This is a genomic window from Enterobacter cloacae subsp. cloacae ATCC 13047, assembly GCF_000025565.1.
Lineage (GTDB): Bacteria > Pseudomonadota > Gammaproteobacteria > Enterobacterales > Enterobacteriaceae > Enterobacter > Enterobacter cloacae.
Map to the genome: position 1 here is coordinate 1,658,963 of NC_014121.1, position 461,373 is coordinate 2,120,335.

Here is a 461,373-nt window from a genome sequence, read left to right on the forward strand (position 1 = left end):
TGCTGAATCAGTTTACCTCCTGTTTTATCGCATTATTTTCCTGTACATCTCGTGGTTAACTGCGGCTTGAACCCCATACTCTGTGTGGTGTATCGCTGATGACCAGACAAAATATGATACAATGAATCATTGGGAATATTACACATTGATTAGGGTTTGACGGCCAATGGCACAACTTTATTTCTACTATTCGGCAATGAATGCCGGAAAATCCACGGCGTTACTGCAATCCTCCTACAATTATCAGGAACGAGGGATGCGCACCGTTGTTTACACCGCTGAAATCGACGATCGCTTCGGTGCAGGTAAGGTGAGTTCAAGAATTGGTCTCTCGTCACCGGCCAGACTGTTTAACCCACAAACGGACCTGTTGCAGGATATCCGTGCCGAGCATACTTCCCAGCCCATTCATTGCGTTCTGGTCGATGAAAGCCAGTTCCTGACGCGTGAACAGGTGCATGCGCTTTCAGAGGTCGTAGATGAACTTGATATTCCCGTTCTCTGCTATGGTTTGCGCACGGACTTTCGCGGGGAGCTATTTGCCGGTAGCCAGTATTTGCTTGCCTGGTCCGATAAACTGGTCGAACTGAAAACCATCTGTTTTTGCGGCCGTAAAGCCAGTATGGTGCTTCGTCTTGATCAGTCTGGTAAACCCTATGCAGACGGTGAGCAGGTGGTGATAGGGGGCAATGAACGCTATGTGTCGGTCTGTCGTAAGCATTATAAAGAGGCGTTGTCTGTGGGCTCCCTGACGGCGATTCAGCACGATAACCGGAAGTAGTTTCAAAGAACTCAAAGCCTGATCTTCAGACAAAAAAAACCCGCCAGAGGCGGGTTTTTTAACAGCGGTCAATTAAGCGCTTTTCTTCGCTTTTTTGTCAGCTTTAATGACTGGTGCTTCTGTTTTCACAGCAGCAACGTCACCTTCTTTGAACTCACGTCCGTAGAATGTATCCAGCAGGATCTGTTTCAGCTCGGAGATCAGTGGGTAACGCGGGTTCGCACCTGTACACTGGTCATCGAATGCATCTTCAGACAGCTTATCAACGTGTGCCAGGAAGTCAGCTTCCTGAACACCCGCTTCGCGGATAGATTTAGGAATGCCCAGTTCAGCCTTCAGGCTTTCCAGCCATGCCAGCAGTTTCTCGATCTTCGCAGCAGTACGGTCGCCCGGTGCGCTCAGACCCAGGTGGTCTGCGATTTCAGCGTAACGACGACGTGCTTGCGGACGGTCGTACTGGCTGAAAGCAGTCTGCTTGGTTGGGTTGTCATTCGCGTTATAACGGATAACGTTGCTGATCAACAGGGCGTTCGCCAGACCGTGAGGGATGTGGAACTGAGAACCCAGTTTGTGAGCCATGGAGTGGCAAACCCCGAGGAAGGCGTTAGCAAACGCGATACCGGCGATGGTTGCTGCACTGTGGACACGCTCACGGGCAACCGGGTTTTTAGACCCTTCGTTGTAAGACGCTGGCAGGTTTTCTTTCAGTAGTTTCAGCGCCTGCAGAGCCTGACCATCAGAGAACTCAGAAGCCAGTACGGAAACATAGGCTTCCAGGGCGTGAGTCACAGCGTCCAGACCACCGAATGCACACAGTGATTTCGGCATATCCATCACCAGGTTGGCATCAACGATGGCCATATCTGGGGTCAGCGCGTAGTCAGCCAGTGGGTATTTCTGACCCGTTGCGTCATCAGTGACCACCGCGAACGGCGTAACTTCAGAACCTGTACCGGAAGTGGTGGTAACGGCGATCATCTTCGCTTTTACGCCCATTTTCGGGAACTTGTAGATACGTTTACGGATGTCCATAAAGCGCAGCGCCAGTTCTTCGAAATGGGTTTCTGGATGTTCGTACATTACCCACATGATTTTCGCGGCGTCCATTGGGGAACCACCACCCAGTGCGATAATCACATCTGGTTTGAAGGAGTTCGCCAGCTCCGCACCTTTACGCACAACGCTCAGGGTTGGGTCAGCTTCAACTTCAAAGAACACTTCAGTTTCTACGCCAGCGGCTTTCAGAACAGAGGTGATCTGGTCAGCGTAACCGTTGTTGAACAGGAAACGGTCAGTCACGATGAGCGCACGTTTGTGGCCATCAGTAATCACTTCATCCAGCGCGATTGGCAGAGAACCACGGCGGAAGTAGATAGATTTCGGAAGTTTGTGCCACAACATGTTTTCAGCTCGCTTAGCAACGGTTTTCTTGTTGATCAGGTGTTTTGGACCAACGTTTTCAGAGATGGAGTTACCACCCCAGGAACCACAACCCAGAGTCAGGGAAGGTGCGAGTTTGAAGTTGTACAGGTCGCCGATACCACCCTGAGAAGCCGGGGTGTTGATCAGGATACGTGCAGTTTTCATCATCTGACCAAAGTGAGCAACACGTTCTGGCTGGTTATCCTGGTCAGTGTACAGGCAAGAGGTGTGGCCGATACCACCCATCGCAACCAGTTTCTCTGCTTTCTCAACTGCGTCTTCGAAATCTTTGGCGCGGTACATCGCCAGAGTAGGGGACAGTTTTTCGTGAGCGAATGGTTCGCTTTCGTCGACAACTTTAACTTCACCAATCAGAATTTTGGTGGTTGCCGGAACAGTGAAGCCTGCCAGTTCAGCGATTTTATACGCTGGCTGACCCACGATAGCCGCGTTCAGCGCGCCATTTTTCAGAATGATATCCTGAACCGCTTTCAGCTCTTTGCCCTGCAGCAGGTAGCCGCCGTGGCTGGCGAAACGTTCGCGAACAGCATCATAAACGGAATCAACAACAACAACAGACTGCTCAGAAGCACAGATAACACCGTTGTCGAAGGTTTTGGACATCAGCACGGACGCAACAGCACGTTTGATATCGGCCGTTTCATCAATAACTACAGGGGTATTACCCGCGCCTACGCCGATAGCAGGTTTACCGGAACTGTATGCCGCTTTAACCATGCCAGGACCACCGGTCGCCAGGATCAGGTTAATGTCCGGGTGGTGCATCAGCGCGTTAGAAAGCTCAACGGACGGTTGGTCGATCCAGCCGATCAGATCTTTAGGTGCACCGGCAGCAATCGCAGCCTGCAGAACGATGTCAGCGGCTTTGTTGGTCGCATCTTTTGCACGTGGGTGCGGGGAGAAGATGATTGCGTTACGGGTCTTCAGGCTGATCAGAGATTTGAAGATAGCGGTAGACGTTGGGTTGGTGGTTGGAACGATACCGCAAATAATGCCGATAGGTTCTGCAATGGTGATAGTACCGAAAGTGTCGTCTTCAGACAGCACGCCACAGGTTTTCTCATCTTTATAGGCGTTGTAGATATACTCTGAAGCGAAGTGGTTTTTGATCACTTTATCTTCAACGATACCCATGCCGGATTCGGCAACGGCCATTTTAGCGAGAGGGATTCGAGCATCTGCAGCAGCCAGAGCGGCCGCGCGGAAGATTTTATCAACCTGTTCTTGGGTGAAATTGGCATATTCACGCTGGGCTTTTTTAACGCGCTCGACGAGGGCGTTCAGTTCAGCGATATTAGTAACAGCCATAATGCTCTCCTGATAATGTTTAAACTCTTTTAGTAAACCAGCGCTCGATACGTCAGACAGTATAGACAGAGCCAATACGACTTGCGTAACACACAGTAAAACAATGGGTTACTTCCTGCACCAGCACACTAATTTACTAAAAGAGCCTTACCTTAGCATCATCCTTTTTTGGCAGGTCATCTCCCTGGGGGCGTAATCAAGATTACTCACTTCTGAGTACGAAAATCATGATCTGCGTCAATTTTCCCCCAAGCTGATACCTTTCAGCAGGGTTATTTCTTTGAGATTATTCCAGTGTTAAATAATTAAGTAACTATTGGAAGTGGCGCTATCATTGCTTATACAAATATTTAACATCATGAATTGATAACGTTTTGGCACAGATTTCTGGTGAAGTATGCTGATAAAAAGCGTATCTTCAGCGCGATTTTCACTGACAGTTGTCAGCCCCGGGGCATACGCATAAGCGGAGCAAAATGTGATCTTATCGCTCTTTGATTTTCCTACATATTTTAAGTTTTTATTGGTTTGTTTGCATTGGTCAACCCGGTGGGGATCATTCCTGTCTTCATTAGTATGACCAGTTACCAGACGGCGGCGGCCAGAAACAAAACCAATCTTACCGCTAACCTGTCAGTGGCGATTATTCTCCTGACCTCCCTTTACCTTGGGGATGCCATTCTTCAGGTGTTCGGTATCTCGATTGATTCTTTCCGTATTGCGGGTGGGATCCTGGTGGTCACCATCGCTATGTCGATGATCAGCGGTAAGCTGGGGGAAGACAAACAGAACAAGCAGGAAAAATCAGAAACCGCCATTCGCGAGAGCATAGGCGTAGTGCCGCTGGCGTTACCGCTGATGGCCGGTCCCGGCGCTATTAGCTCGACGATTGTCTGGGGTACGCGCTACCACAACTGGGTGCATCTGATTGGCTTTTCTGTCGCCATTGCCATTTTTGCGCTTTGTTGTTGGGGCGTGTTCCGCATGGCACCCTGGCTGGTGCGTCTGCTTGGGCAGACAGGCATCAACGTCATTACCCGTATTATGGGGTTGCTATTGATGGCCCTGGGCATCGAATTCATTGTGACCGGCATCAAAAGCATTTTCCCCGGCTTATTGCACTGACATTTCGTACGAAAGAACGGAGCCAACGGCTCCGTTTTTTTTACGTGAATATCAGCAAATCATATAAATAAAGTTGAAATGCTTACCTGTCATAATAAATTCTACTAATAATGTTCAATTCTTATATTTCAACAAGTTATTAATCCTACCGTTTCCTGCCTGCACAGAAAACCTGCGATCATTCTGTTATTTTACTCACACGATACTCTGGGGCTTGCTGAGTGATAACCGAAATGATATTAGTAAATTCAACGTTCCCTTAGAGGAATGTGCTAAATAATAATCAGTTGTTAAGTTTTTGTACAAAATGACGTGATGGTAGCGCAGCGACGCGCGCAGAGAGACTGATTTTTTTATCTCTTTGAATGAAAAGATTTTTATTGTCCTTTCATGTCAGGCAGGGCTGCCCTCAACGATTTAGTACACTTCGTAAAAGAGAATTGCTTAACAAATTTGCAAAATGTATTGGCGTGCGTTTCCGCCTTTTGATACTTTCCGGCCTAATATTTTGCAGCATAAAACAAGAAGATGAGAATTATTTTCATATAGTCATCTTCGCGAATATCCAACACATGTCTCAGACAGGGGAGACATGGAAAGAATCGACGCAAGACGGCCATACGAGCGGTCAGTAATAAAGAAGTCGGTGATAGCAAGAAGTAAAAAAGAACCTGACAGCAGCAAAAAAAACTCCTGCGCTGTACAGGCCCCAACAGGGGATTACACAGCTGGCGAAGGCCAGTAATTATAATGAGTGGAGTACCAACACAATGTCCATCATCACAAAAAAAAATCTGATAGCGGCGGGGATTTTAACTGCGCTAATCGCGGGCAACGCTGCAATGGCTGCGGACGTGCCTGCAGGGGTACAGCTGGCTGAGAAGCAGACGCTGGTACGTAACAACGGGGCGGAAGTTCAGTCTCTTGATCCGCATAAAATTGAGGGCGTGCCAGAGTCAAACGTCAACCGCGACCTGTTTGAAGGGCTGCTGGTCACTGACGTAGAAGGCCACCCGGCGCCGGGTGTCGCCGAAAAGTGGGAAAACAAAGATTTTAAAGTCTGGACCTTCCATCTGCGCAAAGATGCTAAATGGTCCGACGGTACACCGGTTACCGCCGAAGATTTCGTTTACAGCTGGCAGCGCCTGGCGAATCCAAACACCGCCTCTCCGTATGCGAGCTATCTGCAATATGGCCATATCGCCAATATCGATGACATCATCGCCGGTAAAAAACCGGTCACCGATTTGGGTGTAAAAGCGATTGATGCCAACACGTTTGAAGTGACGTTGAGCGAACCTGTTCCGTACTTCTATAAGCTGCTGGTTCACCCGTCTGTCTCCCCGGTACCGAAATCCGCAGTGGAAAAATTCGGTGAAAAATGGACCCAGCCTGCCAATATTGTGACCAACGGTGCTTATAAACTGAAAGACTGGGTGGTCAACGAACGTATGGTTCTGGAGCGTAACCCGCAATACTGGGATAACGCCAAAACCGTGATTAACCAGGTGACCTACCTGCCAATCTCTTCTGAAGTGACTGACGTGAACCGCTACCGCAGCGGTGAAATCGACATGACCTATAACAACATGCCGATTGAACTGTTCCAGAAACTGAAGAAAGAGATCCCGAAAGAAGTTCATGTCGATCCATACCTGTGTACTTATTACTACGAAATTAATAACCAGAAAGCACCGTTCACCGACGTACGTGTCCGTACGGCGCTGAAGCTGGCACTGGATCGCGATATCATCGTGAACAAAGTGAAAAACCAGGGCGATCTGCCAGCCTACAGCTACACTCCACCGTACACCGATGGCATGAAACTGGTTGAGCCTGAGTGGTTCAAGTGGTCACAGGAAAAACGTAACGAAGAAGCGAAAAAACTGCTGGCCGAAGCGGGGTATACCGCAGATAAGCCGCTGACGTTTAATCTGTTGTACAACACGTCCGATCTGCATAAAAAACTGGCGATTGCCGTTGCCTCTATTTGGAAGAAAAACCTGGGCGCGAACGTTAAGCTGGAAAACCAGGAGTGGAAAACCTTCCTGGATACCCGTCATCAGGGCACCTTTGACGTGGCGCGTGCAGGCTGGTGTGCGGACTATAATGAACCGACATCTTTCCTGAATACCATGCTCAGCGACAGCTCGAACAACACGGCGCACTATAAGAGCCCGGCATTCGATAAGCTTATCGCTGAAACGCTGCAGGTTACTGACGATGCAAAACGCGCAGACCTGTACGCCAAAGCAGAACAACAACTCGATAAAGACTCGGCAATTGTACCGGTTTACTACTACGTGAACGCCCGCCTGGTGAAACCATGGGTTGGCGGCTATACCGGTAAAGACCCGTTGGATAATATTTCCGTTAAGAATCTTTATATTATCAAGCATTAATGGCAATACGTGGGGCGGGCCTGGCTTGCCCCACTGTGTCTACTTTGTAACATTCATCAGGCACACGCCAGAAGGTACGGGCAATGTTGAAATTTATCCTGCGTCGCTGTTTAGAAGCGATACCAACGTTATTTATTCTAATTACAATTTCCTTCTTTATGATGCGTCTCGCGCCGGGAAGTCCATTCACGGGTGAACGTACGCTGCCACCTGAAGTGATGGCGAACATCGAAGCGAAATATCATTTAAACGATCCTATCTCCACGCAATACTTCAACTATCTGAAGCAACTGGCGCATGGCGATTTCGGGCCGTCATTCAAATATAAAGACTATTCCGTTAACGACCTGGTGGCATCCAGCTTCCCGGTATCGGCAAAACTGGGTGCTGCGGCATTCTTGTTGGCCGTGGTTCTCGGGGTCACCGCAGGCGTTATCGCCGCGCTTAAACAAAATACCAAATGGGATTATACGGTAATGGGGGTCGCAATGACCGGGGTGGTTATCCCCAGCTTCGTTGTCGCGCCGTTACTGGTGATGATATTTGCCATCACGCTGAAATGGCTGCCCGGCGGCGGCTGGAACGGCGGGGCACTGAAATTCATGATTTTACCGATGGTGGCGCTTTCTCTGGCTTACATCGCCAGTATCGCGCGCATCACCCGTGGTTCGATGATTGAAGTGTTACATTCAAACTTCATCCGTACCGCGCGCGCGAAAGGGTTGCCGATGCGCCGGATTATCTTCCGCCATGCGCTCAAGCCGGCTCTTTTACCTGTGCTCTCGTACATGGGACCGGCGTTCGTCGGTATTATTACCGGTTCAATGGTTATTGAAACCATCTACGGTCTGCCGGGTATTGGCCAGCTGTTTGTTAACGGTGCCCTCAACCGCGACTATTCTCTGGTGCTGAGCCTGACGATCCTCGTGGGTGCGTTGACCATTCTCTTTAACGCTGTTGTCGATGTGCTGTATGCCGTTATCGACCCGAAAATCCGTTACTAACTGGAGCACGCCATGATGTTGAGTAAGAAAAACAGCGAGGCGCTGGAAAACTTCAGTGAAAAACTGGAAGTCGAAGGTCGTAGCCTCTGGCAGGACGCCCGCCGTCGCTTTATGCATAACCGCGCAGCGGTCGCCAGTCTGGTTGTTCTGGTGCTGATCGCGCTGTTTGTGACCCTGGCGCCGATGCTGTCGCAATTCACCTATTTCGATACGGACTGGGGCATGATGTCCAGCGCGCCGGATATGGAGTCCGGCCACTACTTTGGTACGGACTCGTCCGGCCGTGACCTGCTGGTCCGCGTTGCCATTGGTGGCCGTATTTCATTGATGGTGGGGATTGCAGCAGCGCTGGTGGCCGTGATCGTCGGCACGCTCTATGGCTCGCTCTCCGGCTATCTCGGCGGGAAAGTGGACTCGGTCATGATGCGTCTGCTGGAGATTTTAAACTCCTTCCCGTTCATGTTCTTCGTGATCCTGCTGGTGACCTTCTTCGGCCAGAACATCCTGTTGATCTTCGTGGCCATCGGCATGGTCTCCTGGCTGGATATGGCGCGTATCGTACGTGGCCAGACGCTGAGCCTTAAACGCAAAGAGTTTATCGAAGCGGCGCAGGTGGGGGGTGTATCGACAGGGAATATCGTTGTCCGCCACATTGTTCCTAACGTGCTGGGCGTGGTGGTGGTGTATGCCTCACTGCTGGTACCAAGCATGATCCTGTTTGAATCCTTCCTGAGCTTCCTGGGGCTGGGCACGCAAGAGCCGCTGAGCAGTTGGGGCGCGCTGTTGAGCGATGGCGCAAACTCAATGGAAGTTTCACCGTGGCTGCTGTTATACCCGGCGGGTTTCCTGGTCGTGACCCTGTTCTGTTTCAACTTTATCGGCGATGGCCTGCGTGATGCCCTCGACCCGAAAGACCGTTAAGGAGCGCCGTCATGACAATTATTGAAACGGCAACTGCGCCACAGGCGCAACAGCGGAGTGACCTTCTGCTGGATGTAAACGATCTCCGCGTCACCTTTAAGACGCCGGACGGGGATGTCACCGCCGTAAACGATCTCAACTTCAACCTGCGCGCGGGTGAAACGCTGGGTATCGTGGGCGAATCCGGCTCCGGGAAATCTCAGACGGCGTTCGCGCTGATGGGGCTGCTGGCCGCAAACGGTGTGATTGGCGGATCCGCCAAATTCAACGGACGCGAGATCCTCAACCTGCCTGAACACGAGCTGAACAAGCTGCGTGCTGAGCAGATTTCGATGATTTTCCAGGATCCGATGACCTCGTTGAACCCGTACATGCGCGTCGGTGAGCAACTGATGGAAGTCCTGATGCTGCACAAAGGGTTGAGCAAAGCTGAAGCCTTTGAAGAGTCCGTTAAAATGCTCGATGCGGTAAAAATGCCAGAGGCGCGTAAGCGCATGCGCATGTTCCCGCATGAGTTCTCTGGCGGTATGCGTCAGCGTGTGATGATTGCCATGGCGCTGCTGTGTCGTCCAAAACTGCTGATTGCCGATGAACCGACCACCGCGCTGGATGTGACCGTCCAGGCGCAAATCATGACCCTGCTGAACGAGCTTAAGCGTGAGTTCAACACGGCGATTATCATGATCACCCACGATTTGGGCGTGGTTGCCGGTATCTGTGACAAAGTGCTGGTAATGTATGCCGGCCGTACGATGGAATATGGCAAAGCGCGCGATGTTTTCTATCAGCCTGCGCACCCGTACTCGATCGGCCTGTTGAATGCGGTGCCACGTCTTGATGCGGAAGGGGAATCCCTGTTGACCATTCCGGGCAACCCGCCAAACCTGCTGCGCCTGCCGAAAGGCTGCCCGTTCCAGCCGCGCTGCCCGCACGCGATGGAGATTTGTAACAGCGCTCCGCCGCTGGAAGAGTTTGCACCAGGCCGTCTGCGCGCCTGCTTTAAGCCGCAGGAGGAGCTGGTATGAACGCATTAGATGAAAAAAGAAATGTGCTGCTCGAAATTGCCGATCTTAAAGTGCATTTCGACATCAAAGACGGTAAACAGTGGTTCTGGCAGCCGCCCAAGACCCTGAAAGCTGTGGATGGCGTAACGCTTCGTCTGTATGAAGGGGAAACGCTGGGCGTGGTGGGTGAGTCCGGATGCGGTAAATCGACCTTTGCGCGTGCCATTATCGGTCTGGTGAAAGCGACCGGCGGTAAAGTGGCGTGGCTGGGTAAAGATCTGCTGGGGATGAAGCCCGAAGAGTGGCGCGACGTACGCAGCGATATCCAGATGATATTCCAGGATCCGCTGGCGTCCTTAAACCCGCGTATGACCATCGGTGAAATCATTGCCGAGCCGCTGCGGACCTATCATCCGAAGATGCCACGTCAGGAAGTACGCGATCGTGTTAAGGCGATGATGATGAAAGTGGGGCTGCTGCCAAACCTCATCAACCGCTATCCGCACGAATTCTCCGGCGGCCAGTGTCAGCGTATCGGTATTGCCCGCGCGTTAATCCTTGAGCCGAAGCTGATCATCTGCGATGAGCCTGTCTCCGCGCTGGACGTGTCGATTCAGGCGCAGGTGGTTAACCTGCTACAGAAGCTGCAGCGTGAGATGGGGCTGTCGCTGATCTTCATTGCGCACGACCTGGCGGTGGTGAAGCACATTTCTGACCGCGTACTGGTCATGTACCTGGGCCATGCCGTGGAGCTGGGCACCTATGATGAGGTGTACCACAATCCACTGCACCCCTACACCAAAGCGCTGATGTCCGCGGTGCCAATTCCCGATCCCGATCTGGAAAAAAATAAAAGCATCCAGCTGCTGGAAGGCGAATTGCCGTCGCCGATTAACCCGCCATCAGGCTGCGTGTTCCGTACGCGTTGCCCACTGGCCGGGCCGGAGTGTGCGAAAACACGACCGGTTCTGGAAGGCAGTTTCCGACATGCGGTTTCCTGCCTGAAAGTAGACCCGTTATAATCGCAAGGGCTGACATGATGTCAGCCCTTATTTTTTGCGAGGTTACCGTGTCGAGTCTATTCACCTCTGCCCGTCGGCGGCTTTATCATTTTCTATTCGATCCTAAAACGATATCCGGACGCCGCTTCGAAGGGATCTGCGGGCTGTTTGCACTCATCAGCGTGGTGGTTATTTTCTTTGAATCGGGAGCCGGGACGCAGTATCACCTGACCTATGATGAATGGCATATATTTGTCTGGATCGAACTGATTATTACCCTGGTCTTTACTGCCGAATATCTGCTGCGGGTCGTCTGCTGGCCCAACCCGGCGAGATATGTTTTCAGCTTCTGGGGATTTATCGATTTAGCCACCGTCCTGCCGCTCTACGTCATGTGGTTGTGGCCGGAGATTAGCCTGAGCTATGTCTTTGCATGGCGGGCGATGCGCGTTATTCGTGTATTACGTATTCTGAAATTGCTGCGTTTTATGCCGTCTCTCCGGGTCTTCTGGAGCGCAATAGTCAGTGCCCGGCATCAGCTCATTCTGTTTTACTCGTTTATCGCGATCGTCATGATTGTTTTCGGTGCGTTGATGTATCTGATAGAAGGGCCAAAATATGGCTTCACAACGCTGAATGCCTCAGTGTATTGGGCCATTGTCACCGTCACGACCGTTGGCTACGGGGATATCACGCCGCATACGCCGCTTGGACGTATCGTCGCATCGGTGCTGATTCTGATTGGGTATTCGGTGATTGCCATTCCGACAGGTCTTATCACAACCCATATGAGCAGCGCATTTCAGAGCCGCAAACAGCAGCGAAAATGTCCGGGTTGTCACCAGGCTGAACATGAGCTTAACGCCCGCTTCTGTAACCGTTGCGGGAGTGCGCTACCGGATTAAACAAAAAAGGCTGCATCCGCAGCCTTTTACTATTCGCGCCAGATGATATGGCACAGCTTATGGTCTTTCTCGCGGCAGAGCAGCACGCGGGCGAAGATGTCATTAATTTCGCCACCATCTTCATCTGCCAGCCCAATCACCACTTCGGCAAAGAAGTCAGGATTGAGATCGTAATCCACGTGCTCAGCCCAGTCTTCTGCAGGGTCGAATAACTCCGCGCCGCCGCGCTCTTCGAACTGCAGATTAAAGAGGATCACATCTGCGGGATCGAGGTTATCAACCGCCAGTTCGAGAAAAATGTCATAGGCCTGCTCGAGCGTTTCGTCTTCGGTCAGGCGATTGTTCAGATCCATTTCCATGATGACTACCTGTTAAACATCGTTGGGCACGTTTTACAGCAACGGACTAAAGAAGTAAAACAGTCGTTCAGCAATTCTCTGCCACAGCGGACGTTTTACCCACAGCCGGGCATCCAGCAGGCGCGAACGGGAGATATAATCGTCCTGTACCGCCGCCAGGTCACCGCCGAATCCGGCATCATCAATGACCAGCGTGATTTCAAAGTTTAACCACAGGCTGCGCATATCCAGGTTTACCGTGCCCACCAGACTTAACTCACCGTCCACGAGGACGCTTTTGGTATGCAGGAGCCCGCCTTCAAACTGGTAGATTTTTACCCCGGCGGCAAGCAGTTCGCTAAAGAACGCGCGGCTGGCCCAGCCCACCAGAAGTGAGTCATTTTTGCGTGGCAGAATGATGCTGACATCGACACCGCGCTGTGCTGCGGTGCAGATTGCGTGCAGCAGGTCATCGCTCGGAACGAAGTAGGGCGTGGTCATGATCAAATATTCACGCGCCGCGTAAGTGGCGGTCAGTAGCGCCTGATGGATTAAATCCTCCGGGAAACCCGGCCCGGAGGCAATGGTATGGATGGTATGTCCGCTGGCCTCTTCAAAGGGCATGATATTGCCATCCGGTGGCGGCGGGAGAATACGTTTGCCGGTTTCTATCTCCCAGTCGCAGGAATAGACAATCCCCATGGAGGTGGCGATAGGCCCTTCCATCCTTGCCATCAGGTCAATCCACTGGCCGACCCCCGAGTCCTGCTTGAAGAAGCGGGGATCAACCATGTTCATGCTGCCGGTATAGGCAATATAGTTGTCGATCATGATCATCTTGCGGTGCTGGCGAAGATCCATCCGGCGCAGGAAAACGCGCAGTAAATTGACCTTTAACGCCTCGACCACTTCGATGCCGGCATTACGCATCATCCCTGCCCAGGGGCTACGGAAAAAGGCGACGCTGCCTGCGGAGTCGAGCATCAAACGGCAGTGAATGCCACGACGTGCGGCAGCCATCAGCGATTCCGCCACCTGGTCTGCCATCCCGCCGGGCTGCCAGATATAGAACACCATCTCGATATTGTGACGAGCCAGTTGAATATCGCGGATCAAGGCCTGCATGACGTCATCAGAAGAGGTCAGCAGCTGGAGCTGATTGCCTTTTACGCCTCCAATACCTTGTCTGAGTTCGCACAGTTTAAATAATGAGGAGGCAACGCTGCTGTTTTCTTCTGCGAAGATGTGTTTACAGGCTTTAAGATCGCTCAGCCATTTGGCGGTGGAAGGCCACATGGCCCGGGCACGCTCGGCACGACGCTTGCCCAGATGAAGTTCACCGAAAGAGAGATAGGCGATAATTCCTACCAGCGGCAGGATATAAATTATAAGAAGCCAGGCCATGGCAGAGGGTACGGCTCTGCGCTTCATCAGGATGCGCAATGTCACACCCGCGATTAACAGCCAGTATCCCAGAATGACCAGCCAACTCACCACGGTGTAGACGGTTGTCATAGGTAAAAAAATCCTTTTGAAAGCGTATTGTTATGAGTGTACGCATCAGGAATCATCTGGCAAATAAAAACGCCAGGTAAAAGCGCTGGTTTGCTGCAGGGTTGGGTTTATAATGGCCTCTCTTTTAAAGAAAGAGTTGTAGACATGAAGCGCAGTAGAACTGAAGTAGGGCGCTGGCGCATGTTGCGACAGGTGAACCGTCGTAAGGCTCGTTGGCTGGAAGCACAATCCCGCCGCAATATGCGTATACACGCCATCAGGAAATGTGGAATGACCCGGCACCGCAATGCGTTGCTGTTCGCAGTCCAGGATTTCTGAGAACCATCAGGGCACCGCAAGGTGCCCAATGATTTTATGGCGTATGGTTGTTGGGAATAGCGTCTTTGCAGCGCTATTCCTGTTGTGTTGAGCAAAAGGAGGGAGAAGTGTTTGCGGAGTTTGGCGTACTGAATTTCTGGACATACGTTGTCGGCGCATTTTTTATTGTGCTGGTGCCAGGGCCGAATACTTTATTTGTGCTGAAAACTGGGATTGGTCACGGCGTTAAAAAAGGGTATCTCGCCGCCACCGGCGTGTTTATCGGCGATGCCGTACTGATGTTCCTGGCCTGGGCGGGCGTTGCCGCGTTAATTCAGACCACACCGGTACTGTTTAATATCGTACGTTATTTAGGTGCTTTTTATCTGCTGTGGCTGGGCGGTAAAATGCTCTGGTCGGTTATTACCCGTCAGAATAATACACATGAAAGCGGTACCGAGCCTGCCAGCATGATCATGAAACGCTCGCTGGTATTGAGCCTGACGAACCCGAAAGCTATTCTGTTCTACGTCTCGTTCTTTGTTCAGTTTATCGATGTGAATGCGAAGAATACCGGTACCTCTTTCCTGATCCTCGCGACCACGCTTGAGCTAATAAGCTTTATGTATATGAGCTTCCTGATCTTCTCAGGCGCTTTTGTCACACGTTATCTGAAAACGAAAAAGAAACTGGCAAAGCTGGGGAACGGCCTGATAGGACTGTTGTTTGTCGGGTTTGCGGCGCGATTAGCATCGCTGCATTGATTGAAAGAAAGGCTCCTGAGGGAGCCTTTTTGGTATCAGAACACTTTCTTGTACGGTCGAACCGTCACTTTCGCATACACACCCGCAGCAACGTACGGATCGGCATCGGCCCAGGCCTGAGCGGCCTCCAGGGATTCAAACTCGGCAATCACCGTGGAGCCAGAAAAACCGGCAGCACCCGGATCGTTGCTGTCGACGGCCGGCATAGGGCCCGCAGTCAGTAAACGCCCTTCATCCTGCAGCAACTGTAAGCGTGCGAGGTGAGCAGGGCGTACAGACTGGCGTTTTTCCAGGGAATCAGCGACATCTTCAGAGTAAATCACGTAAAACACGGTGAAGCTCCTTAACCATTAAAAGTGTCAGTTACGTTATGTGAAAGGACAACTGACTGCAATGTAAAATAAAAACAATGTTAATACCCTGATCTGAATGCCTCTTTTTTGGCCTCTCCCGCGCCTAAATTGCGCCAGAACAAAGTGTCTTATTGAATATGATTGCTATTTGCATTTAAAATCAGGATTCGGTTTTTTAACGTTGATGATTATGACTTCGATGACCCTTGATTTACCTCGCCGCTTTCCCTGGCCGACGCTGCTTTCTGTCGTGATTCACGGTGCTGTCGTGGCGGGTTTGCTCTATACCTCGGTTCATCAGGTTATTGAAATGCCAGCGCCTTCGCAGCCCATTTCAGTGACGATGGTCTCGCCTGCGGATCTTGAGCCGCCGCAGGTTGCACCACCGCCGCAGCCGGTTGCTGAGCCGGAGCCAGAACCAGAACCTGAGCCGGTTCCCGAGCCACCAAAGGAAGCGCCGGTGGTGATCCATAAGCCAGAACCCAAACCGAAGCCTAAGCCGAAACCAAAACCGGTGAAAAAGGTGGAGGAGCGCCCTAAACGGGAAGAACGCCCGGTTGAACCACGCGCTACGCAGAGGGTCGAAAACACAGCGCCTTCGCGTCCGTTGATGAACAACACGCCCGCGACCGCAAAACCGACGCCAACCGCGCCCGCTGGCCCGCGCGCCGTGAGCCGCAACCAGCCGCAATATCCTCCTCGTGCTCAGGCGTTGCGCATTGAAGGTCGTGTGCGGGTCAAATTTGACGTTACCCCGGACGGGCGTGTCGATAACGTGGAAATCTTGTCTGCTCAGCCTTCAAATATGTTTGAGCGTGAAGTGAAATCGGCGATGCGCAGATGGCGTTATGAGCCAGGCAAACCAGGCAGTGGGTTGATCGTTAATATTGTTTTCCGCCTGAACGGCGGGGCGCAGATGGAATAAGAAAAGCCTCCGCAAGGAGGCTTTTTTATGCCTGACGATCAGGCCTGAGGCAGCTGGCGGGGTTTGCCCTCGCTATCGACTGCCACATAAATAAACAGCGCTTCTGTTGCTTTATAACGCTGTCCAATCGGTTCAGATGAGACCTTTTTCACCCAGACTTCAATGTTAATGGAAATGGAAGTATTACCGCGCTTGACGCAGCGTGCATAGCAGCAGACCACATCACCCACCGCGACCGGGCGCAGGAAGGTCATCCCATCCACCCGGACTGTCACAACGCGACCATGCGCGATCTCTTTTGCCAGAATTGCGCCGCCCATATCCATTTGCGACATCAGCCAGCCGCCAAAAATATCGCCATTGGCATTCGTGTCCGCAGGCATTGCCAGTGTGCGTAAAACCAGTTCGCCCTGAGGGGCGTCATTTGTTGTCATTGTTTTAAACTCGTAACTGAAGACTTCAGGCGGGATGCTACTATGATTTTTGGCAGGAGAGAATAGACCAGAACGCCTGTTGTGCACGTTCTGGTCGGGGATTCATCAGTGTTTATCATCCTGCGGCATGTGCCGGTAGATATAGACACCGCTTAACAGAGTGAAGATGAGCGTCAGCGCCGTCAGACCAAAGACCTTGAAGTTGACCCAGATATTCTGCGGCAGCCAGAAGGCGATGTAGATATTCGCCAGGCCGCAAAGAATAAAGAACAGCGCCCAGGCGATATTCAGACGGGACCATACTTCCTGTGGCAGCGTCAGCTCTTTACCCAGCATGCGCTGGATCAGTGGCTTTTTCATTACCCACTGGCTGATCAGCAATGCACCGGCAAACAGTGCGTAAATCACGGTGACTTTCCATTTAATGAATTCATCGTTGTGAAAGAACAGCGTCAGCCCACCGAACACGGCCACCAGTGCGAACGTAATCAGAGCCATTTTTTCGACTTTACGATAGCGAACCCAGCTGTAGATCAGCACTATAGCGGTAGCAACGATCAGCGCCATCGTGGCTGCATAAATGTCATACAGCTTATAAAACGCGAAAAACACGACCAGCGGTAAAAAATCAAGAAACTGCTTCATTCTGTGATTCCATCTTCTGTGTGGGGCCGGGTGCTGCGATGCACCCGGCCACAGGATTACTGACGAATTAACATATACAGGCGGAACAGATAAACCAGCAGTATCGCTGAAATCAGATTACTCAGCGTGTTGGCTACCACCGCACCGACGTTCGGCGTTAAGACTGCAAAGTTTGGGGCAAACAGCAGCAGGAGCGTTTTGGCCAGCAGCCAGCTAATTACGGCCGGTGCCACCAGGCGCATATTGGCCCATGCCAGTTTGATGCTGCTGCGCATGGCGGTAAAGATCCCCATTTTGTCCTGCACCACCATCACCGGAGCGAACGCGAGGACGATAGCCAGCAGCACGCCTGGAACCACAACGAGCATGATCCCCATCTGCACCAGCAGGGTGGTTAAAAAGATGAGGATAAACAGCTTAGGCAATACCGGCGCGCTGGCACCGATCGCCCGTAAGGCGCTGACGCGGTGGCCTGCAGAAACCAGCTGGATCATCAGCAGAACGCCGCCCGCGAGAATGGCATTGCCGATCAGTCCTGAGAAAGTCGATGCCGCAGAGGCCCGCAGCAGGATTTGCTGCTGCTCTGGCGTCATGTTTTGCACCAGTTCAAACAACCCCACGCTACCTGCAAGATGGTCGCCCTGGCTCAGGCTGGCAATCTGTTCGTCACTCGGAGAGAACGCGTGACCCAGCACCACCGTAATAAAGGCGCATAACAACGCGATCAGTAAAAAGGTTACGAACTGATTGCGGAAAAAGTTTCCCGTGTCACGGTAGACAGACTTCGCCGTGATAGACATGCACTCTCCTTGAGTATTGCAGGTGTTAATTAGCCGGCAATTGTACACCGGATAACGCGGTCGTGGCAGCATCAAGGCTTGTATGGAAAAGCATATCTTTGTAAAGCGGCGGTAATCCGAAGCGCGCGCGGGCGCGATTACAGGCTTCGTTGACCTGACCCTCTTCGCCAGACATCGTAAAGTCCCGACACGGGCTGGGGCGATCCTCATAGATGGAGCAGCGGGTCGACACGCCTGGCTCGCCTTGTAACGCCACACAGCGGGCCTGCTTTTGATTCGTACCGCTCATGCAGCGCAGAAAGGGGGATAACGGTTCAGTGAGATGAACCGGAACGGTACCGCCGCCATCGCTGGCTTCGGCCCAGTAGAAAGAGACTCGAAAATACGCACAACAGGCTCCGCACGTCATGCACGGGTTCATATCACTCATGGCACACCTGCAAAAAAGAACGCATCAAATCACATTGTGAGAGCGCTAAATTATCCAGCCGCCATTCGAAGAGCAAGAGGGGGGAAACAGAAAATTTTGTAACCGGGAAATGCCAAAAATTGACGTAAGAACAACTTTTGGCCTTACGGTGTGTCACCAAAAATTAACCCAGATCAATGAATGTTAAGTTACTGGTTTTAATGTGATCTGTGACAGATCACTTATTACTCATTTGTGAGTATATTCTCATCCGCAGCTAAAACCACAACGATGGAGCGGATATGAAAAAATTAGCGGTGGCAGCCCTTATCTTAAGCAGTCTCTCTGGCGGCGCGTATGCGCATGAAGCAGGTGAATTCTTTATTCGTGCCGGTTCGGCAACGGTACGTCCAACTGAAGGTTCTGATAACGTGCTGGGAATGGGCGGCTTTAACGTCAGCAACAACACCCAGTTAGGTTTAACATTCACGTATATGGCGACGGATAACATTGGCGTTGAGCTTCTGGCAGCAACGCCATTCCGTCATCGCGTTGGTTTAGGCCCAACCGGTGATATCGCCACGGTGCACCATCTGCCGCCAACGTTGATGGCGCAGTGGTACTTTGGTGACTCAAGCAGCAAACTGCGCCCCTATATCGGCGCGGGCGTGAACTACACCACCTTCTTCGATGAGAAATTCAACGATACCGGTAAAGAAGCCGGACTGACCGATCTCAGTCTGAAAGATTCATGGGGCGTGGCAGGACAGGTGGGGATGGACTATCTCATTAACCGCGACTGGTTAATTAACGCCTCGGTCTGGTATATGGATATCGATACCGATGTCCGCTTCAAGGCAGGCGGACAGCAACAAAGCATCAGTACCCGTCTGGATCCATGGGTATTTATGTTCTCTGCGGGTTATCGTTTCTGATTCTACTTTCCGGGACTGGCCAGAACATGGCCAGTCTTTCTACCGACTTACCTCTACGGTTGCCCCTCCATGTTCCAGCGGGCAGAACCCATATCCTGAAATACACGCTCGTCTGTGAAGTGCGGGAAGGTGGCCCGTGTTGCCGCGTCGGCTAAAGCCTGGCAATACGCTTTGTCTCCGCCTTTTATCTCCAGGTTCTGCAATAGCCCGTCGATGGTAAAGTCGAGATGCATGTTGCATCGCTTACCATTCCAGGCGTGTGGATCGGCCAGCGCCGAGTCCAGCGCTTTCTTTATCGCGGCAGCCTGTTGACCATAGATATCCTTATCGGAGACTTTACCGGACTGCTTATAGGAGCACGAGTCGAGAGCGGTTTTCTTCTGACAACCTTCAGGCGCGAGAGGGGCACAGCCCGTTATTGCTGTGGCAAGGCATACCAGCATCACTACTTTTTTCATTGTTAAGTCCGTTTATTGAAATAATTTTTTTGTAAAACGTTTTAAATAAGCCCCGGTATATCGGGGCTTAAGTTTCTCACCAGCCTCGCTAGCGTACAACCAGCACCGGGCATTTTGCATGGCGTACCACAACTGCCGCGTTTGAACCTAAAAGGTAGGTTGTGATATCCGGTCGATGCGACGCGATGATAATGAGGTCAGCGTTGATACTGTCAGCCAGCTTCAGGATCTGATCTTTAGGCGCACCTGAAATGGCGTGTGTCTCCACACGATCGGCAGGTAAATTGAACTGCTTAACCATCTCTTTGAGCTTCGTAAGGGCTTCCTCCTGAATCTCCGCAAGCTTTGGCATTTCAACCGAATACGCCAGCCCAAGCGATGAATAGTAAGGGAAAGAAGGCACTACCGTCAGAAAATGGATTTTACCGTTACCGATTGCTGCGTTTGCCTGAACATAGGGAATCACCTGTTCGGTCAGACGACTTTCAGAGATATCGACAGGGACTAAAATTGAATTAAACATACCTCACCTCCTGTTTGTTTTTTATCCACTTTAAGTGTAGTGCTACCATTTTCAGTGGCGCTGTATTCGCCATCAAAATGGGAGGTGAGGCAGCTTTTTTGACGGGGGGGACGCCCCCCGTCACCTGGCGGTTTACTTCTGGATAAGATAGCGAATGGTCGGGCCATCCTGCTGAATATCCAGTACGGTATAACCGTGGTTTTTGGCATCCAGAGGAATGTTGTTGATGGACTGCGGGCAGTCGCTCACCACTTCCAGAATTTCCCCTTTTTGAAGCTGCGGGAGCGCTTCAAGCGTAGCGACAGCCGGGTAAGGACACGGTTCACCGACCATATCAAGGCGGTAGTCAGGCACAATCTCTTTCATGCTGCATTCTCCTGGGGTTCAGGTTTAACCGTGGCACGGCGGAAGAAACGTTTCTCTTGCGCGACAACCAGTAAAAAAGCGACCAGTAGCAGGGCGTAGGTCACCAGCAGCCCGCCGAGCGGGCCAAACGTGCTGAGCAGATTCACCTTGTCCCAGTTCGTGGCCAGCACCGGAGACAAATCGTCCCAGTACCAGGCCAGCAGGGTGGAGCCGATGACGTTCCCCAGACCTACCCACCAGTAATGCACCTGACCTTCAACCGCGCGGTACATCCAGCCGGTTTCACACCCACCAGCCAGTACAATTCCGAAGCCAAACAGCAGGCCGCCAATCACCGCGTTCGGACCAGCCCACATGATTTTCGGCTCAACACCCAGCTGCACATAGCTGAAGATGCCAATGGCGCTTACCGCCATACCCGCAATAATCGCTTTGGCCATCATTGAACGGCCGGTGATCCACATATCGCGAAACGCCGAGGTGAAACAGATCTGCGCACGTTCTATCAGCAGGCCGAAACCGACACCGAACAACATGGCCAGACCCAGCTTAGGCTGGTTGAGCGCCGTACAGAGCGCCCAGGCGACCATGGCGAAAAAGACCAACATGCCGAGACGAAAACGACGACGCGCCTGAGAAGGCTTTTGCGTCAGCGGCGAGGCAGCGCTGACCTTCACCATTTTGACCGGAATGCGGAACAGCGGCAGGAGGGTAAACTTCGCGCCAAAGTAAGAGCCAATCGCCGTGGCGACAGCAAAAAACCAGGCGTGCAGCGAAAACTGTGGAATGCCGGTAAAGAAAGCGGCCAGGTTGCACCCCATCGCCAGACGGGCGCCGAACCCGGCAATCATGCCGCCGACAATCGCCTGCGTAACGCGTATCCGGCTTTTAGGCATTCGCAACTTAACGTTGTTAGCCCACAGCGCGGCGGCAAAACACCCCCCGAACATGCCGATAATCATCATACCGTCGATGCGGGTCAGCGGCGTGCCGTCCAGATGAATAAGCTTAAAGTAACCCCACTCCTCGGTATGTACGCCAGCGAGCTGCAGCAGTTGCCCACCCCAGCGGGTGAATTCGCCGGTCACGGCCCAGAAGGTGCCGGTAATGCCGAAATAGTAGGTGGAAAGGATCCCCGCCGCGATGACGGCCGGTACTGGTGACCAGAACTTAACCAGGTAAGTCTGTTTGAAGTATTGCCATGACATGAGTAAGCCTCTGAACTCAGAAGGTGTAGGTTGTTTTAACGGACTGGAATATATAACTTTTTTCCTTTCTCCAAAACCTCTCCAAAACTTTTCTCCAAAATACCTACCTTTTTTATGACCTCCATCAGTAATCAATCCTCTCCCCAGGAGCACCGCAGCGAAAAATTAAATTGCAAGTTTGGTCCATTCCTTCCCGCGATCATCGTTGTATCTGTCGGTGGTTGACTGCGTTTTATGCCCCAGCAAAATTTTCGTATCGATCCCCTGGGCGCGGTAAAGTCGTTCGGACAATGAGCGCTGTTCGTGAAACGTTGTTGGTGTTTTTCCTGCAGGCGGTACGATACCGGCTGCATCACGTGCCGCGGCAAACTCTTTAGAAACCAAAATCAGATTCACAGGTTTCGCCTTATTGTTCATTTTTCCGTGCAAGAGATAGGGACTGACAAACCTATCCCTACATTTCCGTATTACATCCTCCAGCGATAAGCCAATGGCTTCACAACGGAGGTTCAGCGGCAACGCAATACGGGCCCCCGTTTTGCTTTGCTCGATGTGCAGATAGCCGTCCTTAATGTCTGAAAATTTCATGTTCGCAATATCCTCCCGGCGCTGACCAGTGACTAAGGCAAGCAGCATCGCTTTATGCGAGTACCGATCCTCGGGTATTTGCGCCAGTATTTTTTTCCATTCGTCCAGAGAGAGGCGCGCACGTGTAACTTTCACCGAAGGTTTTTTTGTTGCTGCTGGTGGGTTCCATCCAGGAGGCACCTCTCCTGCATGTTGTGCTTCAGTGAAAATATCCACCCACACCACCCGATTACAGAGGGCGCTGCTGGCATGTCCTGCATCCAGATATTCATCCAATAACACGGCAAAATCCTTTACCTCCAAACTCTTCATTGGCCGGGAACCAAGCCGCCTGGAAAGCAACTCTGCCATGCGTTTTTTTTCTTTAAAGCGTTTCAGCGATAGCGACCCGGCATCCAGGCTTTGTTTCTGAATCTTCAGATATCGTTCAATCCATGCTTTGAGGCTGATCCCGCGCTGTGCTGTTGCTTTTGGACTATCATCAATTTGGCGCAAATAGTGCTCGGCTTCTGCTGCTGCAATTCTCTGATTTGCCGTTGTGGCTATTTTTTCCGCTTTCTCTCTATCTGTTCCCAGGCCATGGAACTTACCCGTTAAAGGGTTTTTATACTGGTAGTATGTTTTTGCTGTGCGACGATCAAACCGGGCATACAGCCCGGAAATTGATACATTATTTTTTCGTGGCCTTGGTGACATCGCTCAGGATCTCCCGCAAAATTTCGTCATCGTCAGTGTGAATTTCTGGTTCGACTCCCGTCGCGCCTGGTCCGATATAAATTGCCTGTTCGTCTATACACCAACGATTTCCAATTTTAATCGGCCTCGGTTGTATGTATCCCAGTTTCCCGTGTTTCACCAGGCATGTGATTGTTATGGGGAAGTGCAATCTGCGAGCTTTCCAGTCCCGCAGCGGTATCAGACTTTGTTCACTCATAGCTATCACTCTTGATAGCCAGCTGCGATCATACGTGCTGCAGCTAGCGGATATTGAATCTCACGAATCAGCCAACCCTGGCAGGCGGCGAAGATGACGGGCTCTGGTCATGGCCGTCGCCACATAACTACGGCTCCGGTTGACGACTTCGACTGTCACTTTCTGTTCGCCGACACGCACTGTGTAAATCGTCTGGGTATAGCGACGCCCATGTTCGCCATATTTTTCAAAATGGCATTTGAGCGCGGCGGCGCATGCTGGCCCGCCGATACTGTCTCCCTTGCTACGGTTAATCAGACGCACAGGAGCCTTCCTGATGGTTGATAACGCTGCGGGCAAGCCCGGCGGCCATAGCCGGAAATTCTTCATACTGATTGCAATAAGCTGGGTTGGAACATAGGCCCTGAAGCGCTGCAATGGTCAGCTGCTGCAGGTAGGTCACAGACGAAAGCGGCGCGTTTGTTTCAGGTGCTGGATCGGGGGTGGCAATCGGATTTGCAGTAACGGCCGGCGGATCGAGCACGACAGATTTTGGTGGTGCCGGGCGGCGGTATTCCACGATCGCATCAAGAGCGATTTTCTGACGAACGCTAACATCGTCGGACCAGCGATCCAGCATGGTGGTGGCCACGTCGTGGATCTCCTCGTCAGTGAAATCAGGAGACAGGCAAAATTCTGTGGCGGTGATATCTTCCATCAGTAACGGGACAACATCCGAAACGAGCTGGCCGGCACATGCCACTACGCCCTCTGCCTCTTCTTTCCCCATGATGTTAGTGCGTCCAGAAATAAGGTCATTCAGCGCATGCAGAATCGCAATTTCGCGGTCATTTGGCGCTGGTGGCACTTCCTGCTTTTCGACCTCATTTGAGGGGGAATTATTAATCAGTGCTTCAACAGAGAAGACTCCGCCGCCCAGGTTCTCCATCCGTGGCTGGTCAGTGGTCTGCTGTTCTGGCGCGGAGCTGTGAGCGAATGTCTCGTTGAGTTCTTTTTCGAGTTGCGCAGCTTTCCCTGGGCAAACTGCTGGTAGCTCAGTTTCGCCCGGTACAGTCGATTCGGTTTCATCATTTTCTTTTTTCTCAGAATTAGTACGAGGTTTAGGGCGGCAGGCGATCTCTACCGTTTTCTGGTCAGGGTTCGCATGGTCACATTCAACCAGCTCGCGATTGATATACTCACGTAATGCGACAGGATCGATCCAGAGGTCTTCCGGGGCGGATTTAATCAACGCGATTATGGCCGCGCGGGAATAGTCCAGAATGCCTGGGGTGCTACGCAGTTTTTTCCACCATGCTGTGAAGCGGGGATCCTGTTCTGCTTCGGCCATGGCTTTCGCTGGAATCATGTATTTATTCGGGATCCAGTAAATGTCGATCTCGTCGTACATGCTGAGAATGGCAACAGCCACTTCGATACGCAGCGTAGAGAGGTTATGAACCAGATCCGGGCTGCGGTCTGTCTTGTTGCCACCACCCAACGTGGAGCCGGTGTCTGTACGGTTTTCTTCTGTGGTGGTGACAGACTGAGGTCGCTTATCAACTGGGGTATCGATCCATTTAGCGATCTGCTTTTTGATATCCGGCCACTGCGCAGATTCTTTGGTGTTCTCACGTAACCAGGAGAGCAATTGCTCCTGGCGTTCCGGCGCCAGCTCAAGCGCGCGGCGCTCTTTTGCCAGTGCTTCTGCAAGCTCGCGAGCAAAGCTGGGTTCATCATCATTTTTCAGATCGACGATCTGGCCGTACTGCGCTGAAGTGATTCCAGGGACCGGGCCGAACAGTGCCAGACAAGCTGCGCGGGATGCCAGATCGAGCTGTGCAACGATTTTAATTTCTTCCTGAGTCTTATTGTCCTCCCATTCTTCCTTTGCTTCAGCTTCTGGCTGTGGTGCCGCAGCTGGTTCACCAGCATTCACATTCCATACTGCTACACTTTCGAAAAACTCAGATGAGAAAACGTCAAAATCAGGGCACGGAAGTTCTTCGCGGTGTTCCCAGATTTTCACCTTAAAATAATCATCAATATGTTCAGGGTGTTCTGCCGCCAGCTTGCCGAAAATAACGGCTTCGGCGATCGCTTTTGTGGCTGCATTAACTGCAGTTGCAAGCGGTTTTAAATCTGGGTGTTTTTTTAATGCTTTATCTTTTGGGAAGTAAGCACCACCAAATACTTTTAACTCAACAGACATAATAACCTCGTTTAATATTTGAAAGATGATGTTGAATGAAATGGCTTGCGGATGCCGCGTTTTACTTTTCTTAAAGCGTCACGTTTTTCTCTTTTTTCATTACATTGCTCACATAAATAAATCGTGCGCTTAAAAGGGTATATGTCTGTTTTCCTTTCGTGCATTTCCGATTTTTTATATTCGTGGCAGCAAACAGCGCAATGACAAATGATGTCATCCATATCAGTTAAGTTGTTGGCGTTTGTGATCGTAATAGGACATGCCACAGGAGTTCTGGGCTTCAGCGAAATTAACAGACAGCAAGCTAATGCTCTTAACAGCGCAAACCGGGCAATGAAATTCACCCAGCACGTATCCACCGTCAAGCACAACGGTTACAGGGCCAGATGATGGCAGATGAACCATGCCAGAAATGGCACCGTTAATATTAAAGGTTGCAAGGTCTTTATTTACGATAACCAGGTTCATTTCTACGGTTGTGATAGTTGCTTTCATTTTACAATCCTTAATTTAAGGTGTGAAAATCCCTGCCGTTTAAGGCATGATTTTTAATCGAATATAATTAAATTACAGTCAGGTCGTTGCGTTTATATCAACGCTATTAACCTTCAGAGTTCAGGGTTGCCTTTTTGAGCCAGAAAATAACAAAGTTGTCTAAGTTTTATTTCAAACCAGTTAAGGCGGACTGCCTGTTGCCGTGATGGTTGACGATTAAAGTCTGTCATAATGAATCCCCTATGAAGGTTATTAACAGCCATCTACAATTTTCGATTGCCCACAACTGGAAGCACACTCCGCCAGCTAACAAACCAATCCCCATTAGTGAAAGAGGGGAATGTGCTTCCATGTTTTGCGCCTGTCTTTTCACCACATCAGGCTCGGTGGATCCTGCTATTCCCCAACAACAAGGATTCGGGTAATCTGGATATCCCCAACGATAAAAAGGAATAAAAGTGAACAAAGAACTTTACCACGCTCGCTGGCGGCTACACCATGCGACTGCTGATCTAAACTATTCTCTGGAATGTTTTGGCGATCACCTGTCAGAGCAAGAAGGATATCCTTCTGAAGTTTATGGTTTTGACGCTGTCTACCTGTACTTGAGCCGTAAACATGGCTGGACAATTAAACAGTGTCGTGAGATGTCAATGGAGGAACTTCGCCTTGCTCTTTCAATAGAGATGAAAGGCTGGCTACTTCCAAAAGATGCCATTCAAGCGAGCAATCCCCGCGAGAAGCAAGATTGTTAATTTCTGCGAGGGTGGCATCGGCTTTTGCTTTAACCAGAAGCCAGAATTCCCTCGGGGTTAGCTTTTGTTTTTGCATGACTACTCCTGAAATTTTTTTGGGATATCCAGATTTTTAAAGAGCGAAGCGTCCTACGGGGCGCTTTTTTGTTACCTGCGAATCATCCGGTCATTCATACGCCATCGGCGGCTACTTCGTGGGCATCCTGCCTGTTCGCTTTGTTCACCCTTATCGCCGGGTAGGCGGAACGTTTACTGATTACTGCGTGTTTAGTTGGTCTAAGTTTATAAACAAATAAACCAATATGTAAAGTTAATAGTAAACAAAAAGGCGTGAAAAATTGGAAGTGGTTGTATTAGAAGTAAAAAAAGACCGCTACAGGCGGTCTTTGGGGGAGTTAGTCGATCTCTAGGTCTTTCAGCATCTGAAGGATTTCTTGTTTGGACTTACCTTTCAGCCTTGCCTTGAGCTCATTGTCTATAGAGTTTACTTGGGCCCTGAGGTTTACCATGTGCTGCTCTTTTTCCCATTCAGCAAGGCTGTCGAAAAGGTCAAGCAATTCTTCATGGCGCGCGTCAAACGGGCGAGGGGATTTAATCTCTTCACCCATGGGTTCTTCATCAAGATAACCAGGAGCCATGCCGTAATCACGTTCAATACGGCGCGCAGCTCTCTCGCCGAACGACGCTTTGCCGTTGATCAGCTGTGAAAGGTAGCTCTTCTCTTTCTCCGGCAAGGTTCTGCTGGAAAACCATGCCGCTAGGCGCTTGCGCCTGATTTCTTTTGTGTCCATGCAGTCATTTTGATTAGTAATTTCTAAACAAGCAAAAACTTGACATAAATGTTTAGTGGTTTATAAACTCATAACTCAACACACAGGAGCGATTATGCAACTCAATGACTTTTTAAAAGCTGGTGGGCCAAAGATCCGCAAGGAGCTGGAGCAACACCTCGGTATATCGAAATCTTACCTCTCCCAACTTGCAACGGGGCGGGCTGCTATTTCGCCAAGCCGCTGCATCGTTATCGAGGCTTTCACCAATGGAGAGGTTTCTCGTTCTGATTTGCGTCCAGGCGATTGGGCCGAAATTTGGCCTGACTACGAGCCAAAAAATAGCACGACAAAGCAGAAGGATACTGACTGATGGAAATCAAAAAACTGGCATGTGAGCTGGAGTCCTGGGCGCAGGAAAAGGGATGGAAGACGGTGACGCAGCTGATAACACCGCATCACTTTGGCGATCTGCTTCAGTCACTGGATGACGTTTCGGATCCGGACGAGTACGCGCGCCGGCTGCACAACAACAAGCAGATTATTCAGCGTGCGTTCCGCAACGATACACCTAACTACCTTAAACAGGCGGAAGCGCTGAGCTATGCCATTCGTACCGCTATTGATAACGAACTGGCGCAGAAGGACTGCATGCATTACCGGGCGGCCAGGGTCAACAAAGAGTGTATCGAAGCCACCAATGCGGTCTTCACCGGCAAACCGCAACCAGTAATTCGCCGCGAGACTCTGGAAGCAATCGATGCGCTGGCGCAGATGGCTGGCGTGAAAGTCCAAATTATGCACTGCCACCGTGCGGCGTAAGGGTCAGTAAAACCATGAATCCATCTGACATCATTCGCGGGTTCGGTCGTCCGGTTGCTTATTACCCGGCACTGGCCGAACACCTCGGCGGCGTTAGCGCCACAGTTCTTTTTTGCCAGATGACCTACTGGATGGACAAGCTCACCTCTGATCTGGGTGTGCATAAAACCTCAGAGGAAATTCAGGATGAAACCGGGCTGAGTTACGAAGAGCAGCTGACGGCCCGGAAAAAGCTTAAGCGTCTGGGGGTTTTGGTAGAGACACATAAGCGACTGGAGCACCGGATTTACTTCAAAGTTAACTTTGAACGAGTGGATCAAGTGCTAACGCAAGCCATTGATCAATCACCAAATGGGCAAAACCCATTTCGGGGAATGGGCAAAGCCCAGGTCGGTAACGAGGGAATCCCTTGTTCGGGAACTGGGGAAAGCCCAGCCCGCGGGGAAGGCAAAACCCATTTCGATCCTACAGAGATTACTACAGAGACTACTACAGAGAATAAAAACACTTCTTGTCCGGACGCTTCGCTGTCGGACGAACAACTGACCAAAGAGGCGTTTTTAAATCGTCATCCAGAAGCCGTGGTTGCACATGCAGGAAAACGGCAGTGGGGAAGCAAGGAAGATCTGACCTGCGCCCAGTGGATGTGGAACCGCATCGTCAAACTGTATGAAAAAGCCGCTGAGACAGACGGGGAACTGGTGCGCCCTAAAGAGCCTAACTGGACTGCATGGTCCAACGAAATCCGGCTGATGTGTGCCGTTGACGGCAGAACACATAAGCAAATTTGCGAAATGTTTTCGCGTGTACAGCGAGATCCGTTCTGGTGCCGGAACGTGATGTCACCGTCAAAACTGCGCGAAAAATGGGATGACTTAATTCTTCGACTGCCATCGACAGGGGTGGTTCAGAATCAGGCTGGTGGCCGGGATATCAATCGGATCTCCCGTCCTGACAGCTCCGTTCCGCCAGGATTCAGGGGGTAAGCATGCAAAACGCAGGTTCCATTCTCGATCGCCTTCGCCGCGTCATTCCGCCGGGCGTAGAACCCAAATTTAAGAGCGCCGCTGAGCTGATGGCCTGGCAGCGCGAGGAAGGTCTAAAACGTGCCGCTGAGGTGGACAAACTCAACCAGCAGGCACGTGCAGAGAAAATTTTCGGGCGATCCGGGATCCAGAACCTGCACCGCAGCTGCAGCTTCGCGAATTACACGGTGAACGGCGATGGCCAGCGCCACGCCCTGAGTATGGCAAAGAGCTATGCGCAAAATTTTGGAACCGGCTTTGCGAGTTTCGTTTTCACCGGAAAGCCGGGTACTGGCAAAAACCACCTCTCAGCAGCCATTGGAAATTATCTGCTGAAACAGGGGCGAACGGTGCTGATTGTCACTGTTCCGGATCTGACCCTGCGCGCCAGGGCCTGTTATGACGAAGGGCGTTCTGAAGCCGCGCTGCTGGATGACCTCTGCAAAGTTGATCTGCTGGTGCTCGATGAAGTCGGCATCCAGCGCGACAGCCGCGGCGAGAAAGTTTTGTTGAACCAGATTATCGATCGCCGCCTGGCAGCTATGCGCCCGGTTGGCGTGCTGACCAACCTGAATTACGACGAGCTGGTAGAGACCCTGGGCGAAAGGGTTGTTGATCGCCTGCGCATGGATAACGGCATTTGGGTGAACTTTGACTGGGAGAGCTATCGCGGAAACGTTAGCCACCTGAGACCTGTTAAGTAAATTTTGAGGAGAAAGTTATGGAATCTGTAGTCGACGCATTGAAAGCCATGGGTAAAGCAACCTATCACGAAGTGGCAGCACGCCTGGATATTGAACCCGTAGAGGCCCTGAAAATGCTGCGCGAGCACAAGGAAGAGGGGTTGTGCGATTTCTTGGATGGAGCCTGGTCGGTTGGTACCGCGAAAGAGCAGAAGCCGAAGCGTATCAGACCAAAGCAGCCATCGCAGCTGGTGGAGAGGGTATTGTCAGCAATGCAGGGGCAGGGGGCTATGAGTGCCAACCAGGTTGCAGAAAAACTTGGTAAAGGTTCGCGAGCTCTGAATGCCTCGCTGGGTGCGATGTGCAAGGACGGTCTGGTCCTGCGCCATGTGGACGGAAAAAATATCACCTGGAGCCTGGCGGGTGAACCGGAAGTTCATCCAGAACTGCAGGCGCCTCCAGTACCGGACGTCAAGTTATCATCAGCGCCAGACAGCACAACCCTGGAAGAAATTATTGGGGAAATCCCAACTTTCGCCAGCCGTCCGGATGATCTGATTATTCCGTCACCGCGTTATATCTCAACTGAAATCCGCCGCACGAAAGCGAAGCTGGCATGCCTGCAGCGTCTGCAGGGGGCCGTTCGCGAGCTGCGCCGCCACAAACATCTGCTGCAGGGGATGGGAAATGACTAATTTACCGAAATGCCCTAAATGCGGCATGGCCCCTTCACTGAGGGTTCGCAGCCGGGGGATGAACTGGGGGTCGGCAGAGGTCCGCTGTTCGAACGGTTGTCCTGGTGTCCGCGCGGGATTTTCGTTCCCACCTGATGGAGAGGTAGCGGCCCGGCGGTTGCTTCAAGAAAAATGGAAAGAGTTAGTGGAGGCGAAGTGAGCATGTCAGAGCAAACAATCCTCGATATGTGCTGTGGTTCTCGCATGTTCTGGTTCAACAAACGCGATACGCGTACGCTATTTACTGATATCCGTAGTGAAGAGCATGAGCTGTGTGATGGCCGACGTCTGGTCATTCGACCTGATCTGATTGCTGATTTCCGCGATCTGCCATTTGCTGATGCATCGTTCCCGGTAGTGGTGTTTGATCCGCCACATCTTGAACGTGTCGGTCAAACAGCTTGGATGGGTAAGAAATACGGACGATTGAACAAAAAAACGTGGCGTTCAGACCTACGCGCCGGTTTTAAAGAGGCGTTCCGTGTATTGCGTCCACACGGTGTGCTCATTTTCAAATGGAATGAAACGCAGATCCCGGTGAGCCAGATATTGGCGCTGACAGATCAGAAGCCTGCTATTGGCCAGCGTACCGGGAAGAACGACAAAACCCACTGGATCATCTTTGTGAAGGATTAACCCATGACCGCGATTACCAGAGAATTCACAAAAGAGCAGTTAATCGCAAAGGCGCAAGAGCAAATTGAATTCATTCGTCGCACACGTGTTACAGGCGCTGGGCGGGAACATGTTGATATGTGCGGGGAGCTATTCGAAATCGCGCTGGCAACCCTGGAGGCCGAGCAGGTGGCCTGGTTGTGGTCACATAGAAAACATCCGAGTGAAGTTACCCTTATTCGACCTGAAGATGATGAGCGAGCGGAAGGGGCTCGGTGGTCTGGCTGGCATTGCCAGCCGCTTACAGCACAAGTGATATCAGAGGATCTACATTCAATATCACTTCAGCAGGAGGTGAAGAAGTGTACCTGATGGAGCTGTTATCAGGGGGCCGTCTGGCTGGTGGTTTTTATCGTGCTGGTGGTGCTGACTGTGAGAAGAATTGATTACTGATTAAGCACTTACCCGCTTCGGCGGGTTTTTTGCGTCCAAATTCTTGACCCTCGTTTTTTTGGTGTTACTGTATAAATATACAGTTAATTGACAGGGGTGGTTATCATGGGTTTTCCATCACCAGCAGCCGACTACGCAGAACACACGCTCACTATTACCAGCCTTTTCGGTTATGACGATAACTGCCGAACCATAGAAACTTCATTCGGGCACGCGATCATAAACGTCGCCATGAAACCGAAAATGGGTGACACGGTCCTGATTTCTTTCTGCGGAAGTCTGGAGTACGCGAAACTCCATGGGAAAGCGCTGATTACGCGGGACGGCGAGGCTATTGAGGGCGATGCGTTGGATGATGTGACCGTAATGGGTGTGGTAACGCACCTCCTAAATCGTGTGAAAGATGCAGACGACAGGCCGGTGATATAGCAGAACGTGCATGATTCCTGTGTCTCAAATCCGATCGGTTAGCGGAACCTTTAATTAAATCAGTAGACAGGGAGATAAAGAACCGCCCCCGTCAGGGGAAACCATTTTTAGGGATGTGCCCATGAAATTAAACGAATTTGCCGCTGGTTTAACCAAAGATGGATTGCTAGTTTTAAATCTATCGGATGGTCAAATAACTGACTACCTCGTCACCAATAACGCCTTACGTACTCTGATACGCCGGGAAGGTAATCGAATTTCTGCGCGCATCCTTAGTGATGATGAGCGGGTTATAAACCTAAACTCCCTGCCAGAAACGCTTAAGGTTCTCAAGACGTAAGCGTTGATTTATAATAATCAAACGGGCTGAACACCCACTGATTACTGCGCCAACCTGAGGAATCAAAATGGCGCAGAGCATTACCATATATCACTCACACCGCCCCGTCGCGCGCGGTGTTTCTGCTTATGCTGGTGGTCCAGCATGAAGAAAGCAGATAGCCTCCATCTTTCGCGTGTGGCCGCACTGGGCTGCATCGTGTGCAGAAACCAGAACCTGGGCGAAACGCCTGCGGAAATCCACCATATCCGAACCGGTCAGGGCACCAGTCAACGTGCTGACCATCGGAAATCAATTCCCCTGTGCCATATGCACCATCGCAACGGCGGTTACGGTGTAGCGATTCATGCTGGCCGTAAGCAATGGGAGAAAAACTTCGGTACCGAGTTGCAGCTGCTGGAGCAGGTCCAGTTAGAGCTGGGGGTGTTCTATGCCTAAATTCATCATCACCCCAGTCGGAAAACCCCGCATGACTCGCCGCGATAAATGGAAACAGCGCCCGCCGGTGATGCGCTATCGCATGTTTTGCGATGAAGCGCGTCTTCATGGAATCCGGGTGCCCGAAAGCGGCGCCCATATCACCTTCGTTTTGCCGATGCCGCCGAGCTGGAGCAAGAAAAAGCGCGAAGCTATGGACGGCCAGCCCCATCAGCAAAAGCCCGATCTGGACAACTTAAAAAAATCTCTGCTGGACGCCTTGTTTGAGGATGATTCCCACATTTGGGACGCCCGGACATCAAAAATATGGGGCGAAACAGGAATGATAATTATCGAGGACATAAAATGACGCCACGCCAGAAACGCCAGTATTTTGAAGGGCTGGGAAAAACCGCAATGGCGCCACGCAAGAGCTGGCTCGGAAAAAGTATTCTCCTGACTGATGTCCAGTCCGGGTGGATTAAATCGCTTCTAACTGTATGGGGCGAATGTGTTCGCGGCGGTACCGCCCCGGCGAAACCGTGTGGGCATTCGTGCTGGCAAGTGATCAGGGGGAAGAACTGGTCAGATAAAGCGCTTGAACGTTTTACTGCTGCACTGAACCAGGCAAGGGAGGAGGGTTACCGCGGCGAACAAGCAATGCGGCGTGCACGCTCGATACTCTGGCCAGAACCACCGTCCAGCTTGATTGACGAGGCCATAAGTAGTGATGATGCGGAGTTCATGGAGGACGTGGTGCTGCAGGCGTTTGATTTGAAGGATCCGGTTTATATCGTCGGGCGCCAGTATTACACCACCCGAAAAAAAATATCGGACATCACCAGAGATCTGCAGAGTCTGGCGCCATGGCTTACGGATAACGAGGCCAGAAAGCGGGTGCGCTGGTGTCTGGAAATATTCAGGGCGAAGGTGTTCCTGTCAACAAAGAGGGCATTGGCGGATAATTGACATATAGGTGCTGCCGGGGCTCGTTACACAGTTACTACCTTAAGATGAGCCTCGGAACTGAATTGCCCTGCAAAAAATAAATGAGAGATTTTTTGAACACACGTCTACTATGGTTATGTCTCGATGTGGGTTTTTGTTGTGCCATGGCTCTTTTTAGCTTGCCTAACTTCGGTCCGGGCATCTATGGTATGAGGGAACCAAACGTTTGGCAGATGGTCTAAATCGTAAAGAATTCATGGGTTCCTTTAATCATAATATTGGTTGTGCTACAATTTCGCCCCCTTTACAGAGGGGAGTCCTCAAAAGGATATTTTGAGGTGGTCAAAAGGAGGTCTTTATGTCAGAACTGGTCATGAAGATGTTTGGTTTGAGCGGCTTTGTCAGAGGCGGCCAGGCCATGGCGGAACGCCTGAATAAATCAGGTGTAAAAAACATTAAAGTTGTAGGGCGTGGGGCGATTATCGTTGATACAGCGTCCGACCCCGAAAAGCTGCACCGCCTGAGAAAAGCTGCACGCAAGTACGTAGAGCAGGATGCCGAAGCCGTAGCGGCAGCTAAAATTAACTCTAAGGATAGTGACGATTAATCGATGTTTGCGCTGCTTATTATACCGTTGCTTGTCAGTGGTTCTTTACTTGTAACATCACCGCACAACATCAAGCTTTTCTACCGATTGCACCGATACGATGGCCAACTTCTTTACATGAAGGTGGCCACGTATGGTGTTTGGTCCTTTATCGGCGCCGTTGTCATTGCCTACTCCCTTAAATACTTCTTCCCCGGACTCACTGCCGCGACGTGGCTGTCACATTTAATCGATGGTAGCTCAGATCCGAAAGAGAACAGGATTACATCTTGGTTGATTCTCCTTTCGGTTACGACGTTCGCTGTTGCGCTGCTATGGCTGCAGTTTTGCAGGCTACGTATGTATGTCGCCGCATATTTTATCAGCGATAATCCAGGTGATAAGGATTCGATCAACTTCGCTAAACAAGTTCTCCGCCTGTATGAACTTGAGCAGCTGCTTTCCGATGGTTCGTTAGGCCAGCTTTTTTTCGATTCAGCAACAGAAGATAGGCCAGTTCTGGTTAGCCTTAAAAGCCGAAAACTCTATGTCGGAGTTGTAAATATGATTAGTGAGCCAAACGAGAAACAAGGCCCTAATCTTGAGATATCAATTAGTCCTATCATGTCTGGCTATCGGGATAAAGATACTCTGCGGGTGTTGTTCTCGAATGACTACAATGACTTGGATGATGTTGATACGAGTATAATTTTCCCGCTGAGTGAGGTTTCTCATGCGTCATGGTTCAATATAGATATCCATGAAAAAGTGGATAACAACCGTGAAGCCAAACCGATTAGCGGGCGAAAGGCCAAGAGAAGATATGGCAAGGGTGGGAAGTCGGCTCATAAGTAATAAAGTTGAACTCGCCATGTTTTAGCAAAAAGTGCTATTTATTCTGAATGATGTTGAAAACAGGCCAGAAAATCAGATAATCCATTCATGCTTGGCAGGGCTGCGCCACGATGGCAGCGATGTAAAGCGACAATTTGAAAAAACTCTAAACCCCGCCAGCCGGGGTTTTTTGTTATCCGGCGATACGACAGGGGTATTCGCGAAGGTGCATTGCATCAGTACCCCTGTCATATCGCCGCACTTCATTCAACTTTTAGTATTTTTAACGCCCCCGTGCAAAATGAAAAGCTACACTCACCTTTGATGAACGGAGGGGTTAGCATGAAAGAAGGTTATTATTGGATCCAGCATAACGGAAAAGTACAGGTAGCTTATTATTCTGATGGCGTGACCGAAGACCTGGAAACAGGTCAAACGATTAGCGGTGTATGGCATCTAACGATTGGTGATGACATTTGTCACGATGGGGAGGCCGAAGTTCTCGAAGGTCCGATTTCTCCACCTATTAGCTAATAACATTGATTGCACTGCATTAATTGCACTTCATCCTTTTCGAACTATTCTTTCAAATATCCGGTGGAATGGATATGGAAGTGCTTTGTACATAGTGCTTTTTACTGACAGCATTCATGCTGTTAGCGTCTGGTTGCCTGCTCGCTGAGTGGGCTTTTTTTTGTCCAGAAATTACGCATTGACTTTCTAAATGATTAGCGCGTAAATTATTTCTGTGGTGAATCCTTTCTCAGCGAAAGGGCGTTCCAGCCAACTGCTATCTGCAGGTATGCGCGCGACTTTGCTGGCTGGAGTAGAGTCACCGGGAGGCACCCGGCACCATGACAACAACAATACAGTTTCAAATTCCTTGAGAGCCTGCCGTAAAAAGCAGGCCTTTTTTTATGAATTTGCAAACTGCTGCTACGCTTGAAATGTGTGTTGAAGGTAACTGCCTGATGGTTCTCCTGAACCGTTGTGAATCAGCCCGATACTGTCTCACTCTGGTCAGTTAGCAAAACCCACGACTACCTACCTTACTTACAATAGTCACTCATTAGCCCGCCTTCAAAAGCGGGCTTTTTTTATCTCCCCTCAAATTTTCTGAGAGGATTCACAGCAATAAGAGGGGGCTAAATGTCCGATCCATTAACCGGCACCGGCGCTGTTCTCGGCGGCGGCCTGCTGGGTTCAGTCCTGTACGGTGTCTTTACTCATACAGATTTCGGCGTGGTGTTTGGAGCGTTTGGTGGTGCGGTGTTTTACGTCGCGACAGCTGCAAACCTTACGCGCGCTCGCCTGGCTGCATATTTCCTGACTTCATTCATTGTTGGAGTGCTTGGCGCCGGGTTTGTTGGCTCATGGCTAAATGCTGCATCGAGTTATGAAAAACCACTGGATGCACTCGGTGCAGTGATTCTGTCTGCGCTGTGTATAAAAATCCTAACTTTTCTTAATAACCAGGATTTGAACAGCCTGTTCGGCTTTTTCTCACGGTTACGCGGAGGAGGGGGAAATGGTAATTGACCCGTCAGCTGTCTTTAATGCGTTTATCTGCTCGGTGATCGTCGTCATTCTGATGTTCTACCAGCGCCATGGTGCCCGGCACCGTCCTTTCATCTCAATCCTGGCGTATATAACCATCCTGGTTTACGCAGTAATCCCGTGGCAATTCATCTTCGGCCTCTATCGTGACTCCAGTTGGCTGGTGGTGGTGGCAAACCTCCTGATATGCGCAGCTATTATGAAGGTCCGGGGAAATCTGGCACGTCTGGTTGATCTTCTGAGGCACTAATGAACCAATCACAATTTGAGAAGGCGGCTGGGCTAAGCGCCGAGTTAGCTGCGCGTTGGTTTCCGCATATCGACGCCGCTATGAAGGAATACGGCATCACCGCACCGCTTGATCAGGCCATGTTTATAGCGCAGATGGGCCATGAGTCCGGCGGTTTCACCCGGCTGGTGGAAAACCTGAACTATGCGGCAGAAAACCTGGTACCTACGTTTGGCAAGCATCGCATTACTGCACAGCAGGCCGCCGCACTCGGCAGAACGGCAAAGCAACCGGCAAATCAGAAAGCGATAGCTAATCTGGTTTACGGCGGTGAATGGGGTAAAAAGAACCTGGGCAACCAGGTTGCAGGTGATGGATGGAAATATCGCGGACGCGGCCTGAAGCAAATCACCGGGCTTAGCAATTACCGCAACTGTGGCCACGCACTGAAGCTGGACCTTGTAACCCAGCCTGAATTGCTGGAACAGGATGAATACGCTGCTCGCTCAGCTGCATGGTTCTATGTCTCTCACGGCTGTCTGCTTCATTCAGGAGACGTGGAGCGCGTCACGCTGCTTATTAATGGCGGCCGTAACGGGCTGGATAAACGCCGCGCGCTGTTTAACCTGGCGAAATCAGTGCTAGTCTGAGGTCACTATGGGATTTGAAACGGTAATTGGTATTGTTGCAGCAGTCATTGCTGCGATCGCCGGCGCTTTCGGCCTGGGCCATATTCGCGGCACCAGCAAGGCGGAAGCCAAAGCTGATAAGCAGCGCACCGAAGAGAACGCAGCGGCGAGCGTTGCGGCGGCAGAACGTAAAGCTGAAGTCACTAAAGAGGCCAGCAATGTACAGCAGACTGTCAATCACATGCCTGATGACGATGTTGATCGCGAGCTGCGTGACACGTGGAAGCGTCCCGGTGGTGGTTGATACCGCCTGTGACTGGGTAAAGCCAATCTACCTGACTGATCACGACATCGACGTTATGGACCGCCAGACGAAGAAAGACATCCTGGCGCATAACAAAGCGTGGCAGGCGAACTGCCACAATTAGAATAACAAATTATTGTTTGAGGAATATATTTTCAGCCTCTGCAAGATAAGATTCGTAGAATTCAATGCCTAATACAGCAATATCAATTGGGCTTTTAGTTTTTAAAGCTTTACCTAAATGTGAGTCTGGTGGATTGTATGTAACGCCTCTGTTTCGACATGGTATTGCTTCTACCGAACTAGGTATTACGTTAACTTTAATAGGCGACCCGGCTATAATATTAATATTACCGTTCTTATCAAAAGTTAACGACTTGATGTGAACGCTCCCACCTGGTGCAACAGGATTAATGCCGAATCCGCCAGTAACATATTTGGACGTATCTGCAATTCCATGATGGACTGAATTGCGCGCCTGTTTGAGATAGACAAGCAAACTATCTGTAGCCCGAAGGTGATTCGTTCTAGATGAGAACGATGGATACTTTTTATGAGTTTCAGCTGCAACCTTGATTCTGCTGAAAACATTTTCAATTCGACTTAGAAAATCGCTCCATGCCTCATCATATTCATCGTAGGATGTTGCCGATCTCATGCGTTCAATACAACGTTTAGCCCTGTTTAACTCTTTCCGGGATGGAACAAGATCCATTTCATTCACCATTCATCAAAGATAAGTGCATTGAACTTAGCGTTTCAATAAACATTATTCAATGGGGTTAATATGGAGGTCACGATTGATGGTGTCCCGTATGCACCCGCCTGCGTAATTTCAGCGCGGATTGGCATTGCGATTACAACCCACAACCGGGCGGACGTTTTAAAGCGTGCTATTGAGCAGCACCAGAAGCATCTGCCAGCTGGTGCGCTGGTGGTGGTGGTCGATGATGGTTCAAAACCTGTCGTAGTAGTACCTGACTGCATGCAGCTGCTTCGCCATGAAACATCACTCGGCATTGTTGCTTCGAAGAACGCCAGTTTAACCGCGCTGATGGACGCCGGGTGTGAGCATATCTTTTTATGGGATGATGATGCTTATCCGATCGCCGATAACTGGCACCTGCCATACATCGAATCACCCGAACCGCACCTTGCTTACCAGTTTCTCGATCTGGCAGGGACGAATAAGCTGAAGGATATGGCGGTCCTGTACCGGGATGATAAGCACATCGCTTACACCGGGCAGCGTGGCGTGATGCTGTATTACCACCGCAGCGCTATCGAGAAGTTTGGTGGTTTCGATCCGGTATACGGTCGCGGCATGTACGAACACAGTGACCTCGCGCTACGTATCCATAACGCTGGCCTGACGACGTGGGCTTACGGTGATGTGGTCGGTTCAGAAAAGCTAATCCATTCTCTCGATGAGCATGAAGCCGTAGAGCGTTCGGTACCGCGCCCCGACCGACAGGCGCTGGTGGAACGTAACGTGAAGATCCACAACGAACGGCGTGATTCCGGGTTTACTGGTTACGTTGAATACCGTCAGCAGCGCGATGTAGTTATCACAACGCTGCTTACCAGTCAGCCTGACCCGCAGCGCGGCACAAAAATGTCGGCCTCGCCTGACATGCTGAGCAAATGGGCAGCCTCGCTTCGCCAGTGTGGTCGTATAGCGCTGGTGGATGAATTACTGACGGCCCCGGCAGATGTTGAGCTGTATCTCGTACCTGACGTGAAGATGAATGTCTACTTCCGTCGCTGGCTGCACATCTGGCAGCACCTGCGAGAACACCCTGAATACCGGTTCGTCTGGTGTACAGATGGTACCGATGTCGAAATGCTTCGCGCGCCATGGGAAGAAATGCAGCCCGGCAAGGTTTATGTCGGTTCTGAACCGAAGACCTACGCCGATACTTGGGCGAAACAGAATCATCCTGAGCGTATCTATCAGGAATTCATTGAATCGCACCGCAGCGATGTGATGCTTAACGCTGGTCTGCTGGGTGGCACCCGCGCTGATGTCATGGCATTCGCTCACGGCATCATCCGTCTTTACTACAGGATAGAAAGTTATCGGTTCTGGAAGAAAGAACAGGCTGGCGCCGCGGTGGGTGACATGATGGCGTTCGGCATTGTTGCGCAGTCATTCGCTGACAGGTTGGTCACCGGCCCTCTGGTACATACCGTTTTCAAAACTGATGGCATCGGCAAAGAAAATGCCTGGTGGCGCCATAAATAACAGGAGTTCTTATGATTTCGTATGAGGTTGAGTTCCCGACTGAAAAATCGTTTAGCTTAAAAATTAATGGTTACTCTTCAGCAGAGGGACTGGACTGTAAAACGGTTGAGGCTATTGGCGGAGACGTCAAAGTACAAATCGATAAGAAAACAATGCTGACTGTACCTTATCGTGAAGACATTACGGCAGACTTTACTCTTGAAGGTTACAAGCAGCGCGCTGAAACTCACGCGAAAACTGTAATCGATCAGATTGTGAATGCGGCTCAGCACCGAGCCGCTGACGATTTAATTCAGGAAGTTACGAACGCGGTTGCTTCTTCTGAATTATTTTCTCAACTCTCTTAATCGCTTCGTGAGCATCTGGGGCAGATGAAATTTCAGGCGGTGTAACCTCCTTCAGTACTTCCATCAGAACGTCCCCAACATTCTGTTTTGGTGACAGCTTGTTAACAGCTTCAATAATCAAAGAAAAAACCAGTTTATTGGTGGCTTTTTCAATCTTTAATTCACGTTGTAAATCTGCAACTGCTTTTTCCAGTTCTGACATGGAACCCATGGGTATTTTCCTTTTCGGAGGTAATCAGCCATCCCCCCGCGACAGAGTGCGCCAGTGTCCAACCACTGACGGGCTGAATGTTTACCTTAACCAGGGCTAATACAAAGCAACACCCTGATATACAAACAGTAGCTATCTTGGGTGGTTTTATCGTCATAACCATGGGTAGGCTCATAGTAATGGCAATATCCCCTCCATGGGATAAAGCACTAAATATCCCTTCAAAGGGATAGGCATTCAAGCAGGCATTCACTGAGTGCCTGTGATAATGTCGAAACACATTAATCAGGTGCGCGAGATGTCGGAAAATACCGATCCGGACGAAGCGTGACGCTGCTATAAGCTGGAGGATGGTGCAGACGACCAATATCTTCTGGCTCAATGGTTCGAATCCATTCCTGATTGCCACACCCAAGCCACTGGCATCCGCTGGTGGCTTTTTTATGCGCATCGCAATATGGTCAGCGCTTACGAGAAGCAATAGACGTTTAGACGTCTAAAGAAATGCCTTCTCATAGGTGCAGGTGATAATCATTATCATTTGATGGGTCCTCCCGGTGGGGTGGCCTGCCACGGGGCGGCTGGCGCGCGGAAAACGGCTAGTTTTTGCGATCTAGGGTCATCATCATCATTTATGCAGGCCTTTGATTTGTTTAAAAGCCGTTTTCGCAAGATGTCGAATCGTTTAAAAAGTGTTCACCATCATGGACCAGGAAATCGCCGCATTAAAACTGAATATCAACCAGCTTGCCGGGATAACCGGCGTACACCGTCAGACGGTTGCCGCGAGGTTGAAAAATGTCGAACCTGCGCCAGGCAGCAACAGCAAATTAAAGCTCTATCTGGTTACAGACATTCTGACCGAACTGATGATCCCCACCGTATCGACGAATATCGACGATATGGATCCATCCGACAGGCTCGCTCACTGGAAAGCAGAGAACGAGAGGCTGAAGTTTGAACAAGATACGGGGCAGTTAATACCCGCTGATGAAGTGGCGCGTGAATTCTCATTGATGGCGAAAGCCGTCGTCATGGTACTTGAAACTCTCCCTGACATACTTGAACGCGACTGCGCATTAACGCCGACTGCGGTTTCCCGCGTACAAAACGTTATCGATGACCTGCGCGACCAGATGGCGGAGAGGGTGAAGGACGCTGAAACAGAGGAGGAAGAGCCAGAGGAGGACTGATGGCAAAGCGGGCATCCGCCAGGGGCATCCGCCGCGATGTTTCCGGTATTTTACGTGCCCCGCGTCGTATGCCGGTGGCCGATGCGGTCGGTACATATATGCGCGTGCCAATGGGGGCAGGAAACTCCGTTCCATGGGACCCGGATCTTGCACCTTATGTGATTGAGCCGATGAATTGCCTAGCCTCGCGTGAATACGATGCGGTTGTGTTTGTTGGCCCGGCGCGAACGGGTAAAACCATCGGGCTGATTGACGGCTGGATTGTCTATAACATCGTCTGCGATCCGGCAGATATGCTCGTCATTCAGGTATCAGAGGAAAAGGCGCGCGAGCATTCAAAAAAACGTCTGGACCGTACTTTTCGCTGCAGCCCTGAAGTTAAAAACCGGTTAAGTCCGAGGCGTAACGATAATAACGTCTACGATCGTACATTCCGCGCCGGTAACTATCTGAAGCTCGGCTGGCCATCCGTCAATATTATGTCGTCCTCTGACTATAAAAGTGTGGCGCTGACGGATTACGACCGCTTTCCTGAAGATATCGACGGGGAGGGCGACGCTTTTTCACTGGCGTCGAAACGTACCACGACATTTATGTCCTCCGGGATGACGCTGGTTGAGAGTTCACCCGGCAGGGATATCAGAGACACAAAATGGCGGCGAACCACGCCTCATGAAGCCCCTCCAACTACCGGAATTTTATCACTCTATAACCGTGGCGACCGCCGCCGCCTTTACTGGCCATGCCCGCATTGTGGGGAGTATTTCCAGCCGGAAATGGACAATATGACCGGGTACCGCGACAGCAGCGATCCCGTGCTGGCCAGTGAAGCCGCGTTTCTACAGTGCCCGGCCTGTAAAGGCAGGATCACACCGGACATGAAGCGTGCGCTGAACATGAAATGTGTCTGGCTGAGGGATGGGCAGAGTATCGACCGTAAAGGTCAGGTAAGTGGTGATGGCCGTCGTTCCCGTATCGCCTCCTTCTGGATGGAAGGTCCGGCAGCTGCATACCAGACCTGGGCGCAACTTATTTATAAGTACCTGACCGCCGAGCAGGAATACGAATCCACACGCAGCGAAGAAACCCTGAAAACGGTGATCAACACCGATTTCGGCAGACCCTATCTGCCGCGGGCAAGCCTCGAGCAGCGTAAAAGTGAATTGCTCGAGCAGCGTGCCGAGGATGTTCTAAAACGTTCGGTACCGGACGGCGTGCAGTTTCTCACCGCGACCGTGGACGTGCAGGCCGGGCGTGACCGGCGATTTGTAGTGCAGGTTACGGGTTACGGAAGTATGGGTGAGCGCTGGATAGTTGACCGTTACAACATACGGTATTCGCTGCGCTGTGACGGCAACGGGGAAAGTATTCAGGTTGATCCGGCAAGCTATCCGGAGGACTGGGATCTTTTGCTCACTGACGTCTTTGAGAAAACGTGGCCTCTGGCATCTGACCCGTCAAAGGGCATGCGGCTTATGTCGATGGCCGTGGACTCCGGGGGCGAGGACGGTGTGACGGATAATGCCTACAAGTTCTGGCGCAGATGCCGCCGGGAGGGGCTGGGTAAGCGTATCTATCTCTTCAAAGGTGACAGTGTTCGTCGCAGCAAACTTATCCAGCGAACGTTTCCCGACAACACCGGCAGATCAACACGCCGCGCACAGGCGACCGGGGATGTGCCTCTTTATCTTCTCCAGACCGATGCCCTTAAAGACCGGGTGAACAATGCGCTGTGGCGTGATTCACCCGGCCCTGGCTATGTGCATTTCCCCGCCTGGCTGGGCAGCTGGTTCTATGACGAACTGACATATGAGGAACGCTCGAATGAAGGGAAGTGGAGTAAGCCCGGCCGGGGCGCAAACGAAGCATTCGACCTGCTCGTTTATGCAGATGCGCTCGCCATCCTTAGTGGATACGAAAAAATTAAATGGCCGTCAGCTCCTGAGTGGGCACGGCGGGAAACGTGGATCGAGGACACGCAGACGGAAACTGGCGAAGTGCCATCCCCGTCGCCTGCGCCGAAATCTAAATCAAAACCAAAACGTGAGAAGCCCGTAACTGAACAGGCTAATCCGTGGTCTTCGTCAGGAGGTTGGGTGTGAGTCCAGCTGATATTCAAAACATGATCGACCGCTACGCTGCTGCAGAGCTGTCTGTTCTGGAAGGGAAATCAATCACTTTCAACGGGCAGCAGATGACGCTCGAAAACCTGTCGGAAATCAGAAAAGGCCGTCAGGAATGGGAGTGCCGACTGGCAACGCTCAATAACAAACGCCGCGGGCGACCCGGCTACAGGCTGGCGAGGTTTGGATGAGTCTTTTAGATGATGCGATTGGCCTGTTTTCTCCAGGCTGGAAAGCCTCACGCCTGCGTGCCCGTGCAGTCATTAAGGCGTATGAGGCGGTAAAGCAAACGCGTACCCACAAAGCCCAGAAGGAAAATCGCTCAGCCGATCAGCTTAGCCAGATGGGGGCGGTTTCACTGAGGCAGCAGGCGCGCTGGCTGGACAACAACCACGATCTGGTGATCGGCGTTTTCGACAAGCTGGAAGAAAGGGTGGTGGGTGCGAAGGGCATCATAGTTGAACCACATCCGATGCTGAGTAACGGGAAGATCGCCAAAAAGCTTGCCACTGATATCCGCAGAAAGTGGGGCGAATGGTCCGTAAGACCCGATGTCACAACCCAGTTTACCCGGCCCATGCTTGAGCGGTTGATGCTGCGAACGTGGCTCCGGGACGGCGAGGTTTTTGCTCAGCTGGTAAGCGGTACCGGAAATGGGCTTCAGCCGGTCGCTGGCGTGCCGTTCTGGCTGGAAGCGCTGGAGCCTGATTTCGTGCCGATGAACAGTGATGCAGCCACCCAGCTTAATCAGGGCGTTTTTGTCGATAACTGGGGACGGCCTAAAAAATATCAGGTCTATAAAAGTCTGCCGGTGTCCGGGCGACAGTTCGATACGAAAGAGATAGATGCTGAGAACATGCTCCATCTCAAATTCACCCGCCGCCTGCACCAGACCCGCGGAACGTCTCTTTTGTCTGGTGTCCTGATGCGCTTGAGCGCGCTGAAAGAATATGAGGACTCTGAGCTTACTGCAGCAAGAATTGCTGCGGCACTCGGCATGTACATCAAAAAAGGCGACGGACAGAGTTTCGATTCAGATACCAGCAGCGATGACCGCGAGCTGATGATTCAGCCCGGTATGCTCTATGACGAACTGCAGGCAGGGGAAGAAATCGGGATGATTAAATCCGATCGCCCGAACCCTAACCTCGAATCGTTTCGTAATGGACAACTGCGGGCGGTATCTGCGGGCAGTCGCCTCAGTTTTTCCAGTACATCCAGAAACTACAATGGCACATACAGTGCCCAGCGGCAGGAGCTTGTCGAGTCAACCGACGGATATCTGATTCTGCAGGACTGGTTCATCGGTTCAGTGACCCGGCCAATGTACCGGGCCTGGCTGAAGATGGCTATTGCTGCCGGAGAAATCAAGCTGCCGAGAGGCATCGATATGGACACGCTGTATAACGCGGTTTATTCGGGACCCGTTATGCCGTGGATTGATCCCGTTAAAGAAGCCAATGCCTGGAAAACGCAAATCCGCGGCGGTGCGGCCACCGAATCCGACTGGATCCGTGCCAGCGGTCGCAACCCGGATGATGTGAAGTCACGCCGTAAAGCGGAGGTTGATGAGAACCGAGAACAGGGCCTGGTGTTTGACACCGACCCCGCCAATGATAAAGGAGGCACCAGTGCCGAAGCCAAAGAACCGGGCGCGCCACCGTCCGAAAGCCAGCGCAAAAAGTAATTCGTGGTTCCGCATGCAGGCCAGCAATAACAGCGAGGCCGACATTTTTATTTATGACGAAATCGGGTACTGGGGCGTAACGGCGAAGCAGTTCGTCAATGATCTCCGGGCACTTGGTGACATCACCCACATCAACCTTCACATCAACTCACCCGGTGGTGATGTCTTCGACGGTATTGCTATCTATAACGCGCTGAAGCACCACGGTGCGGCGATTACCGTTCATATCGACGGCCTGGCGGCCTCCATGGCCTCGGTGATCGCGATGGTAGGCAATCCGGTCATCATGCCTGAAAACACGATGATGATGATCCATTATCCTTCACACTACCTCATGGGTACGCATGAAGAACCGGATTCATTCATTAACTCATTGTTAACTATGAAGAAGAAAGGAATGTTGTTTGCATTGCTTTTCTACTGTTTTTCGGCGTTGCAGCTAAGTGTGTATTGCAATGTGTATTGCAGAATGAGGTTTTATGGCTGGCGAGAACAAGTTAAGCGACAAGGCGCTAAAAGCCTTACATGGTAAACCGCAGAAGCGTCAAAAGATGGTTGCCGATGGTCGGGGGCTGTCTGTCAGGGTTAGCACGAGTGGCACAGTAAGCTTTGTTTTTTTCTTTAGGCATTCAGGCCGACAAAGTGCCCCCGTCTGGATGACGTTAGGCAAGTATCCAGATATGACCCTTAAACAGGCCAGGGAGAAAAGGGACGAGTGTCGGGGATGGCTGTCACAGGGACTTGATCCAAGGATAGAGAATAAACTCACCAAAGAGAGCCTCTTCACTCCAGTGACAGTTAAGAACGCTATCGATTACTGGTTTGATAACTATGCCAGAGAAAAACGCAAAGAGACTGTGCGTCTCTACCGCCGTTATGAGAAATACATTTTTCCTTACATCGGCGGGTTTCCTGTCGAGAAATGCGGTCTGTCAGATTGGATCAAGTGCTTCGACCGCATAAAGAAAATCGCGCCGGTTCAGTCTGCTGCAATGCTGATTGAGTTAAAGCAGATCTTCAAATACTGCCGGGTACGCCAGTATGTGCGGTGTAATGTGCTGGACGACTTAAGCCCTGGCGATATTGGTAAGTATCAGAACAAGAGAGAGCGGCTACTTGAGGAAAGCTACGTCGCCGATTTGTGGGGAGTGTACTTTCATGGTAAAGGCAAAACCCGTGTGATGAATTACAAAAAAAGGATGGCGATTTTATGCCTTGTGTTTGGTTGCAGGCTGAGTGAGGCCCGTTTATCAACATGGGATGAGTGGGACTTCGATAAATGGATTTGGACAGTACCTAAAGAGCACAGTAAAAACGGCGAAGAGATTATTCGCCCCGTTCCTCAAAAAATGCGCCAGTGGATCGTAAACCTGCATGAAGAGACTAAAAGGAGAGGCTACATAATTGGCGAACTTAAATCTGATTCAACCGTCAGCACGATGGGATGCACTAACTTTACCTCCCTGAAACATGAAAAACGCTGGTCATTACATGATTTGAGACGAACATTCTCGACAAGTCTTAACGATATGGGCGTTGATTTTATAGTCGTAGAGCAGCTGCTGGGGCATACCATAAAGGGCGTGGCCGGAATCTATAACCGCAGCAAGTATATCCCTCAAAAGCAAGAAGCACTGGACCGATGGGTTGACTACCTTGATGGGCTGGTGGGTGAAGAAAATACAGTAAAAGTAATTAAGAAAAGGAGTGCCTGATATGGCTATGTTATCCGTAGTGAAAAAAGAAGATCTCCAGTACATGCCTGACCTTGACAGAATGATTCGCGAACCTGAATGCCGGGCTATGACCACGCTGTCTAACTCAACGCGCTGGCGCATGGAACAGGAAGGAAAATTTCCTAAGCGAATCAAAATTGGGCCGTCAGCCGTTGCATATCGACTTTCTGAGGTACAAGCTTGGATTCGGGGGGAATGGCTCTGATTAAGAACGATTAATGCGGAATATAATCCGCATTAATCATCCTTTAGTTATCCAAAAAACTGAGATTATTCTGTTTTAAATATCATTGTTGTTGATTGAATTATATAGTCTCTCGGGACTAGTTCTTCGAAATGATCTTCTTTTTGGAAGACATGTATCATATTTGGAAATAATCTATAGTCAACGGGGTGAATAGCGTTTGGATTATGATACATATAGACGGCTGTACACCATGGTTCTTGGTAGTTAGGATCGCTTACATCTGCCGTAAAAGGGAAAGGATTAGCCTCTTGGTCTGTTTTAACACCATTAACGAGAATTTTAAATCCTTTTGCTTCTATACCTGCAAGGATTCCCATACGATTAAATTTTGGTATGGTAGCTTGAGTAGTTAGTAAAACTGCAGACACATAATTGTTTTGTTCAGATCCAAAAAAATTTGATTTTATAACTCTATTACCATCAATGTGTTTTTCAATCGATGTACCAGACTCTATATCAACACCATACAAATAACTATGTAGAGCCTCACTTGAAAACGCCATAGACATTCTTTTTGAATAATCTTGCATGGCTATAATAAATGGTTTATTTTTAGTATGGTCGAGTTCCCAATAATGAACTTTTTCTGGCTCAGGACGATGCCGGACCTTTTTTAACAAACTTCTTGCAAACTTGAAAGGCATCACCTTGAGTACATGCGTTCTTAACTCATCCATTTGTTCTTGGTTAACTTCTTTTCTTTCAAGAGGATCTTCCGTTTCAGCAATACTTACAGCCTCTACAGAGATAACTTCACCGAATTTCGAGAGTAAAAAATCAGGTTGGTTGTATTCTCTGTTCATCTCGAAGTCGAGTTCGTAAAATACGGCATTTAAATATAATTCAAATAATCTTGAGTTGAAGGAATCACTTTGGAAATCCCGAATAAATATTCCGTCTGGGTCTTTGAACCAATATGCCAACTCCTCAAGGACAATGTAGGCAGGGAAATGTAGTGGATCTTCGAGTAGCATTTTTATATAAATGTTTCTTTTTTCATCTGGCACTTTACTTAAAAACAAAGAAAAAGGTTTTGCTGATTCATCGCCTTGCATGAACGTGCCGTTGTGATGCTGAGAAAGCATTTTGGGAATGCTATCGTTCAGATTTTCAAGTAAAGTATCCATTGAATCATATGAAGCTAAAACATTTATAGCTCTGAATTTTTTATCTAAATCTCTTCCCAGAACTATTGCGTTATAATCATTGTCAATATTACAAACTATAATGGTACATAATAATGTTATGTCATTTTCTTCACATTTAAACCAGCGAATTTCTTGCGAGAATGTTTTCAGATAGGGGGAGCGACCGTAAAAATAAATGTCGAATTGTTCTTTACTAATTTCACTAAACTTTAACCCAGAGTTCATATCAATTCCTTTTTAATTTATAGTTAACCTTTAGGAGTGATTCCATTTTTTTTAAGTTCACTTCTAATCAATTCTTTGATCCAATTCCCTAGACTAACGCCTTCTTTTTCCGCAATCTCAGAAATTTGTTGCTTTAAATCAGGTGAAATTCGAATCTGAAATGCTGGGGCTTTGCCTCCCCCTTTCGGTTGTTTATCGCGTTTAATAGATGTTGACATGTGTGTACCTATTGCATAGTATCAAAAAATAGGTACACACCTTATCATGTGAATGGATTATAAGACAACGCCCTAGAGTGCTCGCAACACAGTAGGGCGTCTAACCATCAACCGTTAACTGGAGTAACGACTATGGCTGGAATACAGCATACCCAAACTCGCCCCAAATTTACATGGCTATTCCTTGGCACACCGCGAGGTCATTCTTGTCTCCCGATAGTTCTGCGCACCGTTGCAGATACTGAAGACACTGCCCGTGCAAAGTTCTGTGGCTGGGAGTTAACCTTTGCCGCCAAAATCCGGACCGAAAGCCCGCTCTCAGTATCGTTTATGGATCCTGAGAATCGCACCCTATGGAGCATCCTGGGTAGCGATCCTTACAGCAATGAAGCTGTGCCAATGGAGGTGCGCCATGGATAAGTCCGACTTACCCGCTGATTACGAGATACGCGTCCTGGTGACGGTTAAAAACGGTCAGGTTACAGAGCGCCGCCTTCGTTCGGATGAAATCGTGGCCACACCGGAAGGTTTTATCCAGGCAGTTCGTCAGGCTGCTGATGCATATGGTTTAACAGCTACCGACAAGGAATAACTTCATGATTAAAAAATTCAATCAGGTTCAGCCTGAGGGCGTTGCTCAACCAAAAATCGAGGCACACAGCCGCTGGAAAAATAACTACGGTGAAAAAATCACTGTTAAGTGCGTGGCGTTCGGTCGTGTGACATATATCCGCGACGGGTATGACAGCGAATGCATTTGCTCTGAATACCGGTTCACGGGTGAATTTAAGTACCTTCCGGAGGAAACGGAGAAAAGCCAGGCGGAAGCGAAAGAAAATGGGCGTAAAAAAATTGCTGAGCTGCGTTCAGCCCTGCCGCTGAGTGTTGGATCTGACGGATGGGATAAGGGGCTGAAATGAAAAATGCACCGAATCTGAAACTCCTGCCAAAAGAAAAATTCACGGAGGCAGTTATTTTTGCCGGGTCAGAAGCATACGCCCATGCGAAGGGTTGGGAAGAGGGGCTTGGTAAACAGATTGCCGAAGATACCACTCCTCCAGTTTACCTTGGGCCAAAACAACTGGCTGAGTTGGATAACCTGCGCATTGTGGATGATGGCCGTCATGCTGTGCGGATTTACTTGGCCGGGAATATAAAGCCTATCCAGATTAATCACATTGCTGAAAAGCTGGCGGTGGCTGGCGTGCAGGATGCCAAATTGTATAAAGGCATTCCCGACCATGAGCCAGAAGACTGGAGGGAATATCTTTCCCGTTTGCGCGAGCAGGTTGAAGTATCTATAGGGGAGGAGTCATTGCGGCACAGTCTTCCTTTAAGCGTGGGCTCTGATGGGTACGATCAGGAGCAGGATTACACGTTAAAGAGTTACCTTCCCGCTAACAGCCTGAGCAGTATCTACGGCCCGAGCGGTTCGTATAAAAGTTTTCTGGCGGTGTCCTGGGCTTGCCACGTTGCAGCCGGGATGAAGTGGGCTGGGAAGTCGGTATCAGCCGGAGCTGTGATGTACGTAGTGGGTGAAGGTGGCATTGGCGTCCCGCGGCGAATAAAGGCGTGGGAGAAAAGACACGGTGTGAAACTGAATAATCTGTATCTGGTAAACCGTCCGGTTTTCCCGGTTCGCCGTGAGGAAATGCAGGAGATGATCAAAGCTGCGCGTGATGTTAAGTCCAGAACGGGACAGCCGGTTCGCCTGATTGTCGTAGATACTTTAGCGCGGTGCTTCGGTGGTAACGATGAAAACGATGCTCGTGATATGGGGGCGTTTATCGAAGGCTGCGACGTCATCAAGCGTGAGACTGGCGCCACGTTGCTGGTGGTGCATCATTCAGGAAAAGACGATACCAAAGGTGCACGTGGTTCCAGTGCTTTCAGGGCTGCGCTCGATGCTGAGTTCAATGTCCGGCGCGAGGGTGATGGTGGGGCGATAATCCTGACCTGCACAAAGATGAAAGATGCGGAGGAGCCAAAACAGGCAGCATTCGATTTGCGCACGGTGGAACTGTTTACTGATCGCGATGGCGAACTGATTTCGTCGCTGGTGGTGCAGGACCTGCCACGAGAGGCGCGAGAACCTGATCCGGAACTGGCTGATATCAAGCACCTGACCGGGAACCACGCTGCACTATGGCAGTCAATCCGGAGCCGAAAAGCCAAAGGTGAACCGTGTAATGTCTCTGTTATACGTGATGATATTACCACTTTGTTTGGAGAGAACGGCCGCAAAGGCTTTAAACGCTGGCTGGATAAACTCGTTAGGGAAAATATTATCTTTATCGATGATTCAGGAGATATCACGATAATTTAACCCGAAAAGTGCGGCAAGAAATGCGCGCGATGCGCGAAATACTCATAAAACATACATTTGCCGCACTTTTCCCATGTATATACGAAGAAAGTGCGCGGATTGACATTAATCATCCGCAAACCCGCGCCATTACTGGTATTCATGGCTATACGGTGCATGTTGGATTGCGCACCTAGGTGCGCGGGGGGAAAAGTGCGGCAAGAAATGCGCGATGGTAGACATGCAATAAAGCTAATGCGAAACATCCCTTACCATACAATGCATACTTTGCGGTTTACCCTATCATTATGCATCATTGCTATTAACTTCAATTCACTTCACATCACTCCAACTCACAATGCTTTTCCAATCCTATCGATCTTTAAAGATCTTGCGTGTTGTGATCTTGCGAGGGAGGAGGGTTTGTGCCATTATGATCATATGACGAGCTACACTTGCATTAGGAGGTTAGAGTTATGGACTTGTCCAAGGCTAACTTTTACAACTTTATTGATCAGTATGTTGAGATTACTGGTGCTTCTCCAAATACCGCTGGCAACGTGCGTAGCGTTTGCTATCTGGTAAAGGATTACATCTCGGAGACCGCAACTGCGGATACGTGGGATACAAACAGCATCATTAACACCTACGTTATGGCGAATGGTATTGCTGAAGATACCCAGAAATCGTACATCAGCCGCTTTAACGGAGCTGTGACAAAATTTATTGCACATGAGAAAGGTGAAGATGTGACCGTGAAGCAGCGCAGATCGCCTGTTAAGTACGCTCCGTCTTTAGTGATCTCGAATAAATTCTTAGTAAAGACCTTTGATCTGCCGATCCCCCTTCGGGATGATCTCACCGTCATTGTCGGTAATTTGCCTCGCGATTTGACCAAAGATGAGGCGAAAAGGATTAGCACAATCATTGAGTCGTTTGCAGTCTCTCAGCCGGCAAATGACTAAACAAAAAAGCCCTGCTGTTATGCAGGGCTTTAGGGGGAAGAAAACGGAATTTCTTCCAGAGCACAGGTTAACTGTAACTCTTATGCGTCGAAACTTAAGAATAGCGGTTAACCGGGGCATACACAAGGCTGGATAGGATTACAGCTGTGTATACGAACAGGATAAACGTCATGGCAACTGGTTACTGTCCACGCTGTGGTAATTCTTGTGAAGTCATCTTTCGGGCTAACAAGAAAGACCCTTCCGGCAAAATCATTTACCCTAAACGTGGTAAAGTTTTTGTCATCCCTCTCTGCAGTATTTGCAGCTGAAAAGACCGCTAAGTAAACCCAGCCTCGGCTGGGTTTTTTACTCCCTAGAATCAATTTCGTACTGCCGGGAAAACCCGTTTTTTTTGCATTTAAAATCAATTAATCTATTTTTATGATAGATATTGTTTTACTTACCACTTTTAGTGATCAATCATTGAGTCCTGTTTACTTATACAGTAGAGGACACCATGAGTGACATTAACACTTTAAACCCTAGCGAGACCAAAGGCGGCTCTGTACATCTGGACGCGCAGACCGTTTTACGACTTAAGCAGTACCGCCTTGATCATTTGAAAGCTCACCCCGGGAAGCCATTACCCGGGGTTGCGCAGATTGTTCGGCACGCTGTTAATGCCTGGCTTGATGAAAGCGGCTTTTCAGTTACGGAAGGTGTCAAATGAAAGGCTGGTACACCATTAAAGCCGCCAGCAGCGGTAACAGTGCTGATATCAGCATTTACGAGGAGATCGGTGGGTGGGGTATCACTGCCCAGCAGTTTTCCGAGGATCTGAAAACTCTGGGCGATATCTCACATATTAACCTTCACATTCACTCCCCAGGTGGCGATGTCTTCGACGGCATCGCTATCTATAACCTCCTGAATAAACATCCGGCAAAAGTCACCGTGCAGATCGACGGTCTGGCCGCTTCTATGGCGTCAGTTATTGCAATGGCTGGCGACCGTATCGTTATGCCTGAAAACGCGCTCATGATGATTCACAAACCGTGGGGAATCTCTGGTGGGAACGCCAACGACATGCGCGACTATGCCGAACTTCTGGATAAAGTCGAAAGTGTCTTGATCCCGGCATATGCACGCAAAACGGGTAAATCAGCCGAATCACTGGCGGAAATGCTGGAGGATGAAACATGGATGGATGGCCGTGAATGTGTGGCGCAGGGTTTTGCTGACGAATTGTTACCCGCTGTCAGTGCAATGGCCTGTATTGAGTCAAAACGAATTGAGGATTTTGAGCATATGCCAAAAGATATTAAAGGGATGATCACCAGTCCCAAAGGCTCCACAAATAATGCGGTACCGGAACAAAATCGCATCAATGGAATTAAAGACCTGTTTGCTATGTTCGGCGGAAAACATGATGCCCTGAAAATGCAGTGTCTGGAGGATGTGGACTGCACACCGGAAAAAGCGAAAGACATGCTCCTGGCATCTTTGGGTAAGATTGCGACACCGTCGAACAAAACCACGGATGCTCACATATATGCAGGTAATGGCAACATTACCGGTGATGCTATCCGCCAGGGGCTTTTTGCCCGTCTGGGCCACGAACGCGCCGAACGGGGAAACCCTTATGCCATGATGAGCCTGTTTGAAATGGCGCAGGCATCGCTGGTGGATCGAGGTATCAGCGTCAGTGGTTTCGGTAACCGCTCGCAGATTGTGAATCTGGCCTTCACTCACAGCACCAGTGATTTCGCTCATATCCTTGCTGGTGGCGCTGAAAAGTCCGTGCTGACTGGCTGGCAGAGCAGCGGTGAAACTTTCCAGCAGTGGACGAAAACCGGTTCTCTATCCAACTTCCATGAAGCCAAGCGTGTGGGACTGAACGGCTTCTCTGAACTTGCTAAGGTTCCGGAAGGTGCGGAGTATAAATACGTCACAACCAGCGACAGTGGTGTGCCGATCGCCCTGGCTACCTATGGCAATATCTTCTCCATTACTCGTCAGGCAATCATCAACGATGATTTGAGCCAACTTTCAACTATCCCACAGGCGATGGGGCGTGCTGCCGCGCGTACGGTCGGCAATCTGGTCTATCTACAGCTGACTGCCAACAGTAAATTCACGGATGGCAAAGCACTGTTCCATGCAGATCATAAAAACCTCATCGCTAAAGGGATGGATACAGACGGACTCAATGAAGCCCGGAAGGCCATGCGCCTGCAGCAGGATGCGAACGGCGACCCTATCAACGTCATTCCTGCCTATATTCTCGTACCGGCGGCGTTGGAAGGGCTGGCAAATCGCGCCGTGCTGTCCTCCTCCTCACTGTTCCCTGTAGACCAGAGTGGCTCGATGAATCAAAACCCCGGCATTATTAACGTCGTGAAGGATATGGCGCAGGTAGTGGTTGAGCCGCGTCTGGACAAGGCCAATAACAAAGAGTGGTACGTCACTGCAGCGCAAGGAACCGACACCATCGAGGTGGCTTATCTGGATGGAATGGATGTGCCATATCTGGAGCAGCAGGAGGGCTTCACCGTGGACGGTATTGCATGGAAGGTGCGTATCGATGCTGGCGTGGCGGCGCTGGATTATCGGGGCATGGTGAAGTCGAGCGGGGCGGCATGACGACTGGAGGGCGGCAGATGCTGCCCTTTTTTAAAAGGTACTCCCGGCGGGGATGCCTGCCACGGGGCGGCGGCATCGCGGGAAACGGCTCGTTTTTGAATTCTATGGTCATCATCATCATGTGCTAACTGTTTGATTATAAATGCATGAAAATGACGGAAAACAGAAAAGATGATGGATTGTATTTTTTTTGTTCATCATCTTTGGGGGTAACGATGAGACAAATACAGTTAACGATTACCGAACTGGCTGGCGTGACGGGGATGCACCGTCAGACTGTATCAAAGCGCTTGCAAGATATTCAACCGGCACCAGGCAGCAGTTGTAAGAGAAAGCTATACGACTTGAAATCAGCCTTATCGGCAATCTATTCCACCGGGGGAAGCCAGAATGCAGAACACTGAAGTAATGACGACCATTAAGCTAAGCGGCGTTCTTGGTAAGCTGTTTGGCATGATCTTGACCCGCCATTTCCGGACAGCTTTTGTATCTTAAGTTAACGATGCCCGCTGCCGCCGGTATTCTCTCGGAGAGTGATATCCCAGCGCACTATGCGGGTGATTTTCATTGTAATGCGTGAACGCCGCTGCAAGGTTTCGCAGGGCTGTTCTCACATCCGGTTTCGGCATGAACGCGATATAGTCTTCCTTCATCGTCTTCACGAACCGTTCGGCCATGCCATTGCTCTGCGGGCTGCTCACCGCTGTTGTACATGGCTCCAGATTCAGCTCTTTGGCGAACCTCCGCGTTTCATGCGCGGTATATGCTGAACCGTTGTCCGTCAGCCACTGCACCGCTGTGTCGGGCAGCCTGTCGCCGAAGCGCTTTTCCACCGACCTCAGCATCACATCCTGCACGGTCGAACTGTCATAGCCTCCCGTGCTTGCTGCCCAGTCTATGGCCTCACGGTCGCAGCAGTCCAGCGCGAACGTTACCCGCAGTTTTTCGCCGTTGTCGCAGCCGAACTCGAAGCCATCTGAACACCAGCGCATATCGCTTTCTGCCACCGCTATCTTGCCCTTATGTTCACGCTTCGGTCGCTCTGGTTTGTGATGCAACAACAACAGGTTATGCTCGCTCATTATCCTGTAAAGCCGTTTGGCATTCACAGGTGGCTGTCCCTCTGTGCGACGTTGCTTGCGCAGGATGCCCCACACGCGTCGATAACCATAACTCGGCATATCGCTGATAATGTTGAGGATAGCCGACAGTATTTCTGCGTCTGCTTCTTCATTACGCCGGTTACAGCGCCTGTCCTGCCAGTCGGCAGAACGGTTAATCCGCAGTGACAGTTGCGCACGCGACACGCCCATGGTCCGGCTGACCATGGCTATTCCCCGTCCTTTGGCAACAAGGGCGCGTGCGCTATCCATTTTCGCGACTGACCGTACTCCACGGCTTCTTTCAGGATCTCAACTTCCATCGTCTTCTTGCCCAGAAGGCGCTGAAGCTCCCGGACCTGCTTCAGAGCAGCAGTAAGCTCAGAAGCAGGAACGACTTCCTCTCCAGCCGCAACGGCGGTGAGGCTGCCTTCCTGATATTGCTTCTTCCACTTAAACAGCAGGCTGGGCTGGATACCATGCAGGCGGGCGACATGGGAGACATTCATACCCGGCTCCATCGTCTGCTGGATAATGGCGATCTTCTCCTGAGGAGTTTTACGTTTACGGACTTCTTGCCCTAACAGGATCCCGGTCATCTCAAAATTGGTGTTAGTGTTAGACATATATTCAAGCCTATCTCTTATCTGGAGATACAGCTACTGTCTGGTGTTTCAGGGGGCTACATCAGTAAGCTGTTTGGCAAAATACATCAACGTGTTATCAGGGATACAAGAGAAGCTGTCAGGGCCTTGAATGCCACCATCCCTGGATTCGAAAAATATCTGAACAGTAGTAAATCCAGAGGGCTAACCTACGCGGTTTATGTCGGTGAGCGGAACATTGGCGAACAGGATCTCAATTTCCCTAATGTGGGCAGAGAAATTCGTATTGTGCCCGTAGTGATTGGGAGCAAGAAGGCGGGTTTAGTACAGACAATTCTGGGCGCGGTGCTGGTGATTGCATCTATCTGGATGCCAGGACTGAGCATAGCTGCCAGCAATATGATGTTTGCTGCTGGCGCATCAATGACTTTAGGGGGCGTCGTTCAAATGTTATCCCCGCAGGCAACTGGGTTGGCGAGTAAGCAGTCCTCAGATAACCAGGCAAGCTATGCTTTTGGTGGGGTAACAAATACGGCTGCACAAGGTTATCCAGTTCCACTACTTTACGGTAAGCGTAGAATTGGCGGTGCAATTATATCAGCTGGCATTTATGTTGAGGAACAGTTCTGATAATTCATATGCAACTCGCAATCCTAGAGTTGCATATAATCAATATTTAACTATTTGCTTCGTAAGGTTCTTGATATGATATCATCTATGTTTGGGCTGTAGAGTGAAATTGTATAGTATGTATCAATCCCAGCTAAATAATTTTCATAAATATCTTTTGCTATACGTTCAGAATCTGCGAAGTAGACGTGATTTTCGTTGAGTTCTGTATCAGAGTAACTGATGTCAGAATAATGATTAAGTTCAATATTTATTAGATTGATACCTTTATCATTAAGGTTTTTAATGATTTCCTTTTTTAAATTGCTGAATAATAGGATGTTGTTTTCACCTATACCCCCTGACATGCGATCTTTTCCTCCGGACTTTTTTGATTTCACAGAGAAATAATCAACATAGAATTTTTTTTCATATGATTTGTTATTGAGGGTATATTCTACATTCATGATTGAATGTAGTTTGTAGTTATAATTGTTTATGGAATAACCCTCGTTGAATATATCAAATTTTTCTGATTGTGTTGGTGTGTAATCCTTCCGGTAAAGTTGCTCAATGTTTAAAATGAAAACCGGTGAGTATTGAAGTTTTGATATTCTATTTTGCTCAAGGCTGAAGGTTACACTAAGAATAAAAGTTGCGAGCGCTAATATGAATTGTATTGTAGGCGCAATAAATGAAGGAATTTTAAATCTAGACTTTGTCATTTTTAAGTCCGCTGAGTTAATGAAAATGGGGGCTTGTGTATAGCAAGGTGTTTAGCAGTTCCCGTTTTAAGTGAGAATTGTAAACTAAAAGGTCATTAAGTTCAGAGAGTTATTTTCATAGCATTGCATAATGATCCATAAGCCATGGGGGTTTGCTGGTGGTGATGCGACCGATATGCGCGACTATGCGGATCTTCTCGACAAGGTTGAATCCGTTCTTATCCCGGCTTACGCGCAAAAAACCGGAAAATCCACCGAAGAAATTGCGGCAATGCTGGAAGACGAAACCTGGATGAGCGGCAGCGAGTGCCTTGAACTGGGTTTTGCCGACCAGGTGACTCCATCCCTGCAGGCTATGGCCTGTATCCATTCAAAACGTATTGAGGAATTTGAAAAAATGCCAAAAAGCATTCGCAACATGCTCACCCCGCCGCGCAATACTACCCAGCGTGACCCGGTTATTACCCAGCCTCAGGCACCGCAGGCAAAAACTGACCCGGCGCCGGATGAAAATGCGATCCGCGCGCAGGTGATGGCTGAGCAGAAAGCCCGTGTTAACGCCATCGGTGATCTCTTTGCCATGTTCGGTAATAAACACATGGAACTGCAAAATCAGTGCGTGGCCGACCCTGATTGTTCCGTTGATAAGGCGAAAGATTTGCTGCTGGCAGAGCTCGGTAAAACGGCCACGCCATCCAACAAAACCACACAACAGCATATTTATGCGGGCAACGGTAATTTCGTTGCGGATGGTATTCGCCAGGCGCTGATGGCGCGTGCCGGTTTTGAAGGCCAGGAGCGGGATAACGTTTATAACGGTATGACGCTGCGCGAGTATGCGCGCATGGCCCTGACAGAAAAAGGTATCGGTGTATCCAGCTACAATCCGATGCAAATGGTTGGCCTGGCGCTGACGCACAGCACCTCTGACTTTGGCAATATTCTGCTGGATGTGGCGAACAAAGCGCTGCTTCAGGGCTGGGAAGAATCCCAGGAAACCTTCGAACTGTGGACCAAAAAAGGCCAGCTGTCAGACTTCAAAACGGCGCATCGTGTCGGTATGGGTGGTTTCCCTTCTCTGAGACAGGTTCGCGAGGGGGCGGAGTACAAGTACGTCACTACCAGTGATAAAGGCGAAACCATCGCGCTTGCCACTTATGGTGAAATTTTCTCTGTTACCCGCCAGGCGATCATTAACGACGATCTGAACCAGCTCACCGACGTGCCGATGAAGATGGGGCGCGCGGCGAAAGCAACGATTGGCGATCTGGTTTATGCCATCCTGACCAAAAACCCGAAGCTCTCCGACGGCAAACCGCTGTTCCATGCCGATCACAAGAACCTGAGCGCGGGCGCAATTTCTGTGGCCAGCCTGGACGAAGCGCGCAAGCTGATGCGCCTGCAAAAGGAAGGTGAGCGTACCCTGAATATCCGCCCAGCCTACATGCTGGTGCCTGTAGCTCTGGAAACCCTGGCGAATCAGACTATCAAGTCGGCCAGTGTTAAAGGTGCTGATATTAATGCCGGCATCGTTAACCCGATCCAAAACTTTGCAGAGGTCATCGCTGAACCGCGTCTGGATGAAGCGGATGCGAAAGCCTGGTATCTGGCCGCCGCGAAGGGCACCGACACCATCGAGGTCGCTTATCTCAACGGTGTCGATACGCCTTACATCGATCAGCAGGAAGGCTTCACCACTGATGGTATCGCCACGAAAGTGCGTATTGATGCCGGTGTGGCGGCGCTGGACCATCGCGGCATGACCAAATCCACTGGTCAGTAAAAAACAGTCCTGACAAACAGATGCCCGTAAGGGCTTTTTTTATACCTGAAACCAGCCCCACATGGGGCTGAATGGAGAAGTTATGGCTAAGAACTATGCGCAGGACGGGAAAACGATCCCGCTGGTAAACAGTGGTGCAACCGATATTCAGAGCGGCGACCCGGTTGTTGTTGGAAAACTTATCGCGGTGGCAATTACCGATATCCCGGCTGGCGATACCGGGGACGGTTTTACTGAGGGTGTTTTCCTCTTGCCAAAAGTATCCGCAGATGCGGTTACTGCCGGGGCGCAGGTGTATCTGAAGGACGGCAAAATCCAGACCGATGAAACGGATGCCGTTGCCGCAGGCATCGCCTGGGAAGATGCACCGGCAAACACCACCGTTGTTGAAGTAAAGATTAATGTCTAATCCCTTTGATCGGATGGCGGCTCGCATGGACGCGGCCACCATAAAAAAGATGGGGAAAACGGCTCTGATTAACGGAATCACATACGACGTTATCTCTGCTGAGTTGCTTGAAGAGATGGGGCCGTTATCAGGGAATTTACGGTCTCTGGTGGTATTCAGTGGAGAATATACCCCGCGGCGAAACGATGAAGTGGTTTGGGAAGGCAAAAACTGGACCGTCACACGTCATGAACTGTTTAACGGGAAACCTCGTATCTTCATTGAGTAGGAGGGGCTATGTCGATCAAAGGCCTCGAGCAGGCTATCGCAAACCTCAACAGCATCAGCAAAACGGCCGTACCACGTGCCTCTGCCCAGTCGGTTAACCGTATTGCCGGGCAGGCCATCAACCGAAGCGTTTCTGTCGTTTCAAAATCGACGCGTGTACCTCGAAAACTGGTTAAGCAACGTGCCCGGTTACGGCGGGCTACCGTCAGTAAACCACGCGCACTTATTCGGGTGAACCGGGGAAATCTCCCCGCCATAAAACTCGGTCCCGCCAGTGTTCGTCTGTCCCGCAGAAAACGGGATAAGTCGGGTGCAAACAGTGTGCTCAGAATAGGCCCGTTTCGTTTTCCAGGCGCTTTTATCCAGCAACTGGCAAATGGTCGATGGCATGTGCTGCGACGCACCACCAAGAACCGCTACCCCATTGAAGTGGTCAGCATTCCACTGGCTGTTCCCCTTACAGAGGCCTTCCGTGCGGAGCTACCCCGGCTGATGGACGAAAACATGCCAGCAGTTATGCGCCAGAACCTGCAAAACCAACTGAGGTTGATACTCAAACGATGAAACACCCGCAGATACGGGCCGCCGTTCTGACGGCCCTGAAACGCAGTATTACAGAGCAAATAACCTGGTTCGACGGCCGTCCGGGATTTCTGGAAGAAGAAGATTTGCCTGCTGTAGCCGTCTATCTGACAGACGCGAGAGCTTCAGAAGATAGCGTGGATGAAGATATGTGGACTGCACTGCTGCATATCGAGGTCTTTTTGAAGGCAAAAGAGACCGATTCAGCTCTGGATGCCTGGATGGAAGAAAAAGTGTACCCCGCTCTGGCTGATATCCCAGAATTGCTGCCCCTAATCGAACTGATGAATGCAAATGGCTATGACTATCAGCGAGATGAGGAAGTGATGATGTGGGGGTCAGCCGATCTCAGTTATTCAATCAGCTATGTAATGTGAGGATCCTATGGCCACACCAAACCCGCTGGCGCCAACAAAAGGTGCCGGTACCACTCTCTGGGTTTACACCGGAACCGGTGACCCCTATGCCAATCCGCTTTCAGACGTTGACTGGTTGCGCCTCGCAAAGATTAAAGACCTGCAGCCCGGTGAACTGACGGCTGAATCTGAAGATGACACCTACATCGATGATGAGAATGCCGACTGGACATCAACGATGCAGGGGCAGAAATCAGCCGGTGAAACCAACCTGACACTCGCGTGGATGCCGGGAGACTCCGGGCAGCAGGACCTGGTGAACTGGTTCGATGAGGGCACCGTGAGGGGATATAAAATCAAATATCCGAATGGGGTTGTCGATGTGTTTAAGGGCTGGGTGAGCAGCCTCGGTAAAACCATTACGTCCAAAGAGGTCATGACCCGCACGGCCAAAATCACAAACAACGGCAAACCATCGCTGGCAGAGGACAGCGGTACCGCGCCGATTGCTGTCACGGGGATCAGTCTGGATAAATCCACTGCAGCTGTAGCGGTCGCAGCCACAACGCAACTGGTGGTTTCAGTCCTTCCGGCCAGTGCGTCAGATAAATCCTTCCGCGTAGCCAGCTCTGATCCTTCAAAAGCAACGGTCACCGTTAACGGCAATACCCTGACTGTCACCGGCGTGGCGGCGGGCACCGTAGAAATCATCGTTATGAGCAATGACGGTAACTTTGTGGCGATCTGCAAAGTCACTGTTTCCTGATAACCGGGGCGTGAGCCCCGTTCCGACCCGGAGTAAATATGTTTCTAAAGAGCGAACTGCTGGAAAGTAACGGCAGCAGCGTCACATTGTTCCAGCTTTCGGCGCTTCAGCGTATTGAATACCTCGAATACCTGAAGCAGCTGGAGGCAGTTGAAGCCGGCGATTTCCAGGCGGCCATCACCCTCACCGTAAAAAGTGGGGCGTTCCTCGTGGCGATGTCGCTCTGGCACGGCCACGAACTGAAAGGCTCCCAGGGAGAAAATGCGGCGGCGGAAGTGGCAAAGATTCAGGATGAGGTCATGCAGTCATGGCCGACCGAACTGGTTGCCGAAGCGGAATATAAGGTGAAGCTCCTGTCCGGGATGATTGCGCCGGTAACTGATGACCAGGCAGCGTCCGCCGAAGAAGGTTATAAACCCGCTGAACCCGTTACTGCGGAAAAGCCCTCGCCAGTGAGCTGAAATTTGCCATGAAACTGGCGCGTGAGTTCGGTCGCCCGAACTGGCGTGCCATGCTTGCTGGCATGTCCTCAACGGAGTACGGCGACTGGAAAATCTTCTATCAGGACAATTACTTTCATGATGCGCAGCTGGACGCACACTTCTCCGGCTTGCTCTACACCATCTCAACCCTGTTTTTTGCCGATCCGGAGTTAACCCCGGACAGTTTCAGCATTCTTAATACTGCACCGGAACCCATCGACATTGATGAACCGGATGACAATACGCTGATGGCGAAGGCTGCAGGTATTTCAGGAGGCGTGCGCTATGGCCCAGACGGCAGTAGGTGATCTGGTCGTTAACCTTGACGTTAACTCGTCGAAATTCAGCGAGCAGCTCAACTACGTCAAAAAAGAATTAAAACAGACCGGCAGTGCAGCAAACGACGAAGCGTTACGTATCCAGCAGTCCTTCAGCCGCCAGGAGAACGCCGCGCGCAAAGCGGGTATTTCTGTGGGTCAGTATAACGCCGCAATGCGTATGCTCCCGGCACAGTTTACCGATGTAGCCACGCAGCTGGCGGGTGGGCAGAACCCCTGGCTGATTCTGCTTCAGCAGGGCGGTCAGGTTAAGGACTCCTTTGGCGGGATCATTCCGACATTCCGGGCGTTGCTGGGGACGATTTCCCCGTTGATGGTCGGCATTGGTGCATTGTCCGTTGCAACGGGCGCGTTGTTCTATGCCTGGTACCAGGGCTCTTCCACCCTGTCTGATTTCAACAAAACGCTGGTACTGTCGGGGAACACAGCCGGACTGACCGCTGACCGCATGCTGGCACTGGCGCGTAACGGACAGGCAGCGGGGCTGACCTTCAACCAGACCAGTGAAGCGCTGACCGAGCTTATCAACGCGGGTGTGCGTGCTGGCTCGCGCTTTGATGACATGAGCCAGGCGGTGGCGCGGTTTACCGATGCCTCCGGCGTGCCGGTGGAAAAGGTCGCAGCAGCCTATGGCAAGCTCGCAACTGACCCGACATCGGGCCTGATCGCGATGGCCCAGCAGTTCCATAACGTTACTGCTGAACAGATTGCCCATGTGGCGCAGCTGCAGCGTGCCGGTGATGAGGCTGGCGCACTGCAGGCGGCTAACGAGGCTGCTACAGCCGGATTCAACGATCAGACCAAAGCCATCCGCGACAATATGGGGACGATTGAATCTTCAGCGGACTCCCTGAAGCGCGCCTTCAAGTCGATGTGGGATGCAGCCCTCGATATTGGCCGACCTGACACCGCGCAGGAGATGGTGGCAAAAGCCGAAGCCGCGTTCAAAAAAGCCGATGAAATCTGGAACCTGCGTAAAGGTGACCGATATGTCAATGATGAGGCCCGCGCCCGATTCTGGAATGATCGCGAAACGGCCAGGCTGGCGCTGGACATGGCTCAGCAGCAGGCGGGAATTGCCAGGGCGAATGAAGAGAATGCTTCGCGCGAAGCGGCTGCGGAATCGGATCGCCAGAAGTATGCTGCGCAGGCTCAGGCAAACTATGCCAAAACGCAGACGGCACTGGAGAAATACACGGCCAGGCAGAGCGAGCTCAACAAGGCGCTGAAAGAGGGGCGAATCCTCCAGGCTGACTACAACATCAACCTGGCTGCCGCGAAAAAAGAGTACGAAGACACCCTTAAAAAGCCGAAGAAGACCCCGGCAATCAGAACCCCCGCAGGTGCCCGTGCAACCGATACGGCCAGCGCCCAGACGCTGGAGCTGCAGGCACAGTTGCGCACCCTGCAGGAGCATAAGGGGATAAATGACACCATCAGTCAGCAGCGTCAGGAGCTGTGGCGTCAACAGTCCCGGTTTACAGTTCTGGAAGAGGCCGCGAAGACCCGGACGCTTTCTGCTGAGGAAAAATCCCTGCTGGCCAGTAAAAGCGAGGTGCTTTCCCGTGCAGAGCTGAACGCGAAGCTTGGCGATCAGATAGTGGCGCAGGAGCGGCTTAACCGCCTGCAGGATACGTCCCAAAAATACGTCACGCAGATCGGCGAGAAAACCAGGGCCCTAGCGGAAAGTGCTGGAATGAGCAGTCGTGCAGCACAACGCCGCAACGAGGAGGCCCAGCTTCTTCAGGGGTGGAAAAATGGTGGCGGTTCGGAGAACGACGCTGGTTATCAGAATGAGTTGCAGGCGCTGCAGGCGTATTACGCCGAGCAGGATAAGCTGCGGGACGACTGGCAATCCGGGGCCAAATCCGCATGGGCAGATTATGTTGATTCTGCTTCAGATGCTTATGGCCAGATGAAGTCGGCTGCTACCAGTACGTTTGATGGAATCGGGCAAAATATGGCTGACATGCTGACGCGCGGTAAGGCTGACTGGGCTGACTTCACCCGCTCCACGCTCTCCATGCTGACACAGATCCTGCTGAAACAGGCGATGGTAGGCTTAGTGGATTCAGCATCAACCGCGCTGGGATTTGCAGGTGGCGGTTATACCGGTTCAGGCGGGAAATATGAGCCAGCAGGTGTCGTTCACCGTGGTGAGTTTGTTTTCACCAAAGAGGCTACCAGCCGGATCGGCGTCGGCAATCTTTACCGGATGATGAAAGGCTATGCAACGGGAGGGTATGTCGGGGGTGGTGGTACAGGCCCGGCTGCAGCACCTTTCGGTGTCAGTGTATATGCCCCGGTGACGGTCGAGAATGCTTCCGGTAACGCACAGCAGCAAAACGACGGAGACAGGCTGGGTAAGGCGTATCAGCAGGTGATTAACAAATCTGTCAACGAGGGTATCGCCAGGGCAATCCAGCCCGGTGGGCTTATCTGGAATGCGACCAATCGCAGGTAACAGTTATGACGATAGAAACATTCCCCTGGGGCATTAAGGTTTCCAGCCAGCCCACCGAGGGAAGCAAAGACACAGTCAGGAAGGTCCAGTTCGGCGACGGGTACGCACAGGTGAGCGGCTCCGGCCTGAATGATGAGATTCGCACCTATGAATATTCTTTTTCAGGGGATCCAACTACAGCGAATGAAATTCACGCTTTCCTTCGGCGGCATAAAGTGAAGTCGTTTATTTTCACTCCGCCTTTCGGCGATTCCGCGCTGTGGCGTGTCGAGGCTGACACGCTCAAAAAGGTGGTTAAAAACGTAAAAGTGATAACCGTAACCGCAACGTTTGAACAGGCATTTGCACCATGAGTCTTAATGCTGATTATCAAAAACTCGAGCCGGGCAATGAAGTCCGGCTTTTTTCTGTCGATGGCACAGCGTTCGGTATGTCAGATGTACTCCGCTTCCACGCACACAATATCGCACACACCCCGGAAGAGATTGAGGCTGCAGGTGGGGATGAGAATAAACTTCCGGCGAAGTCCATCTGGTGGCAGGGGGAGGAGTATAAAGCCTGGCCGTGTCAGGTTGAGGGTATTGAAGCGACCACGGACGGTACCAGTCCACAGCCAAAACTGAGAGTGGCGAACCTGGACAGTTCGATCTCAGCGCTCTGTCTGGCGTATGACGATCTGCTGCAGGCGAAAGTGAGTATCCACGACACGCTGGCACAGTATCTGGACGCCAGAAATTTTCCGCAGGGCAATCCCACTGCAGACCCGTCACAGGAAAAGCTGAAGGTCTTTTATATCGATGCCAGAAGCACCGAGACGGATGAAGTTGTCGAATTTACGCTTTCCAGTCCGATGGATTTACAGGGCCAGATGATACCCACGCGGCAGTTGCATTCGTTATGCAGCTGGTGCATCCGGAACAAGTACCGGACCGGCGACGGCTGCGACTATGCCGGAACGCGCTATTTCGACAAAAACAATAATCCGGTTGACGATCCCTCGCTGGATGTCTGCAACGGCACGCTGACGGCCTGCAAGCTCCGGCACGGAGACAGCAACGAGCTGCCGTTCGGTGGTTTCCCCGGTACATCTCTTATCAGGAGTTGATATGCGCCAGAAAACCATTGATGCCATCATGGCACACGCTGCAGCGGAATATCCGCGCGAGTGCTGCGGCGTGGTGGCACAGAAAAGCCGGGTTGAGCGCTATTTTCCCTGTCGTAATCTCGCAGCAGAGCCGACTGAACATTTTCACCTGTCCCCCGAAGATTACGCAGCGGCAGAAGACTGGGGGACGGTGGTGGCCATTGTTCACAGCCATCCTGATGCGACGACGCAGGCCAGCGAGCTGGATAAGGCTCAGTGTGATGCAACGCTGCTGCCCTGGCATATTGTGAGCTGGCCAGAGGGGGATTTACGTACCATTCAGCCACGCGGGGAGCAGCCATTGCTGGAGCGTCCGTTCGTGCTTGGCCACTTCGATTGCTGGGGTCTGGTAATGAGCTATTTCCGGCAGACCCACGGTATCGAGCTCCACGATTACCGGGTGGATTATCCCTGGTGGGAAAACGACTACCCGGACAATTTCTATCAGGAGTGCTGGTACGAGTGCGGATTCAGGGAGTTTGATGGCCCGCCTCAGGAAGGGGACCTCGTCATCATGCAGGTGCAGGCCGATAAGTGGAATCATGCCGGGATTTTACTGGAGGGTAACATGCTGCTGCACCATCTTTACGGGCATCTGAGTCAGCGTGTTCCTTATGGCGGATACTGGCAGGAGCGCACGATGAAAATCGTTCGTTATAAAGATGTAATGGCAGGTGAAACATGCAGGAAGTAATGACCCGCATTGAGCTTGGCGGCGTGCTCGGGAAAACATTCGGTAAAATTCACCACCGCCTGATTTCCCGTGTAAGCGAGGCGGGAGTGGCGCTCGCAAAGACTATTCCGGGCTTTGAGCAGTTTATGATTTCCAGCCAGCGCCGTGGGCTCACATACTCCGTATTTAAGGGTAAAAAAAACATCGGTGTGGATGACCTCGGTTTCCCGGTTACCGGCGATGTTATCCGTATTGTCCCGGTAATCATCGGGAGTAAAAAAGCCGGTTTGATTCAAACTATCCTGGGCGCAGTATTAGTGATTGCATCGATCTGGATGCCAGGTCTGAGTATAGCTGCCAGCAATATGATGTTTGCTGCTGGTGCGTCCATAACGCTGGGGGGGGTAGTTCAGATGATATCCCCTCAGGCTACAGGGCTGGCCAGCAAACAGAGCTCAGATAACCGCGCCTCATACGCGTTCGGCGGAGTCACAAATACCGCCGCACAGGGTTACCCGGTTCCGCTCCTGTACGGCCGCCGGAGAATCGGCGGGGCAATTATTTCTGCCGGAATTTATGTCGAAGATCAGCAGTAGTTAACAAACCTTTTTACAAGCCACCTTCGGGTGGCTTTTTTTATGGGCGCGATATGGCTAAAACAATTACCGGACGAAAAGGCGGGAGCTCCAGTTCCCGAACTCCCACCGAACAGCCTGATGATCTGCAATCTGTAGCGAAGGCAAAGATCCTCGTTGCGCTTGGGGAAGGGGAGTTTGCTGGACAGCTCACCGGGAAGGATATCTACCTGGACGGAACGGCGCTGGAGAACGCCGACGGCTCCCAAAACTTCAGCGGCGTGGCGTGGGAATTCCGCCCGGGGACGCAGGCACAAAAATACATTCAGGGCATCCCCGGTACCGAAAACGAAATCAGCGTGGGCACCGCAGTTTCAAGCACCACCGCCTGGACACACACCTTTACCAACACGCAGCTGTCAGCCGTTCGCCTGCGCCTGAAATGGCCATCGCTTTTTAAACAGGAGAACGATGGCGATCTGGTTGGCTATTCAATTAACTACGCCATTGATCTGCAGACTGATGGTGGTACCTGGCAGACGGTACTTAATACCAGCGTAACCGGCAAGACAACTTCCGGCTACGAACGCAGCCATCGCCTCGACTTACCACAGGCAGGCAGCACATGGACGGTGCGCCTGCGTAAGCTCACGGCGGATGCCAACAGCGCGAAAATTGGCGACACAATGACGCTGCAGAGCTACACAGAGGTTATCGACGCCAAACTGCGTTATCCAAATACCGCGCTGCTCTACATCGAATTTGACTCAAGCCAGTTTAACGGCTCTATCCCGCAAATAGCCTGCGAACCGCGAGGCCGTGTAATCCGCGTTCCGGATACGTATGACCCGGAGACCCGCACCTATAGCGGCACATGGACGGGGGTGTTTAAGTGGGCGTGGACGGATAATCCGGCCTGGATTTTTTACGATCTGGTGGTGAGCGACCGCTTTGGGCTGGGCAATCGCCTGACGGCGGCCAATATTGATAAATGGACGCTTTACCAGGTCGCACAATATTGCGATCAGCCGGTTCCCGATGGTAAAGGCGGTAGCGGCACCGAGCCTCGTTATACCTGCAACGTGTACGTGCAGGAGAGGAATGACGCCTATACCGTGTTACGTGATTTTGCGGCGATATTCCGGGGCATGACGTACTGGGGTGGCGATCAAATCGTTGCGCTTGCGGATATGCCCCGCGATGTGGATTACAGCTACACGCGTGCAAACGTGGTTAATGGCCGCTTTACCTATTCGGGCAGCACCACCAAAACCCGATATACCACGGCACTGGTTTCCTGGTCCGATCCGGGTAATGCCTACGCGGATGCGATGGAGCCTGTATTTGAGCAGGATCTCGTTGCTCGCTTTGGCACAAATCAGCTCGAAATGACAGCCATTGGTTGTACCCGGCAGTCAGAGGCAAACCGCAAAGGGCGCTGGGGTATCCTGACCAATAACAAGGATCGCATCGTGTCGTTCGATGTTGGTCTTGACGGCAAGATCCCACAGCCTGGTTATATCATCGCGGTTGCCGATGAGCTGCTTTCCGGAAAAGTGATGGGAGGGCGCATCAGCGCGGTTAACGGTCGCGTTATCACGCTTGATCGTGATTCGGCAGCCGCTCCCGGAAGCCGTCTGATGGTTAACCTTCCGTCCGGCGCATCGCAGAGCAGGACGATACAGAGCGTAAACGGCCGGGCCGTCACCGTGACAACGGCATACAGCGAAACACCTGCAGTGGAATCGGTGTGGATTGTCGAGTCCGAAGAGCTTTACGCGCAGCAATATCGCGTTATCAGCGTTACGGATAATAATGACGGAACGTATTCGATTTCTGGCGCTTTGCACGATCCGGATAAATATGCGCGTATCGATACCGGTGCCATTATCGACCAGCGGCCAATAAGTGTTATTCCGCCTGGTAACCAGTCGCCGCCTGACAACATCGTGATCAGCTCGTTTTCCGTGGTGCAGCAAAATATCAGCGTCGAAACGATGCGCGTGAGCTGGGACCAGGCGCAGAACGCTATCGCCTATGAAGCGCAATGGCGCCGCAACGACGGGAACTGGGTTAACGTGCCGCGCAGCTCCACCACATCATTCGACGTCCCGGGGATTTATGCCGGGCGCTACCTGGTACGCGTGCGCGCAATCAATGCCGCAGAAATCTCGTCCGGATGGGGCTATTCAGAAGAGAAAGCGCTGACGGGTAAAGTAGGCAATCCACCGAAGCCGGTTGGCTTCATCGCTTCTGAAAATGTGGTTTTCGGCATCGAGCTGAACTGGGGATTCCCGGCGAATACCGACGACACGCTGAAGACGGAAATTCAGTATAGCCTGACCGGTACCGAGGACGATGCAATGCTGCTGGCCGATGTGCCTTACCCGCAGCGCAAATATCAGCAGATGGGCCTTAAGGCTGGGCAGATTTTCTGGTACCGCGCGCAGCTGGTGGACCGCAGCGGCAACGAATCAGGTTACACAGAATGGGTGCGAGGACAGGCCAGTATCGATGTTTCCGATATCACAGATGTGATCCTGGAGGAGATTAAAGATTCTGAGGTATTTAAGGATCTGATTGAGAGTGCCGTAGAAAGTAGCGAGAAACTGGCCGAACTTTCTGATGCGATTAAGGAGAACGCCGATGGTCTGGCTGCAGCAGTAGGTTCGAATAAGCAGACAGCAGAAGCAATCATTGGCAACGCCCTGGCTATTGCTGATGTTGTTGTGCGCCAGACTGCGCAGCAGGGGGCTAACTCTGCGAAATTCGAACAGCTCCGGGAGGTGATCGCTACTGAGACGGAAGCGCGCGTCACGGATGTTACTCGTCTAGAGGCGAAAACTGCCCAGAATGAAGCGGGTATTACTGATGTTCGCCAGGCGTTAGCAACGGAAACTGAAGCTCGCGCTTCTGCGGTAAGTCAATTGACGGCTGCCACTCAGGCCGCATCTGACAAAGCTGATTCAGCAGCTGCTGTAGGTGCTCAGAATACAGCATCAATCACTGACCTTAGCCAGGTTGTCACGGACCTCGATTCCTCAATGGCATCACGCCTGGAAGAGCTGGGTGCACAAACTGATAAGGCCAGCGGCGGTATTCAGAACAATGCTATCGCGCTAATAACGAGTACGCTCGCGCAGGTTAACCAGCGCAACCTCCTGAGCGTCCAGTATGGAGATAACAAAGCCAGTATCGATCGAGTAGACAATGTGATGGCCGACGCCAGTAAAGCTGTCGCTGAGTCATTGCGCGCTTTGGATTCCAGCACCGGTGGGAACACGGCGAATGTCACTGACTTGTCGAAGACACTTGCTGATTTTACCCAGGCGTCTGCTACGCAAATCAATTCGCTAAAGGTCACGGTTAACGGTCAGTCTGCAGCGATTGTCCAGAACAGCCAGGTATCAGCGGACATCAATAACAACCTGAATGCGATGTACAGCATCAAGGTCGCTGTTGATTCTAATGGTAATCAGTATGCAGCAGGGATGGGGATTGGTGTTCAGAATACGCCATCTGGAATGCAGACGCAGGTTCTCTTCATTGCTGACCGTTTCGCTGTGATGAGTCAGGCTGGCGGCGCAGTTACTCTGCCTTTTGTCATCCAGAATGGGCAGACATTCATCCGCGCCAGCTTCATTCAGGATGGCACCATTGAGAACACTAAGATAGGAAACTACATACAGTCTTCAACATGGGACGGCACCGGAAATGTTGGCTGGCACATCAACAAGTCTGGCTACGCGACGTTCAATAATGTGACCGTTCGTGGCTCGATTTACGCCACAAACGGTAATTTTTCTTTCAATGGCTCCGGCAACACAACGGTGATTAATGGTAATGGCGTAACCATTAATATTCCTGGTGGTGGCCGGATTGTACTGGGGACATGGACATAAGATGCCGACAGGATTATTGATAGAACTTAATGACGGCGGAAAGCGTATGGAGATAACGGCGGGCCTGAGATGCCCGTCTTTTGGTGGCAGCTTTGACACTGGCTACCAGAAAGCAAAGTATGTGGACATCGCTGGTTATGTTTCAGGTGCGCAGGTGCTGTTTATACCGTATGCGACTGCCTATGTTGATGCGGGGCTGTGGCATAAAATGAATTCCATAACCATCTCTGGTGGCAGGGTTACGCAGAATTCGAGAATGCAGGCTCTGGGCATTAGTGAAAGAGATAGCACCTATACGTTTCCCGGTAGTGTCTGGCAGATATTTCCGACAGGTCAGCGAAGCGGGGTGGGCCTGCTTATCAGCGACAGTACTGACTTCACCTCGATAACCAATGCCACGCAGTCAGGGCAGTGTATCTGGAAGGGGACCGTAAGTGTTCCGACCGGAGGATGGGCGGTTCCGACGATAGCAGGATACGACAAGTCGAAGTACGTCGTTTTCGGGCGCTGTAACAGTGGTAACACGATTGACTTCGACGGTAACACGGTCAGGTTCTTCAGCCCTCCGTCCACGAACGATGATGCTCCCGCAACCGGCACGATAGACATCGTTATTTTTGCCAGTGGCGTAGCGCCGCAGCCGGGTACCGGCCTCAATATTTTTAATGCTGCAGGGGCCTGCACCTTTTCAACCACAAAACGACCATTCGTATACCTCAACCAACTCTGGACCCCTTCGACAAGTGCCGTGAGCATCGGTAACGGATATGTTCCGCTGGGTAGGTTTGGGCTAATGGTGCATACGGTAAACGGCATGTATGTATATCGAATGTTCGGAATAAAAATACAGAACGGCAACGCTTCAGTTCAGGGCGGAAAATATCTTGGGCGCGAGCAATATGCCATTTTCGGTAATAACACGGTGACGTCGCTCAGCCTTCCGGTTCTGCCCGATATGTACGTCTGAATACACTGCCTAATTAAATCAACCTCGCTCCGGCGGGGTTTTTTATTACCTGGAGATAATATGATTTATACCACTGGCACTATTGCCATCAGCGGAAACACCCTTACAGGTACCGGCACAAACTTCACTGCAGCTGGCTCACTGATTCGTAACGGCTGTACCGTCATCGCGCTGACCAGCCCAGCGCAGGTTTTCCAGATCACCGCTATCGGCGGCGCAACCTCTCTCACCGTTACGCCAGCTGCTAACCCTGCTATCCCTGCGGGAACCAAATATGCCATTCTTCTGAGCGACAGCCTGAGCGTTGACGGTCTGGCGCAGGACATCGCTGAAACATTCACTATGTACCAGCGTTACATGAGCGGTTTCGCTGATGTGATGAACGGTACTACAGACGTCACTATCACGATTAACGGTGTTCCCGTCACCGTACCGGGGCAGAAATCGCTGGCGAAGAAAGGGGCTAACAGCGATATAACCAGCCTAAGCGGCCTGACTACCGCGCTCAGTATCAGCCAGGGCGGTACAGGTGCAAAGAATGCTGCTGACGCTCGCGCAAACCTCGGTTTGAGAAGTGCTGCTTTGGCCGATGTTTTAGGCACAGTTTCCCAGGCTGGCGGAGTGCCCACCGGAGCAGTGATAGAGAAGGGGGCAAATTCGAATGGTGAGTATGTTCGTTTTGCCGATGGTACTCAAATTTGCCGAATGGCGGTTGCGGCCGCAGATGCAGTAAATAAAAATGTGACAACAGCCGGCTCGCTGGGTGGGTATCGATCCTCACAAAATCCAGTACCATTCCCGGCTAATTTTGCAGCTCCAGCTTACTGTTCTGGTCACATTAACAATAATGGCCACAATGTAAGAATTGAGCTCGTCAGCGGCAACCAGGCATCATGCAATTTTGCTTTTCATGCTGTGAATAGCGGTACTTATTCCGGCGCCGACACCATTTACATTACAGCCATCGGCCGCTGGTTCTGAGGGAATTCTAATGAAAATTTTGCTTAGCCCACAACGTGCAGATGCCACAGTCACTTATTCAGCACAGGGCGATGTGCTTACAGTTACGGTGGACGAAAAAGTACATTCTTTCGATTTTTCCAATCTGCAGGACGAGGCTCTTACTGAGTTCTCGTCCTCGCTTCCCATTTGTCCTTTACTCTTTGCGAAGCGGACAGATGATGGCGTAATTGTTTCAGCTCTCCACTATTACGGACCAGAGGCCGATGAGAAAGAGAAAGTTTCTACTGAAATTATTCTTCAGTAGTAAGCTTTTTCGTTACCTCCGCTAATTTCTCCTTGAGCTCTAAAACAGCCAGTAAAAGGTCGGCGACAATCGCCCTGTCGTCGATTCCCCAAAAATCGTCCTCTGTTTCAGGCGGAAGCGCATAGGACTCATTCACAGCGTTGACCTGTTGCGCAATGAATCCGCGCCGCACCCTGGCCTTTGCCATCGGAGAAGCGCCGGAAATATCATTCCAATGGTATTCAACCACTTTCAGTGCAGACAGCCGTTCAAAATAACCATCAACCTGATTGCTGATCACCTCCTTCAGTCTTTCGTCGGAAGTAGCTAGCGCCAGGGTACCTGTTTGCTGTGGGAATGCTGTTCTGGTGCTGTCGGTCTGATCTCCACGCTCTTTACGACGCCACACATAAACCGTTCCGTCCTGCGTCTCGAGGCCAACCTCTTTCCCTACCGTTCCGGCGGCCATATTGCCTGCTCTCAATACGAGAGCTGGGTAGGCAGCCATGTCGATGTATGGGTAAGTAGAAAACGTTTGTGTGGCACTCCAGGTGTTTGCAGCATTTAAAAGCGGAACCACAGCACCTGATGTACCAATATCTTTCGTGGCACTACTTCCCAAACCGACGTTTTATAGATTGCTCTTGAGCGGCCTGGCCGATAACTTCACCTGATTTTTTTGCAGAAATAATTGGGTGAAAAATATGCAAATTGGCTATGTAAGGGTGTCAACAAATGACCAAAATACGGATCTTCAGCGGCAAGCGCTCGAACGCGCAGGATGTGAACAAATTTTCGAAGAAAAAATGAGCGGAACAGTGGCTAACCGGCCAGCGCTGAAAAAGCTTCTTAAGACGCTGAAAGAGGGAGATACGCTGGTAGTGTGGAAGCTCGATCGCCTTGGGCGAAGCATGCGGAACCTTGTACTGCTGGTCGATGAACTACGGCAGCGCGGGATCCACTTCAAAAGCCTTACGGATAGCATCGACACTTCCAGCCCAATGGGGCGTTTCATTTTCCACATCATGTCTGCCCTGGCCGAGATGGAGAGGGAGTTGATAGTGGAGCGCACTCGGGCTGGGTTGGCCGCAGCCCGTGAGAAAGGGCGAATCGGTGGGAGGCGGCCAAAATTGACACCTGAGCAATGGGCTCAGGCTGGCAGGTTGATCGCAAACGGAGTGGATCGGAAGCAGGTGGCGATCATTTACGATGTGGCCGTTTGTACTCTATATAAAAAAATTCCCAGTAAATAAAGACGTTACACGAACTTCAACACATTAAAATTCATCCGGGTTATTCGATGTGCTTATGCCAATTTTGATCAGGCTCAATACTATCAAGCCAAGAGCAACAACTACGGTACTTGCGATTATAAACATTGCCATGTTGAACCTTTTATATGAACTTTTCATTTAGACAATACGGAACTGCAAACGTTCAGAACAAAAAATTCTTAGTATGAGAGCAGGATGTTTGATGTTTCGGACAGCCATATGTAAAAATGAGCTACGGTTGCTGGGCACTGTTCGGTAATTCGAATATTGAATGTTACAACCATGAAGATTCTGTTTGTACATAAGCTTCATGTAACAAGAGGATCTACTGAAAGGAATGATGAGAGATGTGTGGGGGCTTACCGTAGTTGAATTTATTGCTATCAAGCGGAATCTTGAGAATATTTCTGATACATGGTCAGATCTCTGGGCAATGTTGTATCTGAGTCAGGCTAAGCCCGGACAGCTTCTTGGGGCAAAGTTTGATGATGTGAGCCATGATATTCTTGTTCTTTCAGCCACAAAAGGACTGAGGGAAAGATGCATTGCTCTTAAGCCAGGAGTTAAAAGAATTCTCCACTCCCGCAGGGAGAAGTATCCTGAAGATGTGTTTTTGTTTCAGAGCCATTCACATCGTACCAAGACAACTCCAAGACCGGTAACGTTAGTTGCATTTAATGCGGCACTGAAAAGGGCATCTATTGGAGTGACCGCAAAAACAGTGAGTAGTAAAAGTGCTTATTATTTAACGCCACTAAGATGAAGTGCCGTTCAATATCGGAAAAGTACGATGGGTAGTGGTGCATGTCTGCGTAGTTGAAGGTATGCACGAAGCGAACACGGGCTTTGCTAATCATTCACCAGCCACATATTTGCGTCTTCAAACATTTCCTCCAGCATGCGGTTCAGCTTTTCCCGATCGCTTTTGCTGGCATCGCTATTCAAGCCGTTCGCCTGCATCGGCTTCACCCTCACTTCAGCATCAGGGAAAATCTGGTGCACTCGTTTCGTCAACTCGGCCAGGATAATCTCCCTGGCTCCCTCCAAGCCTTCAACGTTTCGCTTATCGTAAACCAGTTCAACAAACATAATGCGCTCCATTATCTACTGTTTGGATATACAGTATTTTTGCTGTGGAGGATTTGTCTGTCAAGGCGTGAGCCCTTTGTTTTTAAATTTTGAGGGTATTTCTGCGTGAATAATTATTGTCGATGTGACCTGCAGAGCCGATGGTGTCTGAGGTTGGCTTAAAAAAGCTTTGGGGCATGGATGGGGCAAAAGTGCATGGTAAAGTGCGTTAAAGTTCGTTAATCATGTTTTGTCTCGATCTCGCTCATCCCTTGTTTTATGCGCTCCTGGACGATCTTTATCGATTTTAAAAATTATGAGTTCATATTATGTCAGCCCTGGCGGAAATGGAGAGGGAGTTGATTGTGGAGCGCACCCGGGCAGGTTTGGCTGCAGCTCGTGAGAAAGGTCGAATCGGCGGCAGGCGTCCAAAGCTTACCCAGGAACAATGGGACCAGGCGGGCCGACTGATTGCGAACGGCGTGGACAGAAAACAGGTGGCAATAATTTATGATGTGGCCGTGTGCACGCTTTATAAAAAATTTCCGGTGGGGATAAATCGGAGAAAAAGCAGCCCACCGTGTGAAATGGCGGGCTGATTTGTGATTTTTACGGTTGTATCCAGCGATCACGTGCTCGCCGTGCTATGGCGATCATTTTCTGTATCTCTCCGAGAGTGAATTTTTCCGCTTCATCGCAAGGCATTACCACATAGCCGGAACGGATCACATGTTCCAGGCATGAATCTGGGTTCATAACTACTTCAGTAGGCATAAGAGGGTGGCAGGCCACAGGCAGGCCGTTTTCGAAATAGGTGATTACTGCGTAATTCCCCGGAAAGGTGTGGCTGGAGGCCTGCTGTTTTAACTGTCTCTCGCATTCGATGAAGTAGCGGCGAATCTGTCTGCCTTTATCGTTTCGTTCAACCATAGCCAGTTCTTTGGCGGTGTCGAGTGTGAGATGGTAATCCTTCCGGTTGTGGCCACCTCGTCCAGAATTTTGCTTTCCAGTATTGGAAAGCAAAACGTAGTCTTGATTTTCAATGAAGCCGTAATCGGCAATGCGGTCTTTTATCCAGGCTGCAAAAATTTTCCCTACTGATAAGAACGCATGAAGATCACGCGCATCGCAGAGAAGGGTTGTTTCATTGCAAATCTTGCCGTTAAAGAGGGGTATAAGCTGAGTGGTCATAGTGACGTCCTCATGTTGGATGAGATTTATCACCACCAACGACGCCAATCATTGGGTGGTGAACTGTGCAGGGTTGGCGTAACCGGTCCAACGTCCGGCGCTTCCGAAGAAGCCCCCACACAGCCCACCATAGATGCAGATGCTGCTGTGCTTAGCGCATAAAAAAACCGCTAACGCGGTTGTGCGCTGTTGGAAAATCCGGGACGCCAATCCCGGCACCAGATTTTGCTGGTGCAAGGCGAGTATGTGAAAAAATCATTTTTATGTCAACGCCGGTCAAAAAATCCTTCTCCAAAACTCAGGCGTAAGTGCATGAAAATGCTTGCGTTCGCACAACGTAAAATGCATTAAAAAATGCGCTAAAATATGGGGTTATCTATTTGAATCAAAAGAGGAATCTGTGGTTTTCGTTTTTCTTTGAACTCAGAAGGTTTAAAGCCGAAAAGAGACCAAATCATACGCTTACGGCAAGGTTTGAAAAGCCATTCACGCCGAAAATATCGATGGGATCAATTTTGGCGTAACGCTTAAGTGATAGCGGGAATATAAGAGGAAGACCGTCTGGCTGAGTCGCCAGACGGTGGAAGGATCAGGCTTTACGCGTTGCGGCTTTCATCGCCGTAACAAATGCTTTGAGTTCAGCCAGCATATGCTCGGGTTTGTCCACGTTCTTCTCAATGATTTTGATGATAGCAGAGCCGGAGATCGCGCCTGCCGCTTTTGCGTCAATTGCCGCCGTAACCTGATCCGGGGATGAAATCCCGAATCCCTGCAGCGGAGGCGCTGCGTGGTATTCAGCCAGTTTTTCTACCAGATGATGCAGCGGCAGCGCGGCTTTGTTTTCAGCACCCGTCACGCCCGCGCGGGAGAGCAGGTAGGTGTAACCGCGGCCGTAAGAGGCAATCTGGCGCAGCAGTTCATCATCGGCGTTTGGCGGGCAGATGAAAATTGGCGCCACGTTATGACGCATAGCTGCCTGGCGGAACGGTGCAGATTCTTCAACCGGGACGTCGGCCACCAGCACGGAGTCAACGCCGACCCGCGCGCACTCGGCATAAAATTCGTCGATTCCGCGGTTAAAGACCAGGTTGGCATACATCAGCAGGCCAATCGGAATGGTCGGGTGCTTCTGACGGATCGCGGCCAGCATCTCAAAACACTGCGTTGGGGTTACGCCCGCGGCAAAGGCACGCAGAGTGGCGTTCTGAATGGTCGGGCCATCCGCCAGCGGGTCAGAGAACGGGATCCCCAGCTCCAGCGCATCGGCACCGGCTTCAATCAGGGCGTCGATAATTTTTAGCGACTGTTCCGGGCCCGGATCGCCCAGGGTTACGAAGGGAACGAACGCGCCTTCCTGGCGGGATTTCAGTTGTGCAAATGCGTTATCGTAGCGTTCCATCAGATTTCCCCTCGTGCTTTCAGAATATCGTGAACGGTGAAGATATCTTTATCACCGCGACCGGAAAGGTTAACGACCAGCAGTTGCTCTTTTTCCGGGTTTTCTTTCATCATTTTCAGCGCATGCGCCAGAGCATGCGAGGACTCCAGTGCCGGGATGATCCCTTCGCTGCGGCACAGCGTCTTAAACGCTTCCAGCGCTTCGTCATCGGTGATGGAGACGTAGTCAGCGCGTCCGGTGCTGTTCAGGAACGCATGCTGTGGCCCGACGGACGGGAAATCCAGACCGGCAGAGATGGAGTACGACTCTTCAATCTGACCTTCATCGGTCTGCATCATTGGCGCTTTCATGCCGAAGTAGATCCCCACGCGGCCATGTTTCAGCGGTGCGCCGTGCTCACCGGTTTCAATCCCGTGACCCGCTGGCTCCACCCCGATCAGGCCAACACGGGTTTCGTCGATAAAATCAGCGAACATCCCGATGGCGTTTGATCCCCCGCCCACGCAGGCAATCACCGCGTCCGGCAGACGGCCTTCTTTTTCAAGGATCTGCGCTTTGGTCTCTTCGCCAATCATGCGCTGGAATTCACGCACGATAGTCGGGAACGGGTGCGGGCCAGCGGCTGTGCCGAGCATGTAGTGCGCGGTTTCATAGCTACCAGACCAGTCGCGCAGCGCTTCGTTACAGGCATCTTTCAGCGTGGCTGAACCACTGTGAACCGGGATCACTTCTGCGCCCATCAGACGCATACGGAATACGTTCGGAGACTGACGCTCAACGTCTTTCGCCCCCATATAGATACGGCATTTCAGGCCAAGCAGGGCGCTTGCCAGTGCTGATGCCACGCCGTGCTGACCCGCGCCGGTTTCGGCGATGATCTCGGTTTTGCCCATCCGTTTTGCCAGCAGCGCCTGTCCTAACACCTGGTTGGTTTTATGCGCGCCGCCGTGCAGCAGGTCTTCACGCTTGAGGTACAGCGTGGTTTTGGTGCCGGCAGTCAGGTTACGGCATTTGGTCAGCGCTGTTGGACGGCCCGCGTAGTTTTTCAGCAGGTCGGTAAATTCAGCCTGAAACGCTGGATCTTTCTGTGCGCTCACAAACGCTTCTTCCAGCTGGCGCAGTGCGGGCATCAGGATCTGCGGAACGTACATCCCGCCGAACTCACCAAAATACGGGTTAAGTAATGTCGTCATTTTTTCTTCCTTAATATGCACGCAGAGTTTTAAATACCGAGGCCAGCTTACTGGCATCTTTGATGCCCGGTTGCGACTCTACGCCTGAATTGAAATCGAGGCCCGCGCAGCCGGTTTTGGCTGCTTCCACACAGTTGTCCGGGCTAAGTCCACCCGCCAGCAGGACATTGTCCAGCGCTTCGCCGTTCAGCAGTGACCAGTCAAAACGTTGGCCTGTACCGCCCTGGCCGTTATCGAGCACGTATTTATCAACATGATTCAGGTTACGTGCTGGCAGGGTGCTGCCCACGCTCTGCGCTTTCCAGATCTGAACCTGAGGAGCCAGCCCGGCACGCAGGGCATCGATGTATGCCTGATCTTCATCACCGTGCAGTTGTACTGCACTAAGGGATAACGCTTCGGCTTTTGCCGTAACGTCCGCAATATCAGCGTTACGGAAGACGCCCACATAACTGAGTGGGGCTGCCGCTATCACCTTGCGTGCCTGTTCATCGCTCACCGCACGCGGTGAGGCGTCCACAAAGATCAACCCGCCGTAAATAGCCCCCGCCTCATAGGCGGCCTGGGCATCCTGTTCGCGGGTTAAGCCGCACACTTTGTTTTCACCCAACAGCACCCGACGCACTGCGGCATTGAGATCGTCATGTGCCATCATCGCAGAGCCAATCAGGAAACCGTTGGCAAAGTGGCTCAGCTCACGCACCTGGGCGTAGCTGTTGATCCCGGATTCACTGATAACAGTCACGCCAGAGCCCAGACGCGGTGCCAGCTGACGCGTACGATTCAGGTCAATTGACAGATCGCGCAGATCGCGGTTGTTAATCCCGACCACTTTCGCCTGCAGTGCAATGGCTCGCTCCAGCTCTTCTTCGTTGCTCACCTCGGTCAGCACGCCCATGTTGAGGCTGTGCGCCACCGCAGCCAGCTGGCGATACTGCTCGTCGTCGAGCACCGAGAGCATCAGCAGGCAGGCGTCAGCCTGGTAAAAACGCGCCAGCCAGATCTGATACGGGTCGATAATAAAGTCTTTGCACAGAATCGGTTGCGGCGCGATGCTGCTGACAACAGGCAGAAAATCGAAGCTGCCCTGGAAATATTTCTCATCCGTCAGCACGGAGATCGCCGACGCATGATGCTTATAAATACCGGCAATACGCGCCGGATCGAAATCCTCACGGATAACGCCTTTCGACGGGGAGGCTTTTTTGCACTCAAGAATAAATGCGGTGCGCGCGCCCTGCAGGGCATCATAGAAACGACGGCTGCTTGGGACGACGTCGTTCTGAAAACTGGCAAGCGGCTGCTGCGCTTTGCGGGCTTCCACCCAGATGGCCTTATCGGCAACGATTTTCGCTAAAACGGTCTGCATTCTTTACCCTCTTGCCGCAAGTGCGGTAACGCGATCGTAAGCTGCACCAGAGCGCAGTACGTCCAGAACTTTTTGTGCGTTGGCTTTGAGATCCTCTTCGCCGTGCAATCGCATCAGCATGGCGACGTTGGCTGCCACGGCTGCCTCATGGGCGACCTCTCCCTTACCTTGTAATAAGCGCGTGAGAATGTCACGGTTTTCTTCCGGCGTGCCGCCTGCCAGCGCCTCCTGATGATACGGCGTTAAACCAAAGTCGGCGGCTTCCAGCTGATAGCTCAGGAGTTCGCCATTGCGCAGTTCCGCAACGAGAGTTGGCGCGTGAAGGGACACTTCATCCATTCCCCCGCTGTGAACTACTGCCGCGCGCTGATAACCGAGCACGCGCAGGGTTTCCGCAATTGGCAGAACCAGTTCCGGGCTGTAAACACCAATCAGCGCCAGCGGCGGGTGCGCCGGGTTGATCAGCGGCCCCAGTACGTTAAACAGCGTGCGTGTTTTAAGCTGCTGACGAACCGGCATCGCATGGCGGAAACCGGTGTGATACTTCGGCGCAAACAGGAAGCAGACGCCCAGATCGTCCAACGCTTCACGGGAGCGTTCGGCGTTCATATCCAGGTTAATGCCGAAGGCAGCCAGCAAATCGGACGAGCCCGAGCGGCTGGAGACGCTGCGGTTACCGTGTTTCGCCACTTTCAGGCCACACGCCGCGGCCACGAAGGCGCTGGCGGTGGAGATATTGATGCTATTGCTGCCATCACCCCCGGTGCCGACGATATCCGCAAACTGATAATCCGGGCGCGGGAAGGGGGCGGCATTTTCCAGCAGGGCCGTGGCGGCACCGGCGATTTCTTGCGGGCTTTCGCCGCGCACTTTCATGCTTACCAGTGCGGCCGCCAGCTGTTCAGGTTTCAGCTCACCGCGAACCACGGCAGAAAAGAGCTGGTGGCTCTCCTGCTGGCTCAGGGTCTGCGCCTGATACAGCTTTTCCAGAATCGGTTGCAGCGTGTTGGTCTGCTCCAGTTTCTGCAACGCCCAGTCCAGCGTCTGCTCCAGCAGTCGCGCGCCATGGGTCGTGAGAATCGACTCCGGATGGAACTGCATGCCGCAGACGCGATCCGCATCGTGACGCACGGCCATTACCATCCCTTCAAACGAGGCGTTAATGGTCAGCCCGGCCGGGATGTTGCTGCCTACCAGGGAGTGATAACGCGCAACCGGCAGCGGATTTGGCAGGCCGGCAAACATCGCCTGGCCGTCATGTTCAATGCTGGAGGCCTTGCCATGCAGGATCTCACCTGCCTGACCCACGTAGCCGCCATAGGCTTCCACAATCGCCTGGTGACCCAGACAGATACCGATAATCGGCAGTTTACCGCGCATACGGGTCAGCAGCTCCGGCATACAGCCCGCTTCACTGGGGGCACCTGGACCAGGAGAGAGCATCAGCACCGGGTTTTGCATGGTTGCCAGACGGTCTATCAGCGTCTGTGCCGGAACATGGTTACGATAGATAACGACGTTGTGACCATTCGCACGCAGCTGATCTGCCAGGTTATAGGTAAAAGAGTCGATGTTATCGAGCAGCAGAATGTCAGCCATCAGAAAATCTCCTGTGCGTGATGTGCGGTAGCAATGGCGCGCAATACCGCGCGGGCTTTACTGCGGGTTTCGTCAGCTTCAGACTGCGGAACAGAATCCAGAACAATCCCTGCGCCTGCCTGCACGGTAGCGATACCGTCCTCAACGTAGGCGGAGCGGATCACAATGCAGGTATCCAGATCGCCATGGGCGGTGAAGTAGCCCACTGCACCACCGTAACTGCCGCGACGGCGCCCTTCAGCCGCCGCGATCAGCTGCATGGCGCGAACTTTCGGCGCGCCGCTCAGCGTGCCCATGTTCATACAGGCGCGGTAGGCGTGAAGCACGTCGAGGTCGCTGCGCAGTTCGCCCACCACGCGGGATACCAGATGCATAACAAACGAGTAGCGGTCGACCTTGGTTAAGTCCGCCACGTAGCGGCTGCCAGGGGTACAAATGCGCGCCAGGTCATTACGGGCCAGATCAACCAGCATCAGATGCTCGGAGAGCTCTTTATGGTCGGTACGCATTTCCAGCTCAATGCGGCTGTCGAGATCGCGATCCAGCGAGCCATCGGCTCGACGGCCGCGTGGACGGGTTCCGGCAATTGGGTAGATCTCAATCTGGCGGCTGGTGGCGTCATATTTCAGTGAACTTTCAGGGGATGCGCCAAACAGGGTGAAATCATTGTCCTGCATAAAGAACATGTACGGGCTTGGGTTGCTCTTTTTCAGCACGTCATAGGCCGCGAGCGGCGACGGGCAGGGCAGAGAGAAACGACGGGAAGGAACAACCTGGAAAATTTCTCCGGCGCGAATCGCTTTTTGCATCTGGCGAACCACGGCACCGTACTGATCGTCGCTCTGATTAACCTCACAGGTCATTTTCTCGACACGATGTACAGGCAGCGCAGGCGGCGCTTCGGTCATTTGTTGCTGCAACTGCTCAATACGCTGCTCAAGGCGTTTTTTCTCTGTCGCGGATGGCGTGAAGAGGCTTGCCTGAATACGGGTGTTTTTTTCTGGTGGTCGATCACCAGTAAGGTTTCGGCCAGGTAGAAGCAGTAGTCGGGGCAGCGGTTACCCTGTTCAATGTCCGGTAAATCTTCGAACCCGGCCACCAGGTCGTAAGCAAACAGCCCGCCAAAGAACATTGCTTCGCGTTCATCTTCCGGCACGGTGACCAAATTTTGCAGCAGACGGAAGGCATCAAAAACGGAAAGAGAGCACAGGCGTGCGTCTTCGTCCAGCAGCTGGCTCACCGGCGGGAAGTGCAGAACGCGCATTTCAGGATGGTGTTCATTTTCGATACCAGCAGGCAGGCTCGCATCCAGTAACGGCAGCAGAGCCGCACCGTTATCCGATAACGCTTTGATAGTGACAGTGTCACCTAGCGCCGTAATGCGCAGCGCGCTGTCCACCAACAGCAGGCTCTTGAGATCGTCTTTGCTGTCAATATCGGCGGATTCCAGTAACAACGTGGCTGGACGCGCACCGCAGACCTGATGAAACAGCGCGGTTGGGTTGTGGCGATAGGCCGCCTCGCTGGTCAGCAATTCGAGGTGTGGTTTGGCTGTTTGCATTATGTTGTTCTCATTTATTCTGTTCAAAAAAAAGCCCGCTGATGAGCGGGCGGGTATCTGTTTGCTGTACGCAGACGTGTGACACTGCCCGGAAATCAGGAAGTGCGCCACCAACCGTGCAGAGTGAAATGTGCAGTCATTTTCAGATACCTTTCTCGTGTGAACTTGCGTACTAGTTAACTAGTTCGATGGCGTGTTGTCAACCCTTGATTTCAGAATTTCGTGGCAAGTCGGTATCATGGGCTTTTAAGATGTCTCTAACCTGTGACGGGAAGTGCTTTGAGCGATACCACCTACGCCGTAATTTATGATTTACACAGCCATACCCAGGCCTCCGATGGTCTGCTGACGCCCGAAGCGTTGGTGCATCGTGCCGTTGAAATGCGGGTTGGCACGCTGGCCATAACCGATCACGATACAACCGATGCCATTCCAGCCGCGCGCGCCGAGATTGCCCGCAGTGGTCTGGCACTCAAACTGGTTCCTGGCGTCGAGATATCGACCGTCTGGGAGAATCACGAAATCCATATTGTTGGCCTGAACATTGATATAGACCATCCGGTAATGTGTGCGTTTTTGCAAGAACAAAAAACGCGCCGCAACCAGCGCGCAGAAATGATCGCTGAACGTCTGGAAAAGGCGCATATTCCGGGCGCACTGGAGGGGGCACAAAGGCTGGCAAATGGGGGCGCGGTAACGCGCGGTCATTTTGCCCGTTTTCTGGTTGAGGCGGGCAAGGCCACAACGATAGCGGATGTCTTTAAACGCTATCTGGCTCGCGGGAAAACCGGATATGTTCCGCCACAGTGGTGTACAATAAAACAAGCTATTGATGTGATTCATCATTCTGGCGGTAAGGCCGTGCTGGCCCATCCGGGGCGGTATAATCTTTCTGCTAAATGGCTGAAAAGACTGCTGGCGCATTTTGCCGAATGCGGTGGCGAGGCGATGGAAGTCGCCCAGTGTCAGCAGGCGCCCAACGAGCGTTCGCAGCTTGCGACCTACGCCCGCCAGTTTGGTTTGCTGGCGTCACAAGGCTCAGATTTTCATCAGCCCTGTGCGTGGATAGAACTGGGACGCAAGCTTTGGTTACCCGCAGGCGTTGAGCCTGTCTGGCAGCTCTGGGAACAGCCACAGCAACTTGAAGAGAGGGAAGTATGAGTCAGTTTTTCTATATTCATCCGGATAATCCGCAGCCGCGCCTGATCAATCAGGCCGTGGAGATCGTGCGTAAAGGGGGCGTTATCGTCTACCCGACCGATTCGGGTTATGCGCTGGGCTGTAAGATTGAAGATAAAGCGGCGATGGAGCGTATTTGCCGTATTCGCCAGTTGCCGGACGGTCACAACTTTACCCTGATGTGCCGGGATCTCTCTGAGCTATCGACCTATGCTTATGTCGATAACGTGGCATTTCGTCTGATTAAAAATAACACGCCGGGCAACTACACCTTCATCCTGAAAGGGACGAAAGAGGTTCCGCGCCGTCTGTTACAGGAAAAGCGCAAAACCATCGGGATGCGTGTGCCGTCTAACCCGATTGCCCAGGCCTTGCTGGAAACGCTGGGTGAGCCGATGCTCTCAACCTCACTGATGCTGCCCGGCAGTGAATTCACCGAGTCCGATCCGGAAGAGATCAAAGACCGTCTGGAAAAGGTAGTTGAGTTGATTATTCATGGCGGTTACCTCGGTCAGCAGCCGACCACGGTTGTCGACTTAACGGAAGATGCACCGGAAGTGATTCGCGAAGGCGTGGGTGATGTTAAGCCTTTCTTGTAAAGGTGTAAGCAGCTATACTACGCGGCCATCAAATCAGGGCATAGCCCTGGTTTGACCTGATTCGACGCCTGTGAAGGCGACACCTGAGGAAGCTCAATGAGCGAGAAGTTACAGAAAGTGCTGGCGCGTGCCGGCCACGGCTCACGCCGTGAAATCGAAGCCATTATTGAAGCCGGACGCGTGAGTGTGGACGGTAAAATCGCCACGCTCGGTGACCGCGTAGAAATCGTGCCGGGGCTTAAAATCCGTATCGACGGTCATCTTATCTCGGTTAAAGAATCTGCTGAGCAGATCTGCCGCGTGCTGGCGTACTACAAGCCGGAAGGTGAACTGTGTACGCGCAACGACCCGGAAGGTCGCCCGACGGTATTTGACCGTCTGCCTAAACTGCGTGGCGCACGCTGGATTGCAGTGGGGCGTCTGGATGTGAACACCTGCGGTCTTCTGCTGTTCACAACGGATGGTGAACTGGCAAACCGTCTGATGCACCCAAGCCGTGAAGTGGAACGCGAATACGCCGTACGCGTGTTCGGCCAGGTTGATGAGAACAAACTGCGCGATCTGTCGCGTGGCGTTCAGCTGGAAGACGGTCCTGCAGCGTTCAAAACCATCAAATTTACCGGTGGTGAAGGGATCAACCAGTGGTACAACGTTACCCTGACCGAAGGCCGTAACCGTGAGGTTCGTCGTCTGTGGGAAGCGGTGGGCGTGCAGGTTAGCCGTCTGATCCGTGTCCGTTACGGCGATATTCTGCTGCCAAAAGGTCTGCCACGTGGTGGCTATACCGAACTGGACCTGACGCAGACCAACTACCTGCGTGAACTGGTGGGCCTGGCGCCAGAAACCACTTCCAAAGTGGCGGTGGAGAAAGATCGTCGTCGCATGAAGGCGAACCAGATCCGTCGTGCGGTGAAACGCCACAGCCAGGTGAACAATAATCGCCGCGCTGGCAGCCGTAATAACAACGGTTAAAAATAAAAGCCCGGTTAATTTCACCGGGCTTTTTTATCAATAATCAATGCCGATTTGCGCTTTGATACCGGCATCAAAAGCATGTTTAACCGGACGCAATTCGCTGACGGTATCCGCTAATTCCAGAATATCCCGATGACAGCCGCGGCCTGTGACGATCACCGTCTGATGCGCCGGGCGATTCCTGAGTGCCTCCAGTACGGCGTCCAGCGGCAGATAGTCGTAGGCGACCATATAGGTGATCTCATCCAGTAACACCATGTTCAGGGCCGGGTCTGCCAGCATTCGTTTTGCATGCTCCCAGACCGCGAGGCAGGCCGCGGTGTCGGTTTCCCGGTTTTGGGTATCCCACGTAAAGCCTGTCGCCATCACCTGGAACTCAACCCCGTGCGGCTCAAGTAAATTACGTTCACCGTTGGGCCATTCCCCTTTAATAAACTGAATGACACCCACTTTCTGCCCGTGACCAACGGCGCGCGTGGCGGTACCAAAGGCAGCGGTGGTTTTGCCTTTGCCGTTGCCGGTAAACACGATGATGATCCCGCGTTCATCCTGAGCAGCGGCGACACGGGCATCAACCTGTTCTTTCAGGCGCTGCTGACGTTGCTGGTGACGTTCTTCACTCATTGCGAAATCCCGGGTTTACGGCCTGGCTGGGCATCAAAGGTCATCCCTGTTTTACGGCGGCTATCATCGCCCATCAGCCAGAGATAGAGCGGCATAATATCTGCCGGGGTTTTAAGCTTCTGCGGATCTTCCGTCGGGAAGGCGCTGGCGCGCATTTTGGTACGCGTTCCGCCTGGGTTAATGCAGTTCACGCGCAGATGACGGCTCTGATACTCCTCCGCCAGCACCTGCATCATCCCTTCGGTCGCGAATTTTGAGACCGCATACGCCCCCCAGTTTGCGCGGCCTTCGCGCCCTACGCTGGAGGAGGTGAACACCAGCGAACCGGAATCAGATGTGAGTAATAAAGGAAGCAGTGCCTGGGTCAGGAAAAAGGTGCCGTTGATATTGACCTGCATGACCTGCTGCCAGATCTCAGGATCCTGTTCATCCATCGGGCGAACCTCCCCAAGCAAGCCGGCATTGTGCAGTACGCCATCCAGCCGTGGGTAGTGGGTGCTGATGCGGTGGGCAAGCTCCTGGCACGTTTCAGGGGTACAGGTGAGCAGATCCAGCGTGTACCAGCGGGCAGGAATGCCACCGGCGGCGTCAATCTCCTGAGCCACTCCTTTGAGTTTTTCTTCGTTACGGCCAATGAGAATTACGCTCGCGCCATAGTCAGCGTAGGTCAGTGCCGCTTCGCGGCCAATACCATCGCTGGCACCAGTGACCAGAATGATGCGGTTCTGCAGCAGATTTTTTTGCGGTTGATAATGCACGGTGACTCCTCGGCGCACAGTGATGCAAAGACGCCTTATTGTGTGACTTTTCGGCTTTATGCCCGAATTAGCATGAGAATTCAATCAGTCTACAGGACGCATCGCTGTAAAATTAACAATTTGCAAATATTTAAACCAGAATCGGGGGATTCCTGAAGACGGCTCGCAGAGGTAATGTCACGAGCGAGACGCATGGGCAGGGCTGTTGTACACTGCCGTGAAAGATTCGTGGTTAAATCAAGGTGGAACGCGTGGAATTACTTTCTCAATATGGGTTGTTTTTGGCAAAGATCGCGACGGTGGTGATTGCCATTGCGGTAGTGGCCGTTCTGATTGTTAACCTGACGCAGCGCAAACGTCAGCGTGGTGAGTTACGCATTACCCGCCTGAGCGAGCAGTATAAAGAGATGCAGGAAGAGATGTCGCTGGCCCTGCTTGACAGCCATCAACAGAAACTGTGGCACAAAGCGCAGAAGAAAAAGCATAAGCAGGACGCCAAAGCGGCAAAAGCCAAAGCGAAGCTTAACGCGCCGGAGGAAACCTCAATCCCGCGTGTCTATGTGCTCGATTTTAAAGGCAGCATGGATGCCCATGAGGTCTCTTCCCTGCGTGAAGAAGTCACCGCCGTGCTTGCCGTGGCTAAACCGCAGGATCAGGTGGTTGTCCGTCTTGAGAGTCCGGGTGGGGTCGTTCATGGTTATGGGCTGGCGGCTTCGCAGCTACAGCGTCTGCGTGAAAAACAGATCCCGCTGACGGTTGCGGTGGACAAAGTCGCGGCGAGCGGTGGCTATATGATGGCCTGCGTGGCGGATAAAATTGTTGCGGCGCCGTTTTCTATTATTGGCTCCATCGGGGTGGTTGCGCAAATCCCGAACTTTAACCGCTTCCTGAAAAGCAAAGAGATCGACATTGAATTGCATACGGCGGGTCAGTACAAACGTACCCTGACGCTGCTGGGGGAGAACACGGAAGAAGGACGGCAGAAATTCCGTGAAGATCTCAATGAAACCCATCACCTCTTTAAAGACTTTGTGCACCGTATGCGCCCGGCGCTTGATATTGATCAGGTGGCAACTGGGGAGCACTGGTACGGTACGCAGGCGCTAGAAAAAGGGCTGGTGGATGAAGTGGGCACCAGTGACGACCTGCTGTTGAATCTGATGGAAGGGCGCGAACTGGTTGGCGTGCGCTTTACCCAGCGTAAGCGATTGCTTGACCGCTTTACTAACAGCGCGGCCGAAAGCGCGGATCGCCTGCTGCTCCGCTGGTTGCAACGCGGACAAAAACCGCTGCTGTAAACAAAAACGCGAGGCCAGAGCCTCGCGTTTTGCGTTAATCGACCAGGTGATATTTCTCTGAAAGCGTGTGCGCCAGGTATTTAAACATATTGAATACGGCGGTGCTTTTCGGGGTGGGTAACCCTTGTTCGTCAAGGAAGTATTCGCCGCTGAATACCAGCACGCCGTTACGTTGTTCCACGCCGGTCGCTTCAATACCCGCCAGGGTGTCTTCATGGTCACGAATCAGCTTATTTGCTTCGATAAGCAGAGAGGCTCGATCAATGGGTTGGGTTGTATTCTGCATAATCCACTCCTTAAACAGTGACAATAGTCTACGCCGGGGGCGCTTTGGGGGCAAATTTTCCCTGTAATGTGAGGGGGTAAGGGGCCGTGACCTGGCTGGCAGGATTTGCTTTTGCATGCTAATAAAGTTGCGTAACGAATTTTATCAGGTAGAGTGTGCGCTTTCGTCATTCTGGCAACAGAATTGCTTGACATTCGACCGGGAATTCGTCACGAATTACATCCGATGTGAGAAAAATACCCGATAACTCAATCACCTGGGCGTTAACGCTTTGACGTTCAGTAAGACAAAGGGGTTGATATCCCCTGACGCAGTCGCAATATCAATGGCTCGTCGTCAGTGGAAGGGAAATCAACATGCGGCGTATTCCTGGAAGAATTAAATTAGGTAAAGGTGAATATGGGTAAAGCTCTCGTCATCGTTGAGTCCCCGGCAAAAGCCAAAACGATCAATAAGTATCTGGGTAATGACTACGTGGTTAAGTCCAGCGTCGGTCACATCCGCGATTTGCCGACCAGTGGCTCAGCCAGCAAAAAGAGCGCAGACTCTACCTCCACCAAAGGGGCTAAAAAGCCTAAAAAGGATGAACGTAGCGCGCTTGTCAACCGCATGGGTGTTAACCCATGGCATAACTGGGATGCACACTATGAAGTGCTGCCCGGCAAAGAAAAAGTCGTTAACGAGCTGAAGCAGCTTGCTGAAAAAGCAGACCACATTTATCTCGCAACCGACCTTGACCGCGAAGGGGAAGCCATTGCCTGGCACCTGCGGGAAGTGATCGGGGGTGACGACAAACGCTACAGCCGTGTAGTGTTTAACGAAATTACGAAGAATGCGATTCGCCAGGCGTTTGAGAAGCCGGGTGAACTGAACATCGACCGCGTAAACGCGCAGCAGGCACGCCGTTTTATGGACCGTGTCGTGGGTTACATGGTCTCTCCACTGCTGTGGAAAAAGATTGCCCGCGGTCTGTCCGCAGGGCGTGTGCAGTCCGTTGCTGTGCGTCTGGTTGTTGAACGCGAGCGTGAGATCAAAGCCTTCGTCCCGGAAGAGTTCTGGGAAGTGGATGCCAATGTCACCACGCCGGGTGGAGATGCGCTGCCGCTGCAGGTGAGTCATCAGAATGACAAACCGTTCCGTCCTGAAAACCGTGAGCAGACCATGGCTGCCGTGGCGCTGCTGGAAAAAGCGCGCTACCAGGTTCTGGAGCGTGAAGATAAACCGACCAGCAGCAAACCTGGCGCACCGTTTATTACGTCTACGCTGCAACAGGCTGCGAGCACGCGCCTGGGTTATGGCGTGAAGAAAACCATGATGATGGCCCAGCGTCTGTATGAGGCGGGTTATATCACCTATATGCGTACTGACTCGACAAACCTGAGCCAGGATGCCGTCAACATGGTGCGCGGCTACATCAGTGACAACTTCGGTAAGAAATACCTGCCAGCGAGTGAAAACCAGTACGCCAGCAAGGAGAACTCACAGGAAGCGCACGAAGCCATTCGTCCTTCTGACGTCTCCGTGTTAGCCGAATCGCTGAAAGATATGGAAGCCGATGCCCAGAAGCTGTATCAGCTTATCTGGCGTCAGTTCGTGGCGTGTCAGATGACACCAGCACAGTATGACTCCACCACGCTGACCGTTGGCGCGGGTGATTTCCGCCTGAAAGCGCGTGGCCGTATCCTGCGCTTCGATGGCTGGACTAAAGTGATGCCTGCGCTGCGTAAGGGTGATGAAGACAGAACCCTGCCTGCGGTAAACAAAGGGGATGAACTCTCTCTGGTTGATCTCGTGCCTGCCCAGCACTTCACCAAGCCGCCAGCGCGTTTCAGCGAAGCGTCTCTGGTTAAAGAGCTGGAAAAACGCGGTATTGGCCGTCCATCCACCTATGCGTCGATTATTTCGACCATTCAGGACCGCGGTTACGTGCGTGTTGAAAACCGTCGTTTCTATGCGGAAAAAATGGGTGAGATCGTCACTGACCGCCTGGAAGCCAACTTCCGCGAACTGATGAACTACGACTTCACCGCGCAAATGGAAGACAGCCTCGATCAGGTTGCCAGCCATCAGGCCGAGTGGAAAAAGGTTCTCGACAGCTTCTTCAGCGACTTTACCAACCAGCTTGAAAAAGCGGAAAAAGATCCTGAAGAGGGCGGCATGCTGCCGAATCAGATGGTCCTGACCAGCATCGACTGCCCAACCTGTGGTCGTAAAATGGGGATCCGTACTGCCACTACTGGCGTTTTCCTCGGCTGTTCTGGCTACGCGCTGCCGCCGAAAGAACGCTGCAAAACCACCATTAACCTGGTACCTGAGAACGAAGTGCTCAACGTGCTGGAAGGGGATGATGCGGAAACCAACGCCCTGCGTGCAAAACGTCGCTGCAAGAAATGCGGCACCGCGATGGACAGCTACCTCATCGATCCAAAACGTAAATTGCACGTCTGCGGTAATAACCCGACCTGCGATGGATATGAGATCGAAGAGGGTGAGTTCCGCATTAAAGGTTACGACGGTCCTATCGTTGAGTGTGAGAAGTGTGGTTCTGAGATGCACCTGAAAATGGGGCGCTTCGGCAAGTACATGGCGTGCACCAACGACGAGTGTAAGAACACGCGTAAAATCCTGCGTAACGGTGAAGTCGCGCCGCCGAAGGAAGATCCGGTTCCGCTGCCAGAGTTGCCGTGCGAGAAGTCCGACGCTTACTTCGTGCTGCGTGATGGTGCTGCCGGCGTGTTCCTTGCGGCAAACACCTTCCCTAAATCGCGCGAAACCCGCGCGCCACTGGTGGAAGAGTTGTACCGTTTCCGCGACCGCCTGCCTGAGAAACTGCGCTACCTGGCCGATGCGCCACAGCAGGATCCGGAAGGCAATAAAACCGTTGTGCGTTTTAGCCGTAAAACGAAGCAGCAGTATGTTGCGGCGGAGAAAGACGGCAAGGCAACCGGCTGGTCAGCATTCTTTGTGGATGACAAATGGGTTGAAGGCAAGAAATAATCTTTCCTTACCGTAACTTACCTGTGAAAGGGCCGGACTTCCGGCCCTTTTTTATTACCTTGTTATTATTTTTTGTTCCGTACTATACAGTCAGGCTATAAATGATATAGTGGTTATAGTTAACCCTTTTCTTATTATCAAATCGTCTTAAGCGATTGACCGCATGCGCTAAATCGGATGGTCTGGCATGAAATTACAGCAGCTTCGTTATATTGTTGAGGTGGTAAACCACAACCTTAACGTCTCTTCTACCGCTGAGGGGCTATATACCTCTCAGCCGGGTATCAGCAAGCAGGTCCGCATGCTGGAAGATGAGTTAGGTATTCAGATTTTTGCTCGTAGCGGTAAACACCTCACCCAAGTGACGCCAGCAGGGCAGGAGATTATCCGCATCGCGCGGGAGGTCCTCTCTAAAGTCGACGCCATTAAATCGGTGGCGGGTGAGCATACCTGGCCGGATAAAGGGTCGCTGTATATTGCTACCACCCATACCCAGGCACGCTATGCGCTGCCGGGCGTCATAAAGGGCTTTATTGAGCGCTATCCACGTGTTTCTCTCCATATGCATCAGGGCTCGCCGACGCAAATCGCTGAGGCGGTTTCGAAGGGTAATGCGGACTTTGCTATTGCAACCGAAGCGCTGCATCTGTATGACGATCTGGTTATGCTGCCGTGCTATCACTGGAACCGTTCTATTGTCGTCACGCCCGATCACCCGTTAGCCGGTAAAGGGTCGGTCACTATTGAAGAGCTGGCGCAATATCCCTTAGTGACGTATACCTTCGGCTTCACCGGGCGCTCCGAGCTTGATACTGCATTCAATCGTGCAGGATTAACGCCGCGTATCGTCTTCACCGCAACCGATGCTGACGTGATTAAGACCTACGTGCGGCTTGGACTGGGGGTGGGCGTAATTGCCAGCATGGCGGTTGATCCCGTATCTGACCCTGACCTCGTGCGTCTTGATGCGCATGATATTTTCAGCCATAGCACCACCAAGATTGGTTTCCGTCGCAGTACCTTCCTGCGTAGCTATATGTATGATTTTATTCAGCGCTTTGCCCCACATTTAACGCGCGACGTAGTCGATACGGCCGTAGCATTACGTTCAAATGAAGATATCGAAGAGATGTTTAAAGACATCAAACTTCCGGCAAAATAATCACTCCCGGTATCTTTCCGCCCAGGAAAGATACCGAAATAACCTCTCAAAGCTAAATTAGAATTATCATCATCTGCACTTAACTGCCGTATAATGTCATTAACCATTTATTCAGTGTGGTTATAATGTCGTGAATTGGCGACAAAAGTAGAACTAATTTTTGGCTTCGCAAATATTTCCTTTCAAATATTTATTTCTGGTCAAAAGAATGAATATTTCCCATCAATAGATACGTAAATTCACTGGCTTTTCGGCTAAAGTTTCTTTAGGATTTATCTCAACAGATGATTAATTGTACCAATTGTTTGGTCTCTAAATGATAAGCGATATCGATTGTATGAGGTTAGCAATGCCTTCAGGAAGTGAAGAACCGCAAAGGGATCCTGCGCTCAAGCGTAAAGCCTGGCTGGCGGTCTTTCTCGTCTCCGCCTTGTTTTGGGTGGTGGTTGCTTTCCTGGCCTGGAACTATTGGGGTTGAATATGGCAGTGACGGTACGTACAGAAACAGTTAAACAGATGTGTCAGCTTCGTGACAGGGGCCACAAAGTGCGCAAAGCACCTGCCACTGCCGTACCCGCGTCCTGGAAACTGACGCCGCAGCAGCAAGCGTTTATTGATGTGTTCGCAGAAGACGAACCCAAAAAACAATAATTTACTTAATTGCGTAATGATGCAAATAGTCTGAATAAAGGCTCAATGCATATGTACTCTTTAATAAATACACATCAGCAATATTGAACTGAGGGCAGACCTCGGAACCTTTAATAAATAATGCCTGGTGTCCCTATGATGAATAACATGATGTCTATGAAATACTGGTCATGGCTCGGCGTTTTTTCCGCGTCGATTCTGTTCTGGTCACAGCTTATCTGGCTGGCCCTCCACTAAATCGTAAAACCTCGCTACGGCGGGGTTTTTTGTTTTCTCCCCCGCACTGGAACATTCCTGGATTTATCATTTCGGGTTGTTATCAAAACGTTACGACATCTTTGTGTTATCTTTAATTACAGCCCTGATGATTGTCAGGACATCTCTGTAATTAAGGAGGAGCTTATGTCGGTAACCCTACGCGAAGCCAGTAAGGACACATTACAGGCAGAAAATAAAACCTGGCACTACTACAGCCTGCCGCTGGCAGCCAGGACGCTTGGGGACATTTCGCGTTTACCCAAGTCCTTAAAAGTTTTACTGGAAAACCTCTTACGCTGGCAGGATGGTGATTCCGTCACCCTTGAAGATATCCAGGCGCTGGCAGGGTGGCTTAAGCATGCCCATGCTGACAGAGAAATTGCCTATCGACCGGCAAGGGTTCTGATGCAGGACTTTACCGGGGTCCCTGCTGTGGTTGACCTTGCGGCAATGCGCGAAGCGGTGAAGCGCCTTGGCGGCGATACCGCTAAAGTAAATCCGCTCTCTCCCGTTGATCTCGTTATCGACCACTCTGTCACCGTGGATCACTTTGGTGACGACGATGCCTTTGGCGAAAACGTACGTCTGGAAATGGAGCGTAACCACGAACGTTACGTCTTTCTGAAGTGGGGGCAGCAGGCCTTTAGCCGCTTTAGCGTCGTTCCGCCCGGTACGGGTATCTGCCACCAGGTGAATCTTGAATACCTGGGCAAAGCGGTCTGGAGTGAATTGCAGGATAAAGAGTGGGTGGCCTATCCGGATACTCTGGTGGGCACAGATTCGCATACCACCATGATTAACGGCCTGGGCGTTCTGGGCTGGGGCGTTGGCGGAATTGAAGCCGAAGCGGCCATGCTTGGCCAGCCGGTATCGATGCTGATCCCTGATGTGGTGGGCTTTAAGCTTACCGGCAAACTGTCGGAAGGCATTACCGCCACCGACCTGGTACTTACCGTCACGCAGATGCTGCGTAAGCATGGTGTGGTGGGTAAATTTGTCGAATTCTACGGTGACGGGCTGGATTCATTGCCGCTTGCCGACCGTGCCACCATCGCCAACATGGCGCCGGAGTATGGCGCAACCTGCGGCTTTTTCCCCATCGATACTGTCACGCTGGAATATATGCGCCTGAGCGGCCGTAGCGAAGAGCAGGTGGCGCTGGTTGAAGCGTATACCAAAGCGCAGGGGATGTGGCGTAACCCGGGCGATGAACCGGTATTTACCAGCACACTTGAACTGGATATGGGGACCGTCGAGGCGAGCCTGGCGGGGCCAAAACGTCCACAGGATCGGGTGGCGTTGAGTGACGTACCGAAAGCCTTTGCCGCCAGTAATGAACTGGAAGTTAACACGGCGAAAAAAGACCACCGCCCAATCGACTATGTCCTGAACGGACATCAGTATCAGCTTCCGGATGGTGCGGTTGTCATTGCAGCCATAACCTCCTGTACAAACACGTCGAACCCCAGCGTGCTGATGGCCGCCGGTCTGCTGGCGAAGAAAGCGGTAGAGCTGGGGCTTAAGCCACAGCCGTGGGTAAAAGCCTCTCTGGCACCGGGCTCCAAAGTGGTTTCAGATTACCTTGCACAGGCCAGATTAACGCCGTATCTGGATGAGCTGGGCTTTAACCTAGTGGGGTACGGTTGCACCACCTGTATCGGGAACTCGGGTCCGTTACCTGAACCGATTGAGATGGCGATCAAGCAGGGCGATCTCACCGTCGGGGCCGTTCTCTCCGGTAACCGAAACTTTGAAGGCCGTATTCATCCGCTGGTCAAGACCAACTGGCTGGCGTCTCCACCGCTGGTTGTGGCATACGCTCTGGCCGGGAATATGAATATCAACCTGGTCACCGATCCGATTGGCCACGATCGCAAGAATGATCCGGTCTATCTGAAGGATATCTGGCCATCTGCCCGGGAAATTGCATTGGCCGTAGAGGAAGTTTCTACCGAAATGTTCCGCAAAGAGTATGCGGAGGTGTTTGAAGGTACGCCGGAATGGAAGGCCATCGACGTCGTGGGTTCAGATACCTATGACTGGCAGGATGATTCGACCTATATCCGCCTGTCGCCGTTCTTCGATGAGATGCTGGCTGAACCTGCACCGCTTCAGGATATCCACGGCGCGCGCATTCTGGCGATGCTGGGAGACTCCGTCACCACGGACCACATTTCGCCGGCGGGAAGCATCAAAGCCGACAGTCCAGCAGGCCGTTACTTGCAGAGTCGGGGTGTGGAGCGCCGGGATTTCAACTCCTACGGCTCGCGTCGTGGTAACCATGAAGTGATGATGCGCGGCACGTTTGCCAATATCCGTATCCGCAACGAAATGGTGCCGGGCGTGGAAGGGGGCATGACGCGACATTTGCCGGGGAGCGACGTGATCTCAATTTATGACGCCGCCGTCAAATACCAGCAGGAAGGCACGCCGCTGGCGGTTATCGCCGGGAAAGAGTACGGCTCTGGCTCCAGCCGTGACTGGGCGGCCAAAGGCCCGCGTCTGCTTGGGGTTCGGGTGGTGATTGCCGAATCGTTTGAACGTATCCACCGTTCAAACCTGATAGGGATGGGGATCCTGCCACTCGAATTCCCGCAGGGCGTCACCCGTAAAACGCTGGGACTCACCGGGGAAGAGCTGATTGACATCAGCGGCCTGCAAAATCTGCAGCCGGGTAAAACGGTGCCGGTGACATTAACGCGCGCAGACGGTAAAACAGAGGTGCTCGACTGCCGGTGTCGTATCGATACGGCAACAGAACTCACCTATTACCAGAACGACGGCATTCTACATTACGTGATTCGTAAGATGCTGGACTGATGGAGCCAGCCCGGCACGCGAGGGCGTTGCCGGGCACTTTGCGATCACTCGCTCAGCAGATGCCCCATTTTGGCGGCTTTGGTGTCGAGGTAGTGCGCGTTTTTTGGGTTACGTCCCACAATGAGCGGTACGCGCTCAACGATATTGATCCCCGCTTCGGTCAGAATTTCGACTTTTTTCGGGTTGTTAGTCAGCAGGCGTACTTCATCCACGCCCAGCAGCTTAAACATATCCGCACACAGCGTGAAATCGCGCTCATCGGCAGCGAAGCCGAGCTGGTGGTTTGCTTCTACCGTGTCGTACCCCTGGTCCTGCAGCGCGTAGGCGCGGATTTTATTCAGCAGGCCAATATTGCGCCCTTCCTGGCGGTGATAAAGCAGCACACCGCGACCCTCTTCGGCAATATGAGAGAGCGCTGCCTCCAGCTGGAAACCGCAATCACAGCGCAGGCTGAACAACGCATCGCCGGTCAGACACTCCGAATGAACGCGAGAAAGTACCGGGGTTTGTCCTGAAATGTCGCCGTACACCAGCGCGACGTGATCCTGTCCGGTCGCCAGTTCTTCAAATCCCACCATCAGGAAATCGCCCCATGGGGTTGGCAGTTTGGCTTCTGCCACACGTTTAAGCTGCATGTGATTCTCCAGAGTAGGCTGACACGTTTCGTGTCTTCCGCCTGTTTTTGCTTTCTGTATCCGTTCATTTTGCCACAAGCTCAGCAGGTTCGCCTAATGGCTGCCATGCTATACGAACGTTAAACGCACGATCCGACATATCCACCTGTCGGATGAATTTCAGTTATGATTGTGACGCTTAGCGAAAAAGGAGAAGACATGCTTTCAATCGCCAGACGAACGGCAGCAGGTGCAGCCATATTGTTGATTATGCCATTAGCCGTTTGGGTATCAGGCTGGATGTGGCAGCCCGGGCACAATACCCTGTGGCTGAAAACGTTATACTGGATAACAGAGACGGTCACCCAGCCATGGGGCATCATTACTCATGTAGTGCTTTGCGCCTGGTTTTTGTGGTGCCTGCGCTTTCGTCTCCGCGCAGCGCTGGTGCTCTTTGCTATCCTCGGTGGGGCGATTCTTGTTGGCCAGGGGGTAAAATCCTGGGTGAAAGGCCATGTGCAGGAGCCGCGGCCATTTGTGGTCTGGCTGGAAAAAACGCATCATGTTCCGGTGAATGAGTTCTACAATTTAAAACGTAAAGATCGCGGTGCGCTGGTAAAAGAACAGCTTGCGGAACAGCAGGATATCCCGACGTTTTTACGTAAACACTGGCAAAAAGAGACCGGCTTTGCGTTTCCATCCGGGCACACCATGTTTGCCGCCAGTTGGGCACTTCTTGCCGTCGGCCTTTTATGGCCGCGGCGTCGTACTGTCACTATCGCCATTTTACTGGTCTGGGCGACGGGGGTGATGGGGAGCCGTCTACTGCTGGGCATGCACTGGCCACGCGATTTAGTGGTGGCGACGCTCATTTCATGGCTGCTTGTTACCCTTGCCACCTGGCTGGCTGAACGGCTCTGCGGTCCGTTAACGCCGCCGCCGGAAGAGAAAGAAGAGATCGCCGAAAGGGAGCACAGTGGCGTCTGAAGGTTGATTTTGCGCATTCAGCCCATAAATCCATGACGGGCGCGTCACTTTTTCCGTTTCGCGCCCGTCGCTAAAATGGTAGTTTATAAGGCTGATTGCGGTAAGTTGAACACACTTTATTCGCTTGAACCACATAACGGGAAGTAATGTGAAATATTTACTCATTTTCTTACTGGTATTGGCGATTTTTGTCATTTCAGTCACATTGGGTGCACAAAACGATCAACAGGTGACGTTTAACTATCTGCTGGCGCAGGGCGAGTATCGGGTTTCGAGCCTGCTGGCGGTCTTGTTCGCAGCGGGTTTCGCCATCGGCTGGCTGGTTTGCGGTCTGTTCTGGTTAAAAGTACGTGTTTCGCTTGCGCGCGCTGAACGTAAAATTAAACGCCTCGAACATCAAATTGCGCCTGCGTCCGACATTCCGGAAAGCTCTGGTGTGCCGGTCGTCAAGGAATAATCGAATATGCTGGAGTTGTTGTTTCTGCTTTTGCCTGTAGCCGCTGCCTATGGCTGGTATATGGGCCGCAGAAGTGCGCAACAAACAAAACAGGATGAGGCGAACCGACTCTCCCGCGACTACGTTGCAGGGGTGAACTTCCTCCTGAGCAATCAACAGGATAAAGCGGTCGACCTGTTCCTCGACATGTTAAAAGAGGACACAGGGACCGTTGAAGCACACCTGACCCTGGGCAATCTGTTCCGCTCGCGCGGCGAGGTTGACCGTGCCATTCGTATTCACCAGACCCTCATGGAAAGCGCCTCGTTAACTTACGATCAGCGCCTGCTGGCAGTACAACAGCTGGGCCGCGACTACATGGCGGCAGGGTTGTATGACCGTGCGGAAGACATGTTCTCGCAACTGGTGGATGAAACAGATTTCCGCATAGGTGCGCTGCAGCAGCTGCTGCAGATTTACCAGGCCACCAGCGACTGGCAGAAAGCCATTGATACCGCTGAACGTCTGGTTAAGTTGGGTAAAGACAAACAGCGCGTCGAGATAGCCCATTTTTACTGCGAACTGGCCCTGCAGCAGATGGGGAACGACGACATGGACAAAGCCATGGCGTTGCTGAAAAAAGGGGCCGCCGCAGACCGCAATAGTGCGCGTATTTCCATCATGATGGGGCGCGTGTTTATGGCGAGTGGCGACTATGCCAAAGCCGTTGAAAGCCTGCTGCGCGTCATTGATCAGGACAAAGAGCTGGTCAGTGAAACCCTTGAAATGCTGCAGACCTGTTATCAACAGCTGGGTAAACAGGATGAGTGGGTAGCGTTCCTGCGCCGCTGCGTGGAAGAGAACACCGGAGCCACCGCGGAGCTGATGCTTTCCGACGTAGTGGAGCAGCATGAGGGCAGCGACACGGCGCAGGTTTATATTACGCGTCAGCTGCAGCGTCATCCTACCATGCGGGTTTTCCATAAGCTGATGGATTACCACCTGAACGACGCAGAAGAAGGGCGTGCTAAAGAGAGCCTGATGGTGCTGCGTGACATGGTGGGCGAACAGGTGCGTAGCAAGCCGCGCTACCGCTGTCAGAAGTGTGGTTTTACCGCGTATACGCTATACTGGCACTGTCCTTCGTGCCGGGCCTGGTCAACCATCAAGCCCATTCGCGGTCTCGATGGACAGTAATTTTTTTAAAAGACCTCACTTTAGTTACAACATACTTATCACTTTTATAATCCCGTTCAGCATCGTGCGGTTTGCCAGCCTGGCAGGGAATAAAACGATCCTGTCAATTTGTGGCGCTGGCAGGTAGAATGCACGCCGTTTATCTGTTCCGCGCCGCTGCGCGCCCATAGACGAAAAGGGCTGGTCATGACGTCTGTTACTTCCTCCACTTCCCGCGTAGTTACTGATTCTCCTGTTGTTGTTGCTCTTGATTACAATAAACGTGACGCTGCTCTGGCTTTTGTCGACGGTATTGACCCTCGCGACTGTCGCCTTAAAGTGGGCAAAGAGATGTTTACGTTATTTGGACCGCAAATCGTACGCGATCTGCAACAGCGCGGTTTTGACGTTTTCCTCGACCTCAAATTTCATGATATTCCAAACACCACGGCGCACGCCGTTGCCGCGGCTGCCGAGTTGGGTGTATGGATGGTTAACGTGCATGCATCGGGTGGGGCGAGAATGATGACAGCCGCGCGTGAAGCGCTTCTGCCGTTTGGCAGCGACGCCCCCTTGTTGATTGCGGTAACGGTGCTGACCAGCATGGACGAAAATGACCTGCGCGACCTCGGTGTGACGTTGTCACCGGCTGAACATGCAGAGCGTCTTGCGCGGCTGACGCAGAATTGCGGCCTGGACGGTGTTGTCTGTTCCGCGCAGGAAGCGGTGCGTTTCAAAACGGAGCTGGGCCAGAATTTCAAACTGGTCACGCCGGGTATCCGCCCAGCGGGCAGCGAGGCTGGCGATCAGCGCCGTATTATGACCCCTGAGCAGGCGCTGGCGGCAGGCGTGGATTACATGGTCATCGGCCGTCCGGTGACACAATCTGCCAATCCGGCAGAGACGCTTAAGGCTATCAACGCATCACTGAAAAAGGGGGCGTAATGACCGACTCAAACAGCCGTCTGGTCTATTCAACCGAAACCGGGCGCATTGATGAACCGAAAGCGAAAGCAGAGCGCCCAAAGGGCGACGGTATTGTCCGTATCCAGCGCCAGACCAGCGGGCGTAAAGGTAAGGGTGTTTGCCTTATCACGGGTATCGATCTGGATGATGCAGAACTGGCGAAACTGGCGGCTGAACTGAAAAAGAAATGTGGCTGCGGCGGTGCCGTCAAAGACGGGATAATCGAAATCCAGGGTGATAAACGCGACGTCATTAAATCGCATCTCGAAGCCAAAGGGATGAAAGTAAAACTGGCGGGCGGCTAAAATAAATGAGCCACGGTATTTACCGTGGCTCTTGTTTTATACGTGCGTAAGTCAGACCTGAAATTCGATAAATATCGCGATGCCCATCAGGGCGTATAATAATTATTTGCCGACCTGGTGACCGATAATACCACCAACAGCAGCACCACCTAATGTACCCAGCGTACTACCGTCTGTTAATACTGCACCACCCAGTGCACCAGCACCGGCACCAATGGCGGTGTTACGGTCACGTTTAGACCAGTTAGAGCATGCGCTCAGGGACATTGCTACAGTGATTGCCAGAACAGCGGCGGCTAATTTTTTGCTGGTTAAGGTCATAATACTTTCTCCTGAATTATCGATTCACGGAAAGATGCACGCTTTAAGTATAGACTAAACGAATACTTAAATTCTGTTCTCCGTGAAAGCTGGTCGCGCAGGTGTTACGTCATCACGCAGGTGATAGTCACTTCCTGTTATATCGCTAACATTAATTTTACGTCTTCAGGGTCAGTTAAACAGGTAAAAACTCTTAAAGGGGGGTTAGGATTCCTCTCAGAGAGAGGTTAAGAGGCGCCTGAAATTCAGGCGCTCGCGGACTCAGGCGGGTTTTTTAATAATGTCGACGATAAGTCCGTCTTCCTGGAGTTTATTCCGATGCGCTTCGCTCAGACGGTCATCAGTAATTACGCGGCTGAACCGGGATATTGGCCCCATCGTATAAGGATGGACCGCGCCAAATTTTGAACTGTCGGTCAGCACGATTGCGTCACACTCTTTTTCCAGTACCGCGTTCACAACGTCTGAACGCATCATATCCCGACCGGTAAAGCCGGTTTCGGGCTGCCAGCCGTCAATACCGATGAAGGCCTTGCTGAAATGCACCTGCTGCACGTACTGACGCGTCAGCGGGCCGACCATGCTCTCACTTTTTTTCTGATAGATACCGCCCAGCAGGATGACCTCGCAGCGTGTCTCCTTCAACAAGTGAGCGATATAGCTACTGACGGTAATGATGGTGATGTCTTTTTGCTCGGCCAGGGTGCGGGCCAGCAGGGCGTTGCTACTGCCGTTCTCAATAAAGACCGTTTCGCCATTGTTCACTAAGGACGCGGCAAACTCAGCCAGCTCACGTTTGAGGGCATAGTTATTCATCATGCGGGTTTCTACGTCCTCGCTGTCCAGCGGGACCGCATACCCATGCGCACGACGCAGGTAGCTCTGTTTTTCGAGTAGATTCAGATCCTGACGGATGGTGACTTCAGAAACGCCTGTCGTTTTAGCGAGATCGACGACGCTCACGCGCCCCTGATCGATGACCATCTGCAAAATGATTTGTTGTCGGGAATTCATAGCATCCATTTAATAAAGCGAAACGAGGGCGGATAGGGCGTGGTTAAACTTCCCACGGGGCTTTTGGCTGTCTGTTTTCTGACGCGGTTTCGGCGCCAGTCTGAGCCAGAAGTTCAGACTTCAGGATCTCAAGGTTACGGATCGCAGAGTGATAATCGCCCGCAACCAGTATATCCAGCACGGTATCAATTCGTTGGGCTACGGCCTGCGCATCAATGTTAGACATAATCTCATCCCGGGTACGAAAAGTTAATATTTTCAATGATGCAGAAAATGGATTCAAAAGAGAAGGGAAAAAATGCAATAACTAAATTACATAAATGAAAGTAATAAATTTATTCCCCCGCATGCAGCGTGATGAATGAGTGGATTAGTCTAAAACTGCGCGCAAGGCGCTTTTTTATATGAGGAATTAGACTATGACAGTTATCAATCAGGCTACCTGCACACTGTTTACCGATACTGAACGTTTCACTCAGTTGTCCGGGTATTATGAGGAGGAGCGCCGCACAGTCTGGATGATGTTACGGGCGCAGCCACGACCTTGCTTCAACCATGCGTTAATCGAAGAGATCATGAACCTCTCCTGGCTCGTTCGCCAGTCCGGGTTTGCGGTCGATTTTTGGGTTACCGGTTCGCTGGTGCCCGAGATGTACAATGCGGGAGGTGATTTACAGTTCTTTGTCGAATGTATCCAAAACGGACGCCGCGAAGCGTTAAGAGCCTATGCCCGTGCCTGCGTGGACTGCGTTCATGCGGCGTCACGGGGGTTTGATACGGGGGCTATTACCCTGGCGATGGTCGAAGGCAGTGCGTTAGGGGGCGGATTCGAAGCCGCGCTGGCGCACCACTTTGTGCTGTCCCAGCGCGATGCCCGCTTAGGCTTCCCTGAGATCGCCTTCAACCTTTTCCCCGGCATGGGGGGGTACTCGCTGGTTGCTCGCCGCTCAGGCATGAAGCTGGCGGAGGAGCTCATCTACAAAGGGGAGTCTCATACGGCAGAATGGTATGAACAGCATGGGTTAGTGGATGTCCTGTTCGAACCCGGGCAAAGTTACGTCTCCGTCAGAACGTTCATTGACACGCTGCGGCCGAAGATGAACGGCGTAAAGGCGATGTTACGCGCCCGTACCCGCGTGCTGCAGCTGCCTCGCAGCGAGCTGATGGATATCACGGAAGATTGGGTTGACGCTGCGTTCTGCCTTGAACCAAAAGATATCGCCTATATGGAGCGTCTGGTCATGCTGCAAAACCGCCACCAGGCGGCGGGTTTACGCAAAGCCAGTTAGTGCTGTTTACGCGCCTGATATCGCTTTAGCCATCGCTCGAATGCGGCAGCGGGCATGGGCTTAGCAAAGAGAAAACCCTGCCGTTCGTTGACGCCGTTCTTAGTCAGAAAGGCGTCTTCTTTTGCGTTCTCCACACCTTCGGCAATGACCTGCAAATTAAGCGCCTGTGCCACCGCGACGATGGCCCGCACCAGCGACTGGGAAATAGACTGTTTATGAATATCCCGGACAAATGACTGATCGAGTTTAATCGCATCGATGGGGAAGCGTGCCAGCTGCGACAAAGACGAGTAGCCGGTACCAAAATCGTCCAGATGGATTTGCGCACCAAGCTGGCTGAACTGCTGAATCACCGACAGCGCCAGCTCTTCGTTTTCAATGAGGCAGCTTTCCGTTAACTCAACGTCGATAGGGCAGTATTCAAAATCCAGATCCTTCAGGGCCTGTTTTAAGTCGCTGAAAATGGTTTGATCTGCCAGCTGACGGGCCGAGACGTTCACCGCCACGCGCAGGTTAATGCCTTTGTCGCGCCATTTCGCCACCTGGCGAACCACATCAAGCATGACCCAGCGGCCAAGCGGCACAATCAGCCCTGACTCCTCAGCATACGAGATAAACTCCAGCGGAGGAATCAACCCGCGTTCTGGTGATTGCCAGCGCACCAGCGCTTCAAGGCTTCTGACTTCACCACGCCAGGTGACTTTAGGCTGGTAGTGGATCAGCAACTGATCGTTATCCAGCGCTTTGCGCAGGTTGGTATCCAGCCAGAGATACTCAAACACGCGCTGGTTCATTTCCGGCGAGAAGACGCAGAACTTACCCCGGCCGTTTTCTTTCGCCGTGTACATGGCGGTATCGGCATTGCGGATGACGCTTTCCCGATCGTTACCGTGCTGCGGGGCGAGGGCGATACCTAACGAGCAACCGGTATAAATTTCAATCAAACCAATTCTGAACGGCTGGCGCAGACGGGTCAGAATGCGTGATGCCATCGCTTCCAGAGAACCCTGAGAGGTATTGGTGGCCATGACAATAAATTCATCGCCGCCGAGTCGCGCCAGCACCTGGCCTTCTTCCAGACAGCTCAGAATGGCCAGCGCGACCGCCTGTAATAACTGATCGCCAAACATGTGCCCGTAGGCGTCGTTCACCTTTTTGAAGTTATCGAGATCGAGATATACCACGCCAACCTGCGTCTCACCGCGGCTGTCGATGGCATCTGAAATCAGTTCGTGGATCGCGTTGCGGTTCGGCAACCCGGTGATGGTGTCGGTATTGGCCAGCACCCGCAGGCGCTCCTGGGCGCGGCGCTCCTCCGTAATATCGGTGCCGGAACAGATAAGAAAAATTTCATTTTTACCGCTACCGCTGTGGACAAATTTGTTTCTGAACAGAAACAACCGTTGTCCTTTTCGCGTTTTGATCCAGCGCTCGACTTCGTAAGAGCTGCCGTTGCGAAAGAAGCCGGTGATGTTGCGCTTAGAGGCTGCCGCTTCACTGCGGCTCATAAACAACTTAAACACGTTCTGGCCGATAACTTCTTGTTCTTTCAGGCCGGTGTACTCCTCGCTCAGGCGGTTAAACCGCTGAATATTGCCGTTCTGATCGAGGATTACGATAACGGAGTTGGCTTCCGAAACCACTTGTTCCGCAAAGGACAGCCCCTGAGCAAGGTCCCGGGCTACGGAAGGCGTATCGTTCCACGCAGAAGCTGTTCCGGCCCACTCATTACGGGTTATTTTGCGTCCGACAAGGTGAACAGGAACATCTTCGCCGTACAACGAGAGCGTCATAGAGATACTGGACGTAATAACGGTTAACTGGCGAATAAGTTCGGCCTGTTCATCATCCAGCGCCACCACCTGAGTGACATCGGCATTTTCGCTGGTAGAAAGGTGCAGAGCATTGCTGTCTGCTGTCAGTCGCCACCAGGGGCTGTGAGTTCCCATGTAACGAAACAGCAAATTCTGCTCCAGATCGTCCATCATGTTTTCTCCTGCAGCTACCTGTTAGCGCACAATTTATTCCGTTGCAATCGGCTTTTTCGAGGTGAGACCACGGCCAGACCGATGTGAACTTATTGTTTTTTCCCGGGTTTCTTATAATAAAACGAGTCAGGTAAAAAAGGATACTTAGCAAATAAAAATTCACGTAACCGAATATAACGGCACTCTTTTACTGTAGATAATTCTGGCGAATTTGGGCGGGGGAAGTCTGAAAATAGTAAGAAAAAATGAAGAGTTTGCAGCGTGGCGTAAAAGAAAAAATTGTCGGCCCGTCCGGCAAGGAAAGGGCCGACAATTGAACAGCTTATCAGGCGGCAGGGCGCGCGATGATGCTGCGGGTTTCCATGCGGACTTCGGCGATAGTTACGTCAATCACGTCGGTGACCTTGTAAACCGTTTCACCTTTGATTTGCACAGTCCCGTTTTCCTGGCTGCAGACAAGTTCATCGCGAACGGCATGCAGGAACGGCGCAGGGATAAAGGCCACCGCCCCGTTATCCACCAGACGTACGCGCATCCCCCCACGGCTGATATCAATGATTTCTGCAGCGAAGCGAGTGTCTGTGCCGGCTTTGTCCTGCAGGAAGCGGGCGTACAGCCAGTCACCTACGTCACGTTCCGCCATGCGGTTCAGGCGCCGACGATCTGCCATCTGCAAGGTCGTGTCATCCTGAGGACGCGCAATTGATTCGCCCTTAATGATCGCTTTCAGCAGGCGATGGTTAACCATATCGCCATACTTACGAATTGGAGATGTCCAGGTGGCGTAGGCTTCAAGACCGAGGCCGAAGTGTGGGCCAGGCTCAGTGCTGATCTCGGCAAAGGACTGGAAGCGACGAATACGGCTGTCGAGGAAACCAGAAGGCTGTGCGTCCAGCTCGCGGCGCAGCTTGCAGAAGCCCTGCAAGGTCAGCACTTCTTCCGGGTCAACATGCACATCATGGTTCTTCAGTAAGGCGGCCAGCGCTTCGGTGTTCGCCGGATCAAACCCGGTATGAACGTTATAAATGCCGAAGCCGAGCTTTTCGCGCAGCACGCGTGCGGCACAAATATTGGCGGAAATCATCGCTTCTTCGACGATGCGGTTCGCAATGCGTCGTGGTTCGGCCACGATATCCAGCACTTCACCTTTTTCGCCCAGAACGAAGCGATAGTCCGGACGATCCTTGAACACCAGCGCATGGGTTTGACGCCACTCGCTGCGGCTCAGACAGATGCGGTGCAGCAGACGAATCTGTGCGGCAATGGCTTCAGAGGCCGGTTCCCAGCTGCCCGTGTTCTCCAGCCAGTCAGAGACGTCGTCGTAAGCCAGCTTGGCTTTAGATTCAATGGTGGCGGCGAAGAATTCGATATCGTCTTCAATTGTGCCGTCCGCAGCAATGGTCATGCGGCAGGCGAGCACCGGACGCACTTCGTTCGGACGCAGCGAACAGAGATCGTCGGAGAGTTCACGAGGCAGCATCGGGATGTTAAAGCCCGGCAGATAGTTGGTGAACGCACGGATTTTCGCGATATCGTCCAGCTTGCTGCCTTCAGCAATCCAGGCGGTAGGATCGGCAATGGCAACGGTTAACAGCAGTTTGCCGTCAGCAAGTTCTTCAGCATACAAGGCGTCATCCATATCTTGCGTACTGGCGCTGTCGATAGTAACAAACTCCAGGGCAGTCAGATCGCGACGCTCAATACCTTCGTCCTGCATCTCGGTGGCGACGCCGTTCGGGGCTTCTTTCTCAAGGTTATGGCGCGCAAGCGTAACCCACCACGGTACAAAATGGTCATCACCGAACGTGATGAACTGGGTCAGTTCCGCATAGAAACCGCGATCGCCTTTCAGTGGATGACGGCGCATTTCCGCAACGGCCCAGTCACCTTCTTTAAAATCATGCTCAACGCCGCGAGCGGCACGGCAGGGGATGGCGTCTTTCAGCAGAGGATGATCCGGCACGATGGAGAGACGATCGTCTTTTCTCTGTACCTTGCCCACAAAACGGGTCAGGAACGGCTCGATCAGTTCTTCCGGCTCGGCAGATTCACGCTCTTTTTCGGTATGAATAACCGCCATGACGCGGTCGCCGTGCATCACTTTCTTCATCTGCGGTGGCGGAATGAAGTAGCTTTTCTGCGCGTCGACTTCAAGGAAACCAAAGCCTTTTTCCGTGGCTTTTACGACCCCTTCTGCACGCGGCGTCTGGGAATGCAGTTGCTGTTTAAGCTGCGCTAGCAGCGGGTTGTCCTGAAACATAATGTTCTATTTTCGTAGCCATTGAGCGGCTGACAGTTTTACGCGATTCTCACTGCCACAGCAAGCGCTCTTTGGGTAAATAGTATGGTTATTCCGCTTTGCCAAGCGCCACTTTCAGGCGCTCCAGCCAGCCGTCTAACGCGCTTCGCGTAAGCAGTGCAATCGCCCGGCCAGCGGGAAGTCCTTCTTCCGTGAGCGGGTTAAACTGTGCTGCACTGAAACGGCCCGGTGAACGTGTCAACAACTCCACGGCCGCTAAGAGCGCCGGCGACGCGGCCCGGTCTTCATTGCGGCAATAGTTCAGGATTTCTCCCGTCAGATCGAGCAACGTGGGTTCGTGGCAGAGCACAGGCGTCAGCGCCTGAAGGGCGGGCTCGGCTTGCCAGCGTGAAAGCGACTCAAGTTGATGCGCACTGGCATAGCGCAGTTCCACGACAGGCAGTAGAGCGATCCAGGCGCCGGGCCTGGCGGGCAGCGTGTGCGGTTGAATATGGTGTCCCGGCAACCAGCGTACGGGGTGGCCCAGCAGCGCCTGAAATACTGCTACCACGCGGGCCTGAAAACCGATGAAGCCAATAATCTGGCTGATGAGCACGATGTCATACGTTGTCAGACCCACCTCATCAAGCTGGTTCTGCGCTTTATCATCAATGACATCCGGTGAGCTGGCAAGCTGGCGGGCATACTGCGTGATCTGGGCCAGACGGCGGTTACTTTCGCGAGAGGAGTCCGGGCCGGGAAGGGGGGCGAGAAGGGCGGCGTAGTGGTTACAGAGCCTTTGAACCCCGCAGGCCTGCGCCACCGTCAGCGCGGTGCTTAGCCTGTCGTAGGCACTCAGCGTATGCAGACGGTTGACGGCGATATCGAGTGGAAACAGCCGGTGACATAACGCCCGGGCAGGAGTAAGCCAGCCAGCACAGGCAGTAACAATCTCATCCGGTAAGGCTAAATCGAGCAAAAAACGATCGTCGACGTTAGCGGCTTCGGGCACCAGAGGCAGGACATCCGTCTGCGCGTGGTTTGACTGGGTTTCGTGGTACCAGTGGCCTTTGCCGGAAAAACGGCGTTGTTCCATGGGCGTTCCTTGATCTCAAAATGGCGATCAATATCCTGGCGTAAGGCGGATGAGGGGAAAAATATTGTTAGGTGATAACAAATAGCAGAACGGAATAACGAGAGAGGGCGGGGCGGGAAAAACTCTCTTCCCGGGCGGGAAGAGAGTCACAAACTTATTTAATTTCCAGCTCGTTCATTGCAGCGATGTTGAAGCCGCCGTCAACGTGAACCACTTCGCCGGAGATACCCGCGGAAAGGTCAGAGCACAGGAATGCTGCAGAGTTACCCACATCTTCAATGGTAACGGTACGACGAATCGGGGTAACCGCTTCGCAGTGTGCCAGCATTTTACGGAAATCTTTGATACCGGAAGCCGCCAGGGTGCGGATTGGACCTGCAGAGATGGCGTTAACGCGCACGCCTTCAGGGCCCATTGCGTTCGCCATGTAGCGGACGTTTGCTTCCAGAGACGCTTTAGCCAGACCCATCACGTTGTAGTTAGGGATTGCGCGCTCTGCGCCCAGGTAGGACAGGGTCAGCAGGGCGGAGCCCGGGTTCAGCATGGCACGGCAAGATTTCGCCATCGCAACAAAGCTGTAAGAGCTGATGTCGTGAGCGATTTTAAAGCCATCGCGGGTTACCGCGTTCACGTAGTCACCGTCAAGCTGGTCGCCAGGTGCGAAGCCGATGGAGTGAACGAAACCGTCGAATTTGTCCCACGATTTTGCCAGTTCAGCAAACATGCCATCGATGCTTTCATCTTGTGCAACGTCACATTCCAGAACAATGCTGGAACCCAGCTGCGCGGCAAATTCTTCAACACGGCCTTTCAGCTTGTCGTTCTGGTAGGTGAACGCCAGCTCAGCGCCTTCGCGATGCATTGCCTGTGCGATGCCGTATGCGATGGACAGTTTGCTGGCAACGCCGGTTACCAGAATGCGCTTACCGGAAAGAAAACCCATAGCTTTAATCCTTATATTCATTGCTTATTTTGCCTTGTAATTCATAGCGTTACAGGCAGTATTTCAAAATTATTCGAAATCAGCTCGAAATTATAGCCCACTCACTGCCCCTTGTGTCACGCTATTTCTCGCGAATCTCCCGGGAATGAACGCGCGTAAGGGGCTGATATGGGAAACGCGGCTGTGAAAATTTCGGCATTCGTCCAGTATATCACCCGGCGTCAGGTTCACCTCATCCAACCAGCGTCGAAGTGTGATCCCGTAAAGCGTTTCACCTTTTTCTGGCGTGCTCGATGAAACGCGCGACGACAATAAAGAAAACCGGGACGAAGAAAATGGCGAGAAATGTACCGCTAATCATACCGCCGAAAACCCCGGTACCAATGGCATGCTGCGTGCTGTCACTTGCGCCACGGGCCAACATTAACGGGATAACCCCTAGCGTAAAGGCCAGTGAGGTCATCAGAACAGGTCGCAAGCGTTGCCGGGCAGCCTGTAGCGTTGCTGCCACGATTGTTTCCCCCTCCCGCTGCAGCTGCCTGGCAAACTCGACAATCAGAATGGCGTTTTTTGCAGACAGCCCGATCAGGGTGATCATCCCCACCTTGAAGAAAACATCATTTGTCATGCCGGCAATGTGCACGGCCACTACCGCGCCAATAAGACCCAATGGCACGACCAGCATGACCGCGAAGGGTATAGACCAGCTCTCATAGAGCGCCGCAAGAACCATAAACACAACGAGGATCGACAGCACAATAAGGCCGGGAAGCTGTGACTCAGACGCTTTCTCCTGCAATGAACTCCCGGCCCATTCCCCTGCGATACCCGCAGGCATCTCTCTTGCCAGCGCTTCCATGGTTTTCATTGCCGTACCGCTGGATTCACCCGAGGCGGCACTTCCCGTAATACGTATCGCAGGATAACCCTGATAGCGGTTCAACTGCTGGGGCGCAACGTTCCATGAAAGGGTGGCAAACGCAGAGACCGGCACCATCTGTCCCGTCCGATTTTTTACCGATAAGGCTAAAAATTGTTCGGGCTGCATGCGGTAGGGCGCATCGGCCTGAACAATCACCTGTTGAACGCGGCCGTTATTGGTATAGTCATTAACGTAACTGGAGCCCGTGGTCACAGACAAGGTTTGATTAATTTCGTCAAACGAGACGCCCATGGACTCGGCTTTTTCCCGGTCGATCTGAATCGCCAGGCTGGTGCCATCCGGCAGGCCATCTATGTAGACATCACTCAGTTCAGGCCGTTGATTTGCCTGCTGAACAAGGTCATCCGCAGCCTTTTTTAGAGCCTGATATCCCAGCCCTGCCCGGTCCTGCAGATAGTAAGTAAATCCGGATGAGGTCCCCATATCCGAAATCGCCGGAGGGAGCAGGCTCATCGTCACGGCATCAGAAACGCTCTCCATGCGCGACTGGATAGCGTTCGCTTCATCCTGGGCGGTGATCCCTTGTCGGTTTTTCCAGTCCTTAAGCGTGGTAAAGGCCATGGCCGAGTTGGGGCCAGAACCTGAAAAGCCAAAGCCCAGGATCATAATGTTGCTCTCAATCGCCGGTCGCGATGCAATTTCCTCTTCAAATTTTTCAACCACTTTAAGGGTACGCTGCATGGTCGCATCAGACGGCAGTTGCAGGGATGACATAAAGTAGCCCTGATCTTCATCCGGCAAAAACGAGGAGGGCAAAGACGACAGGCCAGCAAACAGGGCAGCGCAAAGGGCAACATACAGCAGCAGCATGCGGCCCGTTCGTTTTAATACGGCGCCCAGGCTGGAGGCATATACCGCCGTGAGGGCGTGAAAATGCGCGTTAAACCAGGTCGCAAATTTCCCGGCGCCTCTCTTGTTCGCCTCATGGGGCTTGAGTAACGTGGCACAAAGCGCGGGTGTCAGCGTCAGCGCCAGAAAGGCCGATAACAAAATGGAAATGGCCATTGAAATACAGAATTGTCGATAGATGATCCCCACCGATCCCTCAGCAAAGCCCATCGGGATAAACACCGCCGTGAGCACAAGCGTGATACCCGCGATGGCAGGGGTGATTTCCTGCATGGCCTGCCGCGTGGCTTCGCGCGGTGAAAGCGCTTTTTCTACCATCAGTCTTTCGACGTTTTCAACCACGACGATGGCATCATCAACGATAATACCGATTGCCAGCACCATGCCGAACATGGTCAGGATGTTGATGGAATAACCGCTGAGCAGCATGATCGTAAAGGTGCCCAGGAGCGCCACGGGGGCGACAATCGCCGGAATAAGCGTGCAGCGTATCTTGTGCAGAAAAAGCAGCATGACCAGAAACACCAGCACCATCGCTTCAACAAACGTCTGTACCACCTTCATAATTGAAAGCTTTACGAAGGGTGCCGTATCAAAAGGGACGGTGAAGGTCATTCCCTCCGGAAGCACGCGAGAGAGCTCATCAATGCGCGCCCGCACGCCTGAGGCGGTACTGATGGCATTCGCTCCCGGCGACAGCTGGATTGCGGCTGCCGTCGCCGGGACGCCGTTTTCGCGAATACCGTACGCATAGCTTTGCAGGCCGGATTCAATGCGGGCAACGTCCGACAACTGCAGGCGGGCCCCTGTGGTATCGGATTTAAGGGTAATATGGCGAAATGCCTCGACCGAAGAAAGTTGTCCTTTGACCGTAATCGGATAAGTCACTCCCTGGCCTTCTGTTGCCGGTTCATCGCCCGTTCTACCGGGGGAAACAATGGTATTCTGCTGGCTGACTGCCGTAAGCACATCGCTCACCGACAGCCCATAGCTGTGAAGCTTCATCGGATCGAGCCAGATACGTAGCGCTTTCTCACCACCAAAAAGCTGGACTTTGCCAACCCCCGGCACGCGGCGAAGCTCATCGCTAATATTTCTGGCAAAATAATCGCTCAAATCCGCTTCCTGAAATTTCCCGGAGGTGGATTTTAACCCCACCATCATCAGAAAACCGGCGTTCGCCGCCTCGACGTTAATGCCGTTTTGCCGGACCGACTGAGGCAGACGCGGCTCGACAATTTTTATCTGATTCTGGAGATCCATCTGCGCCAGTTTAATATCTGTGCCTGGCTTAAACGTCACCGTAATTGAGGCTGAACCGGTGGTGTCACTCGAGGATTCAAAATAGAGCAAATTATCCACGCCGGATATTTCACGTTCGATAAGAGAGACGACCGATGTATTCATTACATCAGGGCTGGCACCGGGATACGAGACAGTAATGATAATACCCGGCGGTGCAACGACCGGATATTGCGCAACCGGCAGCCGGGGGATAGACAACACGCCCGTTAAAACAATAAAAAGTGCGACGACCCAGGCGAAAACAGGACGATCAATAAAAAATTGCGGCATGAGGATTACTTCCAGTCAACTAACAGTGAAACGCATTACGGGTGCAGTGCCTCGTCATCGGTCGATACCCGTTTACCGATGTCTCTGAGCTGTGAAAATTTCTCAAGGAGTTGCGGGGCGTCATCCAGGCTTGTGGCAAACATCCACATATAGGTCATCACGGAGTAGATATGACCCGCCGTAATACCCGTCGAGTGGGTCATCAGGATAATGGTCAGCGTAAAAAGCAGGGCGATCAGCGAACCAATCAGTAAATATCCCCACGCTTCGCGGTCAGAGAGCGCAATACGCAAGTGTGCAAGCGTAGAATAATGACGTTTGAGGGTCGCAGAGCCCGCTTTATGTACATAATCCACCTCTTTCTCGAGGCGGTTATTGAGGCGTCTGAACAGCAATTCATTCTTATGGGTGAAACCGGAAACAAATCCCATCAGGATTAAGACGATGATGGCGCAGACGATACCAGCCCAGAATTCAATGGTCAGCAGCATAATGGCTGCACCAAAAAGCGAACTCATTGAGGTAATGAGCATGGGCAGATGCATTTCAAAGAAATCCACGAACTCACGCGATAAGGTAACTCTCGCCGCGATTGTCGAATGATTAAGCTGGTATTTTCGCTGAGCCAGCACCACAGAGACCGCAAGCCCGGCGTAAATCCGTGCGAAGGTGCGCGTGTCCACGCTGCGCCTGGCGGCACCAATGCACCAGATAAACAGGACCATTAGCCCATACAGTGCAGCGCTCACGGTATCCCCGGCGAGAATGGCATTTATCGCGATCCCCGCAAGTACGGGATAGAGTAAAAAGGTCACATTTTCGGCAATAACCAGAAAGAAGGTAATAAACAGCTTCTTGCGGTGCCGCACGGCAAGTGCCTTGAGCGAGCCAACAACCCCGGAAACGACCGGAGGACAATGAGTATTTTTAAGGATCATATTTTTCGAGTTATTAATGCCAGAGAGCAGGGGAATTCCGTCAGGAATTTATCCATTAACCGTTACTTTATACAGCGCATGTTTAGTACTGATGTGCGATTTGTGGAGGTTATATGGAGACAGTAAATTAAATCATCCTTAACATGAGATAAATGGGTGAGCCAACAAAAAATATAATGAGAAAACATTCGCAGTAAAACACCAGATCGGCAATATCAGGTGCGATGTTTAACAAAATACTGAAAATGATGATCAGGTAGATAAAAATCAATGCCAGGCACAGGGCCATGACAAGGAGTTCCGTCAATCCGCCTCCTTTATGTTGAATCGCAAGAAAAAACGATGTCGCTGCGATACAACCATAAATAACAGGTGAGGAGATAATGGTTGCCGCCACTTTTTCATCGACTTCATGTATCAGGATCATCCAAAGATGCAATAATCCCCACGATACAATAAGAAACAAACATGACGTGCCAATGTTAGCAGGTGAGACATATCTATTAATATTCATGGTGAGTGTCTTCGGGTATTAATGAAAGCAATTGATAGACCGGGGTGCGTGCGAGAAGTTCAACGGTTTATTCTCTTTGGTCGTTTTTTTCTGAATAAAAAAGATTACGTCTGTATATGGAGTATTTATTTCCGAAATGTGGAGGAAGTGTGGAGACAATAACCTAAGGGGGTTCGGTTGTGGCAGAAATGTTTATAAAAAGTCGTCGCGCAACGGCACTTTTTTGTCGTGCGTGGGTCTTAGACTTTTATAAAATGACGTATAGCGTATTTTCTCAACATAATAGAGACGCTTTCAGTTCCTGTGGAGATAAAATGTACAAAAATAATTTAATCCTAGTCGCCGAAGATGAAGATGAAATCGCCGATATACTGATGAGCTACCTGCAGCGGGCTGGGATGAAAACGTTAAGGGCAACTGACGGTGAGCAGGCGATAAATCTGACACGTCTGCATAAACCGGATCTCGTTTTGCTGGATATCCAGTTGCCGGTATTTGATGGCTGGAGCGTTCTTACCACGCTGCGCCGGGAGAGTACGGTGCCTGTTATTATGGTCACCGCCCTCGATCAGGATGTTGATAAGCTGATGGGATTGCGTCTGGGCGCAGACGACTACGTGATCAAGCCTTTCAATCCCTCTGAAGTTGTCGCGCGAGTCGAAGCCGTACTGCGCAGGACGAAGGCTCACGTTCAACAGGTGGCTGCAATGCCGCTCAGGACGCCCTTCATCACGGTCTACCCGGATGATTTCTATATAGAAGTTACGGTGGGGGAAGAGGTGGTTTGCCCGGTATTGACCACCACAGAATTTAAATTGCTGACTTACCTGGTCAGGAACCCAAGAAAGGTCTGCTCTCGTGAGGAATTACTTAACGCCTGCCTGCCGGAAGGCGATACCTTAGACAGAACGGTCGACAGCCACATGAGCAAACTGCGTAAAAAACTGGAGCTTGCAGGTCTTCATGGTGTGCCAGAAAGCATTAGAGGAATGGGCTACCGGCTGGGAGAAAAGAAATGAGCAGAGAATCTGTTCTGAGCCGCCAGATTCTGACCTACATGTTAACGCTGGCATTGATGATTATCGCCATCGCTATCCTGGGGTCCTGGCTGTTTTACAGCTTCGTACTCGATTACCTTCCGGGCGGCGTAGCGGCCGGTAACGATGAAAATATGACGATGTGGGACTGGGTGTGGATCGTGACGGTCTCTGCAATCAGTGTGATGATTTCCCTCTTTTTAACCGTAAAGCTGTCATCGCGCATCCTCACGCCATTAAACGCGGTTGCCACAAGCCTGAAACGCATCTCGCAGGGCGAGCTGGATGCCAGGGCCTGGTGCGCCAGTTCCCGGCTTGGCGAGATAAATCATCTCGTCAACGACTTCAACGAAATGGCTGAAAAATTACAGACGCTGGACAGTCAACGTAAATCCTGGAATGCGGCGATTGCTCATGAGTTGAGAACGCCCGTCACGATTTTACGCGGGCGGCTTCAGGGGCTCGTCGACGGTGTTTTTACGCCGGAACCCGTTCTGTTTAATAACCTGCTTAAACAAACCGAAGGGTTGGCGCGGCTGATAGAAGATCTCAGGGTTGTCAGTTCAGACGGCGGTGCCGGTTATACGTTATACAAGAGTGAGATCGATCTGAAGGAAACCCTCGAAACGGCGCTGGAAACCTTCAGACCCGAGTTTGAGCGTAAGCAATTTACTCTTCGTACCGAACTTAAAGCCCAGCGGTGTCTCTGCGATCCGCTACGTATTAATCAGTGCTTAACCGTGCTGTTCGACAATGCGCTGCATTATTCGACATCACGTAAACTCATCGTAAAAAATGGCGTGTTTGGCAGAGAAAATTACATTCTGATTCAGGACGAAGGGCCGGGCATTCCCCGCGAATTTCATGATTTTCTCTTCCAGCCCTTTCAGCGGGATAAAGGGGCCAGACAATTGAATCCTGAAGGGTGTGGTTTAGGGCTGTCGGTGGTCAAAGCCATCATGTCTGCGCACGGTGGCGATGTCACCTATGTATTGACGAAGCAAAACCACTCCCTCTTCAAATTAACCTGGCCGATCGCGTCGTAACTGCGTACAGGCTCAAATGAGCCTGTTTGCGACGGGCGTCATTTGCCACATTTCACCTAACCTGGCATCCCATTCCGGCGGCGTGATAGTCAGTTTGCCCCGTTTCGGACTTAACGTTATCTCACTGAAGTAGATCTCGTCCCGGGTGAGCATGAGATCGACACGGCAATAGTCAATCCCCAGGGCCAGTGCTTGTGCCGCCAGCAGCGCTTCCTGATAAGAGGCGGGCTTGGGTATGTCCTGCGGAGTGTTGGGATATTCCATCTGGAAAGGCTGCAACTGCCAGTGGCGATCGTAAACGTTGATAAAACCATTGCCGCTTTCATCGGTGAAATCAGCTTCCACAAACTGCGCAACACCGTGGAAACAATGAATCCTCAACATTTCGGGTGTTGTGTTTTTGTCCGCGTCATGGCTTTGTTGAATAAATCAGATTTCGGGTAAGTCTCCCCCGTAGCGGGTTGTGTTTTCAGGCAATACGCACGCTTTCAGGCATACCTGCTTTCGTCATTTTGTTCAGCGCTCGTACCAGGGCCATAGCCTCCGCAACCTGACCATCGTAGTCACGCAGCGTCAGTGAACCCCCGAACAGCTGTTTTACCCGGTACATCGCCGTTTCCGCTATCGAGCGACGGTTGTAATCTGTTGTCCATTTCCACCGCGCATTACTCCCGGTCATTCGCTGATTAGCCACTGCACGGTTACGGTCTGCATATTCACCGGGCCAGTAACCCGCACCTTTTCGGGGAGGGATAAGCGCGCTGATTTTCTTACGCCGCAGTTCATCGTGACAGAGCCGGGTGTCGTAAGCGCCGTCTGCCGATGCTGCCCTGATTTTTCTGTGAGTCTGCCGGATAAGACCCGGGAAGGCTTCTGAGTCCGTCACATTGTTCAGCGACAGGTCAGCGCAGATGATTTCATGTGTTTTACTGTCAACGGCGAGATGCAGCTTACGCCAGATACGGCGGCGTTCCTGGCCATGCTTTTTGACTTTCCACTCGCCTTCACCGAAGACCTTCAGCCCGGTGGAATCAATTACCAGGTGTGCGATTTCACCCCGGGTGGGCGTTTTGAAACTGACGTTAACCGACTTTGCCCGCCTGCTGACACAGCTGTAATCCGGGCAGCGTAGCGGAACGTTCATCAGAGAAAAAATGGAATCAATAAAGCCCTGCGCAGCGCGCAGGGTCAGCCTGAATACGCGTTTAATGACCAGCACAGTCGTGATGGCAAGGTCAGAATAGCGCTGAGGTCTGCCTCGTGAAGAAGGTGTTGCTGACTCATACCAGGCCTGAATAGCTTCATTATCCAGCCAGAAAGTTATGGAGCCACGGTTGATGAGGGCTTTATTGTAGGTGGGCCAGTTGGTGATTTTGAACTTTTGCTTTGCCACGGAACGGTCTGCGTTGTCGGGAAGATACGTGATCTGATCCTTCAACTCAGCAAAAGTTCGATTTATTCAACAAAGCCCCGCGTCATTAAAGAGATCGATATACTTCTCGCACAGAATAACAGGAGGGATGTTTTTATATTGCCATTCCCGTGTGGTGTAATATAGATTTCTCTTTAATGCCAGCCGAAGCTTGTTTTGCGATTTTTTAAGGTCAAATTCAGCTTTGTTTGTGCATATGATCGCGCTTCCACTGTCATGGTTGCACTTTAACACAAATTTATGCGGCAGTTTCGTCATGTCGATGTGCTCAACGCGACGGTATACGTCAATCAATGGAACGATTTTTAGACGTTGCGTTCTCGACAGGACATATTCCCGCACAGCGAGTTTATCCGCCAGCATCGTATAGTGTGCATTATGGTCATAGACCAGACGATGACAAATTTTTTCGTTCAGGGTGGCAGGTGATTTTATATCAAATGTGTCGCCGTGGGTTGCTTTGAGACGGGACAGATGAAAGTTAATGTCTGATATTAAATAAGACCGACACTTCCTGAGCAGATACTCAAGGTGTTTTAAATAATATGTGGTTTTGTTCATTCTTTCCTCCGGAATATCTGCATATTCTGAAGGAGAAGGATTGATTCTTATTGCCTGGAGTATGGAGGAAAAATGGAGAGCCGCTTATAAAGCGGATGGCGATGTGCAACGCAAAATAAAAGGATTAAACGTTCTGTTTAATCCTTTGAAGTTCTGAGTCGAAATATTCGCTGTCGCGGGAGACGCCTGACGGGCGGTTACCGATCCTTTCTCCATGCATCAGCAGTTAGCGCTTCACCAAAATGTCCGGCAATCAGGCGTTTTGTTAAATCGTGGAGTGGGGAGGCCAGCACATCCGCCGTGCTGCCGCGCTCGACAACTTCACCCTGATGCATGACCATCACCTGGTCGCTGATGTGTTTCATCATGCCAAGATGTTGGGTCACGTAGATATAAGAGATCCCCTGTTTTTCCTGCAATTCCAGCATCAGGTTAATTAACTGCGAACGCATCGACATATCCAGTGAGGCGAGGGCTTCGTCAGCAATAATCACCTTCGGGCGCAAAATCAGGGCGCGCGCCAGCCCAAGACGCTGCTTCTGTCCTGGAGCCAGCATATGCGGATAGTAACTTTCGTGATCGGGCAGCAGTCCGACCATACGCAGGGTTTCAAAGATACGTTTACGGCGAGCGTCAGGCTCCAGATCGGTATTCAGCCGCAGCGGGAAATCCAGGATCTGCGAAATACGCTGGCGCGGATTGAGCGAGGTGGAGGGATCCTGGAAGATCATACGGATGCGCTGGCTGCGGAAGGAGTAATCGCCAAATGCCAGCGGATGATCGTCAATCAGCACTTCACCGCCGCTTGGCTCAACCATGCCCGCCAGCATCTTAGCCAGCGTGGATTTGCCGGAACCATTCTCGCCAATAATCGCCAGCGTCTGCTTTTCGCGCAGCGTAAAGCTCAGCGGTTTCACCGCTTCCACGGTCTGGCGATGGAACAGCCCGGTGCGGTAGCGAAAGGTCTTACTCAGGTTGCGTACTTCCAGTAAGGTTTCGACCATTTCACTCTCTCTCCATGTTCAGCGGGAAATGACAGGCGTAAAGATGGTTTTTCGCCCCCGTCAGACGCGGCGTTTCAATACACTTACGCTGAGCATACGGGCAACGTGGCCCAAGACGACAGCCTATCGGCAATGATTCCAGAAGCGGGATCGCACCCGGCAGCGTGTTCAGACGGCTCTTGTGCGGCATGGCGCTGCCAAAATCCGGGATCGCACGAATCAGCGCCTGCGTATAGGGGTGGTGCGGCGTGGTGATCAGATCTTCACTGGGGGCGGTTTCCACCGTTTGCCCACAGTACATCACATCAATTTTATCCGCCCATTTGCTGAGCATTTGCAGGTCGTGACTGATCAGCAAAATGGTGGTGTTGTTATTCTGATTCAGCCGCGTCAGCAGACGAAATATCTGCGCCTGCGTGGTCGGCTCCATCGCGTTCGTTGGTTCATCCGCAATCAATAGGCGCGGCTGATTGGCCAGCGCGATGGCGATCATCACTTTCTGGCATTCACCGTCGGTGAGTTCGTAGGGGAAACTGCGCATTGCGTCTTTATGATCTTTGATCCCGACGCGGTGCAGCAACTCAATGGCGCGGCGTTTGCGCCAGCCGAAACGCTGCCACCAGCGGCCTTTATAGGTCCAGCCGGGGATATTCTGCATCAGCTGCTTACCTACGCGCTCGGACGGGTCAAGGCAGGATTGTGGCTCCTGGAAAATCATCGAGACGTTATGGCCCACCAGCTTGCGACGTTCGCGCGGGGAGAGGCGCAGCAGGTCGATATCATCAAACCGCATGCGGTCGGCGGTGACGCGCCAGTTGTCCTTCGCTACACCACAAATGGCTTTGGCGATGAGGCTTTTCCCGGAGCCGGATTCGCCCACCAGCCCGCGAATTTCACCTTCAGCAAGGGTAATGCTGATTCGATCGACAGCCTTAACCCAGCCCTCACCGGTTTTAAACTCGATGGTGAGGTTGCGGATATCAAGAAGCGGCATTATTGCACCCCCGCATTAATTGCGCGGCGAATACCGTCGCCCAGCAGGTTAATCAGCAACACGCTGACCATAATGGCCGCACCCGGTAACATAACTGTCCACGGGGCGACGTAGATAAGCTCCAGCGCATCGCCCAGCATCGCACCCCATTCCGGTGACGGCAGTTGGGCACCCAAATCGAGGAAACCCAGCGCAGCGATATCCAGTATCGCCATCGACAGGGCGCGGGTGATCTCGGTGACCAGCCCGGCTGCGATATTCGGCAGGACGGCAAACCAGAGAATATTCAGCGTGGTGGCACCGTCCAGACGGGCAGCAACAACATACTCTTTCTCCAGTTCGTCATGCACCATGCTGTACACAGAGCGAACGATACGGGGCAGGATAGCCAGCCACACGGCAAACATGGCATGCATCAGGTGCGGCCCGGCAAAGGCCACCACAATGATCGCCAGCAGCAGCGATGGGATAGAGAGCAGGGTGTCCAGAATGTGATTCAGCACCGCCGAGCGCAGACCGTGGGTGGAGCCAGCAAAAATGCCCAGCGCCAGACCGCAAACTGTGGCGGCAAGCGTCACCACAAACGCACCACCCACCGTTGGGGCGGCACCGCTCAGCAGGCGGCTCAGCACATCACGGCCCAGATCGTCGGTGCCCAGGAAGAAGGAAACTTCCCCATAGCGCGACCACGACGGGGGCAACAATTGATAGCCGAGGAACTGCTGGTCGATACCGTATGGCGCAAACCACGATCCAAATACGCACAGCAAGACCAGACCGGCACAGCCGTACAGGCCGATCATTGCCGTGGTGTCACCATAGAATTTACGCCACACGGTACGTAGCGCACCGGGCGTGCGCTTTTCACTGTATACGCTATCGTAAGGCATACCATTCCTTATGCTTCAACGGGTTGGCCATTGCACCCAAAATATCGGAAATCACGTTAACAATAATCACCAGCGAACCAATCACCATGACGCCTGCTGAAATGGCGGCGTAATCCTGCTGACGAATGGCGTTAATGAGCCACCGGCCCAGACCTGGCCAGCTAAAGACCATCTCGGTGATCATCGCCAGGGTTAGCATGGTCGAAAACTGCAGCCCAAGGCGCGGAATAACCGGCGGGAGCGCGTTATGCAGTACGTGACGACGCAAGATAGTCAGGCGTGAGAGACCGCGCGTGGCCGCAGCTTTAACGTAGTTCTGATCAAACACTTCCATGGTGCTCAAGCGCATCAGGCGGATCACTTCGGTTGTTGGCGCCACCGCAAGCGTTAGCACCGGCAACACCATATGACGCAGGGCGCTGACGATCATTTCGTGACGCCAGACGGAATCAGAGAGCCATGCATCAATAATGGCGAAACCGGTCACCGATTTAACCGTGTAGAGGAGGTCAAAGCGGCCTGAAACCGGCAGCCAGCCCATCGTCAGAGAGAAGAACAGCGTCAGCAACAGCGCCAGCCAGAAGACCGGGATAGAAAAGCCGAGCAGGGCGAGGGCGCTGATAAATTTATCCTGCCATTTATTGCGATAAATCCCCGCCAGCATGCCCACTGGAATGCCCACCATCAGGGCAAAGCCGAAGGCCAGAATACAGAGCTCCATCGTGGCCGGGAACACGTCTTTCAACTGCTCAGAGATAAGCTGTCCGTTGATACTGGAGACGCCAAAATCCCAGTGCAGCAGGCCGTTGAACCAGAACAGCCAGGCATCCCACAGCGACGATCCCTGAAGCGGGGCGTGCGGCGTAAAGTAGCTCAGGCTGAATCCCACGAAGGTCAGTAAAAAGAGCGTCACCAGCAGTAACAGGAGTCGACGCAAGGTAAAAATGATCATGGTTTTTTCACCTCTTGTTCTTTTTCACGGTCGACCCCGGCGAAGGAGGCGTTGCCAAACGGGCTCAATACCAGGCCTTTAATATCGTAACGATAGGCCTGCAGACGCAGGGAAGAGGCCAGCGGCAGCACGGGCAGTTCCTTAGCGAGGATCTTTTGCGCTTCATCATAGGCATCAATGCGTGACGAGAGCTGTTGTGACGCCAGCGCTTTTTGCAGAACGGCGTCAAACTCGCGGTTGCACCAGTGAGCGTAGTTGGTCTGTGAGTTTATTGCCGCGCAGCTCAGCAACGGACGGAAGAAACTGTCCGGGTCGTTACTGTCAGTCGCCCAGCCCGTCAGCGTGAGGTCATGGTTCATATCCATCAGGCGCGCTTCCTGAAAACGCCCTTCAACCGGAATGATGATCACTTTTACACCGACCTGCGCCATATCAGCCTGCAGCAGCTCGGCGGTTTTCAGTGGGCTAGGGTTCCATGCCTGAGAGCTGGTCGGTACCCAGAGTTGCAGCGTCAGGTTTTCAGCGCCCAACGCTTTAAGCTGTTCGCGTGCTTTTGCCGGATTGTATTCCGTGATTTTGGCTTCACCGTCATACGCCCACGAGGCGCGCGGTAAAATAGAGGCAGCGGTTTCCGCGGTGCCGTAATAAATGGACTGCATCAAACGCTGGTTGTTAATGGCCAGCGCCAGCGCATGACGAACTGCCGGGTTATTCAGCGGCGGCTTATCGGTGTTAAAAGCGAGATAGGCAATGTTCATACCCGGGCGCAGCGTCAGGCGCAGGCGCGGATCGTCGCGTAAAATAGTGAGCTGGCTGGCGGCAGGCCAGGCCAGCACGTCACATTCGCCGGTCAGCAGCTTTGAGAGCCGTCCTGTACCGCCGGACCCGAGGTCGACCACTACCTGCGGCATCAGCGGCGTGCCGCGCCAGAAGTGTTCGTGGCGCTGCAGGCGAATATATTGCCCGGCGCGGTATTCGGCCAGCTGGAACGGACCGGTACCGACCGGCTGGCGGTCAAGCAGCTCCTGACGATCCTGCTTGTTCAGCTTTGCCGCGTACTCAGCGGACATGACGGACGCATAGTGGGTCGCCAGATGCCAGAGGAAAGAGGCATCCGGGCGCGTCAGGGAAAATTCAACCGTCCGGTTATCCAGTTTGCGCACGCTTTTAACGGTGTCGGCAAACTGCAGGCTGTCGAAATAGGGGAAGTTCCCCCCGTTGACGTTATGCCAGGGGTGATGGCGGTTGAAGATACGCTGGAACGTAAAGACCACATCGTCTGCATTCAGCTTGCGCGTGGGGGTAAACCACGGCGTATGCTGAAACGCAACGTCATCACGCAGACGGAAACGGTAAGTTGCGCCGTTGTCCAGCACCTCCCAGCTTTCCGCCAGCTCCGGCACCAGACGGTAGGTGTACGGATCAACATCAAGCAGACGGTCGTAAAGCTGAGCGGCGAGAGTATCCACAATCAGGCCGCTGCCCGCTTTTTGTGGGTTGAAGGTATCAACCTGTCCGCTGACGCAGTAGACGAAGCCACTGTCACGAATATCAGGCTGCTCAGTTGGCTCGGGGGCAGCAAAGGCCTGGCTACTGAACAGACTGAGTGCAAAAAAGGACGATAAAACCAGACGCATAATTTTTAAGGTATGATATGTTAAGTGGCTATCTTACTAATATTAAACGAAATTATCCAGTGTCGTTTATCCCTGAGGGCATCCTGGGGGCAGTAGCGTTTGCAGTCGCTCATTCAGCATACCAACCTGATCGGCATTCATACCGACTCTCCACTTTGAATATACCTCATAAACCATCTTAGCATTTTCATGCCCTGTCTGACTCGCTATAAACGAAGGATTCGCCCCGACAGACCGTATGCGGTTAGCAACTGTGTGCGTGATTGGCTGATGGAACTCACGGCAGACATCTTCCCGTTACCTCGCGATGCGATATTGGGTGGGCAATAAATCCCCTATAATAAAGTGCGCGCTGTTTATCCTGTGCAAGCATGATGCGATGGCGTGAATTATTATTGAGTCGATGTATTACAATAAGAAATATTCACTAAACGTATACTTGCTTAATTAATGGTTGCGTTACGAGTAATGTTGATTTATATACTGACCCTCTGATCTTGCAATTTGGCAGGGCGAAAGAAAAAAGAATAAAATGAATCGTCATAACATCTAAGAAAATTACAGTTTTCTGTTGGGGCATACCGAACGGCACTGCGCCTGATTGTCTGCTTTTTTATATTTAATGTTAAATCTTTTTCATCATGGACGTCTCGCGTCTTTCTCATGGCATGAGAAGTGACCAAAACATCAGAGAGTTAGGGAATGATTGAACCTTTGGGGCTAATTAAGAATTTTGCACGCGTTCGCACGCGCATATTCGTGACGATTGCGTTTTTCTCATCGGTCATAAATATACTGATGCTGGCACCATCTATTTATATGTTGCAGGTTTACGATCGCGCGCTGTCATCCGGGAATACCACAACGCTTTTTATGTTGACGCTGCTGGTGTTATTTATGTTTGCCGTCATGGCACTCCTTGATTACGCGCGTGGCATCGTCATCATCCGATTGGGTAATCAATTTGATAATGCGCTTTCGCCTGCACTCTATACCGCTGCATGTGAAAGTAATCTCGTTAAGCACAGCCCGAATGCCGGGCAGGCTATCAGCGACCTCACCGTTATACGCCAGTTTGTTACCGGCCCGGCGTTATTTGCGGTTTTTGATTCCATTTGGTTTCCTGTTTACCTCGGCGTTATTTTTCTTTTTAACACCTGGCTCGGGGTGTTCTCGCTTTCAGGCGCATGTCTGCTGCTGGCCCTGGCGTTTATTAACGAAAAAACGACGCGTCAGCTTTTGAATGAAGCGGGGGGGTATGCCTTGATCTCAAATCACCAGGCTAACAGCTCCTTACAATCTGCTGAGACGCTGCATGCCCTGGGGATGACTGACAACGTGAAGGCGCGCTGGTGGCGCGGACATCAACAGTTCCTTTATTGCCAGAGTGCGGCCAGTGAACGCGCTGTATTGATGTCTGCCGTCACCAAAACCGTACGCATGGCGCTTCAGTCCCTGATGTTGGGGCTGGGCTGCTGGCTGGCGATTCTGGGAGACATCTCGCCGGGCATGATGATCGCGGGCTCAATTTTGCTCGGAAGAGCGCTGTCACCGGTGGAACAACTCATCAGCATGGCGAAAGGCTACCGGTCAGCTCGTCTGGCATGGGAACGCGTGGTTCGTCTGACGGGAGACTTTCCCCCGGCGCAGGAGAGCATTCGCCTGCCGGCTGCGCAGGGAGTGCTCACGGTGGAGAATGTCACCGTTTTCCCTCCGGGAAACCCCCGGCAGCCCATACTGCAAAACATCACTCTGCGGGTAAACCCGGGTGAGGTGCTGGGAATTGTGGGAGCCAGTGCATCGGGGAAATCCTGTCTCGCCAGAGTGTTGTGCGGTGTCTGGCCTGCCGGAGAGGGGGATGTCAGGCTGGATGGGGCAGATATTTACCAGTGGCAGAAGCAGAAGCCGGGTCCTGGAATCGGCTACTTGCCACAGGACGTTACGCTTTTCACGGGAACCCTCGCTGAGAATATTGCCCAGTTTGGGGAGATTGATTCAACGCAACTGATCGCCACGGCAAAGCAGGCCGGGATCCACGACATGATTTTGCGTATGCCTGACGGGTATAACACCCTGACCGGCGAGCAGGGTATGGCCCTGTCGGGTGGGCAAAAACAGCGCATTGGCCTGGCCCGGGCGCTGTACGGCAATCCGGCACTGGTGATCCTTGATGAGCCCAACGCTCACCTCGATGAATCGGGTGAGCAGGCTTTGCAGCAGGTTATCCGGCAGCTCCGGCAGCAGAAAAAAAGCGTTGTCATCATTTCTCATCGTCCGGGAATATTGCCGCTGACCAGCCATTTGCTCGTCCTGGAAGGCGGAAAAACCAAGCTTTATGGCCCAACGGCACAACTCTTACAGCAGTCAGCTCGCCCGGTAAATAAGACACACAGCGTCCCTGCTGAACAAGGAAAAGCCCATGCATAATAGCGATGCGCAGAAGACGCCCCTTGTTGACGTCGTTCCGTTTGTCCGCCTTGGCTGGGTAGTGTTGCTGGCAGGTCTGGGATCTTTCTTGCTCTGGGCGGCACTGGCGCCGCTGGATAAAGGTGTTGTTTCCACCGGAACCGTGGTGGTGGACGGCTACCGTAAGGCCGTTCAGGCACCCACAGGCGGTGTGGTGACAAGCATCGCCGTCAGAGAGGGGCAGACGGTACATAAAGGCGACCTGCTGGTGCTGCTCAGCCAGCAATCGACGCTCGCCCAACTCTCCGCTGCGCGCCAGCATTATCTGACGTCGCTCATTGCTGAAAGCCGCCTGCAGTCTGAGCTGGCGGGCATGCAAACGCTGACCTTACCCCCTGAGACAGAAGACGAAGCCCTGCGGGATGCGATCAAGCCCATAGTGGCTCAGCAACGCCAGCTTATGCATGCCCGGCAGGAGGCGCTGAAAAATGCTCAGGAAAACGACGCTCAGGCCATTGCAGGGCTGGCTCGCCAGCGCGATTCGCTTGCCAGAACCTGCGAGACGAAAGCGCAAGGGCTCGCACTGTTAAATCGTCAACTCAAAGACCTGAAACCACTAATGGAAGAGGGCTATTTCCCCCGTAACCGCTATCTCGATATCCAGGTGCAATCGGCGTCTCTGGCGGGCGAGGTGGGTGAAACCCGCAGCAAAATCGTAGAGTTAGGGAATCAGATCGCCCAGCTCAAACGCGGCATGCAGCAGCGGTTGATTGATAACCGGAAAGATATTGAAACGCAAATTGACCAGCTTCGCCTGCAGGTCAGCGAGAGCAAAAAACAGCTGACGCTCTCCGGTGTCGATCTCTCCCTGACCCGCGTTGTCGCACCGCAGGATGGTGTGGTAATGAACCTCGCGCTTGCCAGCGACAGCGCGGTGGTGAGCGCGGGCGAGCAGCTACTGGAAATTGTCCCGCAGGCCTCCCCCCTGATTATCGACTCACAAATTGACGTCGCCCTGATCGATAAAGTCCATAAGGGCATGCCCGTTACCCTGATGTTTACCGCCTTCAACCAGCAAAGCACGCCGAAAATCCCGGCCCGGGTATCGCTGGTGTCAGCGGATCGCCAGACCGATCCCACCACCCAGCAGCCGTACTACAAGATTCAGATCGCCGTTACGCCGGAGGGGATGAAAAAGCTGAAGAGCGAGGAGGTTAAACCGGGTATGCCAGTAGAGGTCTTTATTAAAGCCGGAGAGCGCTCGCTGTTGAGCTATCTGCTGAAACCCATTGTGGATCGTGCATCGCGGTCGTTCATCGAGGAGTAAAGATGCTTACCGCAAAGTTCATACCTGTTGTGTATCTGCTCGCGCTGATGACGTCCTTTTCAGCAGGTGCGCTGACACTGACTCAGGGCTGGTTCATGGCGCTGGACAACGATCCGCAATACCGCGCTGCCGTGAAGGATCAGCTTGCCGGAGAAGAGTACATCCCCATCGGTCGCGCCGGGTTACTGCCAAAAGTCAGCGTTAGCTATCAACGCGCACCGCGTAACTGGCAGCGGCAGCAGTACCAGCAGACAAATTTGTTGGAGGAGCGTTCTGAGGTGGTGCAGCATCAACAATATGACAGTTATTCGGGATCGGTTACCGTTGTTCAGCCGCTGTTTGATTACGATGCCTATGCGGGGTATCGCATCGGCATTATCAAAAAAATGCAGTCTGATGAACGCTACCGAAGCAGTCTGCTTGATCTGCAAAACCGCTTCATTACCGCCTGGCTGGATCTTACCGAGGCGCATCAACGGCTCCAGCTTGCGACTCTGCATCGTCAGGGGCTGGAAGAGCAGAAAAAGCAGGCTCAGCGACAGTTTGAGGCCGGTGAGGGCGCAGTAACGGATGTCACAGAGACCGCCTCTGCGCTCAGCCTGGCGATTGCGGATGAGGTGGAGGCGCGCGATACGCTGGATACGGCTAACGTTGCGTTATCAGCGATCGTGGGCGTGGATCTCTCGCAGACGGCAACGCTACCGATACTCGGTGAAAAGCCGCTTAAGCTGCCGCTGGCATCAGGAGACTATCGATACTGGGAACAAAAGGCGGCTGCGCATAATCCCGATATTCTTTCTGCCGGACATAACGTGGAAGAAAAACGCTATGAAATTGAACGCAGTCGCGCTGGCGCGCTTCCCCGGGTACAGCTTTACGCGATGCATTCGGAGAACGATTCAAGCAACGACAATACCATTCATCAGAAATATCGTACCGACAGCATAGGCCTGCGCGTAAGCATGGATCTCTTTTCCGGGGGCGGCGTTTCAGCGTCCCTGCGTCAGGCAGCGGCCCGCTATGAGCAGGCAAAATATCTTCATGATGCACAGCGGCTGGCGACCTACAGCGAAATTAAAAAATCCTTAAATAAATGCCTCCATGCGTCAGAGCGCCTTGCTGCCTATGCTTCCGCGGTGGACGCCGCCAGGCGTCAGATTGAAGCGACGAAAAAAAGCATTCAGGCTGGTCAGCGCATGAATATCGATTTATTAAATGCAGAACAATCTTTCTATAAAACCAAAGTTGAGCTTACTGCAGAAAAACATGCTGTCATTAAGGCATGGGTCAGTTTGCTCGCGCAGACGGGCGAAATAAACAATGATAACGTTATGTTACTTGATTCGTATTTTGCTCAATGATTGTTGATAATAAACAGAGGGACGACTATGCCTGTATTCGATTATCAGGGCGAGAAAAACACGCAGCTTATTAAGGATGCACTGACCATTGAAAGTATCAATTTTGGTGCAGCCACGTATGCTGATTATACCTATACAGAAGAAAATGGCTGGAAAGTATTAGACGGGACCACGCTTAACTACAGCGGCTGTACTAATCCCTATGGTGCTTTTTATGGCGAAAGTCTTCTTGAAACCAGCGCTGAATGCAACGTTATGGGAAAATATGACGCCAATGGCAAGCTGGTCAATATAGGCATTAGCTTCTGGGGGACGGGCACTTACGCCAGCGCGCCTTCACTTCAGCATACCATCAATACCGCGATGGATACCGTCAGCGACGTATTATCTGCACTGGTCGACGGCTATGCGGATAACTATGTTCTCAACGCGTATAAAAACCTCATGAGTTCGGTGGCCGCGTTTGCCACGGCAAATGGCCTGACCGGTAATGACATCATCATTACCGGACATAGTCTTGGCGGACTGGCTGTTAACAGCATGGCAACCCTGTCCGCACAGGGCCAGTGGGGTGGTTTCTTTGAGGACGCAAGCTACGTCGCATTCGCCTCTCCGACTCAAAACCTGGCCGATGACAAAGTGCTTAATATTGGTTATGAGAACGATCCGGTATTTCGTGTGTTAACGGGTCACAGCTTGACGCTGGACAGTTTATTTAACCACGACACGCCGCTTGAAACCTGCACCAACAACATCGTCTCCTTTAATGATTACTATGCCGGCCTGACCAACGATTGTAAGATCTTTTCGATCGCGAATATGGCGTCCTGGGCCGGGCACTCCGGTCAGGGCTATACGGACGGTGCATTACGAATTATGGATTCTGAAATCTATGATTTCACCCATCAAAATTACAATATCATTGTTTCTAATCTTTCTGAAGCATACCGTTCCACGACCTGGGTTTCGGATCTCAATAAATCCGTAACGCATGTGGGATCAACATTTATTATTGGTACCGAAACAAATGATTTATTACAAGGAGGGAAGGGTAACGATTATCTCTGCGGTGGTGGGGGAGATGACAGTTTTAAAGATCACAGCGGCTACAACGTTATTTATGGCGGCGCAGGGACTAACACCTACGTAACGGAATGTCATATTGCCGATTTTACGTTTAGCCACGATGCAGAAGGGACGCTGTACTTTAAATATTCCACCGGCGATATTACACGGGCGGAAGATATCCATTACGTTAACGCAGACCACACCTTGTTCAGCCTGTTTGGTATTAACATCAACCAGAACGCGACATGGCAGGTCACGGATTATGGCTTAGAAGGTGACAGTGGCTCAATCGCGTATGCGAAAAGCTATTATGCCGGTAAAGAGAACAGCTTCACTATCTCGACCGCCAGTAATGATAGCTGGTTCTATTCAGGAGCCAATGACAGTGAGATCAGCGTAAACGGGAACAATAACAATGTGGTTTCCGGGTATGCCGACGACGCCATCCACCTTAACGGCAGCGAAAACACGCTTCTCTTCTACGGTGATTTTGGTCATGACACGGTCTATAACCTCTCCGCCAGCGACAGCCTGATCTTTATGGCTAACCAGAACATTGCCGATAATGACAGCTATCTCAACCACCTGTCGTTTGAAGGTGATAATGCCTTACTCACCTACGGCGACAGCAGCGTCACGCTGGTCGGTGTGAATACCGATATGCTTTCGCAGATGCATATTGCGGTAGCATAACTCTTATCCCCGCGGGAACCTCGCGGGGATAAATCCCGTCAGAATGGTTCTGCCCGTCAGCGCATCTGGTGCTTTTTGAGCAATGCTCTTAACTGGTGGTAGGTCAGCCCCAACAGTTCAGCCGCCCCTTTCTGGTTATATTTCGCCATCCTCAGGCTCTGCTCCAGTAGCTGTTGTTCCTGCTTATGCTGAAACTGGCGCAGATCGAGCGGGAGTGAGGGCCCATCGTTCGAACTCGCCGGGGCGGTGACAGATGGCGCGTTACGCTGAAAAGGATCGAGAATAATGTTGTCCAGTTCCGTTTCGCTGCTGCCGTGACGGTAGACAGAGCGTTCGACGACGTTCTTCAGCTCGCGAATATTCCCCGGCCAGGGGTAGTTAAGCAGCGTCTCCCGGGCATTATCGCTAAAGCCCGAAAAGAGCGGCAGACCCAGCTCACGGCACATCTGAATGGCAAACTGTTCCGCCAGCAGCATAATATCGCTGCGCCGTTCACGCAGCGGTGGAAGCTGGACGACGTCAAAAGCGAGGCGGTCGAGCAGGTCGGCGCGAAATTTATCCTCAGCCACCATTTCCGGCAGGTTGGCATTTGTCGCACAGACCAGACGCACGTTAACCTGTAGCGGCTGGCTGCCGCCGACGCGTTCCAGCTCGCCATATTCAATGACGCGCAACAATTTTTCCTGTACCAGCATTGGCGCGGTGGCCAGCTCGTCAAGGAACAGGGTGCCGCCGTCGGCACGCTCGAAACGGCCAGGATGGCGCTTTTGCGCCCCGGTAAAGGCTCCCGCTTCATGGCCGAACAGCTCGGTATCCAACAGGTTTTCATTCAGCGCGGCACAGTTAAGCGAAATAAAAGGACCATCCCAGCGCCCGGACAGATAGTGGAGTCGGTTGGCGATCAGCTCCTTGCCCGTGCCGCGCTCACCGATTATCAGCACCGGTTTGTTGAGAGGGGCGAGGCGTGAAACCTGCTCCAGCACTTCGAGAAAGCTGTTAGCCTCACCGAGTAAATTGTCTTTATATTCAGCCATGATGAAATTAACCACTCCTTAGCGAGATTCACCAGGTGAGCTTAGTTCCACAGTGAGCGAAAATCAATCACATTCAGTGAAATCAATAAGATAAAAAGTTGGCACGGGAATTGTATTATCTGTACAGCAGGGCATAGCCCGATAACAGAAATGTGAGGATTGAATTATGGGTATTTTTTCTCGTTTTGCCGACATCGTGAACGCCAACATCAACTCGCTGCTTGAGAAAGCGGAAGATCCGCAAAAGCTGGTGCGTCTGATGATTCAGGAAATGGAAGATACACTGGTTGAAGTGCGTTCTACCTCCGCCCGTGCGCTGGCTGAGAAAAAGCAATTAACCCGCCGTATTGAGCAGGCTACCGCCCAGCTTAATGAATGGCAGGAAAAAGCCGAACTGGCGCTGCGTAAAGATAAAGAAGATCTGGCCCGTGCCGCATTGATTGAAAAACAGAAACTGGCGGATATGGTTACCGCGCTGGAACATGAAGTTACGCTGGTGGACGACACGCTCACCCGTATGAAGAAAGAGATTGGCGAGCTTGAGAACAAGCTGAGCGAAACCCGTGCGCGTCAGCAGGCACTTACGCTGCGTCACCAGGCGGCAAACTCTTCCCGCGATGTACGCCGTCAGCTGGACAGCGGTAAGCTTGATGAAGCAATGGCGCGTTTTGAGTCCTTCGAACGTCGTATCGATCAGATGGAAGCGGAAGCGGAAAGCCACAGCATCGGTAAGCAAAAATCGCTCGATCAGCAGTTCGCCGATCTGAAAGCCGACGATGAAATCAGCGAGCAGCTGGCGGCCCTGAAAGCCAAAATGAAGCAAGACAATCAATAATAATTCATGCGGCACCTGAGCGTGCCGCCACGCATCGTACGACAAGGAGTACACATGAGCGCGCTTTTTCTCGCTATTCCCTTGACCATTTTCGTGCTGTTTGTGCTGCCGATTTGGTTATGGCTGCACTACAGCAACCGTTCTTCACGGGACGCCCTTTCCCAGAGCGAGCAACAACGTCTGGTACAGCTGTCCGATCAGGCGAATAAGATGCGTGAACGTATTCAGGCGCTGGAAGCTATCCTGGATGCGGAACACCCGAACTGGAGGGAGCGTTAATGTCAGGACTGAATCTGAATAAAAAGCTGTGGCGGATCCCACAACAGGGCATGGTTCGCGGCGTCTGTGCGGGGCTTGCCCACTATCTGGATGTACCGGTTAAGCTGGTGCGCGTGGTAACGGTGTTATCGATTTTCTTCGGTCTGGCGTTTATCACTCTGGTGGCGTACATCGTATTGTCGTTTGTGCTCGACCCCATGCCGGAAGGTGAATTGGCTGCAGAAGGCGCACCGAGCAGTAGTGACATTCTGAACCAGGTGGATGCTGAACTGGCCGCAGGTGAAAAGCGGTTGCGCGAAATGGAACGTTACGTCACGTCTGATACCTTTACGCTGAGAAGTCGTTTTCGTCAGCTTTAAGAGAGAACATAGATGAACAAAAACTGGCAACAGGCCGGTCAGAAGGTAAAACCCGGCCTGAAAATCGCAGGTAAACTGGTCCTGCTGACGGCGTTACGTTATGGTCCGGCAGGCGTGGCTGGCTGGGCAATAAAATCTGTTGCCCGTAAGCCGGTAAGACTGTTGCTGGCCGTGGCGCTGGAGCCGCTGCTGCAAAAACTGGCCAAACGTTTTTCCCGTCGATACTTATCCTGATCCCCATGTATACCGCAGTCTTTCTCTTATGAGAGGAGGGCTGCTGGCATTTCTCTTCGTTTTCTCCCTTTTCTGTCTTTCTTTGCGGCAGCTCACATTACTGCGCTGAGTTGCCTTGAGAAGACGTTTTTACCCCCTCAGGTCCGTTGACAGATATTTTTCATGGGAGTAGATTGCGTTCCGTGGGACCGCTACCATGGAAAAATAAAGTGAACGATAAAATTAAAAATTTAATCAATCTTGTTTACGGCGAATCGTTTTCTGAGGCGCACCGTGAAACACTGTCAGGGAAAATCTCCAGAGCTGCTGCCGTTATTACCGAAAGGCGTAAACCCGGTTGGGATGAAAAAGATATCGTCCTGATAACCTATGCCGATCAGTTCTACAATAAAGGGGAGAAAGCGCTGCCTGTTTTTACCCGTTTTTATAACAGATGGCTTTCTCGTTCATTTTCTCATGTGCATCTTTTACCTTTTTACCCGTGGTCCTCTGATGATGGTTTTTCCGTTATCGATTACCATGACGTTGCGCCTGAAACGGGAACATGGCAAGACGTTGCTGAATTAAAGCAGTATGCCAGTTTAATGTTCGATTTTGTTTGCAACCATATGTCAGCGAAAAGCCAATGGTTCGCTCATTATCTTGCGCAAAAACCGGGCTATGAAGATTTCTTTATTTCCGTGGATCCGCAAACTGATTTATCTGCTGTGACACGGCCTCGCGCATTGCCTCTCCTGACACCTTTTACACTTGATGACGGAAGCGTTCGGCATCTGTGGACGACCTTCAGCGATGATCAGATTGACCTCAATTTCGCCTCTCCTGAGGTGTTGATTGCAATGGTGGATGTGCTTCTCCATTACCTGATGGAAGGGGCGCGCTATATCCGCCTTGATGCGGTCGGCTTTATGTGGAAGATCCCCGGAACAAGCTGCATCCATCTTGAACAAACGCACCGTTTGATTCAGCTCTTCCGCGCCATTACGGACGCTGTGGCACCGGGTACGGTGATCATCACTGAGACCAATGTCCCGCATAAAGACAACGTTTCTTACTTTGGTGACGGCAAGAATGAAGCCCAGATGGTGTATCAGTTCTCCTTGCCACCACTGGTTCTGCATGCCGTTCATCGTCAGGATGTACGGGCACTTTGTCAGTGGGCCTCATCGCTGGAACTGCCGTCAAAGCAAACCACCTGGTTTAACTTTTTGGCCTCGCATGACGGGATCGGACTTAATCCGTTACGCGGAATTTTACCGGAATCTGAAATTCTGTCGCTGGTGGAAACACTCCAGCAGGAAGGCGCGCTGGTTAACTGGAAAAATAACCCTGATGGTACGCGCAGCCCGTATGAAATCAATGTAACCTACCTGGATGCATTAAGTGCTAAGAAGGATGAAGATACTCTGCGCATCGCCCGTTTTATTCTGGCTCATGCCGTTCTGTTGAGTTTCCCGGGTGTGCCTGCAATCTATATTCAGAGTATTATTGGCTCCCGTAATGATTATGAGGGTGTGGAGCGGTTAGGGTATAATAGAGCAATAAACCGAAAGAAATATCAGGCCGGTGAAATTGATCATAAACTCGACGATATTAATAGCCTTCGTCATAAGGTTTATTCTGGATTGAGTGCGTTAATTTCGTTACGCCGTCAGGAAAAAGCGTTCCACCCGGACAGTCAGGCGCGCTTTGAAACATTCGGGGAGCATGTTTTGAAAATAGTTCGCATTGCCGATAACGGCGAGCGAATAACAGCGCTCTTTAATTTCAGTAATGATATTCAACACCTCCCTTCAAATAGTCAGACAGGAAAAGATTTAATAACCGGGATCAATATTAACGATACGACGTTGACCCTAAATCCATGGCAGGTTATGTGGATTAAAGAAAACTAAAAAAGGACCTTAACAATGAAAATGCCGAGAATTGTGCTGATTTCAGCACTGGTTTCGTGCGCCCTGTTATCAGGCTGCAAGGACGACACACAATCTTCTGTGACCATCGAGTTTATGCATTCGTCGGTGGAACAGGAGCGTCAGGCCGTCATCACGAAACTGATTGAGAAATTCGAGAAAGAGAATCCCTCCATTACGGTGAAACAGGTGCCGGTGGAAGAGGATGCATACAACACCAAGGTCATTACCCTCGCGCGGACCGGCGCACTGCCGGAGGTGATTGAGGTCAGCCATGACTATGCAAAAGTGATGGATAAAGAGCAGTTGCTGGACCGTGACGCAATTGGCGAAGCCATTAAAGCCGTCGGTGAAAAGACATTTTATGACGGCATTCTTCGTGTTGTTCGCACGGAAGACGGCACCGCGTGGACGGGGGTGCCAATTAGCGCCTGGCTGTCAGGCGTCTGGTACCACAAAGATGTTCTCGCCGCGGCGGGTATTAAAGAGCCGCATAACTGGCAACAGCTGCTGAAAGCCAGTCAGATGCTCAACGACCCGGCTAAGAAACACTACGGTATCGCGCTTCCTACCGCTGAAAGCGTCATGACCGAGCAGGCCTTCTCCCAGTTTGCCCTTTCAGGTGGGGCAAACGTCTTCGACGCGCAGGGCAACATCCAGATCGATACGCCTGAAATGTTAAACGCGCTGGCGTTTTATAAAGAACTGGCGAAGAACACGATGCCAGGCTCGAACGACGTCATGGAGATCAAAGACGCGTTCATGAACGGTTCCGCGCCAATGGCGGTTTACTCCACCTACATTCTGCCTGCCGTGTTTAAAGAAGGGGATCCTGCCAACCTGGGCTTCGTGGTTCCAACGGAAAAATCGTCTGCGGTTTACGGCATGGTGACGTCCCTGACGATCACGACCGGCCAGACTGAAGAAGAAACCAAAGCCGCTGAGAAATTTGTGACATGGATGGAGCAGGCTCAAAACGCGTCGGACTGGGTCATGATGTCTCCGGGGGCGGCGTTACCGGTGAACAAACTGGTGGTGGATACCGAGAGCTGGAAAAACAACGAGGTCATCAAAGCCTTTGGTCAACTGCCGTATGAGCTGATCGCACAGTTCCCGAATGTGCAGGTATTTGGGGCCGTGGGCGACAAAAACTTTACCCGCATGGGCGACGTAACAGGTTCCGGCATCATCAGTTCGATGGTGCATAACGTGACGGTAGGTCAGCAAGACCTCAACACCACGTTAAGCAACAGCCAGAAACGCCTGACTGACCTGGTTTCTCAACGATAGGAGCGCTTCTGCGGAAGGAAATTATGAAGACGTTGTTTTCTGGTCGTTCAGATATGCCTTTCGCCATGCTGCTGTTGGCCCCCAGCCTGATTTTGCTGGGGGGCCTTGTGGCCTGGCCAATGATTTCCAATATTGAAATCAGTTTCTTACGCTTGCCGCTCAACCCGCGCATTAGCGCGGTGTTTGTTGGGCTGGATAACTACATCCGTATTTTGAGTGATGCAGCGTTCTGGCACTCCCTGTGGATGACCTTCTGGTATACGGCCCTGGTGGTGATAGGTAGCACGGGGCTAGGGCTGGCTGTTGCCATCTTCTTTAACAGGGAATTTCGGCTGCGCAAAACGGCGCGTTCGCTGGTGATTTTATCTTACGTCACGCCGTCTATTTCACTGGTGTTTGCCTGGAAATACATGTTCAACAACGGCTACGGCATCGTGAACTATCTGGGGGTAGACCTGCTGCATCTGTATGACCAGGCACCGCTGTGGTTCGACAACCCCGGCAGCAGCTTTGTGCTGGTGGTGCTATTCGCCATCTGGCGCTACTTCCCGTATGCGTTTATCTCGTTTCTCGCGATCTTACAAACGATTGATAAATCGTTATACGAAGCCGCAGAAATGGATGGCGCGAATGGCTGGCAACGTTTTCGCATCGTCACGCTGCCCGCGATTATGCCGGTGCTGGCCACGGTCATCACGCTGCGAACCATCTGGATGTTTTACATGTTTGCGGACGTGTACCTGCTGACTACCAAAGTCGATATTTTGGGCGTCTATCTCTACAAAACGGCGTTTGCCTTTAACGATTTGGGTAAAGCTGCGGCTATCTCAGTGGTGCTGTTTGTGATCATTTTCGCCGTCATTCTGCTGACCAGAAAAAGGGTAAATCTCAATGGCAACAAATAAACGCGTACTGGGACGAATTGGTTTTTATCTGGGGCTCGCGGCGTTCCTGATCATCACGCTGTTCCCATTTTTCGTGATGCTGATGACCTCCTTTAAAAGCGCCAGAGAGGCGATATCGCTGCATCCGACTATTCTGCCGCAGGAGTGGACGTTACAGCATTACATCGACATCTTTAACCCGCTGATTTTCCCGTTTGTGGATTACTTCCGTAACAGCATGGTGGTGTCACTGACTTCGTCGATCGTTGCGGTGTTTCTCGGCACGCTGGGGGCTTACGCCTTATCCAAACTGCGTTTTAAAGGGCGCACGACGATCAACGCCAGCTTCTACACCGTCTACATGTTTTCAGGGATTCTGCTGGTGGTGCCGCTGTTCAAAATCATCACCGCGCTCGGCATCTATGACACCGAACTGGCGCTGATTATCACCATGGTGACTCAGACGTTACCCACGGCGGTATTTATGCTGCGCAGCTATTTCGACACCATCCCGGACGAAATAGAAGAAGCCGCGATGATGGATGGCCTTAACCGCCTGCAAATCATCTTTCGCATCACCGTTCCGTTGGCGATTTCGGGCCTGGTGTCGGTCTTTGTCTACTGCTTCATGGTGGCGTGGAACGACTATCTGTTTGCCTCCATTTTCCTGTCCAGCGCCAGCAACTTCACCTTGCCGGTAGGGCTGAACACCCTTTTCAGTACGCCAGATTACATCTGGGGCCGCATGATGGCGGCATCGCTGGTGACGGCACTGCCGGTGGTCATCATGTATGCGCTGTCTGAACGTTTTATTAAAAGTGGTTTGACCGCCGGTGGCGTTAAGGGCTGAGGCGGCCAATTTTAACAAGGAGTGAGTAATGAAGAAGTTAGTTGCGACAGCGCCGCGTGTGGCAGCGCTGGTCGAATATGAAGACCGTCCCGTTGCCGTTCATGAAGTGAAAATTCGCGCCCGCTTTGGCGCACCGAAACACGGCACCGAAGTGGTGGATTTCAGGGCGGCGAGTCCGTTTATCGACGAAGAGTTTAACCCTGACTGGCAACTGTTTACGCCGCGTGAAGAGGGGGCGGCTCGCGGGATCGAGTTTGGTAAATTCCAGCTCGGGAACATGATTGTCGGGGACATCATTGAGTGCGGCGCTGACGTAACGGAATACCGTGTCGGAGACCGCGTTTGCTGTTATGGACCGCTACAGGAAACGGTCATTGTGAATGCCGTCAACAACTACAAACTGCGCAAAATGCCTCAGGGCGCCTCCTGGAAAAATGCGGTCTGCTACGACCCGGCACAATTTGCAATGAGCGGCGTACGTGACGCCAATGTGCGGGTAGGGGATTTTGTCGTCGTCGTTGGGCTTGGCGCGATTGGTCAGATTGCCATCCAGCTGGCAAAGAAAGCCGGTGCGTCAATCGTGATCGGTGTCGACCCTATCGCGCACCGCTGCGACATTGCCCGTCGCCATGGGGCAGACCACTGTCTGGATCCGATTGGCACGGATGTTGGTCTGGAAATCAAAAAACTGACCGGCAAACAGGGCGCGGATGTGATTATCGAAACCAGCGGCTTTGCTGATGCGCTGCAGTCTGCGCTGCGCGGACTCGCTTACGGCGGCACCATCTCATACGTGGCCTTTGCGAAACCGTTCGCGGAAGGCTTTAACCTCGGCCGTGAAGCGCATTTCAATAATGCGAAAATTGTCTTCTCCCGCGCCTGCAGCGAGCCAAATCCTGATTACCCACGCTGGAACCGTAAGCGTATTGAAGAGACCTGCTGGGAATTGCTGATGAACGGCTATCTCAATTGCGAAGATTTAATCGACCCGGTCGTAACGTTTACCACCAGCGCTGAGAGCTACATGACCTATGTCGATCAGCATCCTGAACTGAGTATCAAAATGGGCGTCACGTTCTGAGCTATGGAGAGCATGAAAATGAAAATCGCAACGCAAAACCAGGCCTTTTTCCCGACAAATATCCTGGAAAAATTTCAATACATCAAAGCCATGGGCTTTGATGGGTATGAGATAGACGGCAAGCTGCTGGTGGAGAACCTTGAAGAGGTTAAAGCGGCCATTAAGGCTACAGGGCTGCCGGTTACCACGGCCTGCGGCGGGTACGATGGCTGGATTGGTGACTTCATCGAAGAGCGTCGCCTGAACGGATTAACGCAGATCGAACGCATCCTTGAAGCGTTAGCAGAGGTGGGCGGGAAGGGGATTGTTGTTCCTGCCGCCTGGGGGATGTTTACCTTCCGTCTGCCGCCAATGACGTCGCCGCGTAGCCTTGAAGGAGACCGCAAGGCGGTGAGCGCCTCGCTGCGCCAACTGGACGAGGTGGCGGCGCGCACCGGCACCACCGTTTACCTGGAGCCGCTGAACCGCTATCAGGATCACATGATCAACACCCTCGCGGATGCACGTCGCTACATCGAAGAGAATGGGCTGAAACATGTGCAGATTATCGGCGATTTCTATCATATGAATATTGAAGAAGACTCGCTGACGGAAGCGCTGCATCAGAACCGCGACCTGCTGGGCCATGTGCATATTGCCGATAACCATCGTTATCAGCCGGGAAGCGGCTCTCTTGATTTTGCCGCTCTGTTCAACCAGCTGCGTGCCGATTGTTATCAGGGTTACGTTGTTTACGAGTGCCGCGTTCGCGCTGACGATCCTGCGAAGGCCTATCAAGATTCTCTCACTTATCTGCGTGAATGCTAAGGATGACCACCGTGATGAGTGCTTTAACACCTTCGCCCCTGCGTGTCGCCATTATTGGTGCCGGGCAGGTCGCGGACAAAGTGCATGCCTCGTATTACTCCACGCGCAGTGATGTTCAGATGGTGGCTGTCATGGACAGCCATCCTGAACAGGCTCAGGCGTTTGCTGAACGCCATGCCATTCCGTCGGCATGGCAGGACGTGAATGAAATGCTGCAGGGGGTCAAACCGGACGTGGTGAGCGTCTGTTCGCCCAACCGTTTTCATTTTGAACATGCGATGGCAGCCCTGGAAGCCGGTTGCCATGTAATGTGCGAAAAACCCCCGGCCATGACGCCACACGAAGCCGACCGGATGCGTGTGGCGGCCCGAACGGCGGGAAAAGTGCTGGCCTATGATTTTCACCACCGCTTTGCACGTGATACGCAACTGCTGCGTGAGGCGGTAATGAACGGGACATTGGGTGAAATCTACTTCACCACGGCGCAGGCATTGCGCCGCTGCGGCGTTCCCGGCTGGGGCGTTTTCACCAATAAAGCACTGCAGGGGGGCGGGCCGCTGATTGATATTGGCATCCATATGCTCGACGCCGCGATGTATGTACTGGGTTTCCCGGCGGTAAAACGCGTGACGGCGCACAGCTTTCAAAAACTGGGAAACCGCAAAAACAGTGGCCAGTTTGGTGAATGGGATCCTGCACAGTTTACCGTTGAAGATGCCCTGTTCGGGACGATTGAATTTTGCAATGGCGGCATTCTGCGTCTGGATACCTCCTTTGCCCTCAATATCCGCGAGCAGTCCATCATGAATGTCGCCTTTTGCGGTGAAAAAGCGGGGGCAACGCTGTTCCCGGCCCACATTTACACCGATGAAGGCGGAGTTTTGCAGACCCTAACCCTGCGCGAAGAGGCAGACGATCAGCGGCATTTACGCAGCATGGATGCGTTTGTCCGTCACGTTATGGGAGAGCCGGTCATGATTGCCGATGCCGAACAAGGGCTGGTGATCCAGCAACTGGTCGCCGCACTGTACGAGGCGGCAGAAAAAGGGGAAAGCGTAACGTTATGCTGAACCTGTCTGTATTAAACGATCCGGGTTTTTGCCCTCACAGCCTCAATAAATACGCGTCAATCATGGCCTGCGGCAACGGCTATATGGGCATACGTGCGGCGCATGAGGAAAACTACACGCAGCAAAACCGGGGAATGTATCTTGCCGGGCTTTATCATCGTGCTGGTCGTAATGAGACCAACGAGCTGATCAACGTGCCTGACATCATCGGCATGGATATCGAACTGGACGGCATCAATTTCACCTTGCTGTCAGGGGAGATTATTGACTGGCAGCGGGAGCTGGATTTTGCCAATGGCGAACTGCGTCGTCGCGTAGTGTGGCGCTCGGCAGACGGAAAGCGCTACCGTGTGGAAAGCCGCCGTTTTGTCTCACTGGATCAACTGCCGTTGGTGGCAATGCAGCTCTCCGTCACTCCGCTGGATGCCTCATCAGACGTTATGCTGAGCACGGGGATTGATGCGACGCAAACCAACAGCGGCCGTCAGCATCTGGATGAAATCTCGGTCAGAGTCTTTGACCAGCACTACATGCAGGGCGTGTATGAAACGCAGGATCGCGCTGCGGATGTGGTGATATCGGCATGCTGCCGTCTCTCAACCACCAGCGACAGCTGCTTTACCGCTAAAAACCGGCGTATCACGGTTCATCACGCCGTAAAGGTCGCTCAGGGTGACACTGTCACGCTTGAGAAGCTGGTCTGGGTGACCCATCGCAGCGATAAAGCGCTTTCACAGGACACGTTTGCCCGCAATGCTCTGGCTGAGCTCAAAACCTGCGCGACAAGAGGGTATGCCGCGTTACTCGAAAGCGCGGCGTGCGCCTGGAAAAAGGTCTGGCATGACTGCCGGGTGGACGTCACGTCGACCGAACATCAGGATCAGCTGGCGCTGGATTACGCGGTCTGGCACCTCACGGCCATGACGCCTGCCCATGATGAACGGAGCAGTATTGCGGCCAAGGGCCTGACCGGGGAGGGCTATAAAGGCCACGTGTTCTGGGACACCGAAATTTTCCTGCTGCCTTTCCATCTCTTTACCCGACCAGAAGTTGCCCGTCGTCTGCTGCGCTACCGGTGGCTTAACCTGCCGGGGGCGCGGGAAAAAGCACGCCGGAAAGGCTGGCCTGGCGCCTTGTTCCCCTGGGAGAGTGCCGCGAGCGGTCAGGAAGAGACGCCGGAATTCGCAGCGATCAACATCCGCACGGGCGTACGTCAGAAAGTGGCCTCCGCGCTGGCTGAACATCATATCGTGGCGGATATCGCGTGGGCCGTTGTCGCCTACTGGCAGGCAACGCACGATGATGCCTTTATGTGCAATGAAGGCCTGACGCTGCTCATGGAAACCGCGTTGTTCTGGATGGGACGCGCGACGGAAGTTGGCGACCGTCTGGAGATCCATGATGTGATCGGGCCGGATGAATACACGGAGCACGTAAATAACAACGCCTACACCAACTATCTGGCGTGGCACAACGTCGCCAGTGCCTGCCGGTTTATGTCGATGTTTGAGCGTGAAGATGCGCGTTTTACGGAAAATGCGCAACGGTTCCTGGCGCGCTTATGGCTGCCCGAGGCTAACGCCGACGGGGTCATACCGCAGGATGACACCTTCATGTCCAAACCGGCGATCGATCTGAGCCGCTATAAAGCCAAAGCGGGCAAGCAGACCATTCTGCTGGATTACTCGCGCGCTGAAGTTAACGAGATGCAGATCCTCAAACAGGCCGATGTGGTAATGCTTAATTACCTGTTGCCGGAACGCTTTACGCCGCAGCAGTGCGCGGCCAACCTGGCATTCTATGAGCCGCGCACAATTCATGACTCGTCTCTGAGCAAAGCCATCCACGGCATTGTGAACGCGCGCTGTGGTGATACAGAAGGGGCTTACGCCTTCTGGCGTGATGGCATTGCCATCGATCTGGGCGACGATCCGCACAGCAGTGATGACGGTATTCATGCTGCCGCAACGGGTGCGATCTGGTCAGGTGTTATTCAGGGATTTGCCGGGCTGCAGATCGTGGACGGGGAGTTACATCTGGCACCCAGGATACCTGCGCACTGGCAAAGGCTGGCGTTTCCGCTGCGTTGGCAGAATGCGCAGCTGCACTTCATCGTGACGAAAGAGGCACTTACGGTGACCAGTTCTGCTCCCGTCACGCTAACGCTCTGGGGTAAAACCCTCCAGCTTTCGGGACGGCAGGTCTTGTCCTGCAAGGATTTTCTTACGTCTGTTACTGGGACCGCTACCACGGAGGGAAGAGATGAACCTTAATGCCGTTGTATTCGATCTGGATGGGGTGATCACCGACACCGCTCATCTGCACTTCCTGGCCTGGCGCGCTGTCGCGAAGGAGGTCGGGATCACCATTGATGAGGCCTTCAATGAAACGCTGAAAGGGATTAGTCGCATGGACTCCCTGCAGCGGATCCTGCGTCACGGTGGCAAAGAAGACGCGTTCGATGAACAGCAGCGCCTGGCGCTTGCGCGTAAAAAAAATGCGCACTATGTCCAGTCGCTGGCTTCGCTTACGCAAGCGTCACTGCTCCCGGGCATTCGTGAGGTGCTGGCCGACATACGCGCGGCAAACGTCAAAATTGGGCTGGCGTCTGTTTCACTCAACGCTCCCGGCATTTTGCAGGCGCTGGGGATCCACAGGGCGTTTGATTTCTGTGCCGATGCGTCCCGTATTGCCCGCTCCAAACCGGACCCGGAAATCTTCCTTGCCGCCTGCGCGGGTCTTAACGTCCTCCCGGAGGAGGCCATCGGGATTGAGGATGCCGCCTCCGGCGTTGAGGCGATCAACGCCGCAGGGATGTTGTCGGTGGGAATAGGGGCAGGCCTCAACCATGCGGGACTTCAACTTCATTCAACGCGGGAGCTGACCTGGAAATGCCTGACAGATTTCTGGGCTTCCCGGACGGTACTGATAAGGAATTAAGAATGGCGCAACTATCGCTAAAACATATCCAAAAAATCTATGACAACCAGGTCCATGTGGTCAAAGATTTCAACCTCGACATTGAGGATAAAGAATTTATCGTTTTCGTCGGGCCATCGGGCTGCGGTAAATCGACGACGCTGCGTATGATTGCCGGGCTGGAGGAGATCAGCGCCGGTGAGCTGGTGATTGACGGCGTGCGTATGAATGATGTCCCGGCCAAGTCCCGGGATATTGCGATGGTCTTTCAGAACTATGCGCTGTATCCCCATATGACGGTGTACGACAACATGGCGTTTGGGCTGAAGATGCAGAAGATCGCGCCTGCCGTCATTGAAGAGCGCGTTAACTGGGCCGCTCAGATTCTTGGGCTGCGCGAGTACCTCAAGCGTAAGCCCGGTGCGTTGTCGGGTGGCCAACGCCAGCGCGTGGCATTAGGCAGGGCGATTGTGCGTGAAGCGGGCGTCTTCCTGATGGATGAACCGCTCTCAAACCTTGACGCTAAACTGCGTGTTCAAATGCGTGCCGAAATCAGCAAGCTGCATCAAAAGCTGAATACCACCATGATTTATGTGACGCACGATCAGACCGAAGCCATGACGATGGCAACCCGCATTGTGATCCTGAAAGATGGATACATTCAGCAGGTGGGCGCGCCGAAGCAGGTCTATAACGAACCGGCAAATATGTTTGTGGCAGGTTTCATTGGTTCGCCAGCAATGAACTTTATTCGGGGGGCGATCAATGAACGCTTCTTCGTGACGGAAACGCTGCGCCTGGAGATCCCCGAAGATATGCTCTCGGTACTTAACGCTCAGGGGTATCAACGTAAAGCCGTGGTCTTTGGCATCAGACCGGAGGATATTTTCACCTCGCAAGCCAGCGGTGAGGTGATTGCCGCCAAAATCAGCGTTGCCGAACTGACCGGTGCTGAATTTATGCTGTATGCCACCGTCGGGGGCCACGAACTGGTCGTCCGGGCAGGGGCTACCACTGATTATGCTGCAGGGGATAATATCGGCATTCAGTTCGATATGAATAAGTGTCATTTTTTTGACGCGGAAACAGAAGCGGCAATCAGATAATAAAAATGTTCGCCGGAAATATTAATTTCCGGTTTTTTTGTTTGTCCATTATAAAGGAATATTTTAATGAGTACTCTACTAAGAAGTGCTGCGCTTATTCTATGCGCAGGGGTTAGCTACGCACACGCCTCAGAACCGGCACCACACTGGAATTTTAATATAGGTGCCATGTATGAAATTGAAAACGTCGAAGGTCAGGGGGATGATAAAGACGGATTATATGAACCCTCCGTGTGGTTTAACGCCACATGGGATGCGTGGGCGATTTCCCTTGCCATGTATCAGGAAGGCCCCGTTGATTATAGCAGTATGACCCGCGGGACCTATTTTGATCGTCCCGAATTCGAGCTGCGCTATCGTTTTATTGGAACCGATGATTTTACCCTCGGCCTGACCGGCGGCTTCCGTAATTACGGTTATCATTTCAAAGATGAACACGGCGCGAAAGACGGTAGCGCGAATATGCAGCGCTACAAAATACAACCAGACTGGGATATTAAGTTAAGCGATGACTGGCGTTTCGGCGGCTGGTTTGCCATGTATCAGTTTGCCAACGACCTGGAAAAAACGGGTTATGCCGACAGTCGCGTTGAAACAGAAACGGGCTTTACCTGGACCATTAATGAAACCTTCGCGGCAAAAGTGAATTACTATTTAGAGCGCGGTTTTAATATGGACAGTTCACGTAATAACGGTGAGTTTTCAACGCAGGAGATCCGCACCTATTTACCCATTTCATTAGGCAATACCACGCTGACGCCGTATACCCGCCTGGGGCTCGACCGCTGGTCAAACTGGGACTGGCAAGACGATCCTGAGCGTGAAGGGCATGATTTCAACCGTCTGGGCCTGCTTTATGCCTACGATTTCAATAACGGTCTTTCAATGACGCTGGAGTATGCCTATGAATGGGAAAACCACGATGAAGGCGAAAGCGATCGATTCCACTATGCGGGCGTGGGCGTGAATTACGCCTTCTGATCGGCTGTTCACCAGGGGCTATCAGCCCCTGGTTTTAGCGAAGAGAATCAGCGAACGAAAAGTGGGTTTCAATCAGCACCTTATGCGGGGCGGGTTTACCGGAGATACGCCTGAAAAGCAGGTCGCAGCTCTCTTCGCCCAGCTTGCGGGTGGGAATATCAAATCCAGCTGGCGCAGGCGTCAGAATCAGGGAGAGCATCGGGTCGCTGTAACCCGCCACGGCAACCTGCTCAGGTAGCATCAAATTTAACTCATCCGCAGCGCGATAAAGACTCAGCAATTTCATGCTGTCGGTGGCGAATACCGCATCCGGTGGGGTGGAAGAAGACAACAACGTAATGGCCGCTGAAAGTGCGCTCTCGTGGGTATAACCGCCATCAATGATCCAGTCCGGGTTAACAGCAATATTCGCCTTTTCCAGGCTGGCTTTATAACCCGCGAGACGATCAATAGACACGTGATAATCGAGTGGCGCATGCAGACAGGCAATTTTTTTCCGCCCGTTTTTAATAAACGTGTCGGTCAGCATCTCGCTGTCACGAAAATTGTCGGTATCGACGGAGTAAATATTCTGAAAGTCGCCTTCAACTTTACCGATTACGACTACCGGCACACCGTACATATCGAGCCGTGAGAAAAAGGATTCATTGGCAGGCGAACTCAGCATAATGACCCCTTTGATCATTTTCTGCTTTATTTTGCTTTCGCATTTTAGCAGGTCATCTTCACTGCTCTTTGACGTTTGCAAAATAACATCAAACCCTTCCTGTTCCGCCTTGGCGGTTATGGCGTGCAATACGTCGGAGAAAAAAGGATTACCGGCAGTGGTTTTTGTTGAGCGGGTGGAAATCACCATAATGGCGTCAAAGCCAGATGAGGTCAGAGCACGGGCAAGTTTATTTGGTTGATAATTTAGCTCTTCAATCGCCTTCAGCACTTTCTCCCGCGCTTCAGGAGAAATATTGGTTTGTTTATTCAACACTCTGGACACGGTTGATTTAGAAACACCAGCAACGCGCGCAATATCATAGATGGTGGGTGACATACACCTTACTCACTCCGGGACGGCAATGTCGTTCATCTTACTGGAGAAAAAACGGCAATAGCAATAATTATGAATTGATAATCAACGATCTGCCCCCATTTACTGTATTCTGAAGCAAGTCATTCCAGGCTTCCAGCGACGAAGGACGGCGATGAAGCGACTTAAAAACGAACTCAACTCTCTGGTGAACCGCGGCGTCGATCGCCATTTGCGTCTGGCGGTCACCGGGCTTAGCCGCAGTGGCAAAACGGCGTTTATCACGGCGATGGTTAACCAGCTGCTGAACCTGCACGCCGGGGCACGCCTGCCGCTGCTCAGTGCGGTGCGGGAAGAGCGTCTGCTGGGCGTTAAGCGCGTTCCCCAGCGCGATTTCGGTATCCCTCGCTTTACCTATGATGAAGGGCTGGCACAGCTTTACGGTGACCCACCCGCGTGGCCGACACCCACGAGAGGGGTGAGTGAAATCCGTCTCGCGCTGCGTTTTCGTTCCAATGAATCATTGATGCGCCACTTCAAGGATACCTCCACGCTCTATCTGGAGATTGTGGATTACCCGGGCGAATGGCTGCTCGATTTACCCATGCTGGCGCAGGATTATCTCAGCTGGTCGCGACAAATGACCGGTTTGTTACAGGGTCACCGCGCGGAGTGGTCGGCAAAATGGCGGCAGTTATGCGCAGGATTAGATCCGCTGGCACCCGCAGATGAGAACCGCCTGGCGGCGATTGCCGAAGCCTGGACGGATTATCTGCATCAGTGCAAACAGGAAGGGCTGCACTTCATCCAGCCAGGACGGTTTGTTTTGCCGGGCGACCTGGCGGGTGCGCCTGCGCTGCAGTTCTTCCCGTGGCCCGACGTGGATGGCGTGGGAGAGGCAAAGCTGGCGCAGGCAGACAAGCACACCAACGCCGGGATGCTGCGCGAGCGCTACAACTACTACTGTGAAAAAGTGGTGAAAGGTTTTTATAAAAACCACTTTTTACGTTTCGATCGTCAGATTGTACTGGTGGACTGCCTGCAACCGCTCAACAGCGGGCCGCAGGCTTTCAACGATATGCGCCTGGCGCTGACGCAACTGATGCAAAGTTTTCACTACGGACAGCGTACGCTGTTTCGCCGCCTCTTTTCCCCGGTGATCGACAAACTGCTGTTTGCGGCCACCAAAGCCGATCACGTAACGGTTGATCAGCATGCCAACATGGTGTCGCTGTTGCAGCAACTGGTGCAGGACGCCTGGCAAAATGCGGCGTTCGAAGGGATCAGCATGGATTGTCTTGGGCTGGCTTCCGTACAGGCGACGCAAAGTGGGCTGATTGATCTTAACGGCGAGAAAATCCCGGCCCTGCGCGGGAATCGCCTCAGCGACGGCGAACCGCTGACCGTGTATCCGGGCGAAGTGCCTGCACGCCTTCCGGGGCAGGCATTCTGGCAGAGTCAGGGCTTCCAGTTTGAAGCCTTCCGCCCACAGGTCATGACCGTCGATCAGCCATTACCGCACATTCGTCTGGATGCGGCGCTGGAGTTTTTGATTGGAGATAAATTGCGATGACGGAACCGTTAAAACCCCGCATTGATTTTACCGGGACGCTTGAGCAGGCGCAGCAGGAGGCCTTTAAAACGGCGCAGACGTTCAGCGGCGAGCAGGCAGAACATTTTGCGCCGGCCCTGACTGACGAGCCGTCCGTTGAGGAGGGCCAGGCGGAAGCGGTCGTTGAGGCTGCTTTACGTCCGAAACGTAGCCTGTGGCGTAAGATGGTCACGGCCGGGCTGGCGCTCTTCGGCGTAAGCGTGGTGGGACAAGGCGTGCAATGGGGTATCAACGCCTGGCAAACCCAGGACTGGGTGGCGCTGGGCGGTTGTGCTGCGGGGGCGTTGATCGTGGGGGCTGGCGTAGGGTCGGTTGTCACCGAGTGGCGTCGACTGTGGCGTCTGAGGCAGCGTGCGCATGAACGGGATGAGGCACGCGATCTGCTGCACAGCCACGGTACCGGAAAGGGCCGGGCATTCTGCGAAAAGCTGGCGGCGCAGGCGGGGATTGATCAGTCGCACCCGGCACTGCAGCGCTGGTATGCCGCCATTCACGAAACGCAAAATGACCGGGAGGTGGTGACGCTCTACTCGCATATGGTGCAGCCTGTGCTGGATGCTCAGGCGCGGCGCGAGATTAGCCGCTCTGCGGCGGAATCAACGCTGATGATCGCGGTCAGTCCGCTGGCGCTGGTGGATATGGCGTTCATCGCCTGGCGTAACCTGCGCCTGATAAACCGTATCGCCAGTCTTTACGGTATTGAGCTTGGCTACTACAGCCGGCTGCGGCTCTTTAAGCTGGTGTTGTTGAACATCGCCTTTGCCGGTGCCAGTGAGCTGGTGCGCGAAGTCGGCATGGACTGGATGTCGCAGGATCTGGCGGCCCGTCTCTCAGCGCGTGCCGCGCAGGGGATTGGGGCAGGGTTGTTAACCGCACGTCTGGGCATAAAAGCGATGGAAGTCTGCCGACCACTGCCATGGATCGACGGAGATAAGCCGCGCCTGGGCGATTTTCGTAGTGAATTGATTGGGCAGCTCAAAGAGACGCTCAATAAAAAACCGGTTCAGTAACCGGTTTGTTTACTTATCGTGCTGGCTGTCAATCTTTCTTGACAGCCATCTTCCGCATCACCGTGTTCTGACATATCATTTTAAGGTTATTGGCTTAAAACGGTGAATTTCCCATGCGTCTTGAAGTCTTCTGTGAAGACCGTCTCGGTCTGACCCGCGAGTTACTCGATCTCCTTGTTTTACGTAGCATTGATTTACGTGGCATTGAGATTGATCCTGTCGGGCGAATTTACCTCAATTTTGCCGAAATTGAATTTAATACTTTTAGCAGCCTGATGGCTGAAATCCGCCGTATCGCTGGCGTTACGGATGTACGCACCATTCCCTGGATGCCGTCTGAGCGTGAGCACCTCGCATTGAGCGCCTTGCTTGAAGCCATGCCAGAGCCTTTCCTGTCACTGGATTTGAAAAGCAAAGTTGAGCGGGTAAACCATGCGAGCTGCCAGCTGTTTGCCCAGAGCCAGGACAAGCTCACTCATCACCATGCCGCGCAGCTGATCCCGGGGTTTAATTTCCAGCGCTGGCTGGACAGCAACCCGCAAAATACGCATAGCGAGCATGTGGTGATCAACGGGCAGAATTTCCTGATGGAGATTACGCCGGTGTACCTGAAAGGAGAGAACGACACTCGCGTTCTGACCGGGGCCGTTATCATGCTGCGCTCTACCGTGCGGATGGGCCGTCAGCTGCAAAATCTCTCCAGCCAGGATGTGGGAGCGTTCAGCCAGATCATTGCCGTCAGCCCGAAAATGCGTCATGTGGTCGATCAGGCCCGTAAGCTCGCCAGCCTGACCGCGCCGCTGCTGATTACCGGTGATACCGGGACCGGGAAGGATCTGCTGGCCCACGCCGTGCATCTTGCCAGCCCACGCGCGGCAAAACCGTATCTGGCGCTGAACTGTGCCTCTATTCCTGAGGATGCGGTCGAAAGCGAGCTGTTTGGCCACGCCCCGGAAGGCAAAAAAGGCTTCTTCGAGCAGGCGAACGGCGGTTCCGTGCTGCTGGACGAAATTGGCGAAATGTCGCCGCGCATGCAGGCCAAACTGCTGCGCTTCCTGAACGATGGGACCTTCCGTCGCGTAGGGGAGGATCACGAAGTTCACGTGGATGTGCGCGTGATTTGTGCCACCCAGAAAAATCTCGTTGAGCTGGTACAGAAAGGGATGTTCCGGGAAGATCTCTACTATCGACTGAACGTGTTGACGCTAAACATTCCGCCGCTGCGCGATTGTCCGCAAGATATCATTCCGCTGACGGAGCTGTTTGTGGCACGCTTCGCCGACGAGCAGGGGGTACCGCGTCCGAAACTGTCAGCCGATCTGGGTACGGTGCTGACGCGCTACGGCTGGCCGGGAAATATTCGTCAGCTGAAAAATGCCGTCTATCGTGCGCTGACGCAGCTGGAAGGGTACGAGTTGCGTCCACAGGATATCCTGTTACCGGATTACGATGCCGGAACGGTATCGGTGGGCGAAGAGGCGATGGAAGGCTCGCTGGATGATATTACGAGCCGTTTCGAACGTTCCGTGCTGACACAGCTTTATCGCAGCTACCCAAGCACGCGTAAGCTGGCAAAACGCCTGGGGGTATCCCATACCGCGATTGCGAATAAGCTTCGTGAATATGGACTCAACCACAAGAAGGGTGACGAATAACGATAAAAGCCTCTGTAAAGAGGCTTTTTTTTGCACTTACTCTTTCGCCAGAGGCGTGGTAACTGCCTCGACTTTTGTCTCTCCCTGAATCCCCGCAATTTTCTGTTCAACCTCTTTCACCTGTTCCTTGCTGTGAAGCAGGGTATAGGTCAGGTCGAACTGCGTGCTGGCGCCAGGTTGTAGCTGCTTAACGCGTTTCTGCTCGCGTTCAATGGTAACGGGATAGGCGTAGCTGGTACCCGGCTCAATACCCGTGACATAGCCCTGTTTGAGCGTATCGGTATTTTTCCATAAGGTCAGGACAGGCAACTGCCGCGTGTCGAACTGAATTGACGCACCTTTGTCTCCCGCTTTATTGACCACTGCCGCCAGGGTTTCATGATTATTATCCGCGAGCGGTTTGATATTGAAGACCATTTCATCAAAGCCCTGAGTGGGGCCAGCGTAGGTTTGCCAGTTATCCAGACCCGCTTTGGCATAGTCATTGAAAGGACCAATGCTGGCGGCCGGCGCAAGGAAGCGGGCACCTTCTTCGAGGATTGGCGTACCAAAGTTGCTGTGATAGATAATCTGATAATCATGAGGATAATCAGCATGGTTGGTCAGAACATCATGCAGGCTGAACTGGTTGCTGCCCGGTACGTAACGCAGTTCGGTCATCGTCTGCAGATCTGCTTTTTTAAACGTGCTCTCTTTGATTAATCCGCGAATGCGAATTTCATGCGGTGCGGCATCAGCAACATCGACTTCCACCTGCGACGCAGGCGTATTTCCCGCCTTGCCGTGCAGGGTATAAATCTGCCCGTCAGCCGTGACCGGGTGGCCTGTCCATTCATAGCCGCAACGAACCATCATTTCGTTGAAACCTTCCAGCCAGCCAAGTCCGTTTCGACTTTCCAGATTGATATAGGCCGGATTCACCACCTCTTTGACAGGCGAATCCCACCCCATTCGGGTACCAAAGCCTTCGACATGCAGCAGATTCATCCCACGCGTCGGGCTGAGGGTAATTGTCAGACCATTTTTGCTGCTTATAACGATTACCTTGCTGCCTTCCTGCTTGCCACCATGCAGGATTTTTTGCTCGATGCTGAAAGGCTGTCCCTGAAACTTCAGCTCATCGCTGGAAATTTTCCAGTTTCCTTTCTCCACGCCGCTTTCAGCGCTTGTCAGCACCCAGGTTTTAGCGGCGGCATGTCCAGATATCAGTACCGCAAGGACCGTAAAAGCCAGTTTAATATTCATATTTAATCCCTTTTGCTGAAACGATTTTTTATCACGTAAGCAAATCTAATGTTTAGGCGAGAAGGGAAATGTGACGGGCTTCACTGGCGGAGAAATTGCGGTTTTTAAACCTTTATTATGTGTTAGCGATCTCATTATGGTGAGAATGGAACGTTTTTATTTCATGATATATGTGATTTTAGAACGTTTTTGCTTTAACGATTCAGCTATTGAGGCAATAAAAAACCCCGCATCGGCGAGGTTTGGAACGCAAGGTCTATTCTTAAATAAACCTTTTATTTCATTACATTGCTAAGCTTTATAAAATGCCTGTAAATAATCAGGCTTTCAGTGATTCCAGCGCAGCGGTGTAGTCAGGTTCGGTGGTGATTTCGTTGACCAGTTCGCTGAACACGACGTTATCGTTTTCATCGATTACCAGCACGGCACGCGCCGCCAGGCCTTTCAGTGGGCCTTCAGCAATGCCAACGCCGTATTTTTCCAGGAAATCCGGGCTGCGCAGAGTTGAAAGGGTGATGACGTTGCTCAGACCTTCAGCACCGCAAAAGCGGGACTGCGCGAATGGCAGGTCTGCTGAAACGCACAGCACCACGGTGTTGTCCATTTCAGTGGCCAGCTGGTTGAATTTGCGCACGGATGCGGCACAGACGCCGGTATCAATGCTTGGGAAAATGTTCAGTACTTTGCGTTTGCCAGCAAACTGGCTCAGTGTGACGTCAGACAGATCTTTAGCCACCAGAGTAAAAGCCTGCGCTTTGCTGCCAGCCTGAGGAATGGAACCTGCTACAGCAACCGGGTTGCCCTGGAAATGAACGAGTTGTGACATAGATATCTTCCTGTTTACATATAGTTAACGTCGAGGCTAGTGTATGCCATCAGCGGATAACACGGCAAACCAATTTTTTCGCCTTACCGGGCTGCAAGGAGTCAGTGATGAGAAGCGTTAAGGTCTATGAAGAAGCCTGGCCATTGCATACCCCGTTTGTGATCTCCCGTGGCAGCCGAAGTGAAGCCTGCGTGGTGGTGGTCGAAATAGAAGAAGAAGGGGTTAAAGGGGTTGGTGAATGCACGCCTTATCCTCGCTACGGAGAAAGCCTTGCCTCGGTGATGGCGCAAATTATGACCCTGGTACCTGACCTGCAAACCGGGTTGACGCGTGAGGCGTTACAGCAGCGTTTACCTGCCGGGGCGGCCCGTAATGCAATTGACTGTGCGCTGTGGAGTCTTGAGGCGGCGAAGCAGCAGATATCCTTACCGTCGCTGGTCGGCGTGACGCTTCCGGAGAAAGTGGTGACCGCGCAAACCGTGGTGATTGGCGAGCCGGAGCAGATGGCTGCCAGCGCAAACGCGCTCTTTGAGGCTGGCGCCACTCTGCTTAAGGTGAAACTCGACGATCGCTTGATCAGTGAACGCATGGTCGCCATTCGCGCGGCGGTGCCGGACGCCACGTTGATTGTCGACGCCAACGAATCATGGCACCCGGAAGGGCTGGCCGCGCGCTGCCAGCTGCTGGCCGATCTGGGGGTGGCTATGCTGGAGCAACCGCTTCCGGTACAGGATGATGCGGCATTGAAGAACTTTATCCACCCATTGCCGATCTGCGCCGATGAAAGCTGCCATACCCGTGACAGTCTCGACGGTTTAGCGGGCTGCTATGAGATGGTGAATATCAAACTCGATAAAACCGGTGGGCTGACCGAGGCGCTGGCGCTGGCGTCGCAGGCACAGGCGAAGGGGTTTACGTTGATGCTGGGATGCATGCTCTGTACTTCCCGGGCGATTAATGCGGCGCTACCGCTGGTGAATCAGGTCCGGTTTGCCGATCTCGATGGCCCGACCTGGCTGGCGGTTGACGTTTCGCCTGCGCTCACCTTCACCAGCGGAGTGCTTCATCTCTGAGGCTGCCAGCGCAGAAGATCTACCATCGCTTTCAGGTATTTTTCGCTGGCTTCGTCGGAAGAAATGGGGGGGAATTCAGCGGTGATGCAGTGCAAATCCAGATCGGCGCACCAGCTACCAAATGACCCCGGTGTTTCATAGCCGACGCTGCTGACCAGAGGCAGGGCAAAGGCATCGGCAAGCCACTGTCCCAGCGCGGAGTGACGGGGATCTTCAATACAGGCCAGCGGATCGTGAAATGAGACAACCCACGCGGGGTGGATCTTGTGGATTAACTGGCAGAGTGCCTGTGTTTCTGGCTCTGAGCCGGGTTTTTCTCCCGTCAGTAACACCACGTCACGCTCTTCAGCCGAGCTGTTCCAGCGGTATACCGTTTCACCGGCGCGCCAGTTGGCCGCCGGGAAGTTGCGGTTTAAGTCTATCCCTCTCGCATTCGCCCGCAGCCCAAGCTGACAGCCATCCGGGTTGACGGTCAGGATCACATGATGTCGGCGTAGTGTCGGTGCAAGGGTGCGTAACGCGCAGGAGAGGGTGACGATCGAGGAGTTCTCATCGCCGTGCGTTCCCGCAATAATCAGGCCGCTATGACGATCGGCATCCGGTGCGGGAAACCAGATCAGCGGTGCACCTAAGAAAGACTGGCCATAATGTTCGGTGCCTGGCGGGAAAGCGCCACGTTCCGTTCTTGGTCGGGTAACTGCCATAGGAAATCCTGATAAAGAAGTGCTTACTGGCAGTGTTGTGCAAAACCCACGTTTAATCAAATAGTTTCATCGAAGGATGAAGATTGCCAGATATCACCTTTCCGGCTTAAGGTATTTGCATTTCGCCGTTTCGAAACAAATAATTACGCATTCGCGTATTACCGATTTCTAAAGGGGATCTCATGAAGCATCCTGTTTCGCTGCTTTTTTCTGCACTGTGCCTTTGCGGGCTATCGTCATTTTCTTACGCTGCTGATGTGCCAAAGGGGACGGTGCTGGCGCAAAAACAGGAGCTGGTCAGACACATCAAAGACGAACCCGCGTCACTGGACCCGGCCAAGGCCGTGGGGCTACCCGAGATTCAGGTGATTCGCGATCTGTTTGAAGGCCTGGTTAATCAGAATGAGAAAGGGGAGTTGACGCCGGGCGTGGCGACGCGCTGGCAGAGTAACGATAACCGCATCTGGACATTTACCCTGCGTGATGATGCAAAATGGTCTGACGGCACGCCGGTCACGGCGCAGGATTTTGTTTACAGCTGGCAGCGTCTGGTTGACCCGAAAACCACCTCGCCGTTTGCCTGGTTTGCTGCTCTGGCAGGCATTAACAACGCTCAGGCGATTATTGATGGCAAAGCCGCGCCCGATACGCTGGGGGTAGCGGCGGTGGATGCCAGAACGTTACGCGTTCAGCTCGATAAACCGCTGCCGTGGTTCAGCAACCTGACGGCAAACTTCGCGTTCTATCCGGTTCAGAAAGCGAACGTCGAAAGCGGTAAAGAGTGGACGCGTCCGGGCTCCCTGGTGGGCAATGGTGCCTATGTGCTGAAAGATCGTGTGGTGAATGAGAAGCTGGTCGTTGTGCCGAATACCCACTACTGGGATAACGCGAAAACTGTTCTTCAAAAAGTGACGTTTATTCCGATCAACCAGGAGTCTTCCGCCACCAAACGCTACCTGGCAGGCGATATTGATATCACCGAGTCGTTCCCGAAAAACCTTTATCAGAAATTGCTCAAGGATATTCCTGGACAGGTATACACGCCACCGCAGCTGGGAACGTATTACTATGCATTTAACTCGCAAAAGGGCCCGACCGCCGATTCCCGCGTGCGTCTGGCGCTGAGTATGACCATCGATCGCCGGATTATGGCGGAGAAAGTGTTAGGTACGGGAGAAAAACCAGCCTGGCATTTCACGCCTGATGTGACGGCAGGTTTCACGCCAGAGACATCACCGTTTGAGCAGATGTCGCAGCAGGAGCTAAACGCGCAGGCCAAAACCTTGCTGCAGGCGGCGGGGTATGGCCCTCAGCGTCCACTGAAGCTGACCCTGCTGTATAACACTTCAGAGAATCATCAGAAAATCGCGATTGCGGTGGCTTCGATGTGGAAGAAGAACCTGGGAGTAGACGTCAAACTGCAAAACCAGGAGTGGAAAACCTATATCGATAGCCGAAACACAGGGAATTTTGATGTGATTCGCGCGTCCTGGGTCGGGGACTACAACGAGCCATCTACCTTCCTGTCGCTGCTGACATCAACCCACAGCGGCAATATTTCCCGCTTTAACGACCCGGCTTACGATAAGATCATCAATCAGGCGACGCTTGAAACCACCGCGGAAGCCCGTAATGCGGATTACAACCGGGCGGAGAAGATCCTCACGGAAAAAGCGCCAATTGCGCCGATCTACCAGTACACCAACGGACGTCTGATTAAACCCTGGGTGAAGGGATATCCGATCAATAATCCTGAAGACGTGGCGTACAGCCGTACGATGTATATTGTGAAGCACTGAAAAACGCGAGTCTGCTAATTTATTTCCCCTCCTGATACTGCGCTGGCCCGATATCACGTGCCAGCGCTTTTCTGTTCATTCTAGATCGTGAAGATGGCGCTGCATTGATACTGTGTTTTACAGCGCAGGGTATTGCTCTGTTTTTTTAAATTAAGCGAAATATTCATATTTTGAATATATTGCATCTCGTTAAAACAACTGTCCACTATTGGACTTTTTAATGGGTGTCGCGTCTTACGGATGCGTGTAAATATTGATGCGGGTCATACTATTAGGTAGCGCTGTAGATGTTTTCTCTCGTATTGATTTAAATCAATAATATTGCTTTGTTTGGATATGGAACTTCATTTTTTTCACAGAAATAGCCACTAATGCTGACTATTTTCGGAGTTGTGGTTGATATTTCTTTATGAAAAGGCACGCTGTAAACCATATTTTAATTATATAGAGTAAAATTCTTAAGGAATGTCTTAATTTGGACTTTGGTTCCAGGTGGTTGATCTATTGCAGCGTTTTGTTCTAATATCGATTTATTCAGAAACGTCGTTAACTTCAACAAACATTCCTTAAGGAAAGGGACTGCTATGGCTGATACGTTCCAGAACGAAGTGCCTAAGGCACGCATTAATTTAAAACTTGCATTGCATACCGGAGGGGCGCAGAAGAAAGTTGAGTTACCCCTTAAATTACTCACTGTCGGTGATTTCAGTAACGGCAAAGAGAGCCGGCCATTATCTGAAAGAAAGAAAATTAACGTCAACAAAAATAACCTCAATAGTGTACTTTCGGAATTTAACCCGGAGGTCAACATGACGGTTCCGAATACGCTGGCGGGTGAGCGTACGGAAGAGAATGTGACGCTGCGCTTTTCAGATATGAAAGATTTTGAACCCGAACAGGTGGCCCGACAAATTCCCCAACTTCGTGCCATGCTGGCGATGCGTAATTTATTACGTGACCTCAAGTCCAATCTGCTGGATAACGCCACTTTCAGAAAAGAGCTCGAGAAAATTCTTAAGGATCCGGCGCTGTCTCAGGAATTACGTAACGAAATGAGTGCCCTGGCCCCGAAATAAAAACGGGCGCGTCTTTTAATGGATTAAACGAGAGAATGCTGATGTCTGTTAATACTGAAAATGGCTCCGCGCAGGGGCAGACCACTGTGCTGGAAAAAGAGAGCGTCTACGCCTCCCTGTTCGACAAAATCAACCTGACCCCGGCCACAAGCCTGGGCGATATCAATGCGTTTCTGGACGATGCCGCACTGTCTGATGCTCCGGCAGGTGAGCGCCTGACAGCGGCAATGCAGGTATTTATGGACTGCATCCGCAAATCCGGCCAGCCAGTGGAAAAACTCGATAAAACCCTGATTGACCACCATATCGCGGAGCTGGATTTCCAAATCAGCCGCCAGCTGGATGCGGTGATGCATCATGCAGAATTCCAGAAAGTGGAATCCCTGTGGCGCGGCCTGAAGCAACTGGTGGACAACACCGACTACCGCCAGAATGTAAAAACGGAAATTCTGGATGTGTCCAAAGACGACCTGCGCCAGGACTTCGAAGATGCGCCGGAACTTATCCAGAGCGGCCTGTACTGGCACACCTATACCGCTGAATACGACACCCCGGGCGGCGAGCCGATTGGCTCGGTTATTTCAGCGTACGAATTTGACGCAAGTCCGCAGGACGTGGCGCTGTTGCGCAATATCTCGAAAGTCTCTGCCGCCGCGCATATGCCGTTTATTGGTGCCGTCGGGCCGAAATTCTTCCTCAAGGAATCGATGGAAGAGGTGGCCGCGATTAAGGACATCGGTAACTACTTCGACCGTGCCGAATACATCAAATGGAAATCCTTCCGCGACACCGACGATGCCCGTTATATCGGCCTGGTGATGCCGCGCGTGCTGGGGCGCCTGCCTTACGGCCCGGACACGGTGCCGGTGCGCAGTTTCAACTACGTTGAGCAGGTGAAAGGTCCGGACCACGAAAAATACCTGTGGACAAGCGCATCTTTCTCCTTCGCCTCCAACATGGTGAAGAGCTTCATCAACAACGGCTGGTGCGTGCAAATTCGTGGCCCGCAGGCAGGTGGGGCCGTGAAAGACCTGCCGATCCACCTGTACGATCTGGGTACCGGCAACCAGGTGAAGATCCCGTCAGAGGTGATGATCCCGGAAACCCGCGAGTTTGAATTCGCTAACCTGGGCTTTATACCGCTGTCGTACTACAAGAACCGTGATTACGCCTGCTTCTTCTCGGCGAACTCGGCGCAGAAACCGGCGCTGTACGACACCGCCGACGCCACTGCCAACAGCCGCATCAATGCCCGTCTGCCGTATATCTTCCTGCTGTCGCGCATTGCGCATTACCTGAAGCTGATTCAGCGCGAAAATATCGGTACGACGAAAGATCGCCGTCTGCTGGAGCTGGAACTCAATACATGGGTACGCAGTCTGGTGACCGAAATGACCGATCCGGGCGACGAACTGCAGGCCTCACACCCGCTGCGCGATGCGAAGGTGGTGGTGGAAGATATTGAGGACAACCCGGGCTTCTTCCGCGTGAAGCTGTTCGCGGTGCCGCACTTCCAGGTGGAAGGCATGGACGTGAACCTGTCGCTGGTGAGCCAGATGCCGAAAGCGAAAGCGAAAGCGTAAGTTAAGGCAGGAAGCCAATGAAAACGGAACAACCGTTATGGGGCAGGGGCCAGATGGTCTCTCCCCAGCACTTCCAGCAACAGGCCGCGTATGCGGCCTGGTCTGCGGAATGCATCGCCCGGTTAGGTCTCTCCCATCCCTGGGGAGTGATTGATGCCACTTTCGAACCGGATGCACTGAAACTGGGCCGCCTGCAGGCTCGTCGTCTGCACATTCGTTTCCCTGACGGGACGCTTATCGACACTGATAATGCTGACGATCTTCCACCGGTTCTGGCGCTTGAGAGTGGATCACAGGATGCGGTGGTGGTGCTGGCCCTCCCGCTGCTGCGGGCGAATGGCGGCAACTGTCTTACACCCGATGCGGTGGCCGAACGCCCTGTTCGCTATCGCCAGCGCTGGCGGGATATCCGCAACGCTTTTGGGGACGACACCCGCCAGATTGCGGTGATGAAACCTGAGCTGACGCTGCGGTTTGCCTGTCAGGACAACAGCGATTATCTGACCTGCCCGGTTGCCCGCCTGCAGCAGGATTCGCAGGGGGCATGGTTACTGGATGAGACGTTTCTTCCGCCACTGCTGGCTCTGCAGGGCAGTCGCTGGCTGATGATCCAGCTGGAACAGCTGATGAGCCAGCTACGTGTACGCCTGAGTCGGCTGATGGCCATGCGCCGGGAAAGTAATGAGCGGATGGCCGATTTTGCCGTGGCGGATGTGTCCCTGTTCTGGCTGCTCAATGCCCTTAACAGCGCAGAACCCGTGCTCGGACAGTTTCAGCGCCACCCGCAAAGCCCGCCGGAGCGTCTGTATCCGGAACTGGCACGCCTGGCGGGCAGTCTGCTGACTTTCTCGCTGGAGCATCAGGTGAGTGCGATCCCGGTCTGGCAGCACGAGCAACAGAATAACGTATTCCCGCCGCTGTTTGATTTACTGGGTGACCTGTTGGAAGCCAGCCTGCCGTCGCGGGTGGTAGCGATTGAGCTTGAGCATGATGCCAGGCTTCACTTCTGGCAGGCCCGTCTGCATGACCCACGTCTGCGTGAAGGGGCTGATTACTACCTCTCGGTGCGTTCAACGGTACCGGTGGCACAAATGCAGGAGCAGTTCCCGCGCCAGTGCAAGGTCGGCAGCCCCGATCATGTCAGAAGTATCGTCAATTCATCGCGGGTCGGCGTGCCTCTGACGCCGCTGCGCCATGTACCGGCAGCCATTCCGTTACGTCTGGAAAATCAGTATTTCAGTCTTGATGTCTCTCATCCTCAGGCCACTGAAATGCTTCAGGGTGGGACCTGCATGTTTTACGTTCCGGGCATGCTCGGCGAGCCTGAACTTGAACTCTTTGCGGTGCTGAGAACATGAGTGAGCGTAAACGCGGCACTGCCGCGGCCATTGATATTGATGCCCTGCTGCAGGACACCTGGCTTCAGGTGATCAGCCTGCGTCACGGTCCGACGTTTCAGGAGGGCGAAGGGCGCACGCTGTGGGAGCGCTGTATTGCTGATGTCGAACGTGTGCAGCGTGAGCTGAAAGCGAGCGAACTCGATGAAGCCAGCTGTCAGCATATTCTTACCGCACAGTGCGCCCTGCTCGATGAGGCGGTGAAAGGTCGTGGTGTGGAAGATGACGCCTGTGTGCAGTGGTATGACATTCCCCTGCAGGGGCACTTCCTCGGCACTATGGACGCCGGCGACACGCTGTGCGATCGGATGCGCGATGTGCTGCGTGAACCGGCGCCTGACCACGCTGTCGTGACCTGCTTCCAGCGGGTCATGATGCTGGGTTTTCTCGGCAGTTACCGATCATTGAATGACCCGGAGCGCCAGAAACTTGTCAACGCACTCAGTGAATATGTCACACCGTTCAGCTATCCACAGTCCTACCCCGTACTGGCGGAAAGTCATACCGGGCGGGGAATCATGGGCGGCTGGCTGGCGTCATGGCCCGTACGTATTGGTCTGAGCGTGATAGTGGTCGCTGCACTCTGGTGGGGACTGGATCGCTGGCTGGATCAGTTGCTGCTAACCCTGTTGCCGGGGGCCGTGAAATGAGTCCTGCACAACAGCGCGGGCTGGCGTTGTGGGCCGTCCTGCTAAGTGCCGTGGTCTGCCTGAGTTTTCTGCCGGTATCCAGGTGGGTTTCTGTGCTCATTCTGCTGGTGGTACTGGGGGGTATCCTGGCGTTCTGGACAGTCGCCAGTCGCCGTGAACAGCATGATGTCACCCTGCGCCTGGAGGATCTGCCTGACGCCACTTACCGTCAGCCCGTAGTGCTGGTTTGTGGCGATCTGCCTCTGGCCTGGCCGCATTCGTCACCGGTACTCACTGTCACGCAGGGATGCTGGATCCGCGTGGAGGATCATCATGATCTGGCGCAGGTCGCCCGTCAGATACTGTGGTTACGTCCTGACTGGGGACGTCAGCTGTCGGTGATGGTCAGCGTCTGCCCGCAGCAGCACCCTGACAGCGAAGCCCTGACCAGTCGACTGCTGACCCTGCGCTGGCACATCAGTCAGCTGCGTAAAGCAACCGGTCACTCTGTGCCGCTGGTGCTGAATGGTCAGGTCGGCAGCGCGATGACGAATGACATGTTCTGGCAGGCGGTTTTCCCGAGAGAAGGGGTGAGGGTCTGGCGTGAATCTTCAGCCCCGGGGTCTGTTGCTGAATGGGTTACCTCCGGCGGAACGCCTGCGGTGCAGCAACAGGTGCTGATGAATAGTCTGATGAACTGGTTCCGTCAGCATGTCCAGGCCGTCTTTATGGATGAGAACCCCGATGTGCCGGTCATTGCACCTGTTGCGGTGCTGTGGGGAATGGGGCCGATCCTGGCCGGAAGCTTGGCCACATCGGCCTGGACGACGTGGCTTTCCCGTCACACCGCGATGCAGCAGGTGTCTGGCTGGCAGCCGGTGGGAACGGACAGTACGGTCATCTCCCTGTTCCCGGATTTTATTCTGCCATTACTGCCGGAAGGGCGGGGCCTGATACCGCGTGAGCGAACCTGGCGTTGTGCGTTCGGGATTTTCACGCTGGCGGCCATTGCTGCACTGCTCAGCAGTGGCTGGAACAACCGCCAGCTGCTGCAACGCGTGAGCTTCGATATTGTGCGTTACAACAGCATCGCCATGGATGATTACGGTCCTAAAGCCAGTGCCGTACAGGTGCTGCGCGAGGATGCAGCGCTGCTGGATGAGCATGCACGGAATGGTGTACCGGCCCGGCTGGGCCTGGGGCTTTATCGGGGAGTACGTCTGCGAATACCGGTGCTGGAAGCGATCCGTTCGTATGTACCACCACCTCCTCCAACGAAGCCTGTAGAAAAGGTCGCGCCGAAAATCATCCGCCTCGACAGCATGTCGCTGTTCGACACCGGAAAATGGGCGCTGAAACCCGGCACCACGAAGCTGCTGGTGAATTCGCTGGTGGGAATTAAGGCGAAGCCCGGCTGGCTGATTGTGATAGCGGGTCATACCGACAGCACGGGCGATGACCAGTCCAACCAGGTGCTGTCGCTTAGGCGCTGGTGGACCGGCAGAGCCTGGTGCGCTGCGACGGTTTATGGCCGCTGCTGACGCTGGGGCTGAGCCAGCTTGAGCGTCTGCGACCGCTGCTGGATGCGCAGTCAGACGAGCGCGAAGAGGTACAGCAGGAAGAGGAGCTGACGCAGGGCTGCAGCGTGCCGCTGTCCGGCAGTGAGGTGAAAGAGGGCGAACTGAATCCGGCCCTGCAGAACGCGCTGGACAAGTTCACCCTTGATGTCACCGCTAACGCGCGTGAGGGCAAAATCGACCCGGTTTTCGGCCGTGATACGGAAATCCGCCAGATGGTGGATATTCTCTCGCGGCGTCGCAAGAACAACCCGATTCTGGTCGGCGAGCCGGGTGTGGGGAAAACCGCCCTGGTGGAAGGGCTGGCGCTGCGTATCGCCGAAGGGAATGTGCCGGAATCGCTGAAAACGGTGAGCCTGCGCACGCTGGACCTCGGTCTGTTACAGGCGGGGGCGGGCGTGAAGGGGGAGTTTGAACAGCGCCTGAAAAACGTCATTGATGCGGTGCAGCAGTCTCCGTCCCCGGTGCTGCTGTTTATCGACGAAGCGCACACCATTATTGGCGCAGGCAACCAGGCGGGCGGCGCGGATGCGGCCAACCTGCTGAAACCGGCGCTCGCCCGCGGCGAACTGCGGACCATCGCGGCCACCACCTGGAGTGAATACAAGCAGTATTTTGAGCGCGACGCGGCACTGGAGCGGCGCTTCCAGATGGTGAAAGTTGATGAGCCGGACGACGACACCGCCTGCCTGATGCTGCGGGGGCTGAAATCCCGCTACGCGCAGCACCACGGGGTGCACATTACCGATGAGGCGGTCAGGGCGGCGGTGACCCTTTCCCGTCGTTACCTGACCGGCCGTCAGCTACCGGACAAGGCGGTTGACCTGCTGGATACCGCCTCCGCCCGTATCCGCATGAGTCTCGATACCGTGCCGGAAGCGCTGACCCGCCTGAAGGCTCAACTCACGGCCCTGGCGATGGAAAAACAGGCGCTGCTGCAGGATATCGCGACAGGTAACACCGCCCACGGCGAACGTCTGGCGGCCATCGAACAGGACGAAGTCCGCATCATTCTGCAACTTGATGACCTGGAAGCGCAGTACGGCCAGGAGCTGAAACTGACGGAAGCCCTGCTGGCCTGCCGCAGTGATATCTCCCGCCAGGCGGAAATCGCTGACCTGCAGAGCCAGCTTGCCACCGTGCAGCAGGGGAACCCGCTGCTGGGGCTGGATGTGGACGCGCGTACCGTCGCCACGGTGATTGCCGACTGGACCGGTGTGCCGCTCTCCTCATTAATGAAGGACGAGCAGACGGAACTGTTACACCTCGAAGAGCACCTCGGTAAACGCGTGGTGGGCCAGGGCGCGGCGCTGAATGCCATCGCGCAGCGCCTGCGCGCGTCAAAAACTGGGCTTGCGCCGGAGAACGGCCCGCAGGGCGTGTTCCTGCTGACCGGACCGAGCGGCACCGGCAAGACCGAAACCGCGCTGGCGCTGGCGGACGTGCTGTACGGCGGTGAAAAATCCCTGATTACCATCAACCTCTCCGAATACCAGGAGCCGCACACCGTCTCCCAGCTTAAGGGTTCCCCGCCGGGCTACGTCGGTTACGGTCAGGGCGGTATTCTCACCGAGGCAGTGCGCAAGCGCCCGTACAGCGTGGTGCTGCTCGATGAAGTGGAGAAAGCGCACCGTGACGTGATGAACCTGTTCTACCAGGTCTTCGACCGCGGCTTTATGCGCGACGGCGAGGGGCGTGAAATCGACTTCCGTAACACGGTAATTCTGATGACCTCCAACCTCGGCAGCGACCACATCATGCAGCTGCTGGATGAACAGCCGGAGGCAACAGAAGGTGACCTGCATGAACTGCTGCGTCCGAGCCTGCGTGACCACTTCCAGCCTGCGCTGCTGGCGCGTTTCCAGACGGTGATTTATCGTCCTCTGGCGGAGGCCGCCATGCGCACCATTGTGGAAATGAAGCTCGCACAGGTGAGCAGGCGGCTGAGCCGACACTACGGTTTGACCACCAAAATTGATGAGAGCCTGTACGACGCGCTGACCGCGGCCTGCCTGTTGCCGGATACCGGTGCGCGTAACATCGACAGCCTGCTGAACCAGCAGATTTTACCGGTGCTGAGCCAGCAGTTGCTGACGCATAAGGCGGCGGGGCAAAAGCCACAGCACCTGTCCCTCAACTGGAGTGAGGAGGCGGGGATCGGACTGGAGTTTGACTGCACAGAAGGAGCGCACGCATGAGCAGTAATCCCCCGCTGAGATTCAGCCACAGCCATCATCTGCTTTCGGTGAAGGGCTGTGACGCAGGGCTTGATGTGCTGGCGTTTGAGGGCGATGAAGCCCTGAGTAAACCCTTCAGCTACCGTATTGAATTCACCAGCGCGGACCATGCCATCAGCAAAGAGATGATGCTGATGAAAGCGGCTTCCCTGACGCTGCAGGCTCCGGTTGACCAGGGTTATGGCATTAAGGTGCAGCAGCCGGTGCGGGTGATACAGGGGATGGTGAGCGGGCTTGAGCGTCTTGGCACCTCAAAAGATGAAACCCGCTACGCGGTAACGCTTGAGCCGCGTCTGGCACTGCTTGACCGCTCGCACCAGAACGCCATCTACCAGGACATGTCCGTCCCGCAGGTTGTGGAGAAAATCCTGCGCGAGCGCCACGGCATGCGCGGCCAGGATTTTCTGTTCTCGCTCACCAGAGAGTATCCACGCCGTGAGCAGGTGATGCAATACGGTGAGAACGACCTGCACTTTATCACCCGCCTGCTGGGTGAGGTCGGTATCTGGTTCCGCTTCACCACCGACACGCGGCTGAACATCGACGTGGTGGAGTTTTAAGACAGCCAGCAGGGATATGAGAAAGGCCTGACGTTGCCGTCGGTGCCGCCGTCCGGGCAGCATTCGCAGGGTGTGGACTCGGTGTGGGAAATGGAGAGCCACCATAACGTGGTCCAGAAGGCGGTCAGTACCCGCGACTACAACTACCGTCAGGCCACGGAAGACATGAATACCCTGGTGGACGCGACCGGCGGGGATGCCACCACGTACGGTGATGCCTATCACTGGGCCGATAACTACCTGACGGCGGGAACATCCCATGACCGCAATCCGGCGCCGGAGTCCGGGGCATTTTACGCCCGCATTCGTCACGAGCGTTACCTGAATGGTCAGACGAAGACCAGGGCCTTCACCAGCTGTCCGGTGCTCTCTCCGGGTCAGGTACTGAAAGTCACCGGTGGGTACGAAGTGGCAGACGTGTTTGCGCAGGGCGTGGTTGTCACGGCGATGCACAGCCATGCCCGGCGTGATGCGGACTTTGGCGTCCGGTTTGACGGTATCCCGGACAGCACCGATTTTTGTTTCCGCCCGGCGCCAGGCAGCCGCCCGGTGATGGCCGGCACCTTACCGGCCCGCGTCACCAGTACCACCGAAAATGACACCTACGGGCATATCGATAAGGACGGTCGTTACCGCGTCAATATGCTATTTGACCGCGACAACTGGGAGACCGGATTCGAGAGCCTGTGGGTACGCCAGTCCCGCCCGTATGCCGGCGACACGTACGGCCTGCACCTGCCGCTGCTGGCGGGTACCGAGGTGGCGATTGGTTTTGAAGACGGCAACCCGGACCGGCCGTACATCGCCGGTGTGCTGCACGACTCAGCGCACGGTGACCACGTCACCATCCGCAACTACAAACGTAACGTCCTGCGCACCCCGGCGAACAATAAAATCCGCCTCGACGATGAGCGCGGGAAAGAGCATATCAAGGTCAGCACGGAATACGGCGGCAAGAGCCAGCTGAATCTCGGCCACCTGGTCGACAGCGAAAAACAGCAGCGCGGCGAGGGTTTTGAGCTCAGGACGGACAGCTGGGGCGCCATCCGGGCGCAGAAAGGGATATTCATCTCGGCGGACGGGCAGGCGAAGGCGCGGGGCCAGGTGCTGGAGATGGAGCCGGCGGTCAGCAACCTCGGCGATGCCAGGGAGCAGATGACAGCCATCTCCGGTGATGCGCAGAAGGCGACCGCGAACCCGGCAGACCTTCAGGCGCAAATCACCCTGCTGGAACAGCAGCTGACGGACCTTAAAAAATCGGTGCTGTTGATGAGCGCACCGGACGGTATGGCGCTGACCAGCGGACAACACCTGCAGGTATCGGCCGGGCAGAACCTGATTACCACGGCCGGTAAAAATGCGGACATCAGCGTGGTGAAAAATCTGTTTATCGGGGTGGGCAATGCCCTGAGCGTGTTTGTGCGCAAACTGGGGATCAGGCTCATCGCCAACCAGGGGCCGGTGCAGGTACAGGCGCAGAACGATTTAATGGAATTGCTGGCACGAAAAGCAATCAGCATCGTCAGTACGGAAGATGAAATCCAGATCCTTGCGAAGAAGAAGATCACGCTGAACGGCGGGGGAAGTTATATCACGCTGGATGCGAATGCGATCGAGGCGGCGACGCTCGGGGATTACCGGACACGGGCAGGATTTTATGACCGGCAGCAGAAGGCATCAGCGAAACCTGCATTTTTAACGTTCCCTGTACTGGATGCGTCAGAGCCCGGCACAGATCCCGGCGAAACAGGTACAGACGAACAGGGAAGCGAAAAGGAAGACCCAGATAATAAACAACCGGTAACAGAACCCGGCAAGCAAAGTTTACGTTTTGCTTTTCCTGGTGCGGATACTGTCAGCCAAAGCATGGATTGGATGATAAATCAGCCATACAACATTACTGACAGTTATGGAAAAATTCTATCTACCGGAACGATAGATAGTTCAGGCCGTTTCCCGAAAATAGTACTTCCTGAAAGCGAAACATTGAATTTAATCATTGGACGAGAAAGTTGGGGCACAGAAGAACTTTCTCTTTCATCAACTAAAGATGACAGTATGGAGGATTTTGGGGATGAAGAACCAGATGACGATGTTTATTTAAGTGAAGTGGACTCTGCAGGAGATAGAACATCAGCATTGACTGAATCAATGATTGCAGAATTGTTAAATTTAACAAAGGTTAGTTGATAATGCTAAATCTTCTTATCAAACTTACGTTGAGTATAGCCATCTTATTTTATAACTTCAGTGTTAATGCTGCATGTCTGAAAGAGGGGGATAAGGTTGTACTCTCAGGAGTAATGAAAGAAGAGTTGTTTTACGGTCCCCCCAACTGGGGAGAGGATAGGCAACATGACGAAAAATTACTTTACTGGATCCTGCATTTAAACAGTCCGCTAAAATGTGTGATTGATGCTAATACTGAGCGAGATGGGTGGGACAGCAATGTACAACTCATTGTTAGCAGTAAAGATTATAAAAGTAAACGCAACTTACTTAATCACCATATCACTGTATATGGAAATGTGATGCTTGCTGACACAGGTTATCATATGACTTCAGTTTTACTAAAAGACATCAGTTTTAAACCAATGCGAAAAAATAAAAAAGGATGACGTATGAGATTTGTAAAAGCGACATACCATCTTAAAACCAAGACGGTTGAGTACGAAGCTGGTGATGGTACTCGTTTGCTAAAAACTGCTGGTACATTGAGTTGGCGATTTAACAATCCCGGGAATATTATCGCATTACCTGATGCAAATAAGCAAAAAGGGCGAATAGGCGCCGGGACTGTGTATAATCCGAAAAAAAATACATTCGTGATTTTTTCCAGCATTGAAGTTGGGGAGCGTGAAAAATGTGCATTATTGAAGCGAAAATATCGAGATTATACCATATCTGACATGATGTCGCAGTATGCACCTGAAACCGCAGGCAATGATCCCGTAGCTTATGCCAATTTTATAAGTTCAGAGAGTGGAGTTGCAAAAGATAAAAAAATTTCTGATCTGAATGATAATGAATTTGACAAGGTAGTGGATGCAATCAGTAAAAAGGAAGGTGGTCTGAAGCCCGGAACAGAAAAATGGGTGTATGTGACAAATGTGACTGTTTCTGATGGCTGCCGACCAGTTGCCGATGTGCCATTTAAGGTAATACTAGGAAGCACTACCTACGAGTGGAAAACAGATGCTTATGGTAAGCTCAAGACAATCATCCATACGAAACAAGGAATGGCTATTGTCCTCAAATATACTAATTCTGCAGGAAAAGAGGATGTAGTTTATTCAGCTGTTGCTGGGGATGAAACGAAAAATATACTGCTTACAAGAAACTTTTCACAATTTTCTGCAAAAACACTAGCCGAAACCCCAAAAGTCCCACGAGAGAAAAGTACTCAGAATCCGATAGAGTACATAGTTATGTCAGGAGACTCCCTCTCTAAAATTGCCGAACGTTATAAGACAAGTACTGATGAAATTGCCAAAAATAATAACATTAAAAATGTGAGTAAGATCTTTCCCGGTCAGCGCTTGACGATTTATGGTGTCAATACTAGTGGCCCTTCAGTATATATAGTTTCACCGGGTGATACACTGGCAAAAATCGCGGCGAAAAACGGTGTGAGTGTAGATGATATCGCACGACAGAATAATATATCAGACCCTAATAAAATATACCCGGGGCAATCCCTTTCTATTAGCACAAATGGCAGTAATGCTGCTGGTGAGACTGAGAAACCATCAGTCAGTTCTCCAGCATCAAAACCAGTGAATAAAAAACGACAAAATAGCGGTATAAATACCAATAAAAAAACGCTGGAATCGGTTGGGGGGAAGAATTCCGGAAATCCGATTGCGTTACTACCTCATGAACAGAGAGAGGCTCCATGGATGGCAGTTGCATTCGAGGAAGGAGAGACTAGATGGAAATGGGGGCGTGTAAAGGAAGGAGATGGTGGAATAAACTACCATAAGAAGACTGGCATTAATATGGCATCAATGGTTGGTAATTCTAATCCGTGGTGTGCTTCTTTTATAAATTATTGTCTCAAAGAGGCAGGATATTCAATGTCTGGTAGCGCCAGTTCTCAATCCTTCAAAAAAAACAAAAATTTCATAAAAATATCTGAGCCTATATATGGTGCAATAGTTGTTTTGCGGAAAAAAGGCTCCTGGACAGGGCATGTTGCTTTTATATACTGTCTTTTTGAAGATGGTGAAATAGGTGTGCTTGGCGGAAATCAAGGAAATAGTGTTACAATAAATCCATTATATCAAGTTTATATAAATGGACGTTTAAATTATGAACTGATAGGATTCTATATACCTAAGTCATATTACCCTTATGCACAAAAGATAATAAGTTCAGGTATGAGGGAAACTACGATGTCTAATATTGCAGAGTTGCGTGAAAGCCTTGGAGCCAATCTACCCTCGAATGAGGATGAAAGAACGAGGTAATAAATAAGGGGGGGTATATGAAGTGTTATTTTGTTTTAGCGGTGTTCCTTGCTTACAGTTCCTGCGTACTGGCAGAAGAGTGTATGGATAATGCAAATATAAATTCTTTAAGAGAGATATTTAAGGAAAACAATAAAAAGTTGCTGATTGAAATGTCTTTACAAGAAGTAAGGCATTATATTGAAAGTGATTTATTGATCAAAAATGAATACAGTACACTTGTTAATGTATCTGAGGTTTACTATGGCTGGGGTGTTGACAAAAAAACAAAGTATCCTGTTAACACCTCGGCAGTTTACCCAAAAGAAAAAGTGTGTGTATGGAATATATCTTTTGCGCTACCAGAGTACATGAGAAAAAAATGTGATGATGATGGTGCTTATGGATATTTTATTGAATTTAAGAAAGTTAATGGAAAAATAGTTCTGTATAATTACACCTCTTTATTTGATACTCTTCCTGACGGAACTTTAGCTTGCAAAGCTGCAAATAAATTCATGCTGGGAAAATAGCTTGTGAGTATTGAAGTAAACATCTCGTTATAAAGGGAGATGTATTGTTGATAAATCATTATTTGACACCTTTCCTGATTATTAGGATAAGTTGTATGTTACTTATTTATCCAATGAACTCTACTTTTGCTAAGGATCTTATTTACAATGCAAAGTGGAACGACAATTCTGGCGAACATTTTCTGGTGATAGAAAAGGAAATCAATAAAAATAACACGGGAGAGCATCTATCTGTAAAACAGGTGACGAAGAGAAAGGTTGATTGGGTACTAAATGATTATGTTAATGACTGTGATGTAGACATTAATCTGAATGTGATAAAAGAATAAATTGAAGTAAACAATAGTTTCACCGATGGTGAAGGGACAGTTTTATTTGCTTATAAAATTGGATGTATTGGTGGGATAGATCCAGTAACTGTAAAATACTTTGCGTATAAAAATGGAGTGAAGCATGCTTTAAGAGGGGAAGAGCACATCATTGTTGCAAACGAGGGTTATGGTGGTGAAAACCCTCCAATTCCAGATCATAATCTAAAAAACGATAAACCTCTGTTAAATTACATGTTGAAAAAATGGAAGGCCATTTCAACAACAAAAATAAATTAACGCAATTACTCTTTATTAAACGAGCGTTCATTTATTTAAATGTGGGTTTTAATGGGGTGGTAATGCAATGGGTCTAATCTTCGCCTCATTTTCATCTCAAGCCAGTTTAGCTATTCTGTAATATGAGAAAATGAATGTCATATACACTTAAATATTTGCCAGAACGCTACCCCAGACCTAAACCTCTGAGATTTTCTCGTTGGTTTGTTGCTCTGGTTGTTATGCTTTCTATCAGTGTTATCTTAATGCGTTTATTTGGGCGTTATGTCGGAAATCTGTACTTTTGGAAATTGGCTTTAGGTTTACCTATTTCTTTGTGGAGTATTCTGTTTGCTTGTTGTTTTCTTCTTTGGGCATTGCGGGATAGCAAAGCAAATGCTTTTGACAAACAGCGAGAACAGTGGATTCTTCTAGAAACCCGTAAGGCTCGACGTGCGCTGCAGGTGCTGAATGCAACATTTATTACCGGCCACTCATCTGTTGCACAGAAAGATATAGCTATTGCCATGCAAAAAAACGATAGCATTATTGTTTCACAGGTCGACCGGGATGGTAATGAAAGTACCAGAATGAGCCAAATTTCATCTAGCCCGCAGGACTCGTCAAAATTCGTGATAATTAATATTTTTTCGCGGTTGATTACTGACATTCCTTTTGCACAATTCCCTGACAAAGTCCCACTGATTGTTGTTTTTGATATAACAACATCTCTGCCCCTTGAGAATATACGCCATTACTGGGACGAGGTCTGGCAAAAGAATAATATTACCCATCCTGTTGAATATGGTGAAGGGAGTGGACTCAGCGTAATTGACCGCTGGCTGAATGTACGTATTAAAGATAAAGCGATGTTACTGATTGTGGGACTCCAGTTTCATCCCTCTGATTCTGATAACACGGCAGAAGCAGCCGTTGCGCTGCTTCTTGGCAACCGCCTGACACAGGAGGCACTCGAACCTCTCGCGTTGTTACACCGGCCAGATGCTTCCCCTCCTGGTGAACTGAGCGAGGGAATGAACATGGCCGCCTGGAACGTCCCGCTCAAAGAAAATATCGTTAAAAATTTATGGCTTGCCGGGATGACGGGTGAGCAACGCGCAGAAGTGATCGCGTGCCAGAATGCGCATCCTGCGCAGTCTGTAGCGGACGACTCCGTCATTTCACTCGACAGGTCTATGGGGCATGCCGGTGCCGCAGCCCCCTGGCTGGCCATCGCGGCCGCCACTGAAATCGCCCGACAGACACAGTCCCCACAGATGATTATCTGCGGTGATACGACACAGAATGTGCTGTGGAGCACGCTCATTACCCCGATTGCTTCCCGACAGGAGATGGATCCGTGAAGCTACCTTTTGCTTTTGCACCGAAGACTACGGAAGGCCGCTACCTTGCTGTCACATTGATTTTCTTTTTGTTGTTAGCCGCTATGACGTTCATGGTCTGGAAGCATCCGGATATTGCCGGGATTCAGTACGGTAGTCAGCAGCAAACTTACTGGCTTATCGCTGGCGGATGTATTTCAGGATGCACACTTATCATGCTGGTTGTGCACCTGTGGGCTGCTCTCAGTGCCGGTAAAAAGGAGTTTGATGCGCTTGTCGCCAATGTCAGTGGTGATGATGAGAAAAAGAAACGGGAAAATGATAACGACCCTGTTCACCCTGCGGTGGTCATGTGTGACAGGATTCGGGCGCATCTCCGCTCCCGTATTAGTCTTTACTGGCGCAGCAAAACCCGTCTGCTGTTAATCACTGGCGATGAGGCGGCCATCGAACAACTGGTACCCGGCCTGCAACAGCAGCAGTGGCTTGAAGGTAACCGCACCGTGCTGATTTACGGCGGCAGCCTGGCATCGGAGCCCGACCGCGAAAAATACATCGCGCTGCGCAAGCTGCGACGCGGACGCCCGCTGGACGGGATTATCCGTGTACTACCGCAGTCGCTTAAGCTGACCCCGCAAATCAGCGACAACGATTTACGCGGGCTGGAAAAAATCAGCGAACTGCTGCGCTATTCCGCCCCGGTCTGGCTGTGGCAGTTGTGTGGCAGCAACTGGTCGCAGGATACGCGTCCTGAGCAGGCGGTAGGCGCAAGCTTTCCTCTCCGCGCAAACGAAGGCGACGTGATCCGCCAACTCGAGCGGATGCTGCCGGCGCTGCGGACGCAGGGGATGAGTCAGGTCTCCGAAAACAACCGCCACGACTTCCTGTTGCGCCTGGGCCAGCATCTCCAGGACGGCGGTATCGTCCGCTGGACTGAGCAACTGGTGCCATGGTTGGCTGCCTCCCGGCAGCGCGTTCCCCTGCGGGGGCTGATGTTCAGCCTGCCGGAGAAGAAAACTGCCGGTACGTCAGCGAGCACAGCCGACGCTGAGCAATATATTCCGGGGTCACAGCGTCATGCACTGACCCTGCCGGCAATCTGGCAGGGTACCGTTGACGACTGCCCCCGCGTTCGTGGCCGCCGTGTCGGTATGGCGTGGGAGCAGACGCTTGCCTGGACGCTGATGGCCATTATCGGTGTCTGGGGGGCGGGAACGCTGCTGTCGTTCGCGGTTAACCGGTCACAGATAGTCTCTGTTGCGCAGCAGGCGCATGCACTGGTGGAGCACCCTTCCGTATCGGATTACCAGCTGACGGCCCTGCATACCCTGCGCAATGATGCCGGCCGCCTGCAGCACCGTATCCAGGACGGAGCGCCCTGGTATCAGCGCTTCGGCCTCGACCATAATCAGCAGCTGCTTGATGCGATGCTGCCCTGGTACGGCGTGGCAAACAACCGCCTGATACGCGACCCGGCAAATGAGGCGCTTAAGCAGAAGCTCAGCGCGCTGGCAAATTATGCCCCCAACAGTGACCAACGGGCACGACTGGCGAAACCGGGCTATGACCAGCTGAAAGCCTGGCTGATGATGGCTCGTCCGGATAAAGCCGACGGCGCATTCTACGCGCAGACCATGAAAACCGTGCAGCCGACGCGAATGGGTATCTCAGCAGGCCTGTGGCAAAGCCTGTCACCGGATTTGTGGGCTTTTTATATATCCGAACTGCCAGCGCAGCCACAGTGGAAAATCACGCCGGATGCGCAGTTGGTCAGCCAGGGCCGCCAGGTGCTGCTGCAGCAGATAGGACGGCGCAACGCGGAAAGCACGCTGTACGAGAACATGCTCAAATCCGTGCGCCGTAACTTTGCCGATGTGTCTCTGGAGGACATGACTGGCGGTACCGATGCCCGTCGCCTGTTTACCACCGATGAGGTGGTACCGGGAATGTTCACCCGTCAGGCCTGGGAGGGGGGGATTCAGCAGGCTATCGAAAAGGCCGCAAATTCCCGCCGCGATGAAATCGACTGGGTACTGAGCGACAGCCGAAAAGCCGTCTCCTCAGACCTGTCGCCGGAAGCACTGAAAGCGCGTCTGACACAACGCTACTTCACTGACTTTGCTGGCAGCTGGCTGAGCTTCCTCAACAGCCTGCAACTTAATCCGGCGAACAACATAGCGGATGTCACAGACCAACTGACGCTGATGAGCGATGTCCGCCAGTCACCGCTGATCGCCTTGATGAATACCCTCGCCTGGCAGGGACAGACCGGACAGCAGCGCGAAGCTCTTTCGGACTCCATCATCAAATCGGCTAAAGATCTCGTAGGTGGAAAAGATAAGCCTGCGATTGATCAGTCTGCGTCAGGACCGCAGGGGCCGCTGGATGACACCTTTGGACCGTTGCTTCAGCTTCTGGGTAAAAACAAGGGCAGCAACGTCATGTCGGCTGATAACTCCCTGAGCCTGCAGACGTACCTGACCCGTATCACCCGCGTGCGTCTACGCCTGCAACAGGTGGCTAGCGCCTCTGACCCGCAGGCGATGATGCAGACCCTGGCGCAGACCGTATTCCAGGGCAAAAGCGTGGACCTGACCGACACCCAGCAATACGGCAGTCTCATTTCTGCAAGTCTTGGCGAAGAGTGGAGTGGTTTTGGCAGCACGATGTTTGTGCAGCCTCTGACCCAGGCATGGGAAACCGTGCTTCAGCCGTCGGCAGCGAGCCTCAATGACAAGTGGAGCCGCTCTGTGGTGGCGAACTGGCACACCGCATTTGACGGTCGTTTCCCGTTTGCCGCGAGTAAAAGTGATGCCTCCCTGCCGATGCTGGCTGAATTTGTGCGTAAGGACAGCGGACGTATTGAACGCTTCCTGACGACAGAGCTCGGTGGTGTTCTGCACAAGGAGGGCAGCCAGTGGGTGCCGGATAAAGTCAACAGCCAGGGGCTGAGTTTTAACCCGTCCTTCCTGCGGGCGATTAATCAGTTGAGTCAGTTGTCGGACATTTTGTTTACCGACGGCAGCCAGGGTATCAGCTTCGAACTGCAGGCGCGTCCGGTACCGCAGGTGGTGGAGACGCAACTGACTGTTGATGGACAAAAGCTGCACTACTTTAACCAGATGGCTGACTGGCAGTCCTTCCGCTGGCCGGGAGACACGTACAAGCCGGGAACCATGCTGACCTGGACCACGGTCAACGCGGGTGCGCGTCTGTTCAGGGATTACAGCGGAACCTGGGGCTTTATTCGCTGGCTGGACCAGGGCAAGTGTGCGCAGCTTGATCGCAGTCAGTGGATGATGAGTTTCACCGCGCCGGATGGCCGTACCCTGCAGTGGGTGCTGCGTTCACAGCTGGGCAGCGGGCCGCTGGCGTTACTGGCACTGCGCGGCTTCACGCTGCCGGATCAGATATTCAGCGTCGACAGCGCGGCCACGGCGCAGGCGCTGATGGACAGTACGGAAAGCAGTGATATGGACGGAACGGAATAATGGATATTTTGCAGAATCTGGTGGCCGCCTGTCAGGCGGATGAAACCCTGTTGCGACAGCAGGCGCAGACTCGTACGGAACGCTGGCTGCGCTGGCTTGCTCCGGTCAGCGTGACCTGTCCGACGGGAGAAGACCCGGGATATGACGATGATTTCCAGCGCATTCGCGAGGAGGTCAATAAGCTTTCCGGCATCGATACCGGGCTGATTTGCACGCTTGCCGAAAAACTGATGACCACCACGGCAAAAGATATCCGGGTTGCGACTTATTACTGCTGGGCGCGCCTGCATCAGAATGGCGAAGCTGGCTTCGCCGAAGGGCTTGAACTGGTGGCAGGATTACTGCAGCGCTACGGCATGCAGCTTCACCCCCGGCGGGACCGCAGCCGCAAGGCCGCGCTGGAATGGCTCGGCGGTACCCGTGTACTGGACAGTTTGTCACTGTACCCGGAGGTCGTACGCGAGGATGCACAGCGTACCGCCGGGACGCTACTGCTCATTGCTGACAGCCTGGAGACAGAGCCTGAAGCGTTACGGGCGGAGCTGAATGCCCTGTACAGCGCTCTTGAGTCCCGTCTGATGAAAGGCGGGGGCGTGGATGCCGTGGTACCGCAGAACGCAAGCAATCAGACACGTAGTCAGCAGCCATCTCACACGACAGAACAGGACGCGCCAGTGCTGAGCCGCATCACCTCGGGTCAGGACTTACTGGCTCAGGCTCGCACCCTGACGGGGTACCTGCGTGAGCAACCCGGTGGCTGGCTTGCGGCGCACCGGCTGATGAAAAGCCTGCGTCATGACACGCTGAGCGCTATTCCGGCACCGGATGCTGAAGGGAAAACGCGCATCGAGCCGCCGCGAGCTGACCAGCGGGCGATGCTCAAGCGCCTCTATCTGCAACAGAGCTGGCTGGAAATACTGGAGCAGGCGGACAATACCTTCTCGCGCGGTGCCAATCACCTCTGGCTGGATTTGCAGTGGTATACCCATCAGGCCCTGATGAAGTCGGGGCAGGATGTGCTGGCCGACATCATCACTGCCGACCTGAAAGGGCTGCTGCGCCGTCTTACCGGGCTTGAAACCCTGGCCTTTAACGACGGGACACCGTTTGCCGATGAGGTCACGCTGAACTGGATAAACCAGAGCGTGCTGGACGATATGTCCGGCTGGCGGGATGAACCTGTCAGCGCTATCAGTACTGGTGATAACGATATTCTGGCGCTTGAACCTGAAGCACTGGAGAAAGCAGACAGCGAAGGACTGGATGCCACACTCCACTGGCTGCAGACGCGCCCGGGGACCGACACCAAAGACAGATGGTTGCTGCGTCTGCTGATGGCCCGTGTGGCAGAGCAGAAAGGTAAAAATGAACTGGCCCTGCATTTACTGGGTGAGCTCGACAATGCCGCACAGTCCATCACCCTCGCACAGTGGACGCCGGCGCTGTTGTTTGAAGTGAAATCACGCCGCTTCCGACTGCTGTGCATAAAAGCCACACGCAGTGAAGCCGATAAGTCACGGCTTCAGCCGGAGATGGACCAGCTTCTGACTGGTCTGATTGCGCTTGACCCGGCAGGCAGTGCGGTGCTTTGCGGGTAACCAGGACTGAATTCAGCAAATAAGGAAAAACATATGCCAGCAAAAGGTTTTTATCTGGTTCAGGGTGACAAAACGACCTGCGGTGGAAGAATTATCACGGGCGCAGAAGATCACACACTGTTTGGTAAACCTGTTGCCAGGGAGCAGGACGGCGTGACCTGTGGTAAGTTTGTAGGGCTTTACAAGGTCGCCGGGGCTTTGTTGAATAAATCGAACTTTTGCTGAGTTGAAGGATCAGATCACGTATCTTCCCGACAACGCAGACCGTTCCGTGGCAAAGCAAAAGTTCAAAATCACCAACTGGCCCACCTACAATAAAGCCCTCATCAACCGTGGCTCCATAACTTTCTGGCTGGATGATGAAGCTATTCAGGCCTGGTATGAGTCAGCAACACCTTCTTCACGAGGCAGACCTCAGCGCTATTCTGACCTTGCCATCACTACTGTGCTGGTCATTAAACGCGTATTCAGGCTGACCCTGCGGGCTGCGCAGGGCTTTATTGATTCCATTTTTTCTCTGATGAACGTTCCGCTACGCTGCCCGGATTACAGCTGTGTCAGCAGGCGGGCAAAGTCGGTTAATGTCAGTTTCAAAACGCCCACCCGGGGTGAAATCGCACACCTGGTAATTGATTCCACCGGGCTGAAGGTCTTCGGTGAAGGCGAGTGGAAAGTCAAAAAGCATGGCCAGGAACGCCGCCGTATCTGGCGTAAGCTGCATCTCGCCGTTGACAGTAAAACACATGAAATCATCTGCGCTGACCTGTCGCTGAACAACGTTACGGACTCAGAGGCCTTCCCCGGGTTAATCCGGCAAACCCACCGGAAAATCAGGTCAGCCGCCGCCGATGGCGCTTACGATACCCGGCTATGTCACGATGAACTGCGGCGTAAGAAAATCAGCGCGCTTATCCCTCCCCGAAAAGGTGCGGGTTACTGGCCCGGTGAATATGCAGACCGTAACCGTGCAGTGGCTAATCAGCGAATGACCGGGAGTAATGCGCGGTGGAAATGGACAACAGATTACAACCGTCGCTCGATAGCGGAAACGGCGATGTACCGGGTAAAACAGCTGTTCGGGGGTTCACTGACGCTGCGTGACTACGATGGTCAGGTTGCGGAGGCTATGGCCCTGGTACGAGCGCTGAACAAAATGACGAAAGCAGGTATACCTGAAAGCGTGCGTATTGCCTGAAAACACAACCCGCTACGGGGGAGACTTACCCGAAATCTGATTTATTCAACAAAGCCCCCCGACTGGCGTGAGATGAAAGAACCGATGCGTATTGACAAAGGCTTCGAAGTAAACTCGCGACCGATCGGTGAAAAAGGCACACGTTGTCGCTACACCACAACTCAAGAGATAACCCTACAGCCACTGGCACTGGAGCATGCCCGCCTGTCGACTGATCCGGACGGGCGTTCGGTCATCAGCCTGCGCTTCAGCTGCAGCCATCTGGCTGACTGGAGTTGTGTCGATCTCAGCCAGATCCCGTTCTATTTCAATGCTGACGCACCACTGGCCTGCGCCATGCATGAAGCCTTTACCATGAACACTGCGCGCCTCTGGCTGCGGATGCCGGGTGACACGGACAGAAGACCGCTGGACGGGTATTTCACCGCACTGGGGTTTGGTGAAGATGACAGACTGTGGCCGAAAGGGGACAGCAGTTTCAGCGGTTACCAGTTGCTGCTGGAGTATTTCACCTTTCGCGAGAAATTCATGTTTACGGGGCTGCGCGGACTGGAGAGCGTGGCCTTTCCGGCTGAACTCCCCTGGTTTGAAATCGATGTGGTGCTGGCAGAACGCTGGGAGCACGATTTCAGCTTTACCGAAAAGCATCTGCGCCTGAACTGCGTGCCGGTGATTAACCTGTTTCCGCTGGAATCTGACCCACTGACGCTTAACTCCTTACAAACCGAATACATGCTGCGCCCGATGCGTGTGCAGGATGGCCATACCGAGATATACACCGTGGATTCGGTGATGTCATCGAGCCAGCATACCTACGTGCCGTTTTCGAGCTTCCGTCACAAAGGCGGAATGATGCGTCATGAAGCACCGGAATATTACTACCACACCCGCGTGCGCCGGGGGCCATCCGGGTTGCATAACACCTGGCTCATCCTCGGCGGTGAAGCGTTTGATAACCATACGGTGCCGGAAGATGAGAGCCTGTCGCTGACGCTCACCGGTACCAACGGCCAGCTGCCACGGCGTGCGCTGCAGAGCACTGTACTTGATACGGTGATGAAAACGACTTCGGCTAATATTGCCGTGCGCAACCTGTGTGCGCCAACGCTGCCTTGTTATCCACCGGCGCAGGACCGTTTTCACTGGCGCGTACTGAGTCACCTTGGCAGCGGGTTCCTGTCGATGATGGATAACGCCGATGTGCTGCGCGGGACCCTGGCGCTGTATGAATGGACCGACAGCGAGATGAATCGCCGCCGCCTGGAAGCCATCCTCGACGTGAAACACAGTGAAACCGTGCGCTTTGAGCAGGGCTATCTGGTTCGTGGCGTGCAGATTGAAGTGACGCTGGACAGCCACGGCTTTGCCGGGCGCGGCGACATCTGCCTGTTTGGCGAGATGCTGAGCCGTTTCTTCGCGCTGTATACCGACATTTATCTGTTTAACCGCCTGATTATCATTCTGCAACCGACAGGAGAGCGCCTGGAATGGGAAGAGAAGCACAGTCGCCGCATTCCCGGCTGACCCCGCGGCTGGAAGCCGACCTGCACCGCATGAATTTTTATCGTTTCTGTCAGTTGCTGGAGAAACGTCATCCGGGCAGGCCACTGATGGGTTCAACCAGTCATCCCGCAGATGATCCGGTACGCTTTGCACCGCATCCGGGGATGGGTTTTCCAGCCGGTGAACTGAAGTGTGTCGAATATGACGAAGACGATGACAACACACCTCCGGTTATTCGAGCGACCTTCATGGGGATGTACGGTGTCGATTCCCCCTTGCCGACGGCGTATCTTGATGACATCACTCAGCGCCGTGAAGGACATGATGCGCTGCAGGGGTTTCTGGATATCTTTAGCCACCGCATCCTGACGCAGTTTTACCGCATCTGGCGTAAGTACTCTTACCCGGCCACCTTTGAGCCCGGCGGGACCGACAGCATTTCGCAGTCGCTGCTGGGCCTGGTGGGGCTGGGTATTCCCGGCACCGCGAACCACATTGCCACACCGGTATCCCGTTTTCTGGCTCTGCTGGGTGTACTTCAGCAACCGGGGAAAACCCAGGAGGGGATACAGGCCCTGGTGAGCCTGCTGGCACCGGATACCACTGTGACGGTCAGCCCGTACTGCCTGCGTCCGGTGGAGGTCAGTCAGCCACTGGGTTTTTACGGTGATGACGATTTTCTACTGGATGGCAACACGCCACTTGGAGATGAAGCGATGGATGCCAGCAGCCAGCTGCTGATCGCGCTGTCCACCGATAACGAACAGGAATCACAGGGATGGAAACCGGACGGTCTGCTGTATCAGGACTTCCTGGTGATGCTGCGTGTCTACCTTGGCTGGCGTTTTAAGGCAAAAATCACCCTGACAACCCTAACCCGCCTGCTGGCCGTGCCACCGCTCGGTGAAGGATCTTTCTGGCTCGGCATGAATGGCGTACTGGGGGCGGAGGAGGGAGCGTTTGCAGATGATATCCCGCAAACCTTTACGACGGAACTGGGCTATTACACTGGCCTGCAACCTGCAACACCACAACAAGGAAACCGACGTGTTACGTACAAGTTTGATTAAACCCGCGTGCTGGCTGCCTGCACTGCTGGCGTTCAGCCTCACGGGCTGTGGGATTACGCAGGGTATCACTGATGGCACTAAATCGGCATTTAACGCTGTGTTTTATAAAAAAATTAAGGTACTGCATCTGGATTTCACCGCCCGTGAAGCGTTGAACACCGATTCCCGCGAAAGTAACTCGCTGTCTGAGCCGGTGGTAGTCCGCGTATATCAACTGAAAGACCGCAAGATCTTCGACAAAACGGTCTATCAGCAGCTGCTGAAGGACGGGGAGACCATTCTTAAAGCGGACCTTCTGACCAGCCGTGACGTGGTGGTGAAGCCGGGCGGAGATGTGAGCCTTGATATGCCGATGGAAGAAGAAGCGCATTTTGTCGCGGTGGTCGGGCTGTTCCGCCATCCGGATATGGTTAACAACACCTGGAAACAGGTGCTCAGACGTGAAGATCTCGATCCGGATAAACCGCGCATTCTTGAAGCCGGGAATAACCATCTGACATTACAACCGCGAAAGGATGACTGATGCCACAGGGACATAACACGCCATCGCTGTATGAAATGCTGACTGGTAATTTTTCCGGTGGTCTGAGCCTGCACCAGGTCAGTGAGCAGAACCAGGTGATTTTATCCGTACTTGATAACATGCAGCGCGTGCTCAACTGCCGCGCCGGTACGCTGGCGCACCTGCCGGACTATGGTCTCCCGGATATGACCAAAATTCTGCAGGGGATGCCGGGTACGACCCATGAACTGATGGAGATCTTATCGTCTGTATTGCTTAAGTACGAGCCCCGGCTTAAGAGAATCGATGTGGTGTTGCTTGAACAGGCTATTCCCGGCGAACTGCGCTACGCCATCGACGCGGAGTTGAAGGGCATCGGTCTGGTCCGTTACGGTACGGAATTTATGCCGGAGGGCAGGGTGTTAATCCGCCACCTGAAACAGCAGCAGTACCTTGATACCCGCGCCGCACTCTGATTTTTATTCAGGCTGAAACCATCATGACGACACAATCCGAACGCCACCTCAAAACCGGCGGCGACCCGCGTACGCTTGCGGATTACGCCGCCCTGCGTGACGAAATGAACAAACTGACCCACCCGGCGCGACCGGACATCAACTGGCCGCAGGCGGAAAAGCTCTGTCTGTCGCTGTTTGAGCACAACGGGGTGGAACTGCAGACCGCGGCCTGGTATACGCTCGTCCGAACGCATCTGGCCGGTCTATACGGCATGAACGAAGGACTGGCAATAGTGGACGCACTCCTCTCCCGCCAGTGGGGCAATATCTGGCCGCAGCCTGTGCATACGCGTATGGAAATTCTCAGCGCGCTCAGCAGGCGGTTACAACAGACGATGCGCACCATGACGCTGACCTGTACCGACCTCAGCCAGTTGTACCAGACAGAAGAGCACCTGAACGCACTGGGCGACATATTGCAGCGTCTTGAACTGAGGCATGCCAGCCAGCTCGATGCCCTGCGTACCCAGGTCCATAACGCGGCGGTACGGCTGGAAAACAGCGAGGGCGGGCAGGAGGCGGGCGGTGCTGTTCTCCCGGCCAGCTTTACGACCCCGGCAGAACACGTCAGGTGGGTCTATGTCGCGCAGCCGGAGCCGCTGCCGGACAGGCAGGTGATGACCGCGCCGCCTCCGGTGAAGCCCTGGAAGCCATTTGCCGCCGGAATGGCGACCATGCTGGTGATTGCCAGCTCGGTGGCATGGGGATGGCAGACGATGCATACACCAGACCCGGCTCAAACACAGCTCGATGCCACTCTGGCGCCTTTACCTGACGAATTATCCAAAGCGCAGTTGCAGGCGCTGCGACAAGTGTCACTATCACCCGTGGCAGGGCTTAGCAAGACGCAAAATCGGCTCGCACAGCTTAGGGAACTGAAACCTGACTGGGCATGGCGCTACGGCGATAGCCTGGTGCAGCAGGCGCTGATCCTTTGGCCGCAAGAGGCGAAACCGCTGGCGCAACAGTGGCAGCAGCAGGTTAACGTTGCTGCACTTCCGCAGCCATATCTGACTGGCTGGCATCAGGGAATGACCCAATTGCAACAACTGGCGAACCGGCTTAACGCACTTGATGAACAGCGGGGTAAGTACATGACGGTCAGCGAGCTGAAATCAGCGGTATTTACCATGATGCAGGCATTTAACAGTGCCGTGCCTGCAGAGGAACAACTGCGACAGCTGGCAGATCTTCCTGAAAACCAGCCGTGGCCTGTCGCGCAGCAGAGCCAGACAGAACAGCATCTGCAGCAGTTGATTGCTCGTTATGCCCTGATGAAACAAAAAACGGCGGAATAGCTACAAAGGGTTCCCTCGTTTAAGAAGGCAAGGAAACATCCGGGAAGATAAAAATGGCCGGTCAGCGCAGGGGGCGCTGATCCTGGTTTAACCGTGTGAAGAGAACAGAGGCAACAACGTGTCAGCCAGAGAACGTTTCTTTAAAAAAGTGCAACAGAGTAGCAAGAACATAACGTCAGGTAACACCTCAGTTGAGGCTGAAATCGTTGAATTCTGCGAGCGGTTAGAGGGGCTGGCGCAGCAAATCATTGAGTGGTTTGCGGGCACCAGCATTGAAGTCACGTTATCACGTCAGTATCTTCACGATCTGAGCACATTAGGTTATAGCCTGAGCAGCGGAATTTGCCGCTATGAGATAGCGACTATCCTTCTGCAGAATGGCGAGCGTAGTGTCAGTATCGTGCCAGAACAGCTCTTCCGTGCAGGAGAAACGGGTTGTGTAAGAATGCGTGTTGAAGCTCCGGGCTTTCGTGAGGTGTTTTATCTGAGCATGGCGCCGGAAGCGGGCTGGTTTATCCGGCGCGAGTTTCAGAGCATTAAAGAACGCGCTCTTTTGACGGAAGAACGCTTTTTTGTTGCGGTCGATCGTCTGGCTTGAAGAGCGTATGTAAAGAGCAGGTTGCCTTGCAGGCCTATTCCAACAACTTCGCAAATTTCGCCAGCCACTGCGGATGCGCAGGCCAGGCCGGCGCGGTGACCAGGTTACCATCAACGTGAGCCTGATCGATACCGATATCGGCATACTCGCCGCCGCTGAGTCGCACTTCAGGCGCACAGGCCGGGTAGGCGCTACAGGTTCGTCCTTTTAAGATCCCGGCGGCGGCCAGCAACTGTGGGCCATGGCACACGGCCGCAATCGGTTTGTGCGCGTCATCAAATGCCTGCACCAGCTTCAGTACGTCATCATTTAACCGCAGGTATTCAGGCGCTCTGCCGCCAGGGATCAGCAGGGCGTCATAGTCCTGCTCGTTAACGGCGGAAAAATCGGCATTGAGGATAAAACGGTGACCCGGTTTTTCGCTATAGGTCTGAGCACCGTCGAAATCATGGATAGCGGTCATGACATAGTCACCCTTCGCTTTATCCGGGCAGACGGCGTCAACCTGATGGCCAATCATCTGTAAGGCCTGAAATGGGACCATGGTTTCGTAATCTTCGGCGTAATCGCCCACCAGCATCAGGATTTTCTTGCTCATCATTTTCTCACTTTTATGGATAACGACGTTTTAGATATAGCCTGGTGTAGCGCAAATGTCGGAAATAAAAAAGCCCGTCAGAGCACGGGCAAAATAAGCAAGTGATTTAGCAATTCGTTACCAACATAATGGAGGATAACGGCGCATATCTTACGCGCCTGTTGAGTTGGCCGATACCTGATAATTTCGGTAGGTGAAACAACGGATTAAACGTGCGTTACAGCGCGTCGAAAGTGGGGTAAATGCTGTTTTCAATATATTCCGCCACTAACCAGATCTCGCCGCTGAAGATAAACCAGAATCCGAAAATAATAAGCATTAAAATAATTATGGTGAGGATTATTTCTGTTCTTCCCATTGCAGACGATACCCACCCATAGTCTTTTTCATCAAGATGGGCATTGTAGCGGGGCTTTATCCGATACACCAGTTTCATGCCGCCAGGACTTTATTACGGCCATCATTCTTGGCGCGATAAAGCGCGTCATCTACCCGTTTAAAGAGATCGTCGATACTCTCATCCTGGTTGTGCCGCGCCACGCCAATGCTGACCGTAAATCGCGGCAGGCCGGGGATCGAGATGCGGGCAACCGCTGCCCGGATCGTTTCGGCGATTTGTAATGCAGTATCGAGAGAGGTGCGTGGCAGCAGAATGACAAACTCCTCGCCTCCCCAGCGGAACACGAAATCCTCTTTTCGGCTACAGGCCTCCAGGGTACGTGAAAGTGCGATGAGCACTTCATCCCCCTTCAGATGACCAAAAACGTCGTTGATATTCTTAAAGTGATCGGTATCCACCAGCAGTAAACTGAATTGCTGCTGTAGAGGCAGGTGCGTGAGATTCATTTGCTCAGCGATAATATAGAACTGTCGCCGGTTGAGCAGGCCCGTCATGGCATCCTGTAACGCGGCATGTTCCAGCTCAAGCTCCAGCCTTTTTTGCTCGGTGATGTCATGGATAATGCACAACATCAGTTTATCCCCGTAGATCTCAATTGGTCCGGCATAGGTCTGAACATGGCGGGTTGATCCATCGGCAAGGCGGTGCACAAAGTTGAGTGGCTTATGCCCACCCGGCAGAGCGGCGATTTCGCTCATCACTGGGATCACATCGCGCCCCAGAGTGTTGATCTCCCAGGTATGCTTGCTGCACATCTCCTCGTGCGAGTAGCCATAAAAGTTAAGCGCGGCGAGATTGGCATCAACAATTTGGCCGTCGCGAGCAGGGTCGATCAGCAACATCGGGGCGCTGTTTGTCAGAAAAAAGCGAGCATAGAATCCTTGCTTTTTTCGCTGGTAAGTAGCGGAGCGGCTCGCTTTAAGCCCGGTCGGTGCCGGATGTGAAATCCCTTCAAAAACGATAATGTCGCCGTACGGCGCATGGTGGGTCAGCGAAAGACGACAGCTCAACGCGGTTTCATGCCCGTCGCGCCAGACTGTCCAGATCTCGACAATCTCCTGGTCCGTTTTCAACTCAGGGATATACATCGACAGCACGTCTTGCGCATTGGCTGAGAAAGCGCCTTTTCGCAGATCATCCACCGTTTTATCCCCCATCACCTGAACCGCGGCCGTATTCGCAAAAATAATATGGCCAGAAACGGGGGAGATCAGCCACACGGGGGTTTTAATGACATTCAGCGCATCAAAATAATTTTGCGACATAAGGAATTCCTGTACATCGGCACAATATGCCTGACGATCACGACGGAATCGACTCGCGTGGACTCCTCTGAACCATACTCCAGTTAACCCTGTGTAGCATGATTTTTTTGTGAAACAAAAGCGGATTCCGAATGAATTTTACCAATTGGTATAATCTGTTTCTGTGAATTAATCTGCAGCAGTAGCCACGGGATCTGTTCGGCAGGCAAAGGTCTGGAGAACAGAAAACCCTGCAAATAATCACACCCGAGCTCTGTTAACACCGCTCGTTGCTCTTCTGTTTCGATCCCTTCGGCAACAACATACATCTCCATGGTCCGGGCAATATTAATAATGGTCTCCACCAGCTTGCGGCTTTTCTCATTTTCCAGCATTGACGTCACAAAGCTTTTGTCGATTTTGAGCTCTTTTGCCGGAAGCACGCTGAGCATAAGCAGATTAGAATAACCGGTGCCAAAATCATCAATAGAGACGGTGATCCCGGCCTGGTTGAATGCACTCAGTAATTCGATACTGCGGTCGAGATTTTTAAGGGCAGTGCTCTCCGTGACCTCAAGGATGAGCCGGGAAGGAGAAAGATTATATTTCTGCAACAGAGACGATACGGTCTGAAAGATATCCGGCTGTTCAAACTGAACAGGGGATAAGTTAAAAGACAACGTCCAGTGGGCAAAACCTTGTTCAGTCCAGAAATGCAGCTGACGGCATGCGGCCTCAATCGCCCAGTTACCTACAGGAATAATTAATCCCGTCTGTTCAAGCGAAGGTAAAAACAGATTCGGCAGTAGCACGCCTTGTTCGGGATGTCGCCAGCGAAGAAGCGCTTCAAAGCCGTGGATAGTTCTCTCTTCAGCGTGCCAGGTGGGTTGATACCACAGCTCAAACTGATCGCGCTCAAGCGCCTGCGTGAGTTCCTGCAAAAAACCGGGGTTAGCCGGGATCGCCGTCGACATCTCTGTCCGGTAGACCGCCCAGTCGTTTTGGCCTTGCTTTTTAACGTACTGCATTGCCGCATCTGCTTTTAGCTTTAACTCATGCAGCGTTTCGCCATCCTGCGGATAACGACTGACGCCTGCGCTGAGCGTTGTACTCAGCGTATGCCCGCATACGGAAAGCGGGCGGCGCACATCATCGAGTAGCGTTGAGAGGAGGGACTGGAGTTTGTCGTCATCACATTCTGGAACCAGCAGAATAAAAGCATCGCCCCCCAATCTTGCCAGGGTCATCTCACGGGTAAGCCTCGCCGTGATGCGCTGCGCAATGGTGATTAACAACTCATCCCCGACGTTATGTCCCCAGGTGTCATTAACCTGTTTAAAGTGATCAACGTCGAGGAAGATCACGGCAAATTGTTTATTGCTAAGCAACGCGCTGCGCAGGCAATCCTGCATGCGCAGGTCCATCTGGTGGCGATTAGCAAGGCCGGTAAGGGCATCAAACCGTGCCTGTAGTTCAAGCTGTCGATTGAGCGCCTGAAGGTTGTCCGTGAGCCGGTTGGTACGCCAGTGGGAATCAATGAGTGAGATAATCAACATCATGCCGAGCAGGCACAGCGTGGTGACCGACACCCCTATCGATAATCCCAGTTCGCTGATACCGCCGGGTAGGGTATGAGCCATATCACTGAACTGAGCGGCCCGCATGCCAGTGTAGTGCATGGCACAGATGGCAGCGCCCAGAACTAAAGCGGCGAGAATGCGATTGATAAAGATCCCTTTTCGCTGATGCCGCAGGTGAAAGGCCAACCAGAGCGCGGCACCGGAGGCCATTACGGCAATCAATACGGATAAACCGATGATGGGGTGATCCCAGATGATGGGGCTGTCCAGCATCAGTGCGGCCATACCGATATAGTGCATTGATACCACGCCTGCGCTCAGAATTAAGGTAGAGAGAAGCAGTCTGAAGGGCGAAAGGCGAGCGCCCGTCACGGCAATATTCATTGCCAGCATAGACGCCACCACCGCGACGCCCATTGAGGCGAGGGTTAACCAGAAGTTGTAGCTCATGATCATGGGAATTTTCATCGCTAACATACCAATGAAATGCATCGACCAGATCCCGACGCCCAGCGTAAGCCCTCCGGCAAAACGCCAGAACAGAGCGGCCTTCCCGCTGGAAAGCGGGATTTTCCCGGCATTCTCCAGGGCCACAAACGAGGCGATAAAGGCCACAAGATAAGAGATGGCTATTAACACTGGGTCCCACGATACATTGAGCATTATGCAATCCCACGCCAAAGGGGTTACTGATTTCGCCAACCGGGACAGATCTTTATCTGGCTGCGTGCAGGCGAGTTCAAACAATATTAGTTATAGGGTACGTAAAACGGCCCGCACTATTAAAACGCAAAACTGTAAGCAATATAAAATATATTCTCAGTTCTAACTTGTTAAGCACAGCTAAACAAGGGCAGTTAATTGCAACAAAGTCTCTAAAATAGGGTGGTGATTAACCCATTTAGCCGCAGGTGATGGTATCGCTTAAGTTCGTGTCAGACCAGTATCACAGTATCCATGGCACAATATTTCCCACAATACGCTTTTTTTATCTCACTTAAGTTAAATTGCAGGTTGCTAACTGCGAAACAACAAAGCACCGCTATTCGTGAGGACAAACGCCAGTACGGATGCTATAAACCTTAATGCCGACCAAAATATTAAGTTGTGGGAATAATCATGCTAAAAAATATTAGTGTCAGAACCTTCATTGTCTATTTCCTTTTGTCTCTTTTTTTGCTAAACGCAGCTGTCGTCTTTCTATTTACCGGCGCATCGTCGCTCTTAATAACGCTCAATGTAATAAATGTGATTGCTCTTTTTTTACTCTGGATTTACATGACCCAATATCTTGTGACACCGATCAATACTGTGAAAAAAAGTATTGAAGAAGTCACGGCAGGGAATCTTGGCGTGACAATCCCCGAGTTTGGCAACAACTGCGCAGGGCGTTTAATTCCCGGGATTAACAGCCTTTCGGGCAATATTGCAACGCTGGTCCGGGAAATCAGGGCGTCGTCACAAACCGCCATGACCTTATCGGATCAACTCTCCGCACGCAGCGCGCAGCTATCAGTGAAAACGGAGCAGCAATCGGCTTCGCTGGTGCAAACTGCAGCCAGCATGGAGCAGATGGCTGCGAGCACCAAAAACAATGCTGATAACACCCGACTCGCCAGTGAACAGGCCAATCAGGCAACGCTTCAGGCGCGTAAGGGGGGCGAGCTGATGGGGCAGGTTGCTCACAATATGCAATCGATCACCGAATGCGCACAGCAAATGACGGAAATCATTTCGATGATCGACGGCATTGCTTTCCAGACCAATATCCTTGCGCTTAACGCGGCCGTTGAGGCGGCAAGGGCGGGAGACCACGGAAAAGGCTTCTCTGTGGTCGCGGAGGAGGTGCGAAATCTGGCACACCGCAGCGCGGAAGCGGCGAAGAACATCAAAACGCTGATTGAAGTCACCAGCAATAACGTTACACAGGGCGTGACGGTAGTGTCAGAAGCGGAAAAAAACATGCGTGAGATTGTGGCTGGCTCCGGCAATGTCAGCCGTCTGATGGATGAAATTTCCAGTTCCACATCCGAGCAGGAGAAGGGAATTTCACAGATTACGCTGGCATTATCAGAGCTGGAAAGGGTCACGCAAAGCAATGTGGCGATGGCGGAGGAACTTAACGGATCCTCTGACGTGCTGCGCAATCAGGTTATCGAACTGCAGTCACGGACACGCAATTTCCGGCTTGACGGGGGATACGCGGCTGATAGTTCGTTAACTGCACCGGTTGTTCCGCTGGCGTTCCCGCAGCGACAAGGACATTCCGCCTGAAGGGACACCGCCGTTATCCGTACAATTCCCGAGCGATTTCAGCGCCATGCGGAACATAGTGGTTGCGTAACCTCTGCCGAAAGCTAGACTGACAACGAAAAGCTAAAAGCGGAGGCGTTGTGGAGAGCATAAAAGGGTCTGAACTGAACGTTCCTGACGCAGTGTTTGCGTGGGTGTTTGACGGTAAAGGCGGTGCCCGGCCGCTGGAAGACAACGACGTGATCGATCACGCGCATCCCTGCTGGTTACACCTGAACTATACCCATCCGGATAGCGCTGAATGGCTGGCATCCACCCCTTTACTGCCAAACAACGTGCGTGATGCGCTGGCAGGGGAAAGCCTGCGGCCACGCGTGAGCCGGATGGGGGACGGTACGTTGATCACGCTTCGCTGTATTAACGGCAGCACGGATGAACGTCCCGATCAGCTGGTGGCGATGCGCGTCTATATGGATGATGGGCTTATTGTTTCCACTCGCCAGCGTAAAGTGCTGGCGCTGGATGACGTGGTAAACGATCTGAAAGAGGGCACCGGGCCGACCGACTGCGGCAGCTGGCTGGTGGATGTCTGCGATGCGCTTACCGATCACGCGAGCGAGTTTATCGAAGAGTTGCACGATAAAATTATCGATCTGGAAGATAACCTGCTCGACCAGCAGATACCGCCGCGCGGTTTCCTGGCGTTACTGCGCAAGCAACTGATTGTGATGCGTCGCTACATGACGCCACAACGTGATGTATATGCCCGTCTGGCCAGCGAGCGTCTCAGCTGGATGAATGATGACCAGCGCCGCAGAATACAGGACATTGCTGACAGGCTGGGGCGCGGGCTGGATGAAATTGATTCCTGTATTGCCAGAACCGCAGTAATGGCCGATGAGATAGCACAGGTGATGCAGGAGTCGCTGGCCAGAAGAACCTACACGATGTCGCTGATGGCAATGGTCTTTTTACCCAGTACCTTTCTGACCGGTCTGTTTGGCGTAAACCTGGGCGGCATTCCCGGTGGTGCTTATCGCTACGGCTTTACCGCGTTTTGCGTCATGTTAGCTGCTTTGATTGGCGGTGTTGCATGGTGGTTGCATCGTAGTAAATGGTTGTAAATTTACGCTTTTTCCACCTTTTGCGCGGATCAAAACGCTCTTTTAATTGAGCAAAGTCAATAAACAGAAACCGTGTAAGGTGCATTATTACTCCCGCAGGTGAATGCAACGTCAAGCGATGGGCGTTGCGCTCCATATTGTCTTACTTCCTTTTTTGAATTACTGCATAGCACAATTGATTCGTACGACGCCGACTTTAATAGTCGGCTTTTTTTTGCCTCCCGTTTCTCAGGGTCTACCCTAAAAGGGTCAATCCATAAAACTGGAGGGAAAGATGAACCATCTACTCGCGCTGCAACGGCTGCATTCACGGCAGTCCGATCCGGTCCCGACCGACCCAACGCCCATGCCCGATCCCATTCCGCGTCCGCAGCCTATGCCCGACCCGCCGCCCGATGAAGAACCGATTAAATTGTCGCATCGAACCCCGAGATCTGCGAGGATACGCGCCATCTGACCGCAAAGATGACCACGAGAGACTATTGTGACCGCTTTTTCTACCCTGAATGTTCTGCCTGCCGCCCAACTCGATAACCTCAACGAGTTGGGATACCTCACGATGACGCCTGTTCAGGCGGCCGCATTACCCGCCATTCTTGAGGGGCGCGATGTTCGCGTACAGGCAAAAACCGGCAGTGGGAAAACGGCAGCGTTCGGTCTTGGACTGTTACAGCATATTGATGCCACTCTGCTCCAGACCCAGTCTCTGGTTCTGTGCCCGACTCGCGAACTGGCCGACCAGGTCGCGGGTGAGTTGCGTCGTCTGGCGCGTTTCCTGCCCAACACCAAGATCTTAACCCTCTGCGGCGGACAGCCGTTCGGGGCGCAGCGTGATTCTCTCCAGCATGCGCCTCATATTATTGTCGCGACACCTGGCCGTCTGCTGGATCATCTGCAAAAAAGCACCGTTTCACTGGATGCCCTGCAAACGCTGGTGATGGATGAAGCAGACCGTATGCTGGACATGGGCTTCAGCGACGCGATCGACGAGGTGATCCGCTTCGCGCCGGAAGATCGTCAGACATTGTTATTCTCTGCGACCTGGCCTGACGCCATCGCTGCAATCAGCGGTCGTGTACAAAAAAATCCGCTGACGATTGAAATCGACAGCGTGGATGCGCTGCCTGCCATCGAGCAGCAGTTCTTTGAAACCTCGCAGCAGGGCAAAATCCCGCTTCTGCAGAAATTGCTGAGCCAGCACCAGCCCGCCTCCTGCGTGGTGTTTTGTAATACCAAAAAAGATTGCCAGGCGGTGTGTGATGCCCTGAATGCCGCCGGGCAAAGCGCGCTGTCATTGCATGGCGATCTGGAACAGCGCGATCGTGACCAGACGCTGGTTCGCTTCGCGAACGGCAGCGCCCGTGTGCTGGTTGCAACCGATGTCGCCGCACGCGGGCTGGACATTAAATCGCTGGAGCTGGTTGTTAACTACGAGCTGGCCTGGGATCCAGAAGTACACGTTCACCGCATTGGGCGTACCGCACGTGCCGGAAACAGCGGGCTGGCCATTAGCTTCTGCGCGCCGGAAGAGGCGCAGCGTGCCAATATCTTGTCTGAAATGCTGCAGATAAAGCTTAACTGGGTGAACACTCCGGGGAACGTTCGCGTTGTGCCACTCGAAGCCGAAATGGCGACGCTGTGCATTGATGGCGGCAAAAAAGCCAAGATGCGTCCAGGCGACGTATTAGGCGCGCTGACAGGTGACATGGGACTGGATGGCGCCGATATCGGCAAGATTACCGTTCATCCGGCACACGTATATGTGGCAATCCGCCAGGCGGTTGCGCATAAGGCATGGAAGCAGCTGCAAAACGGGAAAATTAAAGGCAAAACCTGCCGGGTCAGATTGCTGAAATAAGCGGCAGAAAAAACGCGTCTCAGACGGACTCTAAGACGCGACAGGATTATTTCACTTCAAGTACGTTCAGGCGCAGCTCGTCAAACTGATTATCATCCTCTTCCGGCTGCCAGCCTGCAGGCTGCATGGGGATCTCTTCCCGATCAAACGCCAGATCGCCGCCATTCACCACTTCTGAATCATGGTTGATGCCTTTGAAGTCGAACAGCTCAACATCCGCAAGGTGAGAAGGCACCACGTTCTGCATTGCGCTGAACATGGTTTCGATGCGCCCTGGATAACGTTTATCCCAGTCACGCAGCATGTCACCAATGACCTGGCGCTGCAGGTTCGGCTGAGAGCCACACAGGTTGCATGGAATAATCGGGAAAGCTTTCGCCTGGGAGAAGCGTTCAATGTCCTTCTCGCGGCAATAGGCGAGAGGGCGGATGACAATGTGTTTGCCGTCATCGCTCATCAGCTTAGGCGGCATGCCTTTCATCTTCCCGCCGTAGAACATGTTCAGGAACAGCGTTTGCAGGATATCGTCGCGGTGATGACCCAGCGCAATTTTGGTTGCGCCCAGCTCCGTCGCGGTCCGGTACAGAATGCCACGACGCAGACGAGAGCAGAGAGAGCAGGTGGTTTTGCCCTCCGGGATCTTCTCTTTTACGATACCGTAGGTGTTTTCTTCGACGATTTTGTACTCAACACCCAGCTTATCGAGATATTCCGGCAGGATATGCTCAGGGAAACCCGGCTGTTTCTGGTCAAGGTTTACGGCCACCAGGGAGAATTTCACCGGCGCGCTCTGCTGAAGATTACGCAGGATCTCCAGCATGGTGTAGCTGTCTTTACCCCCTGACAGGCAAACCATGATGCGGTCGCCTTCTTCAATCATATTGAAGTCTGCAATGGCTTCGCCCACATTACGGCGCAGCCGCTTCTGCAGCTTGTTGAGGTTGTATTGTTCTTTCTTTGTATTTGATTGATTGTCTTGCATTTATTGCTACCTTCGGAGCCAGCAGGGGCAAAAGTTTTCAGCGTGCCGGCTAATCGTTAAGCATCAGCACCTGTTCGCCATTCATTTTCCACGCATTCTATGCCGCAACTGTCTGGCTATGAAAGATGGGTTAACGCCGGCAGTCAATGCCAGCGGGCAAAAGTATGTCGCGTATGGTACGGATTCCGGCGGCGAATACCAGCACGTTTTACAGCGATGAAGGATCTTGTGCCGACTTGCGGTAAAGCGTAATCGGCTTTCTGTTCGCCATCAGCGAGACGTGGTCGTCAAAACAGATAACATAAGGTGGGTAAGGGCAGGCAAGCTCCGCTCAGTTAAATGGCGGAGCCAGTAAAACGGAAGAACAGATCAGGCGGCTACTTCTCTACAATCTCTTTCACATCCGATTGATGAATCTGATGAATGCTGCCATCTGCATCTTTGTATGAAATTAAACCGGTGTCTTTATCTCGCTCTGGTTTTCCATGTGTGGTCATCATATGTCCATCTTTGGTCGATATAACATAATCACTTGAGCACCCTGTTATTGCTAACGCGACACCTAATGCCAAAAATGCAAAAATACCACCCTTCATATTAACCTCTAATTAACTTTATAGTTACAATCGTTTTAATACAGCATTATTTAACAACAGTGAATTGCAACGCTTCGTCAACGAAAGGGAATTTCCATTTTAAGCAAAAAAGAGCAATAAACGGCCACAGCGTACCCGTATATGTGGCGTTTAATCTTATGCTTCTATTTGAAACCCCTATTTTTTATAGATGTAATCCTTTATGACTATTTCCGTTGCTCTTCATTCGCATCACTATTGATTTAACTTGTATCGCTGCTTATTATCTTGCGTTTCAGCGTATGGGAATGTGAAGCTCGCATGCGACTTTACTGACGTGCTGGCGGCTCGGATTAGACAATCACTGGCGAACGATTCCCTTAAGATGATATCCCACTGGAAGGGGTGAAAGTGTTTAAGTTAAGTTCTTTTGGTTTTATGATTTTATTGTGCTCAGGGTGTAGTTCTGATGTGGTTATCACTCCTCCGGAAAAACCGGTTTATAAGCCAATGCCTGATATAACGCAATCTGTAACACCGTCTCAGCAACGGGCGATCATGGCTGGTGAACGTCCCGACTGGACAGACAGAGCACCGGTCACCACGACCAGGCGTTATTGATTTCTGCTTATCATCTTCAGGCTGCATAGCGCAGCGATTTCATAAGTAGTAGAGAACAACCCGGGACCTCACGATGGGGTCCTGCATGCTGATACGTAGCTTTAACGTGACCTGCACGAATAGCCACTTAAACTGCACTGTGTTGAGAGTCTATTCATCTTCAGGCTATTAAGCTGTTTTCCCCGTACAAAGCAGGAGGGAAACGGTGATGGCTGTTTTAAAAGTATGTCTTTTAGTTGGGTGCTTCCTGGCGGGTTGTGTCTTATATCTTCATCTTTTTACATCAATGAAGGAAGCATGCATAAAAGATACGGCAGGAGAAGTGTTTCACGTGCGTCAGGTTGAAAATGCTACTGATTGTCAGTCTTTTAACTGGAGCACGTATATACAGTGTGGCTACTTTTAGTCGTAACTATAACAAATGTTCAACATGCACAAAGCGAAAATTTATATGCGGTGAAAGAAGCTGCAATCAGTAAACATTAAGATTTATCTGCTTCTGTTTTATTCATTTCTTTGTGGGTTGGGATATGTTAACGGATGGTTGGATAACAGGGTGAAATAAAGTTAAAAATAAAATAAACATAATGAACAGAACAGGGCAAAAAAATATTTTTCGCGAGTGGTTAGATATTCGTTGAAGTAACACAACATACCCTTAATACCGTTGTGCAGTGGTTCCTTTAAAACTGTACGTTATGCTCAACGGCTCTCATTATTAAGGCTCCCGTATGCAAACTGACAAAGACCTTTCCACCTGGCTCACGTTTCGCCGTCTTTGGCCTATAATATCGCCTTTTAAGAAAGGACTATTGGTTGCGGCATTAGCATTAATGATAAATGCCGCCTGCGATCCTTTTATGCTGTCTTTGCTAAAGCCGTTAATGGATGATGGCGTGGGCAAAATGGACCGCTCTGTCATGTTATGGATGCCGGTTGTGGTTATCGGATTAATGACGCTACGCGGTATTACCAGTTTTATCTCCAGCTATTGTGTCTCCTGGGTCTCGGGCAAAGTGGTGATGGATGTGCGCCGGAAATTGTTCCGCCATTTGATGGGCATGCCTGTGTCGTTTTTTGACAAACAGTCAACCGGGACGTTGCTGTCGCATATTACCTATGATTCCGAACAGGTCGCATCTTCGTCATCAGGTACGCTGATAACGGTCATCCGTGAGGGCGCGTCAATCATCGGCTTGTTCGCCATGATGTTCTACTATAGCTGGCAGCTCTCAATCATCCTGATTGTACTGGCACCTGTTATATCCGTGACTATTCGTATGGTGTCCAAACGCTTTCGCACTATCAGTAAAAGCATGCAGAATACGATGGGGCAGGTCACGGCGAGTGCTGAACAGATGCTTAAAGGCCATAAAGAAGTATTGATTTTCGGCGGTCAGGACGTTGAAACAAAACGCTTTGATAAGGTCAGCAATAAGATGCGTTTGCAGGGAATGAAAATGATGTCCGCATCGTCAATCTCCGATCCTGTTATTCAGCTTATTGCTTCCCTGGCACTTGCGTTTGTTCTTTATGCTGCCAGCTTCCCGAGTGTTATGGCGACCCTGACGGCGGGAACGATTAGCGTCGTTTTCACATCGATGATTGCATTGATGCGGCCTCTTAAATCCCTGACCAATGTGAACGCACAGTTCCAGCGCGGGATGGCCGCTTGCCAGACGCTGTTCACTATTCTTGATTCCGAACAGGAAAAAGATGAAGGTCAGCGCGTACTTGAACGCGCAAAAGCGGACGTTGCATTTCGCAATGTGAAGTTTACCTATCCGGGACGTGAGGCCCCAGCGCTACGCAATATCAGCCTGAACATACCTGCCGGTAAGACCGTTGCCCTTGTCGGACGTTCCGGCTCGGGTAAATCAACCATCGCCAGCCTGATGACGCGATTTTATGATATTGATGAAGGTGAAATTCTGCTGGACGGCCACGACCTGCGAGAATATACCCTTCAGTCGCTTCGTAACCAGGTGGCGCTCGTGTCGCAAAATGTCCACCTGTTCAACGACACGGTTGCCAACAACATCGCCTACGGTCGTACGGAGCAGTACACCCGTGACCAGATCGAAAATGCCGCGCGTATGGCAAATGCGATGGACTTTATCAACAAGATGGATAACGGTCTTGATACCATCATCGGTGAAAACGGGGTACTGCTTTCTGGTGGGCAACGGCAACGTATCGCTATTGCACGCGCACTGTTGCGGGACAGTCCAATACTCATCCTTGATGAAGCAACGTCAGCCCTGGATACGGAATCGGAACGCGCTATACAGTCTGCGCTCGAGGAACTGCAAAAGAACCGTACATCACTGGTGATTGCGCATCGTCTGTCGACTATCGAAAAAGCTGACGAAATCATTGTTGTTGAAGATGGCGTTATCGTTGAACGCGGAAGCCATGCGGAATTGGTGACTCACAATGGGGTGTACGCACAGCTTCACAAAATGCAATTCGGTGCGTCAAACAGTTAAGTCACATTCACGCTTTTTACCCCGCTTGCAAAAGCGGGGTATCCCGTAATGTCACCCAAACCTGATTCATGCGCAAGATACCGTATAATGCCTTCTCTGAATACGCTTACATATCCTGTGAATGGACCTAACGCATTGAATAAATTTTGTTTTTTCCTGCTACTCTGTACTGCTATCGGCAGTTTCTTTTCCGCCTGGCCCGTAGCCATATGGTTCCTGCTCATCAACGCGCTGACAATGGTTATTTACGGCGCCGATAAAATGGCAGCACGAAAAGGAATGCGCAGGATACCGGAAGTAACCTTACTGGTCTTCGGCGTTGTGGGCGGGTGGCCCGGCGCTATTATGGGCCAACAGATCTTTCGCCATAAAACGCAAAAGCAGCCGTTCAAAACCTGGTTTTTGATGTCTGTGGTCGTGAGCATCTTAGCCACGGTGGCGCTGTATCATTTTGCTGTTCGCTATTGAGCATCATTACTGCCAATAGTAGTAGGCCAAATCCTGGTGGGTTGCTGTTTTTTGTCCGTTCTGAATAATACGTGCAACAACACGGACGACAGCATCTCATGAAAATAAAATGTATTATGCTGGCAGCGCTGATGTTTTATTCAGCGCCTGGCTGGTCGACGTTTCAGGAGCGGGAATATAATACCTGGTATATAAAAAATGCCGTTCTTTATGACATGACGCAGACGTCGGAAGGTTTTCCGGTAATGGTGAGTGTATCTCAGCCCGGGAAAAAATCCGCTAATCTGGTGGTTTCATACATCACCGAAGGGCAATGCGGAAAAAATACGCTGCCGCTTAATGTGAATGGTAAAGTACTGCCCGCCAGCTATTACTGTGTTCAGGTTGGGTCGAACAGAATTGAACATTTTTCAGTGGTCGATGCAAACAGCGTCAATGCCCTGGTGACGCATCTGAATTCAGATTTCACCCTTCTCCTGCAAAACGATATCAAGATTTGGGCCGCAAATATCAAATCGCCGAAATACGGTCTGACACCGCGTTTTTAAAATCCTGCTACGCTTGTTTGTGGTATCAGGAGCATGAACATGAAGAACAAAGATGAACAAACCGGGTTAGTTGGGCTGGCGATTGGTGCTGCCGTTATCGGGCTTGTTTCGGCACAGAAACCGATCGATCGTAACAGCATTGTTGATGAACTGCTAAGACTCGGCAGGCAAAAGGGTGACGGCGTAGAGGATGAGGTGTTCGTCAAGGCCGCTGAACTGGTAAGAAAAGGGGTGTAAACGATGGCAGAAATCCGTCATGCCCGATGCCACTGTGGTGCAGGGGCATTCACCGTTGCGTTAACCGATGGGTTAAATACCGCCCGTCGCTGTAGCTGTTCTTTTTGTCGGATGAGAGGGGCGGTTGTGGTCTCTGCACCGTTAACCGGTATAACCGTCACCAAAGGCGAGGATAAACTTACGGAGTACCGCTTTAATACCGGTACAGCCCGTCATTTCTTCTGCTCGGTCTGCGGGATTTATACCTTCCATCAGCGGCGTTCTAATCCCAATGAATACGGTGTAAATGTCGCCTGTTTTGAAAATGTCGCTCCGTTCGATTTCCCGGAAGTGACGGTGATGGATGGGGTTAACCATCCTGCGGATGGCGAAAGTGGGGTCTTTGGCTATCTCTCTTTTCGCAAACGCGCGCCAACACAAGCGTCCTAGCCGCCTGGCCACATTGTGCTAACGCTGACTATAGTGGGAAGTGGGTATCTTAAAGAGGAGACATTATGCTTAGTGTTGAAAAAGACGACCCACGTGAGGCGCCTGAATCAGGAGATAAAAAGCCTCAGCCCGTGAAAAAATAGCATTCACGAAGGGTATCACGGCCACCGGCACTGCTGGTGGCTTTTTGTTTTCAAAGGCTCACTGTTAATGCCTGTCGAGATGATTTAAGAGCGTGCCGAGGTGCCCAACAATATCGCGGAAATCGAAAATTAACGCCATCCACAAACACGCTAAAAGAGCCAGTAGGGCAAGGGATACACGACCAAACAACACAGTTATCCTTAATGATGAGGGGGATATCTGCGCAGTCTAACCCGCAGTCTTTCAACTTATCCTCAACAATCTCGCGATAGCGTGCTGTTGTGCGACTAACCTCAAAAAAGGTGAGCCCGCATGATGCTGCGGGCTCTGATCATCAGAACTGGTAAACCAGGCCTAATGCAACGACATCATCGGTACCGATACCGTTGTTTTTGTAGAAGCTGTCATCTTCATCCAGCAGATTGATTTTATAGTCCACATAGGTGGACATGTTTTTGTTGAAGTAATAGGTTGCGCCTACGTCGGCATATTTAACCAGGTCCTGATCGCCCTGACCGTTGCCCAGGTCTTTACCTTTCGACTGCAGGTAGGAAATTGCCGGACGCAGACCAAAATCGAACTGGTATTGTGCGGTTACTTCGAAGTTCTGGGTTTTATTCGCCACGGCGCTTTCGTTGTCGCCGTAAGGGGTCATATTGCGGGTTTCAGAATACATGGCCGCCAGATAGATATTGTTGGCGTCATATTTCAGACCCGCGGTCCAGGCATCCGCTTTATCCCCGCCCGCGGTGGTATTTCTCACCTGATCGTTGGTACGGTCAGAAGAGGTATAGGCCGCCCCCGCTGAAATTCCCATACCGAAATCATAGGTGGTAGAAATACCGAAGCCGTCACCGTTCTCATGACGCGTGTCGCGACCATTATTGGTCCCTTCCTGGTTATTGCTGGCATCTTCGTTATTACCCTGATACTGCAGAGCAAAGTTCAGACCCGGCACCAGGCCATAGAAATCGGTGTTGCGGTAGGTTGCTACGCCATTGGCACGACCGGTCATAAAGTTATCAGCATAGGTGTAAGAGTCGCCGCCGAACTCTGGCAGCATATCGGTCCAGCCTTCCACGTCGTACAGAACGCCATAGTTACGGCCGTAGTCAAAGGAACCGTAGTCACCCACTTTCACACCGGCGAAGGCCAGACGTGTCCAGGACTGGTTGTCAGACCCTTCGGTGTTATTTGCCTGAATGTTGTATTCCCACTGTGCGTAGCCGGTCATCATGTCGTTGATCTGGGTTTCGCCCTTGAAACCCAAACGCATATAGGTCTGATCGCCGTCTTTAGATGTGTCATCAGAGAAGTAGTGCAAACCATCTACTTTTCCGTACAGATCTAATTTATTGCCATCCTTATTATAAATCTCTGCTGCATGCGCAGCGCCAGCCATTAACAGAGCCGGAATCATCAGGGCCAGTACTTTTCTTTGCATTATGGTATTCCTTTGCGGTTGTTTTTATTTAATTACCTGTTGAACTTTCCTTTGCGGAGAGTTGTCACATGCTAAATCACTCCGCTGAAAGAGTAATAAATTATAATTGTTACGAAGTGAGTAAAATCTAAAGGGAATTGTTCTGCGGAAATGTTAATTTGTTTGATGAATGTTTTAGTGAAAAACATAATAAATTAAAATTATTAATCATGCGGTAAATCAGGTAATGTCTGCCCCGTTATATGCCTTTAAGATTATTATCCATAATTCCCATGAATATCATTTATTCATTTAACGTGATGCTCAGGGATTATTTGGTCTGGCCCGGTGTGAATACACCGGGCTTTTTTTATGGCATAAAAATGCCCGGACAAGCCGGGCATGGGATTATTCGCTGGTGGATTTTTCCGCTTTCCCGGCCATTTGCGCCAGGAAGTTGTACCGTTTTTGCAGATCGGCGGCGGCATCTTTCCACAACTGCTCAGCCACCTCTGGCTGTTGCGCATTGAGGCGACGGAAGCGTTGCTCCTGCAGCAGTGTCTCAGCCAGGGCATCTGACGGAGGACGTGAATCGAGCGCCAGCGGCAGCTTGCCTTCCTCTGCCCGGCGAGGATCAAAGCGGTACAGCGGCCAGAAGCCCGTGGCGGTCAGCTGACGCATCTGGTCGTGGCTGAGCGCCAGATCGTAACCATGCTCTTCGCAAGGGCTGTAGGCGATGATAAGCGATGGGCCCGGATACGCTTCCGCCTCCTGAATCGCTTTCACCGTCTGGTTAAGCTGCGCGCCGAGCGAGATTTGCGCAACGTACACGTGGCCATACATCATCATGCTGACGCCGAGATCTTTACGCGCCTTGCGTTTCCCGTGTTCGCCAAATTTTGTTACCGCTCCTAACGGCGTGGCTTTTGACGCCTGTCCGCCAGTATTGGAATAACACTGGGTATCCAGCACCAGGATGTTCACGTTCTCGGTCAGGCTCAACACATGATCCAGCCCGCCAAAGCCAATATCATATGCCCAGCCATCGCCGCCAATCAGCCAGATCGATTTTTCAACCAGGGCGTCAGCGTCGGTCACCAGTTGTTCTGCGCCGTCAACGCCCTGAAGGGCATTACGAAGCGCCGTAACCTGTTCGCGACGAACCTCAGGGGTGGCTTCAGCGTGCAGCGCAGCGTGCAGGTCGGCAGGGATGTTATCGGCAAACTGATCCAGCAGGCGCATCACGCGTGCGCGGTGCTGATCCACCGTTAAGCGGAAGCCAAGACCAAATTCGGCGTTATCCTCAAACAGCGAGTTCGCCCATGCCGGGCCGCGGCCGTTGGCGTCGGTGGTGTATGGGGTGGACGGCAGGTTACCGCCATAAATAGACGAACAGCCGGTCGCGTTGGCGATCAGCATCCGGTCACCGTAGAGTTGCGTCAGCAGTTTGATGTACGGTGTTTCCCCGCAGCCGGAGCAGGCACCAGAGTATTCAAACAGCGGCGTGATCAGCTGTGAGGTACGGATATCAATACGTTCCAGCTTGCTCCGATCGATTTCCGGCAGGTTCAGGAAGAAGTCATAATTCACTTTCTCTTCTTCCACGTGTTCCAGCCGCGACATCATATTGATGGCTTTGATATCCGGGTTCTGTCGGTCTTTGGCCGGGCAGACCTCGACGCAGAGGTTACAGCCGGTGCAATCTTCTGGTGCAACCTGCAGAACGTATTTCTGTCCGCGCATATCCCGGGATTTTACATCCAGCGAATGCAGGCTGGATGGGGCCGATTCCATCGCGTCCGGAGAAACGACTTTGGCCCGGATGGCAGAGTGCGGGCACGCTGCCACACAGTGATTGCACTGGGTACACAGCTCTTCCTTCCAGATTGGGATCTCTTCGGCGATGTTGCGTTTTTCCCAGCGGGTGGTGCCCATCGGCCAGGTGCCATCCGGCGGCAGGGCGGAGACGGGAAGGGCATCGCCCAGCCCCGCCAGCATGGCCGCCGTTACGGTTTTAACAAAATCTGGAGCCGCATCAGAAACCACCGGAGGACGGTTCGGGCTGCTGGCATTCACCGGCTGGAGCGGTACTCCAGACAGCGACTCGCGCGCCAGCGCCAGTGCCTGCCAGTTGCGTTCAACCAATTCCTGGCCTTTACTGCTGTAACTTTTGGCGATCGCGCCCTGCAGTTCCATTAAGGCGCTGTCACCCGGCAGAATGTTTGTCAGGTGGAAGAACGCCATCTGCATGACGGTGTTGATGCGCGCGGCAAGACCACATTCGCGGGCGATCTTCGCTGCGTTGATGACAAAAAGACGCGCTTTTTTCTGATTAAGCACCGCCTGCACTTCCTGCGGCAGACGCGCCCAGACCTCATCCGCACTGTACGGCGTGTTGAGCAGGAAAATACCGCCAGGTTTGAGACGTTCGGCCATCTGGTATTTATCGATAAACTGCAGCTGGTGACAGCCGACAAAATCAGCCTGCGAAATGAGATACGCCGAGCGGATAGGGTGTTCGCTGACGCGCAGATGGGACACGGTCAGCCCGCCGGCTTTCTTGGAGTCATAGACGAAATAACCCTGTGCATACCACGGTGTGGAATTACCGATGATCTTGATGTTATTCTTGGTTGCCGAAACGCTGCCGTCGCTGCCCAGACCGTAGAACAGCGCCTCAAGTTTCGCGCCGGAGGGCAGGGTGTTTTCCGGCAAGGCCAGTGAGAGATGAGTGACATCGTCATAAATACCGACCGTAAAGCGAGGCTTCGGCTTCGTTTCATTCAGCTCATTAAACACCGCCAGCACGCAATCCGGACCGAACTCTTTGGATGACAAACCATAACGTCCGCCAATGACACGCGGCAGCGTTTCGCGCTCGCCGTTACTGAAGGCTTCCGCCAGTGCGGTCATGACGTCCAGATACAGCGGTTCTGCGTGTGCGCCAGGCTCTTTGGTACGATCGAGCACGGCCACGCTTCGTGCGCTCTCCGGCAGCGCAGAGAGCAGATGTTTCGCTGAGAACGGGCGGAAGAGGCGAACTTTCAACACCCCAACTTTCTCGCCGCGCGTCAGCAGTTCATCCACGACTTCTTCACAGGTGCCAATGGCTGAACCCATCAGCACAATCACGCGTTCCGCCTGTGGATGGCCATAATATTCAAACGGTTTATATTCCCGTCCGGTGGCGGCAGCGAAATCGTTCATCGCCTGTTCCACATGGTTGTACACCGCGTTGTACCACGGGTTCGTCGCCTCGCGGGACTGGAAGTAAGTATCCGGGTTGGCCGATGTCCCGCGGATCACCGGATGTTCCGGGTTGAGTGCGCGGGCGCGATGGGCATCAATGTCCGCCTGCGGCAGAAGCGAGAGAAGGGTGGCATCTGCCAGCGGCACGATTTTGTTGATTTCGTGGGAGGTGCGGAAACCATCAAAGAAGTGAATAAACGGCACGCGGCTTTTCAGCGTCGCGATATGGGAAATTAACGCGAAATCCTGGGCCTCCTGGACGCTGCTGGCGCACAGCATGGCGCAGCCGGTCTGACGCACGGCCATCACGTCGGAGTGATCGCCAAAAATGGAGAGCGCGTGGGTAGCAACGGTTCGTGCCGCGACGTGCAGGACAAACGGGGTAAGTTGACCGGCCAGTTTGTACAGCGTCGGGATCATCAGCAGCAATCCCTGCGAGGAGGTGAACGATGTGGAGAGCGCCCCCGTCTGTAGCGCACCATGCACCGCGGCAATCGCACCCGCTTCGGACTGCATTTCGACGACTCTCGGGACATCGCCCCAGACATTTTTTAACCCGTTTCCTGCCCAGGCATCTGCCTGTTCGGCCATTGTAGAGCTTGGCGTAATCGGGTAGATGGCGATAACTTCGCTGGTGCGAAACGCGACTGACGCGACTGCACCATTACCGTCAATAGTTTGCATAGGACGACACCCTTACATTGCGCAAAAAAAGAGGGGTCCGTAAATCTGGTCAGACCCTGAATATTATTCCCTTATTTTAGCAAAGGCCGGATTTTGCGATTTTCGCATTTGTGTCCTCGGTATTCTCACCATCAATGAGTAGATCAAACTTTTGGCGAAAAACCCTTCTAAATCTTAAATAATTCAGTTCCAGTATTCATAAGTCGCTGTCATGGCTGCTTTATGTTTGTACTCAAAAGCCTTGCCTTTGTCGTTATCTGGTGAGGAGATAGTGATGTCGATATCCGCCTGGATACATTCCCCGTTAGTGTCCCATTCCTTACAGGTATTCACCGTTTTTTCGATAGTGTAATAGGTCTCGGTGTTCGTCCAGGTCAGCTGGCGACCTGCATCATCGTAAACATACTCATCCACGACGTTAGGTGTGTACCTTTTTGTCAGGCGATGATGCGTGTCGTACTCGTACTCCGTGCGGTAATTCTCAATCGCCAGGTTACTTTTGTTTTCTGAACGGGTAAGAGCCCCTGTTGTATTGAGGGTATACAGAATGGTGCCCATGCTGGTTCGATCTTTCTCCCCCGGCGTTGTGGCAGTAATGATGCCGCGGTTAACTGCTTTACTGATAATCCCTTTTTTGTTTAGCAAATACATACCTTCAACATTATGACGGAATAACAGTGTCGATTTTTGGTTGCGCTTGTCCGTTCCGATGCCTTTGCCATCGACAAGGATGCGCCAGCCGTAGTCCGCTTTACTGAGTTTTATCGCACTGGTAATCACAAGAACAGATTGAGGATAGGTTGCTGTTTTTACCTCCAGCATACTGCCGCCAAGAAGTTCGCCACAGCGGTTATAACTCGCATTTATTGTTGTACGGATGTAACCGTCCGGACTCTCAATCCTGGTCTCAATCGTTTTAGGTATTGCTCCATTAATTTGCTGTTGCAGTAGAATGAAATTATTGGTTTTATTTTTGTTTACGCTTTCGGGTGAGCACTGCTCAGCCCGGGCATGAAAAGAACACAGCGCGAGTACGGCTATGCAAAACGACTTATTGTAAATTGGCATTGATTATTATCCTTATGAACCAGCCTGTTAACGCAATCCCAAAGAGCAAAGCAGTAATATACTGCCAACAGCTTCAGGTTCAACAATATCCAAAAAAATTGCGAGAAATTGTTTCAGCAGCGCATAAATACGCACTTCTGCTCTCGACGGCACGGGATGTGATGCCTATTATGCATAGGTTTCGCATTATTCATGGGGGAGAGAGAGCATGCGTTCAGCGTTTTGGGTAGGGTGTGCCGCGTTATTGCTGTCGGCCTGTAGTAACGAACCTGTTCAGCAGGCCACGGCGGCACACGTAACGCCGGGAATGAAAGCCGCGATGTCCAGTTCTGGACAAGCCAACTGCGCGATGATTGGTGGCTCACTGTCGGTTGCCCGCCAGCTCGATGGCTCTGCGATCGGGATGTGCGCCTTGCCAAACGGCAAACGCTGCAGTGAACAGTCGCTTGCCGTTGGATCCTGCGGTAGCTACTGATTATTCAGCGCGTTTAAACATCAGCGTTTTGTCGGCTGTCGCCAGCGTTAACTGGTCTTCAGTCAGGTCGACCTGCGCTCCTTTGCGCAGCATGTCGCCGATGGCCTGATCCAGCTCGTTCAATTGTGGTTCGGTACAGAGTTTGCGCGTCATCGCCAGCCCTTTAACCTTAAGTTCCCCTTCGGACAATTTTCCCTGTCCGTTGAAGCGGTTACACATCACGCCGGAAATGCTGATGTTATTAACCAGGCTGATATCGGGCAACGCGCTAAAACTGATCTCAGGTTGCGTTGTCGTGGCCTTCACGGCTTTCCCGTCCACATTTTCCAGCACAAAGCGGTGGTTCTTAAGCTGCTCCGGCTGAACAGACGCTTTACCCGGATTAACGCAGCCGGAGAGGACAAGACTGATAACACTTAACGCAATGAGTTTTTTCATTTTTCTTCTCGAACTATAAATACTGTGAATCATTTACCAGTGTAACGATACGCTGGCGTGCGTTAATGGGGTTTATCTGAAAGTGCGGGAAGAAGACCGGGCAACGCAGCGGTTGCCCGGGACAAGATCAGTGAGATTTAAACCCGGCGGCCGTCATCAGCATGCGGAAGAACATACTGACAGCTGCCAGCGCCAGTACGCTGCCGCCCCAGATAATGGCCAGCCACAGCAATCGTTTCCAGACAGGCTGTTGCATCAGTGATAACCCTCCCCATGATGTACTTTTCCGCGAAATACGTAATAACTCCAGAAGGTGTAGACCAGAATCACGGGAATGATCAATAACGCACCTACCAGCATAAAGCCCTGACTTTGTGTCGGCGCGGCCGCCTGCCAGAGGGTGATCGACGGTGGAATAATATGCGGCCAGATGCTGATCCCAAGCCCGCTAAAGCCGAGAAAAATAAGCCCCAGCGTCAGGATAAATGGCCGGTTATGGCTTTGCCGATTATTCAGGCAGCGCCACAGATACAGACTCAGCAGGACGACCAGAGCCGGAACCGGCAACAGGTAAAACAGGTTCGGCAGCGTAAACCAGCGCGCGGCGATGGCCGGGTGCGCCAGCGGGGTCCAGAGACTGATCGCCGCGATAACGGCCAGCAGCACAATTAAGAGCGTTTTAGAAACTTCGCGCATCCGCTGTTGCAGGGCATTTTCACTTTTCATCACCAGCCAGGTGGCGCCCAGCAGCGCATAGGCCACCACCAGACCCGCGCCACAGAACAGGTTAAACGCGGTAAACCAGTCAAAGGGACCGCCGGTATAGGCACGCCCGGTGACGGCAAACCCGTTTATGACGGCACCCACCGTGATGCCCTGGGTAAACGTCGCCAGAAGTGAACCGCCAATAAAGGCTTTATCCCAGAACGGACGGTGCGCTGGCGTTGCTTTAAAACGAAACTCAAACGCCACGCCACGAAAAATAAGACCGATCAGCATTAATGTCAGCGGAATGGTAAGGGCATCGATAATCACCGCGTAGGCCAGCGGAAAGGCACCGAAGAGGGCAGCGCCACCCAGCACCAGCCAGGTTTCATTCCCGTCCCAGACCGGGGCGACGCTGTTGACCATCACATCGCGATCGTCCGGGTTTTGCGTCATCGGGAACAGAATGCCGATCCCCAGATCAAAACCGTCCATCACGATATACATCAGCGTCGCGAAGACGATGATGACAAACCAGATAATGGAAAGATCGATACCCATTATGGCTGCTCCTTATTGCCAGTGGTAACTGCGGAAAGCGGGCGTGCCGGACGTCCATCGGCCTCGGTGGCGAACGATTCGTGAGGCTGCGGCCCTTTTTTAATCAGGCGCACCATATAGCTGTAACCGACGCCGAAGACCGAGGTGTAAACGACGAAGAAAGCCAGCAAACTGACGCTCATATGCAGATCGCCATGAGCGGATACCGCATCCCGGGTACGTTGAAGCCCATAGACGATCCACGGCTGGCGTCCTACTTCGGTGGTCACCCATCCGGCCAGTATGGCGATCAACCCTGAAGGCCCCATCAGCAGGGCAAACCACAGGAAGGGGCGCGAGGTGTAAACGCGCTTTTTATAACGCAACCAGAGCGCCACCACGCCGAGCAGCAGCATCAGCATGCCTAAGCCCGCCATAATGCGGAAAGACCAGAAGACAATGGTGGAATTTGGACGATCTTCCTTCGGGAACTCCTTGAGCGCCGGAACCTGTTTATCCAGACTGTGCGTCAGGATAAGGCTGCCAAGAGCGGGGATCTTAAGGCCAAAGCGGGTGCGCTCCAGTTCCATATCTGGCCAGCCAAACAGCAGTAGCGGGGTAGGTTCCCCCGGTGGGTTTTCCCAGTGCCCCTCAATGGCGGCGATTTTGGCAGGCTGATGCTTTAAGGTATTCAGCCCATGCATATCACCGACCATTGCCTGGATGGGGGCCACAATCAGGGTCATCCACAGCGCCATAGAAAACATAGCGCGGATGGCAGGCGTATTGTTTCCGCGCAGCAGATGCCATGCCGCCGATGCGCCAACAAACAGGGCGCTACTGAGGAAGGCGGCTATCGACATATGCAGCAGACGATAAGGGAAGGAGGGGTTAAAGACCACGGCAAACCAGTCTACCGGGACGACCTGCCCGTTGACGATCTCATAGCCCTGTGGGGTCTGCATCCAGCTATTGGAGGAGAGGATCCAGAAGGTGGAGATAATTGTCCCCAGCGCCACCATACAGGTGGCGAAGAAGTGCAGCCCAGGCCCGACTTTATTCCAGCCGAACAGCATCACGCCGAGGAATCCGGCCTCAAGGAAAAAGGCGGTTAGCACTTCATAGGTCAGAAGTGGGCCGGTAATGCTGCCCGCAAACTGCGAAAATCCACTCCAGTTAGTGCCAAACTGATACGCCATCACCAGCCCGGAGACCACGCCCATGCCAAAGTTAACGGCAAAAATCCTGGACCAGAAGTGGTACAGCGATCGCCAGACCGGATTTTTTGTTTTCAGCCACAGCCCTTCAAGCACAGCAAGATAGCTTGCCAGGCCGATAGTGATTGCCGGGAAAATAATGTGGAAGGATACGGTAAAGGCAAACTGTATCCGTGCAAGGTGAAAAGCATCTAAACCAAACATGCACAGCCTCAATGTCAAACGGTGTGCTGTTATGGTACAGAGGCGCAGATCGGACTATCAGACGCAGAAACGCGAAATTTAACCATAACAGTTGGCAAAAAGCTCCCGCTTTTGCCATCTGATATACTTACTTATAGGGCATAAAAATATTTTTTTAATGAATTTTATGCATTAAACCGCTTGCTTTGTCGTCGGCACCGTGCGTTAATGGTCTTCTGGTTTTGAGTCCAAATAAATATCTGACGTAGTTTTATAAAGCAGTTCTCATCACGTTGTGCCTCTCCGCAGCCTCTCTTGGGTCTTTATCTACATTCCGATTAGTTTTGTTTCAAACCATTATCGCCTGATCGGCTCATGAGTAATTTACGTTTTTACGTTTACAGGAGAATCCTATGACTTCTTATATCCATTTTCGCTGCCCATGCTGTCATGGCTCGCAGTACCGTACTTCAGCCTTTGATGTGTCTGAGAAAAATCCCTTCGGCGCAAAATGCATCTTTTGCAAATCGCCAATGATTACGCTCGACCATCTGGCCGCGGAGCTTCTCGCACACAATCATGTGACCGAGTACCGTAAGTAATTCATTTCATAAACCATAACAGTTAGCAAAATCTTCTCTTTTTCTCCTGCTGATATACACTGTCCGCAATAAGGAGAATCTGATGAAAAAATACCAGCGTCTGGCGCAACAAATTATCTCGCAGATTGAGCTTGGCGTATGGTTGCCGGGCGATAAGCTGCCTTCTCTGCGAGAGCAGGTGGCGAGCAGCGGCATGAGTTTTATGACCGTGGGCCACGCGTATCAGATGCTGGAAAGTCAGGGGCGCATTGTCGCCAGACCGCAGTCGGGCTATTACGTTGCCTCGCGCCCGACCACACAACAGCCAGCGCCACCTGCACAGGTCATGCGCGACGAAGCGGTGGACATCAACACCTATATCTTCGACGTTCTGCAGGCCAGCCGCGACCCGTCGGTTGTTCCTTTCGCTTCCGCCTTTCCCGACCCGCGTCTTTTCCCGCTTCAGCAACTCAACCGCTCGCTGGCGAACGTCAGCAAAACCGCGACGGCGATGAGCGTGATTGAAAACCTGCCGCCGGGTAATGTCGATTTGCGCCACGCCATTGCCCGCCGCTATGCACAGCAGGGGATGAACATCTCACCGGAGGAGATCGTGATCACCGCAGGCGCGCTCGAAGCGCTGAACTTGAGTCTCCAGGCGGTGACCGAGCCGGGGGACTGGGTGATTGTCGAAAACCCCTGTTTCTACGGCGCGCTGCAGGCGCTGGAACGTCTGAAGTTGAAGGCCCTGTCGATTGCGACGGACGTGCGCGAGGGAATCGATCTCAATGCGCTTGAACAGGCGCTGAATGACTACCCGGTCAAGGCCTGCTGGATAATGACCAACAGTCAAAATCCGCTTGGCTTTACGCTCAGCCCGGAGAAAAAAGCGCAGCTTGTGGCGCTGCTGACGAGGCACAACGTCACGCTGATTGAAGATGATGTCTACAGCGAACTCTATTTTGGCCGTGAAAAGCCGCTCCCGGCGAAAGCATGGGATCGTCAGGACATGACGCTGCACTGCTCCTCGTTTTCGAAATGTCTGGTGGCCGGTTTTCGCATCGGCTGGGTAGCGGCGGGTAAACATGCGCGGCGCATTCAGCAGCTTCAGCTGATGAGCACGCTCTCTACCAGCTCCCCGATGCAGCTGGCGCTGGTGGATTACCTGGCGACCAAACGCTACGACGCCCATCTTCGCCGTCTGCGACGTACGCTGGCCGAGCGTAAACAGCAGGCGTGGCAGTCACTTTTGCGCCATATGCCGCCGGGCGTCAAAATCCATCATAACGATAGCGGCTACTTTTTGTGGCTGGAGCTTCCGGCACAGCTGGATGCAGGGCTGTTAAGCGAACAGGCTTTACGCCATCACATCAGTATTGCCCCAGGCAAGATGTTTTCTACCTCAGATGTCTGGACACCTTTTTTCCGTTTTAATACCTCCTGGGAATGGGGAGAGCGGGAAGAGCAAGCCGTTATTCAGTTAGGGAAATTAATCAGCAGCATGTTGAAATAACGATTCCGGTCTCTCGCTAAATAATCATTGCTTATCTTTTTGCCGCCGCGGCGACCATTTTGCCGCGTCGCATCATACGAAATCTGCATACCACCTCTCACGCCTAACCCCTTGTCTATAATCCAGTTAACGGGGAATGCGCCCTCGGTCACACCTTGATGAAATTTCCTTAAGCCGCACGGTGCGGGGCATTTGCGCGGTCTACGTTTAATGAGGGAGATATTTTTACGGCACGGCTGCCGCTAAATTTTCATTGCGACTGGAGTAATGTTTATGAGCAAAAAATTTGCCCGCAGCAGCCTGTGTGCGCTTGGTATGGCCATAATGACCGCGCAAGCCGCCGAGCCACCGAAAGCGATTAGCGACGGAGAGGGTCGGCTGGATATTATTGCCTGGCCGGGTTACATCGAGCGGGGACAAACGGATAAAAACTATGACTGGGTAACCCAGTTTGAAAAAGAGACCGGCTGTGCGGTAAACGTCAAAACCGCCGCCACGTCGGACGAGATGGTGAGCCTGATGGCGAAAGGCGGGTATGACCTGGTCACCGCGTCCGGAGATGCGTCGCTCCGTCTGATTATGGGCAAACGCGTTCAGCCGATTAACCCGGAACTCATCCCCAACTGGAAAACCCTCGACCCGCGCCTCGTTAAAGGTGAATGGTTTAACGTGGGCGGCAGCGTCTACGGCACGCCGTATCAGTGGGGGCCAAACCTGCTGATGTACAACACCAAAACCTTCCCGACACCGCCGGACAGCTGGAGCGTAGTGTTTGTAAAACAGGACTTACCGGACGGTAAAACCAACCAGGGACGCGTGCAGGCCTATGATGGTCCGATTTACATTGCCGATGCGGCGCTGTTTGTGAAGGCCACTCAACCCCAGTTGGGTATTAACGACCCCTACCAGCTGACGGAAGAACAGTACGCTGCGGTTCTGAAAGTGCTACGCGATCAGCACGCCCTGATCCACCGCTACTGGCATGACACCACCGTACAGATGAGTGACTTTAAGAATGAAGGCGTGGTGGCGTCCAGCGCCTGGCCATACCAGGCGAATGCCCTGAAAGCCGAAAACCAGCCGATCGCGACCGTCTTCCCGAAAGAGGGCGTCACGGGCTGGGCAGACACCACTATGCTTCACGCGCAGGCAAAACACCCGATGTGTGCTTACAAATGGATGAACTGGTCGCTGACGCCAAAAGTGCAGGGCGATCTGGCGGCGTGGTTTGGCTCTCTGCCGGTGGTGGCGCAAGGGTGTAAGGCCAGTACGCTGCTGGGTGAGAAAGGCTGTGAAACCAACGGTTACGACGCCTTTGACAAAATCAAGTTCTGGAAAACCCCGATCGCCGAAGGCGGCAAATATGTGCCTTACAGCCGCTGGACGCAGGATTACATCGCCATCATGGGTGGCCGTTAATCATCCGGGAGCAGAACATGACGTACGCGGTAGAGTTTAATGACGTTTCCCGTCTGTACGGCGACGTACGGGCGGTGGATGGGGTGAGCATTGCCATTCGTGACGGGGAGTTTTTCTCCATGCTGGGGCCGTCGGGCTCCGGCAAAACCACCTGCCTGCGGCTGATCGCCGGTTTTGAACAACTCTCCGGCGGGACAATCACAATCTTCGGTAAAGAAGCGAGTGAGCTTCCTCCGTGGGAGCGAGACGTCAATACGGTGTTCCAGGACTACGCGCTGTTTCCGCATATGTCGATTCTCGATAACGTCGCTTACGGGCTGATGGTCAAAGGCATCGACAAGAAAAACGCCATGCACTGGCGCAGGAGGCGCTGGAAAAGGTCGGGCTGAGCTTTGCCATTGCACGCAAGCCGTCGCAGCTTTCTGGCGGCCAGCGTCAGCGCGTTGCCATTGCGCGTGCGCTGGTCAATGAACCCCGCGTGCTGTTGCTGGATGAACCGCTGGGCGCGCTCGATCTGAAACTGCGTGAACAGATGCAGGTCGAGCTGAAAAAACTTCAACAGGCACTCGGGATCACCTTTATTTTTGTGACCCACGATCAGGGGGAAGCCCTGTCAATGTCCGACCGGGTCGCCGTTTTCAACAACGGACGCATTGAGCAGGTGGATACCCCGCGTGAGCTATACATGCGGCCACGTACGCCGTTCGTGGCCAGCTTTGTCGGCACCTCGAACGTTTTCGATGCGGCACTGGCGCAGAAAGTGTGCGGCATGCAGGGCGCTTATTCGCTTCGACCGGAACATATCCGACTCAATGAGAGCGGTGAGGTACAGGTTGAAGGCGTGGTGCAGGCTGTCCAGTATCAGGGTGCGGCAACGCGCCTGGAGCTGAAACTTGCCGGGGGGGCAAAACTGCTGGTGAGCCAGGCCAATCTCAGCGCGGACACACTGCACACCGGCGTTGAGCCGGGGCAGGCGGTGCTGGCGTCATGGTCGCGCGACGCCATGATCCGCCTGCATGAGGAAGGGTGAAATGGCGATGAGCGTCTTACATCCTCCCGCACCGCGCGGTACCCTAAGCCGCATGACCGCGCACTTCTGGCGCAAACCGTCGCTGGGGATATTCCTGCTTCTGCTGGCACCGCTAATGTGGTTTGGCATCGTCTATCTGGGATCGCTCCTTACGCTGCTGTGGCAGGGCTTTTATACCTTTGATGACTTCACCATGTCGGTTACGCCGGACCTGACGCTGGCGAACATTCAGGCACTTTTTAACCCGGCAAACTACGACATTATTATCCGTACGCTGGTGATGGCGATTGCGGTCACCCTCGCCAGCGCCATTCTGGCCTTCCCGATGGCCTGGTACATGGCGCGTTACACCAGCGGCAAATGGAAAGCGTTCTTCTATATTGCCGTTATGCTACCGATGTGGGCGAGCTATATCGTCAAAGCGTACGCGTGGACGCTACTGCTGGCGAAAGATGGCGTGGCGCAGTGGTTTCTCAGCCATCTGGGGCTGGAGCCGATTCTGGTCTCTGTTCTGACGCTCCCGGCGATTGGCGGGAACACGTTATCGACCTCCGGGCTGGGGCGGTTTCTGGTCTTTGTCTACATCTGGCTGCCGTTTATGATCCTGCCCGTGCAGGCGGCGCTGGAACGGCTGCCTGCCTCGTTGTTGCAGGCCTCTGCCGATCTCGGCGCGCGTCCGCGTCAGACCTTTCGTTATGTTGTTCTGCCGCTGGCGATCCCGGGTATCGCGGCGGGCTCGATATTTACCTTCTCTCTGACGCTCGGTGATTTTATCGTGCCACAACTGGTAGGGCCGCCGGGCTATTTCATTGGCAATATGGTCTATGCCCAGCAGGGGGCCATCGGCAATATGCCCATGGCTGCCGCCTTCACCCTGGTGCCGATTGTGCTTATCTCGCTTTATCTGGCGTTCGTGAAACGTCTGGGGGCATTCGATGCACTCTGAACGCGCACCGTTGTTCCTGAAAGTGGCCGCCTGGGGCGGGGTGATCTTCCTCCATTTCCCCCTGCTGATTATTGCCATCTACGCTTTTAATACTGAGGACGCGGCCTTCAGCTTCCCGCCGCAGGGGCTGACGTTGAAGTGGTTTAGTGTGGCGGCGGGGCGTGGCGACATCATCGATTCCGTGACGTTGTCACTTAAAATTGCGACGTTATCGACGGCTATTGCCCTGGTACTTGGCACGCTTGCTGCAGCGGCGCTGTGGCGTAGCGCGTTTTTTGGCAAAAACGCCATTTCGCTGTTGCTGCTGTTACCGATAGCGCTGCCGGGCATCATCACCGGTCTGGCGCTGCTGACCGCTTTCAAAACCATCAATCTGGAGCCTGGTTTTTTTACCATCGTTGTCGGGCACGCCACGTTCTGCGTGGTGGTGGTGTTTAACAATGTGATTGCCCGGTTCCGACGCACCTCCTGGAGCCTGGTTGAAGCGTCGATGGATTTAGGGGCCGATGGCTGGCAAACCTTCCGTTACGTGGTCCTGCCCAATCTTGGGTCGGCGCTGCTGGCCGGGGGCATGCTGGCGTTTGCTCTGTCGTTTGACGAAATTATCGTTACAACCTTTACCGCGGGACACGAGCGCACGTTACCGCTGTGGTTGCTTAACCAGCTCGGACGTCCGCGTGACGTGCCGGTCACCAACGTGGTCGCACTGCTGGCGATGCTGGTGACAACCTTCCCCATTCTGGGAGCCTGGTGGCTAACCCGCGACGGCGAGAACAGCGCCGGGAGCGGGAAATAACATTGATTTCAACGGGACAATGCTATGCAAAAACGACTGCTGATTAATGGTGAACTGGTGAGCGGCGAGGGGGAAAAACAGCCGGTCTATAACCCTGCCACCGGAGAGGTTCTGCTGGAGATTGCTGAAGCGTCAGCCGCGCAGGTCGACGCGGCCGTGCAGGCAGCCGATCGGGCGTTCGCACAGTGGGGGCAAACCACGCCCAAAACGCGTGCCGAATGCCTGCTGAAACTGGCTGACGTTATTGAAGCGCATGCCGACGAGTTTGCCAGACTCGAATCCCTGAACTGCGGTAAGCCGCTGCACTGCGCGCTGGGCGATGAGATCCCCGCGGTGGTCGATGTGTTTCGGTTCTTTGCTGGCGCGGCCCGCTGCCTGAACGGACTGGCGGCGGGTGAGTATCTGGACGGGCATACTTCGATGATCCGCCGCGATCCGGTCGGGGTTGTCGCCTCCATCGCCCCCTGGAACTACCCGCTGATGATGGCGGCGTGGAAGCTGGCACCGGCACTGGCCGCCGGGAACTGCGTGGTCATCAAGCCTTCTGAGATTACGCCGCTGACCGCCTTAAAACTGGCCGAACTGGCGAAGGATATTTTCCCGGCTGGCGTGCTGAACGTGCTGTTCGGGCGCGGAAAAACGGTAGGCGATCCGCTGACCGGGCATGAGAAAGTGCGCATGGTGTCACTCACCGGCTCAATTGCTACCGGGGAGCACATCATTGGCCATACCGCCTCATCCATAAAACGTACCCACATGGAGCTGGGCGGCAAGGCGCCGGTTATCGTCTTTGATGACGCCGATCTGGATGCGGTCGTCGAGGGCGTGCGGACGTTTGGTTTCTACAATGCCGGGCAGGACTGCACTGCGGCCTGCCGGATTTATGCCCAGAAGGGCATTTATGCTGCGCTGGTGGAAAAACTGGGCGCAGCGGTGGCCAGCCTGAAGATGGGGGCGCCGGAAGAGGCCTCTACCGAACTGGGGCCACTGAGCTCGCAAGCGCATCTGTCGCGCGTCTGTCAGGCTGTGGACGAGGCCAAAGCGCTCAGCCATATCCGCGTGGTGACGGGCGGCAGTAAAAAAGAGGGGGCGGGTTACTACTTCCAGCCAACCCTGCTGGCCGGGGCAAAACAGGAAGATGCCATTGTGCAACGTGAAGTCTTTGGCCCGGTGGTGAGCGTCACTGAATTTGACGACGAAGACCAGGTGCTGGCCTGGGCTAACGATTCACAATATGGCCTGGCCTCGTCCGTCTGGACCCGGGATGTGGGGCGAGCTCACCGGCTGAGTGCGCGTCTGCAATACGGCTGCACCTGGGTGAATACCCATTTTATGCTGGTAAGCGAAATGCCACACGGCGGCATGAAGTTATCCGGTTATGGGAGAGATATGTCGGTATATGGGCTTGAGGATTATACCGTTGTCCGGCATGTGATGATAAAACACTAATATGCAGTTAAGCGGCTGTAATATATTGAAAATATATTGCAGTTGCTTACTTTTTGGCCATTGGGGTTAAAATTAGTGCTCAGCAGAGCTGCCTGGTTGATGATTATGCCATCCTGACTGGAATTGGATAAATATGTGTAATAATGGCCCCAAACGGCAACTGGAATGACAGGTAATGGGATTTCAATATTGGTTCACGGTATGTGCAATTTTTCTGACCTGCCCCTTTATGCTTGTTCAGTCGATTATCTTTTTGCGACGAGGTGTCTACACTAAAACCTTCAAGGGAACGATGCGAAAGGAATATATCCACAAAGACACTAAACCTATTGAATACTGGTTTAACGTTATTGCTCAAATGATGATGAGTGCTGCAGTACTTGGTTTAGGCTTCTGGTTATTAGATGACCTACCTGCCTTTCATAATTGGCACACTGAAATCCGCGCAATGCTTCCTTTTTAATTCACCATTGAAAAGATGCCAAACCTCGCTCAAGCGGGGTTTTTTGTTACCTGAAGATAACCACGGGCATCGAAGCCAGAGCGATTAAAGAGTCAACTGCAATCTTGATCTTGTCATGCATGGTTTTCGAAGACGGATCCTTGTCAGGGCATAGTTGTAACGCAATATACTCATTTGTTATTAGCCTTAATATTTAAGTGGTTATTGTGTAACGAAAAAACTTGATCTGTATCAACATATGACGCATATTGCGTGCGGTTATTTTTTCGGCTCTGGAATACAGAATGACGTTGTATCAAAAGATGTTGGTTTTTTACGCAATCATGGCTTCTATCTGCGCATTAATCACCTGGTTCCTGTCTAAAGATCGTAAACGCATCCGCCTGCTCAGCGCGTTTCTGGTAGGGTCGACCTGGCCGATGAGCTTCCCCGTTGCGCTGCTGGTCTCGCTTTTCTGAAGCACGCTTCCATTTTTAAACGATGAACATGGCATTCCCGTCACGATAACTGTATAAATAAACAGTGTATCGTAAAAAGAGTGCTTATGAACAGTTTTTACTCGCAACATGCGGGTTGCACCGTGCGCTGGCATGATTTGCCCGGCACCGGCGATCCCGTCGTATTCATCCACGGATTGGGCTGCGCCTCGTCCTATGAATATCCCCGCGTCGTTCGTGACCCTCAGTTTGGCGGGGGCAGAACGATTCTCATCGATTTACCCGGCAGCGGTTACAGCGATAAGCCTGAGCACTACAGCTACAAAACTACCGATCAGGCCCGCGTTGTGGCTGAACTGATGGATCATCTCAAGCTCGATGCCTTCTGGCTGTACGGTCACAGCATGGGCGGCAGCATCGCCATTGAAGCGGCGGGGCTGCTGGCATCGCGTGTTAAAGGGCTGATGGTGTCGGAACCCAATTTTCATGCCGGGGGTGGGATGTTCAGCCGCTCGATTGCCGCACAAACGGAACAGCAGTTTCTGGAACAGGGATATCAGGCCATGCTCTGTGCAGAAAAAACGGCGTGGGCCGGGTGCCTCCAAAGTAATGCACCTTATGCTGTCTGGCGCGGCGCATCGAGCCTGGTGGCGGGCGTTGAGCCAGACTGGCAAACGCAATTTCTGTCGCTGCCTTGCCCGGTGACGTTGATTTTCGGCGAGCTCTCTTTGCCGGATGACGATGTGGAGCGCCTGAATCAGAAGGGCGTTGAGGTCAAAATCATCCCTGCTGCGGGGCACTCCATGTCGTGGGAAAACCCGTCGGCACTGGCGCAGACGTTAGCGGAGTGTATGTCGGCGTGATTATCGTTGCGGAATGTTGGCCGGGTAAGCGCAGCGCCACCCGGCAACAAAGGCTGCTACATGATTAAAGCCCGAAGTGCCCGACGTGCGTCAGGCTGAACATCATGAGGGTGCTGATAATCAATGTTCTCTATTGCCCGGCTATAGAGGGCAACCAGCCAGTCGTAAACGTATGCGGTGGCCGCATGGACAGGCTGTTCCCCCAGGCGCGTCAGGCGCGGCGCGGCGCTGCTAACCACGGGCGTAACAAAGATTGCCTGCCCCTTACGGATGCGGCTTGCCGGACGTTCAGCAACAGGCGTCTGGTCGTAACCCAGCCAGCCAACGAAATTACCTATCACCGCATGCAGCTGTGCGGCGCTGCTCTTGTCGGTTTCGACAATACGCTGAAGCTGCTGAGGCAGGTTAAGACGGTAGCTGGCGACCACCAGAACCTCGGCAATTTGCTGTAACACCGCAGGCTCAAGACCCAGGCGTGTGGCCGCTGCGTCATTACGACTCCACTGACGCAAATGGTTCATCCACACTTTATGCGCCAGGCGCGCTTTATCTTTTGTCTGGAACGTGCTGGCACTTTCCTGCGCATTATCGGCAAACAGATCGATGGTATCCGTAAACAGACCGTTGACCTGCTCCTCGCGCGGTTGCTGGACGGCCAGAAGCGTTTCGAAGGCTTTAAGCGGAGGCAGAAGCCCTTCGAGCAATTCGCCGTGGCGGGCAGCGCTGCTTTGCAGGGTACGAACCATGTTCTCGGCCTGAGTTCGTCTTGCTGCAGGCTCCTCAACCAGTGGTGTCAGATAGCTGTGCATTAAAGCTGACAGCTCCTGGCGCAGCGCCGTTTTCAGCGTGTTGAGACGTTTCTGTCGCTGGGCAGGTAACGTGGCCTGTGACAGCCACTCGATGACGCGCTGCATGCTGTGGCTGTCCAGCGCCTGCAGCGTGCCCCAGCGCAGGCCCGGTTTACCCAGCAGATGCTGGACTGCTTCATCGAGATTCTGCCGGGTGGTAAAACGCGCGTCGTGAGGCGTAATCGCCCACACCAGACCCGGCAGGGCTGATTCCTCCGCAGGCTGCGTCTCTTTGACCCAGTTCATCAGTACCTTTGCTTTTTTTGCCGTCTGGTCGTGCTGCGCGGTCGCATTGCAGATAACCAGCACATCTGGCTGCAACTGCTGGCGATAGTGTTCCAGCAGCCACTGACATTTGGCCTGGCTTAGCGGATCGGCGCTGTTGTCTGCAAAGACCGGGATATCAATAATATCGACGTTATCCAGCGCGCTGCTCTCGACAGGCAGTACCAGTTCACGCGTCAGGAATGCCAGTACATCGACGGGGAGGCTAATAGCATTAAGCATCTCGCCGTTGTTCAGGGGATGCAGCAGCGTCTCCTGAGCGTCCGGAAGGGTAAAGGTGCCATGGGTCAGGAAGCCTTCGCCCGGCAGACCAAAGTTATCCACCAGCAGGCTGAGCGGGGCGGCAAGTTCGCTGGCGTGGCTGGTCTGGTGCAGAACATGGGCGAGCTTTAACCACTGCTGGGTCAGTTCCTGTTGCTCACCCCACAAGAGCGACCAGACGCTGGCCCGGGTGGTGAGATCAAGCGATGGCACCAGTTGCGCAAACTGATGCCACAGCACATCATCAATTTGCTGTCTGGCGGCAGGTACCGTGCTCTGCCAGAAGCGGGCAATCGCGCCCACTTCCTGCGCCGTTATGCCCGGTACACCCTGCGGCTGACGCAGGCCGCGCCACTTCTCAAGGCGCGTCTCGATAACGGCCTTATCCACGGCGCGGATCTGCGGGTGTAAGGTGGTGCGGGCAATAAACAGCTGCACCAGCTCGGCCTCGGTGACCAGGCTCAGACGTAGCGGGAAAGCCTCATCGTCCACTGCCGCGCTTTCAGTGGTGAAACGCAGTGCCATGTTGGTCAGGGCATGTCCCGGGTTGATATGTGAGAAGTAGTCGAACGTGCGTTGCCCGGGGGTGACGTTCAGCCGCCCGTTACCGTTGCCGCACAGGGACAGCAACAGATGCGCTTTGGCGCTTTGGGAGTGGCCATACAGACCAATGCTGCTCCGCCGGGTCAGGGCCTGTTCAATGGCCTGCTCCCGCGCCTGCGCCGCATTGATACGGGCCAGCAGGGCGTCGGCATCGTTATCCAGCACCGGGGCGTGCAGGCGCGTCTCGTTAATCCACCCGATTAAGGCCTGCGTGGTGGTCATCGTTGCACTCATTTCAGGTATACACTCCCGCTGTCGATCCAGTAGTGGCTACCGCTATGACGGCGATCGGCCAGGGTATTCAGTTTGAAGGTTAAGGCGTCTGGTGGGACAGGGGTTCCATCCTGCAGCCAGGCGTCGCTTAGCTCGAAAGATTCCGGGCCTTCGTGCTTGCTGCCTCCGCAGAGCTTAAGCCGCACGTTCAGCACGCCGTCGCCAGCAATCGCTTTGGCCAGTTCCGCCGAGTTGATACTCAGGGTGTACAGCGGCGTCGCCGGCCAGCGTGCGTTCGCCAGCTGGCGGAAGCCAAGCGTGACGTTCCCACGCAGCGGGAAATGCAAGCGGGCGTCGAGTTTTGCGCCAGGTTTATCCAGGTCGATATCCTGATACCAGACGTTCTCCTCACGCAGCGTGTTAACGGTGTTATCCAGCACGCCCAGATAGCGCACGGTGGAGTAGGCGCCAATATCGGCCGCCTTAAAGTTAAAGCGCGGCAGACGCAAATCGAGCGCCAGGCTGCAGAGCATGGCCCCCACGGCGGCGGTCGATTTCGGGTTGCCGATGCGACCCTGCTGGCTGAACGGATACCACTCATGAACCTGGTATTTATCCAGCCATACGATGCGATTGACCGGCACGGGCTGGAGATGGCGGATCAGCGCCTGCACGCCCGGCAGGCACCCCGGACGACCAGTGATCAGCAAAATATCACAGCTGTAATGAGAGATCGCTTCGCACACCGCATGGAGCGGAGAGGCCAGCGTGAATTGACCTGCCAGCATCGCATCCTGCATTTCGCGGAAATTCACATGCAGCGGCACGGCAAACAGGTCGAAGGCTTCAGAGCCAGCAGGCAGGGCATGGTCGACAGCCTGCTGCAGGTAGTTCATCACGTTGCGGGTCGGCTTCTGCGGCAGCAGATCGCCAAAGGTGGCATGCAAACCGGCCAGCGGATCGTCAATGTCGCTGGATTCCCACGCGGCAAGGATCGCATGGCCGATCGGCATAAAGAGCTGAAGTGCGGTCTGCTGGCGCAATACCGCCTGGGTATCAATACGCCCGGAGTCACCGAACAACGACGCCATCAGCAGAGACGCGTCCGCAATGCCGGACTTCTGCAACTGCGTTTGCAGGGCTGGCAACACATAGCGCTGGATAACGTCCAGCAGCGTGTCGTCGCCAGCCACTTTAAACCCTTCGCGGAAGAGAAGTTGTGGCGTGATTTTTATGTTATTCCCGGAGCCGTCATCCAGCTGATAGTGGGTGATCGCCATATCTGTGGTGCCGCCGCCAATGTCGATAGAGGCGACGCGCAGCGCGCGACCCGGCTGGACACCAGGCTCGGGTTCACGATCCGGGCGGGCGAGGGAGGCGAAGAAGGCTTCCGTCTGACCACCAAAACGGGAGATCGCTTCGTTGTAAAGCCAGACCAGTTGCCCGCAGCTCGCTTCATCCCACTCCATCTGGATCTCAGGCACCGGCACCACGCTTTTATCCTGCTGCTTGCGGGTGGCAAAGTCTTCATCCTGCGGATGCCATCCCATCGCTTTCCAGACGATGGCAATCGCTTCAAACATGCGGCGACGGAAGATCTCGCGCTCCTGCTTCGGCATCGCCGAGGGCAGCGTGAGGATCAGCGTGCGCAGCTGGCGCGGAGACGCCGGGAAGCCCAGACGCAAGCGCGTGGCGACGCTGTTGATCTGGCCCAGCGCCTGTGCCAGCAGCTCGCAAAGCATATGGGTCATCAGGGTGCTGCGGCTGTACTGCGGGGAGAAAACCGGCAGACGCTCGTCCTGGGGCAGCGTAAACAGCGGTTCGCCGTCATCATTCATCAGGTTCATCAGCGGGAACGCGGTTGCCAGCGGCTCGCGTTGGGTTTTGCTGTTCATCTGGCTGAAACGCCAGTCCTGCACCACCGGCGTCTCATCCCACAGGTAGCGACGCGGGCTGGAGATACCGCTGTTACCTTCAGTCCCCAGACGCTGCATGGCCAGCTTACGCGCCTCATCGCCAACCCGGACAATAGAAGGCCAGACGAAGGCATCCTCGCGACCGCTTTCAACCGAGAAGTGCTGTTTGCCAAAGCGTGCTTCCGAGAACTCCAGGCGGCTGGTAAACAGGGGCTCATTGAGGAACTGCGGCTCGCTTAAAGAGCGCACCTGCAACTCGGCCGTCTGGCGCAGACCGTCGTTGGCGTCGCCGTGATCTTCAATAATCACGCCGCAGGTATGGGTGTTGCCCACGTCGAGGATCAAATCGACCGGAATGGCAGGCGTGCTGAGCGTATGGGTGACAAATTTGACTTCCGGCACAGTGAGCTGTTCACCAAGCATGGTCAGCACATTCAGCCAGTGTGCCTGATACTCAAAGCTGCGCATGGCCTGCTGCAGATCGCGTTCTGAACGGTGTTCAACGTCCGAGGCGTACTGCGTGAACGCTTCGCGCAGCCAGCCATCTATCCACGTCTGGTCGAGGAAATTTTCTACTTCGGCATCGCGCCAGGCCAGCGCGAAGCGGGTCCCGTTAAGAATATCGTTTTCCACCGGCGACAGCGCGGAGGTGGCATGCTCCGCAATCTGGCTGTCGAGGGCGAGGGTGACGCGATGGGTGTTGCCTGCGGTGTCCGGCGTCTCCAGCTTGCGGACCTGAACGCGCGCCCAGTTGTCCGGGCCGTCAACAAAAGTACGCGGGGGATTGAAACGCAGGAACGGAACGGGGAGCCAGACGCCATCCAGCACGGCCAGGGACTGATGCAGCGCGATGGTTGTCTCAGGCTTGACCACCTCAGGCTGGCCGCCGTCCGTGCCGGGCAGGGTATAACGCCCGTTAACCAGGTCGAAATCAAGGCGCAAAAGCGGGCCGTTCGCGGTTTTACGCACGAAACGCCCGTTGCTGGCGGTGTCCTGCGGGGTCAGGCCGAAATCGAGGAACTGCACACCGCTGTTGGCAATAAGCGTGACGCTCTGTTTATAGTCGCAAAGATTTACAAGCATAGGATCAGGCACCTGCTTTCTTAAACGTCAGTGGAACGACGGTTTTTGCATCATAACGGGCATTGCATTCGGCGACATCGCTGGTGCCTGCTTTACAGGAGACTTCCGGCATCGGGTAGCGGGAACCGTCTGTGCAGCGTGCATTGCCGCGACTCTTAATCATCAGCTCGCCATTGCTGTGCAGGCCGGAGAAAACCTCTACGCGGCACACAACGTTATCGCCATGCACAACACGGGCGAAGCCTTTGTTGTTCTGGATCTGATAGCGCAGTGACGGCGGTTTGCCGGTCACCGGATCTTTTACGTCAAGAATGGCGCGCCAGGTGCCGTTCAGGAAACGCGTCGAGCCCGCTTTGACCTGACCGGCCTCCATGACCATGGCATCTTTCGGGATCGCGGCAATCACCACCGGGGCAGACACCGGAGCGGGATCGGGTTCCTTCGCTTTACTCTCTACCACCTCAGCCTGATGCAGCGGCAGGTTCATCGCCAGTGGTTCAACCGCTTTAATCGGTTTTGGGGCAATCGCCACGGGTTGCGGTGCCGGGGCGGCTGCTGGCGCGGGCTCTGCCGAAGGGGCGAGTTTTGGCCACAGCAGCGGGGCGGCAATGGCGGCAACGATCACAGCGGCAACCGGCAGCGACCATAAGGGCACGCGACGCTTTTTCACGACGGGCGCAGGAGCAGGCTCTTCAACAGGCGGCGCAACGGCGGGTGCGGGCTCAGGCTCATACAGCGCTTCAGGCGTAATGCGCACAACCGTGGCCGGGGCGATCAAAGGTTCGTCAGCGTGTTCAAAGGTGACGGCCGGGGTCGGTTCTGGTTCCGGTTCAGGATCTTCAATCACCACCGGCGCGGGCTCAGGGATCAGCGATTCGCGCAGGCAGTCGAGTACGTCATCGCGTGCATTTTCGTTCAGGTTTACAAATCCCCAGAACGCAATGACCGGTTTACCGTCGACCAGATAAAGGAAATTTTCGCTCGGGAACTGGAAGGCTTTCGACAGCAAGGAACCAAAAAGCTGTTGTGCGGTTTTAGGCGACTGGAGGCATTTCTTACTCAGCGATTCAACGCTGGCAAGGGTATTTTCCAGATAGCGTAGGGCGCGAAAACGGTCATCTTCATTGGCCGTTTTCCAGCTGGTGACGCTACCTTCCACCGGGGAGTACCAGTCCACGCGGTCACCGCCGTCGTTGACCTGCGGAATGGCCAGACAGTCGACAATGGCCTGCTGTTTGCGCAACCGGAGTGCTTCACGTATTTGCAACGCTGATTCAAAAACGGCTTGTCCGCCGCCGCCAACGGCCTGAAAATCATCCAGATTACCGCTGCGTAAAAGAGTTTTTGCCACGATTTGATCCCATATACTTCTTCACACCGTTACTTTAACGAAACCGGAAAGCAAACAAACGGAGGAAGAGACGCTAAAAGCGCCGATTTCTTGCGGCATAGATCGTGACGGTTGTGCTTGACGGATAATGGAACTTAAGACAAATCACCTTTTTCGGCACTGGCTGTAAAACCAGCGAAAAACGCGGCTTTAGAATAACCTGATAGTGTTTCGTTATTTGCCAGCTTATAGCGGCTGTGCTGTTATTACTGTCCTATATAATAAAACTGTCAGGGTTATAACCATGTCTACAGGGAAAACACTACTCGCCCTTGCGCTGAGCGCTATTTTACCAGCCGGTGCCGCATGGGCGGCAAACAACGACACCCTTATTTACTGTTCTGAAGCGTCCCCCGAGTCGTTCAACCCGCAAATTGCCAGCTCAGGCCCGTCATTCGTCGCCAGCTCTCAGGTACTCTATAACCGCCTGATGAATTTCGACCCGGTGAAAAACACCCCGGTTCCGTCTCTGGCGGAATCCTGGACGATTTGACCCGACGGAAAGACCTATACCTTTACGCTGCGTAAAGGGGGGAAGTTCAACAGCAACAAATACTTCAAACCGACGCGTGACTTTAATGCCGATGACGTTATTTTCTCGGTCATGCGTCAGAAAGACCCTAAACATCCGTATCACAATGTGTCGCAGGGCAATTACGAATACTTTAACGACGTCGGCCTCGATAAGCTGATTCAGGACGTTAAAAAGGTCGATGATTATCATGTTCAGTTCACCCTCAGTGAACCGAACGCCGCTTTCCTGGCCGACTGGGGCATGGATTTTGCCTCCATTTTGTCTGCCGAATATGCGGATGCGATGCTGAAAAAAGGCACGCCTGAGAACGTCGATACCTGGCCAATCGGAACCGGCCCCTATGTACTCCAGCAGTACAAGGTGGACTCTCTGATCCGCTATGTGGCTAACCCGAACTACTGGGAAGGCCCGGTCCCGACCAAACACCTGATCTTCTCCATCACGCCAAACGTGGAGACTCGTCTGGCGAAACTGCAAACCAATGAGTGCCAGATCATTCCTGCGCCATCTCCGGTGCAGTTTGACGTCATTAAGAACAACAAAGACCTGACGCTGCACTCCGTCGATGCGCTGAACGTGGGGTATCTGGCGTTCAATACCGAGAAAAAACCGTTTGATAACGTGCTGGTGCGCCAGGCGCTGAACTACGCCACCGACAAAAAGGCCATCGTTAACGCCGTCTTTATGGGCTCCGGTACGGTCGCGAAATCTCCAATTCCGCCAAATATGATGGGCTTTAATAAAGATCTGAAGGATTACAGCTACGACCCGGAAAAAGCGAAAGCCCTGCTGAAGCAGGCCGGACTGGAGAAGGGCGTGGAGGTCACGCTGTGGTCAATGCCGGTACAGCGTCCGTACAACCCGAACTCCCGCCGTATTGCCGAGATGATCCAGAGCGACTGGGCGAAAGTGGGCGTGAAGGCCAAAATCGTCTCTTACGAGTGGGGAGAGTATCTTTCCGGAATGCGTAAAGGCGAGCATGACTCCGCGCTGTTCGGCTGGATGTCGGACAACGGCGATCCGGATAACTTTGCCGATGTGCTGCTGGGCTGCAATAGCATCAAAACCGGCTCCAACGCTGCGCGCTGGTGTAATAAGGATTATGATGCCCTGGTGCAGAAAGCCAAACTGACCAGCAACCCGGACGATCGTGCGAAGCTGTATAGCCAGGCGCAGGAGATTTTCTATCAGCAGGCGCCGTGGATTGCGCTGGCAAACGGCAAAACGTTCTATGCTACCCGCAGCAACGTCACGGGTTACAGCGTGAGCCTGATGGGCAGTGATTTCTCAAAAGCGAAGCTGAACTAAGCATTTTATCGCCGGGTGGCGGCTACGCCTTACCCGGCCTACTCATGCCTCGTAGACCCGGTAAGCGCAGCGCCACCGGGCAAATGCAAAGGAGTGACAATGTCACATTTAAACGAAGTTATCGCCCGTGTGGATGCCGCGATTGACGAAAGCGTCATTGCGCATATGAACGAACTGCTGATTGAACTGAGCGATGATGCTGAGCTGAGCCGCGAAGAACGCTATACCCAGCAGCAGCGCCTGCGTACCGCGATTTCGCACCACGGTAAGCAGCATAAAGAAGAGATGGAGGCGCGCCAGGAGCAGCTCACTAAAGGCGGCGTTATTCTGTAATGTTCAAAACTGGCGTCGGGCCACCAGCCACGCGCCCACCACCAGCATTATTGCACCGCACACCGGGCCGATCAGCGCCCGCAGCGGGATGCCATGACTTTTTAGCACGTCCATTATCAGCCCGCCGATGAGCTGGCTTGCCACCAGCACGGCGATGGTTGTCGCCGCGCCAACATTCTGGTAACCGCTGATGCTGGCAAAAACAAAAAATGAACCCAGCAACCCGGGGATCAACGTCCACCAGCGTACCGTGGATGCCAGCTCGCTAAACCCCGCGACCCCTTGTTTAAACAGCAGAATGCTGACAAACAACACAATGCCGACCAGCGAGTTCAGCAGCATCGCAATGAGTATGGTGGAGGAGGACTGGGTGATGCGCACCATCAGGGTATTTTGCACCACCAGGCCAATGCCCGCCGCCACCAGAAAAGCCAGCGTCAGTGATTGGTTCATTTAATCGCATCCGGATCGCTGCGCTCATCAAGCTGCAGTTGCATAAAGGTTAAGTCCAGCCAGCGGCCAAATTTGGTGCCCACCTGCGGCATCTGACCCGTTGTAACAAAGCCAAGCGTCTGATGAAGATGGATAGAGGCGTGGTTCTGCGCTTCAATCCCCGCCACCATCACATGCTTGCCGATGTCACGGGCTTCAATAATCAACGCCTTCATCAGCATACGGCCAATGCCTTTGCCCTGGTGATCCGGGTGGACGTAAACCGAGTGCTCTACCGTATGACGAAAACCGTCAAAGGCGCGCCAGTCACCGAAGGAGGCGTAGCCGGTGATGATGCCATTCTCTTCGCTTACCAGCACCGGATAACCTGCGAGGGTGCGGGCCTCAAACCATGCGATACGGTTATCAGTATCGACCGTGGTATCGTTCCAGATCGCGGCGGTGTGCAGCACCGCGTGGTTGTAAATTTCACCAATAGCGGCGCAGTCTTCTTTGCAGGCATGACGAACGATCATGATGGAACCCCTGAATGTGTTGTTTACTATGTTATTACGTTATTGCTACGATATTACACAACAACCCGGACAGATGGCTACGGTATAAGCCCGATTTTTTTGTTATTAAAACCTCATTGAAATACCGTTCATACACTATAGTATGACGTCATGAACACCATAACAGACACGATGAATCAACGGATTAGCGCAAGAATTCGCCTTGAACGCGAATCACGCGGATGGTCGCTGAGCGAACTCGCCGATCGGGCAGGCGTCTCGCGCGCCATGATCCACAAAATTGAGCGCGGCGACAGCAGCCCGACGGCAACACTGCTTGCGCGCTTATCCGGCGCGTTCGGTATCAGCATGTCAACGCTGATAGCAAGAGCGGAGATGCAGGAGGGTAAACTGCTGCGCCTTGCTAACCAGCCCGTCTGGCGCGATCCGCAAACCCATTACCTGCGCCGCCACGTTTCACCGCGTACCGATTTGCCCATCGATCTTGTCCAGGTTGAACTGCCCGCCGGAAGCGATGTGCCGATGCCCGCATCGTCCTATGCGCTGGCCCGCCAGCTGATCTGGCTGCAGTCCGGGGAGCTGGTCTTTCAGGAAGGCGACACCCGCCACGAAATGCAGGCCGGGGATTGTCTGGAGCTCGGGCCGCCCAATGACTGTCGGTTCATTAACGAAACCAATGAACCCTGCGTCTATCTGGTGGTTCGTCTTAACCAGTCTGGCTCGTAATGTTAAGGCGCTCAGGCGGATCATGAGCCAGGATCAATGGACATCTGTACCATAAGGAGTCTCTGATGAATCAATCTGTTTCGCAAAATCGTCGCTGGGTACTGGCTTCGCGTCCACACGGCGCGCCGGTCGCGGATAACTTTCGTCTCGAAGAGCAGCCGGTTCCGGTACCGGCGGCAGGAGAAGTTCTGCTGCGTACGATCTGGCTTTCGCTTGACCCGTACATGCGCGGCCGCATGAGCGATGCGCCATCCTATTCACCGCCGGTTGAAATTGGTGCGGTGATGGTCGGCGGAACGGTCAGTCGCGTTGAGCAGTCCAGTCATCCGGATTTTAAAGCAGGGGAATGGGTGCTGGGATACAGCGGCTGGCAGGAGTACGACCTCTCTGACGGCAGTGGTCTGGTCAAACTGGGCGAAAATCCCTCCCATCCTTCCTGGGCGCTGGGCGTTATGGGAATGCCGGGCTTTACTGCCTACATGGGGCTGCTGGATATCGGGCAACCCAAAGCGGGTGAGACCCTGGTGGTTGCCGCGGCAACGGGGCCCGTAGGTGCGACGGTTGGGCAAATTGGTAAAATCAAAGGCTGCCGGGTCATCGGTGTGGCCGGAGGCGCAGAGAAATGCCGCCATGCCGTTGAGGTGCTGGGCTTTGACCAGTGTCTGGATCATCATGCCGATGATTTTGCCACGCAGCTTCAGAACGCCTGCCCGAACGGTATTGATATCTATTATGAAAACGTTGGCGGTAAGGTCTTTGACGCCGTGCTCCCGCTGCTCAATACCTCCGCGCGGGTGCCGGTATGTGGTCTGGTGAGCGGCTACAATGCCACCGGTCTGCCTGAGGGGCCGGATCGTTTGCCGCTGTTAATGGGCACCATCCTGAAAAAACGCATTCGTATGCAGGGCTTTATCATCGGCCAGGATTACGGACACCGCATTAAAGAGTTCCAGGAAGAGATGGGGCGCTGGGTGCAGGAGGGTAAAATCCACTATCGTGAACAGGTGACCGACGGGCTGGAAAACGCACCGGATGCGCTGATTGGCCTTCTGGAAGGCAAAAACTTTGGCAAAGTCGTGATTCGCGTCGCGGCAGACAATAAATAAACAAGATTATGGCGGGGTAACCCGCCATATTTATTTGTGAAGATACGATATATTGTCTTTAATTAAACCTACACAGCTTTCGTGCCTTCCTTGCGGATGAGCCAAAGAGCGATAAAAAACCGTGTTTGTACTTTTTGATGTTTATACGCATTTCCCACCACCAGGCATGACGATACAGGATATATCGGACCAACGTCGTTTATTTAAACTGACGTTAATAAATAGCATTAAGTTTTAGCTACAGGAATTGAACATGCTTGATTTGGATCATTTAGAGAAAGCGCAAAGAATCAGTCTTACCATGCAAGTTGAAATCAGTTTGAAAGGGGCATTAATTACAGGCTCGTTGAAACCTGGCGCTCGACTGATTACCAAAGAGATTGCCGATAAATTAGGAACCAGTATCACACCGGTTCGTGAGGCACTTTTGCGACTGGTCTCCTCAGGGGCGCTGCAGGCCACACCGGCGCAGGCGTTTCTGGTGCCGGAGGTCACGCTGGAACGCTATAACGAGATCACCGCTATCAGGAAACAACTGGAACCAATGGCGGTAGCGGCCGCCTGTCAGCATATGACGCCAGCTAAGCTTGAGACGTTGCGCAAAATGTCGGATGCCTTTCATGAGGCGATGCGCAACGGCAATGTTCAGCAGGCGCTGCACGCGAATCGCGTGTTTCGCTTCACCCTTTATCAGTATGCGGAGATGCCAACGCTCAGCGCATTAATTGAGCAGCTATGGATACGCATCGGGCCCTGTATTAACTATCTGCATCAGGAGCTCAACGACATCAAAGCGTCGGCGTATCACAACGAGGAGTTACTTGCGGCACTGGAAAGAGGGGATGTTGAAGCCAGCCAGAAAGCGGTGGATAAACTGATTGATGAAGCTAATTCACTTTTACAGCGTCAATATTTTAGCTGAGGAATTATTTAGTAGCCAATCTATATTTCCGTCGTAAAACATTCGCTCCATGAATAAGTCCTGATGGCTCTACGCCATCAGGAACGATATTTAAGATTACGAAAGAGAAAAACAGGCAATAAAATGCCTGTTTTAGTCCTACTCGAAACGATAAGCAACCGACAGGCCAACGCCGTAGTTACGACCCGGAGCAGGTTCGTAATAACGTCCGTTGGATTCGTTGACAATCACCGAGCCGGCATACGTTTTGTCGAACAGGTTATCAACGCGACCAAAGAGATCCAGGCCCCAGTTGCCATAGTTGAACTTATACCCGGTATTCAGACCGACCACCGTGTAAGACGGAGCCTTTGCCGTGTTTTCGTCGTCGGCCATGATATCGCTCATGTAACGCACGTCGGTACCCGCGTACCAGCCTTCTTCAGGCTGCCAGCCAAACGAGGCAAAGCCCATATTGCGGGCAATACCCGGCATCCGGTTGCCGTTACAGTTGTCATCACCGCAGACGTTGGTGCGGTAGGTGGCGTCCAGATATGTCCATGCCATTTTCAGCTTCCAGTTTTCAGCAAACTGCTGATCGAGGGAAACTTCCACCCCCTGACGACGGGTTTTACCGGCGTTTTTGTAGCTGGTACGTCCGCCAGAGCTGGCATCCACCACAATTTCATCGTCGGTGTCGGTGCGGAACAGGGCCGCGGTCAGCAGGCCATTGCCGATGCGGGTTTTGCTACCCACTTCATAAGTATTGTTGGTGGACGGTTTCAGGCCAATGTTCAGCCCACCCTGGTTATCCGCGCGGTAGGAGAGTTCATTGATGGTGGGGGTTTCAAATCCACGACCTGCCGCAGCGTAAAGGTTCCACGCGTCGGTCACGGCATACTTCACCGCCCCGGCCGGGAGCCACTTGTGATAGCTCGCGTCGCCGCTGTCGTCACCGTTGCCTGGCGTAACGTAATGATCGTTGGAATCAAACCAGACGGAGCTGTAACGCACCCCGGCATCCATAGAGAGTTTCTGGGTTAACTGCCAGCGGGTTTGCAGGTAAGGATCGACGTTCCACATCAGGTTACGTTCGTTGCGGCGCTTGTCGCCTTTTACGCCGTACTCCGGTACGCCGTTGTTCATCAAGAAGTTCTCATACCCGCGACGATCTTCGCTCATGTTTTCGTAGTTCAGGCCGGTGGTAAAGGTCACCGGCACCAGCAGTTCGCCGCGGTGCGTCCAGCGTGTATCGATGCCCTGATAGTGACGCTGCATATCAATCACGCCGCCAGAGTGGGAGGGGCGCAGCTGTGGCTGATAAGGGATCGACTGGTACTGGGTCATTTCGCGCTCGCCAGCGTACATCATGACGCTGAGATCGTCCTGCGCGCTGAGCTGGCGGTCATAGCGCAGCCCGGCCTGGGTCTGCTTGATGGTTTTGCGCGTGTTGTACTGATCGCCACGCGGAGACTGGCGCGGGTTATCCTGCCACTCCTGGTAATTCAGTCCACCCGGATCGTTGGCTTTCATGTCCACGCTGTTAAAGATCAGCGTCAACTTGCTGGCATCGTCAATCCGCACGCCCAGTTTGGCATTGGCGAGATTCTTCCGCGCACCGCTGTGATCGCGGTAGCCTTTGGTGGTAAAGCGGGTGGTGGATACGGTGTAATCCACATCGCCCGCGTGTGTGCCGTCGCCCATCGCGCCGGTGGCTTTCATCCCGTAGCGCCAGGTACCGTAACTGCCGTAATAGCTGCTGGCCTCAATGGTCGGCGGCTGTTGACCGGTCTGGGTGTTGATGTTGATCACGCCGCCGGAGGCGTTGCCATACAGGGCAGAGAAGGGGCCGCGCAGCACTTCCACGCTCTCAACGCTGGAGAGATCGATGTTAGAGGTCTGGCCCTGGCCGTCTGGCATGGTCGCCGGGATCCCATCCACGTACATTCGAATACCGCGCACCCCGAAGGTGGAGCGGGCACCAAAGCCACGCATCGACAGCTGCAGATCCTGGGCGTAGTTCTGGCGGTTCTGAATTTGCAGGCCCGGGACGCTACCAAGCGATTCCGAGAGGTTAATGCGTGGCGCGGCGTGACGCATATCATCGCCGTTCACGACGCTGACCGCCGCCGGGGTATCAAGCTCCGATACCGTTTGTGGGGTGGCGCTGACGATCAGGGTCTGTTCATCCGCGCCCATTGCGGTGAGGGGCGAAAAGATAACAGGAGCCAGCAGCAGTGGAAGCGTAGCCCTATGGGCAGAAATGATTTTCATGAAATAAACCGGTTAAGGATAAGAAACGTACCAAATGGAACATGTGCATATATGTTAAAACTTTTGTAAATGCTTTGAAAACTATAACCGCACATTGCGTTAAGGAAAGGCGAAACGGAAAAGAAAAACTCCACATTTTGCTGATTAATGATTACTATTCTCATTAACAAAACGGCAATGCCATGACGTTGCCGACCGGAAGTGATGTCAGCAGTACACCCCCTCTAGTGAAAAAGGAATTGTTATGTCTTTACGTCATCTGTGCTCGCCGCGTCTGCGTCGTTCTCTGTTGTGTAGCGCTTTACTGCTTGCCGGTACCTTCCAGGTGCATGCTGGCGAAGAGATGTTGCGCAAAGCGGTAGGCAAAGGCGCGTATGAAATGGCCGTGAGCCAGCAGGAGAATGCGCTGTGGGTTGCGACATCACAAAGCCGTAAAATGGATAAAGGCGGAATTGTGTATCGCCTCGATCCGGTCACACTGGACGTGACGCAAGTTATTCATAACGATCTTAAACCGTTTGGCGCCACCCTGGATTCGGCTTCCCAGACGCTGTGGTTGGGCAACACCATCAACGGTGCCGTGACCGCCATTGATGCCAAAACGGGCGAGGTGAAAGGGCGCCTGGTTCTGGACGACCGCAAACGCAGTGACACGGTCAAACCGCTGCAGCCACGCCAGCTGGTGGCGGATGATGCCACCCACACCGTGTACATCACCGGGGTCGGTAAAGAGAGCGTGATCTGGGTGGTGGATGGCACAACGCTGAAGCTGAAGGATACCATCGCCAATACCGGTACTTACGGCACCGGCCTGGCGCTGGATGCGCAGGCGAAACGCCTCTATACCACCAACGCCGACGGCGAACTGGTGACAATTGATACCGCCAGCAACAAAATCATCAGCCGCAAAAAGGTGCAGGATGATGGTAAAGAGCACTTCTATCTGAACCTGAGTCTGGATACGGCCGGGCAGCGTGCCTTCCTGACCGATTCAAAACAGCCGGAAGTGCTGGTGGTGAGCCTGAAAGATGGCAGCGTGATTGAGAAGATCGCGACGCCAGAGTCGCTGGCGGTGCTCTTTAACCCGACGCGCAACGAAGTGTACGTGACGCATCGTGAAGCCGGAAAGGTGAGCGTGATTGACACCAAAACCTACAAAGTGACGAAAACCTTCGACACGCCGGTCTATCCAAACAGCCTGGCGCTCTCTGCCGATGGCAAAACGCTGTACGTGACGGTGAAACAGAAATCCACCCGTCAGCAGGAAGCGACCCAGCCTGACGATGTGGTACGTATCGCGCTCTAATGTGGGCATTGCCCGGAGGCGCTGCGCTTACCGGGCCTACAAAACCCTGAAATGTAGGCCGGGTAAGGCGAAGCCGCCACCCGGCTTTTTTTATTAACGCGAGGTCTCTTCCACCAGCGGGCCGTCGTGTTTTTCATCGTCATGATGAACCGGCGCGGTGCTGTGGATTTCATGCACGCGCTTACGCACGCCAAACCAGCCGGCAATCAGCAGAACGGCCAGCAGCGGAATGGTGGCGATGGTATAGGTGCCGTTCGGGTAGTCGAACGCCATCAGTACCAGCACGCTGAACAGGAACAGCAGGGTGAGCCATGAGGTCACCGGAGCACCTGGCATCTTGAAGCTTACGTCAGCCGCTTTGCCCTCTTTAATGGCTTTGCGCAGACGCATCTGGCAGACCACGATAAAGGCCCAGGAGGCGATAATCCCAAGCGCGGCCACGTTCAGCACGATTTCGAACACGCGGGACGGCACCAGGTAGTTCAGGAACACGCCAAACACGTAGACCACCAGCGTCGCCAGGATACCGGCATATGGCACCTGCTGCTTGCTCATCTTCGACATAAACTTCGGCGCAGAGCCGCCCATCGACATGGAGCGCAGAATACGGCCGGTAGAATAGAGGCCAGAGTTCAGGCTGGAGAGCGCCGCGGTCAGCACCACGATGTTCATGATACTGCCCACGTATGGCACGCCGAGTTTAGAGAAGAAGGTCACAAACGGGCTCTGACCCGCCTGGTAGGCGTTCCATGGCAGCAGCAGAACCAGCAGCACCACAGAACCCACATAGAACAGACCGATACGCCAGATCACGCTGTTAATGGCTTTTGGCACCATGGTCTGCGGGTCTTTACATTCGCCTGCCGCCGTACCCACCAGCTCGATAGAGGCAAAGGCGAACACCACGCCCTGCACCAGAACCAGCGCCGGCAGCAGACCGTGCGGGAAGAAGCCGCCGTTATCGGTTATCAGATGGAAGCCGGTTGCATTGCCGTCCAGCGGCTTACCGCTGCCAAGGAAGACGGTACCGACGACCAGGAAAATCACAATCGCCAGCACTTTTACCAGTGCAAACCAGAACTCCATCTCGGCGAACCACTTCACGCCGATCATGTTCATGGTGCCGACAATCGCCAGGGCGCCAAGCGCAAAGACCCACTGCGGGATATCGCCAAACGCGCCCCAGTAGTGCATATACAGCGCAACGGCAGTGATATCGACGATACCGGTCATCGCCCAGTTAACGAAGTACATCCAGCCAGCGACATAGGCGGCTTTTTCACCGAGAAATTCGCGGGCGTAAGAGACAAAGCTGCCGCTGGAAGGGCGATGCAGTACCAGTTCGCCCAGCGCGCGAAGAATGAAGAAGGAGAAGATCCCGCACACCAGATAGACGAGGGCGAGAGCCGGGCCAGCCATCTGCAGACGTGCACCAGCACCTAAAAACAGACCTGTACCGATAGCGCCGCCGATGGCGATCATTTGAACCTGACGGTTGCCCATCGCTTTGTGGTAGCCCTCTTCATGGGAGTTTAACCAGCGACGTTTAGCAGCATGATGATCGGCTGCGCTTTTATTGCTTGTTTTCATTGAGTTACCTGTTTGCCTGTCTGAACCATTATCGTGATAGTCCTGCCTGGCAGAGAGCATACAAACGATTGCTTCTGCGCAAACACATGTCGCCTTCCCAGTCATTCTGCGTATGGATAAGGCGAAACATGGCGAGGCATCCTACCTGCAATTGATAAGCGACGCAAAATATAACCGTGCCGAGAGTGATGCACGTCGAAGGAAATCGTGTGGTCAGAGCAGACGGGGATCACAACGCGCTGAATCGTGGTGAGTTTTTAGACAAAAGATTCGCGGATTGATGATTTAAACATCAGTGGTGCTTATCAGTTGCTCAGTGGAACTAGCGGAAGGTAAACGCTATGATCGGTTTGGTTTTTATTCTGCCAGAACGAGGCTAACGGTGAAAATTAATGTAATCGGCACCAGCGGAAGTGGAAAAACCACGCTGGCAAGACGGATCGCTGATGAGCTGGCTATTCCTTATATTGAGATGGACAGGCTTTACTGGCGCCCGAACTGGCAGGGCACAGCAGATGATGCGTTTCTGGAAAAACTGGAGCATGCATTAAGCGCTTCTCAAAACTGGGTGCTCGATGGCAACTATAACCGCACGCGCCCTGTTAAATGGCGCAATGTGGATCTGGTCGTCTGGGTGGACTATGGATTTGTCCGTACGCTGTATCAGGCCGTTATCCGGGCGATCAAGCGGGCCTGGCATCAACACGAACTCTGGCCGGGAACGGGCAATAAAGAGAGTTTCCGGCGCGCCTTCTTCAGCAGAGAGTCCATTATCATCTGGACGATTAAAACCTGGCGCAACAACCGCAGGCGTTATCAGGTCGATATGCAAAACCCGGACTACGCACACATACGCTTTATCCGTATTACCCGCCGCGCTCAGGCGGAAATGCTGATTTCCTCCCTAAAGTCTTATTCTTAACAGGGTTTTATATATCTGATTTCCGGCAAACCAAATGTAAATTAATTGTTTCTCAGCGGTGAAATACGCCTTTATTAATAACGACATGTTAAGTCAAACGAGAACGCAACATGTCCTGGCGAATCAGCATTCTGGATAAAAGCCCCATCGCTGAAAATGAAACAGCCGCCGATGCGCTGGCGCGAACCCTGGCGCTGGCGCAACAGGCGGAAACTCTCGGTTATCACCGTTTCTGGATTGCCGAACACCACAACACCCCACAGTTGGCCAGCCCCTCGCCGGAGTTATTGATTGCCTGGATCCTCGGGCAGACAACGCGTATCCGCGTGGGATCGGGCGGCGTCATGCTGCAACACTACAGCCCGTATAAAGTTGCAGAAAACTTCAATCTCCTGGCTGCCCTGGCTCCCGGACGCGTGGATCTGGGCGTTGGAAAAGCGCCTGGCGGTCTGCCGCTCTCCACCCGCGCGTTGCAACGCGGTCTGAATCAGCAGGAAAAGGGCAGCTTTGCCGAACAGCTGGCGCAGCTCGATAGCTGGATCCGTCCTGAAAATCAGTCCGCGGAGGAGGCGGTGCGCGCCACGCCGTTGCCGCCGGTTCCGGCGCAAGGATTTCTGCTGGGGGCGAGTGTCGAAAGTGCTCTGCTGGCCGCAAAGCTCAACTGGCATTTTGTCTTTGCTGCTCACCTGAATGGCGATCCCGACCTGCTGCGCGAGGTCATCACCACCTGGCGTGAACACAGCGCCCGGGAGGTGATTGTGGCGGTGCAGGTCATTGTGGCGGACTCTCAGGCCCAGGCGCACTCGCTGGCACAAAAGGTTGAAGTCTGGGGCGTGGAGCTGGCAAACGGCCAGCGCGTTACGGTGGCCAGCGAAGAGCAAGCCTATGCGTTTGCGCGTCAGGCAGGCAGCGAGCCGCTGCGTATAGCGCGTCGCGCGCAGTCGCTGGTGGCCGGGACCGCTGAGTCGGTACTGGCACAACTGGACGCTCTGCATCACCAGTGGGGGATTGACGAATTCATTATCGACACACCGGTTGCGGACGGCGCCGCGCGCGTGCAGTCCCTGCGTCTGCTGGCGCAGGCGCGACTTAACAGGGAGGTTAACGTATGCGTTTTGGCGAACAACTGATTGCCTGGCGTCGTGAGCTGCACCAGCACCCGGAGCTGTCGGGCCATGAGGTGGAAACAACCGCCCGTTTGCACCAGTGGCTGACCCATGCCGGTATTACACCGCTACCTTATGACTTGCCTACCGGGCTGGTGGCGGAGATCGGCACCGGCAACAAACTGATTGCCCTGCGGGCGGACATTGATGCCTTACCGATCGAAGAGCGCAGCGGGGTGGCGTTTAGCTCGCAGCGTGCGGGAGTCATGCACACCTGCGGTCATGACATCCACACCAGCGTGATCCTCGGGGCGGCATTAAAACTAAAAGAACGTGAAGCGTTGCTCAACGGCCGCGTGCGGATCCTGTTCCAGCCTGCCGAAGAGAACTTTGGCGGTGCGAAGAGCATGGTGCGGGCCGGGGCGTTACGTGACGTCAGCGCCATCTTCGGGATGCACAACGAGCCGGGGTTGCCGGTGGGTGAATTTGCCACCCGCGGCGGGCCGTTCTATGCCAACGTCGATCGGTTTGTGATCCGCATTACCGGCAAAGGTGCTCATGCCGCACGGCCTCATGAAGGCAACGACGCGATTGTGCTGGCAAGCCAGCTTGTTACCGCGTTGCAGAGCGTCGCCAGTCGCAACGTGAATACGCTGGATTCCGTTGTGCTGAGCGTAACGCGCATTGCGGGCGGCAATACCTGGAACGTCCTGCCGGAAAGCGTTGAGCTGGAAGGGACGCTGCGCACGCATCGCACGGAAGTTCAGCAGAACGTCAAAGCGCGCGTCGGTGAAATCGCTGCCGGATTCGCCAGCGCCTTCAGTGCCCGGATTGATATCACCTGGTATGCCGGGCCGACTGCGCTGGTCAATGACGAGCATTGGGCGGCGTTTGCCACCTCGGTTGCCCGGGAAGCGGGGTATGAAACGCAGCATGCCGAGTTGCATATGGGCGGAGAGGATTTTGCAGTCTATCTGCAGCAGATCCCCGGCGCGTTTGTCAGCATTGGCAGCAATAGCCCGTATGGTTTACATCACCCGGCCTTTAATCCGGACGAAGCATTAATTGAGCCGGCTGCCCGTTATTTTGCACAGCTTGCGGAAAAAGCCCTGCAACACGTTTAATTCAGAAGAGGTGAATATGTCTGCAATCCGACAATTGCGGCTGGGGACCATTTTGCACGGTGCTTCCGGGAATATGTCCGCCTGGCGCCATCCTGCGGCGGTCGCCGATGCCAGTATTAATTTTGATTTCGTCAAAGCGACGGCGTTAAAAGCAGAGGAGGGCAAGCTCGACTTTTTATTCGTAGCCGATGGCCTCTACATAAATGAGAAATCGATCCCGCATTTTTTAAATCGCTTTGAGCCGTTAACGGTGCTCTCCGCGCTGGCGAGCATTACCTCGCGTCTGGGGCTGGTGGGCACGTTATCCACCTCCTACAGCGAACCTTTTACCGTGGCGCGCCAGTTTGCCAGCCTGGATCATCTCAGCAACGGCCGTGCGGGCTGGAACGTCGTGACCTCGCCGCTGGAAGGGTCGGCCAGGAACTTCTCGCGTGAAAAACACCCCGAGCACGCGCTGCGCTACCGCATTGCGGATGAGTATCTCGATGTGGTGAAAGGGCTGTGGGACTCGTGGGAAGGCGATGCCTTTGTGCGCAACAAAGAGAGTGGTCAGTTTTTTGACCCCGCCAAACTGCATACCCTGGATCACCGGGGTGATTTCTTCCAGGTCGCCGGGCCGCTCAATATTGGTCGCACGCCGCAGGGACGTCCGATTGTGTTCCAGGCGGGCGCATCGGACGACGGTAAAAAGCTGGCTGCGAAGCATGCCGATGCGATCTTCACCCACCATGAAACTCTCGAAGAAGCACAAGCGTTCTACCGCGATGTGAAGCAGCAGCTGGAAAACAACGGTCGTCGTGCCTCTGATTTGCACATCTTCCAGGGCGTGAGCGTCATTGTCGGAAAAGATGCCGAAGATGTGGAAAACCAGTACCAGACCACCGCGGCGCTGGTGTCGGTTAAGGATGCGCTCAATTATCTCGGACGCTATTTCGAACATCACGATTTCAGCCAGTATCCGCTCGACGAGCCGTTCCCGGACCTCGGCTATCTGGGAAAAAACAGCTTCCGCAGTACCACGGATGAGATAAAGCGCAATGCCCGCGAACGTCAGCTGACGCTGCGTCAGGTCGCGCTGGAAGCGGCCTCACCACGCCCCCGTTTTTCCGGTACGCCGGAGCAGGTGGCGGACGGCCTGCAGGCGTGGTTCGACGGCTATGCAGCCGACGGCTTCATCATCCAGGGCGGGACGCCAGATACCTTCCCGCGCTTTGTTGACCAGGTGGTGCCGGTGCTACAGGCCCGCGGCCTGTTTCGCACTGACTACCCCGGGACCACGCTGCGCGACAGCCTGGGCCTGGACGAACCCAAAAATCAGTTCACACAACAATAAAAGAGAACCCGCTATGCAGAAACCATCGCTTATTCTGGCGCTCGCGCTGGCCTTTACCCCTGCCGTCTGGGCAGAGAATGTGAACATTAACGGCACCGGCGTGAGTATTGAGGCCAACAAAACGCCGATCAATACCGCCAAAAACGGCGATGCCATCGCGCAGTTGCCGAAAGATTATCGCTTTGCCGTGCCGGGGAAATTCACCGTCGCGGTGGCGGGCCTCAATCAACCGCCGCTGACGGTTTTCTCGGATGACAACAAAACGCTTCTGGGAAGCGAAGTTGACGTGGCCCGTCTGGTGGCGGACAGCCTCGGGCTGGAGCTGAACGTGGTGCCAACCTCCTGGGAGGACTGGCCGCTGGGGGTGGCCTCCGGGAAATACGATGCGGCGATCAGCAACATCACCGTGACTAAAGCGCGTAAGGAGAAGTTTGATTTCGCCACCTACCGTAAGGATTCGCTCGGTTTTTATGTGAAATCAACCAGTTCAATCACATCCCTGCAGAAGGCGGAGGACATTGCCGGGCTGCGGATTATTGTGGGCTCAGGCACTAACCAGGAGGCCATCCTGCTGGCATGGAACGCCGAAAACCTTAAGAAGGGACTGAAACCGTTTACCCCGGTCTACACCAAAGATGATGCGGCACAAACGCTGGCGCTCCAGTCCGGGCGTGCGGATGCGTATTTTGGCCCAAACGTGATTGGCGCGTGGAAAGCGGCGCTGACCGGTAAAACCAAACTGGTGGGAAGCGTTGACGGCGGCTGGCCGAAGGCGGCGCATATCGCGGTGACGCTGAAAAAAGGCAGCGGCCTGGTGGAACCGGTGCAGACCGCGCTTAATGGCGTGATCAAAAACGGCGATTACGACAAAGTGCTGAACCGCTGGGGAGAAGGGGTGGAACGCATCCCGCAGTCGGAAGTCAACCCGGCCGGTCTGGGTGATTAAGGAGGCGTTATGAGCGAACAATTTCGTGACGTTTCGCCGGAAGATGCCGATCTTCAGCCCATCATCAATGGGCTGTTCGGTGAATACGCTGCCCGCTACGGTGACTATTTTTCGAAAGATGCTGAGGTCGAGCTCACCGAGTGGTATCTGGCGCCGCAGGGGCTGTTTATCGTCCTGGAGCGTGACGGGAAGATTATTGCCACCGGGGCGTACAAACCCTTCGACGAACGCACCGCAGAAATCAAACGCATCTGGACGGACAAAAGCCTGCGTCAGCAGGGGCTTGCGGGGCGCGTGGTGCAGGAGCTGGAGCGCCGGGCGGTGCTGGCAGGCTACAGCCAGATCTACCTGACCACCGGTTTTCGCCAGCCGGAAGCGGTACGGCTCTATCTTAGCCAGGGTTACCAGCCGCAGTTCGATCTCAACCGCGATCCGGAAGAGTACAGCCAGCCCCCGTTTGATGGTCGGTTGCGTTTCACCAAAACGCTGGTTCGTGAAGCGTTAAGTAAAACCGCATGAGGTACGATGATGAGCAACGTTGAAACCATAAAAGTGGTCCCGGCGCGTTATCCGCTACGGGCCGTCGGTGCCGTGGTGGCGCTGTTTGTCCTGGCGGTCGTTGTCCAGTCCGTCGCCTTTAACCCGCGCTGGGAGTGGTCTGTGTTTGCCCGCTGGTTCTTCGACCCGGTGATCCTTGAAGGCGTCGGCCAGACATTACTGCTGACGCTGATCGGCACCGCGCTGAGCGTGATTTTGGGCGGTATGCTGGCGCTGGCGAGACTCTCGTCATCCTGGCTGCTGAGCAGCCTGGCCTGGGGCTATATCTGGCTGTTTCGCTCGCTGCCCCTGATTGTAGTGCTGATCATCCTTTATAACTTTTCCTATCTCTACGACACGCTCTCGCTCGGGGTGCCGTTCACCGGCATGACCTGGGGCAGCTTTGAAACCATCAATGTGCTGGGGCAATTCTCTACCGCCGTTGTCGGGCTAACGCTGGTGCAGAGCGCCTATACCGCGGAGATCATTCGCGGGGGCTTCCTCGGCGTGGATCATGGTCAGTATGAAGCGGCCGCTGCGCTGGGGCTACCGGCCTGGCGTCGTACGGTGCGGATCATTCTGCCTCAGGCGCTGCGCACCATACTGCCGTCCGGGTTTAACGAAATCATCAGTCTCGCGAAGGGGACGGCGATGGTTTACGTGCTGGCCATGCCGGAGCTGTTCTACACCATCCAGATGATTTACAACCGCACGCAGGAGGTGATCCCGCTGCTGATGGTAGGTGCCGCCTGGTACCTGGTGATTACCACCGTGTTGTCCGCTATCCAGTATGGTGTTGAGCGGGGACTGGCCCGCAGCGAACGTCGCTCGGCGGTGAATCAGAACCGTACCCTCAGCCGTACCCGTACCCGTTCCCGTTCCGTCACCACCACGCCCGCACAGGAGCCCGTCCATGCAAGCCTCTCATGAAGGACATATTTCCATTACCGGCGTCAGTAAATTCTTTGGTCGCCATAAAGCGCTCGATAACGTGTCGCTTGAGATCCCACCGGGATCCGTCACGGTGATCCTCGGACCGTCCGGCTCCGGTAAATCGACCCTGCTGCGCACCATCAACCACCTTGAGCGCGTCGACGAAGGGTTTATTCAGATTGACGGGGATTACATCGGCTATCGCCGTCGGGGTGACAAACTCTACGAGTTAAAAGAGAAAGAGATCCTCAAACAGCGCGTCAATGTGGGTTATGTGTTCCAGAACTTTAATCTCTTCCCGCATCTCACGGTGCTGGAAAACCTGATTGAAGCGCCTGTCGCCCATAAAAAACTGAGCAAAAAAGAGGCCGTTGAGCAGGCGTATAGCCTGCTGGATGTGGTGGGGCTGCGTGATAAAGCGGATGCCTGGTCGCGCCATCTCTCTGGCGGGCAGCAGCAGCGCATCGCCATTGCCCGCGCGCTGGCGCTGCGTCCGCGAGTCATGCTGTTTGATGAACCCACCTCGGCGCTAGACCCGGAGCTGGTTGGCGAAGTGCTGGATGTCATCAAGAAACTCGCCCGTTCCGGCACCACGCTGGTGGTGGTCACCCATGAGATCGGTTTCGCCAGAGAAGTAGCGGATCAGGTGGTGTTTATGGTCGACGGTAAAATTGTGGAGCAGGGCAGCAGCGACGAGGTGCTGAACCGGCCATCGCACGCGCGAACGCGCCAGTTCCTTGCACGAGTCCTGTAAGGAGTACCCATGAAATATGGACTTCTGGCAGGGCTGGCCTTTACCGCCGCCAGCCATGCCAGTATTAATTTAAAAGCCAACGAGCTGCCGCTGCCGGTGACGGTGGATCAGCAGGCGGTGGCGAAGATCCCCGCTCATTACAAATTTGTCGAGCCGGGAACCCTCACGGTGGCCATTTCTGCGCTTAACTCACCGCCGCTGGCCCTGCTTGCCAGCGACAACCGTACGCGAATCGGCAGCGATCCGGATATCGCACGGCTGCTGGCAGGCAGCCTGGGGCTAAAACTGAAGCTCGTTCCCACCGCCTGGGAAGACTGGCCGCTGGGGATCACTTCCGGGCGCTATGACGTGGCGCTGGTGAACATTGCGGTGACCGAACAGCGCAAAGAGAAGTTTGATTTTGCAACCTATCGCGTCGATTCGCTGGCGTTTACGGTGAAATCCACCAGTCCGGTGCAGGCGATTAACGGTCCTGAAGATCTTGCGGGTAAAAAGGTTATTGTCGGATCCGGCACCAATCAGGAGCGCATCCTGTTAGGCTGGAACGAGGAGAATAAAAAGGCCGGGCGTGAGCCCGCGCTGCCGGTGTACCTGACGGATGATGCCTCGGGCAATCTTTATATTCAGTCCGGGCGGGCGGATGTGTTCTTTGGACCACAGTCGGTCGCGGCATATAAAGCCGCGCTGACCGGTAAAACGCGCGTTGTCGGGCTGGGCCCGAAAAAAGCGTATGTCGCCACGACCACCAAAAAAGGCAATCAACTGGTCTACGCCCTGCAGGCCGCGCTGGACGGCGCGATCACGCGCGGGGAGTATCAGAAGGTGCTGGCGCGCTGGGGAGAGCAGGGCGAAGCGGTGACACACTCGGAGGTTAACCCGCCTGGGATCACGTATTAATTGTGCTCTACACTTAGGATTTTCACTCCTGAGAGGGCAACATGATCAAACTTTATGGTGCACCCGGCTGGGGCTCGGCAATCAGCGAAGTGATGCTGACTCTGGCAGACATCCCTTACGAGTTTATTAATGTGGACGGGTTTGATGCGCCCGGTCCGCAGCGCGAATTGCTGCAAAGACTCAATCCATTGTGCCAGGTGCCGACGCTGGCGCTGGAAAATGGCGCAATCATGACCGAAACAGCCGCCATCGCCCTGATGGTGCTCGACAGGTGTCCCGATCTGGCGCCGCCCGTCGGACAGGCAGAACGTCAGCAATTTCAGCGCTTGCTTATCTGGTTTGTCGCGAACGTCTATCCGACCTTTACCTATGCCGATTATCCCGAACGCTGGGTGCCTGACGCACCGGAACAACTGAAGAAAAATTGTATCGAATACCGCAAATCCCTCTATTTGTGGTTCGATAGCCAGCTCAAAGCGGCCCCGTTTGCGCTGGGTGAACAGCTTACGCTACTCGACGTCTATATTGCGGTCGCACGTACCTGGGGGCCACGGCATGCGTGGTTTGCCGAGAATACGCCAAAGATAACGGCCATTGCAGACGCCGTGTGTCAGCTTCCTGAACTGCACAAGGTGTTAAAGGCAAATGGCATTATCTGATAACGTGTAAACCTGATTCATAACAGGAAGCCTGCACATGCCACATGTAGATATCAAATGTTTTCCCCGGGATTTAAACGACGAACAAAAAAACGCGCTGGCGGCTGATATTGCCGAGGTGATAATTCGTCATTTCAACAGTAAAGACAGTTCAGTGTCGGTGGCGTTAAACCAGGTTAATCCTGAAGACTGGAAAGCGCAGGTCTGGGACAGCGAAATTGGCCCGAAGCTGGATTCGTTGATTAAAAAGCCCGGCTATTCGATGTAATTTTATTTGCCGGGCAGCGGCCTCGTTGACCCGGCATTTAAGTTTCTCCCGACATTTCGCAAAAATCGATAATACGATCCTGTGACGTTTCCGTTACACTTTCCCTCTCTAAAACTTTCACGAAATCATCTGGTAAGCACAGCAGTTGCGTTAAATTCAGTACAGGATAATTTTCTCATGACAAAATTACCTCAGTTCTCACTCGCCTTTTTTCATCCTCGTTACTGGCTCAGCTGGACAGGCATTGCAGCGCTCTGGTGCATTGTGCAGCTCCCGTATCCCCTTTTATTAAGAATCGGACACGGGCTTGGTCGTCTGGCCATGCGTTTGCTTCCCCGTCGTGTGGACATCGCTCGCCGCAACCTTGAGCTCTGTTTTCCCGACATGAAAAAGGATGAGCGCGAAAAGCTACTGCAGCGTAATTTTGAATCGGTTGGCATGGGCGTCATCGAAACCGGGATCGCCTGGTTCTGGCCTGACTGGCGTGTGCGTAAATGTTTCAGCGTCAGCGGATATGAATATATGGAAGAGGCCCGGGCGCGCGGAAATGGCGTGGTGCTCATCGGTATGCATTTTCTCACGCTTGAACTGGGGGCGAGGATCTTTGGCATGCTCAACCCGGGTGTCGGTGTTTATCGCCCTAACAATAATGCGCTGCTGGACTGGCTGCAGACGCGCGGCCGTCTGCGCTCAAATAAAACCATGCTGGATCGCTACGACCTGAAGGGCATGATCCGCGCCCTGAAGCAGAATGACATTCTCTGGTACGCCCCGGATCACGACTACGGCAAAACCAACAGCGTGTTTGTACCGTTCTTTGCGGTTCCTGATGCCGCGACAACCGCCGGAAGTTATATGCTGGTGAAGAGTGCCAGACCGGCGGTGATCCCGTTCGTTCCACGCAGAAAGGCAGACGGCAGCGGTTACGAACTGATTATTCTTGAAGATATCGGCGAAACGCTGCATGGCGGTGATAAAGCGTCGGTAGCCACGCAAATGAACAGGGCGATTGAGCGCGCGGTGCTGATGGCGCCGGAGCAATATATGTGGTTGCACCGACGCTTCAAAACCCGTCCTGAAGGCCAGCCGGACAGATATGCGCGCAAAAAAAGCGTGGTCACTTCCAACAGTACTGTATCTACAGGCGACATGCCTGAACAGTCAGGCATTCAGCACTAAAGTATGCCCTCACCGTAACGTGAGGGCAGGCTGACGGCTACAGCGCAGCCCTGCGGTACGGCGCATAATCTGCTTGCCACCAGGTCTCTTCAATCCGCGCCAGCAATATCTCATCCTCCATGGCTGGCGCAACACCTTGCTCAATGGCCGCTCTGGCGACGGCAAACGCGATATGGCGTGACACCGTTTCTATATGATCCACCGGCGGCAATAATCCACCTTTTTCGGTTGTCACCAGCGGCGACTGCGCGGCCAGGCTGCGGCTTGCCGCCATCAGCATCTCCTCGGTGACCCGGCGTGCATGGCAGGCCAGAATACCCAGCCCCAGCCCGGGGAATACATAGGCGTTATTACACTGGGCAATATCGTACTGCTCGCCCTGCCAGAACACCGGCGCAAACGGGCTGCCGGTGGCGACGAGCGCGGCGCCCTGTGTCCAGGCAATGAGATCCTGCGGTTGCGCCTCCGCGCGGGATGTGGGGTTAGAAAGCGGCATAATCACCGGACGCGGGCAGTGGCGATGCATCTCTTTCACAATCTCTTCGCTGAAGAGGCCCGGCTGGCCTGAGACCCCAATCATTACCGTCGGATGCGCGTTTTTAACCACGTCCAGCAGCGAAATATTGTTCGACTCAACCTGCCAGTCGCGGATCGCCTCGCGCGCCGTGAGCAGGTTTTTCTGGAAGTCGAGGAGGTTGGTCATATCGTCAGTCAGCAGGCCAAAGCGATCGACCATAAAGACCCGACTGCGGGCTTCGGCTTCGGTTAGCCCGTCATCCATCATCAGCGCCACGATTTTTTCGGCAATGCCGCAACCGGCGGATCCGCTCCCCAGGAAGACCACGCGCTGATCGCGAACACGGGTCCCGGCAGCATGGGCGGCAGCAATCAGCGTGCCCGCGGTCACGGCGGCGGTACCCTGGATATCGTCGTTGAAACAGCACAGCTGGTCGCGGTAGCGCTGCAGCAGTCTGGTGGCGTTTTTCTGCGCGAAATCCTCAAACTGCAGCAATACATTGGGCCAGCGCTGCTTCACGGTACTGATAAACATGTCCATAAACTCGGCGTACTGATCGTCGCTGATGCGTGGGTGACGCCAGCCCATATACATGGGATCGTCCAGATGCTGCTGATTATTGGTACCGACATCGAGCATAATCGGCAGGGTAGACGCCGGGTGGATCCCACCACAGGCGGTATATAACGAGAGTTTTCCAATGGGTATTCCCATCCCACCAATTCCCTGATCGCCCAGCCCCAGAATACGCTCTCCGTCGGTCACGACGATGACGCGAATATCATTGCGTGAGAAGCTTTGCAGCATTTCATCAATACGGTGACGATTGGGCCAGGAAATAAACAGCCCACGCGCGCGGCGATAAATAGTTGAGAAGTGTTCGCACGCTTCTCCTACCGTGGGGGTATAGATAATGGGTAACGTCTCTTTCAGGTGCGAACGCAGCAGGTTGTAAAACAGCGTCTCATTAGTATCCTGGATATTACGCAGATAAACGTGGCGGGAAATATCGCTTTTAAAATGACAGAATTGTACCCAGGCGCGTTCGGTTTGTTCCTCGATGGTTTCAACGTTGTGTGGCAACAAACCGTGCAGATTAAAGTTATCACGTTCTTCTTTAATAAATGCGAGCCCTTTATTTAATAACGGATTTTCCAGTAATACGGCGCCGCTATAAGGGGTATACAGTACTTCTTTGCGAGACATGAATGACTCCTGAATTTCAATAATCGGATAAGGTTCAGTTGCAGGCGCAGGTTTATTTATGTCTTTGGTTTCGCGCTAATCTAGCGGTTAAGGATCAGAGGCGTAGTGATAACGGTCACAGTCTTTCTGGTTTAATTAATTTCAAAACACCGATGCGGCGATTAAAAACTTTAGTTACGAAAAGATGAATTAAGTTATTTAAAAACAAATTCTCGTGCTGTTCACATTTCCGGCGAAATCGCCATGCTAATTTCTCGGTGAACCATTTTTATAAATGGCAATTTGAATACGATTAAATATTAAAGCTTTATTAAATACAGGCTAATTACGATTTATTCCTGTTTATTGATATCCGAACCTACTAATCCGGTGATTATATGAAAGATAATTCTGTAACCACGTCTCCAGTCGCTTCACGTTTTGCTTTTGGGTTGAGCAATGCTGAAGTTGGCGCGGTCCCGTTGATGCTGTTTGTCGGTATCGCGGCCATTGTGGCCACCTCCGCGTGGGCGGGGCTGCTGCCGAAAAACATGATCGGTGGACTCGCGGTGATCATGACGCTCGGTTTCGCCTTTGCCAAAATTGGCCGACAAATCCCGCTGCTGAAAGATATTGGTGGCCCGGCAATATTGTGCCTGATGCTGCCCTCGGTGCTGGTCTATTTTGGCGTATTCGAGAAACACACCCTGGATACGGTTCACCTGTTGATGAAAGAGGCCAATTTGCTCTATTTCGTCATCGCCTGTCTGGTGGTGGGGAGCATTTTGGGGATGAACCGCGTGCTGTTGATCCAGGGGATGATCCGCATGTTCGTTCCACTGGTGGTGGGTACCCTGATGGCCGTGCTGACCGGCTTACTCGTTGGTTCGCTGTTTGGCTATACGCCGTATCACACCTTCTTCTTCATCATCGTACCGATTATCGGCGGAGGGATTGGTGAGGGGATTTTACCGTTGTCGCTGGCCTATTCGGCGATACTGGGTCAGGCACCTGACGTCTACGTGGCGCAACTGGCACCCGCCGCCGTAGTGGGGAATATCTTTGCCATTATTTGTGCGGGTACGCTGGCGCGCCTCGGGGCAAAACGTCCCTCGCTTTCAGGCAATGGCATGTTAACCCGCAGCAAAGATGACACAAGCCTGTTTGCCAGCGCGCAGAGCGTACAGCAGACGGATTTCCATCTGATGGGGGGCGGGTTGCTGATGGTGTGTGCGTTTTTTATCGTTGGCGGACTGTTTGAGAAGCTGATGCATATTCCCGGCCCGGTATTGATGATCCTCATCGCCGTGCTGTGCAAATACTTCAAGGTGATCCCGGCCTCCATGGAGCAGGGCGCGCACAGCTGCTATAAATTCGTCTCCGCTGCGCTGGTCTGGCCGTTGATGATTGGTCTTGGCATGCTGTACGTGCCGCTCGAGAGCGTGGTGTCGGTCTTTTCGGTGGGATACGTGGTGGTGTGCGGTTCGATCGTCATCGCAATGGCGCTGAGCGGCTATTTTATTGCGTCGCGCCTGAATATGTACCCGGTGGAAGCGGCGATTGTCACCTGCTGTCATAGCGGGCTGGGCGGGACAGGGGATGTGGCAATTCTTTCCGCGTCTAACCGCATGTCGCTGATGCCGTTTGCCCAGATTGCGACCCGCATTGGCGGTGCATCGACGGTGATTTTCGCCACGCTTTTGATGGGCTGGTTAATGGCGCACTGATCCCGGATGTCAGAAGACTGAATCGCAACGACATTTTCAGCACGCCGTTGCGGTTCAGTTCTTTATAAATATCACTGCGCTGGATAGAATTACCGCATTCACAGCGACGGGAAACCGCACGATGACCGGAAGAGTTGATTACCAGATTGAAAAATTTCTCTTTACCGAAGCCGCCGAACCGGAACGTCTGACGCGCCAGTGGGCGGAGGTACTGGAAGAGTGTCGGGAGCAACAGGCCGGTGCAGAAGAACGTCTTCGTCTGGCGCTGCTGAATGTGGATTACGTCACCAGCTTTGAGCTTCCTTTCCGGTTACTCCTCACCCGCGCCCCGCAGTTAATTGACGGCCTCAGAAAAGAGCTTCAACTCAGCCAAAAAAATGTGCTTTTTAACGGCAAGCGCTTCGGCTGTGTTTATAGCCTGAAAATGAATCTGGACGGGATCCCCGATGAATTTAACTACCACCTGAAAACGCGTATCCAGCGCAGTGATAGCGAAGGGGGGAGCGAAGTGCCGTACCGGCAAATCGCCCAGCAGGTGAAAGCGCCCCGTGAGCGATTAAAGTTAGCGCTGGAAAACGGGCTCGCGGTAACCGCACTCGACGGGCTTTTCTGGTTCGGCATTCAGCGCATCGCGGCCGATGTGCAACGGTTGCGCAAAACGGGGATGAGAATAACCACCTCCGGGACCGAGGTCTTTGATACGCTGACCAGGACCCGACGGCAGATCCCGGTCTATCGTCAGGAGAAAGCGTAGCGTTGCCACGGATATCAACGTAACCGCAGCGCTACTCAGCCCGCAGCAATATCGCCATCAGCCCAGGAAAACGGGCATCCAGATCGTCTCTTCGCAGTGAAATCATATTCTCTCGCCCCTGCGGGCGCTGCCAGATAACGCCGCTGTCGCGTAGCACGCGCCAGTGGTGGGTCATGGTGGATTTCACCACATCGTCCGGGCGCAGCGCGTTGCAGCTCAGTTCACTGCCATCGGCCAGCCTGCGGATAATCGATAGCCGGAGCGGGTTGCCGAGAGCAAATAGCACATTTTCCAGCAGTATTTGTTCAGGTTCGGGGTGGTTTGGGATCATCGTTTTCCTGCGTCAACGTTCAGATTGAGCTATATCAACAATAGGTCAACCGTGAAAAAATAGTTCGATAATACTCGTACAATAGGACTATTATAGCAAACGAACACACAGGCGACCATCCCGGTCGTCACAACTCAGTCTTACAGACTTAAGGAAATATTATGCCCCGACCCATCCCTCTCGAACGTTATCGCAATATCGGTATTTCCGCGCATATCGATGCCGGTAAAACGACAACCACCGAACGCATCCTGTTTTACACCGGGATGAGCCACAAGCTGGGTGAAGTACACGATGGCGCGGCAACAACCGACTGGATGGCGCAGGAGCAAGAGCGCGGGATCACCATTACCTCCGCGGCCGTCAGCTGCTTCTGGCCGGGTATGGACAGAGGGTTTGAACCGCACCGGATCAATATCATCGACACCCCGGGGCACGTGGATTTCACCATTGAGGTGGAACGTTCCATGCGCGTGCTGGACGGTGCCGTCATGGTGTACGACTCTGTGGGTGGCGTGCAGCCGCAGTCAGAGACCGTCTGGCGTCAGGCGAATAAATATCATGTGCCGCGCCTGGCGTTCGTCAACAAAATGGACCGTCCGGGTGCCGATTTCTTCCGCGTCGTACGGATGATGCAGGAACGCCTGAAGGCGAATCCGGTGCCTATTGTGATCCCTGTGGGCGCGGAAGAGCATTTCACCGGCGTGGTGGATCTCATCAAGAAGCGTACCATTGTGTGGGATGATGCCACACAAGGCATGGTGTTTAACTATGCGCCGGTACCGGACGAATTGCTGAGCACCGCGCAGGAGTGGCGGGAAAAAATGGTCTCTGCGGCAGCAGAAGCCAGCGACGCGCTGATGGATAAATACCTGGAGACGGGCGACCTTGATGAGGCTGAGATCATCAAAGGGCTGCGTATTCGGACCATCTCCGGTGAAATCCAGCCGATGCTGTGCGGCAGCGCCTTTAAAAACAAAGGGGTACAGCGCATGCTCGATGCGGTGATTGAGTTGATGCCATCCCCGCTGGATGTACCGGCCATCGACGGTGTGGACGAAAAAGGGCAGCATGCGGAGCGTCATCCAAGTGATGAAGAGCCGTTTTCTGCGCTGGCGTTCAAACTGATGAGCGATCCGTACGTCGGGCAGTTGACCTTTATTCGCGTTTACTCTGGCGTGTTGAGAAAAGGCGACGCGGTGTATAACCCGGTGAAGGGCAAGAAAGAGCGTATCGGACGCATCGTGCTGATGCATGCCAACGATCGTCACGAGGTGGACGAGCTGCGCGCCGTTGATATTGCGGCCTGTGTGGGTCTGAAGGATGTGACCACCGGGGACACGCTCACCGATCCGAATGCGATCATCACGCTTGAGCGAATGGAGTTCCCGGACCCGGTGATCTCCCTTGCCATCGAGCCAAAAACCAAGGGCGATCAGGAGAAAATGGGCATTGCCCTGCAACGCCTGGCGGCGGAAGATCCGTCTTTCCGTCTGCATACCGATGAAGAGTCCGGCCAGACGATTATCTCCGGTATGGGTGAGCTACATCTTGAGATTATCGTCGATCGCATGAAGCGTGAGTTTGGCGTCGAGGCGAACATCGGCCGTCCGCAGGTGACCTACCGCGAGACGCTGCGCAAAGCGGTGAAAGATATCGAAGGCAAATTTGTCCGGCAGTCCGGCGGTAAAGGGCAGTACGGGCATGTGGTCCTGAGCCTTGAGCCGTTAGAGCCTGGTAGTGGCTTCAAGTTTGAAGATGCCACGAAGGGTGGCGTGGTGCCGCGTGAGTATATTCCCTCTGTGGAAAAAGGGCTGCGCGAAGCCATGAACAGCGGCGTGCTGGCGGGGTATCCGGTTGTCGATGTAAAAGCGACCCTGACCTTTGGGTCGTATCACGACGTCGACTCCTCGGAAATGGCGTTCCGCATGGCGGCGATCCTCGGGTTTAAAGAGGGCGCTCGCAGAGCGGATCCGGTGATCCTTGAGCCGGTGATGCATGTCGAGGTGGAAACGCCGGAAGAGTACGCCGGTAATATTATGGGCGATCTCTCATCCCGTCGTGGCATGGTGCAGGGCATGGAAGAGCAGTACGGCAGCCAGATTATCCGCGCTGACGTGCCGCTGGCAGAGATGTTTGGATACGCCACCACGCTGCGCTCGATGTCGCAAGGGCGCGCGACCTACACGATGGAGTTCCACCATTTTGCGGAAGCACCGCGCAATGTGGCGGATGAGATTATTGCCCGGCGTGCGAAGTAATACGTTCACCCTCTCCCCGATGGGGGGAGGGTATATCAATCCAGCGCCTTCACCATTTTCCCACTCGCCACAAACGTCCCGGCTCCCAGATGGTGCAGGGTATTCAGCTTATCCCCGTCAAACTGCCAGCGTCCGGCGACAAACGCGCGTTCATCGGCGGCGGCTGAAACCACTTCCCCGAATAGCGTATCGTACTTTTCTGCAGCGGATGTAACGGGTAATAACCGGCACTCCATCCACGCCAGACATTTCTCTTCAATGACGGGCAGGCCGAGTGCCGGACCGTTCACCACCGGGATGCCGTAGCAGTTGAATTTGTCTTCGTCGCGCCCGCTAACGCTACCCACCGCGTAGGTCCAGTTGGCGGCGGACACGCCGGGAATGACGATGCCAAATTGCCCGCTGCGTTCAATTAGTTCACGCGACCAGGTGCTTTTATCCACCACAATGGCGATACGCGGTGGTTCAAACTCAACCGGCATCGACCACGCGGCAGCCATAACGTTACGCCTGTCCAGGGTTTCATCCCGACTGGTGATAAGCACGGTGGGACCATGGTTTAAAAGACGGCTGGCATGACGTAATTCAACAGGACGAAAGTGGTTCATAGGGTCTCCTCATTAATAACGATGAGTATGGCGAAAAAGCACGGAAATCAAAGTGGACACGTAAAATTAGTTTATAAACAGAACATCACTGTTAAAGGAAACTGATGCATGTCCCCATTTCTGACTGCCTATTTCGCCCGCATCGGCTGGAAACAACCGGCTACTGTTGATATCGACACCTTGCGCGCGCTGCATTTACATCACAACTGTGCGATCCCGTTTGAGAATATCGATGTCGTTCTGCCGCGCGAAATACAGCTCGACGATCAAAGCCTTGTCGACAAACTTGTTAAGGCGCGTCGCGGGGGGTATTGCTTTGAACAAAATGGCTTGTTTGAGCGCGTGTTGCGCGAAGTTGGGTTTACGGTGCGCAGCGTGCTGGGACGTGTGGTATTAGCGAATCCACCACAAATGCCGCCGCGCACGCATCGCCTGTTGCTCGTCGAACTTAACGGCGAGCGCTGGATTGCCGACGTTGGGTTTGGCGGCCAGACGCTGACGGCACCGATTCGTCTGCTTGCCAACCAAGAGCAGGAGACGCCGCACGGGCTGTATCGTCTGCTGAGCGAGGGGAACGACTGGGTACTACAATTCCGTCACCATGAGCACTGGCAGTCGATGTACCACTTTGACCTGACGACACAATATTTCAGTGATTACGTCATGGGGAATTTCTGGTCGGCGCACTGGCCGCAGTCCCATTTCCGCCATCATCTGCTGATGTGCCGCCATCTGCCTGACGGCGGCAAACTGACGCTGACCAACTTCAACTTTACTCACTGGCAAAAGGGCCATGTAGAGGAGCAGATCCATCTTCCTGATGCTGCGGCGCTGTATCAGTTGATGCAGGAACGCTTCGGGCTGGGTGTTGACGATCCGAAGCACGGTTTTTCCCTGGCAGAGTTGACGGCGGTGATGGCAGGGTTTGAAACTCACGGAAAATAGCCTTCTCGCTATCGGCCACGAAACTCGCGCCGATAGCGAGAAGGCGAGGTGTTATTAAGCCTCCGTGTGCCAGCCAGTATAGAGACCTGGCTGGCGACGGGGATCAAGTCCGGTCTTATTCTGTGACTGGCAGCGCCATAACGTCTTTGGTCGTCATAATCTCGGCAAACACATCGGCAACACCGGCTAATGCCGCACGTTGCAGCGCTTTGTGGTCCACCACGCCACCCTGACCATCATCCAGATCGCGTGTTGCTGTCGCATCTTCAGGGATAATCACGTTATAGCCCAGCGGAACAGCGTCACGTGCGGTAGAGGAAATGCACATGTGCGTCATCAGGCCAATGACTATCACCTTTTTGATCCCTTTTTTCTTTAATTGCGCATCCAGATCGGTGCCAACAAAAGAGCTCGGGGTCGCTTTGGTGATAATGGCTTCGCGTGCAGAAGGCTGTAGGTCTTGATGGAACTTGGCATAAACAGACCCTTCGGCAAACAGCGGGCTATCCTTTGGCGCTATATGGCGCACGAAGTACACCTGCATCCCCTTTTGATGGGCATAGCTAACCAGCTTTTGACTGTTCTTCAGTACCTTATCGCCATCAGGGATCACCATCTGACCACGAAAATTTTTACCTGCGTAATATTCGTTTTGGATATCCACCACGATTAACGCAGTTTGTGAGGCGGATAAAGACGAAGTCGCCGTTGCGCCTGTCATTGCACGAATGGTTTTGCTATTCGTGCCGGTCGTTTCCTGCGCGCTAGCATAAGTGGAAAAAGTGCTCATCATGCCGATCAGCAATGCTGTACGAAAAAATGGTTTCATCACGCGAACTCCTTCTGTGTTGTGTTCGGGAGCCATTATTCCGCACAGTTGCTCACAGTATGAGTCACCTGGAGAACCAATAACGATACTTTTGGGCCATTATGAGACGACATTTCGTGGTGGAATTTTCTTCTGCAAAGCGGCATGCTTCAGCCTTCATCGCCCGGTGGCGGCTACGCCTTACCGGGCCTACAGCCCACGCGGCGGCATCATTCGAAGGCATGTTGATATGGAAATCGTTTTGCGAAATAAATTCAGTTCATTGGGTATGTTGCTGGGAGGAATTGCACTCATTCTCTCAATGCCGGAATTATTCTCGCTGTTATGGCTCTGGGGCTTTCGTTCATCGGAGGGATGTGCAAGGAGAGCCGTTGGGGGATCTCCGGGGCACTTCTTTTCTCCGGGCTAACGCTAACGTTCCATGCTGTGCTACTTGCATTCGGATTGATCGTCGCGGTGCTGTTGCTGTTATTTATTCTCTCTCTGGTAACCGGAGGGGCAGTAAGTTGACATTAAAGCCCGGTGGCGGCTACGCCTTACCGGGCCGACAGGTGCTCGAACGTAGGTCGGGTAAGGCGAAGCCGCCACCCGACAAAATCAACGGCGCGATCTCACCACCTGATACCGACGGGTAAAATACTCAAACGGTGCGCTCCACACGTGCACCAAGCGGGTGAACGGGAAGATAAGGAAAATAGTCATCCCCAGCACCAGATGAACGCGGAAGATGGGGGCAACGCCACTCAACATTTCCGATGAGCCGCCCTTAAACGTCACAATTCCCTGCGCCCAGCCGACCAGCTTCATCATCTCACTTCCGTCAGGATACTGGGCGGAGAAGGGGATGGTGGTCAGCCCCAGAATGCACTGTATCAGCAAGATACTCATGATGATGATATCCGGCGTGGTGGAAGTGGCGCGCACCCGCTGGTTGAACAGGCGGCGAATCAGCAGCATGGACCCGCCAATCAGCGTCAGCACGCCGCAAATCCCCCCTGCAATCATGGCTAACTGCTGCTTAACCGCGACGGGTAAAAACCAGGCATACATCCAGTGCGGGGTTAGCATGCCGAACAGGTGGCCGAAGAAAATCCCCAGGATCCCAATATGAAACAGGTTAGAGGCCCAGTTCATACCGCGTTTGCTGAGCATCTGGCTCGATGAGGCGCGCCAGGTGTATTGCCCGTAGTCGTAGCGCAACCAGCTGCCGAGGAAAAACACGGTGGCGCAGATGTAGGGGTAAATGTCATAGAAAAAGACGTTCAGGTAATGTGTCATTTTGGGCCTCCGGCGCTGACGTCTACGTACTGCGGCGCGACGTCCTGGCTAAAGCGTCGTTGATAGTGCTGCATCGGCGAGCTGTCGCACGATGTGGCGTTGTCTTCGATAAACTTGACCTGTTCCTCTTCCCATACGGCGTCCAGCGCCTGGCGGGTATCATCGCGTTTCTCCGTGGCCACCTGTTTCGCCACGCTGTCGCTGGAAAGCCGCGTTCCGGCCAACACCAGCAGGGCATCAAACAGCTGATAATGCGCCACGCCGCGCTGCTTCAGACGCCCGCCAATCAGCGCCAGGATAGGCGCGACGTTCTGCAATCCTTCGCGCGCCTCGTCGTCCGTAACGATACTGAGGTACTCCAGATAGAGCGGCAGATAGTCCGGCAGTTCGCGGCAGTCGAGCTGTAGCCCGGCTTTCTCATACTGGCCCATCAGGTCGACCATTGCCTGACCGCGATCGCGGGATTCAGCGTGAACATGCTCGAACAGCAGCAGCGAGGTCGCGCGGCCACGCTCAAATACCTCGCACCACTCGGCCTGTTTATCCAGCAGCGGGGCGCTCAGGTGCTGACGGGCAAATGACAGCAGCATGGGTGCGTCCTGCTCAATGAGCGAAAGCGCTTCCTCGCGATTTTCCCACAGGGTCTCATCGGGATACTCAATCAGCAGCGCGATGATTTTGAGGATCTGCATTACTCTCCCTCCCCATGTTCGCGCACCTCGGTGATGTTGATGGCATCAATCCGGCTGCTGTTGAAGAGGTTAAATTTGGTGTCAGAGCCGTGGCAGCCGTCGCCAAAGGTGAAGCCGCAGCCGTTACGTTCCGGGAAGGCATCGCGCGCCATTTCACGGTGGCTGGTGGGGATCACGAAACGATCCTCATAGTTGGCGATGGCCAGATAGCGGTACATCTCTTCAACCTGTTCCACGGTAAGGCCTACCTCCTCAATCGCACGGGTGTCCGTGACGCCTTCTACCGTCTGGGAGCGCTTGTAGTGTCGCATCGCCATCATGCGTTTAAGGGCGCGCAGCACCGGGCCGGTATCTCCCGCGCTGAGCATGTTCGCCAGATACTGCACGGGAATGCGCAGGCTCTCTACGGCAGGCAGGACGCTGTCGCTCTGCGGCAGACCGCCTGCGTCAGCGTAGGACTGGATCGGTGACAGCGGCGGCACATACCAGACCATCGGCAGGGTGCGGTATTCCGGGTGCAGCGGCAGGGCCAGCTTCCAGTCCATCGCCATTTTGTAGACCGGGGAGCGCTGGGCCGCATCAATCACGTTCTGCGGAATGCCCTGTTTCAGCGCTTCTTCAATCACCGCCGGGTCGTTCGGGTTGAGGAACACGTCGCACTGGCGCTCGTAGAGATCGGTTTCATGCTCGGTACTGGCGGCCTCCTCAATACGGTCCGCGTCATACAGCAGCACGCCGAGATAGCGGATGCGCCCGACGCAGGTTTCCGAGCAGACGGTCGGCTGGCCGGATTCAATGCGCGGGTAGCAGAAGATGCATTTTTCTGACTTGCCGCTCTTCCAGTTGAAGTAGATCTTTTTGTACGGACAACCGCTGATGCACAGACGCCAGCCGCGGCATTTGTCCTGATCAATCAGCACAATGCCGTCCTCTTCGCGCTTGTAAATGGCGCCGCTCGGGCAGGTGGCGACGCAGCTTGGGTTCAGGCAGTGCTCGCACAGGCGCGGCAGGTACATCATGAAGGTGTTTTCAAACTGGCCGTACATCTCTTTCTGGATCTTCTGGAAGTTACGGTCGCGGGCGCGTTTTTCGAATTCGCCGCCCAGCAGCTCCTCCCAGTTGGGTCCCCAGACGATTTTATCCATCCGCTTGCCGTCAATCAGCGAGCGCGGGCGAGCGGTAGGGAGGTGATCCCCCTCCGGCGCGCGGTGCAGATCCTGATAGTCAAAGGTAAAGGGCTCATAGTAATCGTCAATCTGCGGCATGACGGGGTTAGAAAATATTTTCGACAGCACCCCCATTTTGCCGCCGAGACGCGGCGTCAGCTTACCGTGAATACCGCGGATCCAGCCGCCTTGCCACTCCTCCTGGTCTTCCCAGTTTTTCGGGTAGCCGATCCCCGGTTTGGTCTCGACGTTGTTAAACCACGCATACTCCATCCCTTCACGCCCGGTCCAGACGTTCTTACAGGTGACCGAGCAGGTGTGGCAGCCAATGCATTTATCGAGATTCAGTACCATGCCAACCTGTGAACGTATTTTCATTTTTTCGTCTCCTGTACCTGATCCCTACCTTCGCCATCCAGCCAGTTAATGTTTTTCATTTTGCGGATCATGATGAACTCGTCGCGGTTGGAGCCAACGGTGCCGTAATAGTTGAAGCCGTAAGCCAGCTGCGCGTAACCGCCTATCATGTGCGTCGGTTTCGGGCAGACGCGGGTCACCGAGTTATGAATTCCGCCGCGCCGTCCGGTCACCTCTGAACCCGGAATGTTAAGAATGCGCTCCTGGGCGTGGTACATCATGGTCATACCCGGCGGCACGCGCTGGCTCACCACCGCGCGGGCGGTGAGGGCGCCGTTGGCGTTGAAGGCTTCAATCCAGTCGTTGTCCTCAATGCCCAGTTCACGCGCGTCGGTTTCACTGATCCAGACAATCGGCCCGCCGCGCGACAGGGTCTGCATCAGCAGGTTTTCACTGTAGGTAGAGTGGATGCCCCATTTCTGGTGCGGCGTCAGGAAGTTGAGCGCTTTTTCCGGGAAGCCGTTCGGCGGGATCTCGCGCATATGGCTGACGCTGCGGGTATCAATCGGCGGACGGTAAGCCACCAGACTTTCGCCGAAGGCGCGCATCCACGGGTGATCCTGATACAGCTGCTGACGGCCGGAGAGGGTGCGCCATGGGATCAGCTCGTGAACGTTGGTATAACCCGCGTTGTAGGAGACATGCTCGCTTTCCAGACCGGACCAGGTCGGGCTGGAGATGATTTTACGCGGCTGCGCCTGAATATCGCGGAAGCGGATTTTTTCATCTTCTTTATTCAGCGCCAGGTGGGTGTGGTCGCGTCCGGTCAGTTCGCCCAGCGCTTCCCATGCCTTCACCGCCACCTGACCGTTGGTTTCCGGTGCCAGCGCGAGGATCACTTCGGCGGCATCAATGGCCGTCTCGATACGCGGACGGCCTTTCGCCGGACCGTCGAGCTTGACGTAGTTCAGCTTGCCGAGGAACTCGACCTCGTTTTGCGTGTTCCACGAGATCCCTTTCCCGCCGTTGCCGAGCTTGTCCAGCAAGGGGCCGAGGGAGGTAAAGCGCTCCCAGGTTTCCGGGTAGTTACGCTCGACGACCGCAATGTTCGGCGCGGTTTTGCCGGGGATCAAATCGCATTCGCCTTTGCGCCAGTCCTGAATATCAAACGGCTGGGACAGTTCCGCCGGGGAATCGTGCTGCAGAGGCTGCAACACGACGTCCGTTTCCGTACCAAGATGGCCGACGCACACGTCAGAGAAAACTTTGGCGATGCCTTTGTAAATCTCCCAGTCGCTGCGCGATTCCCACGCCGGGTCGACGGCGGCAGACAGCGGATGAATAAACGGATGCATGTCGGAGGTGTTCATGTCGTCCTTTTCATACCAGGTGGCGGTGGGCAGGACGATGTCAGAGAACAGGCAGGTGCTGGACATACGGAAGTCAAGCGTTACCAGCAGGTCGAGTTTGCCCTCAATGGCGTTAGCCTGCCAGTCGACCTCTTCAGGCTTCACGTCATCGGTCGAGCCTAAATCTTCTCCCTGGATCCCGCTTTCGGTGCCGAGCAAATACTTGAGCATGTACTCGTGGCCTTTGCCGGAGGAGCCAAGCAGGTTCGAGCGCCAGACAAACAGATTGCGAGGGTGGTTTTTACCGCTGTCGGGCTGCTCGCAGGCGAAGCGGATATCGCCCGATTTCAACGCCTGAACGGTGTACTCCTGCGGAGAAAGGCCTGCTGCCTCCGCGCGGGCTTTGATGTGCAGCGGGTTGAGGTTGAGCTGCGGCGCCGACGGCAGCCAGCCCATACGCTCGGCGCGGACGTTGAAGTCGATCAGATGACCGGTGAATCGGGATGCATCCGCCAGCGGAGAAAGCAGCTCCTGCGCTGTCAGCTTCTCATAGCGCCACTGGCTGGCGTGGTTGTAAAAGAACGAGGTGCTGTTCATCTGGCGCGGCGGGCGGTTCCAGTCCAGCGCGAAGGCCAGCGGCAGCCAGCCGGTTTGCGGACGCAGCTTCTCCTGGCCCACGTAGTGCGACCAGCCACCGCCGCTTTGGCCCACGCAGCCGCAGAAGACCAGCATGTTGATCATGCCCCGGTAGTTCATGTCCATGTGGTACCAGTGGTTTACCCCGGCACCGAGAATGATCATCGAGCGTCCATGCGTTTTGTGCGCCGTGTCGGCAAACTCACGGGCAATTTTTTCAATCAGATACGCGGGGACGCCGGTGATCTGTTCGCCCCAGGCCGGTGTATACGCTTTGATCTCACCATAATTTTCAGCCGCGTTACTGTCTTCCAGACCACGATCGAGACCGTAGTTGGCGAGCACCAGATCGTACACGCTGACCACATGTTTCTGGCTGCCGTCGGCAAGCGTCAGGGTTTTACTCGGCACGCGGCGGGTCAGCACTGGTTCCTGTTTCACGCTGCGAAAATGCGGGTTCTCATTACCGCCAAAGTAGGGGAAGGCGACATCCGCCACGCTGTCGTGGGTGATCAGCAGGGAAAGGGTCAACTCCGTTTCCTGACCCGCAGCCAGCGATTCCAGGTTCCATTTGCCTTTTTCGCCCCAGCGGAAGCCAATGGAACCGTTAGGAACCACCAGATTACCGGCAATATCAAAGGCGACGGTTTTCCACTCCGGGTTGTTGGCTTCGCCCAGCCCGTCCACAAGGTCGGACGCCCGCAGCATGCGTCCCGGCACCAGACGACCATCGGCCTGCTCATCCAGCAGAACCAGCATCGGCATGTCAGTGTAGCGGCGGCAGTAGTTGAGGAAGTAGTCGCTTGGGTTATCGAGGTGGAACTCTTTGAGGATCACATGTCCCATGGCCATCGCCAGCGCGCTGTCGGTCCCCTGTTTGGGGGCGAGCCACTGGTCGCTCAGTTTGGCAACTTCTGAGAAGTCCGGCGTGATGGCAACGGTTTTGGTCCCTTTATAACGAACCTCGGTAAAGAAATGGGCGTCGGGGGTGCGCGTCTGGGGAACGTTAGAGCCCCAGGCGATGATATAGCTGGAGTTGTACCAGTCGGCGGACTCCGGCACGTCGGTCTGCTCGCCCCAGGTCATGGGCGAGGCGGGAGGCAGGTCGCAATACCAGTCATAGAAACTCAGGCAGGTACCGCCGAGCAGAGAGAGATAGCGGGTACCGGCAGCGTAAGAGACCATCGACATCGCCGGAATAGGCGAGAAACCGGCCACGCGGTCCGGGCCATAATTTTTGATGGTCCAGACGTTGGCGGCGGCAATCAGCTGGTTCAGCTCTTTCCAGTTCGAGCGGATAAACCCGCCTTTACCGCGTGCCTGTCGGTAGCTCTGCGCTTTTTGCGGATCGTTTTGAATGGCATCCCAGGCGAGTACCGGGTCGCTGTGCTGCGCCAGCGCCTCGCGCCAGAGTTCAATCAGCCTGCGGCGCACCAGCGGATATTTGAGGCGGTTGGCGCTGTAGAGGTACCAGGAGTAGCTTGCGCCGCGTGGGCAACCGCGTGGCTCATGGTTAGGCAGGTCCGGGCGAGTGCGGGGGTAATCGGTCTGCTGGGTTTCCCAGGTCACCAGTCCGTTTTTGACATAAATCTTCCAGCTGCAGGAGCCGGTACAGTTCACGCCGTGGGTAGAGCGCACAATCTTGTCGAACTGCCAGCGCTGGCGGTAGCTGTCTTCCCAGTCCCGGTTGGTGTGATACACCTGCCCGTGCCCATCGGCGAAACTGTCGCCTTTTGTTTTGAAGTAACGAAAGCGGTCCAGCAGTTTGCTCATGACATTTCTCCTGCTTCGATAGCATGGCCGGAGGGTGCTGCATCACGCTCCGGCGAAGATGTAGTTATTATTTTTGTGAGGATTTACGGCCGTACACCAGCCAGGTGACGAGCACGCAGACGATGTAAAACACGAGGAAGACTTTCATGGCGCCGACCGGCGATCCGGTCATTGCCAGCGAGGTGCCGAAGGCTTTAGGGATAAAAAATCCGCCTACTGCGCCAATGGCGGAAATAAAGCCCAGCGCGGCAGCGGTGTCTGTCACGGCTTCATGCTGCGCCTGTTCATCGGTGCCACCTTGCTTTCTCACCCGGTCAATGGTGATTTGGCGAAAGATAATCGCAATCATCTGGAAGGTTGAGCCGCTGCCCAGCCCGGCGGTGAGGAACAGCCCCATAAAGACCAGATAAAACGCGACAAAGCTGCCGGAGCCCGAGCCGGGCAGGGTCAGGAAGATCAGGGCGCTAAAGATGGCCATAAAGACAAAGTTGATGAGTGTGACGCGCACGCCGCCCAGCCTGTCGGAGATCATCCCGCCCGCTGAACGCGCCAGCGCACCAATCAGGGGGCCAAAGAAGGCAAGGTGAAGAATGTTAACGTCCGGAAACTGGGTTTTCGACAGCATGGCAAAGCCTGCCGAGAAACCGATAAACGAGCCGAAGGTCGCCAGATAGAGCAGGCTCAGCAGCCAGAGATGAAACCGCTTAAGCACAGGAAGCTGGCTGGCGATAGAGGCTTTTGAGCTGGCGATATCGTTCATGCCAATAAACGCCGCAATGGTGGCCAGCAGCAGAAGCGGGGCCCAGATCCAGGCGGCATTCGCCAGCCACATGGTGGACCCGTCCTCCAGAGGCACACCGTTTACCCCCAGAAAGGTGAAGATCGGCAGAAAAATGACCAGTGGCGCGATCAACTGCATTACGCTGACGCCCAGGTTTCCCAGCCCGCCGTTGATTCCCAGTGCGCTACCCTGTCTGGATTTCGGGAAGAAAAAGCTGATATTCCCCATGCTGGAGGCAAAGTTAGCGCCCGCAAATCCGCAGAGCAGGGCAATGACGATAAAGACCCAATAAGGCGTCGCGGTGTTCTGAATGGCAATCCCCAGCCAGACGCAGGGGATAATCAGGATCACGGTGCTCAATACTGTCCAGTTACGTCCGCCAAATATCGGCACCATAAAAGAGTAGGGGACACGCAATATTGCGCCGGAGAGAGAAGGTAATGCCGTTAGCATAAAAAGCTGATCGGTAGTGAAATTAAATCCGACTTTATTGAGGTTAACCGCAATGGCACTAAATAACATCCAGACGCAAAAGGCCAATAGCAGGCAAGCCACAGAAATCCATAGGTTTCTTCGCGCGATATGTTTGCCTTTATTCTCCCAGAATTGCGGATTTTCCGGTTTCCAGTTAGTTAAAAGATGGTGATGACTTTTCTCACTTTGTTGTGACATATCGCCCTCTTGCTTACCCAAATGAAGATAAAAAATAAGTAAAAACAGCTAGATATGTGAAGGTCTGGTATTGTGGTTATTGGAAGTATTGAGATACATCTGAAAGGATAGATAAAAAAGCGAACCCCAGAGTTTGGAAATCAAATAGGGGATCGCCTAATGTGTTACCAATTGTAACGGTGGGATTTAATTACTCAGAAGGGAGTATTAAAACAACTCCAGAGAAATTAATTTATCAAGATGATTATTAAACGCAGCGTCATCCATTTCAGGCATGTTTAATAGATATATGCCGTCAAGGCCACACACCAGGCCAATTAAACGCCAGGCAATACTTGCTGCCGGGTCACCGGAACGGAATACGCCTGCATTCCTGCCAGCTTCAATAAGGGCAACCGTTTCCTGATGCCACATCTCCATTGTCAGCACATACGCGCCCTTGATCTCTGCGTCGCGGGTTGCGAGGATTTGCGCTTCTCGCCAGAGGCGAATGTAGGGTTCAAACCTGCCGTCATCGCTGCCGAGCATGGCATGTAAACGTGCCCGCCAGCTGGCGTGTTCCCCGACCACATCCGCATCCAGCAGTTCGCGGATCAGTCGGATAAAGGCCAGCGATTTTAACTCACCGCCGGAGGTGAAATGGTGATGCACTTGCCCGGTTGCGACACCGGCTTCGGAGGCGATGCGGCGCACCGTCATGGCGGAAAATCCCTCGGCCAGCGCCACGCGCATGGCGGCCTGTAAGATCTCTTCCCGTCTTTCATCCCTGGTCAGATAACCCATTTTCTCTCACTCTTAAATAGCAATGAAACGAGTGTAACAAAGAGCTGGACAAGTGTTCAACATTCCGTAGGATCGCATCCTGGACATGTGTCCATTTTTATATAAAAAGGAAATTTATGTTTCGTCAGTGGTTAGCGTTAGTGATTATCGTGCTGGTGTATATCCCGGTGGCGATTGACGCGACGGTGCTGCACGTGGCGGCGCCGACATTGAGCATGACGCTGGGCGCCAGCGGTAATGAATTATTGTGGATCATCGATATCTACTCGCTGGTGATGGCGGGTATGGTGCTGCCAATGGGCGCGCTCGGCGACCGCATCGGTTTTAAACGGCTGCTGATGCTTGGCAGCACGCTGTTTGGCCTGTCATCGCTGGCGGCGGCCTTTGCCCCCTCTGCGGGCTGGCTGATTGCCGCGCGCGCCTCGCTGGCAATTGGCGCGGCAATGATCATACCGGCAACCCTTGCGGGTATACGCACCTTGTTTATTAACGCGCGAGATCGCAACATCGCGCTTGGCGTCTGGGCCGCGGTCGGGTCCGGCGGGGCGGCGTTTGGTCCGCTGATTGGCGGTATGCTGCTGGAGCATTTTTACTGGGGATCGGTCTTTTTGATCAACGTGCCGATTGTGCTGGTGGTGGTGTCGCTGGCCGCGGTCTATGTTCCGCGTCAGCAAGGGCGCCCAGAGCAGCCGCTGAATATTAGCCATGCCGTCATGCTGATTGCGGCAATTTTGCTGCTGGTCTATAGCGCCAAAACCGCGCTGAAAGGCGGGCTTTCTCCATGGCTGGTGGCCTGTACACTGCTCACCGGCGCGGTATTGCTGTTTATCTTCGTGCGTATTCAGCTTCGCGCCCGCGTGCTGATGATCGACATGCGCCTGTTTTGCCATCGCATCATTTTAAGCGGGGTGGTGATGGCGATGACCGCCATGATCGCCCTGGTGGGGTATGAATTGCTGATGGCCCAGGAGCTGCAGTTTGTGCATGGCTTTACCCCGTTTGAAGCGGGCATGTTCATGCTGCCGCTCATGGTCGCCAGCGGGTTCAGCGGCCCGATTGCCGGGATACTGGTTGGTCGTCTGGGGCTGCGCATGGTAGCGGCAGGCGGAATGGGGCTGAGCGCCGTCAGCTTTATTGGCCTGTCGATGCTCGACTTCAGCACGCAGCAGTGGCAGACGTGGTGCCTGATGGTGCTGCTTGGCTTCAGTGCAGCGAGTGCGCTGCTGGCCTCCACCTCGGCAATCATGGCGGCGGCACCGAAAGAGAAAGCCGCCGCTGCCGGGGCGATTGAAACCATGTCCTACGAACTGGGCGCAGGGCTGGGGATCGCGATATTTGGTCTGTTGCTGACCCGCAGCTTCTCGGCGTCGATTGAACTACCGCAGGGCTTACCTTCAACGCTGGCTGATAAAGCCTCGTCATCCATTGGCGAAGCGATGAAGGTCGCGCAGGATCTCAGTCCGGCGCTCGGTGAAACCGTCATTGAGGCGGCAAAAACGGCGTTTATCACGTCGCACAGCGTGGCGTTAGGCAGCGCCGGTGGGATGTTATTGCTGCTGGCGATTGGGATTTGGTTTAGCCTGGCGAACGCGCCGCAACAGTAAATGCAAGCCCGAAGGCGCTGCACCTTCGGGCTTTTCACTTCTTCTTCAGCGGCGCGGTGTCGTTATCGCGTCAGCCGATAGTGCGATTGCACCAGACCTGACGGGAAGCTACGGGTGGATAAAAGCATTAAATCGATATCCCGGGGCAGCGAGCCGAACAGCGGCTTGCCTGAGCCGATAAGGACAGGAACGGTGGTGATAACCATATCGGCCACCAGTCCTTCGCGCAGAAACGACTGGATCACCTGTCCGCCATCAATATAGACGCGGTGTGCGTTCTGCGCTGCCAGCTCAGCAAGCGCTTCCTTTGGGGTACAGCGGGAGAACTGCACTTTACCTTTCAGAGGCTCGGGCACCTCGGTGTCAGCCAGCTGACTGGAGAGCACCAACACGGGTCGGTTATAGGGCCATTGGTCAAAGGTCAGCACTTTCTCATAGCTTCCCCGGCCCATCACAATCCAGTCTTTGTCGGCAATGAACGCATCATAACCATGATCTTCCGTTGGATCATCGCGCTGGAGTAGCCAGCCGATATCGCCATCCTGGCGGGCAATGTAGCCATCAAGACTGACGGCGATAAAAACGTGGGTGGTAATCATCGAGGGCTCCCTGTTCAGGCTGTGACGTTAGGACAGTGACGACAGAGCAGTATACCGGAACCGGGGGATGACGATCAGGGGAGCGGGCAGAGGGGCAAAAAAAAGCCAGCCGCAGGGGCTGGCTTTCGGGTGTGACAAATCTTAGAACTGGTAGGTCAGACCTACAGCAACGATATTGTCGGTAGCGATTTTAGCGTCTTTGGTGAACGCATTGTCGTCCAGCAGGTTGATTTTGTAATCAACATAGGTGGACATGTTTTTGTTGAAGTAGTAGCTCGCGCCAACGTCAACGTATTCCACCAGATCCTGGTCGCCGTAAGAACCGATGTCTTTACCTTTGGATTTCAGGTAAGCGATGGACGGACGCAGACCGAAGTCGAACTGGTACTGAGCCACAACTTCGAAGTTCTGTGCTTTGTTTGCAACGTGACCGTCACCGAAAGCTGTCATGTTACGGGTTTCAGAGTAGGTGGTTGCCAGGTAGATGTTGTTCGCATCGTACTTCAGACCGGCTGCCCATACTTCTGCGTTCTCGCCACCTGCGTTCAGGTCGCTTGCTGCACGAACCTGACGGTCAGTACGGTCAGATTTCGCGTAGGTTGCACCCGCTGCGAAGCCGTCGAATTCATAGGTAGAAGAGAGACCCCAGCCGTCACCGTTAGATTCGGTGATGTCGTTACGGTCGTTTTTACCCTGGTACTGAGCGGCAACGTTCAGGCCGTCAACCAGACCGAAGAAGTCGGTGTTACGGTAAGTCGCGACGCCAGTTGTACGGCCAGTCATAAAGCCATCAGTCTGGGTCCAGGTATCGCCACCGAATTCTGGCAGAACGTCAGTCCATGCGCCGATGTCGTACGCCACGCCGTAGTTACGGCCGTAGTCGAAGGAACCGAATTCGTTGAATTTCAGACCTGCGAACGCCAGACGCGTTTTGTTACCGTCAGCACCCTGGGATTCAGAGCGGTTGCCCTTGAACTCATATTCCCACTGGCCATAACCGGTCATCTGGTCATTGATCTGAGTTTCGCCTTTGAAGCCCAGACGAACGTAGGTTTTGTCGCCGTCGTTGTCAGTATCATCAGAAAAATAGTGCAGACCTGTGACTTTACCGTACAGATCCAGCTTGTTACCGTCTTTGTTAAAAACTTCAGCCGCGTTTACAACGCCTGCTGCCAACATGGAAGTGACCGCCACTGCAACTAATTTAAGTTTCATCTTAAATATTCCTTATAATTTTCTTGGGTATTTCCTGAACCACTTCGAACGATTTCCAAACGAGGCTGTTCGTCAATGGCAAGCTATTTTTAAAAATCTTGTAGCCTGCTTTCAATAATAAGTTTCAAAATATTAAAGATAATTTCAATTAGTGTGATCGTGATCGGGTAAATTTTAGCTTTAATGAATAAATTGCCTGAAAATTATGCGATTTGTGCGCGTTTTACCGCCATTTTCGTTGCGGGAAATATAATTATTACCATTTTTATTTCATGGCGGTAATTATCGTTTTTTCCGTGTTTTTACAGTGGCTGTTGAAATCTATGTGTATTAAAATCAGTATGTTATAAGATTAAACGCACGCCGATTCCGATGTGTGAAGTGAATGTTTTGCAGTGAATTATATTATTTCATGCTTTTTCTGACGTGACTGTTTGCTATGCAGTTATTACGTTCCGGTGTCAGTTTATGTCAATTTGCGCGCCATATCTTTACGAACGAGAGTTAATATAAACAGAAACTAAACCGCTTTCTATTATTTTGCTAAAGAGTGAATGGGCGATCACATTTTAAATTTATGTTAATTATGTGGCCGGGTTGTAATTAACCCGGCATCAGGAAAAGATTATTTTCGTGTGGCGTACCAGCACAGCAAAGAACCCACACAGACCATGATGGCGCCTTGCCAGAAGGAGAAGGAAAGTGGGGCGCTCAACAACAGCGCCGCCAGCGCAGCGGATAAGACCGGGGTAAAATAGGACACGGCTGCCAGCACCGTGACGTTACCGTGAAGGATCCCAATATTCCACGACGCATAGCCCAGCCCCAGTGCGACGCCGCACATGAGTAATTTCACCACCACCGGAACGCTGAAAACCATTTCCGGTTGATCGCTTAGGGCATATTTCACCCACAAACTCAGCGCGGTAAGCAACACAAAGAGCGTGATCCCGTTTTGTCCTTTGGCATATTTACTGGTTACCGTGCAGTACGCCGCCCAGATAAACGCGCCGGCAAATGCAAGGGCATAGCTGAGGGGGCTGGAGACAACATTGCGGATAATCTCATTCACCTGCAACCCCTGTTCGCCGCCCAATACCCAGCACACACCGAGTAAAGAGAGGGCTAATCCGGGGATCACCCACAGGGACGATTTCTGCCCGTTAAACAAAATGGCAAACACAATGGTCAGACTTGGCCAGAGATAATTCACCATGCCGACTTCAATCGCCTGTGAACGCGTAGCCGCATACCCTAACGACAGCGCCAGACAAATTTCGTAGCTCACAAACAGGAGGCTGCCGGCAATAAGATAGCCGGGAGTGAAGCGCCGGATTTGAGGAAATCCTACCGTCACCAGACAGAGAAAGCCGCTGACGGTATAGATCATGGCGGCACCCCCCACAGGCCCAAGCCCTTCACTCACGCTGCGAATGAGCCCCACCATGGTGCTCCATAACAAGATTGCTGCCAGCCCAGTCAGCGTTGCTCTTTTTCTGTCCATATCCTTGCCGCTACTCTCAAAACTAAAGGCAAAACTTATAGCACCGATCGCGCCCCGGTCGCGAATTATTCTCTTAAGCCGTTAATCAAAAAGAGGTATTTAAATGCGAGATGGCTGACTATTAAGGGGGCGAACACCGGCGACCTTGATTTGACGCAAAAAAAACAGGGGCTTTGCTGTTAGTTTGCGGCGCGAAGTCTTATCCGTAAATGAGGACAACAATGGACGTCAGCCGCAGACAATTTTTTAAAATCTGCGCGGGCGGTATGGCCGGAACAACAGCCGCGATGCTGGGATTCGCTCCCAAAATGGCGCTGGCTCAGGCGCGCAACTATAAACTGCTGCGTGCCAAAGAGATCCGTAACACCTGCACATACTGCTCCGTGGGTTGTGGGCTTTTAATGTATAGCCTGGGCGATGGCGCGAAGAACGCCAGAGAGGCCATTTATCATATTGAAGGGGATCCAGACCATCCGGTGAGCCGTGGGGCACTCTGCCCGAAAGGGGCGGGACTGCTGGACTACGTTCACAGCGATAACCGTCTGCGCTATCCGGAATACCGCGCGCCGGGTTCCGACAAATGGCAGCGTATTTCCTGGGATGAAGCCTTCTCCCGGATTGCCAGACTGATGAAAGCCGACCGCGACGCCAACTTCATTGAGAAGAACGCGCAGGGCGTGACGGTGAACCGTTGGCTCTCTACCGGCATGCTGTGCGCCTCGGCGGCCAGCAATGAAACCGGCATGCTAACGCAAAAATTTGTTCGCTCCCTCGGGATGCTGGCGGTTGATAACCAGGCGCGCGTCTGACACGGACCAACGGTAGCAAGTCTTGCTCCAACATTTGGTCGCGGTGCGATGACCAACCACTGGGTTGATATCAAAAACGCCAACGTCGTGATGGTGATGGGTGGCAACGCCGCTGAGGCCCATCCGGTGGGGTTCCGCTGGGCGATGGAAGCGAAAAACAATAACGATGCGACGCTTATCGTCGTCGATCCGCGCTTTACGCGTACGGCATCGGTGGCCGATATTTATGCACCGATCCGCTCCGGTACGGACATTACGTTCCTCTCGGGCGTGCTGCTCTATCTGATTGAAAACAATAAAATCAACGCGGAGTACGTAAAACACTACACCAACGCCAGCCTGCTGGTGCGGGATGATTTTGCCTTCGATGAGGGGCTGTTCAGCGGCTATGACGCGGACAAACGTCAGTATGATAAATCGTCCTGGAACTACCAGTTCGATGAAAACGGCTATGCCAGACGCGATGAAACCCTGAGTCATCCACGCTGCGTGTGGAACTTGCTAAAACAGCACGTTTCCCGCTATACGCCGGACGTAGTAGAAAACATCTGCGGTACGCCAAAAGCCGACTTCCTGAAAGTGTGTGAGGTGCTGGCCTCTACCAGTGCCGCCGACAGAACCACCACGTTCCTGTACGCGCTGGGCTGGACGCAGCACACCGTTGGTGCGCAGAACATCCGTACCATGGCGATGATTCAGCTGCTGCTCGGCAATATGGGCATGGCGGGAGGCGGGGTAAATGCCTTGCGCGGTCACTCCAACATCCAGGGCTTAACCGATCTGGGTTTACTCTCGACCAGCCTGCCGGGTTACCTGACGCTGCCGTCGGAAAAACAGGCCGATCTGCAAACCTATCTCACGGCCAATACGCCAAAAGCGACGCGTGCGGAGCAGGTGAACTACTGGAGCAACTATCCGAAGTTCTACGTCAGCCTGATGAAATCGTTTTATGGCGATGCGGCGCAGAAAGAGAACGACTGGGGCTTTGAGTGGCTGCCGAAATGGGACCAGGCCTACGACGTCATCAAGTATTTCAACATGATGGATAAGGGCAACGTCACGGGCTATATCTGCCAGGGCTTTAACCCGGTAGCGTCCTTCCCGGACAAAAACAAAGTGGTTCGCAGCCTGAGCAAGCTGAAGTACATGGTCGTTATCGATCCGCTGGTGACGGAAACGTCTAACTTCTGGCAGAACCACGACGAGATGAATGATGTGGATCCCGCATCAATTCAGACCGAGGTCTTCCGCTTGCCGTCTACCTGTTTTGCCGAGGAAGACGGGTCGATCGCCAACTCCGGTCGCTGGTTACAGTGGCACTGGAAGGGGCAGGATGCGCCGGGTGAAGCGCGTAATGACGGTGAAATTCTGGCCGGGATTTACCATCGCCTGCGTGAGATGTACCGCACCGAAGGTGGCAAAGGCGCTGAACCGTTGCTGAAGATGAGCTGGAACTATAAGCAACCGGATCATCCTGAATCCGAAGAGGTGGCCAAAGAAAACAACGGCGTGGCGCTGGCCGATCTCTATGACGCCAACGGCAAACTGGTGGCGAAGAAAGGCCAGCTGCTGAACAGCTTTGCGCTCCTGCGCGATGATGGTTCCACCGCGTCGTCCTGCTGGATCTACACCGGCAGCTGGACCGAGCAGGGCAACCAGATGGCCAATCGCGATAACGCAGACCCGTCCGGGTTGGGTAATACGCTTGGCTGGGCCTGGGCATGGCCGCTAAACCGTCGGGTGCTGTACAACCGTGCGTCGGCGGATGTCAACGGTAAACCGTGGGATCCGAAACGGATGCTGATCGCGTGGAACGGCGTGAAATGGGCGGGGAATGATATTCCTGACTTCAACACCGCGCCACCGGGCAGTGAGACCGGGCCGTTTATTATGCAGCCGGAGGGGCTGGGACGCCTGTTTGCCCTCGACAAGCTGGCAGAGGGGCCATTCCCGGAACACTACGAGCCGATGGAAACGCCGCTCGGCACGAATCCGCTACACCCAAATGTTATCTCCAGTCCGGTCGTGCGTATCTACGCTGACGACGTGTTGCGTTTAGGCAAAAAGGACAAATTCCCATATGTGGGAACCACCTATCGCCTGACGGAGCATTTCCACACCTGGACCAAGCACGCGCGGCTTAACGCCATCGCTCAGCCGGAACAGTTTGTGGAGATAAGCGAAACGCTGGCGAAAGCGAAAGGGATTGCCAATGGCGATCGCGTGACGGTGAGCAGCAAACGTGGCTTTATCCGTGCGGTTGCGGTGGTCACTCGTCGTCTGCAGACGTTAAACGTGAATGGTCAGCAGGTGGAAACCGTGGGTATCCCGCTGCACTGGGGCTTTGAAGGTGTGGCGCAGAAAGGCTATCTCGCCAATACCCTGACGCCAAACGTTGGCGATTCCAACTCGCAAACGCCGGAGTACAAGGCGTTTCTGGTCAACATCGAGAAAGCGTAAGGAGCGAGTAAATGGCGATGGAAACACAAGACATTATCAAACGCTCCGCGACCAACCCGATAACGCCCGCGCCGCGCGCGCGGGATTATAAGGCCGAAGTCGCCAAGCTTATCGATGTCTCTTCCTGCGTGGGCTGCAAAGCCTGCCAGGTGGCTTGTTCAGAGTGGAATGATATCCGCGATGAGGTAGGGCACTGCGTTGGCGTTTACGACAACCCGGCCGATCTGAGCGCCAAATCCTGGACGGTGATGCGTTTTAGCGAAACTGACCAGAACGGCAAGCTGGAGTGGCTGATTCGAAAAGACGGCTGTATGCACTGTGAAGATCCGGGCTGCCTCAAGGCCTGCCCGTCTGCAGGCGCCATCATCCAGTATGCGAACGGAATCGTCGACTTTCAGCAGGATAACTGTATCGGCTGCGGGTACTGCATTGCGGGTTGTCCGTTTAACATCCCGCGCCTCAATAAAGAGGATAACCGGGTATATAAATGCACCCTGTGCGTAGACCGCGTCAGCGTCGGGCAGGAGCCTGCCTGCGTCAAGACCTGTCCAACCGGGGCCATTCACTTCGGCACCAAGAAAGAGATGCTGGAGGTGGCGCAGCAGCGCGTGGACAAACTGAAAGCGCGCGGCTACGACAAGGCGGGCATTTACAACCCGCAGGGGGTGGGCGGTACGCACGTGATGTACGTTCTGCATCACAATGACCAGCCGGAGCTGTACCACAATCTGCCGAAAGATCCGGCGATCGATACCTCCATCAACCTGTGGAAAGGGGCGCTAAAACCACTCTCGGCGGCGGGCTTTATCGCCACCTTTGCCGGGCTGATTTATCACTACATCGGTATCGGGCCGAATAAAGAGGTGGATGACGAGGAGGAGGAGCATCATGAGTAAGTCGAAAATGATAGTGCGCACAAAGTTTGTCGATCGCGCCTGTCACTGGACGGTGGTGATCTGCTTCTTCCTGGTGGCCGTATCCGGAATTTCGTTCTTCTTCCCGACGCTGCAATGGCTGACGGAAACGTTCGGCACGCCGCAGATGGGGCGTATTCTGCACCCGTTTTTTGGCGTACTGATTTTTGTGGTGCTGATGTTTATGTTTGTGCGTTTCGTCCACCACAATATCCCGGACAAGCAGGATATTCCCTGGCTGAAGGGCATTATTGAGGTCCTGAAGGGGAACGAACATAAAGTCGCGAAGGTCGGTAAATACAATGCCGGACAGAAGATGATGTTCTGGAGCATCATGAGCATGATTTTCGTCCTGCTGGTGACTGGTGTGATCATCTGGCGTCCTTATTTTGCGCAGTACTTCCCGATGCAGGTCATCCGCTACGCGCTGCTGATCCACGCAACCTCAGCCATCATTCTGATCCATGCCATTTTGATCCATATGTATATGGCGTTCTGGGTTAAAGGGTCGATTAAAGGCATGATTGAAGGGAAGGTGAGCCGCCGCTGGGCGCAGAAACACCACCCACGCTGGTACCGGGAAGTGGAGCGACAGGAAGCGAAACAGGAGAGTACGGAAGGGATGAAGTAAAACGTCCTGCGCCGTCGGCTTTGCCCGGCGGCGCTTCGCTTGCGCGGGCCTACGTTATGTGTTCGTCACTAACGCATCTATCGCCGCAATGACGGTTCTTCTTGCGCTGCGAAGATTACATACAATATTTTTATTATTTAATTTCTTTTTCTCCACGTGTGTTATGCCAGCGGTGTTGAGAAAATATCTCTCAAATTCAATATTCACTAACGGTCCGGAGGGTTGTAATACCTGTGTAAGTTATTATGTTTCGATAAACATCGAACTGAAAGCACATTAAAGCCCTCCAAAATAAGGGTCATCTGATAATAATCCCGCTTTAGCAGTAAATTCATTCATTGCTTTTATGAACTCCTGATCCTGATGGTGCTGGCGTTTACGTTCCTCTGGAGTCAAGGCCTGACGGGGTATTCTCTCTATCCGGGGTAGTCTGCCACTGCAGTTTTTTGTTCGGTTTGGTTTCATTTTTTAGCCTCCTTTGTTGGTGCGGTCATTATCAACCGCAGCCAACAAAAAACAATACCGTTTCCCCTGGTAATCTTCATTATTCGAGCCGTATTCCAGCTTATCAGAATTTCTCCGCAATATATCGGAAAGGATATTTTGTCGGTTTGACTTTGCCAATTTTGCGCTTCGGCAAATCCACTTTTTCAACGTGAAGTTCTTTATACGGGATCTGCGAAAGCAGATGGGAGATAATATTCAACCGCACGCGTTTTTTATCTTCCGAGCGCGCCACAAACCACGGTGCCCAGGCAGTGTCCGTGGAGGCAAACATGGCATCCCGCGCTACGGTGTATTCATCCCATAAATTGAACGATTTAATATCCATAGGCGATAATTTCCAGATCTTGCGGCCATCGTTAATGCGATCGCGTAGCCTGCGTTCCTGCTCTTTCGGCGTCACTTCAAGCCAGTATTTCAGCAAAATGATCCCGGCATCGACCATCGCTTTTTCCATCACCGGTGCGCCATCAAGAAACTTTTCAACCTGTTCCGGCGTGCAGAACCCCATCACCCGTTCAACGCCTGCGCGGTTGTACCAGCTGCGGTCAAAAATAACGATTTCACCGGCAGCGGGCAGGTGCGGAACATAACGCTGGAAATAGAGCTGCGTTTTCTCTTTTTCTGTAGGCGCAGGCAGCGCGACAACCCGGAATACGCGCGGGCTGACGCGTTCGGTTATCGCTTTTATGGTGCCGCCTTTACCGGCCCCGTCTCGTCCCTCAAACACGATGCAGACTTTTAATCCTTTGGCGACAACCCATTGCTGGAGTTTGACCAGTTCAACGTGAAGGCGACGAAGCTCTTTTTCATACTCTTTTGTTTTCAGAGGGGCATTTTTAACGACATCAACAGCGACGCTGGTTTTCTTATTACTTGCCATGATTGTCATCCTCAGGTTGTCCGGTCGCGGGGAAGAAGCGAGGCCGCATTAAGAAGTGTAATTCACCTGAATTAATGGATTAACGTGTCAGTCTGCTGATTTGAACTGGCTCACCATACAAGATTATTCAATAATGCCCGCTGCGAATTTTCACTCGTGGTTGTGGTATGAAAAAGACAATTTTCTCGTTAGCCCTTAGCACGTTTGGCCTGGGCATGGCTGAATTTGGTATTATGGGTGTCCTGACGGAACTGGCGCATGATACCGGTATTTCCATTCCCTCCGCCGGAAATATGATTTCGTTTTACGCCTTTGGCGTGGTGATTGGCGCGCCGATTGTGGCGCTGTTTTCCAGTAAGTTCTCGTTAAAAACCACGCTGCTGTTTCTGGTTGCCCTATGTGCGGTGGGTAACGCGATGTTTACCTTTTCCACATCCTATTTTTGGCTGGCGGCAGGGCGCTTAATCTCGGGGTTCCCGCACGGCGCAATTTTCGGCGTGGGGGCGATTATCCTCTCGAAAATAGCGCCACCGGGTAAGGTGACGGTGGCCGTGGCGGGGATGATCGCCGGGATGACCGTGGCGAATCTGGTGGGGGTTCCGTTTGGAACCTGGCTGGGGCATACATTCAACTGGCGTTATACCTTTTTCCTGATAGCCCTGTTTGACGCGCTGGTGATCCTCTCGGTGCTGGTGTGGGTACCAAACCTTCATGACGCATCAGAAATAAAACTCACCGAGCAGTTTCACTTCCTGAAAAAACCGGAACCGTGGCTGATTTTCGCTGCCACCATGTTTGGCAACGCTGGCGTTTTTGCGTGGTTCAGTTTTGTGAAGCCGTTTATGGTCAATGTCTCTGGCTTCTCCGAGGGGTTGATGACGATCATCATGATGTTGATGGGCTTCGGCATGGTGCTGGGTAACCTGCTGAGCGGGAAACTATCGGGTCGTTTCAGCCCGCTGCGTATTGCTGCCACCACCGATATGGTGATTGTCGCCTCACTGTTATTGCTTTTCGCCTTTGGTGAACAGAAAACCGCGTCGCTGGTGATGGGGTTCATCTGCTGTGCCGGGCTGTTCGCACTCTCTGCACCACTGCAAATTCTGCTGCTGCAAAATGCGAAAGGAGGGGAAATGCTTGGTGCCGCAGGCGGGCAGATGGCCTTTAACCTGGGCAGTGCGATTGGTGCTTATTTTGGCGGAATGATGATTACGCTCGGTTTTAGCTGGAGCTATGTCACGCTACCGGCGGCGATATTATCCTTCCTGGCGATGAGCGCGCTGCTGGTGTATGGCTATCTGCGCGCCCGGCGGGCTCAGTCTGATGCTCGTGCGCTGGCCTGAGTGCCGGAATGTGGTCATAAAAAACCGCCCCATAAACGGAGCGGTTAGCGGGAACGGACCGTTACGAGCGTAAATCAATCACCATACGGCCGCGGATCTGGCCCTGTTCCATCTCTTTGAAGATGGCATTGATATCTTCCAGCGGGCGCATTGTCACTTTTGGCACCACTTTGCCTTCGGCAGCGAACTGGAATGCTTCCTGCAGATCCTGACGGGTACCAACCAGCGAGCCGACCACCTGGATACCGTCCAGCACCAGACGGGGGATATCAAGGCTCATGGCTTCCGGCGGCAGGCCAACGGCCACCACGCGACCACCGGCACGCACCGCGTCCACCGCCGAGTTAAACGCTGCTTTCGCGACCGCGGTTACCACAGCCGCATGCGCGCCGCCGGTTTTTTCCTGCACGATTTTAGCGGCATCTTCGCTGCGGGAGTTGATGGTTAAATCCGCCCCCATGCTTGCAGCCAGCTTCAGCTGTTCGTCGTTAACGTCAAGGGCGATGACTTTGGCGTTGAAGACGTTTTTCGCATACTGCAGCGCGAGGTTACCCAGTCCGCCCAGGCCGTAGATCGCAATCCACTGGCCCGGCTTGATATGGGAGACTTTTACCGCTTTGTAAGTGGTGACGCCGGCACAGGTTATGCTGCTGGCCGCAGCGGAATCCAGCCCGTCAGGCACTTTTACCGCGTAATCCGCGGTGACAATGCACTCTTCAGCCATGCCGCCATCAACGGAATAACCGGCGTTTTTCACATCGCGGCACAGGGTTTCGTTGCCGGTATTACAGTATTCACAGTGGCCGCAGCCCTCAAAGAACCACGCGACGCTTGCACGGTCGCCGACTTTCAGTGACGTCACGCCAGGCCCAACTTCTTTCACGATCCCAATCCCTTCGTGGCCCAGGATCACACCGGTTTTATCACCGAAATCGCCATTTTTGACATGGAGGTCAGTATGGCAAACGCCACAGCACTCCATTTTGAGCAGGGCTTCGCCGTGCTTCAGTGGGCGTAAGGTTTTTTCGGTAACATTGACCTGATGATCCTGTGTAACAACAGCAGCCTTCATAGGTTTCTCCTTGTTTTTGATGGGTATGTGTATCACAGGGGAATACTACTTAAGGATTAATAGTTTAGAAGCGTTATGCAAGGCGGCGGCAACATAATGTCACCAATTGATGCGATTTCAGATTAAGAATACAGCGATCCTCTAATAATTAGGGGGGAATTCACTGGCCCGGCGAGAAGCTCGCCGGGCACAGATCTACAGTTTTGCTTCTATCACCTCAATCTCTTTGCGCCATTGCACCTGCAGATGTGGTTTCTGATGCTTAGGCTTACGCGCCAGGTCTTCTGCCAGTAGCGTTTCCAGTGCGATCAGCCTTTCAAGCAGATCGTCCGAGGCTTGCGCTTTAACATCCGCGACTGCGGGTGACGCCGACGACGCCATCAGGCTTGTGCGTTCACGCAGCCGTTCGAACACCGCTTCGGCGTCATGCCATTCGCTAAGCAAACCGTCCTCAATCAGCCAGAAGCGATTGCAGCTTTGGGCGATCAGCTGCCGGTCATGGCTGACCAGCAGCACTCCGCCGTCAAACTGTTGCAGGGTAGTGGCCAGCGCCTCTTTGCCTTCCATGTCCAGGTGGTTGGTAGGCTCATCCAGCATCAGCAGGCTATAACGGGCAAGCGTCAGGCCGACAAACAGCAGGCGCGAACGCTCCCCGCCGCTGAGGGTGCTGACCTTTTGCCCGTGACGCGCCCACGGGAACCCGGCGCTGATAAGCGCCATCTTGCGATCCTGTGGCGCTGGCGCAAAAGGCTCCAGCGCGTCGAAGATCGTTGCCTCATCCGGAAGCTGATTCAGCGTCTGGTCGTAATAGCCTGGCGACACGCGAGGATGGAGTTTTAGCCCAGCCTCTGACGGTTCACCTGAGAAATGCCGCCAGATGAGCTTCATCAGCGATGATTTGCCGCAGCCGTTACGCCCGACGATAGCCACGCGATCGCCACTTTTAAGCCGCGCAATGTCGACGTGAAATAGATCGGGCAACCCAGGTGCAGGCGGTACGCCGAGGTTTTCCATCTCCAGCAGTCGGTCCGCCCGCAGGGCATCACCACGCAGGGTTAACGTCCACGGACTGCCTGCCGTGAGCTCTGTCTGGTTCTCCTTTAGCCGCTCGACCTGTTTTTCCATCTGTTTGGCTTTGCGGGCCAGATCTTCGTTATCGTAGACCTTGCCCCAGGTGGCCAGCCGTCTGGCACTGGCGGTTACGCGGTCGATCTCCTTTTGCTCCGCCTTATGCCGCAGCGCATCGCTTTCGTCTTTCGCCACCAGCGCCTGGCGCGCGGTGGTGCAGGGAAGGGCGAAGTAGTGCAACATCTTATCGCGCAGGATCCAGCTGCCGTTGGTGACGGCATCCAGCAACTGCCTGTCGTGCGAGACCAGTACAAAGCTGCCGGACCAGTTCTGTAAAAACTGCTCCAGCCAGAGCATGGTAGGCAAATCGAGGTGGTTGCTCGGCTCGTCCAGCAGTAACAGGTCCGGCTCGCCGATCAACGCCCGCGCGAGCAGGAGACGCGTGTGTTGCCCGCCGCTCAGCGTCGCCGACGTTAAGGCCATGTCCTGCGGCGTAAAGCCCATACCCGCCAGCAGCGTTTCAGCTTTCCAGCGCAGGCTCTCGCGCTCAGTCGTGGGCAGTTGCGCCAGCACGGCATCCAGCATGGTCAGGGGATAAATGGCTTCTGGCAGATGTTGCTCAACGCGCGCCATCAGACAGTGTCCTGCCAGCGCGACGCTTCCGGCAGCGGGAGAGTCTGTGCCGTCCAGCACCTTCAGCAGCGTACTTTTGCCGCAGCCGTTGTCGCCCAGCAGGCCAATGCGGTCGCCTTTTTTCAGCGTAAAGGAGAGGGAGTCGAAGAGCGTGCCAAACGCCGTATCAACACGTAAAGATTGTGCAGTGAGTAAAGTGCTCATTGTTGCTTACCCAAGAGTTACAGGCATGTTTATGCCTCGTCAAACATCGCTGACGATAACTCAGTAAGCCCGAGAGAAGGGATTTCAGGGGTTGGTGTCTTCGCTCAAGCAGAAGTTATCGCAGCACGATACCGATAACGCTTGAGCTGGTGCGATCACCAAATGCATGTGAAACATTGAAAATTTCACAGTACAGCATAATTGGCCTCCTTATATATTCAGTGGGTTAATGGATGAAAGGAGTGTAGCGGGGGAAAGGCGGTTTGGCTAGGGGGGCGAATGTAATTCCCTCTCCCACAGGGAGAGGGAACGGTCGGAACACAGTGTTAGATCGAAGTACGACGGTAGCTGCGGTATTCCGGCATCCAGAAGTTGTCGTCGATGGCCTGCTGCAGCGCGTCAGCAGAGGTTTTCACTGCCACACCCTGCTGCTGGGCCATTTTCCCGACCGCGAACGCAATTGCACGCGACACCTTGTGAATGTCTTTCAACTCTGGCAGCACCAGTCCTTCGCCATCGTTCACCAGCGGCGAGTGGCCCGCCAGGGTTTCGCTTGCCGACATCAGCATCTCATCGGTAATGCGCGACGCGCCGGAGGCGATCACACCCAGACCAATGCCCGGGAAAATATAGGAGTTGTTGCACTGGGCAATAGGATAGGTTTTGTCCTTCCACACCACCGGATCGAACGGGCTGCCGGTTGCGACCAGCGCGTTCCCTTCGGTCCAGGCAATGATGTCCTGCGGCGTTGCTTCCACGCGCGAGGTCGGGTTGGAGAGCGGCATCACGATAGGGCGTTCGCAGTGCTTGTGCATCTCACGAATGATCTCTTCGGTAAACAGCCCCGTCTGACCGGAGACGCCAATCAGGATATCCGGCTTCACGTTGCGCACTACGTCCAGCAGAGAGAGCACTTCGTTGTCGGTGTCCCAGTTCTTCAGATTCTCACGTTTCTGCACCAGCTTGGTCTGGAACGGCAGCAGGTTTGGCATGCCGTCGGTCAGCAGGCCGAAACGGTCGACCATGAACACGCGGGAGCGCGCCAGCTCTTCGCTTAGCCCTTCACGCTGCGTCTGGGCGATAATCTGCTCGGCGATACCACAACCCGCAGAGCCTGCGCCCAGGAAGACAATTTTCTGATAGCTCAGTTGGCTGCCTGCCGCGCGACTGGCGGCAATCAGCGTGCCGACGGTGACCGCGGCGGTGCCCTGAATGTCGTCGTTAAAAGAGCAGATCTCATCGCGATATCGGTTCAGCAACGGCATCGCGTTTTTCTGCGCGAAGTCTTCAAACTGCAGCAGCACGTCCGGCCAGCGATGCTTGACCGCCTGGATGAAATCATCAACAAACTGATAATACTCGTCGTCGGTAATACGCGGATGACGCCAGCCCATATACAGCGGGTCGTTAAGCAACTGCTGGTTGTTGGTGCCCACATCCAGCACCACCGGCAGGGTATACGCCGGGCTGATGCCGCCGCAGGCGGTATACAGAGAGAGCTTACCGATTGGGATCCCCATGCCGCCAATACCCTGGTCTCCGAGACCCAGAATACGTTCGCCATCGGTCACCACGATCACTTTGATATTGTGGTTCGGCACGTTCTGCAGAATATCGTCCATGTTGTGGCGGTTCTGATAAGAGATAAAGACGCCACGGGAGCGACGGTAGATCTCTGAGAAGCGTTCACAGGCGGCACCCACCGTTGGGGTGTAGATCACCGGCATCATCTCTTCGAGATGATTTTGTACCAGACGATAGAAGAGGGTTTCGTTGGTATCCTGAATGTTGCGCAGGTAAATATGTTTGTCGATTTCGGTTTTGAAACCCTGATACTGGATCCACGCGCGCTCTGCCTGTTCTTCAATGGTTTCCACCACTTCTGGCAGCAAACCGAGCAGGTTGAAGCTGCTGCGCTCTTCCATGCTGAAGGCGCTACCTTTGTTGAGCAGGGGGAATTCGAGTAATACCGGGCCGGCATAAGGGATATATAGGGAACGATGTTTTTTCAGTTTGTTGTCCATGTCACTCACTCTTTTTTTGAAGATCCGTCCCTGACACTGCTGTTTGTCATCTTTCTGGCCTGTGCGATGGGGTGCGGTCAGGCGGTATTATAAAGGAGCTAAATATTAATTACCGCAACACATAAACAAAAACACCATCGGTTTTGCCGATGGTGTTGAGGATCTCTCTCCTGGGAACTTACTTGCCCGCGTGGCGTTTTCTGCCGGTGGCGTGAGTGACCTGTGTTTCACTGTCGCCTTCAATCACCACTTTACGTTGGTTAGAAAGCTTGTAGTTCAGTCCCAGTATATGGCGTGCCTGACGGTTCGATTTCATGTTAACTCCTCAATCCTGTTGATAGTTTTAAGGACCAGTTCGCTTACGCAAACGAAATGTAACCCCTTAGGTTGCAGATCCAGCATAGCAGGTTTTTACAAAGGTGCGTTTTGCCCGCTGACGACGTAGTTAATGGTCTGCTGGTAGATGTCACTGAGGATGTCATTGTCTGTGGATTCCACCCACTTGGTCAGTTCCATCAAAATGTCATCTTCAGTCACAGCACCATGCTCGGCGTGAAGACCTTGTGCAATCGCGTTAACGAGTTCAGGTTGTGCTGCTGCAGTATTGGCCGGGTAATAAGTAAACATGCTGCCTCCGTGTCGTTGTCTGTTTAATGGTACGGCTCGCAAAAAATTTAATTCACAAACAGAATGGCAAATATTTTGGCCGCTGTGTCTAAGATTCATCTTAGAAATAAAAATGACATAAGTGCATGCTTTTATGCGCTTTTAGAATGGGAGGATATATTGAGGGTTTGTCGCGAGGATATTTTGCAGGTGCTCCTGCTATCACTGAAATATAGCAGGAGCAGATTTTACATTACCACTTCATTTCGCCAGTATTCACTTTGGCGCTTAATTCCAGCGAGCTCTCTTCAGCCAGACCCGGATACTGTTTTTTCATGGCGCTGATCACGCCTGTCGATGTTTTATGTTCTGACAACGCCTGTTCGAAGCGCTGGAGATAATCACGGGTAAAGTCGAGAGCACCGCTGCCTGCCGGTGGTGTTCCCAGATAGTGACCCGGGATCACGCGTTCAGGCTTATGTGCCGCCATGCTTTCCAGCGTCTGTTGCCACTGCTTGCGGCTGGCTGGCGTCTGGGTGTCTGCCGTCCAGACGTGGATACCCCAGGCGACACCGGTACCACCGAGGATAGTTTTAGCCGAAGGGATCCAGACATAGGCGGCGTAGCTTTCTGGCTGCTCGATATCAATCTTCTCGCCGTCCACCATGAAGGTAGTGGATGCCAGCACCTGCGGAACGATAAGTTCGGTTGGTGCACCGTCTTTCATCTGCGGTCCCCAGAAGGCAAGCTTGGCGTCTTTGGTGGCCTTGATATGGTCAACCACCTGCTGTGTGGCCACCACTTTGGCATTCGGGAAGGCTTTCACCAGCGGTTGCAGACCAAAATAGAAATCCGGATCGCCAGAGGTAATGACGATTTTGTTCAGGGTTTTCCCGCTTTTGCGAATTTTGTCGACCAGCGCTTCGCCATCTTTGACGCTGAACTGGGCGTCAAACAGCACGGCCTCTTTTGGACCAGAGACCAGCGTGGAGGAGACCGCAAACATCCCTTTGTCCTGCGGGTTATAGGTATCAATGGTTAATGGCGCAGCAAACACCGCGGGCGTGATAAGTGTGGAGAGCAGTGCAAGGTGAGTGAATTTCATTCTGATGTCTCTGTTGTTCAGGAAAGTCTTTATTGTACGGATATTCGTATTTGCCAGAATTCCTGAAACAAGACATGCTTTGTTTCATAAATCGAGCAAATGGGGTGTGATATGGATCGCGTTATTGCCGCTCAGGTCTATAACCGGATATGCGAGCTGGGAAGCCTGAGTGCAGCGGCCCGGGCGTTGGGGATCTCCCGTCCTATGGTGAGCCGCTATCTTGAGCAAATGGAGAAGTGGGCCGGTACGCGGCTGGTAAACCGCTCGACGCGCAAGCTGACGCTGACGGCGGCCGGAGAGAAGGTGCTGCTAAAAACGCGAACGCTGTCCCAGCTGTCGCAGGAAATTGAAGGCCAGTCGGAGAAAGATCTCCCTTCAGGCACGCTACGGGTGGCCTGCGCCCATTTTACCGCCATGCATCTGATTGCCCCGGTGCTGCCCGGCTTGCTTTCGCGCTACCCGCAGCTGCGCATTGAGCTGGATGTGAACAACCACCCGGTGAGTCTGGTAGGGGAACGCATTGATGTGGCGATCCGCATTACGGATAACCCAGAGCCCGGGATGATCGCCCGCAGGCTTGGGGAGTGCCGTTCCGTGCTGTGCGCGTCGCCGCAGTATCTTGCAACCCACGGCACGCCAGAGCAGGTGGAGGAGTTAGCGCAGCACAACTGTCTGCACTACAGCTTTTTCGCCGGTCAGGCGTGGCACTTCCTGACGCCGGAAGGGGAAAACGTCAGCGTCGCCGTGAGCGGCAACCTCAGCGCCAGCATCTCGTCATTGTTGATGGAGGCGGCGGTGAAGCATTGCGGCATTGCCATGTTGCCGGAGCAGGAAGCACATGCCGCGATTGAACAGGGCACGCTGGTCCCGGTGCTGAGCAGCCTGACGCCCAAAGCGTTAGCCATTCACGGTATTTATCAGTCCCGGGAGTATCAGCCCGCGGCGTTGCGCGTGTTTCTTGATGAGATAGCGCACCATCTGTCAGGCGACGCGCAGCGGGAATAGGTTACAGAATTGTCTGTGTTCCTGGGTGTGCCGGAACCATCGTCTATACTTACCCCTTTGTAAGCCAAAAGGAGAGCAAGAATGACGATTCATAAGCACGGTTCGGCACACTGGTCTGGTGATATCAAAAATGGCAAAGGGACGGTCTCAACGGAAAGTGGCGTCCTGAATCAACAACCTTACGGCTTTAACACCCGCTTCGAAAGCGCTAAAGGCACTAACCCGGAAGAGTTGATTGGCGCAGCTCACGCCGCCTGTTTTTCAATGGCGCTGTCGCTGATGATTGGTGAAGCGGGCTATACCGCCGATTCCATCGATACCACGGCGGATGTCTCGCTGGATAAAACCGATGGCGGCTTCGCAATCAGCAAAATTGCGCTAAACAGCAAGGTCACCGTACCGGGTATCGACCCGCAGAAATTCGACGGCATCATCCAGAAAGCGAAAGCAGGATGCCCGGTGTCGCAGGTACTGAAAGCGGAAATCACGCTGGACTATAAACTTAACTAAGTCTGAGCCGGGCGAAGGCCCGGCTATCCCTTCAGCGCAGCAGGAAAAACCGCTGCCAGCCATGCAATAAACGCCTTAAGGCGATGCGTCAGATGCCGGTTTTGCGGGTAAACCACGTGAAACGGATACGCCGCCGGGTGCCAGTCGCTTAAAATTTCTTGTAACGTACCCGCCTGAAGATATGTCTTTGCTGAATACGTAAACGTCTGAATGATGCCCAATCCTGCCACCGCCGCTGCCAGGTGCGCATTGCTTTCATTAACGCCGAGATAGTGCGAAATGCCGATCTCCTGCACCTCGCCGCCTTTCCTGAAGCGAAACGGAAAGGGCCGCCCGGTGACCGGGGAGAGATAGCTTATAAGTTTATGTCCGTTACGCAACTCTTGGGGATAAGCCGGAACGCCGTGCTTTTTCAGATAGCCCGGCGTTGCGCAGGTCACCATGTCGGCGTCGCCCAGATGACGGGCGATAAGGGTGGAATCGTTCAGCGGACCGCCTCTGATCACACAATCCACGTTGCCGCTGATCAAATCAACAGGACGATCCGCCACGCCAAGATCGATGCGAATATCCGGGTAGCGCTGCATGAAATCCGGGAGCAGGGGGATGAGCACGTCGCGGGCAGTCGAACCGCCAATATCCACCCGCAGATGTCCTTTCGGTGTGGCGTGAGAGACGCGAAACGAGGTATCGATATCTTCGATATCAATGAGCACCCTGACCGCTTTTTCATAATACTCCGCGCCTTCCGGCGTCGTGACCACCCGGCGGGTGGTACGGTGCAGCAGCCGTATTTCAAGATGCGCCTCAAGCGCTTTCACAAGCTTGCTCAGTGTGGCAATGGGCATGTTTAGCGAATCAGCCGCTCGGGTAAAGCTCCCGGTTTCCACAACCCGCGTGAAGGCGCGCATCGCCATGAGCTGGTCCATCTTTTTCTCTCGATTATTTCTGTCTGTGAATAGTCATTTTCAGTTTTGCTGGTTTTTCACTAATCCGGCAAGGGCTAATGTGTCTCCAGCGCAAGCAAAAACGCGCACCGCAAACCCAACAAAAGGTAAATGACATGAACACAACGCTCTTCGAAAAAATCGCACTGGTCACTGGCGGCAGCACCGGTATTGGTCTTGCCACGGCGCAGGAGCTGGCGGCTCAAGGCGCCAAAGTTTATATCACCGGTCGTCGACAGGCCGAGCTGGATGCCGCCGTCGCACAAATTGATTCCCGTGCGGTGGGTATTCGTGCTGACGTCTCACAACTCGCCGATCTGGATCGAGTCTATGCGCAGATAGCAAAAGAAGAAGGGCGTCTCGATATTTTGTTCGCCAATGCGGGTGGCGGAGATATGCTGCCGCTGGGAGCAATCACCGAGGAGCAGTTTGACCGTATTTTCGGCACAAACGTGCGCGGAGTGCTGTTTACAGTACAAAAAGCGCTGCCGCTGTTATCTGCCGGGTCGTCCATTATTCTGACCGGTTCAACGGTGTCGATAAAGGGAACGGCAAACTTTAGCGTCTACAGCGCCAGCAAAGCCGCCGTGCGCAACTTTGCCCGCTCCTGGGCGCTGGATCTGCAGGGCCGTGGGATCCGTATCAACGTGGTCAGTCCTGGCCCCGTCAAAACCCCGGGACTCGGCGAACTGGTGCCAGAAGAACATCGTCAGGGGCTGTACGATGCGCTGGCTGCACAGGTTCCGTTAGGACGTTTAGGTGCGCCGGGCGAGGTGGGGAAAGTGGTGGCGTTTCTGGCCTCTGACGCGGCCAGCTTTATTAACGCCACCGAGCTGTTTGTTGATGGTGGGATGGCGCAAATTTAATCCACATTACGCCAGCAGCGCACGCTACGGCCCTCGTGTGAAGGCTGTAGCGGCTGCGGGCGTTCACACCCCTGCGTGGCCTGCGGACAACGGTCGCGGAAATAGCACCCCTCGGGCAGATGGCGGTTCCCCGGGAGATCCGTTTTACGCAGCGCCAGGTTTTCATCCAGCGGCTCACCGGTTCTGGGAACGGAATCGAGCAGCAGCCGGGTGTAGGGATGACGCGGCGTAACCAGCACCTGTGCCGCCGTGCCCAGTTCGACAATCTGCCCCAGATACATCACCGCCACGCGATCGCTCATGTGCCTGACAACCGAGATGTTATGGGATATCAGCACATAGGTCAGGTTGCGTTCCTGCTGCAGCTTCACCAGTAAATTGAGGATCTGCGCCTGTACGGAAATATCCAGCGCGCTGGTGGGCTCATCCAGCACGATGATGTCCGGGTCAGAGGAAAGAGCGCGGGCGATAGCAATACGCTGGCGCTGCCCGCCGGAAAAGGCGTGCGGCAGGCGGTCGAGGTATTCCGGGCGGATACCGACCTGCTGCGCCAGGTTTTCAGCAAGCTGACGTCGTTCCCGTTCGCTGCTGCGTTTTTGCACCCACACCGGCTCGGTGATAATGCGCCAGACCGGCAGACGCGGGTCAAGCGACGAGAGCGGATCCTGGAACACCATCTGCATACCGCCCGCGTGGTTTGTCCGTGCACACAGGCCGGCACTGGGTTTGAGCATCCCCATTAAAAGCTGCGCCAGTGTGCTTTTACCACAGCCGGATTCGCCAACAATCCCCAGCGTTTCGCCGCGATGGATCTGAAGATCCAGCCCGTTAAGAGCATGCACCTGTTCCGTGACCCGCCCCAGCCAGTTTTTGCGTGCGGGAAAGTTAACGTGCACGCGATCCAGTTCCAGCAGTACGTCAGACATGGGTTTTCTCCTGTTGCGGATACCAGCAGGCCGCCCGCTGGCCTTCGGCCCCCTGAGGCAGTAAGCGCGGCGTTTCAGTGCATTTTACGCCCGCAGCAAAACAGCGCTCCCGAAAAGCACACCCGCGCGGAAGCTGGCTAAGATTGGGCACTGTACCGGGGATGGCAGGCAGCATCTCGCGCGGCTCGCCGTTTTCAGGCGCACACTGCAACAGGCCGATGGAATAGGGATGAACGGGATGGTGGATCAGCGTTTGCGTGGTGCCGCTTTCAATCACGCTCCCGGCGTACATGACATACATCCGATCGCAGAGCTGTGAAACCACCGCCATATCGTGGCTGATGAACAGTACCGAGGTTCCGCTGGCCCGCGCTTTATGCTTCAGCAATCGCAGTACCTGTAGCTGGACGGTGACGTCCAGTGCGGTGGTCGGCTCATCGGCAATAATCAGTTCAGGCTCGCAGGAGAAGGCCAGCGCAATCATCACCCGCTGGCGCATGCCACCGGACAGCTCGAACGGATAACGTTCCATGACCTCCGCCGCATCCGGGATCTGCATCTCTTCCAGCAGGGTGATCGCTTTTTTCCCGGCATCACGCCGTGAAAGGGGCTGATGCTGGCGGATCACCTCCACCATCTGTTTGCCAATTCGTCGCGTTGGGTTCAGCGCTGTCATCGGCTCCTGAAAAATCATCGCCACTTTGGCACCGCGCCACTGGCGGAGCTGTTTTTCCGAAGCATTCAGGACATCTTCACCCAACAGTTTTACCTGCCCGCGATGGACCCGGTAACTGCCCTCCGGCAGCAGACGCATGGTCAGCATCGCCGTTACCGATTTTCCGGAGCCGGATTCGCCCACTACGCCAACAATCTCGCCGCGTTTGATCTCCAGCGATACGTGGTTCAGGGCGTGAACTTCACCGCGAAATATCGGGAAGCTCAGGTGTAAATCTTCAATGGTTAATACTGCTTCGCTCATGCCTGTTTTCCTCCCGATTTCGGATCCAGCAGGTCGCGAATGCCGTCACCAAACAGATTAAACCCGACGGCAGTGACCAGAATTGCCGCACCAGGAAAGGCGCAGTACCACCACTGGTCGAGCACATAGTTGCGGCCCACGGCCACCATTGCTCCCCATTCGGCGGTGGGCTGCTGTGCCCCAAGGCCGATAAAGCCCAGCGTGGCGGCCATCAGAATGGCGCTGCCAATATCCAGCGAGGCCTGCACGATCAGCGGTGGCAGGGCGTTACGCAGAATGTGCCAGCTGATCAAATGCCAGCGCGATGCGCCAAAAGTGCGCGCGGCCTGCACATAGGTAAACTGGCGCACCACCAGGGTTTGCCCGCGTGCCAGGCGAACGTAAAACGGGATACGCACAATCGCAATCGCCAGCATGGCGTTAAACAGACTCGGCCCAAGCGCCGCCGCCAGCGCCATGGTCAGTACCAGGGAGGGAATGGAGAGCATAATGTCCATCACCCGCATAATGATGGCATCGCCGCGCCCGCCCAGCACGCCGGACAAACAGCCCAGCAGCGAGCCGATACTCCCGGCAATCACCACCACCGCCAGCCCGGCGGTAATGGATTGCTGGCTACCGACCAGCACGCGGCTGAACAGATCGCGTCCGACTTCATCGGTACCAAACCAGTGTTGCGCAGACGGGGCCTGCAACCGGGCAGTGAGATCCAGCGCGTTCGGATCATGGGGGACGATCCACGGTGAAGTTACCATCAGCAACAGCATCACCAGCATAATCACCCCGCCGATCAGCGTGAGCGGGCTTTGACGCAGCATCCAGAACAGCCTTGCCCAGTCGATGCCCGGTTTCGTTGTGTTTACGGGGACGGGCGTTTCCTCAGTCAACATCATTCGGCACCTCCGCGCCCGATACGAGGGTCAATCCACAGATAGAGCAGATCAACCACCAGATTGACGACCACATAGGCCAGTGAAACCACCACGGCGAAGCCCATGACGGCAGGGAAATCCAGCGCCTGAATGGAGGTCACCACCCAGGCGCCCATGCCTGGCCAGGCAAAGACGGTTTCGGTCAGTACCGCACCATAAAGCAGATCGCCCAGCGCCAGCCCGAGTACGGTAATGGACGGGATCATCGCATTCGGCAGGGCATACCGCAGGACGATATACCAGCCCGGCAAGCCGCTGGCGCGGGCGGTGCGAATATAATCTTCGCTGAGCTGCTCCAGCATGGCGGAACGTACCTGACGCGCCACGATGCCAAGATGAACAAACGCCAGCGTCAGTGACGGTAAAATCAGGTGTTGCAGGGCGTTGAAAAAGACCTCGCCGTTACCCTCCAGCAGGGCATCCAGCAGATAAAAGCCCGTCACGTGGGCAGGCGGGTCGAGCCAGTCGTCCAGCCTGCCGCCGCCGGGCAGAAGCTGCAGATGGCCGTAGAACAAGACGATGACGCCCAGACCCAGCCAGAAGGCAGGTGTGGAGATCCCTGTCATCGCCATCAGCCGTACCAGATGATCCAGCCAGCGGTTACGGTAGACCGCCGATAAAATCCCCAGCGGAACGCCGATCACCAGCGCCAGCAGCAGGGAACAGAACGCCAGCTCCAGCGTGGCAGGGAAGAAGGCTTTTAAATCTTCCGCCACCGGCCGCCCGGTACGGATAGAGGTCCCTAAATCGCCGTGCGCCAGGGCGTCTACATAGCGGCCAAACTGGATATAGAGCGGCTGATCCAGTCCCAGTTGCTGGCGAATGTTTTGCACAATCTCGTCGCTGGCACGGTCACCGGCGAGCAGGCGGGCCGGATCGCCGGGGATCAGGTGTGAAATGATAAAGGTGATGATACAGACACCGGCTACTACCAGGATTAACCCCCAGCAGCGCTGGCGCACAATGCTCCAGAACGTCATACACTTTCCCCCGGCGAAACCGTTACTTGCTCATGGTGGCGATGTTGAACACCTGCTCGAGCATTGGATTAAAGGTGAAGCCTTTGACCTCTTTGTTCATTGCCAGCTGGTAGTTCTTCTGGAACAGATAAACGTAGGCCGCTTCGTCAATCACAATCTTCTGCGCCTGCTGGTAATCGCGGGTGCGCTCCGCCTGGTCCGTGGTTTTCAGCGCCGCCTGCAGCAGGGAATCGACCTCTTTGTTCTCATAGAACGAGCGGTTGCCCGGCAGACCTTTTTTGTCCGACTCAAACCAGTAGTTCATGAACATGTACGGGTCGGCAAAGTCCGGGCTCCAGTTGCCAATGGCAATGTCATAATCGCCTTTACCCACGCGGTCGCGCATGGTGGCGTTAGCCAGTTTTTCCAGCTTGACGTTGATACCGAGCTTGCCCAGGCTGGCCTGAGTGGAGAGGGCGATAGGCTCCCAGTTCGGGTCGTTGTCCGAGTAGAGGAACGTCAGGCTGGCCGGTTTATCTTTGACTTTCTCCAGCGCCGCTTTCGCTTTGGCCTCGTCAAAGCTGTACTGCATGGCGGTGGCGTCAAAGCCCCACATGCCATCCGGGATCGGGCCGCGCATCTGCTTGCCGTTACCGCTGAGAATGCCTTTCACCATCCCCTGATAATCGGTTGCCCAGGAGACGGCGCGGCGCAAATCCACCTGATTCAGCGGCGCTTTGCTGTTGTTGAGATAGAGATAGGTCACGCGCAGGGACGGATACTCCGCCACGGCGACTTTGCCCTCCTGCTTGAGCGCCGAAAGCTGATCGACAGGCAGGGAGTCGGCAATATCCAGATCGCCACGGGAAAGCTGCAGGCGACGCGACGCGCTTTCACCGATAATTTTCACCGAGACGCGCTTAAAGTGGGGCTTATCTCCCGCCCAGTGCGGGTTAGGCACCAGCACCAGCTGCTGACCTTTTTGCCAGCTCTTCAGCATAAATGGCCCGGAACCGGCGGTGTTCTGCGCCAGATAAGCCCGCGCATCATCGGCGGCATTGGCCTTCAGTACGGCCGGGTTAATAATCGATGCACCGTCATTCGCCAGGGTATAGAGGAAGGGAGCAAACGGCTGGCTGAGGGTGAATTTCACCGTGTGGTCATCAACGGCGTCAATTTTGAGATCTTTCGGGAACGCTTCAGACGGCCCCTGGCTGAGCTTCAACAGGCGCTCAAACGACAGTTTTACCGCTTCAGCGGTGACCGGCGCGCCGTCAGAGAATTTCGCGTTGTCCGTCAGGGTGAAGGTCCACTCTTTCTGATCCTCAGATGCCTTCCAGCCCGTGGACAGATCGCCTTCGACCTCCGTGGTGCCAGGTTTGTACTTCACCAGACGCTGATAGGACGGATAGGTGACGGTCCAGTCGTTGTTATCGATGGTGATTGCCGGATCGAGGGTTTGCGGGTCGGCGGCTTTACCTATCACCAGCATGTCTTTCGGAACGGCGGCCTGCGCAGCAGGCATGCTCAGGGCCAGCGTGGCGGCGATAAGGGTCGTGAGAAGCGTTGTTTTCATGGCAGTGCTCCAGGTTTAAAGAGGGGTGTGCGTCAACGGAAAACAGGCGAAACGATCGTCAAGAAGGGGATAACTGGCGGCGTTTGGCAACTCGAAGTGCCACCATTCGCTGCCGATCCCCACAAAGCCGCCGCCAAACATGATGGCGTTAAGCAGCAGGCGGTTGCGCTGGGCGTGCGGCGGCACGGAGGGGTGATACGGATGAGAACGGTCATCCATCTCATCAAACCCGGCCCCCATATCCAGCACGTTGTTATGTTCATCCATCAGGGTGACGTCGATGGCCGTGCCGCGGCTGTGATTGGAGCCAATGGCCACATCCACCACATATTCCGGGTTCGGGCACGCATCCCACAGCTGCGCCTGGGCCTGCTGAGGGCGATAGGCGTCGTAGACCACCAGTTTCAGTCCGGCGAGCGTGGCGATGCCAATCGATTTCGCCAGCGCGGTGGCGGCATCGGTATGCAGCAAACACAGCGCCTCCTGATAAATGGGACGGCCAGTCAGGTTGTCGGCGGTGGCGTATTTCAGATCGATATGCAACTCAGGAAACATTCTGGCGACATCGATCAGTTCACTCTCTTCGGGCATAGCTCCGCTCCTTTAGCGTTCGAATTGTCCAAACTCTTGTTGTAATTCACGGTTTATCGTCAGACGGTCTGCAAGCGCATCACCCAGCGCCTGGACCACGCCTGACAGCAGCAGGTTGAAAAGACAGCTAACAGGGGCCAGCGAATCCCAGAAGTGGCCGGTATCGGTTTTAACCTGCAATAAATCAATAGGGTAATCCCGCGCCCACGGACACCAGATATCGGTGATCAGGGCCATTGGAATACTTTTCTCACTTGCGACACGACAGTACTGCCGGGCAATGGCGGAATAGGCGCGGGTATCGGTCAGCACCACATAAGGGTGGTCAAAACCGGAGTTGAGCGATTCAACCCAACTGCCGGATAACCCCTCGGAGTAGCTCACGCGCGGGCGCAGGTATTCCAGGTGGCTGAAGAAGGCGTTGGCAATCCCGCGCGTTGACTGAATACCCAGCACAAACACCGCCTCAGCATGGGTGAGCTGATGGACGATTTGCTTAAAGACATCGGTTTGTGCCAGCTGATAAACATGGGTGATTGCGTCCACCTCCAGCGAAAGGGAGTGCTGGAGGCGATCCGAGAGCGGGCGCTGCTGTTGCCAGGAGTCCAGGCGTTCGTTCATTCCCCAGGGCTGATAAGGATCGCGCAGGCTTTTTTTCGCATCGTCCAGGTTGCGATACCCCAGCTTGCGCAGGAAGCGCCCGACGGTGATCCCGCTGGTGCCGGTAGTCAGCGCCACGCTCTCTGCCGTCTCAAACGGTATCAGCGCGGCGTGCGCCAGCATCCAGCTTGCCACACGCTTTTCGCTGGGCGTCAGCTGGCTGAAGGTGGCTTCGATACGGTTCAGCATTTCAGGTTTGGTGGTCATTACCGCCTCGCTGTTAACCGGCTGTCAATGGCCGGAATTCTGTTACCTGGTTAACAATGCATGACGCGTGCCATGTTCACATGACGGCGAAAAGCCGCTGTGCTGTAAATTTCATGCAATATTTGATTAACCAATGATCAACATTTGTGCAGCGTAGTTCACTTTTGGTGCATTGTCGGATTCGACAGAGATGAATTTGGTGAATACGTCAGCCCCTTCACATTTTTGATAAGATACAAACACAGTGACTAAGAGAAGGAACCCGGCATGGCGAATCTGCCCTGGCGTGTCAGCGTGCGCCTGATGGCTCTCGCAAAGAAAGTGGCGATGGTCATAGGGATTATCGTGGTTGTGCTGCTGGCAGTGCGGGTATATCTCTCGCAGCAGGGGCCGGCGTTACATCTCTGGCATACCTGGCGTGCGGATGAAATGAGCGTAAGCGAGCTGGATAAGGCGAACTTTGCTGACTATCTCGACCGGGAAAAGGCCATCTTCACCGACCTGGATAACGCGGTCACGGCAAAAACGAAGGGGGAGGAGCGTACCGCCTTAAACCGCTACTACCGTCAGAGCCTGGTGTGGCCCGGAAAATTTACTCCGGATGCAAATCGCTCGTTTGTGCTGATGCCTGCCGGTAAACCGCGTGGTGCGGTGGTTTTACTGCACGGACTCACCGATTCGCCCTATAGCGTTAAGCACCTTGCCGTTGATTATCAGCAGCGCGGATTTGTGGCCGTGGTGCCGCGTCTGCCCGGACACGGGACGGCACCAGGGGCGCTGACAAATGTTGACTGGGAGATGTGGCTGGCGGCGACGCGTCTTGCCGTGCGCGAAGCCTCCCGTCTGGCGGGGGATAACGTTCCTTTGCATCTGGTGGGCTATTCCAACGGCGGGGCGCTGGCGATGAAATACACCCTGGACGCGCTGGAGTCGCCTTCGCTGCGAAAACCTCAGCAACTGGTGTTGTTGTCACCGATGATCGGCGTCACGGCGTTTGCCCGCTTTGCCGGATTCGCAGGCTTACCGGCACTGTTACCGGCGTTTGCGAAAGCGGCGTGGCTGAATATCGCGCCGGAGTATAACCCTTACAAATACAATTCTTTCCCGGTAAACGCGGCGCGTCAGTCGTGGCTGTTGACGAAGGCGCTGCAGGAGCAGATTGGCCGCGATGCACAAAACCACACGCTGGATCGGTTGCCGCCGGTACTGGCCTTTCAGTCGGTGATGGATTCCACCGTCAGTACCCGTGCGGTTGTCACGGGGTTATTCGACCAGCTTCCGGCCAACGGCAGTGAACTGGTGGTGTTTGATATCAACCAGGCGGCGAGTTTCCGCCCGTTATTCCGGCCGTCGTCGTGGACGGCCCTCTCTGAGCTGTTGCCGTCTGCGCAAAGACGTTACAGTGTCACAATTATTACCAACGCCAGTGCGGAGCGTTTCGCCACGGTCGCGAAGCACATCCCCGCAGACAGCACAGAAGAGACCGTGGAGCCGCTGGCGCAGCAGTATCCGCCGGAGGTCTATTCGCTTTCGCATGTCGCCGTACCTTTCCCGCCTGATGACGATCTGTATGGCCGGCATCCTGCCGTGAAAAACCGCTATGGCATCAGCCTGGGCACCATTGCGTTGTGGGGAGAGACCTCCGTACTGAGCGTGGGTAAAGATGCCCTGATGCGGGTGACCTCAAATCCGTTTTACGACTACATGAAGATGCGGATCGACAACCGCATCGGGACGGAGGAAAAAGGGTGATCCCTTAAGCCGTTAATTTATTAGGTAGCGCTGGTGAAGTATGTTAAACAGTAACTTCCCCGGCGCCTCCCTTATTCTGGAACCCATTCCTGTGCTCACCACGCTGATTTATCGAAGCCAGTTACATTTATCCTGCCGGTCCGCAGAATTAAGCGCGCTGGTAGAACGAGCACGAAGCCGCAATGCCAAACTGAACATCACGGGTGTCCTGCTCTCGAACGGCTGTGACGTCATGCAAATTCTTGAGGGCGCGGAAGAGAGCGTCGTGAAGTTGTTCCACAAAATTCGCGATGATGAGCGCCACAGTGGCGTCGTCGAACTGATGCGGGATTACGGCCCCCGCAGACGGTTTGACAATGTCGGCATGCTGCTGTTTGACCTGCAGGTCCAGTCCCCAAAAGAGGTGCTTGAGTCGGTTTTGCATTACAGCCAGCTGGAAAGCTATCTCATATCCGATGATCGGGTGTTCAAATTCATTCAGACCTTTATCACCGGGAAACATACCGGCCAGACGAGGAACCCGGTGGATGCGGGAAAATGGACGCTCGCATGTGAAAAAGCGCCCTTCGGTGAGGCCATGGGGTTTATAGCCGGTCAAATCTGTCAGTTTGCGCTGCAGCCGATAGTCGAGCCCTCGGAAGGGAAAATCAGTTCACTTGAAGCGCTTATTCGTGGCAACGATGGCGGGAGCCCGGAACATTTCTTCAAAACGCTCGATCAGGACAAGCTCTACGAAGTGGATCTGCAAACCAAAGCGTATGCCTTTGCGCTTGCGGAGAAACTGGGTATCGGCAGCCATAAAATTGCGGTGAATTTACTCCCCATGTCGCTGGTCAAGGTGCCCGGAGCGGTCGAGTTTCTGGTGGAGCAAATCAGACAACACGGGCTTCAGCCGGAGCAGGTGGTCATAGAAGTAACTGAAAACGAGATGATTTCCGGCTTTAACAAGTTCAACAGCGCGATCAAACAGCTTCGGGGTGAAGGTATTGGCCTGGCGATCGATGTTTCGGCTCCGGGTATGCGGGGCTTTCGCTGCTTACCCGCTTCCAGCCGGATAAAATCAAGATCGATCGGGAAATTGTCAGCAATATTCATCTCAGCGGCCCAAAACAGGCGATTGTCCGATCGATAGTGAGCTGCTGCACCGACCTTGAGATCACGCTGGTGGCGGAAGGCATTGAGAAGCTGGAGGAGTGGTGCTGGCTGGAATCCGCCGGTATTCGCCGTTTTCAGGGGTTTCTGTTTGCCCGGCCGCAGCTTAACGGGGTGGGCGATATTCACTGGCCACACCTGGTACGATAACGCTTTTTCCTTCCTGATTATTTCCCCTTTGGTCAGCCTGTGTTTAAATAGCTAAAACGGTTTAACATAGTTTAGCTGAGAGGATGACATGGATAAAATCTGGGTACTCGGTGATGCAGTGGTGGATTTACTGCCAGAGGGGGACGGCAAATTGCTGCAATGTCCCGGCGGCGCACCGGCAAATGTGGCGGTCGGCATCGCCCGACTGGGCGGAAAAAGTGCCTTTATTGGCAGGGTTGGCGACGATCCGTTTGGCCGCTTTATGCAGAAAACGCTGGCGGATGAGCAGGTTGATGTGCAGTGGATGCGCCTCGATCCGGCTCACCGCACCTCAACGGTGGTGGTTGATCTGGACGAACAGGGCGAACGCTCGTTTACGTTTATGGTTCGGCCGAGCGCCGATCTGTTTCTCGATTCCACCGATCTGCCGCCTTTCAGGGCCAAAGAGTGGCTGCACGTCTGCTCCATTGCGCTCAGCGCGGAGCCGAGTCGCTCTGCCACTTTTCAGGCGATGGATGCAATTAAAAAAGCCGGTGGTTTTGTCAGCTTCGATCCCAACATTCGCCCCGACCTCTGGCAGGATGAGGGCGAGCTCCGCCGTTGCCTCGAACTGGCGCTACAGCGCGCGGACGTGGTGAAGCTTTCCATTGAAGAGCTGACGTTTTTGACCGGCGAATCCCATATCGAAACCGGTCTGGCGGCGCTGATGCACCATTGTCCGGCCCGCCTGGTGCTGGTGACGCTGGGTAAAGAGGGGGTAATGGCCTGGCATGAGGGCATCACGACACACTATCCGGCCACACCGGTAGCGTGTGTTGACACCACCGGCGCAGGCGATGCGTTCGTCGCAGGGTTGCTGTTCGGCCTGGCCTCGTCAGGCCAGGATCTGGCAACAACCCTTGCACTGGCCCAGCGCTGTGGTGCACTGGCCACGACGGCCAAAGGGGCAATGACCGCGCTGCCGTACCGTCACAACCTGTAATTCCTTCCTGGCCGCCGACCGGCGGCCTGAATTGTCGCCTCGATCACACTTACTAAAACGGTTTAGCAAAAAGTATTGCCGATCCAAAATTCACGGGTTTAGTATCAGCAGCCTAAACCGGTTTAGCAATTTAGCATTATCAAAACACTTTTTTTAGGGATGCGACAAAATGTATAAAAAACGCAGACTTGCCGTGATGATTGGCATGCTGGCCGGTAGTACCTCTGTTTTTGCCCAGACCGATATGACAAGCATTGAATCGCGCCTGGCGGCGCTGGAACAGCGTCTTCAGGATGCGGAAATGCGCGCCCAGAATGCGGAGAAACGCGCGACGGCAGCAGAACAAAAAACGCAGCAGCTGGTTGCCGCCCAGCAGCAAACGCAGACCACCACCCAGGAGGTGGCCCAGCGTACCACGGTGCTGGAAAAGAAAGCCGATCAGAGCAGTGGCTTTGAATTTCACGGTTATGCTCGCTCAGGCCTGCTGATGAATGATGCGGCGTCCAGCAGCAAAAGCGGTCCGTATCTGACACCTGCCGGGGAAACCGGGGGCGCGGTCGGTCGTCTGGGTAACGAAGCGGATACCTACGTTGAGCTAAATGTGGAACACAAACAGACGCTGGAGAGTGGGGCGACCACGCGCTTTAAGGCCATGTTAGCCGACGGGCAGAAGACCTATAACGACTGGTCAGCCGATACCAGCGATCTTAACATTCGTCAGGCCTTTGCCGAGCTGGGCAATCTGCCTGATTTCACTGGCGCGCTGAAAGGGAGTACCTTCTGGGCCGGTAAACGCTTTGACCGCGATAACTTTGATATTCACTGGCTGGATTCTGATGTCGTGTTCCTCGCCGGTACCGGCGGCGGTGTCTATGACGTGAAGTGGAATGATACGCTGCGCAGCAACTTCTCGATTTACGGGCGCAACTTCGGCAGCGAAGAGCAGATCGACAACAACGTTCAGAACTATATCCTCAGCATGAATCACTTTGCCGGGCCATTCCAGCTGATGGTGAGCGGCCTGCGGGCGAAGGATAACGACGAACGCAAGGACAGCAATGGCGATCTGATTAAAACCGATGCGGCGAACACCGGCGTGCATGCCCTGGTGGGTCTGCACAATGACAGCTTCTACGGCCTGCGAGAAGGCTCAGCGAAAACGGCGCTGCTGTATGGTCACGGCCTGGGGGCAGAAGTTAAAAGCATCGGCTCTGATGGCGCGCTGCTGTCAGAAGCCGATACCTGGCGCTTCGCAAGTTACGGTGTCACGCCACTCGGCGGTGGCTGGCATATCGCGCCTGCGGTACTGGCCCAGAGCAGTAAAGACCGCTACGTCAAAGGCGACAGCTACGAGTGGGTTACGCTCAATACCCGCCTTATCAAAGAGGTTACGCAGAATTTCGCCCTGGCGTTTGAGGGCAGCTATCAGTACATGGATTTGAACCCGGAAGGCTACAAAGATCGCAACGCCGTTAACGGCAGCTTCTACAAGCTGACCTTCGCACCGACCTTAAAGGCGGGCAAAATTGGCGATTTCTTCAGCCGTCCTGAACTGCGCCTGTTTGCCACCTGGATGGACTGGAGCAGCAAACTGGATAACTACGCCAGCGATGACGCCTTTGGCAGCAGCGGCTTTAACGCTGGCGGGGAATGGAACTTTGGGGTCCAGATGGAAACCTGGTTTTAACCCTTCACGCTCCCGCCAGGCGGGAGCGTATCAAACATCATAAAAATGAAGTCAGGCAGAGGTAACTATGGATTTTGATAATATTTCCCGTGCGCTCATTCCGCTGCTCGGTGGCAAAGAGAACATCGCCAGTGCCGCGCACTGCGCAACGCGCCTTCGTCTGGTGCTGGTCGACGATGCGCTTGCTGACCAGCAGGCCATCGGCAAGGTCGAGGGGGTGAAAGGCTGTTTTCGTAACGCGGGCCAGATGCAGGTGATTTTTGGCACCGGCGTAGTGAATAAGGTTTACGCGGCTTTTATTCAGGCGGCAGGGATTAGTGAATCCAGCAAGTCAGAAGCGGCAGATCTCGCGGCGCGTAAGCTCAACCCGTTCCAGCGCATTGCCCGCCTGCTTTCCAATATTTTCGTACCGATCATTCCCGCCATTGTTGCGTCCGGTTTGCTGATGGGCCTGCTCGGAATGGTGAAAACCTACGGCTGGGTGAATGCCGATAACGCCATCTACATCATGCTGGATATGTGCAGCTCGGCGGCGTTTATTATTTTACCGATCCTGATTGGTTTTACCGCCGCGCGTGAGTTTGGCGGTAATCCCTATTTAGGCGCCACGCTAGGTGGCATTCTGACCCACCCGGCGCTGACCAACGCCTGGGGCGTGGCGTCCGGCTTCCACACCATGAACTTTTTCGGCCTTGAGATTGCCATGATTGGCTATCAGGGAACGGTGTTCCCGGTGCTGCTGGCCGTCTGGTTTATGAGCATTGTGGAGAAAAACCTGCGCAAGGTCATCCCGGATGCGTTAGACCTGATCCTGACGCCGTTCCTGACCGTCATTCTCTCCGGTTTTATCGCGCTGCTGATTATCGGCCCGGCGGGACGCGCGTTAGGCGATGGCATCTCCTTTATTCTGAGCACGCTGATTACCCACGCGGGCTGGCTGGCCGGTTTGCTGTTCGGCGGGCTCTATTCGGTGATTGTTATTACCGGCATTCACCACAGCTTCCACGCGATTGAAGCCGGGCTGTTGGGGAATCCGTCGATTGGCGTTAATTTCCTGCTGCCCATCTGGGCCATGGCGAACGTGGCGCAGGGTGGTGCGTGCCTGGCGGTGTGGTTTAAAACCAAAGACGCAAAAATCAAAGCCATTACCTTACCGTCGGCGTTCTCGGCCATGCTCGGCATTACCGAAGCCGCTATCTTTGGTATCAACCTGCGTTTCGTGAAACCGTTTGTGGCCGCGCTGATTGGCGGTGCGGTGGGTGGCGCATGGGTGGTGTCGGTGCATGTCTACATGACGGCGGTAGGACTGACGGCGCTGCCGGGGATGGCAATCGTGCAGGCCAGTTCGCTGCTCAACTATATTATCGGCATGGTGATTGCCTTTGGCGTAGCGTTTACCGTCTCGCTGCTGCTGAAATATAAAACGGACTCTGAATAATGACATTACCTTCCCGCTGGCCTGCCGTGCTGCAGGCCGTGATGAAAGGCCAACCGCGCGCGCGTGCCGACCGCCACTACCCGCAGTGGCACCCGGCACCGGTGACGGGGCTGATGAACGATCCGAACGGTTTTATCTGGTTCGCCGGGCGCTACCATCTGTTTTATCAGTGGAACCCGCTGGACTGCGATCACCGCTATAAATGCTGGGGGCACTGGAGTTCGCACGATCTGCTGCACTGGCAGCACGAGCCGATGGCGCTGATGCCAGATGAAGAGTACGACCGCAACGGTTGCTATTCCGGCAGCGCCGTGGACAACAACGGGATGCTGACGCTGTGCTATACCGGCAACGTTAAATTCGATGACGGCAGCCGCACCGCCTGGCAGTGCCTGGCGGTGGAACAACCGGACGGGACCTTTAAAAAACTGGGGCCGGTGCTGGCGCTGCCGGATGGCTACACCGGCCACGTGCGCGACCCGAAAGTGTGGAAGCACGACGGGCAGTGGTACATGGTGCTGGGCGCGCAGGATGTGCAAAAGCGGGGTAAGGTGCTGCTGTTCAGGTCTGCCGATTTGCACACGTGGGAATCGTGCGGAGAAATCGCCGGTCACGGCGTCAACGGACTCACGGATGCGGGATACATGTGGGAGTGCCCGGACCTATTTGCCCTCGACGGGACGCACGTTCTGATCTGCTGCCCGCAGGGGCTTGCCCGTGAGCCGCATCGTTATCTCAACACCTATCCGGCGGCCTGGATGAGCGGGGCGTTTGACTATCAGCGCGGCGCATTTGAGCACGGTGAGTTACACGAACTGGATGCCGGTTTTGAATTCTACGCCCCGCAAACGACGCTGGCGGAAGATGGCCGGCGGATCCTGATTGGCTGGATGGGCGTGCCTGACGGGGAAGAGATGCTGCAGCCCACCCGGGCACAGGGCTGGATCCATCAGATGACCTGTCCGCGAGAGCTGCGCTACCGCGACGGCAAGCTCTGGCAGACTCCGGTGCGTGAGCTGGAAATGCTGCGTGAAGAGGAACTGCACTGGCAGGGCAACGCCTGCGATGCGCCGGAGCTTGATGCCTCGCGCCTTGAGTTCGAGCTGAGCGCTGCCTGCGCGAAACTGGATTTTGCCGGTGCGCTGCACCTCACGGTCGATGGCAATGGCCTGCGTCTGGAACGTGCCAGCCTGCAAACGGGTGAGACGTTAACCCGCTACTGGCTGGGTGAGGTTCACCATCTGCGCGTGCTGTGCGACCGCTCCAGCGTCGAAATTTTCATCAACCACGGCGAAGGGGTGATGAGCAGTCGCTATTTTCCTGACCAACCGGCCCGTGTGCGATTCGAAGGTGCGTCCGACATCACATTACGCTACTGGTCGCTGCGCGGCTGCATGGTAGAATAGCGGTTTTGGCAGCCGGATCTAAGTCGTTGTGAGAAAAACAAAACGCGTCACCATTAAAGACATCGCGGAGCTGGCGGGAGTGTCAAAAGCCACCGCCAGCCTGGTACTGAACGGACGCAGCAAAGAGCTGCGCGTGGCGGAAGAGACCCGTGAGCGCGTGCTGGCCATTGCGAAAGAGCATCACTACCAGCCCAGCATTCACGCCCGCTCGCTGCGCGATAACCGCAGCCACACCATTGGTCTGGTGGTCCCGGAGATCACCAACTACGGGTTTGCCGTGTTTTCTCACGAACTGGAGACGTTGTGCCGCGAGGCGGGCGTTCAGCTGCTCATCTCCTGTAGCGATGAAAATCCGGGGCAGGAGACCGTGGTGGTCAACAACATGGTGGCGCGTCAGGTCGACGGGCTGATTGTTGCCTCCAGCATGCTCAACGATGCGGATTACCAGAAACTGAGTGAACAGCTGCCTGTGGTGCTCTTTGACCGCCACATGAATGACAGCTCGCTGCCGTTGGTGATCACCGATTCCATTACCCCGACAGCCAAACTGGTGGCCGACATTGCCCGCCAGCACCCCGATGAGTTTTACTTCCTCGGTGGGCAGCCACGGCTTTCCCCCACGCGCGACCGCCTTGAAGGGTTTAAACAGGGTCTGCGCGACGCGAACGTTACGCTGCGCCCGGAGTGGATCATTCACGGAAATTATCACCCGAGTTCCGGTTACGAGATGTTCGCCGAACTCTGTGCTCGCCTGGGGCGTCCGCCAAAAGCCCTGTTCACCGCCGCCTGCGGCCTGCAGGAAGGGGTGCTGCGCTACATGGGGCAGCACAATCTGTTGCAAAGTGACATCAGGTTAGCGAGCTTTGACGATCACTATCTTTACGACTCGCTCACGATCCCGGTGGATACCGTGCGCCAGGATAACCGTCAGCTTGCATGGCACTGCTTTGATCTGATTGGGAAATTGATTGACGGTGAAACGCCGGAGCCCGTGCAGCGGAAACTGGATGCCACCCTGCAGCGGCGCTATAAAGCGGCAGAATAGCCCTGCCGGACGACGGGATACATCAATAACTTTAATTAATTTAAGTTTTGGTTTAGCCGATAACCATAAGGAATAATTTTCTTTGAGGTATCGGTTCATGTCGTTAAAAAAATCATCCCTGATTGTCTTTTTCTCGCTGCTTTTCTTCTTTATCGCCAGCACCCTCACCAGCGTTGGCCTCATCATCAAAAGTAATAACTCCCTGGATAACGTGAACAAAGAGATCCAGGTGGTGCTGTCAATTATTGATCCCATCAACCATAGCCGCACGTTGCGCGTCCGGGTGATGGAGTATGTGAAGATGGTAGAGGCGGGCGCATCAGCGGATGAATCTGCGAAGCTCGCCGCAGTTAAAGAGGCACTGACCAAAGCCGATCGCGCCTTTGCTGCCTTTATGGCGTCTCCCCGTCTGACGGATGAAGCGCCGCTGGTAAGCGCTTATCAGGATGCCTGGCAGAATTACCGTAACCAGGGGCTGGCACCGCTCATTGATGCTGCCGCCGCGCACGATATTGCCAAATTCAACGCCCTGATACCGGAAGTCTCGCGCCTCGATCGTCAGTATGAGATTGTCCTCGACCAGGTTCTGGCCGTACACCAGGCCTATGCCAAAAGCCTGAACGAAGATGCGAGCAGCAACTTTGTTTCTGGCCTGGCGATTATCGCCGCTATCGCACTGCTGTTTATGCTGGTGATCGCCGCCGTCAGCCTGCTGATGAAACGCCTTGTTCTGGCACCGGTTAATCTGGCACGTGAACATTGCAGCCAGATTGCCGCAGGCAAACTCGATATTCCGGTGCCGGTGAAGGGGAATTCCGGCAATGAAATTGATCACCTGATGGGCTCTATGGAGCAGATGCGCCAGGCGCTGCTGGCAACCATCGCCCAGGTGCGTGACGCGAGTCATACCGTGACCCATGCCGCACAGGAGATTGCCTCCGGGAATATCGACCTGGCTTCGCGCACCGAACAGCAGGCTTCTGCGCTAACCCAGACGGCGGCCAGCATGGAAGAACTGACCGCGACCGTCGCCAATAACACCGATAACGTCTATCAGGCCGGAAAACTGGTGCAGGACGCGGTGAAAAATGCCCACACCGGGGAGGCCGTCACGCGTGAAGTGATTGAAACGATGAATACCATCGCCGCAAACTCGAAGCGCATCGAGGACATCACCAGCGTGATCAACAGCATCGCTTTCCAGACCAACATTCTGGCGCTCAACGCGGCGGTAGAAGCGGCGCGCGCCGGTACCCAGGGGCGTGGTTTTGCCGTGGTAGCCAGCGAAGTTCGCACGCTGGCGCAGAAAAGCGCGGTGGCGGCCAAGGACATCGAAAGCCTGATTGCCCAGTCGGTTTCCAGCGTCAAAAACGGTGCCGAACTGGTGGGGCGCTCAGGGGAGGTGATTGACTCGATTATCAGTTCCGTCAATAAAGTGAACACGTTGATGGAGCAGATCTCTGTGGCCTCTGAAGAGCAAAGCCGCGGGATTAGTCAGGTCGGGCAGGCAGTGACGGAAATGGACGGCGTGACCCAACAGAACGCCGCGCTGGTGCAACAGTCCGCCGCGGCGGCCGCGTCGCTGGAAGAGCAGGCCCAGCAGCTCACGCGGAGTATTTCGAGTTTTAGTTTGCCAGTGCAGGCTTGATATTATTGTGGATTGTAAGCCGGGTAAGCGTAGCGCCACCCGGCAATAAACGCGGCTAAGTTGTTGGTTTCAGCTTAATTTTGCTAAGTGTTTTGATTCAACAACCGGTGTGACGGGCATTATCTTTGGCGATGTTTCGCTGATAGCCGATGTAGCCGAAGGCATACCAGTAGCGCCGGGAATAAAAAGAAAATTAATCCTGTCAGGAATGCGTCATCCCCATGAAAATGCAGTATGGCATTAAAAAATACGCCAGCAGCCACGCCGACCACTAATAAAAATATAAACACCCAGACAGTGTGGTACCAGAGGATATAATTCGTCAGTCTGCCTATCATTACCGGATTGCTCCTTTTTAATGTGTCTGTTTCTATTTCCTGCTGCAGGGCATGACGCTATGAATAATAGACAGAGATGTAATGATTACAAACCTTTAACTAAAAATAGTTAATTAAGCCTCGCTTTAGATTATTGTTAAATGGAAGTTTTTTTGGATGATTATAGGAATAATCTCAATAACTGGAATGGGGCATTTAAAAAGCATCAATATCAAACCTGCTGAATAAATAACCTGGTTTAAAAGCGCGAACAGATCGGCATTATTACGGGTTCTAATTTTTATGCTGTTTCCATTCGTCAGTCGCTAAAAGCGTAAACCACATTGACTACGATGTTTTGAAAAATTTTTAGCAATATTCTTGTTCCTCATCCGTCTACCTCATCACAAGCCATAATCAGTTACTGTAAACGAGGTCAACACCATGAGAGAGTTTGATATGCACGGCAGAGGTCACGGGCGCGGATTCGGTCGCCACCGTATGGGCAAGGGCTTAGTCATCGGCGCGGTCATTTTTATCGTGCTCGGCCTGCTGGTGATGTCCCTGTGGAACGCCTTACTCCCGGCGATCCTCGGCGTGAAAGCCATTGGCTTCTGGCAGGCGCTGGGCATTTTGATATTGAGCCGGATCCTGTTTGGTGGTCTGGGGTTCCGTCCGGGTATGTTTGGTGCGCACCGCCGGATGCACGAACGCTGGATGAACATGACGCCCGAACAGCGTGAAGCGTTCATGCAGCAGCGCCGGGAAGGATTTGGTCGCCATGGTCGCGGGCACTGTGGCTGGCACGGCCACCGTGATGACAAGCGTGAAGACAACGCGCCAAAAGCGCCGGACGCAGAGTGAGCGAGATGAAAACCGGGGAGGCGGGCGGATCCTTGCTGATGTCGGCGGTTAATGCCTGCCGCGCCCGGCTGAGAGCCTTTATTCGCGGAAGAACGCCGGTACGTGACGACGCCGACGATATTTTGCAGGAGATCACGTATCAGCTGATGAAGGTGGAACAGCCGGTCGAAAACGTTGCCGCGTGGCTGTTTCGCGCGGCGCGAAATGAGATGACCGACCGGGCGCGGAAAAAGCGTGAAGTATCGCTCTCCGGTTATTTCAGTTTCACAGGCGAGGAGGATGACGATTTTCCGGAAGATGAGATCGCTGAAACCCTGTTCGGCGATCCGCATACCCCGGAAGAGGAGTACCTCAAAACGCTGCTGTGGGAAGAGCTGGGGCAGGCGCTGGCTGAACTGCCCGCAGCGCAGCGCGAGGTCTTTGAGAAGACGGAGCTACAGGGCTACAGCATCAAATTGCTGGCCGGGGAAACCGGGGTTAGCGAGCAGGCATTATTATCGCGTAAGCATAAGGCCGTGTTGTTCCTGCGCACGCGATTGCGGGATGTGTATGACGCGCTGACAGGGGGATAATGTTCCCGGCAGACAAAACCTTACACTGTCGGGACTTGTAGATTCATCACTATCGTTTATGATCGGGGCGTCTTGTTATTTTGGAACGTTATGCGCAACCGTCAGCTTCTCGGTAAATGGCTTCTGATAATCACGTGTCTGGCAATGGCAATTTGCCTGGTTCAGCGTGCGGTTTATCTCAACCATTTTTTACAGGGGCTGGATCCTCAGGTGCAAACGCTCATGATGGCTGACGCCCCGGGTCAGGAGGCTGAACAGCCCGGCCCGTCGCCGTGTCAACTTGGCGCACAGTCTTTGCTTTGCGCCCAGCCGCTGTTTTTTGACGGTGCGCTACCGGCGATTATTATCTTCTTCGCTCTGCTGCAGTTGTTTACCCAACGGCGCACATTTCTCTCCAGGGAGCAGCCTGTCCAGGCACCGCCTCCCCGAATACACCTCAAAAACTGCGTTTTCCGTGAATGAAAAGCATCGTCACCACACGATAATTTTCACTATTCACGGAGTAAAACATGGTTAACCTTTTCAGGGGACTCGTCCTCCTGTGGCTGTCCTGCATGGGTATTGCTCATGCGGCAGATACGGGCTGGCTGGTGTCACCGCAAAACGATCACGCCCGCATCCGCTTTCAGGCTGAGCGGGATCACGACCGCATCATCGGCCTGCTCAGCGTGGAGCTGCAGCCCGGCTGGAAAACCTACTGGCGTTCGCCGGGCGAGGGCGGCGTGGCCCCGAAAATCAGCTGGCCACAGGGTGTTAAGGATACCTGGTACTGGCCGGTTCCTTCCCGCTTTGATATCTCGGGCCTGACGACCCAGGGCTACCACGATAGCGTCACTATCCCTATTACGATCGCCGGGACGGACGCGGATGTGCTCGACGCCACGCTTACGCTCTCAACCTGCAGCAACGTCTGTCTGTTGACGGACTACAAGCTGCATCTGGATTTCCGCACGCCAGCGGATGCGGGCTTTCGTACGGCATTTGAAGACGCGATGCGTTCAGTACCCGGTTCGTCAGGCGTGTCGTCAGACTTCAGCGCCTGGTTATCAGACGGCAAGCTGATGATTACGGCCACGACGGAAGGCGAATGGGTCAATCCTGGGATCTATTTTGACCCGCTGGAGGGTGACATTCTGCCCGGCGAACCGGTGATTAAGCACACCGGAAACCGGCTTCAGGTCGCGGTTCCGGTCACCGATGAGTGGGGCGATAAACCCGCGACGCTTGCGGGGAAAACGCTGTCATTTGTCGTCACCAACGGCGATAAAGCCCAGCAAACGCAACTGACCGTAGGCGCAGCCCCCGCAGACGCGGTGCAGAGTGCGCCAGCGGGAACAGTCAAAATGTTGGCCTTTGCACTGCTGGGCGGTCTGATCCTGAACCTGATGCCCTGCGTATTGCCGGTAATGGGCATGAAGCTCAGCAGCGTCCTGCAGGCGGGTACGGACACGCGGAAAATCCGGCTGCGTTTTCTGGCGACCAGTGCGGGTATTCTGACCTCCTTTATGCTGCTGGCCACGATGGTAACCGTTCTGAAACTCACCGGTGCGTCGCTGGGCTGGGGCATCCAGTTCCAGAACCCGTGGTTTATTGGGCTGATGGTTGCCGTGACCTTTATCTTCGCACTGAACCTGTTTGGTGCGTTTGAGTTGTTTCTGCCTTCCGCCGCCACCGGACGGCTCGCCACAACGGGCGGAACCGGACTGACGGGCAGCTTCTGCGAAGGCGTGTTTGCCACGCTGCTTGCCACGCCGTGTTCCGCGCCGTTCCTCGGTACGGCCGTGGCCTTTGCGCTGGGCGCACCGCTGCATTCTCTGTGGCTTATCTTCCTGATGCTCGGGGTGGGCATGAGCTTGCCGTGGCTGTTCGTGGCGCTGATCCCCACAACCGCCTTGTTGCTGCCAAAACCTGGCCGCTGGATGAATACCCTGAAGGTGATTCTGGGGGGGATGATGCTGGCCTCCAGCCTGTGGCTGGTGACGTTGCTGAGTCTGCATCTGGGCGAGATGTTCAGCCACATCCTCATGCTGCTTCTGATTGTGGTCGCCATTGTGGTCTATGCCCTTCGCGGTCAGACATCATCGCCGCTGTTCTGGGTGGTGGTGATTGCGCTGGCCGTATTCGGGGGCTATCAGCTGCGCGGGATAGTGAACGCAACGCCGGTAACCACGGCTGAGAATAGCGAACAGACGATCCCGTGGCAGCCGCTCAGTGAAGAGGCAATCAGCGATGCGCTTGCGCAAGGGAAACGTGTGTTTGTGGATATCTCGGCGGACTGGTGTGTCACCTGCAAGGTGAATGAGCACCGGGTGCTGAATCAGCCGGAGGTTATCGCCGCGCTGCGCCAGCCGGATGTGGTTGCGCTACGCGGAGACTGGAGCCAGCCATCAGAGACGATTGCGGCGTTTCTGAAATCACGCAATCGCTACGCCATCCCGTTTAACCAGGTGTATGGCCCTGGAACGCCGGAGGGCGACATCCTCTCGCCATTGCTGGACAAATGCACCCTGATGACCACCCTGAACAAAGCAAAAGGCTAACGCAGTTATGAAAAAAATCCTTATTACGTTTCTGCTGTTTTTCGCGTCAGCCCAGGTGATGGCGGCGGACCCGATCACCCCGGATCAGGAGCAACGCGCTCAGAAGCTGATCTACGATTTTCTGTTTAACGACCCGGATTCGCCGCGTATCGGTGCCAAAAATCCAACGCTGACGCTGGTGGTGTTTACGGACTACAACTGTCCATACTGCAAAAAATTCGATCCGTATCTGGAGAAGATCGTTGAGAAACATCCGCAGGTGGCCGTGGTGTTTAAGTTTTTGCCGTTCCGTTCGGAAAGCTCGCTAACCGCCGCGCGCGACGCGTTAACCGTCTGGCGTTCACACCCTGAGCAGTTTATGAAGTTCAACGAAACCCTGATGGCGAAAAAAGGGTATCACGATGACGCCAGCATTCAGGAGGCGCAAAAGCGCGCGGGCGTGAATGTTTCAACGCCGGATGATACGAGCCTGGTCACGGTAAAACGCAGCCTGATCATCGCCGAAAAACTGGGCATTCAGGGAACACCGGCCACGCTGATTGGCGAAGGGCTGTTACCCGGCTGGGTACCTTTCGAACAGTTTGATGAAATGGTCACCGATGCACTGAAAAACCGCTAACCTGAAGGGGGGCCTCAGGCCCCCGAACAAACCGGAGAGGGACATGAAAAAATTACTGTTACTTTCGCTGCTGACCGCGTCAGGGCTGGCGCAGGCTGCGGATGCTATACCTGATGTCTTGAAGACCTTTAGCGAGCAGCAGGAGATTACGATCCTCAAGAAGATCGACGTGCCCGGTGGCGCACCCGCCTGGCTGGGACAATATCAGGACATGGGGGTGACGCTCTTTCTCACGCCTGACGGAAAGCACGTTATTTCGGGTTATCTCTATGATGAGAAGGGTAAAAACCTCAGCGAGGGTATTTTCCAGAAAGAGATCTACGCCCCGATGGGACGCGAAATGTGGAAACAGCTTAACGCTGCGCATCCCCTGAAAGAGGGGGCGGATAACGCGCCACGCAAAGTCTTTGTCTTCGCTGACCCGTTCTGCCCGTACTGCAAGGCATTCTGGTCAGAAGCACAGCCGTGGGTGACGGCGGGTAAGGTGCAGCTCAATACGCTGCTGGTGGCGTTCCTCAACCCAAACAGCGGCCGTAACGCATCTGCGATCCTGAATGCAAAAGATCCGGTTACGGCGTGGAAGGAGTATGAACTGTCCGGCGGGAAAAAACTGCCTAAACCGGAAGGCACCGCCTCGCGTGAAACCGTGGCGATACTGCAAAAACACCAGGCGTTAATGGACAGTCTGGGGGCGAATGCCACACCGGCCATTTATTATCTCAATGACCAGAATGAGCTCCAGCAGGTTGTCGGTATGCCGGACGCGAAGCAGCTTGAGGCGATGTTCGGGCCGAAGCCGTAAAAAAACAGGCAGAAACAGGGCGTTTCTGCCTGACTGTACTTAGCTTCCCCAGCGTCCTTTCAGGTAGTTTACCGCCTGCTGCGTCTGCGGCTGGTTGAGGTAATCTTCGCGGAACAGGATGGTGCCATTCACGTTCGGCAGGGAGTCGTTGAGATCGAGCTGTTTTTTCAGCTCCGGCACGCCGCCCTGAATCGTCCAGTCCGGCTCATTTCTCGACGGCTCGCCCACTTTATAGAACGCAATGCCGATGTACAGACGGGTATGGGTCGGTTTCACTACGTCGGCCCACCATTTGGTCAGCACGTCATAGCGTGCCGCATCGCGGGAGAAAGGCCAGTAGATTTGCGGGGCAATGTAGTCCAGCAGCCCCTGTTGCACCCACTGACGGGTGTCCGCGTAGGATTCATCATACGCCGCCGCGCCACGGGTGTCGGATCCTGCCGGGTCAAAGGAGCGGTTACGCCAGACACCCGCCGGGCTGACACCAAATTCAACCTGCGGTTTTGTCTGTTTGATCGCCCGAGAGACCTGCACAATCAGCTGCTGCGTATTGTGGCGACGCCAGTCGGCTTTGGAGCTAAACCCCTGGCCGTATTGTCTGTAGGTCTGCGCATCATTCAGCGTTGAGCGAGGCGATTCGGCATAAAAGTAGTCATCAAACTGCACGCCGTCTATCGGGTAGTTCGCCACCACCTCGGTCACCACCCGGGTTATCCAGTCACGCACCTCCGGGATGCCCGGGTCGAGCACAAACCGATCGCCTGCGATGCGAACCCACTCAGGGTGCTGCACATAGACGCTGGACGGTTGTTGGTATGAGGTGCGGTTCAGCGCGGCGATGGTTGACGGTTTGGTATTGGTTGAAACGCGATAGGGGTTGAACCAGGCATGAACTTTCATCCCACGCTTGTGGGCTTCATCGAGCATAAACTGCAGCGGATCGTAGCCCGGATACTCGCCAATATTGCCGGTAAGAATATCTGACCACGGCAGGATTTTGGACGACCAGAGCGCCGTGCTGTCCGGTTTTACCTGGAAAAACACCGTGTTAATTCCCAGGCGTTTCAGATTGTCGAGTTTGTCGATCAGCGCCTGTTTTTGCATCGCAATACGCTGGTCAGCACTGCGGCCATTCACCGACGCGACCGGCGGCCAGTCGAGACGGGAGACAGTTGCCAGCCAGATCCCACGCATCGGCTCGTTTGCCTGCTGCGTCGGTTTGCCTGGGGTCGGGAGCGGTGTGACCAGCGACTTTGGGGGTTTTGAGGAGCAACTAACAAGTAAAAGCGCGCAGCCAAGCAGCGCACCAGTCCGTTTTACATGTCGCATCATTTGCGTATTAGCTCTTGGTTATCCGACTATTGGCCCAGGGGTTAAAGGCGGGCGCCTCGCGTTCAGCGGTCCCGTTATCATTGAGGGAATCAAGATACAGGGCCTCGACCTCCGCGCGTGCCCAGGGGGTACGGCGCAGGAATTTCAGGCTCGACTTCACGCTTGGGTCATTTCTGAAACAGTTAATTTTGATTCGATCGCCCAACTCGCGCCAGCCATATCGCGCCACCAGGGCGTTGACCATCATCTCCAGCGTAACGCCATGCAAAGGATCTTTGGAGGAAATATGTGCAGTCATAGGCGTCCGGTGTCTCGATTTACAGGGGATTGGGGTAAACGCTGAAAGGGTACAAGAAAGCAGGGGAAGCGGCAATTTAAGCTTGCGTTTCTTCACCCGGTGGGGCGAAGAAACGGCGACGACGGTCTATTTTTTATCGCTGAACAGCTCCGGCGCCCACGGTGTGGGGTCAACCTCCATGAACGGCGCCCGTTCAAACCGCGCCTTCAGCGCCCACGGCACCGTGCAGTCGAAGATAGTCTTGCAGGAAATGCCGTTTCCACGGATCGAGGTGCTGTAGTCCGGTGACTGCGACGGATCCAGCTGGTGGCCGCGGATCCCCGGAAGCGTGGTGATGCTCACATCGCCCTGCATGCGGGTGGTCATTGCCCACAGGATATCGTCGCTGTCGAAGATATCCACGTCTTCATCCACGAGGATAATGTTTTTCAGCTCGGAATAGGTGGCCAGGGCGATAAGTGCCGCCTGGCCCTGACGTCCTTCGTCTGACGGCTGGCGTTTTTTCACCTGTAAAATGCCGAGGAATTTACCGCCTCCGGCGGTGTGGGCGTAAACGTTTTGCAGAAAGCCGGGAATGGCCTCTTCGACCGCGTTGCGAATGCTGGCCTCGGTCGGCAAACCGGCAAGCGTGGTGTGCTCTTCGCCCGGGCCCACCAGCGTCTGCAGGATCGCGTGGTTTCGCATCGTCACGGCTTTCACTTTGATCACCGGCAGAGACGGATTCGCCTCGCCGCAGTAGCCCGGGAACTCCGGCATGGCGTGGCCGGTGTTGGTGTGCTGATCTTCTCTTACGCGCACGCCGGGAAGCAGTTCGCCCTCGATGATGATTTCCGCCCGCGCGATCGCTTTCTCTTTTACCGCCACGCCCTGTACCAGCTCCACCGGTTGCTGGCGTAATGCCCCGGCAACGCCAAGCTCGTTGTAACCGAATGGCGTGGTTGGCGCTTCGAAACAGGCCCCAATGTAGATAGCCGGGTCAAGTCCCATATTGATGGTTACCGGCAGCGGTTTGCCCGCCGCTTCGGCCTTCTTGCGAAAGACTTCGATATGGCGGCCGGCGGCAAGGAACATAGAGAGTTCATCTCGCTCCTGCACACAGAGACGGTGAATGGTCACATCGGTCAGCGAGGTATCTTCCGGATCGCTTGCCAGTACCAGCCCCAGACAGAAGAACGGGCCTGCATCAATCGGCGTGTTGGTCGGGGCCGGAAGCAGCTTACGCAGGTCAAAGTCCGGATCGTCGGCGTAAAAGACCTGCTCCTGGCACGGTGCCTGCGAGGCCGGAACCACCACCGGTGCAACCGGGTTTTTCACCGCCTGACCAACGTGCTGTGCCAGCTTCGAGGGTACACAGCCCAGCAGAAGCGCCGCTCTTTCCCGGCTGGCGTGCATACCTACCAGGATGCGGGAGCCAGGGTAGCCCTTCACGCTATTGAACATCATGGCCGGGCCCGTGCGGGTGGGGCGTTTTACGGTACCGCCCGCGCCGATATGGCGGTAGACGCCCGCCAGTTCAGCATTGGGATCTACCGGGTGATCGGTTTCGATATAGTGACCTGGATGGCGTTGCAGCAACGCGATGGCGCTTCTGAGATCGTTGATGGGGTTTTGCATGTTTTTCTCCCTTAATGGCTGACCTCCATTGTTGGGCGAACGACAGATAGCATCAATTGCATCATTGATGCTATTTTGATAAGAATTTTATTATCAAAATTCGCGGGACTTCGTCATGCAATTTCGTCTGATGCGTAATTTTCTGGTGGTAGCCGAAGAGCTCCATATGCACCGCGCCGCGGAGCGTCTGAACATGGCGCAACCTGCGCTGAGCCAGCAGATTAAAGCGCTGGAGGCGCGTCTGGGCGTCACACTGTTTAGCCGGGCACATCGTCGCTTAACCCTGACGCCTGCCGGTGACGCGTTTCTGGTCAAAGCCCGGCTGGCAATTGCGATGACCGAGCAGGCCGTGCTGGACGCCAGACAAACCGCTCGTGGCGAACAGGGGGTGTTGAATCTGGGATGTGTATCGAGTGCGATGTTCGACGGTAAGCTGCCTGCTACGCTGCGCCAGCTGCACGAGAACTGGCCCGCGATTGCCATTTCGCTGATGACCGGGAACGTGCAGACGCTTTACGAAGCCGTGCAGACCAACCAGCTGGACGTGGCGATTATCCGGGCTCCGCTGCCTGCGTTACCTGACGATCTGCAATCTCGCCCCTTTACCTCAGAGAAAACGGTGCTGGCACTGCCTCGCCAACACCCCCTGGCCACGTCATCCGCGCTGACGCTTTCCTCCGTGAAGGACGAAAAGTGGATCTCGCTGCGCGATCCGCAAGGCATGGGGCTGGAACAATATTTCTATGACGCCTGTAACGGTGCGGGTTTCCAGCCGGAGGTGGTGCAGAATGCCACCGACGTGCCCACCGTCATCAGCCTTGTCGCGGCGGGATTTGGCATTGCGCTCTTGCCCGCCTCAGCAAGGGCGGTGAGCGTCGGGAATGTGGTTTACGTCGACATTATTGATCGGCTCAGGGAGAGCGAACTGACGCTGGTTTGTCACCGAATCATTCGTTCTGAAGTCTTAAAAAAATTCCTCACCACCGTTGCTCAGGGTTGACGCCCGGCGGCCAGCAGCAGTTGTTCGCGCAGCCAGGCGTTCGCCGTGTCCTGACTGTTTTTAGGATGCCAGAACATGCTGATGGCGATCGGCTGGAGTGGCAGCGGGGGCGGGAAAATATCGAGCGTGGTGGCGAACTGCTGCAACATGCGTCCCGGTAAGGTGCAAATCAGGTCAGTCCCCGCCACCAGAGGTGGTGCCATGGCATAGCTTTGCGTGGACATCACCACGTTGCGCTGATATCCCAGCCCGGCCAGCGTCTGGTCGACAAAGCCGGTAAATGGATCGCCCTGGGAGGAGACCACCAGATGAGAGAGGGCGCAATACTGCGCCAGATCCAGCGGCCCCGTACCGCGAGGATGCCCTTTGCGCTGGGCGGTGGCAAACGCGTCTTCAAACAGTTTGCGTCTGACCCAGCCGTCATGCGCGCCCGCACTCACGCCAATGTAAATATCAACGTCGCCGCTTTCCAGCTGCTGGGGCAGGTTCACCCACTCCGGCAGGGCGAAACGCAGGCGGATCCCCGGCGCTTCACGTCTGATGTGATTCAGCAGTTCAGCCCCAAGCATCAGGGCCGGGTTTTCATGCAGGGCAATGACGAACGTGCGATTGCTCTCGCGGGGGTTAAACCCGGTGGGGGCAAGCATCGCGCTGATGCCACGCAGAACGGCCGCGACCTGAGGCCTCAGCGCCTCGGCTCGGGGTGTGGGCAACACCCCACGTCCATGTGGGGAAGGGATAAACAACGGCTCGCCAAAAATGGCACGCAGGCGCGAAAGACGGGCTGACAGCGCGGGCTGGCTGACCCCCAGACGTGCGGCGGCGTGCGTGATGTTCCGGTCGGTGAGCAGTGCATCCAACGTCAATATCAGGTCAATATCCAGGTCTGAAAATGGCGTCATGTTGTTTTCCGTTGTTTATTTAGCTGTGCTGGCGTCCCGGTTGGTATAGGTAACCGGAACCCAGGCATAGCCCGCGCGTTCGCCTTTGGTGACATAACCGATACCGGGGAACGGCAGGTGTGGTGCGGCAACCAGATCTCTGTTTTTGACAAAGTCGTCAAAGGCCTGCTTGCGCACACGGGCTGCTCCGTCCTGATCTTCATCGTAGGCGATGGTCACATCAGGCTGCGGGAACTGTACCGCAGCGACGTGGATAATGTCGCCCACGAAGGTAATTTTCTCGCCTTTACTTTCCAGCGTATAGAAGGCCGAGCCCGGCGTATGACCGGGGTGAACCGTTCCGGTAATACCCGGCAGCAGCGCTGATGTACCGGTAAACGGCACCACTTTGCCGGCATCAAGATACGGTTTTAAGGTCTTCTGTGCCACGTCAAAGTAGTTCTGATCGTAACCGGTTTTTTTCTGATTCTCTTCATTGAAGAAAAAGTCGATATCCGGTTTCCCCACGAACACGCGGGCGTTGGTAAATACCGCCTTACCGTCCTTTATCAGGCCACCGGAATGATCGGAATGCGCGTGCGTCAGTAAGATTTCCGTGATGTCCTGCGGTTTGATCCCCTGCGTTGCCAGGCTCTCGATTAAACGCCCGCCGTTGCCCGGACCAAAAAGCTGGCCTGAACCGGTATCGACCAGAATTTTGTGTCCCGGCAGCGCAATCAGAAAGGCGTTAATGGAGACCTCAACCGGGTTCGCCTGGAAATTTTTCGCCAGTAACGCATCGGTTTTCTGCGCTGTGGTCCGGCGCAATAGCGTGTGCAGATCCTGCGCGACGCTGCCGTCCGTAAACGACGTAACCAGCACGTCGCCCACCTGAACGCTGTAACCGCCCGCCGGTTGTTTCACCACGTGCTGAGGCGTCTCTGCCAGGGAGTGCAGCGCAGGGTAGAAGAGCAGTGAACTGGTGATGAGCGTAGAGAGGGCAAGTTTCTTGACAGTAAGCATGATGATCTCCTTTAGAAAGTCCTCATCTTACTTATGCATCAAAATTTAAGAACCCGCTTAAAAGTGATAGGACCTATAAATGGGATGGATAGCTCAGTGGGTTGGCCGGGCAACGGCAATGCCATGCCCGGCGGGCAGATTGTTACGGCTTCCAGCTGTCCGGCGTGGCTTTAGACCATGAGCCATAAGCGGCATTAGGCAGCACAATCCAGTCATTGCCAAAATGCTCTGCGCTTGCCTCAACCAGCTCGCGCTGCTGCTCACTCGGTTTTTTGTTTTTAAACTGCACAGCGAAATCCGGCAGGCTGTCGCCAAACAGCATAATGATCTGTTGCTTTTTAAGGATGCTCTGGCGGCGCTCTTCTTTACTCACCGTATCCAGAAGCACGCTGTCGTCCGAGACCTGCGGCAGGCCAAGGGATTTTAACGTTTTAATGGTATCTGCTTTATTTTCCTGCATGCGGTCTGAGACATAGTAGATACGCACCTTGCTTTGATTCACATGCTCAAGAAACGCCTTCGCGCCGGGGATCAGGCCGGGTTTTCCCTGTTTTTCCCAGTCGCTCCAGGTATCCCATTGGGTGTAGTCATGGCACTGTTCCATGTCGCGCACCAGCAGCGGGGTGTTGTCGAGCACGGTTTCATCCAGATCCATGACCACCGCGTAATTTTCTGGCGTTTTCAGATCTTTCACTTTCTCGTCAAAACGGCCGGTGGCAAAACGGTACGTCTGCAGCTGAAGCGCCATGATTTCAGCTGACTTCTGCTGGTAGCGCAGCGCCATTTCGTAGGCTTTTGGTTCACACAGTTCATTATTTGCCGCGGTAGCGGTTGCGCTCAACATCGATACTGCCACCAGTAATGCCTTAGCTATTGAATTCATTATTGTTTCCTTAACACCCTTGTCAAAATGACGAAAGCGTAATGAATTTAAGTGACAGAAAAATGACGGTTGCACGTTGGGGCTCTGTTGAAACGTGCTTTCGATCCTGAACTAAGCTTGTACTTCATTCCGCGTAAAATGTGGGTCATTCGAGGACAATGAATGGAATTCAGGACATTTCAAAAGCAGTGGGGTGCTGAGTTTATTTCCGGTGACGTTGTACGTTTTCGCGTCTGGGCTGAGGGACAACAACAACTTACGCTACGTCTGGCAGAACGCGATCTGCCCATGACGGCGGTCGGTAACGGCTGGTTCCAGATTGACGTACCTGGCGTGACGCATGGCACCGAGTATCAGTTCGTTTTACAGGACGGCATGGCGGTACCTGACCCCGCATCGCGGGCGCAGAAAGGGGACGTTAATGGCCCCTCCGTGGTGATTGACCCCGGCCGCTATCAGCCCATCAACCCAGACTGGGCAGGGCGACCGTGGGAAGAGACGGTGATCTACGAACTGCATATTGGCACCTTTACACCGCAGGGCACCTTCCGGGCGGCTATCGACAAGCTGCCGTATCTGGCTGAACTCGGCATCACCCAGCTTGAAGTCATGCCGGTTTCACAGTTCGGCGGCAGCCGCGGCTGGGGCTATGACGGCGTATTGCTATATGCTCCGCACTCCGCCTATGGCACGCCGGAGGATTTTCACGCGTTCATCGATGCGGCGCACGGCCTGGGCCTTTCTGTCGTGCTGGATATCGTACTCAACCATTTCGGCCCGGAAGGAAACTACTTACCCTTGCTGTCACCCGCGTTTTTTGATGCGCAGAGAATGACACCGTGGGGTAACGGTATCGCCTATGAACGGGAGCCGGTCAGACACTACATTCTTGACGCGCCCCTGTTCTGGCTGACTGAATACCGTCTGGATGGCTTACGGTTTGATGCCATCGACCAGATTAAAGATACGGCGTCGAAACATATTCTTCAGCAGATCGCGGAAACGATCCGCGAAGCGCTCCCGGATCGTCATATCCATCTCACCACCGAGGACAGCCGTAACGTGATTTTCCTGCATCCTCGGGATGAGAAGGGAGCCACGCCGCTGTTTACCGCCGAGTGGAATGATGATTTCCACAACGCCGCCCACGTCTTTGCCACCGGCGAAACGCATGCCTACTATCAGGATTTTGCCTTCGAACCGGAAAAAAAATTCGCCAGAGCGCTCGCAGAAGGATTTGTCTATCAGGGTGAGGTCTCTTTGCAGACCGGACACTCACGCGGGGTGGAATGCCACACCCAGCCGCCGACCTTCTTTGTCGATTTTATTCAAAACCACGATCAAACCGGTAACCGCGCCCAGGGCGAACGGCTTATTACCCTGGCGGGCGCGGATAAAACCCGCGTTCTGCTCGCCGCGCTGCTGCTGTCACCCCATATCCCGCTGCTGTTTATGGGCGAAGAGTATGGCGAAACCAACCCGTTCCTGTTCTTTACGGATTTTCATGGCGATCTGGCGAAAGCCGTGCGGGAAGGGCGGGCAAAAGAGTTTACCGGCCACAGCGGACACGATGGCGATGTACCGGATCCGAATGACGAGCAGACTTTTGCCCGCTCAAAACTGGACTGGCACAACGTGACGACTGCGCAGGGTAAATCCTGGCTGCGCTTCACGCGAAGCCTGCTGGTCCTGCGGCATCGCTATCTTGTGCCGTTACTTCGCCCTGGCGGCACCGTTGAGGGCAAAATCGTTAAGACTGCTCCCGGTATGGTGGCGGTGAGCTGGTCTTTCCCGACGGGGACATTGTCGCTGGCGCTGAATATCGGTAATAAGCCCGTTGACGTTCCTGCGCTGGCAGGCGAAACGCTCTTTAGCTGGCCGGAGGCCGCTGAGGTGTTAGCGCCGAACAGCATTGTCGTTCGTTTTGCAGATGGAGACGCATCATGATCCCTTGTGCCACATACCGAATACAGTTCCGCAATGGCATGACCTTTGACCGCGTGGTGGAGCTGGTGCCATACCTTAAAGACCTCGGGATCAGCCATCTCTATGCCTCACCGATATTTACCGCCACCACCGGTTCAACCCACGGTTATGACGTTACCGATCCTAACGAAATCGATCCTGCCATTGGCGGGCGCGCCGGTTTCGACCGCATGACGGCGGCACTCAGGCAGGCGGGAATGGGGCTCATTCTGGACATCGTCCCTAACCATATGTCGACCTCGCTGGAAAACCGCTGGTGGCGGGACGTTATCGCGTTTGGTCAGCAAAGCCGTTACGCGCACTATTTTGATATTGACTGGTCGCGCCCGCTGACGCTGCCGTTCCTTGGCGACACCTTTGAGGCCGAGCTGGAGAAGGGGGCAATTACTCTGAAACGTGACAGTGTCACCGGTGAGGCCGGGCTGGTCTACTATGACACAGCCTATCCGCTTAACCCCGGAACATGGGCTGCGGAGAAAAGCATCGAGGCGATCCACGAGGCGCAGAGCTGGCGGCTGATGTCCTGGCGGGAAGCGCCGAAACAGCTCTCATGGCGGCGCTTTTTTGAAATTACCGGCCTGGTGGGCGTCAGAGTGGAAGACGAGGGGGTGTTTCAGGATACGCATCGCCTGATCCTCGAGCTCGTGCATACCGGCATTGTCGACGGGTTGCGCATTGACCATATCGACGGGCTGGCCGACCCGCTGGGTTACCTGCAGCGGTTACGACAGGCAACCGGTCCCGACTGTTATATCACGGTGGAAAAAATTCTCGCCAAAGGGGAACAACTGCCTGTGGAATGGCCGGTATCCGGCACCACCGGATATGAGTTTATCGCCTCGCTGGCCGAAGTGCTGGTCGACGATAATAACCTCGGGCGGCTGGAAAAAATCCACGACGAGACGCTGGGCGTAACGGTCGATCGCCATGCGGAACTTCGCAACGCTAAAGGGCTGATGACCGATCGCAATTTTGAGGGTGAATTCACAACGCTGCTTAACATTGCCACCGACCTTGCCCGATGCAACGACATTGACGTGCCGCAGGACGACATACGCTACACGCTGCGCGAACTGCTGATTGCGTTTCCGGTCTACCGCACCTACGGCACCGCCGACGGGTTAACCGCCCCGGATGTCGCGCTGTTGAACCGCGTTGTCGCCAGCGTCGACGCACCGGAACCGGCGTTAAGCCTGTTGGTGAGGATCCTCACCGGCGACCTGGACGCCAGCAGCCGCGATGCGGCCTCGCTGTTCAGAACCCGCTTCCAGCAGCTTACCGGGCCGCTGATGGCGAAATCGGTGGAAGATACGCTCTTTTTCCGCCATAACCTCGAGCTCGCCCTGAACGAAGTGGGGGCCGATCCCACCCCGCGCGCATTCTCGTTATCCCGCTTTCACCAGGAGATGCGCATCCGTCTGGCCCGTCAGCCCGATGCGCTGCTGGGGACCTCCACGCACGACACCAAGCGCGGGGAAGACGCGCGGGCGCGCCTCTACACCCTGACGGAAGCCCCGGAACAGTGGGGTGAAAATCTGGCGCGCTGGCGACAGATGAACCAGACCCAGGTGCGTTTTCTCAATGACGGTACCGCGCCAAACGCGGCCGATACCTGGATGATCTACCAGGCGCTGGCGGGCGTCTGGCCTGCAACGTTGTCGCCTGACGATAGTGAAGGGCTGAAGTCTCTCGAAGCGCGTTTCCTCGGGTTTATTGAGAAAGCGCTGCGCGAGGCCAAACAGCGTACCGACTGGATCGACAGCAATGAGGGCTATGAGAGCGTGGTGCTGAATTACGTCCGGCACTTGCTGTCCCCTGAGAACACGCTGTTCCTGCATGATTTCTCGTCCTCCCTGCAACCCTTTATCCGCGCCGGGCTGATGAACAGCCTGAGCCAGACGGTGATCAAACTGACGGCGCCGGGTGTACCAGACATCTATCAGGGAAGCGAGGCGCTTAATTTTAGCCTGGTCGACCCGGATAACCGGCTGGAGCCGGATTTCGCCACGCTGAGGCAAAACCTGAGCAGCGCCGACGCAAAGCTCTTTGCCGACGAACAGCAGTGGCGAAACGGCAGGGTGAAGCAGTATGTCACCGCCACGCTGTTACGCGTCCGGCAGCACTATTTATCGCTCTTCCAGTACGGCGACTGGCTGCCGCTGAAGGTCAGCGGCGAGCGCGAGGACAACCTGATTGTCTACGCGCGCGTGAAGGACGGGGAGGCGCTGATTGTTGCCGTACCGCGTCTGGTTTTTGCTACCCCCACAAACGAAACGCTGTGGGCCAACACTTCGGTCGTCATCCCCGAAGAGCTTTCCGGGAAACGCTACCGGGATCAGTTTACTGGTGAACGTCGGGCGCTGCGGGAGACGCTGGATTTAACGTCTGAAACAGGAAGTTTGTTAGTTCTGCTTACCTGCGAATAATCGTGGAGAACGAAAATGGCAAAGGAAAATACGTTTGACATACGGGCCGGTCATGGCCAGCAGCTGGGCGCAAATTATGACGGGAAAGGGGTTAACTTCGCGCTTTTTTCTGCTCACGCCGAGCGGGTGGAGCTCTGTCTGTTTGACCCCTCCGGTAAAACGGAAATCGCCCGTCTGGAGCTGCCGGAATATACCCACGAGATCTGGCATGGCTATGTGCCCGACCTCCAGCCCGGCGCGCTGTATGGCTATCGCGTCTACGGGCCTTATGATCCGGAAAACGGGCATCGCTTTAACCCGCATAAGCTGCTCATCGATCCCTATGCCCGTGAACTGGTGGGCGATATCGACTGGAATGATGCCCATTTTGGCTACGAACTGGGTCATGATGCGCTGGATCTGAGCTTTGATACGCGGGACAGCGCGCCGTTCACCCCAAAATGCAGGGTTATCGATCCGAATGCGTTTGACTGGCAGGACCATCAGCGGCCAGCGATCCCCTGGCCGCATACCGTGGTCTATGAGAGCCATGTGAAAGGTTTTACCCAGCTCAACCCGGCGATACCGCCCGAGCTGCGCGGCACCTTTGAAGGCATGGGGCATAAAGCCTCGGTCGATTACATCAAAAGTCTGGGTATCACCGCCGTCGAGCTGCTGCCGGTTCACTGGTTCCCGGACGATCAGCACCTGCTGGACCGCGGCCTGAAGAATTTCTGGGGCTATAACACGCTGGGCTTTTTTGCGCCCGCGTCACGCTATTACGGCCCGGCGGGGATCCAGGGTTTTCGCGATATGGTCCGCGCCTACCATGACGCGGGTATCGAGGTGATTCTGGATGTGGTCTATAACCACACGGCAGAGGGCAATGAGCTTGGCCCGACGCTCTCGTTCAAGGGTATCGATAACTACAGCTATTACCGCACCTTGCCGGATCAGCATCGCTATTACATCAATGACACCGGCACGGGGAATACGGTGAACACCTCACACCCGCGTGTGCTGCAGATGATCATGGATTCGCTGCGCTACTGGGCGGAATCGATGCATATCGACGGTTTTCGCTTCGATCTGGGTACGATACTGGGGCGCGAGCCAGAAGGGTTCGATCCGCGCGGCGGCTTCTTTGATGCCATGACCCAGGATCCGGTTTTATCAAAACTCAAGCTCATTGGTGAGCCCTGGGATATTGGCCCCGGCGGCTATCAGGTGGGCGGCTTCCCGCCCGGTTGGGGCGAGTGGAACGACAAATATCGCGATACCGTTCGCGAATACTGGCGGGGCGATAACGTTCCCACTGATTTTGCCGCCCGCCTGCTGGGCTCGGGCGATCTCTATGATTTACGCGGACGTCGCCCGTGGGCCAGCGTCAACTTTATTACCGCGCATGACGGCTTCACGCTGAACGATCTGGTGTCGTACAACGAGAAACACAACGCCGATAATGGTGAAGATAATAACGACGGGCATAACGATAACCGCGCGTATAACTATGGCGAGGAAGGCCCGACCGAGAACCCGGACATTATTGCCACCCGTGAACGGCAGAAACGGAACTTCCTCACCACGCTGTTGTTCACCCACGGTACACCGATGCTGCTGGCCGGGGATGAGTTTGGCCGGACGCAAAAAGGGAACAACAACTGTTATTGTCAGGACAGCGAGATCTCCTGGATCAACTGGAAAGGGTTGTCAGAAAACGACGTCGCGCTGCGCGAGTTTACCCGGCACCTGATTGCGCTTCGCGCAAAGCAGCCGCTACTGCGCCGGGAGAGCTGGCGAGACGGCCTTGAGATCCGCTGGTTTAACGCCGGAGGAGGACCGCAGCAGTCTGAGCAATGGGAGGAAGGCTCGACAATCGGCGTCTCCATCAGCCGGCCCGATCTTATCCAGGAGGAGGGGATCTGGCACGACGTGCTGATGCTGTTCAACCCGTTCGAAGGCGCCGTGTCGTTCCAGATCCCGCAGTTTGGTGAAGGAGGCTGGGTGCTGGAGCTCTCCACGGCGGGGGGGGTTGCCACGGGCGAGGTCATCACCCGGACCGTGGATTACGAACTGGCGGGACGCAGTATTACTCTCTTCAGACGCCCGTGATGTCAAAGTGATGCCGCCGCCCGTGCGGCGGTGTCATACAGGGATGAAATGGTGCGCAGCAGCTGGGCGGTGTCACCGATAGCGGCACCCGAAATCCCGCTTTCGGCATGAATGTTGATAAGACATGCTTCGCGCACATCCCGGTATTTCATGCACAGTGCTTTTCCCGCCTCGGTGGTGGAGAAGAAAAGCTCTTTTCCTGCCTTTTCACTGGTGACGTAGCCCGCCTTGACCAGCTTTTTCAACGCGTAAGTCACCACGTGGGTATCTTCCACGTTGAGCACAAAACAGATATCGGCCAGCTTCTTCTTGCGATTGCGGTGATTCACATGATGCAAAAGCGAGACGTCAAAGGCCCCCATATCCGGCTCACCGGCCGCGGTCATGCAGCGCACCATCCATTTATTGAACGCGTTACTGGTCATGATCAGCGCGTACTCCAGCTCCGATAGCTCCGCGCAGCGCTCGGAAACCAGATGGCGGGAGGAGACGATCCGGCCGTCGTTAATGTCGTCGTGATTCATTGATGCAGCACTTTTCTTCAGGGTCATAACGTTCCTTACGGGAGTGTGGCTGTTGCCCGGAAATGTAAACTCATCGATAAAATAAGAACATTTTATTGATAAATTGTTTACATGTTTTTGCGGTTCAGATATAGCTTTTTAACGCAGGTTTTCGAAGCCTGACGGAAAACACAACATCGCTCGCCGCAAATTAAAAAAATAGCCGTCGGCGCGCAACGCTCACTTTGGATAGGGTAACGTTTATGGACGGTTCTACACTGTTGCCGCTTATCGGGATCCCGGTGGTGGTTATTGGTTTTGCCCTGCGCTTCAACCCGCTACTGGTGGTCGTGGTAGCGGGGCTGACGACGGGTCTGCTGGTTGGGATGGATTTCGGCATGCTGCTGGAAACCTTCGGCGAGAAGTTCGTCAACAGCCGCTCTCTGGCTACATTCATTCTGATCCTGCCGGTTATTGGTCTGCTGGAATATTACGGTCTAAAAGAGCGCGCACAGGCGTGGGTGGCGAAGATCGCCAGCGCCACTTCGGCGCGTATTCTGATGATCTATTTTGTCGCCCGCGAGGGGACGGCCGCGCTGGGGCTGATGTCGCTGGGCGGTCATGCCCAGACGGTGCGTCCGCTGCTGGCGCCGATGGCCGAAGGGGCGGCGCTGAACGAGTACGGCGAACTGCCCCAGCATATTCGCGACAAAATCAAAGCCCATGCCGCCGCGTGCGACAATATCGCGGTGTTCTTTGGCGAGGATATCTTTATCGCCTTCGGGGCGGTGCTGCTGATCGACGCTTTCCTGAAGGAGAACGGTATTCAGGGGATTGAACCGCTGCATATCGGCCTTTGGGCGATCCCGACGGCGATTGCGGCATTGATTATTCATATGACGCGTCTGCTGAGGCTGGATGCCAGCATCCGTCGTGACGTGATGGCGTGGAAAGCCGGGCAGGGAACGCAGGAGATCGCGCCATGATGACACTGCTCACCATTAATCGCGTGTACTACCTGATCGGCTTCGTCGTGATGTTGCTGGTGGTCATGACCCTGCGCGATCGCGCCAACCCCAAACGTTTTACCACGGCACTGTTCTGGTTTCTGTTCGGTGGGATCTTCCTGTTCGGTGACCTGATGGTGCAGGAGCTGGGCCGCTCGCTGGCGTACCGGATCATTGGCGGCGCCGTGATTGTAATTGCCCTGCTGGCAGGCTTTGGGCTGGTCGGTAAAGGGCAGTACAAAATGGCCAGTGAGCCCGAGCGTATTGCCTCATCAAACCGGCTGAAAAACTGGCTGTTTTTACCGGCCCTGATGATCCCGGTAGTGACGGTTATCGGCACGCTGTTCCTGAAAGGGGTGTCGATTGGCGGAGTTTACCTGCTCGATCAAAAACAGCTCACGCTGGCGGCGCTGTGCGTGGCCTGTGTGGCGGCAATTCTTACCGGCTGGTGGCTGACAAAAGGAACGCCGCTGCATGCCGTCCGTCAGTCTCGCCGCCTGGTGGATACCATTGGCTGGGCGGTGATCCTGCCGCAGATGCTGGCCATGCTGGGCGGGGTTTTTGTGGTGGCCAATACCGGCAACTCCGTGCAGAAGGTGGTCAGCCTGTTTGTGAATCCGGACAGCCGCTTTATGCTGGTGGTGATTTACTGCGTCGGCATGGCGCTGTTCACCATGATCATGGGTAATGCCTTTGCGGCCTTCCCGGTGCTCAGCGCCGGTATCGCCTTACCGTTTCTGATCCACGTGCATCACGGTAATCCGGCACCGCTGCTGGCGATTGGTATGTACGCTGGCTATTGCGGCACGCTGATGACGCCGATGGCGGCGAACTTCAACATCGTTCCCGCCGCGTTACTGGAGCTGAAAGACAAATATCAGGTCATTAAGATCCAGATCCCGACCGCGTTAACCCTGCTGGTGGTCAACGTGTTCTTAATGTATTTCCTCGTGTTTCGCTAAGCGTGGCAACCTAAGGAGCTGTGATGGAATTAACGCAACACCAGGCTGATGCTTTTGCCAGAATGCCTTTGACCTATCTGCGCCAGGAATACCCGAACCACATTATGCATCTGCTCAATGATGACGGGGACGTCCTGCCGCCGCGCGAACTGCATCCCATTTTTTATGGCTGTTTTGACTGGCACTCGGCGGTACACGGCTACTGGCTGCTGCTGCGCTGCTTGCGCCTCTACCCGGAACTGTCGTGCCGGGATGACATTATCACGCTGTTTGCCGACCATCTCACGCCAGAAAAGGTGGCACAGGAGCTGGCCTATTTCAACGCGCCGTTCCGCGCCTCGTTCGAGCGTCCGTATGGCTATGGCTGGCTGCTGGCACTGGCCCAGGAGCTGAAACAGTCATCGCTGCCGCAGGCGGCAGGCTGGTATCAGACGCTTGCGCCGTTAACGCAGGACATTCGCAACCGTCTGGTGGATTACCTCAGTAAGCTGACGTACCCGATCCGGGTTGGCACGCATTACAACACCGCGTTTGCCCTCGCGCTGGGGATCGATTACGCCCGGGCGGTGGAAGATAACGCGCTGGAGAGTGCCATTCTGGAGGCGGCGACGCGGTTTTATCTCGCGGATACCCAGTATCCGGCTCACTATGAACCGGGTGGTGATGAGTATGTGTCCGGCGCGCTGACAGAGGCTCTGCTGATGAGCAAGGTCGCGGAGAATTTCCCGGCCTGGTTCGACGCGTTTCTGCCGAACATCGGGGCTGTTTCAGCGCTGATGAACCCGGCAGAAGTGAGCGACCGTACCGACCCCAAAATTGCGCATCTGGACGGATTAAACCTCAGCCGCGCCTGGTGCATGAAGCATATTGCCAGTGCGCTGCCGGAGGATCATCCGGCGCAGCAGGCGCTGCGTGATGCGGTGGCGAAACACCTGAAGGCGAGCGTCGGGCATGTTGTCGGCAGCCACTACAGCGGTGGGCACTGGCTGGCGAGTTTTGCGCTGCTGGCGCTGGAGTAAATATGGGGGCAGCGTCGCAGGACGCTGCCCTGGCAATTATGCCGTAGCCTGTCGCGCGCGACGCAGTCGGCTAACGCTAAATAATACTGACGCAGTTGACGCGATCACCGCGATCCACAGCGCAATATGAACGGCACCGTCATCCAGCATTTGATGATCTGACCCTGCGGTCGCAGCCAGCAAAACTCCCACCACGGCGGCACCGAGACACTGGCCGAACGTTCTGACGATGGACAACACCCCGGATGCATAGCTGGCGTACTCCCGGGCAACGTTAGAGAGCATTTCACGGTTATTGGGACTCTGGAAACAGCCAAAGCCGATACCGCACACCAGGCTCCTGAGACAGATATCCCAGGCAGAAGGGCCGGCAGGCAGCGTCGCCAGCAAAATCAACCCAACGACAAAAATCATCAGTCCAAGTGTGGAGATCAACGGGGCGGAGATCGTGTCTGCCCAACGGCCCGCGTGCGGCGCAATGAGTACGATACCTATCGGCCAGGGGGTGAACAATAAAGCCGAGATCGCCGGGCTATAGCCGTACACGCTCTGAAACAGAAACGGCAGCGCGATAAAGGTAATGCCCTGACTCACAAACGAGGCCAGCGAGGTTAGCGCGGCGAGGGTAAACCGTCCGTTGCTGAATATCACCGGCGGCAGGATGGGGTTCCGGGCGCGGCGGATATGCCAGACAAAAGCGATAAGACTGACTGTGGCGACAAGTGCCCAGCAAACCGTGCTGATGGCGTGCGCTCTATTCTCTACGCTGTTTGCCGCCATGATCATCGACCCCAGCAGGATCACGGACAGCAGGGCACCGGGCACGTCGAACGGGGACGTATCAGAGGCCGTCGCCCGCGGAAGCGCTTTCCAGGCCAGCAGCAGGGCAACGGTACCGGGAATAATGTTGATCGCGAACAGCCATTGCCAGCTCAGTACGTCGAGTATTGTTCCGCCCAGCACCGGTGCAATAGCGGTGCTGGCGGCGATAAGCAGGGCGTGCAGCCCCAGAATGCGGCCAAGCAGCCGTCCCGGGAATACCGAGCGCAGGATCGCCGGGGCAATACTCAGCGTGGCCGCGCCGCCGATACCCTGCAAAATACGCATCCCGATCAGCATTTCCGGCGTTGTTGCCAGCGCGCAGCCGAGCGAGGTCAGGGTAAACGTAGCCAGTCCTGCCAGAAACACCGGGCGATAACCGACGCGCGCGGCGAGGGCGGCGAAGATGGCTAACGTCATTGCCGCAGACAGCAGGTAACCGTTGGCGAACCAGACTGCGACATTCGCGGGCACCTGCATCGCGTTGGCCATTGATGGCAGGGCAATGTTGATCATGGTGCCATCGAAGACGCCCATCAACGTGGTGGTCATCACCGCAGCCATCACCCGGGCGCGTTCATGTCCCGGTAACCCTTCGTCGCCGGGTTGGTTTGAAAAGAGCGTCATCGTGTTATCTCCAGGCAAGAATGTTGATGACGACACTATAGTAATGGGTTATACAGGGCGGAAGACGCAGCATTTGCACTTATACGTTGCATCAAACGCCCTGTATGAGGAGGTTTTGTGACCGATCCTGATTTCAACTTGCTTGTCGCACTCGACATCCTGCTGGCTGAAGCCAGCGTGGCGGGGGCGGCGCGGCGTCTTAACCTGAGCACCTCAGCCATGAGCCGCACGCTGAGCAGGCTTCGTGAGGTCACCGGCGATCCGATTCTGGTGCGGGCCGGGCGTCAGATGGTGCTGACTCCGTGGGCCGAAGCCACCCGGGATCGCGCCAGAAATGCGCTGCATGAGGCAAGGGCGGTGCTGCAGCCTTCAACGGACACCTTCCGGGCAGAAAATCTTGAACGGGTGTTTACCGTCAGAGCCAATGATGGCTTTGTGGTGGCGTTTGGCCCGTTGCTGATTGCGGCCGTTGCGGAAGCGGCGCCGGATGTCTGCATCCGCTTTGCTCCGAAACCGGAGAAAACGTCGCGTTATCTGCGGGAGGGGCTGGTTGACCTGGAAATTGGTGTGCAGAGCAACATGGGGCCCGAAATTCGTCTGCAGCGGCTCTTTGAGGACCGCTTTGTAGGCGCGGTGCGCAAAGGGCATCCACTGGCGGCGCTGCCAGCAGTCAGCCTTGAGGATTATGTCGCCTGGGGTCATGTGGTGACCGCGCCAAATGGCTCATCACACGGTTTTGTTGATGATGCCCTGGCCGCGCGGGGGATGAAACGCAAAATCGCCAGCGTGGTGCCCGGTTTTCCGACTGCGTTATCCGTGGCGCTGGCGTCCGATCTGATTGCGATGGTCCCGGCATTGTATCTGCTCAATCAACCGATGAGCGAGAACGTGCACATCTTTGAACTGCCGTTCAACACCCGGACCATTACCGTATTGCAGATGTGGCACCCGCGGATGGAACAGGATCCGGGCCACCGGTGGCTCAGAGAGAAGGTGCTAGCGGTGTGCCATCAGTCGCGGCACCGATAATATAAAACGGGTCGACACAGCATCGGATTCCACACGCACGTTGCCGTGATGCGCGGTGATGATGGATTTCACAATCGCCAGGCCGATCCCGCTGCCTTCGCCTTTTCGCTGTCTGGACGGATCCACCCGGTAAAAGCGGTCGAACAGCCGGGGCAAATGCGCCTCAGGGATCGGCTTGCCGGGGTTGGCAACGATCAGCTCGCACGCGTTTTCCTTTTCGCTTACCGACACGGTCACCGTTTCTCCGTCCGGCGTATAGCGCAGGGCATTGGAGAGCAGGTTATTGATGGCTCTCCGGAACATCTGCGGATCGCCGTCTATCAGGCAGGGCGTGCCGTTAAAACGCAGCGTGATATGGCGTTCTTCCGCCCAGGCCTCGAAGAAATCAAAGACTTTTATCACCTCTGCGCTCAAATCAAAGGTTACCCTGTCAGGGATCAGCTGATTATTATCCGCCTGGGCCAGGAACAGCATATCGCTGACCATGCGGGTCATCCGGTTGTACTCTTCAAGGCTGGAGTACAGCACATCCTCCAGCTCTTTCGGCGAGCGGTTCTGGCTTAACGCAATTTCCGTTTGCGTTACCAGATTGGTGATCGGGGTTCTGATCTCATGGGCGATATCGGCAGAGAAATTTGCCTGACGGGTAAAGACATCCTCAATTTTTTCAATCATGTGGTTAAACGAGATCACCAGCTGCTCCAGCTCAACCGGCACCCGCGACGGCTCAATCCTCGCATCCAGATTCTCTGAGGTGATATTTTTTATCGCATTGCTGACGTTACGCAGGGGCAGGTGTCCCTGACGTACCGCGATGCGAATGAGCAGAATAATCAGCAGGCTGATCGCCACCGCGATGGCAATCAGGTTCTTTTTCAGCGCCTCAAGGTAGTGAAGATGAAAATTAATGGAGAGGCCGATCAGCATGACATAGTGTTGTTCTTTTCCCTGCAATGTCGCCGTGCCGGACGAGGCGATAATCCGGTATGTTTCCATCTTCATGTCGGACCCGGCGTGCATCGCCTTGCCAGCATCCTCCACTGACCAAAGAAACACATCCTGCGCGCGGCGATGGGCGCTGAAATCCGCGGTATTCACCGCTGGCCGGATGGCCTCACCCTGTGAGCTGAAGAGCACATTGCCACGGGGATCGAGCAGCAGGACGGCAACGTTGCGATAGCTGGCCAGCGACTCTTTTATTTTGCTGATTTTCTTTTCATCCGGATCCGCGGGCGACTGCAGTATGCGGTGCATGGCGCGGCTGATTTGTTGCAGATCGCTGATATCCTGCTCGGCAAAGTGCTTTTCAACGGAGTGGAGCATAAACCAGGTAAACGCGAAAAAAGCCAGAATGGTGGAGAGGCTGATAAAGAACGTCAGGCGCAGAGCCAGGGAGAAGGGGCGTCTGGCGGGCTTACTCTGCATCCGGAACCTCCAGCATATAGCCCACGCCGCGTACCGTCTGGATCAGCTTCGGTTCATAATCGTTGTCGATTTTGGCGCGTAACCGCTTCACCGCGACGTCAATCGCGTTGGTGTCGCTGTCAAAACTCATATCCCAGACCTGCGCGGCAATCAGCGAGCGGGGCAGCACTTCACCCTGATGGCGAACAAAAAACTCCAGCAGGCTGAACTCCTTGCTGGTGAGCAGAATGCGGTTTCCGGCGCGGTTTACCTTCCTTGATACGAGGTCGATGCTCAGATCTGCCACCGTAAACTGGCTCTCGGCGATCACCGTATTGCCGCGTCGTAACAGCGTTCTGACCCGGGCGAGCAATTCAGCAAAGGCAAAGGGCTTAACCAGGTAATCATCCGCCCCCAGTTCCAGGCCTTTCACCCGGTGTTCAATGGTGCCAAGAGCCGACAGCAACAGGACCGGCATTCCCTTTCCGGCAGAGCGGAGCATGCGGATGATATCCCAGCCGTTCACATCAGGAAGCATGATATCCAGAATGAGCAGGTCATAATCGGCGGTCATGGCGAGATGGTAGCCGGTCAGGCCGTTGTCAGCGCGATCCACCACAAAGCCCGCTTCCGTAAGCCCTTTGCTGAGGTACTCACCGGTTTTAATTTCGTCTTCAACAATCAATATTTTCATCACGCTTCCCCGACTGGCTGCTCAGCACATTCTATTGCACCCGTGACCGTTAACAATGACTTACGCCATAAATGACAACATTGTCATTATCCTGTCACCCGTCAAACAGGACGCGTTCAGTAGAGTAGCCCTAAAAATACTCTGGAATTCATCTGAACCGCTATGTTCCTGCTAAAACGACTAAGCATCACTACGGTATTTATCCTGACAGGATGCGTCTCGCTGGCCCCTGAATACCAGCGCCCGACGTCACCGGTACCCCAGCAGTTTTCGCTGTCGCGTAACAGCCTGACGCCCGTGGAGGGCATGTATCAGGACACCGGCTGGCGCAACTTCTTCGTCGATCCGCAAATCGCGGGATTGATTACAGAGGCCCTGAAGAACAACCGCGATATAAAAATGGCCGCGCTGAAGGTTGAAGAGGCCCGGGCGCAGTTCAACGTGACGGATGCGGATCGTTATCCTCAGCTGAACGCCTCCTCGGGCGTCACTTACAGCGGGGGGCTAAAGAGTGACAAACCCACCTCACAGCAGTACGACGCGGGACTTGCGCTTAGCTACGAACTCGACTTTTTTGGCAAGCTAAAGAACATGAGCGATGCCGACCGACAAAACTTTTTCGCCAGCGAAGAAGCCCGTCGTGCCGTGCATATTTTGCTTGTCGCTAATGTGTCCCAGAGCTATTTCAACCAGCAGCTGGCCTACAAACAGCTGCGTATCGCGCGGGATACGCTGTCAAATTATCAGCAGTCTTACGCCTTCGTTGAGCAACAGCTGGTGACGGGCAGTACGAACGTGCTGGCGCTGGAACAGGCCCGGGGGCAGATCGAAAGTACCCGGGCAGAAATTGCTAAAAGAGAGGGGGAGCTGGCACAGGCTAATAATGCCCTGCAGCTGGTCCTCGGAACGTATCGCGCGCTACCGGGCGACGACGGAATGAACGCCAGCGATATTGCGCCGTTAACACTGCCGCCCCATCTTTCATCGGCAATATTGCTGCAGCGCCCGGATATTATGGAGGCGGAGTATCAGCTTAAAGCGGCCGATGCGAATATTGGCGCGGCGCGCGCTGCCTTTTTCCCGTCCATCTCCCTGACCAGCGGGCTTTCAACGGGCAGCACGGAATTATCTGGCCTCTTCACGTCCGGCAGCGGCATGTGGAATTTTATTCCCAAAATAGACATTCCCATTTTTAATGCGGGCAGGAATAAAGCCAACCTGAAGCTGGCCGAAATTCGCCAGCAGCAGTCGGTTGTGAATTACGAACAAAAAATTCAGTCCGCCTTTAAACAGGTCGCCGACGCGCTCGCGCTGCGGGACAGCCTCAGCCAGCAGCTTGCTGCGCAACAGCGGTATCTTGATTCGCTAAACATCACCCTGCAGCGTGCCAGAGGGTTATATACCCGCGGTGCGGTCAGTTATATCGAAGTATTAGACGCGGAACGCGCGCTGTTTTCCACGCAGCAAAACATTCTCGACCTTATTTATGCCCGACAGGTTAATGAAATTAATCTCTTCACCGCGCTGGGCGGCGGTTGGGTCGAATAACCTTAATTAACTCAACAGGAAAATAATATGCGTAATTCAATGAAGGCCGTTGTATTCGGTGCGATCTCCATGATGTTTTCTGCCGGCCTGCAGGCCGAGGTTCATCAGCATGCAGAGATGAGTGCTGCCAGCGAAGGGGCCACAGAGCAGATTGTCTCCGGGACTGGCATCGTGAAGGACATTGATCTCACAAACAAAAAGGTAACGATCGCTCATGAAGCCATCCCGGAAATTGGCTGGCCCGCCATGACCATGCGTTTCACCTTTACTGACGCAGACGAAAGTATTAAGGCCGTAAAAGTCGGCAACCGCGTTAATTTTTCTTTTGTGCAGCAGGGCAATATCTCTTTACTCAAGAGCATTAAATAGCGAGACACGGCATGGCATCGTTAAAGGTTAAATATGCTGCAATGATAATCGGCAGCCTTCTTGCGGGAGGGCTGATTGCAGTGACGGCGTGGCAGTATATTTATGCTGCAGAAAAAACAGAAAATACCCCGCCGGAACGAAAGGTGCTTTTCTGGTATGACCCGATGAAGCCCGACGTTAAATTCGATAAGCCCGGTAAATCGCCATTTATGGATATGGATCTGGTCCCTAAATACGCGGATGAGAATGACGATAAAAGCGGTGCCGGTATCCGTATTGATCCGACGCAGGTTCAGAACCTGGGATTAAAAACGCAAAAAGTGACCCGCGGCACGCTGAATTATGCCCAGACCATCCCGGCCAACGTCAGCTATAACGAATATCAGTTTGTGATTGTGCAGGCACGATCCGAAGGCTTTGTGGAGAAAGTGTATCCCCTGACGACAGGCGATCGTGTGAAGAAAGGCACGCCGCTCATCGATATCACCATTCCGGAGTGGGTGGAAGCGCAGAGTGAGTTCCTTCTGTTGTCCGGCACCGGTGGCACGCCCACGCAGCTGAAAGGGGTGCTTGAACGGCTTCGTCTGGCAGGCATGCCGGAAGCGGATATTCAAAGGTTACGATCGACCCGCACGGTCCAGACCCGGTTTACCATCAAAGCCCCCATTGACGGGGTGATCACCGGCTTTGACCTGCGTACCGGGATGAATATTTCGAAAGATAAGGTTGTGGCACAGATTCAGGGGATGGATCCGGTGTGGATCAGCGCGGCCATACCTGAATCCATCGCGTATCTGCTGAAAGACTCCTCGCAGTTTGACATTTCGGTCCCGGCGTACCCGGATACATCGTTTCACGTTGAAAAATGGAACATTTTGCCAAGCGTCGATCCTGCCACCCGTACGCTGCAGGTTCGGTTGCAGGTTTCCAACAAAGACGAACGGCTCAAGCCGGGCATGAATGCATATCTGAAGCTGAACACCCAAAGCCAGGAGATGCTGTTGATCCCCTCCCAGGCCGTTATCGATACGGGTAAAGAACAGCGGGTCATCACCGTTGACGCGGAAGGGCGATTTGTGCCGAAGCAGATCCACGTTCTGCACGAATCCCAGCAGCAGTCCGCCGTAGGATCCGGCCTGAACGAAGGGGAGTCGGTGGTGGTTAGCGGTCTGTTCATGATTGATTCCGAAGCCAATATTACCGGTGCGCTGGAGCGTATGCGTCAGCCTGAAAAGAGTCATTCAGGCCATTGAGGAGACGACGATGATTGCATGGATTATCCGACGCGCTGTCGCCAACCGTTTTCTGGTGATGATGGGGGCGCTGTTTCTTAGCGTCTGGGGAACATGGACCATCATCAATACGCCGGTGGATGCCTTACCCGATCTGTCTGATGTTCAGGTGATTATTAAAACGAGCTACCCCGGCCAGGCACCGCAAATTGTCGAAAACCAGGTGACGTATCCGCTCACCACGACCATGCTGTCGGTGCCGGGTGCGAAGACCGTGCGTGGGTTTTCACAGTTTGGTGATTCCTATGTGTACGTCATTTTTGAAGACGGGACCGATCTCTACTGGGCCCGCTCGCGCGTTCTGGAATATCTCAATCAGGTTCAGGGGAAGCTGCCTGCTGGTGTCAGTTCGGAAATTGGGCCAGACGCTACGGGCGTGGGCTGGATCTTTGAATATGCGCTGGTGGATCGCAGCGGAAAACACGACCTGTCCGAACTGCGTTCCTTGCAGGACTGGTTCCTGAAATTTGAGCTGAAAACCATCCCGAACGTGGCGGAGGTGGCCTCGGTCGGCGGGGTGGTAAAGCAGTATCAGATCCAGGTCAATCCGCTGAAACTGGCGCAATACGGCATCAGTCTGGCTGACGTGAAGCAGGCCCTGGGATCCTCTAATCAGGAAGCAGGGGGCTCATCGGTCGAAATGGCGGAAGCAAAGTATATGGTCCGGGCCAGCGGTTATCTTCAGACCATTGATGATTTCAATAACATCGTCCTGAAAACCAGCGAGAACGGAGTACCGGTTTATCTGCGTGATGTAGCCCGCGTACAAACCGGGCCTGAAATGCGGCGCGGGATCGCCGAGCTTAACGGCCAGGGAGAGGTCGCGGGCGGCGTGGTGATCCTGCGTTCGGGTAAAAACGCACGTGAAGTGATTACCGCGGTAAAAGATAAACTGGAGACGCTGAAGGCCAGCCTGCCGGAAGGTGTTGAGATTGTTACCACGTACGATCGCAGCCAGCTGATTGACCGGGCCATTGATAACCTGAGTTATAAACTGCTGGAAGAGTTTATTGTGGTGGCCATCGTCTGCGCGCTGTTTCTCTGGCATGTGCGGTCTGCGCTGGTGGCGATTATCTCTCTGCCGCTAGGCCTGTGTATTGCCTTTATCGTCATGCATTTCCAGGGGCTGAACGCCAATATTATGTCCCTGGGCGGGATCGCTATTGCCGTGGGGGCGATGGTGGATGCCGCCATCGTGATGATTGAAAACGCGCATAAACGGCTTGAGGAGTGGGATCATCAGCACCCTAGCGAGCAGATTGATAACGCGACCCGCTGGAAGGTGATCACCAACGCCTCCGTTGAAGTAGGCCCCGCGCTGTTTATTAGCCTGCTGATCATCACCTTATCGTTCATCCCTATTTTTACCCTCGAAGGTCAGGAAGGGCGACTGTTTGGTCCGCTGGCCTTTACCAAAACGTACGCCATGGCAGGCGCAGCCGCGCTGGCCATTATCGTCATTCCCATTCTGATGGGCTTCTGGATCCGGGGGAAAATTCCTGCCGAGAGCAGTAACCCGCTGAACCGGCTGCTGATTAAAGCCTATCATCCGCTGCTGCTGCGGGTGCTTCACTGGCCAAAAACAACCCTGCTGGTGGCGGCCTTGTCGATCTTCACGGTTATCTGGCCGCTGAGTCAGATGGGCGGCGAGTTTCTGCCGAAGATCAACGAAGGCGATCTGCTGTATATGCCATCAACACTGCCGGGCGTTTCTCCGGCTGAAGCGGCTGCGCTGTTGCAGACCACGGACAAGCTCATCAAAACCGTTCCTGAAGTGGCGTCTGTGTTTGGCAAGACCGGTAAGGCAGAGACTGCAACGGACCCCGCACCGCTTGAAATGGTGGAAACCACCATTCAGCTGAAACCCGAGGATCAGTGGCGACCCGGGATGACGATTGACAAGATTATTGAAGAACTCGATAAAACCGTCCGTCTGCCCGGTCTGGCTAACCTCTGGGTGCCGCCGATCCGTAACCGCATCGACATGCTTTCTACCGGGATTAAAAGCCCAATCGGTATCAAGGTGTCAGGCACCGTTCTGTCGGATATCGACGCCACGGCGCAGAGCATTGAAGCGGTCGCCAAAACCGTACCCGGCGTGGTGTCTGCTCTTGCAGAGCGGCTGGAAGGGGGGCGTTACATTGATGTGGATATTAATCGTGAAAAAGCATCCCGCTACGGTATGACGGTGGGGGATGTGCAGCTGTTTGTCTCCTCCGCCATTGGTGGCGAGACGGTAGGGGAAACGGTCGAGGGCGTGGCCCGGTACCCGATTAATATCCGTTATCCTCAGGACTACCGGAACAGCCCGCAGGCACTGAAAGAGATGCCGATCCTGACCCCGATGAAGCAGCAAATCACGCTGGGGGATGTGGCGGATATACGTGTCGTTTCCGGCCCGACGATGCTGAAAACGGAAAATGCCCGACCAACCAGCTGGATCTATATTGATGCCCGCGGCAGGGATATGGTGTCGGTGGTCAATGACCTTAAGTCGGCCATCAGCCAGAACGTGAAGCTGAGACCGGGAACCAGCGTTTTGATGAGTTTGCCGTTCGCCCTGATCGGGGGGATCTGGTTCCTGTACTGGCAGGGCTTCCATATGTCTGTCGCCACCGGCACCGGGTTTATTGCCCTGGCCGGGGTGGCCGCCGAGTTTGGCGTGGTGATGCTGATGTATCTGCGCCATGCCATCGAAGCGAACCCGGCCTTATCCCGACGGGAGACATTCACCGCACAAGCGTTGGATGAAGCCCTGTACCATGGCGCGGTTCTGCGTGTCCGACCCAAGGCGATGACGGTGGCGGTTATTATTGCGGGTTTGCTGCCCATACTCTGGGGAACCGGCACGGGGTCAGAAGTTATGAGTCAGATCGCCGCGCCGATGATTGGCGGGATGATCACCGCGCCGCTGCTGTCGCTGTTTATCATTCCGGCGGCGTATAAGCTTATCTGGTTGCGCAGGTATAAAAAGCAATAAACAGACCCCGCCAGAGATGGCGGGGTTTTACGTTTTACGAGTCTGGTGCAAAAGTTTACGCCAGGCACGATTGTGCAGGGTAAAGAGCAGCATCTTATAGAAAGAAATAGAGTGGATGCAGTAACCGCTGAGCAGCAGCATAAAGATGCTTATCAACGCCGCGATGAGACTGACGCCCTGAACACTCGCACCGCTTAGCGCAGTCAGCAGATAGACTGTCGTTAACACAAGGCTCATAACCGCCAGCGTAAGATGCACCTGCACGGCACGCATGAGGCCTTTGCCAATCAGAAACATCGTCATGCCATTGATGCCTGAGAACAGCAGGGCGATCAAAACCACCCATATAAATACGTTTTCTTCAGGTTGCCCGAGGGCGGCGCTGACTTTGTAACCTAACCACAGCTGCGGTATCCCAAAACTGACGATCACCCCAAGGGTACTGAGAACAGCTGGAATGCCCATGGTATAGCATCCCGTGGGTGTCCCGATCAGTTCGGCCAGTTCCGCTTTTAACTGTTGCAGTTGTGCAGTATTGGCCTTGCTGATTCTTACCGCCAGGTCGTTACAGTGGTTTAGTCGACGATATAGTGCTTTAATCATTTGAATATAATGACATAAACGTCATCAGCCCGTCATGCGAAAGAGGTTCAGCCATATGAGCTGCGAGCACTGCCGTGAACTCTGTGTTAAGTACGTTATCCGGACGCCCGATCAGTTACGAAAAGCAATTCGTATTGCCAGAAATGCAATCAACGAAGGGATGTTGTCAGAAGTTCTGACAAAGGACGACTGGAATCAGTACAGCTTCAGTGAGTGCGCTGAAAAGATGATATGGGGCGACATCGTCGATTACCACTTTGCATGCAACTTTTGCGGTACCCAGTTCGTCCTGGGGGCAGAAACGTACCATGGAAGTGGAGGTTACTGGTCGCCAGAGTTTGAAAAGCCTTCCGACATCATTGACTGATTATGATGTGAGAGCAGAGGCTGAGGCACAGGACATGATTTAAGGATTTATGTAATTTAACATAATATACATTATGCGCACTGAGGTTGAATCAGGACGAATCCAGCTTTTCATGGCCGTCATTCCCTTAGTTGTTGATAGCCGTGAAAACACATTAATAGAAACCGATATCGTCACGCGGACCTCTGTCTTTAGGATCTCACAACTCATCTTCGACTCATCGCCAACTTTGCAGCAAAAAGCAGAAACAAGCATCCAGTGGAACGGTCCATCCACTTCACTACTGCAGGCTTTTTCAAAACCGCTGCGGCATAACGTGTCGCAATAATGAGTGTCAGTGACCACAGCGTACCAATTACTACGTGGATCGCGACCAGAAGAAATGTCCAGACAACTGGCGAATGTCCACCTGGAATGAATTGCGGTAAGAATGAAACATAAAAGATGCCCATTTTTGGATTAAGCACATTCCCCAACATTCCTCGCAGGAACCAGTTGTTCGTAGGCTTAGCACCTTCCGGATGCATACTGAATTGCTGTCTTGGGCGCATTAACAGTTGAATGCCTAACCAACAAAGATACGCCGCTCCACACCATTTCAGCAATGTATAAGCAAACTCAGCCACCGCCAACAACGCACCTAACCCAAAGGCGACCAATGCCCCCCAGATAAAACATCCCATATCGATACCTAACGCTGCGTGGAAAGCTTTGCGACCACCTTCAACGGTTGCGGTACGTAGGATTAGCGCGGTATCAAGACCCGGCGTTAAGGTCAGAAGAGTTGCAGCGAGGATATAAGCAAGAAGTGAATCAGTGACGGGCATTTCCTGTCTCCGGAAGCGATAAACCTACAGAAAAATTCACATCTTTGCAACATACATCGAATTTGCTGATTCAGCCATCATCACTCATCTTTCATAAATATGGCATATGCTTAGCGGATCCTTCTCTTAGCAGAATTCAAAACAGGTTCAGATACTCATGAACAGCAATCTGCCTCCGGTCGACGACGAACCGGGCGTTCCACCTCCGCATGTCAGTTTCCGTGAGGCCTTTTTATTCTGGCTGAAGCTGGGATTCATCAGCTTTGGCGGGCCGGCCGGGCAGATTTCGATAATGCATCAGGAGCTGGTTGAAAACCGACGCTGGATATCCGAACAGCGCTTTTTGCATGCACTGAATTACTGCATGGTGCTTCCGGGCCCGGAGGCGCAACAACTGGCGACCTATATTGGCTGGCTGATGCACCGCACCTGGGGCGGCGTGGTTGCCGGGACACTGTTTGTGCTCCCTTCCCTTTTTATCCTTATTGTCCTGTCGTGGATTTACGTGGCGTATGGCCATTTGTCTGTCGTTGCCGGTCTCTTTTACGGCATAAAACCGGCAATTACGGCGATTGTTGTGCAGGCTGCGCACCGTATCGGTTCGCGGGCGCTGCGTAACCGCACGCAGTGGGCAATCGCTGCCGCCGCGTTTGTCTCCATTTTCGCCCTCAATGTCCCTTTTCCCGTTATTGTCCTGTCAGCCGCAATGATAGGTTATGTGGGTGGGCGCCTTTTCCCCGACCATTTTGGTCAGGGTAACGCCCATGACGCCAGCCGAAAATCCTACGGTGCTGCCATTATTGATGACCATACGCCAGCGGCTCCGCATACGGTTTTCAAATGGTCACGCTTGACCCTGATTATCATTGCCGGTGTTTTTTTATGGGCAACGCCAATGGCGATGCTCTATCTGAGCCTTGGCTGGATGCACCCGTTTACCCAGATGGGCTGGTTCTTTACCAAGGCGGCGCTGCTGACCTTTGGGGGTGCTTATGCGGTACTGCCTTATATCTACCAGGGCGCGGTTGGCCATTATCAGTGGCTCACGCCAACGCAGATGATTGATGGTCTGGCTCTGGGCGAAACCACGCCGGGGCCGCTTATCATGGTTGTGGCATTTGTGGGATTTGTCGGGGGCTATGTGAATATGGCATATAGCCCGGATCAGCTTTTCCTGGCAGGCGCTGTTGCGGCCGTGCTGGCGACCTGGTTTACGTTTCTGCCATCGTTTCTGTTTATCCTCGCCGGTGGGCCTTTTGTTGAAACGACGCACAACAATATTAATTTCACCGCGCCACTCACGGCAATTACCGCAGCGGTGGTTGGCGTGATCCTGAATCTGGCACTCTTCTTTGGCTACCACGTGCTCTGGCCACAGGGATTTGACGGCAAAATGGACTGGATAGCAGCGGTCATTGCTTTTGCTGCCGCCATCGCACTATTCCGGTTCAAATATAGAGTCACACACGTAATTGCCGCATGTGCGGTAATCGGGTTGATTTTACATCTTTTCCTCAGAACATAGAGCAAGGCCCCGAATAACCGGGGCCTGACAGCCATTCTAACCTTCACGTTTAAAGAAAGTTGAAGCACGTCTGATATACTTCAGTTTTTTTAAAAGCCGTACTAAGTAAATGGAAATTGAACTGGATAAAAGTTTTAAAGAACGCGTTTTGCATGCTGTTCTTTTCGAAGTGACGGCCAATGTCATCATTGCGCTGTCACTTGCGTGGCTGATGAACGTGTCGGTGCTTCAGTCGGGTTCGTTGTCCGTGATATCTGCACTTGCCGCCACGGCATGGAATTTTGTGTTTAATAAATTCTTTGACGCCTTGCAGAAAAAATATGCGTTTCAACGAACATTTCTCGTGCGTGCAATCCATGCTGTCTGCTTTGAAACAGGACTTATCATTACATTAATTCCTGTCGCGATGGTAATGCTGAATTTAACAGTCACTGAGGCATTTTTTGTCGAGATCGGTCTGGTACTGTTTTTTCTGCCATACACGATGCTCTTTAACTGGCTTTATGACTACCTGCGTTGGACATTTGTTGGGCGGAAACGGTCCGCCATCTAGATCTATACTCTTTATTTCTGCATCTTATTGAGGAAAGAAGATGTTCGATCATGTGAAATTCGGCGTCAGTGATTACGAAAGAAGCAAAACCTTTTTCATCAAGGCGCTTCAGCCGCTTGGTATTAAGATCGTCGATGAAGGTACACCCGAATATGGGGTTGAAATGAGTTCCGGCAATGTTTCACTTTGCCTGTTCCAGACGCGCGACAAACCGGCCCCTCTGCACCTGGCGTTTGTGGCAGAAACACGCCAGCAGGTAGATGATTTTTACCAGGCTGCCTTGCAAGCGGGCGCCCGTGATAACGGTGCCCCAGGCTTGCGGCCATACAGCAAAAACTACTATGCCGCCTTTGTCATTGCACCTGACGGCCATAATATCGAGGCGGTCTGTCATGCACCGGACTGATTCATGATGGCTTTTGTGCGGGTTTCTCTGCCGGTGCTGCGAACCAGTTTTCTTCCGCGACGACGACCGCACCTTCCGGCTGCATCACGAAGTTTGGCGACATGATCTGCACGTTGAACTCGTTGAAAACGTCCTGAATGTTACTGTGGAGCTCATTGCGGGCTTCGGCAAGTGACTGTCCGGGCTGCAATTTTACCTGCAGCTCATAGGCAATGTACCAGTCCATCAGCCCCAGCTGACGCACCAGGGGCTGCTGCGAAGGGTCAACACATTTCGACCGTCTCGCCGCCATCTCCAGCATGGCATGAACCTGTCGCCACGGCGTGTCATAGCCAATCGTCACGCCAATCGTCAGGTTCACGCCACCGTCAGGATTCTGTACGCTCAGATTGGTGATTTTTCCGCTCACCACCACCGCATTGGGTACGGTCACAACATAGTTCTCGCGGGTGATGATCTTGGTCGCCAGCATGCCTATCTCCGTGACCAGCCCTTCGTTATCCGCCACCCGTATAACGTCTCCTTTCCTCAACGCTCGTGAGTAGATCAGTACCAGTCCGCTCATCGCATGGTTCATCACACCTGCCGAACCCAGGGTAAGCATCAGGCCAAAGAAGACGCTAATGCCTTTAAACGCCAGCGAATTCGCTCCCGGTAAAAACGGATAGGCCGCAGAGAGGGCAAATAACCACACCACGACAGAAATCAGTTTACGCGTAGCTCCCACGGTTTCAGGGTGAATGCCCGGCAGCTGCAGGCGCCCTGCTTCCACCTGATTTAACAACACCTTCAGGAGCTTCAGAATAAAGGCGGTAATCACAAAGATGATCAGGACTATCATAATTCCCGGCATGGCCGAGACAATCGACAGCGCAATATCCCGCAGCACGCGCATGGTCCAGTCGCCTAACGATGCACCCCAGACGCGTGTCCAGGGGAACAAGCTGAACGTCCAACTCAGCCAGAGATACAATCCGAGAATGCCCAGTAAAATCATCAGCAAAGCATACAAACGAGCCTCAATTGCGCCGACAAACTTACGCCAGCTCTGCGGGATAACGCTGCGGTTTTCAAGAATGCGGCGACGGCAGACATTGCGAACCCAGCGCCACGACCGCCACGCCCCGTACCAGAAAAGAGACAGAACCAGCAGCCCGACGACCGTTTTCCCGGCGGAGAGCGCCAGCCAGCCGGTGTCATATTGATCGCGAAGCGCCGTACGTTGCGCCTCCATCCGCGCGAGCACGCGCTGAGCGGCCTGGTCGAGAGTCAAATCGTCCCCCTCATCCAGGTCCGCCTGCTTAAGCAATAATACAGGCTTATTGTTCATGACAATAAGTCTTCCCTGCTGGTTGTAACGGGTGACGGGAACAACTTTCAGCGGCTCACGTACGTCCTGCTGCGTGAAATTGCGCAAGGTATGGCGAATACGTAACACGCGTTCTTCAGGCGTCGTGAGACCAAATTTGGCCTGCAACATCACAATCGGTTGATGAAAAATATAAACGGTTCGGGCCCGCTCCTGCTCAGTAGGCTCCTGGCGTGGCTCGGCGGCGACGCCAGTAAATGAGATGACCGAGAGCACGCAGGATAATAATGCGAGCAGGACCTTATTCATTTCCACCCCCCTGAAACGCAACTTATTGTTATTTTTCAATTGCCCCAGAGAATGGCGAGTCTCTGCATGTTGAGCATAGACCAGCGTCGCGCTTATGCAACATCACCATTATGCATGATACTGCTTGTATTTGCACGATAATGCCTATTAAGATACGTTTCAGAGCTGAAAACCGATACTTCAAATAATAACGTGCAAATTCATGCACCATCACGCAACGAGGTATGTATGACACAACAGTTGATTTTAATAGCGGGCCCCTGGCGCAGCGGGACTGATGGCGACCAGGCCAAAATGGATGAAAACCTTGCCCGTCTGGAAAACGCAGCATTAGCCGTATACCAGCGTGGCCACGTTCCGGTGATTGGTGAATGGCTTGCGCTACCGCTGGCAAAGGCCGCTGGTTCAACGTCCATTGGGGATGAAATCAGTGAAGCGATGCTCTATCCCGTTGCACACCGGCTCATTGGGAAATGCGACGCGATTTATCGTATTGCCGGTGCGTCTAAGGGAGCTGATATGGATATCGAGGTTGCCCGTAAGCTCGGGCTGAACGTTTACACCTCGTTAGAAAGCATCCCTCAGGCCTGAGGACGCGCCTGAACCTGCCTGCTCATCACAGGTAGGTTCAAGGGTTATTCTGGATCTGATGTCGTCACCACGGAGACGCCCTTCTCCCTTACCGCGCTAATCCAGGCGCGATCGGTATCATCTTCCACGACAATCGTATGGGCCAGCGATAGCTCGCCAATCACAAACGATGACGCGGTGTTAATTTTTTCTGGCGATGCCAGGACCACTGTCTCAGCGGCCCTGCCGGAAAATGCACGTTTGATGCACGCCTCTTCGAAATCGCCGGTGGTAAGCCCCGCTTCAGGATGGATGCCGGTAACCCCCATGAAGAACAGATCCGCATGGATATTGTCGATGCCTTCAATGGCCGCTGCGCCTACCGTCACGATGGAGTGTTTGTACAGACGTCCTCCGATCAGGATCACTTCAATCGAAGGATGCTCGACGAGCCCAAGGGCAATGCTCGGGCTGTGTGTGACCACGGTAATGCGTAAATCCGCCGGTAAATACGCGATCAGTTCCGATGTGGTGGTGCCGCCGTCGACAATCACCACCTGCCCAGGGGAAATGAGCTTTGCGCCTTTACGGGCCACATTTTTTTTCGCGTCCATCTTCACCGTTTTACGCTCGGCAAACGGCACAGTGGCCGACGAGGCCGGCAGCGCACCGCCATGGACACGCTGCAAACGCCCTTCCGCCGCCAGTTCGCGGAGATCACGACGAATGGTGTCTTCTGACACCGCGAAATGTGCGCTGAGCGCTTTAGACTGGACCTGGCCTTCAGCGGCAAGCTTCTCGAGGATTAATTGTTTTCGCTGACTGGTGAGCATTGTGGATTCCTGATATTGCACGTTTTATCTTGAATGTGCATGATAATGCTGTTTATGACGATCACTCTACGTAAGGAGCAGCAAACGTGCAATCGAAACGTGCAGATGTGCGCATCATTGAAAATGAAACACTGTCGGATAACTGGTACATCCTGAAAAAGTACACCTTTGAGCTGCAGCGACGCGACGGTGAATGGCAGCGACAAAGCCGCGAAGTGTATGACCGGGGAAACGGGGCCACGATACTGCTCTATAACCGTGATAAAAGAACGGTGATCCTGACGCGCCAGTTCCGCTTTCCGGTCTTTATCAATGGCCATGAGGACGACCTTATCGAGGCCGCTGCCGGGCTGCTGGATAACATGGATCCCGAAAGCCGCATCAAGGCGGAAGCGGAAGAAGAGACCGGATATCGTGTCTCCCGTGTTGAGAAAGTCTTTGAAGCCTACATGAGCCCAGGCTCCGTCACGGAAAAACTCTATTTTTATATCGCAGAGTATCACCCGCAGGATCGGGCCAGCGCGGGCGGCGGCATCAAGTCAGAGGGAGAAGATATCGACGTGCTGGAAATGCCGCTGGATGAGGCCTTGCGAGGAATTGATACCGGCAGGATTGTCGACGGCAAAACGATTATGATGCTTTACCATATCGCGCTGAAAGGCGTTCTGTAGTCACTGCGTCGGTCGAGACCTGCCCCAGTGCGGGTCTCTGCCTGTGCTATTCTTGCTGATGAATTCAACACGGAGAGGCAAAAATGGCCGACTGGAACCCTTCGCTTTATCTGCAATACGGTGCCGAACGCACGCGCCCTGCTGCTGAACTGCTCGCCAGAATTCCACTGGATGAGGTGTCCACCATCGTTGATTTAGGCTGCGGACCGGGAAACAGCACCGCGCTGTTGAAGCATCGATGGCCTTCCGCCCACATCACCGGTGTCGATAACTCACCGGCGATGCTCGAAGAGGCGCGCCAGGCGTTGCCCGATTGCCACTTTGTTGAGGCCGATATTCGCCAGTACAAGCCAGGCCAGCCGCTGGGCCTGATTTATGCGAATGCCTCGCTACAGTGGATCCCTGACCATTACGATCTCCTGCCGCATCTGGTTTCGCTGCTGAAGCTAAACGGCGTGCTGGCGATCCAGATGCCTGATAACTGGCTTGAACCGACACACGTCTCGATGCGCGAAGTGGCTGTTGAACAAGGTTATCCGAATCGAGGCCGTGAACCTCTGCCCGGTGTCCATGCGTATTACGATATTCTGACGGAGGCAGGCTGCGACGTGGATATCTGGCGCACGACCTACTTCCATAAAATGGGATCGCATCAGGCGATTATTGACTGGGTCAGCGCCACGGGGCTGCGTCCGTGGTTACAGGAGTTGAATGAAAGCGAGCGGAAGCAGTTCCTGCAACGCTACCATGAACTGCTGGAAGAGCAGTATCCACTTCAGGAAAACGGGCAGATACTGCTGGCATTTCCACGCTTGTTTATCGTTGCTCAACGTCAGCCATAAGTCGGCTCAGGAGCGGGCCTCTTTCAGCAACTGCTGAATGACTTTTTCCTGCTGGTCATAGTTTCCTTCGCCAAAGGAGGTGTAGCGCAGTTGCCCTTTGGCATCGAAATAGTAGTGCGCGGGCCAGTACTGATTCCCGAAGGTGTTCCAGATCTTATAGTTATTATCCGTGACCACCCGATACGGGAGCTGCCATTTCGTCACCGCTTTTTGTACCGAGGCGAGCGGTTTTTCCCACGGGTATTCCGGCGTATGCACACCTATTACCACCAGACCCTGCGCCTGGTACTTTTTGGCCCAGTCGCGAACGTGCGGGAGCGTATGCTGACAGTTGATGCAGTCCCACGTCCAGAAATCAATCAATACTACCTTCCCCCGCAGAGAGTCAGACGTGACAGGGTCACCATTAACCCATCCTGTTCCGCCGCTTAAGGAGGGTAACTGGCTGCTGGGCTCGGTCATCACCACCGGCTGAAGCTTCACCGGTGCCGTTTCGGGTTTCGCCAGCGTCAGGAGCGAATTTTCCAGACGGTCTGCGACCCCGTTGGCGCCTTTCAGAACGGACGTCATCCCGGTGGCGTTAAACGCAACGGTCGCTAACATCACCACGCCCGCCCCCTTGCGTAACCTTTCCATCAATGCCGATCTGGCACGCAGGGGTGCCATCAGCGCGCGACCACCGATAACCAGCAGCCCCAGCATCAGCGCGCATCCGCTGCCGTAAGCGGCCAGCAGTGCCCCCGTGGCAATGGCGGAGTGACCGGCAATATTCAGGCTGAAGATGGCACCCAGAATCGGCCCGGCACACGGCGACCAGAGCAACCCGACGGCCAGCCCTGCCAGAAATGCGGAGAGAGTACCGCGCGTCTGTCCGCTGCGTGTGTTGAGAAGATTACCTGCGCTGACGGCCGGTCCGGCAATACGCTGGGCGAATGTCGGGAAAATAAGAGCCAGTGCGGCTATTGCCAGTACAACCAGTGCGACCCAGCGCCCTGCTATCGTCGCCTGGGCGATCCAGTTGCTGGCGGCGGTAGCCACCAGTGCCACGAGGGTGAACATTACAATCATCCCCGCGAGCAACGCCAGAATATGCCGTCGTTGCCCCTGGAACCCGGCAAACAGCAGTGGAATAACGGGGAGAGTACATGGGCTGAGCAGGCTTATCATCCCGCCCAGAAAAGCGATTATCAGAAACATAGTGACCTCACATTACAGATGCCCTGCGAAGCTGCAGTGAGGTTATTTCACCGTGTTGATATGTTCAGGATGTGTGCAAATCAGCGCGAATTGTCTGTGCGCGTATCATGAAGGCTGTTCGATACAAAACCGTACAATTACCCGCGCGGCAGCGTAATCGAAACGTCCAGCCCACCCTCGGCGTGGTTCGCCAGATGCAATTTCCCGCCTAACTGCGCAGTCAACTGGGCGGCGATTGCTAGCCCTAATCCGGTGCCCCCGGTGTCGCGGTTTCGTGAGGTTTCCACCCGATAAAACGGCTGCAATACCGCCTCCAGTTCGGCGTCCGGTATCCCCGGCCCCCCATCGCGAATAGCGATCGTAACATGATGGGCATCTGAATGAATCGTAATGACGGCGTAGTCGCCAAATTTCAGCGCATTATCCAGCAGATTGGTCATCACCCGGCGTAGCGCCTGCGGACGCGTGACCACGGGCAGACGGGCATCGGTTGCCTGAAGCTGCACGTTTTTCCCGATGTCCTGGTAATCGCTGGCGATGCTGTTTATCCAGGCATTCAACTCCAGCTTGAGCGAGGTCTCTTCCAGAGATTCTGATGACCGGGCATACGCTATTCCTTCCCGCACCAGGCGCGTCATATTGTCCAGGTCGTTGAGCAACTTGTCCCGCAGTTCCGGCTGGTCCGCCATTTCGACGCGTAACTTCATGCGCGTTATCGGGGTCTGAAGGTCGTGCGATACGGAGGCCAGGATCTGCGCACGCTCGCGCAGGTAAGACTGGATACGCGCCTGCATGGCATTAAAGGCGTGCGCGGCCCGTTGCACCTCGACTGGCCCTGCCTCGGTCATTGGCGAGCTTGCTGCCGGGTCGAGGGAATCCACCGCCCGGGTAAACTGAGAAAAGGGTCGAATAACCTGACGCACGGCAATCCATGAGCAGAACGCCAGAAGCAGTAGCTGCAACACAAGCACTACAGGCAGCCAGCTGGCGACCGGAGGCATTCGGGGGATAAGGTCAATGGTCAGCGGCGAACCATCGCTCAGCGTAAGGTGGGCCTGAATATGGGAAACCGGCCCCGGCACGGCAGTAAACGTCAGTGGCCAGGTTGCCGACAGCGCCTCTGTCAGGGTGCGGATGGCATCCTGCGAGCGTTTGTCATGCGGTGCAGGCCCCGGTTCGCCGGTGCCCAGAATGTAGCGATAGTTCCCCCGCGCCAGTCGTTCCAGCCAGGCTGGACGCTCCTTTGCGGGAAGCCGGTCGAGGATGGCCACACTGGTGGAAACGTCATATTCCAGGTTGCCGAGCATCACCGTGCGGGCGCTGCGCATTCGCTCAAGCATGACCAGCGTGAGGCTGAGCGCGTTGGCCAGCAGGAGCCCCAGCATCACGATGATCAGCAGTCGCGTCAGTAACGAGCGTGGCCAGATCCTCATTCATTGGCCTCTTTGATGATCACCGGCATGGTAAAAACGTACCCTTCGCTGCGAACGGTCTTGATGTAGGCCGGCGTGCGGGCATCTTCATTCAGCCGCTGACGAACCCGGCTGACCAGAAGGTCAATCGAGCGCTCAAAGAGTTCAGCATCTCGCCCCTGGGTCAGGTTAAGCAACTGATCGCGGCTCAGCACACGCTGAGGATGGTCAAGGAACACGCGCAGAAGTCGGTATTCCGCCCCGCTGAGTGCCACAATCATCCCCTCGCTGTCGATCAGGTGACGAGCAACGGTGTCCAGTTGCCAGTCGCCGAACATCACCAGGCGCCCGGCCTCGGTCACCTGCAGATTGGGTGGCATGGTACGAAAACGGCGCAAAATGGCTTTGATACGCGCCAGCAGTTCGCGCGCAACAAAGGGCTTCACGACATAGTCATCGGCCCCCATTTCCAGCCCCAGGATCCGGTCTGTCTCTTCGTTGCGCGCGGTCAGCATCAGGATCGGCAGATCTTTATGTTTACCGCTGCGCAGTCCCCGGCAGAGCGTTAATCCGTCATCGCCTGGCATCATCACGTCCAGCACCACCAGATCGACATGCTGTTTATCTAGCACGGCCCGCATCTCTTTGCCGTTTGCCGCGTCAGACGCGCGATAGCCCGACTTGACGAGATAGTCGACAATCAATTCACGAATATCCCTGTCGTCATCGACGACAAGGATATGATCAATATGCTCCACCGGGATCTCCTGACTGAGGGGTAACGTATTGAAAATAGCACATATCACAGCTTATCCGCGTCGATAACCGCCTTGACGAAATCCTGCGGATCTTCCTGCGGCGGGTTGTGCCCCACGGTGGCCCCAAAGGTGCGGTGTTCATATTTACCGGTGAATTTACCGGCATAGGCTTGCGGCGCAGGATGTGGCGCCCCGTTGTTGCCGCCTTCGATGGTGATTGTCGGAACGGTGATATTTGGCAATGTCGCCAGCTTCTGCTCATAGCTGTCGTATTTACGCTCGCCTTTTTCAAGCCCTAAACGCCAGCGATAGTTGCTGAGCGTAACCGCGACGTGATCGGGGTTATCCAGGGATTTTGCGCTGGCGTTAAAGGTTGCATCGGAAAACTTCCAGTCTGGTGAGGCCTGAGACCAGATCAGACGGGCGAAGTCATGGGTATTCTTGGCATAGCCTTCGGCACCGCGTTCTGTTGCGAAATAGAACTGATACCACCACTGCTGCTCTGCTTTTGGCGGCAGCGGCTGTTTACCAATCTGCTGGCTGCTGATGAGATAGCCACTTACCGAAACAAGGGATTTGACGCGTTCAGGCCACAGCGCCGCGACAATGTCCGCCGTACGGGCGCCCCAGTCATATCCCGCAAAAACAGCCTGCTTAATGTTGAGGGCATCCATCAGGTTAACGATATCTTTCGCCATGGCCGAAGGCTGGCCGTTACGCGGCGTGCTTGCTGACAGGAAGCGCGTGGTGCCGTAGCCGCGCAGCGAAGGCACAATGACCCGGTAGCCTTTTGCCGCCAGCGCGGGTGCGACTTCGGCATAGCTGTGAATATCGTAGGGCCAGCCATGTAACAGAATCACCGGCTGTCCCTCTTTTGGTCCGATATCGACATAGCCGATATTCAGATCGCCAGCGTTAATTTGCTGAGGGTGATCGAAGGCTGCGGCAACATCTTTGCCGGTGACTTCGGCCTGACAGGACATGACGGTGCCAAGAGAAACGGTTAACGCCAGGGTTGAATACGCGAGTTTGCTGAACATGTTGGTATCTCCGGTTAAGAACAGTTGACGGGGATATAACAACACGCGTTTGTATAGCGGATATGTGCGAAAGGGGGTTTATTGCAATCCTGTGTATGTATCCGGTACGCAGATACAGTGTGATACAAACACAGGTGATTCAGGCTTACAGCGAGAGGCGGTAGCGTACGTAATCGTCTGCTTCACCGTATTTGTCATAGAGTTTACGCGCCGGGTTTTTCTCCCGGGTGACCCAATACAGTTTCGACCACCCTTCGCGCTTGCCTTCGGCTATCAGGGCATCAATGAGCGCCTTCCCGGCCCCCGCACCACGCTCGGTGGCATCGACAAACAGATCTTCCAGGTAGCAAACCGGGGCCGTTGACCAGGTGCCTTCGTGGAGAATGCACATCGCGAAACCGATAACCTTTTCATCTTTCTCTACCACGCGGCAGAACATCGGTGAATGCGCTGAGAGCGCCCTTTCCCATGTCGATGCGGTAACCGATTCATCAAGAAAGCAGTCATAAAAATGGGTATACCCGTCCCATAGCGGTCGCCACTGGGCGTAATCGTCTGCGCTTAAAGGTCTTACCGTGACAGCCATGCGTTCCTCACATTACAAGTTGATCGCCATTTCAAAACAGCGTAAATCAGCGCCCGCCATGCGCGAGTGATGATACTTTTCGCTCAGCGTGACAAACCCCAGCTTCTGGTAAAACGACCGGGCGTTAGGCGTTGCATCGAGCGTCAGGCGGGTTAACCCCCGGCTATGTGCCTCCTGTTTGAGCGCCTCGATAATCCGGGTCGCCATGCCTTTTCCGGATGCCGCCGGCAAGGTGAATATCGCCTCCAGACAGTGGGTATCCAGATCAAGATAGCCAGTTGCCGCAATGTCGCCCTTTTCATCTTCCACCACGTAAAAAGGGTATTCAATGACCATTTGCCGGTAATGCTCCGGCATGTCGTCGGGCGTCCAGCGCGCAATGACGTCCGCGTCGTAACTGGTTTTACAGCCGTGACGAATCGCCTGCTTGCGAATATTCCAGAGTATTTCAGCTTCCTGCGGATGTGCTTTTCGTAACGTCATATCACCTCTTTAATGGCTTTTTAACCGGATTTCATGTGCAACTCTGGCAAGACGCTGAGTGCGACAATAGAGGGTAAACAGCACAAAGCCGCTGCTATTCATTACCATCCGACAAAGTATCAGCGCGAAGGATGCGGTGACCAGTGGCCAAAGGTTTCCGCTATGAGAAAACAGAAGATGCAGAACCTGAACGAGAGTTATGACCAGCAGAATGATGAACACTGCCATAAACCCCAACAATCCTGACGTTACCCCTCGGGCCAGAAGCACGCTGATAACAATGAGCGCGCCTGTCATTATTAATGATGGTGCGAAAAAGCTCAGTGCATGGTGTAAAGGTGACAAACCCTGCAACGCGCTGAGAAAAGGCAGAAGGTTTAACGCAAACGCCACTAAAAAAAGAGGTAACAGCGCCGCTACCGGGTAAGGATTTTGACGCGGAAGCTCGCTGAGGGGGCGAGAAAAATACCCTTCCAGCTCGGGGGTGGAATGATTCAAAACACGGGTATCACGACGAGCAATGGCCTCCTCTATCTCTTTGCCATGCTGCAGGAGATCCTGGAAAACACGTCCGGTTAAAAGAGACCACAAGCGCATTAAAATTTCGCCATTGAAGAAATGATGCCTATTTTTGGTAGGGTATAAACTCAGCACGCCTCAACTGAATGTGATAGAGATGAAAATACCAGAACGCAAACAAAATCATAACGCTTAAATATGGAGATCTGCGGATGACGATACCGACGCTCACGACAGAACGCTTGCTGCTAAAACCGCTGGTTGCCGAAGATGCCGTTCAGATACAAAAGCGCTATCCGCGCTGGGAGATCGTCCGCTATCTGGTCTCTTCCGTGCCCTGGCCCTACCCGGATAACGGCGCGGAAAACTATGTCAACAACGTGGCGCTGCCGGATATGGCGAAAGGGATTGCCTGGTTCTGGAGCATCCGCCGTCGTGAAGCGCCGGACGAACTGATGGGGGTTATCTGCCTGTACGATGTGGAAGATAACAACCGCGGGTTTTGGCTGGCGCCGGAGTTTCAGGGAAAGGGATATATGCGCGAAGCCAGCATTGCGGCAACGGATTACTGGTTTAACACGCTGAACAAACCCGTATTGCGCGCGCCGAAGGCGGCCGCCAATAGCCGCTCCCGTCGTATTTCAGACAGTAGCGGCATGCGGCTTATCAGAACGGAAAAGAAAGCGTACGTCAGCGGTATGCTCGATTCTGAGCTGTGGGAAATCACCCGGGACGAGTGGAACGCCCGTCAGGTCAGCTGATAATACTTATCCGGCATCAGCCTTTCCGGAATGTTCTCTTCATCGTTCATCTGCAGCAGATCGCGTTCCATCATGTTGCAGATGGCGTCCAGCGGCAGGTCGTTGTCTTCGGTACCAAACGGATCTTCCAGCTCTTCTGCCAGCGTATCCAGCGAAATAAAGGTATACGAAATCAGCGCAGAGACAAACGGCGTCATGTAGTGCAGGTCAACAACCAGCGCGAACGGCAGCATGATGCAGAACAGATAGACCGTACGGTGCAGGATAAGCGTATAAGCAAATGGCACGGGCGTGGTGGCGATGCGCTCGCAGCCTGACAGGACAATCGACATATCGTTGAGACGGTTGTTCAGGCTGTGGAACAGAATATCGGAGAGGTCTCCATTACGGCGTCTGACGGCCAGCCATTCACCCATGATCAGCAGAATACGGTTCGCCGGGGAATTGGCGGCCATGACGTTGCGTAAATCCTCCGCAGCCAGATAGCGCGCCAGTTGCCCTTCCCCCTTTTCACGACGCAGGGTCATGCGCAGACAATGGGCAAAGGCGATCTGCAGGCGGACGAACTGACCCAGATGTTTATCATCCGGCAAGGTGTTTTTAACCTCGCGAAATAACGAGCGTGCCGCTATCATCAGTTGCCCCCACAGCTGGCGAGCCTCAACGTAGCGTGAATAGCAGGCGTTGTTTCTGAACCCCAGAAAGATAGCGATGGCCACACCCAGGATGCTGAACGGCGCAACGGTAAATTTGATGCCCAGCGAGGTATACCACGGCAGCATCAGAATAACGGCGATGGATAGCAGGAAGTTAAGTAACAACCGGGTATAGATTTTAGGAAGTACCGAACCGTGCCAGACGAAAATCAGTTGTAGCCAGTGCTGTTTGGGACGAACAATCATAGTCAGCTTCAGGAAAGGAAAGAGCCGCGTTATTAAACGTGATCCCTGTCACGGTTGCAAGCTTGTTAATAACAGATTGCATTTTATCACCTGATAAGCAATAAACCGCACGGTGCTACAGCCTGTTTTACATAAACGAGTCCATAGTATGTTGTAACTAATGAGATATAAAATACCCGGACGAAGCCGGGCATGGGTTAACAAAGCGGTTTTACTGCGGCCCGCATCCCCTGTTGCAGAATCGCGTCGAGATCGCGCGAAACCTGACCGACAAGACCCTCTACCTGAGTTAAATCCTGCTCCCAGTGCTCAGTAACGCTTAAAACGGAGGCGACCAACTCGCGGGTGGTGATCTGTTTATCGTGATGCTGCGCCCACAGCTGTTGGTAACGAGCAAGCCAGTGCACGTCATCCTGCACCGGATAGTTCTCCCCGTTACGCTCTGCACGGTAGAACGCGATCAGTGCGGCCAGCGCGAACGTCAGGCGAGCGGGCAACGTGCCAGATGCCCTCACCCCCGCCAACAGCTGCGGCAGAATGCGCGTGCGATACTTGGTCATGCCGTTAAGGGCAATCGACAGCAGCTGATGCTTGATATACGGATTGCGGAAACGACCCGTAACGGCGCTGGCGAAAGACGCCAGTTCATCACGCGGCAAATCCAGGACCGGAATAATTTCCTCATAGATCGCTTTTTCGATGAACGCGCATATGTCGGCATCATTCATCGCCTCGCCCACCGTATCCAGCCCCGCCTGGAACGCCACCGGCACCAGCGCTGTGTGCGCGCCGTTGAGAATCGCCACTTTGCGCTCCTTGTACGGCTTAATGTCATCCACAATCCGCACGTTTAGCGGGAATTTGTCCAGACGCAGTTCGCTGGCCAGGGATTCAGGCCCCTGAATAACAAACAGGTAGAAATGTTCAGCGGTATCCAGGAACGCATCGTGATAGCCAAGCCCGGCTTCCAGCGTCGCCGCTTCGTCGCGCGGATACCCCGTTACAATGCGGTCAACTAACGTGGAGCAGAAGCTGTTATGCGCATTCAGCCACTGAATAAATTCCGCTGGCAGTGCCCATGCCTGTGCATAGCGCAGCACCAGTTCGCGCAGCGCTTCGCCGTTATAGTCTATTAGCTCGCACGGAATGATGATCCAGCCTTTGTCCGCTGCGCCGTTAAAATGGCTGAAGCGCTCAAACAGCAGCCGCGTAAGCTTCGCTGGATAGCTCACCGCTGGCGCATCTTCGAAACGATCGCCCGCGTGCCAGCTAATCCCCGCCTCGGTGGTGTTGGAGAAGACAAAACGCATCTCCGGATTGTGCGCCAGTTTCAGAAATTCATCGTACTGGCTGTAGACGCTGATCTCCCGATTCACCGAGCGGATAAGACGCGCTTCGCTGACCGCCTCGCCCTGCTCATTCAGACCACGAATGATCGTGGTATACAGGCCATCCTGAGTGCTTAATGACGGCGGGAAGTCGCTTTGAATTGGGCGTACGACCACGACGCCGGCATTGAGATCGGTATGTTCGTTTAACAGGTCGATTTGCCAGTCGACAAACGCACGCAGGAAATTGCCCTCGCCAAACTGAATGATTCGTTCGGGGTAGAGAGCACCGGGGAAATCACGACGGTTAAGTGTGTTCACAATGGGGTCCTTTTATGATTAGTCGTACAACCTTATTAAATTGGTATGATAACTTACCAAAGGTTTTCGACCAGAACCCCGCTTTTGATCAATTCATCACGTCATTGAGGGAAATAATCACAAGAACTTATAGAAGACCGATGTGGCGGTCATCGCGCCATCCGGCATTAGCGCATAACGCGGGATCTCCCCCACTTTTTGCCAGCCAGCGCGCTGGTAGAAGGTCTCCGCTCCGCTGCCGGTTGAGGTATCCAGCACCAGCACCGAGATGTCTCTTGCTCTGGCCTGCACTTCCAGCTCCTCCATTAGCGCCATCGCGGCACCTTTACGACGCGCTTTTTCATGCACCAGCAGCTTTGCCACATCGGCACGATGCGGCTGGTTTTCCGGCTGATCGGTAATGAGCTGCACGGTGCCAATCACGCCATCCTGAGAATCGATGCAGGCCAGCACAACGCGTTCGTTACGCTCTACGCTCCCGGCAATATCCTGCCAGAAAGCACGAGCTTTATCGGTACTGAATGGCAACATAAAACTGACGGAAGCGCCGCCCCTGACACAGTTTTCAAGGATATCGGCCAACGCATCGAGGTGGGTGAGAATATCGTCCCGGGTGAGGGTTTTGATCTGCAGTGAGGTATTCATGGGTTTTCCTTACGTTGAATACGCTCACTGTGCATTTAACATTTACGTAACGCAATCACATCAGACATAGGCTTTTGTTATGTCATGTTGCGCGCTTGCGCTGCTGCTTCATGGCATACATTTTTTCATCCGCGTCTTTCATCCACTGCTGCAGATCGTTGCCGTTATGATCGAACTCGCTCAGCCCCCAGGAAAAATGGAGTGACCAGGGATGCAGCCTGCGCGCATTGTACTGTTCAACCTGCTCGGCCAGATACTGCATGGCAATCCAGGCCCCCTGCTCGTCGGTATCGGCAAACAGCACGGCAAACTCATCGCCGCCAAAGCGAACCAGCAAATCCGCTTCACGGAAAGAGGTGCGCATCAGTTCCGCCATCACTTTCAGCGCGTTGTCGCCCTCTTCATGTCCGTAGCGATCGTTAATCTCTTTGAAGCGATCCAGATCCAGCCAGCCCAGAGTTAACGGCTCCGCCCGACGTCTGGCTACGGAGAGCGTGAACCGGAGCAGCTGGTTAAAGCCCCGACGGTTAAACAGACCGGTTAATTCATCGGTTGTCGCCGCGCTGACGGCAGCAAACTCGTCTTCCGCCAGCGCGCTCAGGTCGCCCAGCACGGCAAGATCGGCTGCGGAAAATTCACGAGGAGAATAATCAATCAGGCACAGCGATCCCACGCTCGCCCCGTCACGTAAACGCAGTGGAAAACCGGCATAGAACCTTACGCCAGGCTCACCGGCCACCAGCGGGTTATCGGCAAATCGATCGTCCTGACGCATATCGGCAACCACCAGCGGCGCTTCGCTGAGGATCGTATGGCCGCAAAACGAGATATTACGCGGAACGGTGTCAGGCGCCTGACCATCGGCCGACTTCACAATCAGCGAGTGTTCATCAATAAGATTGACCATCGCCAGGGGGACCTGGAAGAAGCGTTTTGCCAGACGTGTCAGTCGGTCAAACGCCGGGGAACTGTCGATCTCAAGCAGGCCTGACTCGCGCAGCGAGTTCAGACGTTCCATTTCATTTGCTGGGGTTGCAGGTGTTTTCATAACGTCTCCTGACGCAAAGCGTTACTCAAAGCGTAGCCTAAACAGAGACATTGTCAGTGCGCGAATATTCTGTTCTTACCGTCCCGCTTGGCGCGGTACAGGGCGTTGTCCGCGGCCTGTAGCCAGTCGGTTACGCTTATCATTTCTCGCGTGGCACAGGCGATACCGATGCTGAGCGTGCAATGCACCGTCTCCTGAGCCACCTCCTTTTTCATTGCAGCCGCATCCATAATGCGTCTGGCGACAACTTGCGCCTCTTCAAGGGTGGTATCCGGCAGCAACACCACAAATTCATCACCGCCAAGGCGTGCGGGGGTATCGTTCGGGCGTGTCGACAAATGCAGTATTTGCGAGACGGCCGCCAGCAATGCATCCCCAACCTTATGACCAAAACGATCGTTAACGTCTTTAAAATTGTCGATATCGATGAACATCAGGGCCGATTCCCGGCACGTCTGGCGCAGTTTATTCAGTTCGTGGTCAATGCGCTTTTCGAGCAGACGTCGGTTCGCGATATCCAGTAGCGGATCCATCATCGCGATCCGCTCAAGCTCCCGGCTCTTGATCCGCAGGCGCAGCGCAATGCTGTCCGTTAATATGCTCAGCGCCAGCAGATAAATTGCAATCAGCGGCAGCGTGGCAAACATGGTGCGCTGCGAAACGTACATATCCACCGCCATTCCCTGCGTCAGCCAGGTCACCAGAAAAACGCCCACCATGGTGATGGCCGCCTTTCTCATCAGCGTAACGCCCCCTGCCGAGAGCCGGTCGGTCAGCATGATGGTGGCAATGACCACCGACGGCAGCGGATTAACCGCCATCATGGCGATCCAGAATCCCCCCGCCCCGGCGTCCAGCACCAGATTCTGATGCTCAGTCACCAGCGGCATGGCCGAATTTCGCGCCCGATACCAGGCAAGCGTAGGCCAGATAAATGCGTTCAACGCCAGCAAACACATCAGCCAGATTGAACGATTCTGTTCAATCAGCACGGAGAGGATGGGAATAAAACAGAGAAACGTGCCGAGAATACGCATCAGATACATACGTTTGACAAACCGGCTTCCTGGTACACGAGGGGGTCTACTGAGTTTGTCAGCTGCATTCATTCTGCGAATTTTCCGATAGCTTTCTTGCGGTATCTTATTGGCGTTAAAAATACCTAGCAAGCAATTTATCTGCTATTCGTTATGATTCGTCCCCGGCAGAATGCAGGCTGCGCTCAGGTTTCACTCTCCGGGGCCGGGGTAATGGGATCGTCTGACACACGCGCACTGGTGCGATTTCTCCCCGCTTTTTTGGAACGATAGAGATGATCGTCTGCTTCGGCCATCAGCCTGTTGAATACCTCGGTCAACTGCCACGACGCCGCCTTCCCGCTCCCGAGACCAATACTCACCGTCAGATAGAGCGTTTGCTGGCGCCAGGTAAACGGATGAGCGGCAATGGTGAGTCTGATACGTTCCGCCAGCGCAAAGCCGTGCTGCGCGTCACCGGTGTTCACCACAACCGCGAACTCTTCTCCGCCCATACGCGCCACCATACCATCGTCTCCGACAACCTGCTGGACCTCGCGGGCAAACCCGGCCAGCACGCGGTCGCCACACTCATGCCCATAGTTATCATTGATGCTTTTGAAGTAATCGATATCCAGCAGCATCACGGTCAGAAAACGTGTCTGCCGCTGCGCCTCTTCCCGCTTTAACGCCTCATAGAGCCCGGAGCGTGAATAAACGTGGGTCAGAAAATCATAATCCGCGCGCAACGACACCTGACGGATGAGCGAATTAATGGCCGCCATACTGACGGAGACCATAACCGGACAGATCGCCATGGTGGCAATCCCCAGCCGGGCGGAGAACATCATCGGGGTAGAGAGCGGCGTGCCCACGGCGATATTGATAATGGAGTTAGCGACCAGAACAATCTCCAGACCGCCGGTCAGAAACGTCAGCAGACAGGTCGCGGGCAAGGAGTAGCGGACCGCACACCAGATCAGCGCCGGCAGCGGAAAGGCAAGGCTTCCCGCCCCGCCAATCACCACCGATGCCATCACCGAAACAATCAGCGCAATGACCGGTAAAAGTTGCTCCAGACGCAGCTTGAATGCCCGCGTCGGCATACTAACCGTGAGCATGCAGGGTAAAATGAGCACGCCGGTTGAGAACTGCTCGCTGAACCAGTCGGCAAACAGCGGCCAGAAGGTATGGCTGTCGATCCCCACCGACCCGGTCGCGCCGAGCAGCGCACATAATAAGGCGGCGAACAGACAATAATTGAACAGCCGCAGCGCATTAATGGGATCGGGGGTTTTCTTCATCAACCGCTTATCACGCACCACCAGCAATGCGACAACGACGATAAAGACCATATTCGACAGGTTGATGACCACCGAGGCCATTCCCCAGTTGGTGGTGACCGCGTCGTACATCAGCATGGCGACATACGACACCGCGTAGTTATGCAGGCGATTGAGATAGGTATAACGGGCAAAGACGCCCGCCATCACGCCATTCAGCGGCCAGAACAGCGACAAGGCTTCGACCAGACGTAATTCCGCACCGATAAAGTAGAACAAGGTGGTGAGAATAAAGATACCCGCCGCATTACGCAGCGGCGATTCAAGGCGAAAAAGCGTGAAGGCAGCGGGGTCTGAACGCATTAAATATCATTCCATATAATAACTTATGGCAACTAACTGACCCGTCACCACGCGGGGGATCTCATAGCGTGCATCTATAACACAATTACAACAGGATCAGCACCCATCAACATCAGGCGTTCATCTGCAACACCAGCCAGTGGTGGATCACGCCGACGATATAGTGCTGTTGCTGCGCGGTGAGCTGAACACCTTGCGGAATGTTGTGCCATTTCGCCAGACAGCCGCGACAGCAGGTGGCGGTCGCGTGCTGGGCAATAAACACCGGATGGCCGCGCATGGGGGTCTGTTTACCGTCGTTGACGGGGTGCGCGGGGGCAAGACGCTTCGCAATAAAGTCGGCAGCATGCTGGTCAATGGTATCGGCACCTTTGTCCCAGCAGTACTGTCGTTCTTTTGTGCCTAAGCGAAAGCGCGACCGAAAGGTCGATCGCGCCAGACGAGAAAAAAGAGGATCCAGGTCAGACATCAGTAAACGGAACGTCCCAGGCGTTGGGTCAGTTTCTCCAGAACCGCCACACCGGCCAGTGAATTACCCGTCTCATCCAGCTCCGGGCTCCAGACAGCAATAGCCATCTCATGCGGTACAATGGCAACCACCCCACCCCCGACGCCCGACTTGGCCGGAAGACCGACGCGCCAGGCAAATTCGCCCGCGTTCTGATACATCCCGCTTGTCGCCATCAGGGCATTGACCTGACGCGCCTGCATAGGTGAAACCACCTCCTGATCGAGATGCGGTGCGTGCCCCTGGTGAGCAAGGAACAGGAAGGTCTGCGCCAGCTCCACGCAGCTCATTTTCAGCGCGCAGTAGTGGAAATAGTTTTGCAGTACGGTCGCCACATCATTATGGAAATTGCCGAACGATTTCATCAACCAGGCAATGGCGGCGTTACGCGCAGAGTGCTCGAACTCCGAACGGGCGACCACTGAATCATAAGCAATATCGTCAACGCCTGAGAGCTGGCGAACAATTTCAAGCATGCGCTGGCGTGGCGCGCTAAGACGGCTTTGCAGCATATCGCAGACCACCAGCGCCCCGGCGTTGATAAAGGGGTTACGCGGTTTACCCTGTTCAATCTCAAGCTGTAGCAGAGAGTTAAACGGCTGCCCGGAGGGATCTTTACCCACCCGTTGCCAGATCTCCTCTTCCTCGTACTGTCGCATGGCCGCAACCAGACTTAGCACTTTCGAAATAGACTGGATGGAAAAACGTTCCGTGGCGTCACCGGCCTGGTAACGCTGACCGTCTATCGTACAAATTGCAATTCCCAGCTTATTCCCGCTGACCGAGGCAAGGGCCGGAATATAGTCGGCAACCTTTCCTTTTCCAAGTAACGGACGAACCTGCGCCAGAATCTCGTCCAGCATCTCATTATGGATGACCGCAGCCACTCTCTTTGCTCCTTGCCCTCAGGCTAAAACGGGCTGCGAGTATAACAGACGCTTATGTGTTGCGTCAGGCACTGAGACGAAAACGCGAAACCGCCTGCAATAAAAGATCCGACTGTTTGTGCAGGCGCTCAGAGGCATCGGACGCGTCAGAGACAAGGCTGTCGGTCTGCCGCGACACCTGATTCAGCGCCTGAAGCTGGCGCGTCATCTGATGAATACTCTCCCCCTGACTCAGCGTGGCCGCGGAGATCTCATTCAGCAAACTGCTTAATGTTCCCACCAGCCCCGTCACCTGCTGCAGGTTATCTTCCAGACGGTTAACGGCCCGTGACCCGTCTTCGATCCCCTGAAGGGAACGGTTGATAAGCTCCTGGATGGTCTGCGTCGAATGGCTGCTCTTCCTCGCCAGCAGCCCCACTTCACGAGCGACAACGGCGAACCCGCGCCCCTGGTTTCCCGCGTGAGCCGCTTCAATTGCTGCATTCAGCGCCAGAATGTTGGTCTGAAACGCGACGCTGTCGATCATCGCCACGATCCCCCGCATCTCTGAGGATCGGTCGACGATCGCCTGCATCGACGCATTGACGGTCGACATCATCTGATCCCCTCCCGCCGCGGCCTGGCGCGCCTCATCCGCCCGCGAGCTGGCAAGCTTCGCATAGCCCGTGTTGCCTTCTACGTGAGTTTCCAGGGTCGCGATATGCGCCGTCACGTCTTCCAGCTCTTTGGCCTGACGTGCCGACTGGTGATACAGCTTTTGATTGCCCTGCGCCAGTGCGCCAATATTTTCCACCATGGCGGTGGTCGCATCGCTGACCTGGGTCACCAGCTGCTGTAGCCCGTTCTGCATGGTGGCAATACTGTCGCTGAGCTGTGCAATTTCACGGTTAAAACGCGTCACGCCAGGAGAGGTACCGGAGAGATCGCCCGCGGCCAGCCGGTTGATATGCGCAATCAAGCGCCGCAACGGGGTAATTACCCATCGGGACATCCCGAACCAGACGGCAACCGCAATAGCGAGCAACAGAACAGGCGCAAGCAGGAACAGCGTTTGCAGACCGGAGAGCTGCGCAATCAACGACTGACGCCCTTTGAGCGCCTGCTTCTCGCTTGCTTGCTGATAGCGGGCATAGTTGTCATTAAAGTCGGTCTGAAACGCCTGCGCCGGCACGGCAAAAAACGCATCGATGGTGTTGGTTTTCACCAGCCCTTCCGCCTGCTCTTTTATCGCGCCGTAAAAAAGCTGATAGCTGTTAACCAGGGCGTCATCTTTTGGCGGATTAAGCGCCAGCCAGGCATTCCACGCCTGCTGCGAAACAGCCAGCGCCTTTTGCGCGTCGTCCATCAGGCTGTGCCAGCTGCCCTCGGAGCCGGTCTCTTTATCCTGCATAAACCAGACGCCGGAGCGGTTAAGCAGATCGCTTGCGGCCAGCAGGGAAACGCGAGCCAGATCCAGCTTGCTCTGCTGCTGATACGCCAGCAGGTTTTGCTGCTCGTTGCGTTGCGCTTCCTTAAGGGAGGCATTGAGCAGGAACGACGAGGAGAGTTGCAGGGCGGAAAAGAGGCCGATAATACAAAAGATACCGGTCAGCAGGCCAAACTGGCGGGGGATAATGCGCTGCGCAATACGACGATAAATTTGCGTTAGGTTCATAATTTTCTTCAGTAACAAGACGTTAGACGCGTGCGAGTCTACGAAACGAAAATGACAGAACCATTGCAGAGAAATGACAGAGGCCCTCGTCGTCAGGTCCTCTGTAAAGATGGCGGTTACACTCTGTTCTTCCACACCGTCTGCACGTTACAAAACTCGTGCAAACCAAAGTGGGAAAGCTCACGGCCAAAACCACTTTTCTTCACGCCGCCAAAGGCCACGCGCGCGTCACTGGCGCTAAAGCCATTGATAAACACCCCGCCGCACTCCAGCTCGCGGGCGAATTTTCCGGCCAGCGCTTCGTTGGCGGTAAACACCGTGGCAGAGAGACCAAAGTCGCTGTCGTTGGCAAGCTGCAGGGCATGTTCCGCATCCTTCGCCACCGTAATCGCCGCAACCGGACCAAACAGCTCCTGACGGAAGGCGGTCATTGTCGGGGTGACATGGCTTAGCACGGTTGGCGCGTAATAGTTGCCCTCCCCGCTGATTTTCTCGCCGCCCAGCAGCAGCGTGGCCCCTTCCGCGAGCGTGGCCTGCACCTGCTGATGCAGTTCGTCACGCAGATCGAAACGCGCCATCGGGCCAATATCATTCTCTTCCCGATCCGGTGCTCCCATCTTCAGCGCCGTAACCGCCGCAACAAAACGCCGGGTAAAGTCATCGGCAATACCCTCTTCGATAATAAAGCGCTTTGCCGCCGCGCAAACCTGCCCGGTGTTCTGATAACGTCCCGTGACGGCCGCGCGAACGGCCAGATCCAGATCGGCATCATTCAGCACGATAAACGGATCGGAGCCGCCCAGCTCCAGAACGCATTTTTTCAGCGCCGCTCCCGCCTGCGCCCCTATTGCCGCACCTGCACGCACGCTACCGGTGACGGTTACCGCTGCAATACGACGATCGTTGATCGTCTGGCTCACGCCATCATTGGTGGCATTCACCCAGCCAAAGACGCCTTGCGCAATACCGGCATCAGCAAAGATTTGCCCAATCAGCGCAGCAGAACCCAGGACGTTCGGTGCGTGTTTGAGCAGATAGCTGTTACCTGCCAGCAGGATCGGCGCCGCACCGCGCAGTACCTGCCAGAGCGGGAAGTTCCACGGCATCACCGCAAGAATCGGCCCCAGCGGACGGTATTCAATGACCGCGTTTTGGTTTTCCACCAGCGTGGGCTCCGCACGCAGCATCGCCGGGCCATGTTCCGCATACCAGTCGCACAGACCCGCAGATTTGGCCACTTCCGCCCGCGCCTGCACAATCGGCTTGCCCATTTCCCGGGAGATCATTTGCGCCATCTCTTCCCCACGCTGGCGCAGTGCTGCCCCCAGGTCGCGCAGCTTTTGTGCCCGGTGAGAGACGCTCTCTCCTCGCCACTGGCGAAAACCGGCATCAGCCAGGGTGATTGCCTGTTCGACCTCTTCGGATGTGGCCCAGGGATATGTGGCCAGCGTCTCGCCTGTCGCCGGGTTAACAGAGAGGGCATGCGTAGCAGATGAATAAGTCATGATGTTCTCCACGTAATATCGGTTGATTGATTGTGGCCCACTCTGCTATTTCTTAAAAATGAATAATACTAACCACCTTATTCACGAATCGAGAATGCTATGGATTTAACTCAGCTTGAAATGTTTAACGCCGTTGCCCTGACCGGCAGCATTACCCAGGCGGCGCAGAAAGTGCATCGCGTTCCGTCTAACCTCACCACCCGCATCCGCCAGCTTGAGGCCGATCTCGGCGTTGAGTTGTTTATCCGGGAGAGCCAGCGTTTGCGCTTATCTCCCGCCGGGCACAACTTTCTGCGCTACAGCAAGCAGATCCTGGCGCTGGTTGACGAGGCGCGCATGGTCGTCGCCGGTGATGAGCCGCAGGGGTTATTTGCCCTTGGCGCCCTGGAGAGCACCGCCGCCGTGCGGATCCCGGAAAGTCTGGCGGCGTTTAACCAGCGCTATCCGCGCATTCAGTTCGCGCTCTCTACCGGCCCGTCCGGAACGATGATTGACGGCGTTCTGGAAGGCACCTTAAGCGCGGCGTTTGTCGACGGGCCACTTTCACACCCGGAGCTGGAAGGCATGCCGGTTTACCGGGAAGAGATGATGCTGGTCACCCCCGCCGGACATGCGGAGGTGACGCGCGCCGCGCAGGTAAGCGGCAGCGACGTCTACGCGTTTCGCGCAAACTGTTCGTATCGACGTCATCTGGAAAGCTGGTTTCACGCAGACCGCGCCACGCCCGGGCGGATCCATGAGATGGAGTCGTATCACGGTATGCTCGCCTGCGTGATTGCAGGGGCGGGTATTGCGCTAATGCCCCGCTCCATGCTGGAGAGCATGCCGGGGCATCATCAGGTAGAGGCGTGGCCGCTGGCGGAGAACTGGCGCTGGCTGACCACCTGGCTGGTGTGGCGTCGTGGGGCGATGACCCGCCAGCTCGAAGCGTTTATAGCGCTGCTAAACGAACGTCGACAACCAGAGCCTTCTCCATAAACAGGCTCAGCGGATCGTCGACATACGGCGCAAACGCCGGACGGCGTTCATATCCGCACTGTTCATACAGGCGAATGGCGGCGTGCTGCTTGATCCCTGTCTCCAGGCGCACGGTGTGGCAGTGACGACTCAGGGCTTCATCCTCAAGGGCAGCAAGCAGCTTCTCGCCCAGATGTTGCCCGCGATGGGTCGGATCGATATAGACCCGTTTCATCTCCCCGGTACCGTCGCCATTAAGCACCACGGCGCCACATCCAACGGCCTGCAGCTGCGGGTCGCGAATGATCATCAGGATAAGCGAGGCTTCAGGCAGCGCAGCCAGATCGAGCAGATGATTGCTTTCAGCGGGATAGAGTTCGCTCTGATAACGGTCAAGCGCCGCGATCAGCTTGAGGATGTCCGGATGACGGGCAGATTCAGAGGTAATGGAATACATGGCAGGCTCCTTGCTTTTTTTGTGAGGCCAGGCTTCAACATAGCGTCTGCCATCTGTTCGGACTTCATAGTTTTAACTTATGTCATGACGCCAGCGTCAGGCGGGTCTCAAGCTGTTCCAGCTGGTTCCGGGCCGCTTCATCCAGCCTGCTGTCGGTGACGATATCCGTCAGGGTGTTCAGGTGCACCACATTAAACAGCGACCAGGCACCGTACTTAGAGCTGTCTGCCAGCAGCACCCGGCGTTTTGCATTGGCTATTAAATCCCGCTTCAGCGCGGCCTTCTCTTCCGTAGGCGACGTGATACCGCGGGTAATATCCCAGCCATTACAGCTGACAAAAGCCACATCAGGCCAGACATTCTGCAACAGCCGACGCCCGTGCTCACCAATACAGGACTGGCTCGAATCATCGATACGGCCGCCAATAATCGTCACTTCAATCTGTTTAAACTCAGAGAGAAACAGCGCAATGTGCAGATCGCTGGTGATGACGCGAAGCGGCAGATGCGTGAGCTGACGCGCGAGTTCAATCATTGTGGTACCGGCGTCCAGCACAATGGCATCCCCCGCTTTCACAAAGCTCGCGGCCGCGCTGGCGATGGCATGTTTTTCTGCCAGACTGCGCTGCATTTTTTCGGACGTGGTCGGCTGGGAAGGAATAAACCGGTTAAGAGTCACGCCGCCGTGGGTTCGGCTGATGACGCCCTCCTGGTCAAGCTTAATCAGGTCGCGGCGGATCGTCGCCGGTGAGGCATCGGTGATCGCCACCAGCTGATCCACCGTGACCAGGTTGTGCCCTTTGAGGTAATCCATTATCTGCTCTAACCGGTTATATCCCTTCATATTATTCCCGTGTAATTTGCATAGCCAACTGAATAGACACCGTCATGCTCTCCGACCTGGCTTTACCGGTCCATGCAATATCGAACGCGGTTCCGTGGTCTGCAGAGGTGCGGATAAACGGCAATCCGGCGGTGATATTCACCCCGTCGTAAAAGCCGAGCAATTTTAGCGGAATATGCCCCTGATCGTGATACATCGCAACGACCATGTCATACATTCCTTCGTGGCATTGCATAAATACCGTATCCGGCGGGCACGGTCCGGTGACGTTGACCCCCTGCGCCTTCATCGCCGCAACGGCCGGGCCAACGATCATGATCTCTTCATCGCCAAACAGGCCATTTTCTCCAGCATGCGGGTTCACGCCCGCGACCGCAATACGAGGTGTGCTAAAGCCCACCCGCTTCAGGAAGGTATCCGCAATGCCGATGACGGTTTTTACCCGATCCTGATTGAGCGTATCAAGGAATTTACGCAGCGCAATATGGGTCGTGATATGAATGACCTTCAGCCGATCGGTGTACAGCACCATAGCGTAGTCTTTGCTGTGCGTCAGATGGGCCAGCAGCTCGGTATGCCCGGGGTAGTGATGTCCGGCCAGATGCAGCGCTTCTTTATTCAGTGGCGCCGTGGCAACCGCTTTTACGTCCCCCGCCATCGCCAGTTCCGTCGCGCGCTTCACGCAGCGATAGGCTAAATCCCCCGCCTGAGCCTGGACTACGCCGGGCTTCAGGGCATCAGGGTCGGCCAGCGGTTCGTCCAGCACGTTAATCATGTTGGGTGCGAAACGGGCCTCGCTGACCTGCCTGATGATATGGATGTCAGCCTGCCCCACGATCCCATCATCCAGCACCCGCCTGAGCGTGCGGGCACAGCCCACCACGACAACCGGGGATCCCGTTAATTCGCTCCCGGTGAGGGATTTGATAATGATCTCCGGGCCAATGCCCGCCGGGTCACCCATGGTTACAGCAATAATGTTAGTCACTCAGTCTCTCCTCGATAAAATGCAACACCTCAAGCAGCGTCTCTTCTTTTCCGAAGCCCCCTGCTTTGGTCATTACCGGCTGGTGCCAGGCACAACCCAGAAATTTGCCGTAAGGGACGCATCCTGCGACGCGCCCTGTAATTTCAAATCCTTGCGCATCAAGCGCGCTGGCGACGGCCATTGCCACATCGCCGCCTGAGACATACAACGCATCCGGCGGACATGCCGTCAGTGCCTCTCGGGTAATCTCTCCCAGGAAGGCGCAGATCGTTTCACCCAGTTCGGTCCGGGTCATTTGATACTGCGCGCAAAGCCGTTCAACCTGATGTCGCGCCTCATGGTCCGGGCAGGTATGAACGATGCAGTGACGGCCCGCCTTCAGGGCCTGCGTGATGCGCATGAGCGCGCTCGCCGTCTCCCCGTTCAGCACATCATTAATATCAATAAACACCGACGAAACCGCAGGCTCTACAGCGGCCAGCGCAATCTGACGCTGAGCGATCTCACTCATTGATCCCACCAACGCCAGCAGTTGCTGACGGTTCACGGGGGCGAGATGGCGTGCCAGCGCATCACATAACCCGGCCGACCCGACCAGCAGCGGTGTCTGCGGGCAGGTCAGCGCGGCGGCAATAATGGCGTCCAGATCCTCGTCACACTGGGCATCGACAATGAGCCACTCCGTTCCCTGCGCCAGTTCGGCTGCCAGCGTGTTTACCGTCACGGATTGACAACTCACGTCGGTAAACAGGTCAGCAATCGTGGCAGACGGGACGGGCGTTTTCGGATCGCTGGCGAATTCGGTTTCATCCACCGGAATGCCGTTCACCAGACACCTGCCGTGACGTGTGATCCGCCCTGCCGCGGGATACGCTGGCGCCACAATCACCTGCCGTTTGCCGCTTACTGCCTTAAGGACGCCTGTTTCTGCCCCTACATTGCCGCGCAGTGTGGAATCAATCTTTTTGATGAGCCAGTGCGCATCCGCAAGATCCGCCCCTAGTACGGCCACTTTTTCGGCCGCCTCTGCTGCCCGCAGCGCACGGGAATCGGTATTAATAACCAGTGCATCCACCGGCTGGGTAAAGGGGGTGTGGAATGCCACGCTGACCTTCTTACCTCTCAGCGCCAGGCTGACACCCGCATCGTTTGCACCGGTAAAGTCATCTGCAACGACAACGACGTCTTTGAACAGGTTGTTCTCTTTCATTCCCACTCCGGGCTCGTTTTTCCTGCTAATGATTATATTCAATCACGATTGATTATATGTGAGCAAGATCAAGTTAATCAGTTTGCGAATAAATTATAAATTTAGCCACACGATGACCATGAAGCGTCTTAATTGAGCGAATTTAATCATGGACACAAAGACAGGAGAAAAGCGTGGTTACCCTCAACAGCACCATTATTAGCGGCGCAAATGCGCTCGCCGCCATCAGGCCATTACTCACCGAAAACGCGCAGCTCTTGCTGGTTACGGACGGCAACATTGCGCGTCTGGAGGCGGCAACACAGATCCGTTCAATTCTTGAAGAGGGCAACCGCCGCGTCACGGTGATTGACACGGTGCCGCCTGAACCCTCCCACCACGATGTCAGCCAGTTGCTCGCGGGATTAAACAGCGGATCGTTTGATGTCGTGGTTGGGATCGGCGGCGGCAGCGTACTGGATGTGGCGAAACTGCTCTCCGTGCTTTGTCACCCGCTGTCACCGGGGCTGGACAGCCTGCTGGCAGGGGTAAAACCGGTGGCACGCATCTCCTCACTTCTGATCCCCGCCACCGCCGGAACCGGGTCAGAAGCCACGCCGAACGCTATTCTGGCGATACCGGAGCAAAACACGAAGGTCGGTATTATCTCTCCGGTCCTGCTGCCCGATTACGTCGCCCTGCTGCCGGAATTGACCACCAGCATGCCCGCGCATATTGCCTCCTCCACCGGCATCGATGCCCTGTGCCATCTGATTGAGTGCTTCACCGCCACGGTCGCCAACCCGGTCAGCGATAACGCGGCGTTGACCGGGCTCGCTAAGCTGCTGAAGAACATCGAAACGGCCTGCGCTGAGCCGGGCAACCTGCTGGCAAAGCTGGAAATGCTGTGGGCCTCTTATTACGGCGGGGTCGCGATTGCGCATGCCGGCACACACCTGGTTCACGCCCTGTCTTATCCGCTTGGCGGGAAATATCACCTGCCGCACGGCGTGGCCAACGCCATTCTTCTGGCGCCCTGCATGAGGGTGGTTCGTCCCCACTGCGTGACAAAATTTGCGCAGGTCTGGGATCTCGTGCCAGGCGCGGACGGCAGCCTGTCCGATGACGAAAAATCTCACGCGCTGGTGGAGTACTTTGCCGCGCTGGTTCGTCGGCTCAACCTGCCGGACAACCTTGAGTCCCTGGGCGTGCCGCGCGAAGACATCGCTTCCCTGAGCGATGCCGCCCTGAACGTTAAACGGTTAATGAACAATGCCCCCTGTCAGGTGAATCACGACGAGGTGCAGGCGATTTATCGGACACTGTTTCCTGAACATGCATAGTCAAGGAGTAAGAAATGCGTAACAACATCAAGGGCGTGCTGACGGCTATCGTCACCCCCTTTGACGCGGAAGGCGAACTCAACCTTCCCGGCTTAACGCGGCAGATCGCCCGGCAGCTGGACGCCGGAAACGGCATTTTTTGCGGCGGAACCAACGGCGAGTTCTTTGTCCTGAACGAAGCGGAAAAAATCGCGGTCACCCGGACCTGTGTGGAAACCGTCGCCGGACGCGCGCCCGTCGTGGCGCATATTGGCGAAATCTCCACCCGCGACACCATCCGGCTGGGAAAACAGATCGCCGCGCTGGGTGTGGATGCGGTTTCCGTCATCACCCCTTACTTCGTGCCGCTGAAACAGTCTGAACTCATCGCACACTACACCGCCGTCGCTGACGCGCTAACCGTACCGGTCTTTCTGTACAACATTCCGGCGCGGACCGGCAACACCCTTGAGCCCGCCACGGTACGGGCGCTGGCCGAACACCCCAACATTTCAGGTATTAAAGACAGTGCCGGGAGCTATGAAAGCCTGCGCGGTTTTCTCAACGCGGTAAGCGACATTGACGGGTTCGACGTGCTGAACGGACCAGATTCACTGATCCATCAGGGCTTCGTCGAGGGATGTTCAGCCTGTATTTCCGGGCTGGCAAACGTGGCGCCAGCGGCGATCAACGCCATCTGGTCACGCTTTAACGCGGGTGATGTTGAAGGTTCCCGGCAGGCGCAGGAGCGCGTCACCCGACTGCGTACCGAGCTGTACAGCGTGGCGTTTTCCCCTGCCGCCGTTAAAAAGGCTCTGCAAATCATGGGCGAGGATGTCGGAGAGAGTCGCTACGCCGTGGCGTTTAGCGAGCAGCAGTGCCAACAGATTCGCCAGATAGTGACAACGTCACTTAGCTAAACGGCGTTGGTTTCGTCAATAAGAATACCGGGTACCTGAGGTGCCCAGGATTCACTCGCCCTGAAGAGAGGCAAAGATGAATAATTTTACCGCTGAAGATACCCTGATCATTGTGGGCATAGTCATTGCCTACATCCTGTTCACCACCTGGCTGACCTTCCGGATCCGCAGTAAAAACTCCGGGGACTTTATGGAAGGCTCCCGCGCGATGCCGGCGTTTATTGTCGGGATCCTGCTGATGTCTGAGTATATCGGCGCTAAATCCACCATCGGCACCGCGCAGGCGGCGTTTGAGGACGGGTTTGCTGCGTCATGGTCCGTCATCGGTGCCGCGATTGGCTTTCCGCTTTTTGGTCTGTTACTGGTAAAACGCATATACAACACCGGGAAAATCACCATCTCGGGTGCGATTGCTGAAAAGTACGGTAACAGCACCAAAAACATTATCTCCCTCATCATGATCTACGCTCTGCTGCTGGTGAACGTGGGGAATTACGTCAGTGGCGCAGCAGCCATTTCTACCGTACTGAAAGTCAATCTGCCCGTTGCCGCTTTCATTACGGCTATCGTCAGTACCTTCTATTTCGCCTTCGGCGGCATGAAAGGCGTGGCGTGGGTAACTGTGCTGCACAGTGCGCTGAAATACTTCGGCATTCTGGCCATTATGGGTTTTGCGTTATCCAAAACCGGCGGTTTCACGCCGATGATCGAAAACATGCCGGACTTCTACTGGACCTGGGATGGCAACATCGGCGCGTCGACCATTTTCGCGTGGCTTATCGGCACCATTGGCTCCATCTTCTGCACCCAGTTTGTGATCCAGGCCATCTCCTCCACTAAAGATGTTAAATCGGCCAAACGCTCCACCTGGGTCGCGTTCTTCTTCTGCCTGCCGATCGCGCTGGCCATTGCGGTGATTGGCGTGGCGGCAAAATACCTGCATCCGGAGATCGACAGCCTGTATGCGATGCCGATTTTCCTGCAGGATATGAACCCGTGGCTGGCCGGTCTGGTCACCACCTCTCTGGTGGCGTCCATCTTCGTCAGCGTCAGTACCGTGGCGCTCGCCATTGCCTCCCTGGTGGTCAAAGATTTCTACGTGCCGATGCGCAACCCGACCCCCGAGCAGGAGTTTAAAGCTACCCGCTGGATCTCCCTGCTGATTGGTTTCCTGCCGCTGATTTTTGTTCTGCTGGTGCCTGAAGTGCTAAAGCTGTCGTTCTTTACCCGCGCCATTCGTCTGTCGATTTCCGTCGTGGCGGTCATCGCGTTCTACGCCCCGTTCTTCCGCAGTACTCGCGGAGCCAATGCTGGGCTGATCGGCGCCTGCGTCGTGACCTCTGTCTGGTATCTGCTGGGCGATCCGTTTGGCATTAACAATATGTACATCGCCCTGCTGACCCCTGCGGTCATCATGGTCATCGACCGTCTCATTCCGGGAAAGGCACAGGGTAAAGCGCCAACCCCCGTTGAAAACAATGGAGTCTGATATGTCTGTAACCGTAACCCGCGACGGGATTATTCGCCCACAACAGGATACGCGCGTGGAGGCGGCCATGCTGCCTTCCGCCTGCCCACAAAACCACGCGGCAAATCTGCTGCCGCTGCCGGATGGTTCGCTGATGTGCGTCTGGTTTGGCGGTACCCAGGAGGGTATTGCGGATATCTCTGTGTGGGGTTCGCGCCTGTCACCGGGAAGCCAGCAGTGGAGTGAGGCAGAAAAACTGTCGGATGATGCCACGCGCTCTGAACAGAACCCGGTTCTGTTCCTGGCACCCGATAACGTGCTGTGGCTGCTGTGGACCGCGCAAATTTCCGGCAACCAGGACACCGCTATTGTGCGCTATCGCCAGTCCCGGGATCTGGGTAAAACCTGGGGGGACATCGCGACCCTGCTCGATAAACCCGGCACCTTTATTCGTCAGCCGATTGTCGTGCTGGAGAACGGGAACTGGCTGCTGCCGGTGTTTTACTGCCGCACCCGGCCGGGTGAGAAATGGGTCGGTAACGATGACATCAGCGCGGTGAAAATCTCCGAAGACGGGGGCAAAACCTGGCGTGATGTCGAGGTGCCGGACAGCCTGGGCTGCGTCCATATGAATATCACCCCGCTGCGCAATGGCACCCTGGTTGCCCTGTTCCGCAGCCGCTGGGCGGATAACATTTATTACAGCCAGTCAACGGACAACGGCGAAAGCTGGTCCGTGCCGGAACCCACGGTATTACCTAACAACAACTCCTCTATCCAGGTGACAACGCTTGCCAGTGGCGAGCTGGCGCTGGTGTTTAACCTCATGAGCGCCGCCGGGGCGCAGGAGCGTCGCACCTCGCTGTACGATGAAATTGACGATGGCGATGGCCGTAAAGAGCCGGTTGTAACCCACGGTCGGGCCGCCTTCTGGGGTGCCCCGCGTGCGCCGATGACCGTCGCCATTTCGCCGGACGGAGGCAAAAGCTGGCCGTGGCAACGGCATCTGGACGAGGGAGATGGCTACTGCATGACTAACAACTCTCTGGAGAAACTGAACCGTGAGTTTTCCTATCCGAGCATTAAGCAGAGCCCGGATGGCAGCCTGCATATCGCCTACACCTACTTTCGTCAGGCCATAAAATACGTGCGGGTGACGCCCGAGTGGGTCAAGGAGTCAGCATGATTATTGGACATCTCGACGCCCTGCCGCTGGCAGGGTTACCGCCGGTGTTGTATGCCCTGCTGTCCCGCCCGGACTGCACGCTGCAGGCGCTTAGCGAACGCGATGACGGCCGCTGGCAGCCGGACAATGCCCCCTGGTTTTGCCAGATTGGTCCGGCGCAGACGCAGCCGCGCGCGGAGCGGCATACGGAGTACCATCACCAGTGGGCGGATATTCAGGTTGTGCTGGCGGGAGAAGAACTCATCTATGCCGGCGCGCGCCCTGTTGGCAAGCCGGATGACGAAGAGCGTAAAGCGGACCTGTTCATTGCCAGCTCATCGGCACACAGCGTCGGGATCCGCCTTGGCGCGGGTGACTTTGCGGTCTTTTCTCCCGGAGAACCACACCAGGCGCTGTGCGCCAGCGGCGCGCCGATGACCGTGCGCAAAGCGGTGTTTAAAGTCCTCGTTCAATGCTGGAGGTCTGATATGCGTCACGCCGTCGTGACCGGAGCCAGCTCCGGAATTGGTGAGGCCATCGTTAAGCGTTTACTGGCGGAAGGCTGGCAGGTCACCGGACTCAGCCGCCGCACCGTGATGCCGGATACCCCTGGCTTTACGGGGTTACGCGTGGATATCACCGACCCTGATGCGTTGAACAGCGCCCTGCACGCCATCGCGACACCGCAGGCGGTGATCCACGCCGCCGGAATGATAGCCGCCGCCCCACTGGGGCAACTGGAAAGCAGGGTTGGCGCGTCACTGTGGCAACTGCACGTCCAGGCCTGCGAAGCCCTGTTTAACCATTTCGCGCCCGCTATGGCCGCCGGTGGACGATTTGTGGCGATTGGCAGCAGAACCTCCCGCGGGGCGGCAGGTCGCTCGCAGTATGTTGCCACCAAGGCGGCGATGACAGGGATGGTCAGAAGCTGGGCGGCGGAACTGGCCCCGCGTGGGATCACCGCAAACGTGGTCGCGCCGGGCGCCACCCAAACGCCGATGCTCAACGCACCGGGGCGAGAAAGCTCACCGCCTACCTGTCCGCCCATCGGCCGTCTTATCACGCCAGAAGAGGTCGCGGGACTGGTGAATTTCTTGCTCAGCGATGAAGCCGCCGCCATCACGGGCCAGGAGATGGTGATATGCGGCGGCGCCTCGCTCAGCTAGCGCAGGAAGATACGCCCTTTCAGATAGAGCGTCGCCTGGCCGCCAATCAGCACACGGTCGCCCTTCAGTTCGCAGCGCAGATCCCCGCCACGGTATGAAACCTGGCGGGCGTTCATCGACGTTTTGCCCAGCTTCTCGCTCCAGTACGGTATCAGCATGCTGTGCGTCGATCCGGTGACCGGATCTTCCGGTACCCCTTCGCCCGGGCAGAAGAAGCGGCTGACGAAGTCATACTCCTCTCCCGGTGCCGTCACGCAGACCATTTTCCCGAGCGGCGCCATCGCTGCAATATCCGGGGTTAAGGCCTCTACCTGTTGCTGGCTCTCCAGTACCACCATGTAATCCCGTCCGACGCGGACCTCTTTAGCCTGGGCTATCCCCAGCGCGCTGAACAGGCCCGGCGGGGGATTGTCAACCACCTCGGTCGACCACGCAGGGAAATTGAGCGTCAGCCAGTCGCCGTTGCGTTTCACCGTCAACTCACCCACGAAGCGCGTGGTGAAGGTGATTTCGGTATGCGGATAATCGAGGTATTCGAAAATCACGTGGGACGCTGCCAGCGTCGCGTGGCCGCAGAGGTTGATTTCATGCAGCGTGGTAAACCAGCGCAGCTCGAACCCGGTGTCGGTGCGTACGAAAAACGCCGTCTCAGACTGGTTATGCTGTTGCGCCATTTTGAGCAGCGTCTCATCCGAAAGCCACTCCTCCAGCGGGCATACCGCCGCTGCATTGCCGCCAAACGCCCTGTCGCTGAAGGCATCCACCAGATAAAAATCAATTTCCTGCATTGTCTTTTCCTCTGTTGTTATAGGTATCTAGCGCAGAAAAACTGTGCCTTTCAAATAGCATGACGCCTGTCCGCTCATCAGCACGCGCGAGCCTTTTAGCTCGCACCGCACGTCGCCGCCCCGCGCGGAAACCTGACGGGCAAACATCGTCGTTTTACCCAATTTTTCGCTCCAGTAAGGAATGAGCATGGTATGCGCAGAGCCGGTCACCGGATCTTCCCAGACGGCAACGCCGGGGGAGAAAAAGCGGCTGACGAAATCGTAATCCCCGTCGCCCTGCGCCGTAACGGCAACCTTATGTTCGCCAGGCGTCATGGCTGAAATTGTCGGTGCGAGTGCTTCAACCTGCTGGCGATCTTCCAGCACCACCACCCATGCGCGGCCTTTGCGGGCTTCAACGTAGCGGCGGATACCGAGCGCCGCGAGCATCTCCGGCGGGGGCGTCTCTTCATGCGTTGGACATGCCGGGAAATCCAGCGTCAGCCACTCCCCCTCCCGGCTCACCGTCAGGCGGCCAGAGGCCGTTTCGAAGTGGATCCGCGAGTCAGGATAGTCCAGCTCATTGAACAGAACGTACGCCGCAGCAAGCGTGGCGTGACCGCAAAGATTAACTTCGGTCAGCGTGGTAAACCAGCGTAGCTCAATGCCCCCTTTCGTACAGACGAAAAATGCGGTTTCCGACTGATTATGCTGTTGCGCCATTTTCAGTAACGTTTCGTCCGGCAGCCACGCCTTGAGCGGGCAAACGGCAGCCGGATTTCCGCCAAATGACACATTGCTAAACGCATCGACCAGATAAAAATCAATCTCCTGCACTGTCTTACCGCCTGTTTTTGTTAGAGTGTTCTTTTATATTCAATGAAAACCCTGCCTCCGGCTACCGCTTTCATAAGGTAAATATTGAGATCTGCATCACATAATGGTTGAGTTTTCGCCGTGCAAGGCTTTAAGATCGTCTCCTCTTCTTTTGCAACGAATCTCCGACATCCCTATGACAACGAACACAGTTTCCCGCAGGGTTGCGTGGCTACGCGTGGTCACGCTGGCTATTGCCGCGTTTATTTTCAACACCACAGAATTTGTTCCGGTTGGGCTGTTGTCTGACATCGCAGCGAGTTTCCAGATGGAAACTGCGCAGGTGGGCATTATGTTGACCATTTACGCCTGGGTGGTGGCGTTGATGTCGCTGCCGTTTATGCTGCTTACCAGCCAGATGGAGCGGCGTAAGCTACTGATCGGGCTGTTTGCGTTGTTTATCGCCAGCCACGTGCTGTCGTTCCTGGCGTGGAATTTTACGGTGCTGGTGTTAAGCCGCGTCGGGATCGCCTTTGCGCATGCCGTTTTCTGGTCGATTACCGCGTCGCTGGCTATCCGGCTGGCACCAGCGGGGAAACGCGCCCAGGCGCTGAGCCTGATTGCCACCGGGACCGCGCTGGCGATGGTGCTGGGCCTGCCGATTGGCCGTATCGTGGGCCAATACTTCGGCTGGCGTACCACGTTCTTCGCCATTGGCATGGGAGCGCTGGTTACCCTGGTATGTCTGGTAAAACTGCTGCCGAAGCTGCCAAGCGAACATTCCGGCTCGCTGAAAAGCCTGCCGCTGTTGATGCGTCGCCCGGCGCTGCTGAGCATTTATCTGCTTACCGTTATTGTGGTCACCGCCCACTATACGGCTTACAGCTATATCGAGCCGTTCGTTCAGGTGGTGGCCGGCTTTAGCGGCAATTTTGCCACCCTTCTCCTGCTGCTCCTGGGTGGGGCGGGCATTATTGGCAGTATTCTTTTCGGCAAGCTTGGCAATCAGCACGCTTCAGCGCTGGTGAGCAGCGCCATCGGTTTGCTGCTGGCGTGTCTGCTTCTGCTGATGCCCGCCGCGGGCAGTGAAAGCCAGCTGGCGATCCTCAGCCTGTTCTGGGGTGTGGCGATCATGATTATCGGTCTCGGGATGCAGGTGAAAGTGCTGGCCCTCGCGCCGGATGCCACAGACGTGGCGATGTCGCTGTTCTCGGGCATTTTTAACCTGGGCATTGGCGCGGGTGCGCTGGTGGGCAATCAGGTGATTCTGCACGTATCCATGTCGGCGATTGGCTATCTGGGGGCCATTCCGGCACTGGTGGCGCTTATCTGGTCGGTGTTGATCTTCCGTAAATGGCCGGTGGCGCTGGAGGAACAGGGGCAGCACGGGTGACGTCTGTTTGTGCCGGGTGGCGCTACGCTTACCCGGCCTACAAACCCGTAATAACGTCAGCCCCGCCACCCGGCAATGACCTCAGTGGTAAGTCTTAATAATCTCCAGCACGCCGTTAATAATAAACTGCACGCCCATACATACCAGCAAGAACCCCATCAGACGGGAAATCGCCTCGATACCGCCTTTGCCGACCCAGCGCATAATTGCCCCGGAGCTGCGCAACGATGCCCACACAATAATGCCGATCAGTGCAAATATCAGCGGTGGCGCTACGGTCACGACCCAGTCCGGAAACGTAGTGCCGTCACGTACCGTTGAGGCAGAACTGATGATCATCGCAATGGTCCCTGGCCCTGCCGTGCTCGGCATGGCTAGCGGTACAAAGGCGATATTCGCACTCGGTTCGGTCTCCAGCTCTTCGGATTTGCTCTTCGCTTCAGGCGATTCATGCGCTTTTTGCGCCGGAAACAGCATGCGGAAACCGATAAAGGCCACAATCAGCCCCCCGGCGATACGCAGGCCCGGGATGGAGATCCCGAAGGTATTCATCACCAGCTGACCGGCGTAGTAAGCCACCATCATGATGGCGAACACATACACTGAGGCCATCATCGACTGATGATTTCGCTCTGCGCTGTTCATATTCCCTGCCAGCCCGAGGAAAAGCGCTACCGTCGTTAACGGGTTGGCCAACGGCAGCAATACCACCAGCCCAAGACCAATTGCTTTTATCAAATCCAACATAGTGCGTCGTTGTCCTTATCCATGTTTATCACCGCAATTATAGGGTGAAAGTGTGACATTGAGCCATTCACGCAACGTAACGATTATTTTCATAAAGGAACGATAACCCTGCGTTATCTGTATGATTTGAAAGACCTCAACAAAAGTTCATGAAACGTTTTAGCAATTCGTGGCATCCGCAGATCCATTCAGTTGACTTATACTTGCCTGAGCAATAATATCTGCCGTGATTAAACTACTTGCCAGGGCAACCATTGTGAAAAGCACCAGTGATATCTTCAACGACGTTGTTCCGCTGGGTCGTCTTATTCATCTGGTTAATCAGAAAAAAGACCGCCTGCTGAATGACTATCTGTCGCCGCTGGATATCACCGCAACGCAGTTTAAAGTGCTGTGCTCCATTCGCTGCCAGGTGTGTATCACCCCGGTTGAGTTAAAAAAGGTGCTCTCTGTCGATCTGGGCGCGCTGACCCGCATGCTGGATCGTCTCGTCTGTAAAGGATGGATAGAACGAAGCCCTAACCCGAATGACAAGCGCGGCGTCCTGGTGACACTCACCAGCGACGGTGCGGATATGTGTGAACAATGTCATCAATTAGTAGGACAAACACTGCATCAGGAACTAACAAAAAACTTAACGGCAGAGGAAGTGGCAACGCTTGAGCTTTTGCTTAAGAAAATACTGCCGTAAACAGAAAAAGAGGTATGACGATGTCCAGACGCAATACTGACGCTATCACTATTCATAGCATTTTGGACTGGATCGAAGATAACCTGGAATCGCCGCTCTCCCTTGAAAAAGTGTCTGAGCGTTCAGGTTACTCCAAATGGCACCTGCAACGGATGTTTAAAAAAGAGACCGGTCATTCATTAGGTCAATATATTCGCAGCCGCAAGCTGACGGAAATTGCCCAAAAACTGAAAGAAAGCAATGAACCGATCCTTTATCTGGCGGAGCGATACGGGTTTGAATCGCAACAGACCCTGACGCGTACGTTTAAGAACTACTTCGACGTGCCGCCTCATAAGTATCGTATCACCAGCGTGCCGGGTGAATCCCGATACCTTTATCCGCTAAAACATTGTAGTTAATCATCGCCTGTAAAGACGTAACCGAGGAAATCATGAACGTTACCGCCTCCGCCGCCCTCGCCTTGCTGGTGCTCTTTTCCAGCCAGACCTTCGCGGAGCAACCCCCTCGTGCAACGCAGCAAAATAATCATGACACGATGATTTTGCCGTCAGCACATAGCCAGTCCCCTTATGATTTCAACCACATGGGGTCTGGTAGCGACAAATCCGACGAATTAGGCGTGCCTTATTATAATCAGCACGGCTTCTGATTCGTTTTGCCCCGCCGATGCGGGGCTTTTTCTGCCCTAATTTCGCACTCGCGCCGCCCGACGCACGCGTAAGCCAAACACGTTGATATACAGCCCGGCCATGATCAGCACCGCGCCGAGCAGCTGTAATGCACTCAGCTTTTCGTCCAGCAAAATCGCAGCGCTCGCCAGCCCGACAACCGGCACCAGCAGCGATAACGGCGCCACGCGCCAGGTTTCGTACCGCCCCAGCAGAGAACCCCAGATCCCGTACCCGATAATGGTGGCGACAAACGCCAGGTAGACCAGTGACAGTATGGTGGTGAGATCGATTTCAACCAGACTCGTCAGCATCACCGCCGGGCCATCAAAAATCAGCGAGGCCACCATAAACGGCACAATCGGGATCAGCGCGCTCCAGACCACCAGCGACATGACCTGCGGGCGTGTTTCATGCTGCATGATCAGCTTGTTGAAAATATTGCCGCAGGCCCAGCTCAGCCCCGCCGCCAGCGTCAGCATAAAGCCCAGTAACGCCACGTGCTGGCCGTTCAGGCTGGCCTCAATCAGCACCAGCACGCCAAACACGGCCAGAGTGATCCCCGCCAGCTGTTTGCCCTGTAAACGCTCGCCAAAAACAAACGCACCAAGAATGATGGTGAAGAACGCCTGCGCCTGCAGCACCAGCGAGGCAAGACCGGCAGGCATACCGAACTTAATGGCGCAGAACAGAAATGCAAACTGGCCAAAGCTGATGGTCAGGCCATAACCCAGCAGCAGCGTTAGCGGGATTTTCGGGCGGGCAACAAAAAACAGTGCCGGGAAGGCGACCAGCATAAAGCGCAAACCGGCCAACATCAGCGGGGGCATGTTATGCAACCCCACTTTGATGACCACAAAATTAAGTCCCCATACGATGACCACCAGCAGTGCCAGCAATCCGTCTTTACGCGTCATACCCTGCCCCTGATTTATTAATAATTTGTTAACACTTCAAGGTAACAGAAAAAAGTGCGTCGCGAGAAGATCATTAATTCTGGCAGGCAGTTGAAGCACTTACGGATAAATTGGGCGCTATACAAGCCTCTTATGTCGTGATACTCCTTTTAGGACACACTATAAAAAAGCATAAGCATTTGTCGGGCAGGAATATGAAACCATCTCTCAGGCGCTCAACCGCAGCGCTGCTGGCATCGTCATTGTTATTAACCATCGGTCGTGGCGCTACGCTGCCGTTTATGACTATTTATCTCACGCGCGTGTTTAACATGAGCGTCGAGAATATTGGTTATGCCCTGACCATTGCCTTGACCATCGGCGTGGTATTCAGCCTGGGATTTGGCATTCTGGCCGATAAGTTCGATAAAAAGCGCTACATGCTGATCGCGATTGTGGCGTTTATCGCCGGTTTTGTGGCGATCCCGCTGGTCAATAACGTCACCCTGGTGGTGCTGTTCTTTTCGTTAATCAACTGTGCCTATTCTGTGTTCTCGACGGTGCTGAAAGCCTGGTTCTCCGACGTGCTGACCTCCAGTGAAAAAGCCCGCGTTTTTTCGCTGAACTACAGTTTTTTGAACATCGGCTGGACGATCGGGCCGCCTCTTGGCACGTTTCTGGTGATGTACAGCCTGCAGCTGCCGTTCTGGCTGGCCGCGTTCTGTGCCGCTCTGCCGCTGGGGTTTATCCACTTCTTTGTGCAAAAAAGCATTGCGTTAGATGCCGCGGAGCAGAAGACAACGTGGCAGCCGTCTGTTTTGCTGAAAGACCGCGCGCTGTTCTGGTATACGCTCTCTGGCCTGCTCGCGTCATACGTCGGCGGGTCGTTCGCGAGCTGTATTTCGCAGTATGTTCTGGCTGCACATGCAGACAGTGATTTCGCCGAAAAGGTGGTCGCCGTGGTTCTGCCCGTCAATGCCGCAGTGGTGGTGACGCTGCAGTACGCACTCGGACGCAAAATCTCTGCCAGTAATATTCGCCCGTTGATGACAGCCGCCACCCTGTTTTTTATCGTGGGGTTGGGTGGCTTTATGATCTCCGGAGAAAACCTGATTTACTGGGGCATCGCCGCCGCCATCTTTACGCTGGGTGAGATTATTTATGCACCGGGTGAATATATGCTGATCGACAACATCGCCCTGCCGGGTATGAAAGCAAGCTACTTCTCCGCTCAGGCGCTGGGCTGGCTCGGCGCGGCGGCCAACCCGATGATCACCGGCATCATCCTGACCCATTTGCCGCACTGGTCGCTGTTTATGATTATGATGGCGGCTATCGTCATTGCCTGGCTGATGATCCTGCGCGGAATGAGCGTGAAGCGTGAAGATTGCGTGTCGGGTAGCGCTGCGCTTACCCGACCTACAAAACCCTGATCGCAGGCCGGGTAAGGCGTAGCCGCCACCCGGCAACAGCAACAGCCTAGTGGTGCAGCATCTCCTCCACCACCTGCTCTTTGTACATCTCGTTTGGATAATAGGTCGGCCAGTTATCCATCTCTTTCAGCAGTGCCTCGTGGGAGGTATTGCCCATAAAGATGTGGAAGTGGGATGAGGCTTTTGGCGCAATGGTGTGGTCGCTGAACTGAACAAACTTCGGTGCCTTGCTGCCCGCGTCCTTACACTCAAACAGATAGCGAACGCCTTTTTTGCCTGACGCGTAGGTCAGAATTTTGTAGCCGCTATAATCATACTGACAGCGGCTGACCTCTTTACCTTTATGAAATTCCATGACGTTATTTTCGATGCCGATAGCTTCCACATCGGTGGCGTACCCCGTGCGGTAATAGGCTTTAATCTCGTCGAACGTTTTATTGTCCTTCTGCGCCTTCTTTCTGAAGACCGGATCCAGCGAGCCATCCAGCAGGAAGGGATAAACGGACTGCCAGGTGCCGTCCCAGTCGGACAGTTTCCGGTCCTTAACGTCTTTGTCCGCAAACACGCCGTTTGCCGCCTTTTGCTCCGCTTCGGTCATCTGGTGACCGTGTGAGTGGGCAAACAGCTGGCCGCTGACCAGCAGCGCCCCCAGAGTCATCGCAAATTTTCCAATATGTGCAGCCACAACAGTATCCTCACTCCGTTTTTATAAGAATGAGGATGTTATATTATAACATTTCAGATCGCAACCTGTCCGCGAACGCCCTCCTGCTCCATGTTTTCTCCCCGTCCTCGCTGGATAATGGTGCCGCGAGACATGAGCAGATAGCTATCTGCCAGCGCTGCCGCAAAGTCATAAAACTGCTCCACAAGCAGGATCGCCATGTCCCCCCGGTCTGCAAGCTGGCGGATCACGTGGCCAATCTCTTTGATTACCGAGGGCTGAATGCCTTCGGTAGGTTCATCGAGGATCAGCAGCCGCGGACGGCTCGCCAGGGCGCGACCTATCGCCAGCTGCTGCTGTTGTCCGCCAGAGAGATCGCCTCCGCGTCGATGCTTCATCTCTTTTAATACCGGGAAAAGCTGCCAGATTTCCTCCGGGACATGTTTTGCTTCGCGGGCTGAGAAGCGCGAGAGCCCCATGAGCAGATTCTCTTCTACGGTTAAGCGCGGGAAAATCTCACGTCCCTGCGGCACATACGCCACGCCAGACTGCACCCGCTGGTGCGGCTTGTTGTGGGTGATCTTTTTCCCCTGCCAGATAACCTCACCCGTTTTCGCAGGGATCAGCCCCATCAGACACTTCAGCAGCGTGGTTTTACCCACGCCATTGCGCCCCAGCAGGCAGGTCACTTCGCCGGTGATGGCCTCAAAGCTCACGCCGCGCAGTATATGACTTCCACCGTAGTATTGATTCAGTTCGTTAACCTGTAACATCAAGGCTCCTTAGCGTCCCAGATAGACTTCAATTACCTGCTCGTTGGCCTGTACCTCGCGCAGCGAGCCTTCTGCCAGCACCTGTCCCTGATGCAGTACGGTCACGCGATCGGCAATGGTTTCAACAAACCCCATGTCATGTTCAACCACCATCAACGAGTGCTTGCCTGCCAGGGTCCGGAAAAGCTCGGCGGTGTACTCGGTCTCCGCGTCCGTCATCCCGGCGGCGGGTTCGTCCAGCAACAGCAGATGCGGATCCTGGACCAGCAGCATTCCGATCTCGAGGAACTGTTTTTGTCCGTGCGAAAGCAGTCCGGCTCGGCGGTCGCGTTCACCGGCGAGCCGCAGCAGGACCAGCATCTCATCAATACGATCGCGCTGTTCGCCGTTGAGTTTGGCCCGCAGGCTTGCCCAGACGGACTTGTCGGTTTTCATGGCGATCTCAAGGTTTTCCCATACCGTCAAAGCCTCAAATACCGTCGGTTTCTGAAACTTGCGGCCAATCCCCTGGCGCGCAATGGCGGCTGGCTCAAGCTGGGTCAGATCTACCGACTGGTCATAAACGGCTTTACCGCTTTTCGGCCGCGTTTTGCCGGTGATAACGTCCATCAGCGTGGTTTTTCCCGCGCCGTTTGGCCCAATCACGCAGCGCAACTCCCCCACGCCGATATTCAGCGTGAGATCCGTCAGCGCCTGAAACCCATCGAAGTTGACGTTGATCTTATCCAGCTGCAGCACCGGGTCCGTCTGCTCGCGATAGCGATCCCCGGGCAGCTGGCGAGTGAATAATCCTTCTGCTGGCTGCATTATTTCTCTCCCTTACGAAACAGGCCGTAGACGCCGCGCGGTAAAAACAGCGTAACCGCAATAAAAATCAGCCCGAGAAACAGCTGCCAGTATACCGGCATTGCGACGGTGAAGAAACTCTTCGCGCCGTTCACCAGCGCCGCACCAATGACCGGGCCAACCAGCGTGCCGCGGCCGCCCAGCGCCACCCAGATGGCGGCCTCAATGGAGTTGGTCGGCGACATTTCACCGGGGTTAATAATCCCGACCTGCGGCACATAGAGCGCTCCCGCCAGGCCACACAGCATGGCGGAAAGCGTCCATACCAGCAGCTTAAATCCCTTCGGATCGTAGCCGCAAAACGTCAGGCGGTTTTCAGCGTCGCGCACGGCGGTGAGAATACGGCCAAACTTGCTTCTGGCGAGGGCAATGCCGATGCCAAGCGTGAGGAGCAGCAACATGACGGTCGCCAGAAACAGCGCGATACGTGTCGTGGTCGCGGTGATGGAGAACCCCAGCAACGTGGTAAAACCGGTAAAACCGTTATTGCCACCAAACCCGGTTTCGTTGCGAAAGAACAGCAACATTCCCGCGTACGTCAGGGCCTGCGTCATGATCGAGAAATAAACCCCTTTGATTTTTGAGCGAAAGGCAAACCAGCCAAACACCAGCGCCAGCAGCCCCGGCACCATCACAATCAGTACCAGCGTCCAGGCAAAGTGCTGGGTTCCCCACCAGAACCACGGCAGTTCACTCCAGGAGAGAAACGACATAAATGCGGGCAGCCCATCGCCCGCGGCCTCGCGCATCAGGTACATCCCCATGGCGTATCCGCCCAGGGCGAAGAAGATCCCGTGGCCCAGCGAGAGCATACCGGCATATCCCCATACCAGATCGAGCGCCACCGCAACGATGGCGTAGCACAGGATTTTGCCGAGCAGCGTCAGCATCCAGGTCGACAGCGCCAGCGGATGGGTAGCGGGCAACATCGCAAAGAACGGCAATATCAGCAAACACGCCACCAGCAGGCTGCCTGCAATCTGCGTTGTGCGTGGCGCTTTTCGCGCCAGTTTTAAGGTAAGTGGCTGGCTCATCAGTCAGTGACCCTCCCTTTCAGCGCAAACAATCCCTGCGGACGTTTCTGAATAAACAGAATGATGGCCACCAGAATGACGATTTTGCCCAGCACGGCCCCCATCTGCGGCTCAAGAATTTTGTTGAAGATCCCAAGGCCAAACGCTGCCGCCACGCTCCCTGCCAATTGTCCAACGCCGCCAAGAACCACCACCAGGAAGGAGTCGATAATGTAACCCTGGCCCAGTTCCGGCCCGACGTTGCCCAGCTGGGAGAGCGCCACGCCGCCTAAACCGGCAATGCCGGAGCCCAGACCAAACGCCAGCATATCGACACGTCCGGTCGGCACCCCGCAACAGGCAGCCATGCTGCGGTTTTGCGTTACCGCACGCACGTTCAGGCCGAGACGGGTTTTATTCAGGACCAGCCAGGTGAAGAACAGCACCATCAGCACAAAGCCCAATACCACAATGCGGTTCCACGGTAGCGTCAGGTTAGCAAACACCTGCACCCCGCCTGACAGCCAGGCCGGGTTTGCCACCTCCAGGTTTTGTGCGCCAAACGTCATGCGTACCAGCTGAATCAGCATCAGGCTGATACCCCAGGTGGCGAGTAATGTCTCCAGCGGACGACCGTAGAGATGGCGGATCACCGTGCGTTCAAGGATCATCCCGATGCCTGCGGTCAGGCAGAAGGCGACAGGCAGCGCGACGACCGGATACAGCGCCAGCCACTGAGGCGTGACGCTGGCCATGATCTGCTGAACCATCCACGTGGCGTACGCCCCAAGCATCAGCATCTCGCCGTGCGCCATGTTGATGACACCCAGCAGCCCATAGGTGATCGCCAGCCCCAGCGCCGCCAGCAGCAGGACCGAGCCCAGCGACAGCCCCATAAACGCCTGCCCGAGGAGATCGCCCCACATCAGACGGTGCTGAATTTGGCTCAGGCTCTCCCCGGCGGCGGCACGTACGCGGGCATCCGGTTCGGTTTGCGTCTGGGTATATGGCATGAGTCGGGATGGCACGTCCGGGTCGTCAGATTGCCCGAGCCGTTCAATAGCCTGAAGACGCACGTCAGCCTGTGGGCTGGCGAGCTGGAGATTAGCCAGCGCCAGCAGCAGCGACTGGCGCGCCACATCGTCCGTTTCACTGCTTACCCGCGTTTGCAGGAGGCCGATCATTTCCGGCTGCGCATCCCGCTGTAACTGGCGCGCGGCGGCACGCCGCTGCGTGACGTTGTCACTGATAAGCTGATGCGTAGCGTTGGCCGTGGCGGCCAGCACCCGCAGACGGTTGGTCAGGCGTACGGCTTTGGTTTGCCCTTCTGCAGCAGGGGAATCTCCCAGCGCCACCATCTCGCCATTGCGTCGCGCAAAGGCATGTTTCTGGCTGTCGGCAAACAGATTTTCGTTTTGCAGCGCCTGCAGTAACGGCAGTCTTGCGGCATCCGGCGCGAGAGCCCAGCGGGTCAGCATATCCGCCTGCTGGCTGCGGCTGGCGGCAACAAATTGATCGGCATCCGATGCCTGCGCCATCCCTGGCAGCAGCCCGGTAAGCCATACAATAGCGATCATCATGCGCATGGCGTTCATGACTTTTCTCCCTGCAGTAATGGCTTAGTTGCTGGCGGTCTTCATCGGCTGATCGGGCTTTTTATCGTTCCCGGCGATGAACGGGCTCCACGGCTGGGCGCGTACCGGCTCTTCCGTCTGCCAGACCACGTTAAACTGGCCGTTACCTTCGATTTCACCGATCATGACCGGCTTATGCAGGTGATGGTTGGTGGCATCCATGGTGAGCGTAAAGCCGGAGGGTGCCTTAAAGGACTGTCCGGCCATGGCCGCGCGCACTTTATCCACGTCGGTGGTGCCTGCTTTCTCTACCGCCTGTGCCCACATGTGGATCCCAACATAGGTGGCTTCCATCGGGTCGTTGGTGACTACGGTATCGGCGTTAGGCAGCTTATGGGCTTTGGCATAGGCTTTATAGTCCGCCACGAAGGCCTGGTTGGTCGGGTTATCAACGGACTCGAAGTAGTTCCACGCGGCCAGGTTGCCGACCAGCGGTTTGGTGTCAATCCCGCGCAGCTCCTCTTCGCCAACGGAAAACGCCACTACCGGGACATCGGTTGCTTTCAGCCCCTGGTTAGCCAGTTCTTTGTAGAACGGGACGTTAGAATCGCCGTTGATGGTGGAGACCACCGCGGTTTTACCGCCTGCGGAGAATTTCTTGATGTTGGCAACGATGGTCTGGTAGTCACTGTGTCCGAACGGGGTGTAGACCTCTTCGATATCTTTGTCTTCCACGCCTTTGGAGTGCAGGAAGGCGCGCAGGATCTTGTTGGTGGTTCGCGGGTAGACATAATCCGTGCCCAACAGGAAGAAGCGTTTAGCGCTACCGCCGTCTTCGCTCATCAGGTACTCCACCGCCGGAATGGCCTGCTGGTTTGGCGCCGCACCGGTATAGAAGACGTTCGGCGACATCTCTTCGCCTTCGTATTGCACCGGATAGAACAGCAGACCGTTCAGCTCCTCAAATACCGGCAGTACGGATTTACGAGACACCGAGGTCCAGCAGCCAAACACCACGGCCACTTTATCCTGGCTCAGCAGCTGACGCGCTTTTTCGGCAAACAGCGGCCAGTTAGAGGCCGGGTCAACCACCACTGGCTCCAGTTTTTTACCCAGCACCCCGCCTTTGGCGTTGATCTCGTCAATCGTCATCAGGGCGACATCTTTCAGCGGCGTTTCTGAGATCGCCATCGTGCCGGAGAGCGAATGCATAATCCCCACTTTGATGGTATCGGCCGCCTGTGCGCCAAAACTCATCCCCATAGCAACGACTGACGCAGACAACGCGAAGGCTTTTAATAATGTACGACGGTGCATATTTTCACTCCTGAAAAAGAACGCTGTGCGAAGACGTCCGTTACGGCATGGACGCGGAAAAATGTCTCAGCGAAACAGGAGCAAAAAGGATGCCAGGATGAATAACGTGCTATTGCAGGATGTGTAACGCGGGATGTAAAGAGAACGACTCAGAATGGTACAGCGCTGCACTTTTATAATGCAGCGCTGTGACGACGGGATTACCAGACTTCGCTGGCGATCTGTGTGACCAGACGCACTTTGTCCCACTGCTGGGCTTCACTCAGGGTGTTGCCCTCTTCGGTGGAGGCAAAACCGCACTGCGGGCTGAGGCAGATCTGCTCTTTTGCCACGTATCTGGCCGCCTCCTCCAGGCGCGCCTTCACCCCTTCAGGGTTTTCCAGCTCGCCATTTTTGGTGGTGATCAGCCCAAGTACCACCTGCTGCTTGCCCGGGCGGACAAAGCGCAGCGGTGCGAAATCACCGCTACGGTCATTGTCGTACTCCAGGAAGAAGGCATCGACGTTCACCGTGCCGAACAGCACCTGGGCCACCGGCTCATAGCCGCCTTCGGAAATCCAGGTGGAGCGGAAGTTACCGCGACAGACATGCAGACCGATGGTCAAATCGTCTGGTTTTCCTTCCAGCGCCTTGTTCAGCACGCGGGCATAGGTACGCGCCAGCTCATCGGCATCTTCCCCGCGCTCGCGGATCTGACGACGCTGGTCATCCGAACAGAGGTAGGCCCAGACGGTATCATCCAGTTGCAGATAGCGACAGCCTGCATCATAAAATGCCCGGATGGCGTCGCGCCAGGTGGTGGCCAGATCGTCAAAATAGTCATTCAGATCAGGATAGACCGTCGCATCGATGTCTTTGCGACCGCCACGGAAGTGCAGCACGCTCGGGCTGGGAATGGTCATTTTTGGCTGCGCGTTGCCGCTGATGCTTTTCAGATAGCGGAAGTCTTCCAGCATCGGATGATCGCCAAAACCCAGCTTGCCGGTGACGCGCACGCCGTGCGCTTTGGTCTGCACGCCGTTGAACTGAATGCCCTGCTGTGAATCGTAACGCTCAACCCCCTGCAGACCATCGAAGAAATCGAAGTGCCACCAGGCGCGACGGAACTCACCGTCGGTGACCACGTGCAGGCCGCAGGCGCACTGCTGTTCGACCACCTGGCGGATCGCGTCATCTTCCACCGCGCGAAGCTGCCCGGCATCAATCTCACCGCGGGCAAACTGCTGGCGAGCCTGTTTGATGGCATCCGGGCGTAAAAAACTGCCGACTACATCGGCGCGGTATGGGGCGTGCTGTCGCTGCATGGAAATCTCCTCTGTCTGCCGGCGATAATTGCCAGCAGTGATAATTCATCTCTTGAAGCTTTAGACTTCTGGATGTCTAAATGTCCAAAAAAGATGACATACCTGCTGTATCCCGGCAAACGAGAAAATTTCACGACAGTTGAAATTTATTCATGTTCACAACGCGGCAGCGGTTTCGCTACTGGCAAACGCGTACTGTTCGTCCTCCCAGCCGGTGATGCCGCCAATCATGATTTTCACCGGCAGTCCGAGACGCGCCAGCTTCAGTGCGGCTCTGTCCGCGCCGTTACAGTGCGGCCCGGCGCAGTACACCACAAACAGCGTATCGGCCGGCCACTGCGCCATGCGCGCCTCAGTGATCTGGCTCCAGGGCATATGTATCGCGCCGGGCACATGACGACGGGCAAACTGCTCAGGTTTCCCGACAACATGCAGCAACACAAAGTCCTGCTCGTTATTCGTCAGCGCATGGTGCACATCGGCACAGTCTGTTTCGACGCTCAGGCGACGCAGAAAATGGGTAACGGCTTCCTGCGGCTCGGCAGCCGGAAATTCAGTAACATAACTCATGATCCTTCCTCATCTTTGGCGTTTGTGTTAACACTACTCTATCCAGAAATTGATCACGTGAATGCGTCTGCTTATGCCAGAAAACAGCAAAAAGATGACAAACTTAAGACAGGTTTCCCGCCCGCTGGTGGTGGTACTGGCCTATGACGGTTTGTGTACCTTTGAATTTGGCGTGGCGGTGGAAATCTTCGGTTTGCCACGTCCCGAGCTGGGCGACGAATGGTATCGTTTTGCGGTGGCGGGCATTGATGACGGTGAGCTTCGGGCAACCGGTGGGATCCGCATCCTGACCGACGGGGGGCTTGATCTGCTGGAATCGGCAGACCTGATCGTTGTGCCGGGCTGGCGAGGGATGGATGCGCCTGTTCCCGCGGCGCTCTCCGAGGCCTTACGCCGGGCCAATGCGCGCGGTTGCCAGCTGCTTTCTATCTGTTCCGGGGTGTTTGTTCTGGCCGCGTCGGGTCTGCTGAACGGGCGTAAAGCCACCACCCACTGGCGCTATATTGAGGCGCTGAAAGCCCGTTATCCGGCGATCGGCGTGGTCGAGGATGTGTTGTATCAGGATGAAGGCGATATTCTGACCTCTGCGGGAAGCGCGGCAGGCATCGATCTCTGTTTGCACGTGGTGCGGCGGGATTACGGTATGGAAACCGCCAACAGCGTCGCGCGCCGTCTGGTGATCCCTCCCCACCGGGATGGCTCCCAGCCGCAGCAGTTGAGTCGCCCGGTGGCACAGCTGCGGGAGAGCCAGCGTCTGGGGCAGTTGTTCGAATTCCTGCACAATCACCTGAGCGTTTCTCACAGCGTGGATTCGCTGGCGCGTCGCGTCGGCATGAGCCAGCGCACCTTTCTGCGCCGCTTTCAGGCTGCCACAGGCACCACGCCTGCGCGCTGGCTGCTTAATGAACGACTGTTACGGGCGAAAGATTATCTTGAGAGCAGCCGTCTCAGCATCGACAGCATTGCTGAACAAACCGGATTTGGTCAGGCAGCGACCCTGCGTCACCATTTCCGCCAGCAGTTCGCGCTTTCCCCTGCCCAGTACCGTAAACAGTTTGCCCGCCCGCCACGCTGATGGCCGGTTCGCAGGCAAAAAAAACCGCCATAATCTGGCGGTAAATGCTTGCATGGATAGATTTGTATTTTCATGTCTACGTCCCGACACTCCATGCCGGGCAGCGGATCAATAACAACCTAACATGCCTGAACTCAACAAAAGCTAAACAGAGCCATTAACCCGCTTTGGTATTAATTTGCAGGTAGCGCATCAGGCCCTGTTCCGCGCTCTGTTTTGCATCCTCGTTAATCGCTTCCAGATAGAATGGACGCGAGACCCCATACGGTGCTTTATCTGCTGAGAAAACAGCAAACTGAAATGTTTTACTTTTCGACGGATTGGTACACCCTAATTCCCAACGCTCGTCATCAATTTGCTTGCTATTACACGCCACGCGTCCGTAGTCGCTGGTTAAATAAGAACCGACCCGAGCTTCCGCTGACTGAATATAATCCGGTTCGCCACTCCAGTTAACGTTCATACCTACAACAGCCCCAACGGCAACCACCAGAAGCGCTATTGACATGACTTTTTTCATTGAATCAGATCCATTCCTTTGTCAGAGAAATCTTATTATATAAGATTAATCCTTAAACCTCTGCCATATTTTGATACCAAATTTTAGGGTATGACAAAGATAATTCTTTTTTAGGAAAAATCTCACTACGCGCAAAATATATCCTGTTCGCGCAACATGACATATTCTTTGCGCTAATTTGAAAATGCCAATAATAACCCTACGAAACTACGTTCATGCTAGCGTGGCATTTTTATTGAAGGGGAAGTCCATGTTCAAAAAGGGGTTAACGCTTATGATGCTGGTCTGCGCCCTGTTTTCCGGCCAGCTGATGGCGGGACACAAAGGCCATGAATATTTGTGGGTTAAGAATGTTGATCATCAACTCCGGCACGAGGCAGACAGTGATGAATTACGCAGCGCAGCGGAGGAATCAGCAGAGGGTTTGCGCGAACATCACCTGTGGCAAAAATCGCGCAAACCGGGTACTCACTTTCGTTAATTAATTACCCTTACGTTTCGGCAGGGTTTTCATCAGTTCGTCGGGGCTCACGGAGGCAACAATACTGCCCGGTGGCGGCATTTTGAAAATATGGTTTTTCATTTTGCCAATAACGTGCATTTCACACGGACGACAATCAAATTTGAGGGTCAGCACCTCGTCGCCATTCACCAGCTGCATTGGCGTAGCTTTCCAGCTCTTAATATTGCCTTTCGCCTGTTTCGGGCAAAGATTAAAGGCAAAACGCAGACAATGTTTGGTGATCATCACCGGCACATCACCCTTCTCTTCGTGCGCCTCATAGGCAGCATCAATTAACTGCACGCCGTGCCGATGATAAAACTCGCGCGCTTTATGGTTATACACGTTCGCCAGGAACGATAAATGCGACTCGGGGTAAACGGGCGCTGGCACGGTTTCCGCCTTACGGCTGCCGCGGGGATAATTCGCCAGTCGCGCGTCATCCAGCATCTCTGCCGTTTCCCGGCGGAACTGGTTCAGCAGACTATTTGGCACGAACAGCGCATCCGGCAGATTTACCGCAATGTTGCGCGCATAGTAAATGGTCTGTCCCAGCTTCGCCACGCCATCCTTCAGGCTGTTGAGGGCTTTTTCTGCATTGTTCGCCACCTCAAACAGACCGTCGAGAGTATGCGTGACGCTGATGCCGTCTTCACAGGTCATGGTCAGGATCAGCTGCTCTTCCCAGCCACCTAACTCGATATCCACCGCAATGCGACGCTCGCTGGAGGTTTTCAGCAGCGCCTGCTGCCAGTTGTGGTCAAGGTTACGGTTCAGCGCAGCGTTAGGACGTGCTTTATAGAGATCGGCAGGCATCTCGTTTGGCCAGACGCGATAGCGGTTTTCACCGGTTTTTTCCACCGTATTAGCACGGAAGCCCACGACTTCACGTTTGATCATCACGTTCAGACCATCCCCGTTCGCCAGCGGTTCGGTCACCGACACGTCGAGATAATCTTTGGCGACCTTCAGCACCTCACCCACCGGTAAACCGATAAACTTCGGTGAATCAAACGCGCCAATATCGCCTTTACGGGCATTGACGAAGTAGTCCGTGCTGCCGCGGTGGAAGGTTTTATCCGTCGACGGAATAAAGAAATGCTCGGTGCGACCGGCAGACGCGCGCGCCAGGTCACCGCGAGCTTCAATAATGGCGTCCAGCATCTGACGATAATGGGCGGTAATGTTCTTCACGTAGCTCATGTCTTTGTAGCGCCCTTCAATCTTGAAGGAACGCACACCGGCATCAATCAGCGCGCCCAGGTTGGCGGTTTGATCGTTGTCCTTCATGGACAGCAGGTGTTTTTCGAACGCGACCACGCGGCCCTGATCGTCTTTCAGGGTATACGGCAGACGGCAGGCCTGAGAGCAGTCACCGCGGTTGGCGCTGCGGCCAGTCTGCGCGTGGGAGATATTGCACTGCCCGGAATACGCCACGCACAGCGCACCGTGGATAAAGAACTCAATGGTGGCATCCGTCGCCTGGTGAATATCGCGGATTTGATTCAGGTTCAGTTCGCGCGCCAGCACGATCTGGGAAAAGCCCGCATCGGAGAGAAACTTCGCCTTCTCCACGGTGCGAATATCGCACTGGGTACTGGCGTGCAGTTCAATTGGCGGAATATCCAGCTCCAGCACGCCCATGTCCTGAACAATCAGGGCATCCACGCCGGTCTGGTAGAGATCGGTGATCAGACGTTGCGCAGGCTCCAGTTCATCATCATGCAGTATGGTGTTCAGGGTCACGAACACTTTCGCCCCAAAACGGTGGGCGAACGGCACCAGCTCGGCAATATCGCTCAGGCTGTTGCTGGCGTTATGGCGGGCACCGAAGCCAGGACCGCCAATGTAGACGGCATCAGCCCCATGAAGGATCGCTTCACGGGCGATGGCGGCATCGCGGGCCGGGCTTAAAAGTTCAAGATGATGGGATTGCAGGCGCATACTTCGTCGTTATCCGTTATGGTCAAAATGGCGGCTATTGTAGTCAGAAGTATGCATCAGCGAAACAGTTTTGCGAGCCTTTAGCGGGGATAATGAATCAGGGAGTGAAAATGCACCGGTCGGCTGCTGCTGTTGCGGTAGGCATGCGGTTTATCCCCGGCAAAACGCACGCCCTGATCGGGGTAAAGGGTTCGCCATTCGCCGTCAATTTTCATCTCCAGTTCACCGCTTATCACCACCACGTGTTCAATCACCCCCGCCTCGTGCGGCGTGGATTCACTCAGGGCGCCGGGCGCCAGGATGATGGAGAAATGATCGAACTTCAGCGTCTCATCCCACGGGAACAGCGGTTTCACCACCATCGCCTGCTGCTGCGGGTCGAACACCGCCTGCCGGTCTGCCTCCGGCGTGATAAACGCCGAGAACGGGACGTTTAGCCCCGTGGCAATTTTCCACAGCGTCGACACCGTTGGGCTGGATTCATTACGCTCGATCTGTCCCAGCATGGCTTTTGACACCCCCGTCTCTTCTGCCAGCTTTGACAGGCTCCAGCCGCGCGCCTGGCGCTGCGTCTTGAGTGTTGTAGCAAGATGTTGTGTGATTTCCATGTTTCCTCCCGAGGGGGTAAGCATACCACTTGTACGCTATAACGCACAGTGCTACCTTATTGCGGACGTTATAACGCACAACGGAGATATTATGCGCCAGTCAGCCCCTCTTTTTCCCGCCATTCTTGCCGGATTTGTTGCCGTCCTGGTCGGTTATGCCAGCTCGGCCGCCATCATCTGGCAGGCTGCTGCCGCGGCAGGTGCCAGCGCACAGCAGATCGCCGGCTGGATGACCGCACTGGGGTTCGGCATGGGGATCAGTACGCTCGCCCTGTCATGGTGGTATAAAGCCCCGGTACTCACCGCCTGGTCAACCCCCGGCGCGGCGCTACTGGCTACCAGTCTGCACGGGATAACGCTTGCAGAAACCATCGGCATTTTCATTTTCGCCAATGGGCTGATCTTACTGTGCGGCCTGACCGGACTCTTCGCCCGCCTGATGAAACTCATTCCCCATTCGCTTGCCGCCGCGATGCTGGCAGGCGTATTGCTGCGCTTTGGCCTGCAGACGTTCAGTCACCTTGACGGCCATTTTCTGCTGTGCGGCAGCATGATTGCGGCATGGCTGGTCGCCAAAGCGCTGGCGCCACGCTACGCCATTGTGGCGACTCTGATAACAGGGAGCGTGGTGGCCTGGGCGGGCGGTGACGTTGTCACAAATCGACTCACCCTTTCCCTCGTCATGCCACAGTTTATTGCACCGGCGTTTAGCCTCACCAGTCTGGTCAGTATCGGCTTGCCCTTTTTCCTCGTGACCATGGCGTCGCAAAATGCGCCCGGTGTCGCCACGATGAAAGCGTCGGGCTATCCGCTGGCGGTATCTCCGCTGATGATCGCGACCGGCGGGCTGGCGCTGCTGCTTTCGCCTTTCGGCGTCTACTCCATCTGCATTGCAGCCATTACCGCAGCCATTTGCCAGAGCCCGGATGCGCATCCGGATGCCAGTAAACGCTGGCTGGCAGCGATGGCGGCAGGCGGTTTTTACCTGCTGGCGGGCGTATTCGGGGGATCCCTTACCGGGCTGATGGCGGCTCTGCCGCCGAGCTGGATCCAGACGCTGGCAGGCCTGGCGCTGCTGGGCACCATCAGCGGGAGTTTGTATCAGGCATTGCATAACGAAACGGAGCGTGACGCGGCGATTGTCACGTTTCTGATGACCGCCAGCGGCGTGACGCTGCTCGGGATTGGCTCTGCATTCTGGGGGCTGGTGCTGGGAGGCGTGTGCTTCGCCGTTTTATCACGCCTTCGCCGCGCGTAGCTGTGAAGGCGTCATCCCCATCACGCTGCGAAAGCGGTTGCTGAAGTGGCTGGCGGAGTTAAATCCACAGGCGAGTGCAATATCCGTCAGCGGCGTCGCCGTATGCTGCACCAGCGTTTTGGCTTTCTCCATGCGGCGCTGCATCACGTACTGGTGCGGTGCCAGCCCCGTCGACTGACGGAACATGCGGGCAAAATGGTACTCACTGAGCGCGGCCTGCGCCGCCAGTTCAGCCAGCGTGAGCGGCTGAGCAAGGTTCTCTTCGATAAAGGCCAGCACGTTGCGCAGCACAAACGGCGATAGCCCGCCGGTGACCACCGGCAGTTTCCACTGCACATTCGAATAGTTCTGCAGCAGATGGGTCAGCAGCAGCGTCGAGGCCGTGCTGAGTGTCAGCTGGTTGGCTTTTTGCTGCCAGTCACAGCCGAGCAAAAACTGACGATAGAGCGCAGTGATTTTTGCATCGCTGCCAAAGATTTTTTCATCCAGCGTCAACGACAGCGGGCGTTTGTCCCAGATTTTTTCACCCACATCGCGCAGATGGTCATCGGTGCAGTAGAGGTGGACAAACGACAGGTCATCGCGAATATCCCACGTCGATTCACTCTCTTTCGGCATCAGACAAAAACGATCCGGCCCGCCGCCGTTTTTCCAGCCGCCCGGCGTTTTTTGATAGCTCTCATAACCGTCCGCCACGTACAGGCTCAGGGTGTGATGATTGCTTTTTACGGTGATCGTGTCGCGCTTGTTGTACCACGCCGCCAGCTGGATACCGGAATTGAGCGCAACGGTTTCCCGCAGCACGGCGTTCTGTTGGCGGAGCGTTTCAAAGGTATCGTAAGCGTGTGACATAACCGTTAGCGCGTCTGTGAATCAGAATGTCAGTCTAAGAATTGTTGCTTCACGTTGCCAGACCCCGGAACAGAAAAAAGCGCAAGATTTTGCAAGTCCGCCGCAGGACGGTGAAAGCCTGTCAACGCCCTCGTCGCCATACTGTGGGTTTCCGTGGTTTGAGAAGAGAGACAACATGAACGCATTGTTATACGGACTGGTGGTGGTTATCTGGGGAACCACCTGGATTGCAATTTTCCTGCAGCAGGGTCCTGTGGCGGCCCCGGTGTCCATTTTCTGGCGTTTTGCGCTGGCCAGCGCCACGATGATGGTGGTGCTCCTGGCGCTTGGCCGCCTGTGTAAACTGGCGCTGCGGGATCACTTGTTCTGCGTGCTGCAAGGATGCTGCGTTTTTTGCTTCAACTTCTGGTGCTTTTACACGGCAGCGGCGCATATTAACACTGGCCTGGAGTCGGTGATATTTTCCATGGCGGTGCTCTATAACGCCATTAACAGTTTTATTTTCTTCGGACAGCGTCCACCCGCGCGTTTCTGGACAGCCGCCGCCCTGGGTCTGGTGGGGATCATCACCCTCTTCTGGGACGATCTGCTGGCCAGCGGCTGGAGCGTATCGCTGCTGACTGGCATTGGCCTTTCCGCACTCGGGACCTACGGCTTCTCGCTGGGCAACATGATCAGCATGCGGCATCAGCGCAGAGGGCTAGAGACGATGACCACCAACGCGTGGGCGATGCTCTACGGCACGCTGGTGATGGGCTGCATCGCGCTGTTCAGAGGCGACAGCTTCGCGCCGCAATGGACGATGAGCTACATGGGGGCGCTGGTCTATCTGGCCCTGTTTGGCTCGGTGATTGCCTTTGGCGCCTACTTCACCCTGGTCGGACGCATTGGTCCGGGCAAAGCGGCCTACAGTACGCTGCTCTTCCCGCTGGTGGCGCTGTCCATCTCCACGGTGTATGAAGGCTACGTCTGGCACATTAACGGCATTATCGGGTTACTGCTGATTCTGGGCGGGAATATGGTGATGTTTACCAGACCGGAAACTTGGTTCAGACGCCTGCGTACGGCATAAAAAAACGGCCTGCGCTTGCAGACCGTATATGATTATTTCGCTGTTTTATGCACATCAAACATGGTGGCGTCCGTCGCCATGTCATCAACAACCTGCTTCAGCGTCGCGAAGGTCATTGGTGAATTTTCGTTGTTCAGCTCTTTACCTTCACCTTTACGAACAACCTTGATTACCGGTTTGTTCGTCGCCGCATCAATCAACTCACCCTCGAAAAAGAGATGGGTATCCATGGTGCGATGGCCGGTTGCCATCTGCGTACCTGCCACCACCAGCGCAACAGGCACCACTTCATAGAACTGCAGACCTTCTTTCTGCGAGCTCACCCCGGTGATCGCCCCGCGGAAAATCAGGCTGTGTTTGCCCGGCGTCGTCACAATTGGCTTGCGTTGGCCAATCGCGGTTTTCATTTTGTTATTGGTGTAATTTAACAGCTCATCAAGCGTACGTTGACCAATCTGAGTGGTCGGTTTAGGTGCCGGATAATAGGTAATCGGCGTCCAGATGATACTGTCGTAATTTGCTTCGTTATAAGAAGGATCGACCCAACGCAGGGTTGGTTTACCCGTTGCGGATGTCGTTTGCTGCAAGCCTGAGTAATCTTTCAAAAAGCCGGAGTATTGTTCAGGCGCGGCGACCTTGGATGAACACCCCGCCAGCGCCAACAGACCAGAAAGCACTGCAACTTTAAAAAAAGTGTGAGTACGCATGATGGTTTTCCATGTTATCTGCAAGTATGCATTTGAAGTTATAGCAAAAGTCAGGCGGGTTTGTTGTGACAAAAAATGATGCCGGGAGCACAATTTGCGAAAAGTCTGCCCGCCAGACGACGGGCAGTGAAAAATCATGGTTTGATATCAACCTGCCAGAAGATATGTTTGCCAAACGGGTCGATTTCGTACCCCGTGACTTCCTTACGAACCGGTTCAAAAATCGTGGAATGCGCGATCATCACCGCGGGCATCTGATCGTGCATCATCTGCTGAGCCTGTTTATACAGCGCCACGCGTTTGTCATGATCGGTTATCGATTTTGCCTCGGCGATGATGTCATCAAACGGCTTGTAGCACCATTTGGCCGAGTTTGAACCGCCGTTCGCCGAGGTGCAGGTAAAGAGCGGACCAAAGAAGTTGTCCGGATCGCCGGTCGCCGTGGTCCAGCCCATCAGCGCGGCCTGATGTTCGCCGCCCTTCACTCGCTTCAGGTACTCGCCCCATTCGTAGGTAACGATTTTGGTCTGTACGCCCACCTTCGCCCAGTCCGCCTGAATCATCTCCGCCATGCGTTTCGCATTCGGGTTATAGGGGCGCTGCACCGGCATCGCCCATAAATCGATGCTGATACCGTTGGCAAAACCGGCCTCTTTTAACAGCGCTTTGGCTTTTTCGGGATCGTATTCGTAATCCTTCAGCTCGCTGTCAGCCCCCCATACCCCCGGCGGCAGCAGGTTCTTCGCCGCCGTGCCAGTGCCGTGGAACACGGCGTCAATAATGGCCGGTTTGTTGATGGCCATCGCCAGCGCCTGGCGCACTTTCACATTATCCAGCGGAGGCTTCTGGGTATTGAACGCCAGGAAGCCGGTATTCAGCCCCGCCTTGCTCATGAGATTGATATCCTTGTTCGCCTTCATCCGCGGCAGATCGGCCGGGTTCGGGAACGGCATCACCTGACATTCGTTTTTCTCGATTTTGGCAAAACGGACCGACGCATCCGGCGTAATGGTAAACACCAGCCGATCCAGCTTCGATTTCCCCTGCCAGTAGTCCGGGAAGGCGGTGAACAGGATGCGGGAGTCTTTCTGATATTGCGCCAGCTTAAAGGGGCCGGTGCCGATGGGCTCCATGTCCACCTTCTCCGGCGTGCCCGCCTTGAGCATCGCGTCGGCATATTCCGCCGAAAGAATGGAGGCAAAATACCACGCCAGATCGGCGACAAATGGCGCTTCCGGGTGCGCCAGGGTAAAGCGCACGGTATGGTCATCCACTTTATCAATCGCGGTGATTAAACTGCCAAACTCCAGACTTTCAAAGTTGGAATAGCTGCCGTTAGAGACGTTATGGTAAGGGTGATTCGCATCCTTCTGGCGCATAAACGAGAAAATCACATCATCGGCATTAAAGTCGCGCGTTGGCGTAAAGGACTTATTGCTTTGGAATTTCACCCCTTTGCGCAGATGGAAGGTATAGACCTTGCCGTCTTCGCTCACCTCCCAGCGCTCCGCGAGGCTCGGCACCAGCTCCGTGGTGCCAGGTTTGAAATCGACCAGCCGGTTATAGACCGGCACCGCGCTGGCGTCCACGCTGGTACCCGAGGTATATAACTGAGGATTAAAATTTTCCGGAGACCCTTCGGAGCAATACACCAGCGTTTTCGCGGCTACGGTGGAACTGACCGTGAGCGCGGCGAGTGCCAGGGTTAACGTTGTGAGTTTGCTTTTCATCATTTATTCCTGTCTTTTAATTCGACGGCTAATTAATTCTTTTGCCATTTCATAAATAACATTAAAGTGAGGGAGCAAACACCCGAAAAATAAATAAGGAAGAAAACACTATGGGCTCGCCGCTTTCCAGACAATTAACGCAACGCTTTTTCCGTTATCTCGCCATCACCAGCCAGAGCGATGCAAAAGTCAGCACTCTCCCTTCCACTCCGGGCCAGCATGAGATGGCGCGGGAACTGGCGAAAGAGCTGACACAGCTGGGCTTAGACGACATTGTCATCGACGAATTTGCCACGGTCACCGCGGTAAAAAAAGGCAATGTGCCCGGCGCGCCGCGGATTGGATTTATTACCCATATTGATACCGTTGACGTGGGATTATCACCGGATATTCATCCACAAATATTAACCTTCACTGGTGAAGACCTCTGTCTGAATAAAGAGAAAGAGATCTGGCTTCGCGTCAATGAGCACCCGGAAATTCTGGCCTATCCCGGCGAAGAGATTATTTTCAGCGATGGAACCAGCGTATTAGGCGCAGATAATAAAGCCGCCGTGACTGTGGTGATGACCCTGCTGGAAAACCTGACGTCGGCGCATCAGCATGGGGATATCGTGGTTGCGTTTGTGCCGGATGAGGAGATTGGCCTGAAGGGGGCAAAAGCGCTGGATCTGAAGCGCTTCGACGTTGATTTTGCCTGGACGATTGACTGCTGCGAGCTGGGTGAAATTGTCTATGAAAACTTTAACGCGGCGGCGGCAGAAATCCGTTTTACCGGCGTCACCGCGCACCCCATGTCTGCCAAAGGCGTGCTGGTGAACCCGCTGCTGATGGCGACGGATTTTATTAACCATTTTGACCGCCAGCAAACCCCGGAGTGCACCGAGGGGTGTGAGGGCTATATCTGGTTCAACGGCATTCAGTCCGGGCAAAACGAGGCCGTACTGAGAGCGAATATCCGCGACTTCGATCAGGCAAGCTTTTCCGCCCGTAAGCAGCAGATTGCCGACGTCGCGGCGCTGATTGCCGCCCGACACCCCACCGCTAAGGTGGAGTACCAGATTGAGGATACCTACAGCAATATCAGCAATGCGATTGGGGAAGATCGCCGGGCCATAGACCTGATGTTTGCGGCAATGGAATCCCTTGGGATCACCCCCAAACCCACCCCGATGCGCGGCGGAACAGACGGCGCGGCGCTTTCAGCCAAAGGGTTGTTAACCCCGAACTTCTTCACCGGCGCGCACAATTTCCACTCACGGTTTGAGTTTCTGCCGCTGTCGTCGTTCGAGGCCTCTTACCACACTGCCCTGCAGCTCTGTCTGCTGGCCGCCCGTTAAGCGGGTTTACGCGCCAGCAGGGTCGCGAAGCGCAGCTTGATGCGGTTGCCGTTCTCGTCGGTGCGGTGCAGTTCGCCGGGATCTTCGTTGTACTTAAGCAGATCCCAGCCTTCGTAATAGTGGCTCAGTTCGCCGGTTTTGAATGCAAACGGGAAGCCGACGGTACAAGGATAATCCGCAGTATCCATGGCGGCCACAATCAGGTTGTAACCGCCCGGTTTCGTGCAGCGCTGCATATTGGCGATCAAACCAGGGATGGTTTTCGCTTCAAGGAACATCAGCACCACGGTGGAGAGAATGAAATCGTATTCCCCGTCAAAGCTCAGGCTGTTCAGATCTTTGATCGCCGTCTGTAGGTTTGCTATCCCTTCCGCCGCTTTAATGCGTTCGATGTTATCGATGCTCATGGGGTTTTTATCCCACGCCGTCACATCGTAACCGTTAGCGGCCAGGTAGAGGCTGTTGCGGCCATTGCCGCAGCCGAGATCGAGCGTTTTACCGGGCTTAACGATCTCTGCGCTGTACAGCACCTCTGAATGGGTACGGGTGAGTCCATATTTCTCGGTGAAGTAGTTTTCGTCGACAGCCATTATTGTTCCTCAGATTGCATAAGCCGTGCTTTCTCAGTGCGCACCAGAAGTTTGCCCTGTATCAGCAGGATGAATGTACGAACCAACAGCATCCCAATGATGAAGTTAGTGAAGATAAAGAGCGGCACAGCAATGGCGTGGAAAAAGCCTGACGCGCTGCTATGCCCCAGATGCAGGCCGGTGGTTGCCAGTGCCGACACGCCAAACGAGAAGCTCCAGAACGATGCGTTAAACGGCTGAGACATGTACCACGGCAACAGACGCAACATAAACAGCAGTTGCAACAGGCCATAACCGAACAGCATTTTGGCAAAGGTATCGGCTTCACCGCCGTTGACGCTAATCCAGGCGCTGCAGGCCACCAGCGCCGGGGCCAGTTGTATACCCAGCGACGTACGCAGTGCGGTGGGCAGTTCACCCGCGCTACGAAGGCGCTGGAGAATAACCGGTTCCAGGCTGAGCCAGGAAAAGACGCCTGCGCCGAGGAAGACTAACCCTGCATCGTTAAACCCCAGCGCACCACACGCCATCGCGCTGATAAAATTGTTTGCCACCGTAGGCAGATATAACCCCGGCGTTGTCGCCTCCTGAGGATGGTTACCGCGCCATAGCCCGGCGCTTTGCCAGGCGGCATAGGCAAGCTGCACCACCACGCCCACGGCAAACAACACCAGCGAAACCGGGCGGTACCAGGGGACAAACCCAATCGCAACCAGCATCGTGGTGGCCGGAAAAAGGCTGACAAAGCTGCTCATTACCGGGTGTCGCATTTCCGCCAGCACGCTACGCGGGAAACGCACCGCGCGCGTAATAAACGCCACCGTCAGTAAAAACCAACATACCACCGCAAGGGCAACCAACCCCTCACCCGGCCAGCGCGTAACCGGCCAGAGGGTGCTGGCATATCGCCAGGCGAACCCCATGCCGATAATGCCAAGGACCATGCCAAAATAACCTGCGGGGAGGTTAAGTACCTGCCGGGTTTCGTCATTTTTATTCATTAATTTTAAATTTTAAAATGTATTTGAAATGCCATTTTAAGGTGTTTCCGCCTCGGATGCCAGCACAACGCAAAGCTGAAAGTTTGCTACGTTTAGTGAAGACGCTTACCAGGGATAACACGATGAAAAAGTATCGGCTCAGCGATGAAACCCGGCTCTGGCACTGGAAAAACGGCGAAACGCCCCACTCGGCTACATTAAAACAGATTATCGCCACGACAGATTTTAATGACGTCGCCGCCGGGACGAAAGGCGGCTGGATTGAAGATGAACGCGCCTTGTCTCAGGAGGGGAACTGCTGGATCTACGACGAAAACAGCGTGGTCTTCGCCGGTGCGACCGTCTCGGGCAATGCCCGTCTGACCCTGCCGTGTGTCGTCAGCGACCATGCCCATATTAGCGGCAACAGCTGGCTGGACGGGGCAAACGTGAGCCATGGGGCGCGAATAAGTGACAACGTCACCATTCAAAACTCCACCGTACGGGGGGAATGCCATATTTTTGGTGATGCCCGGGTGCTGCATAACAGCATGATTATCGCCGCCAAAGGCTTAACCCCAGACCAGGAGCAGATCCTTAAAATCTACGACAACGCGACCGTCAGCCAGTCGCGCGTGGTGCATCAGGCGCAAATCTACGGCGAGGCCATCGTCAATTATGCGTTTATCGAGCACCGTGCCGAGGTGTTCGACAAGGCCATTCTTGAAGGGAACGATATCAATAACGTCTGGGTCTGCGACTGCGCAAAAGTGTACGGCAACGCGCGCCTGATTGCCGGATTCGACGACGATGCCATTCCTACCGTGCGTTACAGCTCCCAGGTGGCTGAGAATGCGGTGGTGGAAGGCAACTGCGTAATTAAGCACCACGTGCTGATTGGCGGTCAGGCGTGGCTACGCGGGGGGCCGATCATGATTGATGATAAGGTCGTGATTCAGGGACGGGCGCGGATCAGCGGCGACGTACTGATTGAGCACCACGTTGAAATCACCGACGATGCCGTCATTGAGGCTTTCGACGGCGACAGCATTCATCTGCGCGGCGAAAAAGTGGTTAACGGCGAGAGTCGAATCACCCGCACGCCCCTGCTGGGCGCGCTATAGGTGGAAAACTCTGCCGTAAAGGTTCACATCGTCATAACGGCCATTGAGGTATTCCGCTTCCCGCAGGCACCCTTCCAGGGTAAAGCCGTTGCGACGCGCAACGTTGTTGCTGTTCTGATTCGCCACCCGGCACTTGATCACAAAACGGCGGATCTCGCCCCGCTCAACGTAGTAGCGCATAAATGCCTGCAAGGCGCAGGAGAGGATCCCCTTCCCCTGATGCGCTTCATCGAGCCAGTAGCCGATGTAGCCCGTTTTATTAACCGGCTCAATGGAATTGAACGACAGCACGCCCACCAGTTCGTCCGCCTGAAAAATAAGAAACATTTTCGCGTAGCCGCGCTGATGTAGCATCTGGTTGCTTTGCACGTTACGTCGGGTGTCTTCTTCCGTTCCCACGTGCTGCGCCCAATCAAACGCGGTTTGCAGAAAGGTGCGTTTTTTGACAACGAGGTTGTGCAGATCGGCGGTGTAGCGCTCTTCGACGGCGCGAAGTTCGATAGCGTCTGATACCGGGATAATTTCGAATTTTGCTGCGGTCATTGCCCCTCACCCTAACCCTCTCCCAAAGGGAGAGGGAATCGATCGTTAACGCATTACCCGGTCGTCAACGTAATTACGTTTGTCCGGCGCTGGCGGGAAATACTGATACAGCCAGGTTTCACTGATCGCATCGCCCTGACAGCGCAGGAACAGGCGCATGTCCACCGGCTCCGTCGAATCGGACGTTGGGTACCAGTCAAACAGAATGCGGTATCCGTCAAACGGCTCAACGTAGAGGATTTCCACCTGCTTCGCTTCACCGCTGGAGAGCGTGATCACCGGCTCAATCCCCTTCGGCGCGGCCGCTTTCAGATCGCCGCCGACAAAGTCGATGGCGAAGCGGCGGGCCCACACTTTCGGGTAGTGTTCACCTGGCGCCCAGCCTTCCGGGAAGCCGCCCATACCGGTACGCGTCGCGAAGACGTTGGCCAGCGGGGAACGTACCGGCGGCATGGCGCTCCAGTACAGGCGATATTTGAAGTCCAACTCATCGCCCGCTTTGACCGCTTTTTCCGGCTGCCAGAAGCAAACCACGTTATCCAGCGTTTCACCCGTGGTCGGGATCTCCATCAGGCCAACCGCACCTTTACCCCAGTCGTTACGCGGCTCCACCCACAGGCTTGGGCGTTTGTTATACCAGCCCATCACGTCCTGATAGTGGGAGAAATCCCGGTCAAGCTGCAGCAAACCAAACCCTTTCGGGTTTTTATCGACAAAGGCATTGAACTGCAATTTCTGCGGGTTGTTCAGCGGACGGCAGATCCACTCGCCGTTACCGCGCCACATGGCAAGACGGTCAGAGTCATGGATCTGCGGATGAATGGTGTCGCACATACGGCGCTCGTTATTGCCGCAGCTGAACATACTGGTCATCGGCGCGATACCGAGCTGTTTGATGTCTTTACGCGCATAGAGATGGTTTTCCACCTCCATGATCACCTGGCTCTTCTCGCAGTGGATCACGAACTTATAGGCACCGGTAATGCTTGGGCTGTCCAGCAGCGTATAGACGGTAAAGGTGGTGTCGCCCGGTTTGACGGTTTCAAACCAGAAGGCCGTAAAATCAGGAAACTCTTCCGGCGTGTCGGTAAAGGTATCCACCGCCAGACCACGCGCCGACAGGCCGTACTGGTAAGTGTCATCCACCGCACGGAAATAGCTCGCGCCGAGGAAAGAGACAATATCGCGACGCGCCAGCTCAGGCGCTTTGAAGGCGCGGAAGCCGGCAAAACCGAGGTCGCTCTGCCCTTCCAGCTGTTTGGTATCTACCCCGGTATCCCCGTAGCTGAAGAGCTCCGGGCGGAAGTGGATCTCACGCGCCTGGGAGGTCGACTGGTCCAGGGAGAACATCCGCACGCGGCGGCGGAAGCCCATCCCCATGTGGAAGAACTGCACGTCAAGCTGACGGCCTTCAATGTTATTCCACAGGGACTGCTTTTCATCGTACCGGATGGCGTTATAGGCCTGCGGCGTCATGGTTGCCAGCGTTTCCGGCAGCGGACGCGGCGCACCACCCCACGGGGTTTTCGCCAGGTCATGGGCCATGGATTGCAGTACGGAGAAGTCAAAACGACGGCTCTGGCCATCGGCGATGTCAGAGTCAGCGGCATAGGCCGCTCTGGAGAACAGTGAAGCAAGGCCAGAAGTGCCGCTCAGGGCTGCCATTGCCAGCGAACCTTGTAAAAAACGTCTGCGATTCATGCCTGGAAAAACGTCCTTATGGTCGTGTGAATGTGTTTCGCGCTCGGCGAAATGACGGCAAGAAAGAACGCACAGCCTAAACAAAAACGGTTAAGAATCCAATTGTTGGCCGGTGATTATATGAGCAAAGTGAGAAATATTTTCTGTCGACCAGAACGGCCCGAAAGTGGTGTAAAGAAAGCCTGGAAAGTGTGAAGAAAAATGCCCCGGTGCGACATCGACAACCGGGGCGAAATGAGGTGGTTATTTTACGCTGACATCGATACCCGGGAAGTACTTATCAGTGAGTTTTGCGATCGTGCCGTCGGCACGAACTTTATCAATCGCGGCATCAAGCTGCTTTTTGGTGGCCTCATCCCCTTTGCGCAGCCCAAAGCCGATCCCGCTGCCGAGGATGGTGTCGTCAGACACCGGTTTGCCGATAAAGCCAAACCCTTTCCCCTGCGGCTTGCTCAGGAACCCTGCCTGCCCGGCCGCGGACATCACCAGCGAGGCGTCGATGCGGCCATTCAGCAAATCGCCCCACGCCATATTCTGATCTTTATACGACACTACCGTGACACCCTGCTTTTCCCAGTGCTCTTTGGCATAGGTTTCCTGAATGGAACCCTGCAACACGCCAATGGTTTTGCCCTTCAGCCCTTCAGGTGTCGCCTCTACTGCGGTTCCGGCCTTGCCCACTAACTGCGAGGGGATGCGGTAGATAGGTTGGGTAAAATCGATACTTTTGCGCCGCTGTTCGGTGATGTTCATCGCCGAGTTGATGGCATCAAATTTCTTCGCCACCAGTCCCGGAATCAACGCATCAAAGGATGTTTCCACCCAGGTGCATTTCAGCGCTGCGGCTTTGCAAATGGCATTCCCCAATTCAACGTCAAACCCTTCCAGCTCGCCGGAGGCATTGCGGCTCTCAAACGGTGGATATTCCGCTTCCAGTCCGTACCGCAGTTCGGTGGCCGCGAATGACGAAAACGTACACAGCAGTCCCATGCCGACAACTAACGCGCGTAATTTCATCTCAAACTCCTTAGCGTGGTTCAACCCGACACAGGGCCTGGGCACCTGCCCGTAACGTCGCCTCATCTTTGGCAAAAGAGAGACGAATCAATTTATTGTCCGTACCATCCGTATAGAAAGCGGACAGCGGAATGGTCGCGACACCGCACTCAACGATCAGCCGTTTCACCATCTCGCTGTCGGGCTCGTCGCTGAATGGGCTGTAATCTGCCAGCAGGAAGAACGAGCCCGCGCTCGGCAGCAGTTTAAACGGCGACTCAGCCAGCAGAGTTTGCAGCAGATCGCGCTTGCGCTGATAAAACGGCGCCAGCGACAGCCAGGTTTGCGGATCGGTCATATGTTCGGCAAACGCATGCTGCATTGGCGTATCGGCAGAAAACATCAAAAATTGATGCACTTTACAAATCTCTTCCATCAGTGCCGCCGGTGCAACACAGTACCCCACGCGCCATCCGGTAACGTGATAGGTTTTTCCGAAGGAAGAGATAATGACGCTACGCTCCGCCAGCTGCGGGTGTGTGGCCATACCGTGGTGCGGCTCATCGTCAAAAACGACGTGCTCATACACTTCGTCAGACAAAATAATGATATCGGTATTGCGCGTCACGGCCACCAGCTGCTGCAGGTCATTCGCGGAGAACACCTGCCCGCTTGGATTATGTGGCGTGTTGATGATGATCATGCGCGTTTTGGGGGTGATGGCCGCGCGGACCTCATCCCAGTTCACGGCAAAATCCGGCACCGTGAGTTTGATGGCGACCGGGGTGGCGCCCTGAAGGCGAACAATCGGCGCGTAGCTATCAAATGACGGTTCGAAGTAGATCACCTCATCGCCCGGATGCACCAGCCCGCTGATGGCGGAATAGAGCCCCTGGCTGGCACTGGCGGTAACCAGCACCTCGCGCCCCGGGTCATACGTGGTGCCGTAAAGGGTGGCAATTTTCTCCGCGATACGCTCTTTCAAAGACTGCAGGCCGGTCATCGCGGCATACTGGTTATGCCCTGCCTCCATGGCGCGGGTAACGCCCGCAATCAGTTTCGGGTCGCAGGAAAAATTCGGTGCGCCCTGAGAAAGATTGATGGCGTTGTGCTGAGCAGAAAGCTGGCCGATTACGGTAAAAATGGTGGTACCCACATCCGGTAATTTGGAACGGGTTTGTACCGCGGTCTTCAGGGTCATCATTTATCCTTCTCATGGGGATTGCATAACTATTCAAACAACAACGCCGTTGCCGGGACAATCGAATTGTTGTCATAATAGCCATGAGAAAAATGCATAGCTGAGGTGTTTTTATGTCGCGCCGTTCGCTCCCGCTCAATGCCATCGACGCCTTCCTGGTGACCGCGCGTCACCTGAATCTCACCCATGCCGCCAGAGAGCTTTGTCTGACTCAAGGGGCCGTGAGCCGTAAAATCGCCGCTCTGGAAGCGTGGTTTGGCTTTCCGCTGTTTGAGCGCCACGCGCGCGGGTTGCGCCTCTCTTCCCAGGGTAGCGCCCTGCTGCCGGAGCTACAATCCGCTTTCGAACAGATGCTCAACGTGGCCGATCGGGCCCGGGCCCAGCATACGGTGATCCGGCTGAAAGCGCCCACCTGCGCCATGCGCTGGCTGGTGCCGCGCCTGCTGGAGGTAGAGCGCGAGCAACCCGATCTGCAAATCGCGTTGACCACCACCACCGATCATAACGTCAACTTTAAAACCGAATCCTACGACGCCGCCATCGTGTTTGGCACGCACATGAGCGCGGGCGATCTGCTGTTCGAAGAGGCGTTAACTCCGGTGCTCAGCCCGCTGCGGGCGGGGGCCGGACTGGGTTCATTGACCTTTCTTCACCCGACACGGGATAAAACCGACTGGTCACTGTGGCTGGCGAAACAGGATGAGCCGGGCGTTGTTATGCACAAAAATCAACACTTCGACACGATGGATCTCGCCATTACGGCGGCCATTCAGGGGCTGGGCGTCGCCATCGCCGATGAAACGCTGGTGGAAGAGGACATCCGCGCAGGAAGGCTGGTGCGGCCTTTTGCGACCAGTATCAAAACCGGTGCGAGCTACCGGCTGGTGCTGCGCGAAGCGCCAGGCACGGAAAACGGCCTGGCCGCGTTTCGCGCCTGTTTGCTTAATCGAGGTTAACGTGGTGCTTCATCACCCGTTTAAAGAGGCTCATGCGGGCGCGCATAAAGCGGTTTTCAAGCTTAAAACCTGCATGCTTATTCACACCAATGCGTAACAGGACGTCACGCCCTTTACGGCAGGCTGGCCAGTGCGTCGGCCCAGGCAGGCTGTCACGATGCCCCGCATCGCGGGCAAAACTCACCCAGTAGTCGGCCACGTGGGCGGCGAACTGTACATCACGCGCGTTCACATACTGCCGTGAAGGTTCCACCTCTCCGAGCGTATCAAACACATACGGCACCTCGTTGCCGTGCCAGGCACCGTTGATATAGGTGGCGTGCTCCGCTTCGGCCACATAGTCAAACCAGTAGCGCCAGCACGGCGCGCCGACGCGCTGCTGGGCCTGCATCACCACATAGCCCATGGTGGTGAACGCCATATCCCGGCACACCTGCCTTCCCAGCTCTTCATCGCCTTTCACGCCCGGATAGAGCAGCTTGATCAGCCCCAGACCAAAGCGCCGCTCCCGGCGGAGCTTCTGAATTTGTCCGGCGAGATCGATGCCAAACACCGCCATTACGCTCGCCTCGTCGCTGTTGGAGCCAATCATGATGGGGACAGGCTGCTGACGGGCGGCAAAGAAGACATCCAGCATCGGCTCCGGCAGCACACAATCTCCGGCGACAGGGGCCGGGGCGATATTCAGTGGTGCCGTCAACGGCCAGAACGACTCAGGTGGAATAGCGCGCAGCTGCTCCGCTGTCGCGTTCTCCAGCCCAAAATGCGCGGCCAGCGCTTCCCCTTTTCGCAGGGCCTGCTCGCGCGGGGTATCCGGCAAGGTATAGCCACTTTGCACAATCGCTTTATGAAATAACCCTTTCGCCAGCGGCGAGGCCAGCAGCGACAACACGCTGCGTGCGCCAGCTGATTCACCAAACAGCGTGACGTTTTCGGGATTGCCGCCAAAGGCGGCGATATTGTCCCGCACCCATTCGAGGGCGGCGATCTGATCCAGCAGGGCAAAATTGTGCACCACGCGATCTTCTTCCCCCTCCAGCGCAGGATGGGCGAAAAAGCCGAGATGACCAAGACGGTAATTGAGGGTGACGACCACCACGCCGCGTTCCGCCAGCGCCCTGCCGTTATAGGGCGGTAAGCCACCCGCGCCGAGCGTGAACCCACCACCGTGCAGCCAGACCATCACCGGCAGCGGCTCAACGCGGTCAACGGGCGACCACACGTTAAGATAAAGACAATCCTCTGAAAACTGTCCGGGATCCCCGCCGCCCAGCTCCTGGCAATATTCGCTGCTTTGCCAGCTTGAGGCGGAAAACGCCGTTGCCGTGCGAACCCCCTCCCAGCGTTCGGGCGGTCGCGGTGAGCGCCAGCGCCAGTTGCCAACGGGCGGTGCGGCGTAGGGAATGCCGTACCACGCCTGAACAGTATTATCCGTAAAACCAGCCAGTGCGCCGTAGCGCGTTTCAACCACAGGGGCGGAGGGATATTGCATAACTACCTTCTTTTTCCATCACACCCCTGAAGAGTAACGATTTCAGAGCAAACCGCAACGCTGTTTGCTGCGGGTTTCCGCCTCCTCGTACAGTGCGAACTCGTCATAGACCGGGCAGCCCAGCGCCGCTTCGAAGGCATCCCGGCTAGCGTTACCGTGGCTGCGCGCCTGGGTTTCATTCCCGAGATTGGACTGGAAAATCCCTGCGGCGCTGACCGGCAGGAAATCTTCGTAGGTGATCGGCTGGGCAACCACCCACCCGCGTTCAATTAACGGCTGCGGATCGTCGCCCGGACGAAACGCATGACGATGCGCTTCACCCGCTGGCGTCAGGCGATAGCGGAAATACGCCAGCTCCTGTCGGCGCATCATCAGCTCGCTGTCCGGGAAGGCGCTGAACACTTCACGGAGATGAAGCTGATGGGTCAGGTTGTCTTTGCCGGTGCCGGACTCGGCGAGCAAACTGTCATAAAGCTCGCGACCTTTCGGCGTCAACGCCACCCCGCGCTGCTCAATTTCACCAAAGCGCGCGGTATGGGTGCCTTTATGTTCCCCGGCAAACAGCACCGGCTCTTCCAGCGCCTTGAAGCTGGTCTGACGCAATAACACCGGCACCTCGCGGCGCGGCGGCCCTTCAATCAGAATTTTGGGTTCAATGCCGTACTTCGGCATCAGCTCCTGCACCCGGTCAATATCCAGCGTGCGCGGCGTAAGGTGGTTGATGTGGCATCCCGGGAAACAGACCACATCCGCAATCAGGCGATGCTCATTATGCAGCGCCAGATAGGTCTCCTGATCGACCTTCGCATGACGGTGCCAGCGGAAGGTTTCTAACGCTTCCTGAACAAACTCCCGCGCCTGCGCCTCTGTGAACGCCCCTTCTTTTTCATGCAGTTCGATGAGCGCCAGGCAGCGCGGCGTAAAGATGTTGCGGTGAGATAGGATCTCCGCCGCCCGCTCGCGCAGGGCAACGTTCTCAATCAACTCAAGGCGCAGCAGTGAGGTAAAGATACGAAACGGGTTACGGCACAGCGCCGCATCATCCACCGGGCGAAATGCCGTCGAGTGAACCGGAACGCCCGCCTGAGAGAGATCATAGTAGCTGACCGGGTACATGCCCATGATGGCAAACATACGACGCAGGGTAGAAAGCTCTTTTGCGGTGCCCACGCGGATAGCCCCGTGACGCTCCACATTCAGGCGCGCCAGCTCATCTGCATTCGCCAGTTGTTCATGTAAGAGTGGATTGTTTTCCAGAACCGCCAGGTTTACGTCCGCGACCAGCTCAAGCAAGGTGCCGTACTGCGGAACTTCCTGCTGGTACATCGCCGACATAGCCTGCGAAAAATGTTCCCGAATATCATCAGCCGTGATGGTGTTCGCCATGGTGTCATGCCTCCAGTGAATATTACCTGGAGTGTAGAGAAACCCGTTCCTTCCGGGGGGAAGAATTTACGATTTGTGATCTTACGACGACAGTGGTCAAACCGTGTGCTGCCCGAACCTGTCAGGGCCGTACCTGGCCCCCTTCCTTTCCCCCCGGCCCGTCGTCCAGGAGTTTCCTTATAATTAATGATTATTCTGTTTTCTAGCTATAAAGGAGTAATTTTGGAGGCCATCCCGGCTAAAAATTGAACGAAATTGTGGCGCTACAATTTTTATCCTCACCTTTCAGGTTTTTAGCGGCAACTTAGGATTAATCCGAGCATTTTTTTACAAGTCCTTCCCACTCATCCATATTTTTTCGCCAAACGAAGCGTAAACCCACCAATATTTTTAAATAACGCAACCGTGAATGGCGAAACGCATTTGACGCATGCCGCACAGCGTCTAAAGTTATTACTCGAACGACGAGTGATACGGAATATTTCTGTATCGTACTGACATAACCAATATATGACTATGAGGTTTAATATGGCAGAGCATCGTGGTGGTTCCGGTAATTTCGCTGAAGACCGTGAAAAAGCATCAGAAGCTGGACGTAAAGGCGGCCAGCACAGCGGCGGTAATTTCAAAAACGATCCGCAACGCGCATCTGAAGCAGGTAAGAAAGGGGGTCAGAATAGTCACGGCGGAGGCCGTAAATCTGATAACTCCTGATTTTATTAAGCTGTCTCAGTAATACCAGAGAGCATGCTGCGGGCCGAAAGGCTCGCAGTTCCCTTAACGTTTTAACCGGAGCAAAATATATGAATATGAAAAGTATCGAGGATGTTTTTATTCATCTACTGTCCGATACCTACAGCGCGGAAAAACAGCTTACCCGAGCCCTGAGCAAACTCGCCCGTGCCGCCTCCAGTGAAAAGCTCAGCGCGGCCTTCACCGCCCACCTTGAGGAGACGCAGGGTCAGATTGAGCGTATCGATCAGATTATCGAACAGGAAGACGGTATTAAGCTTAAGCGAATGAAATGTGTGGCAATGGAAGGTTTAATTGAAGAGGCCAATGAGGTCATCGAAAGCACAGAAAAGAATGAAGTCCGTGATGCTGCATTAATTGCTGCAGCGCAAAAAGTGGAACATTACGAAATTGCCAGTTACGGTACCCTTGCCACATTAGCAGAACAACTTGGCTATAAAAAAGCCGTTAAACTTCTTGCCGAAACACTGGAAGAAGAAAAAGAAACCGATCTTAAACTCACCGACCTGGCCGTAGGAAATATTAACCATAAAGCGCAAAAATGACGCTATAACACAGGTTAAATATAATGAGCATCAGTCCCAGGACAATTAAACGGTGCCATTTAACGGCAGCTATAATATGGTTCATTCTTGCTATCCCTTCCGTAATATGGTGGAAGAATAGCGTACTATGGGTCATTATCATCAGTATTTACGCCAATATTGTCGGCCATTTATCTGGCTACAGTGCCGCACGTGCCGATCAGGCTGCTGAAAGTGAGACCAAATAAGCGAACCTATAATGAGGAACGAAATATGAATCACGTAGAACACTACCATGACTGGCTACGCGATGCCCATGCAATGGAAAAGCAAGCCGAATCAATGCTGGAATCGATGGCCAGCCGTATTGAAAATTATCCTGATGTTCGCGCCCGTATTGAGCAGCACCTTAATGAGACAAAACGGCAAATCACATTGCTGGAGGAAATCCTCGATCGTAATGATATTTCTCGTTCGGTTTTAAAAGACTCGATGAGCAAAATGGCTGCGCTCGGCCAGTCCATCGGCGGCATGTTCCCGTCCGATGAGATTGTTAAAGGCTCCATCAGCGGCTATGTTTTCGAACAGTTCGAAATTGCCTGCTACACCTCCCTGCTGGCCGCGGCCAAAAAAGCGGGCGACACCGCCTCTGTACCCGCCATTGAAACCATTCTCGCCGAAGAGCGCGAGATGGCCGACTGGCTGATTCGTCATATTCCGCAAACGACGGAACAGTTCCTGCTGCGTTCTGATGCATCAGGTGTCGAAGCGAAAAAATAAACCACAGGAGAGTGTATGTTTCGACACATCAAACAGCTGCAATACACGGTTCGCGTTGCTGAACCGAATCCCGGCCTCGCCAATCTTCTGCTGGAACAATTTGGCGGGCCGCAGGGTGAACTGGCGGCCGCCTGCCGCTACTTCACCCAGGGCCTGAGTGATGACGATCCTGGCCGTAAAGATATGCTGATGGATATCGCGACCGAAGAGTTGAGCCACCTCGAAATCATCGGGACGCTGGTCGGCATGCTGAATAAAGGGGCCAAAGGCGCGCTGGCGGAAGGGGTAGAGAACGAAGCCGAGCTGTACCGGTCCATGACCGAAAACGGCAACGACAGCCATATCACCTCCCTGCTCTACGGCGGCGGTACCCCGCTCACTAACTCCGCGGGTGTGCCCTGGACGGCGGCCTATGTTGATACCATTGGTGAACCTACGGCGGATCTGCGCTCGAACGTGGCCGCAGAGGCGCGGGCAAAAATCATCTATGAGCGTCTGATCAACGTGACAGACGATCCCGGGGTGAAAGATGCACTGGCGTTTCTGATGACGCGAGAGGCGGCGCACCAGCTCTCCTTCGAGAAGGCGCTTCAGTCTATTCGCAATAATTTCCCGCCGGGGAAATTGCCGCCAATCGAGGAATTCACCAACAAGTACTACAATATGTCTGAAGGTGACGAGGTCCGCGGAAGCTGGAACAGCGATAAGCATTTCGACTACGTTGAGGCCCCCCAACCTGCGGTTGACGGTGGAGACGGGAGTGCAAGCGTGACGCTCTCGACCGAACAGGCTACGCTCGTCAAGGCGATGTCTGCTCGCACAAAATCCGATCCGAACGCCGACCCGTTAACAGGTGCCGAGCTAGGCGCCGGTAAGAAAAAACCGTAACCGGTTTTGCCAGGCAGCTCCCGCTGCCTGGTAATTCTCGTGCCCCATCGTTCCAGAGGTACGGACCATGTTCGAACTCGACGCGTTTCATCTTGCGAGAATTCAGTTCGCTTTTACCGTCTCGTTTCATATTCTCTTCCCGGCGATCACCATCGGGCTTGCCAGCTATCTGGTGGTGCTCGAAGGGATGTGGCTGCGTACCAAAAACGACGTCTGGCGCTCCCTGTACCATTTCTGGCTCAAAATATTTGCCGTCAACTTTGGTATGGGCGTTGTGTCCGGGCTGGTCATGGCCTATCAGTTCGGCACCAACTGGAGCGGGTTCTCTCAGTTTGCAGGCAGCATCACCGGGCCATTGCTGACCTACGAGGTATTAACCGCTTTCTTCCTGGAGGCCGGTTTTCTCGGCGTAATGCTGTTCGGCTGGAACAAGGTTGGACCGGGACTGCACTTCTTCGCAACCTGCATGGTGGCGCTGGGTACGCTAATGTCCACCTTCTGGATCCTCGCCTCTAACAGCTGGATGCACACTCCGCAGGGCTTCACCATTGAGAACGGTCAGGTGATCCCTGAAGACTGGCTGGCCGTCATCTTCAACCCCTCTTTCCCGTACCGACTGATTCACATGTCCATTGCCGCGTTCCTGTGCAGCGCACTGTTTGTGGGCGCGTCGGGAGCCTGGCACCTGCTGCGCGGCAACGACACGCCCGCCATTCGCAAAATGTTCTCGATGGCTATGTGGATGGCCCTGCTGGTCGCCCCCATTCAGGCCGTAGTCGGGGATATGCATGGCCTGAACACGCTTGAACATCAGCCTGCCAAAATCGCCGCCATCGAGGGGCACTGGGAAAATCCGCCAGGGGAAGCCACCCCGCTGCTGCTGTTTGGTCTGCCGGATATGGAAGAGGAGCGCACCAAATACGGGCTTGAGATCCCGGCCCTCGGCAGCCTGATCCTCACCCACAGTCTGGATAAACAGGTCCCCGCGCTGAAAGATTTCCCGAAAGAAGATCGCCCGAACTCCACCATCGTCTTCTGGTCGTTCCGCATCATGGTTGGCATGGGGCTGTTGATGATCGCCCTCGGCGTCCTGAGCCTGTGGCTACGCTATCGCCACCGGCTGTATCACTCGCGCCCGTTCCACTGGTTTGCCCTCTGTATGGGGCCAGCCGGTCTGCTGGCGCTGCTCGCTGGCTGGGTGACCACCGAAGTGGGTCGCCAGCCGTGGGTGGTCTACGGTTATCTGCGCACCATCGACGCGGTCTCTCTGCATAGCACGCTGCAGATGAGCATCAGCCTGCTGGCCTTCATCGTCGTTTATTGCTCGGTGTTTGGCGTGGGCTATGTCTACCTTGTGCGTCTGATTAAGAAAGGACCACAGCCGGTGGACACGCTAACCTCGAACACCTCGGGCACTCCCGCCCGTCCGCTGTCTGCCGCTGAGTCTGTTCCGGAAGAGGAGAGAATCTGATGGGCGTCGATATCTCGGTTATCTGGTTTGCCATCATCGTCTTCGCCACCCTGATGTACATCATCATGGATGGCTTTGATTTGGGGATCGGTCTGCTGTTTAACTTCGTGGGCGATGCTAAAGAGCGCGACGTGATGGTGAACAGCGTGGCCCCCGTCTGGGACGGCAACGAAACCTGGCTGGTGCTGGGCGGCGCAGGGCTGTTTGGCGCCTTTCCGCTGGCCTATGCGGTGATCATCGATGCGCTCACCATTCCGCTTACCGCCATGCTGATCGGTCTTATCTTTCGCGGTGTCGCCTTTGAGTTCCGCTTCAAAGCGACGCCCTCTCACCGCCAGTTCTGGGACTATGCCTTTGCGGGAGGCTCGCTACTCGCCACCTTCAGCCAGGGCGTGGTGGTCGGCGCGGTGATCAACGGTTTTGAAGTAGAAGGCCGACGCTACGTGGGGTCTGCCCTCGACTGGCTGACCCCCTTCAACCTGTTCTGCGGTATCGGGCTAGTGGTGGCCTATACGCTGCTGGGCACCACGTGGCTTATCATGAAAAGCGAAGGTGCACTGCAAAACCGCATGCGCGAGTTGACCCGCCACGTGCTGCTGGCGCTGATTGTCGTCATCGCGGTGGTGAGCATCTGGACGCCACTCGGCTGGCAGTACGTGGCCGAGCGCTGGTTTACCCTGCCTAACTTCTTCTGGTTCCTGCCGGTGCCTCTGCTGGTAGGCGTATTTAGCCTGTGGATCTGGCGCTTGACCCGCAACCCGGCCAGCCACGCGCGTCCGTTCCTGTTGACGCTTGGGCTTATCTTCCTCGGTTTTAGCGGACTGGGCATCAGCCTGTGGCCGAACATTATTCCGCCGGGCATTAGCCTGTGGGATGCCGCGGCCCCGCCCGCCAGCCAGCTCTTTATGCTGGTGGGGACGTTACTGATTATTCCGGTGATCCTGGTGTACACCGCCTGGAGTTACTACGTCTTTCGGGGAAAAGTTTCTGATACAGAAGGTTACCACTGAGGTGCAGGATGGCAGGATGGCATACACGGGCCATTATTTATCAAATTGATACGGCACTGTTTTACGATTTAAACGGCGATGGCTGCGGAGACATCGCCGGAATAACGGCCAAATTGCGTTATATACGCCGCATGGGGGCGACAGTAATCTGGATCACTCCGTTTTACCTTACCCCTTTTCTGGACGAAGGGTATGACGTCAGCGACCACCTGCAGGTCGATCCCCGGTTCGGCAAACTGGCGGATATTATCGCTTTTATTGAGCAGGCACGTGAGCTGGGGATGCAGGTCATTATCGAGCTGTTGATCCAGCATACGTCGGACGCCCACCCCTGGTTTCAGGAGGCCCGGCGCAACCCGAAATCCCCCTTTCGCGACTATTACCTGTGGTCAGATAATGACGATGACGATACGCCCCCGATGTTCCCCGGCGTGGAAAAGAGCATCTGGACATGGGATGACGAGGCGGGTCAATACTACCGGCATATGTTTTATCGCCACGAGCCTGATCTCAACCTCACCTCACCAGCGGTAATTAAAGAGATAGAGAACATTATCCTCTTCTGGCTTAAGCTCGGCGTATCGGGATTCCGTCTGGACGCCGCGTCGCATCTCACCACCCAGGCCGGAGGCGGTGACGAGAAAAAGGGGCTGTGGATCCTGGAGCACTTGCGCCGCCTGATTACCCAACATAACCCGCAGGCGATCCTGCTCGGTGAAGTTGACGTAGAAGTGGAAGCCTACAAGGACTATTTCGGCAATAACGACCGCCTGCATCTGGTGCTTAACTTCTGGCTTAATAAATATTTCTACGTGAGCCTGGCCAGGAAAAGCGCCCGCCCGCTGCGCAATGCGGTGAAGAAAATGATCGTCCCGCCAGACTCCTGCTGCTTTGCCAACTGGTTGCGTAACCACGACGAGCTGGATCTGGAGGGGATCGGTAAAAAGGACAAACAGTTCGTCCTCGACACGTTCGCCCCGGATGAAGAGATGAACGTGTACCAGCGTGGGATCCGCCGTCGCCTGGCGCCGATGCTGAACGGCGACCAGAAGCGGCTGGCGCTCTGCCACGCCGTGCTGTTCTCCCTGCCCGGGGTGCCCGTTATGCGCTACGGGGATGAAATCGGCATGGGAGATGATCTGGATTTAGAAGAGCGTTACGCCGTGCGTACGCCCATGCAGTGGGCGCCCTCTCAGGGCGGTGGCTTCTCTGACGCAGACCCGCAGAGCTTTATCGCGCCCATCATTGACCACGGGCCCTATCGTTATCAGAAAATTAACGTGGCGGATTCGCTGTTGCACCGCAATTCGCTGCTGCACCGGATTATCGATATCGCCAACACGCGGTCTGAATTCCCGGAGATTGCCGTGGCGCCGTTTCATCTTATCGCCATCGATGATGATGCGGTGCTGGGGATTTACTACGAGGCTGAAGATCGCAGCATTCTTACCTTTGTTAATTTCAGCGATAAACCGGTGACCTTCACCGCCAGAGGGATCCGCCACGCCACCTGGACTGCCTGTCTGGCAGACAAACGCTACGAGGATGCGCTGGTCTGCGGCAAAACCGTTGAGCTGAATATAGGCGGCTACGGCTATCGCTGGTTCTGGACAAACCGTAGCGCGCTGCGCTGACTACTTTTTGCGGCCGCGCATCAGGCGTGTGAGCACAATCCCTGCGACGGCCAGGGAGCCCAGCAGCACTTTCCCGGGCACGCCAGAGGAGACGGCGCTGGCGCGCGTTTTCGCCTCAGCGGAGAAATGGCCGTGGATTTTGTGCAGGTCGTTGACCGGCTGGTCGAGATAATCCCGCCGGTCTTCTGCGTTCAGGGTGTCGGTCATCTGCCCTTCCCAGGCCTTTTTAACCATCAGACGGTCAAGAAAGCCGGGGAAGAGGAACTGGCCGACAATCGACTGGATGGTACTGCTGCCCACCCACAGCTCGCGCACCGGTTTTTGCGCCACCCTGAAAATGGCACTCGCGGCCACTTCCGGCTCAAACACCGGCGGAACCGGGCGCATCGCCCAGGCAAACTTATTCCGTGCCCATTCAAACTGCGGCGTATTCAGCCCCGGCATCTGGACCATGGCGAGCTGCACCCGGCTGTTCTCATGCATCAGCTCGGTACGCACCGCATCGGTAAAGCCCCGGATCGCGGCTTTGGCGCCGCAGTAGGCGGACTGCAGAGGAATGGAGCGGTAGGCCAGCGCGGAGCCAACCTGAATAATCACGCCCCGATCGCGCGGCACCATCAATTCCAGCGCGGCACGGGTACCGTTCACGTAGCCAAGGTAGGTGACTTCTGTAACGCGGCGAAATTCATCCGGCGTCATGGTCCGAAACGGCGCCAGCACCGCCCCCATGGCATTATTGACCCACACATCAATCGCCCCAAGGCGATACTCAATTTCGTTGGCGGCATCCACCACCGCCTGACTGTCGGCCACATCCGCCTGCACGGCCAACGCATTGACGCCAAAACGGCGTAGCTCTTCCTGGGTCGAGTGCAGGCTTGTCTCCTCGCGCGCTATAATGCCCACATCGTAGCCCGCTTTTGCAAAATGCAGCGCCGTGGCTTTCCCCACGCCCGCCGTCCCGCCAGTAATGACCATCACAGCCATAAAACCTCCGCGTTATTTCAGCCCGATAATTTCGTCACTAATTCAGCCAGCGAGTAATGCACCGCTTTTTCCACCACGTCCTGACAGTCGCCGGAAAAGAGCACCCTGCTCGTTTCCGTCTTTCCGCCAATATTCCAGGCGAAGCACACGGTCCCCGCCGCCGTGCCGTCTTCTCCCCCTTCCGGCCCGGCATAGCCGCTGATGGCGATACTGACATCGGCCTGGGCAATGTCGCGGATGCTGGCCGCCATCTCGGTGACGGTCTGTTCACTGACGGCGGTAAACCGCGCGAGGGTTTCCGGGCTTACGCCCAGGATCCTCTCCTTCGCGCTATCGCTGAAGACGACCAGCCCCACATCATAAAAATCGGCAGTGTTCTCTTCCGCGCAGAGCGCCACCGAAAGCTTCCCGCCGGTGCAGGATTCTGCGGTTGTTAAGCGAAGCCCTGCATCGATTAACCTGCTCGCCAGTTTTTTGGTCAGTTCAGCCACGGTAATGGTGTTGTCGTGGTATAGATTGCTCATCATCAGGCCTCTCATTTTTTCTCAGGAATAATGGAAATATGGCCATTGCGTTCCAGAATGGCATATTTAATTTCACTTAACTTTGTAATACCATTATTCTGCCGGGCTGAAACCAGAATATCATCACATGAAACATCGACCTTTTTGAGTTTATCTGCTAAGGGCACGCCGTTCTCAACCAGAATTACCGGCGTGCCATCCAGGATATTCTCCACCGGCGAAAAATACTTTTTCATCAGTCCAAAAATAATATCCACAACCACCAGCGTGGTGATGGTTATCATTGCGCCCGTGACCGAAAAATCCTCCCCCAGCAGGGCCTGCTGGGTTGCTTCGCTGATAATTAACAGGAGAATAAGGTCAAAGCTGGTCATCTGCAGCAACGCACGTCGTCCGGCCACTTTGAAGACCACCACCAGAAACAGGTAAATCGCCAACGCCCTAAAAACCATATCCATGGCAGCCTCCTAAGGGTAAATAAATTGCCAGAAAGGAATATCCGGCAGGTTGTTTACACGAATGACGTTGTGCCATTTACCGCCTCTGGTCGAGGTAATGAACAGCCAGACCGAAAAATGTGGCGATTTATCAAGATGATTATAGACAAAATAGAGCGTGTTCCCGCGGCTGTACATGCTGTCTGGCTGCGGCCAGACGCTGCCCGGCTCGTAGGCGTCGCTGCTCTCGCTGGTCATGCTCACGGTGTATTTGCCCTCGCTGTTGACTGGAAAGGTCAGCTGAAGTCGCGACTCCGTTTGCCGACGCGCAAAGCGCTCATAGTTGAGGGTCAGGTTTTTTGCAGAATTGGTTTTCTCCGTGTCACTCACTATCCCACTTGAAAACAGACCGGCAATCGCTGCGATGATAATACTCAGTAACACAATAAATCCGACCTGGCGAAATGCATATTCAAACCTTAGCAAGCGATAACTCTCATTTATCCCGGGTAACTTTTCATTTTTATCATTCATGGTAGCTATCACCGTTTCGCTAATTTACCAAACGTTCTGTTTTGTATGGCGAATGTTTTTAAGACTTATCACATTTGCCACATAAAGGAATAGCAACAATACTTAATAAGTCAAGACACCTTAAATGAAGGATATCAGATGAAATTATCACTTATTTCCGCTTTTTTAATATTTATGGTGCCAACCGCATGGGCTGATAATAACGGCGGGTTACAAAAGGGTGAAGCGCCGCCTCCTCCGCATGCGCTGGATAGCGGTTATCGCGGCACGGATGATGCCCGTATTATGACCATCGACCAGGCGAAACAAATGCATGATGGCGCGACCATTTCACTGCGCGGCAACCTTATTGACGGTAGCGGCGATAAGTATGTATTTCAGGATAAATCCGGAAAAATCGACGTTATTATCCCAAAAGCAGTTTTTGACGGCAGAACAGTCAAACCAGACCAGATGATCAGCATTAACGGTTCGCTTGATAAAAAGTCATCGCCTTCCGTGGTGCGTGTCGATCATCTGCAGAAATAACTCAGCGAAGCGTTAACGCTGTATTTTCATCCTAACTCACCTATTGGCTTAAGGAGTCAGCTATGAGTGATACTCAACAACGTACGAACGCTTATCCGCAACCCCCTTTCCCGGAACAGCCGCAGACGCCACCAGGACTGGCTTCTGAGATGCAACCTGTTCCCGATCACGGGGAAACGAGCTATAAAGGCCACGGCCGTCTGGCGGGCAAAAAAGCGCTGATTACCGGCGGTGACTCCGGTATCGGCCGCGCGGTGGCCATTGCCTACGCCCGTGAAGGCGCCGATGTCGCCATTAATTATCTGCCTGAAGAAGAGAAAGACGCCGCAGAGGTCATCGACCTGATCAAGGCCGAAGGACGCAACGCCGTCGCGCTGCCGGGGGATGTCCGGGATGAAACCTTCTGCCAGAACCTGGTGGAAGAAGCGGTGGCTAAACTTGGCGGGCTGGACATTCTGGTGAATAACGCCGGTCGCCAGCAGTATCGGGAATCGCTGGAAGAACTCACTACTGAAGATTTCGATGCCACGTTTAAAACCAACGTTTATGCCCCGTTCTGGATCACCAAAGCGGCGCTTCGCCATCTGAAAGCCCCTGCGGCAATTATTAACACCTCCTCGGTGCAGGCGGTAAAACCCAGCCCTGTCCTGCTGGACTATGCCCAGACCAAAGCCTGTCTGGCGGTGTTTACCAAATCCCTTGCCAAACAACTGGGGCCGAAGGGCATTCGCGTTAATGCCGTGGCTCCCGGGCCTTACTGGACGGTGCTGCAATCCAGCGGCGGCCAGCCGATGGAAAAAGTGAAGCAGTTTGGGGGTGACACACCGTTGGGCCGTCCGGGCCAGCCGGTGGAGATTGCACCTTTATACGTCACGCTGGCGTCAGATGAGTGTTCCTTTACGACCGGCCAGGTATGGTGTTCCGACGGCGGTGATGGCGTGATTTAACGTTTCCCTGCCCGAATGTGCAATAAATGAACAAGGACGTTCAGCCCCCCGCCAAAAACATGTTGTAACTCAAACAGATCAAATGTTAAAAATATTTTGCTATCAAGTTATCAAAATTAAACAACTTAGCTTGTCACCCGCATCGCTCTGTTTTTAACATCGCCTATGGAAAAAAATGGTCTGTTCAGTCAGCGCATACGCTTGCGCCATTTGCATACATTTGTGGCCGTCGCTCAACAGGGAACGCTGGGGCGTGCGGCTGAAACCCTTAACCTGAGCCAGCCTGCTCTCTCAAAAACGCTTAACGAGCTGGAACAACTGACCGGTGCCCGTCTGTTCGATCGCGGCCGTCTGGGCGCACAACTGACCCTGGTCGGCGAGCAGTTTCTGACCCATGCAGTAAAAGTGCTTGATGCGCTCAATACCGCCGGACAGGCGCTAAACCGTAAAGAAGAGCAGACGCACGAGATTGTCCGTGTGGGTGCCCTGCCCACGGCGGCGCTGGGCATTCTACCGCCGGTGATCGGTCAGTTTCACAAACAGCAAAAACATACGACCCTGCAGGTCGCCACCATGAATAACACCATGCTGCTTGCGGGGCTGAAATCCGGCGAGCTGGATCTGGGTATCGGACGGATGTCAGATCCTGAACTGATGGTGGGTCTGAATTATGAGCTGCTGTTCCTGGAATCCCTGAAGCTGGTGGTACGCCCCAACCATCCTCTGTTGCAGGATACGGTTACCCTAAGCCGGGTGATGGAGTGGCCGGTGGTCGTGTCACCAAAAGGTACGGTTCCACGGCAAAATGCCGAAACGTTACTGCAGATGCAGGGCTGTACGCTGCCGACAGGCTGTATTGAAACCCTGTCCGCCTCCCTGTCACGCCAGCTTACCGTGGATTATGACTACGTCTGGTTCGTCCCCTCCGGCGCGGTCAAAGATGATTTACGCCAGGGCACGCTCACCGCACTGCCGGTGACCTCGCCCGGCGCCGGCGAACCGATTGGCATTATAACCCGCGTTGATACGCCGCTCTCCTCAGGTGCACAAACGCTGCTGAGCGCGATACGTAAATCGATGCCTGCCTGATTCCTTTCCCCTTGCCCTGACCCTCTCCCCCCGGGGCGAGGGTCATTCCTGCGTTCTAATCATTTAATGCGAAATCATTTATTAACAATTGCGCAAAACAATTTAACAGTTTTATCATAGCGACGAATTCACCAGATGGTTCGTAAATGTTTTATAAACCCCGAATTCAAGCGTATTAATCATTATTCCCACTGCATTTATTACCCACCTGGTACACTTCCGGCACGTTATCGTGCTGAGCAGCGGGGGATCTTAAGGAGAAAGAGATGGCATTTGGCAGCGCGCCACGTGGGATACCCCGTATCCTGCAGTGGCTCCTTGCCGGACTGATGGCGATCGTCGGTCTGGCCGTTGGCGGGTTGGGTTTTAAACTCGTCACCGTAGGCGGAAGTGGATACTTCCTGATCATGGGCGTGGTAATGGTGATTGCCGCGATCCTGATTTTCATCAACCGCAGCAGCGGGATTGTGTTGTATGGCATCGCGTTTATCGCGTCGCTGTTCTGGGCGGTAAGCGATGCCGGCTGGGATTTCTGGCCGCTCTTCTCACGCCTCTTCACCTTTGCGGTTCTGGCATTCCTGTGTGCCCTCGTCTGGCCGTTCCTGCGTGCGGCAAACCGTGCGACGCCGGTGAAAAAAGGCCCGGCCTTTGGCGTGGCTGCGCTGCTCGCCGTGGCAATGCTGGTCAGCCTGGGCTGGATGTTCAAACCTCAAACGCTGGTGGCGGCGAATGAGCCGGTGCCGGTGAAACCGGTCGCGGCTGGCGAACAGCAGAAGAACTGGGAACACTGGGGTAACACCACCCACGGGGATCGTTTTGCGGCCCTTGACCAGATTAACAAGCAGAACGTTAACGAGCTGAAAGTCGCGTGGGTTGCCCATACCGGGGATATCCCCCAGAGCAATGGCTCCGGTGCGGAAGACCAGAACACGCCGCTGCAGATTGGCGACACGCTCTACGTATGTACGCCGTACAGCAAAGTGCTGGCGCTGGATGTAGATTCCGGGAAAGAGAAGTGGCGTTACGACGCCAAAGCCACGGCCCCGAACTGGCAGCGCTGCCGTGGGCTGGGCTATTTTGAAGATTCACAAGACGTGACAACGTCACAGACAGATGCGCAGCCCGCCGCCTGTCCGCGCCGTCTGTTCCTGCCCACCACCGATGCCCGCCTGATTGCCATCAACGCCGATAACGGTAAAGCCTGCGAAGACTTTGGTGACAAAGGTACCGTGGATCTGAGCGTGGGTATGGGTGAGATTAAACCGGGCTACTATCAGCAAACCTCCACGCCGCTGGTGGCAGGAAACGTGGTGGTGGTCGGCGGACGCGTGGCGGATAACTTCTCCACCGGCGAACCGCCGGGTGTGGTGCGCGCCTATGACGTTCATACCGGTAAACTGGCCTGGGCGTGGGACCCGGGTAATCCGGACCTGACCGGCCTGCCGCCGGAAGGCCAGACCTACACGCGCGGTACACCGAACGTCTGGTCTGCAATGTCCTATGACGCAAAACTGAACCTGATTTACCTGCCAACCGGTAACGCCACGCCAGATTTCTGGGCCGGAGAACGCACCGCGCTGGATGATAAATACAGCTCCTCCATCGTTGCCGTTGACGCCACCACCGGCCAGGTCCGCTGGCATTTCCAGACCACCCATCACGACCTGTGGGACTTCGATCTGCCTTCTCAACCGCTGCTGTACGATCTGCCAGACGGTAAAGGCGGAACCACGCCGGTACTGGTGCAGACCAGTAAACAGGGCATGATCTTTATGCTCAACCGCGAAACCGGCAAACCGGTGGCGAAAGTGGAAGAACGTCCGGTCCCGGCGGGTAACGTGCAGGGCGAACGCTACTCCCCGACACAGCCGTATTCCGTCGGTATGCCGATGATTGGCAACCAGACTCTGACCGAGTCCGACATGTGGGGCGCGACGCCTGTCGACCTGCTGCTGTGCCGGATTCAGTTTAAAGAGATGCGCCATCAGGGGGTCTTTACCCCACCGGGTCTCGATCGTTCTCTGCAGTTCCCTGGCTCACTGGGCGGGATGAACTGGGGCAGCGTCTCGGTCGATCCGAACAACGGGCTGATGTTCGTCAACGATATGCGCCTGGGACTGGCCAACTACATGGTACCGCGCGCCAGCGTGGCGAAAGACGCCAGCGGGATTGAGATGGGTATTGTGCCCATGGACGGCACGCCGTTCGGCGCCATGCGCGAGCGTTTCCTGTCACCGCTGGGTATTCCATGCCAGAAACCGCCGTTTGGCACGATGTCCGCGGTTGACCTGAAATCCGGCAAGCTGGTGTGGCAGGTTCCGGTGGGCACCGTGGAAGATACCGGCCCGCTGGGTATTCGCATGCATATGCCGATCCCTATCGGGATGCCACCCCTTGGCGCGTCACTCTCCACCCAGTCTGGCCTGCTGTTCTTTGCCGGCACTCAGGATTTCTACCTGCGCGCGTTCGATACCGCCACCGGAAAAGAGATCTGGAAAGACCGTCTGCCGGTCGGCAGCCAGTCCGGGCCAATGACCTACGTTTCACCGAAAACCGGTAAACAGTACATCGTCATTAACGCTGGCGGCGCCCGCCAGTCACCGGATCGCGGTGATTACGTTATCGCGTATGCGTTACCCGATAAAAAGTAAGCGATGAAAAAAGGGACCGAAAGGTCCCTTTTTATTTGTAGGTCGGGTAAGGCGAAGCCGCCACCCGACACAACACGCCACTCAGAACGTCTCCCAGTTATCCCCGGAAACCGCTGCCGCCGGACGCAGCGGCGCATTCTTCGCCACTGGCGCAGACGTTGCCGCCCGGCCTTGCTTCGCGCCGCTCAGTCGAAACGCACCCACCGCCTCGGTCAGACGCGCGCCCTGTTCTTCCAGCGACGCCGCCGCGGCGGAAGCTTCTTCCACCAGCGAGGCGTTCTGCTGGGTCACTTTATCCATCTCAGAAATCGCCTGGCTCACCTGCTCAATACCACGGCTCTGTTCATCAGACGCGGCGGCGATCTCCAGCATAATGTCCGTCACGCGTTTAACCGCTTCGACGATTTCATTCATGGTATTACCGGCGGCGACGACCTCACCCGAGCCCTGGTCAATCAGCGAAACGGATTCGTTGATCAAGCTTTCGATCTCTTTGGCGGCATTCGCACTGCGGCTTGCCAGAGTACGAACTTCGCTTGCCACCACGGCAAACCCGCGCCCCTGCTCACCCGCACGCGCCGCTTCTACCGCCGCGTTAAGCGCCAGAATATTGGTCTGGAAGGCGATACTGTTAATCACGGCGGTAATTTCGGAAATCTTCTTCGAACTGGTGGAGATATTGCCCATGGTTTTAACCACCCCGGAGACCATCTGGCCGCCACGGCTGGCTTTACCGGAGGCATCTTCCGCCAGCTTACTGGCATGGTGCGCGTTATCGGCGTTCTGTTTCACCGTTGCGGTGAGCTGCTCCATGCTGGCTGCCGTCTGCTCAATGGCAGCCGCCTGCTGCTCGGTACGGGAAGAGAGGTCGGTGTTGCCTGCGGAGATTTCGCTGGTGCCACGATAGATCTCTTCCGCCCCCTGACGCACGGTTCCAACGGTGTTCTCCAGCGAGTGCTGCATGGTTTGCAGGTCGCGCGTCAGGCGGCCAATTTCGCTGCGTCCGGCCACATCGTCCGGCATGGTGAGGTCGCCTTTGGCGATATTTTCAATGCGTTTCGCGGCGCGCTGCAACGGGGTGATAACCGTGCGACGCAGCACGACAAAGGTCATGGCCGTCAGCACCAGCGCCAGGGCAAACGCGCCCACCATAAACATCAGACCCAGCTGGGTGCGGCTGTGTGCCTTAACCGTCAGGGCGTTCGCGCGCTCGGTGCGGATCTTTATCGCCTTCAGCAGCACGGCGTTGTAGGCATCATCCAGCGGGCGGGCGCTTTCGTTTTCATGGTTAATGATGGCTTCAAACATGCCGTTTTTAGCAAACTTAAGCATCGGCTGCAGGCCTGCGATATAGGCGTCATAGCGTGTTTTCAGATCGGCATCCAGCGCTTCATCCTCAGGCGTACGAACCGCGCGATTGATGTAGGCATTAAACCCTTCCTGAGACTGTTTGATCCGTTTTTCCGCCTCAGCGATGTTTTGCTTCATCGCATCCATTTCCGCGATACGGCTCGCCGCCCCGGCGTGGATCATATTGATACGCGCGGTTCGCAGATGGTTTGAGCTATTCGACAGCCCCATACGCACCTGAATTTCAGACGTGACATCCTGCTGATCGGTGTCGGCCTGTAAAAGGAAATACCCCGCCAGACCTGCGCTCAAGGCAAATAGCAGAATAATGCCACCGAGAATGGAGGAAAACAGCGGAACCAGCCTGATGTGATGCAAGAAGCCCAGCTTGCGCTGCGCTGGCATCGAAGTAGTGTTGTCCATGACCGTCGACTCTCTTGTAGGTAAGATGCGTAAAAACACGCCTGTTAAATAGTCATCGGCACGGCTGAGATTTAGATTACGGCTAAAAACGCCGCACTGGTCACACTTTAGAGAAGATTATTAAAGAAACGCCAGCGGCGAAAAACCGCTGGCAGAAGAGTTACTTGTCGCCGAAATGAATAACAGTACGAATGGATTTACCTTCATGCATCAGATCGAACGCCTCGTTGATCTGCTCCAGCGGTAAACGGTGGGTAATGAACGGATCAAGCTGGATTTTCCCGGCCATCGCATCTTCAACCATCCCCGGCAGCTGCGTGCGCCCTTTCACGCCGCCGAACGCTGAGCCACGCCATACGCGCCCGGTTACCAGCTGGAACGGACGAGTTTTGATCTCCTGGCCCGCACCGGCCACGCCGATGATAATGCTCTCGCCCCAGCCTTTGTGGCAGCATTCAAGCGCGGAACGCATCACGTTCACGTTGCCGATACATTCGAAGCTAAAGTCCACGCCGCCGTCGGTCATCTCAACAATGACCTCCTGAATCGGTTTTTCGTGATCTTTCGGGTTCACGAAATCGGTCGCGCCCATTTCACCCGCCAGATTGAATTTCTCCGGGTTGGTATCCACCGCGATGATCCGCCCGGCCTTCGCCTGGACCGCGCCCTGAATCACCGCCAGACCAATCCCGCCAAGACCGAACACCGCCACGGTGTCGCCCTCTTTCACTTTCGCCGTATTGTGTACTGCACCAATCCCGGTGGTGACGCCGCAGCCCAGCAAACAGACTTTATCCAGCGGCGCCTGCGGGTTCACCTTCGCCAGTGAGATCTCCGCGCAAACGGTGTATTCACTGAAGGTGCTGGTGCCCATGTAGTGGTAAACCGGCTCGCCGTTGTAGGAGAAACGGGTGGTACCGTCCGGCATCAGCCCCTTGCCCTGGGTGGCGCGAACCGCCTGGCAGAGGTTGGTCTTACCGGATTTACAGAACTTACACTCGCCGCATTCTGCGGTGTAGAGCGGGATTACGTGGTCGCCCGGCTTCAGGCTGGTCACGCCTTCGCCCACTTCCACCACCACACCACCCCCTTCATGGCCGAGCACCGCCGGGAAAACGCCTTCCGGATCGTCGCCCGACAGCGTAAAGGCATCGGTATGGCACACCCCGGTATGGGTAATTTTGATCAGCACTTCGCCCTTCTTCGGCGGTGCAACGTCGATTTCAACGATTTTGAGCGGCTGGCCAGGGCCAAATGCGACGGCTGCGCGAGATTTCATAGTGTCTTCCCTTATTGTGTGGTGTGTGGGTTTATTTTAGATAAGCGCGCAGTAAATGGCCGACTTCTGCCATGCGCACGGCTCGCTGATCCGGCGTGGTTTCCCCCGTTACCAGCTCATCTTTGAGGTGAATTTCGACCATTTCGCCCATCAGGCCATTGGCAGCACCGCGCACGGCGGCAATTTGCTGCAGGATGGCCAGACAGGGGTCGCCCGACTCCAGCGCGCGTTCAAGGGCATCAACCTGGCCCCGAATGCGACGAACGCGAGTGAGGATACGTTTTTTATCTTCGGGTGAGTGCGGCATACGGCCTCCTGATACTATAGGGGGGTATGGTACCCCTTAAAGCAACATTATGTAAACAGTATGTTTTCTATGGTTATCATGCTTTTACCCAGCATAGCGAAAAGACACTACCGGAGATAAAGAGACTTTTTACTGCCCCCAAATTGCCCCCAACTACGTTTTGCCCCCAAATTTGCTCTTTTGCTTAGCTCGATTCAATTTTGAAATACCCTGCTTTACCCTTATAGACCTTGATATTCTGCTTCGCGCCAATAGTCGCGAATTTATATGGAACCAGTTGAGACCAGCCTCCCTTATCCGACCACATTCGAGATAGAGACCAATACAGGGCTAGTATGCCCAACTGCGCCGGGTATCACATCGTCAGAAGTGTGCATGAAATCTCCCGTTAGTGACAACTATACTGTATATAATCACAGAGTATATATTGGAGACATCAGAGAAATTTAAAAATGCTTAGACCATTAATTAGTTTTGCTTAAAATATTTTTTAATGAATTGAATTGAATTGAATTGAGCAAAGCCATACAAAAAATTTTTTCCAAATATGTCGACATTGTTAAATTAGCAACTTGTGCTATTAAAAAAGAAACCCGCTTATACGGGTTTCGAATATATTTTTCAATATTTCTAAATATCATAACTTGCTAGCTATTAAACCAAATCCTTTTTTCTCAACAAAATTTCGATATAATATGAAATGCAATATAATTTTTATAGAACATTAATGTGCTAAGCGGATTTTCGTTGCAATGCTATGAGAGATTTCATCATCGGTACCAATCATTCGGCCAAATCCCCCATTACTTGTACTTTGATCATAGATCAAACCTTGCTCTTCAAGAGACTCAAGTGCTGCATAAAGGTTTTCATGATATGCGCTTTCATCCAACCCCAATTGAAACAGTAACTTGTCAAGTGAAATATCGAAATACGGTAAGCGGCTGCCCGCTGTTTTCTCATGATTGTCATGTATTTTCTTTAAAGCTTCTAAAATTTCGTTTTCCATTAATACACCTCATCATTTTGATAAACTGAAACTTTATTATCGGCCACCAGACTCAAACCTTTAATAAAAAAATATCTGGTGCATCTAACCCCGCGGAGGGATTGGATTTATCCAGTATGTAGCCTTGGTGTAAGTATCAAATTTCCTTAGGAACTCACTTGTATCAATTAAATAGTTAGGATAGGCACTTTTAATATTTTTTATGTCATCCATTTGGACTAACAAGACATTTTTCCCGCCATCCCTCTCTTCACTATTATATTTTCGTATTGCGTCCTTTTTTTGAGTTTCACTATAAAAGGTATAAGAAACCCTTTTATTACTTTCATCGATAATCAATACAACAAAACTCTTTCCAGTTGATCTTTCATCTATGTCTTTCGTCGAAAACACAGCTTTGAACGAAGCCAACTTATTGTATGCCCCAATTGCATTATTTAGCGCCTGCAATCTTTTTTTATAATGACTTTTTTTTGTATTATCGAGAACTATAAAACCATCATCTTCAGCAAAAAATTCACTCATAATAAAAAAGAATTCAGTCCACCTTTGATCAGCCTCGAATGGATTTGTTTTTAACGCTTTCCCTTCGCAAAGGTCAACAACTTCAATTGTTGTTGCCCATAAGTGCTGTAAAACAGTACGAAGCTGCACCTCAATTTTAAACCCCTTCCAATCATGAGAATCAGCATGAGCATAACACTCATAGATTCTATGTATACCACGGTATCCTGTTGTTTTGGGAGATTCAAGATAATCACGCACTCTTATAGTTTTGTGTAACGTTTTACTATTATTTAAAGAGTCATTTAGCGTTAGCAATTCTGTTTTATTGTCAACTATAACTCGGCAACCACCAATATCATTCATTCTTACAACTGACATACTATTTGGATTAACCCCATCAAGGGTTTTCCTTGTAAGTTTATCAATTATTGTTGGTAATCGCTTTAGTCTCCTAGCAATTACAGCTTCCTCATTGATTTTTCTGGTATGTCGCTATACCAAATTTTTAATAATTGTTAATGGATACAAATGAGAAGCACGATAGTCTCGAATTATTTCTGTCGCAGCAGCAATATCACCTTCGTTCTTACGAATGGCTTCGCCAGCTTTCTTAACCTGATTACGTGTGTGAGGTAGGACTTTTTTTCCTTTAAGATACTGTTTATTAGCCATAGCAATAGAGGGGGAAGTGATTTATTGTTGAGAGATTGTAACACCTTTAATCTTCTCTTTTCGCGCACTGACACACATTTTCACAACCTCTTTGAAAAAATCTGTATAAAAACAAACCATTAATGTTGTGGATCCCCTCCACCCTCCCTAAGTCAAATTTAATTCCAAGCAATGCTCGAAGTAAAATTCGTATTCATTTAATCATAGACCTGAACGCTATGAGCTGGACATAATGCCACAGCAGGACTATCGCACTGATTTCCCCATGCATCGAAACTTGATGTAGCCCCCTGAAACACCAGACAGTAGCTGTATCTCCAGATAAGAGATAGGCTTGAATATATGTCTAACACTAACACCAATTTTGAGATGACCGGGATCCTGTTAGGGCAAGAAGTCCGTAAACGTAAAACTCCTCAGGAGAAGATCGCCATTATCCAGCAGACGATGGAGCCGGGTATGAATGTCTCCCATGTCGCCCGCCTGCATGGTATCCAGCCCAGCCTGCTGTTTAAGTGGAAGAAGCAATATCAGGAAGGCAGCCTCACCGCCGTTGCGGCTGGAGAGGAAGTCGTTCCTGCTTCTGAGCTTACTGCTGCTCTGAAGCAGGTCCGGGAGCTTCAGCGCCTTCTGGGCAAGAAGACGATGGAAGTTGAGATCCTGAAAGAAGCCGTGGAGTACGGTCAGTCGCGAAAATGGATAGCGCACGCGCCCTTGTTGCCAAAGGACGGGGAATAGCCATGGTCAGCCGGACCATGGGCGTGTCGCGTGCGCAACTGTCACTGCGGATTAACCGTTGGGCCGACTGGCAGGACAGGCGCTGTAACCGGCGTAATGAAGAAGCAGACGCAGAAATACTGTCGGCTATCCTCAACATTATCAGCGATATGCCGAGTTATGGTTATCGACGCGTGTGGGGCATCCTGCGCAAGCAACGTCGCACAGAGGGACAGCCACCTGTGAATGCCAAACGGCTTTACAGGATAATGAGCGAGCATAACCTGTTGTTGTTGCATCACAAACCAGAGCGACCGAAGCGTGAACATAAGGGCAAGATAGCGGTGGCAGAAAGCGATATGCGCTGGTGTTCAGATGGCTTCGAGTTCGGCTGCGACAACGGCGAAAAACTGCGGGTAACGTTCGCGCTGGACTGCTGCGACCGTGAGGCCATAGACTGGGCAGCAAGCACGGGAGGCTATGACAGTTCGACCGTGCAGGATGTGATGCTGAGGTCGGTGGAAAAGCGCTTCGGCGACAGGCTGCCCGACACAGCGGTGCAGTGGCTGACGGACAACGGTTCAGCATATACCGCGCATGAAACGCGGAGGTTCGCCAAAGAGCTGAATCTGGAGCCATGTACAACAGCGGTGAGCAGCCCGCAGAGCAATGGCATGGCCGAACGGTTCGTGAAGACGATGAAGGAAGACTATATCGCGTTCATGCCGAAACCGGATGTGAGAACAGCCCTGCGAAACCTTGCAGCGGCGTTCACGCATTACAATGAAAATCACCCGCATAGTGCGCTGGGATATCACTCTCCGAGAGAATACCGGCGGCAGCGGGCATCGTTAACTTAAGATACAAAAGCTGTCCGGAAATGGCGGGTCAAGATCACCATGCATCGAAACTGTTAGAAGTTGAACGTGCAAATAATTCAATGTGAGGTACATCGCCCAGCAGACGCACCAGCATTTCCCGTACGCAGTCTGGTTTACGCGAATGCTCGTATCGTGGCGCTGAGAAGTGCTGGATAATCGAAGCGTCCTGCCGTTGCGGTCGCTTCCCCTTTACCGCGTATATGGAATCTTCGCTATTCGCCCGGGTCAGATTCTCCATCCCCATCGCGGTTTTGTCTGTCTGTTACGGTTAGGTTCGCGTTGCGTCGGGTACATCATGTGAAGTCGGTCAAAAATCCAGTGAGCGCAGTCCAGATCGGATTGAGAACCCCAGGATTTTCCGGAGGGGGTAAATCACCGCTTCAGGATGACGGGAAAGAAATTTCTGAGTTTTTTCTTGATCGACGGATTCGCAAGAATTTTCCAACGAAGAAGGTTTTATATCTGATGGATCTAATACTGATGAGCCTCTACAGTTTCTGGATACTCAGAACCCCTTTTTTGTATGTTTTCTGGATGTTCAGAAACTGGAGGCTGAGAACCCGCCGGGGCTAAGCTTGAGCTTCCAGATTCTGGATACTAAGAAACTGGAGGTTGAGAATTGTAGGTCTCGGCTGCGCTTTGCTTAAGCTTAGCAACATTCAGCGTATACAAATTAGTGGCGCTACGATGTCCTTTGCGTCGTTCTGTACGCTTAAGCCAGCCGCTTTTTTCCAGTTCGCCAATGGTCCCCGCAACAGAGCTGCGCCCAGCCCCGATCTGCCGGGCTATCGTTTCAACCGACGGCCAGCAACCCCCTTCGTCACTGCTGAAATCTGCCAGCCTGGCCATAACGAGCAACTTAACGCCTTTAACACCCTAGCTGGCGCATCCGTTCCAGACTCATGCTGATAATTTCACACTCACGCAAATAACTCCTGAGCGCCCCGTGGCAGCGATTTTTTTCAGTGACATGAGCGGCTATAGCTTCATCAGTTTCTTTAACTGCTGAAGCCGGTTCTAAGCAGAGATTGATAGCGTTGTTCGCCTCAACAGGCTCTTGAATCGCATTATCATACATAAGTAATTCTGAATAATTTCTCTTTGAAATGCTGGCCTCTACATTCGAATTAAGCCATTTTCTATGGCTAAGCCAAAAAAAAGCGTCACCAGTACCCTTTATTCGCTGGAATCGATAAGCAGCATTGATAATAATTCAAAAAACCTTCTAAACCTTAAACCTGGTAACAGGTTGAAATGAAATGGTTTCCGCCATGATTAAATTTTCCTTAATAATAAAGGCTTCTACGAAATCTTATTTTTTGGCGTTCAGAATCTGTAAACGGTCAAAATCAAACCACTCCTCTTTGATGTAAGATATATAATTCAAAATAATTATCGAAACCATATTGCGCAAGCCATTGTTATATATAGAGAAAAATCAAAACACCTTAAAATAACGATCAATATCAATGAGTTACAAGATTGATCGATGTCTGATCACGTGCTAAACCTAAATCCAGGTAAAAATATCTTATGGAGAAGAGTATGATGTCGTGGCGAGTATTAAGTTCTGTCATTTGCCCTAACACAGGAATCGTTTATTCGCACATTGTTGGTTTGAAATTATTAAGATTAATAATTTGGTACGAGAGTGACATCTATCTTTTGCCCGGAGACAGAATACATACAACAAAAAATGGAATTTTTGTAAATGGCGTGTTCAACCAAATATCCCTTTATAACGTCTCGCCATACAATGAGAACCTGTGGGACGAAATAAAAAACAAAATGGCCTGTCCTTTTAATAAAAACCTGGATTCTGAAGACTGCTCATACGCTGAGCATTGCAATGCGCGCAAATGCCCGCACGGATTTGAGACAACCCCTTTGATAATAAGAGTGCCCCGCGATAGCTAGTCATTTAATAAGTTAACTTTTGGATCCGCTGCCCCCTGTTACAGGGACCGCATGCTTAACATATATTTTACTGAGATACTAACTGAAACCCTATCAGTTACGGCCCCCGCGCGCCTGCCAATGACTTGCGGCAGGCGCGCGTTCATATTTCAGACAATATATTCATTAATCATTTATCACCCTGTTGCGCCAGCGCTTGCAACTCTTCTTTCAGCCAGCGGGTTGCGCCCCGCTGACCGCTGCGTTTATGGGAGTAAATTTTCACGTCAAATTTTTGAATGGAGAACGGTAAGGTAAAAATGTTGATATCCACTGCCGCCTTCAGCTTTTCGGCTGCATACCGGGGAATGGCCATCAGCAGATCGCTTTGCGCAACGATAAACGGCGCGCTGAGCATTGACGGGGTTTTGATTGCAATGTGCCGGGTATAGCCGAGCTCCTCCAGGCGTAAATCCAGCACGCCCTGCTTCTCATTCCAGGGGGTGACCACCAGATGGCGGGCCGCGAGATAATCCTCCAGCGTCAGACGTGTCCGGCTTGCGTTGCTGATGACCACATACTCATCTTCAAACCAGCTTATCTCCTCCAGTTCAGGATGGCGGATCTCCTCCGCCGTGCTGAAACCGAGCGCCAGATCCACTTCGCCTGCCAGCAGCTCCGTCAGCGCCGGGCTGTGCGGCAGATAACGCAGTTCAAAACGCAAACCCGGCGCGGCATCCTGCAACGTGTGCATCAGGGCCGGGAATATACAAAGCGCGGTAAAATCTGTAATCGCAATGTGCAGGCTCTCGCTACTTTTGGCCGCTTCAAACTCCGGCTGCGGGGTAAGCTCATGATTAAGAAACGACAAAGCAGAAGCAATGGACGGCGCGAGCTGTATGGCATATACGCTGGGTGACATGCGATGCCCTTCCCGGAAAAATAGCGGATCATTCAGCGTCGTTCGCAAACGTGACAGCGCATGGCTCAGTGCCGATGTGCTCATCGCTAACTCATCGGCGGCCAGGCGAACCGAACGGTGACGGTAAATGGCGTCGAAAACGGGCAGCAGGTTTAAATCAAGGCGTCTCAGGGCCGGATGCATAATATTCATCATTTGTTGATTTCATTGCACTTAATTCTTCGGACAATACTCCGTATGCTTAGCGCCATCAATCGCAAAACATGCAGGAACAACCATGAGCATTACCATTCGTCAGGCCCGCCCCGAGGATGCGGCGGCCATTTACGCCATGATTTATGAGCTGGCGGTCTATGAAAAAGCGCCGAAAGAAGTGATCACCACGCCGGACGAGATCCGCGAAACCCTCTTTGGCGCAGACAGTAAAACCGAAGCGCTGATCGCGGAGTATGAAGGTAAGATCGCTGGCTATGCCGTGTTCTTCACCAGCTATTCAACCTGGCTTGGCCGCAACGGTATCTATATGGAAGACCTGTATGTATCCCCGGATTATCGCGGTAAAGGCGCGGGAAGAGCCTTGCTGAAGCATATCGCGCAGCTCGCCGTAAAACGCCAGTGTGGTCGTCTGGAATGGAGCGTACTGGACTGGAACCAGCCGGCAATCGACTTCTACCTGAGCATTGGCGCGCTCCCGCAGTCCGAGTGGGTGCGCTATCGCCTGGATGGAGAAGCGCTGCTGAAATTTGCCGGGTAAACGGCGCGCGCTGTGCAGAGATCCCGGCTGTGCGGGATCTATGCTACAATTCCATAAATTTCATTAACATATTGTTGAATACCATGAGCACAGCCCCCTTCATTCGTCCTCAACTTACCCTGCCAAACGGCGCTGACAAACTGCTGCTGCACTCCTGCTGCGCGCCCTGCTCCGGCGAGGTAATGGAGGCCATTCAGGCCTCGGGCATTGATTACACCATCTTCTTCTATAACCCCAATATCCACCCGCAAAAGGAGTACCTCATCCGTAAGGAAGAGAATATTCGTTTTGCGGAAAAACACGGCGTGCCCTTTGTTGATGCGGATTACGATACGGACAACTGGTTTGAACGCGCAAAAGGGATGGAATGGGAGCCTGAGCGTGGGATCCGCTGCACCATGTGTTTCGATATGCGTTTCGAACGCACGGCGTTATACGCGGCGGAAAATGGCTTCAGTGTGATCAGCAGCTCCCTTGGCATCTCGCGCTGGAAGAATATGCAGCAGATTAACGACTGCGGTCAGCGCGCGGCAGCCCACTATCCGGGCATGGTCTACTGGAATTATAACTGGCGCAAACAAGGCGGATCGTCGCGGATGATTGAGATCAGCAAGCGCGAACAGTTTTATCAGCAGGAGTACTGCGGATGCGTATATTCCCTGCGTGACAGCAACCTTCACCGTAAGTCGCAGGGGCGTCCTCTCATCAAAATTGGCAAACTGTTTTACGGCAAAGACGAGTCTGACGAGTAAGGCGGCGCGAAGGGAGACATATCCTAAAACGCGCCAGAATCCGCATTACGGCTCTCAGATGTTGAAATAGCGGCTATCCTTTAATTATCCACAAAAGGAGGTAACAATGTCTGATTTCGACGCTGATAAAAACGCACAGTATGCTGGTGATAAAGCCAAAAATAAACTCGACGAACTGACGGGCTCTGCTCAGCAGCAGTTTGGTGAATTCGTTGACTCCCCTAAACATCAGGTGAAAGGGGCAGCACGAAAATATGCTGCGCAGGCCAGTGATGCCGTTTCTGATGTCACTGAGGCAGTCAGAAATAACCCGTTAACCGGCCTGATTGCAGCTGGTGCAGTGGGTATTGTTCTGGGCCTGTTACTCGGCCGTAAATAATCTCAGGCCCCACGGGGCCTTATTTTATTAGCTAAACAATCTTACCATGCGATCTAACTCCTCTTCCTTCACGGCGTGGGAAAGATAATATCCCTGGAAACTTTTTACGCCTAACGCCACCAGCTTTTCAAATTTCTCTTCGCTATCCACCCCCTCTGCAATACATTCGCTGCCGGTCATGTCACTGTATATCTGAATCGCTTTGATAAGTTTGTAATCATTATCATTAGCGACAAACTTTCCGACAATATCCCGGTCAAGCTTTAAACCATCAAAATGAACCTGCCTCACCGGAAACATGGTTTGATGGCTGGAGAAGCAATCATCCAGGAATAACCGACACCCCGTACTGCGCAGGCGACGCATGGTTTCTGGGATGGTTTTATCTTTGGTCACATCAATATCTTCAGCAAATTCAAAGACCAGGTTCCCGGCCCACTGGGGTTTGAGCAGCATCTTGATGGCTTTTTTGGCCATCTCGGGCAAGGCATTTCCGGCCGCGAGTTCCGGCGGTATATTCACCGAAAAATAATATTTCCCGTTATATTTGTTGATGCCAGAAACAGCGGCATGCAGCACCAGCGCCGTGATATTCAACCATAGCTCACGATTTTTCACCCCGGTAAGAAAATGGGCAGGCTTGATAATTTTACCGTTCTTGTTCCAGCGTAATAAAATCTCAAACCCAACACCTTTTTTATTTTCATCGGTGATGATTTGATACGCAGGAAATATCTCCCTTTTAAGCAGCGCATTAAAGACATCCACCTCAGTACTGGACAGTGATTCTATTTTGCCCTGCCGTTCCCCACTCCCTGACGCAGAAAAACCCTGAGAATTTTTATACCACAACTGGATTAATTGCAGCTTTCTTAAACCGGCCTTGCGATGTGTATATACCGTTTTATTCGTCAGCCCAAATTTTTTGCACTGTTTATTTACCGACATGCCCCGGTAGAAATTTAATAAGACATCAAGTTCTCTGTTTGTGAGCCCTTTTTGACGGTCTTTAAAGCTACAGTCCGCATGATGATCCTGCAATGAGCGAGATCTGTCCCTGCATGCGTCATTTTTTTCTGAACACGCGCAATAATATCGCCGCTGTTGGCGATGCGGATCAGAGATAATTTTTGATTGTTATTCAATAAACTACGCAAGGTCCCGTACAGCCAACTGTCAGGTATATTGCCATACAGAGTGACCGGGCGGATGACGGGAAGTGTGTTAAGAAGATCGGCAAGGTGCCTGAGGCTCTGCAAAAGATCCACGATCTCTTCCCCGAGAAAGACCGTAATTTTAGCGTCCTGATTTTTGATAATAGTGTAGACATCTTCCCGATTTGCGACGTCATCCTCAAAACGCACCTGTGACGCCAACCCTCCCTGCTCTTTCAGTAACAGACGGTACCCCTGGAACGTAAAACTGCAGGCTGAAATAACAAATTCCTGTGCATGACAATCATGATTATTGTGAGAATTGTTTTGAATCATAATGCGCTCCTGGGTACAAAAACACCGTTGCCCTGGTCAATAATGACCAGCACATCGAGACTAAAAACATGCGGAAATGTCACAAGCCTGAGTATAACCTGCGTAACAGGTTAATTTTATCTTACCCCCGTAGGTTAATAAACCGTTATCAACGTCTCGCCCTGCAACATCTTTGCGTTAATCACCGCCTGGATCCATATGCTGTGCAAATATAACAATCTTTGCAAATAACGACGGAAAATGTTTTCCCTGCAAGGTATAATGAAAATTCCGAAAAAGAAGTCTGGACACTTCATTACGTCGGCTTGCTCAAAAAGAGAAAATGCTATGGATAATCATATCTCATCCAGGGCCTTGCTACATCGAAGGGATGTTATTAAGAACAACCCGCGGTTTAGCGAGGCAATAATAGAACACTACAAAATCAATGACAGCATCTATAAAAAACAACCCTTGTTCTACAAAACAATGCTCCAGGAATCACGGTTCAATATTATTCTTGCCATGTGTTGTTTTATATTCGGCAATCAGGCCGAATCTGTTTCAGAGATAAAAGCATTATGTTCGCGATACAAAATCGCCAGTCCCAACAGCGTTATTGCTATCATCACCTTACTGAGAACTACCGGGCGGATTAAGACCTGGCGCTGTATGGAGGATCGCCGAAAGACGCGCATCGCCCCCACGCAAAAAGGACTGGATGAACTAAAACGTTACATGAGCGGCGCATTTATACCTGTCAGTATTCTTTACCCGACATTTAACATCGACCTTAACCTGTTAGATAACGATATTCTGAGAAATAACTTTTTCCGCCGGGCGGCTGAGTATCTGTTTCGCGGATTAACCTTCAAAGCCGTGTTACCGGAAGTGGGGTTATTTATTGATAAGGATGGAGGGCGAATGATTATGCTGTATTTATATTTGCAGGCCATTAAAAACAAAACCGCACATGGCGCGATAATTGATTATTCGCCCGGCACGCTGGCGAAAGCGTTTTTTGTCTCACGTATCCACGTGGCGCGCATTATTAAATCCGCGCAAGAAGCAGGTTATCTTAAAGACAGAGGGGATGGCCGCATGACCATTTATCCTGCATTTATGCAGCTCGTCGAAAATTATGCCGGGTTATATTTTGCCTATGTCACGCATTACATCAACGTGGTTCCGAAGGAGCGACGCCAGGGGGGTGACGTAACCTCCCCGGTATAATCCTGGGGCGTTCGGTTTCCCGAGCGCCCTTTTCTGTTCGTCAGCGTTCCCGCAACGCCTCTTTCGCCTTGTTCAGCGGTTTCAGCAGATAATCCAGAATGGATTTACTGCCCGTTTTAATATCCACCGTCGCAATCATCCCCGGGAATACCGGAAATTCCTTGCCCTGTTTATTGGTCAGGTGGTTACTGTCAGTACGGATATAGACGCGGTAGTAGTACACGTCTCTTTTGACCTCATCCTGAAGGGTATCGGGTGAAATCATGGTCACCTCGCCCGTCAGTCCACCATAAATCGAGTAGTCATAGGCGGTGATTTTCACCAGCGCTTTTTGTCCGGGGTGGATAAACGCCACATCACGCGGTGAAATTTTCGCTTCAACCACCATCTGATCGTCAAGAGGCACCAGGCTCATCAGTTTCCCATTGGGCGGGATAACCCCGCCGACGGTGGTGACGTCGATGTCCTTCACAATCCCGCGCACCGGCGCGTTGAAGGTCAAACGGGTCAGGGAATCCTCGCGTCCTTTCATGACCGAGCGCTGGGCTTCGATCTCCGCATTCGCTTTCGCCAGCTCTTCACGGGCGCGCACGTAATACTGGTTTTTCATTTCGGTGATTTTGTTCTCTAGCTCGTTTTTTTGCCGCTCCAGACGTAACACCTCCACCTTGCTCGCCGCCCCCTGAGTGACCAGCGGACGGGTTAACGACAGCTCGCGCTGGACCAGTTCAGCCCCCTGACGCAAACCGGCCAGCCCTTTTTCCAGGCTTTCGCGACGGGACTGGAAGAGCGCCGTTTCCTGTTTGACCAGTTCAACGTCGTCATCCAGCTCTTGCGGAAACGTCAGTTCCGTGTCGTTCACTTCCGCTTTCAGGCGCGCAGCCGTGGCCAGCGCGGCATTCAGACGAGACTCACTTTCCAGCACGCTGGATTCTGTTTTGGTGCGGTCAAGCTGAGCCAGCCGCTGCCCACGTTCAACGATGTCACCTTCGCGCACCAGCAGGCTATGGATAATGCCCCCCTCCAGCGACTGAATGACCTGCTCGTGAGAAGACGGGATCACTTTGCCGTTGCCGGTGGTGACTTCATCAAGCTGGAACAGACTCGCCCAGGCGATAAACGCCGCAAGCAGCGCGAACAGCGACCAGGCCACCCACGTTGAGCGCGGCAGGCGCGGCTCTTTCAGGCGGCTGTTATAGCGGGATAGATCATTCATGCCATTCCCTCCTCGGCCACGGCCGCCGGTTTCATGGTCACGGTACGCTGCGCTGCCTTTTGCGGCGCCATACCGTGCTGACGCAGGATCGCGTCGCGCGGGCCATCCATCACCACCTTGCCGTTTTCCAGCACGATGATGCGGTCAACCAGATCCAGAATCGGCAGCCGGTGTGTTGCCACCACCAGCGTCCGGCGCTTGCCCAGCCATTGCTGTAAGTGCTGAATGAACTGCTTTTCGCTCATCTCATCCAGCCAGGCGGTAGGCTCGTCCAGCAGAAGAATATTGGGCGACGTGATCAGGGCGCGCGCCAGCAACAGCGCCTGTCGCTGGCCGCCGGATAACCCGGCCCCCCCTTCATTGATGAGGTAGTTCAGCCCCATTTTCTGCTTACGCACGAACTCCAGCGCACCGCTGTTCACCAGCGCCTGATGGATCTCCTCGTCGGTAGCAAGCGGGTTGCCCATCAGGATATTGTCGCGCACAGAGCCAAAGAACAGCCGCGCCTGCTGGCTGAGCAGCTGCATATCCCGGCGCACATCGGCGGTGTCGAGATGATTTAAGGCAATGTCATCCAGCAGAATGCTTCCCTGCTGCGGTTCCTGCATCCCGGCCAGAAGCTGCAGCAAGGTACTTTTGCCGGAACCGTTGCGCCCCAGCACCGCCACCCGTTCGCCGGCGCGGATCTGCAATTTGCTGATGTGCAGCACGGTCAGTTTTTCCTCGTCGTCGTACCAGAATCCCACGTCGTCGAGGGTATAGTTCCCGCGCAGATGGGCTTTATGCACCTTTTTACCCTGCTGAGGATCGTCAATCGGGCGCTGCATCAGGTCGTCCAGACCCTTTCTCGCCACCTTCGCCGACTGCCAGCGGGACAGCACGCCCGAAATCTGTGAGAGCGGCGCGATGGTGCGCGAGGCCAGAATCGAGGTTCCCACCAGCGCACCGGTGGTCATGTCGCCGCTGATGACCAGATAGCACCCCACCAGCAACACTACCGCGTAAACTATGGACTGTACCTCCTGCGTCCAGGTCAGGAGCAGCCCGGTCAGCCAGCGTTGTTTCATTCCGACGGTGGCCGCCACATCGTTGGTGTTGTTCCACTGATTCTGAAAACGCTGTTCGGCGCGCATCAGCTTGATGTCCTCAATGCCCTGTACCGCCTCCACCAGGGTGGCGTTACGAATGGCGGATTCGCGCATCCCTTCGCTGGACAGTTTTCCCAGCGGGCGCTGTACCAGCAGGCCCGGGATCAGCAGCAGCGGCACGGCAAGCAGAACCACCAGCACCAGCGGGCCGCCAATCATCCACAGAATAAACACAAACAGCAGGAAGAACGGCAGATCGGAAATCGCCGCAATGGTGGTGGAGGTAATCAGCTCGCGCACCGACTCCAGCTCGCGGATCTGGGCGATAAACGACCCGGTCGATTTAGAGCGGGCGCCGTTTTTGATCCGCAGCGCGTGAGCAAACACCCGCTCGGAGATCCGCAGATCCGCTCGCTTACCTACCACATCCGAAATATGCACGCGCAGCATACGCATAATGAATTCGAACACGATGGCGAGCATGACGCCGCCAAACAGCACCCACAGCGTGGCTTCAGACTGCGAGGGCACCACCCTGTCGTACACCTGCATGGAGAAGACCATGCCGGAGAGCGCCAGCACGTTCGCGACCAGCGCCACCAGCATGATGTCGCTGTAGCGTCGCCAGTCTTTCAGCGCCAGCTGCCAGAACCAGTTTTTCTCATAGGGTTTGATGTAATCATCCACGCGGGCATCCGGCGTGGATTCGAGCGGGCGCAACACCAGCAGTGTTTTCAGCCGTGCGCCGAGCGCTTCCCGCGTTAATGTTGTCTCCAGCCCGCCATCGCCGCTGAACTGCAGGCTGACGTTGCCGTCGTTGTCCATGCGGTTAATAACCGCGATCTGTCCGCCAGTGAACTCCGCCAGCAGCGGTAAACGCCACGGGTCGAGGGAGACGGCGTCTGCTTCCACCTTACGCATCCCAAGCCCAAGCTGGCGCGCCATCTCCTCCAGCACCAGCTGGCGCGGGGACTGGCTTTCATGGTTAATCGTGACCCGAACATGCTCCGCCGAAAAATCCAGCCGATAGTGCTTCGCGATGATGAGCATGCCCTGCAACCAGGGTTCGTACTGTGGATGTGTCTTCATAATCTCCGGGTTAACGCAAGTCGTCTAAAGAAACGCAAAAGGCCGCGGGGATCGCTCCCCGCGGCAGGGTTTTACGCAATTAACAGTTGATGATTGGCCAGCAGCGTCGCCAGATCCGTCTGGACGCCGTTCAGGGTCACCAGCGTGGTAGGCGAGAACTGACCGCCCGTACCGTCGAGGTCAACCTGGATTTCGGTATTGCTGCCGTTTTGCACCACGCGGATGTAATCGGTGATGTTCCCCGCGCTGCTGTCCAGCGTTGCCACCCCGTTCACATAGCTCGCCGAACCCGTGCCGGTATAACCGCTGTCGGAGAGCAGATCGCGCAGGTCGATACGGTCCGTATCCGCCGTGCCTTCCCAGGTGCCGACGGTAAAGCCGTTCACCACATCGTGACCGTTACCACCCGTGGCATCCGACGCGTTGATGAGCTTATAGAGCAACGTGTCGTGGCCGCCGCTGCCGATATTGAAGGTGTCGTTTCCGCCCCGGCCTTCGAACTGGTTATCACCGCTGTTGCCGGTAATGACATCGTCGAAGTCCGAGCCGTTGATCCCTTCAATGTTCAACAACCGCGTGGTGCCAAACCCGGTGTCCTGCGCCGTGGAGAGACGTAAATCAACGGTAATGCCGGACGTTGCGTTACGGTAATCCACCACGTCCATCCCACCGGTGTTGCTCCAGGTGTCATAGTCGGAGTGGGTATTCCAGCCGCCGGAACCGTTATAGGTATAGGTGCCATCCTCTGCGATAAAGGTGTCGTTATACCCGGTGCCGGTAATCGTTCCGCTGTGGCCGCCGGTGGCCGCTTCGGCAGTGAGCACGTAGCCCTCCTTACCGTTGCTCGCCTCCAGGCCGCTCCAGGTGACGTTATCCGACACGCCGTTAGTGATCTTGACGATCTCGGCCGAGTAGGTCTCATTCGGATCCAGCCCGTAGAAACTCACCAGCGCAGAGGTATCGTTCGAGCCGATACCGGACTGGGCGTTGATGATCTGCGAGGCCACCAGCACACCCGCGGCGTTATACAGATTGACCGTGTTGCCGTAGTAAGCGTTGATACCCTCACTGTCGACAATGTGCAGATGCATCGCGGTGCCGTCGGCAATGGTTTTGCTGTTTTGCACCAGCACCACCTTGCCGTTTTGCTGCGACACCAGCAGATCCTGTGCGCCGTCCCAGTTGTAATCCACCGCGGCCACGCCGGTAACGTTGGCAAGCCCAGACGCCAGCTGGCTCGAGGTCCAGGTGGAACCGTAACCGTTGTTGGTGAACAGGGTTGCGGTTTGTGACGCGCCGTAGGTGCTGAGCTTGATGATGTCCATCTGCCCGTCACCGTTCCAGTCCACCGCCACCGACAGATACCCCGCCGTGGCGTTAGAGGCTTCTACCGCGCTCTTGGTCGTGGACAGCTGCCCTGCACCGTTGTTGTAGTAGATCACCCCGCCGGTGTTGTTGTAGCTGCTGCCCAGGTACAGGTCCATGTAGCCATCGCCGTTGAAGTCCGCCCACGTCATAGAGGCTGCCGTGGTGGTATTCGAGGCGTTAACCACAAACACGTTGGTCAGGTTCTGGCCGATGGAGAGCGTGCCGTTGCCGTTGTTGTTCATCACGGTTAACGAGTACGCGCCGCTGCGGTTGGTGTGCTGCACAATGTCTACGGTGCCGTCGTTGTTCAGGTCGACGCCGGAGATTTCACGCATGGTGGTGAATTGTCCCCAGAAGCCTGCCCCGCCGTTGGTACCGTCTGGTGTCAGCACGCCATTGTTGTTAATCAGATAGGTTATGGAGTCCGCACCCGCATCGCCGTATGCCAGATCCAGATAACCATCCCCGTTTTTGTCGTACGCCACCACGCCGCCGTACCAGATGGTGGTCCCCATCGCCAGCTGGCTGGCGTTATAGGTGCTGCCATCGTAGGTCCACATGACCTGCGTGGAGCCTGCGTAGCCGGTTTCAGTACCGAACACATCCTGTGTGCCGTTTCGGTCAAAGTCTGCGGCCGTCTGGCTGACCACGTAGTAGGAACGCGTGTTGGTCAGCGCATTACCCGCATAAGTGGAGCTATCGCTGCTGGAATAAGACTGGCCGTTAGCAATGATATTCCACAGGCCGCTGCTGTTCGTGCCGACGGTCATAGTCGAGTTATTGCTGTTCCCCGCCGTGGTCGCCCAGTCGGTATTCACGGTGGTGGTATCAATCACCAGGCTGCCGTTGGCAATACCGGTGGTATTACCGTTGCCCGCGCTGCTCTTCACCTGAGCGGTGACGTTATAGCTCGCCACGCCCAGCGCATCGCTGTCCGGGATCTGCAGATACCAGGTGTTGTGATCCGGGTCGACGACGACCGCACCGCCGGTCTGGGAGGTGTAGGTTTTCCCGTTCACCGTCACCACCAGATATTCACCGTTCACCAGGTCTGCGGATACCGTACCGCTGACAATCGGCGTGGTATCGGAGGTGGTCTGGGCGGTAATTGCCGCCGTGGTGGTCGGTACGCTGGTATCGACGTTCAGCACAAACCCGTCCGATTCCGTGTAGTTACCGGCTTTATCGGTGACGCGCACAATGTAGGTGTGGTTGCCATCGCTCAGGCCGTTGTCCTGGAAGGACCAGCTGGCGCTGCCGTTCATGGTTACCTGACCAAGCAGAATGCCGTCGCGATAGAGCTGCACAATTTCGCCGTCGTCCGGGGCGCGGTTCAGCGTGCCGTTGATCAGCGGTGAGGTATCATCCGTCGCCACCGACGTACCGTAAGTGCCCTGACGCTCGCCTTCACCGTCGGTGTAGCTCACCACGGTACCCACGGTGGTTGGCGGCGTAGTATCGACCGTCACCACCTGCGACGCGGTGGAGCCAACGTTACCCGCCTGGTCGATAATCCGCACCTGGTAGGTGTAATCCCCGTCATCCAGATCGCGGGTATCGGTGTAGCTCCAGCGCTGGTTGGTGACCGTGGTGTCAACCCACGTATTCCCGCCGTCGAGGCTGATCTGCACGCGCTCGTCGTCTGCCAGCGCGCTACCGAGCGAACCGTTAATGGTCAGCGTGGTGTCCATGGTGATGAAATCACTGCCGGACTGTCCGGTATCGTCGCTGATGCTGTCGATAGTGACGCCGTACTGCGGCGCCTGCGTATCCACCGTTACCACCTGCGACGTGGTAGCCCCGACGTTCCCCGCCTGGTCGACAACACGTACCTGGTAACTGTAGCTATCGTCGGTCAGCGTGCGCGTGTCGTTATAGCTCCACTGCGTGCCGCTCACGGTGGCGTAGACCCAGGTGGTGCCGCCATCCATGCTCACCTGAACGTACTCACCCGCTCCCAGTTCAGCACCGAGCGTGCCGTGCAGGGTGTAGGATGTCGAGCTGGTCAGGAAGTCGTTATTGTCGAAGCCGGTATCCACAGTGATGTTATCCACGCTCACCGTAATCGCCGCATCCGGGGCCACCGTGTCAACGGTGACCTGCTGATGGGCGCTGGCACCCACGTTACCTGCGGCATCCACCACGCGAACGTAGTAGTCGTAGGTCTGGTTAGCCAGCGTGCGGCCATCCACGTAGTACCAGTTGTTGCCAGTGACAATCACGTTCTGCCATGTCACGCCGCCGTCGATACTGATCTGGGCATATTCCCCGTCGGCCAGCGTCGCGCCGAGCGAGCCGTGCAGCGTCAGCGAGGTATCGCTGGTGATAAAGTCGCTGCTGCTCAGGCCGGTGTCATCACTGATGCTGTCGATGGCGATCGTTTTGCTGGCGTCCGGCACAACGGTATCGATGGTCACTACCTGGCTTACGGTAGCGCTGATATTCCCCGCATCATCAATGACGCGCAGCTGGTAGTTGTAATCCCCGTCGGCCAGCGTACGGCCATCCACATAGGTCCAGTTCAAACCGCTGACGCTAACATCGGTCCAGTTCTGGCCGCCGTCGAGGCTGATCTGGACGTGGTCACCGCTGCCCAGCGCCGCCCCCAGCGTCCCTTTCAGGCTGATCTGCGTGTCGCTGGTAATAAAGTCGCTGTCGGACAGACCGGTATCCTGGGAGATGGAGTCAACCGTAATGCTCGTTGCCACAGGCGCGGTCAGATCAATCACCACGTCCTGGCTGTCCGTTGCCCCCACGTTGCCCGCGTTATCGATCACCCGCACCTGGTACTGGTACGTATCGTCCGTCAGAGTGCGGCTATCGGTGTAGCGCCAGGTCGTGCCAGTGACGCTCAGATCACTCCACGTGGCCCCGCCGTCCAGGCTGATCTGCGCCTTCTCGTTGTTGCCGAGCTGCGCGGTCAGGGAACCGTTGATGATAATCTGGCTGTCGTTGGTGATGAAATCACTCGCGCTCAGACCGGTGTCGTTTTGCAGGGAATCAATGCTGATCCCCATCGACGGCGCAGTCAGATCCACGGTAACGGTGTGGTTGTCGCTGGCGCTGTTGCCGATGGTGTTGCTCACCTGCGCGTTAATGACATACGCGCCGCCGTCTGCCAGCGCGGAAACATCTGCGCTGCCGAGCGTATAGCTCCAGCTGCCGTCATTCTGCACGGTCGTCGTATAGGACTTGCCGTTCAGGGTCACCGTCACCGTCTGGCCCGCTGGCGCGTCGGTAGTACCGCTGATCACCAGCGGCGTACCGTGTTCGGCGGCGCTGACGATGTCGTCCTGGGCAAAGGTGTTAATAACGATCGTCGGTACCTCGCCGTTCAGCGTCACGTCGTGCGTGGCGCTGCCCGGGTTGCCCGCCTTATCGCTCACCGAGGCGGTAAGGGTGTAATCCCCGTCGCTCAGGCCAAGGAAATCTCGGCCCGGTACGAAGACCGACCACGTACCGTCTGCCGCGACGGTTGCCTGATAGCTGTGGCCGTTAAAGGAGACGGTCACTGTCTGGCCCTGTTCCGCCGTAGTGGTGCCGCGGATGGTCTGGCCGGCCAGCTGCTCGGCGTTGTTGACAATATCGTCATCGGCCACGGTGCTGATGGTGACGGTCGGCGCAACGGTGTCCACCGTTAAGGTGTGCGTGGTCTGGCCGTTATTACCGGCGTTGTCATTGACCGACGCGGTCACCGTCAGCGCGCCCTGGCTGAGTGCAGCCAGGTCAGTGGCCGGAACATCCAGCGTCCAGGTGCCGTCATCTGCCACGGTGGCAGTGTAGGTTTTGCCGCCCAGGGTCACGGTGACGGTCTGGCCCGCCTCTGCACTGGAGGAGCCGTGCACGGTCAGCGGCTGCTGCGCTTCCGCTGCGTTCAGCACGTCATCGCCCGACAGCGTTGCAATGCTCACCACCGGCGCAGTGGTATCCACGCTGATGCTGTGCGTTGCCGAAGCGCTGTTGCCCGCGCTGTCCTGCGCCGAAACCGCTACCTGATAGTTCGCGCCATCGGCCAGCGCACCCACATCGGCTGCCGGTACGGTGGTGCTCCAGCTGCCGTCGCTCTGAATGGTGGCCGTATAGCTCTTGCCGTTCAGGGTCACGGTCACCACCGTGCCGCTGGCAAACTGGGCACTGGAGCCGTTAATCACCAGAGACGTAGCCGCTTCTGCTGCGTTGATTACGTCATCGCCACTGAGGGTATTAACCGTCAGCGCCACGGAGGCGGTGTTAACCACCACGTCGTGGGTCTGGGTGCTGCTGTTGCCCGCGCTGTCGGTGATGGTTGCGCTGAGGGTCACGGTGCCGTCATTGAGCGCAGAAATCACGCTCGCCGGTACGCCCACGCTCCAGTTACCGCTGGCATCAACGGTGGTAGTGTACTGGTTTGAACCCAAGGTGATGACGACCTTATCGCCTACGTTCGCGCCGGTGGACGTGCCGCTGACGATCTGCGCCTGCGCATGTTCCACGCTGTTGATGACATCATCGCCCGCCACCACGTTAAAGCTGACGGTCGGCGGTGTGGTATCCAGCGTAATCGCTTTGTTCGCGCTGCCCGGGTTACCCGCCGTATCGCTGACGCTCACCTGCACCGTATAGCCATTATCAGCCAGTGCGGACAGATCGGCGGAAGGTACGTTGACGCTCCAGGTGCCATCCGGTTGTACCTGGGCGGTATAGCTGTTGCCGCCCAGCGTCACGGTAACCGTCTGCCCGGTTTCTGCCGTGGTCGTGCCGGAGACAGTCACACCAGCGGATGCTTCGCTGCCGTTAATAACGTTATCGCCTGCAACCGTATCAATGGTGACGCCTGGCGCGGTGGCATCCACGCTGTACTCACGCCCTGCGGACGCGCTGTTGCCGTGCGCGTTGGTGACGCTCACCTGCACGCTGGCATCGCCGTCTTTCAGGCCCGCGAGATCCGCGGACGGCACGGTGGCGGTCCAGTTGCCGTCGGCATCGACGGTGGCGGTATAAGACTTGCCGCCAAAGGTGACGGTAACGGTCTGGTTTTCTTCCACGTTGCTGGTGCTACCGGAGAGCACCAGATCCGCACCTTTCTCCGCCGCGTTAATCACGTCGTCAGCGGCGATGGTGTCAATGCTGATGGCGACCGCGGTCAGATCGACCGTGACGTCATGGCTGATGGTCACCGGGTTGCCTGCTGCGCTCTGGCCTGCAACGGTGACGGTGACCGTACCAGCAGCCAGCGCCCCGACGTCTGCGGCCGGGATCGCCGCGCTCCACGTACCATCTGCCAGCACGGAAGCCGCATAGGTTTTGCCATTCAGGGTCACGGTGAGCGTTGTGCCCGCCGCCAGCCCGTCGCTGGAGCCGGTGACAATCAGGTTCTGACCATGTTCGATGCTATTGATCACATCGTCGCCCGCCACGGTGTCCACACGCAGACCCGGCAGGTTGGCGTCGATGGTGATATCGCGTTCGCCCGTACCGGTGTTGCCGTGGCCGTTGGTGACGGTCGCTGATACCGTTAAATCGCCGTTGCCCAGCGCGGTCAGGACCGACTCCGGAACGCTCACGGACCAGCTCAGATCGCTCTGCACCGTCGCGGTGTAGCTGTTGCCGCCAATCGTCACGGTTACGGTGTTGCCCGCTTCGGCATTCGCCACGCTGCCGCTGATGGTCTGGCCTGCCGCCACTTCTGCTGCGTTAATCACGTTGTCGCCCGCCACGGTATTAATGGTGACGGTCGGCAGTGCGGTGTCGACCAGCAGGTTCGCCGTATTGCTCACGCTGTTGCCCACGCCGTTGGTGGCGGTCGCGTTCAGGGTGTAGTTCGCCTGTCCCAGCCCCGCCAGGTCGGCGGCCGGAACCGTCAGGCTCCAGGTACCGTCTGCCGCCGTGGTGGCCGTGTAGTTTTTACCGTTCAGGGTCACGGTCACCACGGTGCCTTCTGCCAGGTTGGCGCTGGTGCCGCTGACGTTCAGATCCTGGCCTTTCTCCACCGCGTTCAGGATGTTGTCATCGCTGATAGTGTTGAAATTAACCGAAGGCAGACCGGTATCGACGGTCACGCTATGGGTGCCGGTGCCGGTATTGCCCGCCGCGTCAGTGACTGACGCAGTCACGGTCACGCTGCCTTCGCTGAGGCCGGAAATGACGCTGGCCGGTACGCCCACGCTCCAGTTGCCCGCCGCGTCCAGCACGGTGGTGTAGCTCTGGCCGCCAATCGTCACGGTGACCTTATCACCCGCCGCCGCGCCGGTGGCAATGCCGCTGATGATTTGTGCCTGGCCGTGTTCTGCGATGTTAATGACGTCATCGCCCGCGATGGTGCTGATGGTCACCTCAGGCACGGTCATGTCCACCGTCAGATTATGATCAACCGATGCCGGGTTACCCGCCTTGTCGCTGACCGATGCGGTGACGGTCACGCTGCCGTCGCTGAGCGCCGCCAGATCCGCTGCCGGGACGTTCAGCGTCCAGTTACCGTCTGAACCGACCGTTGCGGTTTAGTCCTTGCCGTTCAGGCTCACGGTCACCGTCTGGCCCGCTTCCGCGGTGCTGGTGCCGGAGACGGTCAGGTCAGACTGTGCTTCTGCGGCGTTGAGGATGTCGTCCGTCGCGAGGGTGTTGATGGTCACGGATGGCACGGTGGCGTCCACGCTGTACTCGCGTCCTGCGGACGCGCTGTTGCCATTGACGTTGGTAACGCTCACCTGCACGCTGGCGTCGCCGTCTTTCAGACCGGCAAAATCCGCCGCTGGCACGGTGGCGGTCCAGTTGCCATCGGCATCGACCTGCGCAGTATAGATTTTACCGCCCATGCTCAGGGTGACGGTCTGCCCGGCTTCCACGTTGGTGGTGGCGCCAGAGAGCACCAGATCCAGGCCCTTCTCCGCCGCGTTAATCACGTCGTCGGAGGCAATGGCATTGATGCTGATGGCCACCGTTGCCAGATCCACGGTGACATCATGGCTGATGGTAATTGGGTTACCCGCCGTGCTGTCGCCGGTGACGCTGATCTTCACGGTGCCTTCCGGCCACGTGCTCACGTCCGCCGCCGGGACCGCCGCGCTCCAGGTGCCGTCCGCCAGCACCGTTGCGGAATAGTCTTTCCCGTTGACGGTCACGGTCAGTGCGGTGCCTGGGGTCAGCCCGTCGCTGGAGCCGGTGATAATCAGGTTCTGGTTGTGCTCAATGGTGTTGATCACATCGTCGCCCGCCACGGTGTCCATACGCAGGCCCGGCAGGTTGGCGTCGATGGTGATGTCACGTTCGCCCGTACCGGTGTTGCCGTGGCCGTTGGTGACGGTCGCGCTCACGCTCAGACTGCCGTTGCCGAGCGCGGTCAGAACGTCGGACGGCACGCTTACGGACCAGCTCAGATCGCTCTGCACCGTCGCGGTGTAGCTATTGCCACCAATCGTCACCGTTACGGTATTGCCCGCTTCGGCATTCGCCACGCTGCCGCTGATGGTCTGGCCCGCCGCCACTTCCGCCGCGTTAATCACGTTGTCGCCCGCCACGGTGTTAACGGTGACGGTTGGCAGCGCAGTGTCGACCAGCAGGTTCGCACTGTTGCTCACGCTGTTGCCCACGCCGTTGGTGGCGGTCGCATTCAGGATGTAGTTGGCTTCGCCCAGCCCCGCCAGATCGGCGGCCGGAACCGTCAGGCTCCAGGTACCGTCCGCCGCCGTGGTGGCCGTGTAGTTTTTACCATTCAGGGAAACGGTCACCACGGTGCCTTCCGCCAGGTTGGCACTGGTGCCGCTGACGTTCAGATCCTGGCCTTTCTCCACCGCGTTCAGGACGTTGTCATCGCTGATAGTGTTGAAATTAACCGAAGGCAGACCGGTATCGACGGTCACACTATGGGTGCCGGTGCCGGTATTGCCCGCCGCGTCAGTGACTGACGCAGTCACGGTCACGCTGCCGTCGCTGAGGCCGGAAATGACGCTGGCCGGTACCCCCACGCTCCAGTTGCCCGCCGCGTCCAGCACGGTGGTGTAGCTCTGGCCGCCAATCGTTACGGTGACCTTATCA

Annotated in this window: 423 protein-coding genes, 21 pseudogenes and 1 other annotated feature (1 of these 445 running past the window's edge); of the genes and pseudogenes, 254 read left to right on the top strand and 190 right to left on the bottom strand. The window is 54.2% G+C overall.

Annotated features, from left to right (window positions below; all coding sequences use genetic code 11):
• The first annotated feature begins 166 nt into the window (after positions 1-166).
• Positions 167-781, top strand: a complete 615-nt coding sequence (tdk, locus tag ECL_RS08025) for a thymidine kinase (protein ID WP_013096267.1) — start codon at positions 167-169, stop codon at positions 779-781.
• A 72-nt stretch (positions 782-853) separates the two neighbouring features.
• Here the strand turns inward: tdk and adhE are convergent, their stop codons facing one another.
• Positions 854-3,532, bottom strand: coding sequence for a bifunctional acetaldehyde-CoA/alcohol dehydrogenase (gene adhE, locus ECL_RS08030; RefSeq protein WP_013096268.1), 2,679 nt, complete (start codon positions 3,530-3,532; stop codon positions 854-856).
• A 478-nt stretch (positions 3,533-4,010) separates the two neighbouring features.
• On the opposite strand from adhE, the pseudogene ECL_RS08035 reads away from it, so the two are divergent.
• The 7 genes and pseudogenes from ECL_RS08035 to ECL_RS08065 all read left to right on the top strand — a co-directional run bounded on the left by ECL_RS08035 (position 4,011) and on the right by ECL_RS08065 (position 11,894).
• Positions 4,011-4,657, top strand: a pseudogene (locus tag ECL_RS08035) (YchE family NAAT transporter).
• Between the two features lie 770 nt (positions 4,658-5,427).
• Positions 5,428-7,059, top strand: a complete 1,632-nt coding sequence (gene oppA / locus ECL_RS08040) for an oligopeptide ABC transporter substrate-binding protein OppA (RefSeq protein ID WP_013096270.1) — start codon at positions 5,428-5,430, stop codon at positions 7,057-7,059.
• A gap of 83 nt (positions 7,060-7,142) precedes the next feature.
• Positions 7,143-8,063 (top strand): oligopeptide ABC transporter permease OppB, encoded by a 921-nt coding sequence (oppB, locus tag ECL_RS08045; protein WP_013096271.1) that lies wholly within the window; start codon positions 7,143-7,145, stop codon positions 8,061-8,063.
• 12 nt (positions 8,064-8,075) lie between these two features.
• A complete protein-coding gene (oppC, locus tag ECL_RS08050; protein ID WP_013096272.1) occupies positions 8,076-8,984 on the top strand; it encodes an oligopeptide ABC transporter permease OppC in 909 nt (302 codons plus the stop codon).
• 11 nt (positions 8,985-8,995) lie between these two features.
• The gene (gene oppD / locus ECL_RS08055; protein ID WP_013096273.1) at positions 8,996-10,009 is read left to right on the top strand and encodes an ABC transporter ATP-binding protein; all 1,014 of its coding nucleotides are present in this window, start codon (positions 8,996-8,998) and stop codon (positions 10,007-10,009) included.
• A complete protein-coding gene (oppF, locus tag ECL_RS08060; protein WP_013096274.1) occupies positions 10,006-11,010 on the top strand; it encodes a murein tripeptide/oligopeptide ABC transporter ATP-binding protein OppF in 1,005 nt (334 codons plus the stop codon). Before oppD ends, oppF begins: the two co-directional genes overlap by 4 nt.
• Positions 11,011-11,024: 14 nt before the next feature.
• Positions 11,025-11,894: an ion transporter gene (locus tag ECL_RS08065; RefSeq protein WP_013096275.1), complete on the top strand. Its 870-nt coding sequence runs from the start codon at positions 11,025-11,027 to the stop codon at positions 11,892-11,894.
• 29 nt (positions 11,895-11,923) lie between these two features.
• Here the strand turns inward: ECL_RS08065 and ECL_RS08070 are convergent, their stop codons facing one another.
• Both ECL_RS08070 and cls read right to left on the bottom strand, forming a co-directional pair.
• Complete coding sequence (locus ECL_RS08070) at positions 11,924-12,253, bottom strand: HI1450 family dsDNA-mimic protein (RefSeq protein WP_013096276.1); 330 nt, start codon at positions 12,251-12,253, stop codon at positions 11,924-11,926.
• A 33-nt stretch (positions 12,254-12,286) separates the two neighbouring features.
• Positions 12,287-13,747, bottom strand: a complete 1,461-nt coding sequence (gene cls, locus ECL_RS08075) for a cardiolipin synthase (RefSeq protein ID WP_013096277.1) — start codon at positions 13,745-13,747, stop codon at positions 12,287-12,289.
• A 144-nt stretch (positions 13,748-13,891) separates the two neighbouring features.
• On the opposite strand from cls, the gene ECL_RS08080 reads away from it, so the two are divergent.
• Both ECL_RS08080 and leuE read left to right on the top strand, forming a co-directional pair.
• On the top strand, positions 13,892-14,065 hold the full coding sequence (locus ECL_RS08080; protein ID WP_086528096.1) for a YciY family protein: 174 nt from the start codon (positions 13,892-13,894) through the stop codon (positions 14,063-14,065).
• Positions 14,066-14,172: 107 nt separating this feature from the next.
• The gene (leuE, locus tag ECL_RS08085; protein ID WP_013096278.1) at positions 14,173-14,808 is read left to right on the top strand and encodes a leucine efflux protein LeuE; all 636 of its coding nucleotides are present in this window, start codon (positions 14,173-14,175) and stop codon (positions 14,806-14,808) included.
• A gap of 35 nt (positions 14,809-14,843) precedes the next feature.
• Here the strand turns inward: leuE and ECL_RS08090 are convergent, their stop codons facing one another.
• A complete protein-coding gene (locus ECL_RS08090; RefSeq protein WP_013096279.1) occupies positions 14,844-15,140 on the bottom strand; it encodes a YciI family protein in 297 nt (98 codons plus the stop codon).
• A gap of 220 nt (positions 15,141-15,360) precedes the next feature.
• On the opposite strand from ECL_RS08090, the gene tonB reads away from it, so the two are divergent.
• Complete coding sequence (tonB, locus tag ECL_RS08095; protein ID WP_013096280.1) at positions 15,361-16,086, top strand: TonB system transport protein TonB; 726 nt, start codon at positions 15,361-15,363, stop codon at positions 16,084-16,086.
• A 38-nt stretch (positions 16,087-16,124) separates the two neighbouring features.
• Here tonB and yciA read toward each other — a convergent pair whose 3' ends face one another.
• The 4 genes from yciA to ECL_RS08115 all read right to left on the bottom strand — a co-directional run bounded on the left by yciA (position 16,125) and on the right by ECL_RS08115 (position 18,395).
• Positions 16,125-16,520 (bottom strand): acyl-CoA thioester hydrolase YciA, encoded by a 396-nt coding sequence (gene yciA, locus ECL_RS08100; RefSeq protein WP_013096281.1) that lies wholly within the window; start codon positions 16,518-16,520, stop codon positions 16,125-16,127.
• A 105-nt stretch (positions 16,521-16,625) separates the two neighbouring features.
• Positions 16,626-17,165 (bottom strand): septation protein A, encoded by a 540-nt coding sequence (locus ECL_RS08105; protein WP_013096282.1) that lies wholly within the window; start codon positions 17,163-17,165, stop codon positions 16,626-16,628.
• Positions 17,166-17,221: 56 nt separating this feature from the next.
• Positions 17,222-17,965, bottom strand: a complete 744-nt coding sequence (locus ECL_RS08110) for a YciC family protein (RefSeq protein ID WP_013096283.1) — start codon at positions 17,963-17,965, stop codon at positions 17,222-17,224.
• 25 nt (positions 17,966-17,990) lie between these two features.
• Entirely contained in the window at positions 17,991-18,395 is a 405-nt protein-coding gene (locus ECL_RS08115; RefSeq protein ID WP_013096284.1) for a YkgJ family cysteine cluster protein, read from the bottom strand.
• A 281-nt stretch (positions 18,396-18,676) separates the two neighbouring features.
• On the opposite strand from ECL_RS08115, the gene ompW reads away from it, so the two are divergent.
• Entirely contained in the window at positions 18,677-19,309 is a 633-nt protein-coding gene (gene ompW / locus ECL_RS08120; protein ID WP_013096285.1) for an outer membrane protein OmpW, read from the top strand.
• Between the two features lie 53 nt (positions 19,310-19,362).
• On the opposite strand, the gene ECL_RS08125 is transcribed toward ompW, so the two are convergent.
• The 8 genes from ECL_RS08125 to ECL_RS08160 form a co-directional block, all read right to left on the bottom strand.
• Entirely contained in the window at positions 19,363-19,767 is a 405-nt protein-coding gene (locus ECL_RS08125) for a cell envelope integrity TolA C-terminal domain-containing protein (protein WP_013096286.1), read from the bottom strand.
• 88 nt (positions 19,768-19,855) lie between these two features.
• A complete protein-coding gene (uspF, locus tag ECL_RS08130) occupies positions 19,856-20,290 on the bottom strand; it encodes a universal stress protein UspF (protein WP_013096287.1) in 435 nt (144 codons plus the stop codon).
• Positions 20,291-20,422: 132 nt separating this feature from the next.
• On the bottom strand, positions 20,423-20,656 hold the full coding sequence (gene yedF, locus ECL_RS08135) for a sulfurtransferase-like selenium metabolism protein YedF (protein ID WP_013096288.1): 234 nt from the start codon (positions 20,654-20,656) through the stop codon (positions 20,423-20,425).
• On the bottom strand, positions 20,653-21,864 hold the full coding sequence (gene yedE / locus ECL_RS08140; protein ID WP_013096289.1) for a selenium metabolism membrane protein YedE/FdhT: 1,212 nt from the start codon (positions 21,862-21,864) through the stop codon (positions 20,653-20,655). The genes yedF and yedE overlap by 4 nt, the downstream gene beginning before the upstream one ends.
• Positions 21,865-22,029: 165 nt before the next feature.
• Complete coding sequence (locus tag ECL_RS08145; protein ID WP_013096290.1) at positions 22,030-23,148, bottom strand: phage integrase Arm DNA-binding domain-containing protein; 1,119 nt, start codon at positions 23,146-23,148, stop codon at positions 22,030-22,032.
• 298 nt (positions 23,149-23,446) lie between these two features.
• Complete coding sequence (locus ECL_RS08150) at positions 23,447-23,689, bottom strand: DUF4060 family protein (protein WP_013096292.1); 243 nt, start codon at positions 23,687-23,689, stop codon at positions 23,447-23,449.
• Positions 23,676-25,577 carry an exodeoxyribonuclease VIII gene (locus ECL_RS08155; protein WP_013096293.1) on the bottom strand — a complete coding sequence of 634 codons (1,902 nt, stop codon included), beginning with the start codon at positions 25,575-25,577 and terminating at the stop codon, positions 23,676-23,678. Before ECL_RS08155 ends, ECL_RS08150 begins: the two co-directional genes overlap by 14 nt.
• Positions 25,578-25,799: 222 nt before the next feature.
• Positions 25,800-26,072, bottom strand: coding sequence for a hypothetical protein (locus ECL_RS08160; protein ID WP_013096295.1), 273 nt, complete (start codon positions 26,070-26,072; stop codon positions 25,800-25,802).
• A gap of 458 nt (positions 26,073-26,530) precedes the next feature.
• Here ECL_RS08160 and ECL_RS08165 point away from each other — a divergent pair, with 458 nt between their 5' ends.
• Positions 26,531-26,827 carry a hypothetical protein gene (locus ECL_RS08165; RefSeq protein WP_044158271.1) on the top strand — a complete coding sequence of 99 codons (297 nt, stop codon included), beginning with the start codon at positions 26,531-26,533 and terminating at the stop codon, positions 26,825-26,827.
• 395 nt (positions 26,828-27,222) lie between these two features.
• Here ECL_RS08165 and ECL_RS27680 read toward each other — a convergent pair whose 3' ends face one another.
• The gene (locus ECL_RS27680) at positions 27,223-27,618 is read right to left on the bottom strand and encodes a hypothetical protein (protein ID WP_044158267.1); all 396 of its coding nucleotides are present in this window, start codon (positions 27,616-27,618) and stop codon (positions 27,223-27,225) included.
• Positions 27,619-27,712: 94 nt separating this feature from the next.
• Between ECL_RS27680 and ECL_RS08175 the strand changes: the two genes are divergently transcribed.
• The 20 genes from ECL_RS08175 (at position 27,713) to ECL_RS27845 (ending at position 38,326) form a co-directional block, all read left to right on the top strand.
• A complete protein-coding gene (locus tag ECL_RS08175; protein WP_044158265.1) occupies positions 27,713-27,970 on the top strand; it encodes a transcriptional regulator in 258 nt (85 codons plus the stop codon).
• Positions 27,970-28,419 (top strand): toxin YdaT family protein, encoded by a 450-nt coding sequence (locus tag ECL_RS08180; RefSeq protein ID WP_013096297.1) that lies wholly within the window; start codon positions 27,970-27,972, stop codon positions 28,417-28,419. Before ECL_RS08175 ends, ECL_RS08180 begins: the two co-directional genes overlap by 1 nt.
• Positions 28,420-28,433: 14 nt before the next feature.
• On the top strand, positions 28,434-29,405 hold the full coding sequence (locus ECL_RS27900; protein WP_013096298.1) for a hypothetical protein: 972 nt from the start codon (positions 28,434-28,436) through the stop codon (positions 29,403-29,405).
• A 2-nt stretch (positions 29,406-29,407) separates the two neighbouring features.
• Positions 29,408-30,148 carry an ATP-binding protein gene (locus tag ECL_RS08190; RefSeq protein WP_013096299.1) on the top strand — a complete coding sequence of 247 codons (741 nt, stop codon included), beginning with the start codon at positions 29,408-29,410 and terminating at the stop codon, positions 30,146-30,148.
• A 17-nt stretch (positions 30,149-30,165) separates the two neighbouring features.
• Positions 30,166-30,822 (top strand): DUF1627 domain-containing protein, encoded by a 657-nt coding sequence (locus ECL_RS08195; RefSeq protein WP_013096300.1) that lies wholly within the window; start codon positions 30,166-30,168, stop codon positions 30,820-30,822.
• A 201-nt stretch (positions 30,823-31,023) separates the two neighbouring features.
• Positions 31,024-31,497 (top strand): class I SAM-dependent methyltransferase, encoded by a 474-nt coding sequence (locus ECL_RS08200; protein ID WP_013096301.1) that lies wholly within the window; start codon positions 31,024-31,026, stop codon positions 31,495-31,497.
• Between the two features lie 3 nt (positions 31,498-31,500).
• Positions 31,501-31,848: a hypothetical protein gene (locus ECL_RS08205; RefSeq protein WP_044158262.1), complete on the top strand. Its 348-nt coding sequence runs from the start codon at positions 31,501-31,503 to the stop codon at positions 31,846-31,848.
• A 186-nt stretch (positions 31,849-32,034) separates the two neighbouring features.
• Positions 32,035-32,358, top strand: coding sequence for a hypothetical protein (locus ECL_RS08210; protein WP_044158261.1), 324 nt, complete (start codon positions 32,035-32,037; stop codon positions 32,356-32,358).
• A 121-nt stretch (positions 32,359-32,479) separates the two neighbouring features.
• Complete coding sequence (locus tag ECL_RS08215; protein ID WP_044158259.1) at positions 32,480-32,698, top strand: hypothetical protein; 219 nt, start codon at positions 32,480-32,482, stop codon at positions 32,696-32,698.
• A gap of 144 nt (positions 32,699-32,842) precedes the next feature.
• A complete protein-coding gene (locus ECL_RS08220) occupies positions 32,843-33,136 on the top strand; it encodes a Ref family recombination enhancement nuclease (RefSeq protein WP_013096305.1) in 294 nt (97 codons plus the stop codon).
• Positions 33,129-33,485, top strand: a complete 357-nt coding sequence (locus ECL_RS08225) for a RusA family crossover junction endodeoxyribonuclease (RefSeq protein WP_013096306.1) — start codon at positions 33,129-33,131, stop codon at positions 33,483-33,485. Before ECL_RS08220 ends, ECL_RS08225 begins: the two co-directional genes overlap by 8 nt.
• A complete protein-coding gene (locus ECL_RS08230; RefSeq protein ID WP_013096307.1) occupies positions 33,482-34,084 on the top strand; it encodes a hypothetical protein in 603 nt (200 codons plus the stop codon). Before ECL_RS08225 ends, ECL_RS08230 begins: the two co-directional genes overlap by 4 nt.
• Before the next feature lie 337 nt (positions 34,085-34,421).
• Positions 34,422-34,670, top strand: coding sequence for a hypothetical protein (locus tag ECL_RS08235; protein ID WP_013096308.1), 249 nt, complete (start codon positions 34,422-34,424; stop codon positions 34,668-34,670).
• Between the two features lie 3 nt (positions 34,671-34,673).
• Positions 34,674-35,504, top strand: coding sequence for a hypothetical protein (locus ECL_RS08240; protein ID WP_044158257.1), 831 nt, complete (start codon positions 34,674-34,676; stop codon positions 35,502-35,504).
• A 321-nt stretch (positions 35,505-35,825) separates the two neighbouring features.
• Positions 35,826-36,017: a hypothetical protein gene (locus ECL_RS08245; RefSeq protein ID WP_044158255.1), complete on the top strand. Its 192-nt coding sequence runs from the start codon at positions 35,826-35,828 to the stop codon at positions 36,015-36,017.
• A gap of 615 nt (positions 36,018-36,632) precedes the next feature.
• Positions 36,633-37,022, top strand: coding sequence for a phage holin family protein (locus ECL_RS08250; RefSeq protein ID WP_013096310.1), 390 nt, complete (start codon positions 36,633-36,635; stop codon positions 37,020-37,022).
• Positions 37,012-37,290: a phage holin family protein gene (locus ECL_RS08255; RefSeq protein ID WP_013096311.1), complete on the top strand. Its 279-nt coding sequence runs from the start codon at positions 37,012-37,014 to the stop codon at positions 37,288-37,290. The genes ECL_RS08250 and ECL_RS08255 overlap by 11 nt, the downstream gene beginning before the upstream one ends.
• Positions 37,290-37,919 carry a glycoside hydrolase family 19 protein gene (locus ECL_RS08260; protein ID WP_044158253.1) on the top strand — a complete coding sequence of 210 codons (630 nt, stop codon included), beginning with the start codon at positions 37,290-37,292 and terminating at the stop codon, positions 37,917-37,919. The genes ECL_RS08255 and ECL_RS08260 overlap by 1 nt, the downstream gene beginning before the upstream one ends.
• A gap of 7 nt (positions 37,920-37,926) precedes the next feature.
• Entirely contained in the window at positions 37,927-38,202 is a 276-nt protein-coding gene (locus ECL_RS08265; RefSeq protein ID WP_013096313.1) for a hypothetical protein, read from the top strand.
• Positions 38,192-38,326 (top strand): hypothetical protein, encoded by a 135-nt coding sequence (locus ECL_RS27845; protein ID WP_013096314.1) that lies wholly within the window; start codon positions 38,192-38,194, stop codon positions 38,324-38,326. The genes ECL_RS08265 and ECL_RS27845 overlap by 11 nt, the downstream gene beginning before the upstream one ends.
• 9 nt (positions 38,327-38,335) lie before the next feature.
• Here ECL_RS27845 and ECL_RS08270 read toward each other — a convergent pair whose 3' ends face one another.
• On the bottom strand, positions 38,336-38,917 hold the full coding sequence (locus ECL_RS08270; protein ID WP_131725267.1) for a hypothetical protein: 582 nt from the start codon (positions 38,915-38,917) through the stop codon (positions 38,336-38,338).
• Positions 38,918-38,989: 72 nt separating this feature from the next.
• On the opposite strand from ECL_RS08270, the gene ECL_RS08275 reads away from it, so the two are divergent.
• Together ECL_RS08275 and ECL_RS08280 are read left to right on the top strand one after the other, a co-directional pair.
• Positions 38,990-40,447 (top strand): glycosyltransferase family 2 protein, encoded by a 1,458-nt coding sequence (locus ECL_RS08275; RefSeq protein ID WP_013096315.1) that lies wholly within the window; start codon positions 38,990-38,992, stop codon positions 40,445-40,447.
• Positions 40,448-40,458: 11 nt separating this feature from the next.
• Complete coding sequence (locus ECL_RS08280) at positions 40,459-40,794, top strand: hypothetical protein (protein WP_013096316.1); 336 nt, start codon at positions 40,459-40,461, stop codon at positions 40,792-40,794.
• On the opposite strand, the gene ECL_RS08285 is transcribed toward ECL_RS08280, so the two are convergent.
• Positions 40,748-41,005: a hypothetical protein gene (locus tag ECL_RS08285; protein ID WP_013096317.1), complete on the bottom strand. Its 258-nt coding sequence runs from the start codon at positions 41,003-41,005 to the stop codon at positions 40,748-40,750. The genes ECL_RS08280 and ECL_RS08285 overlap by 47 nt on opposite strands.
• A 704-nt stretch (positions 41,006-41,709) precedes the next feature.
• Here ECL_RS08285 and ECL_RS08290 point away from each other — a divergent pair.
• The 7 genes from ECL_RS08290 to ECL_RS08320 are packed head-to-tail and all read left to right on the top strand — an operon-like array spanning position 41,710 to position 47,949.
• Positions 41,710-42,198: a DUF1441 family protein gene (locus ECL_RS08290; protein ID WP_044158251.1), complete on the top strand. Its 489-nt coding sequence runs from the start codon at positions 41,710-41,712 to the stop codon at positions 42,196-42,198.
• Positions 42,198-44,300: a phage terminase large subunit family protein gene (locus ECL_RS08295; RefSeq protein ID WP_013096319.1), complete on the top strand. Its 2,103-nt coding sequence runs from the start codon at positions 42,198-42,200 to the stop codon at positions 44,298-44,300. Before ECL_RS08290 ends, ECL_RS08295 begins: the two co-directional genes overlap by 1 nt.
• A 20-nt stretch (positions 44,301-44,320) precedes the next feature.
• The gene (locus ECL_RS08300; RefSeq protein WP_249430265.1) at positions 44,321-44,512 is read left to right on the top strand and encodes a hypothetical protein; all 192 of its coding nucleotides are present in this window, start codon (positions 44,321-44,323) and stop codon (positions 44,510-44,512) included.
• Positions 44,509-46,008 (top strand): phage portal protein, encoded by a 1,500-nt coding sequence (locus tag ECL_RS08305; RefSeq protein ID WP_013096321.1) that lies wholly within the window; start codon positions 44,509-44,511, stop codon positions 46,006-46,008. Before ECL_RS08300 ends, ECL_RS08305 begins: the two co-directional genes overlap by 4 nt.
• Positions 45,953-46,540, top strand: coding sequence for a head maturation protease, ClpP-related (locus ECL_RS27685; RefSeq protein WP_237707066.1), 588 nt, complete (start codon positions 45,953-45,955; stop codon positions 46,538-46,540). Before ECL_RS08305 ends, ECL_RS27685 begins: the two co-directional genes overlap by 56 nt.
• Positions 46,488-47,723 carry a tyrosine-type recombinase/integrase gene (locus tag ECL_RS08315; protein WP_044158249.1) on the top strand — a complete coding sequence of 412 codons (1,236 nt, stop codon included), beginning with the start codon at positions 46,488-46,490 and terminating at the stop codon, positions 47,721-47,723. The genes ECL_RS27685 and ECL_RS08315 overlap by 53 nt, the downstream gene beginning before the upstream one ends.
• 1 nt (position 47,724) lies before the next feature.
• Entirely contained in the window at positions 47,725-47,949 is a 225-nt protein-coding gene (locus tag ECL_RS08320) for a helix-turn-helix transcriptional regulator (RefSeq protein WP_044158246.1), read from the top strand.
• A 65-nt stretch (positions 47,950-48,014) separates the two neighbouring features.
• Here the strand turns inward: ECL_RS08320 and ECL_RS08325 are convergent, their stop codons facing one another.
• Both ECL_RS08325 and ECL_RS08330 read right to left on the bottom strand, forming a co-directional pair.
• Positions 48,015-49,364: a hypothetical protein gene (locus ECL_RS08325; protein ID WP_013096324.1), complete on the bottom strand. Its 1,350-nt coding sequence runs from the start codon at positions 49,362-49,364 to the stop codon at positions 48,015-48,017.
• A gap of 23 nt (positions 49,365-49,387) precedes the next feature.
• Positions 49,388-49,582: a toxin-antitoxin system HicB family antitoxin gene (locus ECL_RS08330; RefSeq protein WP_014883655.1), complete on the bottom strand. Its 195-nt coding sequence runs from the start codon at positions 49,580-49,582 to the stop codon at positions 49,388-49,390.
• A gap of 132 nt (positions 49,583-49,714) precedes the next feature.
• Between ECL_RS08330 and ECL_RS08335 the strand changes: the two genes are divergently transcribed.
• The 8 genes from ECL_RS08335 to ECL_RS27960 all read left to right on the top strand — a co-directional run bounded on the left by ECL_RS08335 (position 49,715) and on the right by ECL_RS27960 (position 55,881).
• The gene (locus tag ECL_RS08335; RefSeq protein ID WP_072072172.1) at positions 49,715-50,002 is read left to right on the top strand and encodes a host cell division inhibitor Icd-like protein; all 288 of its coding nucleotides are present in this window, start codon (positions 49,715-49,717) and stop codon (positions 50,000-50,002) included.
• A complete protein-coding gene (locus ECL_RS08340) occupies positions 49,995-50,174 on the top strand; it encodes a hypothetical protein (protein WP_013096325.1) in 180 nt (59 codons plus the stop codon). The genes ECL_RS08335 and ECL_RS08340 overlap by 8 nt, the downstream gene beginning before the upstream one ends.
• Before the next feature lie 4 nt (positions 50,175-50,178).
• Positions 50,179-50,502, top strand: a complete 324-nt coding sequence (locus ECL_RS08345; RefSeq protein ID WP_013096326.1) for a DUF4222 domain-containing protein — start codon at positions 50,179-50,181, stop codon at positions 50,500-50,502.
• Positions 50,499-51,908, top strand: a complete 1,410-nt coding sequence (locus ECL_RS08350; protein ID WP_013096327.1) for a helicase RepA family protein — start codon at positions 50,499-50,501, stop codon at positions 51,906-51,908. Before ECL_RS08345 ends, ECL_RS08350 begins: the two co-directional genes overlap by 4 nt.
• A gap of 455 nt (positions 51,909-52,363) precedes the next feature.
• The gene (locus ECL_RS08355; RefSeq protein WP_013096329.1) at positions 52,364-52,852 is read left to right on the top strand and encodes a hypothetical protein; all 489 of its coding nucleotides are present in this window, start codon (positions 52,364-52,366) and stop codon (positions 52,850-52,852) included.
• 499 nt (positions 52,853-53,351) lie between these two features.
• Positions 53,352-53,564, top strand: a complete 213-nt coding sequence (locus tag ECL_RS08360) for a hypothetical protein (RefSeq protein WP_044158243.1) — start codon at positions 53,352-53,354, stop codon at positions 53,562-53,564.
• Entirely contained in the window at positions 53,561-55,477 is a 1,917-nt protein-coding gene (locus ECL_RS08365) for a ClpP-like prohead protease/major capsid protein fusion protein (protein ID WP_013096330.1), read from the top strand. The genes ECL_RS08360 and ECL_RS08365 overlap by 4 nt, the downstream gene beginning before the upstream one ends.
• Before the next feature lie 215 nt (positions 55,478-55,692).
• Positions 55,693-55,881, top strand: a complete 189-nt coding sequence (locus ECL_RS27960) for a DUF1441 family protein (protein WP_369598787.1) — start codon at positions 55,693-55,695, stop codon at positions 55,879-55,881.
• Between the two features lie 87 nt (positions 55,882-55,968).
• Here ECL_RS27960 and ECL_RS08375 read toward each other — a convergent pair.
• Positions 55,969-57,176, bottom strand: a protein-coding gene (locus tag ECL_RS08375) for an IS3 family transposase (protein ID WP_087776199.1) whose coding sequence is annotated in 2 segments (ribosomal slippage) — positions 55,969-56,855 and positions 56,855-57,176 — 1,209 coding nt in all. Because the reading frame shifts where the segments join, the coding sequence is not laid out codon by codon here.
• Between the two features lie 48 nt (positions 57,177-57,224).
• On the opposite strand from ECL_RS08375, the gene ECL_RS08380 reads away from it, so the two are divergent.
• Positions 57,225-57,812, top strand: a complete 588-nt coding sequence (locus ECL_RS08380) for a tail assembly protein (protein WP_202797610.1) — start codon at positions 57,225-57,227, stop codon at positions 57,810-57,812.
• Positions 57,813-57,862: 50 nt separating this feature from the next.
• On the opposite strand, the gene ECL_RS08385 is transcribed toward ECL_RS08380, so the two are convergent.
• Positions 57,863-58,516: a hypothetical protein gene (locus ECL_RS08385; RefSeq protein ID WP_044158372.1), complete on the bottom strand. Its 654-nt coding sequence runs from the start codon at positions 58,514-58,516 to the stop codon at positions 57,863-57,865.
• Positions 58,517-58,643: 127 nt separating this feature from the next.
• Between ECL_RS08385 and ECL_RS08390 the strand changes: the two are divergent.
• The 17 genes and pseudogenes from ECL_RS08390 to ECL_RS08470 all read left to right on the top strand — a co-directional run.
• Positions 58,644-60,299: pseudogene (locus tag ECL_RS08390) on the top strand (ClpP-like prohead protease/major capsid protein fusion protein); the annotation flags it as partial.
• A gap of 82 nt (positions 60,300-60,381) precedes the next feature.
• The gene (locus ECL_RS08395) at positions 60,382-60,708 is read left to right on the top strand and encodes a DUF2190 family protein (protein WP_013096334.1); all 327 of its coding nucleotides are present in this window, start codon (positions 60,382-60,384) and stop codon (positions 60,706-60,708) included.
• On the top strand, positions 60,701-60,976 hold the full coding sequence (locus ECL_RS08400) for a DNA breaking-rejoining protein (RefSeq protein WP_044067056.1): 276 nt from the start codon (positions 60,701-60,703) through the stop codon (positions 60,974-60,976). Before ECL_RS08395 ends, ECL_RS08400 begins: the two co-directional genes overlap by 8 nt.
• An 8-nt stretch (positions 60,977-60,984) precedes the next feature.
• Complete coding sequence (locus ECL_RS08405) at positions 60,985-61,539, top strand: phage tail protein (RefSeq protein ID WP_013096336.1); 555 nt, start codon at positions 60,985-60,987, stop codon at positions 61,537-61,539.
• Positions 61,536-61,934 carry a phage tail terminator protein gene (gene gpU, locus ECL_RS08410; protein WP_013096337.1) on the top strand — a complete coding sequence of 133 codons (399 nt, stop codon included), beginning with the start codon at positions 61,536-61,538 and terminating at the stop codon, positions 61,932-61,934. Before ECL_RS08405 ends, gpU begins: the two co-directional genes overlap by 4 nt.
• Before the next feature lie 7 nt (positions 61,935-61,941).
• Positions 61,942-62,679: a phage tail protein gene (locus ECL_RS08415; RefSeq protein ID WP_013096338.1), complete on the top strand. Its 738-nt coding sequence runs from the start codon at positions 61,942-61,944 to the stop codon at positions 62,677-62,679.
• Between the two features lie 38 nt (positions 62,680-62,717).
• A complete protein-coding gene (gene gpG, locus ECL_RS08420) occupies positions 62,718-63,140 on the top strand; it encodes a phage tail assembly chaperone G (RefSeq protein WP_013096339.1) in 423 nt (140 codons plus the stop codon).
• An 8-nt stretch (positions 63,141-63,148) separates the two neighbouring features.
• A pseudogene (locus ECL_RS08425) lies at positions 63,149-63,463 on the top strand (phage tail assembly protein T); the annotation flags it as partial.
• Positions 63,447-65,963, top strand: a complete 2,517-nt coding sequence (locus ECL_RS08430; protein WP_013096341.1) for a phage tail tape measure protein — start codon at positions 63,447-63,449, stop codon at positions 65,961-65,963. The pseudogene ECL_RS08425 and the gene ECL_RS08430, both read left to right, overlap by 17 nt.
• Before the next feature lie 5 nt (positions 65,964-65,968).
• On the top strand, positions 65,969-66,316 hold the full coding sequence (locus ECL_RS08435) for a phage tail protein (protein WP_013096342.1): 348 nt from the start codon (positions 65,969-65,971) through the stop codon (positions 66,314-66,316).
• The gene (locus ECL_RS08440) at positions 66,313-67,068 is read left to right on the top strand and encodes a phage minor tail protein L (protein ID WP_000055651.1); all 756 of its coding nucleotides are present in this window, start codon (positions 66,313-66,315) and stop codon (positions 67,066-67,068) included. Before ECL_RS08435 ends, ECL_RS08440 begins: the two co-directional genes overlap by 4 nt.
• 1 nt (position 67,069) lies before the next feature.
• Positions 67,070-67,801 carry a C40 family peptidase gene (locus ECL_RS08445; RefSeq protein ID WP_013096343.1) on the top strand — a complete coding sequence of 244 codons (732 nt, stop codon included), beginning with the start codon at positions 67,070-67,072 and terminating at the stop codon, positions 67,799-67,801.
• Complete coding sequence (locus ECL_RS08450) at positions 67,789-68,376, top strand: tail assembly protein (protein WP_044158363.1); 588 nt, start codon at positions 67,789-67,791, stop codon at positions 68,374-68,376. The genes ECL_RS08445 and ECL_RS08450 overlap by 13 nt, the downstream gene beginning before the upstream one ends.
• 53 nt (positions 68,377-68,429) lie before the next feature.
• Positions 68,430-72,257, top strand: coding sequence for a TipJ family phage tail tip protein (locus ECL_RS08455; RefSeq protein ID WP_013096345.1), 3,828 nt, complete (start codon positions 68,430-68,432; stop codon positions 72,255-72,257).
• Between the two features lies 1 nt (position 72,258).
• Positions 72,259-73,224: a DUF6453 family protein gene (locus ECL_RS08460; protein WP_013096346.1), complete on the top strand. Its 966-nt coding sequence runs from the start codon at positions 72,259-72,261 to the stop codon at positions 73,222-73,224.
• A 60-nt stretch (positions 73,225-73,284) separates the two neighbouring features.
• Positions 73,285-74,205 carry a hypothetical protein gene (locus ECL_RS27690; RefSeq protein ID WP_013096347.1) on the top strand — a complete coding sequence of 307 codons (921 nt, stop codon included), beginning with the start codon at positions 73,285-73,287 and terminating at the stop codon, positions 74,203-74,205.
• A gap of 10 nt (positions 74,206-74,215) precedes the next feature.
• A complete protein-coding gene (locus ECL_RS08470) occupies positions 74,216-74,491 on the top strand; it encodes a hypothetical protein (protein ID WP_013096348.1) in 276 nt (91 codons plus the stop codon).
• On the opposite strand, the gene ECL_RS08475 is transcribed toward ECL_RS08470, so the two are convergent.
• Positions 74,478-75,050, bottom strand: coding sequence for a tail fiber domain-containing protein (locus ECL_RS08475; protein WP_077681905.1), 573 nt, complete (start codon positions 75,048-75,050; stop codon positions 74,478-74,480). The genes ECL_RS08470 and ECL_RS08475 overlap by 14 nt on opposite strands.
• A gap of 124 nt (positions 75,051-75,174) precedes the next feature.
• On the opposite strand from ECL_RS08475, the gene ECL_RS08480 reads away from it, so the two are divergent.
• Positions 75,175-75,723: a recombinase family protein gene (locus ECL_RS08480; protein ID WP_044159385.1), complete on the top strand. Its 549-nt coding sequence runs from the start codon at positions 75,175-75,177 to the stop codon at positions 75,721-75,723.
• Positions 75,724-75,747: 24 nt separating this feature from the next.
• Here the strand turns inward: ECL_RS08480 and ECL_RS27965 are convergent, their stop codons facing one another.
• Positions 75,748-75,882 carry a YnaM/YnfT family protein gene (locus ECL_RS27965; protein WP_367304137.1) on the bottom strand — a complete coding sequence of 45 codons (135 nt, stop codon included), beginning with the start codon at positions 75,880-75,882 and terminating at the stop codon, positions 75,748-75,750.
• Positions 75,883-76,081: 199 nt separating this feature from the next.
• Here ECL_RS27965 and ECL_RS08485 point away from each other — a divergent pair, with 199 nt between their 5' ends.
• Positions 76,082-76,507 (top strand): site-specific integrase, encoded by a 426-nt coding sequence (locus ECL_RS08485; RefSeq protein ID WP_123906383.1) that lies wholly within the window; start codon positions 76,082-76,084, stop codon positions 76,505-76,507.
• Positions 76,508-76,593: 86 nt separating this feature from the next.
• Here ECL_RS08485 and ECL_RS08490 read toward each other — a convergent pair whose 3' ends face one another.
• Complete coding sequence (locus ECL_RS08490) at positions 76,594-76,833, bottom strand: DinI family protein (protein WP_013096351.1); 240 nt, start codon at positions 76,831-76,833, stop codon at positions 76,594-76,596.
• A gap of 302 nt (positions 76,834-77,135) precedes the next feature.
• Between ECL_RS08490 and ECL_RS08495 the strand changes: the two are divergent.
• Positions 77,136-77,411, top strand: a pseudogene (locus ECL_RS08495) (helix-turn-helix domain-containing protein); the annotation flags it as partial.
• A 10-nt stretch (positions 77,412-77,421) separates the two neighbouring features.
• Here ECL_RS08495 and ECL_RS27695 read toward each other — a convergent pair.
• From ECL_RS27695 to trpL, 7 genes and pseudogenes are all read right to left on the bottom strand, one after another.
• Positions 77,422-78,003, bottom strand: a complete 582-nt coding sequence (locus tag ECL_RS27695; protein ID WP_013096353.1) for a phage antirepressor Ant — start codon at positions 78,001-78,003, stop codon at positions 77,422-77,424.
• A 589-nt stretch (positions 78,004-78,592) separates the two neighbouring features.
• Positions 78,593-79,402, bottom strand: coding sequence for a tryptophan synthase subunit alpha (gene trpA, locus ECL_RS08510; RefSeq protein ID WP_013096355.1), 810 nt, complete (start codon positions 79,400-79,402; stop codon positions 78,593-78,595).
• Entirely contained in the window at positions 79,402-80,595 is a 1,194-nt protein-coding gene (gene trpB / locus ECL_RS08515; protein WP_013096356.1) for a tryptophan synthase subunit beta, read from the bottom strand. The genes trpA and trpB overlap by 1 nt, the downstream gene beginning before the upstream one ends.
• 10 nt (positions 80,596-80,605) lie before the next feature.
• Positions 80,606-81,964, bottom strand: coding sequence for a bifunctional indole-3-glycerol-phosphate synthase TrpC/phosphoribosylanthranilate isomerase TrpF (trpCF, locus tag ECL_RS08520; protein ID WP_013096357.1), 1,359 nt, complete (start codon positions 81,962-81,964; stop codon positions 80,606-80,608).
• Between the two features lie 3 nt (positions 81,965-81,967).
• On the bottom strand, positions 81,968-83,563 hold the full coding sequence (gene trpD / locus ECL_RS08525) for a bifunctional anthranilate synthase glutamate amidotransferase component TrpG/anthranilate phosphoribosyltransferase TrpD (RefSeq protein ID WP_013096358.1): 1,596 nt from the start codon (positions 83,561-83,563) through the stop codon (positions 81,968-81,970).
• A pseudogene (locus ECL_RS08530) lies at positions 83,563-85,124 on the bottom strand (anthranilate synthase component 1). Before ECL_RS08530 ends, trpD begins: the two are co-directional and overlap by 1 nt.
• A 25-nt stretch (positions 85,125-85,149) precedes the next feature.
• Positions 85,150-85,243, bottom strand: a sequence feature (Trp leader region).
• On the bottom strand, positions 85,220-85,264 hold the full coding sequence (trpL, locus tag ECL_RS27970) for a trp operon leader peptide (RefSeq protein ID WP_106993556.1): 45 nt from the start codon (positions 85,262-85,264) through the stop codon (positions 85,220-85,222). It overlaps the preceding feature by 24 nt.
• A 139-nt stretch (positions 85,265-85,403) precedes the next feature.
• Between trpL and rnm the strand changes: the two genes are divergently transcribed.
• From rnm to rluB, 3 genes are all read left to right on the top strand, one after another.
• Positions 85,404-86,285 carry an RNase RNM gene (gene rnm / locus ECL_RS08540; protein WP_013096361.1) on the top strand — a complete coding sequence of 294 codons (882 nt, stop codon included), beginning with the start codon at positions 85,404-85,406 and terminating at the stop codon, positions 86,283-86,285.
• A complete protein-coding gene (locus ECL_RS08545; RefSeq protein ID WP_013096362.1) occupies positions 86,282-86,902 on the top strand; it encodes an L-threonylcarbamoyladenylate synthase in 621 nt (206 codons plus the stop codon). The genes rnm and ECL_RS08545 overlap by 4 nt, the downstream gene beginning before the upstream one ends.
• Positions 86,903-86,998: 96 nt before the next feature.
• Positions 86,999-87,874: a 23S rRNA pseudouridine(2605) synthase RluB gene (gene rluB, locus ECL_RS08550; protein WP_013096363.1), complete on the top strand. Its 876-nt coding sequence runs from the start codon at positions 86,999-87,001 to the stop codon at positions 87,872-87,874.
• Between the two features lie 36 nt (positions 87,875-87,910).
• On the opposite strand, the gene cobO is transcribed toward rluB, so the two are convergent.
• Together cobO and ECL_RS08560 are read right to left on the bottom strand one after the other, a co-directional pair.
• Entirely contained in the window at positions 87,911-88,501 is a 591-nt protein-coding gene (cobO, locus tag ECL_RS08555) for a cob(I)yrinic acid a,c-diamide adenosyltransferase (protein ID WP_013096364.1), read from the bottom strand.
• Entirely contained in the window at positions 88,498-89,259 is a 762-nt protein-coding gene (locus ECL_RS08560) for a YciK family oxidoreductase (protein ID WP_013096365.1), read from the bottom strand. The genes cobO and ECL_RS08560 overlap by 4 nt, the downstream gene beginning before the upstream one ends.
• A gap of 251 nt (positions 89,260-89,510) precedes the next feature.
• Between ECL_RS08560 and sohB the strand changes: the two genes are divergently transcribed.
• On the top strand, positions 89,511-90,557 hold the full coding sequence (sohB, locus tag ECL_RS08565; RefSeq protein ID WP_013096366.1) for a protease SohB: 1,047 nt from the start codon (positions 89,511-89,513) through the stop codon (positions 90,555-90,557).
• Positions 90,558-90,591: 34 nt separating this feature from the next.
• Here sohB and ECL_RS08570 read toward each other — a convergent pair whose 3' ends face one another.
• A complete protein-coding gene (locus tag ECL_RS08570; RefSeq protein WP_003856804.1) occupies positions 90,592-90,843 on the bottom strand; it encodes a YciN family protein in 252 nt (83 codons plus the stop codon).
• Between the two features lie 399 nt (positions 90,844-91,242).
• Here ECL_RS08570 and topA point away from each other — a divergent pair, with 399 nt between their 5' ends.
• From topA to acnA, 5 genes are all read left to right on the top strand, one after another.
• Positions 91,243-93,840 carry a type I DNA topoisomerase gene (gene topA / locus ECL_RS08575; protein WP_013096367.1) on the top strand — a complete coding sequence of 866 codons (2,598 nt, stop codon included), beginning with the start codon at positions 91,243-91,245 and terminating at the stop codon, positions 93,838-93,840.
• Positions 93,841-94,027: 187 nt separating this feature from the next.
• The gene (gene cysB, locus ECL_RS08580; RefSeq protein ID WP_006175683.1) at positions 94,028-95,002 is read left to right on the top strand and encodes an HTH-type transcriptional regulator CysB; all 975 of its coding nucleotides are present in this window, start codon (positions 94,028-94,030) and stop codon (positions 95,000-95,002) included.
• Positions 95,003-95,339: 337 nt separating this feature from the next.
• The gene (locus ECL_RS08585) at positions 95,340-95,480 is read left to right on the top strand and encodes a YmiA family putative membrane protein (protein ID WP_213382645.1); all 141 of its coding nucleotides are present in this window, start codon (positions 95,340-95,342) and stop codon (positions 95,478-95,480) included.
• 311 nt (positions 95,481-95,791) lie between these two features.
• Positions 95,792-95,890, top strand: a complete 99-nt coding sequence (gene ymiC / locus ECL_RS27700; protein ID WP_044159376.1) for a small membrane protein YmiC — start codon at positions 95,792-95,794, stop codon at positions 95,888-95,890.
• 165 nt (positions 95,891-96,055) lie between these two features.
• Entirely contained in the window at positions 96,056-98,731 is a 2,676-nt protein-coding gene (gene acnA / locus ECL_RS08590; protein WP_013096371.1) for an aconitate hydratase AcnA, read from the top strand.
• A gap of 44 nt (positions 98,732-98,775) precedes the next feature.
• Here the strand turns inward: acnA and ribA are convergent, their stop codons facing one another.
• Positions 98,776-99,366, bottom strand: coding sequence for a GTP cyclohydrolase II (gene ribA / locus ECL_RS08595; protein WP_013096372.1), 591 nt, complete (start codon positions 99,364-99,366; stop codon positions 98,776-98,778).
• A 198-nt stretch (positions 99,367-99,564) separates the two neighbouring features.
• On the opposite strand from ribA, the gene pgpB reads away from it, so the two are divergent.
• From pgpB to yciH, 5 genes are all read left to right on the top strand, one after another.
• A complete protein-coding gene (gene pgpB / locus ECL_RS08600; RefSeq protein WP_028027956.1) occupies positions 99,565-100,332 on the top strand; it encodes a phosphatidylglycerophosphatase B in 768 nt (255 codons plus the stop codon).
• Between the two features lie 148 nt (positions 100,333-100,480).
• Positions 100,481-100,789 carry a LapA family protein gene (locus ECL_RS08605; protein ID WP_013096374.1) on the top strand — a complete coding sequence of 103 codons (309 nt, stop codon included), beginning with the start codon at positions 100,481-100,483 and terminating at the stop codon, positions 100,787-100,789.
• 6 nt (positions 100,790-100,795) lie between these two features.
• Positions 100,796-101,965 (top strand): lipopolysaccharide assembly protein LapB, encoded by a 1,170-nt coding sequence (gene lapB / locus ECL_RS08610; protein ID WP_013096375.1) that lies wholly within the window; start codon positions 100,796-100,798, stop codon positions 101,963-101,965.
• A 186-nt stretch (positions 101,966-102,151) separates the two neighbouring features.
• A complete protein-coding gene (pyrF, locus tag ECL_RS08615) occupies positions 102,152-102,889 on the top strand; it encodes an orotidine-5'-phosphate decarboxylase (RefSeq protein ID WP_028027957.1) in 738 nt (245 codons plus the stop codon).
• A complete protein-coding gene (gene yciH / locus ECL_RS08620) occupies positions 102,889-103,215 on the top strand; it encodes a stress response translation initiation inhibitor YciH (protein ID WP_013096377.1) in 327 nt (108 codons plus the stop codon). The genes pyrF and yciH overlap by 1 nt, the downstream gene beginning before the upstream one ends.
• 102 nt (positions 103,216-103,317) lie before the next feature.
• Here yciH and osmB read toward each other — a convergent pair whose 3' ends face one another.
• The 3 genes from osmB to ECL_RS08635 all read right to left on the bottom strand — a co-directional run bounded on the left by osmB (position 103,318) and on the right by ECL_RS08635 (position 104,776).
• Positions 103,318-103,536, bottom strand: coding sequence for an osmotically-inducible lipoprotein OsmB (osmB, locus tag ECL_RS08625; protein WP_008501216.1), 219 nt, complete (start codon positions 103,534-103,536; stop codon positions 103,318-103,320).
• A gap of 261 nt (positions 103,537-103,797) precedes the next feature.
• Entirely contained in the window at positions 103,798-104,550 is a 753-nt protein-coding gene (yciT, locus tag ECL_RS08630) for a DNA-binding transcriptional regulator YciT (protein WP_013096378.1), read from the bottom strand.
• Between the two features lie 43 nt (positions 104,551-104,593).
• Positions 104,594-104,776: a YciZ family protein gene (locus ECL_RS08635; protein ID WP_013096379.1), complete on the bottom strand. Its 183-nt coding sequence runs from the start codon at positions 104,774-104,776 to the stop codon at positions 104,594-104,596.
• Positions 104,777-104,969: 193 nt separating this feature from the next.
• Between ECL_RS08635 and ECL_RS08640 the strand changes: the two genes are divergently transcribed.
• The gene (locus tag ECL_RS08640; RefSeq protein ID WP_013096380.1) at positions 104,970-105,839 is read left to right on the top strand and encodes a crotonase/enoyl-CoA hydratase family protein; all 870 of its coding nucleotides are present in this window, start codon (positions 104,970-104,972) and stop codon (positions 105,837-105,839) included.
• On the opposite strand, the gene pdeR is transcribed toward ECL_RS08640, so the two are convergent.
• From pdeR to crrC, 7 genes are all read right to left on the bottom strand, one after another.
• A complete protein-coding gene (gene pdeR / locus ECL_RS08645; protein ID WP_013096381.1) occupies positions 105,836-107,827 on the bottom strand; it encodes a cyclic di-GMP phosphodiesterase in 1,992 nt (663 codons plus the stop codon). The two genes, ECL_RS08640 and pdeR, sit on opposite strands and share 4 nt — an antisense overlap.
• 325 nt (positions 107,828-108,152) lie before the next feature.
• The gene (locus tag ECL_RS08650) at positions 108,153-110,087 is read right to left on the bottom strand and encodes an exoribonuclease II (protein ID WP_013096382.1); all 1,935 of its coding nucleotides are present in this window, start codon (positions 110,085-110,087) and stop codon (positions 108,153-108,155) included.
• Positions 110,088-110,175: 88 nt separating this feature from the next.
• The gene (locus tag ECL_RS08655; RefSeq protein WP_013096383.1) at positions 110,176-111,162 is read right to left on the bottom strand and encodes a CMD domain-containing protein; all 987 of its coding nucleotides are present in this window, start codon (positions 111,160-111,162) and stop codon (positions 110,176-110,178) included.
• A 154-nt stretch (positions 111,163-111,316) separates the two neighbouring features.
• Positions 111,317-112,105: an enoyl-ACP reductase FabI gene (gene fabI / locus ECL_RS08660; protein ID WP_013096384.1), complete on the bottom strand. Its 789-nt coding sequence runs from the start codon at positions 112,103-112,105 to the stop codon at positions 111,317-111,319.
• Between the two features lie 271 nt (positions 112,106-112,376).
• Positions 112,377-115,472, bottom strand: coding sequence for a multidrug efflux RND transporter permease subunit (locus tag ECL_RS08665; protein ID WP_013096385.1), 3,096 nt, complete (start codon positions 115,470-115,472; stop codon positions 112,377-112,379).
• A 35-nt stretch (positions 115,473-115,507) separates the two neighbouring features.
• Positions 115,508-116,410: an ABC transporter six-transmembrane domain-containing protein gene (locus ECL_RS08670; RefSeq protein WP_044158345.1), complete on the bottom strand. Its 903-nt coding sequence runs from the start codon at positions 116,408-116,410 to the stop codon at positions 115,508-115,510.
• 127 nt (positions 116,411-116,537) lie between these two features.
• A complete protein-coding gene (gene crrC, locus ECL_RS08675) occupies positions 116,538-116,924 on the bottom strand; it encodes a colistin resistant protein CrrC (protein WP_044158342.1) in 387 nt (128 codons plus the stop codon).
• Between the two features lie 314 nt (positions 116,925-117,238).
• Here crrC and ECL_RS08680 point away from each other — a divergent pair, with 314 nt between their 5' ends.
• Together ECL_RS08680 and ECL_RS08685 are read left to right on the top strand one after the other, a co-directional pair.
• Positions 117,239-117,943 (top strand): response regulator, encoded by a 705-nt coding sequence (locus ECL_RS08680; RefSeq protein ID WP_013096388.1) that lies wholly within the window; start codon positions 117,239-117,241, stop codon positions 117,941-117,943.
• Positions 117,940-119,007, top strand: coding sequence for an ATP-binding protein (locus ECL_RS08685; RefSeq protein ID WP_013096389.1), 1,068 nt, complete (start codon positions 117,940-117,942; stop codon positions 119,005-119,007). The genes ECL_RS08680 and ECL_RS08685 overlap by 4 nt, the downstream gene beginning before the upstream one ends.
• Positions 119,008-119,019: 12 nt before the next feature.
• Here ECL_RS08685 and ECL_RS08690 read toward each other — a convergent pair.
• The 8 genes and pseudogenes from ECL_RS08690 to sapA form a co-directional block, all read right to left on the bottom strand.
• Positions 119,020-119,421, bottom strand: a pseudogene (locus tag ECL_RS08690) (ATP-grasp fold amidoligase family protein); the annotation flags it as partial.
• A gap of 55 nt (positions 119,422-119,476) precedes the next feature.
• Complete coding sequence (locus ECL_RS08695; protein ID WP_013096391.1) at positions 119,477-120,445, bottom strand: IS5-like element IS903B family transposase; 969 nt, start codon at positions 120,443-120,445, stop codon at positions 119,477-119,479.
• Between the two features lie 39 nt (positions 120,446-120,484).
• Positions 120,485-121,000: pseudogene (locus ECL_RS08700) on the bottom strand (ATP-grasp fold amidoligase family protein); the annotation flags it as partial.
• Between the two features lie 197 nt (positions 121,001-121,197).
• A complete protein-coding gene (gene sapF / locus ECL_RS08705) occupies positions 121,198-122,004 on the bottom strand; it encodes a putrescine export ABC transporter ATP-binding protein SapF (protein WP_013096393.1) in 807 nt (268 codons plus the stop codon).
• A gap of 1 nt (position 122,005) precedes the next feature.
• Complete coding sequence (gene sapD / locus ECL_RS08710; protein ID WP_013096394.1) at positions 122,006-122,998, bottom strand: peptide ABC transporter ATP-binding protein SapD; 993 nt, start codon at positions 122,996-122,998, stop codon at positions 122,006-122,008.
• Positions 122,998-123,888 carry a putrescine export ABC transporter permease SapC gene (sapC, locus tag ECL_RS08715; protein WP_013096395.1) on the bottom strand — a complete coding sequence of 297 codons (891 nt, stop codon included), beginning with the start codon at positions 123,886-123,888 and terminating at the stop codon, positions 122,998-123,000. The genes sapD and sapC overlap by 1 nt, the downstream gene beginning before the upstream one ends.
• The gene (gene sapB / locus ECL_RS08720; protein WP_013096396.1) at positions 123,875-124,840 is read right to left on the bottom strand and encodes a putrescine export ABC transporter permease SapB; all 966 of its coding nucleotides are present in this window, start codon (positions 124,838-124,840) and stop codon (positions 123,875-123,877) included. Before sapB ends, sapC begins: the two co-directional genes overlap by 14 nt.
• Positions 124,837-126,477, bottom strand: coding sequence for an ABC transporter substrate-binding protein SapA (gene sapA, locus ECL_RS08725; RefSeq protein ID WP_013096397.1), 1,641 nt, complete (start codon positions 126,475-126,477; stop codon positions 124,837-124,839). The genes sapB and sapA overlap by 4 nt, the downstream gene beginning before the upstream one ends.
• A 702-nt stretch (positions 126,478-127,179) precedes the next feature.
• On the opposite strand from sapA, the gene ECL_RS08730 reads away from it, so the two are divergent.
• The 4 genes from ECL_RS08730 to ECL_RS08745 are packed head-to-tail and all read left to right on the top strand — an operon-like array spanning position 127,180 to position 133,332.
• Positions 127,180-128,904, top strand: a complete 1,725-nt coding sequence (locus ECL_RS08730) for a type I secretion system permease/ATPase (protein ID WP_044158338.1) — start codon at positions 127,180-127,182, stop codon at positions 128,902-128,904.
• A complete protein-coding gene (locus ECL_RS08735) occupies positions 128,897-130,210 on the top strand; it encodes an HlyD family type I secretion periplasmic adaptor subunit (RefSeq protein ID WP_013096399.1) in 1,314 nt (437 codons plus the stop codon). The genes ECL_RS08730 and ECL_RS08735 overlap by 8 nt, the downstream gene beginning before the upstream one ends.
• 2 nt (positions 130,211-130,212) lie before the next feature.
• On the top strand, positions 130,213-131,571 hold the full coding sequence (locus tag ECL_RS08740; protein WP_013096400.1) for a TolC family outer membrane protein: 1,359 nt from the start codon (positions 130,213-130,215) through the stop codon (positions 131,569-131,571).
• A 27-nt stretch (positions 131,572-131,598) separates the two neighbouring features.
• On the top strand, positions 131,599-133,332 hold the full coding sequence (locus ECL_RS08745; protein WP_013096401.1) for a polyurethane esterase: 1,734 nt from the start codon (positions 131,599-131,601) through the stop codon (positions 133,330-133,332).
• A 56-nt stretch (positions 133,333-133,388) separates the two neighbouring features.
• Here ECL_RS08745 and pspF read toward each other — a convergent pair whose 3' ends face one another.
• Complete coding sequence (gene pspF, locus ECL_RS08750; protein ID WP_013096402.1) at positions 133,389-134,366, bottom strand: phage shock protein operon transcriptional activator; 978 nt, start codon at positions 134,364-134,366, stop codon at positions 133,389-133,391.
• A gap of 166 nt (positions 134,367-134,532) precedes the next feature.
• Here pspF and pspA point away from each other — a divergent pair, with 166 nt between their 5' ends.
• The 15 genes from pspA (at position 134,533) to ECL_RS08825 (ending at position 148,974) form a co-directional block, all read left to right on the top strand.
• On the top strand, positions 134,533-135,201 hold the full coding sequence (gene pspA, locus ECL_RS08755; RefSeq protein WP_013096403.1) for a phage shock protein PspA: 669 nt from the start codon (positions 134,533-134,535) through the stop codon (positions 135,199-135,201).
• A 54-nt stretch (positions 135,202-135,255) separates the two neighbouring features.
• On the top strand, positions 135,256-135,480 hold the full coding sequence (pspB, locus tag ECL_RS08760; RefSeq protein ID WP_013096404.1) for an envelope stress response membrane protein PspB: 225 nt from the start codon (positions 135,256-135,258) through the stop codon (positions 135,478-135,480).
• Entirely contained in the window at positions 135,480-135,839 is a 360-nt protein-coding gene (gene pspC, locus ECL_RS08765) for an envelope stress response membrane protein PspC (protein ID WP_013096405.1), read from the top strand. Before pspB ends, pspC begins: the two co-directional genes overlap by 1 nt.
• A 12-nt stretch (positions 135,840-135,851) precedes the next feature.
• On the top strand, positions 135,852-136,073 hold the full coding sequence (pspD, locus tag ECL_RS08770; protein WP_013096406.1) for a phage shock protein PspD: 222 nt from the start codon (positions 135,852-135,854) through the stop codon (positions 136,071-136,073).
• Positions 136,074-136,282: 209 nt separating this feature from the next.
• Positions 136,283-137,968, top strand: coding sequence for a sugar phosphorylase (locus ECL_RS08775; RefSeq protein ID WP_013096407.1), 1,686 nt, complete (start codon positions 136,283-136,285; stop codon positions 137,966-137,968).
• A 15-nt stretch (positions 137,969-137,983) separates the two neighbouring features.
• Positions 137,984-139,276: an ABC transporter substrate-binding protein gene (locus tag ECL_RS08780; RefSeq protein WP_013096408.1), complete on the top strand. Its 1,293-nt coding sequence runs from the start codon at positions 137,984-137,986 to the stop codon at positions 139,274-139,276.
• A gap of 23 nt (positions 139,277-139,299) precedes the next feature.
• Positions 139,300-140,181: a carbohydrate ABC transporter permease gene (locus ECL_RS08785; protein WP_013096409.1), complete on the top strand. Its 882-nt coding sequence runs from the start codon at positions 139,300-139,302 to the stop codon at positions 140,179-140,181.
• Positions 140,168-141,010, top strand: a complete 843-nt coding sequence (locus ECL_RS08790) for a carbohydrate ABC transporter permease (protein ID WP_013096410.1) — start codon at positions 140,168-140,170, stop codon at positions 141,008-141,010. The genes ECL_RS08785 and ECL_RS08790 overlap by 14 nt, the downstream gene beginning before the upstream one ends.
• 28 nt (positions 141,011-141,038) lie before the next feature.
• A complete protein-coding gene (locus tag ECL_RS08795; RefSeq protein WP_013096411.1) occupies positions 141,039-142,091 on the top strand; it encodes a D-guloside 3-dehydrogenase in 1,053 nt (350 codons plus the stop codon).
• A gap of 18 nt (positions 142,092-142,109) precedes the next feature.
• Positions 142,110-142,898: a 3-dehydro-D-guloside 4-epimerase gene (locus ECL_RS08800; RefSeq protein ID WP_044159365.1), complete on the top strand. Its 789-nt coding sequence runs from the start codon at positions 142,110-142,112 to the stop codon at positions 142,896-142,898.
• 11 nt (positions 142,899-142,909) lie between these two features.
• Positions 142,910-143,968, top strand: coding sequence for a D-glucoside 3-dehydrogenase (locus ECL_RS08805; RefSeq protein WP_109455519.1), 1,059 nt, complete (start codon positions 142,910-142,912; stop codon positions 143,966-143,968).
• Positions 143,962-146,241 carry a glycoside hydrolase family 65 protein gene (locus tag ECL_RS08810; RefSeq protein WP_013096414.1) on the top strand — a complete coding sequence of 760 codons (2,280 nt, stop codon included), beginning with the start codon at positions 143,962-143,964 and terminating at the stop codon, positions 146,239-146,241. The genes ECL_RS08805 and ECL_RS08810 overlap by 7 nt, the downstream gene beginning before the upstream one ends.
• The gene (gene pgmB / locus ECL_RS08815) at positions 146,231-146,908 is read left to right on the top strand and encodes a beta-phosphoglucomutase (RefSeq protein WP_013096415.1); all 678 of its coding nucleotides are present in this window, start codon (positions 146,231-146,233) and stop codon (positions 146,906-146,908) included. The genes ECL_RS08810 and pgmB overlap by 11 nt, the downstream gene beginning before the upstream one ends.
• A 2-nt stretch (positions 146,909-146,910) precedes the next feature.
• Positions 146,911-147,993, top strand: coding sequence for an ABC transporter ATP-binding protein (locus ECL_RS08820; RefSeq protein WP_013096416.1), 1,083 nt, complete (start codon positions 146,911-146,913; stop codon positions 147,991-147,993).
• A gap of 66 nt (positions 147,994-148,059) precedes the next feature.
• On the top strand, positions 148,060-148,974 hold the full coding sequence (locus tag ECL_RS08825; RefSeq protein WP_044158335.1) for an OmpG family monomeric porin: 915 nt from the start codon (positions 148,060-148,062) through the stop codon (positions 148,972-148,974).
• A gap of 34 nt (positions 148,975-149,008) precedes the next feature.
• Here ECL_RS08825 and ECL_RS08830 read toward each other — a convergent pair whose 3' ends face one another.
• Entirely contained in the window at positions 149,009-150,019 is a 1,011-nt protein-coding gene (locus tag ECL_RS08830) for a LacI family DNA-binding transcriptional regulator (RefSeq protein ID WP_013096418.1), read from the bottom strand.
• A 151-nt stretch (positions 150,020-150,170) separates the two neighbouring features.
• Here ECL_RS08830 and ECL_RS08835 point away from each other — a divergent pair, with 151 nt between their 5' ends.
• The 3 genes from ECL_RS08835 to tyrR all read left to right on the top strand — a co-directional run bounded on the left by ECL_RS08835 (position 150,171) and on the right by tyrR (position 154,272).
• On the top strand, positions 150,171-151,568 hold the full coding sequence (locus ECL_RS08835) for a YcjX family GTP-binding protein (protein ID WP_013096419.1): 1,398 nt from the start codon (positions 150,171-150,173) through the stop codon (positions 151,566-151,568).
• Positions 151,565-152,617 carry a YcjF family protein gene (locus ECL_RS08840; RefSeq protein WP_013096420.1) on the top strand — a complete coding sequence of 351 codons (1,053 nt, stop codon included), beginning with the start codon at positions 151,565-151,567 and terminating at the stop codon, positions 152,615-152,617. Before ECL_RS08835 ends, ECL_RS08840 begins: the two co-directional genes overlap by 4 nt.
• Positions 152,618-152,730: 113 nt before the next feature.
• The gene (gene tyrR / locus ECL_RS08845; protein ID WP_013096421.1) at positions 152,731-154,272 is read left to right on the top strand and encodes a transcriptional regulator TyrR; all 1,542 of its coding nucleotides are present in this window, start codon (positions 152,731-152,733) and stop codon (positions 154,270-154,272) included.
• Between the two features lie 36 nt (positions 154,273-154,308).
• Here the strand turns inward: tyrR and ECL_RS08850 are convergent, their stop codons facing one another.
• Both ECL_RS08850 and tpx read right to left on the bottom strand, forming a co-directional pair.
• Complete coding sequence (locus ECL_RS08850; RefSeq protein WP_013096422.1) at positions 154,309-155,517, bottom strand: aldose 1-epimerase family protein; 1,209 nt, start codon at positions 155,515-155,517, stop codon at positions 154,309-154,311.
• Positions 155,518-155,836: 319 nt separating this feature from the next.
• Positions 155,837-156,343 (bottom strand): thiol peroxidase, encoded by a 507-nt coding sequence (gene tpx, locus ECL_RS08855; protein ID WP_013096423.1) that lies wholly within the window; start codon positions 156,341-156,343, stop codon positions 155,837-155,839.
• A gap of 107 nt (positions 156,344-156,450) precedes the next feature.
• Here tpx and ycjG point away from each other — a divergent pair, with 107 nt between their 5' ends.
• Positions 156,451-157,416: an L-Ala-D/L-Glu epimerase gene (gene ycjG, locus ECL_RS08860; RefSeq protein ID WP_013096424.1), complete on the top strand. Its 966-nt coding sequence runs from the start codon at positions 156,451-156,453 to the stop codon at positions 157,414-157,416.
• Here the strand turns inward: ycjG and mpaA are convergent.
• Complete coding sequence (gene mpaA / locus ECL_RS08865) at positions 157,407-158,120, bottom strand: murein tripeptide amidase MpaA (RefSeq protein ID WP_013096425.1); 714 nt, start codon at positions 158,118-158,120, stop codon at positions 157,407-157,409. The two genes, ycjG and mpaA, sit on opposite strands and share 10 nt — an antisense overlap.
• A 182-nt stretch (positions 158,121-158,302) precedes the next feature.
• Here mpaA and ECL_RS08870 point away from each other — a divergent pair, with 182 nt between their 5' ends.
• From ECL_RS08870 to ECL_RS08980, 23 genes and pseudogenes are all read left to right on the top strand, one after another.
• Positions 158,303-159,919: a peptide ABC transporter substrate-binding protein gene (locus ECL_RS08870; protein WP_013096426.1), complete on the top strand. Its 1,617-nt coding sequence runs from the start codon at positions 158,303-158,305 to the stop codon at positions 159,917-159,919.
• Between the two features lie 584 nt (positions 159,920-160,503).
• A complete protein-coding gene (gene tssB / locus ECL_RS08875; protein WP_013096428.1) occupies positions 160,504-160,995 on the top strand; it encodes a type VI secretion system contractile sheath small subunit in 492 nt (163 codons plus the stop codon).
• A 41-nt stretch (positions 160,996-161,036) separates the two neighbouring features.
• The gene (gene tssC / locus ECL_RS08880; protein WP_044159362.1) at positions 161,037-162,578 is read left to right on the top strand and encodes a type VI secretion system contractile sheath large subunit; all 1,542 of its coding nucleotides are present in this window, start codon (positions 161,037-161,039) and stop codon (positions 162,576-162,578) included.
• 17 nt (positions 162,579-162,595) lie between these two features.
• On the top strand, positions 162,596-163,936 hold the full coding sequence (gene tssK, locus ECL_RS08885; protein WP_013096430.1) for a type VI secretion system baseplate subunit TssK: 1,341 nt from the start codon (positions 162,596-162,598) through the stop codon (positions 163,934-163,936).
• A complete protein-coding gene (gene tssL / locus ECL_RS08890; RefSeq protein WP_013096431.1) occupies positions 163,933-164,625 on the top strand; it encodes a type VI secretion system protein TssL, short form in 693 nt (230 codons plus the stop codon). Before tssK ends, tssL begins: the two co-directional genes overlap by 4 nt.
• A complete protein-coding gene (locus ECL_RS08895) occupies positions 164,622-166,145 on the top strand; it encodes an OmpA family protein (RefSeq protein ID WP_235123300.1) in 1,524 nt (507 codons plus the stop codon). Before tssL ends, ECL_RS08895 begins: the two co-directional genes overlap by 4 nt.
• Positions 166,097-168,379 (top strand): type VI secretion system ATPase TssH, encoded by a 2,283-nt coding sequence (gene tssH / locus ECL_RS08900; protein ID WP_013096433.1) that lies wholly within the window; start codon positions 166,097-166,099, stop codon positions 168,377-168,379. The genes ECL_RS08895 and tssH overlap by 49 nt, the downstream gene beginning before the upstream one ends.
• Positions 168,376-171,168, top strand: a pseudogene (locus ECL_RS08905) (type VI secretion system Vgr family protein). Before tssH ends, ECL_RS08905 begins: the two are co-directional and overlap by 4 nt.
• Before the next feature lie 2 nt (positions 171,169-171,170).
• The gene (locus tag ECL_RS08910; RefSeq protein WP_044158331.1) at positions 171,171-171,596 is read left to right on the top strand and encodes a DUF4431 domain-containing protein; all 426 of its coding nucleotides are present in this window, start codon (positions 171,171-171,173) and stop codon (positions 171,594-171,596) included.
• Between the two features lie 3 nt (positions 171,597-171,599).
• Positions 171,600-173,447, top strand: a complete 1,848-nt coding sequence (locus ECL_RS27710) for a TIGR02594 family protein (protein ID WP_013096434.1) — start codon at positions 171,600-171,602, stop codon at positions 173,445-173,447.
• 83 nt (positions 173,448-173,530) lie between these two features.
• A complete protein-coding gene (locus ECL_RS08920) occupies positions 173,531-173,959 on the top strand; it encodes a hypothetical protein (protein WP_044159353.1) in 429 nt (142 codons plus the stop codon).
• Between the two features lie 95 nt (positions 173,960-174,054).
• Positions 174,055-174,567: pseudogene (locus ECL_RS27975) on the top strand (M949_RS01915 family surface polysaccharide biosynthesis protein).
• Positions 174,568-174,701: 134 nt separating this feature from the next.
• Positions 174,702-175,910 (top strand): hypothetical protein, encoded by a 1,209-nt coding sequence (locus tag ECL_RS08930; protein ID WP_013096437.1) that lies wholly within the window; start codon positions 174,702-174,704, stop codon positions 175,908-175,910.
• The gene (locus tag ECL_RS08935) at positions 175,907-179,380 is read left to right on the top strand and encodes a type VI secretion system protein ImpL (protein WP_013096438.1); all 3,474 of its coding nucleotides are present in this window, start codon (positions 175,907-175,909) and stop codon (positions 179,378-179,380) included. The genes ECL_RS08930 and ECL_RS08935 overlap by 4 nt, the downstream gene beginning before the upstream one ends.
• Positions 179,380-180,978 carry a type VI secretion system protein TssA gene (gene tssA, locus ECL_RS08940; protein ID WP_013096439.1) on the top strand — a complete coding sequence of 533 codons (1,599 nt, stop codon included), beginning with the start codon at positions 179,380-179,382 and terminating at the stop codon, positions 180,976-180,978. The genes ECL_RS08935 and tssA overlap by 1 nt, the downstream gene beginning before the upstream one ends.
• 33 nt (positions 180,979-181,011) lie before the next feature.
• Positions 181,012-181,185 (top strand): annotated as a pseudogene (locus ECL_RS08945) (PAAR domain-containing protein); the annotation flags it as partial.
• 19 nt (positions 181,186-181,204) lie between these two features.
• Positions 181,205-182,173 (top strand): IS5-like element IS903B family transposase, encoded by a 969-nt coding sequence (locus ECL_RS08950; RefSeq protein WP_013087110.1) that lies wholly within the window; start codon positions 181,205-181,207, stop codon positions 182,171-182,173.
• Between the two features lie 57 nt (positions 182,174-182,230).
• Positions 182,231-183,697, top strand: a pseudogene (gene tssF / locus ECL_RS08955) (type VI secretion system baseplate subunit TssF); the annotation flags it as partial.
• A complete protein-coding gene (gene tssG / locus ECL_RS08960) occupies positions 183,661-184,746 on the top strand; it encodes a type VI secretion system baseplate subunit TssG (protein ID WP_013096442.1) in 1,086 nt (361 codons plus the stop codon). The pseudogene tssF and the gene tssG, both read left to right, overlap by 37 nt.
• On the top strand, positions 184,724-185,269 hold the full coding sequence (gene tssJ / locus ECL_RS08965) for a type VI secretion system lipoprotein TssJ (RefSeq protein ID WP_013096443.1): 546 nt from the start codon (positions 184,724-184,726) through the stop codon (positions 185,267-185,269). The genes tssG and tssJ overlap by 23 nt, the downstream gene beginning before the upstream one ends.
• Positions 185,269-185,724 (top strand): type VI secretion system baseplate subunit TssE, encoded by a 456-nt coding sequence (gene tssE / locus ECL_RS08970; protein WP_013096444.1) that lies wholly within the window; start codon positions 185,269-185,271, stop codon positions 185,722-185,724. Before tssJ ends, tssE begins: the two co-directional genes overlap by 1 nt.
• Positions 185,725-185,747: 23 nt before the next feature.
• A complete protein-coding gene (locus ECL_RS08975; protein WP_013096445.1) occupies positions 185,748-187,064 on the top strand; it encodes a VasL domain-containing protein in 1,317 nt (438 codons plus the stop codon).
• A gap of 118 nt (positions 187,065-187,182) precedes the next feature.
• Positions 187,183-187,662 (top strand): hypothetical protein, encoded by a 480-nt coding sequence (locus tag ECL_RS08980; RefSeq protein WP_013096446.1) that lies wholly within the window; start codon positions 187,183-187,185, stop codon positions 187,660-187,662.
• Between the two features lie 34 nt (positions 187,663-187,696).
• On the opposite strand, the gene ECL_RS08985 is transcribed toward ECL_RS08980, so the two are convergent.
• The 4 genes from ECL_RS08985 to ECL_RS09000 all read right to left on the bottom strand — a co-directional run bounded on the left by ECL_RS08985 (position 187,697) and on the right by ECL_RS09000 (position 192,147).
• On the bottom strand, positions 187,697-188,260 hold the full coding sequence (locus tag ECL_RS08985; RefSeq protein WP_013096447.1) for a DJ-1/PfpI family protein: 564 nt from the start codon (positions 188,258-188,260) through the stop codon (positions 187,697-187,699).
• Positions 188,261-188,477: 217 nt separating this feature from the next.
• Positions 188,478-188,696, bottom strand: coding sequence for an Ecr family regulatory small membrane protein (locus tag ECL_RS27980; protein ID WP_020689199.1), 219 nt, complete (start codon positions 188,694-188,696; stop codon positions 188,478-188,480).
• Entirely contained in the window at positions 188,693-189,925 is a 1,233-nt protein-coding gene (locus ECL_RS08995; RefSeq protein ID WP_013096449.1) for a sensor domain-containing diguanylate cyclase, read from the bottom strand. The genes ECL_RS27980 and ECL_RS08995 overlap by 4 nt, the downstream gene beginning before the upstream one ends.
• A gap of 83 nt (positions 189,926-190,008) precedes the next feature.
• A complete protein-coding gene (locus tag ECL_RS09000; protein ID WP_044158464.1) occupies positions 190,009-192,147 on the bottom strand; it encodes a putative bifunctional diguanylate cyclase/phosphodiesterase in 2,139 nt (712 codons plus the stop codon).
• A gap of 456 nt (positions 192,148-192,603) precedes the next feature.
• Here ECL_RS09000 and ECL_RS09005 point away from each other — a divergent pair, with 456 nt between their 5' ends.
• The 4 genes from ECL_RS09005 to dbpA all read left to right on the top strand — a co-directional run bounded on the left by ECL_RS09005 (position 192,604) and on the right by dbpA (position 196,719).
• Positions 192,604-193,758: a methyl-accepting chemotaxis protein gene (locus ECL_RS09005; RefSeq protein WP_065242442.1), complete on the top strand. Its 1,155-nt coding sequence runs from the start codon at positions 192,604-192,606 to the stop codon at positions 193,756-193,758.
• Between the two features lie 119 nt (positions 193,759-193,877).
• Positions 193,878-194,861, top strand: a complete 984-nt coding sequence (gene zntB / locus ECL_RS09010; protein ID WP_013096452.1) for a zinc transporter ZntB — start codon at positions 193,878-193,880, stop codon at positions 194,859-194,861.
• Positions 194,862-195,135: 274 nt separating this feature from the next.
• Complete coding sequence (gene ynaL / locus ECL_RS27850; RefSeq protein ID WP_071830099.1) at positions 195,136-195,318, top strand: proline-rich small protein YnaL; 183 nt, start codon at positions 195,136-195,138, stop codon at positions 195,316-195,318.
• Between the two features lie 27 nt (positions 195,319-195,345).
• On the top strand, positions 195,346-196,719 hold the full coding sequence (dbpA, locus tag ECL_RS09015; protein WP_013096453.1) for an ATP-dependent RNA helicase DbpA: 1,374 nt from the start codon (positions 195,346-195,348) through the stop codon (positions 196,717-196,719).
• Positions 196,720-196,765: 46 nt separating this feature from the next.
• Here dbpA and ttcA read toward each other — a convergent pair whose 3' ends face one another.
• The 3 genes and pseudogenes from ttcA to ECL_RS09025 form a co-directional block, all read right to left on the bottom strand.
• Entirely contained in the window at positions 196,766-197,701 is a 936-nt protein-coding gene (gene ttcA, locus ECL_RS09020) for a tRNA 2-thiocytidine(32) synthetase TtcA (protein ID WP_013096454.1), read from the bottom strand.
• Between the two features lie 49 nt (positions 197,702-197,750).
• Positions 197,751-197,985 (bottom strand): annotated as a pseudogene (locus ECL_RS27715) (site-specific integrase); the annotation flags it as partial.
• 93 nt (positions 197,986-198,078) lie between these two features.
• A complete protein-coding gene (locus ECL_RS09025) occupies positions 198,079-198,297 on the bottom strand; it encodes a YgdI/YgdR family lipoprotein (RefSeq protein WP_032618552.1) in 219 nt (72 codons plus the stop codon).
• A 1,331-nt stretch (positions 198,298-199,628) separates the two neighbouring features.
• Here ECL_RS09025 and msbA point away from each other — a divergent pair.
• The 6 genes from msbA to ECL_RS27720 all read left to right on the top strand — a co-directional run bounded on the left by msbA (position 199,629) and on the right by ECL_RS27720 (position 203,211).
• Complete coding sequence (gene msbA / locus ECL_RS09030; RefSeq protein WP_044158462.1) at positions 199,629-201,386, top strand: lipid A ABC transporter ATP-binding protein/permease MsbA; 1,758 nt, start codon at positions 199,629-199,631, stop codon at positions 201,384-201,386.
• Positions 201,387-201,473: 87 nt separating this feature from the next.
• Entirely contained in the window at positions 201,474-201,854 is a 381-nt protein-coding gene (locus tag ECL_RS09035; protein ID WP_044158460.1) for a DUF1294 domain-containing protein, read from the top strand.
• A gap of 98 nt (positions 201,855-201,952) precedes the next feature.
• Positions 201,953-202,402 carry a hypothetical protein gene (locus tag ECL_RS09040; protein WP_013096458.1) on the top strand — a complete coding sequence of 150 codons (450 nt, stop codon included), beginning with the start codon at positions 201,953-201,955 and terminating at the stop codon, positions 202,400-202,402.
• Positions 202,403-202,441: 39 nt separating this feature from the next.
• Complete coding sequence (locus ECL_RS09045; protein WP_013096459.1) at positions 202,442-202,639, top strand: hypothetical protein; 198 nt, start codon at positions 202,442-202,444, stop codon at positions 202,637-202,639.
• Between the two features lie 3 nt (positions 202,640-202,642).
• Positions 202,643-203,068, top strand: a complete 426-nt coding sequence (locus tag ECL_RS09050; protein WP_044158456.1) for a GFA family protein — start codon at positions 202,643-202,645, stop codon at positions 203,066-203,068.
• A 65-nt stretch (positions 203,069-203,133) separates the two neighbouring features.
• Entirely contained in the window at positions 203,134-203,211 is a 78-nt protein-coding gene (locus tag ECL_RS27720; RefSeq protein WP_223232805.1) for a hypothetical protein, read from the top strand.
• Between the two features lie 335 nt (positions 203,212-203,546).
• Here ECL_RS27720 and ompC (ECL_RS09055) read toward each other — a convergent pair whose 3' ends face one another.
• From ompC (ECL_RS09055) to ECL_RS09065, 3 genes are all read right to left on the bottom strand, one after another.
• The gene (ompC, locus tag ECL_RS09055; protein ID WP_013096462.1) at positions 203,547-204,656 is read right to left on the bottom strand and encodes a porin OmpC; all 1,110 of its coding nucleotides are present in this window, start codon (positions 204,654-204,656) and stop codon (positions 203,547-203,549) included.
• 387 nt (positions 204,657-205,043) lie between these two features.
• Positions 205,044-208,568 (bottom strand): pyruvate:ferredoxin (flavodoxin) oxidoreductase, encoded by a 3,525-nt coding sequence (nifJ, locus tag ECL_RS09060; protein ID WP_013096463.1) that lies wholly within the window; start codon positions 208,566-208,568, stop codon positions 205,044-205,046.
• Positions 208,569-208,751: 183 nt separating this feature from the next.
• Positions 208,752-209,636 carry a hypothetical protein gene (locus ECL_RS09065; protein ID WP_013096464.1) on the bottom strand — a complete coding sequence of 295 codons (885 nt, stop codon included), beginning with the start codon at positions 209,634-209,636 and terminating at the stop codon, positions 208,752-208,754.
• A gap of 208 nt (positions 209,637-209,844) precedes the next feature.
• Between ECL_RS09065 and ECL_RS09070 the strand changes: the two genes are divergently transcribed.
• Positions 209,845-210,111 carry a putative hemolysin gene (locus ECL_RS09070; RefSeq protein WP_013096465.1) on the top strand — a complete coding sequence of 89 codons (267 nt, stop codon included), beginning with the start codon at positions 209,845-209,847 and terminating at the stop codon, positions 210,109-210,111.
• Here the strand turns inward: ECL_RS09070 and hslJ are convergent, their stop codons facing one another.
• The 4 genes from hslJ to ECL_RS09090 form a co-directional block, all read right to left on the bottom strand.
• Positions 210,112-210,549: a heat shock protein HslJ gene (hslJ, locus tag ECL_RS09075; protein ID WP_013096466.1), complete on the bottom strand. Its 438-nt coding sequence runs from the start codon at positions 210,547-210,549 to the stop codon at positions 210,112-210,114. It lies immediately after the preceding gene.
• A gap of 127 nt (positions 210,550-210,676) precedes the next feature.
• Entirely contained in the window at positions 210,677-210,805 is a 129-nt protein-coding gene (locus ECL_RS09080) for a DUF2474 domain-containing protein (RefSeq protein WP_013096467.1), read from the bottom strand.
• Entirely contained in the window at positions 210,805-211,815 is a 1,011-nt protein-coding gene (gene cydB / locus ECL_RS09085; protein WP_013096468.1) for a cytochrome d ubiquinol oxidase subunit II, read from the bottom strand. The genes ECL_RS09080 and cydB (ECL_RS09085) overlap by 1 nt, the downstream gene beginning before the upstream one ends.
• On the bottom strand, positions 211,815-213,215 hold the full coding sequence (locus tag ECL_RS09090; protein WP_013096469.1) for a cytochrome ubiquinol oxidase subunit I: 1,401 nt from the start codon (positions 213,213-213,215) through the stop codon (positions 211,815-211,817). Before ECL_RS09090 ends, cydB (ECL_RS09085) begins: the two co-directional genes overlap by 1 nt.
• 392 nt (positions 213,216-213,607) lie before the next feature.
• Between ECL_RS09090 and ymcF the strand changes: the two genes are divergently transcribed.
• The 10 genes and pseudogenes from ymcF to ECL_RS09140 all read left to right on the top strand — a co-directional run bounded on the left by ymcF (position 213,608) and on the right by ECL_RS09140 (position 222,691).
• Positions 213,608-213,796: a cold shock small protein YmcF gene (gene ymcF / locus ECL_RS09095; protein ID WP_013096470.1), complete on the top strand. Its 189-nt coding sequence runs from the start codon at positions 213,608-213,610 to the stop codon at positions 213,794-213,796.
• Between the two features lie 82 nt (positions 213,797-213,878).
• Positions 213,879-215,288: an aminotransferase-like domain-containing protein gene (locus ECL_RS09100; RefSeq protein WP_013096471.1), complete on the top strand. Its 1,410-nt coding sequence runs from the start codon at positions 213,879-213,881 to the stop codon at positions 215,286-215,288.
• Positions 215,289-215,561: 273 nt separating this feature from the next.
• The gene (gene ydcS, locus ECL_RS09105; RefSeq protein ID WP_044158447.1) at positions 215,562-216,707 is read left to right on the top strand and encodes a putative ABC transporter substrate-binding protein YdcS; all 1,146 of its coding nucleotides are present in this window, start codon (positions 215,562-215,564) and stop codon (positions 216,705-216,707) included.
• A gap of 17 nt (positions 216,708-216,724) precedes the next feature.
• Positions 216,725-217,737, top strand: a pseudogene (locus ECL_RS09110) (ABC transporter ATP-binding protein).
• A 1-nt stretch (position 217,738) separates the two neighbouring features.
• Positions 217,739-218,683, top strand: a complete 945-nt coding sequence (locus tag ECL_RS09115; RefSeq protein ID WP_013096475.1) for an ABC transporter permease — start codon at positions 217,739-217,741, stop codon at positions 218,681-218,683.
• Positions 218,673-219,479 (top strand): ABC transporter permease, encoded by an 807-nt coding sequence (locus ECL_RS09120; protein ID WP_013096476.1) that lies wholly within the window; start codon positions 218,673-218,675, stop codon positions 219,477-219,479. Before ECL_RS09115 ends, ECL_RS09120 begins: the two co-directional genes overlap by 11 nt.
• Positions 219,480-219,503: 24 nt before the next feature.
• Positions 219,504-220,928 (top strand): aminobutyraldehyde dehydrogenase, encoded by a 1,425-nt coding sequence (gene patD, locus ECL_RS09125; RefSeq protein WP_013096477.1) that lies wholly within the window; start codon positions 219,504-219,506, stop codon positions 220,926-220,928.
• Positions 220,929-221,103: 175 nt separating this feature from the next.
• Entirely contained in the window at positions 221,104-221,391 is a 288-nt protein-coding gene (locus ECL_RS09130; protein WP_020689178.1) for a hypothetical protein, read from the top strand.
• Between the two features lie 284 nt (positions 221,392-221,675).
• On the top strand, positions 221,676-221,849 hold the full coding sequence (locus ECL_RS09135) for a GhoT/OrtT family toxin (protein WP_013096478.1): 174 nt from the start codon (positions 221,676-221,678) through the stop codon (positions 221,847-221,849).
• Positions 221,850-221,935: 86 nt separating this feature from the next.
• On the top strand, positions 221,936-222,691 hold the full coding sequence (locus tag ECL_RS09140; RefSeq protein ID WP_013096479.1) for an alpha/beta fold hydrolase: 756 nt from the start codon (positions 221,936-221,938) through the stop codon (positions 222,689-222,691).
• Positions 222,692-222,747: 56 nt separating this feature from the next.
• Here ECL_RS09140 and ECL_RS09145 read toward each other — a convergent pair whose 3' ends face one another.
• Genes ECL_RS09145 through ECL_RS09155 form a run of 3 tightly spaced genes read right to left on the bottom strand, consistent with a single transcriptional unit; the run spans position 222,748 to position 229,251 of the window.
• Positions 222,748-224,922: a virulence factor SrfC family protein gene (locus tag ECL_RS09145; RefSeq protein WP_044158444.1), complete on the bottom strand. Its 2,175-nt coding sequence runs from the start codon at positions 224,920-224,922 to the stop codon at positions 222,748-222,750.
• Positions 224,919-227,900, bottom strand: coding sequence for a virulence factor SrfB (locus ECL_RS09150; protein ID WP_013096481.1), 2,982 nt, complete (start codon positions 227,898-227,900; stop codon positions 224,919-224,921). Before ECL_RS09150 ends, ECL_RS09145 begins: the two co-directional genes overlap by 4 nt.
• A gap of 4 nt (positions 227,901-227,904) precedes the next feature.
• Positions 227,905-229,251, bottom strand: a complete 1,347-nt coding sequence (locus ECL_RS09155; protein WP_013096482.1) for an SrfA family protein — start codon at positions 229,249-229,251, stop codon at positions 227,905-227,907.
• Positions 229,252-229,534: 283 nt separating this feature from the next.
• Between ECL_RS09155 and ECL_RS09160 the strand changes: the two are divergent.
• Both ECL_RS09160 and ECL_RS09165 read left to right on the top strand, forming a co-directional pair.
• Positions 229,535-231,133: pseudogene (locus tag ECL_RS09160) on the top strand (ABC transporter substrate-binding protein).
• 99 nt (positions 231,134-231,232) lie between these two features.
• Positions 231,233-231,466, top strand: a complete 234-nt coding sequence (locus tag ECL_RS09165; RefSeq protein ID WP_013096483.1) for a YdcY family protein — start codon at positions 231,233-231,235, stop codon at positions 231,464-231,466.
• Positions 231,467-231,469: 3 nt separating this feature from the next.
• Here ECL_RS09165 and ECL_RS09170 read toward each other — a convergent pair whose 3' ends face one another.
• Both ECL_RS09170 and ECL_RS09175 read right to left on the bottom strand, forming a co-directional pair.
• Positions 231,470-231,919, bottom strand: coding sequence for a DMT family transporter (locus ECL_RS09170; protein WP_013096484.1), 450 nt, complete (start codon positions 231,917-231,919; stop codon positions 231,470-231,472).
• A complete protein-coding gene (locus tag ECL_RS09175) occupies positions 231,916-232,434 on the bottom strand; it encodes a GNAT family N-acetyltransferase (RefSeq protein WP_013096485.1) in 519 nt (172 codons plus the stop codon). The genes ECL_RS09170 and ECL_RS09175 overlap by 4 nt, the downstream gene beginning before the upstream one ends.
• Before the next feature lie 150 nt (positions 232,435-232,584).
• Here ECL_RS09175 and ECL_RS09180 point away from each other — a divergent pair, with 150 nt between their 5' ends.
• The 3 genes from ECL_RS09180 (at position 232,585) to ECL_RS09190 (ending at position 235,188) form a co-directional block, all read left to right on the top strand.
• A complete protein-coding gene (locus ECL_RS09180) occupies positions 232,585-233,160 on the top strand; it encodes a helix-turn-helix domain-containing protein (protein ID WP_013096486.1) in 576 nt (191 codons plus the stop codon).
• 65 nt (positions 233,161-233,225) lie between these two features.
• Positions 233,226-234,266 (top strand): NADP-dependent oxidoreductase, encoded by a 1,041-nt coding sequence (locus tag ECL_RS09185; RefSeq protein ID WP_013096487.1) that lies wholly within the window; start codon positions 233,226-233,228, stop codon positions 234,264-234,266.
• Between the two features lie 253 nt (positions 234,267-234,519).
• Positions 234,520-235,188, top strand: coding sequence for a GntR family transcriptional regulator (locus tag ECL_RS09190; protein WP_013096488.1), 669 nt, complete (start codon positions 234,520-234,522; stop codon positions 235,186-235,188).
• A gap of 138 nt (positions 235,189-235,326) precedes the next feature.
• On the opposite strand, the gene pqqU is transcribed toward ECL_RS09190, so the two are convergent.
• Positions 235,327-237,441 carry a TonB-dependent receptor PqqU gene (gene pqqU / locus ECL_RS09195; protein ID WP_013096489.1) on the bottom strand — a complete coding sequence of 705 codons (2,115 nt, stop codon included), beginning with the start codon at positions 237,439-237,441 and terminating at the stop codon, positions 235,327-235,329.
• Between the two features lie 244 nt (positions 237,442-237,685).
• Between pqqU and yncE the strand changes: the two genes are divergently transcribed.
• Positions 237,686-238,747, top strand: a complete 1,062-nt coding sequence (gene yncE, locus ECL_RS09200; protein WP_013096490.1) for a 7-bladed beta-propeller protein YncE — start codon at positions 237,686-237,688, stop codon at positions 238,745-238,747.
• Positions 238,748-238,840: 93 nt separating this feature from the next.
• Here the strand turns inward: yncE and ansP are convergent, their stop codons facing one another.
• Positions 238,841-240,337, bottom strand: coding sequence for an L-asparagine permease (gene ansP, locus ECL_RS09205; RefSeq protein WP_020684770.1), 1,497 nt, complete (start codon positions 240,335-240,337; stop codon positions 238,841-238,843).
• 382 nt (positions 240,338-240,719) lie between these two features.
• On the opposite strand from ansP, the gene ECL_RS09210 reads away from it, so the two are divergent.
• The 11 genes and pseudogenes from ECL_RS09210 to ECL_RS09265 all read left to right on the top strand — a co-directional run bounded on the left by ECL_RS09210 (position 240,720) and on the right by ECL_RS09265 (position 250,995).
• Entirely contained in the window at positions 240,720-241,259 is a 540-nt protein-coding gene (locus ECL_RS09210) for an AAA family ATPase (RefSeq protein ID WP_044158442.1), read from the top strand.
• Between the two features lie 110 nt (positions 241,260-241,369).
• Positions 241,370-242,389, top strand: coding sequence for an LLM class flavin-dependent oxidoreductase (locus ECL_RS09215; protein WP_013096493.1), 1,020 nt, complete (start codon positions 241,370-241,372; stop codon positions 242,387-242,389).
• Complete coding sequence (locus tag ECL_RS09220) at positions 242,368-243,489, top strand: amidohydrolase (protein ID WP_013096494.1); 1,122 nt, start codon at positions 242,368-242,370, stop codon at positions 243,487-243,489. The genes ECL_RS09215 and ECL_RS09220 overlap by 22 nt, the downstream gene beginning before the upstream one ends.
• A 16-nt stretch (positions 243,490-243,505) precedes the next feature.
• Positions 243,506-245,768 (top strand): annotated as a pseudogene (locus ECL_RS27730) (NtaA/DmoA family FMN-dependent monooxygenase).
• A gap of 9 nt (positions 245,769-245,777) precedes the next feature.
• Positions 245,778-246,287 carry a GNAT family N-acetyltransferase gene (locus tag ECL_RS09235; RefSeq protein WP_013096497.1) on the top strand — a complete coding sequence of 170 codons (510 nt, stop codon included), beginning with the start codon at positions 245,778-245,780 and terminating at the stop codon, positions 246,285-246,287.
• Positions 246,288-246,296: 9 nt separating this feature from the next.
• Complete coding sequence (locus tag ECL_RS09240) at positions 246,297-247,235, top strand: amino acid ABC transporter permease (protein WP_013096498.1); 939 nt, start codon at positions 246,297-246,299, stop codon at positions 247,233-247,235.
• Positions 247,219-247,992: an amino acid ABC transporter ATP-binding protein gene (locus tag ECL_RS09245; protein WP_013096499.1), complete on the top strand. Its 774-nt coding sequence runs from the start codon at positions 247,219-247,221 to the stop codon at positions 247,990-247,992. Before ECL_RS09240 ends, ECL_RS09245 begins: the two co-directional genes overlap by 17 nt.
• Before the next feature lie 9 nt (positions 247,993-248,001).
• Positions 248,002-248,889 carry an ABC transporter substrate-binding protein gene (locus ECL_RS09250; protein ID WP_013096500.1) on the top strand — a complete coding sequence of 296 codons (888 nt, stop codon included), beginning with the start codon at positions 248,002-248,004 and terminating at the stop codon, positions 248,887-248,889.
• A 41-nt stretch (positions 248,890-248,930) separates the two neighbouring features.
• Complete coding sequence (locus tag ECL_RS09255; protein ID WP_013096501.1) at positions 248,931-249,548, top strand: glutathione S-transferase family protein; 618 nt, start codon at positions 248,931-248,933, stop codon at positions 249,546-249,548.
• Between the two features lie 37 nt (positions 249,549-249,585).
• The gene (gene pptA / locus ECL_RS09260) at positions 249,586-249,816 is read left to right on the top strand and encodes a tautomerase PptA (protein WP_013096502.1); all 231 of its coding nucleotides are present in this window, start codon (positions 249,586-249,588) and stop codon (positions 249,814-249,816) included.
• A 177-nt stretch (positions 249,817-249,993) separates the two neighbouring features.
• Positions 249,994-250,995 (top strand): Kdo(2)-lipid IV(A) acyltransferase, encoded by a 1,002-nt coding sequence (locus tag ECL_RS09265; protein ID WP_013096503.1) that lies wholly within the window; start codon positions 249,994-249,996, stop codon positions 250,993-250,995.
• Between the two features lie 37 nt (positions 250,996-251,032).
• On the opposite strand, the gene ECL_RS09270 is transcribed toward ECL_RS09265, so the two are convergent.
• On the bottom strand, positions 251,033-252,718 hold the full coding sequence (locus tag ECL_RS09270) for an NAD-dependent malic enzyme (protein WP_013096504.1): 1,686 nt from the start codon (positions 252,716-252,718) through the stop codon (positions 251,033-251,035).
• A 377-nt stretch (positions 252,719-253,095) separates the two neighbouring features.
• On the opposite strand from ECL_RS09270, the gene ECL_RS09275 reads away from it, so the two are divergent.
• Together ECL_RS09275 and ECL_RS09280 are read left to right on the top strand one after the other, a co-directional pair.
• Entirely contained in the window at positions 253,096-254,424 is a 1,329-nt protein-coding gene (locus ECL_RS09275; RefSeq protein WP_013096505.1) for a 2-hydroxycarboxylate transporter family protein, read from the top strand.
• Positions 254,425-254,545: 121 nt separating this feature from the next.
• On the top strand, positions 254,546-255,178 hold the full coding sequence (locus ECL_RS09280; protein WP_013096506.1) for an ECs1377 family protein: 633 nt from the start codon (positions 254,546-254,548) through the stop codon (positions 255,176-255,178).
• Between the two features lie 31 nt (positions 255,179-255,209).
• Here the strand turns inward: ECL_RS09280 and ECL_RS09285 are convergent, their stop codons facing one another.
• Complete coding sequence (locus ECL_RS09285) at positions 255,210-255,509, bottom strand: ArsR/SmtB family transcription factor (protein ID WP_013096507.1); 300 nt, start codon at positions 255,507-255,509, stop codon at positions 255,210-255,212.
• Between the two features lie 161 nt (positions 255,510-255,670).
• On the opposite strand from ECL_RS09285, the gene fusA reads away from it, so the two are divergent.
• Positions 255,671-257,770, top strand: coding sequence for an elongation factor G (gene fusA, locus ECL_RS09290; protein WP_013096508.1), 2,100 nt, complete (start codon positions 255,671-255,673; stop codon positions 257,768-257,770).
• A 35-nt stretch (positions 257,771-257,805) separates the two neighbouring features.
• Here the strand turns inward: fusA and ECL_RS09295 are convergent, their stop codons facing one another.
• Positions 257,806-258,378: a flavin reductase family protein gene (locus ECL_RS09295; RefSeq protein WP_013096509.1), complete on the bottom strand. Its 573-nt coding sequence runs from the start codon at positions 258,376-258,378 to the stop codon at positions 257,806-257,808.
• A 108-nt stretch (positions 258,379-258,486) separates the two neighbouring features.
• Between ECL_RS09295 and nhoA the strand changes: the two genes are divergently transcribed.
• On the top strand, positions 258,487-259,323 hold the full coding sequence (gene nhoA / locus ECL_RS09300; RefSeq protein ID WP_013096510.1) for an N-hydroxyarylamine O-acetyltransferase: 837 nt from the start codon (positions 258,487-258,489) through the stop codon (positions 259,321-259,323).
• A 115-nt stretch (positions 259,324-259,438) separates the two neighbouring features.
• On the opposite strand, the gene ECL_RS09305 is transcribed toward nhoA, so the two are convergent.
• From ECL_RS09305 to ECL_RS09335, 7 genes are all read right to left on the bottom strand, one after another.
• Positions 259,439-260,152, bottom strand: coding sequence for an isochorismatase family protein (locus tag ECL_RS09305; RefSeq protein ID WP_013096511.1), 714 nt, complete (start codon positions 260,150-260,152; stop codon positions 259,439-259,441).
• Between the two features lie 597 nt (positions 260,153-260,749).
• Positions 260,750-261,430 carry a respiratory nitrate reductase subunit gamma gene (narI, locus tag ECL_RS09310; RefSeq protein ID WP_013096512.1) on the bottom strand — a complete coding sequence of 227 codons (681 nt, stop codon included), beginning with the start codon at positions 261,428-261,430 and terminating at the stop codon, positions 260,750-260,752.
• Entirely contained in the window at positions 261,427-262,122 is a 696-nt protein-coding gene (narW, locus tag ECL_RS09315; RefSeq protein ID WP_013096513.1) for a nitrate reductase molybdenum cofactor assembly chaperone, read from the bottom strand. Before narW ends, narI begins: the two co-directional genes overlap by 4 nt.
• The gene (gene narH / locus ECL_RS09320) at positions 262,122-263,666 is read right to left on the bottom strand and encodes a nitrate reductase subunit beta (protein WP_013096514.1); all 1,545 of its coding nucleotides are present in this window, start codon (positions 263,664-263,666) and stop codon (positions 262,122-262,124) included. The genes narW and narH overlap by 1 nt, the downstream gene beginning before the upstream one ends.
• On the bottom strand, positions 263,663-267,403 hold the full coding sequence (locus ECL_RS09325; protein ID WP_013096515.1) for a nitrate reductase subunit alpha: 3,741 nt from the start codon (positions 267,401-267,403) through the stop codon (positions 263,663-263,665). The genes narH and ECL_RS09325 overlap by 4 nt, the downstream gene beginning before the upstream one ends.
• A gap of 67 nt (positions 267,404-267,470) precedes the next feature.
• Entirely contained in the window at positions 267,471-268,856 is a 1,386-nt protein-coding gene (locus ECL_RS09330; RefSeq protein WP_013096516.1) for a NarK family nitrate/nitrite MFS transporter, read from the bottom strand.
• A 207-nt stretch (positions 268,857-269,063) separates the two neighbouring features.
• A complete protein-coding gene (locus ECL_RS09335; RefSeq protein ID WP_013096517.1) occupies positions 269,064-269,639 on the bottom strand; it encodes a TetR family transcriptional regulator in 576 nt (191 codons plus the stop codon).
• A 116-nt stretch (positions 269,640-269,755) separates the two neighbouring features.
• Here ECL_RS09335 and ECL_RS09340 point away from each other — a divergent pair, with 116 nt between their 5' ends.
• Positions 269,756-271,243, top strand: coding sequence for an MFS transporter (locus ECL_RS09340; protein ID WP_013096518.1), 1,488 nt, complete (start codon positions 269,756-269,758; stop codon positions 271,241-271,243).
• Between the two features lie 62 nt (positions 271,244-271,305).
• Here ECL_RS09340 and ECL_RS09345 read toward each other — a convergent pair whose 3' ends face one another.
• From ECL_RS09345 to yddG, 3 genes are all read right to left on the bottom strand, one after another.
• A complete protein-coding gene (locus ECL_RS09345; RefSeq protein ID WP_013096519.1) occupies positions 271,306-271,842 on the bottom strand; it encodes a dihydrofolate reductase family protein in 537 nt (178 codons plus the stop codon).
• A gap of 141 nt (positions 271,843-271,983) precedes the next feature.
• Positions 271,984-273,057 carry a porin OmpC gene (gene ompC, locus ECL_RS09350; RefSeq protein ID WP_013096520.1) on the bottom strand — a complete coding sequence of 358 codons (1,074 nt, stop codon included), beginning with the start codon at positions 273,055-273,057 and terminating at the stop codon, positions 271,984-271,986.
• A gap of 625 nt (positions 273,058-273,682) precedes the next feature.
• Positions 273,683-274,561, bottom strand: a complete 879-nt coding sequence (gene yddG, locus ECL_RS09355) for an aromatic amino acid DMT transporter YddG (RefSeq protein ID WP_044158438.1) — start codon at positions 274,559-274,561, stop codon at positions 273,683-273,685.
• Between the two features lie 221 nt (positions 274,562-274,782).
• On the opposite strand from yddG, the gene fdnG reads away from it, so the two are divergent.
• From fdnG to fdnI, 3 genes are read left to right on the top strand one after another with little or no spacing between them, the layout of a single operon-like run.
• Positions 274,783-277,830, top strand: a complete 3,048-nt coding sequence (fdnG, locus tag ECL_RS09360; protein WP_109455518.1) for a formate dehydrogenase-N subunit alpha — start codon at positions 274,783-274,785, stop codon at positions 277,828-277,830.
• A gap of 11 nt (positions 277,831-277,841) precedes the next feature.
• Positions 277,842-278,726, top strand: a complete 885-nt coding sequence (gene fdxH / locus ECL_RS09365) for a formate dehydrogenase subunit beta (protein ID WP_013096525.1) — start codon at positions 277,842-277,844, stop codon at positions 278,724-278,726.
• Positions 278,719-279,375, top strand: coding sequence for a formate dehydrogenase-N subunit gamma (fdnI, locus tag ECL_RS09370; protein WP_013096526.1), 657 nt, complete (start codon positions 278,719-278,721; stop codon positions 279,373-279,375). The genes fdxH and fdnI overlap by 8 nt, the downstream gene beginning before the upstream one ends.
• A 54-nt stretch (positions 279,376-279,429) precedes the next feature.
• Here the strand turns inward: fdnI and ECL_RS09375 are convergent, their stop codons facing one another.
• From ECL_RS09375 to ppk2, 3 genes are all read right to left on the bottom strand, one after another.
• Positions 279,430-279,582: a CcdB family protein gene (locus tag ECL_RS09375; protein WP_013096527.1), complete on the bottom strand. Its 153-nt coding sequence runs from the start codon at positions 279,580-279,582 to the stop codon at positions 279,430-279,432.
• Between the two features lie 69 nt (positions 279,583-279,651).
• A complete protein-coding gene (locus ECL_RS09380) occupies positions 279,652-279,840 on the bottom strand; it encodes a type II toxin-antitoxin system CcdA family antitoxin (RefSeq protein WP_109455517.1) in 189 nt (62 codons plus the stop codon).
• A 103-nt stretch (positions 279,841-279,943) separates the two neighbouring features.
• Complete coding sequence (ppk2, locus tag ECL_RS09385; protein ID WP_013096528.1) at positions 279,944-280,762, bottom strand: polyphosphate kinase 2; 819 nt, start codon at positions 280,760-280,762, stop codon at positions 279,944-279,946.
• Between the two features lie 167 nt (positions 280,763-280,929).
• Here ppk2 and araJ point away from each other — a divergent pair, with 167 nt between their 5' ends.
• A complete protein-coding gene (gene araJ / locus ECL_RS09390; RefSeq protein WP_013096529.1) occupies positions 280,930-282,105 on the top strand; it encodes an MFS transporter AraJ in 1,176 nt (391 codons plus the stop codon).
• 61 nt (positions 282,106-282,166) lie between these two features.
• Here araJ and adhP read toward each other — a convergent pair whose 3' ends face one another.
• The 6 genes from adhP to ECL_RS09420 form a co-directional block, all read right to left on the bottom strand.
• Positions 282,167-283,177, bottom strand: a complete 1,011-nt coding sequence (adhP, locus tag ECL_RS09395) for an alcohol dehydrogenase AdhP (protein ID WP_013096530.1) — start codon at positions 283,175-283,177, stop codon at positions 282,167-282,169.
• A 195-nt stretch (positions 283,178-283,372) separates the two neighbouring features.
• On the bottom strand, positions 283,373-285,082 hold the full coding sequence (locus ECL_RS09400) for an ABC-F family ATP-binding cassette domain-containing protein (RefSeq protein ID WP_013096531.1): 1,710 nt from the start codon (positions 285,080-285,082) through the stop codon (positions 283,373-283,375).
• Between the two features lie 326 nt (positions 285,083-285,408).
• The gene (locus tag ECL_RS09405) at positions 285,409-287,106 is read right to left on the bottom strand and encodes an NAD-dependent malic enzyme (RefSeq protein ID WP_013096532.1); all 1,698 of its coding nucleotides are present in this window, start codon (positions 287,104-287,106) and stop codon (positions 285,409-285,411) included.
• 178 nt (positions 287,107-287,284) lie between these two features.
• Positions 287,285-287,422, bottom strand: a complete 138-nt coding sequence (sra, locus tag ECL_RS09410) for a stationary-phase-induced ribosome-associated protein (RefSeq protein ID WP_013096533.1) — start codon at positions 287,420-287,422, stop codon at positions 287,285-287,287.
• 95 nt (positions 287,423-287,517) lie between these two features.
• Positions 287,518-287,733: a biofilm-dependent modulation protein gene (gene bdm, locus ECL_RS09415; RefSeq protein WP_013096534.1), complete on the bottom strand. Its 216-nt coding sequence runs from the start codon at positions 287,731-287,733 to the stop codon at positions 287,518-287,520.
• A 232-nt stretch (positions 287,734-287,965) separates the two neighbouring features.
• Positions 287,966-288,817 carry a Vmh family MBL fold metallo-hydrolase gene (locus ECL_RS09420; protein WP_013096535.1) on the bottom strand — a complete coding sequence of 284 codons (852 nt, stop codon included), beginning with the start codon at positions 288,815-288,817 and terminating at the stop codon, positions 287,966-287,968.
• A gap of 111 nt (positions 288,818-288,928) precedes the next feature.
• Here ECL_RS09420 and ECL_RS09425 point away from each other — a divergent pair, with 111 nt between their 5' ends.
• Together ECL_RS09425 and ECL_RS09430 are read left to right on the top strand one after the other, a co-directional pair.
• A complete protein-coding gene (locus tag ECL_RS09425; protein WP_013096536.1) occupies positions 288,929-289,822 on the top strand; it encodes a LysR family transcriptional regulator in 894 nt (297 codons plus the stop codon).
• An 81-nt stretch (positions 289,823-289,903) separates the two neighbouring features.
• Positions 289,904-290,332 (top strand): OsmC family protein, encoded by a 429-nt coding sequence (locus ECL_RS09430; RefSeq protein WP_013096537.1) that lies wholly within the window; start codon positions 289,904-289,906, stop codon positions 290,330-290,332.
• Between the two features lie 23 nt (positions 290,333-290,355).
• On the opposite strand, the gene ECL_RS09435 is transcribed toward ECL_RS09430, so the two are convergent.
• A complete protein-coding gene (locus ECL_RS09435; protein ID WP_013096538.1) occupies positions 290,356-291,261 on the bottom strand; it encodes a LysR family transcriptional regulator in 906 nt (301 codons plus the stop codon).
• 134 nt (positions 291,262-291,395) lie between these two features.
• On the opposite strand from ECL_RS09435, the gene ECL_RS09440 reads away from it, so the two are divergent.
• Positions 291,396-292,145: an SDR family NAD(P)-dependent oxidoreductase gene (locus tag ECL_RS09440; RefSeq protein WP_029883329.1), complete on the top strand. Its 750-nt coding sequence runs from the start codon at positions 291,396-291,398 to the stop codon at positions 292,143-292,145.
• Here ECL_RS09440 and ECL_RS09445 read toward each other — a convergent pair.
• From ECL_RS09445 to ECL_RS09475, 7 genes are read right to left on the bottom strand one after another with little or no spacing between them, the layout of a single operon-like run.
• Complete coding sequence (locus ECL_RS09445) at positions 292,142-293,071, bottom strand: ABC transporter ATP-binding protein (RefSeq protein ID WP_013096540.1); 930 nt, start codon at positions 293,069-293,071, stop codon at positions 292,142-292,144. The two genes, ECL_RS09440 and ECL_RS09445, sit on opposite strands and share 4 nt — an antisense overlap.
• Entirely contained in the window at positions 293,064-294,050 is a 987-nt protein-coding gene (locus ECL_RS09450; RefSeq protein WP_013096541.1) for an ABC transporter ATP-binding protein, read from the bottom strand. Before ECL_RS09450 ends, ECL_RS09445 begins: the two co-directional genes overlap by 8 nt.
• Complete coding sequence (gene ddpC / locus ECL_RS09455; RefSeq protein WP_013096542.1) at positions 294,047-294,943, bottom strand: D,D-dipeptide ABC transporter permease; 897 nt, start codon at positions 294,941-294,943, stop codon at positions 294,047-294,049. The genes ECL_RS09450 and ddpC overlap by 4 nt, the downstream gene beginning before the upstream one ends.
• Positions 294,940-295,962, bottom strand: a complete 1,023-nt coding sequence (locus ECL_RS09460; RefSeq protein WP_013096543.1) for an ABC transporter permease — start codon at positions 295,960-295,962, stop codon at positions 294,940-294,942. Before ECL_RS09460 ends, ddpC begins: the two co-directional genes overlap by 4 nt.
• Positions 295,963-295,984: 22 nt before the next feature.
• The gene (locus ECL_RS09465) at positions 295,985-297,517 is read right to left on the bottom strand and encodes an ABC transporter substrate-binding protein (protein ID WP_013096544.1); all 1,533 of its coding nucleotides are present in this window, start codon (positions 297,515-297,517) and stop codon (positions 295,985-295,987) included.
• A 15-nt stretch (positions 297,518-297,532) separates the two neighbouring features.
• Entirely contained in the window at positions 297,533-298,108 is a 576-nt protein-coding gene (ddpX, locus tag ECL_RS09470) for a D-alanyl-D-alanine dipeptidase (protein ID WP_013096545.1), read from the bottom strand.
• 12 nt (positions 298,109-298,120) lie between these two features.
• Positions 298,121-298,975: a MurR/RpiR family transcriptional regulator gene (locus ECL_RS09475; protein WP_013096546.1), complete on the bottom strand. Its 855-nt coding sequence runs from the start codon at positions 298,973-298,975 to the stop codon at positions 298,121-298,123.
• A 267-nt stretch (positions 298,976-299,242) separates the two neighbouring features.
• On the opposite strand from ECL_RS09475, the gene ECL_RS09480 reads away from it, so the two are divergent.
• From ECL_RS09480 to dsbG, 14 genes and pseudogenes are all read left to right on the top strand, one after another.
• Entirely contained in the window at positions 299,243-300,727 is a 1,485-nt protein-coding gene (locus tag ECL_RS09480) for an alpha/beta hydrolase (RefSeq protein ID WP_013096548.1), read from the top strand.
• Between the two features lie 91 nt (positions 300,728-300,818).
• Positions 300,819-302,029 (top strand): annotated as a pseudogene (locus tag ECL_RS09485) (diguanylate phosphodiesterase).
• Between the two features lie 88 nt (positions 302,030-302,117).
• Entirely contained in the window at positions 302,118-303,011 is an 894-nt protein-coding gene (locus ECL_RS09490) for an aminoimidazole riboside kinase (RefSeq protein WP_013096549.1), read from the top strand.
• Positions 303,012-303,180: 169 nt separating this feature from the next.
• Positions 303,181-304,698, top strand: coding sequence for a carbohydrate porin (locus tag ECL_RS09495; protein ID WP_013096550.1), 1,518 nt, complete (start codon positions 303,181-303,183; stop codon positions 304,696-304,698).
• A 67-nt stretch (positions 304,699-304,765) separates the two neighbouring features.
• Positions 304,766-306,136, top strand: coding sequence for a sucrose-specific PTS transporter subunit IIBC (locus ECL_RS09500; RefSeq protein ID WP_013096551.1), 1,371 nt, complete (start codon positions 304,766-304,768; stop codon positions 306,134-306,136).
• Positions 306,136-307,542 carry a sucrose-6-phosphate hydrolase gene (locus ECL_RS09505; protein ID WP_013096552.1) on the top strand — a complete coding sequence of 469 codons (1,407 nt, stop codon included), beginning with the start codon at positions 306,136-306,138 and terminating at the stop codon, positions 307,540-307,542. The genes ECL_RS09500 and ECL_RS09505 overlap by 1 nt, the downstream gene beginning before the upstream one ends.
• A 28-nt stretch (positions 307,543-307,570) precedes the next feature.
• The gene (locus tag ECL_RS09510) at positions 307,571-308,587 is read left to right on the top strand and encodes a LacI family DNA-binding transcriptional regulator (RefSeq protein WP_013096553.1); all 1,017 of its coding nucleotides are present in this window, start codon (positions 307,571-307,573) and stop codon (positions 308,585-308,587) included.
• Between the two features lie 97 nt (positions 308,588-308,684).
• Positions 308,685-310,235: a methyl-accepting chemotaxis protein gene (locus ECL_RS09515; protein ID WP_013096554.1), complete on the top strand. Its 1,551-nt coding sequence runs from the start codon at positions 308,685-308,687 to the stop codon at positions 310,233-310,235.
• A 761-nt stretch (positions 310,236-310,996) separates the two neighbouring features.
• Entirely contained in the window at positions 310,997-311,416 is a 420-nt protein-coding gene (locus tag ECL_RS09520; protein ID WP_013096556.1) for a hypothetical protein, read from the top strand.
• A gap of 5 nt (positions 311,417-311,421) precedes the next feature.
• Positions 311,422-311,988, top strand: a complete 567-nt coding sequence (locus ECL_RS09525; RefSeq protein ID WP_077681878.1) for an RNA polymerase sigma factor — start codon at positions 311,422-311,424, stop codon at positions 311,986-311,988.
• A gap of 90 nt (positions 311,989-312,078) precedes the next feature.
• The gene (locus ECL_RS09530; RefSeq protein WP_013096558.1) at positions 312,079-312,450 is read left to right on the top strand and encodes a hypothetical protein; all 372 of its coding nucleotides are present in this window, start codon (positions 312,079-312,081) and stop codon (positions 312,448-312,450) included.
• 47 nt (positions 312,451-312,497) lie between these two features.
• Positions 312,498-314,528: a protein-disulfide reductase DsbD family protein gene (locus ECL_RS09535; protein ID WP_044158429.1), complete on the top strand. Its 2,031-nt coding sequence runs from the start codon at positions 312,498-312,500 to the stop codon at positions 314,526-314,528.
• Positions 314,529-314,535: 7 nt separating this feature from the next.
• Positions 314,536-315,147, top strand: coding sequence for a DsbA family protein (locus ECL_RS09540; RefSeq protein WP_013096560.1), 612 nt, complete (start codon positions 314,536-314,538; stop codon positions 315,145-315,147).
• Positions 315,148-315,190: 43 nt separating this feature from the next.
• The gene (dsbG, locus tag ECL_RS09545) at positions 315,191-315,949 is read left to right on the top strand and encodes a thiol:disulfide interchange protein DsbG (protein ID WP_013096561.1); all 759 of its coding nucleotides are present in this window, start codon (positions 315,191-315,193) and stop codon (positions 315,947-315,949) included.
• Positions 315,950-315,988: 39 nt separating this feature from the next.
• Here dsbG and ECL_RS09550 read toward each other — a convergent pair whose 3' ends face one another.
• From ECL_RS09550 to ECL_RS09560, 3 genes are all read right to left on the bottom strand, one after another.
• Complete coding sequence (locus tag ECL_RS09550) at positions 315,989-317,281, bottom strand: glycoside hydrolase family 10-like protein (protein WP_044158425.1); 1,293 nt, start codon at positions 317,279-317,281, stop codon at positions 315,989-315,991.
• A gap of 7 nt (positions 317,282-317,288) precedes the next feature.
• Positions 317,289-317,579 carry a VF530 family protein gene (locus ECL_RS09555; RefSeq protein ID WP_013096563.1) on the bottom strand — a complete coding sequence of 97 codons (291 nt, stop codon included), beginning with the start codon at positions 317,577-317,579 and terminating at the stop codon, positions 317,289-317,291.
• A 126-nt stretch (positions 317,580-317,705) separates the two neighbouring features.
• On the bottom strand, positions 317,706-319,193 hold the full coding sequence (locus tag ECL_RS09560) for a UbiD family decarboxylase (protein ID WP_013096564.1): 1,488 nt from the start codon (positions 319,191-319,193) through the stop codon (positions 317,706-317,708).
• 115 nt (positions 319,194-319,308) lie between these two features.
• Here ECL_RS09560 and ECL_RS09565 point away from each other — a divergent pair, with 115 nt between their 5' ends.
• Complete coding sequence (locus ECL_RS09565) at positions 319,309-320,193, top strand: LysR substrate-binding domain-containing protein (RefSeq protein ID WP_013096565.1); 885 nt, start codon at positions 319,309-319,311, stop codon at positions 320,191-320,193.
• On the opposite strand, the gene ECL_RS09570 is transcribed toward ECL_RS09565, so the two are convergent.
• The 3 genes from ECL_RS09570 to ECL_RS09580 form a co-directional block, all read right to left on the bottom strand.
• Positions 320,184-321,095 carry a LysR family transcriptional regulator gene (locus ECL_RS09570; protein WP_013096566.1) on the bottom strand — a complete coding sequence of 304 codons (912 nt, stop codon included), beginning with the start codon at positions 321,093-321,095 and terminating at the stop codon, positions 320,184-320,186. The genes ECL_RS09565 and ECL_RS09570 overlap by 10 nt on opposite strands.
• A gap of 15 nt (positions 321,096-321,110) precedes the next feature.
• Positions 321,111-322,097 (bottom strand): MBL fold metallo-hydrolase, encoded by a 987-nt coding sequence (locus ECL_RS09575; RefSeq protein ID WP_013096567.1) that lies wholly within the window; start codon positions 322,095-322,097, stop codon positions 321,111-321,113.
• A 142-nt stretch (positions 322,098-322,239) separates the two neighbouring features.
• Complete coding sequence (locus ECL_RS09580) at positions 322,240-322,980, bottom strand: 5'-nucleotidase, lipoprotein e(P4) family (RefSeq protein WP_013096568.1); 741 nt, start codon at positions 322,978-322,980, stop codon at positions 322,240-322,242.
• 162 nt (positions 322,981-323,142) lie between these two features.
• Here ECL_RS09580 and treZ point away from each other — a divergent pair, with 162 nt between their 5' ends.
• From treZ to glgX, 3 genes are read left to right on the top strand one after another with little or no spacing between them, the layout of a single operon-like run.
• Positions 323,143-324,927, top strand: a complete 1,785-nt coding sequence (gene treZ, locus ECL_RS09585) for a malto-oligosyltrehalose trehalohydrolase (RefSeq protein ID WP_013096569.1) — start codon at positions 323,143-323,145, stop codon at positions 324,925-324,927.
• The gene (gene treY, locus ECL_RS09590; protein ID WP_013096570.1) at positions 324,924-327,392 is read left to right on the top strand and encodes a malto-oligosyltrehalose synthase; all 2,469 of its coding nucleotides are present in this window, start codon (positions 324,924-324,926) and stop codon (positions 327,390-327,392) included. Before treZ ends, treY begins: the two co-directional genes overlap by 4 nt.
• A gap of 15 nt (positions 327,393-327,407) precedes the next feature.
• A complete protein-coding gene (gene glgX / locus ECL_RS09595; protein ID WP_013096571.1) occupies positions 327,408-329,483 on the top strand; it encodes a glycogen debranching protein GlgX in 2,076 nt (691 codons plus the stop codon).
• A 2-nt stretch (positions 329,484-329,485) separates the two neighbouring features.
• Here the strand turns inward: glgX and ECL_RS09600 are convergent, their stop codons facing one another.
• The gene (locus ECL_RS09600; protein WP_013096572.1) at positions 329,486-330,034 is read right to left on the bottom strand and encodes a winged helix DNA-binding protein; all 549 of its coding nucleotides are present in this window, start codon (positions 330,032-330,034) and stop codon (positions 329,486-329,488) included.
• Between the two features lie 215 nt (positions 330,035-330,249).
• On the opposite strand from ECL_RS09600, the gene ECL_RS09605 reads away from it, so the two are divergent.
• From ECL_RS09605 to ECL_RS09615, 3 genes are read left to right on the top strand one after another with little or no spacing between them, the layout of a single operon-like run.
• Complete coding sequence (locus ECL_RS09605) at positions 330,250-330,972, top strand: DUF969 domain-containing protein (RefSeq protein WP_013096573.1); 723 nt, start codon at positions 330,250-330,252, stop codon at positions 330,970-330,972.
• A complete protein-coding gene (locus ECL_RS09610; RefSeq protein ID WP_013096574.1) occupies positions 330,969-331,955 on the top strand; it encodes a DUF979 domain-containing protein in 987 nt (328 codons plus the stop codon). Before ECL_RS09605 ends, ECL_RS09610 begins: the two co-directional genes overlap by 4 nt.
• Before the next feature lie 23 nt (positions 331,956-331,978).
• Entirely contained in the window at positions 331,979-332,974 is a 996-nt protein-coding gene (locus ECL_RS09615) for a DUF2891 domain-containing protein (RefSeq protein WP_013096575.1), read from the top strand.
• 36 nt (positions 332,975-333,010) lie between these two features.
• Here ECL_RS09615 and ECL_RS09620 read toward each other — a convergent pair whose 3' ends face one another.
• The gene (locus tag ECL_RS09620; RefSeq protein ID WP_013096576.1) at positions 333,011-334,420 is read right to left on the bottom strand and encodes an MFS transporter; all 1,410 of its coding nucleotides are present in this window, start codon (positions 334,418-334,420) and stop codon (positions 333,011-333,013) included.
• Positions 334,421-334,537: 117 nt separating this feature from the next.
• Here ECL_RS09620 and ECL_RS09625 point away from each other — a divergent pair, with 117 nt between their 5' ends.
• Positions 334,538-335,449 carry a LysR family transcriptional regulator gene (locus ECL_RS09625; RefSeq protein ID WP_013096577.1) on the top strand — a complete coding sequence of 304 codons (912 nt, stop codon included), beginning with the start codon at positions 334,538-334,540 and terminating at the stop codon, positions 335,447-335,449.
• Here the strand turns inward: ECL_RS09625 and ECL_RS09630 are convergent.
• Both ECL_RS09630 and ECL_RS09635 read right to left on the bottom strand, forming a co-directional pair.
• A complete protein-coding gene (locus ECL_RS09630) occupies positions 335,417-336,874 on the bottom strand; it encodes a Cu(+)/Ag(+) sensor histidine kinase (RefSeq protein WP_013096578.1) in 1,458 nt (485 codons plus the stop codon). The genes ECL_RS09625 and ECL_RS09630 overlap by 33 nt on opposite strands.
• Complete coding sequence (locus tag ECL_RS09635; RefSeq protein WP_013096579.1) at positions 336,864-337,547, bottom strand: copper/silver response regulator transcription factor; 684 nt, start codon at positions 337,545-337,547, stop codon at positions 336,864-336,866. The genes ECL_RS09630 and ECL_RS09635 overlap by 11 nt, the downstream gene beginning before the upstream one ends.
• Positions 337,548-337,709: 162 nt before the next feature.
• On the opposite strand from ECL_RS09635, the gene ECL_RS09640 reads away from it, so the two are divergent.
• From ECL_RS09640 to ECL_RS09655, 4 genes are read left to right on the top strand one after another with little or no spacing between them, the layout of a single operon-like run.
• Entirely contained in the window at positions 337,710-339,095 is a 1,386-nt protein-coding gene (locus tag ECL_RS09640) for an efflux transporter outer membrane subunit (protein ID WP_013096580.1), read from the top strand.
• 27 nt (positions 339,096-339,122) lie between these two features.
• Positions 339,123-339,464, top strand: a complete 342-nt coding sequence (gene cusF / locus ECL_RS09645) for a cation efflux system protein CusF (RefSeq protein ID WP_013096581.1) — start codon at positions 339,123-339,125, stop codon at positions 339,462-339,464.
• An 11-nt stretch (positions 339,465-339,475) separates the two neighbouring features.
• Entirely contained in the window at positions 339,476-340,717 is a 1,242-nt protein-coding gene (locus ECL_RS09650; RefSeq protein WP_013096582.1) for an efflux RND transporter periplasmic adaptor subunit, read from the top strand.
• A gap of 10 nt (positions 340,718-340,727) precedes the next feature.
• A complete protein-coding gene (locus ECL_RS09655; protein WP_013096583.1) occupies positions 340,728-343,736 on the top strand; it encodes a CusA/CzcA family heavy metal efflux RND transporter in 3,009 nt (1,002 codons plus the stop codon).
• Positions 343,737-343,763: 27 nt separating this feature from the next.
• Here ECL_RS09655 and ECL_RS09660 read toward each other — a convergent pair whose 3' ends face one another.
• Together ECL_RS09660 and ECL_RS09665 are read right to left on the bottom strand one after the other, a co-directional pair.
• Positions 343,764-344,339: a hypothetical protein gene (locus ECL_RS09660; RefSeq protein ID WP_013096584.1), complete on the bottom strand. Its 576-nt coding sequence runs from the start codon at positions 344,337-344,339 to the stop codon at positions 343,764-343,766.
• 573 nt (positions 344,340-344,912) lie between these two features.
• Complete coding sequence (locus ECL_RS09665; RefSeq protein WP_013096586.1) at positions 344,913-345,533, bottom strand: LysE family translocator; 621 nt, start codon at positions 345,531-345,533, stop codon at positions 344,913-344,915.
• Between the two features lie 157 nt (positions 345,534-345,690).
• Here ECL_RS09665 and chrA point away from each other — a divergent pair, with 157 nt between their 5' ends.
• The 3 genes from chrA to ECL_RS09680 all read left to right on the top strand — a co-directional run bounded on the left by chrA (position 345,691) and on the right by ECL_RS09680 (position 348,017).
• Positions 345,691-347,058: a chromate efflux transporter gene (gene chrA, locus ECL_RS09670; RefSeq protein ID WP_013096587.1), complete on the top strand. Its 1,368-nt coding sequence runs from the start codon at positions 345,691-345,693 to the stop codon at positions 347,056-347,058.
• Positions 347,059-347,167: 109 nt separating this feature from the next.
• Entirely contained in the window at positions 347,168-347,611 is a 444-nt protein-coding gene (locus ECL_RS09675; protein ID WP_013096588.1) for a PACE efflux transporter, read from the top strand.
• Between the two features lie 40 nt (positions 347,612-347,651).
• Positions 347,652-348,017 carry a VOC family protein gene (locus ECL_RS09680; RefSeq protein WP_013096589.1) on the top strand — a complete coding sequence of 122 codons (366 nt, stop codon included), beginning with the start codon at positions 347,652-347,654 and terminating at the stop codon, positions 348,015-348,017.
• Position 348,018: 1 nt separating this feature from the next.
• Here the strand turns inward: ECL_RS09680 and ECL_RS09685 are convergent, their stop codons facing one another.
• A complete protein-coding gene (locus tag ECL_RS09685; protein ID WP_044158419.1) occupies positions 348,019-349,635 on the bottom strand; it encodes a mechanosensitive ion channel family protein in 1,617 nt (538 codons plus the stop codon).
• A gap of 228 nt (positions 349,636-349,863) precedes the next feature.
• Between ECL_RS09685 and ECL_RS09690 the strand changes: the two genes are divergently transcribed.
• Positions 349,864-350,226 (top strand): TIR domain-containing protein, encoded by a 363-nt coding sequence (locus tag ECL_RS09690; RefSeq protein WP_023619585.1) that lies wholly within the window; start codon positions 349,864-349,866, stop codon positions 350,224-350,226.
• Between the two features lie 44 nt (positions 350,227-350,270).
• Here the strand turns inward: ECL_RS09690 and ECL_RS09695 are convergent, their stop codons facing one another.
• On the bottom strand, positions 350,271-351,038 hold the full coding sequence (locus ECL_RS09695) for a DeoR/GlpR family DNA-binding transcription regulator (protein WP_013096592.1): 768 nt from the start codon (positions 351,036-351,038) through the stop codon (positions 350,271-350,273).
• Between the two features lie 86 nt (positions 351,039-351,124).
• Between ECL_RS09695 and ECL_RS09700 the strand changes: the two genes are divergently transcribed.
• Positions 351,125-351,709, top strand: a complete 585-nt coding sequence (locus tag ECL_RS09700) for an NUDIX hydrolase (protein WP_013096593.1) — start codon at positions 351,125-351,127, stop codon at positions 351,707-351,709.
• 83 nt (positions 351,710-351,792) lie between these two features.
• On the top strand, positions 351,793-352,551 hold the full coding sequence (gene tam / locus ECL_RS09705) for a trans-aconitate 2-methyltransferase (RefSeq protein WP_013096594.1): 759 nt from the start codon (positions 351,793-351,795) through the stop codon (positions 352,549-352,551).
• A 6-nt stretch (positions 352,552-352,557) separates the two neighbouring features.
• On the opposite strand, the gene ECL_RS09710 is transcribed toward tam, so the two are convergent.
• The 7 genes from ECL_RS09710 to ECL_RS09740 form a co-directional block, all read right to left on the bottom strand.
• On the bottom strand, positions 352,558-353,748 hold the full coding sequence (locus ECL_RS09710) for a cytochrome c biogenesis protein/redoxin (protein WP_013096595.1): 1,191 nt from the start codon (positions 353,746-353,748) through the stop codon (positions 352,558-352,560).
• A gap of 137 nt (positions 353,749-353,885) precedes the next feature.
• A complete protein-coding gene (locus tag ECL_RS09715; protein WP_013096596.1) occupies positions 353,886-355,181 on the bottom strand; it encodes a sensor histidine kinase in 1,296 nt (431 codons plus the stop codon).
• Positions 355,178-355,918 (bottom strand): response regulator, encoded by a 741-nt coding sequence (locus ECL_RS09720; RefSeq protein ID WP_013096597.1) that lies wholly within the window; start codon positions 355,916-355,918, stop codon positions 355,178-355,180. The genes ECL_RS09715 and ECL_RS09720 overlap by 4 nt, the downstream gene beginning before the upstream one ends.
• 44 nt (positions 355,919-355,962) lie before the next feature.
• Positions 355,963-356,958, bottom strand: a complete 996-nt coding sequence (locus tag ECL_RS09725) for an alpha/beta fold hydrolase (protein ID WP_013096598.1) — start codon at positions 356,956-356,958, stop codon at positions 355,963-355,965.
• 145 nt (positions 356,959-357,103) lie between these two features.
• The gene (locus ECL_RS09730) at positions 357,104-357,544 is read right to left on the bottom strand and encodes a GNAT family N-acetyltransferase (RefSeq protein WP_013096599.1); all 441 of its coding nucleotides are present in this window, start codon (positions 357,542-357,544) and stop codon (positions 357,104-357,106) included.
• A gap of 12 nt (positions 357,545-357,556) precedes the next feature.
• Positions 357,557-358,027, bottom strand: a complete 471-nt coding sequence (locus tag ECL_RS09735; RefSeq protein WP_013096600.1) for a GNAT family N-acetyltransferase — start codon at positions 358,025-358,027, stop codon at positions 357,557-357,559.
• 9 nt (positions 358,028-358,036) lie between these two features.
• Positions 358,037-358,624, bottom strand: coding sequence for a hypothetical protein (locus tag ECL_RS09740; RefSeq protein WP_013096601.1), 588 nt, complete (start codon positions 358,622-358,624; stop codon positions 358,037-358,039).
• Positions 358,625-358,758: 134 nt separating this feature from the next.
• On the opposite strand from ECL_RS09740, the gene ECL_RS09745 reads away from it, so the two are divergent.
• On the top strand, positions 358,759-359,307 hold the full coding sequence (locus tag ECL_RS09745) for a GNAT family N-acetyltransferase (protein WP_013096602.1): 549 nt from the start codon (positions 358,759-358,761) through the stop codon (positions 359,305-359,307).
• Here ECL_RS09745 and ECL_RS09750 read toward each other — a convergent pair.
• From ECL_RS09750 to sad, 10 genes are all read right to left on the bottom strand, one after another.
• Positions 359,295-360,209, bottom strand: a complete 915-nt coding sequence (locus ECL_RS09750) for a bestrophin family protein (RefSeq protein ID WP_013096603.1) — start codon at positions 360,207-360,209, stop codon at positions 359,295-359,297. The genes ECL_RS09745 and ECL_RS09750 overlap by 13 nt on opposite strands.
• A gap of 197 nt (positions 360,210-360,406) precedes the next feature.
• Positions 360,407-361,858 (bottom strand): tagaturonate reductase, encoded by a 1,452-nt coding sequence (locus tag ECL_RS09755; protein ID WP_013096604.1) that lies wholly within the window; start codon positions 361,856-361,858, stop codon positions 360,407-360,409.
• Positions 361,859-361,975: 117 nt separating this feature from the next.
• A complete protein-coding gene (locus tag ECL_RS09760) occupies positions 361,976-362,503 on the bottom strand; it encodes a GNAT family N-acetyltransferase (protein ID WP_013096605.1) in 528 nt (175 codons plus the stop codon).
• Positions 362,504-362,585: 82 nt separating this feature from the next.
• Positions 362,586-363,551, bottom strand: a complete 966-nt coding sequence (locus ECL_RS09765; RefSeq protein WP_013096606.1) for a sensor domain-containing diguanylate cyclase — start codon at positions 363,549-363,551, stop codon at positions 362,586-362,588.
• Between the two features lie 53 nt (positions 363,552-363,604).
• Entirely contained in the window at positions 363,605-364,597 is a 993-nt protein-coding gene (locus tag ECL_RS09770) for a sensor domain-containing diguanylate cyclase (RefSeq protein WP_013096607.1), read from the bottom strand.
• 176 nt (positions 364,598-364,773) lie between these two features.
• Complete coding sequence (locus ECL_RS09775; protein WP_013096608.1) at positions 364,774-366,213, bottom strand: GGDEF domain-containing protein; 1,440 nt, start codon at positions 366,211-366,213, stop codon at positions 364,774-364,776.
• A 112-nt stretch (positions 366,214-366,325) separates the two neighbouring features.
• On the bottom strand, positions 366,326-366,682 hold the full coding sequence (locus ECL_RS09780) for a DUF4186 domain-containing protein (RefSeq protein WP_013096609.1): 357 nt from the start codon (positions 366,680-366,682) through the stop codon (positions 366,326-366,328).
• Entirely contained in the window at positions 366,682-367,608 is a 927-nt protein-coding gene (gene glsB / locus ECL_RS09785; RefSeq protein ID WP_013096610.1) for a glutaminase B, read from the bottom strand. Before glsB ends, ECL_RS09780 begins: the two co-directional genes overlap by 1 nt.
• 64 nt (positions 367,609-367,672) lie before the next feature.
• Positions 367,673-369,262, bottom strand: coding sequence for a methyl-accepting chemotaxis protein (locus tag ECL_RS09790; protein WP_013096611.1), 1,590 nt, complete (start codon positions 369,260-369,262; stop codon positions 367,673-367,675).
• 116 nt (positions 369,263-369,378) lie between these two features.
• Positions 369,379-370,767 carry a succinate-semialdehyde dehydrogenase gene (gene sad, locus ECL_RS09795; protein ID WP_013096612.1) on the bottom strand — a complete coding sequence of 463 codons (1,389 nt, stop codon included), beginning with the start codon at positions 370,765-370,767 and terminating at the stop codon, positions 369,379-369,381.
• A 99-nt stretch (positions 370,768-370,866) separates the two neighbouring features.
• On the opposite strand from sad, the gene ptrR reads away from it, so the two are divergent.
• Entirely contained in the window at positions 370,867-371,745 is an 879-nt protein-coding gene (gene ptrR / locus ECL_RS09800) for a putrescine utilization regulator PtrR (RefSeq protein WP_013096613.1), read from the top strand.
• Here ptrR and ECL_RS09805 read toward each other — a convergent pair.
• From ECL_RS09805 to dtnK, 4 genes are all read right to left on the bottom strand, one after another.
• Positions 371,699-372,181: a GNAT family N-acetyltransferase gene (locus ECL_RS09805; RefSeq protein WP_013096614.1), complete on the bottom strand. Its 483-nt coding sequence runs from the start codon at positions 372,179-372,181 to the stop codon at positions 371,699-371,701. The genes ptrR and ECL_RS09805 overlap by 47 nt on opposite strands.
• Before the next feature lie 82 nt (positions 372,182-372,263).
• A complete protein-coding gene (locus tag ECL_RS09810) occupies positions 372,264-373,025 on the bottom strand; it encodes a DeoR/GlpR family DNA-binding transcription regulator (RefSeq protein ID WP_013096615.1) in 762 nt (253 codons plus the stop codon).
• Between the two features lies 1 nt (position 373,026).
• The gene (locus tag ECL_RS09815) at positions 373,027-374,013 is read right to left on the bottom strand and encodes a D-threonate 4-phosphate dehydrogenase (protein WP_013096616.1); all 987 of its coding nucleotides are present in this window, start codon (positions 374,011-374,013) and stop codon (positions 373,027-373,029) included.
• Entirely contained in the window at positions 374,006-375,223 is a 1,218-nt protein-coding gene (gene dtnK, locus ECL_RS09820; protein WP_013096617.1) for a D-threonate kinase, read from the bottom strand. Before dtnK ends, ECL_RS09815 begins: the two co-directional genes overlap by 8 nt.
• Before the next feature lie 173 nt (positions 375,224-375,396).
• On the opposite strand from dtnK, the gene ECL_RS09825 reads away from it, so the two are divergent.
• The 6 genes and pseudogenes from ECL_RS09825 to ECL_RS09850 all read left to right on the top strand — a co-directional run bounded on the left by ECL_RS09825 (position 375,397) and on the right by ECL_RS09850 (position 381,243).
• Positions 375,397-376,545, top strand: a complete 1,149-nt coding sequence (locus ECL_RS09825; protein WP_013096618.1) for an iron-containing alcohol dehydrogenase — start codon at positions 375,397-375,399, stop codon at positions 376,543-376,545.
• Between the two features lie 14 nt (positions 376,546-376,559).
• The gene (locus ECL_RS09830) at positions 376,560-377,444 is read left to right on the top strand and encodes a dihydrodipicolinate synthase family protein (RefSeq protein WP_013096619.1); all 885 of its coding nucleotides are present in this window, start codon (positions 376,560-376,562) and stop codon (positions 377,442-377,444) included.
• Between the two features lie 76 nt (positions 377,445-377,520).
• A complete protein-coding gene (locus ECL_RS09835; protein WP_013096620.1) occupies positions 377,521-378,933 on the top strand; it encodes a sodium:solute symporter family protein in 1,413 nt (470 codons plus the stop codon).
• A 1-nt stretch (position 378,934) separates the two neighbouring features.
• On the top strand, positions 378,935-380,098 hold the full coding sequence (locus ECL_RS09840; RefSeq protein WP_013096621.1) for a sialidase family protein: 1,164 nt from the start codon (positions 378,935-378,937) through the stop codon (positions 380,096-380,098).
• Positions 380,095-380,541: pseudogene (locus tag ECL_RS09845) on the top strand (NanQ anomerase/TabA/YiaL family protein); the annotation flags it as partial. The gene ECL_RS09840 and the pseudogene ECL_RS09845, both read left to right, overlap by 4 nt.
• Before the next feature lie 24 nt (positions 380,542-380,565).
• On the top strand, positions 380,566-381,243 hold the full coding sequence (locus ECL_RS09850; RefSeq protein WP_044159407.1) for an SDR family NAD(P)-dependent oxidoreductase: 678 nt from the start codon (positions 380,566-380,568) through the stop codon (positions 381,241-381,243).
• On the opposite strand, the gene ECL_RS09855 is transcribed toward ECL_RS09850, so the two are convergent.
• A complete protein-coding gene (locus ECL_RS09855; protein WP_013096623.1) occupies positions 381,240-382,031 on the bottom strand; it encodes a PhzF family phenazine biosynthesis protein in 792 nt (263 codons plus the stop codon). The two genes, ECL_RS09850 and ECL_RS09855, sit on opposite strands and share 4 nt — an antisense overlap.
• A 27-nt stretch (positions 382,032-382,058) precedes the next feature.
• Entirely contained in the window at positions 382,059-382,847 is a 789-nt protein-coding gene (locus ECL_RS09860) for a PhzF family phenazine biosynthesis protein (protein ID WP_013096624.1), read from the bottom strand.
• Between the two features lie 175 nt (positions 382,848-383,022).
• Here ECL_RS09860 and ECL_RS09865 point away from each other — a divergent pair, with 175 nt between their 5' ends.
• Complete coding sequence (locus tag ECL_RS09865) at positions 383,023-384,219, top strand: sugar transporter (RefSeq protein ID WP_044158412.1); 1,197 nt, start codon at positions 383,023-383,025, stop codon at positions 384,217-384,219.
• A gap of 81 nt (positions 384,220-384,300) precedes the next feature.
• Here ECL_RS09865 and ECL_RS09870 read toward each other — a convergent pair whose 3' ends face one another.
• A complete protein-coding gene (locus ECL_RS09870; protein ID WP_013096626.1) occupies positions 384,301-384,966 on the bottom strand; it encodes a MarC family NAAT transporter in 666 nt (221 codons plus the stop codon).
• A gap of 256 nt (positions 384,967-385,222) precedes the next feature.
• On the opposite strand from ECL_RS09870, the gene marR reads away from it, so the two are divergent.
• From marR to marB, 3 genes are read left to right on the top strand one after another with little or no spacing between them, the layout of a single operon-like run.
• The gene (marR, locus tag ECL_RS09875; protein ID WP_013096627.1) at positions 385,223-385,657 is read left to right on the top strand and encodes a multiple antibiotic resistance transcriptional regulator MarR; all 435 of its coding nucleotides are present in this window, start codon (positions 385,223-385,225) and stop codon (positions 385,655-385,657) included.
• Positions 385,658-385,677: 20 nt separating this feature from the next.
• Positions 385,678-386,058 carry an MDR efflux pump AcrAB transcriptional activator MarA gene (marA, locus tag ECL_RS09880; protein WP_008502237.1) on the top strand — a complete coding sequence of 127 codons (381 nt, stop codon included), beginning with the start codon at positions 385,678-385,680 and terminating at the stop codon, positions 386,056-386,058.
• A gap of 32 nt (positions 386,059-386,090) precedes the next feature.
• A complete protein-coding gene (gene marB / locus ECL_RS09885; protein ID WP_013096628.1) occupies positions 386,091-386,309 on the top strand; it encodes a multiple antibiotic resistance protein MarB in 219 nt (72 codons plus the stop codon).
• Positions 386,310-386,345: 36 nt separating this feature from the next.
• On the opposite strand, the gene eamA is transcribed toward marB, so the two are convergent.
• Positions 386,346-387,245, bottom strand: a complete 900-nt coding sequence (gene eamA / locus ECL_RS09890; RefSeq protein ID WP_013096629.1) for an O-acetylserine/cysteine exporter — start codon at positions 387,243-387,245, stop codon at positions 386,346-386,348.
• A gap of 194 nt (positions 387,246-387,439) precedes the next feature.
• Between eamA and ydeE the strand changes: the two genes are divergently transcribed.
• A complete protein-coding gene (ydeE, locus tag ECL_RS09895; RefSeq protein ID WP_013096630.1) occupies positions 387,440-388,657 on the top strand; it encodes an efflux MFS transporter YdeE in 1,218 nt (405 codons plus the stop codon).
• A 46-nt stretch (positions 388,658-388,703) separates the two neighbouring features.
• Here ydeE and zinT read toward each other — a convergent pair whose 3' ends face one another.
• The 8 genes from zinT to ECL_RS09935 form a co-directional block, all read right to left on the bottom strand.
• Positions 388,704-389,342, bottom strand: coding sequence for a metal-binding protein ZinT (zinT, locus tag ECL_RS09900; protein WP_013096631.1), 639 nt, complete (start codon positions 389,340-389,342; stop codon positions 388,704-388,706).
• Between the two features lie 53 nt (positions 389,343-389,395).
• On the bottom strand, positions 389,396-390,094 hold the full coding sequence (urtE, locus tag ECL_RS09905; RefSeq protein ID WP_013096632.1) for an urea ABC transporter ATP-binding subunit UrtE: 699 nt from the start codon (positions 390,092-390,094) through the stop codon (positions 389,396-389,398).
• A 9-nt stretch (positions 390,095-390,103) separates the two neighbouring features.
• Positions 390,104-390,901, bottom strand: coding sequence for an urea ABC transporter ATP-binding protein UrtD (gene urtD, locus ECL_RS09910; RefSeq protein ID WP_013096633.1), 798 nt, complete (start codon positions 390,899-390,901; stop codon positions 390,104-390,106).
• Positions 390,901-391,974: an urea ABC transporter permease subunit UrtC gene (urtC, locus tag ECL_RS09915; RefSeq protein WP_013096634.1), complete on the bottom strand. Its 1,074-nt coding sequence runs from the start codon at positions 391,972-391,974 to the stop codon at positions 390,901-390,903. The genes urtD and urtC overlap by 1 nt, the downstream gene beginning before the upstream one ends.
• Positions 391,974-393,548, bottom strand: coding sequence for an urea ABC transporter permease subunit UrtB (gene urtB / locus ECL_RS09920; protein WP_013096635.1), 1,575 nt, complete (start codon positions 393,546-393,548; stop codon positions 391,974-391,976). The genes urtC and urtB overlap by 1 nt, the downstream gene beginning before the upstream one ends.
• Before the next feature lie 24 nt (positions 393,549-393,572).
• A complete protein-coding gene (urtA, locus tag ECL_RS09925) occupies positions 393,573-394,844 on the bottom strand; it encodes an urea ABC transporter substrate-binding protein (RefSeq protein WP_013096636.1) in 1,272 nt (423 codons plus the stop codon).
• A 200-nt stretch (positions 394,845-395,044) separates the two neighbouring features.
• Positions 395,045-396,148 carry a cobalamin-independent methionine synthase II family protein gene (locus tag ECL_RS09930; protein ID WP_013096637.1) on the bottom strand — a complete coding sequence of 368 codons (1,104 nt, stop codon included), beginning with the start codon at positions 396,146-396,148 and terminating at the stop codon, positions 395,045-395,047.
• A 156-nt stretch (positions 396,149-396,304) separates the two neighbouring features.
• Positions 396,305-396,718, bottom strand: a complete 414-nt coding sequence (locus ECL_RS09935) for a rhodanese-like domain-containing protein (RefSeq protein WP_013096638.1) — start codon at positions 396,716-396,718, stop codon at positions 396,305-396,307.
• Between the two features lie 73 nt (positions 396,719-396,791).
• Here ECL_RS09935 and ftrA point away from each other — a divergent pair, with 73 nt between their 5' ends.
• Positions 396,792-397,793, top strand: a complete 1,002-nt coding sequence (gene ftrA, locus ECL_RS09940) for a transcriptional regulator FtrA (RefSeq protein WP_044159402.1) — start codon at positions 396,792-396,794, stop codon at positions 397,791-397,793.
• Between the two features lie 157 nt (positions 397,794-397,950).
• Here the strand turns inward: ftrA and ECL_RS09945 are convergent, their stop codons facing one another.
• On the bottom strand, positions 397,951-398,313 hold the full coding sequence (locus tag ECL_RS09945; RefSeq protein WP_013096640.1) for a hypothetical protein: 363 nt from the start codon (positions 398,311-398,313) through the stop codon (positions 397,951-397,953).
• Between the two features lie 250 nt (positions 398,314-398,563).
• Here ECL_RS09945 and ECL_RS09950 point away from each other — a divergent pair, with 250 nt between their 5' ends.
• Entirely contained in the window at positions 398,564-398,794 is a 231-nt protein-coding gene (locus ECL_RS09950) for a DUF2554 family protein (RefSeq protein ID WP_013096641.1), read from the top strand.
• On the opposite strand, the gene ECL_RS09955 is transcribed toward ECL_RS09950, so the two are convergent.
• The gene (locus ECL_RS09955; protein ID WP_013096642.1) at positions 398,795-400,759 is read right to left on the bottom strand and encodes a peptidase U32 family protein; all 1,965 of its coding nucleotides are present in this window, start codon (positions 400,757-400,759) and stop codon (positions 398,795-398,797) included.
• Between the two features lie 80 nt (positions 400,760-400,839).
• The gene (locus tag ECL_RS09960) at positions 400,840-401,367 is read right to left on the bottom strand and encodes a helix-turn-helix domain-containing protein (protein WP_013096643.1); all 528 of its coding nucleotides are present in this window, start codon (positions 401,365-401,367) and stop codon (positions 400,840-400,842) included.
• On the opposite strand from ECL_RS09960, the gene ECL_RS09965 reads away from it, so the two are divergent.
• Entirely contained in the window at positions 401,366-402,625 is a 1,260-nt protein-coding gene (locus tag ECL_RS09965; RefSeq protein WP_071843269.1) for a benzoate/H(+) symporter BenE family transporter, read from the top strand. The two genes, ECL_RS09960 and ECL_RS09965, sit on opposite strands and share 2 nt — an antisense overlap.
• Here ECL_RS09965 and ECL_RS09970 read toward each other — a convergent pair.
• Entirely contained in the window at positions 402,605-403,477 is an 873-nt protein-coding gene (locus tag ECL_RS09970) for a helix-turn-helix domain-containing protein (RefSeq protein WP_013096645.1), read from the bottom strand. The two genes, ECL_RS09965 and ECL_RS09970, sit on opposite strands and share 21 nt — an antisense overlap.
• A gap of 175 nt (positions 403,478-403,652) precedes the next feature.
• Between ECL_RS09970 and ECL_RS09975 the strand changes: the two genes are divergently transcribed.
• Positions 403,653-404,549 carry a DMT family transporter gene (locus tag ECL_RS09975; RefSeq protein ID WP_013096646.1) on the top strand — a complete coding sequence of 299 codons (897 nt, stop codon included), beginning with the start codon at positions 403,653-403,655 and terminating at the stop codon, positions 404,547-404,549.
• A 32-nt stretch (positions 404,550-404,581) separates the two neighbouring features.
• Here the strand turns inward: ECL_RS09975 and ECL_RS09980 are convergent, their stop codons facing one another.
• Both ECL_RS09980 and ECL_RS09985 read right to left on the bottom strand, forming a co-directional pair.
• Positions 404,582-405,256 carry a DUF3313 domain-containing protein gene (locus tag ECL_RS09980; protein ID WP_013096647.1) on the bottom strand — a complete coding sequence of 225 codons (675 nt, stop codon included), beginning with the start codon at positions 405,254-405,256 and terminating at the stop codon, positions 404,582-404,584.
• 134 nt (positions 405,257-405,390) lie between these two features.
• Positions 405,391-406,986, bottom strand: a complete 1,596-nt coding sequence (locus tag ECL_RS09985; protein ID WP_038419397.1) for an ABC transporter substrate-binding protein — start codon at positions 406,984-406,986, stop codon at positions 405,391-405,393.
• A gap of 110 nt (positions 406,987-407,096) precedes the next feature.
• Here ECL_RS09985 and pepT point away from each other — a divergent pair, with 110 nt between their 5' ends.
• Positions 407,097-408,326 carry a peptidase T gene (pepT, locus tag ECL_RS09990; protein WP_013096649.1) on the top strand — a complete coding sequence of 410 codons (1,230 nt, stop codon included), beginning with the start codon at positions 407,097-407,099 and terminating at the stop codon, positions 408,324-408,326.
• Here pepT and tehB read toward each other — a convergent pair.
• The gene (tehB, locus tag ECL_RS09995) at positions 408,323-408,916 is read right to left on the bottom strand and encodes a tellurite resistance methyltransferase TehB (protein WP_013096650.1); all 594 of its coding nucleotides are present in this window, start codon (positions 408,914-408,916) and stop codon (positions 408,323-408,325) included. The two genes, pepT and tehB, sit on opposite strands and share 4 nt — an antisense overlap.
• Positions 408,916-409,917, bottom strand: a complete 1,002-nt coding sequence (tehA, locus tag ECL_RS10000; protein ID WP_013096651.1) for a dicarboxylate transporter/tellurite-resistance protein TehA — start codon at positions 409,915-409,917, stop codon at positions 408,916-408,918. The genes tehB and tehA overlap by 1 nt, the downstream gene beginning before the upstream one ends.
• A gap of 122 nt (positions 409,918-410,039) precedes the next feature.
• Here tehA and ydcK point away from each other — a divergent pair, with 122 nt between their 5' ends.
• Positions 410,040-411,020: a YdcK family protein gene (gene ydcK / locus ECL_RS10005; RefSeq protein ID WP_013096652.1), complete on the top strand. Its 981-nt coding sequence runs from the start codon at positions 410,040-410,042 to the stop codon at positions 411,018-411,020.
• Here the strand turns inward: ydcK and rimL are convergent.
• The 4 genes from rimL to ECL_RS10025 all read right to left on the bottom strand — a co-directional run bounded on the left by rimL (position 411,015) and on the right by ECL_RS10025 (position 415,461).
• Positions 411,015-411,563 (bottom strand): 50S ribosomal protein L7/L12-serine acetyltransferase, encoded by a 549-nt coding sequence (gene rimL / locus ECL_RS10010; protein ID WP_013096653.1) that lies wholly within the window; start codon positions 411,561-411,563, stop codon positions 411,015-411,017. The genes ydcK and rimL overlap by 6 nt on opposite strands.
• Before the next feature lie 45 nt (positions 411,564-411,608).
• On the bottom strand, positions 411,609-413,264 hold the full coding sequence (locus ECL_RS10015) for a glucan biosynthesis protein D (RefSeq protein WP_013096654.1): 1,656 nt from the start codon (positions 413,262-413,264) through the stop codon (positions 411,609-411,611).
• 243 nt (positions 413,265-413,507) lie between these two features.
• Complete coding sequence (locus tag ECL_RS10020; RefSeq protein ID WP_013096655.1) at positions 413,508-414,281, bottom strand: ABC transporter substrate-binding protein; 774 nt, start codon at positions 414,279-414,281, stop codon at positions 413,508-413,510.
• Between the two features lie 10 nt (positions 414,282-414,291).
• Positions 414,292-415,461 (bottom strand): pyridoxal phosphate-dependent aminotransferase, encoded by a 1,170-nt coding sequence (locus ECL_RS10025; RefSeq protein WP_013096656.1) that lies wholly within the window; start codon positions 415,459-415,461, stop codon positions 414,292-414,294.
• A gap of 113 nt (positions 415,462-415,574) precedes the next feature.
• Between ECL_RS10025 and ECL_RS10030 the strand changes: the two genes are divergently transcribed.
• Positions 415,575-416,417 carry a LysR family transcriptional regulator gene (locus ECL_RS10030; protein ID WP_044158401.1) on the top strand — a complete coding sequence of 281 codons (843 nt, stop codon included), beginning with the start codon at positions 415,575-415,577 and terminating at the stop codon, positions 416,415-416,417.
• Here the strand turns inward: ECL_RS10030 and ECL_RS10035 are convergent.
• Entirely contained in the window at positions 416,404-417,909 is a 1,506-nt protein-coding gene (locus ECL_RS10035; RefSeq protein WP_013096659.1) for a carboxylesterase/lipase family protein, read from the bottom strand. The two genes, ECL_RS10030 and ECL_RS10035, sit on opposite strands and share 14 nt — an antisense overlap.
• Before the next feature lie 42 nt (positions 417,910-417,951).
• Positions 417,952-419,295, bottom strand: coding sequence for a 2-oxoadipate dioxygenase/decarboxylase HglS (gene hglS, locus ECL_RS10040; protein ID WP_013096660.1), 1,344 nt, complete (start codon positions 419,293-419,295; stop codon positions 417,952-417,954).
• Positions 419,296-419,823: 528 nt separating this feature from the next.
• On the opposite strand from hglS, the gene ECL_RS10045 reads away from it, so the two are divergent.
• The 8 genes from ECL_RS10045 to ECL_RS10080 all read left to right on the top strand — a co-directional run bounded on the left by ECL_RS10045 (position 419,824) and on the right by ECL_RS10080 (position 426,355).
• The gene (locus tag ECL_RS10045) at positions 419,824-420,009 is read left to right on the top strand and encodes a con-10 family general stress protein (RefSeq protein ID WP_004150795.1); all 186 of its coding nucleotides are present in this window, start codon (positions 419,824-419,826) and stop codon (positions 420,007-420,009) included.
• 89 nt (positions 420,010-420,098) lie between these two features.
• Positions 420,099-420,593: a YciE/YciF ferroxidase family protein gene (locus ECL_RS10050; RefSeq protein WP_013096661.1), complete on the top strand. Its 495-nt coding sequence runs from the start codon at positions 420,099-420,101 to the stop codon at positions 420,591-420,593.
• A gap of 23 nt (positions 420,594-420,616) precedes the next feature.
• Entirely contained in the window at positions 420,617-420,820 is a 204-nt protein-coding gene (locus ECL_RS10055; protein ID WP_013096662.1) for a hypothetical protein, read from the top strand.
• Positions 420,821-420,845: 25 nt separating this feature from the next.
• Positions 420,846-421,352, top strand: coding sequence for a ferritin-like domain-containing protein (locus ECL_RS10060; RefSeq protein WP_013096663.1), 507 nt, complete (start codon positions 420,846-420,848; stop codon positions 421,350-421,352).
• 15 nt (positions 421,353-421,367) lie between these two features.
• On the top strand, positions 421,368-422,240 hold the full coding sequence (locus ECL_RS10065) for a manganese catalase family protein (RefSeq protein ID WP_013096664.1): 873 nt from the start codon (positions 421,368-421,370) through the stop codon (positions 422,238-422,240).
• Positions 422,241-422,307: 67 nt separating this feature from the next.
• Positions 422,308-423,711 (top strand): cytochrome ubiquinol oxidase subunit I, encoded by a 1,404-nt coding sequence (locus ECL_RS10070; RefSeq protein ID WP_013096665.1) that lies wholly within the window; start codon positions 422,308-422,310, stop codon positions 423,709-423,711.
• Positions 423,711-424,721: a cytochrome d ubiquinol oxidase subunit II gene (gene cydB / locus ECL_RS10075; protein ID WP_013096666.1), complete on the top strand. Its 1,011-nt coding sequence runs from the start codon at positions 423,711-423,713 to the stop codon at positions 424,719-424,721. The genes ECL_RS10070 and cydB (ECL_RS10075) overlap by 1 nt, the downstream gene beginning before the upstream one ends.
• An 8-nt stretch (positions 424,722-424,729) precedes the next feature.
• Positions 424,730-426,355 (top strand): alpha-amylase family protein, encoded by a 1,626-nt coding sequence (locus ECL_RS10080; protein ID WP_013096667.1) that lies wholly within the window; start codon positions 424,730-424,732, stop codon positions 426,353-426,355.
• Here ECL_RS10080 and ECL_RS10085 read toward each other — a convergent pair whose 3' ends face one another.
• Genes ECL_RS10085 through ECL_RS10100 form a run of 4 tightly spaced genes read right to left on the bottom strand, consistent with a single transcriptional unit; the run spans position 426,356 to position 428,837 of the window.
• Positions 426,356-427,342, bottom strand: coding sequence for an SDR family oxidoreductase (locus ECL_RS10085; protein ID WP_013096668.1), 987 nt, complete (start codon positions 427,340-427,342; stop codon positions 426,356-426,358).
• A gap of 17 nt (positions 427,343-427,359) precedes the next feature.
• The gene (locus ECL_RS10090; RefSeq protein ID WP_028027876.1) at positions 427,360-427,866 is read right to left on the bottom strand and encodes a 2-oxo-tetronate isomerase; all 507 of its coding nucleotides are present in this window, start codon (positions 427,864-427,866) and stop codon (positions 427,360-427,362) included.
• 11 nt (positions 427,867-427,877) lie between these two features.
• A complete protein-coding gene (locus tag ECL_RS10095; RefSeq protein WP_013096670.1) occupies positions 427,878-428,324 on the bottom strand; it encodes a DUF421 domain-containing protein in 447 nt (148 codons plus the stop codon).
• Positions 428,325-428,333: 9 nt separating this feature from the next.
• Complete coding sequence (locus ECL_RS10100) at positions 428,334-428,837, bottom strand: hypothetical protein (protein ID WP_013096671.1); 504 nt, start codon at positions 428,835-428,837, stop codon at positions 428,334-428,336.
• A gap of 138 nt (positions 428,838-428,975) precedes the next feature.
• Here ECL_RS10100 and ECL_RS10105 point away from each other — a divergent pair, with 138 nt between their 5' ends.
• From ECL_RS10105 to ECL_RS10120, 4 genes are all read left to right on the top strand, one after another.
• Positions 428,976-429,365 carry a YdeI family stress tolerance OB fold protein gene (locus ECL_RS10105; protein WP_013096672.1) on the top strand — a complete coding sequence of 130 codons (390 nt, stop codon included), beginning with the start codon at positions 428,976-428,978 and terminating at the stop codon, positions 429,363-429,365.
• 62 nt (positions 429,366-429,427) lie between these two features.
• Positions 429,428-430,312, top strand: a complete 885-nt coding sequence (locus ECL_RS10110; protein ID WP_013096673.1) for an SDR family oxidoreductase — start codon at positions 429,428-429,430, stop codon at positions 430,310-430,312.
• A 165-nt stretch (positions 430,313-430,477) separates the two neighbouring features.
• Positions 430,478-431,401: a LysR substrate-binding domain-containing protein gene (locus ECL_RS10115; protein ID WP_013096674.1), complete on the top strand. Its 924-nt coding sequence runs from the start codon at positions 430,478-430,480 to the stop codon at positions 431,399-431,401.
• 266 nt (positions 431,402-431,667) lie between these two features.
• The gene (locus tag ECL_RS10120; RefSeq protein ID WP_013096675.1) at positions 431,668-434,052 is read left to right on the top strand and encodes a glucose/quinate/shikimate family membrane-bound PQQ-dependent dehydrogenase; all 2,385 of its coding nucleotides are present in this window, start codon (positions 431,668-431,670) and stop codon (positions 434,050-434,052) included.
• An 81-nt stretch (positions 434,053-434,133) separates the two neighbouring features.
• Here the strand turns inward: ECL_RS10120 and ECL_RS10125 are convergent, their stop codons facing one another.
• From ECL_RS10125 to ECL_RS10145, 5 genes are all read right to left on the bottom strand, one after another.
• Positions 434,134-435,825 (bottom strand): methyl-accepting chemotaxis protein, encoded by a 1,692-nt coding sequence (locus tag ECL_RS10125; protein WP_038419375.1) that lies wholly within the window; start codon positions 435,823-435,825, stop codon positions 434,134-434,136.
• A 160-nt stretch (positions 435,826-435,985) separates the two neighbouring features.
• A complete protein-coding gene (locus ECL_RS10130) occupies positions 435,986-437,104 on the bottom strand; it encodes an S-(hydroxymethyl)glutathione dehydrogenase/class III alcohol dehydrogenase (RefSeq protein ID WP_013096677.1) in 1,119 nt (372 codons plus the stop codon).
• 31 nt (positions 437,105-437,135) lie between these two features.
• Positions 437,136-437,411, bottom strand: coding sequence for a metal/formaldehyde-sensitive transcriptional repressor (locus ECL_RS10135; protein WP_013096678.1), 276 nt, complete (start codon positions 437,409-437,411; stop codon positions 437,136-437,138).
• Between the two features lie 724 nt (positions 437,412-438,135).
• Positions 438,136-438,420, bottom strand: a complete 285-nt coding sequence (locus ECL_RS10140) for a hypothetical protein (RefSeq protein WP_044158394.1) — start codon at positions 438,418-438,420, stop codon at positions 438,136-438,138.
• Positions 438,421-438,504: 84 nt separating this feature from the next.
• A complete protein-coding gene (locus tag ECL_RS10145) occupies positions 438,505-439,404 on the bottom strand; it encodes a RelA/SpoT domain-containing protein (protein ID WP_337459786.1) in 900 nt (299 codons plus the stop codon).
• 564 nt (positions 439,405-439,968) lie between these two features.
• On the opposite strand from ECL_RS10145, the gene ECL_RS10150 reads away from it, so the two are divergent.
• Positions 439,969-441,176 (top strand): IS3 family transposase gene (locus ECL_RS10150; protein WP_164928067.1). Its coding sequence is split into 2 segments (ribosomal slippage): positions 439,969-440,290 and positions 440,290-441,176, totalling 1,209 coding nucleotides; the frame shifts between segments, so codons are not numbered across the junction.
• Positions 441,177-441,213: 37 nt separating this feature from the next.
• Here ECL_RS10150 and ECL_RS10155 read toward each other — a convergent pair.
• From ECL_RS10155 to ECL_RS10165, 3 genes and pseudogenes are all read right to left on the bottom strand, one after another.
• A pseudogene (locus ECL_RS10155) lies at positions 441,214-441,459 on the bottom strand (MT-A70 family methyltransferase); the annotation flags it as partial.
• Positions 441,460-441,830: 371 nt separating this feature from the next.
• Positions 441,831-442,121 (bottom strand): annotated as a pseudogene (locus ECL_RS10160) (helix-turn-helix domain-containing protein); the annotation flags it as partial.
• A complete protein-coding gene (locus ECL_RS10165) occupies positions 442,066-442,275 on the bottom strand; it encodes a hypothetical protein (RefSeq protein ID WP_044158389.1) in 210 nt (69 codons plus the stop codon). The pseudogene ECL_RS10160 and the gene ECL_RS10165, both read right to left, overlap by 56 nt.
• A gap of 470 nt (positions 442,276-442,745) precedes the next feature.
• Between ECL_RS10165 and iraM the strand changes: the two genes are divergently transcribed.
• Positions 442,746-443,114 carry an anti-adapter protein IraM gene (gene iraM / locus ECL_RS10170; RefSeq protein ID WP_071843286.1) on the top strand — a complete coding sequence of 123 codons (369 nt, stop codon included), beginning with the start codon at positions 442,746-442,748 and terminating at the stop codon, positions 443,112-443,114.
• 169 nt (positions 443,115-443,283) lie between these two features.
• On the opposite strand, the gene ECL_RS10175 is transcribed toward iraM, so the two are convergent.
• A complete protein-coding gene (locus ECL_RS10175) occupies positions 443,284-444,210 on the bottom strand; it encodes a LysR family transcriptional regulator (protein ID WP_013096683.1) in 927 nt (308 codons plus the stop codon).
• A gap of 82 nt (positions 444,211-444,292) precedes the next feature.
• Between ECL_RS10175 and ECL_RS10180 the strand changes: the two genes are divergently transcribed.
• The 3 genes from ECL_RS10180 (at position 444,293) to ECL_RS10190 (ending at position 445,900) form a co-directional block, all read left to right on the top strand.
• Positions 444,293-444,769, top strand: a complete 477-nt coding sequence (locus tag ECL_RS10180) for a GNAT family N-acetyltransferase (RefSeq protein ID WP_013096684.1) — start codon at positions 444,293-444,295, stop codon at positions 444,767-444,769.
• A gap of 83 nt (positions 444,770-444,852) precedes the next feature.
• Positions 444,853-445,521 (top strand): epoxyqueuosine reductase QueH, encoded by a 669-nt coding sequence (locus ECL_RS10185; protein WP_013096685.1) that lies wholly within the window; start codon positions 444,853-444,855, stop codon positions 445,519-445,521.
• A 106-nt stretch (positions 445,522-445,627) separates the two neighbouring features.
• The gene (locus tag ECL_RS10190) at positions 445,628-445,900 is read left to right on the top strand and encodes an ElaB/YgaM/YqjD family protein (protein ID WP_013096686.1); all 273 of its coding nucleotides are present in this window, start codon (positions 445,628-445,630) and stop codon (positions 445,898-445,900) included.
• A gap of 27 nt (positions 445,901-445,927) precedes the next feature.
• Here ECL_RS10190 and ECL_RS10195 read toward each other — a convergent pair.
• Positions 445,928-447,390: pseudogene (locus ECL_RS10195) on the bottom strand (EAL domain-containing protein).
• A gap of 327 nt (positions 447,391-447,717) precedes the next feature.
• Here ECL_RS10195 and ECL_RS10200 point away from each other — a divergent pair.
• A complete protein-coding gene (locus tag ECL_RS10200) occupies positions 447,718-448,602 on the top strand; it encodes a hypothetical protein (protein ID WP_013096689.1) in 885 nt (294 codons plus the stop codon).
• A 40-nt stretch (positions 448,603-448,642) separates the two neighbouring features.
• Here the strand turns inward: ECL_RS10200 and ECL_RS10205 are convergent, their stop codons facing one another.
• From ECL_RS10205 to ECL_RS10215, 4 genes and pseudogenes are all read right to left on the bottom strand, one after another.
• On the bottom strand, positions 448,643-449,818 hold the full coding sequence (locus ECL_RS10205; protein ID WP_013096690.1) for an HlyD family type I secretion periplasmic adaptor subunit: 1,176 nt from the start codon (positions 449,816-449,818) through the stop codon (positions 448,643-448,645).
• Positions 449,815-451,995: a type I secretion system permease/ATPase gene (locus ECL_RS10210; RefSeq protein ID WP_013096691.1), complete on the bottom strand. Its 2,181-nt coding sequence runs from the start codon at positions 451,993-451,995 to the stop codon at positions 449,815-449,817. Before ECL_RS10210 ends, ECL_RS10205 begins: the two co-directional genes overlap by 4 nt.
• Before the next feature lie 71 nt (positions 451,996-452,066).
• Positions 452,067-454,133, bottom strand: coding sequence for a beta strand repeat-containing protein (locus ECL_RS28045; RefSeq protein ID WP_438503915.1), 2,067 nt, complete (start codon positions 454,131-454,133; stop codon positions 452,067-452,069).
• 420 nt (positions 454,134-454,553) lie between these two features.
• Positions 454,554-461,373: pseudogene (locus tag ECL_RS10215) on the bottom strand (Ig-like domain-containing protein) (its annotated part continues 8,699 nt past the right edge of the window); the annotation flags it as partial.

Coding starts and splice junctions, on each gene's coding strand:
- tdk (WP_013096267.1), top strand. CDS start 167: ATGGCACAACTTTATTTCTACTATTCGGCAATGAATGCCGGAAAATCC.
- adhE (WP_013096268.1), bottom strand. CDS start 3,532: ATGGCTGTTACTAATATCGCTGAACTGAACGCCCTCGTCGAGCGCGTT.
- oppA (WP_013096270.1), top strand. CDS start 5,428: ATGTCCATCATCACAAAAAAAAATCTGATAGCGGCGGGGATTTTAACT.
- oppB (WP_013096271.1), top strand. CDS start 7,143: ATGTTGAAATTTATCCTGCGTCGCTGTTTAGAAGCGATACCAACGTTA.
- oppC (WP_013096272.1), top strand. CDS start 8,076: ATGATGTTGAGTAAGAAAAACAGCGAGGCGCTGGAAAACTTCAGTGAA.
- oppD (WP_013096273.1), top strand. CDS start 8,996: ATGACAATTATTGAAACGGCAACTGCGCCACAGGCGCAACAGCGGAGT.
- oppF (WP_013096274.1), top strand. CDS start 10,006: ATGAACGCATTAGATGAAAAAAGAAATGTGCTGCTCGAAATTGCCGAT.
- ECL_RS08065 (WP_013096275.1), top strand. CDS start 11,025: ATGATGTCAGCCCTTATTTTTTGCGAGGTTACCGTGTCGAGTCTATTC.
- ECL_RS08070 (WP_013096276.1), bottom strand. CDS start 12,253: ATGGAAATGGATCTGAACAATCGCCTGACCGAAGACGAAACGCTCGAG.
- cls (WP_013096277.1), bottom strand. CDS start 13,747: ATGACAACCGTCTACACCGTGGTGAGTTGGCTGGTCATTCTGGGATAC.
- ECL_RS08080 (WP_086528096.1), top strand. CDS start 13,892: ATGAAGCGCAGTAGAACTGAAGTAGGGCGCTGGCGCATGTTGCGACAG.
- tonB (WP_013096280.1), top strand. CDS start 15,361: ATGACCCTTGATTTACCTCGCCGCTTTCCCTGGCCGACGCTGCTTTCT.
- yciA (WP_013096281.1), bottom strand. CDS start 16,520: ATGACAACAAATGACGCCCCTCAGGGCGAACTGGTTTTACGCACACTG.
- ECL_RS08105 (WP_013096282.1), bottom strand. CDS start 17,165: ATGAAGCAGTTTCTTGATTTTTTACCGCTGGTCGTGTTTTTCGCGTTT.
- ECL_RS08110 (WP_013096283.1), bottom strand. CDS start 17,965: ATGTCTATCACGGCGAAGTCTGTCTACCGTGACACGGGAAACTTTTTC.
- ECL_RS08115 (WP_013096284.1), bottom strand. CDS start 18,395: ATGAGTGATATGAACCCGTGCATGACGTGCGGAGCCTGTTGTGCGTAT.
- ompW (WP_013096285.1), top strand. CDS start 18,677: ATGAAAAAATTAGCGGTGGCAGCCCTTATCTTAAGCAGTCTCTCTGGC.
- ECL_RS08125 (WP_013096286.1), bottom strand. CDS start 19,767: ATGAAAAAAGTAGTGATGCTGGTATGCCTTGCCACAGCAATAACGGGC.
- uspF (WP_013096287.1), bottom strand. CDS start 20,290: ATGTTTAATTCAATTTTAGTCCCTGTCGATATCTCTGAAAGTCGTCTG.
- yedF (WP_013096288.1), bottom strand. CDS start 20,656: ATGAAAGAGATTGTGCCTGACTACCGCCTTGATATGGTCGGTGAACCG.
- yedE (WP_013096289.1), bottom strand. CDS start 21,864: ATGTCATGGCAATACTTCAAACAGACTTACCTGGTTAAGTTCTGGTCA.
- ECL_RS08145 (WP_013096290.1), bottom strand. CDS start 23,148: ATGTCACCAAGGCCACGAAAAAATAATGTATCAATTTCCGGGCTGTAT.
- ECL_RS08155 (WP_013096293.1), bottom strand. CDS start 25,577: ATGTCTGTTGAGTTAAAAGTATTTGGTGGTGCTTACTTCCCAAAAGAT.
- ECL_RS08160 (WP_013096295.1), bottom strand. CDS start 26,072: ATGAAAGCAACTATCACAACCGTAGAAATGAACCTGGTTATCGTAAAT.
- ECL_RS27680 (WP_044158267.1), bottom strand. CDS start 27,618: ATGGACACAAAAGAAATCAGGCGCAAGCGCCTAGCGGCATGGTTTTCC.
- ECL_RS08175 (WP_044158265.1), top strand. CDS start 27,713: ATGCAACTCAATGACTTTTTAAAAGCTGGTGGGCCAAAGATCCGCAAG.
- ECL_RS08180 (WP_013096297.1), top strand. CDS start 27,970: ATGGAAATCAAAAAACTGGCATGTGAGCTGGAGTCCTGGGCGCAGGAA.
- ECL_RS27900 (WP_013096298.1), top strand. CDS start 28,434: ATGAATCCATCTGACATCATTCGCGGGTTCGGTCGTCCGGTTGCTTAT.
- ECL_RS08190 (WP_013096299.1), top strand. CDS start 29,408: ATGCAAAACGCAGGTTCCATTCTCGATCGCCTTCGCCGCGTCATTCCG.
- ECL_RS08195 (WP_013096300.1), top strand. CDS start 30,166: ATGGAATCTGTAGTCGACGCATTGAAAGCCATGGGTAAAGCAACCTAT.
- ECL_RS08200 (WP_013096301.1), top strand. CDS start 31,024: ATGTCAGAGCAAACAATCCTCGATATGTGCTGTGGTTCTCGCATGTTC.
- ECL_RS08205 (WP_044158262.1), top strand. CDS start 31,501: ATGACCGCGATTACCAGAGAATTCACAAAAGAGCAGTTAATCGCAAAG.
- ECL_RS08210 (WP_044158261.1), top strand. CDS start 32,035: ATGGGTTTTCCATCACCAGCAGCCGACTACGCAGAACACACGCTCACT.
- ECL_RS08215 (WP_044158259.1), top strand. CDS start 32,480: ATGAAATTAAACGAATTTGCCGCTGGTTTAACCAAAGATGGATTGCTA.
- ECL_RS08220 (WP_013096305.1), top strand. CDS start 32,843: ATGAAGAAAGCAGATAGCCTCCATCTTTCGCGTGTGGCCGCACTGGGC.
- ECL_RS08225 (WP_013096306.1), top strand. CDS start 33,129: ATGCCTAAATTCATCATCACCCCAGTCGGAAAACCCCGCATGACTCGC.
- ECL_RS08230 (WP_013096307.1), top strand. CDS start 33,482: ATGACGCCACGCCAGAAACGCCAGTATTTTGAAGGGCTGGGAAAAACC.
- ECL_RS08235 (WP_013096308.1), top strand. CDS start 34,422: ATGTCAGAACTGGTCATGAAGATGTTTGGTTTGAGCGGCTTTGTCAGA.
- ECL_RS08240 (WP_044158257.1), top strand. CDS start 34,674: ATGTTTGCGCTGCTTATTATACCGTTGCTTGTCAGTGGTTCTTTACTT.
- ECL_RS08245 (WP_044158255.1), top strand. CDS start 35,826: ATGAAAGAAGGTTATTATTGGATCCAGCATAACGGAAAAGTACAGGTA.
- ECL_RS08250 (WP_013096310.1), top strand. CDS start 36,633: ATGTCCGATCCATTAACCGGCACCGGCGCTGTTCTCGGCGGCGGCCTG.
- ECL_RS08255 (WP_013096311.1), top strand. CDS start 37,012: ATGGTAATTGACCCGTCAGCTGTCTTTAATGCGTTTATCTGCTCGGTG.
- ECL_RS08260 (WP_044158253.1), top strand. CDS start 37,290: ATGAACCAATCACAATTTGAGAAGGCGGCTGGGCTAAGCGCCGAGTTA.
- ECL_RS08265 (WP_013096313.1), top strand. CDS start 37,927: ATGGGATTTGAAACGGTAATTGGTATTGTTGCAGCAGTCATTGCTGCG.
- ECL_RS08270 (WP_131725267.1), bottom strand. CDS start 38,917: ATGGATCTTGTTCCATCCCGGAAAGAGTTAAACAGGGCTAAACGTTGT.
- ECL_RS08275 (WP_013096315.1), top strand. CDS start 38,990: ATGGAGGTCACGATTGATGGTGTCCCGTATGCACCCGCCTGCGTAATT.
- ECL_RS08280 (WP_013096316.1), top strand. CDS start 40,459: ATGATTTCGTATGAGGTTGAGTTCCCGACTGAAAAATCGTTTAGCTTA.
- ECL_RS08285 (WP_013096317.1), bottom strand. CDS start 41,005: ATGGGTTCCATGTCAGAACTGGAAAAAGCAGTTGCAGATTTACAACGT.
- ECL_RS08290 (WP_044158251.1), top strand. CDS start 41,710: ATGGACCAGGAAATCGCCGCATTAAAACTGAATATCAACCAGCTTGCC.
- ECL_RS08295 (WP_013096319.1), top strand. CDS start 42,198: ATGGCAAAGCGGGCATCCGCCAGGGGCATCCGCCGCGATGTTTCCGGT.
- ECL_RS08300 (WP_249430265.1), top strand. CDS start 44,321: ATGATCGACCGCTACGCTGCTGCAGAGCTGTCTGTTCTGGAAGGGAAA.
- ECL_RS08305 (WP_013096321.1), top strand. CDS start 44,509: ATGAGTCTTTTAGATGATGCGATTGGCCTGTTTTCTCCAGGCTGGAAA.
- ECL_RS08315 (WP_044158249.1), top strand. CDS start 46,488: ATGGCTGGCGAGAACAAGTTAAGCGACAAGGCGCTAAAAGCCTTACAT.
- ECL_RS08320 (WP_044158246.1), top strand. CDS start 47,725: ATGGCTATGTTATCCGTAGTGAAAAAAGAAGATCTCCAGTACATGCCT.
- ECL_RS08325 (WP_013096324.1), bottom strand. CDS start 49,364: ATGAACTCTGGGTTAAAGTTTAGTGAAATTAGTAAAGAACAATTCGAC.
- ECL_RS08330 (WP_014883655.1), bottom strand. CDS start 49,582: ATGTCAACATCTATTAAACGCGATAAACAACCGAAAGGGGGAGGCAAA.
- ECL_RS08335 (WP_072072172.1), top strand. CDS start 49,715: ATGGCTGGAATACAGCATACCCAAACTCGCCCCAAATTTACATGGCTA.
- ECL_RS08340 (WP_013096325.1), top strand. CDS start 49,995: ATGGATAAGTCCGACTTACCCGCTGATTACGAGATACGCGTCCTGGTG.
- ECL_RS08345 (WP_013096326.1), top strand. CDS start 50,179: ATGATTAAAAAATTCAATCAGGTTCAGCCTGAGGGCGTTGCTCAACCA.
- ECL_RS08350 (WP_013096327.1), top strand. CDS start 50,499: ATGAAAAATGCACCGAATCTGAAACTCCTGCCAAAAGAAAAATTCACG.
- ECL_RS08355 (WP_013096329.1), top strand. CDS start 52,364: ATGGACTTGTCCAAGGCTAACTTTTACAACTTTATTGATCAGTATGTT.
- ECL_RS08360 (WP_044158243.1), top strand. CDS start 53,352: ATGAGTGACATTAACACTTTAAACCCTAGCGAGACCAAAGGCGGCTCT.
- ECL_RS08365 (WP_013096330.1), top strand. CDS start 53,561: ATGAAAGGCTGGTACACCATTAAAGCCGCCAGCAGCGGTAACAGTGCT.
- ECL_RS27960 (WP_369598787.1), top strand. CDS start 55,693: ATGAGACAAATACAGTTAACGATTACCGAACTGGCTGGCGTGACGGGG.
- ECL_RS08385 (WP_044158372.1), bottom strand. CDS start 58,516: ATGACAAAGTCTAGATTTAAAATTCCTTCATTTATTGCGCCTACAATA.
- ECL_RS08395 (WP_013096334.1), top strand. CDS start 60,382: ATGGCTAAGAACTATGCGCAGGACGGGAAAACGATCCCGCTGGTAAAC.
- ECL_RS08400 (WP_044067056.1), top strand. CDS start 60,701: ATGTCTAATCCCTTTGATCGGATGGCGGCTCGCATGGACGCGGCCACC.
- ECL_RS08405 (WP_013096336.1), top strand. CDS start 60,985: ATGTCGATCAAAGGCCTCGAGCAGGCTATCGCAAACCTCAACAGCATC.
- gpU (WP_013096337.1), top strand. CDS start 61,536: ATGAAACACCCGCAGATACGGGCCGCCGTTCTGACGGCCCTGAAACGC.
- ECL_RS08415 (WP_013096338.1), top strand. CDS start 61,942: ATGGCCACACCAAACCCGCTGGCGCCAACAAAAGGTGCCGGTACCACT.
- gpG (WP_013096339.1), top strand. CDS start 62,718: ATGTTTCTAAAGAGCGAACTGCTGGAAAGTAACGGCAGCAGCGTCACA.
- ECL_RS08430 (WP_013096341.1), top strand. CDS start 63,447: ATGGCCCAGACGGCAGTAGGTGATCTGGTCGTTAACCTTGACGTTAAC.
- ECL_RS08435 (WP_013096342.1), top strand. CDS start 65,969: ATGACGATAGAAACATTCCCCTGGGGCATTAAGGTTTCCAGCCAGCCC.
- ECL_RS08440 (WP_000055651.1), top strand. CDS start 66,313: ATGAGTCTTAATGCTGATTATCAAAAACTCGAGCCGGGCAATGAAGTC.
- ECL_RS08445 (WP_013096343.1), top strand. CDS start 67,070: ATGCGCCAGAAAACCATTGATGCCATCATGGCACACGCTGCAGCGGAA.
- ECL_RS08450 (WP_044158363.1), top strand. CDS start 67,789: ATGCAGGAAGTAATGACCCGCATTGAGCTTGGCGGCGTGCTCGGGAAA.
- ECL_RS08455 (WP_013096345.1), top strand. CDS start 68,430: ATGGCTAAAACAATTACCGGACGAAAAGGCGGGAGCTCCAGTTCCCGA.
- ECL_RS08460 (WP_013096346.1), top strand. CDS start 72,259: ATGCCGACAGGATTATTGATAGAACTTAATGACGGCGGAAAGCGTATG.
- ECL_RS27690 (WP_013096347.1), top strand. CDS start 73,285: ATGATTTATACCACTGGCACTATTGCCATCAGCGGAAACACCCTTACA.
- ECL_RS08470 (WP_013096348.1), top strand. CDS start 74,216: ATGAAAATTTTGCTTAGCCCACAACGTGCAGATGCCACAGTCACTTAT.
- ECL_RS08480 (WP_044159385.1), top strand. CDS start 75,175: ATGCAAATTGGCTATGTAAGGGTGTCAACAAATGACCAAAATACGGAT.
- ECL_RS27965 (WP_367304137.1), bottom strand. CDS start 75,882: ATGAAAAGTTCATATAAAAGGTTCAACATGGCAATGTTTATAATCGCA.
- ECL_RS08485 (WP_123906383.1), top strand. CDS start 76,082: ATGATGAGAGATGTGTGGGGGCTTACCGTAGTTGAATTTATTGCTATC.
- ECL_RS08490 (WP_013096351.1), bottom strand. CDS start 76,833: ATGTTTGTTGAACTGGTTTACGATAAGCGAAACGTTGAAGGCTTGGAG.
- ECL_RS27695 (WP_013096353.1), bottom strand. CDS start 78,003: ATGACCACTCAGCTTATACCCCTCTTTAACGGCAAGATTTGCAATGAA.
- trpA (WP_013096355.1), bottom strand. CDS start 79,402: ATGGAACGCTACGATAACGCATTTGCACAACTGAAATCCCGCCAGGAA.
- trpB (WP_013096356.1), bottom strand. CDS start 80,595: ATGACGACATTACTTAACCCGTATTTTGGTGAGTTCGGCGGGATGTAC.
- trpCF (WP_013096357.1), bottom strand. CDS start 81,964: ATGCAGACCGTTTTAGCGAAAATCGTTGCCGATAAGGCCATCTGGGTG.
- trpD (WP_013096358.1), bottom strand. CDS start 83,563: ATGGCTGACATTCTGCTGCTCGATAACATCGACTCTTTTACCTATAAC.
- ECL_RS08545 (WP_013096362.1), top strand. CDS start 86,282: ATGAGTCAGTTTTTCTATATTCATCCGGATAATCCGCAGCCGCGCCTG.
- rluB (WP_013096363.1), top strand. CDS start 86,999: ATGAGCGAGAAGTTACAGAAAGTGCTGGCGCGTGCCGGCCACGGCTCA.
- cobO (WP_013096364.1), bottom strand. CDS start 88,501: ATGAGTGAAGAACGTCACCAGCAACGTCAGCAGCGCCTGAAAGAACAG.
- ECL_RS08570 (WP_003856804.1), bottom strand. CDS start 90,843: ATGCAGAATACAACCCAACCCATTGATCGAGCCTCTCTGCTTATCGAA.
- topA (WP_013096367.1), top strand. CDS start 91,243: ATGGGTAAAGCTCTCGTCATCGTTGAGTCCCCGGCAAAAGCCAAAACG.
- cysB (WP_006175683.1), top strand. CDS start 94,028: ATGAAATTACAGCAGCTTCGTTATATTGTTGAGGTGGTAAACCACAAC.
- ECL_RS08585 (WP_213382645.1), top strand. CDS start 95,340: ATGAGGTTAGCAATGCCTTCAGGAAGTGAAGAACCGCAAAGGGATCCT.
- ymiC (WP_044159376.1), top strand. CDS start 95,792: ATGAATAACATGATGTCTATGAAATACTGGTCATGGCTCGGCGTTTTT.
- acnA (WP_013096371.1), top strand. CDS start 96,056: ATGTCGGTAACCCTACGCGAAGCCAGTAAGGACACATTACAGGCAGAA.
- ribA (WP_013096372.1), bottom strand. CDS start 99,366: ATGCAGCTTAAACGTGTGGCAGAAGCCAAACTGCCAACCCCATGGGGC.
- pgpB (WP_028027956.1), top strand. CDS start 99,565: ATGCTTTCAATCGCCAGACGAACGGCAGCAGGTGCAGCCATATTGTTG.
- lapB (WP_013096375.1), top strand. CDS start 100,796: ATGCTGGAGTTGTTGTTTCTGCTTTTGCCTGTAGCCGCTGCCTATGGC.
- pyrF (WP_028027957.1), top strand. CDS start 102,152: ATGACGTCTGTTACTTCCTCCACTTCCCGCGTAGTTACTGATTCTCCT.
- yciH (WP_013096377.1), top strand. CDS start 102,889: ATGACCGACTCAAACAGCCGTCTGGTCTATTCAACCGAAACCGGGCGC.
- osmB (WP_008501216.1), bottom strand. CDS start 103,536: ATGACCTTAACCAGCAAAAAATTAGCCGCCGCTGTTCTGGCAATCACT.
- yciT (WP_013096378.1), bottom strand. CDS start 104,550: ATGAATTCCCGACAACAAATCATTTTGCAGATGGTCATCGATCAGGGG.
- ECL_RS08635 (WP_013096379.1), bottom strand. CDS start 104,776: ATGTCTAACATTGATGCGCAGGCCGTAGCCCAACGAATTGATACCGTG.
- ECL_RS08640 (WP_013096380.1), top strand. CDS start 104,970: ATGACAGTTATCAATCAGGCTACCTGCACACTGTTTACCGATACTGAA.
- pdeR (WP_013096381.1), bottom strand. CDS start 107,827: ATGATGGACGATCTGGAGCAGAATTTGCTGTTTCGTTACATGGGAACT.
- ECL_RS08650 (WP_013096382.1), bottom strand. CDS start 110,087: ATGTTTCAGGACAACCCGCTGCTAGCGCAGCTTAAACAGCAACTGCAT.
- ECL_RS08655 (WP_013096383.1), bottom strand. CDS start 111,162: ATGGAACAACGCCGTTTTTCCGGCAAAGGCCACTGGTACCACGAAACC.
- fabI (WP_013096384.1), bottom strand. CDS start 112,105: ATGGGTTTTCTTTCCGGTAAGCGCATTCTGGTAACCGGCGTTGCCAGC.
- ECL_RS08665 (WP_013096385.1), bottom strand. CDS start 115,472: ATGCCGCAATTTTTTATTGATCGTCCTGTTTTCGCCTGGGTCGTCGCA.
- ECL_RS08670 (WP_044158345.1), bottom strand. CDS start 116,410: ATGATCCTTAAAAATACTCATTGTCCTCCGGTCGTTTCCGGGGTTGTT.
- crrC (WP_044158342.1), bottom strand. CDS start 116,924: ATGAATATTAATAGATATGTCTCACCTGCTAACATTGGCACGTCATGT.
- ECL_RS08680 (WP_013096388.1), top strand. CDS start 117,239: ATGTACAAAAATAATTTAATCCTAGTCGCCGAAGATGAAGATGAAATC.
- ECL_RS08685 (WP_013096389.1), top strand. CDS start 117,940: ATGAGCAGAGAATCTGTTCTGAGCCGCCAGATTCTGACCTACATGTTA.
- sapF (WP_013096393.1), bottom strand. CDS start 122,004: ATGGTCGAAACCTTACTGGAAGTACGCAACCTGAGTAAGACCTTTCGC.
- sapD (WP_013096394.1), bottom strand. CDS start 122,998: ATGCCGCTTCTTGATATCCGCAACCTCACCATCGAGTTTAAAACCGGT.
- sapC (WP_013096395.1), bottom strand. CDS start 123,888: ATGCCTTACGATAGCGTATACAGTGAAAAGCGCACGCCCGGTGCGCTA.
- sapB (WP_013096396.1), bottom strand. CDS start 124,840: ATGATCATTTTTACCTTGCGTCGACTCCTGTTACTGCTGGTGACGCTC.
- sapA (WP_013096397.1), bottom strand. CDS start 126,477: ATGCGTCTGGTTTTATCGTCCTTTTTTGCACTCAGTCTGTTCAGTAGC.
- ECL_RS08730 (WP_044158338.1), top strand. CDS start 127,180: ATGATTGAACCTTTGGGGCTAATTAAGAATTTTGCACGCGTTCGCACG.
- ECL_RS08735 (WP_013096399.1), top strand. CDS start 128,897: ATGCATAATAGCGATGCGCAGAAGACGCCCCTTGTTGACGTCGTTCCG.
- ECL_RS08740 (WP_013096400.1), top strand. CDS start 130,213: ATGCTTACCGCAAAGTTCATACCTGTTGTGTATCTGCTCGCGCTGATG.
- ECL_RS08745 (WP_013096401.1), top strand. CDS start 131,599: ATGCCTGTATTCGATTATCAGGGCGAGAAAAACACGCAGCTTATTAAG.
- pspF (WP_013096402.1), bottom strand. CDS start 134,366: ATGGCTGAATATAAAGACAATTTACTCGGTGAGGCTAACAGCTTTCTC.
- pspA (WP_013096403.1), top strand. CDS start 134,533: ATGGGTATTTTTTCTCGTTTTGCCGACATCGTGAACGCCAACATCAAC.
- pspB (WP_013096404.1), top strand. CDS start 135,256: ATGAGCGCGCTTTTTCTCGCTATTCCCTTGACCATTTTCGTGCTGTTT.
- pspC (WP_013096405.1), top strand. CDS start 135,480: ATGTCAGGACTGAATCTGAATAAAAAGCTGTGGCGGATCCCACAACAG.
- pspD (WP_013096406.1), top strand. CDS start 135,852: ATGAACAAAAACTGGCAACAGGCCGGTCAGAAGGTAAAACCCGGCCTG.
- ECL_RS08780 (WP_013096408.1), top strand. CDS start 137,984: ATGAAAATGCCGAGAATTGTGCTGATTTCAGCACTGGTTTCGTGCGCC.
- ECL_RS08785 (WP_013096409.1), top strand. CDS start 139,300: ATGAAGACGTTGTTTTCTGGTCGTTCAGATATGCCTTTCGCCATGCTG.
- ECL_RS08790 (WP_013096410.1), top strand. CDS start 140,168: ATGGCAACAAATAAACGCGTACTGGGACGAATTGGTTTTTATCTGGGG.
- ECL_RS08795 (WP_013096411.1), top strand. CDS start 141,039: ATGAAGAAGTTAGTTGCGACAGCGCCGCGTGTGGCAGCGCTGGTCGAA.
- ECL_RS08800 (WP_044159365.1), top strand. CDS start 142,110: ATGAAAATCGCAACGCAAAACCAGGCCTTTTTCCCGACAAATATCCTG.
- ECL_RS08810 (WP_013096414.1), top strand. CDS start 143,962: ATGCTGAACCTGTCTGTATTAAACGATCCGGGTTTTTGCCCTCACAGC.
- pgmB (WP_013096415.1), top strand. CDS start 146,231: ATGAACCTTAATGCCGTTGTATTCGATCTGGATGGGGTGATCACCGAC.
- ECL_RS08820 (WP_013096416.1), top strand. CDS start 146,911: ATGGCGCAACTATCGCTAAAACATATCCAAAAAATCTATGACAACCAG.
- ECL_RS08825 (WP_044158335.1), top strand. CDS start 148,060: ATGAGTACTCTACTAAGAAGTGCTGCGCTTATTCTATGCGCAGGGGTT.
- ECL_RS08830 (WP_013096418.1), bottom strand. CDS start 150,019: ATGTCACCCACCATCTATGATATTGCGCGCGTTGCTGGTGTTTCTAAA.
- ECL_RS08835 (WP_013096419.1), top strand. CDS start 150,171: ATGAAGCGACTTAAAAACGAACTCAACTCTCTGGTGAACCGCGGCGTC.
- ECL_RS08840 (WP_013096420.1), top strand. CDS start 151,565: ATGACGGAACCGTTAAAACCCCGCATTGATTTTACCGGGACGCTTGAG.
- tyrR (WP_013096421.1), top strand. CDS start 152,731: ATGCGTCTTGAAGTCTTCTGTGAAGACCGTCTCGGTCTGACCCGCGAG.
- ECL_RS08850 (WP_013096422.1), bottom strand. CDS start 155,517: ATGAATATTAAACTGGCTTTTACGGTCCTTGCGGTACTGATATCTGGA.
- tpx (WP_013096423.1), bottom strand. CDS start 156,343: ATGTCACAACTCGTTCATTTCCAGGGCAACCCGGTTGCTGTAGCAGGT.
- ycjG (WP_013096424.1), top strand. CDS start 156,451: ATGAGAAGCGTTAAGGTCTATGAAGAAGCCTGGCCATTGCATACCCCG.
- mpaA (WP_013096425.1), bottom strand. CDS start 158,120: ATGGCAGTTACCCGACCAAGAACGGAACGTGGCGCTTTCCCGCCAGGC.
- ECL_RS08870 (WP_013096426.1), top strand. CDS start 158,303: ATGAAGCATCCTGTTTCGCTGCTTTTTTCTGCACTGTGCCTTTGCGGG.
- tssB (WP_013096428.1), top strand. CDS start 160,504: ATGGCTGATACGTTCCAGAACGAAGTGCCTAAGGCACGCATTAATTTA.
- tssC (WP_044159362.1), top strand. CDS start 161,037: ATGTCTGTTAATACTGAAAATGGCTCCGCGCAGGGGCAGACCACTGTG.
- tssK (WP_013096430.1), top strand. CDS start 162,596: ATGAAAACGGAACAACCGTTATGGGGCAGGGGCCAGATGGTCTCTCCC.
- tssL (WP_013096431.1), top strand. CDS start 163,933: ATGAGTGAGCGTAAACGCGGCACTGCCGCGGCCATTGATATTGATGCC.
- ECL_RS08895 (WP_235123300.1), top strand. CDS start 164,622: ATGAGTCCTGCACAACAGCGCGGGCTGGCGTTGTGGGCCGTCCTGCTA.
- ECL_RS08910 (WP_044158331.1), top strand. CDS start 171,171: ATGCTAAATCTTCTTATCAAACTTACGTTGAGTATAGCCATCTTATTT.
- ECL_RS27710 (WP_013096434.1), top strand. CDS start 171,600: ATGAGATTTGTAAAAGCGACATACCATCTTAAAACCAAGACGGTTGAG.
- ECL_RS08920 (WP_044159353.1), top strand. CDS start 173,531: ATGGATAATGCAAATATAAATTCTTTAAGAGAGATATTTAAGGAAAAC.
- ECL_RS08930 (WP_013096437.1), top strand. CDS start 174,702: ATGTCATATACACTTAAATATTTGCCAGAACGCTACCCCAGACCTAAA.
- tssA (WP_013096439.1), top strand. CDS start 179,380: ATGGATATTTTGCAGAATCTGGTGGCCGCCTGTCAGGCGGATGAAACC.
- tssG (WP_013096442.1), top strand. CDS start 183,661: ATGGGAAGAGAAGCACAGTCGCCGCATTCCCGGCTGACCCCGCGGCTG.
- tssE (WP_013096444.1), top strand. CDS start 185,269: ATGCCACAGGGACATAACACGCCATCGCTGTATGAAATGCTGACTGGT.
- ECL_RS08975 (WP_013096445.1), top strand. CDS start 185,748: ATGACGACACAATCCGAACGCCACCTCAAAACCGGCGGCGACCCGCGT.
- ECL_RS08985 (WP_013096447.1), bottom strand. CDS start 188,260: ATGAGCAAGAAAATCCTGATGCTGGTGGGCGATTACGCCGAAGATTAC.
- ECL_RS27980 (WP_020689199.1), bottom strand. CDS start 188,696: ATGAAACTGGTGTATCGGATAAAGCCCCGCTACAATGCCCATCTTGAT.
- ECL_RS08995 (WP_013096449.1), bottom strand. CDS start 189,925: ATGTCGCAAAATTATTTTGATGCGCTGAATGTCATTAAAACCCCCGTG.
- ECL_RS09000 (WP_044158464.1), bottom strand. CDS start 192,147: ATGCTCAATGTATCGTGGGACCCAGTGTTAATAGCCATCTCTTATCTT.
- ECL_RS09005 (WP_065242442.1), top strand. CDS start 192,604: ATGCTAAAAAATATTAGTGTCAGAACCTTCATTGTCTATTTCCTTTTG.
- ynaL (WP_071830099.1), top strand. CDS start 195,136: ATGAACCATCTACTCGCGCTGCAACGGCTGCATTCACGGCAGTCCGAT.
- ttcA (WP_013096454.1), bottom strand. CDS start 197,701: ATGCAAGACAATCAATCAAATACAAAGAAAGAACAATACAACCTCAAC.
- ECL_RS09025 (WP_032618552.1), bottom strand. CDS start 198,297: ATGAAGGGTGGTATTTTTGCATTTTTGGCATTAGGTGTCGCGTTAGCA.
- msbA (WP_044158462.1), top strand. CDS start 199,629: ATGCAAACTGACAAAGACCTTTCCACCTGGCTCACGTTTCGCCGTCTT.
- ECL_RS09035 (WP_044158460.1), top strand. CDS start 201,474: ATGCCTTCTCTGAATACGCTTACATATCCTGTGAATGGACCTAACGCA.
- ECL_RS09040 (WP_013096458.1), top strand. CDS start 201,953: ATGAAAATAAAATGTATTATGCTGGCAGCGCTGATGTTTTATTCAGCG.
- ECL_RS09045 (WP_013096459.1), top strand. CDS start 202,442: ATGAAGAACAAAGATGAACAAACCGGGTTAGTTGGGCTGGCGATTGGT.
- ECL_RS09050 (WP_044158456.1), top strand. CDS start 202,643: ATGGCAGAAATCCGTCATGCCCGATGCCACTGTGGTGCAGGGGCATTC.
- ECL_RS27720 (WP_223232805.1), top strand. CDS start 203,134: ATGCTTAGTGTTGAAAAAGACGACCCACGTGAGGCGCCTGAATCAGGA.
- ompC (WP_013096462.1), bottom strand. CDS start 204,656: ATGCAAAGAAAAGTACTGGCCCTGATGATTCCGGCTCTGTTAATGGCT.
- nifJ (WP_013096463.1), bottom strand. CDS start 208,568: ATGCAAACTATTGACGGTAATGGTGCAGTCGCGTCAGTCGCGTTTCGC.
- ECL_RS09065 (WP_013096464.1), bottom strand. CDS start 209,636: ATGCCAATTTACAATAAGTCGTTTTGCATAGCCGTACTCGCGCTGTGT.
- ECL_RS09070 (WP_013096465.1), top strand. CDS start 209,845: ATGCGTTCAGCGTTTTGGGTAGGGTGTGCCGCGTTATTGCTGTCGGCC.
- hslJ (WP_013096466.1), bottom strand. CDS start 210,549: ATGAAAAAACTCATTGCGTTAAGTGTTATCAGTCTTGTCCTCTCCGGC.
- ECL_RS09080 (WP_013096467.1), bottom strand. CDS start 210,805: ATGCAACAGCCTGTCTGGAAACGATTGCTGTGGCTGGCCATTATCTGG.
- cydB (WP_013096468.1), bottom strand. CDS start 211,815: ATGGGTATCGATCTTTCCATTATCTGGTTTGTCATCATCGTCTTCGCG.
- ECL_RS09090 (WP_013096469.1), bottom strand. CDS start 213,215: ATGTTTGGTTTAGATGCTTTTCACCTTGCACGGATACAGTTTGCCTTT.
- ymcF (WP_013096470.1), top strand. CDS start 213,608: ATGACTTCTTATATCCATTTTCGCTGCCCATGCTGTCATGGCTCGCAG.
- ECL_RS09100 (WP_013096471.1), top strand. CDS start 213,879: ATGAAAAAATACCAGCGTCTGGCGCAACAAATTATCTCGCAGATTGAG.
- ydcS (WP_044158447.1), top strand. CDS start 215,562: ATGAGCAAAAAATTTGCCCGCAGCAGCCTGTGTGCGCTTGGTATGGCC.
- ECL_RS09115 (WP_013096475.1), top strand. CDS start 217,739: ATGGCGATGAGCGTCTTACATCCTCCCGCACCGCGCGGTACCCTAAGC.
- ECL_RS09120 (WP_013096476.1), top strand. CDS start 218,673: ATGCACTCTGAACGCGCACCGTTGTTCCTGAAAGTGGCCGCCTGGGGC.
- patD (WP_013096477.1), top strand. CDS start 219,504: ATGCAAAAACGACTGCTGATTAATGGTGAACTGGTGAGCGGCGAGGGG.
- ECL_RS09130 (WP_020689178.1), top strand. CDS start 221,104: ATGGGATTTCAATATTGGTTCACGGTATGTGCAATTTTTCTGACCTGC.
- ECL_RS09135 (WP_013096478.1), top strand. CDS start 221,676: ATGACGTTGTATCAAAAGATGTTGGTTTTTTACGCAATCATGGCTTCT.
- ECL_RS09140 (WP_013096479.1), top strand. CDS start 221,936: ATGAACAGTTTTTACTCGCAACATGCGGGTTGCACCGTGCGCTGGCAT.
- ECL_RS09145 (WP_044158444.1), bottom strand. CDS start 224,922: ATGAGTGCAACGATGACCACCACGCAGGCCTTAATCGGGTGGATTAAC.
- ECL_RS09150 (WP_013096481.1), bottom strand. CDS start 227,900: ATGCTTGTAAATCTTTGCGACTATAAACAGAGCGTCACGCTTATTGCC.
- ECL_RS09165 (WP_013096483.1), top strand. CDS start 231,233: ATGTCACATTTAAACGAAGTTATCGCCCGTGTGGATGCCGCGATTGAC.
- ECL_RS09170 (WP_013096484.1), bottom strand. CDS start 231,919: ATGAACCAATCACTGACGCTGGCTTTTCTGGTGGCGGCGGGCATTGGC.
- ECL_RS09175 (WP_013096485.1), bottom strand. CDS start 232,434: ATGATCGTTCGTCATGCCTGCAAAGAAGACTGCGCCGCTATTGGTGAA.
- ECL_RS09180 (WP_013096486.1), top strand. CDS start 232,585: ATGAACACCATAACAGACACGATGAATCAACGGATTAGCGCAAGAATT.
- ECL_RS09185 (WP_013096487.1), top strand. CDS start 233,226: ATGAATCAATCTGTTTCGCAAAATCGTCGCTGGGTACTGGCTTCGCGT.
- ECL_RS09190 (WP_013096488.1), top strand. CDS start 234,520: ATGCTTGATTTGGATCATTTAGAGAAAGCGCAAAGAATCAGTCTTACC.
- pqqU (WP_013096489.1), bottom strand. CDS start 237,441: ATGAAAATCATTTCTGCCCATAGGGCTACGCTTCCACTGCTGCTGGCT.
- yncE (WP_013096490.1), top strand. CDS start 237,686: ATGTCTTTACGTCATCTGTGCTCGCCGCGTCTGCGTCGTTCTCTGTTG.
- ansP (WP_020684770.1), bottom strand. CDS start 240,337: ATGAAAACAAGCAATAAAAGCGCAGCCGATCATCATGCTGCTAAACGT.
- ECL_RS09215 (WP_013096493.1), top strand. CDS start 241,370: ATGTCCTGGCGAATCAGCATTCTGGATAAAAGCCCCATCGCTGAAAAT.
- ECL_RS09220 (WP_013096494.1), top strand. CDS start 242,368: ATGCGTTTTGGCGAACAACTGATTGCCTGGCGTCGTGAGCTGCACCAG.
- ECL_RS09235 (WP_013096497.1), top strand. CDS start 245,778: ATGAGCGAACAATTTCGTGACGTTTCGCCGGAAGATGCCGATCTTCAG.
- ECL_RS09240 (WP_013096498.1), top strand. CDS start 246,297: ATGAGCAACGTTGAAACCATAAAAGTGGTCCCGGCGCGTTATCCGCTA.
- ECL_RS09245 (WP_013096499.1), top strand. CDS start 247,219: ATGCAAGCCTCTCATGAAGGACATATTTCCATTACCGGCGTCAGTAAA.
- ECL_RS09250 (WP_013096500.1), top strand. CDS start 248,002: ATGAAATATGGACTTCTGGCAGGGCTGGCCTTTACCGCCGCCAGCCAT.
- ECL_RS09255 (WP_013096501.1), top strand. CDS start 248,931: ATGATCAAACTTTATGGTGCACCCGGCTGGGGCTCGGCAATCAGCGAA.
- pptA (WP_013096502.1), top strand. CDS start 249,586: ATGCCACATGTAGATATCAAATGTTTTCCCCGGGATTTAAACGACGAA.
- ECL_RS09265 (WP_013096503.1), top strand. CDS start 249,994: ATGACAAAATTACCTCAGTTCTCACTCGCCTTTTTTCATCCTCGTTAC.
- ECL_RS09270 (WP_013096504.1), bottom strand. CDS start 252,718: ATGTCTCGCAAAGAAGTACTGTATACCCCTTATAGCGGCGCCGTATTA.
- ECL_RS09275 (WP_013096505.1), top strand. CDS start 253,096: ATGAAAGATAATTCTGTAACCACGTCTCCAGTCGCTTCACGTTTTGCT.
- ECL_RS09280 (WP_013096506.1), top strand. CDS start 254,546: ATGACCGGAAGAGTTGATTACCAGATTGAAAAATTTCTCTTTACCGAA.
- ECL_RS09285 (WP_013096507.1), bottom strand. CDS start 255,509: ATGATCCCAAACCACCCCGAACCTGAACAAATACTGCTGGAAAATGTG.
- fusA (WP_013096508.1), top strand. CDS start 255,671: ATGCCCCGACCCATCCCTCTCGAACGTTATCGCAATATCGGTATTTCC.
- ECL_RS09295 (WP_013096509.1), bottom strand. CDS start 258,378: ATGAACCACTTTCGTCCTGTTGAATTACGTCATGCCAGCCGTCTTTTA.
- nhoA (WP_013096510.1), top strand. CDS start 258,487: ATGTCCCCATTTCTGACTGCCTATTTCGCCCGCATCGGCTGGAAACAA.
- ECL_RS09305 (WP_013096511.1), bottom strand. CDS start 260,152: ATGAAACCATTTTTTCGTACAGCATTGCTGATCGGCATGATGAGCACT.
- narI (WP_013096512.1), bottom strand. CDS start 261,430: ATGACACATTACCTGAACGTCTTTTTCTATGACATTTACCCCTACATC.
- narW (WP_013096513.1), bottom strand. CDS start 262,122: ATGCAGATCCTCAAAATCATCGCGCTGCTGATTGAGTATCCCGATGAG.
- narH (WP_013096514.1), bottom strand. CDS start 263,666: ATGAAAATACGTTCACAGGTTGGCATGGTACTGAATCTCGATAAATGC.
- ECL_RS09325 (WP_013096515.1), bottom strand. CDS start 267,403: ATGAGCAAACTGCTGGACCGCTTTCGTTACTTCAAAACAAAAGGCGAC.
- ECL_RS09330 (WP_013096516.1), bottom strand. CDS start 268,856: ATGTCACAACAAAGTGAGAAAAGTCATCACCATCTTTTAACTAACTGG.
- ECL_RS09335 (WP_013096517.1), bottom strand. CDS start 269,639: ATGGGTTATCTGACCAGGGATGAAAGACGGGAAGAGATCTTACAGGCC.
- ECL_RS09340 (WP_013096518.1), top strand. CDS start 269,756: ATGTTTCGTCAGTGGTTAGCGTTAGTGATTATCGTGCTGGTGTATATC.
- ECL_RS09345 (WP_013096519.1), bottom strand. CDS start 271,842: ATGATTACCACCCACGTTTTTATCGCCGTCAGTCTTGATGGCTACATT.
- ompC (WP_013096520.1), bottom strand. CDS start 273,057: ATGAAACTTAAATTAGTTGCAGTGGCGGTCACTTCCATGTTGGCAGCA.
- yddG (WP_044158438.1), bottom strand. CDS start 274,561: ATGGACAGAAAAAGAGCAACGCTGACTGGGCTGGCAGCAATCTTGTTA.
- fdxH (WP_013096525.1), top strand. CDS start 277,842: ATGGCGATGGAAACACAAGACATTATCAAACGCTCCGCGACCAACCCG.
- fdnI (WP_013096526.1), top strand. CDS start 278,719: ATGAGTAAGTCGAAAATGATAGTGCGCACAAAGTTTGTCGATCGCGCC.
- ECL_RS09380 (WP_109455517.1), bottom strand. CDS start 279,840: ATGAAACCAAACCGAACAAAAAACTGCAGTGGCAGACTACCCCGGATA.
- ppk2 (WP_013096528.1), bottom strand. CDS start 280,762: ATGGCAAGTAATAAGAAAACCAGCGTCGCTGTTGATGTCGTTAAAAAT.
- araJ (WP_013096529.1), top strand. CDS start 280,930: ATGAAAAAGACAATTTTCTCGTTAGCCCTTAGCACGTTTGGCCTGGGC.
- adhP (WP_013096530.1), bottom strand. CDS start 283,177: ATGAAGGCTGCTGTTGTTACACAGGATCATCAGGTCAATGTTACCGAA.
- ECL_RS09400 (WP_013096531.1), bottom strand. CDS start 285,082: ATGAGCACTTTACTCACTGCACAATCTTTACGTGTTGATACGGCGTTT.
- ECL_RS09405 (WP_013096532.1), bottom strand. CDS start 287,106: ATGGACAACAAACTGAAAAAACATCGTTCCCTATATATCCCTTATGCC.
- sra (WP_013096533.1), bottom strand. CDS start 287,422: ATGAAATCGAACCGTCAGGCACGCCATATACTGGGACTGAACTACAAG.
- bdm (WP_013096534.1), bottom strand. CDS start 287,733: ATGTTTACTTATTACCCGGCCAATACTGCAGCAGCACAACCTGAACTC.
- ECL_RS09420 (WP_013096535.1), bottom strand. CDS start 288,817: ATGAAATTCACTCACCTTGCACTGCTCTCCACACTTATCACGCCCGCG.
- ECL_RS09425 (WP_013096536.1), top strand. CDS start 288,929: ATGGATCGCGTTATTGCCGCTCAGGTCTATAACCGGATATGCGAGCTG.
- ECL_RS09430 (WP_013096537.1), top strand. CDS start 289,904: ATGACGATTCATAAGCACGGTTCGGCACACTGGTCTGGTGATATCAAA.
- ECL_RS09435 (WP_013096538.1), bottom strand. CDS start 291,261: ATGGACCAGCTCATGGCGATGCGCGCCTTCACGCGGGTTGTGGAAACC.
- ECL_RS09440 (WP_029883329.1), top strand. CDS start 291,396: ATGAACACAACGCTCTTCGAAAAAATCGCACTGGTCACTGGCGGCAGC.
- ECL_RS09445 (WP_013096540.1), bottom strand. CDS start 293,071: ATGTCTGACGTACTGCTGGAACTGGATCGCGTGCACGTTAACTTTCCC.
- ECL_RS09450 (WP_013096541.1), bottom strand. CDS start 294,050: ATGAGCGAAGCAGTATTAACCATTGAAGATTTACACCTGAGCTTCCCG.
- ddpC (WP_013096542.1), bottom strand. CDS start 294,943: ATGATGTTGACTGAGGAAACGCCCGTCCCCGTAAACACAACGAAACCG.
- ECL_RS09460 (WP_013096543.1), bottom strand. CDS start 295,962: ATGACGTTCTGGAGCATTGTGCGCCAGCGCTGCTGGGGGTTAATCCTG.
- ECL_RS09465 (WP_013096544.1), bottom strand. CDS start 297,517: ATGAAAACAACGCTTCTCACGACCCTTATCGCCGCCACGCTGGCCCTG.
- ddpX (WP_013096545.1), bottom strand. CDS start 298,108: ATGCCCGAAGAGAGTGAACTGATCGATGTCGCCAGAATGTTTCCTGAG.
- ECL_RS09475 (WP_013096546.1), bottom strand. CDS start 298,975: ATGACCACCAAACCTGAAATGCTGAACCGTATCGAAGCCACCTTCAGC.
- ECL_RS09480 (WP_013096548.1), top strand. CDS start 299,243: ATGGCGAATCTGCCCTGGCGTGTCAGCGTGCGCCTGATGGCTCTCGCA.
- ECL_RS09490 (WP_013096549.1), top strand. CDS start 302,118: ATGGATAAAATCTGGGTACTCGGTGATGCAGTGGTGGATTTACTGCCA.
- ECL_RS09495 (WP_013096550.1), top strand. CDS start 303,181: ATGTATAAAAAACGCAGACTTGCCGTGATGATTGGCATGCTGGCCGGT.
- ECL_RS09500 (WP_013096551.1), top strand. CDS start 304,766: ATGGATTTTGATAATATTTCCCGTGCGCTCATTCCGCTGCTCGGTGGC.
- ECL_RS09505 (WP_013096552.1), top strand. CDS start 306,136: ATGACATTACCTTCCCGCTGGCCTGCCGTGCTGCAGGCCGTGATGAAA.
- ECL_RS09515 (WP_013096554.1), top strand. CDS start 308,685: ATGTCGTTAAAAAAATCATCCCTGATTGTCTTTTTCTCGCTGCTTTTC.
- ECL_RS09520 (WP_013096556.1), top strand. CDS start 310,997: ATGAGAGAGTTTGATATGCACGGCAGAGGTCACGGGCGCGGATTCGGT.
- ECL_RS09525 (WP_077681878.1), top strand. CDS start 311,422: ATGAAAACCGGGGAGGCGGGCGGATCCTTGCTGATGTCGGCGGTTAAT.
- ECL_RS09530 (WP_013096558.1), top strand. CDS start 312,079: ATGCGCAACCGTCAGCTTCTCGGTAAATGGCTTCTGATAATCACGTGT.
- ECL_RS09535 (WP_044158429.1), top strand. CDS start 312,498: ATGGTTAACCTTTTCAGGGGACTCGTCCTCCTGTGGCTGTCCTGCATG.
- ECL_RS09540 (WP_013096560.1), top strand. CDS start 314,536: ATGAAAAAAATCCTTATTACGTTTCTGCTGTTTTTCGCGTCAGCCCAG.
- dsbG (WP_013096561.1), top strand. CDS start 315,191: ATGAAAAAATTACTGTTACTTTCGCTGCTGACCGCGTCAGGGCTGGCG.
- ECL_RS09550 (WP_044158425.1), bottom strand. CDS start 317,281: ATGATGCGACATGTAAAACGGACTGGTGCGCTGCTTGGCTGCGCGCTT.
- ECL_RS09555 (WP_013096563.1), bottom strand. CDS start 317,579: ATGACTGCACATATTTCCTCCAAAGATCCTTTGCATGGCGTTACGCTG.
- ECL_RS09560 (WP_013096564.1), bottom strand. CDS start 319,193: ATGCAAAACCCCATCAACGATCTCAGAAGCGCCATCGCGTTGCTGCAA.
- ECL_RS09565 (WP_013096565.1), top strand. CDS start 319,309: ATGCAATTTCGTCTGATGCGTAATTTTCTGGTGGTAGCCGAAGAGCTC.
- ECL_RS09570 (WP_013096566.1), bottom strand. CDS start 321,095: ATGACGCCATTTTCAGACCTGGATATTGACCTGATATTGACGTTGGAT.
- ECL_RS09575 (WP_013096567.1), bottom strand. CDS start 322,097: ATGCTTACTGTCAAGAAACTTGCCCTCTCTACGCTCATCACCAGTTCA.
- ECL_RS09580 (WP_013096568.1), bottom strand. CDS start 322,980: ATGAATTCAATAGCTAAGGCATTACTGGTGGCAGTATCGATGTTGAGC.
- treZ (WP_013096569.1), top strand. CDS start 323,143: ATGGAATTCAGGACATTTCAAAAGCAGTGGGGTGCTGAGTTTATTTCC.
- treY (WP_013096570.1), top strand. CDS start 324,924: ATGATCCCTTGTGCCACATACCGAATACAGTTCCGCAATGGCATGACC.
- glgX (WP_013096571.1), top strand. CDS start 327,408: ATGGCAAAGGAAAATACGTTTGACATACGGGCCGGTCATGGCCAGCAG.
- ECL_RS09600 (WP_013096572.1), bottom strand. CDS start 330,034: ATGACCCTGAAGAAAAGTGCTGCATCAATGAATCACGACGACATTAAC.
- ECL_RS09605 (WP_013096573.1), top strand. CDS start 330,250: ATGGACGGTTCTACACTGTTGCCGCTTATCGGGATCCCGGTGGTGGTT.
- ECL_RS09610 (WP_013096574.1), top strand. CDS start 330,969: ATGATGACACTGCTCACCATTAATCGCGTGTACTACCTGATCGGCTTC.
- ECL_RS09615 (WP_013096575.1), top strand. CDS start 331,979: ATGGAATTAACGCAACACCAGGCTGATGCTTTTGCCAGAATGCCTTTG.
- ECL_RS09620 (WP_013096576.1), bottom strand. CDS start 334,420: ATGACGCTCTTTTCAAACCAACCCGGCGACGAAGGGTTACCGGGACAT.
- ECL_RS09630 (WP_013096578.1), bottom strand. CDS start 336,874: ATGCAGAGTAAGCCCGCCAGACGCCCCTTCTCCCTGGCTCTGCGCCTG.
- ECL_RS09635 (WP_013096579.1), bottom strand. CDS start 337,547: ATGAAAATATTGATTGTTGAAGACGAAATTAAAACCGGTGAGTACCTC.
- ECL_RS09640 (WP_013096580.1), top strand. CDS start 337,710: ATGTTCCTGCTAAAACGACTAAGCATCACTACGGTATTTATCCTGACA.
- cusF (WP_013096581.1), top strand. CDS start 339,123: ATGCGTAATTCAATGAAGGCCGTTGTATTCGGTGCGATCTCCATGATG.
- ECL_RS09650 (WP_013096582.1), top strand. CDS start 339,476: ATGGCATCGTTAAAGGTTAAATATGCTGCAATGATAATCGGCAGCCTT.
- ECL_RS09655 (WP_013096583.1), top strand. CDS start 340,728: ATGATTGCATGGATTATCCGACGCGCTGTCGCCAACCGTTTTCTGGTG.
- ECL_RS09660 (WP_013096584.1), bottom strand. CDS start 344,339: ATGATTAAAGCACTATATCGTCGACTAAACCACTGTAACGACCTGGCG.
- ECL_RS09665 (WP_013096586.1), bottom strand. CDS start 345,533: ATGCCCGTCACTGATTCACTTCTTGCTTATATCCTCGCTGCAACTCTT.
- chrA (WP_013096587.1), top strand. CDS start 345,691: ATGAACAGCAATCTGCCTCCGGTCGACGACGAACCGGGCGTTCCACCT.
- ECL_RS09675 (WP_013096588.1), top strand. CDS start 347,168: ATGGAAATTGAACTGGATAAAAGTTTTAAAGAACGCGTTTTGCATGCT.
- ECL_RS09680 (WP_013096589.1), top strand. CDS start 347,652: ATGTTCGATCATGTGAAATTCGGCGTCAGTGATTACGAAAGAAGCAAA.
- ECL_RS09685 (WP_044158419.1), bottom strand. CDS start 349,635: ATGAATAAGGTCCTGCTCGCATTATTATCCTGCGTGCTCTCGGTCATC.
- ECL_RS09690 (WP_023619585.1), top strand. CDS start 349,864: ATGACACAACAGTTGATTTTAATAGCGGGCCCCTGGCGCAGCGGGACT.
- ECL_RS09695 (WP_013096592.1), bottom strand. CDS start 351,038: ATGCTCACCAGTCAGCGAAAACAATTAATCCTCGAGAAGCTTGCCGCT.
- tam (WP_013096594.1), top strand. CDS start 351,793: ATGGCCGACTGGAACCCTTCGCTTTATCTGCAATACGGTGCCGAACGC.
- ECL_RS09710 (WP_013096595.1), bottom strand. CDS start 353,748: ATGTTTCTGATAATCGCTTTTCTGGGCGGGATGATAAGCCTGCTCAGC.
- ECL_RS09715 (WP_013096596.1), bottom strand. CDS start 355,181: ATGAGGATCTGGCCACGCTCGTTACTGACGCGACTGCTGATCATCGTG.
- ECL_RS09725 (WP_013096598.1), bottom strand. CDS start 356,958: ATGTTCAGCAAACTCGCGTATTCAACCCTGGCGTTAACCGTTTCTCTT.
- ECL_RS09730 (WP_013096599.1), bottom strand. CDS start 357,544: ATGGCTGTCACGGTAAGACCTTTAAGCGCAGACGATTACGCCCAGTGG.
- ECL_RS09735 (WP_013096600.1), bottom strand. CDS start 358,027: ATGACGTTACGAAAAGCACATCCGCAGGAAGCTGAAATACTCTGGAAT.
- ECL_RS09740 (WP_013096601.1), bottom strand. CDS start 358,624: ATGCGCTTGTGGTCTCTTTTAACCGGACGTGTTTTCCAGGATCTCCTG.
- ECL_RS09745 (WP_013096602.1), top strand. CDS start 358,759: ATGACGATACCGACGCTCACGACAGAACGCTTGCTGCTAAAACCGCTG.
- ECL_RS09750 (WP_013096603.1), bottom strand. CDS start 360,209: ATGATTGTTCGTCCCAAACAGCACTGGCTACAACTGATTTTCGTCTGG.
- ECL_RS09760 (WP_013096605.1), bottom strand. CDS start 362,503: ATGAATACCTCACTGCAGATCAAAACCCTCACCCGGGACGATATTCTC.
- ECL_RS09765 (WP_013096606.1), bottom strand. CDS start 363,551: ATGAAAACACCTGCAACCCCAGCAAATGAAATGGAACGTCTGAACTCG.
- ECL_RS09770 (WP_013096607.1), bottom strand. CDS start 364,597: ATGTATCTGATGCGTATTCTCGGCACGTTTCTCTGTTTTATTCCCATC.
- ECL_RS09775 (WP_013096608.1), bottom strand. CDS start 366,213: ATGCGTTCAGACCCCGCTGCCTTCACGCTTTTTCGCCTTGAATCGCCG.
- ECL_RS09780 (WP_013096609.1), bottom strand. CDS start 366,682: ATGTCTGACCTGGATCCTCTTTTTTCTCGTCTGGCGCGATCGACCTTT.
- ECL_RS09790 (WP_013096611.1), bottom strand. CDS start 369,262: ATGAACCTAACGCAAATTTATCGTCGTATTGCGCAGCGCATTATCCCC.
- sad (WP_013096612.1), bottom strand. CDS start 370,767: ATGACTTATTCATCTGCTACGCATGCCCTCTCTGTTAACCCGGCGACA.
- ptrR (WP_013096613.1), top strand. CDS start 370,867: ATGGATTTAACTCAGCTTGAAATGTTTAACGCCGTTGCCCTGACCGGC.
- ECL_RS09805 (WP_013096614.1), bottom strand. CDS start 372,181: ATGTATTCCATTACCTCTGAATCTGCCCGTCATCCGGACATCCTCAAG.
- ECL_RS09810 (WP_013096615.1), bottom strand. CDS start 373,025: ATGAAGGGATATAACCGGTTAGAGCAGATAATGGATTACCTCAAAGGG.
- dtnK (WP_013096617.1), bottom strand. CDS start 375,223: ATGAAAGAGAACAACCTGTTCAAAGACGTCGTTGTCGTTGCAGATGAC.
- ECL_RS09830 (WP_013096619.1), top strand. CDS start 376,560: ATGCGTAACAACATCAAGGGCGTGCTGACGGCTATCGTCACCCCCTTT.
- ECL_RS09835 (WP_013096620.1), top strand. CDS start 377,521: ATGAATAATTTTACCGCTGAAGATACCCTGATCATTGTGGGCATAGTC.
- ECL_RS09840 (WP_013096621.1), top strand. CDS start 378,935: ATGTCTGTAACCGTAACCCGCGACGGGATTATTCGCCCACAACAGGAT.
- ECL_RS09850 (WP_044159407.1), top strand. CDS start 380,566: ATGCGTCACGCCGTCGTGACCGGAGCCAGCTCCGGAATTGGTGAGGCC.
- ECL_RS09855 (WP_013096623.1), bottom strand. CDS start 382,031: ATGCAGGAAATTGATTTTTATCTGGTGGATGCCTTCAGCGACAGGGCG.
- ECL_RS09865 (WP_044158412.1), top strand. CDS start 383,023: ATGACAACGAACACAGTTTCCCGCAGGGTTGCGTGGCTACGCGTGGTC.
- ECL_RS09870 (WP_013096626.1), bottom strand. CDS start 384,966: ATGTTGGATTTGATAAAAGCAATTGGTCTTGGGCTGGTGGTATTGCTG.
- marA (WP_008502237.1), top strand. CDS start 385,678: ATGTCCAGACGCAATACTGACGCTATCACTATTCATAGCATTTTGGAC.
- marB (WP_013096628.1), top strand. CDS start 386,091: ATGAACGTTACCGCCTCCGCCGCCCTCGCCTTGCTGGTGCTCTTTTCC.
- eamA (WP_013096629.1), bottom strand. CDS start 387,245: ATGACGCGTAAAGACGGATTGCTGGCACTGCTGGTGGTCATCGTATGG.
- ydeE (WP_013096630.1), top strand. CDS start 387,440: ATGAAACCATCTCTCAGGCGCTCAACCGCAGCGCTGCTGGCATCGTCA.
- urtE (WP_013096632.1), bottom strand. CDS start 390,094: ATGTTACAGGTTAACGAACTGAATCAATACTACGGTGGAAGTCATATA.
- urtD (WP_013096633.1), bottom strand. CDS start 390,901: ATGCAGCCAGCAGAAGGATTATTCACTCGCCAGCTGCCCGGGGATCGC.
- urtC (WP_013096634.1), bottom strand. CDS start 391,974: ATGAGCCAGCCACTTACCTTAAAACTGGCGCGAAAAGCGCCACGCACA.
- urtB (WP_013096635.1), bottom strand. CDS start 393,548: ATGAACGCCATGCGCATGATGATCGCTATTGTATGGCTTACCGGGCTG.
- urtA (WP_013096636.1), bottom strand. CDS start 394,844: ATGCACCGTCGTACATTATTAAAAGCCTTCGCGTTGTCTGCGTCAGTC.
- ECL_RS09930 (WP_013096637.1), bottom strand. CDS start 396,148: ATGCAGCGACAGCACGCCCCATACCGCGCCGATGTAGTCGGCAGTTTT.
- ECL_RS09935 (WP_013096638.1), bottom strand. CDS start 396,718: ATGAGTTATGTTACTGAATTTCCGGCTGCCGAGCCGCAGGAAGCCGTT.
- ftrA (WP_044159402.1), top strand. CDS start 396,792: ATGCCAGAAAACAGCAAAAAGATGACAAACTTAAGACAGGTTTCCCGC.
- ECL_RS09945 (WP_013096640.1), bottom strand. CDS start 398,313: ATGAAAAAAGTCATGTCAATAGCGCTTCTGGTGGTTGCCGTTGGGGCT.
- ECL_RS09950 (WP_013096641.1), top strand. CDS start 398,564: ATGTTCAAAAAGGGGTTAACGCTTATGATGCTGGTCTGCGCCCTGTTT.
- ECL_RS09955 (WP_013096642.1), bottom strand. CDS start 400,759: ATGCGCCTGCAATCCCATCATCTTGAACTTTTAAGCCCGGCCCGCGAT.
- ECL_RS09965 (WP_071843269.1), top strand. CDS start 401,366: ATGTTTCCTCCCGAGGGGGTAAGCATACCACTTGTACGCTATAACGCA.
- ECL_RS09960 (WP_013096643.1), bottom strand. CDS start 401,367: ATGGAAATCACACAACATCTTGCTACAACACTCAAGACGCAGCGCCAG.
- ECL_RS09970 (WP_013096645.1), bottom strand. CDS start 403,477: ATGTCACACGCTTACGATACCTTTGAAACGCTCCGCCAACAGAACGCC.
- ECL_RS09975 (WP_013096646.1), top strand. CDS start 403,653: ATGAACGCATTGTTATACGGACTGGTGGTGGTTATCTGGGGAACCACC.
- ECL_RS09980 (WP_013096647.1), bottom strand. CDS start 405,256: ATGCGTACTCACACTTTTTTTAAAGTTGCAGTGCTTTCTGGTCTGTTG.
- ECL_RS09985 (WP_038419397.1), bottom strand. CDS start 406,986: ATGAAAAGCAAACTCACAACGTTAACCCTGGCACTCGCCGCGCTCACG.
- pepT (WP_013096649.1), top strand. CDS start 407,097: ATGGGCTCGCCGCTTTCCAGACAATTAACGCAACGCTTTTTCCGTTAT.
- tehB (WP_013096650.1), bottom strand. CDS start 408,916: ATGGCTGTCGACGAAAACTACTTCACCGAGAAATATGGACTCACCCGT.
- tehA (WP_013096651.1), bottom strand. CDS start 409,917: ATGAATAAAAATGACGAAACCCGGCAGGTACTTAACCTCCCCGCAGGT.
- ydcK (WP_013096652.1), top strand. CDS start 410,040: ATGAAAAAGTATCGGCTCAGCGATGAAACCCGGCTCTGGCACTGGAAA.
- rimL (WP_013096653.1), bottom strand. CDS start 411,563: ATGACCGCAGCAAAATTCGAAATTATCCCGGTATCAGACGCTATCGAA.
- ECL_RS10015 (WP_013096654.1), bottom strand. CDS start 413,264: ATGAATCGCAGACGTTTTTTACAAGGTTCGCTGGCAATGGCAGCCCTG.
- ECL_RS10020 (WP_013096655.1), bottom strand. CDS start 414,281: ATGAAATTACGCGCGTTAGTTGTCGGCATGGGACTGCTGTGTACGTTT.
- ECL_RS10025 (WP_013096656.1), bottom strand. CDS start 415,461: ATGACCCTGAAGACCGCGGTACAAACCCGTTCCAAATTACCGGATGTG.
- ECL_RS10030 (WP_044158401.1), top strand. CDS start 415,575: ATGTCGCGCCGTTCGCTCCCGCTCAATGCCATCGACGCCTTCCTGGTG.
- ECL_RS10035 (WP_013096659.1), bottom strand. CDS start 417,909: ATGCAATATCCCTCCGCCCCTGTGGTTGAAACGCGCTACGGCGCACTG.
- hglS (WP_013096660.1), bottom strand. CDS start 419,295: ATGGCGAACACCATCACGGCTGATGATATTCGGGAACATTTTTCGCAG.
- ECL_RS10045 (WP_004150795.1), top strand. CDS start 419,824: ATGGCAGAGCATCGTGGTGGTTCCGGTAATTTCGCTGAAGACCGTGAA.
- ECL_RS10050 (WP_013096661.1), top strand. CDS start 420,099: ATGAATATGAAAAGTATCGAGGATGTTTTTATTCATCTACTGTCCGAT.
- ECL_RS10055 (WP_013096662.1), top strand. CDS start 420,617: ATGAGCATCAGTCCCAGGACAATTAAACGGTGCCATTTAACGGCAGCT.
- ECL_RS10060 (WP_013096663.1), top strand. CDS start 420,846: ATGAATCACGTAGAACACTACCATGACTGGCTACGCGATGCCCATGCA.
- ECL_RS10065 (WP_013096664.1), top strand. CDS start 421,368: ATGTTTCGACACATCAAACAGCTGCAATACACGGTTCGCGTTGCTGAA.
- ECL_RS10070 (WP_013096665.1), top strand. CDS start 422,308: ATGTTCGAACTCGACGCGTTTCATCTTGCGAGAATTCAGTTCGCTTTT.
- cydB (WP_013096666.1), top strand. CDS start 423,711: ATGGGCGTCGATATCTCGGTTATCTGGTTTGCCATCATCGTCTTCGCC.
- ECL_RS10080 (WP_013096667.1), top strand. CDS start 424,730: ATGGCAGGATGGCATACACGGGCCATTATTTATCAAATTGATACGGCA.
- ECL_RS10085 (WP_013096668.1), bottom strand. CDS start 427,342: ATGGCTGTGATGGTCATTACTGGCGGGACGGCGGGCGTGGGGAAAGCC.
- ECL_RS10090 (WP_028027876.1), bottom strand. CDS start 427,866: ATGAGCAATCTATACCACGACAACACCATTACCGTGGCTGAACTGACC.
- ECL_RS10095 (WP_013096670.1), bottom strand. CDS start 428,324: ATGGATATGGTTTTTAGGGCGTTGGCGATTTACCTGTTTCTGGTGGTG.
- ECL_RS10100 (WP_013096671.1), bottom strand. CDS start 428,837: ATGAATGATAAAAATGAAAAGTTACCCGGGATAAATGAGAGTTATCGC.
- ECL_RS10105 (WP_013096672.1), top strand. CDS start 428,976: ATGAAATTATCACTTATTTCCGCTTTTTTAATATTTATGGTGCCAACC.
- ECL_RS10110 (WP_013096673.1), top strand. CDS start 429,428: ATGAGTGATACTCAACAACGTACGAACGCTTATCCGCAACCCCCTTTC.
- ECL_RS10115 (WP_013096674.1), top strand. CDS start 430,478: ATGGAAAAAAATGGTCTGTTCAGTCAGCGCATACGCTTGCGCCATTTG.
- ECL_RS10120 (WP_013096675.1), top strand. CDS start 431,668: ATGGCATTTGGCAGCGCGCCACGTGGGATACCCCGTATCCTGCAGTGG.
- ECL_RS10125 (WP_038419375.1), bottom strand. CDS start 435,825: ATGGACAACACTACTTCGATGCCAGCGCAGCGCAAGCTGGGCTTCTTG.
- ECL_RS10130 (WP_013096677.1), bottom strand. CDS start 437,104: ATGAAATCTCGCGCAGCCGTCGCATTTGGCCCTGGCCAGCCGCTCAAA.
- ECL_RS10135 (WP_013096678.1), bottom strand. CDS start 437,411: ATGCCGCACTCACCCGAAGATAAAAAACGTATCCTCACTCGCGTTCGT.
- ECL_RS10140 (WP_044158394.1), bottom strand. CDS start 438,420: ATGGAAAACGAAATTTTAGAAGCTTTAAAGAAAATACATGACAATCAT.
- ECL_RS10165 (WP_044158389.1), bottom strand. CDS start 442,275: ATGTATGATAATGCGATTCAAGAGCCTGTTGAGGCGAACAACGCTATC.
- iraM (WP_071843286.1), top strand. CDS start 442,746: ATGTCGTGGCGAGTATTAAGTTCTGTCATTTGCCCTAACACAGGAATC.
- ECL_RS10175 (WP_013096683.1), bottom strand. CDS start 444,210: ATGATGAATATTATGCATCCGGCCCTGAGACGCCTTGATTTAAACCTG.
- ECL_RS10180 (WP_013096684.1), top strand. CDS start 444,293: ATGAGCATTACCATTCGTCAGGCCCGCCCCGAGGATGCGGCGGCCATT.
- ECL_RS10185 (WP_013096685.1), top strand. CDS start 444,853: ATGAGCACAGCCCCCTTCATTCGTCCTCAACTTACCCTGCCAAACGGC.
- ECL_RS10190 (WP_013096686.1), top strand. CDS start 445,628: ATGTCTGATTTCGACGCTGATAAAAACGCACAGTATGCTGGTGATAAA.
- ECL_RS10200 (WP_013096689.1), top strand. CDS start 447,718: ATGGATAATCATATCTCATCCAGGGCCTTGCTACATCGAAGGGATGTT.
- ECL_RS10205 (WP_013096690.1), bottom strand. CDS start 449,818: ATGAATGATCTATCCCGCTATAACAGCCGCCTGAAAGAGCCGCGCCTG.
- ECL_RS10210 (WP_013096691.1), bottom strand. CDS start 451,995: ATGAAGACACATCCACAGTACGAACCCTGGTTGCAGGGCATGCTCATC.
- ECL_RS28045 (WP_438503915.1), bottom strand. CDS start 454,133: ATGACCGTCGGCACGAACAGCAGCGGCCTGTGGAATATCATTGCTAAC.